Source organism: Microlunatus phosphovorus NM-1 (genome assembly GCF_000270245.1).
Lineage (GTDB): Bacteria > Actinomycetota > Actinomycetes > Propionibacteriales > Propionibacteriaceae > Microlunatus > Microlunatus phosphovorus.
This window is the reverse complement of the sequence record NC_015635.1, coordinates 1,094,565-1,555,937: the sequence shown is the minus strand read 5'-3', so window position 1 is coordinate 1,555,937 and position 461,373 is coordinate 1,094,565. Positions and strand designations below refer to the sequence as shown.

At 67.3% G+C, this 461,373-nt stretch carries 417 protein-coding genes, 3 tRNA genes, 4 pseudogenes and 1 CRISPR repeat array (2 of these 425 running past the window's edge); of the genes and pseudogenes, 166 read left to right on the top strand and 258 right to left on the bottom strand.

Annotated elements, in window-relative coordinates; translation table 11 throughout:
• The 5 genes from tkt to pgl all read left to right on the top strand — a co-directional run.
• Positions 1-1,883, top strand: partial view of a transketolase gene (gene tkt / locus MLP_RS06945; RefSeq protein ID WP_013862324.1) — the 3' portion only. 301 nt of this gene lie to the left of the window's left edge; only the last 1,883 of its 2,184 coding nucleotides appear in the window; its start codon lies off the left edge, out of view; it ends in the stop codon at positions 1,881-1,883.
• A 79-nt stretch (positions 1,884-1,962) separates the two neighbouring features.
• Positions 1,963-3,087: a transaldolase gene (tal, locus tag MLP_RS06940; RefSeq protein ID WP_013862323.1), complete on the top strand. Its 1,125-nt coding sequence runs from the start codon at positions 1,963-1,965 to the stop codon at positions 3,085-3,087.
• Entirely contained in the window at positions 3,088-4,629 is a 1,542-nt protein-coding gene (gene zwf, locus MLP_RS06935; protein WP_013862322.1) for a glucose-6-phosphate dehydrogenase, read from the top strand.
• Entirely contained in the window at positions 4,626-5,864 is a 1,239-nt protein-coding gene (locus tag MLP_RS06930) for a glucose-6-phosphate dehydrogenase assembly protein OpcA (protein ID WP_013862321.1), read from the top strand. Before zwf ends, MLP_RS06930 begins: the two co-directional genes overlap by 4 nt.
• Entirely contained in the window at positions 5,864-6,592 is a 729-nt protein-coding gene (pgl, locus tag MLP_RS06925) for a 6-phosphogluconolactonase (RefSeq protein ID WP_013862320.1), read from the top strand. Before MLP_RS06930 ends, pgl begins: the two co-directional genes overlap by 1 nt.
• Before the next feature lie 430 nt (positions 6,593-7,022).
• On the opposite strand, the gene MLP_RS06915 is transcribed toward pgl, so the two are convergent.
• The 10 genes from MLP_RS06915 to MLP_RS06870 all read right to left on the bottom strand — a co-directional run bounded on the left by MLP_RS06915 (position 7,023) and on the right by MLP_RS06870 (position 17,185).
• Positions 7,023-7,379 carry an RNA polymerase-binding protein RbpA gene (locus MLP_RS06915; protein ID WP_013862318.1) on the bottom strand — a complete coding sequence of 119 codons (357 nt, stop codon included), beginning with the start codon at positions 7,377-7,379 and terminating at the stop codon, positions 7,023-7,025.
• Between the two features lie 67 nt (positions 7,380-7,446).
• Positions 7,447-7,692 carry a preprotein translocase subunit SecG gene (gene secG, locus MLP_RS06910; RefSeq protein WP_083843995.1) on the bottom strand — a complete coding sequence of 82 codons (246 nt, stop codon included), beginning with the start codon at positions 7,690-7,692 and terminating at the stop codon, positions 7,447-7,449.
• 100 nt (positions 7,693-7,792) lie between these two features.
• Complete coding sequence (gene tpiA, locus MLP_RS06905) at positions 7,793-8,587, bottom strand: triose-phosphate isomerase (protein ID WP_013862316.1); 795 nt, start codon at positions 8,585-8,587, stop codon at positions 7,793-7,795.
• A gap of 64 nt (positions 8,588-8,651) precedes the next feature.
• A complete protein-coding gene (locus tag MLP_RS06900) occupies positions 8,652-9,863 on the bottom strand; it encodes a phosphoglycerate kinase (RefSeq protein ID WP_013862315.1) in 1,212 nt (403 codons plus the stop codon).
• A 105-nt stretch (positions 9,864-9,968) separates the two neighbouring features.
• Positions 9,969-10,964 (bottom strand): type I glyceraldehyde-3-phosphate dehydrogenase, encoded by a 996-nt coding sequence (gene gap / locus MLP_RS06895; protein WP_013862314.1) that lies wholly within the window; start codon positions 10,962-10,964, stop codon positions 9,969-9,971.
• A 163-nt stretch (positions 10,965-11,127) separates the two neighbouring features.
• Positions 11,128-12,114 carry a DNA-binding protein WhiA gene (whiA, locus tag MLP_RS06890; protein WP_013862313.1) on the bottom strand — a complete coding sequence of 329 codons (987 nt, stop codon included), beginning with the start codon at positions 12,112-12,114 and terminating at the stop codon, positions 11,128-11,130.
• Positions 12,115-12,194: 80 nt separating this feature from the next.
• Positions 12,195-13,127, bottom strand: a complete 933-nt coding sequence (locus MLP_RS06885) for a gluconeogenesis factor YvcK family protein (protein WP_041789809.1) — start codon at positions 13,125-13,127, stop codon at positions 12,195-12,197.
• A 75-nt stretch (positions 13,128-13,202) separates the two neighbouring features.
• Positions 13,203-14,117, bottom strand: coding sequence for an RNase adapter RapZ (rapZ, locus tag MLP_RS06880; protein ID WP_013862311.1), 915 nt, complete (start codon positions 14,115-14,117; stop codon positions 13,203-13,205).
• A gap of 34 nt (positions 14,118-14,151) precedes the next feature.
• Complete coding sequence (gene uvrC, locus MLP_RS06875) at positions 14,152-16,137, bottom strand: excinuclease ABC subunit UvrC (protein WP_041789807.1); 1,986 nt, start codon at positions 16,135-16,137, stop codon at positions 14,152-14,154.
• Positions 16,138-16,624: 487 nt separating this feature from the next.
• The gene (locus tag MLP_RS06870; RefSeq protein WP_197536515.1) at positions 16,625-17,185 is read right to left on the bottom strand and encodes a Uma2 family endonuclease; all 561 of its coding nucleotides are present in this window, start codon (positions 17,183-17,185) and stop codon (positions 16,625-16,627) included.
• 186 nt (positions 17,186-17,371) lie between these two features.
• Between MLP_RS06870 and MLP_RS06865 the strand changes: the two genes are divergently transcribed.
• Positions 17,372-17,686, top strand: a complete 315-nt coding sequence (locus MLP_RS06865; protein ID WP_013862308.1) for a class I SAM-dependent methyltransferase — start codon at positions 17,372-17,374, stop codon at positions 17,684-17,686.
• Positions 17,687-17,938: 252 nt separating this feature from the next.
• Here the strand turns inward: MLP_RS06865 and MLP_RS06860 are convergent, their stop codons facing one another.
• A complete protein-coding gene (locus tag MLP_RS06860) occupies positions 17,939-18,397 on the bottom strand; it encodes a Rieske (2Fe-2S) protein (protein WP_231851430.1) in 459 nt (152 codons plus the stop codon).
• 65 nt (positions 18,398-18,462) lie between these two features.
• Between MLP_RS06860 and MLP_RS06855 the strand changes: the two genes are divergently transcribed.
• The 4 genes from MLP_RS06855 (at position 18,463) to MLP_RS06840 (ending at position 26,963) form a co-directional block, all read left to right on the top strand.
• On the top strand, positions 18,463-20,442 hold the full coding sequence (locus tag MLP_RS06855) for a serine/threonine-protein kinase (RefSeq protein ID WP_013862305.1): 1,980 nt from the start codon (positions 18,463-18,465) through the stop codon (positions 20,440-20,442).
• A 174-nt stretch (positions 20,443-20,616) separates the two neighbouring features.
• Positions 20,617-20,901, top strand: a complete 285-nt coding sequence (locus MLP_RS06850; RefSeq protein ID WP_041789805.1) for a hypothetical protein — start codon at positions 20,617-20,619, stop codon at positions 20,899-20,901.
• 42 nt (positions 20,902-20,943) lie between these two features.
• Positions 20,944-26,457, top strand: a complete 5,514-nt coding sequence (locus tag MLP_RS06845; RefSeq protein ID WP_013862303.1) for a DUF6531 domain-containing protein — start codon at positions 20,944-20,946, stop codon at positions 26,455-26,457.
• A 53-nt stretch (positions 26,458-26,510) separates the two neighbouring features.
• Positions 26,511-26,963 carry a hypothetical protein gene (locus tag MLP_RS06840; RefSeq protein ID WP_156821066.1) on the top strand — a complete coding sequence of 151 codons (453 nt, stop codon included), beginning with the start codon at positions 26,511-26,513 and terminating at the stop codon, positions 26,961-26,963.
• 240 nt (positions 26,964-27,203) lie between these two features.
• Here MLP_RS06840 and MLP_RS06835 read toward each other — a convergent pair whose 3' ends face one another.
• Entirely contained in the window at positions 27,204-28,406 is a 1,203-nt protein-coding gene (locus MLP_RS06835; protein WP_013862301.1) for an ISAs1 family transposase, read from the bottom strand.
• Positions 28,407-28,612: 206 nt separating this feature from the next.
• Between MLP_RS06835 and MLP_RS06830 the strand changes: the two genes are divergently transcribed.
• The 4 genes from MLP_RS06830 (at position 28,613) to MLP_RS27900 (ending at position 31,124) form a co-directional block, all read left to right on the top strand.
• Positions 28,613-29,026, top strand: coding sequence for a DUF7919 family protein (locus MLP_RS06830; protein ID WP_049804481.1), 414 nt, complete (start codon positions 28,613-28,615; stop codon positions 29,024-29,026).
• A gap of 254 nt (positions 29,027-29,280) precedes the next feature.
• A complete protein-coding gene (locus MLP_RS28285; RefSeq protein ID WP_013862299.1) occupies positions 29,281-30,012 on the top strand; it encodes a pentapeptide repeat-containing protein in 732 nt (243 codons plus the stop codon).
• 153 nt (positions 30,013-30,165) lie between these two features.
• On the top strand, positions 30,166-30,537 hold the full coding sequence (locus MLP_RS27015) for a PadR family transcriptional regulator (RefSeq protein ID WP_013862298.1): 372 nt from the start codon (positions 30,166-30,168) through the stop codon (positions 30,535-30,537).
• Entirely contained in the window at positions 30,534-31,124 is a 591-nt protein-coding gene (locus MLP_RS27900; protein WP_013862297.1) for a hypothetical protein, read from the top strand. Before MLP_RS27015 ends, MLP_RS27900 begins: the two co-directional genes overlap by 4 nt.
• Before the next feature lie 88 nt (positions 31,125-31,212).
• Here the strand turns inward: MLP_RS27900 and MLP_RS06810 are convergent, their stop codons facing one another.
• A complete protein-coding gene (locus MLP_RS06810; protein WP_013862296.1) occupies positions 31,213-31,536 on the bottom strand; it encodes a DUF6572 domain-containing protein in 324 nt (107 codons plus the stop codon).
• Between the two features lie 593 nt (positions 31,537-32,129).
• Here MLP_RS06810 and MLP_RS06800 point away from each other — a divergent pair.
• The 3 genes from MLP_RS06800 to MLP_RS06785 all read left to right on the top strand — a co-directional run bounded on the left by MLP_RS06800 (position 32,130) and on the right by MLP_RS06785 (position 33,669).
• Complete coding sequence (locus MLP_RS06800; RefSeq protein ID WP_013862294.1) at positions 32,130-32,534, top strand: DUF7919 family protein; 405 nt, start codon at positions 32,130-32,132, stop codon at positions 32,532-32,534.
• A 660-nt stretch (positions 32,535-33,194) separates the two neighbouring features.
• Positions 33,195-33,407, top strand: a complete 213-nt coding sequence (locus MLP_RS28510) for a hypothetical protein (protein WP_013862293.1) — start codon at positions 33,195-33,197, stop codon at positions 33,405-33,407.
• A complete protein-coding gene (locus MLP_RS06785) occupies positions 33,400-33,669 on the top strand; it encodes a MafI family immunity protein (RefSeq protein ID WP_013862292.1) in 270 nt (89 codons plus the stop codon). The genes MLP_RS28510 and MLP_RS06785 overlap by 8 nt, the downstream gene beginning before the upstream one ends.
• 18 nt (positions 33,670-33,687) lie before the next feature.
• Here MLP_RS06785 and MLP_RS06780 read toward each other — a convergent pair whose 3' ends face one another.
• Positions 33,688-34,275 carry a DUF4291 domain-containing protein gene (locus MLP_RS06780; protein ID WP_013862291.1) on the bottom strand — a complete coding sequence of 196 codons (588 nt, stop codon included), beginning with the start codon at positions 34,273-34,275 and terminating at the stop codon, positions 33,688-33,690.
• A 248-nt stretch (positions 34,276-34,523) separates the two neighbouring features.
• Here MLP_RS06780 and MLP_RS06775 point away from each other — a divergent pair, with 248 nt between their 5' ends.
• Positions 34,524-34,742, top strand: a complete 219-nt coding sequence (locus tag MLP_RS06775) for a hypothetical protein (protein WP_156821065.1) — start codon at positions 34,524-34,526, stop codon at positions 34,740-34,742.
• 51 nt (positions 34,743-34,793) lie between these two features.
• Entirely contained in the window at positions 34,794-35,294 is a 501-nt protein-coding gene (locus MLP_RS06770) for an SUKH-4 family immunity protein (RefSeq protein ID WP_013862289.1), read from the top strand.
• Between the two features lie 64 nt (positions 35,295-35,358).
• Here the strand turns inward: MLP_RS06770 and MLP_RS06765 are convergent, their stop codons facing one another.
• Positions 35,359-35,835, bottom strand: a complete 477-nt coding sequence (locus MLP_RS06765; protein ID WP_013862288.1) for a MarR family winged helix-turn-helix transcriptional regulator — start codon at positions 35,833-35,835, stop codon at positions 35,359-35,361.
• A 57-nt stretch (positions 35,836-35,892) separates the two neighbouring features.
• On the opposite strand from MLP_RS06765, the gene MLP_RS06760 reads away from it, so the two are divergent.
• Together MLP_RS06760 and MLP_RS06755 are read left to right on the top strand one after the other, a co-directional pair.
• Positions 35,893-37,371: an MFS transporter gene (locus tag MLP_RS06760; protein WP_013862287.1), complete on the top strand. Its 1,479-nt coding sequence runs from the start codon at positions 35,893-35,895 to the stop codon at positions 37,369-37,371.
• Positions 37,368-38,555, top strand: coding sequence for an FAD-dependent monooxygenase (locus tag MLP_RS06755; protein WP_013862286.1), 1,188 nt, complete (start codon positions 37,368-37,370; stop codon positions 38,553-38,555). The genes MLP_RS06760 and MLP_RS06755 overlap by 4 nt, the downstream gene beginning before the upstream one ends.
• Positions 38,556-38,572: 17 nt before the next feature.
• Here the strand turns inward: MLP_RS06755 and MLP_RS06750 are convergent, their stop codons facing one another.
• From MLP_RS06750 to MLP_RS06740, 3 genes are read right to left on the bottom strand one after another with little or no spacing between them, the layout of a single operon-like run.
• A complete protein-coding gene (locus tag MLP_RS06750) occupies positions 38,573-42,868 on the bottom strand; it encodes an FtsK/SpoIIIE domain-containing protein (RefSeq protein ID WP_013862285.1) in 4,296 nt (1,431 codons plus the stop codon).
• Between the two features lie 18 nt (positions 42,869-42,886).
• Positions 42,887-44,164, bottom strand: coding sequence for a type 1 periplasmic-binding domain-containing protein (locus MLP_RS06745; RefSeq protein ID WP_013862284.1), 1,278 nt, complete (start codon positions 44,162-44,164; stop codon positions 42,887-42,889).
• Complete coding sequence (locus tag MLP_RS06740; RefSeq protein WP_156821064.1) at positions 44,161-46,806, bottom strand: hypothetical protein; 2,646 nt, start codon at positions 46,804-46,806, stop codon at positions 44,161-44,163. Before MLP_RS06740 ends, MLP_RS06745 begins: the two co-directional genes overlap by 4 nt.
• A 488-nt stretch (positions 46,807-47,294) precedes the next feature.
• On the opposite strand from MLP_RS06740, the gene MLP_RS06735 reads away from it, so the two are divergent.
• Positions 47,295-48,491 (top strand): pyridoxal phosphate-dependent aminotransferase, encoded by a 1,197-nt coding sequence (locus MLP_RS06735; protein ID WP_013862282.1) that lies wholly within the window; start codon positions 47,295-47,297, stop codon positions 48,489-48,491.
• Positions 48,488-49,450, top strand: a complete 963-nt coding sequence (locus MLP_RS06730; RefSeq protein ID WP_013862281.1) for a 2-hydroxyacid dehydrogenase — start codon at positions 48,488-48,490, stop codon at positions 49,448-49,450. Before MLP_RS06735 ends, MLP_RS06730 begins: the two co-directional genes overlap by 4 nt.
• 37 nt (positions 49,451-49,487) lie before the next feature.
• Here MLP_RS06730 and MLP_RS06725 read toward each other — a convergent pair whose 3' ends face one another.
• Genes MLP_RS06725 through MLP_RS06705 form a run of 5 tightly spaced genes read right to left on the bottom strand, consistent with a single transcriptional unit; the run spans position 49,488 to position 55,156 of the window.
• Positions 49,488-51,341, bottom strand: a complete 1,854-nt coding sequence (locus tag MLP_RS06725) for an acetyl/propionyl/methylcrotonyl-CoA carboxylase subunit alpha (RefSeq protein WP_013862280.1) — start codon at positions 51,339-51,341, stop codon at positions 49,488-49,490.
• A 10-nt stretch (positions 51,342-51,351) separates the two neighbouring features.
• Positions 51,352-52,359: a 5-oxoprolinase subunit C family protein gene (locus MLP_RS06720; RefSeq protein ID WP_013862279.1), complete on the bottom strand. Its 1,008-nt coding sequence runs from the start codon at positions 52,357-52,359 to the stop codon at positions 51,352-51,354.
• Entirely contained in the window at positions 52,356-52,988 is a 633-nt protein-coding gene (locus tag MLP_RS06715) for a 5-oxoprolinase subunit B family protein (RefSeq protein WP_156821063.1), read from the bottom strand. The genes MLP_RS06720 and MLP_RS06715 overlap by 4 nt, the downstream gene beginning before the upstream one ends.
• Before the next feature lie 17 nt (positions 52,989-53,005).
• Positions 53,006-53,773: a LamB/YcsF family protein gene (locus tag MLP_RS06710; RefSeq protein WP_013862277.1), complete on the bottom strand. Its 768-nt coding sequence runs from the start codon at positions 53,771-53,773 to the stop codon at positions 53,006-53,008.
• Between the two features lie 54 nt (positions 53,774-53,827).
• Positions 53,828-55,156 carry an MFS transporter gene (locus MLP_RS06705; RefSeq protein ID WP_013862276.1) on the bottom strand — a complete coding sequence of 443 codons (1,329 nt, stop codon included), beginning with the start codon at positions 55,154-55,156 and terminating at the stop codon, positions 53,828-53,830.
• Positions 55,157-55,325: 169 nt separating this feature from the next.
• On the opposite strand from MLP_RS06705, the gene MLP_RS06700 reads away from it, so the two are divergent.
• Together MLP_RS06700 and MLP_RS06695 are read left to right on the top strand one after the other, a co-directional pair.
• Positions 55,326-56,018, top strand: a complete 693-nt coding sequence (locus MLP_RS06700) for a GntR family transcriptional regulator (protein WP_041791496.1) — start codon at positions 55,326-55,328, stop codon at positions 56,016-56,018.
• Positions 56,019-56,119: 101 nt separating this feature from the next.
• Positions 56,120-57,595 carry a phosphatase PAP2 family protein gene (locus MLP_RS06695; protein WP_231851427.1) on the top strand — a complete coding sequence of 492 codons (1,476 nt, stop codon included), beginning with the start codon at positions 56,120-56,122 and terminating at the stop codon, positions 57,593-57,595.
• Positions 57,596-57,626: 31 nt separating this feature from the next.
• On the opposite strand, the gene MLP_RS06690 is transcribed toward MLP_RS06695, so the two are convergent.
• The 7 genes and pseudogenes from MLP_RS06690 to MLP_RS06660 form a co-directional block, all read right to left on the bottom strand.
• Positions 57,627-59,300: an ABC transporter ATP-binding protein gene (locus tag MLP_RS06690; protein WP_013862272.1), complete on the bottom strand. Its 1,674-nt coding sequence runs from the start codon at positions 59,298-59,300 to the stop codon at positions 57,627-57,629.
• A gap of 2 nt (positions 59,301-59,302) precedes the next feature.
• A complete protein-coding gene (locus MLP_RS06685; RefSeq protein WP_013862271.1) occupies positions 59,303-60,247 on the bottom strand; it encodes an ABC transporter permease in 945 nt (314 codons plus the stop codon).
• A complete protein-coding gene (locus MLP_RS06680) occupies positions 60,240-61,163 on the bottom strand; it encodes an ABC transporter permease (RefSeq protein WP_013862270.1) in 924 nt (307 codons plus the stop codon). Before MLP_RS06680 ends, MLP_RS06685 begins: the two co-directional genes overlap by 8 nt.
• Complete coding sequence (locus MLP_RS06675) at positions 61,160-62,779, bottom strand: peptide ABC transporter substrate-binding protein (protein ID WP_013862269.1); 1,620 nt, start codon at positions 62,777-62,779, stop codon at positions 61,160-61,162. The genes MLP_RS06680 and MLP_RS06675 overlap by 4 nt, the downstream gene beginning before the upstream one ends.
• 133 nt (positions 62,780-62,912) lie before the next feature.
• A complete protein-coding gene (uvrA, locus tag MLP_RS06670; RefSeq protein WP_041789796.1) occupies positions 62,913-65,978 on the bottom strand; it encodes an excinuclease ABC subunit UvrA in 3,066 nt (1,021 codons plus the stop codon).
• 201 nt (positions 65,979-66,179) lie between these two features.
• Positions 66,180-67,159, bottom strand: a pseudogene (locus tag MLP_RS28905) (Rpn family recombination-promoting nuclease/putative transposase).
• Complete coding sequence (locus MLP_RS06660) at positions 67,156-67,650, bottom strand: hypothetical protein (RefSeq protein ID WP_013862265.1); 495 nt, start codon at positions 67,648-67,650, stop codon at positions 67,156-67,158. Before MLP_RS06660 ends, MLP_RS28905 begins: the two are co-directional and overlap by 4 nt.
• Positions 67,651-67,766: 116 nt before the next feature.
• Here MLP_RS06660 and MLP_RS06655 point away from each other — a divergent pair, with 116 nt between their 5' ends.
• Both MLP_RS06655 and MLP_RS06650 read left to right on the top strand, forming a co-directional pair.
• Positions 67,767-68,873 carry a DUF4037 domain-containing protein gene (locus tag MLP_RS06655; protein ID WP_013862264.1) on the top strand — a complete coding sequence of 369 codons (1,107 nt, stop codon included), beginning with the start codon at positions 67,767-67,769 and terminating at the stop codon, positions 68,871-68,873.
• Positions 68,874-69,133: 260 nt separating this feature from the next.
• Positions 69,134-69,850, top strand: coding sequence for a maleylpyruvate isomerase family mycothiol-dependent enzyme (locus MLP_RS06650; RefSeq protein WP_013862262.1), 717 nt, complete (start codon positions 69,134-69,136; stop codon positions 69,848-69,850).
• Positions 69,851-69,877: 27 nt separating this feature from the next.
• Here MLP_RS06650 and MLP_RS06645 read toward each other — a convergent pair whose 3' ends face one another.
• Positions 69,878-70,828 (bottom strand): phosphotransferase, encoded by a 951-nt coding sequence (locus tag MLP_RS06645; RefSeq protein WP_013862261.1) that lies wholly within the window; start codon positions 70,826-70,828, stop codon positions 69,878-69,880.
• Between the two features lie 119 nt (positions 70,829-70,947).
• On the opposite strand from MLP_RS06645, the gene MLP_RS06640 reads away from it, so the two are divergent.
• The gene (locus MLP_RS06640; protein WP_156821369.1) at positions 70,948-72,258 is read left to right on the top strand and encodes an alpha/beta hydrolase; all 1,311 of its coding nucleotides are present in this window, start codon (positions 70,948-70,950) and stop codon (positions 72,256-72,258) included.
• A gap of 43 nt (positions 72,259-72,301) precedes the next feature.
• Here the strand turns inward: MLP_RS06640 and MLP_RS06635 are convergent, their stop codons facing one another.
• The 5 genes and pseudogenes from MLP_RS06635 to MLP_RS28900 form a co-directional block, all read right to left on the bottom strand.
• Entirely contained in the window at positions 72,302-73,054 is a 753-nt protein-coding gene (locus tag MLP_RS06635) for an EI24 domain-containing protein (protein ID WP_041791490.1), read from the bottom strand.
• 15 nt (positions 73,055-73,069) lie between these two features.
• Complete coding sequence (gene purE / locus MLP_RS06630; protein ID WP_013862258.1) at positions 73,070-73,579, bottom strand: 5-(carboxyamino)imidazole ribonucleotide mutase; 510 nt, start codon at positions 73,577-73,579, stop codon at positions 73,070-73,072.
• Complete coding sequence (locus tag MLP_RS06625) at positions 73,576-74,769, bottom strand: 5-(carboxyamino)imidazole ribonucleotide synthase (RefSeq protein ID WP_013862257.1); 1,194 nt, start codon at positions 74,767-74,769, stop codon at positions 73,576-73,578. Before MLP_RS06625 ends, purE begins: the two co-directional genes overlap by 4 nt.
• A gap of 122 nt (positions 74,770-74,891) precedes the next feature.
• Positions 74,892-75,242, bottom strand: a complete 351-nt coding sequence (locus tag MLP_RS28505) for a hypothetical protein (protein ID WP_013862256.1) — start codon at positions 75,240-75,242, stop codon at positions 74,892-74,894.
• Positions 75,239-75,550: pseudogene (locus MLP_RS28900) on the bottom strand (transketolase C-terminal domain-containing protein); the annotation flags it as partial. The gene MLP_RS28505 and the pseudogene MLP_RS28900, both read right to left, overlap by 4 nt.
• On the opposite strand from MLP_RS28900, the gene MLP_RS27295 reads away from it, so the two are divergent.
• Complete coding sequence (locus MLP_RS27295) at positions 75,499-76,029, top strand: sugar-binding domain-containing protein (RefSeq protein ID WP_013862254.1); 531 nt, start codon at positions 75,499-75,501, stop codon at positions 76,027-76,029. The pseudogene MLP_RS28900 and the gene MLP_RS27295 overlap by 52 nt on opposite strands.
• A 353-nt stretch (positions 76,030-76,382) precedes the next feature.
• Positions 76,383-76,913, top strand: coding sequence for a GtrA family protein (locus tag MLP_RS06605; protein ID WP_013862253.1), 531 nt, complete (start codon positions 76,383-76,385; stop codon positions 76,911-76,913).
• A 12-nt stretch (positions 76,914-76,925) separates the two neighbouring features.
• On the opposite strand, the gene MLP_RS06600 is transcribed toward MLP_RS06605, so the two are convergent.
• The 3 genes from MLP_RS06600 to MLP_RS06590 all read right to left on the bottom strand — a co-directional run bounded on the left by MLP_RS06600 (position 76,926) and on the right by MLP_RS06590 (position 79,577).
• Entirely contained in the window at positions 76,926-77,363 is a 438-nt protein-coding gene (locus MLP_RS06600) for a PH domain-containing protein (RefSeq protein WP_083843723.1), read from the bottom strand.
• Between the two features lie 130 nt (positions 77,364-77,493).
• Positions 77,494-78,291, bottom strand: coding sequence for a biotin--[acetyl-CoA-carboxylase] ligase (locus tag MLP_RS06595; RefSeq protein WP_197536512.1), 798 nt, complete (start codon positions 78,289-78,291; stop codon positions 77,494-77,496).
• Between the two features lie 38 nt (positions 78,292-78,329).
• Complete coding sequence (locus tag MLP_RS06590; RefSeq protein ID WP_156821061.1) at positions 78,330-79,577, bottom strand: ROK family protein; 1,248 nt, start codon at positions 79,575-79,577, stop codon at positions 78,330-78,332.
• 183 nt (positions 79,578-79,760) lie between these two features.
• Between MLP_RS06590 and MLP_RS06585 the strand changes: the two genes are divergently transcribed.
• Positions 79,761-81,368 (top strand): glycoside hydrolase family 13 protein, encoded by a 1,608-nt coding sequence (locus MLP_RS06585; protein ID WP_197536511.1) that lies wholly within the window; start codon positions 79,761-79,763, stop codon positions 81,366-81,368.
• The gene (locus MLP_RS27890; protein ID WP_156821059.1) at positions 81,335-81,769 is read left to right on the top strand and encodes a hypothetical protein; all 435 of its coding nucleotides are present in this window, start codon (positions 81,335-81,337) and stop codon (positions 81,767-81,769) included. The genes MLP_RS06585 and MLP_RS27890 overlap by 34 nt, the downstream gene beginning before the upstream one ends.
• Here the strand turns inward: MLP_RS27890 and MLP_RS06580 are convergent.
• Complete coding sequence (locus MLP_RS06580) at positions 81,673-83,379, bottom strand: glycoside hydrolase family 13 protein (RefSeq protein ID WP_013862247.1); 1,707 nt, start codon at positions 83,377-83,379, stop codon at positions 81,673-81,675. The two genes, MLP_RS27890 and MLP_RS06580, sit on opposite strands and share 97 nt — an antisense overlap.
• An 11-nt stretch (positions 83,380-83,390) precedes the next feature.
• Here MLP_RS06580 and MLP_RS06575 point away from each other — a divergent pair, with 11 nt between their 5' ends.
• Entirely contained in the window at positions 83,391-84,011 is a 621-nt protein-coding gene (locus MLP_RS06575) for a Maf family protein (RefSeq protein ID WP_013862246.1), read from the top strand.
• Positions 84,012-84,069: 58 nt separating this feature from the next.
• Here the strand turns inward: MLP_RS06575 and MLP_RS06570 are convergent, their stop codons facing one another.
• The gene (locus MLP_RS06570; RefSeq protein ID WP_156821058.1) at positions 84,070-84,537 is read right to left on the bottom strand and encodes a hypothetical protein; all 468 of its coding nucleotides are present in this window, start codon (positions 84,535-84,537) and stop codon (positions 84,070-84,072) included.
• A 58-nt stretch (positions 84,538-84,595) separates the two neighbouring features.
• Here MLP_RS06570 and MLP_RS26145 point away from each other — a divergent pair, with 58 nt between their 5' ends.
• Positions 84,596-85,393 carry a hypothetical protein gene (locus MLP_RS26145; RefSeq protein ID WP_013862244.1) on the top strand — a complete coding sequence of 266 codons (798 nt, stop codon included), beginning with the start codon at positions 84,596-84,598 and terminating at the stop codon, positions 85,391-85,393.
• 87 nt (positions 85,394-85,480) lie between these two features.
• On the opposite strand, the gene MLP_RS06560 is transcribed toward MLP_RS26145, so the two are convergent.
• Positions 85,481-86,377 carry an NAD(P)-dependent oxidoreductase gene (locus MLP_RS06560; RefSeq protein WP_156821057.1) on the bottom strand — a complete coding sequence of 299 codons (897 nt, stop codon included), beginning with the start codon at positions 86,375-86,377 and terminating at the stop codon, positions 85,481-85,483.
• Positions 86,378-86,426: 49 nt separating this feature from the next.
• On the opposite strand from MLP_RS06560, the gene MLP_RS06555 reads away from it, so the two are divergent.
• Positions 86,427-87,212 carry an IclR family transcriptional regulator gene (locus MLP_RS06555; RefSeq protein WP_013862242.1) on the top strand — a complete coding sequence of 262 codons (786 nt, stop codon included), beginning with the start codon at positions 86,427-86,429 and terminating at the stop codon, positions 87,210-87,212.
• Between the two features lie 62 nt (positions 87,213-87,274).
• Here the strand turns inward: MLP_RS06555 and MLP_RS06550 are convergent, their stop codons facing one another.
• On the bottom strand, positions 87,275-88,318 hold the full coding sequence (locus tag MLP_RS06550; RefSeq protein ID WP_013862241.1) for a LacI family DNA-binding transcriptional regulator: 1,044 nt from the start codon (positions 88,316-88,318) through the stop codon (positions 87,275-87,277).
• A 163-nt stretch (positions 88,319-88,481) separates the two neighbouring features.
• On the opposite strand from MLP_RS06550, the gene MLP_RS28895 reads away from it, so the two are divergent.
• The 8 genes and pseudogenes from MLP_RS28895 (at position 88,482) to MLP_RS06515 (ending at position 95,274) form a co-directional block, all read left to right on the top strand.
• Positions 88,482-88,973 (top strand): Gfo/Idh/MocA family protein, encoded by a 492-nt coding sequence (locus MLP_RS28895; protein ID WP_013862240.1) that lies wholly within the window; start codon positions 88,482-88,484, stop codon positions 88,971-88,973.
• Between the two features lie 12 nt (positions 88,974-88,985).
• Positions 88,986-89,624: pseudogene (locus tag MLP_RS28890) on the top strand (Gfo/Idh/MocA family protein); the annotation flags it as partial.
• Positions 89,621-90,796, top strand: coding sequence for a dihydrodipicolinate synthase family protein (locus MLP_RS06540; RefSeq protein ID WP_013862238.1), 1,176 nt, complete (start codon positions 89,621-89,623; stop codon positions 90,794-90,796). The pseudogene MLP_RS28890 and the gene MLP_RS06540, both read left to right, overlap by 4 nt.
• Positions 90,793-91,617: a sugar phosphate isomerase/epimerase family protein gene (locus tag MLP_RS06535; protein WP_013862237.1), complete on the top strand. Its 825-nt coding sequence runs from the start codon at positions 90,793-90,795 to the stop codon at positions 91,615-91,617. The genes MLP_RS06540 and MLP_RS06535 overlap by 4 nt, the downstream gene beginning before the upstream one ends.
• Before the next feature lie 83 nt (positions 91,618-91,700).
• The gene (locus MLP_RS06530; RefSeq protein WP_013862236.1) at positions 91,701-92,594 is read left to right on the top strand and encodes a decaprenyl-phosphate phosphoribosyltransferase; all 894 of its coding nucleotides are present in this window, start codon (positions 91,701-91,703) and stop codon (positions 92,592-92,594) included.
• A complete protein-coding gene (locus MLP_RS06525; RefSeq protein WP_231851425.1) occupies positions 92,591-94,030 on the top strand; it encodes an FAD-binding oxidoreductase in 1,440 nt (479 codons plus the stop codon). Before MLP_RS06530 ends, MLP_RS06525 begins: the two co-directional genes overlap by 4 nt.
• Before the next feature lie 82 nt (positions 94,031-94,112).
• The gene (locus MLP_RS06520; RefSeq protein ID WP_013862234.1) at positions 94,113-94,868 is read left to right on the top strand and encodes a decaprenylphospho-beta-D-erythro-pentofuranosid-2-ulose 2-reductase; all 756 of its coding nucleotides are present in this window, start codon (positions 94,113-94,115) and stop codon (positions 94,866-94,868) included.
• A 121-nt stretch (positions 94,869-94,989) separates the two neighbouring features.
• Positions 94,990-95,274, top strand: coding sequence for an antibiotic biosynthesis monooxygenase family protein (locus tag MLP_RS06515; RefSeq protein ID WP_013862233.1), 285 nt, complete (start codon positions 94,990-94,992; stop codon positions 95,272-95,274).
• Positions 95,275-95,352: 78 nt separating this feature from the next.
• Here MLP_RS06515 and MLP_RS06510 read toward each other — a convergent pair whose 3' ends face one another.
• Both MLP_RS06510 and MLP_RS06505 read right to left on the bottom strand, forming a co-directional pair.
• Entirely contained in the window at positions 95,353-95,919 is a 567-nt protein-coding gene (locus MLP_RS06510) for a gluconokinase (RefSeq protein ID WP_049804722.1), read from the bottom strand.
• 51 nt (positions 95,920-95,970) lie between these two features.
• On the bottom strand, positions 95,971-97,344 hold the full coding sequence (locus MLP_RS06505; protein WP_197536582.1) for a GntP family permease: 1,374 nt from the start codon (positions 97,342-97,344) through the stop codon (positions 95,971-95,973).
• Positions 97,345-97,543: 199 nt separating this feature from the next.
• On the opposite strand from MLP_RS06505, the gene MLP_RS06500 reads away from it, so the two are divergent.
• On the top strand, positions 97,544-98,257 hold the full coding sequence (locus tag MLP_RS06500) for a FadR/GntR family transcriptional regulator (protein WP_041791474.1): 714 nt from the start codon (positions 97,544-97,546) through the stop codon (positions 98,255-98,257).
• On the opposite strand, the gene MLP_RS06495 is transcribed toward MLP_RS06500, so the two are convergent.
• Entirely contained in the window at positions 98,254-98,811 is a 558-nt protein-coding gene (locus MLP_RS06495) for a DinB family protein (protein ID WP_013862229.1), read from the bottom strand. The genes MLP_RS06500 and MLP_RS06495 overlap by 4 nt on opposite strands.
• A gap of 191 nt (positions 98,812-99,002) precedes the next feature.
• On the opposite strand from MLP_RS06495, the gene MLP_RS06490 reads away from it, so the two are divergent.
• On the top strand, positions 99,003-99,797 hold the full coding sequence (locus MLP_RS06490; RefSeq protein WP_013862228.1) for a hypothetical protein: 795 nt from the start codon (positions 99,003-99,005) through the stop codon (positions 99,795-99,797).
• Here MLP_RS06490 and MLP_RS06485 read toward each other — a convergent pair.
• From MLP_RS06485 to MLP_RS06475, 3 genes are all read right to left on the bottom strand, one after another.
• The gene (locus MLP_RS06485; RefSeq protein ID WP_013862227.1) at positions 99,794-100,633 is read right to left on the bottom strand and encodes a Sir2 family NAD-dependent protein deacetylase; all 840 of its coding nucleotides are present in this window, start codon (positions 100,631-100,633) and stop codon (positions 99,794-99,796) included. The genes MLP_RS06490 and MLP_RS06485 overlap by 4 nt on opposite strands.
• A gap of 86 nt (positions 100,634-100,719) precedes the next feature.
• A complete protein-coding gene (locus MLP_RS06480; RefSeq protein ID WP_013862226.1) occupies positions 100,720-101,556 on the bottom strand; it encodes an alpha/beta fold hydrolase in 837 nt (278 codons plus the stop codon).
• 1 nt (position 101,557) lies between these two features.
• Complete coding sequence (locus MLP_RS06475) at positions 101,558-102,973, bottom strand: NAD(P)H-quinone dehydrogenase (protein ID WP_197536510.1); 1,416 nt, start codon at positions 102,971-102,973, stop codon at positions 101,558-101,560.
• Positions 102,974-103,061: 88 nt separating this feature from the next.
• Here MLP_RS06475 and MLP_RS06470 point away from each other — a divergent pair, with 88 nt between their 5' ends.
• The 5 genes from MLP_RS06470 (at position 103,062) to MLP_RS06450 (ending at position 109,193) form a co-directional block, all read left to right on the top strand.
• Positions 103,062-103,502, top strand: coding sequence for a gamma-glutamylcyclotransferase family protein (locus MLP_RS06470; protein WP_013862224.1), 441 nt, complete (start codon positions 103,062-103,064; stop codon positions 103,500-103,502).
• A gap of 5 nt (positions 103,503-103,507) precedes the next feature.
• A complete protein-coding gene (locus MLP_RS06465; RefSeq protein ID WP_013862223.1) occupies positions 103,508-104,101 on the top strand; it encodes a YdeI/OmpD-associated family protein in 594 nt (197 codons plus the stop codon).
• 123 nt (positions 104,102-104,224) lie between these two features.
• Positions 104,225-105,565 carry an L-lysine 6-transaminase gene (gene lat, locus MLP_RS06460; RefSeq protein ID WP_013862222.1) on the top strand — a complete coding sequence of 447 codons (1,341 nt, stop codon included), beginning with the start codon at positions 104,225-104,227 and terminating at the stop codon, positions 105,563-105,565.
• A 194-nt stretch (positions 105,566-105,759) separates the two neighbouring features.
• The gene (locus tag MLP_RS06455; protein WP_013862221.1) at positions 105,760-108,006 is read left to right on the top strand and encodes a thiamine pyrophosphate-dependent enzyme; all 2,247 of its coding nucleotides are present in this window, start codon (positions 105,760-105,762) and stop codon (positions 108,004-108,006) included.
• Positions 108,006-109,193, top strand: a complete 1,188-nt coding sequence (locus MLP_RS06450) for an acyl-CoA dehydrogenase family protein (RefSeq protein WP_013862220.1) — start codon at positions 108,006-108,008, stop codon at positions 109,191-109,193. The genes MLP_RS06455 and MLP_RS06450 overlap by 1 nt, the downstream gene beginning before the upstream one ends.
• Here MLP_RS06450 and MLP_RS06445 read toward each other — a convergent pair.
• On the bottom strand, positions 109,160-110,539 hold the full coding sequence (locus tag MLP_RS06445) for an FAD-dependent oxidoreductase (RefSeq protein ID WP_013862219.1): 1,380 nt from the start codon (positions 110,537-110,539) through the stop codon (positions 109,160-109,162). The genes MLP_RS06450 and MLP_RS06445 overlap by 34 nt on opposite strands.
• A 65-nt stretch (positions 110,540-110,604) precedes the next feature.
• Between MLP_RS06445 and MLP_RS06440 the strand changes: the two genes are divergently transcribed.
• The 4 genes from MLP_RS06440 (at position 110,605) to MLP_RS06425 (ending at position 115,515) form a co-directional block, all read left to right on the top strand.
• Positions 110,605-111,264 (top strand): TetR/AcrR family transcriptional regulator, encoded by a 660-nt coding sequence (locus MLP_RS06440; protein WP_013862218.1) that lies wholly within the window; start codon positions 110,605-110,607, stop codon positions 111,262-111,264.
• A gap of 186 nt (positions 111,265-111,450) precedes the next feature.
• Positions 111,451-111,900 carry a DUF3349 domain-containing protein gene (locus MLP_RS06435; protein WP_013862217.1) on the top strand — a complete coding sequence of 150 codons (450 nt, stop codon included), beginning with the start codon at positions 111,451-111,453 and terminating at the stop codon, positions 111,898-111,900.
• A gap of 188 nt (positions 111,901-112,088) precedes the next feature.
• Positions 112,089-113,858 carry a DUF222 domain-containing protein gene (locus tag MLP_RS06430; protein WP_083843722.1) on the top strand — a complete coding sequence of 590 codons (1,770 nt, stop codon included), beginning with the start codon at positions 112,089-112,091 and terminating at the stop codon, positions 113,856-113,858.
• A gap of 55 nt (positions 113,859-113,913) precedes the next feature.
• Positions 113,914-115,515 carry an amidohydrolase gene (locus MLP_RS06425; protein WP_013862215.1) on the top strand — a complete coding sequence of 534 codons (1,602 nt, stop codon included), beginning with the start codon at positions 113,914-113,916 and terminating at the stop codon, positions 115,513-115,515.
• A 31-nt stretch (positions 115,516-115,546) separates the two neighbouring features.
• Here the strand turns inward: MLP_RS06425 and metX are convergent, their stop codons facing one another.
• Positions 115,547-116,653 (bottom strand): homoserine O-acetyltransferase MetX, encoded by a 1,107-nt coding sequence (gene metX, locus MLP_RS06420; RefSeq protein WP_269453388.1) that lies wholly within the window; start codon positions 116,651-116,653, stop codon positions 115,547-115,549.
• Positions 116,653-117,969: a bifunctional o-acetylhomoserine/o-acetylserine sulfhydrylase gene (locus tag MLP_RS06415; RefSeq protein WP_041789782.1), complete on the bottom strand. Its 1,317-nt coding sequence runs from the start codon at positions 117,967-117,969 to the stop codon at positions 116,653-116,655. The genes metX and MLP_RS06415 overlap by 1 nt, the downstream gene beginning before the upstream one ends.
• 103 nt (positions 117,970-118,072) lie before the next feature.
• Between MLP_RS06415 and MLP_RS06410 the strand changes: the two genes are divergently transcribed.
• From MLP_RS06410 to MLP_RS06400, 3 genes are all read left to right on the top strand, one after another.
• Entirely contained in the window at positions 118,073-118,930 is an 858-nt protein-coding gene (locus MLP_RS06410) for a prephenate dehydratase (protein ID WP_013862212.1), read from the top strand.
• 116 nt (positions 118,931-119,046) lie between these two features.
• A complete protein-coding gene (locus MLP_RS06405; RefSeq protein WP_041791469.1) occupies positions 119,047-119,841 on the top strand; it encodes a class I SAM-dependent methyltransferase in 795 nt (264 codons plus the stop codon).
• Positions 119,842-119,927: 86 nt separating this feature from the next.
• Positions 119,928-121,088 carry a PQQ-dependent sugar dehydrogenase gene (locus MLP_RS06400; protein WP_013862210.1) on the top strand — a complete coding sequence of 387 codons (1,161 nt, stop codon included), beginning with the start codon at positions 119,928-119,930 and terminating at the stop codon, positions 121,086-121,088.
• Positions 121,089-121,091: 3 nt separating this feature from the next.
• On the opposite strand, the gene MLP_RS06395 is transcribed toward MLP_RS06400, so the two are convergent.
• Both MLP_RS06395 and MLP_RS06390 read right to left on the bottom strand, forming a co-directional pair.
• Positions 121,092-122,324 carry an MFS transporter gene (locus MLP_RS06395; RefSeq protein ID WP_197536580.1) on the bottom strand — a complete coding sequence of 411 codons (1,233 nt, stop codon included), beginning with the start codon at positions 122,322-122,324 and terminating at the stop codon, positions 121,092-121,094.
• Between the two features lie 120 nt (positions 122,325-122,444).
• Positions 122,445-122,819: an MmcQ/YjbR family DNA-binding protein gene (locus MLP_RS06390; protein WP_013862208.1), complete on the bottom strand. Its 375-nt coding sequence runs from the start codon at positions 122,817-122,819 to the stop codon at positions 122,445-122,447.
• Positions 122,820-122,940: 121 nt separating this feature from the next.
• Here MLP_RS06390 and MLP_RS28280 point away from each other — a divergent pair, with 121 nt between their 5' ends.
• The gene (locus MLP_RS28280; protein ID WP_013862207.1) at positions 122,941-123,192 is read left to right on the top strand and encodes a hypothetical protein; all 252 of its coding nucleotides are present in this window, start codon (positions 122,941-122,943) and stop codon (positions 123,190-123,192) included.
• Positions 123,096-123,386, top strand: coding sequence for a 2-oxo acid dehydrogenase subunit E2 (locus MLP_RS06385; RefSeq protein WP_013862206.1), 291 nt, complete (start codon positions 123,096-123,098; stop codon positions 123,384-123,386). The genes MLP_RS28280 and MLP_RS06385 overlap by 97 nt, the downstream gene beginning before the upstream one ends.
• Here the strand turns inward: MLP_RS06385 and metG are convergent.
• Positions 123,383-125,167: a methionine--tRNA ligase gene (gene metG, locus MLP_RS06380; RefSeq protein WP_013862205.1), complete on the bottom strand. Its 1,785-nt coding sequence runs from the start codon at positions 125,165-125,167 to the stop codon at positions 123,383-123,385. The genes MLP_RS06385 and metG overlap by 4 nt on opposite strands.
• A gap of 203 nt (positions 125,168-125,370) precedes the next feature.
• Between metG and MLP_RS26135 the strand changes: the two genes are divergently transcribed.
• The gene (locus MLP_RS26135; protein WP_013862204.1) at positions 125,371-127,659 is read left to right on the top strand and encodes a peptidoglycan DD-metalloendopeptidase family protein; all 2,289 of its coding nucleotides are present in this window, start codon (positions 125,371-125,373) and stop codon (positions 127,657-127,659) included.
• An 11-nt stretch (positions 127,660-127,670) separates the two neighbouring features.
• On the opposite strand, the gene MLP_RS06370 is transcribed toward MLP_RS26135, so the two are convergent.
• Genes MLP_RS06370 through MLP_RS06360 form a run of 3 tightly spaced genes read right to left on the bottom strand, consistent with a single transcriptional unit; the run spans position 127,671 to position 131,279 of the window.
• Positions 127,671-128,495, bottom strand: coding sequence for a class I SAM-dependent methyltransferase (locus MLP_RS06370; RefSeq protein WP_013862203.1), 825 nt, complete (start codon positions 128,493-128,495; stop codon positions 127,671-127,673).
• 28 nt (positions 128,496-128,523) lie between these two features.
• Positions 128,524-130,005: a cardiolipin synthase gene (gene cls, locus MLP_RS06365; protein WP_013862202.1), complete on the bottom strand. Its 1,482-nt coding sequence runs from the start codon at positions 130,003-130,005 to the stop codon at positions 128,524-128,526.
• A complete protein-coding gene (locus tag MLP_RS06360; RefSeq protein ID WP_013862201.1) occupies positions 130,005-131,279 on the bottom strand; it encodes an amidohydrolase in 1,275 nt (424 codons plus the stop codon). The genes cls and MLP_RS06360 overlap by 1 nt, the downstream gene beginning before the upstream one ends.
• A 97-nt stretch (positions 131,280-131,376) precedes the next feature.
• Here MLP_RS06360 and MLP_RS06355 point away from each other — a divergent pair, with 97 nt between their 5' ends.
• From MLP_RS06355 to MLP_RS06335, 5 genes are all read left to right on the top strand, one after another.
• A complete protein-coding gene (locus MLP_RS06355; RefSeq protein WP_013862200.1) occupies positions 131,377-132,264 on the top strand; it encodes a siderophore-interacting protein in 888 nt (295 codons plus the stop codon).
• 143 nt (positions 132,265-132,407) lie between these two features.
• Entirely contained in the window at positions 132,408-132,929 is a 522-nt protein-coding gene (locus tag MLP_RS06350) for a PadR family transcriptional regulator (protein WP_013862199.1), read from the top strand.
• Complete coding sequence (locus MLP_RS06345; protein ID WP_013862198.1) at positions 132,926-133,606, top strand: ABC transporter ATP-binding protein; 681 nt, start codon at positions 132,926-132,928, stop codon at positions 133,604-133,606. The genes MLP_RS06350 and MLP_RS06345 overlap by 4 nt, the downstream gene beginning before the upstream one ends.
• Positions 133,606-134,994 (top strand): FtsX-like permease family protein, encoded by a 1,389-nt coding sequence (locus MLP_RS06340; protein WP_041789781.1) that lies wholly within the window; start codon positions 133,606-133,608, stop codon positions 134,992-134,994. The genes MLP_RS06345 and MLP_RS06340 overlap by 1 nt, the downstream gene beginning before the upstream one ends.
• Positions 134,995-135,158: 164 nt before the next feature.
• Positions 135,159-135,917, top strand: coding sequence for an SDR family oxidoreductase (locus MLP_RS06335; protein WP_013862196.1), 759 nt, complete (start codon positions 135,159-135,161; stop codon positions 135,915-135,917).
• Between the two features lie 77 nt (positions 135,918-135,994).
• On the opposite strand, the gene MLP_RS06330 is transcribed toward MLP_RS06335, so the two are convergent.
• Together MLP_RS06330 and MLP_RS06325 are read right to left on the bottom strand one after the other, a co-directional pair.
• Entirely contained in the window at positions 135,995-136,438 is a 444-nt protein-coding gene (locus MLP_RS06330) for a protein-tyrosine phosphatase family protein (RefSeq protein ID WP_013862195.1), read from the bottom strand.
• Between the two features lie 3 nt (positions 136,439-136,441).
• Positions 136,442-137,008: a GNAT family N-acetyltransferase gene (locus MLP_RS06325; protein ID WP_013862194.1), complete on the bottom strand. Its 567-nt coding sequence runs from the start codon at positions 137,006-137,008 to the stop codon at positions 136,442-136,444.
• 393 nt (positions 137,009-137,401) lie between these two features.
• Between MLP_RS06325 and MLP_RS06320 the strand changes: the two genes are divergently transcribed.
• Positions 137,402-138,955 (top strand): sensor histidine kinase, encoded by a 1,554-nt coding sequence (locus tag MLP_RS06320; protein ID WP_013862193.1) that lies wholly within the window; start codon positions 137,402-137,404, stop codon positions 138,953-138,955.
• Positions 138,955-139,614, top strand: coding sequence for a response regulator transcription factor (locus MLP_RS06315; RefSeq protein ID WP_013862192.1), 660 nt, complete (start codon positions 138,955-138,957; stop codon positions 139,612-139,614). The genes MLP_RS06320 and MLP_RS06315 overlap by 1 nt, the downstream gene beginning before the upstream one ends.
• Positions 139,615-139,674: 60 nt before the next feature.
• On the opposite strand, the gene MLP_RS06310 is transcribed toward MLP_RS06315, so the two are convergent.
• Positions 139,675-139,986: a hypothetical protein gene (locus MLP_RS06310; protein ID WP_013862191.1), complete on the bottom strand. Its 312-nt coding sequence runs from the start codon at positions 139,984-139,986 to the stop codon at positions 139,675-139,677.
• Between the two features lie 81 nt (positions 139,987-140,067).
• Entirely contained in the window at positions 140,068-141,291 is a 1,224-nt protein-coding gene (locus MLP_RS06305) for a phosphotransferase (RefSeq protein ID WP_013862190.1), read from the bottom strand.
• 168 nt (positions 141,292-141,459) lie between these two features.
• Here MLP_RS06305 and MLP_RS06300 point away from each other — a divergent pair, with 168 nt between their 5' ends.
• Together MLP_RS06300 and MLP_RS06295 are read left to right on the top strand one after the other, a co-directional pair.
• Entirely contained in the window at positions 141,460-142,050 is a 591-nt protein-coding gene (locus tag MLP_RS06300) for an RNA polymerase sigma factor (protein WP_013862189.1), read from the top strand.
• A complete protein-coding gene (locus MLP_RS06295) occupies positions 142,047-142,559 on the top strand; it encodes a hypothetical protein (RefSeq protein WP_013862188.1) in 513 nt (170 codons plus the stop codon). Before MLP_RS06300 ends, MLP_RS06295 begins: the two co-directional genes overlap by 4 nt.
• 7 nt (positions 142,560-142,566) lie before the next feature.
• Here MLP_RS06295 and MLP_RS06290 read toward each other — a convergent pair whose 3' ends face one another.
• Positions 142,567-145,893 carry a DEAD/DEAH box helicase gene (locus MLP_RS06290; RefSeq protein ID WP_013862187.1) on the bottom strand — a complete coding sequence of 1,109 codons (3,327 nt, stop codon included), beginning with the start codon at positions 145,891-145,893 and terminating at the stop codon, positions 142,567-142,569.
• 219 nt (positions 145,894-146,112) lie between these two features.
• On the opposite strand from MLP_RS06290, the gene MLP_RS06285 reads away from it, so the two are divergent.
• A complete protein-coding gene (locus tag MLP_RS06285) occupies positions 146,113-146,508 on the top strand; it encodes a VOC family protein (protein ID WP_013862186.1) in 396 nt (131 codons plus the stop codon).
• Positions 146,509-146,540: 32 nt separating this feature from the next.
• Here MLP_RS06285 and MLP_RS06280 read toward each other — a convergent pair whose 3' ends face one another.
• The 4 genes from MLP_RS06280 to MLP_RS06265 all read right to left on the bottom strand — a co-directional run bounded on the left by MLP_RS06280 (position 146,541) and on the right by MLP_RS06265 (position 150,611).
• Positions 146,541-147,122 (bottom strand): cysteine hydrolase family protein, encoded by a 582-nt coding sequence (locus MLP_RS06280; protein ID WP_013862185.1) that lies wholly within the window; start codon positions 147,120-147,122, stop codon positions 146,541-146,543.
• 125 nt (positions 147,123-147,247) lie between these two features.
• Positions 147,248-148,264 carry a tryptophan--tRNA ligase gene (trpS, locus tag MLP_RS06275; protein WP_156821055.1) on the bottom strand — a complete coding sequence of 339 codons (1,017 nt, stop codon included), beginning with the start codon at positions 148,262-148,264 and terminating at the stop codon, positions 147,248-147,250.
• A 32-nt stretch (positions 148,265-148,296) separates the two neighbouring features.
• Positions 148,297-149,241: a DMT family transporter gene (locus MLP_RS06270; protein WP_013862183.1), complete on the bottom strand. Its 945-nt coding sequence runs from the start codon at positions 149,239-149,241 to the stop codon at positions 148,297-148,299.
• Positions 149,238-150,611 carry a hemolysin family protein gene (locus MLP_RS06265; RefSeq protein ID WP_013862182.1) on the bottom strand — a complete coding sequence of 458 codons (1,374 nt, stop codon included), beginning with the start codon at positions 150,609-150,611 and terminating at the stop codon, positions 149,238-149,240. The genes MLP_RS06270 and MLP_RS06265 overlap by 4 nt, the downstream gene beginning before the upstream one ends.
• A 73-nt stretch (positions 150,612-150,684) precedes the next feature.
• Between MLP_RS06265 and MLP_RS06260 the strand changes: the two genes are divergently transcribed.
• Genes MLP_RS06260 through MLP_RS06250 form a run of 3 tightly spaced genes read left to right on the top strand, consistent with a single transcriptional unit; the run spans position 150,685 to position 153,938 of the window.
• On the top strand, positions 150,685-151,818 hold the full coding sequence (locus MLP_RS06260) for a GNAT family N-acetyltransferase (RefSeq protein ID WP_049804474.1): 1,134 nt from the start codon (positions 150,685-150,687) through the stop codon (positions 151,816-151,818).
• A complete protein-coding gene (locus tag MLP_RS06255; RefSeq protein WP_013862180.1) occupies positions 151,815-152,591 on the top strand; it encodes an inositol monophosphatase family protein in 777 nt (258 codons plus the stop codon). Before MLP_RS06260 ends, MLP_RS06255 begins: the two co-directional genes overlap by 4 nt.
• Positions 152,592-152,621: 30 nt before the next feature.
• Positions 152,622-153,938 carry a UDP-glucose dehydrogenase family protein gene (locus MLP_RS06250; RefSeq protein ID WP_013862179.1) on the top strand — a complete coding sequence of 439 codons (1,317 nt, stop codon included), beginning with the start codon at positions 152,622-152,624 and terminating at the stop codon, positions 153,936-153,938.
• Between the two features lie 127 nt (positions 153,939-154,065).
• Here MLP_RS06250 and aroQ read toward each other — a convergent pair whose 3' ends face one another.
• The 5 genes from aroQ to MLP_RS06225 all read right to left on the bottom strand — a co-directional run bounded on the left by aroQ (position 154,066) and on the right by MLP_RS06225 (position 158,065).
• The gene (gene aroQ / locus MLP_RS06245; protein WP_013862178.1) at positions 154,066-154,506 is read right to left on the bottom strand and encodes a type II 3-dehydroquinate dehydratase; all 441 of its coding nucleotides are present in this window, start codon (positions 154,504-154,506) and stop codon (positions 154,066-154,068) included.
• A 65-nt stretch (positions 154,507-154,571) separates the two neighbouring features.
• The gene (gene aroE, locus MLP_RS06240; RefSeq protein ID WP_013862177.1) at positions 154,572-155,417 is read right to left on the bottom strand and encodes a shikimate dehydrogenase; all 846 of its coding nucleotides are present in this window, start codon (positions 155,415-155,417) and stop codon (positions 154,572-154,574) included.
• Positions 155,410-156,660 carry a CaiB/BaiF CoA transferase family protein gene (locus MLP_RS06235; protein ID WP_013862176.1) on the bottom strand — a complete coding sequence of 417 codons (1,251 nt, stop codon included), beginning with the start codon at positions 156,658-156,660 and terminating at the stop codon, positions 155,410-155,412. Before MLP_RS06235 ends, aroE begins: the two co-directional genes overlap by 8 nt.
• The gene (locus MLP_RS06230) at positions 156,660-157,118 is read right to left on the bottom strand and encodes a MaoC family dehydratase (protein ID WP_013862175.1); all 459 of its coding nucleotides are present in this window, start codon (positions 157,116-157,118) and stop codon (positions 156,660-156,662) included. The genes MLP_RS06235 and MLP_RS06230 overlap by 1 nt, the downstream gene beginning before the upstream one ends.
• Positions 157,115-158,065: a ketopantoate reductase family protein gene (locus MLP_RS06225; RefSeq protein ID WP_013862174.1), complete on the bottom strand. Its 951-nt coding sequence runs from the start codon at positions 158,063-158,065 to the stop codon at positions 157,115-157,117. The genes MLP_RS06230 and MLP_RS06225 overlap by 4 nt, the downstream gene beginning before the upstream one ends.
• Before the next feature lie 88 nt (positions 158,066-158,153).
• On the opposite strand from MLP_RS06225, the gene MLP_RS06220 reads away from it, so the two are divergent.
• From MLP_RS06220 to MLP_RS06210, 3 genes are all read left to right on the top strand, one after another.
• Entirely contained in the window at positions 158,154-159,053 is a 900-nt protein-coding gene (locus MLP_RS06220; RefSeq protein WP_197536508.1) for a LysR family transcriptional regulator, read from the top strand.
• 176 nt (positions 159,054-159,229) lie between these two features.
• A complete protein-coding gene (locus MLP_RS06215) occupies positions 159,230-159,463 on the top strand; it encodes a ribbon-helix-helix domain-containing protein (protein ID WP_013862172.1) in 234 nt (77 codons plus the stop codon).
• Positions 159,460-159,882, top strand: coding sequence for a type II toxin-antitoxin system VapC family toxin (locus MLP_RS06210; protein ID WP_013862171.1), 423 nt, complete (start codon positions 159,460-159,462; stop codon positions 159,880-159,882). Before MLP_RS06215 ends, MLP_RS06210 begins: the two co-directional genes overlap by 4 nt.
• A gap of 373 nt (positions 159,883-160,255) precedes the next feature.
• Here the strand turns inward: MLP_RS06210 and MLP_RS06205 are convergent, their stop codons facing one another.
• The gene (locus MLP_RS06205; RefSeq protein WP_013862169.1) at positions 160,256-162,478 is read right to left on the bottom strand and encodes an NADP-dependent isocitrate dehydrogenase; all 2,223 of its coding nucleotides are present in this window, start codon (positions 162,476-162,478) and stop codon (positions 160,256-160,258) included.
• A 290-nt stretch (positions 162,479-162,768) separates the two neighbouring features.
• Positions 162,769-163,329 carry a uridine kinase family protein gene (locus MLP_RS06200; protein ID WP_013862168.1) on the bottom strand — a complete coding sequence of 187 codons (561 nt, stop codon included), beginning with the start codon at positions 163,327-163,329 and terminating at the stop codon, positions 162,769-162,771.
• A 154-nt stretch (positions 163,330-163,483) separates the two neighbouring features.
• Between MLP_RS06200 and MLP_RS06195 the strand changes: the two genes are divergently transcribed.
• From MLP_RS06195 to MLP_RS06180, 4 genes are all read left to right on the top strand, one after another.
• Positions 163,484-164,473: a malate dehydrogenase gene (locus MLP_RS06195; protein WP_013862167.1), complete on the top strand. Its 990-nt coding sequence runs from the start codon at positions 163,484-163,486 to the stop codon at positions 164,471-164,473.
• 88 nt (positions 164,474-164,561) lie between these two features.
• Entirely contained in the window at positions 164,562-165,377 is an 816-nt protein-coding gene (locus tag MLP_RS26130; RefSeq protein WP_013862166.1) for a DUF4190 domain-containing protein, read from the top strand.
• Positions 165,378-165,399: 22 nt separating this feature from the next.
• A complete protein-coding gene (locus tag MLP_RS06185; RefSeq protein WP_013862165.1) occupies positions 165,400-165,795 on the top strand; it encodes a hypothetical protein in 396 nt (131 codons plus the stop codon).
• Positions 165,796-165,863: 68 nt separating this feature from the next.
• Positions 165,864-167,042: a M20 metallopeptidase family protein gene (locus MLP_RS06180; protein WP_013862164.1), complete on the top strand. Its 1,179-nt coding sequence runs from the start codon at positions 165,864-165,866 to the stop codon at positions 167,040-167,042.
• 17 nt (positions 167,043-167,059) lie between these two features.
• On the opposite strand, the gene MLP_RS06175 is transcribed toward MLP_RS06180, so the two are convergent.
• The 11 genes from MLP_RS06175 to MLP_RS06125 all read right to left on the bottom strand — a co-directional run bounded on the left by MLP_RS06175 (position 167,060) and on the right by MLP_RS06125 (position 176,362).
• The gene (locus tag MLP_RS06175; protein WP_013862163.1) at positions 167,060-167,431 is read right to left on the bottom strand and encodes a VOC family protein; all 372 of its coding nucleotides are present in this window, start codon (positions 167,429-167,431) and stop codon (positions 167,060-167,062) included.
• Between the two features lie 228 nt (positions 167,432-167,659).
• Positions 167,660-168,121 (bottom strand): hypothetical protein, encoded by a 462-nt coding sequence (locus MLP_RS06170; protein ID WP_156821051.1) that lies wholly within the window; start codon positions 168,119-168,121, stop codon positions 167,660-167,662.
• Positions 168,122-168,146: 25 nt separating this feature from the next.
• On the bottom strand, positions 168,147-169,886 hold the full coding sequence (locus MLP_RS26125; protein WP_013862161.1) for a sensor histidine kinase: 1,740 nt from the start codon (positions 169,884-169,886) through the stop codon (positions 168,147-168,149).
• Positions 169,883-170,518, bottom strand: coding sequence for a response regulator (locus tag MLP_RS06160; protein ID WP_013862160.1), 636 nt, complete (start codon positions 170,516-170,518; stop codon positions 169,883-169,885). The genes MLP_RS26125 and MLP_RS06160 overlap by 4 nt, the downstream gene beginning before the upstream one ends.
• 22 nt (positions 170,519-170,540) lie before the next feature.
• A complete protein-coding gene (locus MLP_RS06155) occupies positions 170,541-170,843 on the bottom strand; it encodes a hypothetical protein (RefSeq protein ID WP_013862159.1) in 303 nt (100 codons plus the stop codon).
• Positions 170,844-170,855: 12 nt separating this feature from the next.
• Entirely contained in the window at positions 170,856-171,236 is a 381-nt protein-coding gene (locus tag MLP_RS06150; RefSeq protein ID WP_013862158.1) for a hypothetical protein, read from the bottom strand.
• 101 nt (positions 171,237-171,337) lie between these two features.
• Positions 171,338-171,637: a DUF3017 domain-containing protein gene (locus MLP_RS06145; protein ID WP_013862157.1), complete on the bottom strand. Its 300-nt coding sequence runs from the start codon at positions 171,635-171,637 to the stop codon at positions 171,338-171,340.
• Between the two features lie 12 nt (positions 171,638-171,649).
• Positions 171,650-172,537 carry a bifunctional methylenetetrahydrofolate dehydrogenase/methenyltetrahydrofolate cyclohydrolase gene (locus tag MLP_RS06140; protein ID WP_013862156.1) on the bottom strand — a complete coding sequence of 296 codons (888 nt, stop codon included), beginning with the start codon at positions 172,535-172,537 and terminating at the stop codon, positions 171,650-171,652.
• 33 nt (positions 172,538-172,570) lie between these two features.
• Complete coding sequence (gene purH / locus MLP_RS06135) at positions 172,571-174,169, bottom strand: bifunctional phosphoribosylaminoimidazolecarboxamide formyltransferase/IMP cyclohydrolase (RefSeq protein ID WP_013862155.1); 1,599 nt, start codon at positions 174,167-174,169, stop codon at positions 172,571-172,573.
• Between the two features lie 40 nt (positions 174,170-174,209).
• Positions 174,210-174,863 carry a phosphoribosylglycinamide formyltransferase gene (gene purN / locus MLP_RS06130; RefSeq protein WP_013862154.1) on the bottom strand — a complete coding sequence of 218 codons (654 nt, stop codon included), beginning with the start codon at positions 174,861-174,863 and terminating at the stop codon, positions 174,210-174,212.
• A gap of 29 nt (positions 174,864-174,892) precedes the next feature.
• Positions 174,893-176,362, bottom strand: a complete 1,470-nt coding sequence (locus MLP_RS06125; protein ID WP_013862153.1) for a cell division protein PerM — start codon at positions 176,360-176,362, stop codon at positions 174,893-174,895.
• Positions 176,363-176,516: 154 nt separating this feature from the next.
• On the opposite strand from MLP_RS06125, the gene MLP_RS06120 reads away from it, so the two are divergent.
• Both MLP_RS06120 and MLP_RS06115 read left to right on the top strand, forming a co-directional pair.
• Entirely contained in the window at positions 176,517-178,370 is a 1,854-nt protein-coding gene (locus MLP_RS06120; RefSeq protein WP_013862152.1) for a hypothetical protein, read from the top strand.
• Between the two features lie 733 nt (positions 178,371-179,103).
• On the top strand, positions 179,104-181,071 hold the full coding sequence (locus tag MLP_RS06115) for an elongation factor G (RefSeq protein ID WP_013862151.1): 1,968 nt from the start codon (positions 179,104-179,106) through the stop codon (positions 181,069-181,071).
• Between the two features lie 23 nt (positions 181,072-181,094).
• Here the strand turns inward: MLP_RS06115 and MLP_RS06110 are convergent, their stop codons facing one another.
• From MLP_RS06110 to MLP_RS06095, 4 genes are all read right to left on the bottom strand, one after another.
• A complete protein-coding gene (locus MLP_RS06110; protein ID WP_013862150.1) occupies positions 181,095-181,634 on the bottom strand; it encodes an NUDIX domain-containing protein in 540 nt (179 codons plus the stop codon).
• Positions 181,635-181,640: 6 nt separating this feature from the next.
• Entirely contained in the window at positions 181,641-182,522 is an 882-nt protein-coding gene (gene sucD / locus MLP_RS06105; protein WP_013862149.1) for a succinate--CoA ligase subunit alpha, read from the bottom strand.
• 14 nt (positions 182,523-182,536) lie between these two features.
• The gene (gene sucC / locus MLP_RS06100; RefSeq protein WP_041791434.1) at positions 182,537-183,715 is read right to left on the bottom strand and encodes an ADP-forming succinate--CoA ligase subunit beta; all 1,179 of its coding nucleotides are present in this window, start codon (positions 183,713-183,715) and stop codon (positions 182,537-182,539) included.
• Positions 183,716-183,840: 125 nt separating this feature from the next.
• Positions 183,841-184,302 (bottom strand): cobalamin B12-binding domain-containing protein, encoded by a 462-nt coding sequence (locus tag MLP_RS06095; RefSeq protein WP_231851423.1) that lies wholly within the window; start codon positions 184,300-184,302, stop codon positions 183,841-183,843.
• Positions 184,303-184,391: 89 nt separating this feature from the next.
• Between MLP_RS06095 and MLP_RS06090 the strand changes: the two genes are divergently transcribed.
• The 3 genes from MLP_RS06090 to MLP_RS26115 all read left to right on the top strand — a co-directional run bounded on the left by MLP_RS06090 (position 184,392) and on the right by MLP_RS26115 (position 187,873).
• Complete coding sequence (locus tag MLP_RS06090) at positions 184,392-185,228, top strand: esterase/lipase family protein (protein ID WP_231851422.1); 837 nt, start codon at positions 184,392-184,394, stop codon at positions 185,226-185,228.
• 268 nt (positions 185,229-185,496) lie between these two features.
• Complete coding sequence (locus tag MLP_RS26120; protein WP_013862145.1) at positions 185,497-186,531, top strand: M23 family metallopeptidase; 1,035 nt, start codon at positions 185,497-185,499, stop codon at positions 186,529-186,531.
• A gap of 436 nt (positions 186,532-186,967) precedes the next feature.
• Positions 186,968-187,873 (top strand): M23 family metallopeptidase, encoded by a 906-nt coding sequence (locus MLP_RS26115; protein ID WP_083843716.1) that lies wholly within the window; start codon positions 186,968-186,970, stop codon positions 187,871-187,873.
• 166 nt (positions 187,874-188,039) lie between these two features.
• On the opposite strand, the gene MLP_RS06075 is transcribed toward MLP_RS26115, so the two are convergent.
• On the bottom strand, positions 188,040-190,868 hold the full coding sequence (locus tag MLP_RS06075) for a UvrD-helicase domain-containing protein (protein WP_013862143.1): 2,829 nt from the start codon (positions 190,866-190,868) through the stop codon (positions 188,040-188,042).
• Between the two features lie 46 nt (positions 190,869-190,914).
• Between MLP_RS06075 and MLP_RS06070 the strand changes: the two genes are divergently transcribed.
• Both MLP_RS06070 and MLP_RS06065 read left to right on the top strand, forming a co-directional pair.
• Positions 190,915-192,147 carry a phospholipase D-like domain-containing protein gene (locus tag MLP_RS06070; protein ID WP_013862142.1) on the top strand — a complete coding sequence of 411 codons (1,233 nt, stop codon included), beginning with the start codon at positions 190,915-190,917 and terminating at the stop codon, positions 192,145-192,147.
• Between the two features lie 74 nt (positions 192,148-192,221).
• On the top strand, positions 192,222-193,457 hold the full coding sequence (locus tag MLP_RS06065) for an alpha-hydroxy acid oxidase (protein ID WP_013862141.1): 1,236 nt from the start codon (positions 192,222-192,224) through the stop codon (positions 193,455-193,457).
• A gap of 120 nt (positions 193,458-193,577) precedes the next feature.
• Here the strand turns inward: MLP_RS06065 and MLP_RS06060 are convergent, their stop codons facing one another.
• Positions 193,578-194,483: a sulfite exporter TauE/SafE family protein gene (locus MLP_RS06060; RefSeq protein ID WP_013862140.1), complete on the bottom strand. Its 906-nt coding sequence runs from the start codon at positions 194,481-194,483 to the stop codon at positions 193,578-193,580.
• A gap of 226 nt (positions 194,484-194,709) precedes the next feature.
• Here MLP_RS06060 and MLP_RS06055 point away from each other — a divergent pair, with 226 nt between their 5' ends.
• A complete protein-coding gene (locus MLP_RS06055) occupies positions 194,710-196,179 on the top strand; it encodes an RCC1 domain-containing protein (RefSeq protein ID WP_172641545.1) in 1,470 nt (489 codons plus the stop codon).
• Between the two features lie 85 nt (positions 196,180-196,264).
• Here the strand turns inward: MLP_RS06055 and MLP_RS26110 are convergent, their stop codons facing one another.
• From MLP_RS26110 to MLP_RS06040, 3 genes are all read right to left on the bottom strand, one after another.
• Positions 196,265-196,786 carry a VOC family protein gene (locus tag MLP_RS26110; RefSeq protein ID WP_013862138.1) on the bottom strand — a complete coding sequence of 174 codons (522 nt, stop codon included), beginning with the start codon at positions 196,784-196,786 and terminating at the stop codon, positions 196,265-196,267.
• A gap of 65 nt (positions 196,787-196,851) precedes the next feature.
• Positions 196,852-197,298 carry an RrF2 family transcriptional regulator gene (locus tag MLP_RS06045; RefSeq protein WP_013862137.1) on the bottom strand — a complete coding sequence of 149 codons (447 nt, stop codon included), beginning with the start codon at positions 197,296-197,298 and terminating at the stop codon, positions 196,852-196,854.
• A 52-nt stretch (positions 197,299-197,350) separates the two neighbouring features.
• Positions 197,351-197,704, bottom strand: a complete 354-nt coding sequence (locus MLP_RS06040) for a hypothetical protein (protein ID WP_013862136.1) — start codon at positions 197,702-197,704, stop codon at positions 197,351-197,353.
• A 102-nt stretch (positions 197,705-197,806) separates the two neighbouring features.
• Between MLP_RS06040 and MLP_RS06035 the strand changes: the two genes are divergently transcribed.
• On the top strand, positions 197,807-198,067 hold the full coding sequence (locus MLP_RS06035; RefSeq protein WP_013862135.1) for a GlsB/YeaQ/YmgE family stress response membrane protein: 261 nt from the start codon (positions 197,807-197,809) through the stop codon (positions 198,065-198,067).
• 120 nt (positions 198,068-198,187) lie between these two features.
• Here the strand turns inward: MLP_RS06035 and MLP_RS06030 are convergent, their stop codons facing one another.
• Together MLP_RS06030 and MLP_RS06025 are read right to left on the bottom strand one after the other, a co-directional pair.
• Positions 198,188-198,979, bottom strand: coding sequence for a response regulator (locus MLP_RS06030; RefSeq protein WP_013862134.1), 792 nt, complete (start codon positions 198,977-198,979; stop codon positions 198,188-198,190).
• On the bottom strand, positions 198,976-200,352 hold the full coding sequence (locus MLP_RS06025; RefSeq protein ID WP_013862133.1) for an ATP-binding protein: 1,377 nt from the start codon (positions 200,350-200,352) through the stop codon (positions 198,976-198,978). Before MLP_RS06025 ends, MLP_RS06030 begins: the two co-directional genes overlap by 4 nt.
• 327 nt (positions 200,353-200,679) lie before the next feature.
• Here MLP_RS06025 and MLP_RS06020 point away from each other — a divergent pair, with 327 nt between their 5' ends.
• The 3 genes from MLP_RS06020 (at position 200,680) to MLP_RS29200 (ending at position 203,100) form a co-directional block, all read left to right on the top strand.
• A complete protein-coding gene (locus tag MLP_RS06020) occupies positions 200,680-202,089 on the top strand; it encodes a PspC domain-containing protein (RefSeq protein WP_041789775.1) in 1,410 nt (469 codons plus the stop codon).
• Positions 202,086-202,265 (top strand): hypothetical protein, encoded by a 180-nt coding sequence (locus MLP_RS27885; RefSeq protein ID WP_013862130.1) that lies wholly within the window; start codon positions 202,086-202,088, stop codon positions 202,263-202,265. Before MLP_RS06020 ends, MLP_RS27885 begins: the two co-directional genes overlap by 4 nt.
• 112 nt (positions 202,266-202,377) lie before the next feature.
• The gene (locus tag MLP_RS29200) at positions 202,378-203,100 is read left to right on the top strand and encodes a PspC domain-containing protein (protein WP_013862129.1); all 723 of its coding nucleotides are present in this window, start codon (positions 202,378-202,380) and stop codon (positions 203,098-203,100) included.
• 109 nt (positions 203,101-203,209) lie between these two features.
• Here the strand turns inward: MLP_RS29200 and MLP_RS06010 are convergent, their stop codons facing one another.
• On the bottom strand, positions 203,210-203,989 hold the full coding sequence (locus MLP_RS06010) for a sugar phosphate isomerase/epimerase family protein (RefSeq protein ID WP_013862128.1): 780 nt from the start codon (positions 203,987-203,989) through the stop codon (positions 203,210-203,212).
• Between the two features lie 9 nt (positions 203,990-203,998).
• Complete coding sequence (gene guaA / locus MLP_RS06005; protein WP_041791420.1) at positions 203,999-205,555, bottom strand: glutamine-hydrolyzing GMP synthase; 1,557 nt, start codon at positions 205,553-205,555, stop codon at positions 203,999-204,001.
• A gap of 149 nt (positions 205,556-205,704) precedes the next feature.
• Between guaA and MLP_RS06000 the strand changes: the two genes are divergently transcribed.
• Positions 205,705-205,977, top strand: coding sequence for a DUF4235 domain-containing protein (locus tag MLP_RS06000; protein ID WP_013862126.1), 273 nt, complete (start codon positions 205,705-205,707; stop codon positions 205,975-205,977).
• Here the strand turns inward: MLP_RS06000 and ilvD are convergent.
• On the bottom strand, positions 205,974-207,863 hold the full coding sequence (gene ilvD / locus MLP_RS05995; protein ID WP_013862125.1) for a dihydroxy-acid dehydratase: 1,890 nt from the start codon (positions 207,861-207,863) through the stop codon (positions 205,974-205,976). The genes MLP_RS06000 and ilvD overlap by 4 nt on opposite strands.
• 90 nt (positions 207,864-207,953) lie before the next feature.
• Between ilvD and MLP_RS05990 the strand changes: the two genes are divergently transcribed.
• A complete protein-coding gene (locus MLP_RS05990; RefSeq protein ID WP_013862124.1) occupies positions 207,954-208,757 on the top strand; it encodes a helix-turn-helix transcriptional regulator in 804 nt (267 codons plus the stop codon).
• Between the two features lie 70 nt (positions 208,758-208,827).
• On the opposite strand, the gene MLP_RS05985 is transcribed toward MLP_RS05990, so the two are convergent.
• The 5 genes from MLP_RS05985 to MLP_RS29195 all read right to left on the bottom strand — a co-directional run bounded on the left by MLP_RS05985 (position 208,828) and on the right by MLP_RS29195 (position 216,300).
• Entirely contained in the window at positions 208,828-209,337 is a 510-nt protein-coding gene (locus MLP_RS05985; protein ID WP_013862123.1) for a GNAT family N-acetyltransferase, read from the bottom strand.
• A 35-nt stretch (positions 209,338-209,372) separates the two neighbouring features.
• Positions 209,373-211,106: an alpha/beta hydrolase gene (locus tag MLP_RS05980; protein WP_049804469.1), complete on the bottom strand. Its 1,734-nt coding sequence runs from the start codon at positions 211,104-211,106 to the stop codon at positions 209,373-209,375.
• 170 nt (positions 211,107-211,276) lie between these two features.
• Positions 211,277-212,860 carry a succinic semialdehyde dehydrogenase gene (locus MLP_RS05975; RefSeq protein WP_013862121.1) on the bottom strand — a complete coding sequence of 528 codons (1,584 nt, stop codon included), beginning with the start codon at positions 212,858-212,860 and terminating at the stop codon, positions 211,277-211,279.
• Positions 212,861-212,879: 19 nt separating this feature from the next.
• Positions 212,880-213,206, bottom strand: coding sequence for a chorismate mutase (locus MLP_RS05970; protein WP_013862120.1), 327 nt, complete (start codon positions 213,204-213,206; stop codon positions 212,880-212,882).
• A gap of 25 nt (positions 213,207-213,231) precedes the next feature.
• Positions 213,232-216,300 carry a S8 family serine peptidase gene (locus MLP_RS29195; RefSeq protein WP_013862119.1) on the bottom strand — a complete coding sequence of 1,023 codons (3,069 nt, stop codon included), beginning with the start codon at positions 216,298-216,300 and terminating at the stop codon, positions 213,232-213,234.
• A 238-nt stretch (positions 216,301-216,538) separates the two neighbouring features.
• On the opposite strand from MLP_RS29195, the gene MLP_RS05960 reads away from it, so the two are divergent.
• Entirely contained in the window at positions 216,539-217,003 is a 465-nt protein-coding gene (locus MLP_RS05960) for an SSI family serine proteinase inhibitor (protein WP_013862118.1), read from the top strand.
• Positions 217,004-217,095: 92 nt separating this feature from the next.
• Here the strand turns inward: MLP_RS05960 and MLP_RS05955 are convergent, their stop codons facing one another.
• The 21 genes from MLP_RS05955 to glmS all read right to left on the bottom strand — a co-directional run bounded on the left by MLP_RS05955 (position 217,096) and on the right by glmS (position 241,671).
• Positions 217,096-218,760, bottom strand: a complete 1,665-nt coding sequence (locus MLP_RS05955; protein ID WP_013862117.1) for a glycerol-3-phosphate dehydrogenase/oxidase — start codon at positions 218,758-218,760, stop codon at positions 217,096-217,098.
• Positions 218,757-219,860, bottom strand: a complete 1,104-nt coding sequence (locus MLP_RS05950) for a GuaB3 family IMP dehydrogenase-related protein (RefSeq protein WP_013862116.1) — start codon at positions 219,858-219,860, stop codon at positions 218,757-218,759. The genes MLP_RS05955 and MLP_RS05950 overlap by 4 nt, the downstream gene beginning before the upstream one ends.
• Before the next feature lie 27 nt (positions 219,861-219,887).
• Positions 219,888-221,411, bottom strand: coding sequence for an IMP dehydrogenase (guaB, locus tag MLP_RS05945; protein WP_049804467.1), 1,524 nt, complete (start codon positions 221,409-221,411; stop codon positions 219,888-219,890).
• Between the two features lie 179 nt (positions 221,412-221,590).
• A complete protein-coding gene (locus MLP_RS05940; protein WP_041791410.1) occupies positions 221,591-223,651 on the bottom strand; it encodes a M3 family metallopeptidase in 2,061 nt (686 codons plus the stop codon).
• Positions 223,652-223,786: 135 nt separating this feature from the next.
• Positions 223,787-224,362, bottom strand: a complete 576-nt coding sequence (locus MLP_RS05935; protein ID WP_049804466.1) for a calcium-binding protein — start codon at positions 224,360-224,362, stop codon at positions 223,787-223,789.
• 246 nt (positions 224,363-224,608) lie between these two features.
• Complete coding sequence (locus tag MLP_RS05930; protein ID WP_013862112.1) at positions 224,609-225,661, bottom strand: IS3 family transposase; 1,053 nt, start codon at positions 225,659-225,661, stop codon at positions 224,609-224,611.
• A complete protein-coding gene (locus tag MLP_RS05925) occupies positions 225,658-226,113 on the bottom strand; it encodes a hypothetical protein (protein ID WP_041789769.1) in 456 nt (151 codons plus the stop codon). The genes MLP_RS05930 and MLP_RS05925 overlap by 4 nt, the downstream gene beginning before the upstream one ends.
• Before the next feature lie 217 nt (positions 226,114-226,330).
• The gene (gene groL, locus MLP_RS05920; RefSeq protein ID WP_013862110.1) at positions 226,331-227,944 is read right to left on the bottom strand and encodes a chaperonin GroEL; all 1,614 of its coding nucleotides are present in this window, start codon (positions 227,942-227,944) and stop codon (positions 226,331-226,333) included.
• Between the two features lie 18 nt (positions 227,945-227,962).
• On the bottom strand, positions 227,963-228,259 hold the full coding sequence (gene groES, locus MLP_RS05915) for a co-chaperone GroES (protein WP_013862109.1): 297 nt from the start codon (positions 228,257-228,259) through the stop codon (positions 227,963-227,965).
• Between the two features lie 239 nt (positions 228,260-228,498).
• Positions 228,499-228,855 carry a hypothetical protein gene (locus MLP_RS05910; RefSeq protein WP_013862108.1) on the bottom strand — a complete coding sequence of 119 codons (357 nt, stop codon included), beginning with the start codon at positions 228,853-228,855 and terminating at the stop codon, positions 228,499-228,501.
• A complete protein-coding gene (locus tag MLP_RS05905) occupies positions 228,852-229,373 on the bottom strand; it encodes a PaaI family thioesterase (protein ID WP_013862107.1) in 522 nt (173 codons plus the stop codon). The genes MLP_RS05910 and MLP_RS05905 overlap by 4 nt, the downstream gene beginning before the upstream one ends.
• A 108-nt stretch (positions 229,374-229,481) precedes the next feature.
• Positions 229,482-230,753: a class I SAM-dependent methyltransferase gene (locus MLP_RS05900; RefSeq protein WP_013862106.1), complete on the bottom strand. Its 1,272-nt coding sequence runs from the start codon at positions 230,751-230,753 to the stop codon at positions 229,482-229,484.
• A complete protein-coding gene (locus tag MLP_RS05895) occupies positions 230,704-231,201 on the bottom strand; it encodes a GNAT family N-acetyltransferase (RefSeq protein WP_013862105.1) in 498 nt (165 codons plus the stop codon). Before MLP_RS05895 ends, MLP_RS05900 begins: the two co-directional genes overlap by 50 nt.
• Before the next feature lie 48 nt (positions 231,202-231,249).
• Entirely contained in the window at positions 231,250-232,218 is a 969-nt protein-coding gene (tsaE, locus tag MLP_RS27010; protein ID WP_013862104.1) for a tRNA (adenosine(37)-N6)-threonylcarbamoyltransferase complex ATPase subunit type 1 TsaE, read from the bottom strand.
• A gap of 185 nt (positions 232,219-232,403) precedes the next feature.
• Positions 232,404-234,617 carry a DEAD/DEAH box helicase gene (locus MLP_RS27290; protein WP_013862103.1) on the bottom strand — a complete coding sequence of 738 codons (2,214 nt, stop codon included), beginning with the start codon at positions 234,615-234,617 and terminating at the stop codon, positions 232,404-232,406.
• Between the two features lie 328 nt (positions 234,618-234,945).
• The gene (locus tag MLP_RS05880) at positions 234,946-235,614 is read right to left on the bottom strand and encodes an HAD family hydrolase (RefSeq protein WP_041789766.1); all 669 of its coding nucleotides are present in this window, start codon (positions 235,612-235,614) and stop codon (positions 234,946-234,948) included.
• Between the two features lie 40 nt (positions 235,615-235,654).
• Complete coding sequence (locus MLP_RS05875; protein ID WP_013862101.1) at positions 235,655-236,737, bottom strand: alpha/beta fold hydrolase; 1,083 nt, start codon at positions 236,735-236,737, stop codon at positions 235,655-235,657.
• Positions 236,730-237,935: an alanine racemase gene (alr, locus tag MLP_RS05870; protein ID WP_013862100.1), complete on the bottom strand. Its 1,206-nt coding sequence runs from the start codon at positions 237,933-237,935 to the stop codon at positions 236,730-236,732. The genes MLP_RS05875 and alr overlap by 8 nt, the downstream gene beginning before the upstream one ends.
• Positions 237,932-239,464: an NAD(P)H-hydrate epimerase gene (locus tag MLP_RS05865; protein ID WP_013862099.1), complete on the bottom strand. Its 1,533-nt coding sequence runs from the start codon at positions 239,462-239,464 to the stop codon at positions 237,932-237,934. The genes alr and MLP_RS05865 overlap by 4 nt, the downstream gene beginning before the upstream one ends.
• Positions 239,465-239,479: 15 nt before the next feature.
• A complete protein-coding gene (locus MLP_RS05860) occupies positions 239,480-239,830 on the bottom strand; it encodes a holo-ACP synthase (protein ID WP_013862098.1) in 351 nt (116 codons plus the stop codon).
• Positions 239,827-241,671, bottom strand: coding sequence for a glutamine--fructose-6-phosphate transaminase (isomerizing) (gene glmS / locus MLP_RS05855; RefSeq protein ID WP_041791392.1), 1,845 nt, complete (start codon positions 241,669-241,671; stop codon positions 239,827-239,829). Before glmS ends, MLP_RS05860 begins: the two co-directional genes overlap by 4 nt.
• Before the next feature lie 165 nt (positions 241,672-241,836).
• On the opposite strand from glmS, the gene coaA reads away from it, so the two are divergent.
• Positions 241,837-242,817 carry a type I pantothenate kinase gene (coaA, locus tag MLP_RS05850; RefSeq protein ID WP_013862096.1) on the top strand — a complete coding sequence of 327 codons (981 nt, stop codon included), beginning with the start codon at positions 241,837-241,839 and terminating at the stop codon, positions 242,815-242,817.
• A gap of 350 nt (positions 242,818-243,167) precedes the next feature.
• Here coaA and glmM read toward each other — a convergent pair whose 3' ends face one another.
• The 3 genes from glmM to rplM form a co-directional block, all read right to left on the bottom strand.
• Entirely contained in the window at positions 243,168-244,520 is a 1,353-nt protein-coding gene (glmM, locus tag MLP_RS05845) for a phosphoglucosamine mutase (RefSeq protein ID WP_013862095.1), read from the bottom strand.
• A gap of 16 nt (positions 244,521-244,536) precedes the next feature.
• Complete coding sequence (rpsI, locus tag MLP_RS05840) at positions 244,537-245,052, bottom strand: 30S ribosomal protein S9 (RefSeq protein ID WP_013862094.1); 516 nt, start codon at positions 245,050-245,052, stop codon at positions 244,537-244,539.
• Positions 245,053-245,116: 64 nt separating this feature from the next.
• Positions 245,117-245,560, bottom strand: a complete 444-nt coding sequence (gene rplM, locus MLP_RS05835; RefSeq protein ID WP_013862093.1) for a 50S ribosomal protein L13 — start codon at positions 245,558-245,560, stop codon at positions 245,117-245,119.
• A gap of 190 nt (positions 245,561-245,750) precedes the next feature.
• Here rplM and MLP_RS05830 point away from each other — a divergent pair, with 190 nt between their 5' ends.
• The gene (locus tag MLP_RS05830) at positions 245,751-247,037 is read left to right on the top strand and encodes a citrate synthase (protein WP_013862092.1); all 1,287 of its coding nucleotides are present in this window, start codon (positions 245,751-245,753) and stop codon (positions 247,035-247,037) included.
• Positions 247,038-247,049: 12 nt separating this feature from the next.
• Here MLP_RS05830 and MLP_RS05825 read toward each other — a convergent pair whose 3' ends face one another.
• From MLP_RS05825 to MLP_RS05815, 3 genes are all read right to left on the bottom strand, one after another.
• The gene (locus MLP_RS05825; RefSeq protein WP_013862091.1) at positions 247,050-248,732 is read right to left on the bottom strand and encodes an ABC-F family ATP-binding cassette domain-containing protein; all 1,683 of its coding nucleotides are present in this window, start codon (positions 248,730-248,732) and stop codon (positions 247,050-247,052) included.
• Between the two features lie 249 nt (positions 248,733-248,981).
• Positions 248,982-249,512, bottom strand: coding sequence for a hypothetical protein (locus MLP_RS05820; protein ID WP_013862090.1), 531 nt, complete (start codon positions 249,510-249,512; stop codon positions 248,982-248,984).
• 315 nt (positions 249,513-249,827) lie between these two features.
• Entirely contained in the window at positions 249,828-250,439 is a 612-nt protein-coding gene (locus MLP_RS05815) for a DNA-3-methyladenine glycosylase I (protein WP_013862089.1), read from the bottom strand.
• A 378-nt stretch (positions 250,440-250,817) separates the two neighbouring features.
• Here MLP_RS05815 and MLP_RS05810 point away from each other — a divergent pair, with 378 nt between their 5' ends.
• The 7 genes from MLP_RS05810 (at position 250,818) to MLP_RS05780 (ending at position 257,633) form a co-directional block, all read left to right on the top strand.
• Positions 250,818-252,167, top strand: a complete 1,350-nt coding sequence (locus MLP_RS05810; RefSeq protein WP_013862088.1) for a hypothetical protein — start codon at positions 250,818-250,820, stop codon at positions 252,165-252,167.
• Between the two features lie 57 nt (positions 252,168-252,224).
• The gene (locus MLP_RS05805; protein ID WP_013862087.1) at positions 252,225-253,352 is read left to right on the top strand and encodes a LolA family protein; all 1,128 of its coding nucleotides are present in this window, start codon (positions 252,225-252,227) and stop codon (positions 253,350-253,352) included.
• Complete coding sequence (locus tag MLP_RS05800) at positions 253,349-254,392, top strand: ABC transporter ATP-binding protein (RefSeq protein ID WP_013862086.1); 1,044 nt, start codon at positions 253,349-253,351, stop codon at positions 254,390-254,392. Before MLP_RS05805 ends, MLP_RS05800 begins: the two co-directional genes overlap by 4 nt.
• Entirely contained in the window at positions 254,385-255,266 is an 882-nt protein-coding gene (locus tag MLP_RS05795) for an ABC transporter permease (protein ID WP_013862085.1), read from the top strand. Before MLP_RS05800 ends, MLP_RS05795 begins: the two co-directional genes overlap by 8 nt.
• Before the next feature lie 100 nt (positions 255,267-255,366).
• A complete protein-coding gene (gene trmB, locus MLP_RS05790) occupies positions 255,367-256,110 on the top strand; it encodes a tRNA (guanosine(46)-N7)-methyltransferase TrmB (RefSeq protein ID WP_013862084.1) in 744 nt (247 codons plus the stop codon).
• Between the two features lie 63 nt (positions 256,111-256,173).
• A complete protein-coding gene (gene truA, locus MLP_RS05785) occupies positions 256,174-257,034 on the top strand; it encodes a tRNA pseudouridine(38-40) synthase TruA (protein WP_013862083.1) in 861 nt (286 codons plus the stop codon).
• Positions 257,031-257,633 carry a class I SAM-dependent methyltransferase gene (locus MLP_RS05780; protein WP_013862082.1) on the top strand — a complete coding sequence of 201 codons (603 nt, stop codon included), beginning with the start codon at positions 257,031-257,033 and terminating at the stop codon, positions 257,631-257,633. The genes truA and MLP_RS05780 overlap by 4 nt, the downstream gene beginning before the upstream one ends.
• Positions 257,634-257,646: 13 nt before the next feature.
• Here the strand turns inward: MLP_RS05780 and MLP_RS05775 are convergent, their stop codons facing one another.
• Positions 257,647-259,230 (bottom strand): hypothetical protein, encoded by a 1,584-nt coding sequence (locus tag MLP_RS05775; protein WP_013862081.1) that lies wholly within the window; start codon positions 259,228-259,230, stop codon positions 257,647-257,649.
• Complete coding sequence (locus MLP_RS05770; protein ID WP_041791385.1) at positions 259,200-260,003, bottom strand: ABC transporter ATP-binding protein; 804 nt, start codon at positions 260,001-260,003, stop codon at positions 259,200-259,202. The genes MLP_RS05775 and MLP_RS05770 overlap by 31 nt, the downstream gene beginning before the upstream one ends.
• A 233-nt stretch (positions 260,004-260,236) precedes the next feature.
• Between MLP_RS05770 and MLP_RS05765 the strand changes: the two genes are divergently transcribed.
• From MLP_RS05765 to MLP_RS05755, 3 genes are all read left to right on the top strand, one after another.
• Positions 260,237-260,860, top strand: a complete 624-nt coding sequence (locus MLP_RS05765; RefSeq protein WP_013862079.1) for a superoxide dismutase — start codon at positions 260,237-260,239, stop codon at positions 260,858-260,860.
• Positions 260,861-261,390: 530 nt separating this feature from the next.
• Positions 261,391-262,383 carry a magnesium transporter CorA family protein gene (locus MLP_RS05760; protein ID WP_013862078.1) on the top strand — a complete coding sequence of 331 codons (993 nt, stop codon included), beginning with the start codon at positions 261,391-261,393 and terminating at the stop codon, positions 262,381-262,383.
• On the top strand, positions 262,338-263,771 hold the full coding sequence (locus MLP_RS05755; protein ID WP_013862077.1) for an NAD(P)/FAD-dependent oxidoreductase: 1,434 nt from the start codon (positions 262,338-262,340) through the stop codon (positions 263,769-263,771). The genes MLP_RS05760 and MLP_RS05755 overlap by 46 nt, the downstream gene beginning before the upstream one ends.
• Here the strand turns inward: MLP_RS05755 and MLP_RS05750 are convergent.
• The gene (locus MLP_RS05750; protein ID WP_013862076.1) at positions 263,722-265,314 is read right to left on the bottom strand and encodes an ATP-dependent DNA ligase; all 1,593 of its coding nucleotides are present in this window, start codon (positions 265,312-265,314) and stop codon (positions 263,722-263,724) included. The two genes, MLP_RS05755 and MLP_RS05750, sit on opposite strands and share 50 nt — an antisense overlap.
• Positions 265,315-265,654: 340 nt before the next feature.
• Here MLP_RS05750 and MLP_RS05745 point away from each other — a divergent pair, with 340 nt between their 5' ends.
• The 8 genes from MLP_RS05745 (at position 265,655) to MLP_RS05710 (ending at position 273,545) form a co-directional block, all read left to right on the top strand.
• The gene (locus MLP_RS05745; protein ID WP_013862075.1) at positions 265,655-267,490 is read left to right on the top strand and encodes an ABC transporter substrate-binding protein; all 1,836 of its coding nucleotides are present in this window, start codon (positions 265,655-265,657) and stop codon (positions 267,488-267,490) included.
• Positions 267,491-267,526: 36 nt separating this feature from the next.
• Complete coding sequence (locus tag MLP_RS05740; protein ID WP_013862074.1) at positions 267,527-268,537, top strand: ABC transporter permease; 1,011 nt, start codon at positions 267,527-267,529, stop codon at positions 268,535-268,537.
• Positions 268,537-269,496: an ABC transporter permease gene (locus MLP_RS05735; protein ID WP_013862073.1), complete on the top strand. Its 960-nt coding sequence runs from the start codon at positions 268,537-268,539 to the stop codon at positions 269,494-269,496. The genes MLP_RS05740 and MLP_RS05735 overlap by 1 nt, the downstream gene beginning before the upstream one ends.
• Positions 269,496-270,368 (top strand): ABC transporter ATP-binding protein, encoded by an 873-nt coding sequence (locus MLP_RS05730; RefSeq protein WP_013862072.1) that lies wholly within the window; start codon positions 269,496-269,498, stop codon positions 270,366-270,368. The genes MLP_RS05735 and MLP_RS05730 overlap by 1 nt, the downstream gene beginning before the upstream one ends.
• Positions 270,368-271,174 carry an ABC transporter ATP-binding protein gene (locus MLP_RS05725; RefSeq protein ID WP_013862071.1) on the top strand — a complete coding sequence of 269 codons (807 nt, stop codon included), beginning with the start codon at positions 270,368-270,370 and terminating at the stop codon, positions 271,172-271,174. The genes MLP_RS05730 and MLP_RS05725 overlap by 1 nt, the downstream gene beginning before the upstream one ends.
• 222 nt (positions 271,175-271,396) lie before the next feature.
• Entirely contained in the window at positions 271,397-271,729 is a 333-nt protein-coding gene (locus tag MLP_RS05720; protein WP_231851421.1) for an ArsR/SmtB family transcription factor, read from the top strand.
• A gap of 55 nt (positions 271,730-271,784) precedes the next feature.
• Positions 271,785-272,756, top strand: coding sequence for an SRPBCC family protein (locus MLP_RS05715; protein WP_013862069.1), 972 nt, complete (start codon positions 271,785-271,787; stop codon positions 272,754-272,756).
• A 126-nt stretch (positions 272,757-272,882) separates the two neighbouring features.
• Positions 272,883-273,545: an HAD-IA family hydrolase gene (locus tag MLP_RS05710; protein WP_013862068.1), complete on the top strand. Its 663-nt coding sequence runs from the start codon at positions 272,883-272,885 to the stop codon at positions 273,543-273,545.
• Between the two features lie 209 nt (positions 273,546-273,754).
• Here the strand turns inward: MLP_RS05710 and rplQ are convergent, their stop codons facing one another.
• The 8 genes from rplQ to MLP_RS05670 form a co-directional block, all read right to left on the bottom strand.
• On the bottom strand, positions 273,755-274,315 hold the full coding sequence (rplQ, locus tag MLP_RS05705) for a 50S ribosomal protein L17 (protein ID WP_013862067.1): 561 nt from the start codon (positions 274,313-274,315) through the stop codon (positions 273,755-273,757).
• Between the two features lie 65 nt (positions 274,316-274,380).
• Positions 274,381-275,406: a DNA-directed RNA polymerase subunit alpha gene (locus MLP_RS05700; protein ID WP_013862066.1), complete on the bottom strand. Its 1,026-nt coding sequence runs from the start codon at positions 275,404-275,406 to the stop codon at positions 274,381-274,383.
• Positions 275,407-275,547: 141 nt separating this feature from the next.
• A complete protein-coding gene (gene rpsD, locus MLP_RS05695; RefSeq protein WP_013862064.1) occupies positions 275,548-276,153 on the bottom strand; it encodes a 30S ribosomal protein S4 in 606 nt (201 codons plus the stop codon).
• Positions 276,154-276,194: 41 nt separating this feature from the next.
• Positions 276,195-276,599, bottom strand: a complete 405-nt coding sequence (gene rpsK, locus MLP_RS05690; RefSeq protein ID WP_013862063.1) for a 30S ribosomal protein S11 — start codon at positions 276,597-276,599, stop codon at positions 276,195-276,197.
• A gap of 51 nt (positions 276,600-276,650) precedes the next feature.
• Positions 276,651-277,025, bottom strand: coding sequence for a 30S ribosomal protein S13 (rpsM, locus tag MLP_RS05685; protein ID WP_013862062.1), 375 nt, complete (start codon positions 277,023-277,025; stop codon positions 276,651-276,653).
• A gap of 312 nt (positions 277,026-277,337) precedes the next feature.
• A complete protein-coding gene (gene rpmJ, locus MLP_RS05680; protein ID WP_013862061.1) occupies positions 277,338-277,451 on the bottom strand; it encodes a 50S ribosomal protein L36 in 114 nt (37 codons plus the stop codon).
• 95 nt (positions 277,452-277,546) lie between these two features.
• The gene (gene infA / locus MLP_RS05675; RefSeq protein ID WP_013862060.1) at positions 277,547-277,768 is read right to left on the bottom strand and encodes a translation initiation factor IF-1; all 222 of its coding nucleotides are present in this window, start codon (positions 277,766-277,768) and stop codon (positions 277,547-277,549) included.
• A gap of 262 nt (positions 277,769-278,030) precedes the next feature.
• Positions 278,031-278,906: a hypothetical protein gene (locus MLP_RS05670; protein ID WP_013862059.1), complete on the bottom strand. Its 876-nt coding sequence runs from the start codon at positions 278,904-278,906 to the stop codon at positions 278,031-278,033.
• Positions 278,907-279,046: 140 nt separating this feature from the next.
• Here MLP_RS05670 and MLP_RS05665 point away from each other — a divergent pair, with 140 nt between their 5' ends.
• Positions 279,047-279,919, top strand: a complete 873-nt coding sequence (locus MLP_RS05665) for an AlbA family DNA-binding domain-containing protein (protein WP_013862058.1) — start codon at positions 279,047-279,049, stop codon at positions 279,917-279,919.
• A 7-nt stretch (positions 279,920-279,926) separates the two neighbouring features.
• On the opposite strand, the gene MLP_RS26100 is transcribed toward MLP_RS05665, so the two are convergent.
• Positions 279,927-280,292, bottom strand: a complete 366-nt coding sequence (locus MLP_RS26100) for a DUF1707 SHOCT-like domain-containing protein (protein WP_013862057.1) — start codon at positions 280,290-280,292, stop codon at positions 279,927-279,929.
• Positions 280,293-280,446: 154 nt separating this feature from the next.
• Here MLP_RS26100 and arfA point away from each other — a divergent pair, with 154 nt between their 5' ends.
• Positions 280,447-281,973 (top strand): arabinosylfuranosidase ArfA, encoded by a 1,527-nt coding sequence (arfA, locus tag MLP_RS05655; RefSeq protein ID WP_013862056.1) that lies wholly within the window; start codon positions 280,447-280,449, stop codon positions 281,971-281,973.
• 9 nt (positions 281,974-281,982) lie between these two features.
• Positions 281,983-285,048, top strand: coding sequence for an alpha-mannosidase (locus MLP_RS05650; RefSeq protein WP_013862055.1), 3,066 nt, complete (start codon positions 281,983-281,985; stop codon positions 285,046-285,048).
• Positions 285,049-285,171: 123 nt separating this feature from the next.
• On the opposite strand, the gene MLP_RS05645 is transcribed toward MLP_RS05650, so the two are convergent.
• Positions 285,172-287,151, bottom strand: coding sequence for a SpoIVB peptidase S55 domain-containing protein (locus MLP_RS05645; protein WP_172641543.1), 1,980 nt, complete (start codon positions 287,149-287,151; stop codon positions 285,172-285,174).
• A gap of 174 nt (positions 287,152-287,325) precedes the next feature.
• Between MLP_RS05645 and MLP_RS26095 the strand changes: the two genes are divergently transcribed.
• Positions 287,326-287,997 carry a GAP family protein gene (locus tag MLP_RS26095; RefSeq protein ID WP_013862053.1) on the top strand — a complete coding sequence of 224 codons (672 nt, stop codon included), beginning with the start codon at positions 287,326-287,328 and terminating at the stop codon, positions 287,995-287,997.
• A 333-nt stretch (positions 287,998-288,330) separates the two neighbouring features.
• On the opposite strand, the gene MLP_RS28865 is transcribed toward MLP_RS26095, so the two are convergent.
• Positions 288,331-288,639 carry a DUF2249 domain-containing protein gene (locus MLP_RS28865; RefSeq protein ID WP_231851462.1) on the bottom strand — a complete coding sequence of 103 codons (309 nt, stop codon included), beginning with the start codon at positions 288,637-288,639 and terminating at the stop codon, positions 288,331-288,333.
• 99 nt (positions 288,640-288,738) lie between these two features.
• Positions 288,739-289,149: pseudogene (locus MLP_RS28860) on the bottom strand (hemerythrin domain-containing protein); the annotation flags it as partial.
• 109 nt (positions 289,150-289,258) lie between these two features.
• Between MLP_RS28860 and MLP_RS05630 the strand changes: the two are divergent.
• From MLP_RS05630 to MLP_RS05615, 4 genes are all read left to right on the top strand, one after another.
• Positions 289,259-289,966, top strand: a complete 708-nt coding sequence (locus MLP_RS05630; RefSeq protein WP_231851420.1) for a helix-turn-helix transcriptional regulator — start codon at positions 289,259-289,261, stop codon at positions 289,964-289,966.
• Complete coding sequence (locus tag MLP_RS05625; RefSeq protein ID WP_013862050.1) at positions 289,966-291,141, top strand: hypothetical protein; 1,176 nt, start codon at positions 289,966-289,968, stop codon at positions 291,139-291,141. Before MLP_RS05630 ends, MLP_RS05625 begins: the two co-directional genes overlap by 1 nt.
• On the top strand, positions 291,138-293,879 hold the full coding sequence (locus MLP_RS05620; protein WP_013862049.1) for a multicopper oxidase domain-containing protein: 2,742 nt from the start codon (positions 291,138-291,140) through the stop codon (positions 293,877-293,879). The genes MLP_RS05625 and MLP_RS05620 overlap by 4 nt, the downstream gene beginning before the upstream one ends.
• A 194-nt stretch (positions 293,880-294,073) precedes the next feature.
• Positions 294,074-294,505, top strand: a complete 432-nt coding sequence (locus MLP_RS05615) for a very short patch repair endonuclease (RefSeq protein ID WP_013862048.1) — start codon at positions 294,074-294,076, stop codon at positions 294,503-294,505.
• On the opposite strand, the gene MLP_RS05610 is transcribed toward MLP_RS05615, so the two are convergent.
• Entirely contained in the window at positions 294,495-295,667 is a 1,173-nt protein-coding gene (locus MLP_RS05610) for a hypothetical protein (protein ID WP_013862047.1), read from the bottom strand. The two genes, MLP_RS05615 and MLP_RS05610, sit on opposite strands and share 11 nt — an antisense overlap.
• 146 nt (positions 295,668-295,813) lie before the next feature.
• Here MLP_RS05610 and MLP_RS05605 point away from each other — a divergent pair, with 146 nt between their 5' ends.
• Positions 295,814-296,974, top strand: a complete 1,161-nt coding sequence (locus MLP_RS05605; RefSeq protein WP_013862046.1) for a DNA cytosine methyltransferase — start codon at positions 295,814-295,816, stop codon at positions 296,972-296,974.
• Positions 296,975-297,096: 122 nt separating this feature from the next.
• Here MLP_RS05605 and MLP_RS05600 read toward each other — a convergent pair whose 3' ends face one another.
• The 20 genes from MLP_RS05600 to MLP_RS26080 form a co-directional block, all read right to left on the bottom strand.
• Positions 297,097-297,645, bottom strand: coding sequence for a hypothetical protein (locus tag MLP_RS05600; protein ID WP_041789759.1), 549 nt, complete (start codon positions 297,643-297,645; stop codon positions 297,097-297,099).
• Positions 297,646-297,901: 256 nt separating this feature from the next.
• On the bottom strand, positions 297,902-298,330 hold the full coding sequence (locus tag MLP_RS05595; protein ID WP_041789758.1) for a hypothetical protein: 429 nt from the start codon (positions 298,328-298,330) through the stop codon (positions 297,902-297,904).
• Complete coding sequence (locus MLP_RS05590) at positions 298,324-298,767, bottom strand: hypothetical protein (RefSeq protein WP_013862043.1); 444 nt, start codon at positions 298,765-298,767, stop codon at positions 298,324-298,326. The genes MLP_RS05595 and MLP_RS05590 overlap by 7 nt, the downstream gene beginning before the upstream one ends.
• Positions 298,764-300,227 (bottom strand): RAMP superfamily CRISPR-associated protein, encoded by a 1,464-nt coding sequence (locus MLP_RS05585; RefSeq protein ID WP_041789757.1) that lies wholly within the window; start codon positions 300,225-300,227, stop codon positions 298,764-298,766. Before MLP_RS05585 ends, MLP_RS05590 begins: the two co-directional genes overlap by 4 nt.
• A gap of 31 nt (positions 300,228-300,258) precedes the next feature.
• Positions 300,259-301,254 carry a type III-B CRISPR module-associated Cmr3 family protein gene (locus MLP_RS05580; RefSeq protein ID WP_172641542.1) on the bottom strand — a complete coding sequence of 332 codons (996 nt, stop codon included), beginning with the start codon at positions 301,252-301,254 and terminating at the stop codon, positions 300,259-300,261.
• Positions 301,255-301,277: 23 nt separating this feature from the next.
• Positions 301,278-301,841 (bottom strand): hypothetical protein, encoded by a 564-nt coding sequence (locus MLP_RS05575; RefSeq protein ID WP_013862040.1) that lies wholly within the window; start codon positions 301,839-301,841, stop codon positions 301,278-301,280.
• Positions 301,838-303,226 (bottom strand): Cas10/Cmr2 second palm domain-containing protein, encoded by a 1,389-nt coding sequence (locus MLP_RS05570; RefSeq protein ID WP_013862039.1) that lies wholly within the window; start codon positions 303,224-303,226, stop codon positions 301,838-301,840. The genes MLP_RS05575 and MLP_RS05570 overlap by 4 nt, the downstream gene beginning before the upstream one ends.
• Positions 303,226-305,016: a hypothetical protein gene (locus MLP_RS05560; RefSeq protein ID WP_156821048.1), complete on the bottom strand. Its 1,791-nt coding sequence runs from the start codon at positions 305,014-305,016 to the stop codon at positions 303,226-303,228. The genes MLP_RS05570 and MLP_RS05560 overlap by 1 nt, the downstream gene beginning before the upstream one ends.
• Positions 305,017-306,111: 1,095 nt before the next feature.
• A CRISPR array of direct repeats spans positions 306,112-310,702; the repeat unit is 37 nt; unit sequence GTTTCTATTCGCTCATTCGCGAGATGCGGTCGCTGAC.
• A 208-nt stretch (positions 310,703-310,910) separates the two neighbouring features.
• The gene (gene cas2 / locus MLP_RS05555; protein ID WP_197536507.1) at positions 310,911-311,210 is read right to left on the bottom strand and encodes a CRISPR-associated endonuclease Cas2; all 300 of its coding nucleotides are present in this window, start codon (positions 311,208-311,210) and stop codon (positions 310,911-310,913) included.
• The gene (gene cas1 / locus MLP_RS26090; protein WP_013862036.1) at positions 311,186-313,063 is read right to left on the bottom strand and encodes a CRISPR-associated endonuclease Cas1; all 1,878 of its coding nucleotides are present in this window, start codon (positions 313,061-313,063) and stop codon (positions 311,186-311,188) included. The genes cas2 and cas1 overlap by 25 nt, the downstream gene beginning before the upstream one ends.
• A gap of 10 nt (positions 313,064-313,073) precedes the next feature.
• The gene (cas6, locus tag MLP_RS05545) at positions 313,074-313,811 is read right to left on the bottom strand and encodes a CRISPR system precrRNA processing endoribonuclease RAMP protein Cas6 (protein ID WP_013862035.1); all 738 of its coding nucleotides are present in this window, start codon (positions 313,809-313,811) and stop codon (positions 313,074-313,076) included.
• Positions 313,811-314,176 (bottom strand): hypothetical protein, encoded by a 366-nt coding sequence (locus MLP_RS05540; protein WP_013862034.1) that lies wholly within the window; start codon positions 314,174-314,176, stop codon positions 313,811-313,813. Before MLP_RS05540 ends, cas6 begins: the two co-directional genes overlap by 1 nt.
• Entirely contained in the window at positions 314,173-315,414 is a 1,242-nt protein-coding gene (locus MLP_RS05535) for a hypothetical protein (protein WP_013862033.1), read from the bottom strand. The genes MLP_RS05540 and MLP_RS05535 overlap by 4 nt, the downstream gene beginning before the upstream one ends.
• Positions 315,411-315,848, bottom strand: a complete 438-nt coding sequence (locus tag MLP_RS26085; protein ID WP_013862032.1) for a hypothetical protein — start codon at positions 315,846-315,848, stop codon at positions 315,411-315,413. The genes MLP_RS05535 and MLP_RS26085 overlap by 4 nt, the downstream gene beginning before the upstream one ends.
• Positions 315,845-317,116, bottom strand: a complete 1,272-nt coding sequence (locus tag MLP_RS05525; protein WP_013862031.1) for an RAMP superfamily CRISPR-associated protein — start codon at positions 317,114-317,116, stop codon at positions 315,845-315,847. Before MLP_RS05525 ends, MLP_RS26085 begins: the two co-directional genes overlap by 4 nt.
• Positions 317,113-318,381, bottom strand: a complete 1,269-nt coding sequence (locus MLP_RS05520) for a hypothetical protein (RefSeq protein WP_013862030.1) — start codon at positions 318,379-318,381, stop codon at positions 317,113-317,115. The genes MLP_RS05525 and MLP_RS05520 overlap by 4 nt, the downstream gene beginning before the upstream one ends.
• Positions 318,378-318,929 (bottom strand): RAMP superfamily CRISPR-associated protein, encoded by a 552-nt coding sequence (locus MLP_RS05515; RefSeq protein ID WP_013862029.1) that lies wholly within the window; start codon positions 318,927-318,929, stop codon positions 318,378-318,380. Before MLP_RS05515 ends, MLP_RS05520 begins: the two co-directional genes overlap by 4 nt.
• Positions 318,926-320,389: a Cas10/Cmr2 second palm domain-containing protein gene (locus MLP_RS05510; RefSeq protein WP_013862028.1), complete on the bottom strand. Its 1,464-nt coding sequence runs from the start codon at positions 320,387-320,389 to the stop codon at positions 318,926-318,928. Before MLP_RS05510 ends, MLP_RS05515 begins: the two co-directional genes overlap by 4 nt.
• Entirely contained in the window at positions 320,386-322,446 is a 2,061-nt protein-coding gene (locus MLP_RS05505) for an RAMP superfamily CRISPR-associated protein (RefSeq protein WP_013862027.1), read from the bottom strand. Before MLP_RS05505 ends, MLP_RS05510 begins: the two co-directional genes overlap by 4 nt.
• Positions 322,447-322,595: 149 nt before the next feature.
• Positions 322,596-324,410, bottom strand: a complete 1,815-nt coding sequence (locus tag MLP_RS26080; RefSeq protein WP_013862026.1) for a serine/threonine-protein kinase — start codon at positions 324,408-324,410, stop codon at positions 322,596-322,598.
• Between the two features lie 204 nt (positions 324,411-324,614).
• Between MLP_RS26080 and MLP_RS05495 the strand changes: the two genes are divergently transcribed.
• The 8 genes from MLP_RS05495 (at position 324,615) to MLP_RS05460 (ending at position 331,549) form a co-directional block, all read left to right on the top strand.
• On the top strand, positions 324,615-325,232 hold the full coding sequence (locus MLP_RS05495; RefSeq protein WP_013862025.1) for a TetR/AcrR family transcriptional regulator: 618 nt from the start codon (positions 324,615-324,617) through the stop codon (positions 325,230-325,232).
• 109 nt (positions 325,233-325,341) lie between these two features.
• Positions 325,342-328,011, top strand: a complete 2,670-nt coding sequence (locus tag MLP_RS05490) for a PEP/pyruvate-binding domain-containing protein (RefSeq protein WP_013862024.1) — start codon at positions 325,342-325,344, stop codon at positions 328,009-328,011.
• 331 nt (positions 328,012-328,342) lie between these two features.
• Entirely contained in the window at positions 328,343-328,981 is a 639-nt protein-coding gene (locus MLP_RS05485) for a DUF2975 domain-containing protein (protein WP_013862023.1), read from the top strand.
• A 1-nt stretch (position 328,982) separates the two neighbouring features.
• On the top strand, positions 328,983-329,228 hold the full coding sequence (locus tag MLP_RS05480) for a helix-turn-helix domain-containing protein (protein ID WP_013862022.1): 246 nt from the start codon (positions 328,983-328,985) through the stop codon (positions 329,226-329,228).
• A gap of 7 nt (positions 329,229-329,235) precedes the next feature.
• Positions 329,236-329,823, top strand: coding sequence for a LysR substrate-binding domain-containing protein (locus tag MLP_RS05475; protein ID WP_013862021.1), 588 nt, complete (start codon positions 329,236-329,238; stop codon positions 329,821-329,823).
• A gap of 258 nt (positions 329,824-330,081) precedes the next feature.
• Positions 330,082-330,480, top strand: coding sequence for an ArsR/SmtB family transcription factor (locus tag MLP_RS05470; protein ID WP_013862020.1), 399 nt, complete (start codon positions 330,082-330,084; stop codon positions 330,478-330,480).
• Entirely contained in the window at positions 330,477-330,971 is a 495-nt protein-coding gene (locus MLP_RS05465; protein WP_013862019.1) for an SRPBCC domain-containing protein, read from the top strand. Before MLP_RS05470 ends, MLP_RS05465 begins: the two co-directional genes overlap by 4 nt.
• Positions 330,968-331,549 carry a DinB family protein gene (locus MLP_RS05460; RefSeq protein ID WP_041789751.1) on the top strand — a complete coding sequence of 194 codons (582 nt, stop codon included), beginning with the start codon at positions 330,968-330,970 and terminating at the stop codon, positions 331,547-331,549. Before MLP_RS05465 ends, MLP_RS05460 begins: the two co-directional genes overlap by 4 nt.
• 293 nt (positions 331,550-331,842) lie before the next feature.
• On the opposite strand, the gene map is transcribed toward MLP_RS05460, so the two are convergent.
• From map to MLP_RS05315, 29 genes are all read right to left on the bottom strand, one after another.
• Positions 331,843-332,676 (bottom strand): type I methionyl aminopeptidase, encoded by an 834-nt coding sequence (gene map, locus MLP_RS05455; protein WP_041789749.1) that lies wholly within the window; start codon positions 332,674-332,676, stop codon positions 331,843-331,845.
• Positions 332,673-333,287: an adenylate kinase gene (locus tag MLP_RS05450; RefSeq protein ID WP_013862016.1), complete on the bottom strand. Its 615-nt coding sequence runs from the start codon at positions 333,285-333,287 to the stop codon at positions 332,673-332,675. The genes map and MLP_RS05450 overlap by 4 nt, the downstream gene beginning before the upstream one ends.
• Positions 333,287-334,594, bottom strand: a complete 1,308-nt coding sequence (gene secY, locus MLP_RS05445; RefSeq protein WP_013862015.1) for a preprotein translocase subunit SecY — start codon at positions 334,592-334,594, stop codon at positions 333,287-333,289. The genes MLP_RS05450 and secY overlap by 1 nt, the downstream gene beginning before the upstream one ends.
• A gap of 377 nt (positions 334,595-334,971) precedes the next feature.
• Positions 334,972-335,412, bottom strand: a complete 441-nt coding sequence (gene rplO / locus MLP_RS05440) for a 50S ribosomal protein L15 (protein WP_013862014.1) — start codon at positions 335,410-335,412, stop codon at positions 334,972-334,974.
• A gap of 1 nt (position 335,413) precedes the next feature.
• Entirely contained in the window at positions 335,414-335,596 is a 183-nt protein-coding gene (rpmD, locus tag MLP_RS05435) for a 50S ribosomal protein L30 (RefSeq protein WP_013862013.1), read from the bottom strand.
• A complete protein-coding gene (gene rpsE, locus MLP_RS05430; protein ID WP_013862012.1) occupies positions 335,596-336,189 on the bottom strand; it encodes a 30S ribosomal protein S5 in 594 nt (197 codons plus the stop codon). The genes rpmD and rpsE overlap by 1 nt, the downstream gene beginning before the upstream one ends.
• 20 nt (positions 336,190-336,209) lie before the next feature.
• Complete coding sequence (rplR, locus tag MLP_RS05425) at positions 336,210-336,593, bottom strand: 50S ribosomal protein L18 (RefSeq protein ID WP_041791347.1); 384 nt, start codon at positions 336,591-336,593, stop codon at positions 336,210-336,212.
• A gap of 2 nt (positions 336,594-336,595) precedes the next feature.
• Entirely contained in the window at positions 336,596-337,138 is a 543-nt protein-coding gene (rplF, locus tag MLP_RS05420; RefSeq protein ID WP_013862010.1) for a 50S ribosomal protein L6, read from the bottom strand.
• Between the two features lie 26 nt (positions 337,139-337,164).
• Entirely contained in the window at positions 337,165-337,572 is a 408-nt protein-coding gene (gene rpsH, locus MLP_RS05415; RefSeq protein WP_013862009.1) for a 30S ribosomal protein S8, read from the bottom strand.
• Between the two features lie 277 nt (positions 337,573-337,849).
• Positions 337,850-338,035 (bottom strand): type Z 30S ribosomal protein S14, encoded by a 186-nt coding sequence (locus tag MLP_RS05410; RefSeq protein ID WP_013862008.1) that lies wholly within the window; start codon positions 338,033-338,035, stop codon positions 337,850-337,852.
• Between the two features lie 17 nt (positions 338,036-338,052).
• The gene (gene rplE / locus MLP_RS05405; RefSeq protein WP_013862007.1) at positions 338,053-338,679 is read right to left on the bottom strand and encodes a 50S ribosomal protein L5; all 627 of its coding nucleotides are present in this window, start codon (positions 338,677-338,679) and stop codon (positions 338,053-338,055) included.
• Positions 338,679-339,062 (bottom strand): 50S ribosomal protein L24, encoded by a 384-nt coding sequence (gene rplX, locus MLP_RS05400; protein ID WP_013862006.1) that lies wholly within the window; start codon positions 339,060-339,062, stop codon positions 338,679-338,681. Before rplX ends, rplE begins: the two co-directional genes overlap by 1 nt.
• A gap of 1 nt (position 339,063) precedes the next feature.
• Positions 339,064-339,432 carry a 50S ribosomal protein L14 gene (rplN, locus tag MLP_RS05395; RefSeq protein ID WP_013862005.1) on the bottom strand — a complete coding sequence of 123 codons (369 nt, stop codon included), beginning with the start codon at positions 339,430-339,432 and terminating at the stop codon, positions 339,064-339,066.
• A gap of 56 nt (positions 339,433-339,488) precedes the next feature.
• Positions 339,489-339,824 carry a 30S ribosomal protein S17 gene (gene rpsQ, locus MLP_RS28855; protein ID WP_013862004.1) on the bottom strand — a complete coding sequence of 112 codons (336 nt, stop codon included), beginning with the start codon at positions 339,822-339,824 and terminating at the stop codon, positions 339,489-339,491.
• A gap of 1 nt (position 339,825) precedes the next feature.
• Positions 339,826-340,083, bottom strand: a complete 258-nt coding sequence (rpmC, locus tag MLP_RS05385; protein WP_013862003.1) for a 50S ribosomal protein L29 — start codon at positions 340,081-340,083, stop codon at positions 339,826-339,828.
• Entirely contained in the window at positions 340,083-340,502 is a 420-nt protein-coding gene (gene rplP / locus MLP_RS05380) for a 50S ribosomal protein L16 (protein ID WP_013862002.1), read from the bottom strand. The genes rpmC and rplP overlap by 1 nt, the downstream gene beginning before the upstream one ends.
• A 3-nt stretch (positions 340,503-340,505) precedes the next feature.
• Positions 340,506-341,333, bottom strand: coding sequence for a 30S ribosomal protein S3 (rpsC, locus tag MLP_RS05375; RefSeq protein ID WP_013862001.1), 828 nt, complete (start codon positions 341,331-341,333; stop codon positions 340,506-340,508).
• A gap of 1 nt (position 341,334) precedes the next feature.
• A complete protein-coding gene (gene rplV / locus MLP_RS05370; RefSeq protein WP_013862000.1) occupies positions 341,335-341,724 on the bottom strand; it encodes a 50S ribosomal protein L22 in 390 nt (129 codons plus the stop codon).
• Positions 341,725-341,760: 36 nt separating this feature from the next.
• Complete coding sequence (gene rpsS / locus MLP_RS05365) at positions 341,761-342,042, bottom strand: 30S ribosomal protein S19 (protein WP_013861999.1); 282 nt, start codon at positions 342,040-342,042, stop codon at positions 341,761-341,763.
• A 17-nt stretch (positions 342,043-342,059) separates the two neighbouring features.
• Positions 342,060-342,896, bottom strand: a complete 837-nt coding sequence (rplB, locus tag MLP_RS05360; protein WP_013861998.1) for a 50S ribosomal protein L2 — start codon at positions 342,894-342,896, stop codon at positions 342,060-342,062.
• A 35-nt stretch (positions 342,897-342,931) separates the two neighbouring features.
• Entirely contained in the window at positions 342,932-343,243 is a 312-nt protein-coding gene (gene rplW / locus MLP_RS05355) for a 50S ribosomal protein L23 (protein ID WP_013861997.1), read from the bottom strand.
• Entirely contained in the window at positions 343,240-343,947 is a 708-nt protein-coding gene (rplD, locus tag MLP_RS05350) for a 50S ribosomal protein L4 (protein WP_013861996.1), read from the bottom strand. Before rplD ends, rplW begins: the two co-directional genes overlap by 4 nt.
• Positions 343,944-344,603, bottom strand: coding sequence for a 50S ribosomal protein L3 (rplC, locus tag MLP_RS05345; RefSeq protein WP_013861995.1), 660 nt, complete (start codon positions 344,601-344,603; stop codon positions 343,944-343,946). Before rplC ends, rplD begins: the two co-directional genes overlap by 4 nt.
• A gap of 14 nt (positions 344,604-344,617) precedes the next feature.
• Positions 344,618-344,926, bottom strand: a complete 309-nt coding sequence (gene rpsJ, locus MLP_RS05340) for a 30S ribosomal protein S10 (protein WP_013861994.1) — start codon at positions 344,924-344,926, stop codon at positions 344,618-344,620.
• 689 nt (positions 344,927-345,615) lie between these two features.
• Positions 345,616-346,350, bottom strand: coding sequence for a CDP-alcohol phosphatidyltransferase family protein (locus MLP_RS05335; protein WP_156821047.1), 735 nt, complete (start codon positions 346,348-346,350; stop codon positions 345,616-345,618).
• Between the two features lie 132 nt (positions 346,351-346,482).
• Positions 346,483-347,106, bottom strand: coding sequence for a response regulator transcription factor (locus tag MLP_RS05330; RefSeq protein ID WP_013861992.1), 624 nt, complete (start codon positions 347,104-347,106; stop codon positions 346,483-346,485).
• A 25-nt stretch (positions 347,107-347,131) separates the two neighbouring features.
• A complete protein-coding gene (locus tag MLP_RS05325; protein WP_156821046.1) occupies positions 347,132-348,409 on the bottom strand; it encodes a sensor histidine kinase in 1,278 nt (425 codons plus the stop codon).
• Positions 348,410-348,427: 18 nt separating this feature from the next.
• Positions 348,428-349,234 carry an ABC transporter permease gene (locus MLP_RS05320; RefSeq protein WP_013861990.1) on the bottom strand — a complete coding sequence of 269 codons (807 nt, stop codon included), beginning with the start codon at positions 349,232-349,234 and terminating at the stop codon, positions 348,428-348,430.
• Positions 349,231-350,178 (bottom strand): ABC transporter ATP-binding protein, encoded by a 948-nt coding sequence (locus MLP_RS05315; protein WP_197536506.1) that lies wholly within the window; start codon positions 350,176-350,178, stop codon positions 349,231-349,233. The genes MLP_RS05320 and MLP_RS05315 overlap by 4 nt, the downstream gene beginning before the upstream one ends.
• A 163-nt stretch (positions 350,179-350,341) precedes the next feature.
• Here MLP_RS05315 and MLP_RS05310 point away from each other — a divergent pair, with 163 nt between their 5' ends.
• Positions 350,342-351,784, top strand: a complete 1,443-nt coding sequence (locus MLP_RS05310; RefSeq protein WP_013861988.1) for a gamma-glutamyltransferase — start codon at positions 350,342-350,344, stop codon at positions 351,782-351,784.
• 417 nt (positions 351,785-352,201) lie between these two features.
• On the opposite strand, the gene tuf is transcribed toward MLP_RS05310, so the two are convergent.
• The 6 genes from tuf to MLP_RS05280 form a co-directional block, all read right to left on the bottom strand.
• Positions 352,202-353,395: an elongation factor Tu gene (tuf, locus tag MLP_RS05305; RefSeq protein ID WP_013861987.1), complete on the bottom strand. Its 1,194-nt coding sequence runs from the start codon at positions 353,393-353,395 to the stop codon at positions 352,202-352,204.
• Between the two features lie 148 nt (positions 353,396-353,543).
• Positions 353,544-355,643 carry an elongation factor G gene (gene fusA, locus MLP_RS05300; RefSeq protein ID WP_013861986.1) on the bottom strand — a complete coding sequence of 700 codons (2,100 nt, stop codon included), beginning with the start codon at positions 355,641-355,643 and terminating at the stop codon, positions 353,544-353,546.
• Positions 355,644-355,759: 116 nt separating this feature from the next.
• Complete coding sequence (gene rpsG / locus MLP_RS05295) at positions 355,760-356,230, bottom strand: 30S ribosomal protein S7 (RefSeq protein WP_013861985.1); 471 nt, start codon at positions 356,228-356,230, stop codon at positions 355,760-355,762.
• Entirely contained in the window at positions 356,230-356,601 is a 372-nt protein-coding gene (gene rpsL / locus MLP_RS05290) for a 30S ribosomal protein S12 (protein ID WP_013861984.1), read from the bottom strand. Before rpsL ends, rpsG begins: the two co-directional genes overlap by 1 nt.
• 305 nt (positions 356,602-356,906) lie before the next feature.
• Positions 356,907-357,770: an aldo/keto reductase gene (locus MLP_RS05285; RefSeq protein WP_013861983.1), complete on the bottom strand. Its 864-nt coding sequence runs from the start codon at positions 357,768-357,770 to the stop codon at positions 356,907-356,909.
• Positions 357,771-357,838: 68 nt separating this feature from the next.
• A complete protein-coding gene (locus MLP_RS05280; protein WP_013861982.1) occupies positions 357,839-358,498 on the bottom strand; it encodes a GntR family transcriptional regulator in 660 nt (219 codons plus the stop codon).
• Positions 358,499-358,772: 274 nt separating this feature from the next.
• On the opposite strand from MLP_RS05280, the gene MLP_RS26075 reads away from it, so the two are divergent.
• Positions 358,773-359,963, top strand: coding sequence for an ankyrin repeat domain-containing protein (locus MLP_RS26075; protein WP_013861981.1), 1,191 nt, complete (start codon positions 358,773-358,775; stop codon positions 359,961-359,963).
• On the opposite strand, the gene MLP_RS05270 is transcribed toward MLP_RS26075, so the two are convergent.
• The 3 genes from MLP_RS05270 to MLP_RS05260 all read right to left on the bottom strand — a co-directional run bounded on the left by MLP_RS05270 (position 359,964) and on the right by MLP_RS05260 (position 363,518).
• Positions 359,964-361,022 (bottom strand): zinc-dependent alcohol dehydrogenase family protein, encoded by a 1,059-nt coding sequence (locus tag MLP_RS05270; protein WP_013861980.1) that lies wholly within the window; start codon positions 361,020-361,022, stop codon positions 359,964-359,966.
• Positions 361,023-361,176: 154 nt separating this feature from the next.
• Entirely contained in the window at positions 361,177-362,661 is a 1,485-nt protein-coding gene (locus MLP_RS05265) for an FGGY-family carbohydrate kinase (protein WP_013861979.1), read from the bottom strand.
• Positions 362,661-363,518, bottom strand: a complete 858-nt coding sequence (locus tag MLP_RS05260) for a DeoR/GlpR family DNA-binding transcription regulator (protein ID WP_013861978.1) — start codon at positions 363,516-363,518, stop codon at positions 362,661-362,663. The genes MLP_RS05265 and MLP_RS05260 overlap by 1 nt, the downstream gene beginning before the upstream one ends.
• 276 nt (positions 363,519-363,794) lie before the next feature.
• Between MLP_RS05260 and MLP_RS05255 the strand changes: the two genes are divergently transcribed.
• From MLP_RS05255 to MLP_RS05245, 3 genes are all read left to right on the top strand, one after another.
• Entirely contained in the window at positions 363,795-365,291 is a 1,497-nt protein-coding gene (locus tag MLP_RS05255; RefSeq protein ID WP_156821045.1) for a sugar ABC transporter ATP-binding protein, read from the top strand.
• A gap of 98 nt (positions 365,292-365,389) precedes the next feature.
• Positions 365,390-366,415, top strand: coding sequence for an ABC transporter permease (locus tag MLP_RS05250; protein WP_013861976.1), 1,026 nt, complete (start codon positions 365,390-365,392; stop codon positions 366,413-366,415).
• A 71-nt stretch (positions 366,416-366,486) separates the two neighbouring features.
• Positions 366,487-367,527: a substrate-binding domain-containing protein gene (locus MLP_RS05245; RefSeq protein WP_013861975.1), complete on the top strand. Its 1,041-nt coding sequence runs from the start codon at positions 366,487-366,489 to the stop codon at positions 367,525-367,527.
• A 264-nt stretch (positions 367,528-367,791) separates the two neighbouring features.
• Here the strand turns inward: MLP_RS05245 and MLP_RS05240 are convergent, their stop codons facing one another.
• The 3 genes from MLP_RS05240 to rpoB all read right to left on the bottom strand — a co-directional run bounded on the left by MLP_RS05240 (position 367,792) and on the right by rpoB (position 375,933).
• Complete coding sequence (locus MLP_RS05240; RefSeq protein WP_041789747.1) at positions 367,792-368,238, bottom strand: hypothetical protein; 447 nt, start codon at positions 368,236-368,238, stop codon at positions 367,792-367,794.
• Positions 368,239-368,496: 258 nt separating this feature from the next.
• Positions 368,497-372,351, bottom strand: coding sequence for a DNA-directed RNA polymerase subunit beta' (locus tag MLP_RS05235; RefSeq protein WP_013861973.1), 3,855 nt, complete (start codon positions 372,349-372,351; stop codon positions 368,497-368,499).
• Between the two features lie 102 nt (positions 372,352-372,453).
• A complete protein-coding gene (rpoB, locus tag MLP_RS05230) occupies positions 372,454-375,933 on the bottom strand; it encodes a DNA-directed RNA polymerase subunit beta (protein WP_013861972.1) in 3,480 nt (1,159 codons plus the stop codon).
• A gap of 380 nt (positions 375,934-376,313) precedes the next feature.
• On the opposite strand from rpoB, the gene MLP_RS05225 reads away from it, so the two are divergent.
• Positions 376,314-376,661, top strand: a complete 348-nt coding sequence (locus MLP_RS05225; RefSeq protein WP_013861971.1) for an L-rhamnose mutarotase — start codon at positions 376,314-376,316, stop codon at positions 376,659-376,661.
• Positions 376,662-376,764: 103 nt separating this feature from the next.
• Here MLP_RS05225 and MLP_RS05220 read toward each other — a convergent pair whose 3' ends face one another.
• Both MLP_RS05220 and MLP_RS05215 read right to left on the bottom strand, forming a co-directional pair.
• Positions 376,765-378,123 (bottom strand): sensor histidine kinase, encoded by a 1,359-nt coding sequence (locus MLP_RS05220; RefSeq protein WP_156821044.1) that lies wholly within the window; start codon positions 378,121-378,123, stop codon positions 376,765-376,767.
• Between the two features lie 5 nt (positions 378,124-378,128).
• Complete coding sequence (locus MLP_RS05215; protein WP_013861969.1) at positions 378,129-378,773, bottom strand: response regulator transcription factor; 645 nt, start codon at positions 378,771-378,773, stop codon at positions 378,129-378,131.
• 110 nt (positions 378,774-378,883) lie between these two features.
• Here MLP_RS05215 and MLP_RS05210 point away from each other — a divergent pair, with 110 nt between their 5' ends.
• From MLP_RS05210 to MLP_RS05200, 3 genes are all read left to right on the top strand, one after another.
• Positions 378,884-379,954 (top strand): iron ABC transporter substrate-binding protein, encoded by a 1,071-nt coding sequence (locus MLP_RS05210; RefSeq protein WP_013861968.1) that lies wholly within the window; start codon positions 378,884-378,886, stop codon positions 379,952-379,954.
• Positions 379,955-380,023: 69 nt separating this feature from the next.
• Entirely contained in the window at positions 380,024-381,526 is a 1,503-nt protein-coding gene (locus MLP_RS05205) for an ABC transporter permease (RefSeq protein WP_013861967.1), read from the top strand.
• A complete protein-coding gene (locus MLP_RS05200; RefSeq protein WP_013861966.1) occupies positions 381,523-382,617 on the top strand; it encodes an ABC transporter ATP-binding protein in 1,095 nt (364 codons plus the stop codon). Before MLP_RS05205 ends, MLP_RS05200 begins: the two co-directional genes overlap by 4 nt.
• Before the next feature lie 157 nt (positions 382,618-382,774).
• Here MLP_RS05200 and rplL read toward each other — a convergent pair whose 3' ends face one another.
• Positions 382,775-383,167: a 50S ribosomal protein L7/L12 gene (gene rplL / locus MLP_RS05195; protein WP_013861965.1), complete on the bottom strand. Its 393-nt coding sequence runs from the start codon at positions 383,165-383,167 to the stop codon at positions 382,775-382,777.
• Between the two features lie 42 nt (positions 383,168-383,209).
• Entirely contained in the window at positions 383,210-383,869 is a 660-nt protein-coding gene (rplJ, locus tag MLP_RS05190) for a 50S ribosomal protein L10 (protein WP_013861964.1), read from the bottom strand.
• Positions 383,870-384,326: 457 nt separating this feature from the next.
• Here rplJ and MLP_RS05185 point away from each other — a divergent pair, with 457 nt between their 5' ends.
• Positions 384,327-384,884 (top strand): C40 family peptidase, encoded by a 558-nt coding sequence (locus MLP_RS05185; protein ID WP_013861963.1) that lies wholly within the window; start codon positions 384,327-384,329, stop codon positions 384,882-384,884.
• Positions 384,885-385,039: 155 nt separating this feature from the next.
• Positions 385,040-385,534, top strand: a complete 495-nt coding sequence (locus MLP_RS05180; RefSeq protein WP_013861962.1) for a GNAT family N-acetyltransferase — start codon at positions 385,040-385,042, stop codon at positions 385,532-385,534.
• Between the two features lie 9 nt (positions 385,535-385,543).
• On the opposite strand, the gene MLP_RS05175 is transcribed toward MLP_RS05180, so the two are convergent.
• The 7 genes from MLP_RS05175 to MLP_RS05145 form a co-directional block, all read right to left on the bottom strand.
• Positions 385,544-386,356: a hypothetical protein gene (locus MLP_RS05175; RefSeq protein WP_013861961.1), complete on the bottom strand. Its 813-nt coding sequence runs from the start codon at positions 386,354-386,356 to the stop codon at positions 385,544-385,546.
• A gap of 56 nt (positions 386,357-386,412) precedes the next feature.
• The gene (gene rplA, locus MLP_RS05170) at positions 386,413-387,114 is read right to left on the bottom strand and encodes a 50S ribosomal protein L1 (RefSeq protein WP_013861960.1); all 702 of its coding nucleotides are present in this window, start codon (positions 387,112-387,114) and stop codon (positions 386,413-386,415) included.
• A gap of 303 nt (positions 387,115-387,417) precedes the next feature.
• Entirely contained in the window at positions 387,418-387,849 is a 432-nt protein-coding gene (gene rplK, locus MLP_RS05165; protein WP_013861959.1) for a 50S ribosomal protein L11, read from the bottom strand.
• A 133-nt stretch (positions 387,850-387,982) separates the two neighbouring features.
• Entirely contained in the window at positions 387,983-388,885 is a 903-nt protein-coding gene (nusG, locus tag MLP_RS05160) for a transcription termination/antitermination protein NusG (RefSeq protein ID WP_013861958.1), read from the bottom strand.
• Between the two features lie 37 nt (positions 388,886-388,922).
• Positions 388,923-389,387 carry a preprotein translocase subunit SecE gene (secE, locus tag MLP_RS27005; RefSeq protein ID WP_013861957.1) on the bottom strand — a complete coding sequence of 155 codons (465 nt, stop codon included), beginning with the start codon at positions 389,385-389,387 and terminating at the stop codon, positions 388,923-388,925.
• Positions 389,388-389,461: 74 nt separating this feature from the next.
• Positions 389,462-389,534 (bottom strand) — tRNA-Trp (locus MLP_RS05150).
• Positions 389,535-389,853: 319 nt separating this feature from the next.
• Positions 389,854-391,128, bottom strand: coding sequence for an aminotransferase class I/II-fold pyridoxal phosphate-dependent enzyme (locus MLP_RS05145; RefSeq protein WP_013861956.1), 1,275 nt, complete (start codon positions 391,126-391,128; stop codon positions 389,854-389,856).
• Positions 391,129-391,834: 706 nt separating this feature from the next.
• On the opposite strand from MLP_RS05145, the gene MLP_RS05140 reads away from it, so the two are divergent.
• Positions 391,835-393,325 (top strand): long-chain-fatty-acid--CoA ligase, encoded by a 1,491-nt coding sequence (locus tag MLP_RS05140; RefSeq protein WP_013861954.1) that lies wholly within the window; start codon positions 391,835-391,837, stop codon positions 393,323-393,325.
• A gap of 323 nt (positions 393,326-393,648) precedes the next feature.
• Here MLP_RS05140 and MLP_RS05135 read toward each other — a convergent pair whose 3' ends face one another.
• The 7 genes from MLP_RS05135 to MLP_RS05105 form a co-directional block, all read right to left on the bottom strand.
• Positions 393,649-394,692 (bottom strand): UDP-N-acetylmuramate dehydrogenase, encoded by a 1,044-nt coding sequence (locus MLP_RS05135; protein ID WP_013861953.1) that lies wholly within the window; start codon positions 394,690-394,692, stop codon positions 393,649-393,651.
• Positions 394,693-395,136, bottom strand: coding sequence for a MaoC/PaaZ C-terminal domain-containing protein (locus MLP_RS05130; protein ID WP_013861952.1), 444 nt, complete (start codon positions 395,134-395,136; stop codon positions 394,693-394,695).
• On the bottom strand, positions 395,133-395,558 hold the full coding sequence (locus MLP_RS05125) for an FAS1-like dehydratase domain-containing protein (RefSeq protein ID WP_013861951.1): 426 nt from the start codon (positions 395,556-395,558) through the stop codon (positions 395,133-395,135). Before MLP_RS05125 ends, MLP_RS05130 begins: the two co-directional genes overlap by 4 nt.
• Before the next feature lie 64 nt (positions 395,559-395,622).
• Positions 395,623-396,390, bottom strand: coding sequence for a sirohydrochlorin chelatase (locus tag MLP_RS05120; protein WP_083843708.1), 768 nt, complete (start codon positions 396,388-396,390; stop codon positions 395,623-395,625).
• A gap of 39 nt (positions 396,391-396,429) precedes the next feature.
• On the bottom strand, positions 396,430-396,597 hold the full coding sequence (gene rpmG / locus MLP_RS05115; RefSeq protein ID WP_013861948.1) for a 50S ribosomal protein L33: 168 nt from the start codon (positions 396,595-396,597) through the stop codon (positions 396,430-396,432).
• 34 nt (positions 396,598-396,631) lie between these two features.
• Positions 396,632-396,707: transfer RNA gene (locus MLP_RS05110), tRNA-Met, on the bottom strand.
• A 120-nt stretch (positions 396,708-396,827) separates the two neighbouring features.
• Positions 396,828-396,900, bottom strand: a tRNA-Thr gene (locus MLP_RS05105).
• Positions 396,901-397,022: 122 nt separating this feature from the next.
• On the opposite strand from MLP_RS05105, the gene MLP_RS05100 reads away from it, so the two are divergent.
• Positions 397,023-398,381 carry a hypothetical protein gene (locus MLP_RS05100; protein ID WP_013861947.1) on the top strand — a complete coding sequence of 453 codons (1,359 nt, stop codon included), beginning with the start codon at positions 397,023-397,025 and terminating at the stop codon, positions 398,379-398,381.
• Positions 398,382-398,499: 118 nt separating this feature from the next.
• Here MLP_RS05100 and MLP_RS05095 read toward each other — a convergent pair whose 3' ends face one another.
• The 4 genes from MLP_RS05095 to MLP_RS05080 form a co-directional block, all read right to left on the bottom strand.
• Positions 398,500-399,561 (bottom strand): FUSC family protein, encoded by a 1,062-nt coding sequence (locus tag MLP_RS05095; RefSeq protein WP_013861946.1) that lies wholly within the window; start codon positions 399,559-399,561, stop codon positions 398,500-398,502.
• A complete protein-coding gene (locus tag MLP_RS05090) occupies positions 399,558-400,400 on the bottom strand; it encodes a PrsW family intramembrane metalloprotease (RefSeq protein ID WP_041789744.1) in 843 nt (280 codons plus the stop codon). The genes MLP_RS05095 and MLP_RS05090 overlap by 4 nt, the downstream gene beginning before the upstream one ends.
• 161 nt (positions 400,401-400,561) lie before the next feature.
• Entirely contained in the window at positions 400,562-402,802 is a 2,241-nt protein-coding gene (locus tag MLP_RS05085) for a YhgE/Pip domain-containing protein (protein WP_013861944.1), read from the bottom strand.
• Positions 402,789-405,917, bottom strand: a complete 3,129-nt coding sequence (locus MLP_RS05080) for an MMPL family transporter (protein WP_013861943.1) — start codon at positions 405,915-405,917, stop codon at positions 402,789-402,791. Before MLP_RS05080 ends, MLP_RS05085 begins: the two co-directional genes overlap by 14 nt.
• 178 nt (positions 405,918-406,095) lie before the next feature.
• Here MLP_RS05080 and MLP_RS05075 point away from each other — a divergent pair, with 178 nt between their 5' ends.
• Positions 406,096-406,845: a response regulator transcription factor gene (locus tag MLP_RS05075; RefSeq protein WP_013861942.1), complete on the top strand. Its 750-nt coding sequence runs from the start codon at positions 406,096-406,098 to the stop codon at positions 406,843-406,845.
• Positions 406,842-408,260, top strand: a complete 1,419-nt coding sequence (locus tag MLP_RS05070; RefSeq protein ID WP_013861941.1) for a sensor histidine kinase — start codon at positions 406,842-406,844, stop codon at positions 408,258-408,260. The genes MLP_RS05075 and MLP_RS05070 overlap by 4 nt, the downstream gene beginning before the upstream one ends.
• A gap of 56 nt (positions 408,261-408,316) precedes the next feature.
• Here the strand turns inward: MLP_RS05070 and MLP_RS05065 are convergent, their stop codons facing one another.
• The 3 genes from MLP_RS05065 to MLP_RS05055 form a co-directional block, all read right to left on the bottom strand.
• Positions 408,317-409,027 (bottom strand): Fic family protein, encoded by a 711-nt coding sequence (locus tag MLP_RS05065; protein ID WP_407938990.1) that lies wholly within the window; start codon positions 409,025-409,027, stop codon positions 408,317-408,319.
• Between the two features lie 91 nt (positions 409,028-409,118).
• Positions 409,119-410,000 carry a TolB family protein gene (locus tag MLP_RS05060; RefSeq protein WP_013861939.1) on the bottom strand — a complete coding sequence of 294 codons (882 nt, stop codon included), beginning with the start codon at positions 409,998-410,000 and terminating at the stop codon, positions 409,119-409,121.
• Between the two features lie 144 nt (positions 410,001-410,144).
• On the bottom strand, positions 410,145-410,747 hold the full coding sequence (locus MLP_RS05055; protein ID WP_049804458.1) for a hypothetical protein: 603 nt from the start codon (positions 410,745-410,747) through the stop codon (positions 410,145-410,147).
• 313 nt (positions 410,748-411,060) lie between these two features.
• On the opposite strand from MLP_RS05055, the gene MLP_RS05050 reads away from it, so the two are divergent.
• The 3 genes from MLP_RS05050 (at position 411,061) to MLP_RS05040 (ending at position 415,472) form a co-directional block, all read left to right on the top strand.
• Positions 411,061-412,050: an Acg family FMN-binding oxidoreductase gene (locus tag MLP_RS05050; protein ID WP_013861937.1), complete on the top strand. Its 990-nt coding sequence runs from the start codon at positions 411,061-411,063 to the stop codon at positions 412,048-412,050.
• A gap of 56 nt (positions 412,051-412,106) precedes the next feature.
• Positions 412,107-414,842: a pyruvate, phosphate dikinase gene (gene ppdK, locus MLP_RS05045; RefSeq protein ID WP_013861936.1), complete on the top strand. Its 2,736-nt coding sequence runs from the start codon at positions 412,107-412,109 to the stop codon at positions 414,840-414,842.
• Between the two features lie 126 nt (positions 414,843-414,968).
• The gene (locus MLP_RS05040; RefSeq protein WP_013861935.1) at positions 414,969-415,472 is read left to right on the top strand and encodes a hypothetical protein; all 504 of its coding nucleotides are present in this window, start codon (positions 414,969-414,971) and stop codon (positions 415,470-415,472) included.
• A 16-nt stretch (positions 415,473-415,488) separates the two neighbouring features.
• Here the strand turns inward: MLP_RS05040 and MLP_RS05035 are convergent, their stop codons facing one another.
• From MLP_RS05035 to MLP_RS05020, 4 genes are all read right to left on the bottom strand, one after another.
• Positions 415,489-416,463 (bottom strand): NAD-dependent epimerase/dehydratase family protein, encoded by a 975-nt coding sequence (locus MLP_RS05035; RefSeq protein WP_013861934.1) that lies wholly within the window; start codon positions 416,461-416,463, stop codon positions 415,489-415,491.
• Positions 416,464-416,496: 33 nt separating this feature from the next.
• A complete protein-coding gene (locus tag MLP_RS05030; RefSeq protein WP_041789741.1) occupies positions 416,497-418,575 on the bottom strand; it encodes an NAD(+) synthase in 2,079 nt (692 codons plus the stop codon).
• Positions 418,576-418,773: 198 nt separating this feature from the next.
• Positions 418,774-419,205, bottom strand: a complete 432-nt coding sequence (locus tag MLP_RS05025; RefSeq protein ID WP_013861932.1) for a VOC family protein — start codon at positions 419,203-419,205, stop codon at positions 418,774-418,776.
• Positions 419,206-419,362: 157 nt separating this feature from the next.
• Positions 419,363-420,064 (bottom strand): histidine phosphatase family protein, encoded by a 702-nt coding sequence (locus tag MLP_RS05020; RefSeq protein ID WP_013861931.1) that lies wholly within the window; start codon positions 420,062-420,064, stop codon positions 419,363-419,365.
• A gap of 192 nt (positions 420,065-420,256) precedes the next feature.
• Between MLP_RS05020 and MLP_RS05015 the strand changes: the two genes are divergently transcribed.
• Positions 420,257-421,120 carry a hypothetical protein gene (locus tag MLP_RS05015; RefSeq protein WP_013861930.1) on the top strand — a complete coding sequence of 288 codons (864 nt, stop codon included), beginning with the start codon at positions 420,257-420,259 and terminating at the stop codon, positions 421,118-421,120.
• A gap of 62 nt (positions 421,121-421,182) precedes the next feature.
• Positions 421,183-422,406 carry a nucleotide disphospho-sugar-binding domain-containing protein gene (locus MLP_RS05010; protein ID WP_013861929.1) on the top strand — a complete coding sequence of 408 codons (1,224 nt, stop codon included), beginning with the start codon at positions 421,183-421,185 and terminating at the stop codon, positions 422,404-422,406.
• 9 nt (positions 422,407-422,415) lie between these two features.
• On the opposite strand, the gene MLP_RS05005 is transcribed toward MLP_RS05010, so the two are convergent.
• Both MLP_RS05005 and MLP_RS05000 read right to left on the bottom strand, forming a co-directional pair.
• The gene (locus tag MLP_RS05005) at positions 422,416-423,894 is read right to left on the bottom strand and encodes a DUF2252 domain-containing protein (RefSeq protein ID WP_013861928.1); all 1,479 of its coding nucleotides are present in this window, start codon (positions 423,892-423,894) and stop codon (positions 422,416-422,418) included.
• Positions 423,895-423,994: 100 nt separating this feature from the next.
• Entirely contained in the window at positions 423,995-425,395 is a 1,401-nt protein-coding gene (locus tag MLP_RS05000) for an aspartate aminotransferase family protein (protein ID WP_013861927.1), read from the bottom strand.
• Between the two features lie 340 nt (positions 425,396-425,735).
• Between MLP_RS05000 and MLP_RS04995 the strand changes: the two genes are divergently transcribed.
• On the top strand, positions 425,736-426,227 hold the full coding sequence (locus MLP_RS04995) for a metallophosphoesterase family protein (RefSeq protein ID WP_013861926.1): 492 nt from the start codon (positions 425,736-425,738) through the stop codon (positions 426,225-426,227).
• Positions 426,228-426,413: 186 nt separating this feature from the next.
• On the opposite strand, the gene MLP_RS04990 is transcribed toward MLP_RS04995, so the two are convergent.
• Complete coding sequence (locus MLP_RS04990; protein WP_013861925.1) at positions 426,414-427,061, bottom strand: TetR/AcrR family transcriptional regulator; 648 nt, start codon at positions 427,059-427,061, stop codon at positions 426,414-426,416.
• 75 nt (positions 427,062-427,136) lie between these two features.
• On the opposite strand from MLP_RS04990, the gene MLP_RS04985 reads away from it, so the two are divergent.
• Complete coding sequence (locus tag MLP_RS04985; protein WP_013861924.1) at positions 427,137-427,625, top strand: ester cyclase; 489 nt, start codon at positions 427,137-427,139, stop codon at positions 427,623-427,625.
• 47 nt (positions 427,626-427,672) lie between these two features.
• Positions 427,673-427,891, top strand: a complete 219-nt coding sequence (locus MLP_RS27880; protein ID WP_156821039.1) for a hypothetical protein — start codon at positions 427,673-427,675, stop codon at positions 427,889-427,891.
• On the opposite strand, the gene MLP_RS04975 is transcribed toward MLP_RS27880, so the two are convergent.
• Entirely contained in the window at positions 427,872-428,681 is an 810-nt protein-coding gene (locus tag MLP_RS04975; RefSeq protein WP_156821038.1) for a hypothetical protein, read from the bottom strand. The two genes, MLP_RS27880 and MLP_RS04975, sit on opposite strands and share 20 nt — an antisense overlap.
• 208 nt (positions 428,682-428,889) lie before the next feature.
• Positions 428,890-430,053 carry a multidrug effflux MFS transporter gene (locus MLP_RS04970; RefSeq protein WP_231851419.1) on the bottom strand — a complete coding sequence of 388 codons (1,164 nt, stop codon included), beginning with the start codon at positions 430,051-430,053 and terminating at the stop codon, positions 428,890-428,892.
• A gap of 130 nt (positions 430,054-430,183) precedes the next feature.
• Here MLP_RS04970 and MLP_RS04965 point away from each other — a divergent pair, with 130 nt between their 5' ends.
• Positions 430,184-430,831, top strand: coding sequence for a TetR/AcrR family transcriptional regulator (locus MLP_RS04965; RefSeq protein ID WP_172641520.1), 648 nt, complete (start codon positions 430,184-430,186; stop codon positions 430,829-430,831).
• Between the two features lie 13 nt (positions 430,832-430,844).
• On the opposite strand, the gene MLP_RS04960 is transcribed toward MLP_RS04965, so the two are convergent.
• Together MLP_RS04960 and MLP_RS04955 are read right to left on the bottom strand one after the other, a co-directional pair.
• Complete coding sequence (locus tag MLP_RS04960) at positions 430,845-431,819, bottom strand: WYL domain-containing protein (RefSeq protein ID WP_013861919.1); 975 nt, start codon at positions 431,817-431,819, stop codon at positions 430,845-430,847.
• Positions 431,819-432,715: a WYL domain-containing protein gene (locus MLP_RS04955; protein ID WP_156821036.1), complete on the bottom strand. Its 897-nt coding sequence runs from the start codon at positions 432,713-432,715 to the stop codon at positions 431,819-431,821. Before MLP_RS04955 ends, MLP_RS04960 begins: the two co-directional genes overlap by 1 nt.
• Positions 432,716-432,904: 189 nt before the next feature.
• On the opposite strand from MLP_RS04955, the gene MLP_RS04950 reads away from it, so the two are divergent.
• The 3 genes from MLP_RS04950 (at position 432,905) to MLP_RS04940 (ending at position 434,512) form a co-directional block, all read left to right on the top strand.
• Positions 432,905-433,282: a cupin domain-containing protein gene (locus MLP_RS04950; protein ID WP_013861917.1), complete on the top strand. Its 378-nt coding sequence runs from the start codon at positions 432,905-432,907 to the stop codon at positions 433,280-433,282.
• Positions 433,279-433,770 carry a MarR family winged helix-turn-helix transcriptional regulator gene (locus MLP_RS04945; RefSeq protein WP_013861916.1) on the top strand — a complete coding sequence of 164 codons (492 nt, stop codon included), beginning with the start codon at positions 433,279-433,281 and terminating at the stop codon, positions 433,768-433,770. The genes MLP_RS04950 and MLP_RS04945 overlap by 4 nt, the downstream gene beginning before the upstream one ends.
• A 190-nt stretch (positions 433,771-433,960) precedes the next feature.
• Positions 433,961-434,512 (top strand): hypothetical protein, encoded by a 552-nt coding sequence (locus MLP_RS04940; RefSeq protein WP_156821035.1) that lies wholly within the window; start codon positions 433,961-433,963, stop codon positions 434,510-434,512.
• Here the strand turns inward: MLP_RS04940 and MLP_RS04935 are convergent.
• Complete coding sequence (locus MLP_RS04935) at positions 434,509-435,000, bottom strand: DUF309 domain-containing protein (RefSeq protein WP_013861914.1); 492 nt, start codon at positions 434,998-435,000, stop codon at positions 434,509-434,511. The genes MLP_RS04940 and MLP_RS04935 overlap by 4 nt on opposite strands.
• 150 nt (positions 435,001-435,150) lie before the next feature.
• Between MLP_RS04935 and MLP_RS04930 the strand changes: the two genes are divergently transcribed.
• Positions 435,151-440,709, top strand: coding sequence for an ATP-binding protein (locus MLP_RS04930; protein ID WP_013861913.1), 5,559 nt, complete (start codon positions 435,151-435,153; stop codon positions 440,707-440,709).
• Positions 440,710-441,045: 336 nt separating this feature from the next.
• The gene (locus MLP_RS04925) at positions 441,046-441,417 is read left to right on the top strand and encodes a hypothetical protein (protein ID WP_013861912.1); all 372 of its coding nucleotides are present in this window, start codon (positions 441,046-441,048) and stop codon (positions 441,415-441,417) included.
• A gap of 10 nt (positions 441,418-441,427) precedes the next feature.
• Here the strand turns inward: MLP_RS04925 and MLP_RS04920 are convergent, their stop codons facing one another.
• Genes MLP_RS04920 through MLP_RS04895 form a run of 6 tightly spaced genes read right to left on the bottom strand, consistent with a single transcriptional unit; the run spans position 441,428 to position 448,284 of the window.
• Complete coding sequence (locus MLP_RS04920; RefSeq protein ID WP_013861911.1) at positions 441,428-442,144, bottom strand: GAP family protein; 717 nt, start codon at positions 442,142-442,144, stop codon at positions 441,428-441,430.
• Positions 442,145-442,171: 27 nt separating this feature from the next.
• A complete protein-coding gene (locus MLP_RS04915; protein WP_041791293.1) occupies positions 442,172-444,118 on the bottom strand; it encodes an acetyl/propionyl/methylcrotonyl-CoA carboxylase subunit alpha in 1,947 nt (648 codons plus the stop codon).
• Positions 444,119-444,123: 5 nt separating this feature from the next.
• Positions 444,124-445,656, bottom strand: coding sequence for a carboxyl transferase domain-containing protein (locus tag MLP_RS04910; RefSeq protein ID WP_013861909.1), 1,533 nt, complete (start codon positions 445,654-445,656; stop codon positions 444,124-444,126).
• Entirely contained in the window at positions 445,656-446,495 is an 840-nt protein-coding gene (locus MLP_RS04905; RefSeq protein WP_013861908.1) for an HpcH/HpaI aldolase/citrate lyase family protein, read from the bottom strand. The genes MLP_RS04910 and MLP_RS04905 overlap by 1 nt, the downstream gene beginning before the upstream one ends.
• Positions 446,488-447,066: a MaoC family dehydratase gene (locus MLP_RS04900; protein ID WP_013861907.1), complete on the bottom strand. Its 579-nt coding sequence runs from the start codon at positions 447,064-447,066 to the stop codon at positions 446,488-446,490. Before MLP_RS04900 ends, MLP_RS04905 begins: the two co-directional genes overlap by 8 nt.
• Positions 447,067-447,093: 27 nt before the next feature.
• A complete protein-coding gene (locus MLP_RS04895) occupies positions 447,094-448,284 on the bottom strand; it encodes an acyl-CoA dehydrogenase family protein (protein WP_041789738.1) in 1,191 nt (396 codons plus the stop codon).
• 85 nt (positions 448,285-448,369) lie between these two features.
• Between MLP_RS04895 and MLP_RS04890 the strand changes: the two genes are divergently transcribed.
• The 5 genes from MLP_RS04890 to MLP_RS04870 all read left to right on the top strand — a co-directional run bounded on the left by MLP_RS04890 (position 448,370) and on the right by MLP_RS04870 (position 453,376).
• Entirely contained in the window at positions 448,370-448,996 is a 627-nt protein-coding gene (locus tag MLP_RS04890; protein ID WP_013861905.1) for a TetR/AcrR family transcriptional regulator, read from the top strand.
• A 90-nt stretch (positions 448,997-449,086) separates the two neighbouring features.
• The gene (locus MLP_RS04885; RefSeq protein WP_013861904.1) at positions 449,087-450,922 is read left to right on the top strand and encodes a hypothetical protein; all 1,836 of its coding nucleotides are present in this window, start codon (positions 449,087-449,089) and stop codon (positions 450,920-450,922) included.
• Positions 450,919-451,440 carry a hypothetical protein gene (locus MLP_RS04880; protein WP_013861903.1) on the top strand — a complete coding sequence of 174 codons (522 nt, stop codon included), beginning with the start codon at positions 450,919-450,921 and terminating at the stop codon, positions 451,438-451,440. The genes MLP_RS04885 and MLP_RS04880 overlap by 4 nt, the downstream gene beginning before the upstream one ends.
• Positions 451,441-451,445: 5 nt before the next feature.
• On the top strand, positions 451,446-451,652 hold the full coding sequence (locus MLP_RS04875; protein WP_156821034.1) for a hypothetical protein: 207 nt from the start codon (positions 451,446-451,448) through the stop codon (positions 451,650-451,652).
• A gap of 176 nt (positions 451,653-451,828) precedes the next feature.
• Positions 451,829-453,376: a GntR family transcriptional regulator gene (locus MLP_RS04870; protein ID WP_013861901.1), complete on the top strand. Its 1,548-nt coding sequence runs from the start codon at positions 451,829-451,831 to the stop codon at positions 453,374-453,376.
• Between the two features lie 75 nt (positions 453,377-453,451).
• On the opposite strand, the gene MLP_RS04865 is transcribed toward MLP_RS04870, so the two are convergent.
• The 7 genes from MLP_RS04865 to MLP_RS04835 all read right to left on the bottom strand — a co-directional run.
• A complete protein-coding gene (locus MLP_RS04865) occupies positions 453,452-453,841 on the bottom strand; it encodes a universal stress protein (protein WP_013861900.1) in 390 nt (129 codons plus the stop codon).
• A gap of 148 nt (positions 453,842-453,989) precedes the next feature.
• Complete coding sequence (locus MLP_RS04860; RefSeq protein WP_013861899.1) at positions 453,990-455,327, bottom strand: MFS transporter; 1,338 nt, start codon at positions 455,325-455,327, stop codon at positions 453,990-453,992.
• A gap of 329 nt (positions 455,328-455,656) precedes the next feature.
• Positions 455,657-457,216 (bottom strand): GntR family transcriptional regulator, encoded by a 1,560-nt coding sequence (locus tag MLP_RS04855; protein ID WP_156821033.1) that lies wholly within the window; start codon positions 457,214-457,216, stop codon positions 455,657-455,659.
• A 132-nt stretch (positions 457,217-457,348) separates the two neighbouring features.
• A complete protein-coding gene (fdhA, locus tag MLP_RS04850) occupies positions 457,349-458,563 on the bottom strand; it encodes a formaldehyde dehydrogenase, glutathione-independent (protein ID WP_013861897.1) in 1,215 nt (404 codons plus the stop codon).
• A 193-nt stretch (positions 458,564-458,756) separates the two neighbouring features.
• Positions 458,757-459,665: a glycine betaine ABC transporter substrate-binding protein gene (locus tag MLP_RS04845; protein WP_013861896.1), complete on the bottom strand. Its 909-nt coding sequence runs from the start codon at positions 459,663-459,665 to the stop codon at positions 458,757-458,759.
• Positions 459,662-460,702: an ABC transporter permease gene (locus MLP_RS04840; protein WP_013861895.1), complete on the bottom strand. Its 1,041-nt coding sequence runs from the start codon at positions 460,700-460,702 to the stop codon at positions 459,662-459,664. The genes MLP_RS04845 and MLP_RS04840 overlap by 4 nt, the downstream gene beginning before the upstream one ends.
• A protein-coding gene (locus MLP_RS04835) for a quaternary amine ABC transporter ATP-binding protein (RefSeq protein ID WP_013861894.1) crosses the window boundary here: on the bottom strand, positions 460,699-461,373 show its 3' portion. Its footprint extends 333 nt past the window's final position; the window shows 675 of its 1,008 coding nt (coding positions 334-1,008); its start codon lies off the right edge, out of view — the gene reads right to left on this strand; it ends in the stop codon at positions 460,699-460,701. Before MLP_RS04835 ends, MLP_RS04840 begins: the two co-directional genes overlap by 4 nt.

The following is a 461,373-nucleotide window of genomic DNA, read 5'->3' as shown; positions in this document are numbered from 1 at the left end:
ACCTCAAATCGCTGCGTACGTGGGGATCCAAGACTCCGGGCCATCCCGAGTACGGGCACACCGCCGCCGTCGAGATCACCACCGGACCGCTGGGTCAGGGCGTCGCCAACGCCGTCGGCATGGCCATGGCCTCCCGTCGCGAGCGCGGTCTGCTCGATCCCGATGCGGCGCCGGGCGAGTCCCCGTTCGATCATCATGTCTATGCGCTGTGCTCGGACGGCGACTTGGAGGAAGGTGTCTCCGGCGAGGCCTCTTCGCTGGCGGGCACGCAGCGACTGGGCAACCTGACCGTCATCTACGACAGCAACCAGATCTCCATCGAGGACGACACCAACATCGCCTTCACCGAGGATGTCGGCGCGCGTTATGCGGCGTACGGCTGGCATGTCCAGACCGTCGACTGGACCAGCGACGACACCAGCTATGTGGAGGACATCGCAGCCCTCGACGCGGCCGTCGCGGCGGCCGGCGCGGTCACCGATCAGCCGAGCTTCATCGTGTTGAAGACCGTGATCGCCTGGCCGGCACCGACCAAGCAGGGCACCGGCGGCTCGCACGGCTCGGCTCTGGGCAACGACGAGATCGCGGCCACCAAGGAACTGCTGGGCTTCGATCCCGAGCAGGTCTTCGAGGTGCCCGACGAGGTCCTCGCCCACACCCGTGGACTGATCGACCGAGGTCAGGCAGCTCACGCGGAGTGGCAGAAGTCGTACGACGCCTGGGCTGCGGCGAATCCGGCCGGCAAGGCGCTGCATGATCGGCTCGTCGCCCGTGCGCTGCCGGAGGGCTGGCGGGACGCGCTGCCGACCTTCCCGGCGGACGCCAAGGGGGTCGCCACTCGGGCCGCCTCCGGCAAGGTGCTCAGCGCCCTGGCCGACACGCTTCCCGAGCTGTGGGGTGGCTCCGCCGACCTGGCGGGCTCGAACAACACGACCATGGACGGTGAGCCGAGCTTCCTGCCGCTGGACCGGCAGTCGAAGAAGTTCCCCGGCAACCCGTACGGCCGGACTCTGCACTTCGGCATTCGCGAGCATGCGATGGGCTCGATCATGAACGGCATCGCGGTGCACGGGGGAACCCGCCCGTACGGCGGCACCTTCCTCGTGTTCAGTGACTACATGCGCGGCGCGGTGCGCCTGTCCGCCCTGATGAAGCTCCCCGTCACCTACGTCTGGACCCACGACTCCATCGGCGTCGGCGAGGACGGCCCGACCCACCAGCCGATCGAGCATGTGGCAGCGCTGCGGGCGATCCCCGGTTTGGACGTGGTCAGGCCGGGCGACGGCAACGAGACCGCCGCCGCTTGGGCCGCGATCCTGGAGCACAACGACCGGCCCGCCGGCCTGATCCTCACCCGGCAGAACCTGCCGACCTTCCCGCGGGGCACCGACGGCTTCGCCGACACCTCGGGAGTGGCCAAGGGCGCCTACGTCCTCAAGGACAGCGAAGGCACCCCGGACGTCATCCTGATCGGCACCGGCTCTGAGGTCCAGCTGGCCGTGGCGGCCGCGGAGCAACTCGCGGAGCAGGGCATCGCGGCGCGCGTAGTGTCGATGCCGTGTCGGGAATGGTTCGACGAGCAGGATCAGGAGTACAAGGACTCCGTGATCCCGCCCGAGGTGACCGCCCGAGTCAGCGTCGAGGCCGGTATCAGCCAGGGCTGGCGCGACGTCGTCGGCGACGCGGGGCGGATCGTATCCATCAACCATTACGGCGCGAGTGCCGCTGGTGGCCTGCTGTTCACCGAGTTCGGCTTTACTCCAGAAGCCGTGGTCACGGCAGCCCAGGAGAGCCTGGCCGCCGCCACCGAGACCACAGCCGCCACTGCCGCAGCGGTCAACGAGGCCGCCAGTGGACCGGTCGGCACTGCCGACACCGAATAGGCTCCCGGGCCCCCATCACCAGCTGACCTCCCCACCGGATCCCCGGACTCGGCCAGCAGAACAGGAATCGAGGAAAGACATGAGCGAACGACTGAAGGCCCTCGCCGATGCGGGTGTCTCCATCTGGCTGGACGACCTGTCACGAGACCGGCTGACCAGCAACAACCTGGCTGACCTGGTCGCCAACTCGTCGGTCACCGGCGTCACCACCAACCCGACGATCTTCGCGGGCGCGCTGTCCAAGGGCGATGCCTACAACGCCCAGACCGCGGAGCTGGCCGCCCGGGACAGCACCGTTGAGGACACCATCAAGGCCCTCACCACCGACGATGTCCGCAATGCCTGCGACGTTCTGGCGGCCACCTCGGCTGCGACCAACGGCGTCGACGGGCGGGTGTCGATCGAGGTCGAGCCCGGTCTGGCCCGCAACACCGAGGCGACCATCGCCCAGGCACAGGATCTGTGGAAGATCGTCGACCGGCCCAACGCGCTGATCAAGATCCCGGCGACCCTCGAGGGTCTGCCGGCGATCGCAGCGGTCACCGGTGAGGGCATCAGCGTCAACGTCACGCTGATCTTCTCTCTGGAGCGCTACGCCGGCGTCATCGACGCGTACCTCACCGGGCTGGAACAGGCCGCAGCCAATGGCCACGACCTGTCCAAGATCCACTCGGTCGCCTCGTTCTTCGTGTCCCGGGTGGACACGGAGGTGGACAAGCGGCTCGCGGCCATCGGCACCGACGAGGCTCTGGCGCTCAAGAGCAAGGCAGCCATCGCCAACGCACGGCTGGCGTACGAGCTCTTCGAGCAGACCTTCGCCGGTGAGCGCTGGGCAGCACTCGAGGCCCAGGGCGCGAACAAGCAGCGGCCACTGTGGGCCTCGACCGGGGTCAAGGATCCGGCACTGCCCGACACCCTTTATGTCAGCGAGCTGGTCGTCGCCGACACCGTGAACACCATGCCGGAGAAGACCATGCAGGCCTTCGCCGACCACGGCGAGGTGACCGGCGACGAGGTGAGCGGCAAAGGTGACGAGGCACGTGCCGTGCTGGCCGCGATCGAGGCGCTCGGCATCTCCTTCGACGACGTCGTCCAGGTCCTGGAGGACGAGGGCGTCGACAAGTTCGACAAGTCGTGGGCCGAACTGGTCGCCACCGTGGAGGGTGCCCTGGACGAGGCCAAGGCGAAGCTCGCGGGGAACTGAGTGACGCCACCGCTGACCGAGCGGGTCAACCCACTGCGCGACCCGCGCGACCGGCGGCTGCCGAGGATCGCCGGACCCTGTGTCCTGGTGATCTTCGGCGTCACCGGCGACCTCTCCACCAAGAAGCTGATGCCGGCGGTCTATGACCTGGCCAACCGCGGTCTGCTGCCGCCCGGCTTCGCCTTGGTCGGGTTCGCCCGCCGGGACTGGGAGCACGAGGACTTCGCCAAGATCGTGCACGACGCGGTGAAGCAGCACGCTCGGACCCCGTTCCGTGAAGAGGTCTGGCGTCAGCTCAGCGAGGGCATCCGCTTCGTCTCGGGCCAGATCGGCGACGGAGACTCGATCCGGCGGCTGCGGGACACCATCGCCGAGCTCGACGAGGCCCGCGGCACCGGCGGGAACCACGCGTTCTATCTGTCGATTCCCCCTGGCCTGTTCCAGACCGTGGTCGATCAGCTGCGCGAATACGGTCTCGCCGAGCAGCGCTACGGCCAGTGGAGCCGGGTCGTCATCGAGAAGCCGTTCGGGCACGACCTGACCAGTGCCCGGGAGCTGAACCGGGTCGTCTCCAGTGTGTTCCCGTCGTCCTCGGTGTTCCGGATCGACCACTACCTGGGCAAGGAGACCGTCCAGAACATGATGGCGCTCCGGTTCGCGAACCAGCTGTTCGAGCCGGTGTGGAACAACAACTACGTCGACCACGTCCAGATCACCATGGCCGAGGACATCGGCATCGGTGGCCGGGCCGGCTACTTCGACGGCATCGGCATCGCCCGGGACGTGATCCAGAACCACCTGCTGCAACTGTTGGCGCTGACCGCCATGGAAGAGCCCACCTCCTTCGAGGCCGCCCAACTGCGTGCCGAGAAGCAGAAGGTACTGGCCGCTGCTCGACCGGCCGAACGGATGGACCTGCACACGGCTCGTGGCCGCTATGCCGGCGGCTGGCAGGGCGGGGTGAAAGTGGCCAGCTATCTGGAGGAGAAGGGCATCCCCCGGACCAGCACCACCGAGACCTTCGCCGCTATCCGGGTCGATATCGACAACCGCCGTTGGGCGGGAGTGCCGTTCTATCTGCGGACCGGCAAGCGCCTGGCACGCCGCGTCACCGAGATCGCCCTGGGCTTCAAACGGGCCCCACACCTGCCGTTCTCCTCCACTGACACCGCCGAGCTGGGCTACAACGCGTTGGTGCTGCGGATTCAGCCGGACGAGGGCGTCACCCTGCGGTTCGGGGCCAAGGTGCCCGGGACTCAGATGGAGATCCGCGAGGTGAACATGGACTTCGCCTACGGCGGGTCCTTCACCGAGTCCTCCCCGGAGGCCTACGAGCGGCTGATCCTGGATGTGCTGCTCGGCGACCCGCCGCTGTTTCCGCAGCACGAGGAGGTCGAACTGTCCTGGCAGATCCTGGATCCGGTCCTGGACTACTGGGCCAGTCTGGACGAGGCACCCGAGAGCTATGAGCCGGGCGGCTGGGGACCGGCTTGCGCCAACGAGATGCTCGCCCGAGACGGCCACGTCTGGAGGCGGCCATGATCATCCAGCTGACTCGCACCACCACCGGCGAGATCTCCACCGCGCTGCTGCGGGCCCGCCGCAGCGCCGGCAGCCCGGCCATGGGCATGGTGCTCACCCTGCTGGTGGTGTGCGACGAGAAGGAGTACGAGTCGGCACTGCAGGCCGCCATGGAGGCCGGCCGGGAGCATCCGGCCCGGATCCTGCTGGTGGTCCGCGCCGCCGGCCGGGTGGCCGCGCTGGACGCCGAGGTGCGGATCGGCGAGGGAACGCCAGGAGAGGTCGTCGTGATTCGGATGCGTGGCCCGCTGGCTGCACATCCCGCGTCGGTGGTCCGGCCGCTGCTGCTGCCGGACTCTCCGGTGGTGATCTGGTGGCCGGGCAAGACCCCCGCCAACCTCGCCGAGGATGAGCTGGCCGGTCTGGCCCAACGCCGAGTGACCGACGCAGCCGCCGTGAAGCGGCCGATCGTGGAGTTGAAGCTGCGCGCCGAGACCTATCATCCGGGAGACACGGATCTGTCCTGGACCCGGCTGACCCGCTGGCGGGCACTGTTGGCGGCGGCTCTCGATCAATATCCGGCCCGGATCCAGGCGGCGGCGGTCGAGGCCGAGCGGGGCAGCCCATCGGCCGACCTGCTGGCTGCCTGGCTGCAGTCCTGCCTCAAGGTGAAGGTGACTCACAAGACGACCGCCGGCCCGGGTCTGACCGCGGTACGGATGACGACGGCCGCCGGCGATATCGCCATCACTCGCCCGGACGGCCTGCTGGCCTCCTACGCGGTGCCGGGCCAGCCGGAGCGACTGGTGGCGCTGAAGCGTCGAGAGACCACTGACCTGATCACCGAGGAACTGCGTCGGATGGATGCCGACGAGGTGTATGCGCACGCGCTGCTGGCTCTGCAGGATTACACCAAGACCGCTCCTGCGCCCCAGACGGCAGCCGCGAAGCGGGCGACCGCGAAGACGGCGTCCGCGCGGAAGTCCACAGCCAAGAGAACGACGGCGGCCAAAAAGGCCGCACCTGCTCGGAGAACGACGAAGACTGCCTCGAAGCGGCCCACCACACGACGGTCCGCCGCGAAGAAGGCAGCGAGCGCGGCCGAGGCAGCCACCCAGCCAACTGCCGAACAAGCGGCTGCCGACCAGGCGGTCGACCAGGTCGATCAGGTCGTCGAGCAGCCCACCAGCCACGTGGCGGAACAACCCGCCGAGCAGACCGCGGAGCAGGCACCGGCGAACGAGGGGACGAACTGATGTCAGCTGGACCGGAGATTCTGCTGCATGGCAGCGCCGACGACGTGGCCGAGGCGCTGGCCGCCCGACTGGCGTCGCGACTGGCCGAACTGCAACGGGACACCCCGACGCCCCAGGTGGCCCTGACCGGCGGCCGGATCGCGACCAAGGCCTATCAGCGGCTCGGGCTGGATGGCCGCAGCTCGGCAGTGGACTGGAGTCGGGTCGCCCTGTGGTGGGGGGACGAGCGGTTCGTCGCAGCCGACGACGGCGATCGCAACGCCCGGCAGGCGCTGACCGCGCTGTCGCCGTTGCCGCTGAATCTGGAGCAGGTGCATCCGATGCCCGCAGCCGGTGACGGACTCGAGCTGGACGAGGCGGCGGAAGCCTACGATGCCGAGCTCGGCGACGTCCGGTTCGACATCTGCCTGCTCGGCATGGGGCCGGACGGACACGTGGCCTCGCTGTTCCCCGAGCACCCGTCCTCGCACGCCGAGGGCCGGGTGATTCCGGTCCGTTCCTCCCCCAAGCCGCCGCCGGAACGGATCTCGCTCACCCTCGAAGTGATCAACCAGTCGGCCGAGGTGTGGTTCTGCGTGACCGGCGCCGACAAGGCGGCCGCCGCCCGGCTGGCGCTGTCGGGCGCTGGGCCGATCCAGGTCCCGGCAGCCGGCGTCCAGGGCCGAGATCGCACCCTGTGGCTGATCGACCGCGCCGCCGCCGCCGAATTGCCGCCGAACCTGATCTAGCTTCGAGACTTAGCTGCGTGATTATCTCCGAACTCAGAGATCATCCCGCAGCTTGGTGATGAGCACGGCAGAGCGGGCAAGCGTGTGGCAGATCTGACCAACCCCGCGCTGCGAGAATCGTTGCCACCTCAACGGCAACCAGGCAAGCCCGCTGTGTGACGTCATCCCATCCGTAGCGCAACGTGACATCTCCGTCGAGCAGGGCGAGAAGACGAGCAGCAGTGGTGCGTCTGGTCTGCACCGCCTTGGTCACCAACTCGAGCACCCCACGTTGGCCGACCTCGCTGCACAGATCGATCACGGTGTCTTCGATCGTCGTGCGCGACGGGTTACCAGGGCTTCGCTGATCGCAGGTGCTCGCTGCGTGGTTATCTCTGATGTCGGAGATCATCACGCAGCTAACGTGCCGGCGCCGGCGCCGGAAAGGGGGTCAGTAGATGACTTCGCCGGAGGCGCGGCGGTCACGCAGCGACTGCAGGGCTTCCTTGAGGATGTCGGCCGCCTCGGCGTCGGAGCGGCGCTCCTTCACGTAGGCGAGATGAGTCTTGTACGGCTCGATCTTCGGTGGCGGCGGCGGATTGGTGGAGTCCAGGTTGGAGGGCAGACCACAGCGTGGACAGTCCCAGGTGTCCGGGATCTGCGCGTCCGCGGCGAAGGCAGGCCTGGTCTCGTGCCGGTTGGCACAGTAGTAGGAGACATACAGCCGAGGAGCAGCGTCGCCCCGTTCGGCCTCCCCCATCGGGCCCGCACCTACCCGGCTGCCCCGGATGGCACTTCCACCAGTCACCCTGCATCCTCTCTTTTCTCGGAACCCACTGTGTTGAATCCCAATGGCTTGGATCCCATTGGCACCGTCAGGCGCTGAACTTGTAGAGCAGACCCAGCGCCACGATGCAGGCCAACCAGATCACCGAGACGATGATGGTCAGCCGGTCCAGGTTCTTCTCGGCCATCGACACACCGCCCATCGACGTCGACATGCCGCCGCCGAACAGATCGGACAAGCCGCCGCCCCGACCCTTGTGCATCAGCACGAACAGCGCCAAGATGACACTGGTGATAGACAGCACGATCGAGAAGATCAGGATCGGTGTGGTCATCATCACGACAGGGGCCGAAATCACGCGCGTAGCCTAACCCACCAAGATGCCGAGCACAGAACGCGCGAGGTTCCGCCGTCTGCGCCGCACTCGACCGGCGTCACAGCGACGGCAGATCATAGAAGCGCGCGATCGCGGCGAATTCCTCCGGATTGAGGCTGGCACCGCCGACCAAGGCACCATCCACATCGGGCTGGGCCATGATCGAGGCGACATTGCTCGCCTTCACCGAACCCCCGTACAGGATCCGCACCTGATCGGCGGTCGCATCGCCGTAGCGCTCGGCCAGCCAGCGACGGATCGCGCCACACACCTCCTGGGCGTCCTGCGGAGTGGCGACCTCGCCGGTGCCGATCGCCCACACCGGCTCGTACGCGATGACCAGCGAAGAGATCTGCTCCGGTGTCAGCCGGGCCAGCGCACCCTCGACATGGCTGATGGTGAAATCGACATGCTGATCGGCCCGACGAACCTCCAGGCCCTCCCCGACACAGACGATCGGGGTCAGCCCCTTCTTGATCGCCTGGATCGTCTTGGCGTTGACGGTGTTGTCATCCTCACCGTGATACTGGCGCCGCTCCGAGTGACCCACCACGACATAGCTGCAGCCGAGCTTCACCAGCATGTCCGCCGAGATGTCACCGGTGTAGGCGCCACCGTCGAACGGTGACAGGTCCTGCGCACCGTAGCCCAACTCCAGCCGATCGCCGTCGACCAGGGTCTGCACGGTGCGCAGATCGGTGAACGGCGGGAGGACCACGACCTCACTCTTCTTGGGGTCGTGGCGCTTGTCCTCCAAAGTCCAGACCAGCTTCTGAACCAGGCCGACGGCGTCGACATGATTCAGATTCATCTTCCAGTTGCCAGCCATCAAGGGCTTGCGGGCCAAAGTCATGCTCCGATTTCTACGTTTCGTCTTCTTGCGCTCTTGTTCGTGCGCTGTTGTCTCGAACTCTTGCTCAGCTCAGCACTGCCACACCGGGCAGTGTCTTGCCTTCCAGGTATTCCAGGCTCGCGCCGCCGCCGGTCGAGATATGACCGAAAGCATCGTCGGCGAACCCGAGGTGCCGCACCGCTGCGGCCGAGTCGCCACCACCGACCACCGACAGCCCGTCGACCTCGGTGAGGGCCTGCGCGACGGCCTTGGTGCCTCCGGCGAACGCCTCCCACTCGGCCACACCCATCGGGCCGTTCCAGAACACCGTCTTCGCCCCGGCAACCACCGACGCGAACACCTTGGCCGACTCGGGACCGATGTCGAGACCCAACTGGTCCTCCGGAATGGCGTTGGCCGACACCACGGTCGCCGGCGAGTCTGCGGCGAACTCGGGCGCGACGATGATGTCGGAGGGCAGCACGATCTGCTTGCCGCCGGAGGCCGCCTGGTTCAGATAGCCCTGCACGGCCTCGATCTGGTCGGCCTCGAGCAGGCTCTTGCCGACCGGATAGCCCTGCGCCGCCAGGAAGGTGAACACCATCCCGCCACCGATCACCAAGGTGTCGGCAGTCTTGATCAGGTTCGCGATCACGGCGAGCTTGTCGGACACCTTGGCGCCGCCCAGCACCACCACGTACGGCCGGGCCGGGTCCTCGGTGAGCTGCTTCAGCACCTCGACCTCGTTCTTGACCAGCGAACCGGCCGCATTGGGCAGCTTCTGCGCCAGCTCGTACACCGAGGCCTGCTTGCGGTGCACCACACCAAAACCGTCGGAGACGAAGTAGTCGCCGAACGCGGCGTACTTCTCCGCCAGCGCGTCGCGCTCTGCGGGATCCTTGGAGGTCTCCCCCGGTTCGAACCGGACGTTCTCCAGCATCGCGACCTCACCGTCGGCGAGCGAGGCGACGGTCTGCAGCGCGGACGGGCCGACGGTGTCGGTGGCCAGCTTCACCTCGGCGCCGAGCAGCTCACCGAGCCGCCTGGCGGCGGGTGCCAGCGAATACTTGGGATCCGGCGCGCCCTTGGGACGTCCCAGGTGAGCGAGGATGACGACCTTCGCGCCCGCGTCCCGGAGCTGGTTCAGGGTGGGCAGCGAAGCCCGGATCCGGCCGTCGTCGGTGATTGTTCTGCCGGAGGCAGACGATGTTTCAGTACCGCTCAGCGGAACGTTCATGTCACAGCGGATCACGACCCGCTTGCCCTGCAGGTCACCAAGATCAGCAACCGACTTCACGATGCCTCCGAATTGTCCTAAGAGCGCCAGATATTGCCGAGAGCACAAGAGCCGGGCCGTCCTGACCGATGCCGATCAGGACCGCACCCGGCCCGTGCGCTGTGGTCAGAGAGACTTGCCGACCAAGCCGATCAGGTCGACCAGCCGGTTGGAGTAGCCCCACTCGTTGTCGTACCAGCCGATGACCTTGACCAGGTCGCCGTTCACCTTGGTCAGCGGCGCATCGAAGATGCAGGACGCCGGATCGGTGACGATGTCGCTGGACACCAGCGGTGCCTCGCTGTACTTCAGGAAACGGCCGTCGGCCGCCGCCTTCACGGCGGCGTTGACCTCCTCGACCGAGGTCTCCCTGGAAGCCTGGAAGGTCAGGTCGGTCGCCGAGCCGGTCGGGGTGGGTACGCGGACCGCGAAGCCGTCCAGCTTGCCCTTCAACTCCGGCAGCACCAGGCCGATCGCCTTGGCCGCACCGGTCGAGGTCGGCACCATGTTCAGGGCTGCGGCGCGGGCGCGACGCGGGTCCTTGTGCGGGCCGTCCTGCAGGTTCTGGTCCTGGGTGTAGGCGTGGATCGTGGTCATCAGACCCTTGACGATGCCCACCGACTCGTAGAGCGCCTTGGCCATCGGGCCGAGGCAGTTGGTGGTGCAGGACGCGTTGGAGATGATGTTGTGCACGGCCGGGTCGTACAGACCGTCGTTCACACCCATCACGATGGTGATGTCCTCATTCTTCGCCGGAGCGGAGATGACGACCTTCTTGGCGCCGCCGTCCAGGTGGGCCTTGGCCTTGGTCGCGTCGGTGAAGATGCCGGTGGACTCGATGACGACGTCCACCCCGAGGTCACCCCACGGCAGGGCGGCGGGATCGCGCTCCTCGAAGACGCGGACAGACTTGCCGTCGACATTGATGTCGGATTCCGAAGCGACCACCTCACCGGGCAGCCGGCCCAGGATCGAGTCGTACTTCAGCAGGTTCGCCAGGCTGGCGTTGTCGGTGAGGTCGTTGACGGCGACCACCTCGATGTCTGCGCCAGCGGCAAGAGCGGCTCGGTAGAAGTTCCGGCCGATGCGGCCGAATCCGTTGATGCCCACTCGTACGGTCATACGTGCCTTCTCCTCAGATCGGAACGGCTCGTCGTTCACCGAGCCACAAGACACCTTAGCCAACCGGCCATGCACAATCTGGAGCCTGTCACCCCACTGGTATCAACCGGTGCCTTACTGGTATCAGACCACTGGATCAAGCGGCTGAATCGACCCGCCGGCGTCAGTCCGCGTCATCCAGCAACTCGGCGACCAGACCTGCCTCGGTGTTCGGGATGCCGAGCTCGGCAGCCCGCTTGTCGGCGGTGGCCAGCAACCGGCGGATCCGGCCGGCCACGGCGTCCTTGGTGAGCTGCGGATCATGCAGCTGACCGAGCTCTTCCAGGCTGGCCTGCTTGTTCTCGATCCGCAGCAACCCGGCCGCCTTCAGGTGCTCAGGCACATCGTCGCCGAGGATCTCCAGGGCACGCTCCACCCGCGCCCCTGCCGCGACCGCAGCCCGGGCCGACCGTCGCAGGTTGGCGTCGTCGAAGTTGGCCAGCCGATTCGCCGAGGCACGCACCTCACGGCGCATCCTGCGGTCCTCCCAGATCAGCACGGAGTCGTGCGCGCCCATCCGGGTGAGGAGGGCCGCGATGGCATCACCGTCGCGAATCACGACCCGGTCGATGTTGCGCACATCACGAGCCTTGGCGGAGATGCCCAGTCGCCGACCGGCCCCGACGAGCGCCAGCGCGGCTTCGGGACCGGGGCAGGTGACCTCCAACGACATCGAGCGGCCGGGCTCGGTCAAGGAACCGTGCGCCAGGAAGGCACCGCGCCAGGCAGCCTCGCAGTCGCCCAGGCTGCCACTGACGATCTGGGCCGGGAGTCCACGGGCCGGGCGGCCACGTCCGTCGACCAGTCCGGTCTGACGCGCCAGCGCCGACCCGTCCTTGATCACCCGGACGACATAGCGCGTGCCGCGCCGCAGCCCTGAGCCGTTGACGATCACCAGCTCGGAGTCGTGGCCGAAGACGTCGGCGATGTCGGTGCGCAGCCGTCGGGCCGCAGCACCGGTGTCCAGCTCCGCCTCGATCACGATCCGACCGCTCACGATGTGCAGCCCACCGGCAAACCGCAGAGTGGAGGCGATCTCGGCCTTGCGGTTGCTCGGTCGGGTCACCTTGACCGTCGCCAGCTCCGCCTTCACCTGCGCCGTCATCGCCATTCGAGCATGATGCCACGGTCGCGGTCCTTCCGCGCCCCGGTGGGCAGCGAGTGAGGGAGGAACCCGAATCCGCTACGGCCTCAGATGTCCATGATCTCCGCGTACGCCGAGGCGAGCCGGAGCTGGTCGTGCCGGGCCGAACCGTCGCGCACGGCCAGGTCTGCGACCACCAGCTCGGCGCCGAGCGAACGTACCCAGGCAGCCAGATGTGGATCGTCGGCCGCAAACCGCTGATCGGCGAGCACCGCGTCCAGCCGCAGATGTGGCGCGTGTTCCGCCAGCAGTTCGACGTGCCGGGCGGCGCTGAATCCGGCGGTCTCCCCGGCCGGCTCCAGGTTGAGACTCAGCAGCCGACGAGCCGAGGTCCCGTGGATCGCTTCGGCCAGCTCAGGAACCAGCAGGTGCGGGATGACCGAGGTGAACCACGATCCGGGTCCGAGCACGATCCAGTCCGCCTCGTGCACGGCTTGCAGCGACTCCGGGCAGGCCGGCGGGTCGCCCGGCACCAGGTTCACGGCCCGCACCTCGGCGGTCGTCTTCGCCACCTGCGCCTGCCCGCGGATATGGGAGATCTCGTCCGGGGACAGCGGGTCCAGCCCGATCACCTCCGCCTCGATCTCCAGCGGCACGGCGGCCATCGGCAGCACCCGGCCCTCGGCGCCGAGCAGCCGGGCGACCATGTCCAGTCCGGCCACCGGATCGCCGAGCCGTTCCCACAATCCCGCAATCAGCAGGTTTCCGATGGCGTGCCCGGCCAGGTCACCGTTGCCCGGGAAGCGGTACTGCAGGACATCCGCCCAGGTGCGGCCAGACTCGTCGTCGCCGCACAGCGCGGCCAGCGCCATCCGCAGATCGCCTGGTGGCAGGCAGTGCAACTCACGTCGCAAGCGGCCGGAGGAGCCGCCGTCGTCAGCGACCGTGACGATCGCGGTCAGCCGGTCGGTGATCCGGCGCAGCGCGCTCAGCGAGGCCGACAGTCCGTGGCCGCCACCGAACGCGACGACGGCCGGCAACGTGGGACGTCCCCAGCTTGCCGCCGACCGCGAGGTACGGCGTCCTGGCCAACCCTGCCCGGTCGCGTTCACCGTTCACTCCCGGCCCACGTCACGGTGCAGCACCTTGGTCGGCATTCCTGACTCGCGCAACCGGCGACCGAACTCCTCGGCCATCGCGGTGCTGCGGTGCTTGCCTCCGGTGCAGCCGATGGCGACGGTGGCGAACCGCTTGCCCTCGTTGATGTAGCCCTTGGCGGTGACCTCGAGCAGCTCCTGCAGTCGCTGCAAGAACTCCTCGGCACCGGGTTGACCGAGGACGTACTCCCGGACCGGCGCACTCAGCCCGGTCTGCGGTCGCAGCTCCGGCACCCAGTGCGGGTTGGGCAGGAAGCGCACATCCACCACCAGGTCGGCGTCGACCGGGATGCCGTTCTTGAAGCCGAACGAGACCACGGTCACCCGCAGCTGGTCGTCGGAGGCGTCGCCGTACGCATGGGCGACCCGGGAGGCGAGCTGATGAATATTGAGCGACGACGTGTCGATCACCAGATCGGCGGCCGCACGCAGGGTGGCCAGCGAGAGTCGCTCCCGGGTGATGCCGTCCAGCAGCCGGCCGTCCCCCTGCAGTGGATGCGGCCGGCGGACCGACTCCTGACGCCGGACGATCACGTCGTCGCTGGCCTCCAGGAACAAGATCTCCGGCATGGTCCCGGCCGCGGTCAGGTCGGTGAACATCGTCGGCAGCTGCTCGAAGAACGATCGGGTTCGCACATCCAGCACCACGGCGAGCCGGCTGATGCCGTTCTCCCGAGCCTGCGTGCACACCTCCGGCAACACGGTCGGCGGGAGATTGTCGACCACATACCAGCCCAGATCCTCCAAGGCGTTGGCCGCCGTCGACCGGCCGGCCCCGGACATCCCGGTCACCACCACCAGACGCAGGGTCTGCTCGTCCTGCTCAGGAGGTCCGCTGTCGGAGGTGGTCACGGTGACTGACTCGCTGCTCACCCGGCCATTATCGCGTCAGGGGACCAATACTGCGTCAGGAGGTGAGGATCTCGCCGGTGGCCGTGTTGACCGCCTCGCGCGTCGGGGCCTGCTCCAGCCGAGCCTTGATGGCGGCGGCGAGCACCGGGCCGAATCCGGGCACGGCGGCGATCTCCTCAACGGTGGCCGCGCGCAGCTTCTTCAACGACCCGAAATGGGTGATCAAGGTCTTGCGGCGGACCTCGCCCAGCCCTGGCACGTCGTCCAACACCGACTCGACCATCGACTTGCTGCGCCGCGATCGGTGGTGGGTGATCGCGAATCGGTGGGCCTCGTCGCGTACCCGCTGGAGCAGATAGAGCCCCTCACTGGTGCGCGGCAGGATCACCGGGATGTCGCTGTCCGGCAGCCACACCTCCTCCAGTCGCTTGGCCAGCCCACACAGCGCGATGTCATGGATTGCCAGCTCATCCAGCGCAGCTGCGGCAGCGGCGACCTGCGGCGGTCCGCCGTCGACGACCACCAGCGATGGCGCGTACGCAAATCGCCTGGGCGCGCCGGTGGTCGGGTCGATCAGCAGTGGGCCCTCGTCGCCGCCGTCGTGAGCAGCCGGGGACGCGCTCGCCCGCTGATCGTCGAGCAACCGCTTGAACCGCCGGGTGATCACCTCGTGCATGGCGGCGACGTCGTTCTGGCCGTCGATCGAGCGGATGATGAAGCGCCGGTATTCGCTCTTGCGGGGCAGCCCGTCCTCGAACACCACCATCGAGGCGACCACCTCGGTGCCCTGCAGGTTGGAGATGTCGTAACACTCGATCCGCAGCGGCGCGCTCGGCAGTTCCAGCGCCTCCTGGATCTCCTCCAGCGCCCGGTTCCGGGTGGACAGGTCACCGGCCCGACTCGTCTTGTGCCGGACGAGGGCCTCGCCGGCATTGCGGGCGACCGTCTCCATCAAGACCCGCTTGTCGCCACGTTGCGGGACGCGGATATGCACTCGCGAGCCGCGTTTGGCAGTCAGCACCGCGGTGATGGAGTCCAGTGAAGTCGGCAGCTCCGGCACCAGGATCTCCCGTGGCACGGCCACCGGATCCGGGTCCGCCGGGTCGACCTCGTCGTAGAGCTGGACCAAGAAGGACTCGATCAACGCATCGGTGCCACCGTCGTCCATCCGGTCGGCGACCCAGCCCCGCTCGCCGCGTACCCGACCGCCGCGTACGTGAAAGATCTGCACCGCGACCTCGAGCGGATCCTCCGCGAGGGCGATCACATCGGCATCGGTGCGGTCCTGGAAGACGATCGCATTGCGATCCATAGCCTTCTGCAGGGCGCCGATGTCATCCCGGAGCCTGGCGGCCTTCTCGAACTCGAGCTCGTCGCTGGCCTGTCGCATCTGGGCTTCCAGACGCTTCACGTACGCCGTGCCGTCGCTGGCCATGAACGAGCAGAAGTCCTCCACGATCTCCCGGTGCTCGTCGGCGTCGACCCGGCCGACGCAGGGCGCCGAGCATTTGCCGATGTAGCCGAGCAGGCACGGGCGACCGATCTGCTTGTGGTTCTTGAACACCCCCGGCCGGCAGGACCGCATGGGGAACACGCGCAGCAGCAGATCGACCGTCTCGCGGATGGCCCAGGCATGCGAATAGGGACCGAAGTAGCGGTTGCCCTTCCGCTTCGCCCCGCGGCCGACCATCACCCGGGGGAACTCCTCGGCCAGGGTCACGCAGAGCCAGGGGTAGGACTTGTCGTCGCGGTATTTGACGTTGAAGCGGGGGTCGAACTCCTTGATCCAGGAATACTCCAGTTGCAGCGCCTCGGTCTCGGTCTGGACCACCGTCCACTCGACCTTGGCCGCACTCTGCACCATCGTCCGGGTGCGGTGATGCAGCCCCATCGGGTCGCCGAAGTAGGAGTTGAGCCGCGACCGCAGACTCTTGGCCTTGCCGACATAGATGACTCGCCCGTTCTCGTCGGAGAACCGGTAGACCCCCGGCTGGTCCGGGATCGACCCCGGAGCCGGGCGATAGGAGACACGGGCTGGCACAACTGCCAGCCTAGGCGCGACCACCGACAGTGTCGGCGGGGTTAGGCGAGGGGGGTGCGTCAGGAATGTGGCGGGTTCGCATGAAGACGTCCGACACTCTTCCGTCCCAGGTGACCGGCCGATTCACTCTGATCCGCGATCATGTGTGGCCCGTGGGCGCAAGACGTACAGCCGGGGCGCTTGATCCGCGATCATGTGTGGCCCGTGGGTGCAAGAGGTACGGCCACTCCGCTCGCCCTGCGGTCATGTGTGGCCCCCGGGCGCGAAACGTACGCCGCGAGGCCTCGCCGCCGATCACCGTGGGCCCGCGGGCGCACATGTGCCGCCCCTCCGCTCAGCCGTGGTCGTCTCTGGTCCGGCGGGCGCCAATCGCCCCACAATTCCAGCCGCCGCGGTGACACCCCGCTTGAGGCTTGGGGAAGGCTTGCTCGTCGGTGTGATCGCAGTTTCGCTGGGTGCCACGCTCGCTCCGGTGCGGGGGTCTGGTTCAGACGAGCGATCCGGGGACGATGGTGACCGGAAACGGCCGGTCCAGGGTGAGCGCGGTGTCGCCGGTCGCCCGACCGACTTCCACGTACGCGCCGTCTATGAACTCCCAGGCGATGATCGACGGACCTTCGGGGTCGACCACCCAGTAGGACGGGACTCCGGCAGCCTCGTATCGGGCGCGCTTATAGGCCAGGTCAAGGTGCTTGGTGCTCGGGCTGAGGATCTCGACTGTCAGCACCGGAGTGCCGACCACATGAGTTTCGGTGAGCTCTTCGGATCGGGCAATCAGGAGATCGGGCTCGACGATGGTGTCCTCGGCCAACTGGACATCCAGCGGCGCCGCGAAGACTTCTAGACCGGTGGGGCACAACCCGAAGAGTGCATTCGACAGCCGCATGGACACCCGCTGGTGAACCGGCCTGGGCGCGGCGCTCACGAGCAGGACCCCGTCGATGATCTCGTAGCGATTGCCGTCATCGGGCATGGCTTCGAGATCGGCCCGGGTGAACGGTCGGCCGTGCGGCAGGAACGACTCCCGCTCCACCGCTTCTGTTGCCATGGCCCCCATAGTAGGCAGCTCCCTTCATCATGACCGCGACGGTAGCGGGCGGCACTGACAGTATTTGCCCGGCTGGAGCGGGTCCATGTGACGGCGGCAGCCGAGTGGACATGACTCCATTCAGGTGGCCGTGATCAGCAGCCACGATATGACCCGGCAAGTCACGGGAGCGGCAGACTGGGTCCCGTGACTGACGTGTTCAGCGAGAAGTTGGCAACCTGGCGTGAATACACGGACACGCCGTGGGCACGGATTCGGTACGGCGTAGTCGGCGAAGTCCTACGGCGTCACGCTGAACACCTCGGTGAGCACATCCGTGTCCTGGACGTCGGTGGCGGCGACGGCGTGGACGCACTCCCACTCGCCTTGGCGGGGCACGACGTGACCATCATCGATCCCTCACGAGAGTGGCTCGATGAGGCTACGCGGCGCGCGGTCGCTGCAGACACCAGCATCACCACTATCCATGGTGGGCTCGACGACCTGCCCGCAGGCGAATAGGACCTCGTGATGTGTCGAACTCTGCGACCGAGAACCGTTCAACCGCATCGGGTTCGCCTGGCAACTAATCGCTCAGCGCCGAGTCCTGAGTCGGGAAACGCCGAACCAGGCCCACCGGGCTGTTGACAGAAACGCGCCCCGACCAGCCCGCTGACACCCGCCTCACACCAGTCAGGCCCCAGGTCGGGGCTGATACATCACTTCCCCGAGATCTGGGGTATAGAACCCGCGACGATCCCTTAGTAGGCCCCGCTAGCCGCCGATCACGATGTCGGTGCCGGACGTGGTGAACGTGACGGCGGGCAGCGGTTGGGTGGCGGGTCCGGCCACCGGGTCGCCGCTGGCCAGGTCGAAATGGCTGTTGTGGCAGGGGCAGATGATCACGCCATCGGAGACCGCGCCCACGACACAGCCCTGGTGGGTGCAGATCGCGCTGAATGCCTTGAACTCACCACTTGCCGGCTGGGTCACGACATACTGCTGATTGACGATCACGCCCCCGCCGACGGACACCTCCGAGGTCGCCACCGTCGCCGTGCCACCGGTCGTGGTGCTGCCACCACCTGTGCCCTGGCCAGCCGTGCCGCTCGAGGTCCCGGCGCTGCATCCGGCCAGCAAGGCACTGCCGGAGAGGGCCACCAGGCCGGCTGCCCGCAATGCGGTCCGGCGGTCACAACTGACGCAGTCGGTCGTGGAAGTCATGGGGGTCATGGCGGTCATCCTGCCAACTGTCGCTGTGAGTGGCCTGTGACCCTCCTCCCAGTACGGTAGACGGCGTGCCAGCCGAGGGTCCCGACCGTGCCCTTGGTGCGTCGTACCGGTTGACGGAGCTGATCGGACGCGGGGCGGCGGGCGAGGTCTGGCGCGGCATCGACCGGCGAACCCGGCAGTCGGTCGCAGCGAAGCTGCTGCGACCGGAGTTCGTGGCAGACCACGAGTTGGTCGGCCGATTCTTGCGCGAACGCTCGATCCTGGTCGGTCTGAGACATCCCAATATCGTCGCCGTACGCGACCTGGTCGCCGAGGGTGAGCAGCTGGCGATCGTGATGGAGCACGTCGATGGCGGCTCTTTGCGCACTGCGCTCGCCGATGGGCCACTGAGCCCCCGGCGTGCCGTCCAGGTCACCGCGGCGGTGCTGGACGGACTCGCGTACGCGCACGAGCGGCAGGTCTTGCACCGCGACGTGAAACCGGACAACGTGCTGCTCACCACGGACTGGCAGGTGAAGCTGTCGGACTTCGGAATCGCCAGCCTGCTGGAGGATCGCCGGTCCTCGACGACCGGACTGGTCGGCACCCCGGAGTATCTGGCGCCGGAGCTGCTGCTCACCGGTAAGGCAAGTCTGCCCGCCGACCTCTACGGCACCGGCGTGCTGCTCTATGAACTGCTCGCCGGTCGCACGCCGTTCGCCGGCCCGGGGACCGGCTACGCGATCGCGCACCGGCACGTCACCAACCTGGCGCCGCGGCTGCCGATCCCCGACCAACTCTGGCGCGTGCTCGGGCAACTGTTGGCCAAGGACCCGGCCGTACGACCGACCGCAGCCGAGGCCGCGGAGCTGCTGCGGGCGCTACCCGCCGCCGTGCTCGACGTCCCGGCACTGGAAAGCCAGGACGACCCGGCGGAGTTCGCCCGGGCGGCCGGTCCACTGACCGAGGTACGCGGGCTGGCTCCCGAAACCACCCGATCCACCTCCGAGCAGACCGACACACCGGCCGAGCAGGCGCCCACCTCAGCCGAGCAGGCGATGGTGCCGGACCTGGGCGAGGGGTCGGGCGGCACCGTGCTGCGAGCCATGCCGGCCGTCCCAACCCCCCGCCCTGTCGAACCGGCCGACGAGTCCTCCAGTGATCAGCCCAAGCGCCGTCGTCGCCGGATGATCATCATCGGCGCGGCGAGCGTGCTGGTGGTCGCCCTGGGCATCGTCTGGTTCGTCCTGCACCCCCGGCAGCAGGCCGCAGCACCGCCGGTGTCGCCGACCGCGGCTCCGGTGCAGCAGCAGAGTCCGACCCGCCCGACCGGCCTCGGGATCTCGAGGACCGCGACCTGGGACCCGCAGCAGCAGACGGTCCAGCTGACCATCACCTACTCGGCCGAGCGGGCGCCACTGAGAGGCCCGTATCTAGAGGTGCTCCCCAATGCCGGTGGCACCGGTCCCTGCCCGGAGGTGGTCTGGGATGGTGCCGCGGCGCGCCGGAACCTGAGTTCGGTGACGGGGATCGATGCCGCCTGCGCCTGGTCCGTCGAACCCGCCCCGGTCTCGGCGCGCGGGACGGCGACCGCGACCGCGGAGATCGCGCTACCGGGACTCGGCAGCGACTCGGCGGCCCTGTCGGAGTGGCTCCGGCTGGCCAGTGATGCCACCGAGGCGGCCGTCAGCGACAGCCAGACGACCAGCGCTGCGTACCCGGCGCAGCGGCTGACCGGGATCGAGGTCGTGGCACCCAGCCGCACCGTCAGCGGCAAGACACTGCGACTCGCATTGCTGCCTATCTGGCCGAACGGGACCGACCAGCTCGATCCGCTCCTCGTCAGCCCGCCGTCCGGCGCACCGTCCACGCCTCTGACCGCGATCGCAGGTGGCACCAGTGGGGTTCGATTCGCGGATGGCTGCTCGGGTGCTCTCACCGTCTCCGACGACGGTCTGGTGGTCGTAGCCCAGTCTGTGGCCGAGGACTGCCGGGTCAATGCCACGGTCGGCAACTTCACAGACCTCGCCAGCAACGCGTTTGCGATCACCACCCGCGGTAGCTGATCTCCTCCGTCGAGGATCTCAACATTCGTGCGGACGGCAGCGCCAGGATTCGGAGTGAACCCCTGACCGTGTGAGGATGCATGCGGTCGCTATGCGACCACGATCGTTCATCAGAACATCGTTTCCTTCATACGTCAGGCGACCGACCGCGAGTCGGTCGAGAGGAGTTGAGTGATGGCAGACCGGGTGCTTTCCACCGAAGAGGCCAAGGGCGCGATCCGTGATATCCAGCGGATCATCAACGGTGGTCTGACCGAACAGTTGCAGGCCCTCGACGTGAACGGCAAGACGCTGTCGGACCCCAACAAGTGGGACGGACCGCTGGCGCACCAGTTCCGCAGCGACACCTGGCCGCAGACCAAGGCTGCGCTGGAGAAGGCCAAGACCGAACTCGAGGAGTTGCAGCAGCAGCTCACCAAGATCGCCACGAACATCTTCACCGCAGGCGGTGGCAGCTAGGGCTCCTCGAGCACGGAACAGAACGACCAGCGAGGAGATCTCGTGGCTGACCTGGGCGCCATAGCCGAGGACGTCCCGTTCGACTTCGGCACCGCCAGCACCCTGGCCACCGCCTTCGACAATGCGGCGACCGCCGTCGACGGTCAAGCCGGATCGCGATCATCCTGGGTGACCACTGGGCTGACCGACTTCAAGGGTCGTTTCTCCGAGATCTTCCGCACCAACGCCGCGGTGGCCGCCAGCGATGCCACCGAGTTGTCCAGTCGGCTGCGACAGGTGGCGACCCAGGCGCGCTACCTAGCCGAGGAGGCACGCAAGGAGCAGGAGCGCCGCGAGATCGCGCGCGCCTGGAAAGAGCGGCACGACAACCGCAACTGGTTCGAGCAGGGCGTGGACTGGCTGAAGGGCGGCGACGACCCGCCGGTCGGCCCGCCGGCAGCCGAGCCACAGGTCGAGGTGGACTCCCCCACCAGCGGCCACCGAGACACCCCGGCACCAGGGTCGGGCGGCGGTGGCGGCGGAGGTACATCGTCGGCACGGCCATCCAAGCTGCGTACGTTCGCGACGTCCTCCAAGGGCGCGAACGACCAGTTGCGCTCAAAGCCCAGCAGCCTGTCATCGAAGCTCGCCGATTTCGCGCGCTTGTGCCGCTGGGGTCGGTTGGAGGCCTCCGGTGTCGTCGCCGGGTTCTCCAAGTGGTTGACCGCCAACGATGCGGATGTGCAGTGGGCCAAGACGGTGGCCGACGCCTTCGCGGCCGCGGGTGGCGAGGGCAACGTCTCGACGCTGTCGAACAGTGCGATCAACGCCGCACTGCATGCGGCCGGGATCGACGTCAACCGCAAAGATCTGACGATCGACCCGCCGCAGACGTACGGCAACCCGCCGACCACCGGATATGCGAACGATCCGGTGAACACCTCGACCGGCAACTTCCTGGAGAACGAGAGCGATCTCGGTTTCCCGGGCGCGGCCGGGCTGCTCGGCCTCGGGCGTTGCTACAACTCCTTCGACTCGAGTGCCGGCGCGTTCGGCATCGGTTGGTCGTCGGTCGCCGAGGCGGGCTTGAGCTTCGACAGCGACGAAGGCCAGGCGCACCTCCGGCTGCCCGATGGGCGCCAGCTGGTGTTCCCCCGGCTGGGCGACGGCTGGGACCGAGCTGTCGGCGAGAGCGCCTGGCTGACCAGCTCGGACGTCGACGGGCAGCAGCGACTGCGGATCAGCGGCACCGACGGCTCCTGGTGGTCCTGCGCTGCCGACGGGACGCTGCTGGCGTACGGGATCGGTCCCGAGTCCGGCAGCAACCTGGTCCGGCTCGAGCGCGACAGGGCCGGCCGGCTGATCCGATTGACTCATGGCCGTGGTCAGGCGATCGAGCTCAGCTGGGACGAGGTCGGCGGCGCCGACCGGATCGTGCGGGTCGCCAGCTCCGACGGCCGGGTGGTCGACTACGCGTACGACGCCGACGCACGACTGACCGGCGCCAACGGACCGCTGGGCACCCGGACCTACCGCTGGGCGGACTCCGGGCAACAGAGCCTGATCGCCGCGGTGATCGATGCCGACGGCGTGGTTGAAGCCGAGAACGTCTACGACGAGCAGCGGCGGGTGATCAAGCAGCGCTCGCCGTTCGGGAGGACGACCCGGTTCGTCTATCTGCCCGGCCGAGTCACCGTGGTCTCCGACGAGGACGGCAGCCGGTCGAACACCTGGATCGCCGACGATCGCGGCCGGCTGATCGGCGTCGTCGATGCCGACGAGCGGCGCCAGTCGACCAGCTACGACCGGTACGGCAACCCGGTGCTGCTGACCGAGCGGGACGGTTCGACGACGGTCCATGAGTACGACGCCAGGGGCCGACGGATCCGCACCGTCACGCCGTCCGGCGCGGACCTGACCTGGGGTTATGACGACCTGGATCGGGTCATCACCGTGGTCACCGAGTCCGGCGCGGTCACCGAGTTCGGCTACCAGGGCGAACAGCGCAATCCGTCGACCGTCATCGACCCGGAGGGCGGGATCACCCGGCTGCGCTGGGAGTCCGGCCTGCTGCGCGAGGTGATCGATCCGACCGAGGTCGTGCTGCGCTACGACTACGACGAGCGCGGTGACCTGGTCGCCACCACGGATGCCGACGGCAACTGCGCCCGCTTGGAGCGGGACGCCGTCGGACGCGTGACGGCCGCGATCACGCCGTCGGGCCGGCGCACCACCTACGCCTACGACCCGGATTCGGGCCTGCTGGCCATCCGGGTGAATCCCGACGGCGGCACCTGGCGCTACGAGTACACGACCGGTGGCCGGCTGACCGCTACCGTCGACCCGATGGGCGCTCGCACCAGCGTCGAGCACGGCACGCATGGCGAGGAGACGCGCACCATCGACCCGCTCGGCCGCGCGGTCACTCGCCGGCTGGACGATCTGGGCAACCTGGCCGCAGTCGAGCTGCCGGACGGCTCGACCTGGCGATTCACTCACGATGCCCTCTCTCGCCTCACCACGACCACCGACCCGACCGGTGCGGTCTGGCGCCGCGAGTACGACGCGACGGGCAGTCTGGTCGCCACCCTGGACCCGACCGGCGGACGCCGCGGGGTCGCGTTGGACACCGGCAGTGGGCAGGTCGCCGTCGACGATGGGGATGTGTCCGTGGTGGCCGGCTTCGATCCGTTGGGGCGGGCGACGTCGCTGGGCCAGCCCGACGGCTCGGCCGCGTTGCTGACCTACGACCGCTGTGGTCGCCCGGCCGAATCCCTCGACGCCGAAGGCGCGCTGACCACCTACCGCCGCGATGCCGGCGGCCGGGTCGTGGCGACGACCGGACCGACCGGGGCTGTCACCCGCTACGAGTACGACCGGTGCGGGCGGCTCAGTGCGGGGATCGATCCCCTGGGCGGGCGGACGACGATCGCGTACGACGCCGATGGGCAGGCGGTCCGCCAGACCTTGCCGACCGGCGAGGTCGCCACCAGCGAGTTCGACCTCTGCGGGCGGGTGGTCAGCCACCATCGGCCCGGTGTGGGGACGCTGCGCTACGTCTACGACCTGTGCGGTCGGGTGATCGAGACCCGCGATCCGCGTACCGGCCGGCGGGTGTTCTCCTACGACGCCGCCGGGCAACTGATCGCCGTCACCGACAGCAACGGCGGGATCACTCGCTACGGCTACGACGCGGTTGGCCGCGCGGTGGAGATCACCAACCCGCTGGGTGGCGTGACCCGGCGCGAGTTCGACGCGATGAATCGCTGCGTCGCCGAGACCGACCCCTTGGGCCGCACCACGCAGGCGGGTTACGACCCGGCCGGGCGGCTGGTCTGGCAACAGAACCCGGATGGTCGCCGGCTCAGTTGGACCTATGACGCCGCCGGTCGGCCGGCGTCGATGGCGGTCGACGGGCGTACCGTCACCGCCCTCACCCGAGACCTGCGTCGCCGTACCGTACGGATCGAGGATCGGACCGGCGACCGGCCGACCGAGCATGAGCTGGAGTGGAACGGTCGCGGCCAGCTGCTGCGGCGAACCCGCGACGGCCGGTCGGTGACGTGGAGCTACGACACCGCCGGGCGGCGGACGTCGATGACCACCCCCGATGGGCAGACCACCCGTTACGGCTGGGATGCGGCCGACCGGCTGGCCTGGGTCGAGCATCCGCTGCTGGGTCGGGCGGCATTCGACCGGGATGCCAGCGGGCGGTTGATCTCCGCTGTCGCCGGTGGCCTGATCCAGTCCTGGGAGCATCGCGACGGATTCGTGGTCGCGCACACCCTGACCGACAGCGACGGCGCGAGCCGGACCGCGATCGAGCGCGACACCGACGGCCGGGTGGTGCGGATCCGGCGCGATGACAACGGCTCTTCGGTAGTCACCGACTACGGCTACGACGGCGCCTGCCAGCTGGTCGAGGCCCGGACCCGCCGCGAAGCCGGCACTGACACATTGGCTCGGTGGCGCTACGACGCCGGCGGCCGGCTGGTCACCGAGGCGGTCGACGAGGCGACCATCAATCACGTCTACGACCTGGCCGGTCAACTGCTGACCACCGTCGGGGCCGATGGCCGCCGGCTGTCGTACGACTACGACGGCAACGGCCGACGCACCCGCGTATCCAACGAGCGCGGGGTGATCCGGGAATACACCTGGAACCCCACCGGCTATCTCACCGGCGTCACCGAGCACGACAACGACCGCGTCCGCCGCACCCGCGTACACGCCGATGCCCTCGGCGAACTGGCCGAGGTCGACGGCACCCCCATCTTCTGGGACACCGCCGCGTACGCCGGCGCCCCGGTGCTGGTCGGCGACACCCCCGTCCTGGCCGCCGGCCCGGTCACCGGTGTCGACACCGGCTGGACCGCCCCCGGCTGGCGTACCAGCCGCGGCACCGACGCCGACCCCTGGGCTACACCGACCACCGACACCCGTCGGGTCGGCGATGGCGCCCTCGGCATCGGCGCGGCCGGCGAGCTCTCCGTCGGCGGACTGGAATGGCTCGGCGCCCGGGTCTACGACCCCGCCAGCCGCGGCTTCCTCTCCACCGACCCGCTGGACCCGATCACCGGCGCCGGCTGGGCCGCCAACCCGTACGCCTACGCCGGCAACGACCCGCTGCACGCCCTCGACCCGACGGGGCTCCGCCCGGTCACCGACGCCGAACTCCAGGGCTACCGCGACAGCAGCGGTCTCGGCGGCGCGCTCAACAGCGCCTGGAACGCCACCACGGACTGGATGAGCAAGAACTGGGAGTACGTCGTCGGCGGTGCCGCGATCATCGCCGGCGGCGTGCTGATGGCCACCGGCGTCGGCGGCCCTGTGGGGATGATGCTCATCTCCGCAGGCGCAGACACCATCATCCAGAAAGCCACCACCGGCAGCGTCAACTGGGGCGAAGTCGGAGTCAGCTTCGTCGCCGGCGGCATTGGCGGCGGCTTCGCCGCCGCCAAGCTCGGCGTCACCGGTTTGAAGGGCGCCATGGTCGCGGGCGCCGTCTCCGGCGCCGCCGGCGGCGCCGGAATGGGCGCCTACCAGTACGGCACCGGACCCGGGCCCCACACCATCGGCGGCTATCTCGGCGCCACAGCCAGCGGCGGCACCACCGGCGCCATCTTCGGCAGCCTCGGCGGCGCTGCTGGACACGGGATCGTCACCGGCGGCACCAAACTTCTGGATTCCGTGCACCCTGCCCCGCTCCCCCAGCAAGTAATCGTTGATACGAATGCAGTTTTTAATAGACCTGGGGTTATCAATGCGCTGAACGATGGTGAGGTCCCAGTCGTCACTCAAACGACTAGAGCAGAAATCAACAATCTTGTAGCAGGCGGGCGTATGAAGCAGCCGCGATTCGCGACAGAGTTGGATACGATTCCGGACGTCATGGATATCCACACGCGAATCAATATTCGGGGCGAGATGGCTGCCGCAAAGCCCAACCAACGTGGCCTGTTCGGCGACGGCTCTATTGCCGCAACCGCCATAAATACGGGAAATCCGGTCATCACGTCCGATAAAGGACTTACTGATGTTCTCACAAATCACGGGATCGAGGTCCGAAAACCGTGACGAACTGTGTAGGATTGTCTCTGTCAGCGACCGTATCGGCAGGTGGGGCGACCTTGAGTCGGTCTCGGGGTGGAACCGTCGAGGCGGCCCACGGCGGAATCAGCACCTCGTTCGTCGACCACGAGTTGGACGATATGGACGAACTGTTCGTCAGATGTCACCCGTCCTGGCTGCTCGCCATCGGCGAGCACAGCCACACCTTGTTGTCATGGACACCCGATGATCCCGAGATCCGCGACCTACCACCGATCGCACGGCTCGACCTGCCGGGTTACGACCCTGGAGGGCTCCACCGGATAGGCTTCTTCGACGTCGACGAGGCATCGTGCCTCGTCGAGTCCGAGGTGGGATTCTGCCTCGTGCACCGGAAGAAGGGCCTGTTATGGGAAGACGTCCACGACGACCAGACCCGCAGAGTCACCAGCGTCTCCAATGGCGTCATCCGCACCGATTCCGAGAACGGCTCCGATATCTATTCGTTGACGGACGGCTCCTACGTGCGATGAACGCAGTGGTCGGCCGTGCGTGCAGGGCACGTGCAATGACACCTGAGCAGCAGGAACTCGCGCTTGCTCTGGTCGTGATCCCAGGCCCGAGGACGCGCACTCAACCCGGACGGATTTCGGGCCCGGACCGGAATCGCCCAGCCGAGCGAGTGTGCCCTACACAAGCTCCAAGACGCCATCCTCCGACACGAAGACCATGCCCTGCGAGCCACCGCACAACGCGTCCTGAACCGACCAGGGTCAATTCAAAGTTGATTCTGTTGTGACTGGTGTGACCTGGGCGTGATCGATCAGGTCGAGCAGTTGGCCGGTTTGGCGACCGAGGCTGCGGGTCGCGGCGGCGATGTTGGTGTGTTTCCCGCGGAGTCGGAGGAGTCCGATCGCAGTGTTGCGCAGGGTTGCCATCAGCTGGGGCAGGGTGCCGGTGCGCACGGTGGAGTGGTCCTCGTCGAAGGTGAGATCACGCACCCAATGCACCTTGTTCTCGATGCTCCAATGACCACGGACCAAGGTCGCGAGGTCGGCCGGGGCGATGTCTGACCAGCCGAGACTGGTGACCACATAGACGATCTCCTGCGTGGTCTCGCCGGTGGCGGTCTCGGTCCGGTTCCGCACGATCCGGCCGGCGAGCCGGGCGTGCGGGAACCCGATCCCGGCCCGGACACCGGTCAGCTGCAGGGTACGGGACTCCCGTCGCCCATGCCCTTTCTCCACCACACGATGAGCGACCGGCACCTTGCTCCACGGGAGCCCGGCGAGCTGGTCGTACAAGGTGGGCTGGTTCCGTTTCACCACGAAGACGTACCGGCCGCCGTGCCGGTGCAGATAGTGGGCATGGCCACGTTGCGTGTGGAGAGCATCGGCGGTGACGATGACGCCGTTGAGGTTGATCCGGTCCAACACCGCCGCGAACGCGGCGATCTCATGATCTTTCCCGCCGGCGTTGACCTGCCCCAACGGCATCCCGGTGGCATGGTCGACGATCGAGAACAGATGCACCCTCGACCCATCCACACCGCGGGCGCCGCGGCAGGTCTTGCCATCCACCGCGACCGCCCGCCACCGCGACGAGACCGGTGTCAGCGTGGCCAGCCAGGCGTGCAGGACCGCGTCCACCACCTCCGGGTCGACCCGCAACAGCACCCGGCGGATCGTCGACAGGCTCGGCGGCCGCCGGGTGATCCCCAACCGTGGCCAATGCCAGGTGGGCAGATCCGCTGCCCATCCGGCGATCGAAGCCAGACTCCGTGATCCGCCGACCACCGCGGCCAACGCGACCACCAGCACGGTGGCCAGCTCATACCGGCGGCCCCGCCGGCCCCGCGGATCGGTGATGATCGACAACACCTCCCACACCTCGACCGGAACACCGTGACCGGGTTCGACCTGATGGGCGCGCAGCGCATCAGCGGCCGGGATGAGAGAAGATACGGGTGCGGGCACGGCAGGACTCCGATCGATCGGCAGTGGACGTCAAGCACCCACCACGATCCCGGTATCCACCGTGCCCGCCCGGCTTATACCTCACCCATGGCGTGTCAACCCGACACCACGCCGCAACCACGACTTTGAACAAGCCCTGCTGAACCGACGGCTCGCCAACCCACCAGACCCCGGTCGGCCGCGGATCATCGAGCCACTTGGGTGACATGACGTTTTTTTCGGACTTCTCGAATTATCGCTATCGGGCCACTCTGGTCCCGATGGTGAACATTGGCTGGCTTGGCGCCGGCCGCTCTTTCCCGACAGGACCGGTGCCCACCGACGTCATCGAGAAGCTCATGCTGCTCACGGAAGACCTACACAACATCATGCGAGGAGTGCACGACTGCGAATTCTGCCAAGAAGAGTCTCCGATTCGCCTAGCCGCGAAGGTGCCACGTGGGTATGTCTCACTGGGCATGGGAGAACTACATAGGATAGACGTCGATGAAACGATTTTCACCGCACCATCTTTAGTGATTCACTACATCATTCAGCACAATTACCAACCACCTGAGAACTTCATCCGGGCAGTTCGCGAGGGCCGTCCATGCGATGGCAGGTGCGGAAACGAAGAGTGAGCCGAGAGAAATTCAACAACGCGCACCTATTGTGCGGATCGGGCGTGGTCGCTCTCATACCGGCCCGAGCCAACGACCGACCGCAGATCCACCCGTGATGGTGGTTTGCGGTGTTGGCGTCCTCCGGGAGCATGGGTGAGTTCCATGTTCTGGCACCCAACGAGGATCGACCAGGGGCACGGCCAGAAGATGAGCCGCGCCATCCCGCGCCATGCCGGCTGGAAGCTGAAAAGACGACCAGCGATACTGCACCCGTGGTGACGGCTGTTGATCTAAAGCATCGTTGGTCAGAGCCCGACCGGCTCCGTCTGGTTCGCGAAGTCCGGACCTGGCTCACCGGACACGGCCCCCAGCCCGCCGGTTTGGAAGAACACAACGGACGGACCGACCTACGTGGAATCCCACTCTTCGCCACCCCGGTCAGCGTCGGCGACAAGGACGACCCAACAGCCGGGGCTACTTGGAACTCCCTCGACCTGTCAGGCGCACAGCTCGAACACCTCCGCTTCTTCGCCGGACGCATCTCCAACTGTGTCTTCGACGACGCGAGCCTGTTCGGTATGCGCCTGTGGGGCACCGAGATCACCGACAACAGCTTCCGTCGTGCCGATCTGCGCAGCAGCGCCTTGGGCACCGGCGAATGGCAGGAGCTCAGAAACACCTGGCGGCGAGTCGACTTCAGTCGCGCAAACCTCGGCGACTTCTCGATCACTGGCTACCACGTCGACAACGTCGTGCTCCCACCACAGGACGATCTCGTCGTCCTGCACAACTACCCCAGCGTCCTCCGCGCCGCCGCTGCCTGGCTCCGCCGCCCCGACACATCGGACGAAGAGACCCGCACCGCCGGAATCTTCGACTATGAGCTGAAGGCACCGGGGGCAGAGGACACCGACCAGGTGTCCGCGCTCAACGGGTACGGCGACCCCATCACCGCAGCCGTCGCCGGCCGAGCCCTCGCCACAGCGCAGGCCATCGTCGGCTGAGGTTCGCGGGACGTGGTTTTCGCCGGCGAACAGCTGCTCGATCCGCTGGCGCTGTCTCTCGGTCAGCAGGTCGACACCGGTGTGCAGGGTGCGGCGAACTCGGTAGAGCGGAGCCACCTTGCGATTCTCGTATTTGTTCGACATAGTATGACTATGACCAGGCAGCGCCGAACGGCCGGCGGACTCGAACTGATGTCGTTGTTGGCTGTTGCCGATCTCGGCGCGGAGGCCTACGGGTTGAGCGTGCGCCGCGACGTAAGCAGGCGGTGTGGTCACGAGTATTCCGTCGGCGCGATCTACACGACCTTGTCCCGGCTGGAGAAGAAGGGTTGGATCACGTCCAGCCTGACCAGCCCGCAACCCGTCCGGGGCGGGAGGGCACGTCGACATTTTCAGATTGCCGCGCCGGGCGTTCGAGCCCTGGCCGAAGCCCGTCGGCAATCCGACCTGCTGTGGCAGTCGGGTCAGTCAGCGAATGGGTGGGGCCGCGGCGGCGTCTCCTCGGCCGGGGAGCAGCCCGCATGAAGCGGTCGAATCTGGTTCCGGTGGTGACCGGCCTGGTCTCAGATCCCGATCTCGCCGAGGTGATCCTCGGCGATCTCGAGGAACTTCACGCAGAACGGGCACGGCAAGGTCACCCCGCTGCGCACTGGTGGCTTTGGTATGAATTCAGCCGCTCGGTCCCTGCGCTACTTCTCCGTCGTCTCCGCGAGGCACCGGTCAGGATCTTGCTATCAGCACTACTTGGGGTGCTGATCATGTGGACGGTAGGGGTCCTGTTCGCCCTCGCGTCACCCCAGACGGCTGGCTATTCGACCGTCTTCTACCTCGCTGGACACCTGGTGGGCGGTCTCGCGACTGGGGCCGCGATCGCAACGGTCAACCGAGTCGCGCCCCTTGCCGCCGCGTTGTGGGTGATCCCCTGCTGGATCCTCGGCGCCTTCCTCGCCGTAGCCCTCACCGCGGTGACAGCTTCACTCGACCCAGCATCGGCACCTGCGTCAGCTCAGATCAGCCTCGCTGCAGCGGTACCTGACCTGTTGGCCATCACGGGGGTCGTCGTCGGCGCGGTGTCGATCGTGGTGCGGCCGCGACCGCGGACCGCGTACTGAAGCAGGTCGTTGTCCTACCTCGTGCACCCCGGCGGAGCGCAACTCGCAAACCGACCTCGTGCCACGGTAAGCGCCGCGTGAGGGATCGTCAGGACAGCTGGTTCACCGTCAGGCTGATCGAGTACGGGCTCAATGCAGCGTCGGTCTTCGCCAACACGTCAGCGATCTTCGGGGTCGGTTCGTTCACGCAGTCCACCTGTATGCGCTTGGGGTGATCGGCCGACTCCGGATAAGTGCTGACGAGGCCTTCGTCGAGCATGAACGCTGCGTAGTTGTTGATCTTCTCGATGAGGCGGTCGACCTCCTCGCCGGAGTCGGTCCAAGGCCGATCGTGACTGATGATCATGGCAAAGGCACCGTCCGGCGCCCGCGTGATCAGGTCGATCACACCCGGATCGTCGATGCCAGCCACCCGATGAGGCTAGCGCTCCGCCACATCCGTCGAACCGTAGGTTCAAGGGCCGGATCATCTTGGGACTACAGCGATCGCCACTCTCGACCAATGCACCATCGAGAAGACCTCCAGACTTCTTCAACTCGTGGACTGCGAGATCTACGCATGCGTCTTCAGAGGTGACCTCAGCACCCTCCTCATCGACGGACGCGGCCACCGACGATTGCTACGACCTCGGCGGCTACGGCGATTCCTCACTTGCCGAGACCGCAGCTCGTGCGCTGACACAGGTGCAAGGATCGATCCGGGCATGAAACGCTGCCGATGCTCGTTGTTGTCGGCCGTCATGCACCATGAGTTCATGATCCAGTGGTCGGCGATGAGTGCTGGGCGCGTGCGGAGCCCTCGCCAGCAAGGCCATCCACTCCCTGGGCAAGATCCCTGGACCCGAAGCCGAAACAGCACTCCGCGACCTCCTCCGACACCACGACCCGTCGCTGAGCGCCACCGCGCAACGCGTCCTGAATCGGCGGCTTACCAACCCGCCAGAATCAGATCGGATGCGGATCATCAAGCCGCTTGACGACTGATCGAATGCACGGAGTTGAGAGATGACCTACTTTCCTGACTTGTCGGACTACACCTATCTCCCGCTACGGAACCCGATGCTCACCATCGGCTGGCTCGACCGCGACCACGCCTTCACGACCGGGCCGGTGCCACCCCAAGTCATCGCCGCGCTGACAACCCTGGCGGCCCATCAGCACAACATCACGCGCGGCGTCCACAACTGTCACTTCTGTGACGAAGAATCGCCACTCAAGCTACCCGCCGACGCACGACGAGGCTACGTATTCCTCGGCATGGGCGAACTCCATGTTCTGGCACCCGACGGAACCACCTACAGCGCGCCCTCGCTGATCATCCACTACATCCTCCAGCACAACTACCAGCCACCCACCGAGTTCATCGACGCCGTGCTCGATGGCCAGCCCTGCCCGCTGAATTTTTGCTGAGCCAGCTACCCAGATCGCCTTGTAAGATCTATTTCCCACTTCGCTAGTGTTGTTCGGCTGCCTGTACTTCAGCAATCCTTCTCGATCTCAGGCAAGCAGTTGATACAAATCTACGAATGGGAGTGATGGAGATGATCGATCACTCGCTCCACGACGAGTCCTCCGTGTGTCGCAACGCAGATGTCGCGCTCCGACCTTTAGTCAATACGGCGGATGGACAGCCGCCCGCCGTGCACTCCTCATCGACGTCGTACTCCCCGTGCTCGAACTCGTAGTGAAAGCACACATAGTGCATTTGCTCAAAAACATCGAACTGCGAGGCGCTCACCCGTACAGGACGACCGCACCGGCGACACTCCATACTCATACGCCGAGCATGCCACCTACGGCGCATCCTACGCCTGCCCGCCGTACGCCAAGCATTGCCGACCCCGACGATGACGAGCCTCGAGAGAGTTCGAGATCGATCTGCTCACGGGCACCGCAACTCCCCCGTTAGCGGCCGGGTAGCTTGCACTAGCGTGGTCCAACTCCTTGCCCTGGCCGACCTGCCCACCGGCTTCACCTACCCACCCTCGTTCATCAGAGTCGTTCATCTCGGTCTGATCGATCTCGAGCCGTGGGCGATCTTGAGCGGCGACCCGCTCCAGCGACGGTTCCGTGGTTTGGCAGGCAGATTCCCGAACCGACGGCTGGTGCCTTTTTGCCAACCGGCAGGACACCGACGATGTTGCCTGTTGGGATCTGCGTCGAGACCCTCAGCAGGTTGTCGTCATTCACGACTTCGCAGACCCTGGCTGGGAGCATCGCGCCGAATATCCCACCTTCTACGCATGGCGCCAAGCGATCGAGGATCTGATCGAATTTGACTGAGGATGCCTGTTACGAGTGGGACGACCTTCTCGGGTCGTTGCGGGCGGTGATCATCGGAGTCAGCGACGCGTTGCCCGAGCAAGACCTGACGAATGCGTGGGAGCTTCTCGAAGCCGGCGAGCCTGGGATCGCGCTGCAGAACCTGTGCACGCGACTCTACGAATACGACGCGACCCTCGACCCCGAGGTCGTCGAGCAGATCCGTCGGCTGGCTATCGCGATGAGCCTGGACCCTGAACGTGTCCTGCGGGGACTGCAATGACAAGAAGCCGTCGCACGATCAGGTCGCGCCGACCACCGCCGCCACTTCTGGTGGCAGCGGGTAAGGGAGCTCGATCGGTAACGAGGAACGGCGATCGTCCGGAGCACGTTCGCGGAGTTCCTCCACCATCGCGGTGATGTCCTCGATCCCGACGACCCAGTCGTCGACGTACCGTTCGACTGCCACGCCGCCTAGTCCGACCTGGAGGGATCGCCAGGCCAAGGGTTCCAGCCGTACGTCGCGCTCGGGGTCCCACTGCACGCGTACCGGACTGGCCGCCTTGCGCTGCTGCCAGACCTCCTGGTCGGCGTACACCGCCGGATCGAAATGGCTGAGTGAGGCCATCGAGAGGGCCTCCTCGAACCCGCTGCGCAGCATCCGAATGGCCAGCACCCGTTCCTGACCGGGCTTGGTCGCCCAGCCGCAGCGATACATCATCCAGAGGAAGGACGGTTTGATCCAGGTCATCCGCTCCCGCCGGAACGGGGGCACGAATCCACCCGCCGCAACCGCGGCACTGGCGATCGCCGGCGAGTACGCCTGATAGACGGTGATCGTGTCCTCGTCATGGACGGCGCGGACCTGGCGAAACGGCGGTTTACTCATCGGCCATCATTATGGCCATGGCCATCCGGCATCTGCACGCCGATTTCCCCGGCCGACCCTGTACGGCACCACCAAGTTCGCGGACGGCGACCTCAGCCGGCGCGACGGAGCGTCCCGGTGAGTCGCGCCTACCCCGATATCGCCGAACATCTGCCGGTTGAGATCACCGGGGCCGATGTCGAGGGCGCGGTCCTGACGATCTGGGGCTCGACTGGACCTTGACCATCCTCGCGCCGTGGGAGGGAACCTTGGAGGGACGCGCAATCTATTCCGACGATGACGACCTCGCCGTCCAGGTCCGCTCGGTGGTCGGCGAAGCACTGCTCGGGGTAGGCCCCGTCGACCTCGACGACACGGGATTCCAGTTCAGCAACGGTGCCTTGTTCGTGCCACCGCACCCCACCGAGTCCGCCTGGCGTCTCCGGCTGCCTCACGACGAGTTCTACGGTCGTCCGGGGGCGCCGTGATGAGGTCCGCGACGACCTCATGCCCTGGAGATGCGGAAGTAGAGTACGCGAATGATCGACGCTGCGACGGCCGCCGATGTGTGGGGGTCGCTGGCACGGGTGTCACCGGAGGCGCTCAGCCAGCTTGGGATCGGTCCTCGGGCGGCGTACGTGCTCGGGGAGGTCGGGCTCCCGGTTGCGGTGGATCCGCTGTTCGTCTTCACGCCCGTGGAGTCGATGCCGTCCGATCGACGACCCGGCCCCCCTATCCGCTTCGGCACCGACGGCGGCAGTTCGCTGTGCCTGGTGCCACCAGACGGTGCCGTCATCTCTGTCACCGCGACGTCGGACCTGCGACAGCGGTATGTCAATGCCGACCTCGGGTCGTTCGCCAGCTTCCTCCTCGAGGTCTGCCGGATCCGACGTCAGTTCGCGGAGTTGGACGACACACAGCTCGATACCGCGCTCGATGATCTTCAGAAGCGGCTGCGAAGTATGGACGAGACAGCCCTGGCAGATCCGGAACACTGGTGGTCGGTGATCTTCGAGCAGCTTCGCGACGGACTGCTGTGAGCCGGGACGCCTACGATCAGCTGACCGAGATCCTTCATCCGATCCGGCCCGACTGAGTCGGCACCTAGTGTCGAACCGGGTCATCACCATGCGGAGCGTCGGCTTGGGAGAGAACTTCGTCGTACACGCTGAGCAACTGAGACAAGAAGGTCGAGACGACCTGCTGCTCCTGCGGATTCAGCGCCCCTACGACCCTCTCGACCCCAACGATCAGAGGCGTCACCAAACCTTCGGCTGAGGTCACCGAATCAGCCGCCGGAATGATCACGACCTTGCGACGGTCTGTGGGATGCGGATGACGACTCACGTGGCCCGCAGCTTGGAGCCGGTCGAGCACCAGCGTCATCGCTGCTGTGGAGATCGTCAGCTGACGAGCGAGTTCGGTCGGCGTGGCCTGCCCTTCGCGCATCAGATGCTCCATTGCCGCAAGGCCGGCCGGATCGACGCTCAGACTGTCCGCGAGATGTCGTTCGAACTGCTGCTGCCGGCGGGTCATCAACTCGAGCTGGTCAGCTATGCCGTCGGCCGGATTGACATCCATGGAGCCATGGTAAACAATCAAGATTGTCAATGTTTTTGATAATCAAGGACTTTTCTAATGTCTCTCGACCAGCCCGTCCGCTACCGATGGCTCATCCTCGCCGTGATGCTGACGGCTGAGGTGATGGACTTGCTCGACGCCACCATCGTCAACGTCGCGGGTCCCTCACTCGAGCAGTCCTTGGGCACCAGCTCCGTCGGCCTGCAATGGGTGATCGGCGGCTACGCCCTCGCTCTTGGCGCCGGACTGGTCCTCGGCGGTCGGCTCGGTGACCGATTCGGACGGCGGCGGATGTTCCTCGGCGGCCTCCTTGCCTTCACCATCGCCTCCCTGCTCTGCGCTTTGGCCCCCACGGTCAGTGCTTTGATCGTGGTGCGGCTGATCCAGGGCGCAGCAGGCGCCATGCTGCTGCCACAGGGACTTGGTCTGTTGCGGGAGAACTTCTCCGGTCCGGAGCTCGTCACGGTGTTCGGCATCTTCGGCCCCGTCCTCGGACTCGGCGGAATCATCGGCCCGGTGCTCGGCGGCGCACTGATCGAGGCCGACCTGTTCGGAATCGGCTGGCGCCTGGTGTTCCTGGTCAATGTCCCGATCGGACTGATTGCGGTCGCGGTGGCGTGGCGCATCCTTCCTCGCCGCCCCGGTGACCGTGCGGCGAGCGTCGACGTGCCGGGGGCCGCACTGGTCGCCGCGGCTTCGGGACTCCTGGTGCTGCCACTCAACTTCGGCCCTGAGAATGACTGGCCCTGGTGGACCTGGGCGAGCCTGGCTGCCTCCGTCGTCGGCTTCGGCCTGTTCGTCCTCCAGCAGCGCCGCCTGGCCAGGATCGGCGGGGTGCCGTTGGTCACGCCGACGATCTTCACTCGCCGGGCATACACGGTCGGACTCGGTGGGATCGCCTTGTTCTTCGCCGGGCTGATCGGCACTCAGCTCGTCCTCACCCTGTTTCTGCAGATCGGTCAGGATTTCACCGCCGGCGAAGCCGGACTCGGCAACCTCCCGTTGGCGGTGGGCACGGCGATTGGCGGCGCGCTCAGTGGTGCCGTGCTCGCGGCAAAGCTCGGTCGGGCGGTGTTGCAGCTCGGTCCCGTCATTCAACTCCTCGGCGCCTTGGTGTTGTGGTTCCAGCTCGGCTCGCTCGCGGTTCCGTTCTCGATCTGGCCGTTGGTTCCCGCCATCGTGGTCGCCGGCGTCGGCTCAGGGATGGTCATCGCCGCTCTGTTCAGCGTCATCCTCGCCGCCGTCGATGATCATGAGATCGGATCCGCGTCCGGCGTACTGTCCGCCGTGCAATCGATCGCAGGCTCGGTCGGGGTCGCCGTCTTCGGCTCCGTGTTTTTCGACGCGGTCAAGACGAGCACTCCTGCCACGGGGTTCCGGGACGCCCTCGTCGTCCAGGGTGGTCTCCTGCTGGTCTTCTTGGCCCTGACCTTCGCCTTCCCTCAGCACCCGCGGCCCGACGATCACGCCGTACCCGAAGCGACACCCGAGTCCGATCACGGGCCGGTCGCTGTCTCCACCGAGGAAAGCCGATGAGTACCACCGTTTTGATCTCCGGCGCCAGTGTGGCCGGCCCTGCCCTGGCCTACTGGCTCAACCACTATGGCTTCGACGTCACCGTGGTCGAACGGGCCCCCGGGCCCCGCGAAACCGGACAGAACATCGACCTTCGCGGTGCTGGGCGCGAGGTGGCTCGCCGGATGGGGATCGAGGAGGCGATTCGCAGCGCCTCGACCGGCGAGATCGGCGTCCGCTTCGTCGATGCCGACGACAAGACCGTCGGAGCATTCCCCCGCGGGAAGGGCGATTCAGACGGTGCGACCGCAGGACTCGAGATCCTTCGCGGCGACCTCGCCCGACTGCTGATAGAGCGGAGCCAAGACCGCGTCAGCTACGTCTACGGCGACCACATCGCCACACTCAACGACACCGGAGACGAGGTCGAGGTCACGTTCGCCCATGGACCGGAACGCGCCTTTGACCTGGTCGTGGCGGCCGACGGGGTCGGGTCGAGCACCCGCCGCCTCATCGTGGGCAACGAGGCTCAGATCAAGCCGCTCAACATGTACACGGCGTGGATGACCATCCCGAAAGCCGACACGGATACTGCGTGGGCCAGATGGTTCAACGCCCCGGGGAGCAGGACCTCCACCATCCGCCCGGACAACGTCGGCACCGCCCGCGCCACCCTGTCGTTCATGACCGAGCGCCGAGGCTACGAAGACCTCGATATCGAGGGTGTGAAAGCGGTGTTGCGGCAACGGTTCGCCGGCGTCGGATGGGAGGTTCCGCGGATCCTCGATGCCCTCGACGACACCGACGTCTACTTCGAGTCCATGGGCCAGGTCCGCGCCACGCACTGGTCTCGCGGTCGCAGCGCGCTTCTCGGCGATGCCGGCTACTGCGCAACGCCGGTCAGCGGCATGGGTACCAGCCTCGCCATCACCGGCGCCTACGTCCTCGCCGGCGAGCTGTCCAGGAGCAGAGACCACCGTCAGGCCTTCGCGGCCTACGAAGCTCTCATGCGCCCGTACGTCGACCAGGCGCAGAAGCTCTCGCCTGGCGCACCCCGGCTGGCCAATCCAAAGACGATGGTCGGCATCGCGGCGTTCAACACCGGCATCCGGATCGCCGCCACGCCAGTGATCAGCAGACTGGCCCGGAAGATCTTCACCCCGCCCGCCGACCACATCGACCTTCCCGACTATTCGCCCAGCTGAAGCAGCCAGGCGCCGATTCAGCGGACCGCACTCCCGCCCGGGGCCGCATCGACCGACGGGCTCATGGCTTGCAGGAAGTCGAGCAGGCCGCCGGAGACCACATAGCCCCGGCCGGGAGTGACGGCGACCGGGGCCCGCCGCGGCAGATTGACGCCCAGCAGTTCGCCGTCATAGTCCACATTCGGCTGCAGCAGCACCCCGCAGCGGGCCTTGCGGATCGTCTTGGTCCAGTGCGAATACATGCTGCGCAGGTCGTCGGAGCGGCCGGCTGCGATCACCAGCAAGTCCGCGGGCCGGGCCGAGACGAGCCCGGCAATGGCCTGGTCGCTGTCGGCGAACTGCTCGGCATCGTCGACCAGCAGCACCAACATGCCCTTGTGCACCCGGGCAGCGGCCAACACCGCGACCGCGTCCTCCTCCCCCACCGCGCACCGGTCGAGCCCGGCCTGCGGCAACGGTGAACGACGACCGCACACGCCCCAGACCGCGAGCCCGGCATCCCGGAGAGTCTCGGCGAGCGCGAGCAGCAGCGTCGACTTCCCGGAGCGAGCCGGCCCGGCGATCAGCACATGCTCGCCCTCGTACGCCTCGATCGTCGCGACGCCCAGATCCGACTCACGGACACCCACCGGCAGCCGGCGAGGCTCGGTGTCAAAGCTCGCGGCCGCGCCGAGCTGGGTCACGGTGACCGACGTCGGCAACTGGCCCACCACCGGCGCCTTGGCCGGCGGGTTCCCCCAGCGCCGAGCGATCGCGGCCACGGTCTCTGCCAGCGGAAGCTCCGAGGTGGCCACATGGGCGTGCAGCTTGGACTCTGCCAGCACGCACCGGCCCGGCACGGCCGGCGGAGCGAGTTTCGCCGGCACACCGGAGGAGCTGTAGTCGTACGGGTCGGCCAGCCGGAACAGCCAGCGCTGAGTGGTCACCTCTTCGATGGCACTCGGCACACCCTTGGCGCGGGCGGTCGCGATCGCGGTCCAGATGCCGACCTCGGGACCGTCGGCGTACACGCGATAGAAGCCGTCGAGCAGCTTCAGGCCCTCGAAGTCGTCGTACTCGTCACGCAGCACGCCCAGTCCGTCGACCAGGATCACCATCCGCCGATGCTGCCCGCCGACCGCCCGGCGGCGGTCCAGCTCGGCCCGGATGTACTTGAGGAACCGCACCTGCTGCTCCCGCGCACCCGACCCCGAACCGACGTACGCCACGGTGTGCGGCAGGTCGGCCAACGGTGCCAGATCCCGCGCTCCCAGATCGAGCACCAACAGGTCGAGATCGTCGGGGCTGGACGAGTCGGCCAGCGCCAGGGCAGCCGAGGCGAGCGTCGTCGACGTACCGCTGCCGGGAATGCCGAGCACCAGCAGATTGCCCCGGTCGAGGTCCCAGCCGGCCGGCAGTTGACGCTGATTGCGTGGATCGTCGGCGACCGCCATCCTCACCATCGACCCCTGGACGCCACCCACGACTGGAAGGGGCGTTTCGTTCTCCCGGGCTTCGAGAGCTGTCAATCCCAGTCTCACCCGTTCGCCGAGCGGCTCGGGCCACACCGGTCGAGGCGCGGCATAGCCGAGCTCGTCGTTCGCCGCCACCACGGCGTCGATCAGCAGGTCTAGGTCGGTCGGCGAGTCATCATCGGCAGCGCCGCTCTCCGCAGCCGGCTGGTCTCGATCGAAATGGACCGGATGGACGTCGACGAGCTTCGAGCTCTGCGCCTCCACCCGTCCCGTCACCAGCGCGGTCTGCACCGGACTGATGTCGTCCTGACCGAGCTTCACGTATGCCCTGCCCCATTGGGTCCGGCCGATCGCCGAGGCGTCCGGCACCCCGATGACGTTGGAGGAGTCCTCCTTGCTCTGCACCCGCAAAGCCACCCGGAGGTTGGTGTTGGCCAGGATGTCCTCGTTCACCACACCGGCCGGCCGCTGGGTCGCGAGGATCATGTGCACACCGAGGGTGCGGCCGACGGCGGCGACACTGACCAGCGACTTCAACACATCGGGATAGTCCTTTGCCAGCATGGCGAACTCGTCGATGACCAGCAGCAGCCGCGGCATCGGGACGTCGGGGTTGGTGGCCAGGTACGCATCCAGGTTGTCGATCCCCTCGCCGGCGCGAGCGAAGACCTGCTGCCGATAGCGCAGCTCGGCCTCCAGCGCCGTCAGGGCACGGTCGGCCAACTGCTCGTCGAGGTTGCTGACCGTGCCGATGGTGTGCGGCAGCCGCTCGCAGGTCTTGAACGCGGCCCCGCCCTTGAAGTCGATCAGGATGAAGGTCAGCCGGGTCGGATCGTTCCGGGCGGCGAGTCCGGCGACCATGGACCGGAGGAACTCGCTCTTGCCTGACCCGGTGGTGCCACCGACCAGCCCGTGCGGTCCGTCACGGACCAGGTCGATACCGAAGATCCCATTCTCGCCAATGCCCAGCGGAGTGGAGATCCGCGAAGAGCCCGCCCAGCTCTGCCGAATGGCGGCCGAGGTCAGCTCGTCGATCCCGAGCAGCGGCGGCAGCCGGACCAGGCCGGGCAGCACTCCGCCGGGCACGGACAGCTCCGGGTCGTCGAACCGCGCCAGATCGGCCGCACACGCCTGCGCCGTGTCGACGCTGATGCCCGCGAGCACCACCTCGTCCACGCTGGTGCGCGCCTCCGGATGAACCACCCGTCCTGCCGCGTCGCGCTGCACCTCGATGACCGTCGTGCAGGACGCCGGAAGCTGCTTCTCGGTCGCCGCGATCACGATCCCGGACACCTGGACGGTCGGACGATCGGGCCGGCCCAAGACCATTCCCCCGACCGGGCGGCCGTGGCCCAGCAGCTGACGCGCCGGGGCGTCGCGGCCCTCGGTGAGCACATCGGAGTCCAGTACGAGCAGCAGCGCGCGCGTGGGATGCCCGTCGATCCCGTCCCGGAGGGCGCGGAGCAGCGACTCACTCCGCCCTCGCTCGGTGGAGAGCCAGCGACCGCCGGAGCCGTCGCCCATCCGCCGTACGTGCGGCAGCCAGCCGGCCCAGCTCCACTCCGTGCTCCGGCCGGGATCACAGAAGACACCGATGGTCAGATCGGCAGGTCCGCAATGCGTGGCGGCCTGGCAGAGCAGGCTGCGAGCCACCGCCAGACAGCCGTCCCGGTCGCCCACGATGCCCACCACGCCGGCGGCAGTCAGGTCGACCTCCACCGGCGCACCGGGAACCACGGCTCCGTCGACGAGCTGCTGGACCTCCTCCTCCAACTTCCGGCTGGCGCTGCTGGCCAGCGGAGGCGCCCAGCCTGGATTGCCGACACCGGCGTTGAGGATGAGGAAGTCCGGCGACCCCGGGCGTCGCTGCCACAGCCGCGTAGTCGGCAGGTCGGCTCGTCGCAAGGTAACCGCCGGGTCCGGCGCGAGCTCGCGGCGCCGTTCGCGCTCCCGGACGGTGGTCGTCTCGAGATCGGTGCCGAACCTGGTCAGCGCCTTGTCGAACTCCTCGTCGCCCTCCTTGATGTCCTTCTTACGGCGCCGCTTCTGCTCCCAGGTGGTGCCCAGCACCATCACGGGACTGAGCGCGGCGAACAACGCGAACCGCACATCCCGCATCACTGCGACCATCACGACCGCCATCAGCAGCGGCGCGATGATCGCCGCGATCCCGAATCGGGCCGGCGGTGGTGGTGGCTTCCGGGCCGGCGGTTCGATCTGTTCCGGTGCCGGGAGCAGACCGGTGCGCGGCGGGCGGTTGTAAGGCACCGTGGCGGAGTGGGTGAGGTTGTGCAGAGTGCCTGGCGCCGGAGCCAGGGCTTCGGTCGCGCCGCGCCACAGGGTGATGGCCGCACCGCCGACCACGATCACGGCCTGATCGGTCACCTCGGTGCCGTCCTCGCCGACTTCGGTGCCGTCGACCAGGGTCCCGTTGGTCGAGCCGCTGTCTCGGACCAGCAGCCCGTCATCGGTGTGCTCGACACTCGCGTGGCTCCAGGACGCGCTGGGCGAATCGATCGTCAGATCGGCCTGCGGAGAGCGGCCGATGAGCAGCGGACGTGTCGTCGGCACCTCGACCGTCCGTCCGGCATCAAGCCCTGCCGACAGTGAGGCGGCCCAGCCGCTGATCGGCTTCGCGTGCTCGACCGGTTCCCGGCCGATTCGGCTGCCCTCCAGCAGGCTCGCGGAGCGGACCAGATCACCGGCGTCATGCTTGGCATCGTCGACCCAGAGGACCTCGTCGGCTGCCAGCGCATGGTCGCAGGCGTGCTGGACGAGATCGGCCAAGGTAGCGGTCTCGGCCGCCTGAGCCAGCTCGATCTCGCGGCTGGTCCCGTCGACGTCGATCAGCAGATGCACCCTGGTCTCCTCCCTCCGCTAGGTCGTCGGATACCAGTACAGCGAAGGCACCTTGGGCGAGACCGGACGTACAGCCGGCGAGTCCGGGGTGGCCGAGAGCACACGTACGGCTTCGGGTGCAACAGTGACCGGTCCGGAGAAGTCGAGCGCCGGTCCGGCAAGCCCCTCGGGTGCCCCGACCTTGACCTCCGCCAGCGCGGCTGCCACCGCCGCCGGCTCGGTGCTCTTGGCCGCCGCGGCAGCCCGGACCAAGGCGACGACTGCGTCATGGCTGCGTGAGTCGGCCGCCCCGGCGACCGAGCTGAACGGCACCTGGCCCAACAGATCGGTGGCTTTCGGGTCGGCTGCCAGCAGGCTGACCGCGGAGAAGTACGCCGTCGCGGCCCGGCCCGCCTCGCCCGATTGCAGCGCTGCGGCGTCCCCCACATCGAGGCCGGCCGTCACGAACACCCCGGAGAGCGAGCCGCCGGCCTTGGCGACCGCTGCCGGGAACGCCGGACTGAGCGCGTCCGACGTGAGCAGCATCGGGGTCTCGATCCCGGCACCCTGCAACGCCGCCACGAGGCGGCCCTGCAGCTCTGCGGGTCCTGAGATGACGACCGCGTCAAAGCTGCTCTGGCCCGTGCGCTGGACCTTGGCGAGCCTCCGGGCCAGCCTGTCCGGGTCGTCGCCGGCTGCGAAGGTCCTGGAGTCGACCGGTGCCAGACCCTCGATGTCACCTCCCCCGGCATCGATCAGGTACGGCCGGTGGAGGTTCTGTTGCTGGAGCGCTTCGACCAATCTCTGGTCGCCGATCTGCGCGTCCGGACCGGTCAGCCAGCTGTGCTCCGGCAAACCCTCGGCGGAGGTCTCGTACGGCAGCAGCGTCGCGAGGTTGAGCGAGGCGGCGTGCTGCAGCGCGTCCCGCAAGTGGCTGCCCGAGGTCGCGACGACGATCCCGGCGACGCCTTGCTCCGCCAGCGTGTCGATCGCCGCCTTCGCTCCGTCGGCCGTGCCCTTGTCGTTCACCGGGACCAGAGTGATCGTGGTACCGCCCGCCGCGTACCGACTCGCCGCCACCTGCGCACCCTGAGCGGCCTCTCGCCATTGCGCACCCTGGGACGGCGTGGAGGCCACACTCACCACGACGCCGATGGTCAGCCCGTCCGGTCCGTCGGCGGTGAGCTTGACACTGGTGGCCGGCGCGGGTGCCGGGTCGGTCGCCGGCGCAGGACTGCTGCACGCCGCCAGCACGACGAGCAGGAGCGCCAGTCCCGCGATCCAGAGTGATCGCGGCGATGTCCGTCGGTAGCTCATGAGCCGCCGGCAAGGTGGAACGTGTAGACGGTCCGGTGCTGCACGCTGTCAGGCAGGTCCAGCGCAAAGGCCGGCAGCTCGGCCTGCCGCTGCAATGCAGCCTCGGCCTGCGCCTGGCGCAGCATGATGCCCGACACGTCACGCTCCCGCACGGAGCCGTACGAGGTGGTCCGGTCCGCGGCCAGAGCCAGTTGATAGTCCGCCGATCGGGCTGTGTCCGCGCTCTTCGCCAAGGTGCCGACCACGCCGGAGCCCTTGACCCGCGGGTTGCCGAGGTCGAGCAGGATGTTGGCGAGATCGCGGGTCAGCTGGGTTCGGGTGCTCCCCAGATCCCGGGTCGCCGAGGAGATGTCGCCGGAGATCTGGTCGAGTGAACCGGTCATCACCGCTGACAGCGAGGTCGTCGCCTGCTTCTCGGTCTTGGCCAGTTGGCTGCGCTGCCGGTCCACGGCCTTCTTGCCCGAGCTCTCCAGCGCCTCCGCCGCCGAGCTCAGACCCTTGGCGGAGTTCTCGAACGCCTTGCCGAGCTGGGCACTGTTCTCCGCGCCCTGCTTGGAGACCTGCTCGATCGCCGAGTCGAGCTTGGTGTCGGAGGCCTGTTTCGCGGCCTCGGCCAAAGCCGTGTCGAGTTGCGTCTTGGTCGTCGTATAGGACGTCTGGACGCCGGTGAGGCCGGTACCCAGCAACTCGAGGTTCTCCACCGCCTTCTCGGCAATGGCGTGCACGTCTCCGACGCTGCTCTGGCCGGTCGACAGTCCGGCGGCGGCCGCCGTCAGGGCGGCGGACGCCTCATCGAGACTGTTCTCGACATCGACGAGCAGTTTGCCCAAACCGTCATCCTTGCTCGAGGTGTCGGTGTCCGAGATGACCTTGTCCCAGGCTTTGGCCTGGCTGTCGAGCCGAGTCTCCATCGGATCGGGGTCGGGCGAATCGAACTTCGAGCCATCGCACCGCGTCGTGACCAGGTATGCGCGAATCGCGTTGATCTGGTCGGAGGTCGGCGCACCCGGCTGGGTGCCGTCACCGACCAGTGCACAAAGCTTTTCGGCCACGTCCTTGTTCTGCCCCAGCATGGTGTCGACCCCGGACCTGCCCGAGACGGCGTCCTGGTGGATCTGATCGACCTGCTCGGTGATCTTGGGCAGCGCGGCCTGTGTGTCCGCGACGGACGTGCTGGCCTTCTCCAGCTGTGCGGCGATCTTGCTCAGGGTCCGGCTGTCCGGATCGGGACCATCGGCGTTGTCCCCCAGCTTCTCGGTCAGATCGCGGATCTCGGTGAGCTGCTTGGTCAGCGTGGCGACGGTGTCCTGGCTGTCCTTGAAGTCCTCCTCGGGATTCAGCCCCAGCGACGCACTCTGGCCCTGCTCGATGGCGTCGGTCACCTTGGCGAAGGTCTGCCGGGCGTTGTCCAGTGTGCAGGTGACCGCCGGATCATCGACGCCGCACGCATCCGGGGCGGCAGGGTCCGCCGGCCCGATCGTCTTGTTGATGGTCTGCTGGAGCTCTTCCTTGCAGTCGCCGGTCGCGGACGCGTACGCAGTCAGCAGGGCGGTGACCTGCTGCAGGCTCCCGTACACCGTTCCCCCCGCCTTCGGCGTCGTCACCTGGAAGGCACAACCGGTCCCCTTGACGCTCATCGCCGGGGCCTTGGCGGAGGTGTCGCCGAGCAGCGCATCGATCTCGCTCACCGTGCTGGACAGCTGCTGCAGGGTGCTGGAGCTGGTGGACTTCAGCGACGACTGGAGCGCCTTGTCGAGCGCGGTCAGATTCGTGTCCGACTGCTTCAGCGAGGCGTCGAGCTGCTTGGTGTCGGCCTGGAGCGCGGCGACCGTCTTGGCGCCCAGAGTCTGAGAGGTCGAGTCGAGCGTCTTGCGTACCTTCGAGACCTGAGAGCTGGCCCTGGCCAGGACCGTGTTGACGTCGCCGATCACCTCGATGGTGCGCGAGACGAGGGCCAGTTCGGAGGAGTTCTTGGGGTTGAACGCCGAGTCGACCAGAGCGCCCATCGACGGATCGGTGACCAGGCCAGGCTGTACGCCGACGTCGATGGTCGGCACCGCGAAGTTCTTCGCATCGAGCACGAGCCGCAAAGTGGCGGTCGCCGACAACTGGGGCGGTGCAAGGATCGTGGCCCACTGAACCTGGGTCGTCTGGTCGCTCCCCTGGCCGAGCACGCCGTTGGTGACGTCCTTCGCATTGGCGGGTTCGCCATCGTCCCCAGGCTCGGTGACCACGGTCGCGGGATCGACGCCCGGCAGCGAGGCGGACGCGACCACGGTCAGCGGCGCGCCGACCATCGCGGTCTCGGTGCGGGACCGACCACCCGCGTCATAGTTCACCTGCTGCGGCTCCACCGTCAGGTTCTGCACAGTCAGGTCGATGATCACCCGGCCCGAATAGCCCTTCAGGTCGGCAAGATCGGTGCCCGAGGACTGCTCGGTCCGATACGAGGTCTGGACTCGTACCGGCAGTTGGTCGACGGCCTGGCTCGGATCGTAGGAGGACGACGTGGTGTCGAACTCGCCGGTGGCCGCCCGGGTGATGACCACACTGTCGCCCAGCTGGTCGATGGAGCCGTCATTGCCCAGCGACGCGGTGACCGACTGCAGCAGACGGTCACCCGCGGCGGGTGGCGCCACCACGGTTTCGGGCTTCTCCGGTGGCCGCGACCGTATCAGGACGAGCGTCGTGACGAGGGCACCAAGGATCAGCGCCACCCCTCCGGCCAAGAGAACTTTGCCTTTCGGGGTGAACTGCGACAAACCGGCTAACAAGAACTGACCTTCCACACTCGACCACGGAGTCGCCTCCACGGGGGGCGACTCTGACGGGCGGCTCTGACACCCATGCCGAGCCGAAGTCCCGGGACATGCTAAGTCGATCAAGGGGTCAGGCCGAATTATGTCGAGGCGCGCACCTCGTGCTCTCTCGGTCCGCGAGGGAGCAAGGACGCCCGCGGCGCGTCGACGACTCAGCGTGTGAGGATGCTGCGGTGGGCCTCGACGACCGCTTCCCACTGCTCCATGAACCCGATCGCAAGACTGCTGAAATACTAGAGATGGACATCTGATATATCTCACCGCTACAGTACGTGCACCGCCGGCTGAGATCGGCCGCAGAAGGAGAGACTATGGACCTGGCACATCGGCTGGAGCGTCTCGGCACCGAGACGGCCTTCGCGGTCGCGCAAGCAGCGGCCGCCTGGACCGCCAAGGGGAATCGGGTCTACCCGTTCCACCTCGGTGACATCAACATCCCGACCGCCCCGCACATCATCGAGGCGATGAATGCGGCGATTGCCGATGGCAAGACGGGCTACTGCCCCGGCGCCGGCATCCCCCCACTGCGCGAGGCGCTCGCCGAGGACATCGGCTCCCGACGCGGCACCAGCGTCGATCCCGGCAGCATCGTGGTGATGACCGGTGGCAAGCCGGTGATCACGAAGTTCCTGCAGACCGTGATGAACCCTGGCCAGGAAGTCCTCTACCCGAACCCCGGCTTCCCGATCTACGAGTCACAGATCGAGTACCTGGGTGGCACCGGGCTGCCGTACCGGTATGTGCCGACCGAGGACGGATTCGCGATCGACCTGGATCAGGTCCGCTCGCTGATCACCCCCAATACGGTCGCGATCATCTACAACGACCTGCAGAACCCGATCTCGGCCGAGTCGACCGCCGCCGAGCGCGAGGCGATCGCCGCCCTGGCGCAGGAGCACGACCTGTGGGTGCTCTCCGACGAGGCGTACTTCGAGATGCGCTACGAGGGCGAGTCCACCTCGATCACGACCATTCCCGGGATGGCGGAGCGCACGGTCATCCTCTACACCTTCAGCAAGAAGTTCGCGATGACCGGCTCCCGGCTCGGCTGCGCGGTGGCTCCGCCGGAGGTCGCGTCGATCTTCGCCACGCTCAACACCAACGACGAGTCGTGCACCACCCACTATGTGCAGTGGGCCGGCATCGAGGCACTCCGCGGCACCCAGCAGCCCGTGTTCGACATGCTCGACATCCTGCGCGAGCGCCGCGACGAGACCTGCCGGCTGGTCAACGAGATTCCCGGGATGCAGGTCGCGGTGCCGAAGTCCACCTTCTATGTGTTCCCCGATGTCACCGGTGCGATGCAGCGCATGGGGTTCGCCACGGTCGGCGAGTTCGCCGAGCAGGCGCTCTACAACACCGGCATGTCGTTCTGCACCCGGCAGCACTTCGGGCGCCGTCAGCCGGGCGAGGAGCGGGACTACATCCGGCTCGCGTACTCAGGAATCGACCTTGCTGACATCCAGGAGGGCCTCGGCCGGCTGAAGGACTGGGTGGCGTCGGCATGAGCAAGATCGTCGTCACCGGCCGGATCCCGGAGGTCGCCGTCGAACGGCTGCGCGCCGAGCATGAGGTCGACGCGTGGTCGGCGGCCGAGGCAATCAGCCGCGAGGAGCTGCTGGCCCGCGTGGCCGGTGCCGACGCGTTGCTGACCTTGCTCACCGAGCGGGTCGATGCGGAGCTGTTGAACGCGGCCGGACCGCAGCTGAAGGTGGTCGCCAACGTCGCGGTCGGGTACGACAACGTCGATGTGCCGGCGTGCACCGCACGGGGCATCATCGCCACTAACACGCCGGGCGTCTTGACCGAGGCAACCGCCGATGTCGCCTTCGCGTTGATTCTGATGGCGACCCGGCGGACCGGTGAGGGCGAGCGGGTCATCCGCTCCGGCCAGCCGTGGAAGTGGGGCATGTTCTATCTGCTCGGCAGCGGCCTGCAGGGCAAGACTCTCGGCGTCGTCGGCATGGGCGGGATCGGGCAGGCAACCGCTCGCCGGGCCCGGGCCTTCGGCATGGACGTGATCTATCAGTCACGCAGTGAGCTGGCGCCGGAAGTGGCCGCCGAGCTCGGTGCCCGCCGGGTCGAGTTGGACGAGCTGCTGGCCACCGCCGACGTGGTCTCGTTGCACTGCCCGTACAGTCCGGCCACCCACCACCTGATCGGTGCGGAACAGTTTGCCGCGATGCGCGATTCGGCGTACCTGGTGAACACCGCACGCGGTCCGATCGTGGATGAAGCAGCGTTGGCGGACGCCCTCCGGGACGGTCAGATCGCCGGCGCCGGACTGGATGTCTACGAGCACGAGCCTCAGGTGCACCCCGGGCTGCTGGAGCTGGACAACGTTGCGTTGCTGCCGCACCTCGGCTCGGCGACCGTTGAGACCCGCACGGCGATGGCCAACCTGGCGGCCGACAACGCGCTCGCGGTTCTCGCCGGTACGCAGCCGCCGACACCCATCGAGAAGTAGTTTCTGGGGCCAAAATCGGCCTGACTAGGCCCGTTGGCTACTTCTCGTGAGGGCTGATGTGCAGCAGGGGTGCGCCCTGACTCACCGCGTCGCCGACGGCCACGGCGATGTCGCGGACCGTGCCGGGTCGCGGGGCGGTGATCGGGTTCTCCATCTTCATCGCCTCCAGCACGGCGACCAGGTCTCCGGCGACGACCTGCTGGCCTTCCTGCACCGCGACTGTGACCACGGTGCCCTGCATCGGAGCCACCACCGCGTCGTCGCGCACCACGGGAGTCGGCGCGCCCGCGGGACCTGGCGCCGGCTGGCGTAGTCGATCCGTCGGCACCGCTGCCGGCCCGGTCAGGGCCCCGCGGACAGATACTTCGACGCGCCGGCCGTCCACCTCGATGGTGAGGTTCTGTACCGGAGTGTCCCCACCCTGGGCGACCGGGCCGGAGTTCGCGTACGGCGGGATGGGGTTGTCCCACTCGGTTTCGATCCACCGGGTGTGGACGCCGAACGACTCCACCCCGGCGTCATCGGCGCCGCCTCCGTCGACGCAGCCTTCACCGACGCCGCCTTCACCGACGCCGCCTTCACCGACGCCGCCGAGGAAGGCTGGGTGCTCGACGATGTGCCGGTGGAACGGCAGCACGGTCGCCAGGCCGTCGATGGTGAACTCCGCCAAGGCGCGGCGTGATCGCTCCAATGCCTGCGTACGGTCCTCGCCGGTGACGATCAGCTTGGCGATCAGGGAGTCGAACTGGCCGCCGATGACGCTGCCGGGCACGACTCCCGAGTCGACCCGGACACCAGGTCCGCCGGGCTCCCGGTAGGTCTCGATCCGGCCCGGTCCGGGGAGGAAGTTGCGGCCCGGATCCTCGCCGTTGATCCGGAACTCGAAAGCGTGACCGCGCGGGATGGGGTCCTCGGTGATCGACAGTCGCTCACTGTTCGCGATGGCGAACTGCTGGCGCACCAGATCGATACCGGCGGTCTCCTCGCTCACCGGATGCTCGACCTGCAGCCGGGTGTTCACCTCCAGGAAGGACACGGTGTCGCGCTGCACCAGGTACTCCACCGTGCCGGCGCCGTGATAGCCGGCCTCCCGGCAGATCGCCTTGGCCGACTCGTGGATCTGGCTCCGCTGCGCCTCGCTGAGGAAGGGGGCGGGCGCTTCCTCGACCAGCTTCTGGAACCGTCGTTGCAACGAGCAGTCGCGGGTGCCGACGACGATCACCGTGCCGTGCTGGTCGGCGAGCACCTGGGCCTCGACGTGCCGAGCCCGATCCAGATACTGCTCGACAAAACACTCACCGCGGCCGAACGCGGCGACCGCCTCCCGGGTGGCGGAGGCGAAGAGGTCGGGGATCTCCTCCAGCGTGTGTGCGACCTTCATGCCGCGACCACCACCGCCGTACGCGGCCTTGATCGCCACCGGCAGCCCGTACGTCCGAGCGAACGCGAGCACCTCGTCGGCGTCGGCGACCGGATCCTTGGTGCCGGCCGCCATCGGGGCGTTCGCACGCTGGGCGATATGCCGGGCGGTGACCTTGTCGCCGAGGTCGCGAATCGCCTGTGGGGACGGGCCGATCCAGATCAGCCCCGCGTCGATCACCGCTTGGGCGAAGTCCGCGTTCTCGGACAGGAAGCCGTAGCCGGGATGTACCGCGTCGGCTCCGGATCGGGCGGCGGCGGCAAGCAGCTTGTCGATGTCGAGATAGGATTCGGCAGCCGTCTGCCCGCCGAGCGCGAACGCCTCGTCGGCCAGTTGGACGAACAGGGCGTCGACATCAGGCTCCGCGTACACGGCCACGCTGCCGAGGCCCGCGTCCCGGGCCGCGCGAACGACCCGGACGGCGATCTCGCCGCGGTTGGCGATCAAGACCTTCGAGATCCTGCGTTCCATGGTTTGCCTTTCAGGGATGGGTCAGCATCGTCAGAGCAGCGATGACTGCGGCTGTCTCGGTGGCGCTGGGTCGCCCGCGCAACGTGATCTGCAGGTCTGCCAGCCGTACGGCACTCGCTCGTGGTTGTTCGGGGACGAAGATCAACTGCTGGCCGGGCCGGGCCTGAGCCACCAAGGGAATATCGGCACCAAGGACCACGCCGATCACCGGATAGCCGCCGGTGATCGGGTGGTCAGCGAGGAAGACCACCGGTTCACCGCTGGGCGGCACCTGAATGGCGCCGAGCGGCATTCCCTCGGTCGGCAGCTCACGGCTGTCCCGACGGGTGAGCGCTGGACAGCCCTGCTGTCCATCCTTCCCGCCATCCCACCCCGGGCGGGCCAGCCTGGCCCCAATCCGATCAAGCCGATCGGTGAGCGACCAGCCCCCGACGAAGAGATCCTCGGGCTGGGCGAACCAGTCGGCTCGGGGACCGAGCTGGACCCGGACGACGACGGGGTCATTGGTCATCGGCGTCAGTGGTGCGATCCCGGTGAGTGGCGAGCCGATCGGCTCCGGTCCGACCGGCAGTTCGTCACCCGCCGTCAGCGGCTCAGGTCCCAAGCCTGCCAAGGTGTCCCGGCTTCGAGAGCCGAGCACCGGCTCGACCGCCAGCCCGCCACGAACGGCCAGGTATACCCGGAGTCCTGTCGCCGCGAGGCCCAACGCAAGACGTTGACCCGACTCCAGCCGGACGACCGAAGCATGATCAACCGGGATTCCGTCGACGGTGATCGGCGCCGGTGCGCCGGTGACGGCGAGCGTGACCACCTCGATTGCCTCGACCTGCAGTCCGCCGAGTACGCATTCGATGCCGGCTGCCCCTTCGTCGTTCCCGACCAACCGATTGGCCAGCCGCAGCGAGTCGGTGTCAGCAGCACCGGACACTCCGACCCCGGCCGAGAACCAGCCCGGCCGTCCTAGATCTTGGATCGTCGCGCTCGGCCCTGGCGCCAAGATCCGCAAGGCGCCGCTCATGAGCGGACGAAACGGACTCGGGTGCCTGCGGTCAGCAACGCAGGTCGTGGTCGGCTCAGGTCGAACATGGTCAACTCGGTGGTGCCGATCAGCTGCCAGCCGCCCGGAGCCCGCCGCGGATAGACCGCACTGAAGCCGTCGGCGAGTGCCACGGCGCCGGCCGGCACGGCCGTCCTCGACTGGCGACGACGCGGCACCACCAGACCGCCGCGGTCTGACTCCAGGTAGCCGAAACCAGCGGTGAACCCGATGAACCGGCAGCGCCAGGTCCGGCTGGTGTGCTCGGCGATCACGTCCTCGACGGTGGTGCCGAGGATCGCCGCCACGTCGGCGAGGTCCTCGCCGTCATACCGCACCGGAATGACCACTTCCTCGGCCCTCTCAGCCGTGATGGCCCGCTCGGACGCCGTTCCTGACAGGGCCTTGCGCACCTCGGACTCGACCACGCCCTGCTCACTGCCGTCTCGCAGCGTCAGCAGTACGGTCTCGGCGGCCGGCAGAATGTCCTCGACCCCTGGCAGGGCGGCGTCCCGGAGTCGTTCCACGACGTCGAGCAGGCCGTCGTGACCGGTCGGGCAGATCAACAGTGCACGGTCCCCCGCCCAACGGACCTCCGCTACATCGCTCATGCTCACAACGGGAGTGCTCATGCCACGAAAGGCGCGATGGTGACGCCGGCATCGTGCAGCGCCAAGCGGACCGCCGTGGCCATCGCGACCGCGCCCGGAGAGTCGCCATGGACGCAGATCGACTGCGCCGCGACAGACACCTCGGTGCCGGCCACCGAATGGATCGTGCCCTTGGTCGCCAGCTGCACCACCCTGCGGGCCACCTCATCGATGTCGGTGACCAAGGCGCCCGGCTCCGACCGCGGCACCAGCGTCCCCTCCGAGGTGTAGCCGCGGTCGGCGAACGCCTCGCGAACCGTCCCGAGCCCCGCCTCCGCTGCCAGGCGCAACCAGGCCGAACCCGGTAGCCCGAGCACCGGCAGTGAGGCGTCGTACGTGGTCACCGCAGCTACCACGGCCGCGGCCTGGACCTCGTCGCGGACAATCCGGTTGTACAAGGCACCGTGCGGTTTGACGTAGCCGACCCGAGTGCCCGCGATCCGGGCGAAGCCATCCAAGGCCGCGATCTGATAGATCACATCGTTGGTCAACGTGTCGGCCGGCACGTCCATCGGCCGCCGGCCGAAGCCGGCCAGATCGTGGTAGCTCACTTGGGCGCCGACCACCACCCCGCGCTCGGCGGCCCGATCACAGACCCGCCGGAGGATGTCCGGGTCGCCGGCATGAAACCCGCAGGCGACATTGGCGCTGGTGACCAGCTCGAGGAGCGCATCGTCGTCACCGAGGCGCCAGGTCCCGAACCCCTCGCCGAGGTCGCTGTTCAGGTCGATGCGCCCTGCGCCCATCGGTTCAGCTGTGCTCATTGGCCTACCTTTCCGGTCGCTGACTACGTGCCCAGGTCACTTCTCTGCGCCGTGCAGATCGAGCTTGGACGTCTCCGGCGCGACAAACACACAGATGATCGTGACGGCAAGCATCGCAACCGCGTACACCGACACGAAGATCGAGGTGTCGAAACGGTCCAGCAGAGCGACCGAGATGATCGGCGCCACGGCACCGCCCAGGATGCCCGCCAGCTGATAGCCCATGGAAGCGCCGGTGTAGCGCACCTTGGTCGGGAACATCTCGGTGATGAACGCGGCCTGGGGACCATACATCGCGGCATGGAAGATCAGCGCGATGACCGCGGCCAGCAGGATCAGCCCGAACTGACCACTGTCGAGCAGGGTGAAGAAGACGAAGACCCAGACCGCCGCTCCGATGGCGCCGGCCAGATAGACCGGGCGACGGGCGATCTTGTCCGACAGATGGCCGAAGAACGGAATGGCCGCCACCTGGACGGCGGCTGCGATCAGCACCGCGTTGAGGGCGTACTGCCGCGGCAGGCCGAGATAGGTCGCCACGTACGTGGTGATGAACAGCACGAACGTGTAGAACGCGACATCGACACCGATCCGGGCGCCGATCGCGAGCAGCACCTGCTTGGGATAGCTCCTCAGCACCTCCAGAATCGGTGCCTCGGCCTTGCTGTCGGTTTGTTCCACCTCGGCGAACAACGGGCTCTCGGCGATGGTCATCCGGATCCACATGCCCACCGCGACCAGCACCCCACTGAGCAGGAACGGCACCCGCCAGCCCCAGGACAGGAAGGCCTCGTTCGACGTGACCGTGCCCATCAGCGACAGCACGCCGTTGGCCAGCAGCAGACCGATCGGTACGCCGACCTGTGGCCAGCTGGCGTTCAGGCCACGTCGGTTCGGGTCTCCCGACTCCATGGTCATCAACACCGCGCCGCCCCATTCTCCGCCGAGGCCCAGTCCCTGGAGGAAGCGCAGCAGGACGAGCAGGATCGGTGCCCAGACGCCGATCGTGGCGTACGTCGGCAGCACCCCGATCAGAAACGTCGAGATCCCCATCAGCAGCAGGGTCGCGACGAGCACGTTCTTGCGGCCGATCTTGTCACCGTAGTGACCGAACACGATCCCGCCGAGGGGTCGGGCCACGAATCCCACCGCGAAGGTGGTGAAGGCGAGCAGGGTGCCGATCAGCGGATCGAACTCGGGGAAGAACAGCTGGTTGAACACCAGGGCAGCCGCGGTGCCGTAGATGAAGAAGTCGTACCACTCGAGGGAGGTCCCGATGAGGCTGGCGACGATGACCTTGCGGGTGGACGAGGGGGTGACGGGCGGAGTGACGTCGTCCGAGGAACGAGGACTTGGTTCTGGCATGTCAGCAACCTTCCTGTGAGGACGTCGGGTGCGTCCGTTGGAAGAACGATAGCGGATTGTTCAACACTTGAGCAAGAGATCAATTCAAGAAACTTCTTGGTGAGGTGTAGGTTTGAGGCACGCATTGACGCGCATCATGAGATGCCTGGATCGCACGATGGGGAACGGCATGACGACGAGATCTGTGGTCGATGGAGGGATCAGCCCAGGGGTGCTGCCGGCACTCCCCCCGCGGCTGAGCACCGCCGAGCACGCGGCCTCGGTCGTTCGCGCGCAGATTGCGAGTGGTGCACTGCTCCCTGGGACACGGCTGCGTGAGGAGGAGGTGGCAGAGTCCTTCTCCATCTCCCGGAACACCGTGCGCGAGGTCTTCAGGCTCCTTGCGCACGAGCGGCTGGTCGAACATGTCGCCTATCGCGGCGTACACATCCGCAGACTCGGACCCACGGACATCTCGGCCATGTATCTGACCCGACGCTTGGTCGAGCCACTGGGCGTTCGCGCGGTCCTTGCCGACCAAGGGTCGCAGCGGCTGCTCCGCGAGAACGTCGACACCGCGATGGCCGCCATCGAGTCCGCGGACTGGCAGCAGGTGGGGACCTGCGACATCGCTTTCCACCGCGCCCTGATGGACGCCTGCGGCAGCGTCCATTTGTCGGAGATGTTCGAGAAGCTGCTTGCCGAGCTGCGGCTGGCATTCCTTCAGCTGCCCGACGTGCAGCAGTTGCACCAGCCGTACGTGGCCCGCAACCGCACGCTGCTGGAGCTGATCGAGGCCGGTGACGAGGACGGGGCCATCCGTGAGCTGGAGGACTATCTGGTCACGGCCGAGCGGGCCGTGCTCTCGAAGCTGACCGGCTGACAACCTCGTCGCTCGGAGCACTGGGAGGCTACGGCTACCGTCCGATCGACAGTCGCCCAAAGTTCGCTCGCCGGCAACCCGGCAAAGCCAGCATGCCGAACATGCCTCATACGACTACCCGTCGCCGTCGAGCTGGGCTGCTGGTTGGTGCCAGCCTGCTCAGCATCACCGGGCTCATCGCCCCGATAGCCACCGCGTCAGCATCCACCTTTCCGAGCGACACGACCAAGCCGGATCTCGTGCCCGCCCTCAGCGGCTACAACGCCCTGTGGCGTCCGTCCGGCAACGACGATCTGCACGGCACTGTGCTCAATGCCAAAGCACTCCAGCGCAACGACCAGCTGGTCAGCTGGATCAACCAGCATGCGACTCGTCCGCAGCAGTTCCGGGCGCTGCAGAACTCCGCCTACCTCGCCAGCGACGGCGGCGGCTACGACCAGTCGATCTCGATCGCCGACGGACTCGGCAAGAACCTCGGCATCTTCTACGCCAAGGGCCGGATCGACGGTTCCCTGCCGCTCACCAGTGCGTTGATCAACAGCTCCAAGGGCAGCACCGGCGCCTATGTCGGCACGTCCGCTGCGAAGTCCGCGTACAGCCATCCCCGGCCCTTCCTGCCTGCCGATCCGAAGGCCGCCCCCGTACCGGGCGACGACGGGGGCTGCGCGCCCAGCGCGGTGAACAGCTCCTCCGCTGCGAGCAACCGCAAGGGCAGGCCCTGGGCCGATGCCGCCGGCAACCTCAAGGTCACCCGGGTGCCGGCAGCCGTCGACACGACTCACGAGTTCGCGACGACCGACGTCACGCTCGACCCGCTGTACGGACTGCCCGCGCTCTGCGCCGGCGGGTCGTATCCGAGCGGCCACACGGCGACCGCGTACCAGGCCGGGATCACCCTGGCCACGCTGCTGCCGGAACTGGCCCCACAGATCCTGGCTCGCTCCTCGGAAGCGGCCAACAACCGCATCGTGCTGGGTGTCCACTATCCACTGGACATCGTGAGTGGCCGGATGAGCGGCGAGATCGCCCTCTCTGCCCGCTGGTCTGACGCCAAATTCCGCAAGGCGGTGCTCACGCCGGCCCGCAAGGAACTCGTCTCGTATCTGACCAAGCAGTGCAAGTCCGTGCTGCACATCTCGACGCTGTCGAAGTGCATCGCGGCCGATACCTCGTACGCCAACAACCCGTACGGCGGTGCGAAGATCCCCGGCGGCACCGCGCAGATCGTCACCAACCGCCAGTCCGCGCTGCGGGTCTACACCGAGCGGCTCGGCTACGGTTTCCAGCCCACTGCATCGACCAAACGTGCCGCATCCGTACCGGCCGGTGCGGACAACTTGCTGCGCACCACCTATCCCTCCTTGACGGCGTCCCAGCGCCGACAGATCCTGGCTCAGACGCAAATCGCCTCCGGCCATCCGCTGGACACGACGGCTGCCCACGCGGCCTATCCGCTGGTGCCCGGTTCCTGGCAGCGCCTCAATCTTGCGGCGGCGTTGTCGGCCAAGGTCAAGATCACCAAGAGCGGCAAGGTCAAGGTCGTCTCGACCGGTGGCAAGGCAACCGTCGTCCGCTGACCGTCCTCCTGAGACCGCGTACTAACTGGTACTAACTGGCTTCGCCGAGCAGGGCACGCCGCTGCTGGCGGCGTGCCGCCTGCTGCTTCGGGTCCGGGACCGGCACGGCGGCGATGAGCCGTCGGGTGTACGCATCCTGTGGCGACAGCAGCACCCGGCTGGAGGTGTCGGCCTCGACCAGCTTGCCGTGCCGCAGCACCGCGATCCGGTCGGCGACATGCTCGACCACCGCGAGGTCGTGGGTGATGAACAGGCAGGCGAAGCCGAACTCCTCCTGGAGCTCGGCGAACAGCTCCAACACCTTCTCCTGGACCGAGACGTCCAGCGCCGAGGTGGGCTCGTCGACGATCAGCAGACTCGGCTGGAGGGCGAGCGCGCGAGCGATCCCGACCCGCTGGCGCTGACCGCCGGAGAGCTGGTGCGGGAACCGGTTCCGCATGGCACGGGAGAGATGCACGCGATCCAGCAGCTCGGCGACCCGGGCATCGCGAGCCGCCTGATCGAGGTCGGTGTGCAGCTGCAGCGGCTCGGCGATCGCCTGACCGATCGGCCAGCGCGGATTCACCGAGGCGCCCGCATCCTGGAAGACCATGGCGACCCGCTTTCGGGCATCCCGCAGCTCGGCGCGGCTGGCCGTGGTGAGATCGAGGCCCTCGATCCGCAACGAGCCCGACGCGAGCGGCAGCAGACCGACCGCCGCCCGGCCGATCGTCGACTTACCCGAACCGGACTCGCCGACCAGGCCCATCACCTGACCGGCCCCGAGGCTGAGCGTCACGTCGTCGATGGCCCGGAACGGCTTCTTCCCACGCCCACCCGGATACTCGATCACGCCGTGTTCCAGCTCGAACACCACTGCCGGTTCCGGCTCGCCGGCCGATTCAGGTTCGGGCGGCGGCTCTTCCAGGCTCAGCGACAGCACCGCCTTCAGCAGCTGCTGGGTGTACGGCTGCTGCGGATCGTAGAAGATGTCGTGCGAGGAACCCTGCTCGACGATGGCGCCGTCCTTGAGCACCACGACCCGATCCGCCAGGTCGGCGACCACGCCCATGTCGTGGGTGATCAGCAGGATCGAGGCGTCGATCCGACCCTTCAGGTCGTGCATCAGCTCGAGGATCTCGCCTTGCACGGTGACGTCGAGCGCGGTGGTGGGCTCGTCGGCGATCAGCACCTTCGGGTCCAGCGCCAGCGCCTGGGCGATCATCGCGCGCTGCCGCTGGCCGCCGGAGAGCTGGTGCGGATAGGAGTCGACCCGACGCTCCGGCTCAGGGATGTCGACCAGGCGCAGCAGTTCGATGGCGCGCTCCCGGGCTTGCTCCTTGGTGAGGTCGCGGTGTGCCTGCAGCATCTCGCGGATCTGCCAGCCGATCGTGTAGACGGGGTTCATCGCCCGCATCGGCTCCTGGAAGATCACCGCCACCTGCTGGCCGCGGATCTTGCGCAGCTGCGACGAGGATGCCCCGATCAGCTCCTGCCCATCGAGCAGGATGCTGCCCGAATTGCGCCCGTTGCTCGGCAGCAGCCCGGGCACCGACATCGCGACCGTGGACTTGCCCGAACCGGACTCACCGACCAGCGCGACCACCTCACCGCGTGCCACATCCAACGACACCCCGTGGACGACCTCCCGCCAGTCCTTCTTCTGCCGGAACTCCACCCGCAGCTCGCGAATCTGCAGAACCGGCGGGTTCTCTCCACCACTCATACTCAGCTCCGGTCCGGGTCGAGGGCATCCCGCAGCGCGTCGCCCATCAGCATGAACGACATCACCGTGAAGGACAGGAACAGGGCGGGGAAGAACACCAGGTACGGCGCCGAGGAGAAGCGCGACTGCCCCACGTTGATCTGCAGACCCCAGGAGATCTCCGGCGCTTGCAACCCGATGCCGAGGAAGGTCAGGGTCGCCTCGGAGGCGATGAAGCCGCCCATCGCAATGGTCATGAACGAGACCACCGGCGAGATGGCGTTAGGCATGATGTGCCGTACCAGGATCTGCGAGGTGCTGGCCGCGGACGCCTGCGCCGCGGCCACGAAATCGGCGTTGCCGACGGTGATCACACTGGACCGCACCAGCCGCATCGCGGTCATCCAGCCGAAGATCGACAGCGCCAACGCGACGGTGAACACCGAGCGCTGCTCGGTCACAGTCAGCAGGATCATCGCGCCCAGCAGCAGCGGCACCCCGTAGAAGATGTCGGTGAACCTGGACAGCAGCGAGTCGGTGAGCCCGCCGAAATAGCCGGCCGTGGTGCCCAGGAAGGTGGCCAGCACCATCGTGCCGGTGACCGACAGCAAGCCGATGGCGAGCGAGATGCGGGCGCCATAGATCACGTTGGCGTAGTAGTCACAGCCCTGCAGATCGGTGCCGAACCAGTGCGCGGCGCTGGGCCACTGACGAGCCACGGTCAGGTCGCAGTCACGAGGATCGACGCCGCCGGCGAACAGGCCGGGGAAGATCGCGATCAGCGTCATCAAGATCGCGACCGCACCGCCGATGATGAACATCGGGTTGTGTCGCAGCGTCTTCCACGCCTCACCCCACAGGGTGGACTGCTCGACGGTCTCCTCCACGATTTCCAGCAGTTCGTGCTCGGCACCGGAATCTGGCCCGCCCGGACGCACACCGGTGGCGGTGGGCAGCTCGTCACTCATAGCGAATCCTCGGATCCAGGACGCCGTAGAGCACATCGACGACGAGATTGAAGAAGATGAAGAAGAAGACCATCATCGTGACGATTCCGACGACCACCGGACCCTCCTGGTTGCGGACCGCGTCGAACACCGCCCGGCCGATTCCGGGGATGTTGAAGACGCTCTCGGTAACGATCGCGCCGCCCATCATGGCGCCGAGGTCGGCACCGATGAAGGTGACCACCGGGATCAGCGCGTTGCGCAGGCCGTGCCGAGTGACGACCCGGAGCTCGCTGATGCCCTTGGACCGCGCAGTGCGTACGTGGTCGGCACCAAGTGTCTCGACCATCGATGTCCGGGTGAGTCGGGCGACGTACGCCATCGACAGGGACGCGAGCACCAGGCCCGGGAGGATCAGCGAATACCAGCCATTCGCGATGCCGGCCACCGGGAACCAGCCAAGCTTGAACCCGAACACGTACTGGGCGAGGAAGGCCAGCACGAAGACCGGCACCGAGACCAGGACCGTGGTGCTGACCAGCACCAGGTTGTCGAACCAGGATCCCTTGTGGAGGGCGCACAGCACGCCGGCAGTGATGCCGAAGACGATCTCGAAGATGATCGCCACGATGGCCAGCCGGGCGGTGATCGGCAGTCGCTGCGCGATGGTTTCGGCGACGCTGTTGCCTGCGAAGTCGGTGCCCAGGTTGCCCTGCAGCAACTGCCCCAGGTACGCCAGATACTGCATCAGCAGCGGCTCGTCCAGATTGTGCTCGGCCCGCAGCTGCGCGACGACCTCGGGCGGCAGCGGCTGGTCACCGGCGAGAGCGCGGATCGGGTCGCCGGGCAGTGCGTACACCATCGCGAAGATCAGGAACGAGGTGCCGAGGAGCACCGGGATCGCCATCACCAGGCGGCGGCCGATATAGCGGATCATCGGTCCTCCAACAGTTCGACGCCGGCATAGTCGATACCGCCGAACGGCGTGATCTTCACGTTCGTCACCCGGGTGGTGTGGACGGCCTGCACCACGCCGATGAAGATCGGCGCCTGCGGGAGGTCGGTGACCAGGACGTCTTCGGCTGCCTGGTAGCCGGTGTTCGCAGCGGGGATCGACTCGGCACCGTCGGCCTTGACGATGGCGGCGTCGAAGTCGGCGCTCGAATAGAACGACGTGTTGGAGCCGTTGGGCGGCTGGGCCGCGGAGCCGAAGCGTGGATTGAGGTAGTACTGGATCGACGGATACACCATCGACCAGGCGGCGCGGAACGGGCCGGTCATGCCCTTCTCATCCTGCAATGGCAGGAGCTGGGCGAACTGAAGGTGACCGCGCAACTGGAAGTCCACGCCGAGGTTGCGGCGCAGCATGTTGCCGACCGCGAGCATCCACTGGTCGTGACCGCTGCCGGCGTTGAACCACAGGTCGATCGGCTTCGACCGGTCGAAGCCGGCCTCGTCGAGCAGCTTGTTCGCGGTCTCCGGATCGAACGAGCACCATTGCCCGCACGGATCCGGCCGGAAGCCGTCCACCACCGGGGTGGCGAAGCCGTGGGCCGGCGTGACCGAGCCGTCGAAGATGATGTCGGCCAGCAGTTCCCGGTTGATCGCCATCGAGATCGCACGCCGCACCCGGACATCGGCGTACCGGGGATCGTAGAGCGGGAAACCCAACGAGGTGATCGAGGAGGACGCCCGGGTCAGGTAGCGATCCTCAAAGGTAGCCGGCGCACTGCCCCGGGCGTCTTCGGGGAGACCGACCATGATGTCGAGCGAGCCGGCCAGCACGTCGGTGTAGCCGGTGCTCTGCTCGGTGTAGACCCGGAAGCCCATCCCCGGGGCTTTCGCCACTCCGCCCTGGTAGTCATCGAACCGAGCCAGGGTCATGCCTCGGCCACGGGTCCACTCGGTCTCCGCTGTGAACGGGCCGTTTCCGATCGGCTTCCGGCCGAACGCCGCCGGGTCGTCGTAGAACACCTCGGGCAGCGGACTGAACGCCCGAGCGCCCAAGGTGATCGGGAAGACCGCGAACGGCGCCTTCAACGTGACCGTGAACGTCTGCTCGTCGACGACCTGGAGGCCGCTCATCTCGGTGGCGCGCGGCTTGCCGTCCACCATGGACTGCAGATCGGTGTAGCCGACGATATTGGCGAAGAAGAACGCGTTCACATAGCTGTTGCTGGCCAGCGCATTCCAGTTCCACGCCTTCACGTACGACTCCGCAGTGACCGGACTGCCGTCGTGGAAGGTCCAACCCGGCTTGAGCTTGACCGTCCAGGTGATCCGGTCATCGGAGGTGACGGACTCAGCCACTCCGTCGTACGTCGGATCGAGCGTCTCGTCGTCGAAGGTCACCAGCGGCGCGAACAGAGCGTCGATGACATTGCCACCGTTGGTCTCGTTGGTGTTGCCAGGGATCAGCGCGTTCTGTGGCTCGCCGACGTAGACCGTGTAGACGCCCGGGGTCGTGTGTGCCCAGGAACCCGAGCAGCCGGCGACCAGGGCCAGGGCGAACGTGAGCACCAGGGCCGTCACCCATCGCCGCCGCTGTCGCACGCTGACTCCTGACCTGAACCCGTGATCGTGGTGTCAGGAGGCTAAGAGTCAGTACGGGCGTTGCACCATCACCCGAACTGGGGGATATCAACCGCTCCTGTGAGGCTGCGACCGAGCGATCGAGCGGATAGCGTCAGCCTGCCAGTCGTGCGGGCGCGGTCTTCTTCGCCGGGGCCTTCGTCGTCGCGGCCCGCTTGACCGGGACCTTCTTGGCCGTCGTGGTTGTCTTGGCCGTAGCGGTCTTCTTGGTGCCCGCTGCGGTGGACTTCTTGGCTGCGGCCTTCTTCGCGGCGGGCCGGCTGCCGTTGGTCGGCGCCTCCATCAGGCTCGGCTGCGCCTCCCCGACCGGCACCTCGCGACCCATCAGGATCGGGCGCAGGAACTCCCCGGTGTACGACCGCGGGTTGGCCGCGATCTGCTCCGGTGTGCCTTCGGCGATCACCGTGCCGCCGCGGGAGCCGCCCTCCGGACCCATGTCGATCAGCCAGTCGGCGGTCTTGATCACGTCGAGGTTGTGCTCGATCACCACCACCGTGTTGCCGTTGTCGACCAGCCGGCCGAGCACCCCGAGCAGCTTGCGGATGTCCTCGAAATGCAGCCCGGTGGTCGGCTCGTCCAGCACATAGAGAGTGCGCCCGGTCGACCGCTTCTGCAGCTCACTGGCCAGCTTGACCCGCTGGGCCTCACCGCCGGACAGGGTCGGAGCCGACTGGCCGAGCCGGACATAGCCCAGGCCGACCTCGTTCAGCGTCTTCAGGTGCCGTGCGATCGACGGCAGGGCGGCGAAGAACTCCACTCCCTCCTCGATCGACATGTCGAGCACCTCGGCGATGGTCTTGCCCTTGTAGTGGACCTCCAGCGTCTCCCGGTTGTAGCGGGCGCCATGGCACACCTCGCACGGCACGTACACATCCGGCAGGAAGTTCATCTCGATCTTGATGGTGCCGTCGCCGGTGCAGTTCTCGCAGCGGCCGCCCTTGACGTTGAAGGAGAACCGGCCTTGCTGATAGCCGCGGACCTTCGCCTCCGGTGTCTCGGCGAACAGCTTGCGGATGTGGTCGAACACCCCGGTGTACGTCGCCGGGTTGGAGCGCGGCGTGCGCCCGATCGGCGACTGGTCGACATGGATGATCTTGTCGATCTGGTCTGCTCCGGTAATGGCGCGATGCCGGCCGGGCACCTCGCGGGCGTTGTAGATCCGCTTCGCCAGCGCGGTGTAGAGGATCGAGTTGACCAGCGTCGATTTGCCCGAGCCGGAGACGCCGGTGACCGCGATCAGCTCGCCGAGCGGGAAGCTCACGGTCACGTTCTTCAGATTGTGCTCGGTCGCCTGTTGGACGGTGATCTCGCGGCCCTTCTGTCGCGGGCGGCGCTGACTCGGCAGCGCGATCTGTCGACGACCGGACAGGTACGCCCCGGTGATCGAGTCCTCGCTGGTCAGCAGGTCCTCGACCGGACCCGAGACCACCACCTTGCCGCCGTGCTCGCCCGCCCCAGGACCGATGTCGACCGCCCAGTCCGCGACCCTGATGGTGTCCTCGTCGTGCTCGACCACGATCAAGGTGTTGCCCAGGTTCCGGAGTCTGATCAAGGTCTCGATCAACCGCCGGTTGTCCCGCTGATGCAGCCCGATGCTCGGCTCATCCAGCACATACAGCACGCCGACCAGCCCGGAGCCGATCTGGGTCGCCAGCCGGATCCGCTGCGCCTCGCCCCCGGAGAGGCTGGCCGTCGGCCGGCTCAGCGACAGATAGTCCAGGCCGACGTCGAGCAGGAACTTCAGTCGCTCGTTGATCTCCTTGAGCACCCGCTCCGCGATCTGCTTCTCCCGATCGGTCAACTCCAGACCGGCCAGGAAGGTGGCCGCCTCGTCGATGGAGAGACTTGCCACCTCGGCGATGTTCTTGTCGCCGACGGTCACCGCCAGCGAGGTCGGCTTCAGCCGGGCGCCCCGGCAGGCGGTGCAGGGCACCTCGCGCATATAGCCGGCGAATCGCTCCCTGGAGGTGTCGGTCTCCGCCTCGGCATGCCGCCGCTCGATATAGGGGACGATGCCCTCGTACTTGGCGTTGTAACTGCGCTCCCGCCCGTACCGGTTGCGATAGCGGACATGCACCTGACCGGGCACCCCGAAGAGCAGGATCTTCTTGGCCGCCGAGGGCAGCGAGTGCCAGGGCACCGTGGTGCTGAAGCCGGTCTCCTCCGCGAGCGAGGCGATCAATCGCTGGAAGTAGTCGGCGACATGCGCCGACGACCAGGGTGCGATCGCACCCTCGTCCAGGCTCTTCTCGTCGTCCGGCACCACCAGCTCGGGATCGACCTCCATCCGGGTGCCGAGACCCGAGCACTCCGGACAGGCGCCCCAAGGACCGTTGAAGGAGAACTGCCGCGGCTCGAGCTCGTCGATCGCGATGTCGTGATCGTTGGGGCAGGCGAGCTTCTCCGAATAGCGCCGCTCCCGCAGCGGATCCTTGGCATCCAGATCGACGAAATCAATGGTGACGATGCCCTGGGTGAGCCCGAGCGCGGTCTCCACCGAGTCGGTCAGCCGCTGCTTGACCGTCGGCTTCACCGCCAGCCGGTCGACCACCACATCGATGTCGTGCTTGTACTTCTTGTCCAGGATCGGTGGATCGGTCAGCATCACGGTCTCGCCGTCGACCCTGGCCCGGGCGAAACCTTGCGAGGCGAGCTGGCGGAACAGCTCCGCGTACTCCCCCTTGCGGCCCCGGATGACCGGCGCCAGCACCTGGAACCTGGTGCCTTCGGACAGCGCCATCAACCGGTCGACGATCTGCTGCGGCGACTGCCGGCTGATCGGCTCGCCACAGATCGGGCAGTGCGGGCGGCCGGCACGCGCATAGAGCAGCCGGAGATAGTCGTACACCTCGGTGATGGTGCCCACCGTCGAGCGGGGGTTGCGGCTGGTCGACTTCTGGTCGATCGAGACCGCCGGTGACAGCCCTTCGATGAAGTCGACGTCGGGCTTGTCCATCTGACCCAGGAACTGCCGCGCGTACGCCGACAGCGACTCGACATAGCGCCGCTGCCCCTCAGCGAAGATGGTGTCGAACGCCAAACTGGACTTCCCCGAGCCCGACAGCCCGGTGAAGACGATGAGCGCATCTCGCGGCAGCTCCAGCGAGATGTTGCGCAGGTTATGCTCGCGCGCACCGCGTACGACGATCTGATCACTCACGGGCACGATCGTATGCGGGCCCACTGACAGCGTGATTCATCACTCGCTATTCGCTGCGCTCCACAGACTCCGTCTTCCTCCCTCCCTCGCAAGACGAAAGGCATGTCTTGCTCGCTCGGTCGTCCAGACGGAGCCGTCGCTCCGCTCATGGTCGCTCGCGACGGGGTCGGCGCTCGCGGCCGCTCGCACAGGAATTGCGGGTCAGGTGAAGATGGCGTCGATGGTGTTAGCAGTCAGGATGCGGCGGGTCCAGATCTCCAACTGGCTCGTCGGGGCGGTGCGGACCTTCTGCTCGATGTCAGCGGGCACATCGCTGAATTTGATGTCGAGTTGCTCCAACAGCGTGTCGGCGCGTCCTGCGGCGCGGCCTCGTGCTTCGCCTTCGGCGCGGAGTACGTCGGCAGTGGTCATGGCGACCTCCTTGGCTTCAGGCCCAAGCTGGGCAAGGAATTCAGTGAGCTCTGGTTCTGGGGTGTTGCTGACAATCAAAGCGTACGTCCACAAGACAGCCAGGTCAGACTTCCGCACGGCCTGCAGGTCGGTCCGCCAGTCCTCCAGCATCTGGGCGAGCTGCTCGCTGCCGGGCGCTTCGCGCATCAGCACGTAACTGAGCCGCACCGCGTGCGTCAGGGGTCGCGACCGTAGCTCCTCGACATCAAGTCGATGGAGATCGTCCAACAGATAGCTGAACCTGGGCGCGAAAGCGACGGCGTCTTCGTCAGTGTCGATCAGATCGATCAGGTCGGTGGGTGGGGTCCAGGGAGTGCGGCGCTGGTAGACGACAATTGGGATGATCGGCGGCAGCCGCCGCGCAGCGGGGTGCAGCTCCAAGTGCCGGGTCCAGATCCGGGTGAGATAGCCACACATCCGCAACGCCATCCACCGGTCAGGCGTGGACTGGTGTTCCAACACACATAGATCAAGGCATCACCCTGGTCGAGGCGGGCACGGAACAGCACATCGGTGTGCTGCTGACGCAGAGCCCGGTCGACGAAGCTGCCATCGACCTGTTCGAGCTGGTCGAGATCCAGCCGACTCGCCAGCCCGGCGGGCAGGATCGAGCGAAGCTCCGAAGCAGCATGCTCAGGCCGACCGAGAATGCCCTTGAACAAGCCATCGTGAGGCTGACCGGCGACCGGCGTGCCGGTAGGCGACGAGTCCGGCGGATCAGAGCCAGTCATGTGCGGATCCCCTCAGGCGCAGTATCGACCTGGGTCCTGGTCCCGGGATCCGGGTGGGAGGTCTGCCCGGTGATCAGCCGAGCCGTCCAGCCGCTGATCTCACGTCGGGTGAGCAGCCCGGGAGTGTGCTGCATGGTCACCACCGAGTCCCGTGCGGTGTGCGGCAGGTGCGAGCCCTCCGCCGAACTGGCCTTGGCCGCCAGCTCGACCTGTTCGGCGATGCCGCAACCGATCTCGGACGGGTGAACTTCTTGAGCGAGCTGTTGCTCGACCTGCGACTGCGCGAACGCCACGGTCTCGGTCGCCTTCACCGCCTCCAGGCCGGCCTGGAGCTTCTCGATCAGCGCGATCCGGTCGATCCGGGCGGCGTCACCCGCGCCGACCCTGTGAGCAACGAGTGATCCGAGCCAGCCCAGCATCTCCCAGAACCGGACCGCCACAGCATACGGCGCCGTCTGCTCGGCTGCCTCGATGACGGTTGCTGCACTCATACTGGGACCGTAGAGGAAGGCACTGACACTTTTCGCTCAGAGATTCGACCTGTTCAGTGAGTTCTGCTCGGCTTGTGTCAACTCAGTCTGTCCCACTTTGACTACGGTTGCTGCACGTGAGCCAACCCATCGGACCGCCGTTCGTTCCAGGCCATCAGCTGAGCCGCGCTGTATACGAGGACCATGTCGCACCGGCCTTGGCGAGGCGACTCCCTCGGCTGCAGTACGCAGCGGCAGTGATCGGGCACGGCTCCGACGTGCTGGGCTACGACACCGCCCGGTCCACCGACCATGATTGGGGTCCTCGCCTGCAGATCATCGTCGGCGAACAAGACGGCCTGGCTCTCACAACTGAGATCTTGGCCGCTGTGGATGAGGCGCTGCCTGAGACCGTGTGCGGCGTACCGGTCGAGCTTCCCGGCGCCCAGCAGCTCCCGGACGATACCGTCACCCATCACAACAGCCAGGTCGGCAGGCGCCACCATGGCGTAACCGTGACCTCGGTGCGGCGCCTGCTCGACGAGTTGCTGCGTACGACCGACGATCCCCGGCGCTGGCGCGCTACTCAGTGGCTGTCCACCCCGAGGCAGAGTCTGCTGGAGTTCACCGCCGGGCCGATGTACCGCGACGACACTGGCGAGCTGACCGCAGCGCGATCGGCGCTCGCCTGGTATCCGCACGACCTCTGGCTCTACGTCATGTCCGCGCGCTGGCAGCGCATCGCTCAGATCGAGGCGTTCGTCGGCCGCGCGGCCGAGGTTGGAGACGACCTCGGATCACGTGTGCTTGCCGGGCAGATCGCCTGCGATGTCATGCACCTCGCGCTCCTCCATCGACGCGCCTACGCACCGTACGCAAAGTGGCTCGGCACCGCCTTCCAGCGTCACGACGACGGCCACAAACTCGGCGATCACCTCACGGAGGCTCTCTCGGCGGGAACGGCGTCGGATCGGCAGCAGGCTCTCGTACGCGCATTGCTGGAGCTCAGCCGCCGGCATGACGATCTTGCTGTGACCGCGCCGATGCACAGCCAGGCAGAGATGTTCTTCGGGCGGCCCTACCCGGTGATCTGGTCCGAACGAATCGCCCGGGGATTGCACGAGTCGATCAACGATCCGGGGGTCGCCTCGCTGCCCTTCGGCCTCGGCGGCATTGACGAGATCACCAACTCGACCGACGCACTCAAGAGCAACGGTCTGCGGCAGGCCATCGCGACTGTGTAGGGGCGATACGATCCGCCGATGCGAGTCGTCCTGCTCCATGCGCCGACTTCGTCTCGACCTGGACTCGGCGCCTGGTCGTGGTCACTGGCGCCCACGACCGAACTCCGACACCAGCCGCCGCTGCGGCCAGTCTGGCCGGGGCTGCGCACCAGTCAGTGATCGTCCAGAACTGCGGTCACTACGTGCCTCTCGAACAGCCCGGCGCCTTCGAAGCGTTCCTACGTCGAGAGATCATGGCTACCCGGCGCTAGGTTGAGGGCATGACCGATGCGTCCGACAAGCTGGCCGCGACCCGAGCACTGGTGACGGTCGCGACCCAACGGCTGGTCGGCGACACCATCGGGGTCAACGACCCGTCCTGGTGCGAGCCGAGTCGGTTGCCTCATTGGTCCCGCGGCCACGTCGCCACTCACCTCGCCCGGAATGCGGACGGAATGCGGCGACTCACCGAGTGGGCCCGAACGGGCGAACGGCACGAGATGTATGCCTCGGCGCAGGTCCGTGAGGAGGAGATCGAAGCAGGGGCCGGGCGGTCCGGCCTGGAGCTCCAGATCGACCTGGACACCAGCGCGGAGCGACTCACCGAGGGATTCTCCGCCCTGGACGAGGCCGATGCCTGGGAGCGTGAGGTCGAGCTTCGCGGGGGTCAGCGGTTGGCTGCGCGGCTGCTGCCAGTGGCCAGGCTGACCGAGGTCGTGTTGCACCATGTGGACCTGGATATCGGCTATGAAGTGTCCGACATTGACAACGAGACCGCCGATTTCGTCCTGGAGTGGTCGGCGCACCGACTCGGCGTCAGGGACGAGTTCCCTCGCCTCCAGCTGCGGAGCGACACCGGTTTGCACACTGATCTCGGCGGCGGCGGGTCGCCGCGCACGGTCACTGGATCGTCCTCCGCGCTCCTCGGTTGGCTGACCGGTCGCGCAACGCCGGACACCGTGCGCGGTGCCGGCGACCTGGTGCTGCCAGGACTGTGACCAACCGCGGCACGAGCGGCCCGAGCCTCAGACCCCGCGGTCGCCGGTGAGCCGGCGGCGCAGCCAGGCCAGAGTCGAGTCACCTTGGGCACGTTGGAACTCACGCAGGGTCGGCAAGCCAGGTGCCGGTGGTTGCCGGGCCGAGTCGACGAAGAAGGCGCACAGCCCGGCCAGAGTGCCGGTGATCAGGTCGGGGTCCACGTGGGTCAGATGGCGGGCGACCAGATCTTCGACGTCATGACCGCCGTACAGGTCGATGTTGATCAGCAGCATGAAACGGTCCAGCCAGTCCGCACCAGACAGGGCCCAGGGCCAGTCGACGACCACCATCGACCCATCGGCCCGCACCAGCAGGTTGTCCGCCCGAACATCGCAGTGGACGACGGTGTCGCCGTCGATCCGCGGCAGCGTCGACTCCGACAGTTCGATCAGATCGTCGAGACGGGCCGCGATCCACGGATCGAGGTCCGTCGGCGGATCATCTTTGAGCCGCCGCCAGCCGGCGAAGAGCGGGCTGAAACCCTCCGAGATCGGTTCCAGCCCAGGAAGCGGGTTCGGAGTGAGATCAGCGGCCAGGGCAGCCAGCGTCTCCATCGCAGTCTCGACCTGTGCACCACTCCACGGGACTGGCGGGCATTCGCCGTCGATCTCCTCCATCACCATCGCGATCCAGTAGCCGTCGTCGTAGCGACCGATCAGCTTCGGCAATCGTGAGCTGGCCGGCAGCACGGCGAGATAGTCAGCCTCACGTCGATGGATCTCGGGCGAGTCCGGGTTCTGGTCCGGGCTGACCGCTTTCACGAAGGCACGCCGACCGGTGCTGGTCCGGACCCGATCCGCCGTGCCCGGCGAGAACCCACCGGACTGACTCTCGGCATGGATCACCGGCGCGCCGAGGACGTCCTCGATCCCTCGGCGAACGTCGCCTGGGACATCTACCCAGGCAGTTCTCTGACCGACGGCGGGCGGAGCAGGCATGCCTCATCGTGGCACGGTCGCCGAGTTGCCCTCCACGAGATTTCTCAGACCACGGGCCCACCCGGTCAAGACCACAAGTGGATGGCTGGCCTACGGCGTCCAACGATGCTATCGACGTGATGTCGACCGCTGGCCTGCTGATGATCGCTCCTCGTTGGCAGGTCGTCGCTGTGCTGACCGGGGTCGCGATCTTGCTGCCTCTCCTCATCCGGGCGATCCCGCGTCGATCCAAACCACGGGGGGCACGGCCTCGATGGCGCGTGGTTCTCCCGACGAGCGCGGCCCTGGTCGCGATCGGGGTCGGCATCACCGGGCTCTGGGCGCTCCCAGTCCCCGAGCTGCCGCGCCCGACCGGACCGTACGACGTCGGCACGACCGTACGGGAGTGGACCGACCCGGCCCGACCGGAGGTGGCCACGCCGGATCCCGATGACTGGCGCACGGTTGTCGTGCAGCTCTGGTATCCCGCACAACCGGTCCTGCCAGGCGTCGAACGAGCTCGCTACCTCGGCGGCACCGATCAGGAGGCAAACACGATCAGCCGTGGGTTGGCGGACTATCTCGGGGTGCCCGCCGTACTGCTCGACGGACTGCCCCGGGCCCACGGTCACGCTGTGCCGGACAGCCCGGTCGCGTCGAGCGGTGGACCATTTCCCGTCGTGCTCTTCTCGCCTGGCCTGGGCGGGATCCGTACCCAGAACACTGCCTGGGCGGAGGATCTCGCGAGCCGCGGCTACGTCGTCGCGGCCCTCGACCACCCGTACGACTCGGCGGTGGTCGTCCTCCGGGACGATCGCACGATCACGACCACCGTCGCCGCTACTGGCGACGACGCCGAAGACGAGCGACGTGCCAACGGATGGACGGACATCCGTGCCGCTGATCTCCGTTTTGTCCTCGACCAGCTCGAGCTGTTGAATCGCAATCCCGACGGCTTCCCGCCGGCAGGGCAGCTGAACACCAGACTGGCTGCGGCTACAGGCCACTCGCTCGGCGGTGCCGCGGCGCTGCAGGCCGCCAGGCAGGATCATCGCTTCGCCGCGATCATCGATCTCGACGGGTTCCCGCGCGACCCGGTCTCCGCACCTCTCCCCCAGCCGATTCTCGCGGTAGCTCATCCCCTGGACTCCGGTGAGAGCCCGGCCTACCTGCCTCGTCTCACCCAGGTCCTGAAACTGAGCAGCAAGAAGAGCTGCCTCCTGACAGTGCCTGGTACAGAGCACCTGACCTTCACCGACGCGCCGCTGTTCCTGCCGCCACTACCCTCGTTGGTCGGCGCGCTGGGGCGCAGCGAAGGACCGCAGCTCACCAGCAACATCAGCGCAGTCTTTCTGGACGCCACCCTCAAGAATGAGGGCGGCCCTGGTGCTCACCTGTCCATGTACGGCGACCTCAGCTGCTATCGCTCAGGTCGTCCGTTGCCACCCTGACTAGGGCCGACATAGTGATCATCCTGAACCAGCCCGGCAGCGATCACGTGTCGAGCAGTTCCCGGGTCAGGAGCACGCCGCCAGCGGTTGCCACCGGGAAGACCACCACGGCCAGGAACGGGATCGCCAGCAGCAGGAAGCATGGCACGGCGAATCCCAGGGCCAGCCAGCGACGCCGCTGCATCGCGGCTCGTCGCTGCGCCAGTCTGGGCTGGCCGCGACGCTCGAAGCTGGGCCCGATCAGTTCGAAGCACAGCATCCAGCCACCGAAGCAAGCCGAGATCACCGGGACCGCGGTCTGACCGACGATCGGAATGAACTGGGCCAGGAACAGCGGCAGCGCCGCCGCCAGCGAGATGCTGATCAAGATCACCGACTGCTTCAGCGCCCGCGGCACCGAACTCGCCCAGGACTCCCCCGTCTCAGGCAGACCACCGGGCAGGTCGGCGTCGACCGCTTCACTGATCTTGTCGTAGATCGGCGCTCCCAACGCCATGGTCAGCGTGCTGAACGAGATGATCATCACCAGCAAGGTGACGCCGAGGACTCCGGCTCCGGCAAGAACCCGGAAGGTCGTTCGCACCGCCTCGGCCCATCCGGCGGCGAACCCCGTGATCGCGGTGATGATGGTCCCGAGCTGGGTGATCAGCACCACCAAGAGCGCGGCGAAGACTACCGACATGATCAGCGGCGGCACCGCGCCCAGCAGGAACAGCCGGGGCCGCTGGGTGAGCATGCGTGCCCCGCGGATCAGCAGCGTCGCCCCGCTGACAGCCTCAGTGATCACGTTCGCCATCGGCATCAGCCTCCGTCAGCCCTGGAGCCGGGCCTCGCGGACCTTAGCTCCCTTGGCTTCGGCCGTCGCCCGCAAGGCGTCGGCGAACTCCACCAGCTTCTGCGTGAGCTCTGGATCGCCGGTGCCGAGGATGCGCGCCGCCAGCAGCCCCGCGTTGCGCGCATTGCCGATCGCGACGGTGGCCACAGGTACGCCGCTGGGCATCTGGACGATCGAGAGCAACGAGTCCATCCCGTCCAGGTATTTCAGCGGCACCGGGACACCGATGACCGGCAGCGGCGTGAGTGAGGCCAGCATGCCGGGCAGATGCGCTGCCCCACCGGCCCCGGCGATGATCACCTCCAGGCCGCGACCATGCGCCTCGCGTCCGTACGCGACCATCGCGTCGGCCATCCGGTGAGCGGAAACGACATCGGCCTCGTACGCGATCCCGAACTCGGCCAGGGCTTCCGCGGCGGCGCTCATCACCGGCCAGTCGGAGTCCGACCCCATCACGATGCCTACCCGGGCTCCGGTCCCGCTCATATGTCTTCTCCCATCAGATAGCCGGCGGCATGCCGGGCCCGTTTGCGGACCTCGTCGACATCACTCCCGTACGTGGTCACGTGACCGACTTTGCGGCCCGGCCGGACGTCCTTGCCGTACAGCTGGACCCGCAGCCGGCGATCGCGGGCGAAGCAGTGCAGCAGCGCCGAGGGCAGATCTGTCACGGTGCCACCGAGCACGTTGGCCATCACGGTGACCGGTTCACGGGCACCAGGATCGCCGAGCGGCAGATCGACGACGGCCCGCAGGTGGTTCTCGAACTGCGACGTATGCGCCCCGTCGATGCTCCAGTGTCCGGTGTTGTGCGGCCGCATTGCCAATTCGTTGACGGCGACGCTGCCGTCGGCGCGCTCCATCAGCTCGACGGCCAGGATGCCGACCGTGCCGAGCTCGTGGGCGATGTTCAATGCCAGCTGCTGGATCTCGACCGCCCGGTCATCGTCGAGATCGGGCGCCGGCGTCGTCGTCTCGACACAGACCCCATTGCGCTGGATGGACTCCGAAACCGGATATGCGACCGCCTGGCCCGATGGGGAGCGGACCACGAGGGCACTCAGCTCACGACGGAAGTCGATGAACTCCTCGGCAACCACCTGCACATCCGGTTTGAGGTTCTCGAACGGCTGGCCGGCCTCAGCAGCCGAATCTAGCTTCCAGACGCCCTTGCCGTCATAGCCACCGCGCGAGGTCTTGGCGATCACCGGCCAGCCGATCTCGTCGCCGAACGCAATCAGCGCGGCCGGGTCGGCAACGACCCGATAGGTCGGGCAGGGTGCGCCGAAACCGCTCAACCGATCCCGCATCACGGCCTTGTCCTGGGCATGCACGAGCGCCTCTGGCCCAGGTCGGACGGCGATCCCGGCCTCCTCCAGCTCGTGCAGCAGATCGGTGGGTACGTGCTCGTGGTCAAAGGTGATCACGTCGCAGCCGGCGGCGAAGGCCCTGACGGTGTCCGGGTCGGTGTAGTCGCCGACCGTCACGTCGTGCACGACCTGAGCGGCGGAGACCGTCGGACCCTCGGCCAGCAGCTTGAGGTGCAGACCGAGCCCGGTCGCCGCCTCGTCCATCATTCTGGCCAACTGTCCGCCGCCGATCACGCCGACGACAAAGGGACGTGAGGCCGACGAACGAGCTGGGGCCACAGAAGGAGATGGGGATTGCACTGTCACCAGCGAAGCCTATTAGGCACACCGAATCCTGGTCGAACCGGCGCCCATCACTGTTGACCAGAACAAGCTGCAGGATTATCCCCGATGTCGGTGATAATTCTTCAGCTAACTTGGGCCTTCAGCTAACTCGGGCCGCCAGCTCCAGCTTCGCGTACAGATCCTCGAACATCAGCCGGACGTCCAGGCGGGAGAAGACCCGAACCGCGACGCACCGGGACGGCACTGGCGAGCCCGACCAGCTCGAGCACGACCGAGGCCGCCTCGACCGCCCGGGCGGCACTGTCTCCGCTGGGTACGAACGGGTCGCCCAGGGCGAGGTGCGAGCCGATCACGGCACGCATCTCCACCGACGGCGACAGCAGGTGGTGCGCCAGCTGGAAGAGGCCGTCAGGGTCGCCGGCATAGTCGTTGTCGCTGATCACCTGATACGGCGGGCCGCCCGCCGGCCGGAACGCCGGGAACGTTTCCCTCACCTCGAAACCAGGATCCGCGCCGCGTCGGCGATGCCGTTCGGCGACATGCCGTAGCGATCCAGCAGATAGCCGGCCGACCCGGTCGGCGCGAACTCCGGCACGCCGAGAATCGTCATCCTGGTCGGATGGTGCTGCACGATCACCTCGGCGACTGCGCTGCCGAGCCCGCCAGCCACCGTGGCCTCTTCAGCAGTGACGATGCCCTTCGTCTCCCGAGCAGCGGCCAGGACGGCCCCGAGGTCGAGCGGCTTGACGGTTGGCATCGAGATCACCCGCGCCGAGATCCCCTCGGCGGCGAGCTTCTCAGCTGCTCTCCGAGCTCGCCACCTTGATCGGGGCGAGCCCCACCTTCGTGCCTGCTCCGGGCCTGGTCGGTGGTGCCGCCATGCGGCAAAGCCTGTTGGCCGATCCGGCAATGGAGACGGTGGCGACCCGTTGGCAGGACCTGACCATGGCCCTGGTAGGGATTGGCAGTCTCCAACCATCCGCCCTGCTGCAGCAGAGCGGCAACGCGATCGCCCCTGATGATCAGGCGACCTTGCTGTCCCTTGGTGCGGTCGGTGATGTCTGCACCCGCTTCTTCGACACCGAAGGGCAGCTGGTGCACAGCGATCTCGACTCGCGCATCGTCGGTATCGACCCTGAGACCTTCCGCGCCATCCCACGCCGGATCGGTTTCGCCGGCGGTGCCCGCAAGCACGAGGCGGTCCGCGCCGCCATCGCCGGGAACTGGGTCAATGTCGTGGTCACCGATCTCGCCACCGCCCGCGCTCTCCTCGCGGCCTGATCCGCTCAATACCCCGGAATGAAGTGGCTGACGTGACCAACACCTACGAGATCACGTCTTCATCGAGAAGGAGCAATTGCAGGTCAAACCGGTCGTTTGGCCTGTAGTTGCTCCTTCTCGAGGGTGGCTTCTCCTTCTCGGCGAACCAGGAGGACCCAGGAGGGCGCGGGCAGCGAACTGCCGGATCCTCTACCTGGTAAGGAAGATTCGGATGTGACGAATGAGGTGCTTGGGTCTCGCAAGTCGCAGCAGCCGCTATTGCGGACGCCGTAGAGGCCCGGAGATCGGCCAATCTCGCGGTTGGCTAGCAAACCAACTCGGGCTGACGAGATCGTCGGTACGCTAGAGCAGTCATGCCGAGTTCCCACCAGCCACCTGCCGCCCCTGTGACCAGCAGTCCTAGCCAGCCACCGTCCCCAGGCGCCGGCTCAGGTCTGCTTCGGCGACTGTGGGACAAGGCGATGCATCTCGGCCCGGAGGCGATCAAGTTCGGGATCGTCGGGCTGACCGGGGTCGCGTTGCAGTTCGTCGTGTTCAACGTGCTGCGGTACGCCGGCGCGGGCGGCGAAGGCGTCCTGGCCGCCAAGCCGATCACCGCGCAGGTGATCGCGATCGGCGCGGCCACCGTGATCACCTATCTCGGCAATCGCTATTGGACCTATCACCATCGGGAGCGCGGCAATCCGCTCCGTGAACTGCCGATCTTCATCCTGCTGAACGGGATCGCGATCGCCATCGGTGCCGCCTGCCTGGCGTTCTCGCACTATGTCCTGGGACTCACCTCACCGCTGGCCGACAACCTCTCCGGCAATGTCATCGGGCTGGGTCTCGGCACCCTGTTCCGGTTCTGGTCCTATCGCAAGTTCGTCTTCACCGGGAGTTGAGGAACGCCGCGATCAGGTCCCGTGGATGAGCTCACTGATGGTGAGGTGCACATCCTCGACATCGGGCACATCGTTGAGCACGACGGGCCGCACATCAGCGGCCGACTGCACCCGCAGTGTGCCGCAGCCGAGCATCCGATCGGACAAACTGCGCTCGAATCGGACGTCATTGACCCTGGCCAGCGGCACGTTCGCACCGGTCTTGTTGAGGATCCCGGTGCGGGTGATCAGCCGGAAGTTGGTGAGCGTGATCGTGGTGGTCCGCCAGCGCAGGTACGGGATGATCGACCACCAGGTGGCCAGCACACCGACCACGATCGCCACCGCGAACTGACCCACCGGCCGATAATCATGCGGGATCAGCGCCGCTCCGGCCCCCAGCAGCGCGCCGCAGAAGATCAGCCCGATCGCCGGCCAGAACAATGCCTTGCCGTGGGTACGCATGTGCATGAGCACGTGCTCCTGTGTACCCAATAGCTTGGCCGACAAACCCACCCCTCCATGCTGACACAGCAGCGCAATCGGACCATCGGCCTGCGGTCTGACCCCGCAGTCTGACAGTAGGAGCGCTGACGGCAGCTCAGCGCAGGTGGGTCACATCACCCGCAGCAAAGACCACGACCTGACCAGCCGTACGCACGCGCAACCGACCTTGGGCATCGACGCCTACAGCTTTGCCCTCCACAGTGCTGCCATCCGGCCGGTGCACCCGGACCTGTCGACCCAAGGTCGCGCAGCGTCGCTCGTACTCCCCGATCAGCTGCTTGTCCCGGCCGTCTTCCCAACGGTGATAGAGCAGCGCCAACGCCGCCAGCACAGTGGACACGATCTCGGCTCGGACGAAGCTCTCCCCCGGGCGCAGAACCGCCAGCGAGGTTGCGGTCGGCACCGGCAGTTGCTCCGCGGTCAGGTGGACGTTGATTCCCATCCCCAGCACGCAGGTGGCGCCGGACGGCGAATCCACCCGCTCGGCCAGGATGCCGCTGATCTTCGCACCCTCGACCAACACGTCGTTGGGCCATTTCAAGGCTGCCGGCACACCGCCCACGGCTCGCAGACTGTCTGCGACCGCCAACCCGGCCAGCAGCGGCAGCCAGGTCCAGTCGGCGGGCTCCCGCTCAGGTCGCAGCAGCACCGACATGGCGATCGAACTGCCGGCCGGCGCGGTCCAGGTCCGGCCCAACCGGCCACGTCCGGCGAGTTGGTGATCGGCGACCAGCACCACTCCCCCAGGCGCGCCGGCTCGGGCTGCCTCAGCCAGGTCGGCGTTCGTCGAATCCGTCTCCGGCACCACGATCAGCTCGTGCCACAGGCTGTCGGCGTCGGCCAGTTCGGTGCGCAGCCGATCAGTGTCCAGCGGATCTCCGTACGTTGCCACGCGGCCACCGTAGTCCGCCGTCAGCAACACGTGGCTACTCAGCCGGCCAGCGCCTTGGCCGGCCGGTCCAGAGCGCCCTCGGCCAACTGCTTGATGCCTGCCTGGATCGCACCGAGCAACACGATGTCGCCGCCGAGGGCAGACGCCGTGACCTCAGGCGGCAACTGTGCGTAGTCCGGCAGCCGCTGGCGACACAAGTCGATCAGCTGGCTCAGCGAGGCGGCCACCGCACCCGCGACGATCACTCGCTCGGGGTTCAGCAGGCTGGCCAGCGCAGCCACGACCCGCGCGAGGCGATCGGCCAGCGCGCGTACGGCCGCGGTCGCCGCCAAGTCCCCTGCGCGCGCCGCCTCGAACACGGCCAGCGACGAGGCAGCGCCGGGGGTCGCGGTCCACAGTCGGCGGGCGGTGGCCGCCAGGCCCTTCTGATCCCCCACTCCACTGATCAGTTCGAGGAAGTGCAGATCACCCGCGCCACCGTCGCGGCCCAGCAACAGCCGCCCGCCGGCGACGATGCCGGCGCCGAACCGCTCTCCGGACAGCAGCACCACGTAATCGCCGTGCGGATCGGCCTCACCGTGCGCCCCTGCCGCCAGCGCCGCCAGGTTGGCGTCGTTGTTGACCAGCACCAACCAGTGCTGCCAATCCGGCCGACCCGCCAGGACCGCGCTGGGGTCGAGTTGCATCCGCGACCAGTAGGTCCCGTGAGCCGCGGCTGGTGTTCCTCCCGACGGCCTGACGGGCGCGGCCAGTCCGAACGAGATCACCCGAACACTGGATGCCGGGATCTCCGCGTCAGCCAGCGCTGCTGCGATCACCTGCCGGATCGCGACCTCACGCTCAGCGCCCTGATCCGCGGCGAACCCGGCCTGACGACGGGCGCGACCGATGATGCCGCCCCGCAGATCAGCCACCGCGACCCTGATCGAGGCATCACCGACATCCACGCCGACCACATAGCCGGCCCCGGCGCAGAAGCTGAACCGGCGCGGTGGTCGGCCCGCGGTCGCGCCAGTCGTCACCGCAGCGACCCCGGACGATTCCTGCAGCCAGCCGAGCCGCACCAGGTCGTCGCAGACGGCGAGCACGGTGGCCCGAGTCAGCCCGGTCAACTCCATCAGTTCGTTGGCGGTCACCGTGTCACCGGCCTCGCTGGCCCATAGCTCGGTCAGCACCAGTCGAGCGTTGGTACGCCGTACGGTCGTCGACGAAGCCGGTGCGATCGACTGAGTCGATGCCAGCGCGATCGATTGAGTCGAGGCAGGCGCGATGGACTGATCAGCCACGTTGACCACGCCCCTTCCGACGGGTAGATTCAGCCATTATATATAGGTCCTGTCGAAAGGTCGTTGGTGTCCACCGAAGCCACCGTGTCAACAGCCCCTGAAGCAGCGTCGAACGCAGAATCAGCGTCGTACGCAGAGTCAACGTCATACGCGCCCGCAGCCGCGGACTGGTGGCGTCAGGCGGTGGTCTACCAGGTCTATCCGCGCAGCTTCGCCGACTCCGACGGCAATGGCATCGGCGATCTGAACGGCATTCGGAGCCGGGTGGACTACCTGGCCGGACTCGGCGTCGACGCGGTCTGGCTCAGCCCGTTCTACCCCTCCGCGCTCGCCGACGGCGGTTATGACGTCGACGACTACCGCGACGTGGCCCCTGAGCTCGGCACCCTGGCCGACTTCGACGCGCTCACTGCCGACCTGCACGCCCGCGGTCTGCGGATGATCGTCGACATCGTCCCCAACCACACCTCGAATCGGCACGCGTGGTTCGTCGAAGCGCTGGCTTCACCGCCCGGCTCGCCGGCCCGCGACCGCTACATCTTCCGCGACGGCCTCGGCGAGGACGGCTCCGTGCCGCCCAGCGACTGGCAGTCGTTCTTCGGTGGCCCGGCCTGGACCCGGCTCCCCGACGGCCAGTGGTATCTGCATCTGTTCGCGCCCGAGCAGCCGGATCTCAACTGGGACAACGCGGAGGTTCGCGCCGACTTCCTGACCACGCTGCGCTTCTGGTCCGACCGTGGTGTCGACGGCTTCCGGGTCGATGTCGCCTCCATGCTGGTCAAGGATCTGAGCGAGCCGTTGCCCACCCAGGCCGAGTTGCCGAACTTCGGCGACGGCCTGCACCCGCTGCGGGATCGGGACGAGGTGCACGAGGTGTACGCCGGCTGGCGGGAGGTCTTCAACTCCTACGACCCACCGCGGATGGCGGTCGCCGAGGCCTGGGTGCCGACCCACCGGCGTCCTCGCTACGCGAGCCCCGACGGCCTGGGACAGGCCTTCAACTTCGATCTGCTGACCGCACCGTGGAGTGCCGATCAGTTCCGCAACGTCATCACCGAGAATCTCGCCCTGGCCACGGCCAGCGGGTCCTCGACCACCTGGGTGCTGTCCAACCACGACGTGGTCCGGCACGCCACCCGCTACGGCAACCAGGGCCACGGCCTCGCCCCGACTGACGACCCGGTCGAACTGCTCGCCCGCGCCAATCCCGAGACGCAGGACCGCGCTCTCGGCGCCCGCCGGGCCAGGGCGGCGACGCTGCTGCTGCTCGCGCTGCCGGGCTCGACCTACCTCTACCAGGGCGAAGAGCTCGGCTTGTTCGAGGTGCCGGAGATCGCCCCCGACCAGCGACAGGATCCGCAGTTCTTCCGTACCGGCGGCACGGCGATCGGCCGCGACGGCTGCCGGGTGCCACTCCCCTGGACCGACGAGGACCCCTCCTACGGTTTCGGCGACGCAGCGCCTCATCTGCCCCAGCCGGACTGGTTCGCCGACTACACCGTCGCCGCCGAGAGCACTGACCCCGATTCCTCGCTCAGCCTCTATCGGACAGCGCTGCGGCTGCGTCGCGAACTGCAGGACATCGAGGCGTTGACGTGGTGCGAGAGCGGTCCGGGAGTGGTGCACTTCCGCCGCCCGAACGGCTGGCACAGCTTGACCAACTTCGGCCCGGCCAGCGTCTCGCTGCCGGACGGCGAGATCCTGCTGACCAGCGCTCCGCTCACCGACGACAAGATCCCGGCGAACACGACTGTCTGGTGGCGGCCGGCCGGGCCGAGCCAGCAGCACTGACCGGCGTGACCGAGTTGGCTGGCGGGCCCGCCAACGAGCCCGCCGTCCGCCTGGCCCAACTGTGGGTCGGCGCGCTCGATGCGCTGGACCCACGCCGGGACGACCCGGCATGGTATCCGGACGTGCTGCAGCTGGCCAAGGAACTGCGCGACGAGGTCAATGACGACGAGTCACTGTTCGACGCGCTGGTCACCAATGCCGTCGTCCTCCAGCAGTTCCTGCTGGAGGTAGCCAGCCGGCCTGGCGGCCGCTACGAGCGAGCGGCCATCGTGTCCCAAGCCGGCCGGCTATTGGTGCCGGACGATCAGCGTCGCAGCCAGACTGCCTCGTCCGCGCCAAGGACCCCGGCGGAGACATCGCCCGATGCCACCAGGGCCTCGGCGTCCTCCGGCAGGGAATAAGGCTCCGGCCCGAAGTTCACCACGCAACGGAAGCCGGGCTCGCGGTCGAAGGCCAGCACCCCCTCGGGCAGGCCCTCGACCCAGCTGAGCCCACCGTCGCCGAGCGCCGGGTTGGCTCGCCGTTCGGCGAGCGCTGTCCGATACAGCGCCAGGTGGCTGTTCGGGTCGCGGTTCTGCGCCTCGACGGTCAAGCCGGACCAGTCGGTCGGCTGGGGCAGCCACGGCGGTGTTTCGGCCGTGCCGAAGCCGTACGGCGGCTGCGTACCGGACCAGGGCATCGGGACCCGGCATCCGTCCCGGCCGCGAATGGTGTGGCCGGAGCGCTCCCAGGTCGGGTCCTGCAGCAGTTCCTCGGGAATGTCCTCGACCTCCTCCAGACCGAGCTCATCACCCTGGTAGACGTACGCTCCGCCGGGCAACGCCAGCTCCAGCAGAACCGCCGCACGGGCCCGCTTGCGACCGAGCGCCACGTCGGTGGCCCCCGCAGGCACCGCGCCGATCCCGGCGAAGGCCTCGTGGTCGATCCCGGTCGGGGTGAAGCGGGCTCCGGTGATCGAACGGCCATAGCGGGTGACCACCCGGGTGGTGTCGTGGTTGGCCAGCACCCAGGTGGGCGGCGCCCCAACCGCGGCGGTGGAGGCCAGCGTCAGATCGATCACGTTCCGCTGTGAGGCCGCCGTCCACTCGCACATCAGCGCGTCGAAGTTGAACGTCGTGTGCAGTTCGTCCGGCCGGATGTATTTGGCCAGTTCCTCGGCGGGGGTCACCCACGCCTCGGAGACATAGACCCGCGGGCCGAGGCCGGAGTCGGCATAGCTGTCGGCGACCGTACGCCAGCGCCGCAGGATGTCGTGCACGTGCGGCTGATTCATGTACGGAGTGCCGGTGAGCACCATCGCGACTGGCTCGCCGGTCTCGGGGTCGACCGCACAGTCCGGCAGACCGGGCGCCTTGGCCATCGAGTTGGCCACGTCGATCCGGAAGCCGTCGATCCCCCGGTCGAACCAGAACCGCAGGATGTCGTCGAACTCGTCGGCGACCGCCGGATTCTCCCAGTTCCAGTCGGGCTGCTTGATGTCGAACAGGTGCAGATACCACTGCCCGGGTGTCCCGTCGGGATTCGTGGTCCGCTCCCAGGCGCCGCCGCCGAACATGGCCGGCCAGTTGTTGGGCGGCTCGTCGCCGTCGGGACCCTGTCCGTCGCGGAAGAGATAGAGCTCTCGCTCCGCCGAGCCCGGTGCGGCAGCCAAGGCCTGCTGGAACCAGGGATGCTCGTCGCTGCTGTGGTTGGGCACCAGGTCGATCAGCACCCGAAGCCCTCGCGCATGTGCCTGCTCGACGAAGGCGTCCGCTTCGGCCAGGGTGCCGAACTCCGGCAGGATGTCGCGATAGTCGCTGACGTCGTAGCCGCCGTCGGCCAGTGGAGACGCGTACCACGGGCTCACCCAGATGGCGTCGACACCGAGTTCGGCGAGGTAGTCGAGCTTGTCGATCATGCCGCGGACATCACCGGTGCCGTCTCCGTCGGCGTCGGCAAACGAGCGTGGATATACCTGGTAGACGACGGCGCTGCGCCACCACTGAGGATCATCGTTGAAGGACATCCCCATAACCTAATGAGGTGACCACCCCACGCGTCGTTCTGGCCTCCGCGTCGCCCGCCCGATATGGCACTCTGCGACGGGCCGGGATTGTTCCCGAGGTCGAAGTCTCCGGCATTGACGAGGACTCGATCCGAGCCCCCTCAGTTCAAGAGTTGGCGTCGGCGCTGGCCCGGGCCAAGGCCGAGGCCGTGGCAGCTCGCCGACTGAGTAGCCACGCTGGTAGTGGCGGCGATGACGAGGTGGTCATCGGCTGCGACTCACTGCTCGAGTTGGACGGTCTTGCGCTTGGCAAGCCGAGAGATGCCGCCGACGCGGTCCGCCGATGGCGGCTGATGCGCGGCCGCAGTGGTGTGCTGCACACCGGACACCACGTGATTCGACTGCCGGGCGGCGCCTCGCGTACCGCGACTGCCTCGACCACCGTCTACTTCGCCGATCTCGACAATGCCGAGATCGACGCGTACGTGGCCACCGGCGAGCCGTTGCAGGTAGCCGGTGCGTTCACCATCGACGGTCTCGGCGGACCGTACGTGACCCGAATCGAGGGTGATCCGCACAACGTGGTCGGCATCAGCCTGCCGTTGCTGCGGTTGCTGCTGGCCGATCTCGGGGTGAGCTGGGCTTCGCTGCGCCAGTGAGCCTTCCCGTACGGGAGATCAGCGCGTACGTACGGGCAGATCAGCGCGTACGGGCAGATCAGCGCGGTCGGAGCACGACGGCCGAGTTGGCGCCCGTACCGGTGAAGCCGCCGGTCCAGCCGTGGCCGGCAAACGTCATCGCCTGGCCGGCAGCCGCCCTCGCATCGATGGTGAATCCCTCCTGAGGAAGAGTGGCTCGCAGATAGTCCTCGATCAGCTCCGGGCTCGGACTGGCCAAGACGATGGTGACCACATTGGGCTGATCGACCCGGGTCGAGATCTGCAGATTGCTCGGCAGGGAGAACTCATCCAGCGGTCCGTTGTTGAAGCCCAGCTGGCGAAGGGTCAAACCGGCCAGCGCCCGGGTCGGCGTGGGCGTTGGCGTCGGCGACTCGGTGGGTGAGGCGCTGACCGAGGGAATCGGTGAGCTCGATGGCGGCTGCGGTGGTTCTTCGGGTGCTGCACCGCATCCCGCCAGCGCCACCGCGGCGATGACCGCGCCCAGCGCCATCCGACCTCTAACCACCCACGAAGGGTAGTCGTTACGGAGTCGCGGTGAGCCTGTCCCCGGCTACCGTCGTCAGGTGGATGCGCAGCTCACCCGCCGCTCGATGCTCAGGTTGTTGGCGGGCCTCTCGGCCACCGGCATCGGGCTCGCCGGCTGCGGCGTCGGTGCGGATCCGGTCAACCCGCTGCCCGCCGAGCAGCTCGTCTTCGGAGTCTCCTCGGTCTCGCCGTGGTCGTCCTCACTGGGCTGGGCGCTGCAGACACCGTCGTTGCTGCTCTACGGCAGTGGTCGCATCATCAGCCAGGATCCAGGCGATCCTGCCGGACCAGGCACGTACACCACCGCCCAGGTTGATCCTCTGGCAGTCGCCCGCCTGGTCGCCCAGTGCGAGCGATCCGGTCTGCTCACCGCCGACTACGACGTCCTTCCGGTGACCGACCTGCCCTCGACCCGGGTCTGGTCGCATGGTGCCACGGGCTCGCAGGAAGTCTCGGTCTACGGCCTGTCGGAGTCCTTCGACGAGTACGCCTCGATCCTGAATCGGCGCCGACGCAAGCAGCTCCGTACCCTGATCTTCGATGCAGAGGCACTGATCGGCGACGGCGGCAGCACGTACGTCCCAGATCGAGTGGTCGTGCTCGAACAGCGCACTCAGGGAACGGCCACCATCCGCTGGCCGGGCCCCAATCCCGACAGCTTCCTGCACCAGCCATCGAATGTGCGCCGGAATTCCATCGCCTGCGGCACCCTCACCGGTTCGACCGCGGCGGCCGTCTATGCCGCCGCCCGCGCCAATCCCGACCAGCTCTGGCTCGTTGGCAACCGGTCGAGGGTGCTGGCAGTGAATCCGCTCCCGGTCGAGATTGACTGCTGATCTTCGAGAATCTGCCAGACACCTGGCCCGGCTGAGCGCGATCTGAGCGTAGATATCCGCACCGTACACAAAGGACTGGCGCGGAGCTCAGCGCTCGGCGACGAACCGCCGAGCCACTGAAATGTCGTAGTCGCCGAGTCCCCGCTCGACCAGCTCGTCGAAGGCTGCGCTCAGCGCAGGCAGCAAGATCGGGTGGGTGTCGGTGGCCTCGGCGACGGCAGTGGCGAACGACAGGTCTTTCACCATGTACTTGGCGACACCCGACGGGCTGTAGTCCGCAGTGACGATCCGATCACCGCGTGTGGTGAGGAGGCGGCTGCCGGCATAGCCGCCCGCCAACAGGTCGAACAGCTTCGCCAGGTCCAGTCCGCTGCGGTCCGCGAGCACGGCCGCCTCGCCCAGGGCCAGGATCGTCGCGGACACGATCATCTGGTTGCAGGCCTTGGCCACCTCGCCGGCACCGAGCGGTCCCAGGTGGACCGGGGTGCCACAGGCGGCCAGCACCGGCAAGGCCCTGGCCACGTCGGCGTCCGCACCGCCGACCATGATCGACAACGTGCCGGCAACAGCGCCGTCCACTCCGCCAGACACCGGGGCATCGACGACCTTGACGGCACCGTCTGTCTGCTCGAGCAGCCGTTCGGCCAGCTCCCGCACACCCGTCGGTGAGGACGTCGAGGAGATGATCAACAGCAGGTCGTCCGGAACCGCAGCCAGCAGACCGTCCGGCCCGGCCAGCACCTGCTCCACCTCCGGCAGGTCCGGCAGCATCAACAGCACCACGTCGCAGCCGGTGGCCAACGACCGCGCAGTGTCATGCCAGTGCGCGCCGGACTCGATCAAGGCCTGGTGCTTGTCCTTGACCCGACCGGTAATCCGGACGGGCCCACCTGAGCGTCGGAGCAGGTTGGCCGTCATCGGCGCACCCATGGCGCCGAGCCCGATCACACCGACCGTCGTCACATCTCCATCGACCATTGCCATAGGATCCAGCATAACGAACGCTATTCAGCATTGTGAATGGATGAGCCCGATGAAGACCGAGACAGACCGCTCCCCGGCCCCAGCAGTCACCCGAGCCCTAGCGATCCTCCGCCTGCTCGCCGACTCCCGGGGAGAGCCGATCAGCCTGGCTGATCTCGCCCGCGGGATCGGAGCGGCGAAGTCATCGACCTCCAACCTGTGCCAGGCCCTGGAGGACGAGGAGATGATCGCCCGGAAGCCCAGCGGCTACGTCCTCGGACGACGCAATGTCGAGCTCGGCGGCGCATACGTCGCCCAGTTCAATCAGCTGCGCGAGTTCTACTCGTTCTGCGAATCCGCTCCCCTGCTGTCCCAAGAGATCGTGCAGATCGCGATGCTGCACGACACCGAGGCGGTCTATCTGGCTCGCCACGAAGGCCGCGCCACCATGCAACTGACCGCCAGCATCGGGAGCCGATTCCCCGCCGCACCGACCGCGATCGGCAATGCCCTGCTGACCACGCTCACCGACGCCGAGATCATCGAGCGGTTTCGCGGGCAACAGCACTTCCCGCAGCTGACCACGAACAGCGTCCGCACCGTGCCCGCCCTGCTGACCAAGGTCAGGGCCGCACGAGAGCGCGGACACGCGATCGACGACAACGAGGTACATCCAGGCATCTTCGGGGTAGCGGTCGTGCTGCCCCCATGGACCAGCGGCGACCAGCCACTGGCGATGGGAACCTCGCTGATGGCGAGCATGGCCACGCCCGACTTCGTCGCCCGGATCGTCGCCGAGCTGCACGAAGGGGTGTATCGACTGAGCAACCCGCTCTACCGCGCCACGCTCAACTGAACTCCCACCGTTCAGCCTATTGAACTGCGTTCAGTGGGCTGATGCCGGCCCTGTCGCAGGTGTCACGAGAGGCCGAGACTGCGGATCGGCAGCACGCGCGGAGTTGCGGTCGACTCCCGGACAACCAGTTCGGCCGACACGGCCTTCCGCCGCGGCCGAGCGGCGGCAGGTCGGGTCGCCAGCTCCAGCGCGTCCCGGCCCATCCGCTCCAGCGGAAACCGTGCGGTGGTCAGACTCGGATAGAGCAGCTCAGCCACCGACACGTCGTCGATTCCCGCGACCGAGATCTCCCCGGGCACCGAGACCCCCAGCCGACGCAGGGCGACGAGGATCGCGATGGCCATCGAATCGTTGAGCGCGAGAATGGCAGTGACATCGGGCCAGTCGCGAAGCGCCTGGATCGCCGCCGGTCCAGCGCCCTCCGCGGTGAAGTCCGTCGGCACCACGTGCCAGCGCGCCCCGGCGCGCGAGAGCACCTCCTGCGCCCCGGCCAGCCGGTCCTGCACCGTGGTCAGTGCAGCGGGCCCGGATACGATCGCGATCTCCTGGTGACCGAGCTCGACGAGATGCTCGGCCACGGCACGCGCCGCGCCGCGGTTGTCCGGCAGCAGCGCATCGACACCCAGCTGGTGCCGCCCGACAACGGCCACCCGCCCGCCGTTGCGCTGATAGGTCGACAGCAGCCGCCGAGCCTCGGCCTCCTGCTCGCCGTCGACGTAGCCCGAGCCTGCGATCACGATCACTCTCGCCCGTTGCGCCACGAGTGAGTGGAGCTGCTTGACCTCACGCTGCGGATCACGACCGGAGTGGGCGACCTGCACGATGAGGCCTCGCTCCTCCGCGGCGTGCACGACACCGGCGGCAATCTCGGTGAAATAGGGATCGTCGATCTGGTGCACGATCAGGCCGGCGATCGACGTCGTACCGCCGGCCAAGGTCTGGGCGTGGGTGTTGACCACATAGCCCAGGTCCTCGGCTGTCTTGCGGACCCGGGCCGCCACCTCGTCGCTCACCCCGGTCAGCCCGCGCAACGAGCGTGAGGCCGTGGCCAGCGAGACACCGGCGGCGTCGGCCACGTCGGCCAGCCGCATGGGGCCGTTACTCATCCGTCTCCCCTCTCAGGAGTTCGCGGCCAGCAGTTCATCGCCGACAAACAGTTGCGCCGCCGACAAGCCGCAGCGTACGCTTACGTAAGCGCTTTCGTTAAACGCTTACGCGCACGATCTCGACAACGGGATCTCGATTCGGCCATCAACCAAAGGAGCGACTGTGGCAGAGCGGACCATCAAGGTGATCATGAACGGAGTCACCGGGCGGATGGGCTATCGGCAGCACCTCCTGCGGTCGATCCTGGCGATCCGCGATGCCGGCGGCGTCGTTGTCGGTGGCGATCGGCTTCAGGTCGAGCCAGTGCTCGTCGGCCGCAGCGCCGACAAGCTGTCGGCGCTGGCCAAGCAGCACGACATCGCACACTGGACCACCGATCTCGACGCCGCGCTCGCCGATCCTCAGGCTCGGATCTACTTCGATGCGCAGGTCACCTCGGCCCGCAAGGAGGCCATCCTCAAGGGGCTGGCGGCCGGCAAACACATCTTCACCGAGAAGCCGATCGCCGAGTCCGTCGCCGATGGTCTCGAGCTCGTCTCCGCCGCGGAGCAGGCCGGGGCAATCACCGGTGTCGTGCATGACAAGCTCTATCTGCCGGCTCTGGTCAAGCTGAAGCGGCTGATCGATCTCGGCTTCTTCGGTCGCATCCTCTAGGTCCGTTGCGAGTTCGGCTATTGGGTGTTCGAGGGCGACATCATTCCCGCCCAACGGCCGAGTTGGAACTATCGCGCCGAGGACGGCGGCGGCATGGTGCTCGACATGTTCTGCCACTGGAACTACGTCCTGGAGAACCTGTTCGGCCGTGTCGAGGCCGTCACGGCCAAGGCCGTCACCCACATCCCGGAACGCTGGGACGAGAACGGCAACGTCTACACCGCCACGGCCGACGACGCCGCGTACGGCATCTTCGAGCTCTCCGGCGGCATCATCGCCCAGATCAACTCGTCCTGGGCGGTTCGGGTCGATCGCGGGGAACTCGTCGAGTTCCAGGTCGACGGCACCCATGGCTCCGCGGTCGCCGGCCTGTTCGGCTGCCGGATCCAGCCGCGCGCCCAGACCCCGAAACCGGTCTGGAACCCCGACATTCCCACCGATCAGGACTTCCGCGGCCAGTGGGAGCAGATTCCCGACCTCGAGGAGTATCCCAACGGCTTCCGCGCCCAGTGGGAGCAGTTCCTCCGTGATGTCCATGCCGGCCGGCCGCACGGCTACGACCTCGCGGCCGGTGTCCGTGGTCTACGGCTGGTCGAGGCCGGTCTGCAGTCCTCGGCCGAGGGCCGCCGGGTCGAGATCGGACAGCTGTGAGTTCCGTCCGTCTTCCCCAGACCGACGGCTCGTTGCGGACCGTCGCGCTGGCCGAGCCACGGTCCTGGGCCGAGCATCCACAGCCCTACACCAGCCGCGTCGCCTTCGCCGCCGCGCACGTCGTCGCCGACCCGTACGGGGAGAACGTCCCCGGCGCACCGGCTGTCGTGGACTGGGACGCCACCTTGGCGTTTCGTCGCCATCTGTTCCGCTATGGACTCGGTGTCGCGGAGGCCATGGACACAGCCCAGCGCAACATGGGTCTCGACTGGGCGGCCACCCAGGAGCTGATCTCGCGGAGCGCAGCGCAGGCGCTCGAGCTCGGCGCCCGGATCGCGTCCGGCGTCGGCACAGATCACCTGCCGGCCGGGCCGGTCAGTCTCGACCAGGTGATCGCCGGCTACGGCGAACAGTTGGAGTTCGTCGAGGGCACCGGCTCGCAGGTGATCTTGATGGCCTCGCGCCAGTTGGCGGCAAGCGCGCGACACGCCGACGACTACCTGCGGGTCTATGACACGCTGCTGTCGCAGGTGAGCCGGCCGGTGATCCTGCACTGGCTGGGTGAGGCGTTCGACCCGAGCCTGGCCGGCTATTGGGGCAGCTCCGATGTCGAGGTCGCGACCGATACCTTCGTCGGTCTGCTGACGTCGCACGCAGACAGGATCGACGGCGTGAAGGTCTCCCTGTTGTCGGCCGAGCACGAGATCGGCCTACGGGCCCGGCTGCCCCAGGGCGTCCGCCTCTACACCGGTGACGACTTCAACTACCCGGAGCTGATCGAGGGCGACGGCACTCATCACTCCGACGCGCTGCTCGGCGCGTTCGCGGCGATCGCCCCGGCTGCTTCCGCCGCGTTGGCTGCGCTGGACATGGGCGACGTGGCGACGTACCGCGCCGAAATGGAGCCCACGCTGGAACTGTCCCGGCACGTGTTCGCGGCGCCGACCTTCTACTACAAGACCGGGATCGCCTTCCTGGCTTGGCTCTCGGGCCATCAGGACGGCTTCACCATGGTCGGCGGACTGCAGTCAGCCCGCTCGCCCGTCCACCTCGCCCGGGTGTTCGAGCTGGCCAACGCCGTACGGCTGCTGCCCGATCCCGAGCTCGCGGCCCATCGCCTCGGGCTCGTCCTCGACGCGGCAGGCTTCGATGCGGCGGGCTTCGACCGATGAGCCGACTCTCGCTCAATCAGAAGACCACCAACTCCTGGTCACTGCGCGAGGCCATCGACGGCACGGTCGCGGCGGGTCTGTCCAGCATCGGCATCTGGCGCGAGCCGCTCGCCGAGGCCGGCCTGGAGAACGCCCGGAACTGGCTGGCCGACACCGGGCTGCGGGTTTCGTCGTTGTGCCGCGGCGGCTTCTTCACCGCCGCCGATCCGGCGCAGATCGAGGCCGCACACGCCGACAACCTGCGGGCCATCGACGAGGCGGCCGCGATCGGCACCGACACGCTGTGCCTGGTTCCCGGCGGCCTCCCGGACGGTGACCGAGACCTGATCGGTGCTCGGTCACGCGCGGCCGAGGCGATCGGCCGCCTGGTCCCGTACGCCAGGGAACGCGGCATCCGGCTCGGCATCGAGCCGATGAACCCGATCTACGCCGCCGACCGAGGGGTGGTCTCCACCCTCGGGCAGGCGCTCGACATCGCCGAACAGTTCGGCGCGGACGAGGTCGGAGTCGTGTTCGACACCTTCCACGTCTGGTGGGATCCGGCCTTGCGTGAGCAGATCCTCCGGGCCGGGGAGCGGATCTACAGCTATCAGATCTGCGACTGGATCACCCCGCTGCCGGCCGACACGCTGCTGGCCCGCGGCATGATGGGTGACGGCCACATCGACTTCGGCGTCATCACCGGGTGGGTGACCGAGACCGGATACTCCGGCGACGTCGAGGTGGAGATCTTCAACGCCGACATCTGGGCCACCCCGGGCGAGCAGGTCCTGGCCACGATGACGGAGCGCTACACCGAACTCGTGGAGCCTTATCTGTGACAGCCTGCTCAGATCTGTGATGGCCTGCCCAGCCGGTGGCGCTGGGCGCCCGCCCGGGCTCACGGCAACTACGCTCTGGGGCGATGTCTGAGTCCCTCGAGCGTCCGGCGAGCCGGCTGCCTGCCCCGATCCGAGCGCTCCGGCCGCGGCAGTGGGTCAAGAACTTCCTGGTGGTACTCGCGCCACTGGCGGCCGGCCGGCTGTTCGAGCCCGCGGTGCTGCGCGGGGTGGCGCTGGCGTTCGTCGCGTTCTGCCTGGTCAGCTCGGCGGTCTATCTGCTGAACGACATCCGCGACGTCGAAGAGGACCGACTCCACCCGCGGAAGCGGTTCCGGCCGATCGCTGCCGGGGAGCTGAGTGTCCCGGTCGCCGCGGTCCTGGGTTTGATCCTCGGCATCGGTGGCCTCGCTCTGGGCTATCTGATCGATCCGGCACTGGGCATCACCCTGGTCGTGTACGTCGGCATCCAGATCCTCTACTCCGCGGTGCTCAAGCACCTGCCGGTGATCGACCTGGCGGTGGTGTCGAGCGGCTTCCTGTTGCGGGCCATCGCCGGTGGTGTCGCGGTCGGGGTCGCGCTGAGCCAGTGGTTCCTGCTGGTCGCCTCGTTCGGCTCGCTGTTCATGGTGGCCGGCAAGCGCTACTCTGAGCTGGTCTCGGTCGGCGCTGGGGCCGGCACCCGCAAGTCGCTGGACCGCTATACGCCGTCGTACCTGCGATTCGTCTGGATCCTGGCCGCGGTGCTGGTGGTCACCGCCTACAGCCTGTGGGCCTTCGAGAATCGTAGCGATCCGCTGCTCGGCGTACCGTGGACTGCGATCTCGATCGCCCCGTTCACCCTCGGCATGCTGCAGTACGCCTTGGAGGTGGACGCCGGCAAGGCGGGCGAGCCGGAAGATGTCGTGCTGCACGACCACGTGCTGCAAGCGCTAGGAGTGATCTGGTTGGCCACCATCTCCATCGCAGTGTTCGGATGAGTTGGGTCCGGATGAGCGATTTCCCCGATACCGATCTGATGCGTCCCTCGCCCCTGGTGGAGACTCCGGCGGCGATCCCACCTGAGCTGGTGGAACTGCACGGCTTCGGCCGGACCGCCACCACGCGCTCGCATCTGGCCCAGATCGACAGCGTCGCGGGTGCGATCTCCGCACTACGCAAGGCCGGCGATCGTGGCGTGGTCCCCCGCGGGCTGGGCAGTTCCTACGGCGATGCTGCCCAGAACGCCGGCGGCACCACACTCGATCTGACCAACCTCAACCAGATCCTGCAGGTCGAGGCCGATGGTGAGAGCCCGACCGTCACCGCGCAGGCCGGGGTCAGCCTGGACGCTTTGATGAAGGCGCTGCTGCCGTTCGGGTTGTGGATCCCGGTGCTGCCCGGCACCCGCCAGGTCACCATCGGCGGCGCGATCGGTGCCGATGTGCACGGCAAGAACCACCACACCCAGGGCAGCTTCGGCACCCACGTACGGTCGCTGGATCTGCTCACCGCCGATGGTGACGTCCGCACTCTCACGCCGGCCGGCGACGATCCGGACCTGTTCTGGGCCACCGTCGGAGGGATGGGGCTGACCGGGGTGATCCTGCAGGCGACCATCGCCGTGCAGCGCACCGAGAGCGCGTACTTCGTGGTCGACACCCAACGGTGTGGCGATCTCGACGAGCTGATGGCCACCATGTCGCAGGGCGATGAGGACTACACCTACTCAGTGGCCTGGTTCGACGCGGTCACCCGCGGCAAGCACCTGGGCCGGGCGGTGCTCACCCGCGGCAACAAGGCCAAGGTCGCCGACCTGCCGGTCAAACTGCGCACCGAGCCGCTGAAGTTCGTCGCGCCCTCGTACGGCACCGTGCCCGAGGTGTTCCCCAACCGGATGATCAACCGGGCCACCGTGAAGGCGTTCAGCGAGCTGTGGTTCCGCAAGGCACCCAAGCACAAGGTCGGCGAGATCCAGAACATCACCTCGTTCTTCCATCCGCTCGACAGCGTGACCGACTGGAACAACGTGTACGGATCGAACGGGTTCCTGCAATACCAGTTCGTGGTGCCCTTCAGCGAGCACGAGGCCTTCCGGCGCTGCGTGCACCTGATCGTGGGGTCCGGTCACCCGTCCTTCCTCAACGTCCTCAAACGGTTCGGCCCAGGCGACCCTGCCCCGCTGTCCTTCCCGATGCCGGGCTGGACGTTGACCGTGGACCTGCCGATCAGCGAAGGATTGGACCGGCTGTGCACCAGTCTGGACGAACTGGTGGTGGGTGCCGGTGGCGGGTGCTACCTCGCCAAGGACTCCCGGCTGGGCCCGGAGACGCTGCGGCAGATGTATCCACGGCTGGACGACTTCCTGGCCGTGCGCCATCGGGTCGACCCCGACTCGATGTTCACCTCCGACCTGGCTCGTCGCCTCCGCCTTTGATCCCGCCCGCCGCTGACAGACCGCCCACCCCACCCCAGAACTTGATCCCACCGCTGTGATCCCACTCAGGAGCAACACCCGCATGATTGATGCCGTTGGCAATCCCCAGTCCCTGCTGCTGCTCGGTGGAACCTCCGACATCGCGTTGGCGATCGCGCGGCGCTATGCCATCGGCCGGCGGCTGCGGGTGGTGCTCGCTGCGCGCCCCACCCAGCGGCGTGGCGAGGCAGCCGCCGAGCTGACAGAGCTGGGCTGCGAGGTGACCGAGGTCGATCTGGAGGCACGTTCTCCCGAGACGCACGCGGCCACCATCGACGCGGCCTTCGCCGGTGGTGACATCGACATCGCGGTCGTCGCCTTCGGTCTGCTCGGCGATGCCGAGCGCAGTTGGACCGACCCCGCGGCCGCGCTGGAACTGGTCGAGGTCAACTACACCGCTCCGGTCCACCTCGGAGTGTTGCTGGCCAACCGGATGCGGGCCCAGGGCCACGGCCGGATCGTTGCCCTGTCCAGCGTGGCGGGTGAGCGGGTCCGTCGCTCCAACTTCGCGTACGGATCGACCAAAGCCGGGTTCGACGGCTTCTATCTGGGGTTGGGTGAGGCGCTGCGCAACTCGGGCGTCGGCGTGTTGGTGGTCCGTCCCGGCTTCGTCCGCTCCAAGATGACCGAGGGTCTGGACGAGGCTCCGTTGGCGGTGACGCCCGAGGATGTCGCCGATGCCGTGGTGACCGCGGTCAAGGGCCGCAAGGAGTTGATCTGGGTGCCGGCCCCGATGCGGGTCGTGATGTCGGGCCTGCGGCACGTCCCGCGCCCGATCTTCCGCAAGCTGCCGATCTGATCCAGGTCACCCAGGATCGCGCCCGCGTCGGACTGCTGGCGAGAAAACCTTCCCTGGTGACGATCATGAACCAAACTCCGGTTCGGAGATCCGCTCCGGGCGGCCCGATAGGCTCCGGCGCATGGTTCTCGAGGTAGCGATCTTCGATGTGACGGATGCCGATGGGTTCGAGGCGGCTTACCTGGGCGCTCGCGAGCTGTTGCTCGCCAGCGACGGTTGCCGGTCGGCCCGGATGACCCGCGGGATCGAGTCACCGACACGGTTCGTGTTGCTGGTGGAGTGGGACTCGGTGGCGGCGCATGAGGAGAATTTCCGCGCCAGCGACCGCTTCCCGGCATGGCGCGCGGCGATCGGCCCGTTCTTCGCCGAGCCGCCCCGGGTGGAGCACTTCACCGACGTCGGCTGATGTCACGGTCCGGAAACACCGGCTGGTGACTCGTGACTGTTTCCGGCTCGCAGAACCAGCCACGAGTCACCGATGGACTCACTCGGCGATCAGACCCTGCTCGTTGAGCACGGGCGGCGGCAGCTGGCTCAGGTGCAGCCGACGCATGATCTCCTTCACCTCGTCCTTGGGCTTTTGGCCCAGCGGCACGACAATGCCGACCTCATCGGGATCCAACGGCTCCAAGGTGGCCAGCTGAGAGTCCAGCAGGGTGCTGGGCATGAAGTGGTCCAGCCTGGCATTGAGCCGCTCGGCGATCATCTCCTTGCTCCCGTGCAGATGGACGAAGGCGACTCCGGGACCCCGGAGCTTGTCCCGGTAGGCCTTGCGCAGTGAGGAACAGGTGACGATGCCCGGTGTGCCGGAACCGACGTGCACCTGGATCCAGGCGGAGATCTTGTCCAGCCAGGGCCAGCGATCTTCGTCGGTCAACGGCTGACCTGACGCCATCTTGGCCACGTTGGCGGCCGGGTGAAGGTCGTCGCCTTCTTCCAGGTCCCAGCCGAGCCGGCCGGCGAGCATCCCGGCCACCGTCGACTTCCCGGTGCCCGAGACGCCCATCACCACCAACACGATCGGCGGTGTCGCCTCGTCCGACTCGGTCATCTCCACATCCTCCTGACTCGTGTGCTCGTCGTGAGTCTGCTCCACCATCGCTCACACCACCAGGTTCAGCAGCAAGACGCCCACCAGACCGCACACCGAGATCAGGCATTCAAGCATGGTCCAGGTCTTGAAGGTCTGCGGGATGTCCGTGCCCAGATACTGCTTGACCAGCCAGAAGCCGGCATCGTTGACGTGGGAGAGGAACACCGAACCGGAGCCGATGGCCAGCACCAGCAAGGCCACCTCCGGCGCCGGCAAGGTCGCCGCGACCGGGGTCATGATCCCGGCTGCGGTCACCGTGGCCACGGTGGCAGAACCGGTGGCGACCCGGACGAGCACGGCCACAACCCAGCCGAGCAGCAGCACCGAGATGCCCGACCCGGTGACGAACCGGCTGATCACGTCACCGATGCCGGTGTCGATCAGCACCTGCTTGAACGCGCCGCCGGCACCGACGATGAGCAGGATGCCTGCGATCGGCGGCAGACTGCTCTCCAACGATTCGGCGATGGCCTTGCGATTCATCTTTCCGCCCGCACCGAGGACCAGGATGCCGACGACGACAGCCAGCAGCAGTGCGATCGTCGGGGTGCCGACGAAGTCGAGCAGCCCCTTGATCCCTCCCTCGGCATCGGGGGCGATCACGTCGGTCAGCGCCTTGGCCATCATCAAGATCACCGGCAGCAGCACGCAGAGCAGGGCGGCCGGGAAACTGGGCCGCGGTCCGGCGGCCGGATCCTCGCCCTCGTCCTCGCGGGTCACGAACATGTCGGGGACGGGCACGGGTGCCCACTTGGCGGCCAAGCCGCTGAACAGCGGGCCGGCAACGATCACGGTCGGGATGGCGACGATCACACCGAAGGCGAGCGTGAGCCCGAGGTTGGCACCCAGGGTGGAGATCGCGACCAGCGGTCCTGGGTGCGGCGGCACCAGACCGTGCATGGCCGACAGACCGGCCAGGGTCGGGATGGCGATCTTCATCAGTGGCAGGCCGGAACGACGGGCCACCAAGATGATGACCGGCATCAGCAGCACCAGACCGATCTCGAAGAACATCGGCAGCCCGATCACGGCGCCGACCAGAGCCATGGTCCAGGGCAACATCCGCGGACTTGCGCGGTCGACCAGCGTGTCGACGATCTGATCGGCGCCACCGGAGTCGGCCAGCAGCTTTCCGAACATGGCACCGAGTCCGATCAGCACGCCGACGCTGCCCATGGTGGAGCCGAAGCCCTTGGCGAAGCTGTCGACCGCGTCGGTGGGCGCCAGACCTGCTGCCAGGCCGACTCCCAGGGCGCCGATGGTGAGGGCAAGAAAGGGGTTCAGCTTCAGCCAGGTGATCAAGATGATGATGACCGCGAAGCCGGCCAGCGCTGACGTGATCAGCCTGGCGTCTGAGACCGCGAGCGGGAGCATCTGCGGCAGAGCCCCCACCAGCAAGGGAACGCTCATTGTTCCTCCAGAGGTCGCGAAGCGGATGTCCAGAAGGACTTCAACGCTTCTGTGTGATATTTTACCAGACTCTAGCTGAATCGTATGATTATTACAAGACTTGAGTCCCAAATATCTGTCGTTATGTTGCACCGATGAGGAAAAGTCAGGTGATCTGTCGTACGCTATGACCATGGTCACGCTGCACGAGACGCCCGGTTCCCTGCACGACGCCCTCGTCGAGCAGTGGGGCTCCGACATCGCCTCCGGCCGACGGGCACCGGGCAGCAAGATCGCCAGTGACCAGGCAGCAGCCGAGCTCGGCGTCTCCCGGACCGTCGTCCGCGAGGCCGTCCGCGTGCTCGAGTCACTCGGGCTGGTCGAGGTGCGACAGCGGGTCGGCATCACGGTCCGCCGCCCTGAGCACTGGATTCCCTACGACCCGCGGGTGCTGCGTTGGCGGCTCGCAGGGCCGGACCGGATGGCAGCCCTGCGCAGCCTCAGCGAGCTGCGCTCCGCGGTGGAACCCCTCGCGGCCCGGTTGGCTGCCGAACGGGCTACGCCCAAGCAGTGTGGCGAACTCGCCGCCGCGGTGATCGGCATGGCCGCCACCTCCCGGGCTGCGAACATGCCCGCCTACTTGGAGCACGACAAGGACTTCCACCTCACCTTGCTGCAGGCCTCGGGCAATCCGATGCTTGCCGGCCTGAGCACCGTGGTGACCTCCGTACTCGAAGGACGCACAGAGCATGCATTGATGCCGGCCGTCGCCGATGCCGAGGCACTCCGCCTGCACGGGGAGGTCGCGGCTGCGGTCCAGGCGGGCGCTGGAGCGGCCGCGGAGGCGTCGATGCGCGCCATCGTGGCCGAATCTGCCGACGCGATCGAGCAGGCTGTCAGCAGCTAGCCGGAGAGTTCCAGGGACGCAGTGGCATCCTGCTGGCCGGTGACGTCCCAGAGATGGTGGATCACGTCGTGCAGCAGATACTGCGACAGCGTCGCCACCGTGAACTCCGAACCGTCGGAACGCAGCCCACGACGCTCCAACTGCTCCGGCTCCAGCGACCGGAGGCGCGCGACAAGAGCCAGCGCCGCCGCTTCTACCTCGTCGGCCACCACCTCGGGATCCTGCTCGGCGTAGCTGTCCTCGATCGCGGTCTCGTCTTGATCCCAGTTGGCGAAGGTCGGCACGTCCTCCACCAGCATCAAGGCGATCCGCGCATCGAAGAGCAACAACACATCGCGGACATGGGCGCCGTACTCCAACGGCGACCACACTTTGGGCTCGGGGCGGGCCGTGACCGCCGGACTAGAGCGCAGGATGACGACCCACTCCTCGGCAGCCACGAAGACGCGCTCGGGCACATCGGCGACCGCGACCTCCCCTGCCGCCAGCCCGCACTGCTCACACCGCCGGGTCAGAGTCCAGGTCCAGTCCTTGGTGTCCGGCTCCGGTTCCACAAGGTCAGCGTACTCAGCGCGCTCGTCGCTGCAGATGTCCGACCCAGGGCGGGTCGGCGGCGCCGTGCCGAGGGCGCAGAGTAACGTCAGAGGGGGTCACCGGAACCGCAGCAGGGCCGGGGCCCCAAAAACTGCGTAAGAAAGGCCGCAGCACCCTCATCGTCCAGATCTGTCGGGAGAGACTGGAGCCCATGGCTGAAGTGCTTGTCATCCTCATCGTGGTCGCCGTTGTCGGCGGCTCACTGCTGTATCGGCGCAAGGCCGTGCAGCAGCGGGAGGCTGATCAGCACGCCGAGTTGGAGAACCAGCTGTCGACCTCCAAACGGGCCGCGGATGAGGACGTGACGAAGTTCGGCGAGGAGCTCCAGCGGCTCGACACCGACGTGTCCGGGCATCCACTGGACGAGGGGATGCAGCAGGACTATCAGCGCGCCCTGGACGCCTACGACAACGCGAAGTACTCCCTCGACCAGGTGCGTCGACCCGAGGAGATCAAGCACGTCACCGAGATCCTCGAGGACGGCCGCTATGCGATCGCCTGCGTGAAGGCCCGCGTCGCCAACAAGCCGTTGCCGGCCAAGCGTCCGCCGTGCTTCTTCAATCCCGCTCATGGTCCCTCCTCACAGGACGTCGAATGGGCACCGCCCGGGGGCGTGGCGCGCGCGGTGCCCGCCTGCCCCGCCGACGCCGAACGCGTGTTGGCCGGGGCGGACCCCTACATCCGCACCGTCCAGATGGGTGCCCAGCGGGTGCCCTACTGGCAGGGTGGCCAGGCGTACGCGCCGTGGGCCCAGGGCTACTACAGCCGGTGGCGCGGTAGCGACCTGCTCACCGGGGCGCTGATCGGCAGCTTCCTGTTCGGCGGTGGCGCCGGCCTGTTCACCGGCATCGGTGAAGGCATCGGCGAGATCGGTGAAGGGATCGGCGAGGGCATCGGTAGCGTGGGAGAAGGCCTGGGCGACATGTTCGGCGACTTCTTCGATTAACGGAGCGCACCCACCAGGGGTGCCAGGGTCTCGGCACAGCCGCCGTCGATCTTGAGCGTGGCCAGCGGGTCGCCGCGCGTGACACCGCGGTTGACGATCACCACGTCCTTGCCCTGCTTGGCCAGGTGCCGGACGAAGCGCAGGCCGGACATCACCGTCAACGACGAGCCGAGGACCACCAGCACCTCACCGGCGTCCACCAGGTCGTGGGCGAACTGCACCCGGTCCTTGGGCACCGACTCACCGAAGAAGACCACGTCGGGCTTGAGCCGGCCACCGCATGCCGCGCAGCAGGCGAGCACGAAATGCCGCCACTCCTCCACCACCGCGTCGCCGTCGGGGCGTAGCTCGGCATGCTCGGCGGGCGGCTGCCCGATCAGCCCGGGATTCAGGTCGCGCAGCCAGCGTTGCACCTCGCCCCGATGGACCCGAGTGCCACAGTCCAGGCAGACCACCCAGGCGATCTCGCCGTGCAGGTTGACCACGAGCCGGCTCCCCGCCCGGGCATGCAACCCGTCGACATTCTGGGTGACGACGCCGACCAGGCCTGCTGACTCCAGTTCGACCAATGCCTGATGCGCGGGGTTGGGGCGCGCCGTGCCCATCCGCTCCCAGCCCAGGTAGGACCGGGCCCAATAGCGCTGCTGGGCCGACGTCGCACCAATGAACTCCGAGAACTGCATGGGCGTCGCGCGCACCGAGGTCGGACCGCGATAGTCCGGGATGCCGCTGTCGGTCGACGCCCCGGCGCCGGTCAGCGCAGTCCAGGTGCGGTCCCGAAGCACCTCGGCCAGCTGCTCGACCGCCTCTGGCCCCTCAGTCAGTTCGACGCTCATCCGCTCAGCGAGCTTCCTGGGTGAGTTTTGGTGCGACCTCGCACCAAGATCCACCCACTGGTCGCCCGTGGTCGTCCCGACGGAACTCAACTCGCCAAGAAGCCGAGCAGGTGTTCGTTCACCTCGGCGCCATGCGTCCACAGCAACCCATGTGGAGCGCCCTCGACCTCGGCGTAGGTGGCGTCGGGCAGCAGAGCGGCGAACTTCCGTCCGGTTTTGTCGATCGGCAGGATGTTGTCGGCCGTGCCGTGCACGATCAGAGTCGGCACGGTGATCGCCGGAATGTCGGCGCGGAAGTCGGTCGGCCAGGTCAGTGGTGCGGCGGCCGCGGCGACCGCCCCACTGGTGGCGGCGACGTTCCAGTGGGCACGGAGGGCCTCCTCGCTGATCCGGCTGCCGAGATTCTCGTCGAGGTTGTAGAAGTTGGCGAAGAACCCGGTGAAGAACGCGTACCGGTCGGCGGTCACGGCATCGACGATGCCGTTGAAGAACTCCTGCGGCCCGGCGCCGTCGGGATTGTCCTCGGTGATCAGCAGATAAGGCTCCAGCGAGCCGAAGAAGGCGGCCTTCGCGACCCGGTCGCTGCCGTAGCGGGAGAGGTAGCGCGCAATCTCCCCGGTGCCCATCGAGAAGCCGACCAGCACCGCGTCGACCAGGTCGAGGGTCTCCAGGATGGCGGCCAGATCGGCGGCGAAGGTGTCGTAGTCGTAGCCGACCGACGGCTTGCTCGATGCGCCGAAACCCCGTCGGTCATAGGCGATCACCCGATAGCCAGCCTGCAGCAGCGCGACGGTTTGCTTCTCCCAGGACGCACCGTTGAGCGGGTAGCCGTGGATCAGCACGACCGGCTGGCCGCTGCCCTGATCTTCGTAGTAGAGGTCGATATCGGCGCTGTTCTCCTGGCCGACGGTGATGAAGGGCATGTCACTCCTTGGGTACGAGGTCTGCGCCGTGCAGGTGGAGCTGGCGCGCCGCCTCCGCCAGCGAGCCGGAGACAGACGGATAGATGGTGAACGAGTGGGCGACCTGATCCACCGTAAGCCGCTCCGACACCGCGATGGTCAGTGGGTAGATCAACTCGCTAGCCCGCGGCGCCACCACCACCCCGCCGACGACGATGCCGGTCACCGGCAGGCAGAAGACCTTGACGAAGCCGTCGCGCAGACCCTGCATCTTGGCCCGGGGATTGCCTTGCAAGGGCAGTTGCACGGTCGCCACTTTGGGCATCGCAACGTCGGCCTGTGCCTGGCTCATCCCGACGGTGGCGATCTCCGGGGCGGTGAACACATTGCCGGAGACGACCTTGAGATCCAACGGCGAGACCGCGTCACCGAGCGCGTGCCACATCGCGATCCGGCCCTGCATCGCCGCAACCGAGGCCAGCATCATCACCCCGGTGCAGTCACCGGCCGCATAGATTCCCCGGGCCGAGGTGCGGGACACCTTGTCGACGGTGATGAAGCCGCCACGATCGAGGGTGACGCCGGCACCGGCCAGCCCGATGTCGGAGGTATTCGGGATGGAGCCGACCGCCAGCAGGCAGTGCGAACCGGTGATCTCCCGGCCGTCGGTCAGCCGGACCACCACCCCGTCGCCGTCCCTCACCACCGACTCCGCCCGTGACTTGCCGAGCACGGTCAACCCACGCCGGGCGAACACGTCCTCCAGCACCTGGGCCGCATCGGCGTCCTCACCCGGCAGCACCCGATCCCGCGAGGACACCAGCACCACTTCGGCGCCGAGTGCGTCGTATGCGCTGGCAAACTCTGCTCCGGTGACACCGGAGCCGACCACGATCAGCTTCTCGGGCAGCTCCTGCAACGCGTACACCTGGGTCCAGGTGAGGATCCGCTCGCCATCGGGCACCGCGTCCGGCAGCACCCGGGGATGCGCGCCGGTGGCGACCAGGACGACGTCCGGCTCGAAGACCTGCACGTCGTCCTCGGTCTTGGCGACCACCCGTTCCGGTCCGGCCAGCCGCCCTCGACCGCGGACGATGGTGACGCCCTTGTCGATCAGGCGGTCGGTGATGTCGGCGGACTGGCGGGCTGCCAGATCCAGCACCCGCGCATTCACCGCCGCCAGATCGACGTGCACCGCGGTCTCCGCGTCGGTGTTGTTGCGACTGCCGAAGCGGATGCCGAGTTCACCCGATTCGGCCACGCTGGTCATCACCTCAGCGGTCGCGATCAAGGTCTTGGACGGTACGCAGTCGGTGAGCACGGCCGAGCCGCCGAGCCCGTCGGTGTCGATCAGCGTCACCTCACCGCCGAGCTGGCGGGCGACGAGCGCCGCCTCATAGCCGCCGGGACCACCACCGATGATGACTACACGGGTCACGCTGGGCATTCTTCCACGCTGCTCTTCCTCGGCAGTTCAGCCGCCCGGCACACTCTCGCTGGCACTCCGGCGCGATAGCCTCACTCGCGTGCTTTACGCGGCGTACGGAAGCAACCTCGACCCAGACCAGATGCTGACGCGCTGTCCGCACTCGCCGCTGCGCGGCACCGGCTGGCTGACCGGCTGGCGGCTGACCTTCGGCGGCGACGGTTGGGACGGCGCGCTGCCGACCCTGGTCGAGGATCCCGAGGCACATGTCTACGTCGGGCTCTATGACGTGACCGAGAGCGACGAGGCCGTCCTGGACGGCTGGGAGTGCGCCGACTCCGGCCTCTATCGCAAGGTCCGCGTGCGAGTCGCCACGCTGGACGGGGAGGTGACCGCCTGGGTGTATGTCCTCAATGACTTCGAGGGCGGTCTGCCCAGCGCTCGCACTCTCGGCATCCTCACCGATGCTGCCGAAGTGGCCGGCGCACCCGCGGACTACTTGTCCGAACTGCGCGCCCGGCCCTGCTCGAGCGGCTGGTAACGACTGTGTTCGATGGTCGCGCTCCGCGCTCCACCTCCCCCGAGTCCGATCGATTCGAACCGTCCGACCTCGCCGACTGGCACGACTGGCTCGCCGCTCATCATGTCTCGACAGCCGGCATCTGGCTGGTGATGCCGCGCAAGCTGCCCGTCGGCAGCGACCTGACCTACGAGAACGTGGTCCGCGAGGCCCTGTGCTGGGGCTGGATCGACGGCCAGGTCAAGACCCTCGACGAGACCCGCGCCCTGCAGCGCTGGGCTCGGCGCAGTCCGCGGAGCGGGTGGTCGCGCACCAACAAGGTGCGGATCGCCGAGCTCGAGCAGACGGGCCGGATCCAGCCGGCGGGCTGGGCGGTGATCGAGGCGGCCAAGGCGTCCGGGACGTGGACCGTGCTCGACAGTGTGGAAGACCTGATCGAGCCACCCGAGCTGACGGCAGCCCTCGACGCCTCACCCGTGGCCCGCAAGAACTGGGACGCCTTTCCACCGAGTGCGCGCAAGCAGGGGCTGACCCAGATCGCGCTGGCCAAGCAGCAGAGCACCAAGTCGCGACGGGTGGAGATTCTCGTCGAGAAGGCGGCCAGAGGCGAGAGACCCTGAGCGCCACGCGTGCCTGAACTATGAATATTGGCGTCATATGGCAATCAGGCGCTACGATCTCCCGTATCGCAAGACGATGTGACGAGATCATCCTTCTCGTCCGATGACGAGGAGGTGCCCCCCATGGCCGAACACATTCAGATCAGCCCGGACCAGGTTCACGCCAGTCTGGCCGCACACGTGCTGGCCGACGGCATGCCGCTCGTGCTCGATCTGGAACGCAGCCGCGGCTCGCGGATCGTCGACGCTCGCACGGGTCGGCGCTATCTGGACCTGTACACCTTCTTCGCCTCGGCACCACTCGGCGTGAACCCGCCCGGTATCGTCGACGATCCCGCGTTCATGACCGAGCTCGCCCAGGCCGCCGCCAACAAGCCGGCCAACCCGGACGTCTACACCAGCGAGTACGCGGAGTTCGTCGAGACCTTCGCCCGCGTCGTCGGTGATCCGGCGTTGCCACACCTGTTCTTCGTCGAGGGTGGTGCCCTGGCCGTGGAGAACGCGCTCAAGATCGCGTTCGACTGGAAGAGCCGGCAGAACGAAGCCGCCGGCCGGAGCCCTGAGCTGGGCACCAAGATCATGCACCTGACCCGCGCCTTCCATGGGCGCAGCGGCTACACCATGTCGCTGACCAACACCGAGCCGGTCAAGACCGCCCGGTTCCCGAAGTTCGACTGGCCGCGGATCGACGTACCGGCGATCACCTTCCCGATCGAGGAGCACCTCGCCGACATCGAGGCGGCCGAGGACCGTGCCTACGCCCAGGCGAAGGCCGCCTTCGAGGCCCATCCGCACGACATCGCCGCGTTCATCGCCGAGCCGATCCAGGGCGAGGGCGGCGACAACCACATCCGGCCGGAGTTCTTCCAGCGGATGGTCGAGCTGGTCCACCGACACGACGCGCTGATGATCTTCGACGAGGTGCAGACCGGGATGGGCACCACCGGCACCGCCTGGGCCTACCAACAGCTCGGTGTGCAGCCCGACATCGTGGCGTTCTCCAAGAAGGCCCAGCTCGGCGGCGTGATGGCCGGTGGCCGGGTCGATGAGGTCGCCGACAACGTGTTCGCCGTGTCCAGTCGGATCAACTCCACCTGGGGTGGTGGGCTGGCCGACATGGTCCGGGCGCGCCGGATCCTGGAGATCGTCGAGACCGAGGGCCTGATCGACGCCGCGGCCGGCAAGGGCGAGCGCTTCCTGGCCGGTCTGCGGTCCATCGCCGCCGCACATCCGGACCGGGTGAGCAATCCGCGCGGCCGAGGCCTGTTCCTGGCCGTCGACCTGCCGGACCGCGCGACCCGGGAGCAGGTGATCAGCGAGCTGTTCGAGCGGGAGCAGGTCATCGTGCTGCCGTGCGGCGAGCGTTCCGTACGCTTCCGTCCGGCGCTGTCGGTGAGCCAGGATGAGATCGATGAAGCCATCGCGGCCCTGGCTCGGACCGTGAGCGGCGTGCTGGGAGGGTGATGTTGAACGGCGGCCGTAGCGAGCAGGTGCCCGAGTGCGTGCCGGGCAAGGCGGAGGAGGAGTCGGATAGCGGGGTTCTATCCGCGACGACGACAACGCAGACCGGTGGGTGCTCGGGTGCCGCGCAGTAGGTCGTCGTTCGACATCGCCCTCCCAAGTAGCCGAATCGACGGCTGAGGCGGCAGACTCCATCCGTGGCCGCGACCCAGAAGCCCGATGAGGCCCTCGACGCGCAGCTGCGCGTCGCTCTCGCCACGTTGTCGGACCCGGCGTTGTCGGACGCGGCGTTGTCAGATTCCACCGTCGCCTCGGCGACTGTGGGGGCTGACGACTCGGAGGTCTCGTGGTGGTGGGAGCTGTTCGCAGCGCAGCTGCGCAGTCGCGAGCTCGACCTGGCGGCTCGTCGGCTGCAACGCCAAGGACGCGGCTTCTACACCATCTCCTCCGCCGGTCACGAGGCGAATGCCCTGGTCGCGTTGGCATTGCGGCCGACCGACCCGGCCCTGCTGCACTATCGCTCGGGTGGGTTCTACTGCGCACGGGCGACGCAGGTGCCAGGGGCGACCCCGATCCGGGATGTCTTGCAGGGACTGCTCGGGGCGGCTGGTGAGCCCATCGCCGGCGGCCGGCACAAGGTGTTCGGCCACGGCGACCTGAGCGTCATCCCGCAGACCTCGACCATCGCCTCCCATCTGCCGCGGGCCGTCGGGCTGGCCATGTCACTGCCCCGGGCCCAGCGGCTCGGGGTCGCCTCCGAGTGGCCGGCCGACAGCGTCGTCGTCTGCTCCTTCGGCGATGCCTCGGCCAACCACTCCACCGCGACCGGAGCGATCAACTCCGCCTTGAACGCGGCCTATCGCGGACTTCCCGTACCGCTGCTGTTTCTCTGTGAGGACAACGGTCTGGGGATCTCGGTGCCAACGCCGCACGGTTGGGTCGAGACAGCGTACGGGCACCGCCCGGGACTGGCCTACGTTGCGGCCGACGGCGCCGACCCTGTGACCGCTCAGCCGGAGATCGAGCGCGCGGTGGCGATCGCCCGGGAGCAGCGCCGACCGGTGTTCCTGCACCTGCGGACGGTGCGCTATCTCGGTCACGCGGGCAGCGATGCCGAGGTCTCCTATCGCACGCCGTCCGCCATCCAGGCCGAACTGGCCGCCGACCCGATCCTCGGCACCGCTGCTGCCCTGGTAGCTCGGGGCGTCACGACGCCGGAGTTGCTCGCCGGCGTCGACAACGTACGCGACGAGGTGGAGACGGTCCTTGCAGAGCTGGCAGCCGCGCCGTTGTTGCGCTCGGCTGCGGAGGTGATGGCGCCGCTGTCTCCACGCCATCCGGATGCCGTAGCCGGAGAAGCCGCCCGGCTGGCTGGTGATCGCGACGGCGGCACTCCTGCTCGCGAGGCTGCGCCGCGCACGCTGGCCGAGTCGATCAATGCCACTCTCGGCCAACTGCTGGAGACCGATCCCCGGGTGCTGGTCTTCGGCGAGGACGTCGGCACGAAAGGCGGCGTGTATGGGGTGACGCGTGGTCTCGCCCGCCGGTTCGGCCGGGGGCGGGTGTTCGATTCGATCCTCGACGAGCAGTCGATCCTCGGACTCGGCCTGGGTGCCGGGTTGGCCGGACTGCTGCCGATCCCGGAGATCCAGTACCTCGCCTATCTGCACAACGCCGAGGACCAGCTACGCGGCGAGGCGGCCTCGCTGTCGTTCTTCTCCCAGGGCCGCTATCGCAACCCGTTGGTGGTGCGGATCGCAGGGCTGGCGTACCAGAAGGGATTCGGCGGCCACTTCCACAACGACAATGCCGTCGGTGTGCTGCGCGATATCCCGGGTCTGGTGATCGCCTGCCCGTCCCGCGGCGACGATGCCGCGGCACTGCTGCGGACCTGCGTGGCCGCCGCGTCGGTCGACGGCACGGTGTCGGTGTTCCTGGAGCCGATCGCGCTCTATCACAGACGGGATCTGCACGAGCCTGGCGACAACGGGTGGCTGTCGGTCGACCATGGCCAGTCCGTGCCGATCGGCCGCGCCCGTGCGTACGGTCCGAGCAGTGTCGACGGTCCGGATGGGGCCGCGCTGAGCCTGATCACCTTCGGCAACGGGGTGCCGATGAGCCTGCGGGTCGCCAAGCGGTTGGCAGCCCAGGGCATCACCGCGCGGGTCTACGATCTGCGCTGGCTTGCTCCGCTGCCCGCCGACGACATCCTCGCCGAGGCCGAGCGGACCGGTCGGGTTCTCGTGGTCGACGAGACTCGGCATGACGGCGGGGTCGGTGAGGGGGTCATCAGCTGCCTGGTGGAGGCTGGCTTCAGGGGGCCGCTGCGCCGGGTCTCCAGCCTGAATTCCTTTGTACCGTTGGGAACTGCTGCGCAGCAGGTGCTGCTGAGCGAGGACGAGATCGAGCAGGCCGCCGTGGCGGTGGCCGGAATGGACCGCTGATGAAGGGCCGTACTGCCCCGCTGGACCTGCTGAAGGTCGACCATCTGCTGAGCGAGGAGGAACGCGACATCCAGGCCGCTGTACGCGACTTCGTGGCGCAGCGGGTCAAGCCGTTCGTGGCCGACTGGTACGAACGCGGCGATCTCGACCTCGGCATCGTCAAGGAGGCCGGCTCGCTCGGACTGCTGGGCATGCATCTGGAGGGCTATGGCTGCGCAGGCACCAACGCGGTGTCGTACGGGTTGGCCTGCCTCGAGTTGGAGGCCGGCGACTCGGGCATCCGCAGCCTGGTGTCGGTACAGGGTTCGCTGGCCATGTTCGCGATCTGGCGCTGGGGCAGCGAGGAGCAGAAGCAGACCTGGCTGCCTGCGATGGCGGCGGGCGAGAAGCTCGGCTGCTTCGGACTCACCGAGCCCGACTTCGGCTCCAACCCGGCCGGGATGCGTACCGTCGCCCGCCGCGACGGGGACGACTGGGTGCTGAACGGTACGAAGATGTGGATCACCAACGGTTCGGTCGCCGACGTCGCCGTGGTGTGGGCCAAGGCCGAGGCCGACGGCGATCACCCGGCCGGGATCCGCGGTTTCGTGGTGCCAACCGACACCCCGGGCTTCTCGGCGCCCAAGATCGGCAAGAAGCTGTCGCTGCGCGCCTCGATCACCTCCGAATTGGTGCTGGAGGGCGTCCGACTGCCCGATGATGCGGTGTTTCCCGAGGTCGTGGGTCTGAAGGGTCCCCTGTCCTGTCTGAACGAGGCTCGGTTCGGCATCGTGTTCGGCGCCCTGGGTGCGGCGCGCGACTGTCTTGAGACGGCGATCGACTATGCAGCGACCCGCGAGGTGTTCGACCGCCCGCTGTCGTCGTTCCAGCTCACCCAGGCCAAGCTCGCCGACATGGCTCTGGAGCTGCAGAAGGGATTCCTGCTGGCGCTCCACCTCGGTCGGCTGAAGGACGACCACCGGCTGGATCCGCGCCAGGTCAGTCTCGGCAAGCTCAACAACGTACGCGAGTCGCTGGCCATCGCTCGGGAGTGCCGCACGATTCTGGGCGCCAGCGGGGTGACCCTGGAATATCCGGTGCTCCGGCACGCCAACAACCTCGAGTCAGTGCTGACCTACGAGGGCACCTCGGAGGTGCATCAGCTGGTGATCGGTCAGGCGCTGACCGGGGTCTCAGCGTTCAGCTGAGTCCGGGTGAGCAGCTGAGTCCGGGTGATCGTTGCGACGAGCTCGTCGCGGGTCAGGCACTCGTTGCTCGGCCCGGTGAGGGCTGGCGGCTGCCAGCCGGATCGCACCATGGCACGAACCTCGGCCCGGAACGGGTCGAGCACGTCCGGGGTGACGGTCATCCCGAAGTATCTCTGCAACGTCGGCAACCACTCGGGATGCTGCTGCTGAGCCGCGGCCACCAGGGCCTCCGGCCCGATCGGCCCATCGGCGACGACCCGCTGGCCCGACCACAGTTGGAGGGTCGCGGCGTCCCACTCGACGTGGTCGCGAAACCACGGCAGCAGCTGAGCGTCTGCCCAGGCATCCAGCCGTTCGGCGAGATCCATTGGCCCGGCACCATCGCCGTCGTCGACCAGATCGGCGAGCGCCGCGGCCGCCCGCAGGCCCAGCGGGATTCCCCGGGCACCCTGCGGATTCGTCACGCAGAGGGCGTCGCCGATGGCAACCAGGCCCGTCACACCGATCGGTTGTCCTCCGTACTCGTTCGTCAGCCCGGCGCCGGCGCGTACGACGTCGATGGGCTCGCTTCGCCTCGGATCGGTCCAGTCCGCCACACCTGCCACACTGCGGCAGGCTGCCTCGAAGACCTCGGCGTGTCGGAGCAGTGCCAAGGTCTTGTCCGTGCTGGGGCGGATGAACAGCACCGTGAACGTGCCGGCATCGTGCTCGAACACCAGGGTCGCGAATCCTCGGTGCTGGGTGATGAATGCCGGGCCACCGTTTCGTGGACCTGGCTCGGCCCCTGGCAGGAGCCGGTATTGCCGAGCGGCGTACGCCATCCCGCAGTCCACCCGGCGAACCGGTGGCCGGTATTCCCGGCTGAGGTGCGCCTTGCGGCCTGCGGCATCGATCACCAGCTCCGCCGGGATCAGCGTCGAGTCGACGACGACGCCGACGGTGCGTCCGCCGCGCACCTCGACGGCGTCGGCATGGCCGGTCACTCTCGTGACCGCGGGCTCGGTGGAAGCGGCCTCCCACAGCGCCCGCTCGAAGACCGACCGGCGGACGAGCAGCGGAGCATCCAGCGATCCCCCAGGTGATCTGTCGGCTGATCCGTCGGGTGCGGTCGCGCCGGCCGCAATGACCGCATCGAGCACATCGGGCAGTCGCTCACCCAACAGACTCCGGCACTGGGGACGGAAGCCGTGCGGCAACTGGAACTGCATCACTCCCACGCGTTCCCACCCACCGGAGTCAGTCGGCCCAGGATCGCGGTCGATGAGGACGGTCGAATGACCCTGTCGACCAAGCAGCATTGCTGCTGTCATGCCCACCGGGCCCGAACCGATGATGGCGACTCTCATGACGCCCCCTGCTAGGGTAGTTTCAGAACACTTAGAACGTATTCATCACACTGAGAGTAACTCTAATGTCGGAATCCGGCAAGCGCTCGTACGTCAGCACGTTGCGCGATGCCCAGGCACGGCAGACACGCCGTCAGGTCGTCGCTGCCGCTGGTCGCCTGTTCGCCGGCCAAGGCTTCGCCGCGACCACGATCGAGGCGATCGCCGCCGAGGCGGGAGTGAGCCGCAAGACTGTGTTCACCTCGGTCGGCAACAAGGTCGCTCTGCTGAAGCTGGCCTATGACTATGCAATGGCCGAGGACGACGAGCCGGTTCCCATGGTCGAGCGATCAGGTCTCCAGGTGGTGATCGCAGAGCCGGATCCGTATCAGCAGATGAAGCTGTATGCCGCATTCGTCACTGAGACCGGTGCCCGCACCAGTGCCTTGTGGCTGGCACTGCGCGGTGCGGCCGAGGTCGACCCTGAGGCGCGGGAGCTCTACACCCGCTGGGAGCAGGAGCGTCTGGACAGCATGCGGTCCGGCCCGGTGCCCGTCTTCGTCGAGCGCGGCGTTCTGCGCCCGGATGTCACCCCGGACGAGGCGGCAGTGATCTTCTGGATGCTGATCGACCCGGCGCTCTATCACCGACTGGTCCTCCAGGCCGGCTGGTCGGCCGAGCGATTCCAGAGCTGGCTGTACGAACAGTTCGTGAACCAGGTACTGATACCGCGCCCGGCTGCTTGACCCCCTCGGATTCCCGGTCGCAAGGGATTCCTGGTGACAAGGGATTCCTGGTGACAAGGGATTCCTGGTGGCGGGGCTCTTCTGTGCCCCAGATTCATCAAGAGTTCATGACTGATGGATGTTGCCCGCCCAGCCCTGCTGCTTCGCTGGAGGCGACAACGTACGCAGTGATCCCAGGAGAGAGTCGTGACAGACCTACGCAGTCGCGAGACTTCAACGACCAATTCGACCCATACGACAGATCCCTCGACCGAGCCCGCAGCGCATGCGACCGGCGGGCCGGCCGACTCAGCCGAGACGGCACCACACAAGTCGCTGATCCGCCGGATCCTCGACTGGCTCACAGCCGGGTACCCGTCCGGCGTGCCGCCGACCGAGCGCTATGCGCTCATCGCTCTGCTGAAGCGCACGCTGAGCGACGACGACATCCGACAGATCATCGCCAGACTCACCGCCGAGAACTCCACAGCCTTGGCCGACGGTGTGATCACCGATGAGGAGATTCGCGAGATGACCGCCCGGGTGCTGGAGCAGCCGCCCTCCGACGAGGACATCAACAAGGTCTCGGCGCGACTCGCGGCGGCGGGTTGGCCCCTTCAGGGCCACTTCACCACCGGCTCCGATTCGGAGCAGTAGTTCGCTGCGTCTTTCCCGGCTCACTGCTGGCCGACGGCGACCAGGGCAGTCAGTCGCCATACGTCGCCGGGCGGGAGCGCCGGCTGACCCGGACGGTGCTGCCGCCCAAGTCGCCCGCCTTCTGGTGTCAGTCCTCACCTCTAGCATTCGCATATAGCAGCGATTCAAGGGTAGGGGCGGTGACGAGCATGGTTGTGGGAAGCAGCTCAGGCGAGGCGTCGATCGATGGAAAGCAGCAGTTGGACTGCGCGGCCGCAGAGGTGCTGGGCGGCAAGATCTGCGCCGCCGCATCACTGTCGGCGCAGTCGGAATGTCAGTTGCTGGAGCTCATCGGCGAGTTCGACGCCGGCGACGCGGTCCGCTGGTGGGACGGGGTGAAGTCCCTGGCGCACTGGCTGTCGTGGGCGTGTTCGATGTCGCCCGGGACAGCCCGGGAGCATGTCCGGGTCGCTCGCGCCCTGCGGCAGATGCCGACCGTGCTCGAGGCCTTTCGGGAGGGCAGACTCTCCTATTCCAAGGTTCGCGAGGTCACTCGGGTCGTCGATCTGGTCGACGAGTCAGAGCTGTGTGAGCTTGCACTGACCGCGACCGCCGCCCAGCTGGCCAAGATGATCTCCAGCTATCGCACCGCGGCCGGAACACGCATCAAGCAGGAGCAACTGCGCGGGCTGACCTGGACCGAACGCGAGTCGGGGATCGTCGATGTCCGAGTACGCCTGCCGAAGGAGGAGGCGGCTGTATTGCTGGCGGCACTCAACGCCGCCAAGGATCAGCATGGTGCATCACCGGCTGCAGCCTCATCCGAGGACGGGGATGAGGATGAGGATGCACCCCCAGAAGGTGAGACCTTGCCGGCCGACGAGAATCAGGTGGACACGACTCCGGCTTACGGTCTGATCGACGCCATGGTGGATGTTGCTCGGGTCTACCTGTCAACGGCCCTGGAGGACCGCTCGGGAGAGGACCGGAGCTTGGTGGTCGTGCACGTCAGCGCAGAACTGTTGGCGGATTCGGCTCCGCACGAGGACAACGAAAACGTTCCCGCGGGAACGTCCAGTGGCCACTCCCCCGACGACAGATCGCCCGACACGGAACCTCCTGAACCATCCCGCGAATGCGATGAAGCTGCTCCTGCGGGAACACCTGGGGGCCATTCCTCTCGCACCCCCGAAGACTCCGCGCCGGCGCAGGATACAGAGCTGGGACCTGTGCCGGGCCAAGACGTTCCCGCGGGAACGTCCTCGCCACCGCGTCAGCAGGAGCCGACCTGTCATCTGGAGCCGACCTGCCATATCGACGGAGTGGGTGGCATCGAACCCGAGACGGCACGGAAGCTGAGCTGCGATGCCGACCTGCTGGGGGCAATCATCGACGATTCCGGCGATGTGCTTGCGCTCGGCCGAACCCGACGGCTGGTCTCCCGCTCGCAACGCCGGGCATTGATGATCCGTGACCACGGAATCTGCCAGTTCGCCGGCTGCCACCAGACTCACCATCTGCAAGCACACCATCTGATCCACTGGGTCGACGGCGGCCGGACCGACCTGGACAATTTGGTCCTCCTCTGCCAACGCCACCACACCGTGGTTCACGAAGGCGGCATGATCATCCGTCGAGTGAGCAGCGCGGAGGCCGGACCGGCTTCGCGAGCGCGAAGGTGGGAGTTCTTGATGCCTGATGGCAAGCCGCATCGGGAGTGGTACACCGCGGAGGGTCTGCTCAACTTCCTTGCCCAACACGCCGACAAGGCTCAGGCTGAGCAGCAGCGCCTCCGGCGCACTTCGATGATCGACAACGTGGTCAGCTTCCATGATCCCTACGCCCGGCGCATCCAGCCCGGCTGGCGCGGCGAGCGCTTCGACCTGCACGAATGCGTCCAGACCCTCTTCCGCATGCAGCCCACGTGGCGACCCGAGCCGCCGACAGAGGACGACCTGATTGAAGAGCAAGCTGCGTAACGTCGGTCAAGCAATCCCGGATGCACGTGCGCTCGACGTAGGAGAGGATTCCGTCGTGAACGCGTCCACTCTTCACGCAACGGTCATTCGCGATGTGCGCCTCGTCGGAGTGGGTGCGGGGGATACAGCAGACGCTTCCCGGGCCGGACTCGTCGATCTGAGAATCACCAATGGCCGGATCGAGCAGATCGGCCAGTCGAACGCGAGGCGACCGGCGAAGACCGGGCAGCGAACTCGCCGACTGACCGCCCAGGACGCGGATCTGGTCCTCGAGGCCGAGGGTCGCTGGGCGATCCCCGGGCTGTGGGACGCGCACGTTCACTTGCGGCAGTGGGCGCAGACCAAGACCAGGCTCGATGTCGGAACGGCCGATTCGGCGCATGCGGTCACCCAGCTGGTCGACGCCCACGTACGAGCGCTCGATGGTCGGCGGTCACCAATCGATGCTCGTTCGGTGGTGTTCGGGTACGGCTTCCGATCGGCCATCTGGCCCAGTCAGCCGACCGTGGCTGAACTCGATGCAGTCAGCGGCGACCATCCGGTGATCTTGACCAGCGGCGACGCCCACAACGGCTGGCTCAACAGCGCTGCCCTGCGGCTGCTCGGCATCGCAGATCGCCCCGGACCACTCGCCGAGAACGAGTGGTTCGCCCTTGCGCCCGCCGTCACCGCCTTGGCCGGCGACGTCGCGGACGATTCGGCGGCGATCCGAGCCGTCGTGCGTGATGCCGCGGCCCGAGGCATCGTCGGGATCACCGACTTCGAGTTCGCAGGCAGCCTTCGGGACTGGCCGGAGCGCTACGCTGCCGGGATCAATCAGCTCCGGGTGCGGGCTGCGGTCTATCCCGGCGGCCTGCCCGCGGTGATCGAGGCGGGCCTGCATACCGGGGACCCACTCCCCGGCACCAGCGGGCTCGCCACGATGGGACCGCTCAAGATCATCTCGGACGGCTCGCTGAACACCCGGACCGCGTACTGCTGCGAGCCGTACGTCGACGCCGGCAAGCACACCGCCGATCCGCGCGGCGTGCAGAACTACGACCTGGCCGAGCTGATCGAGTTGCTTCGGCGGGCCACCTCCAACCGGTTGCAGGTTGCGCTGCACGCCATCGGCGACGCCGCAGTCGGCATCGCCCTCGACGCGTTTGCTGCCACCGGCGCCCAGGGCAGCATCGAGCACGCTCAGCTCGTGCGCCACGAGGACCTCGTCCGGATGGCAGCTCTCGGCCTGCGCGCCAGCGTGCAGCCGGCTCATCTGCTCGACGATCGTGACGTCACCTACCGCTGCTGGCCGGACCGGGCCGACCGTTGCTTCGCGTTCCGCTCGATGCTCGCCGCCGGGGTCGAGCTCGCCCTCGGCTCCGACGCACCGGTCTCGCCGCTGGATCCATGGCTGGCGATGGCCGCGGCCGTACACCGCAGCAACGACGAACGGGAGCCGTGGAATCCCGCCGAGGCGCTGAGCCCCGCCGAGTCGTTGGCCGCGAGCACCGACGGTCAAGGCACGCTCCAGGTCGGCAGTCGGGGCGACCTGGTGCTGCTCGACCATGACCCGCTCGCTCCGGCTCACGACACCAAACAGGCGGCCCAGCACCTGCGAGACATCGGGGTCGCCGCGACATTGGTAGCCGGTCGGCCAACCCACCTCACGTTCTAGCCGAGACCAGACACACCCAAGACCAGACGCGCTACGAGCTCAGCAGCTCCGCGACAATCCGGCCGACCGCGTCGACCTCGATCAGGAAGCCGTCATGACCGTGAGCGGAGCTGATCACCCGCAGCGGCCCGCAGGTCGGGATGCCCGCGGCCAGTTGCACGCTCTGCTCCAACGGGTACAGCCGGTCGGAGTCGATGCCGGCGACGATGGTTCGCGCCGTCACCCGACCCAACGCCGCCTCGACGCCTCCGCGATCCCGGCCGACGTCGTGACTGTTCATGGCCTGGGTCAAGGTCACGTACGAGCCGGCGTCGAAGCGTCGGGCCAGCTTGCGCCCATGGTGATCGAGATAGCTCTGCACTGCATATCGCCCGCCGTCCGCGACCGACTCACCCACCTGATCGCCACGACCGAAGCGGACCGCGAGCTCATCGGCTGATCGGTAGGTGATGTGGGCGATCTGCCGCGCGACTTCCAGCCCAGCGACCGGGTCGGGCTCGCGGGAACGCTCGTAGTCCCCGCCGACCCAGCCCGGGTCGGAGGTGATCGCCCGGATCTGAGCATGACACCAGGCGATCTGGTCGGCGGACGCCGCGGCGGTGGTGGCGAGCAGCATCAGCCGCGACACGCGATCCGGCACCGTGGCGGCCCACTCGACCGCCCGCATGCCACCCGCCGAGCCGCCCACGATCAAGGCCCACTGGTCGATCCCAAGCCGGTCTGCCAGGGCGATCTCGGCGGCCACCTGGTCGCGGGTTGTCAGTTGGGGAAACCGTGATCCCCACGGCCGCCCATCCGGTGCCGCCGCACCCGGGCCGGTGGTGCCCTGGCAGCCACCGAGGATGTTGGGAGCGACCACGAACCACCGGTTGGTGTCGATCCAACCGCCCGGACCCACCAGAGTCCCCCACCAACCCGGAGAGGGGTGCCCCGGGCCGGTCTCGCCGACGACATGGCTGTCACCGGTGAGGGCATGCAGGATCAGCACCGCATTGTCTCGGGCAGGCGACAACTCACCCCAGGTCTCATACGCGATTCGGACCTCGGGCAGCGGCTCGGCAGACCACTCCAAAGGCAGCGCCCCGAGTTCGGCGAATCGCCGGTGACCGACCGGGTCGCCCGGCTGCCAGCCGGGGATCAGACCTCCTTGGCGGCGCGGAAGCCGGTTTCCAGATCGGCCAGGATGTCGTCGATGTTCTCCAGTCCGACGGCGAGCCGGACCAGCCCCGGGGTCACGCCCGCGCCGGCCTGTTCCGCCGGGCTCAGCTGGCTGTGGGTGGTGGACGCGGGGTGGATCACCAGCGACCGCACGTCACCGATGTTGGCGACGTGGCTGTGCAGTTCGAGGGCGTTGACGAACGCCTTGCCGGCCTCCAGGCCACCCTTGATCTCGAACGCGAGCACCGCCCCCGAGCCGCGCGGCGCGTACTTCTTCGATCGCTCGTGCCACGGGCTGCTGGGCAACCCCGCGTACGCGACACTCTCCACCTCGTCCCGAGTGGTCAGCCACTCCGCGACTCGCTGGGCGTTGGCCACATGGCGCTCGACCCGCAGGCTCAAGGTCTCCAGTCCCTGCGCGATGAGGAAAGCGTTGAACGGCGAGGCAGCCGGGCCCAGGTCACGCAACAGCTGGACGCGGGCCTTGAGGATGAACGCCAGGTTGGCGCCGAGCGCGCCGCCGACGCCGAGATCGGGGGCATAGCGCAGCCCGTTGTAGCTGGGATCGGGCTGGTTGAACTGCGGGAAGCGCTCCGGGTCCGCGGCGAAGTCGAAGCTGCCGCCGTCGACGATCACGCCGCCGATCGCGGTGCCGTGCCCACCGAGATACTTGGTCGCCGAGTGCACGACCACGTCGGCACCCCACTCCAAGGGCCGGATCAGGTACGGGGTGGCGATCGTGTTGTCGACGATCAACGGCACCCCGGCTTCGTGCGCGACGGCCGCGACGCTCTCGATGTCGAGGATGTCCTGCTTGGGGTTCGAGATCGTCTCGGCGAAGAACACCTTGGTGTTCGGCTGGACGGCGGACCGCCACGACTCGAGATCGTCGGGATCGTCGATGAAGGTCACCTCGACGCCCAGCTTGGCGAAGGTGTGGTGCAGCAGATTGTGCGTGCCGCCGTACAGCCGCGGGCTGGCCACGATGTGCGAGCCCGACTCGGCCACGTTCAGCAGCGCCAGCGTCGCCGCCGACTGCCCGGACGCGACCAGCAGCGCACCGACGCCACCCTCGAGCGAGGCGAGCCGCTTCTCCACCACGTCGGTGGTCGGGTTCATGATCCGGGTGTAGATGTTGCCGAACTCTTTCAGGGCGAAGAGGTCGGCAGCGTGATCGGTGCTGTTGAACACGTAGGACGTGGTCTGATAGATCGGCAGCGCCCGGGCCCCGGTGGCCGGATCGGCCTCTTGGCCGGCGTGGATCTGACGGGTCTCGAAGGACCAACTCTCACTCATGCTCGGCAACGGTAGCCCCACCCTCGGGCGGAGTTTCCCAGTGTCTCACTAGGCAATCTGCTCGTCTCGCGTAGCAATCGCCGACCGTGCACACTAGGACCTCGTGAGCAGTACGCAGCGGCGACGGATCGCCTACCAAGGCGAACCGGGCGCCAACTCCCACATCGTCTGCGCCGAGCAGTATCCCGACGCTGAGGCGCTCCCCTGCGCCTCGTTCGAGGATGTCTTCGCCGCCGTGAACAGCGGCGACGCCGATCTCGCCCTGATCCCGATCGACAACTCGATCGCCGGCCGGGTCTCCGACATCCACCACTTCCTCCCCGGCTCCGGGCTGCACATCATTGCCGAGCACTTCCTGCCGATCCGGTTCTGCCTGATGGGCGTGCCTGGCACCACGCTCGACTCGATCAAGACGGTGCACAGCCACGTCCACGCCCTCGGCCAGTGCCGCAAGATCATCCGCCGGCACGGCTGGATCCCGTTGATCTCCGGTGACACCGCCGGCGCGGCACGCGAGATCGCCGAAGCCAACCAGACCACCCAAGCTGCCATCTCCCCGCCGCTGGCCGCGGAGATCTACGGTCTGGAGATCCTGGCCCGCGACATCGAGGACGAGGACCACAACACCACCCGCTTCGTGTTGCTGTCCCCGAAACTCATCCAGGCGCCTGCCGGCAACGGTCCGGTGGTGACCAGTTTCATCTTCAATGTGAAGAACCTGCCGGCGGCCCTCTACAAGGCGTTGGGCGGCTTCGCCACCAACGGGGTCAACATGACCAAGCTGGAGTCCTACATGGTGAACGGTGAGTTCACCGCGACCCAGTTCCTGGCCGAGGTCGACGGACATCCCGACGAGATCGGGCTGCACCGCGCCCTCGAGGAGCTGCAGTTCTTCACCACCGACGTGCACATCCTGGGCGTCTATCCGGCCGATCCCTTCCGGGCCACCGTCGGCGCCTGAAACTACCCGTCTCGGCACGCCTCGGTCGGCGCATTGCTCCAGCGCATTGTTCCGGCGCTGTTCCTGCCCTGTTCCGACGACCGAGGTCTATCGTGCGCCTCGGGGAGATGATCACCATGGCAGCTCAGGACCCGGCTCGGCTGTTCGCTGTGGCGGCCGACGCGTACGACCGCTTGATGGGGCGCTATCTGCCGACACTGGGTGTGGCGTTCGGCGACGCCGCGGAGGTCGGGAGCGTCTCCGGTCAGCGGGCCCTGGACGTCGGCTGCGGCCCCGGCGGACTGACCACCGAACTCGTACGTCGTCTCGGCGCCGAGCAGGTGGCGGCGATCGATCCGTCGTCCTCTTTCGTCGAGGCCTGTCGCGAGCGCCATCCGGGCGTTGACGTACGCCAGGGCGTGGCCGAGGAACTGCCCTGGGCAGCGGATTCCTTCGACGTCACCCTCGGCTCGCTGATCGCCGGCTTCCTACGCGACCCCGCCCGGGCTGCCGCAGAGATGTGTCGCGTGACCAGGCCAGGAGGTCGAGTCGGCCTGTGCTTCTGGGAGATCGAGCGGATGCCGCTCATCACGACCTACTGGCAGGCCGTGTCCGGTGTCGATCCCGCCGCCCGCGGCGAGGCCGAGCTGTTCGGCCGGCGGGCTGGGCAATTGTCCGGACTGCTCACCGACGCCGGACTCGAGACGGTCCGCGAGAGCTCACTGCTCGCCACCGCCCGGTACGCCGACATCGACGACTGGTGGTCATCCTTCACCGGCGGGGCGGGTCCGGTCGGCGCCCAGTACACCCGGATGGACGACGATCAGCGAGCCCGGGTCCGCGCCCACGGCTATCAGCTGCTGGGCAGCCCGACGGGGCCCTTCGAGCTGGATGCGTACGCCTGGTGCGCAGTTGGACGCGTTCCGATCTGAGAGCCGGACTGACAGGTGCTCAGAGCTGGATTCGGGGGCTACGATACGTCCGGCTCGGGGGCCACACGATCACCTGGAGCCCCACCATGCCCTCCCGCCTTTTCCGTTCCCGGACCACCCGTCCGCTTCTCGTCGGCTTCGTCGCCGCGGTCACCGCCCTTGTCACCACTGCTGGTCCGATCGCCCCGACACCCCCGGCGTCCGCCGAAGCTCCGAGCGTCAGTGTCACCCCGGTCGTCGAAGACCTCACCATTCCCTGGGATGTCACCTGGGTCGGTCCGGTGATGCTCTTCAACCAGCGTGGCGGCGGGATCTGGTCCAAGCGAGGCGCTGCCGCGCCGAAGAAGGTGTCGATGCCGCTGCCCAAGGTCTACGCCAAGGGAGAGTCCGGCATGCTCGGCCTGGTCGCCGATCCCAAGGCCGCCTCCAACGGGTACTTCTACAGCTGCATGGCGGTAGCCACCGCCAAGGGAAAGGCCAAGGACATCGAGGTCTGGAAATGGCGTCTCGTCTCCGACACTTCTGCCACGAAGGTGAAGAAGCTGGTCACCGGTATCCCGTTGGCGAGCTCGGGTCGCCACTCCGGCTGCCGGCTGCGCTTCCGATCGGCCGAGATGCTCTACATCGGCACCGGGGACGCCGCTCAGGGCAAAGTCCCGCAGAACCTGAAGTCCCTCGGCGGCAAGGTGCTCCGGGTCCGCAGCAGCGGTTCGATCCCGAAGTCCAACCCGTTCTACGCCAAGGGTGGCAAGGCCCGCTATGTGTGGACGTACGGACACCGCAACGTCCAGGGCATCGCCTTCCGATCAAGCGCCGGCCAGATCTGGAGCGTCGAACATGGGACGGATCGCGACGACGAGGTGAACCTGATCGCCAAGGGCGGCAACTACGGCTGGTCGCCGACGCCCGGCTACAACGAGAAGCGCTCGATGACGGACAAGAAGCGCTTCCCCAAGGCCCGCAGCGCCAAGTGGCGATCGGGTCGTCCCACGGTGGCGACCAGCGGGGCGGCGTTCCTGACCGGCAGCCAGTGGGGCGACTGGGATGGTCGCCTGGCGGTGGCGATGCTGAAGGGCGAGGGCGTCAAGGTGTTCACCCTCAGCGGCGACTCGATTGTCGAGCAGCAGACGATCCTCACCGCGTACGGCCGGATCCGCACCGTGCAACAGGGTCCGGACGCGGCGCTCTACTTCACCACCTCCAACGGGTCCGGGACTGACGGGATCTATCGGGTGACCCGCCGCTGAGGCTCAGGCGTCCGCAGCGGTGAGAGCCAACGCCTCGTCGGAGGGCTCTTCGGTGAGGTGAGTGTCGATCCTGGCCAGCTGACCGCGCCCGATCCAGAGGATGGCCACAGCGATCAGCAGACCCGCACAGCCAACCCAGTAGGGAGCCCCGGAGCCGAGCGCGGCGGCGATCACACCGGCCAGTGCCGGAGCCACCGCACCGCCGACGAAGCGGACCCCGGAATAGGTGGAGGAGGCGACCGCGCGAGGAAGCTCGGTCGCTTCCATCACCGACTCGGTCAGCACGGTGTTCATCACACCGAGAAACAGACCGCCGACCACGATCCCGACGATCAGCACGGTCAAGCTGTCGACGTTCAAGGCCAGGACGGCCATCAGGACGGCCAGTGCGCCGAGCATGACGTACAGCGTGCGGCGGCGGCCGAATCGGCGGGTCAGGACCGGCGCCACGAACACCGAGGTGACGGCCAAAGCGATCCCCCAGCCGCAGAAGATCAGACCGAGCTGGTGCGCGCCGAAGCCGTTGAGTCCGGCAGTCTTCGCGGCCTCCGCGAGCGGGAACGGGCTCCAGGCAAGCAGGCTGAAGAAGCCGAAGTTGTAGAACAGCGCGGCCAGGCCGAGCGTCAACAGCGCGGGATGGCGCAACGCCTTGAACGTGGCAGAGAGCTGGACCGGCGCCGGCTTCTCGGCCGGTTTGCCGAGCAGGATCAGCAACGCGACGAGCGCGATCGCCATCAGCACCGCGGTGCCGAAGAACGGGCCGCGCCACGAGATGCTGCCGAGCGCGCCGCCGAGCAACGGGCCGATCGCGATGCCCAGGCCGAGCGCAGCCTCGTACAGAATGATGGCGCTGTCCGCGCCGCCGCTGGCGGCACCGACGATGGTCGCCAGTGCGGTGGAGATGAAGAGTGCATTGCCCAGTCCCCAGCCGGCGCGGAAGCCGATGATCATGCCCACACTGTCGGACGCTCCGGCGAGCGCGGCGAAGATGACGATCAGCGCCAGCCCGATCAGCAGGGTCCGTTTGGCGCCGATCCGGCTGGAGACGAAGCTGGTGAAGAACATCGCGAAACCGGTGACCAACAGATAGCTGGTGAACAGCATCATCGTCTGCGCGGCCGTCGCCCCGAGATCGGCGCTGATGGCAGGCAGGATCGGGTCCACCAAGCCGATGCCCATGAACGCGATGACGCAGGCGAAGGCCACCGCCCAGACTGCCTTGGGCTGCTTCAGCAGCTTCACCGATGACGAGTTGTGCGACGACAAGAGAGCGAAGACCTTCCGGCGAGATATTACTTAGTTCGGCTATGTAAATAGTAGCACGGCAGGCCGGCATCGACCGAGTGAACTAGGGTGCTATCCGGACGAGCCAGGCCCGCGACTCGATCCTGGCGGACCGAGCACCTCCCGCGCGACTCGCTGCGGCACGACCATCCGCCACGCGTCGAGCAGCAACTCCCGCAGCTCCTCCGCGTCCAGCGCGTCAAGCCAGGCTTCGACCCAGTTGAAACGCAGTTCCGATTCGCGCGGGAGGAAGAACACCTCGGGCCGCGCCGCCACCAGGGCGGCGCGTTCCTCCTTCGGGAAGGCGAACCCGATCTCGGTCTCGTCCTGGCTGAACGCGACATACACGATCTGACCGACACGGAACTTCACCCGATCGCGCACCAGCACCTCACTGCTGCGCGGCAACCCCACCAGCACCGCTCGGACCTCATCGACCGTCGCCACGCATCCATCCTGACCCCGGGTCCACAACATCGGAAGGCCTCCGGGACCGACGGCTGGCTTCGGGGTCTACCCGGGACCTTCTGCCCTGATCCCGGTGCCGGTGTCCGGTTAGCGTGAAGACGTGGGCGCACCATCGGCGACCTTCGAGACGCGGCCGTTCCTCAGGATCCGGCACGCCTACGGTGATCTGCTCGCGGCCGCCCGGACCAAGGACATCATCCACGGACTGGTCGAGATCGACGTGACCGACGTCCGGCACGAGATCGACGGCCCGACGTGTTCAAGCTTCTCGGCGGGACCGTCGCCGTCAGCTCTGTCGGCATGTTCGGACCTGCGGGTGGCTGGGGAGTCCCCGTGTCTCCGGCCACCTTGAGCATCACCGTTGGCGGGCTCGCCACCAAGCCCTGCTATGTCGACGGACGCCTGCAGGCTCGCGAACTGCTCGACCTCACCATCTCGGTCGACCACGCCGTCATCGACGGTGCACCGGCGGCCCGATTCGCACGCCGCCTGTCCGAGCTGATAGGTGACTGCGCCGGCCTCGAGGAGGGCGAGCGGACCCGCTAGTCGAGCCGGGCGAAGTCCGGGCCGGTCTCCCCGAGCTTCTCGTCCAGCTTGGCGAACAGCGGGGTCGGCTTGGCGAGCGGCGTACCTGGCTGGATCGGGCGCGATTCCCAGACCGCCTGCTCGGCGGCATAGTCGCCCATCAAGACCGGATAGTCCGGCCCGCCCTCCTCCGAGACCGTCCGGATCTCCGGCTGCGCGGCCCAGACCCCGGAACCACCGAGCGCCTCATGCACCTTTTGCGCGGCGTGCGGCAGGAACGGCGTGAGCATCGTGTTGGCATCCGAGACCACTTGGAGGGCGGTGTGCAGCACCGCGTCCCGGCGGGCCGGGTCGGCCTTCAGCTTCCACGGCTCGGTGTCGGAGAGGTACTTGTTGGCCGCACCCACGACCCGCATCGCCTCGCCGATGGCCTGCTTGAACCGGCTACGGCGCAGCAGCGCGCCGACGGTGTCGAAGCCCTGTTTCGACACCCCGAGCAGCGCGTGGTCGACGTCGCGCAGATCCAGCGCCTCCGGAATGGCGCCGACATTCTTGTGGGCCATCGAGACCGACCGGTTGACCAGGTTGCCCCACTCGTTGGCCAGCTCGAAGTTGTTGCGTCGCACGAACTCGTCCCAGGTGAAGTCGGTGTCCTGGTTCTCCGGACCCGCCACCGCAATGAAATAGCGCAGTGCGTCCGGGCCGAACTCCTTCAAGAAGTCCCCGACATAGATCACCTGACCACGCGAGGTGGAGAACTTCGAGCCGCTCATGGTGAGGAACTCACTGGAGACGATCTCGTCGGGCAGCCGGAGCTCTCCCATCGGGCCCAGGTGCCCACCATGATCGCCCTGCCCGTTGTGCCCCAGCAGGATGCCGGGCCAGATGACGGAGTGGAAGACGATGTTGTCCTTGCCCATGAAGTAGTAGCCGAGGGCGTCGGGGTTCTCCCACCACTGCCGCCAGGCCTCCGGGTCACCGGTGCGATGCGCCCATTCCACCGAGGCCGACAGATAGCCGATCACGGCGTCGAACCAGACATACAGCCGCTTCATCGCCTGGTCTTCCCAACCCGGCAGCGGCACCGGCACACCCCAGTCGAGGTCCCGGGTGATCGCCCGCGGCTTCAGGTCCTCCAGCAGGTTCTGACTGAACTTGAGCACGTTGGGCCGCCAGTCGGTCCGCGACGAGAGCCACTTGCCCAGGGAACCGGACAGGGCCGGCAGGTCGAGGAAGAAGTGCTCGGTCTCGACGAACTTCGGCGTCTCGCCGTTGATCCGGGAGTGCGGATTGATCAGGTCGGTCGGGTCGAGCTGGTTGCCACAGTTGTCGCACTGGTCGCCGCGCGCGCCGTCGTACCCGCAGATCGGGCAGGTGCCTTCGATATAGCGGTCCGGCAACGTACGTCCGGTCGAGGGCGAGACCGCGCCATGGGTCTGCTTCGCGACCACGTACCCGTTGTCGTACAGACCCTTGAACATCTGTTGGACCACTCGATAGTGGTTGCGCGTCGTGGTGCGGGTGAACAGATCGTAGGAGAGCCCGAGCCCCTGCAGGTCCTCGGCGATCACCCGGTTGTACTTGTCCGCAGTCTCCCTGGTCGACCGCCCCTCACGCTCGGCCTGCACCAGGATCGGCGTGCCGTGCTCGTCGGTGCCGGACACCATCAGCACGTCGTGACCGGTCATCCGCATGTACCGAGAGAAGACGTCGGAGGGCACACCGAAACCGGAGACGTGACCGATGTGACGCGGGCCGTTGGCATACGGCCACGCGACAGCGGTCAACACGCGTGAGCTCATGGCCGCCAGCCTAGTGGGGCCCTGCTGGACCGCCTGCCGGATTTCAGCCAGCTCGCTCCGCGACCAGGCGCGCCAGGATCCCGTCGTGCCCAGCCCGCGACTCGTACCACTTTCGTATCAAGCCCCCTCGTCACGGGTCCGCTGTGTGACAACACACCCGCATCGGGCCAGATCCGCCACGGCGAGCGGAGGAGGACATAGGAATGACACGCGCGACGACCTACCCAGGCGCCGATCTGTCCCACGATCGGTCGAGTCTGTCCGGCATCACCATGCCGAAGATCGACAAGGTGCTTCTGCACACGACCGAGACTTCGGTCTGGCCCGGCTATGCCGACTTCGCGCCCCAGCTCACGGTGAACCCGGTGACCAGCGAGATCAGGCAGCACATGCCATTGAATCGATCGGCGAGCACACTGCGCGATCCGAGTGACACCGCGGTGCGGGAGAACCGCGACGACGTGGTCCAGATCGAGATCGTCGGGTTCTCCGATCCCAAGGAAGAAGGCAGTCCCTACCACGTCTCCGCGTGGGGAGATCAGGAGTACGCGTTCCTCGGCTCGATCTTGAAGTGGTTCACCCTGGAGTGGGGTGTGCCTTTGCCCTCCACCGTCGGCTGGGTCGCCTGTCCCGCGTCTTATGGCAGCAAGGCCAAGCAACGTCTGACGAGTTCCCAGTACGACGCCTACTCCGGGATCCTGAGCCACCAACACGCTCCTGGCAACGATCACGGCGATCCGGGCAACATCGACATCGCCCGGCTGCTCACCGCCGCAGGTGCCACTCCGACCGTGACCCTGCCGCCGGCTCGTTCCTATCCGAGGTCGGCAGCACCGTACGTGATCTCCTTGCCTGTCGCCGACGGTGAGATCGGCTATGCCTACGGCGTCAAGGACAGCCAGTACCGGGCCGGGTACCACACCGGTCAGGACTATCGAGCCAAGCAGGGAGCAGCATGGCTGGCCGTCGCGCCGGGTGTCATCAAGCGGATGACCAACGATCCGAAGGGCTACGGGAACTGGCTCGTGCTCCAGGCGGACAACGGCCGGGACTACGTCTACTGCCACGGTTCCAAGATCATCGTCTCAGGCGGACAGCGCGTCGTTCCCGGTCAGAAGATCGGCGAGGTCGGAGCGACCGGCAACGCCACGGGACCTCACCTGCACCTCGAGGATCGCCCTCGTGGTGGTGGCTACGGCGAAGTACGTAAACCGTCCTGGCCATCGTGGGACGGGAGGTCGTACCCGGGTCGAGTGTTCGTCGTCGGACAGTCGCATCCAGCGACGATCCTGTTGGGACAGCGGCTGCAGGCATGGCTGGGCGATGACGTGTACGAGGTCGGGCCCAGTGCCGGTTTCACCGAGACCGACGAGGCTCTGATGAAGAGGTTCCAGCAGAAGATCGGGCGCTCGCAGGATGGCTGGCCTGGGCCACAGGAGTGGGCCATCCTGCTGACTGAGCCCGGGACGACCGTGGCGGTTCCTTCGATGGCCGAACCCAAGCCGGAGAAGCCCGCAGCGACCGCGTACTACGTCGATCCGAAGAAGGTCTCGACCAAGCTCATCGGTCGCACCTGGACCGGCGAGGCGGTCAAGCTACGGGATCCTGGCTTCGCCATCACGACCGGTGTGGAGATAGTGCTCGGCAGCGAGTCGAACCCCAGCCTGCCCGGTGCCAGGAAGTGGCTCAAGACCGCGGCCGGATACTTCTATGCGCTGGACTATCTGACCACGGAGATGCCGGGAAACGTAGAGAACCAGCGCAAGATCAAGATCGCGACCTGGAACCCGTACAAGCTGAACTCACTCACGAACATGAAGAGAGGGCTCAAGGCGATCATCGACGCCGGCGCCTCAGTGATCGGCGTGCAGGAGCTGTCCGTCGACTCAAAACAGGACGGCTTGACACGCTATGCCGAATCGTTGGGCTGGAGAGCTTCGAAGAAGAACTCGGCCGTGACGGTCTTCTACGACCCCAGCGTGATCGTCGACAGCAAAGAATCCCATGTCGTCGTCGAGCAGGGCGGTGACTATTGGCAGTCCGGCGCGGGTGGCCACGACACCATCCACAAGATCCTCATGATGATCGACGGCACGCACAAGTCCGGCAAGAAGGTAGCCCTGCTCAATCACCACTTGGTGCCGACGGTGGAGTCGGGTGGCAAGTTCCGCGCCGACAAGCCGATCCGAGTGTCGGTCTACAAAAGGCAGATCGCCGAGTTCTGCGACCAGGTGAGTAGACGGAACGGCCTAGTCTTCGGCACCTCCGACTGGAACGTAGCCTGGGGAACCAGTGCCGGCAATTGGGTCGAGCAGCAACTCGACAAGGTGGGCGTGACGGTCTGCTGGGACGACGCACCCGACCGGACGACGCACAAGAGCAATCGCACCATCGACTGGACGACCGCCAAGGGAGCGACGACCAAGGAGGTCGAGGTGCTCGACTACTACGGATCCGATCACAGACCTGTGGTCACGACGTACGTCTTCTGACAACTCGTGCGTCAGGCCGGTTTGACGGCCTGCAAGGTGTACGTCAACGGCATCCGGTCCGGGCGATCCGGCAGCCGGAACTCCCCGTCCTCGCCGGCCACCATGTCCGGCATCGCCTGCCACGGGACGCTGCGGTGTTCCTCGAAACCGGTGATGGTCAGCCCGGCATCCAGCACCGCGGTGAGGATCTCACCGATGCCGTGGTTCCACTCCGCCGACCGGGTGTTGGCGAACTCGGTGTCGGTCGCGACATAGGTGCCCGGCTCGTCCCAGATGGTCGGCTCGGAACGCTCGAAGTAGGGAAAGTCGATCACCAGGGAGCCGTCCAGCCGGTCCTGGTCGGCCGCCCAGAGGATCGGATGGCCCTCGCGGATGAACAGCCTGCCGCCGGGTCGCAGCAGCCCGGCGACGACCCGTGCCCAACGATTGACATCGGGCAGCCAGCCCAGCGCGCCGATACCGGTGAAGACCAGGTCGTACGCCTCCGCGCCCAGCACCTCCACGGCCGCGTAGACATCGCTGACATGGAAGTCGATCGACGTGCTGGTCCGCTCGGCGAGGGCCCGCGCCTGGGTGATCGAGGCCTCCGAGAAGTCGAGGCCGGTCATGGTGGCACCAAGCCGGGCGAGCGACAGAGTGTCGGTGCCGATGTGGCACTGCAGATGCACCCCGCGGAGCCCGCGGACATCGCCCAGCCGCGGCAGGTCGAACGCCACCACCTGGGAGATGTGCTCCCGATCAGTGAGGAACCGTTCGACCTGATAGTCCGGCGACGCCGCATGCGCCGGCGCCCGCTCGTCCCACATGGCCCGGTTCAACTCGAGGTACTCGTCCACGCCTCGACTCTAGAACCACCGAGCCGACTCAGAGCAACGGTGAGACAAGCCGGGAGATGCCTTCCTTGACCGCCCACACGCGCCGGTTGCCGAAGGCGGCGTCCCGATCGAACGGCGTGCACAACGTCAGATCGTCGAGATAGATGTCGCGCAGGCGGGCACCCAGCTCGGCGTCGTAGAAGAAGGCGCAGACCTCGAAGTTGAGCCGAAAGCTGCGGTAGTCCATGTTCGCGGTGCCGACCGAGCCCATCTCGTGGTCGATCAGCACCGTCTTGGCGTGCACGAACCCGTTGCGATAGATGAACACTCGCGCGCCCGCCTGGGCCAGCTCGTCGGCATAGCTCAGCGTCGCCGGATAGACCAGCAGATGATCAGGCTTGTCGGGGATCATCAGCCGGACGTCCAACCCCGACCGGGCGGCCATCTTGAGCGCGTCGAGCACCGTGAAGTCGGGCATGAAATAGGGCGTCTGGATCCATACCGAGCGACGGGCCGTATCGATCATCTTGAGATAGCCGAATTTGATCCGTTCCCACTCCGAGTCCGGCCCGCTGGAGGCGATCTGCAACGCGATCCGGCCTGGCGGCTCCGCGGGCAACACGAAATAGTCGTCCCGCCAGGTCACCCGATCCTCCGGGGCCGCAGCCGCGTTCCAGTCCATCAACAACCGGCGCTGAATGGCGCCGACCGCGCTGCCGCGTACCCGGAAGTGGGTGTCGCGCCAATAGCCGAACTTCGGATTCTTCCCCAGATACTCATCGCCGACGTTGAAGCCGCCGATGTAGCCGATCGTCCCGTCGATCACCACCAGCTTGCGGTGAGTGCGGTTGTTGACCCGGAAGTTGACCAGCGGAACCTTGTTCTTGAAGAAGACGGCGACCTTGCCACCGGCGGCCAGCAGCGGGGCGATGTCCTGCTTGTGCACGTCGCGACCACCGAGGTCGTCCCAGAAGATCAGCACCTCGACGCCGGCCTTGGCGCGATCGGTGAGCGCTGCCAGGATCCTGCTGCCCAGCCGGTCGGCGCGGAAGATGTAGTAGTAGATGTGTACGTGCTTCGTGGCGGCGAAGATGTCGGCGATCAGCCGCTCGAACTTCGCGTCGCCGTCATGGAACACCTCGACGGCGTTGTCCTCGGTGATCGCGGCCCCATCGTCGGTGAGCAGCAGCTCGACCACGTGGGCGTTGCGGCGGGCGACCTCATTGCTCAAGACCAGCGTGCCGGTGGCGAGAGCCTGGTTCTGCTCACTGACCAGCCCCTCGTAGTCGATCCCCGCTCCCTCCAGCTTGGCGAAGATCTTGGCCTTGGTGAGCCGGCGGCCGACGAACACCCAAAGCAGGAAGCCCAGCACGGGGACGAAGAACATCACCAGGATCCACGCCCACAGCGAGTTGGGCTCACGCCGCTCGCGGAACATGGGGATGATGCCCAGCGACACGTTGAGCACCAGCGCGATGGTGAGCAACGTGGTGATCAGCGACGCCGTGTCACCGGTGAGGCTGTCCCACATCAGCCACGCACTCCGGAGTCCCGATCGTCCGCCGGCCGACTGGCCACGGCCGCGAGGGTCGCCACCCCGACCCGGATGCAGCGCTCGTCGACGTCGAAGGCCGGTTGGTGGATGTCGGGGATCAAGTCCTGATCCTGCGGCCGGACGCCCAGGCGAGCCATCGCTCCCGGTACCTGCTGCAGCATCCAGGCGAAGTCCTCCCCGCCCAGCGACTGATCGGTCACCGCCACGCCCTCCGGTCCCAGCACGGACCGGGCGGCCTCGCTGAGCCGCTCGACACCCAGCTGATGGTTCACCGCCGGCGGGACTCCAGCGGTCAACGAGACCTCGACGCCGGCGCCGAAAGGGGCGACGATCTGGCTCACCAGCTCACCCAGCAGCGCCTGCGCCTTGCGCCAGCCGTCCTCGTCGAGCGCCCGGAGCGTGCCTTCGATCACGCCGACCTGCGGAATGGCGTTGGGCGCGGAGCCGGCATGGATCCGGCCCCACATGAGCGACAGTCCGCTGCGCGGGTCGACCCGGCGCGACAGCAGCAGTTGCGTCTCGGTCGCCACGGCGCCGAGGGCACCGATCACGTCGGCGGTCAGGTGCGGACGAGACGTATGCCCGCCGCTCCCGGTCACGGTGACGACGACCTGATCGACCGCTGAGGTGATCGGACCCACGCGGTGCGCGATCTTGCCCACCTCGGTGCGCGGATCGCAGTGCAGCGCGTACACCTCGCTCACCCCCTCCAGGGCGCCCGACGCGATGGCATCGAGGGCGCCGCCGGGGCTGGTCTCCTCCGCCGGCTGGAAGATCAGCCGGACGCCACGGTGCAGCAGGCCCTGATCCCGCAGCCGAGCCAACACGAGGCCGGTGCCGAGCACGATCGTGGTGTGGACGTCGTGGCCGCAGGCGTGACAGATCCCGTCGGTACGCGAGCGGTAGGGAACGTTCTTGCCGTCGGTGATCGGCAGTGCGTCCAGGTCGGCCCGGAGCCCGACAAGGTCCTGGCGCGGGCCGCCGGCGGAGTCCGCGTCGGCGTCAGAGCCAGAGCCTGAGCCGGAGGGCAGGATGTCGCAGATCGCACCGGTGCCGACACTGAGCACCTCGGCGTGCAAACCGGCTCTGGCCAGGGTGTCGACCACGAGCTGGGTGGTGCGGTACTCCTCGTGACCCACCTCCGGATGCGCATGGATGTCTCGTCGGAGCGCGACGAGATCCTCGTACAGACGGTTGGTTTCCTCGGTGATCAGCTGGAGCCGTGAGCTCGTGGACGTCTGGACCTGCACCGCGCCAGTTTCTCATCTGCCATCGCCGAGTGCGTAAATGTGTCAGCGTTCATCGTCGGGTCAGCTCGCGAGCTAGCGATAAGGCTAGGCTCTCCTTATGGGGTACTACGACGACTACTACCGGGCAGAGGTACGCGCGGTGGAGGCGCTGACGCCGACGATGATCCGGATCGTCTTCGGCGGCGAGGATCTGCGACGGTTCGTCAGCAGCGGTGATCCCGACGAGCGACTGGTGGTGGTGCTGCCCCGGCCGGGTGAGCGCCACACTCCCGATCCGGTACGCCAAGCCGATGGAACGCTGGACTATCCGGCCGACGACGAGCCCGAAATCCGCAGCTACACGGTACGCAGGTTCGATCCCGAGGCGCCCGAGATGGTGATCGACTTCGTCCGCCACGTCGGAGGCGCGGCCGCCGCCTGGGCGATCCAGGCACGGGTTGGCGATGTGGTCTATCTGAGCCCGGCCAAGGGCTGGTATTCCCCACCTGCCGACGCCACTTGGCAACTGCTGCTCGCAGATCTGACCGGCCTGCCCGCGCTGGGCCGCATTCTCGATGAGTTGCCCGCCGACATGCGCGCGATCACCGTGGCCGAGGTGGCGACCGACGCGGATCGACAGAGGTTCACCAGTGCTGCCGAGGTCTCGTCGCAGTGGCTGGTCGCCGGGAACGGCCATGGGCCGAGTCGGCTGCTGGAGGTGCTGAAACGGTTCGAGTTTCCTGCCGGGCCGGGCTATATCTGGTTCGCCGGCGAGGCGTCGGAGTCGCGCGCAGTCCGCAAATACGTACGTCGCGAACTCGGCTGGACCACCGATCGGTTCACGATCATCGGCTACTGGAGGATGGACCAGGAGCGCTGGATGGCGCGCTACGAGTCGATCGGCGAGACCCTCGAGAAGGTCTATACCGACGCCGTGGCCAGTGGCCTCTCCGAAGGCGACGCCCTGGACGTCTACGAGGACGCGCTGGAGAAGGCCGGCCTCTGAGAATTTCGATAATCTGCCACACAGTGGCGCGATGCGCGCGTGGCTGAGGCGGGGAGGGCTCTCAGTGAGGCACGATTCTCGAAAAATGGCTGGTCATGGCCATCTACTCACTCCATGTATACATCTGATGTAGAGTCGCTCGCATGTCCTTCTCGGACGCCCTACTGGCGATCATGGCGTCCGAGCCTCGCCATGGCTACGACCTGAAGCGTCTCTATGACGAGCGGTTCGCCGGCTCGCGACCGTTGGCGTACGGCCAGGTCTATGCGGCACTGGCCCGGCTCCAACGCGATGGCATGGTCCAGATCGTCAAGGTCGCCCAGGAAGCGGGCCCTGAACGAACCGTGTACGCGATCACCGGTGCGGGCCGGACGGCTCTGCAGGACTGGCTGGGCAAGACCGAGTCCCCGGGTCCCTACCCCGCCGATGAGCTGGTCCGCAAGACACTGTCGGCGCTGTATCTGGGAGCCGACGCCGCAGGCTTCCTGGATCGGCAACGGACCGCCCACCTGACGCTGATGCACGACCTGCTTCAACTCCAGGCCGAGACGGCCGAGACCGGTGCCCGGATCGCGCTCGATCACGTCATCTATCACCTTGACGCCGACCTGCGCTGGCTGGAGACAGCCAGCCAGCGGTTGACCGAATCCGGGAGCACACCATGACCGTGCCCTTGCTCACGGCCGATGCCGTCACCAAGACGTTCGCGCGTACGGTTGCCCTCCAAGGCGCCACCATGTCGATCGATCCGGGCGAGATCGTCGCCGTGACCGGCCCGTCCGGCAGCGGGAAATCGACACTAATGCTCTGCCTCGCCGGGGTTCTGGTGCCCGAGTCCGGCACGATCGGCTACGCCGGCCGCGTCCTCAACAACCTCACGGCGACCGACCGAGCAACGCTACGACGGCGTGAGTTCGGGCTCGTGCTGCAGTTCGGCCAACTGCTGCCCGAGCTCACGGCCATCGACAACGTGACCGTGCCGCTGCTGTTGGACGGCCGCGGCCGACCTGAGGCTCGGCGGCTGGCTGAGGAGTGGTTGGCGCGGCTCGGTGCTGCCGATTTCGCCCACGCGCTGCCCGGCGAGCTCTCCGCCGGCCAGGCACAGCGCGTCGCGATCGCCCGCGCCCTGGTCGCCGGACCACGGGTGATCCTCGCCGATGAGCCGACCGGCGCACTCGACAGCGTGAGTGCCGCGGAGGTGATGTCGGGCCTGGTCGCGGTGGCTCGGGACACCAAGGCGACGATGGTGGTGATCACCCACGACAACATCGTCGCCGCCCACGCCGATCGGGAGATCGTGATCCGCGACGGCCGTGCCGTGACGCAGGGGCGGCAGCGGTGATGGCCCTCACCTGGCAGCTGATCCGGGCCCAGTCCTGGCGACGGCTGCTGTTGATCGCCGCCAGCAGCTCCGCGGCCACCATCGCGCTGCTGATCATGGTCTCGCTGCTGATGCTGCCCGAGCAGCCGGCTGAGTTCCTGTTCGCGATCGTCTATGACCCCAGCACCCGGGGCGGCGCGGTCCTGGCCTTGGTGCTGCTGCTCGTCCCAGTCCTGGGGCTGGCCTACCAGGTCGCGCTGCTCGGCTCGTCCACCCGCGCCCGTCGGCTCGCCGTGCTCCAGATCGCCGGCGCCACGCCCCGGCAACTGCGATCTGTGGGCGCCGCCCTGACCGCCGTTCCGGCCGCCGCCGGGGCCGTTGTCGGCGTACTCGGCTTCTTCGTCCTCCGGGCCGTGATCGGCGGCCTCCGGCTGGATAGCACGACCTTTGCCGACGAGACAGTGTTTCCCTCGCTCCATCTGATCCCCACCAGCGTTACTCCCGCGCCGTGGCTGATCGCGGCGGTCGTCCTGGTGGTCACTGGGACGATCGGGCTGATGGGCTGGGCGGTGTCTCGGTCCGCCGACCCGGCCGTGGCCTACTCGCGCGTACGCAGGACTCCCCGGCGACCGCCCCGACCGTGGGGCTGGGTGCCTATCACGGTCGGACTCGGCGGGCTGTGGCTGGCGGTTGCCGTTGGCACCGACAGCACGGCCACCATGCTCGTGCTGGTCGGTATCGGCGCGATCGGCCTGCTGATGCTGGCACCGTGGATCGCCTACCGAGTCGGCACTGCCGTTGCTCGCCGAGCCACCACGACCAGCACGCTGCTCGGCAGCAGCCGAGTCGTCGCCGACCCTCGGACCGCGGGCCGCGCCGCAGCTCCGATCGCGCTGGTCGGACTCGTGGTCGGCGGCACCTCGTTGATCATCGCGCAGCTCGTGGTCTATCGATACTTCGAGGCGTTCTATGTCGTGTCGATCCTGCTCGTCGCCGTGTTGCTTCTCACAGCTTTGATCTTCACCGCCTTCGCTATCGCCGTGCGCAGCGTCGAGACCCTCACCGAGCACCGACGGCCGATCGCCGCGCTCGCGGCCGCCGGAACGCCCGAAGCCGAAATCGAGCGGTCGTTGATCACCGAGGCATCGATCGTCGCCCTGCCGAGTGTCCTCGTCGGTGTCCTGCTCGGTTGTCTCCCGCTTCTCGCCATGACCCTGCTCCCGGATTTCAGCGAGGCTGAATGGGAGTACGGAGAGGGCCGGAGCCTGCTGGCGGCCGGCTTGCTCTCCATGCCCGTCGCCGTCATCGCCGGCCTTGCCCTCACCCGGCTCGCTGTCACCATCGCGACCAAGCTCGTCCGCCCCTGGCTCCGAACGGCCACCGCCGCGGGCAACCTACGTACGGAGTAGCAGTGGCGTGAAGTCAGCCAATCCAGCATCACCCGATTCCGACGGAGCGGGCCGCGGACACGAGGCCGATCCACTAAACCGGTGGTAGTTCCCTCACCCGACCAGCTACGGTCCGTGGTTCCTCGGTAGGTCGCAACCTGCCGGCCAAGCCCAGGAGGTCTTTGATGCCCAATGCTCTACTCACCGGTGTCGGTCGCCGGCGCGGGATCGCGGCCGGAATCGCCGCCGGCCTGGCCAGGGATGGGTGGGATCTGGCGCTGTCCTACTGGCAGCCGTACGACGAGCGGCTGGGTCTGGATGGTGACGCCGACGATCCGAAGCGGCTGGCCGACGAGCTTGGGCGTGCGGGCGTACGGGTGGTTTTGGCGCCCGGTGATCTCGAGGATCCGGAGGTGCCCGCCCAGGTGGTTGCTCGAGCCGTCGAAGCACTCGGTCCGCTGGACGCGTTGGTGATGTCGCACACCGAGTCTGTCGATTCCGGCGTCCTCGACACCACGGTGGAGAGCTTCGATCGACACTACGCGGTCAACATCAGGGCCACCTGGCTGCTGATCGCCGCGTTTGCCCGGCAACTGCCGGCCAGTGGCGGATCGATGATCGCGCTGACCAGCGACCACACTGTCGGAAACCTGCCGTACGGCGTGACCAAGGGCGGGCTGGATCGACTGGTCCTCGCGTCCGCTCACGAGTTGGCCGGTCGAGGCCTGCGCGCCAATGTCATCAATCCGGGGCCGATCGACACGGGCTGGATGACGGACGAGATCCGCGCCGCATGCCTTGCCCAGCAACCGACCGGGCGGATCGGCACACCCGAGGACATCGCTAACCTGGTCCGATTCCTCCTCTCCGACGAGGGTGCTTGGACCAACGGGCAGCTGCTCTATTGCAACGGTGGATTCCCCGCCGGCCGGATCCCGGTATAACGCTCGGCCGGCCGCGAGAAGGATGTTTGGCACCCGATCCCCGCCAGATCAGGTGTCGAAACTCCTTTTCGATGCAGTCAAGCTCCCCGAGGGAGTTGCACGGTGGCCACGAATCTTCGCTGCCAGGGGGTCTCGACGGCACCGGCGCGATAGTGGCTCCGAGTCCAGGCCACGGCGTCGACGGCGGGGACTCCGGACAGGCGAGCCAACAGGGCGATCGCCGTTCCGGTGCGCCCGATGCCACCATCGCAGGCGAGCTCGACTCGGTGGGTAGCGGCTCGATCGTGCGCTTCGAGGATTGCGTCTATCGCGTCCGATCTGTCATGCGGGAGCCGGAAGTCGGGCCAACGAACCCAGCGACTGATCCACCTGGCGTCCGCGTACGGTTTCCCGATCAGATAGAGACCGAAATCAGGTAGCTCGTCGGTTGCCGGCGGCCCGTTCCGCAACCCGCGACCACGTACCCGACGGCCATCGGGCAAGATCACCAGGCCTTCGGTCTCGTCGTGCCAGAGACCCATGCGTCAACGACCCCCGGCGATTCGCGCGTGGACGTGCATGTCGTGCCAGCCGTCGGCGTGCAACATGGCGCTGCGCCTCGTGCCCTCTGCCTCGAATCCGGCCTTGGCGGCGACTCGGCACGATGCCGGGTTCGCGGTCGAATGCTCCAACTCGATCCGATGAAACCCTGCCTCGAAGGCCCAGCTCGTCGCGGCGATCAACCCCCGCGGAGCAATCCCCCGTCCACTAGCCCAGCGACAGGTCCAGTACGACGCGACTGCGCCGCCGAAGGCGGGTTGGAGCTTGAGCGTCATCCGGCCGGCCATCGCTCCGTCGACCTCGACCGCCCAGCTCGCAGCCGTACCTTCCGACCACGACGTGTGTGCGTCGAGGATCCAGTGCAAAGCCTCGGCGGACGTCATCGCGCGCACATGCCAGCGCTGGATCGCCGGCTCCTGGTAGGCGGCGACAATCGCAGCGGCATCGCGCTCGGTCCATGGTCGCAACACGATCACGTCGGTACGCAACGTCGGCTGCGTGGTGTTGGAGAACTGTTCCGGTGCGATGACTGGGTCGACCAGCAAGGGCATGACCCGATCCTCCCAACAAGCTCTCGTCAGCAATCGCCACGGTCGACCGTAGACCCGCAAGCGGCCGCGAGAAGTAGCACGTGGTTTCATCGCCGTTTTCAGAACCACAAGCTACTTCTCGATGGGCGATCCGCCAGCCGGGCACGTGGCCCAGCCAAGGACCCCGCGGATGTGGCGACGATCCTGCTGCTGATGACTCGGAAGCGGTTGCTCCTCGACGAGAATCGGTGACGGGACAAAACCGCGGCTCAACTGGTCAGCCGCGGCGTGTCGCGGGCTATCGAGCAGTTGAGACCCGCGTTTGTCCCGCGATCACGCAGGAGACGAGGTGGATGAGAGCATTCTCACCGGCGATTCATCGCGACCCACAGCCGACTTTGGCAGGATTGCTGGGTGCCCGCCGACCGCAAGCCCCGGCGACGCGTGCCCTGGCGGCGCAGGTCTCGGCGACCGCTGTCGGTACGCGCCCGGATCCTCACCGCAGTCCTGGTGACCACGGCGCTGGGCATGATCGGGGCCGGCGGCGCTTCCTACCTGATCGCCCGCGATCAGACGCTCGACAGCATCCGCAGTTCGCTGTTGCAGGAGAACGAAGAGATCAATACCGTCGCCGTACTGGCCGGACGCGGTGAGACCGGCCGGACGATCAAAGGCCCTGGCGACCTGCTCTGGGCCGCCATCAAGAGCTCGGTGCCCGATCCCAATGAGGCGATCTTCGGCTTGGTCAATGGTCAGATCGAGTGGGTTCCGAGTTCGGACGAGCCGAGCCAGAAGTCGCTGGAGGACGATCTCGAGCTGGTCGCCGCCGCGGCCGCCGTCAAGCCCGATGAGCCAATCCGGCTGCAACGCATCTCGACCGCCGGCCACCCGGACATCGCCTTCATCTCGGTTCCCGTCCAGGTCAAAGGCTCCCCCGACCTCGGGCACTATGTTGCTGCCGTCGATGTCCGGCTCGCCTTCGAACCCGTCGTCCGGACCCACCTGACGTACGCCGCCGTCTGCCTCGTGGCGTTGCTCGCGATCGGCATCGTCGGTCACCAGGTCGCCGGACGTCTGTTGTCGCCACTGCGTTCCCTGCGCCAGACCGCGCAGCGCATCACCGAGACCGATCTCTCCGATCGCATCCCCGAGGACCAGCTGGCCAGTCGGGACGAGGTCGCCGATCTCGGCCGCACGATGAACGCGATGCTCGACCGGCTGTCGGCCTCCTTCGACAACCAGCGTCAGATGCTCGATGACGCCGGCCACGAGCTCAAGACCCCGATCACCATCGTGCGCGGACATCTCGAACTGGTCGACCCGACCGACCCGAGCGACGTGGTCGAGACACGTGATCTGGCCATCGAGGAACTCGACCGGATGCAGCGGCTGGTCGACGAGATCTTGATGCTGGCCAAGGCCCGACGGCCGGATTTCGTCCGGCCCGAGCCCGTCGTGGTCGCCGACCTGCTGGCTGGGGTCGTGGACAAGGTGGCCACCCTGGGCGACCGGCACTGGCTGGTCGAGGCCAGCGCCGACGAGGTCGTCCATCTCGATCCGCAACGGATCACTCAGGCGCTGATCCAATTGGTGGCCAACGCCCTGCGGTTCACCGATACTGGCGCGGTGATCGCCGTCGGCGGTCGGGTGTACGGGCCCGAAGTACGGCTGTGGGTGCGCGATGAAGGCGTCGGCATCGCACCGGAGGATCAGCGGCGGATCTTCGAGCGGTTCGGACGTGGCCCCAATCCATCCGGCACCGAGCCGAACCGCTCCGACGACGGCGCAGGTCTCGGACTGGCCATCGTCGAGGCGATCGCGGTCGCCCATCACGGTCGGGTGACCCTGGCCTCTCAGGTCGGGGCGGGCTCGACGTTCACCCTGTGCCTACCGACTCTGGGCTCAGCAACCCTGGGCTCACCCACACCGGGCTCGCCGACCTTGGGCCTACCGAAGGAGACCGCCTGATGGCTGCCATCTTGATCGCCGAGGACGAACCGCGGATCGCCGCCTTCGTCCAGAAAGGGCTCCGGGCGGCCGGTCTGTCCACCACCATTGCGCGAACCGGACCGGAGGCTCTGGACTATGCCTGCAGCGGCGAGTTCGATCTGATGGTGCTGGACATCGGTCTCCCCCAGCTGGACGGCTTCGCGGTGCTGGAGGCGTTGCGCGGACAGGGATCGACCCTGCCGGTCATCATCTTGACCGCACGAGACTCCGTCACCGATACCGTCGCTGGGCTGGAGGGCGGCGCGGACGACTACATGGCCAAGCCGTTCCGTTTCGAAGAGCTGCTGGCGAGGGTACGGATCCGGCTGCGGGACCAGCCGCAGGCGCAGGCGGTGGTCGTCACGCAGGGCGATCTCAGCTTGGACCTGCGTACCCGAATCGTCTCGGTCAGCGGCAAGCCGGTCGAGCTCTCCGCCCGGGAGTTCACGCTGCTGGAGACCTTCCTGCGCCATCCCAACCAAGTGCTCAGCCGCGAACAGCTGCTGTCCCGGGTCTGGGGCTACGACTTCGACCCCGGCTCGAACGTGGTCGACGTCTACGTGCGCTATCTGCGCAACAAGATCGGCAGCGACCGGATCGTCACGGTCCGCGGCGCCGGCTACCGGCTGTCGGTCTGAGCGGGATCAGCCCAGTCCATCCGATCAGCCCAGTCCATCCGATCAGCCCAGTCCACCGGATCAGTCCGGGGAATTGGGCGAGGCCGGCGTCTTCGGCGAGGGGGAGGTGTGCGGGCTGACCGGGCTGGCGGCTGACACCGTCTTCTTGCCCGTCGGCTCCTTCTTCGCCTTCTTGGATTCGTCCTTCTTGGCGTTCTTCTCAGCGGCAGGCTGCGCGCTGGGCTGGGCAGTGCTCGCGGCCCGAGCTTCGACCACCAGCCCACGCTGTGGCAGGTCGTCGTCCAAGGTGGTCGACCCGGACACCGCCGCCACCGGGGTGAGCACGAACGCCGCCGCTCCCCCGGCGATGAACCACTTGGTACGCGTCCGCATGCGACTCAGCCAACCTCCGCTCGATGAGACCGACGAGAGATCAAGATGAGAAGTCTCTCATCTTGCCTCGGCGCGGACGGATCAGCCGGCGCTGCGCACCAGCCGCTCGGCCGCGGAGACGATCTGGTCGGTCTCGGCCTCCCAATGCGGCTCCTGACCCCGGTACGGACCAGTCGCCAGCGACACCACGACACCGGCCGCCCGCAGCCTCAACTCGACCGGGTCGACCCGGGCGTCGAACACCGGGATCCAGGTACGCAGCAGCTGGCTCACCCGTGCCGCCTGCACACTGCTCATCCGCTGCACGGTCGAGAGATGCGCGACCAGGCAGGCCAAGTCGTCGGCACGCCGGCCGGGCCCGACGGTGTCGATGTCGAGCAGACCGGTCACCCGTCCGTCGGCGACGAACAGCTGACCCTCGTGGAAGTCGCCATGGGTGGCCTCGTTCCCGGGCTCGATGCCAGCCAACCCGCCACGGACCTGATCGACCAGCCACCGGAGCCGCGGCTCCATCGGGGGCAGCGCCGCCGCCACCATGGCGGCGTACTGGTCGATCGCGTCGGTCCACGGACTGCGCCGAGACAGCGTGGCGACCTCGCGGGGCATGGCATCCAGCAGCCCTACCAGCTGCTCGGCCGAGCACGGGGCCACCGGGTCGAAGATGGCATGGGCGAGCGGCCGGCCCGGCAGTTCGGGCAGCACCAGCAGAAAGTCCTCGGTCGCCGCCGCAACCTGGGGAGCGGGCAGCCCGGCACCCAGCAGCAGCTGATGGCGGCGCAGCGTCGGCTCGAACAGCTTCTGCCGCAAGACCTTGAGGTAGAACACCGTGCGCACCCCGGCGATCGGGACCGTCGCGCGCAGCACGGCACGTCGGCGCGGGCGGTAGCCGACCATCTCCAGCTCGATCTGGCTGCCGTCCAGCAGCTCGGGCGTGATCTCGTACGCATGCAGCAGGGCCGCCACCTGCTCGGGATAGGCCGCGCGGATCAGGCCGGGCAGATCCGGGTCGCGCGGATAGAGCCAGACCGCGACCTCGCGTACCCCGTTGGCGAAGATCACCGCACGCTCGTCGGTCTCGGTCCGGCCGCCGACTCGCACGCTGGCGCCCAGCAGCTCGCTGCGCCGGCCGAACGGCCAGTTGACGACGGCCGTGTAGGTCGCCGTCGTCGATCGCTGCGGGTGCGCGTCGACATGGTCGAGCTGCCACGACACCAGGCTGCCGCCACCGTGGTCGACGGCAGCGCGCAGCAGATCCTCGACCTCGGGTGAGGTCAGCAGCTGGGATCCGTCCGGATCGGCGTTCACAGGCTGGCTCCTCTGGATCCAGGTTCGGGTGACATTCGGGTGGGCGCACCTGCCAGGGCAAGTGGCCGCGGACGACGATCCTCGCATGCCGCGGGTGTATCAGCAGCGTGACCCGTTCCTCAATGAGGAGCATAGAAACGATCGGCAAGCCCGAGGAACGGAGCTCCCGTGCGCGAGAAGACCGAGGATGGCCTGGCCAGCCGGGCCGGCCGGCTCTTCAGTGCCTACCGCGATGGCGATGAGGCGAAGATGGCCGACCTGGTCGCGATCTTGACTCCGATCCTGTGGCACACCGTGCGCAGCGTGCGGCTCGACGTCGCCACCGCCGAGGACGTGCTCCAGACCGTCTGGCTGACCCTGGTTCGCAAGGCCGACACCATCACGGAGCCGCAGGCAGTCCTGCAATGGATGGTCGTCACGACCCGGCGCGAGGCCTGGCGCGCGGCCAAGGTCGCCAGACGGGTCAAGGTGGAGGACTTCGACAGCGCCGTCGGACAGGACCAGCAGGCGAGCCCGGACTCGGTCGAGGACGACATCATCGCCGGGGACACCCGGGCGCGGTTGTGGGCCCAGGTCCAGAAGCTGCCGCAGCGCTGCCAGGCACTGCTCCGGGTGATCGCCTTCGCGGATCGCCCGGACTATGCCGAGATCGCCCGGACACTGGGGATGCCGCAAGGCAGCATCGGGCCGACCCGCGGCCGCTGTCTGGCCAAGCTCCGGCTTGCCCTGGCCGCCGATCCTGCCTGGGAGGGCCGATGAACACCAATGACGACGCCGTCGAGCTCCGCCTGGCGGCAGAACCGCTCGATGACCACGACATCGCCCTGCTCGAGGACTTGGCTGCCCTGTGGGCGGCCGCCGACCCGGTCCCCGGGGGCTTGATCGAGCGGATCCAGTTCGAACTCACCTTGGATGCCCTGCACGCCGAGGTCGCTACCTTGACTCAGCTGGACCTGGCGGCCAGTGGCGCTCGATCGGCATCCACCGAGGCGGTCCGGACCGTCACGTTCAGCGCCGAGTCGCTGACCGCGATGGTCACGATCACCCAGGAGCCGGACGGCACTGTACGGGTGGACGGCTGGATCGCGCCAGGAGACGGGCTGTTGGTGGAAGTGCTGCTGAGCGGCGCGACGCGCAGCACCCACACCGACGCCGACGGCCGCTTCGTGCTGGACGGCCTGCCCGCCGAGCTGGCGAAGTTCGCCATCCACGCACAGGATGATGCCGGCGACCCGCACATCGTCATCAGTCCCACTATCGAGCTGTGACCCCCACTCATCCCCTCAACAATTCACGGATGTCGTCGGCGGTGAGCGGCGCCGAACCGCCGCCTTCTCCTTCGATGACGTCGCCGAACAGCCGACGCTTCCGCTCCTGGAGGGCCACGACCTTCTCCTCGATGGTGTCGGTGGCCACCAGCCGATAGACCATCACGGTCTGCTGCTGACCGATCCGATGCGTCCGGTCGATCGCCTGCTCCTCCGCGGCAGGGTTCCACCAGGGGTCGAGGACGAAGACGTAGTCGGCCTCGGTCAGGGTCAGCCCGAATCCGCCGGCCTTCAGACTGATCAAGAACAGCGGAGCGTCCCCGGTCCGGAAGGCGGCGATCCGCTCGGCCCGCTTGCGCGTCCGGCCGTCGAGATATTCGTACGCGATGCCGGCCGCGTCGAGTCGGCGCCGGAGCAGGCTCAAGAACCCGGTGAACTGGCTGAAGACCAGCGCCCGGTGGCCCTCGGCCACCACTTCACCGATGTGCTCCATCACCGCATCGAGCTTCGACGAGCCGACCGAGGCATGCTCGGCATCGACCAGCTCCGGCGCGAGGGCGAGCTGGCGCAGCTTGGTCAGTGCGCGGAAGATCGCGATCCGGTTGCGCTGCACATCGTCCAACATCCCGAGCACCCGCTGCCGCTCGCGCTGCAGCTGCCGGCCGTAGACCCGTCGGTGCGCCGCGGACAGCTCCACCGCCAGCACCTGCTCGACTTTGGGCGGCAGCTCGGGTGCCACCTCCTCCTTGCGGCGGCGCAGCATCAGCGGCCGGATCCGGCGCCGCAGTCGGGCCAGCCGCTCGGCGTCGCCGCCCTGCTCGATCGGCCGTCGGTAGTCGTCGGCGAAGGTGTCCGGATTCGGGTAGAGACCGGGCGCGGTCAGTGACAGCAACGCCCACAGATCCATCAACGAGTTCTCCAGCGGGGTGCCGGTGATGGCCAGCCGGAATGATGCGGGCACCCGGCGTACGGCCTGGTAGGTCTTGCCGCGGTAGTTCTTCACCGCCTGGGCCTCGTCCAGGATCATCCCGGCCCAGCTGAGCTGGTGATAGTCCTCGGCCTCCAGCCGGAGCAGGGTGTAGGAGGTGACGAGGATGTCGCAGTCCTTGGCCAGCTCGGCGATCTCGGTCTCGCGCCGCCGCGCGGTGGTGGTGACCGTCGCGACCCGAAGATCCGGGCAGAACGTCTCCGCCTGCTCCGCCCAGGTGCCGATCACCGAGGTCGGGCAGACCACCAGCAGCGGCTGCTGCAGCTGTCCGCTCTCCTTGGCCCGCTGCGCGAGCGCCAGCGTCTGGACCGTCTTGCCGAGTCCCATGTCATCGGCCAGGATGCCGCCGAGGTCGTGATCCCACAGCAGACTGAGCCAGGCGTAGCCGCGCTGCTGGTAGGGCCGCAGCTCCGCCTTCAACCGGTCCGGCGGGGCCGGCTCGGGGATCTCGGTCAGCCCGATCAGCGATCCCACACTGCGCTGCCAACGCGCAGACTGCTCCCCGACGACACCGAGCTGGACGAGTTCCTCCCAGAGACCGGCATGCAGCCGGTTGAGTCGCAGTCCGGGACTGTCGGGATCGCTGAGCTCGCGCGCCTCCTCGATCAGGGCCCGCAGCTGGGCCAGCTCCGGTCGGTCCAGGCTGAACCAGGTCCCGGAGTCGAGGAACAGGTGATCGTCCCCTGCCGCCAGCGCGGTGAACAGTGGCTGGAACGGCACGTCCTCTCCGGCCACCGTGACCGTCACCCCGAGGTCGAACCAGTCGGTGCCGCTGCCCTCCTCCTCCGGATCGGTCGCCGACACCGTGATCAGCGGCGCCTCGGTGACGTGGGTGTACGTCGGCAGATCGACGGGCAGCGTGAGGAGGACCCGATCGTCCTCGAGCAGTCGAGGAAGCACCAGTTCGACATACCGGGCGGTGTCCGCGCCGGCGAGCAGCGCACTGGTCGCCAGTCTGAGACTGCGATCAGCCCCGGAGGAGATCAGACCGGGCACGGTGGCGAGGTAGTCCAAATCGCGCAGCAGTTCCTGTTCCTCGGCGACCGCGCGCCGAGGCAGGCCAGGGTAGGTCGGCGTCACCGTGTCACTGCGCACGTCCAGCGGGCGGTCGTTGACTTGGTAGCGGAAGCTGTGGGTGAGCGCCAGACGGTGCCCGGGCCCGGTGCCGACGGTGATCGCGAGCTGCGGACCGGTCACTGTCGGCTCCCGGAGCGCGTCCAGGTCACCGCTGATCGACAGCCGCTGCCGCACGCCGGGCAGGAAGTCCGTCGTCAACCGCGGCACCTGATCGAGGGGCACCTCGATCCCGCCGGCGCGGAACAGATTCGCGACCGCCGAGTCCAGCACCTCCTCGAAGCGAGCCAGCCGCACGTCCCAGCCGAGGGCCGACCGGTCGAGCACGAGGCAGCCGAAAGCCGGCAAGCCGAGCAGCTGCACCCGCGCCGGGTCCTGCACCTCGCCGTCGAGGCGCAGTTCGGGCACCAGTCGAACTCCTGTCGCGGTGTCGATGGCGCGGAGTTCGAGCTCTGCCGGCTTGGTGCGTACATCCACCGAGGCCAATCCTGGTCCGAGCAGGAACTCCACCCCGACCTGATGAGCCTCGATCAGCAACGCCCAGAGTTCTGGTCCGACCTCGGCGATGTCCAACTCGCCCGCCGCGCCATAGCGGTAGCCCGGGCCGTTGGCGTCGGCGATCACCCGGATCCGGCGCAGCAGCCGACGCTGTTCCTCCACCACGGGCACCGTCTGCCGATTGCCCAGCAACTGCTCCCAGGAGACCCCGGTCTTGATCCAGTTGTTCCGCTTGCCATGAGTCATCGGCCGCAGCAGCACCCTGGTCGTCGGAGCCGACCAGCGGGTCTCCCGGTGGTCGAGCTCCAGCTGCAGGGCGAGCGGTCGCGGCTCGGCCGCGGGCAACACGGTGGCCAACGGCTGCAGCAGTCGCTCCCACTCGGTGTCTCCGGATCGCCGGCCGGCAGTCGGCGACAGAGCAGGCACCGCCCCGCCATCCAGCTGACGGCGGGCGACCATGATCAGGGCCACCACGTGCTTGCAGTCGCCGCCCATCGGGCAGCTGCACTCGGTGGACCAGTAGTCCAGGAAGCCTGAGCTGCGGTCGAAGTGCGGCTCGACGGTCGAGGTGTAGAGCCGAGACCGGCTGCCGATCACCCGGGCCTCCAGGACCGAGGGATTGCCGGCTGTCCCGGTGAGCACCACGCGGTTGCCCTGCGCGTACCCCACGGCGCGCTGAAACGTCCCCGGGTCGAACTCGTCGCGCAGCACACCGTCGTCCAGGCTGCGAAGCCAGGCCTGCACCGGCGGGCTGAGAGTGGTCACGGCGCTCATGGGACAACACGGTAGGCGCCGCCACTGACACTCTCGCGGCCATCGACAGCGTGGCGTCCGCCTTCTCGGTCGAGAAGTTGCGCGTGTGGTCAGTGTGCAATTTGAGGTGCATGAGGCGGCAGCGACGCGACGTCCGACTCGCTCACTGAACGTACGGTGGTGACGAGGAAATGGCGTGGATTGGCCGGGCCGCAGCCGGCCCAGGATCGGAGGATCAACATGGACCGACCACGACTCCAGGTGACCTCCGTCACCATCGGCGCCGACGATCCGCACAGCTTGGCGAGCTTCTATCGCGAACTGCTGGGCTACCGGATGACCGCCGACGATCCGGCGACCGGCGATGACCCGGGCTGGGCGCAGCTCAGACCACCCGACGGAGTGGGATTCCCCACTCTCAATTTCGAGGGCGAACGCCAGTTCCGGCGACCGGTCTGGCCGGCTGTCTCAGGCGAGCAGAACGCAACTCAGCACCTGGACATCTGGGTCGACGACCTCGCCGAGGCGACCGACTGGGCCATCGCCTGCGGCGCAGTGCTCGCGGAGTCACAGCCGCAAGACGACGTACGGGTGCTGTTCGACCCGAGCGGGCACCCATTCTGCCTGTTCCTCTGAGTCGAGCCCGCGGATCCGAGGCGACGCCTGCGTCAGCCGCCGTGCGCGGCCAGGATGGATGCGGTGTCGGAGACCGTCAGTTGCGGCGGGTAGAGACCCATCACCTGCAGCGCCGCGGCATGGTTCTCCGCCGTCGAGCCGGCGCAGGCATCTGCTGCGATGATCGCGTACGCCCCGGCGTCCGCAGCGGCCAATGCCGTGGAGATCACGCAGCAGTCCGTCGACACTCCGGTCAGCACGACGCGCGGAGCGTGGCCGACGACCGCTTCCATCTCCGGACCCCATTTCCCGAACGTCGGCCGGTCGAGCGTCGGATGCGGGGAGAGGTCACAGGCCTCCGGCACCAGATCGAACAGCGGATCGGTGGGCGGCTCGTCGGCAAACGGCCAGGCGAGGAAGTAGTCGCCCCACGAGGTGTCACGATCGGCGGTCGGCAGCCAGCGGGTGACCAGCACCCGGTCGCCGAAGTCGGCGGCGAGGCGCCGGATGTTGACGATCGCGTCGGCGAAGAACGGTGACGCCCAGTCCGAGTCAGGCGCGGCGAAGATGTTCTGCGGGTCGATCACGACCAGCCAGGGCTCGAGCTTCCGAAACCTCGTCGAGGCGTCGCTCATACGTTCTCCTGCCGTCGAATCGGCCCGATGTGGGCGCATCATGCAATGGCGAGGAATATTATCAACACAGAGAAAAAGTCCGTCGCCGGGGTCTGGGAACTCGAGCGCTCGGCGACGGGGCGTGATCAGCGCGCCGGCAACAACCCGACCTTGGCATAGACGTCTGCAACGGTCTTCGAGGCGACATCCCGGGCCCGCTCGGCACCATCGGCCAGGATCCCCATCAGCTCGCTGCGCTCCCCCATCAACTGCAGGGTGCGCTCCCGGAACGGCGCAGCGAACGCGGTCACGGCGTCAGCCACCGCACCCTTCAAATCGCCATATCCCTTGCCCTCGAAGTCGGCGACCACGTCGTCCACCGAACTGTCCGACAGTGCGCTGAGGATGGTCAACAAGTTGCTCACCCCCGGCTTGTTGACCTCGTCGAAGACGATCGTGCGCTCCGAGTCGGTGACCGCGGACTTGATCTTCTTGATGTTGGCCTTCGGCTCGTCCAGCAGGTTGATCAGCCCGGCCGGCGACACGCTCGACTTGCTCATCTTCGCGGTCGGGTCGGCGAGGTCCTGGATCTTGCCGACCGCGCGAATGATGTACGGCTCCGGGACGACGAAGGTCTCGCCGTAGCGCGCGTTGAACCGGACCGCCAGGTCCCGGGTCAGCTCCAAGTGCTGCCGCTGGTCCTCACCCACCGGCACCTTGTCGGCCTGATAGAGCAGGATGTCGGCGGCCATCAGGATCGGGTACGTGAACAGCCCGACGTTGGCAGCATCGGCGCCTGCCTTGGCCGCCTTGTCCTTGAACTGGGTCATCCGGCTGGCCTGACCGAACCCGGTCAAGCAGGTCAACACCCAGGCCAGCTGGGTGTGCTCGGGCACCTGCGACTGGAGGAACACCACCGACCGCTGCGGGTCGATGCCGGCCGCCAGCATCTGAGCGGCGACCAGCAGCGCCTGCTCCCGCCGCTGCGCCGGATCCTGGTCCACGGTCAAGGCATGCAGGTCGGCGACGCCGTAGAACGCCTCGAAGTCGTCCTGCATCGGCACCCACTGCCGCAGCGCCCCCAGATAGTTGCCCAGATGCAGCGAGTCGGAGGTCGACTGGGCGAGGGAGAGCGCGCGAGGTCGATGGGTATCGGAGGACATGGCGGTCATTCTTCCACGCAGCGGCAGACCGCTCAGCCGGATTTCTCGCCCGCGGTCGGTGCCGCTGTCTTGCGTACCGGTTGGATCTTGCGGACAGGTCGGACGAGTACGACCGCGAGCATCAGCAGCACGATCCCGAGCAACACCGGCAGGGTGAGCTGCTCGTCCAGGACCAGCACGGCGAGCACCGTTGCGGTCAATGGCTCGATCAGCAAGACGATCACCGCCGTGGTCGCGGGCAGACCGGCCTGCAAGCCACCGTAGTAGGCGAGGTAGGCAATGACGGTCTGGAAGATCACCAGGAACGCGATCGCCGCCCAGGCCGGCGCGGTCAGCGTGGCGAAGTCGGCTCCGCCCAGCAGGCCCAGCGGCGCCGACAGCAGACCGGCCAGGGTGAGGGAGGTGGCGATCAATGTGCGCGGGCTCAGACCCGGGACGGTGCGCTGGTTGACGACGGTGGTGGCCGCGAACGCCAGGCCGGAGAGCAGCGCCAACGCCAGTCCGACGGCGAACCATCGACCGTCACCGACCGGCGTGCTCGGGTTGCTCACCAGCACCAGTCCGGCGAGCGCCGCCAGCAACGCGAACACTGTCGATCGGCCCGGCAGTCGGCGCCCCCGAATGGCCGTGTAGACCGCCACCGCGACCGGTGCCGAACCGAGACAGACCACGGTCGCGACCGCGACGCCGACCAGCGGCACCGCCTGGAAGTAGGCCGTGCCATAGATCGCCGTCGTCACCCCCGTCGCGAGGATGCGGCGCGCCGATTCAGGCGTGCGCCCCACCCGACGGAGCTCGCCGGTGACCGCCGTCAAGACCAGCATCAGCAGCCCACCGAGCAGCAGCCGCACCGACGAGATGGCCGGCCAGGACAGAGAGCTGTACCTGGCCGCGAAGGCACCCGCGATACCGCTCGTCCCCCACAAGGCTGCACCCATCGCCACCAGCAGGAAACCTCGCGAACCTCCCGAGGTCACGAATCACCCCGCGACGATGCCGATTCGGCGTGCGGCTCTGCGACCGGCTCGTTCGGCAGCTGCTTGACTTCCAGCCGCGATGCTCGACGACCGTCCAGCTCGATCACCTTGAGCTCCAGCCGGACGATCTCGTCGCCGTCCTCACCCGGGCGGACTGCCTCGACCTCGACCGTTGCGTTGAGCGTGGGAAGCTGGCCGCGAGCGGCCATGAAGAAGCCGGCCACGGTGTCGTACGGGCCCTCGGCCAGGGTGAAACCGGTCTCGTCGGCGAAGTCGTCCAACGTGCTGAGACCGTCGACCTCGGTCGACCCGAGATGCCGCGGCCGCGGCTCGACCACCACGTCGTACTCGTCGGTGATGTCGCCGACCAGTTCCTCGACCAGGTCCTCCATGGTGACGATGCCGGCCGTGCCGCCGTACTCGTCGAGCACGATCGCCAGGTGCGCGGATGCCCGTCGCATCTCCGAGAGCGCGTACAGCACCCGGACCGTGTCGGGCAGACTGATCACGGGCCGGACCAGCTCGGATACCGGTGTCGAGCGGTCGCTGACCTCGGGATCCAGCAGGTCGCGGACGTGCACGAAGCCGATGATGTCGTCGGCGGAGTCGCCCATCACCGGATAGCGGGAGTGCGGCGCCTGCAGCACCTCGCGAACGGCCTTGTATGCCGGCAGATCGCCGGGCAAGAAGTCCACCTCGGTCCGCGGCAGCATCACCTCGCGCAAACCGCGGGCGCCGGCATCGAACACGTCGTCGACGATCCGCCGCTCCTCGTCGCCGAGGGTGGAGGAGCCGCTGACCATGGCCCGGATCTCCTCGTCTGTGACCTCTTCGCGGCCGGCCTTCGGATCGCCGCCCAGCACCCGGACGACGGCATCGGTGGAGACACCGAGGAGCCAGATCACCGGCCGGGCCAGCTTGGCGATGAAATCGACCAACGGCGCAAGCGCGAGCGCGAACGCCTCCGAGCGCTGCAGTGCCAGCCGCTTGGCCGTGAGCTCGCCGAGCACGATGGAGACATAGGAGATGAGCGCGGTCACCACGACCAGCGCGATGTTGTCGGCCACCGATTCCGGCAGGCTCGGCGCCAGCGCTCGCAGACCCTCGCTGAGCGGATCGCTCAGGGTGCGACCACCGACCGCGGCGGACAGGAACCCGGCCAGGGTGACGCCGATCTGCACCGCCGACAGGAAGCGGTTGGGGTTCTCGTTCAGCCGGGCGACGGTCCGGCCCCGCGGGCTGGTGTGGGCGAGCTGTCTGACCTGGCTGTCACGCAACGACACCAGCGCCATCTCGGCGGCGGCGAACACACCACCCAGGCAGATCAGCACGAAGACGACGACAATGCTGATGACGACTTCGGAGGTCATCGGCAAGTCCATCGGGTGGCGGTCACCACGTAATCCTAGTGAACTCTCCGCCCCGGTCCGGTTGGATGGACTCGTGCCGGAACCCACCGTGACAGCAGCCCGCATGTTCCCCGACTGCGTACCGACGCTGATCGACCCGGCAGCCGGCGTCACGCTGCGTGCCCCTGCCGAGACCGACATCGACGCCATCGTCGAACAGTGCCGTGACCCGGAGATGATTCGGTGGACGACGGTTCCCACGCCGGAGGGTGGCTACAGCGACGCTGACGCTCGCGCCTTTCTGGCCTTGGTCCGGCAGGGCTGGGAAGAGTCCGGCGGGTATGGCTGGGCGATCGAGCTGGCCGGTGTGCCCTTTGCCGGCAGCATCGACCTGCGACCCGAGGAGGCTGGGGTCGCCGAGGTTGGCTTCGGGTTGCATCCCGCCGCTCGGGGACGCCGGGCGATGACGGCTGCGCTGCGACTGGTTCGTGACTACGGGTTCGACGTGCTGGGTCTGCGCGTCATCCGCTGGCGGGCGGCGGTCGGGAACTGGGCCTCGCGCCGCACTGCGACCGCGGCCGGGTTCAGGTTCGACGGCACTGTCCGGCTGTTGCTCAACCATCGTGGCGAACTGCTGGACGGCTGGCTGGCGACCATCACCGCCGATGACTCTCGAGAGGATCTGAGCTGGCCGCATTCGCCGGAGTTGGTCGGCACCCGCGTACGGCTGCGGCCGTTCGGTGATCGTGACCTGGACCGGATCGTCGAAGCCTGCTCGGACGCGACCACCTGCCGCTGGCTCGTTGCGCTGTCAACCTCATACAGTTCGGCGGACGCCGCCGCCTATGTCGAGTCCACGCGCGAGCAGGCGGCCACGCGCTCGGGCTGGACCTGGTGCATCGCCGACGACACCGATCGGTGCCTCGGATCGCTCGGTTTGGAAGGGTTCGGCGGCTATGCCCGCCGGCTGGAGATCGGCTATTGGGCGCATCCTGACGCTCGTGGCCACGGTTTCGTCGCCGAAGCGGTCCGGCTGGTGACCGAGCACGTCGAGCAGCAGCGACTGGCCGACTCGGTGATCATCCGCTGCGCGGCGGAGAACACCGCGTCGCGCAGGGTGGCCGAAGCCGCCGGTTATCTGCAGTGCGGAGTCCAGGAGGCCTGTGAACCACTCGGGGACGGCACGCTGGACGATCTGGTCAGCTACTCCCATACGATGCAGCGGTGACCGATGACCTAGCCGTTGAGCTGGCGGCAGCGCATGCCGCGGTGGATGAAGCCGTCGCCATCCTGAGAGCCAACCGTTCGCGGCCCCATCAGCGGATCGACAAGGCGACGAAGGACTATCTCACCGAGGTCGATATCGCCAGCGAGACCGCCATTCGCGAGGCGCTGGCCGTCTCCACCCCGGACATCGGCTTCTACGGCGAGGAGAGCGGCGGCGCCGACCTGCACACCGGGCGGGTCTGGGTGGCTGATCCGCTGGACGGCACCATCAACTACGCCACTGGCTCTCCGTTGTGCGGGGTGATGCTCGGTCTGCTGGAGGACGGCGTACCCACGCTGGGCGTGATCGACCTGCCCTTCCTCGGCGTGCGGGTCGACTCCGGCTCGGTGGCCGACGTCGGGTCCCTCGCCGAGGGAATCGTCGGGATGGGTGACGCCTTCCACCGCGGCGGCCCGCGGCTGGACGCCTACGTCAACCTGACCGCGACCGTCCACAAGCAGGCCTTCCGTTTCCGCTGCGTCGGGGCGGCCTCGGTGCTGTGGACCTGGCTCGTCTCCGGACAGCTCCAGGGCATGTTCTTGGCCCACAACAACCCGTACGACGTCGTCGCCGGTCACGCCATCGCACGGGCAGCCGGTGCGATCTGCACCGACTACGACGGCAGCCCGCTCACCCTCGCCTCCGCCGGGACCCTCGCCGCGGCGCCCGGCGTTCACCCCGAACTCGTCGAGCTAGCGAGCGATCTGGCCGCCGCAGCCGCCGAAGAAAGCTGACCTGGCGGCGACCGTGACACACTCGTCCGCGTGACTTTGCGGATCAGTGTCATCGGCACCAACTATCTGGGTGCCACTCACGCAGCCGGGATGGCCGAGTTCGGGCACCAAGTGGTCGGCGTTGACATCGATCCGGCCCGAGTGGCCACCTTGGCCGCCGGCCGGTCCCACATCTATGAGGTCGGACTGGAGCCGCTGCTGGCTCGGCACACTCGATCCGGCCGACTCCGGTTCACCACCGACTATGCCGAGATCGCCGATTGGGCCGATGTGCATTTCCTCGGCCTCGGCACGCCGTCAGCTCCGGACGGTTCCGCGGATCTGAGTCAGCTGCACTCGGCGGTCGACGCGCTGGCGCCGCTGCTGACCCGGCCGACCCTGGTGGTCGGGAAGTCGACCGTGCCAGTCGGCACCGCCCTGGCATTGCAGGAGCGGCTGCGAGTCCAGGCCCCCATCGGTGACGGCGTCGAGGTGGCGTGGAACCCGGAGTTCCTGCGCGAGGGCTTTGCGGTGGAGGACACGCTGCGCCCCGACCGGCTGGTGTTCGGCACCCAGAGTGCGCGGGCGCTGGAGATCTTGGAGCAGGTGTACGCCATCCCGCTCACTGAGGCGACTCCGGTGGTCCGCTGTGACCTGGCGACCGCCGAGCTGATCAAGACCGCGGCCAACGCCTTCCTGGCGACCAAGATCAGCTTCATCAACGCGATGGCGCAGATGTGCCAGGCCGCCGGTGGCGACGTCGTGCTGCTGGCTGATGCATTGGGCTATGACAAGCGGATCGGGCGGGACTTCCTCAACGCCGGCCTGGGTTTCGGCGGCGGCTGCCTGCCCAAGGACATCCGAGCCCTGGCCGTCCGCGCCGACGAGTTGGAGGTCGGCGTACTCAGCCAGCTGGTCGAGGCGGTGGAGGCGATCAACGACGGCCAGCGCAATGAGCTCGCCGAACTCGCCATCGAGCAGCTCGGCGGCGAGGTCACCGGCGTACGGATCGCCGTGCTCGGTGCCGCGTTCAAGCCAGGCACCGACGACACCCGCAACTCCCCGGCACTGACCGTGGCCGAACGGTTGCACGCCGCCGGTGCCGAGGTGCTGATCTATGATCCACAGGCCAAGCTGCCGCCGCGGGACAACTTCGTCCAGGTCGGCAGCGTCGAGGAGGCCGTCGCCGGCGCCGAGATCGTCCTGCACCTGACCGAATGGCCCGAGTTCCGCTACCTCGATCCGCACGCCCTCGGCGAGCTGGCCAAGAACAAGATCATCATCGACGGCCGGCTGAAGCTGCATGCCCCGTCCTGGCGTGACGCCGGCTGGAAGGTCGTCCAGATCGGCCGTGCCTCGACCTTGTGAGCCAGCGCTCGACCGGCGCCACGTACGTCTTGCGTCGCCGGGCCACAGACGACCGAGAACCGAGCGCGACCCGTGTACGTCTTGTGCCCAGGGGCCACATACGGTCGGGACCCGCGACCGGAACAGGCTAACCGGCGAGCTGGGAGACAGCGGCGCGGAGGCCCAGCAGGTAGCTGTCGACCCCGAAGCCGCAGATCTGACCGGTCACGATCTCGGCGAAGACCGAGTGATGCCGGAAGGTCTCACGGGCATGGATGTTCGACATGTGGAGTTCGACGACCGGGCAGCTGAGGATGGCGAGCGCATCCCGGATGCCATAGCTGTAGTGCGTCCAGGCGCCGGCGTTGATGAGCACCGCGTCGGTGTTGTCGAGGACGGCCTGGTGGATGCGCTCGCACATCTCCCGTTCGCTGTTGGTCTGGAACGCCTCGACGGTGACGTCCAGCTCGGCTGCCAGATTCTGGAGCCGAGCGTCGATGTCGGCCAGTGTGAGGGTGCCGTACTGCGCGGGATCGCGCTTGCCGAACATGTTGTGGTTGATGCCATGCAGCATCAGGATCTGCGTCATGGTTCTCCGATCGGTTTAATAGGGTTTGATGGCGGCGACGCACGGGCGCGCTTCCCGGCGGGACTTCAGTTGCTGTGGGCGGCCAGCTCCGCGATGACGGTCTCGGTACGCGGTCGCAACCCGCGCCAGCGTGCGAAGGCATCGGCAGCTTGTTCGACCAGCATTCCCGCGCCATCCGCGAGGTGCGCGACACCGGCGGCCTGGGCGTGGTGCAAGAAGGGCGTCAGCCCCCGCCCGTACGCCAGGTCGTAGGCCAGCCCAGCGGGATCAAAGCTCCTCATCGGGACCGGCGGCAGCTCACCGGTGAGACTGGCGGAGGTGGCATTCACCACCACATCGAACGATCCAAGCCCATCGAATGAGTCGTAGCCACAAGCTCGCACGGTCCCGCCGAGCCGACCACCCAGTTCGGCGAGCTCGGCTGCCTTCGACAGCGTACGGTTCGCGACCACGAACTCCGCGGGTCCGGCGGCGACGAACGGGGCGATGGCAGCCCGTGCAGCACCACCCGCCCCGAGGAGAAGCAGTCGTCGACCGGCCAGAGACTGCCCCAGGTTGACCTCGATATCGCGGCACAGCGCGAGGCCGTCATAGGTGTCCGCGTGGATACGACCGTCAGCGGTGAAGGTCAGCGTGTTCGCGGCCCCGGACAGCCACGCGCGCTCGCTGACCTCGTCGGCCAGGGAGAAGGCGTCGGCCTTGAACGGCGCGGTGACGTTCATGCCTTTGCCACCGTCGACGATGAACGCGCGGACGACGGCGGCGAACTCACTCGACGAGCTCGGCCCCTCGATGACCTCATACGTCATCGCCTGTCCGGTCTGCTCGGCGAACAGGCCGTGGACGAGCGGTGACACCGTGTGCCGGATCGGACGCCCGATCACGGCGTAGCGATCGATCCCGTCAGTCATGGCCACCGCCGACAACACTTTCTGCCTCCTCGGGTACGGCATAGAGCACCCCATCGGCCTGCATGGCCGCGATCTCGTCCGCGCCGAATCCCAGTTCGCGAGCGACCTCCACGTTGTGCTGGCCCAGGCCGGGCGCCGCCAGGTCGATGTCCGTCTCACAGTCGGAGAATCGGAACGGCAGATTCGGCAGCCGCAGCGTGCCGTACCGGGGATGTTTCTGCTCCACGAACATGCCGCGGGCTTGGAGTTGCGGATCCGCGAGCACGTCGTCGATCCGCTGCACCTTCGCGCTGGGAATGTTGATGGCATCCAACTGAGCCAGGATGTCGGCGACCGGCCGGGCCGCTACCCACGGACGGACAACGGCGAGGATCTCGCCGCGATGCCGGTTCCGGCCGTCGGTGTTGTGGAAGCGCTCGTCCTCGGCGAAGCCGGCCGGCCCACCGGTCTGCTCGATCAAGGTCGCGAACCGCCGCCAGGCCGGATCGATCTGGGCGGCGATCACCACGTCAGCATCGGCGGCGCGGAAGACGCCGTAGAGGGTCGAGGTGGGTACATCGTGGCCGGTCTGCGCGGGCAGCTCGCCGGCGAGCGTGTAGCACTGCACCGCATACTCGTGCATGGAGACCAGCGTGTCGTAGAGGGCCAGGTCGAGGTGCTGGCCCCGGCCGCTGGTCACCCGGCCGAGGAGGGCGGCGAGGATGCCCGAGACGGCATGCGAGGCGGTGTACATGTCGCCCAGCGCGATCCGAAGCAGCGGCGGCGGCTCGCCCGGCGTGCCGACCATCGCCATGATGCCGCTCTTCGCCTCGGCGATCAGCCCGAACCCGGCCCGGTGGGCGTCGGGACCGGTGTGCCCGTACGCGGAGATCGAGCAGTAGACCAAGCCCGGATTGCGAGCCGACAGGTCGGCATAGCCCAGGCCGAGCCGGTCCAGCACGCCGGGTCGATAGTTCTCGACGAAGACATCGGCCGAGTCGCACAGCCGCTCCATGAACGCCCGTCCGCGCGGGTCTTTCAGGTTCACGCTGACGCCGCGCTTGCCCATGTTGAGCTGCAGGAAATAGCCGCTCGACTGGTCGTCGAGCACGGTCGCGTGCTGGCGGCCGGGATCGCCGGTGCCGGGCCGCTCGACCTTGATCACCTCGGCGCCGAGGGCGGCGAGGCAACGGCCGACATACGGCCCGGCGAGGAAATGGCTGTAGTCGACGACTCGCAGGCCGGTCAGCGGACGGTCCTGCATCAGCGCTCCCCCGGTCGCCGCGGCACCATCAGCCGGTGCTCGCCTCGCTGCACCACGGTCCCGTCGGTCTTGATCAGCTCCGTGGCGAGCACCACGATGCCCCAGTCCGGGCGGCTGTTGCTCGCCCGCATGCTCGCGACCCGGAACCGGACCCGCAACTCGTCGCCGACCAGGATCGGCGCGACGAAGTCCCACGTCCAGCCCAGTGACATGCCGGGCAGGAAGCGATAGTCGCTCTGCGTCTTGAGTCCGTCGGCGATCGCCAGCCCGAACAGACCGTGCGCGACGAGACCGCCGAAGTGACTGGCAGTCGCGTACTCCTCGTCGACGTGCACCGGCGTGTGATCACCGCTGAGATCGGCGAAGGCGAGGATGGCTTCCTTGGTGACCGTGTATGTCGGCCCGGTCCCCTCATCGCCGACGCACGCGTCGTCCCAGTAGCGTTCGATCACGGTCATGGTGTGCCCTCCCTATCCAGTCGATCCGCCATGGCGCGTTCGATGCCGGTGACACAAGCCACCAGCGTGTCGTTGACCGGCGTCGGGATGTTCGCCGCTCTGCCCGCCCTGACGACCGCGTCGTTGACCGCATCGATCTCGGTCTTCGTGCCGCGTTCCAGGCTCTGCAGCATCGAGGTCTTGAAGTCCGGGCCCAATCCTTCGGCGGCCAGTCGCAGCACGGCGGCCGGGTCGGTCATCGACAGCCGTACGCCCGTCGCCTGCGCCACCGCGATCGCCTCGGCCACCGCGGCCGACGCCGTGGCGACCATTCGCGGCTCGTCGTAGAACTGGCCGTAGGTGAGTCCGGTGATGCCGGCGAGCGCGCCGGTGGCCACGTTCACCAAGAGCTTGTCCCAGCAGGTGGCGATCATGTCGTCGCAGGCGATCGTGGTGAGTCCCGCTGCGGTCAAGGTCTCCGCGAGGGCGCGTACGCGCGGGGTCACTGGCTCGGCGAGTTCGCCGAGGTGGCTGAGCCGACCAGCCACTCCGGACCGGATGTGGCCTGGGCCGACCAGGACACCGCCGACGTACGTCCGCCCGGCGAGCACCCGCTCCCGGCCGACGATGCCGGCGATCACGTCCTCTTGACCGAGCCCGTTCTGCATCGAGACGACGACTGTCTCCGGACCGATCAGTGGCTCGCTGCTGCGGACGGCCGCCTCAGTATGGAAGGACTTCACCACGACGATGACCAGATCGACGGGGCCCACGTCGGCCGGTTGAGTGGTGGCATGGACGTCGACGATCCGCGAGCCCGCCGCGTCATCGACCCGCAAACCGTGCTGCTGCAGCTGCGCCACCTGCTCGGTCGACCGGCGTACCAGCCACGTCTCCAGACCGCCCTCGGTCAAGGTCGCGCCGATCGCGCAACCCAGCGCACCCGCTCCCACGATCGCGACCCTCATCCGTGCAGCTCCATCTGCCGGACGATAGCGGTCTATCTTCGCTAGAGGCAATGTCAGCAATGTCTTCATTGTGCTTCACAATGATCGAGTGACCGAGCTAGTGGACTTCAAGCTGCTGCAGCTCTTCGACGTGCTGTACGACACCCGGAGTGTGACCAAGGCGGCCGACCAGCTCCGCCTGAGCCAGCCGACGGCGAGCATCTGGTTGGGGCAACTGCGTCGGGAACTCCGCGATCCGCTGTTCGTGCGCACTCCCGGCGGCATGGTGCCGACCCCACGGGCCACGACACTGATCGGGCCCTGTCGCGAGGTGCTGGAATCACTCCGTCGGCTCACCGCTTGGGAAGCGACCTTCGACCCTGCGACCGCGCAGCGACGGTTCCGGATCTCCATGACCGACGCAAGTCACGTCACCCTGCTCCCACGGCTTCTGGCGGAGCTTCGAGCCAAGGCGCCGCGGGCCCGGCTGGACGCGGTCGGCATCGACGGCAACACCGAACGAGCACTGGAATCGGGCGAGTCCGATCTGGCGATCGGCTATCTGCCCGGGCTCGCGGGCGGGATCCGGCAAGAGAAGCTATATGACCAGGACTGGGTGTGTCTGGCCAATCCCCAACACCCACGGGTACGCGACAGGCTGGACGCGCACCGATATCGGGCTGAAGACCATGTGATCATCACCGCCGGAACCGGCACCCAGCTGCTCGATCGCGGCCTCGCTCAGCACCGAGTGGAGCGCCGCGTGGTGCTCGAGCTACCCGGGATTCTCGGGCTCGGCGCCATCATTCAGAGCACTGACCTACTGGCCACTCTCCCCCGCCACATCGGCACAACTTTGGCCCGCACGAACGGACTGGGTCTGTTTCCCTGCCCGATCCCGATCGAAGGCTTCGTCGTCGCCCAACACTGGCATGCCCGCTTCCACGACGAACCCGGCAACCGCTGGCTGAGAGCCCTCGTCACCAGACTCTTCGCCCGCCGCGATTAGGCCTCAAGCATGTAGCCGGTCTCGAGCCACACCCACCGACACCGGCCGCCGCCCCAGCGGTCCACCAGGGACGAAGTTCCGCGGTGGCGCCATACGCGATCTTTCCCCGCATGGACGAAGCCTCCTCAAGACCGCCGCCCACCCAACGCCATACGTGTATGTCGTACCATGGACACATGGTACGAACAACGATCTACCTCCCCGATGACCTGAAGGCCGCGCTCGAAGCGCGGGCCCAGGCCGACGGTCGCACCGAGTCCGACATCATTCGCGAAGCCTTGGCCGAGAAGCTGCGCGGCTCCGGCAAGACGGCCAGCCAAATGCGATTCGGGCTTTACGACAGCGGAACCGCTACCACATCGACCGACGTCGACGACATCCTTACTGCAACCGGGTTCGGAGACGCGTGACCATCATCGCCGACACGGGCGCGATCTACGCCTGCTACGACCGCGCCGACCAACACCACACGGCCACAACTGCGTTCCTCAGCAAACTCGATGAGAAACTGTGGGTGCCTGCTCTAGTGCTGGCCGAGTTGGATCATCTGGTCGACGCACGCCTTGGCGAGCAGGCGCGCGCCACGGTGGTCGCCGACGTCTTGGACACCACGGCCGTCATCCCCTTCGACCACAGCGCCGCCGTCCGTGCGGCGAGCGTGGCTGGGATCTACACGGGCTTCCCACTCGGCTTGACCGACGCGACTCTCGTCATACACGCGCAGGATTACCGAACGCTGGAACTGTTCACCGTGGACCAGCGTCATTTCCGAGCCATCCAACCACTTTGGGGCGGAGACAGCTTCCGCCTGCTTCCCTTCGACGCATAGCGCGACCGGCCTGACCATCGCCAAGCCAGGGATAGGTCGGATCCAGATTGATCGAGCCAGGCACGAACGCTCCGCGCGTAGTCGGATCAGTTGAACTCGCCTACGCAGGCAAACACAGGCGCGGTTCGAAGGAGAACCCGAGGGTGTAGGTTTCTTCTCCCTCTGACTGGATCAGGTAGCTCTCGATCTTGAACCCGCGCCACCGTCCAAAACCATAGAGTCCGCCTTCATCGGCCGGATCCTCTGACTGCTTCAAATCGAACTCGTCCGTGGCGTCGGCGAAGACCTGGCGAGCGCGTTCCTCGCCGATGTCTCCAACACGAGCCCGACCACCAACATCGGGAGCAGCCGGTTCGGCTGCGCTCTCACCAACTCACAGCGCGGCGATCGCCGCGTTGAAGGTTGCGGACGGACGCATCACGGCGCTGGTCAGGTCATCGTCGGGGCGGTAGTAGCCACCGATGTCGACCGGGGCGCCCTGCACCGCGATCAACTCGTCGGAGATGGTCTGCTCCTGCTCCCGCAGCGCTGCCGCCAGCGTGGCGAACTCGGCGGCCAGTTCGGCATCGTCGGTCTGTGCGGCCAACTCCTCGGCCCAGTAGAGCGCGAGGTAGAAGTGTGAGCCACGGTTGTCGATCGAGCCGACGCGGCGGGCCGGCGACTTGTTCTCATCCAGGAAGGTCCCGGTGGCGCGATCCAGGGTGTCGGCCAGCACCTGCGCGCGCTTGTTGCCGGTGCTCTGGGCCAGGTGTTCCAAGGACACCGCCAGCGCCAGGAACTCACCGAGGCTGTCCCAGCGCAGGTAGTCCTCCTTGAGCAGCTGCTGCACGTGCTTGGGCGCCGAACCGCCGGCACCGGTCTCGAACAGCCCACCGCCGTTGATCAGCGGCACGACCGACAGCATCTTGGCCGAGGTCCCCAGCTCCATGATCGGGAACAGGTCGGTGAGGTAGTCGCGCAGCACATTGCCGGTCACTGAGATGGTGTCCTCGCCCCGCCGGATCCGCTCCAGCGAGTACGCCATCGCGTCGGCCGGGGACAAGATCTTGATCTCCAGCCCGTCGGTGTCATATTCCGGCAGCGTCTCGTTGATCTTGGCAATCAGGTTGGCATCGTGCGCCCGCGTCTCGTCCAGCCAGAAGACGGCCGGCGAGCCGGTGGCGCGGGCGCGGCTGACAGCGAGCTTGATCCAATCCCGGATCGGCACGTCCTTGGCCTGGCACATCCGCCAGATGTCGCCCTGCGACACCCGATGCTCGAGCACCACGTTGCCCTCGGAATCGGTGACCTTCACCACGCCCTCGGCCGGGATCTCGAAGGTCTTGTCGTGCGAGCCGTACTCCTCCGCCGCCTGGGCCATCAGCCCGACGTTCGGCACCGAGCCCATGGTGGCCGGATCGAAGGCACCATTCGCCCGGCAGTCGTCGATCACGACCTGATAGATCGGCGCGTACGACGAATCGGGCAGCACCGCCAGGGTGTCGGCCTCCGCACCGTCCGGACCCCACATGTGACCGGAGGTCCGGATCATGGCCGGCATCGACGCGTCCACGATCACATCGGACGGCACGTGCAGGTTGCTGATGCCGCGGTCGGAGTCGACCATCGCCAGCGCCGGGCCCTCCGCGAACCCCCGATCGATGGCGGCCTTGATCTCCGGCCCTTCCGGCAGCGCGTCCAGGCCGGCCAGGATGGCACCGAGCCCGTCGTTGGGCGACAAGCCGGCAGTGGCCAAGGCGTCTCCGTAGGTCTCGAAGACCTCCGGGAAGAACGCGCGAACGGCGTGCCCGAAGATGATCGGGTCCGACACCTTCATCATGGTCGCCTTGAGGTGGACCGACAGCAACACGTTCTCGGCCTTGGCCCGAGCGATCTGCTCGGTCAGGAACGCGCGCAGCGCCGCGACCCGCAGCACGGTGGCGTCCACGACCTCGCCAGCGAGCACGGGCACGGACTCGCGCAGCACCGTCTCGGCGCCGGCCTCCTCGACCAGGGCGATCCGCAGGCTGGTGTCGGCCGGAATCACGACCGACTTCTCGTTCGAGCGGAAGTCGTCGGCAGTCATATGCGCGACATTGGTCTTGGAGTCGCCGCTCCAGGCGCCCATCCGGTGCGGGTGCTTGCGCGCGTAGTTCTTCACCGACAGCGGCGCCCGGCGATCGGAGTTGCCCTCGCGCAGCACCGGGTTGACCGCGGAGCCCTTGACCTTGTCATACCGCGCACGGATCGAGCGGTCCTCGTCGCTCTTGGGGTCGTCGGGGTAGTCCGGCAGGTCGAAGCCCTTCTCCTGCAACTCACGGATCGCGGCCTTCAACTGCGGGATCGAGGCCGAGATGTTCGGTAGCTTGATGATGTTCGCCTCGGGCGTCTTCGCCAGTGCGCCGAGCTCGGCGAGGGCGTCGGGGACCTGCTGGTCCGCGCCGAGCCGCTCCGGGAACTGAGCGAGGATCCGCGCGGCCAGAGAGATGTCGCGGCTCTCGATGTCCACGCCCGCCTTCGCTGCGTACGCGGCGATGATCGGCAGCAGGGAGTACGTCGCCAGCAGCGGCGCCTCGTCGGTTCGGGTGTAGACGATCCGGGCGGACGACTGGACCATGCGGCAACTCCTTGGCCTAAATGTGGACTCGGTACGAACCAGGCCTGTGGGCCGGAGCGACCAACTTCTCTTGATGTCAAGATATCAAAGCCAAGCCTGGCTTGGCCACCCACCCTGACCTCGCCTCAGTCTGCCCTGCGTTCTCGAAGCGGTCCATCCCGGATCCCCAGTCGCCATGGACTCGACTCACACCGGTCAACTCGCCCAGAATCCCCAACCAGCAGACAAGGTGTGCGATCTTGCCGGGTGTTCCCGGCAAGATCGCACTGCTTATCGACGGATCGGGCCAGTCAGCCGGGAGACCAGACCAGATCGGCTCGGTCCCGAGGCCGCTGATCGGCGACGTAGGCGTTCTCGCTGGGAATCCAGTCGGTCAGCCAGCGTTCCTGGCGGGCAGGCCCGTCGCGTCCGATGATGCGCGCTCGGCGGACTTCGGTGGGCACCTCGATCCAGATGGTGAAGTCCCAGGGCACCGGCAGGCGGACATCGGTCGCTGACACTCCCTCGACGATCACTGGCACGCCCACCGGGACCGAGTGCCATTCAGCACCGGCATCGGCATCGAAGTCCCAGCGTTGATAGCGACCCGGCCGGCCGGCCAGCAGTGGTTCGACGACCTGGCGTACGAAACGGTCCCGATCCCAGCCCGACAGACCGGGCCGAGCGAAGTCGTCGTTGTGGATGACCACCGCACCCGGCAAGGCGGCAGCGATCCGGGCCGCCAGCGTCGACTTGCCGGAACCGCCCAGTCCGTCGACCCCTACCCAACGGGTGCCGGACCCTGTCGCCGGGGTCGGTGCCGCAGCCAAGGCGGCGACGACCGCCGCTACCGGATCGTGCTGCTCAGGCATTGACTGACCTCACCTGCCGACCTCACCGTGCCGAACGGTTGTCGGCCTTGCTAGCGTCAGACTACGAGAGCCGATCATCGGCGAAACAGTCACTGGGCGGATCCGTCAGCGGATCCGGCCACAGGGCGAATCCGTACATCATTGAGGGAGAGTCGTGAGCACACCCGTCAAGGTCGCCGTCACCGGAGCAGCCGGTCAGATCGGCTACAGCCTGCTGTTCCGCATCGCCAGCGGATCGCTGCTGGGTCCTGACACCCCGGTGCAGCTGCGGCTGCTGGAGATCACCCCGGCCCTGAAGGCACTCGAAGGTGTCGTAATGGAGCTCGACGACTGTGCCTTCCCATTGCTCGCAGGGGTGGAGACCGGCGACGATCCCAATGTGGTCTTCGACGGCGCCAACATCGCGCTGCTGGTCGGCGCCCGACCACGGACCAAGGGCATGGAGCGGGGCGATCTGCTGGAGGCCAACGGCGCGATCTTCAAGCCGCAGGGCGCCGCGCTGAACGCGCATGCCGCCGACGACATCAAGGTGCTGGTCACCGGCAATCCGGCCAACACCAACGCCCTGATCGCCAAGAGCAATGCACCCGACATCCCCGCGGAACGGTTCAACGCGCTCACCCGATTGGACCACAACCGGGCCCTTGCCCAACTGGCTGCCAAGACCGGCAGCACCGTCAACGACATCACCAAGATGACGATCTGGGGCAACCATTCGGCCACGCAGTACCCGGACGTCTTCCACTCCGAGGTGAACGGCCGGAACGCCGCGGAACTGATCGACGATCAGGACTGGCTGGAGTCGACCTTCATCCCGACCGTGCAGCAGCGTGGCGCCGCAATCATCGCGGCTCGCGGCGCCAGCTCTGCGGCCAGCGCGGCGAACGCCACCGTCGACCACATGCGTGACTGGGTGCTGGGCACCCCCGAGGGCGACTGGGTGTCGATGGCGGTGCCGTCCGACGGCTCGTACGGGATCGCGGAAGGGATCATCACCAGCTTCCCCTGCACCACGGCCGGCGGCGCCTACAACATCGTTCAGGGGTTGGAGCTCAACGAGTTCTCTCGCGCCAAGATCGACGCCAGTGTCGCCGAGCTGCAAGGCGAGCGGGAGGCCGTGCAGGCCCTCGGCCTGGTCGAGTGACCTTCGGCCGAGCCGTCCCGATCCCACCGCTCGGACAAGCGGACACGACCAGCAGGATCGCCCCCACCGGTCCGGGAGACTAGGAGTCATGACCGAGAGCGGATCAGGACAGCGCGACGACCAGGGCCAAGTACCGGACCAACCTGGTCAAGCACCAGATGGCGACGACTACCGTCCCTCTGCCTCCTGGGAGACCAGCCGCGGCAACACCTGGGACAACACCAAACCGTACGAGAGCGGTCCGGCCGAGGGATCGTGGCCGACATATCCCAGCCAGGATCAACCACAGGGATACGGCTCCGCTGGCAGCTACGGTTCGGCTGGTGGCTACGGCTCGCCGACCGGCCAAGGCTCAGCGGGCAGCTACGGGTCTGCGAGCGGCTATGGATCTGCGGGAAGTTACGGCTCGGCAGGCAGCTACGGCTCAGCGAGTGATCCCTACGGTCAACCAACGGCCCCGTCTCAGCCGCCGTACGGTCAGCCTGGCTATGGCCAGCAACCGCCCCCGGGCTACGAGCAGCAACCGGGGTATGGGCAGCAATCGGCATACGGGCAGCAACCCTATGGGCAGCCGCCGGCGTACGGGGTCAACCCCTACCAACAGCCGGCCTACGGTCCATCGGGAGCCGTGCCGCCCAGCCACCCGCAGGCTAACACCGCGATGATCTTCGGGATCGTCGGTCTGGTCGCCCTGCCGACCACCTGCATAGGTTCGCTGTTGGGCATCGTCGCCATCGTGCTCGGCGGAAAGGCCCGTCGGGAGATCGACGCCTCGCCCGGCTATTGGAGCGGTCGCTCCCAGGCCACAGCCGGCTGGGTGATGGGCATCATCGCCGTCGTCGCCTTCGTACTGTTCGTCGTGCTCCTGATCGTGCTCGCCGCCGGCGGCTATCTAGACTCCTGACACTCTCTTAGGAAGACCCGCCATGACCGAGCCCAACCAGCCGCACTCCTACGACTCCGCACCCGGGCCTCAGCCTGGCTACCAGCAGCAGCCCTACCCTCCCGTGCCCCAGGGCGGCGGCTACGTCCAACCGTACGCTTACCTGCCCGAGCACCCACAGGGCAACGTGATCCTGGTACTCGGCATCGCCGGGTTCCTCGCCCCGATCTGTGCGCCGATCGCGTGGTATCTGGGCAGCAAGGTCCAGAAGGAGATCGCGACCAGCGGTCAGCACTACTCCAACGAGCAGAGCATCAGCATCGGCAAGATCATGGGGATGGTCTTGAGCATCCTGACGCTCGTCGGCATCGCGCTGACGATCATCTTCATGATCATCATGGTGGCGGGCTTCGGCATCTTCGACCTGGCCAACAACTGATTCGACAGAGCCGGGACAAGCAGTCACCGCAGCAGGCAAGCGCCTTGAGAAAGGACCACGCGCCCACCATGACGACTACCTTCGACGATGACCTGATCTCGCTGCGACGGCGCCTCCACCAGATCCCGGAGGTGGGTCTCCTCCTGCCCGAGACTCAGGCGACGGTGCTGGAGGCGCTCGCCGGACTGGACCTGGAGATCTCCACCGGAATAGCGCTCTCGTCGGTCGTGGCGGTGTTGCGCGGCACCGCCACCGACCGTACCGATCGCGTTGTCCTCCTCCGCGGCGACATGGATGGCCTCCCGGTGGTGGAGAACTCCGGCGAGCCGTTCGCCGCGCTCGGCGAGACCATGCACGCCTGTGGCCACGACCTGCACACTGCCGGTCTGGTCGGCGTGGCCCGGCTGCTGGTCGAACGGCGCGCAGAGCTACGCGGCGATGTGGTCTTCATGTTCCAGCCGGGCGAGGAGGGCTGGGACGGAGCCGGCGCAATGATCGCCGAGGGCGTGCTGACCGCGGCCGGACGGCGGGCCGACGCGGCGTACGGGCTGCACGTCATCGCCAACGCCATTCCGCACGGCGTCGTCACCACCCGGCCCGGAACATTGATGGCGGCCTCGTCGGGACTCTATGTCACCGTGCACGGTGCCGGCGGTCACGGCTCGCGACCGCACGCGGCAGCCGACCCGATCGTCGTGGCGGCCGAGATGGTCACCGCACTGCAGACGATGGCGACCCGGCAGTTCGATCTGTTCGACCCAGTGGTGGTCACGGTCGGCACCTTCCACGCCGGCACTCGACGCAACATCATCCCCGAGACGGCCACCTTCGAAGCGACGATCCGGACGCTGTCGGAGTCTCATGTCGCCACCATGGAGAAGGCGACCGTGCGACTCTGCGAGCAGATCGCCGCTGCCCACGGCTGCCGTGCCGAGGTCAGGTTCGAGCCGGAGTATCCGCTGACCGTGAACGACGCCGCCAAGACTGCTTTCGCACTGGAGGTCGCCGCCGACCTGGTCGGCGCAGACCGGGTCGAGCTACTCGAGTTCCCAGAGCTGGGGTCGGAGGACTTCAGCCGGGTGCTGGCCGAGGTGCCCGGCTGCTACCTGTTCGTCGGCGCTTGCCCCACCGATCCGATGACTGCGCCGGGGAACCACGCACCCGGCGCTCGGTTCGACGATGCTGTGCTCGGCGACTGTGCACGGCTGCTCGCGGAGCTGGCGGTCCGCGAGCTGGCGGCCGGCTGACCTGCTGCCCGCCCACCTCACTCGGGCAGGTGACAGACCGCTTCGACGTTGTTGCCGTCCGGGTCGCGGACGAACGCGCCGTAGTAGGTGTCGTGGTATTCCGGCCACAGCCGCGGCTCGTGCAGCACCTCCGCGCCGAGCGCGGTGGCGGCCTCGAAGAACGCCCGCACGCTGGCCCGATCGGGTGCGCTGAAGGCGAGGTGAGACTCCCGGAACCCCTCACCGGAGTCGAACTCCCCGATCCAGAAGTCCGGGTGACCAGGCTTTCCGTAGCCGATCGCCACCCCGAAGTCCATCTGCCGGGAGGCGCCGAGCGTGCCGAGCACGCTGTCGTAGAAGCTGGCGCTGGCCGCGAGGTCGGCGCACTGAATACCGAAGTGATCGATCATACGAGGATCCTGACACCCGCCACTGACAGTGTCTTCGTCACTCGCTGTGAGGCTGCGCTCCCTAGGACTCCGTCTTCCCTCCTCGCTCGCAAGACGAAGAACGTGTCTTGCTCCCTCGTCAGTCCAGACGGAGCCCTCGCTCCGCCTCACGGTCGCTCGCGACGGGTCATCACTCGCTGTGACAGGTCATCACCCGGGACGGGGCTATTGGCCCCGGCTCCACTCGTCCTAGGAGCCGTACACCTGTTCCCAGGTCGCAGCGGGCACCAGGGCTCGCAGTGCGCCGTACACGTCACCGTTCGTGACCACCGTGGTACGCCGCCGCAGGGTGTGGCCGTCGCTGCCGGCGAGCTCGGCGGTGACCACGGCTGAGCCAGGCGGCGGCTCGTCCACCTGATCCGCCGCCGCCAACGAGGTGCAGGCCGCCGTCGCCAGTGCCGGATCGGCGACGAAGTCCGCTGACCACCGCTGCGACGCCCCATAGCCGGGGGTGACCTCGAAGCGCCCACGGTCACCGTCGAGCGTGATCGTCCACTCGACGTGATAGGGCGGCGGCACCGAACTGCCGTAATAGCTGACTGAACCGACCACAGGTCCATGGCAAGCTCGATCGGCCTCCGCACAGGCGCCCGCCAAGAGCGGCACCAACAGCACAGCGAGAACTACGAACCGAAGCGGTCGAATGCTCACCTGCGGACGATATGGCCCGATGGGGTCAACGGCCCCAGGGTAGGACAGCACGGACCCGGCCACCGCCGGCCGTTGGTCGGGCGACCAGTGAACCGCCGAGCTCCTCTGCCCGGGTCCGCATCGACTCCAGCCCGACGCCGGGCTGCCACACCCCCGCGAACGCCGCCCCATCCCCGTCATCGATCACCTCGACCACCAAACCATCGGCCTCGGCGTCCAGCAGCACGGTCGCGCGGTTGGCAAGGCTGTGCCGTACCACGTTGGCGATGGCCTCGACCCCGATCCGGTAGGCCGCGATCTCGACAGCTGCCGGGATCTCAGCCGGCAGCTCTCGGACGACGAACTCCACCACGAGCGGGCGGTCCGCCGCACCGATCAGTGTGTCGGCTTGCCGCCGCAGCGCCTCGGCCAGGCCGAGGTCGTCGAGTGCAGCAGGGCGCATCCCGTACGAGAGCCGACGTACCTCCTCGACGGCACGCACGATGTCAGTGCGGAGTGCCAGCAAGACCTGATCCGCCTCGGTGGGGTTGTCCCGCACCAGATTGCGGCTGGCATCAACGGCATACACCAGACTCGACAACCGCGGTCCGAGCCCGTCATGCAGGTCACGCCGCAACTGCCGACGCTCCTCCGCCCGGGCCGTCGCGCTCTGCTCCCGCGCGGCCTGCAGGTCAACGGCCAACAGCTCGGATCGGATCATCTCCGACAGCAGCGGCGCGATCGCCTGCAGCAGGCGGCCATCATCGGGACTCAACGCGTCATCCCCGTCTCGAAGCCCGACCACCAACCGCGCCCGGTGCCCGTCCACTCCGAGATCGATGGCCACCGCCGGCTCGGCCGGAACGCCTACGACGGCGGTGGGCTGCCCGTCGACCTCGAGTCGTAGGTACGGCAGGTTCGCGGTCGTGGCGACCACCGCCAGGCCAGCCTGGGTCCCGCGATCGATGCGGTCGAGGATGCCGGATGCCATGGCCCACGGGTTGGCGCGATGTCCCAGCACCAGCACGGTCAGCCCGGCACGGAGCCGTCGGACCAGCAAGGGCATGGTAAGAGCCAGCGCCATGGCGGTCACGGTCGTGTACGTGACCGAAGGCGGACCAGAGGTCAGCTCGGCCAGTGCGCCGAGACCGGCAAAGGCCGCCAGGTACGCGATCGCTGCCACTACCAGAACCACGACGTGCACCAACACCCGCCGAGGGTCGGCACCCAGCCGCGACCGGGCGATGATCATGCTGGCCGGCACCGCAAGCACACTGAGCATCGCCGCTGCCCTTGCCATCGGGCCGAGCACGATCATCTCGGCCACAGCCCAGCCGAGCGCCAGGATGCCCAGGCCGACCGCCACCCAGATCATTGTGCGTCGGTCGGCCCCCGGGCGACGGTCGATCACCCACCAGACCCACACCACCACCGCACCCGGGATGATCCAGCCGGCGGCAACGACGGCCGAGGGCCCCTTCACCCAGGCGAGCACCCCGCTCGTCGCGATCACCGCAAGCAGCGCCACCTGGACCCACCGCGACCGGTACGTCGCTGTGTGCCGGGTCGACTCGCACCGTGGGAACAGGACGACCGAGCCCGCCAGCAGCGCGGCCGCGAGGATCAGCATGGTCTGCCGACCGGCTGAGAATGCGGCGGCGATCATGGCTGCACCGGCGAGGAACTGGCCGACGCCGGCCCAGCGGGAACCACGCGCCAGCCAGCCACCGAGACCGAGCAGACCCAGCCCAGCCAGCAGCATTGACAGCGTGATCGCGCCGATCACGACCGACCGAGTCCGTGTTGCCGGGCCATGATCATCGCTTGGGCCCGATCAGCCACACCCAGCTTGGCGAAGATCGCCGTGAGGTTGTTGCTGACCGTCTTCGGGCTCAGATAGAGGCGCTCGGCGATGGTGGCCGTGCGCAAGCCATCCGCCACCAGAGCGAGGATCTCCCGTTCCCTTGTCGTGAGAGCGGGAAACGACGCACTGTCCGCGATCGGCTCCAACATTCGCTCGGCCATGCCCGGACTCAGCACCGTCTGGCCGTTCGACACCGAGGCGATGGCAGCAACGATGTCCTCCTGGCCCGCCTCCTTGAGCAAGTAGCCCCGAGCTCCCGCCCGCAACGCGCGGCGGAGCGCGTCATCGTCGTCCGACATGGTCAAGACCAGCACCGCGACCTCGGGCTGGGCCGCCCGGATCCGACGGGTGGCCTCCACCCCGCCGGTCCCGGGCATCGCCAGATCCATCAGCACGACGTCCGGTCCGAGCAACCGACACTCCCGTACGGCAGTCTCCCCGTCGGCAGCCTCACCGACCACCTCCAGCCCGTCGATCGTCCCGAGCAACAGTCGCAGGCCACTGCGAACCACCGGGTGGTCGTCGACTACGAGGACGCGGGTAGGCGGGCGCATGGTGCAAGCCTCTCGCGAGCCGTCATGTGACTTCGGTGAGGATCGTGTTGCGCACTGCCCGACGCGATCGCAGCCAGTGTCCCAAGCAGACCAGAGCAGAGCCCATGAGCAATATCGACACCGTGACCAGGCCGTACGAGAGTGGGAACTCGCCTGGACGGAACGCGGCGAACTCACCCGGCCCGAGCGAGGCCAGCAGCAGATAGAGGGTCTGGAAGGTGAACGCCCATAGATAGCCGACGGCATAGATCACGAATGCCGCGGTCCTCGACCGGACGACATAGCCGAGCGGCAACGCGAGGAGCAGCGTGACGATGGCGATCATCCGAAGCTCGCCTCATTCTGCGCTATCACTCTGCAGCGCCCTGTTGGTCGGCGTCAGCATCAGCCCGATCGCCAGCAGTGACACCAAGATGCCCGCCGCGACCAGGAGCCGAACCGCAGCCGGCACCGGAGCGAAGAACGCCGGCAATGCCGTCAGCAGGATCAAGATCAGGGCACCCGCGGCGACACGGAGCGCGGCTCGCGAGCGTCGTACCAGCCCTAGGATCAACGCCGCCGACCCGATCACGCCGAGCACGAAGTCGGCGATCAGTACCGCGTACGGGGCACCAATCTCATCGGGCGATGGTGGTGTGGGGATGTCGATCACCTGTAGCAACAGCATCAGCCCGCACAGGCCGGCGCCGATCTTCTGACGTAGTGTGAGGTGAGTCATCGGTCCTCCTTCGATCACTGTGGAGCACCAGAGTCCCGCTGACGACATCCCGGGCACCAGGGAAGAGCTTCCCGACAACCCTCCTCGCACTACCCGAGCGGTCAGCCGAGCCGTCCCGGAGGAACCACGATCGACAAGGCGATGATGGCGGCCCCGCCCAGACCGAGCAACGCCACGTCGAACAGCTTGCTGCGCACGTGCAGCAGGCCAGCATCCCGGCTGGGCAGTGCACCGCGTACGACGCCTCCGACCAGCAACGAGACGCCGATGATGAGGCAACCGAGACGCCAGGTCTGCTCGCCGATCACCGCGACCACCAGACCCGCCGCGACACCGAGCAGCACCCCCAGCAGCGGCCACAGACGCAGACTGCGGCTCACCGGGTGTCGAACGCGGGCCATGTCGGTAGTCCTTCAGCCCTGCAGGAGGGCCTCGGCCCGCTCGACCACGTTGGTCAGCAGCATGGCCCGGGTCATCGGCCCGACCCCGCCCGGCATCGGCGCGATCCAGGAAGCCACCTCGCGTACCGAGGGATCAAGGTCACCGACCAGCCCGGAATCGGTACGCGTGATCGCGACATCGACACACACCGCACCAGGCTTGACCATCTCGCCGGTGACCAGACCGGGCCGCCCGGCCGCAGCCACGACGATGTCCGCGATCCGAGTGTGCGCGTCCAGATCGACCGTTCCCGTGTGGCACAAGGTCACCGTGGCGTTCTCGCTCTTGCGGGACAGCAACAAGCCGAGCGGCCGGCCGACCGTGGTGCCCCGACCGATGATGCAGACGTCGGCACCCGCCAGCGGGATGCCGTAGTGCCGCAGCAACTCGACGATGCCCCGCGGCGTACACGGCAGCGGCGCCGACTCCCCCAGCACCAGCTTGCCGAGGTTGACCGGGTGCAATCCGTCGGCGTCCTTGTCCGGGTCGATCAGGCCCAGCGCCCGGTTCTCGTCCAGCCCACCGGGCAGCGGCAGCTGCACGATGTAGCCGGTGCAGGCCGGATCGGCGTTCAGCTGCTCGATCTCGGCATCGAGTTCTGCCTGGCTCACCGAGGCCGGCAGGTCTACCCGGATCGAGGCGATCCCGACCTGCGCGCAGTCACGGTGTTTGCCGGCCACGTACGCCTTGCTGCCGGGGTCATCGCCGACCAGCACCGTACCCAGTCCAGGGGTGATGCCTCGCGCGGCCAGGGCCGCCACCCGCTTCGTCAGATCAGCTTTGATGGTGGCAGCAAGTGCCTTGCCGTCCAGGACCTGCGCAGTGGCGTGTGTTGTCTGAGCAGTGGCCTGAGTCGTCATGGTGCTGCTTCCTTCGGGGTCAGTCGTCGAGATTCAGTGAAAGAAGTGCCGGGCACCGGTGAGGTACATGGTCACCCCGGCCGCCTTGGCTGCCTCGACCACTTCGGCGTCGCGCACCGAGCCGCCCGGCTGGACGATGGCGCTGATCCCGGCATCGATCAGGATCTGGGGCCCGTCGGCAAACGGGAAGAACGCGTCCGAAGCAGCCACCGAGCCGGCCGCCCGATCACCGGCCCGCTCGACCGCGAGCCGACACGAGTCGACCCGGTTGACCTGGCCCATGCCGACGCCCACCGACGCCCCGTCCTTGGCGAGCAGGATGGCGTTGGACTTGACCGACCGGCAGGCCCGCCAGGCGAACTCCAGGTCGGCGAGCACCGCCTCGGAGACGGGCTCGCCGGACACCAACTCCCAATTGACGCTCGCGTCATGGTCGTCGTGGACCGCGTCGACGGTCTGCATCAACAGCCCGCCCGAGATCCGACGGGTCTCGACGCCGCCGCGGCGCAGCGGCTCGACCACCAGGATTCGGATGTTCTTCTTGGCCTGCAGCACTTCCGCCGCACCGTCGTCGTACGCCGGCGCCGCGATCACCTCGGTGAACACCTCGGCGACCTGCCGCGCCATGGCCACGCTGACCGGCCGGTTGGTCGCGATCACCCCGCCGAACGCCGAGACCGGATCGCAGGCGTGTGCCCGGGCATGTGCCTCGGCGATGTCGTTCCCGATCGCGATGCCGCACGGATTGGCGTGTTTGATGATCGCGACCGCGGGCGCGTCGAAGTCGTACGCGGCTCGTCTGGCGGCGTCGGTGTCGACGTAATTGTTGTACGACATCTCCTTGCCATGCAGCTGCTTCGCCGTGGCCAGTCCGCCGGGGAAGGCCCCGTCGACGTAGAGGGCCGCCCGCTGGTGAGGGTTCTCCCCGTACCGCAGCACCGCGGACTTGTTCCAGGTCGCGCCGACCCAGGCGGGGAAACCCGTCCCGCCGCTGGTGTCGGTGACCACATTGCCCATCCAGGAGGCGACGGCGACGTCATAGCTGGCGGTGTGCACGAAGGCGGCGGCGGCCAGCGCCTGTCGCTCGGCCAGGGTGAAGCCACCGTGCGCGAGGGCGGCCTGCAGCTGCCCGTACTGCTCGGGCGAGGTGATCACGGCCACCGAGGCATGGTTCTTGGCTGCACCGCGCACCATCGACGGCCCGCCGATGTCGATCTGCTCGATCGTCTCCTCCTGGCTCGCCCCGGCGGCGACGGTGTCGACGAACGGATAGAGATTGGAGACCAGCAGGTCGAACGGCGCGACACCGAGCTCGGCGAGCTGGGCATTGTGCGACTCGAGCCGGGTGTCCGCCAGCAGACCCGCGTGCACCTTCGGGTGCAGGGTCTTCACCCGGCCGTCCAGGCACTCCGGGAACCCGGTCAGCTGTTCCACCTGCGTGACCGGGATGCCCGCCTCGGCCAGCGTCCGCGCGGTCGTCCCGGTGGACACGATCTCTACCCCGGTCCCAGCCAGGGCCAAGCCCACCTCGACCAGCCCGGTCTTGTCGTAGACCGAGACCAAGGCGCGCTTGATCGGCCTCCGATCAGCTGCTGCCTGCTCCGCATGACGGTCGTGCTCGGTCGTGCTCATGAGGTCCTGTCTGTCGCTCTTGGGTTGATCGCTTTGAGGTTCATCGCGTGGTGACTGTCGGTGCCCGGGAATCGCTCCACTGCACCCGTCGACCCTCCAGCCGCCACTCGCCGGTAGCCAGTCGACGGGTGGTCTCCACGAGCAGTCGGCGCTCGGCGACCTTGATCCGCTCGTGCAGCGTCTCGACGGTGTCATCGTCGACCACCTCGACAGCGGCCTGATCCAAGATCACGCCGGTGTCCACCCCGGAGTCTATGAGGAACACCGTCGCGCCGCTGACCTTCACCCCGTACGCCAGCGCATCCCGCGGCCCGTGCATGCCGGGGAAGGACGGCAGCAGCGCCGGATGGGTGTTGATGATGCGGCCGTCGAAACGCTCCAGGAACGCTTCCCCGACCAGCTTCATGAAACCGGCGCTGATCACCAGGTCCGGTTGGTAGGCCGCCACCAGTTCGGTCAACTCGGCGTCCCAGGCGACCCGGTCGCTGCCCTTCCGATAGGGGTGGACAAAGCTCGGCACGTCGTACGCGGCAGCCCGCTCCAGACCCGCGATCCCCACGCGGTCGGAACCCACCGCGACGACCTGCGCCCCGTACGCCGGATCGGCGCAGGCCTCCAGCAGTGCCTGCAGCAAGGTGCCGGAGCCGGAGATCAGGACGACCAGCCGAGCGGGCGAAGAAGGCACGCCGAACACCCTACCGATCCGGAGCGAGTTCGACCCAGTCAGCCGATCTGCTGGGTCGGTTCGTCGGCGCCTTCGTCATCATCGTCGGCCGAATCCGCGGTGGCAGCGTTGATCGGGGGTCGACTCCGATGGGTTAGTGCCACCGTCTCCTCGTCGGTGTGCTCCGGCTCGTTCTCGGAGCGCTTCGGCCTCTCGACACCTGACGGGTCAGCGACCTTCTTCGATTCGCCCGATCCCTTGGCGGCGACAGGGGCAGCCGTGACCCGGGCGGTCCGGCGGCGCCACAGACCGAGCACCAGGCCACACAGTGCCCCGGACAGACCCATGGTCGAGGTCGCCATCACCAGCACCGGCACCAGCTCGGGGCCCACCCCGCTCAGCAGATCGGAGCCCAGATCGCCGCTGGTCGCCCAGGCGACCACGCTGAAGGCGCCACCGGCGAGCACGCCGGACAGTCCACCGACCAGGGCTGTCTCGTCATAGCGCGCCGACGGCCGGGCCAGCACCACCAGCGTCGCCGCGACCGCTCCGGCCGCCACGCCGAGAGCGAGCCACCACAGATGCGAGACGCTGCCCGGTCCGACGTCTGGCACCGCCGCCAGCATCGGGATGGACGGCAGGGCGCCCAGCTCGGTAGCAGCCGGCGAGACGATGGAGCCATTGCCCAGGGTGAACCCCGGACCGAGCGCATAGCAGGCGGCCCAGACGACCGCGTTGGGTGCGTACGCGAGTTGGCCGACCAGCAACGCCACATTGCCGACGATCCCCGCATCGAGCGCGGTCAACAGCGCCGTCACCCGATCGAGGTTGACCACCAGGCCGATGGCCAGCACCGCCGCACCACCCGCGAACATCACCAGCAAGGCCGCGATCACCGCCCGCGGCACGGCTCGGGACCAAGCCGGCCAGGCACCGGTCGGCCAAGTCTGCCGGGCGTGACAGCAGCCCCAGGCTGCGGCCACCGGAACGACGACGAGCATCACCATGCCGGACCGCAGCGCCGGCCAGGGGCCACCGGCAAGCAGTGCCACCCCGAGCAGGGGCACCAGATAACTGAGAGTCGCGATGATGCAGACCATCGGCGTCACCGTCGGAGAGCCAGCCGGCCCTTGTCTGGCCGCATAGCCGGCGGTCCGAGCCACCAACCACGCCACCAAACCGGTGATACCCCAGGGGATCAGCGTCACCGACGCGGAACCGAGAGTCGCGCCACCGCCATTGGCCAACAGCCAAAGCTGGGTGCCGGCGCTCAGCGCCTGCCCGAGTGTCCCGGGCTCGGCAGCCAGCCAGCCGACCACCACCAGGCCGGTCACCAGGACCCACCCCGAGAGCACACTGATCAGACCGGCACCGGCGGCCAGGGTCATCCAGGCCAGGGTGGGCAACTCGGTCGGGCCGGCGGACCCGATCACGACGGTCGGCTCGGTCGCGGCGAGATCGATGTCACCGCGGAGCCGGTGCGTCGCGGACTCGCCGCGGTTCCGACGCGGAGACAGCAAGGAAGCCATAGCGCCTCCCATGCTCGCCCAGGCCTGTGCTTCGGCCCCTCCGGACACGCCCACGGCAGGTAAAGTCATCGTGTTTGTGCCGTCGCGTACGGCGTGTCGGGCTCAGTCGGCACCCAAGGCGATCGGCGACCACCGAGCAGGAGACAACCTCAGCATGTCCGCAGACGATCCCGAGACGCCCCGGCCAGAAGACGCCCGGGGTGAGGAGCCGGAGACGGCCACGGACTCGTCGACGGCTGATCAGCAACCCGCGACGTCGGCCACCGACCCAGCTGTCGACGCAGTTGCCGACACCGGCGACACCGGCGACACTGCCGACACCGGCGACGACAACGATCAGGAGCTCACCCGGCCGCTCTATCGGGACGAGGCCACACCGGCCGGCGCTGCGCCCTCCTCGGATTCAGCTTCCTCCGACGATGACGAGGACGGACCGGGAGATGAGAGTTCCGAGCTGATCGAGACGACCGCGGAGTCGACCCCGTCCGATTCGCGGCCGCGTTCCGAGCTCTCCGACGAGACCACGATCTTGAGCCGCGCCCGAGCGCACAAGCGCAGCCAGATCGAACGCGACCCCGACGAGACCACCTTGCTCCCCCGCACCGCGGGCGGAAGCAGGGTCCGCCGACGAGACGACAGCGATAACGACTACGACGATGACATCGAGGCCGACCCGAAGGCGGACCGTCGCCGGTTGCTGCTGATGATCGGCGCCGTGGCGGTAGTGGCGATCCTCGGCCTACTGGCCGGGTACGCCATCATCAAGACCACGTCTCAGCCCGTCGCGGCTCCCGGTTCAGCCACCAGCGCACCGCCGGACCCCGATGCGCCGCCGACCGGGGACACCACGAGTTCGGCCAACACGGCTCTGATCACCGACCAGATGCTGCTCACCGACACCGATGCCGCGACGCTGGACAGCAAACGCACCTGGAAGGTCGCGCTCACCCAGCGTGGCAGCTCACCGGACTCGCCGCACCATCCCGCCTGCCTGTCCGTCGATGTCACCAAGGGGGCGCCGACCCCGCAGCAATCCGTGCTCCGACTGCTCAGCAGCAACGGCTCGAACTCACCGGCAGTTCTGCACCAGGCAACCGCGTACGGCACACCTGAGGAAGCCGCCCAGGCGTACGCGTACGCCTCCCGCGCTCTCGGCGACTGCGCGATGACCGGAGCCTGGGTGACCGCCGGGCATTTGATCGGCGGAGTGGGCGATCAGGCCACCGCGGTCACGATCCAGGTGCTGGGCGGCGACGCCCCCGAGTACCGCACCGTGGTGCTGACCCGCACCGGTCTCGTCGTGGACGTGGTCGACGTCGCCAAGCCCGACGAGGCAGTCTCCGCCACGCGGGTGGCCAAGGTGGCCGGCGCCATCGTCGACACCCAGTGCCAAGCCGCTGGCGGCGCCTGCTCCGATGAACCAGAGGCCCAGGACGGACCGCCCCCGTTGGGTGGAGACAAACCGGGCTTTCTGGCTTCGGGAGATCTGCCGCCGATGGGCGCGGACCTGACCCGCTGGGCCGGCACGACGCCCGGCGAGCCCGACAGCAACGTGCTGCTCGGCAGCGGCTGCGAGATCGTCAACTGGACGAAGGTGCCGGCCGAGGACCGCAGCCACCGGACGTACCTGTTGGCCGATAGCGCCAGCCGATTCGGACTCGACCAGGTGATCATCACCAACAAGGACGAGCAGACCGCCACCGCACTGGCGACCAAGGTCAAGGACGGCTGGACAAGCTGCCACGATCGCAAGCTGACGGCCACCATCACGCCGATCCGAGAAGTCTCCGGCCCCGGCGCCAAGAGCATGGACGTCAAGGGTTGGACGACCGAGGTCACCCAGAAGAGCAGCGACGACGCCACCACGAAGTACCGCGTCGGCATCGTCACCGCCGGCACCAAGGTGGTCTTCTTGTTCCTCAACCCGCAGGACACCCTCGACCTCACCAGCGATCAGTTCGACACCGTCGCCGTACGCGCCGGCCAGCGAACCACTCAGGTCAACTGAGCCGACTCGGCGACTCGCACCATATGCGCGGCCCCTGACGCGCGTCCCCTAGTGGCGCATCCCCTGATCGAGCGCCCCTGATCGACTTCGCACCATTTCCGGCTACTCCGCACCAAGCACGCGGGGTGCGAAGTTGCATCAGTTGGTGCTAAGTGGGGATTGGGGTGGTGTGACCTGCGGTCGCCGGTCCGGCTGGCGCCGCCGGGCCACCGACGACCACCAGTTGCGGGTGCACGGGGTACGTCTTGCGCCGCGGGGCCACGAACGATCGTCAACCGGGCGTACACGGCGTACACCTCGCGCCACCGGGCCACGAACGACCGCCGACCGGGCGCACACGGGGTACACCTCGCTCCGCCACAGATGAGCGCAGGAGCGGCGACTCCTGGCTCTGTCAGGTGGAATCGCTGATCGAGAAGGAGGCAAGGCACCTTTTCACGGCCGAAAGGGTCGGGTGGCCCGGAGGGATTGCACCTCCGGGCTCCTACCGATCCGTACGTGACAGTCTCCCGCCGTACGGCTCTTGTTGCTCTGGTCATCGGGTAGCCGGGATACCCGGGCCCGGCACCGGATCACCGAGTCGAAATTGGAGGTGCAACCGGACAGAGTCCGTCGTAGGGTGGAGCGAACGAGCCGACCGGAGTGACCGGTCGTGGAGCCCTGGAAGGAGGCCAGCAGATGCGAGGAACACGTGTGTCCCTGTCCTGCTGCCCACTTCTGAAGGGATCCACCTTTGCTCGCGCGTACGCTCAACCTCGGCATTCTCGCCCACGTCGACGCCGGTAAGACCACACTCACCGAACGACTGCTGCACCATTCCGGAGTCATCGACCAGCCCGGATCGGTCGATGCCGGCACCACCGCGACCGACACGCTCGCCCTCGAACGCCGCCGCGGCATCACCATCAAGGCGGCGGTCGTCTCGTTCCCGCTCGACGGGATGCGCGTCAATGTCCTCGACACCCCGGGTCACCCGGACTTCATCGCCGAGGTCGAGCGGGTCCTCGGCGTGCTGGACGGCGCGGTGCTCGTGCTGTCGGCCGTCGAGGGCGTGCAGCCGCAGACCAGGATCTTGATGCGTGCGCTCCAGCGGCTCCGGGTGCCGACGCTGGTGTTCATCAACAAGATCGACCGGCGTGGGGCTGACGTCGACGCCACCGTGGCTGCGATCAGGCGTCGGCTGGTCCGCAATGTGCTGCCGATGGGTCACCTCGAGCGGGTGGGCAGCAAGGCGGCGACCTTCAGCGCCTACCGCAGCGACGACCGAGCCTTCCGGGACCGAGAGACCGCGGCGCTCGCCGAACACGATGATGCGCTGCTGGCGGGCTTCGTCGAGGGCCGGCTCGGATCCGGCGAACAACTGCGCTCGGAGCTCGCGGCGCAGACCAGGGCCTGCATGCTGTATCCCACCTATGCGGGATCGGCGGTGACCGGATCCGGTGTTTCGGAGCTGATGGACGGGATCGCCACCCTGCTGCCGCCCGTCCTGCCAACGGCCACCCCGGACTCCGTCGATGGTCCGCCGTGCTCCGACCAGCCGTCAGGCCGAGTGTTCAAGATCGAACGCGGCGGGGCGGGCGAGAAGGTCGCCTACGTACGGCTGTTCTCCGGATCTCTACGCCCCCGCAGCCGGCTCGACCTGCCAGATGGTCGCGTCGGCAAAGTGACGAGTCTGCAGCTGTTCGACCAAGGACGCTGGCTGCGCACCAGCAGCATCGGACCCGGGCAGATCGGGCGCGTGACCGGCCTGTCGACCGGACGAGTCGGGGACGGCTTCGGCGGTGCCAAGACCGACGAGCACCACTTTGCGCCGCCGACGCTGGAGGCGTCGGTCGTGGCGATCGACGAAAGCCAAGGTCCGGCACTCCGGGCCGCCTTGGCCGAGCTGTCCGACTCCGATCCGCTGATCGCGGCCCGTGCCGACGACGACGGCCAGGCGACCGTGTCCCTGTATGGGAGGGTCCAGCAGGAGGTGATCGCCAGCACGCTTGCCGAGGAGTACGGGATCGCGGTGCGGTTCACCGATGCCAGCGTGCTGCACGTCGAACGCCCGCGGGCCGCCGGCGCGGCTGTCGAGCGGCTGAACACGGACTCGAATCCCTACCATGCGACGATCGGGCTGACCATCGCGCCAGGTTCGCCTGGGTCCGGTCTGACCTTCCGGTCCACCGTCTCGGCCCGCGACATGCCGCTGTACCTGTTCAAGAATGCGACAGCCTTCCAGGCAGCGATCGAGCGGCATGTCAGCGATGCACTGGCGGCGGGTCTGTACGGTTGGCGCGTCACCGATTGCGTGGTCACCCTGGATCACTGCGGCTACAGCGTCGCCGACGGCCCGCCGTCACGGCGAGGGCCGACCAGCACGGCGTACGACTATCGCCAGCTGACCCCGATCGTGGTCCGTCAGGCCCTGGAGCGGGCCGGCACCATCGTCTGCGAGCCGGTGCTGCGGGTCTCGCTCGAGATTCCCCGGGACGCCATCACCGCGGTCCAGCGGCTGGTCACCCGCTGGGGTGCGGAGGTGACGGCGCAGACCACGGGCTCCGACCTCAGCCAGCTCGAGGTACGCCTGGTGTCCACCCGGCTGCACGAGCTCCAGCTGCAACTGCCCGACCTCACCGGAGGCGAAGGGGTGCTGGAGTCACGTTTTGACTCCTTCGAGTCCGTGCACGGCGCTCCACCGGTTCGCCGCCGTGGGTAGGACACCTCGGAATCTCCGACAGGTCAGTGCACGCGATCCAGGTGCACCAGTGCCACCAGCAGGGCGCCGAGGGACTCGTTGTCGGTGATCTCGCCGGCCTTGATCATGGCCAGCAGGTCGGGCACCGCCACCAAACGGACGCCAGAGATCCCCTCCGCCTCCTGATCCGCGCCACCGACCGGTCGGAGCCCACGGGCCACGACCACCCGACCAGGCGCATCGGACACCCCGTTCAATGAGTAGACCGGCCCGAGATCGACCAGCGACTCGGCGGCCAGGCCGGTCTCCTCACGCAACTCGCGTCCGGCCGCCACCAACGGGTCCTCGCCGTCCGTACCGCCGGCCGGCACCTCCAGCGACAGCCCACCGATGGTGTAGCGGTCAACCTCGACCAGCACGATCTCGCCCGCCTCGGTCACCGGCACCACAAACACCGCCGGCGAGCGGACCTCGACCACGCCGTACACCCCGGGCGATCCATCCGGTCTCAGGACGGCGTCCTCGCGGACCCGGATCCAGGCGTTCTCGTACGCCACCCGTGACCGGAGTCTCTGCCAACCCATGGCCGCTCAGCCTTGGGTCATGATCTCCCGCATCAGCTCGGCGGTCTCGCTCGGCGTCTTGCCCACCTTCACTCCGGCCGCCTCGAGGGCTTCCTTCTTGGCCGCCGCGGTGCCGGAGGAGCCGGACACAATGGCGCCCGCGTGGCCCATCGTCTTGCCCTCGGGGGCGGTGAAGCCGGCCACATAGCCGACCACCGGCTTGGTCACGTTGGCCTTGATGAACTCGGCCGCCCGCTCCTCCGCGTCGCCGCCGATCTCACCGATCATCACGATCGCGTCGGTGTCCGGGTCGTCCTGGAACGCCTGCAGGCAGTCGATGTGGGTGGTGCCGATCACCGGGTCACCGCCGATGCCGACCGCGGACGAGAAGCCGATGTCACGCAGCTCGTACATCATCTGGTACGTCAGCGTGCCCGACTTGCTCACCAGCCCGATCCGACCGGCCTTGGTGATGTCGGCCGGAATGATGCCGGCGTTGGACTGCCCGGGCGAGATCAGCCCTGGGCAGTTCGGCCCGATCAGCCGGGTCTTCGACCCCGCCGCCAGCGTGTAGAACTCGGCCGAGTCCTTGACCGGCACGCCCTCGGTGATCACCACCGCGAGCGGGATCCCTGCCTCGATGGCCTCGACCACCGCACCCTTGGTGAACTTGGCCGGGACGAAGATGACCGTCACGTTCGCGCCGGTGGCCTCGACGGCCTCCGCCACGGAGTTGAACACCGGAACGGACTTCTGCTCGAACTCGACCTGCTGGCCACCCTTGCGGGGCGTCACGCCGCCGACGATGTTGGTGCCGGAGGTGAGCATCCGCTGGGTGTGCTTGCGGCCCTCGGAGCCGGTCATGCCCTGGACGATGACGCGGGAGTCGGAATTGAGGAAGATCGACATGTCAGTTCGTCCCTTCAGCCTGCAGCCAGCTCGGCAGCCCGGCGGGCCGCACCGTCCATCGTGTCCACCTGCTCCAGACCCGGCAGCTTCGCCTCGGTCAGGATCTGCCGGCCCAGATCGGCGTTGTTGCCGTCCAGCCGGACCACCAGCGGCACGTCGACGTGCTCGTCCTTGGCGGCCAGCAGCTCGAAGGCCTGGACGATCCCGTTGGCGACCGCATCGCAGGCAGTGATGCCGCCGAACACGTTGACGAAGACGCTCTTCACCTGCTCGTCGCCGATGATGATCTCCAGCCCGTTGGCCATCACCTCCGCGCTGGCGCCGCCGCCGATGTCGAGGAAGTTGGCCGGTTTCGGCGAGCCCTCGAACTCCTCACCGGCGTACGCGACCACGTCCAAGGTGCTCATCACCAGGCCCGCGCCGTTGCCGATGATGCCGACGCTGCCGTCCAGCTTGACGTAGTTGAGGCCCTTCGCCTTGGCCGCCGCCTCCAGTGGATCCTCCGCGGACTTGTCCGCCAGATCGGCGTGATCGGGGTGCCGGAAGTCGGCGTTGGCATCGAGAGAGACCTTGCCGTCCAGCGCGACGATCTTCCCGTCCCCGGTCTTGACCAGCGGGTTGACCTCGACCAGAGTCGCATCCTCGGACTCGTAGACGTTGCCGAGCAGCTGCAGCACCCGAGCGATCTCGACGGCATCATCTCCTTCGAAACCGGCCGCGGCGACGATCTCGTCAGCCTTGGCCTGATCGATGCCGACCGTGGGGTCGACCGGGATCCGGGCCAGCGCCTCCGGCCGCTCGACGGCGAGCTGCTCGATCTCCATGCCGCCCTCTTTGGAGCACATCGCGAGATAGCTGCGGTTGGCCCGGTCGAGCAGCAGCGAGAAGTAGTACTCCTCGGCGATGTCGGCACCCTCGGCGACCATCACCGTCTTGACGATGTGTCCCTTGATATCCAGCCCGAGGATCTCGGCCGCCTTCTGCTGCGCTTCGGCGGGGCTCTTGGCGATCTTCACCCCACCAGCCTTGCCTCGACCACCGGTCTTGACCTGCGCCTTCACCACCACGACGGGCGTGCCGAGCTCAGCGGCAGCTGCACCGGCCTCCTCCGGCGTCACCGCGGTGATGCCTCGCAAGACTGGGACGCCATGCTTCTCGAAGACGTCCCTCGCCTGGTACTCGTACAGATCCACACCGGCCTCCATGTCCAACTTGTGAAGTCCCTCGACGGCCGAATCGGCTCGTTTCCTCAGACCTCACCTCGCATCGTGCGTACCTCGGAGCCTATCGGTGCGCACCGACAAGGTGGTGGGCGGTGTCAGCCGGCAGGCCGGACGTTCTCACGTACCCAGGAGACGATGTCGGCCATCGTGGCGCCCGGAGTGAATACCTGCGCGACACCCAGCCGTGCCAGGGGTTCGCGATCGGCCTCCGGGATGATCCCCCCGCCGAACACCACGATGTCTCTTGCGTCGTTCTCGGCCAGCAACTCGACCACTCGGCGGAAGAGCGTCAGGTGGGCACCGGAGAGCACCGACAGCCCGACCGCGTCGGCGTCCTCGGCCAGAGCGGTCTGCACGATCTGCTCGGGAGTCTGGTGGAGTCCGGTGTAGATGACCTCCATGCCGGCGTCGCGCAGCGCCCGCGCGACGATCTTGACCCCGCGATCGTGCCCATCCAAACCGGGTTTGGCCACCACGATGCGGAGCGGCCGCTGCGGACCGCCCGAGGCAGAGCCGGACTCGAACTCGGGTGGGGTCACGTCGGCATCGATACCCACTCGGCGAGCATATCGAGTTCCCTCACGCCGAGCCCCGTGGGAGGTAATCTTCTTACGTGGGTCAGTCCGCCATCGAAGGCATTTCACGCGTGACGCGTCGTGCGCCACGGGTGGCGGCTGGACTGGCTCGGGAGGCCGGCTGGGTGACTGCCCATCTGATTGCGTACCCGTTCGGATTGATCGGCGATTCCAACGCCAAGCCCGATCAGCGCCACAGTCTGGGCGGTCTCAATCTTCACCAGCGCAGCCTGGTCCATTACGCGGTCGATGCGGCAGCGACACCGATCCTGCTGGTGCACGGCATCGTCGACAACCACACGATCTTCGATCCGCTGGAGCGAGCGCTGCGCCGCCGCGGATTCACCGATCTGTCCTCCTTCGACTACGGGTTGCTGACCACCGACGTGCGGGCCACCGCACTCGATCTGGCGACCGCTGTCGAGCGCCTGGTGGCCGAATCCGGCTACGAGAAGATCCATGTCATCGGGCACAGTCTCGGTGGGCTGATCAGTCGCTACTACGTGCAACGGATGGGCGGCCACGAGCGGGTGCACACGCTGGTCACCCTTGGGACGCCGCATCAAGGCTCCGCGCTGGCACGGGTCGGCTCGATGCTGCCGCTGGTACGCCAACTGCGTCCGGACTCCGACTTGATCGCGGAACTCAACGAACCCGCACCGTCGTGCGACACCCGCTTCCTCGCCTTCCACTCCGACCTGGACCAGCTGATCGTCCCCAGTCGCAATGCCCGGATCGAGCACCCCGACCTGCGAGTGCGCAATGTGCCGGTGCACGGCATCGGACACATGTCGCTGACCAATGACCGGGGCATCGCGTTCCAGATCGCCGCTGCGCTGGCCCAGTTGGACGACCAGGTGGAGTTCGACCCGCACGAAGCCACCGTGGCCGGCTCTCTGGTCGACTGAGTCGCCGATCGAATCTGGCTCCGACCCCTGCGCGGGGCCGCCGCGGCGGCTATCGTGGGGACTGCGTGACGTCGCGGTTGTGGGGCGGAAGCGACGACGGGTTTGAGGTTTGGTTATCAGTCCGTTATCTTCTTCTGTGCCCCCGCTTCGAGTCAGGCGTATCAAAGACAATCGCGACGACTCGACCCTGGTGATTCACCATCAAGGTGGGCGGCGCCGAGCAAGGACAGCCACCCTCGCGGTGGTACGTGACGATGGGAGCAGCCAGGTGGCATCGCAGTCGGCCGAGTGCCGTGAGCGGCGTACGCCGACGCGGAAGGTCTCGGTCGAGGGACGCCGTGGTTGGCTGTCCCATGGTCTCGCAGCTCTCGCCATCTCTGCCCTCGGCCTGGGGGTCGCCGCTTCGGTGTCATTGACCACCAGCGCCCAGCCTGTGTCAGCACCTGCTCCGGTCGCCATTGCGCAGACCGACCAGGTGGCCGGCACCGTCACGGCTGCGGTTGCCCCGGGCAACCAGTCCGCCGACAATGCGGCCGCCGACCAGAGCCTGGCCGCATTCACGCGCCCACAAGCGGTGGAGAACACGTCTCGAAGCGCGAACCTCCAGGCCGCCGTGGTCAAGGAGCGGGCCGCGCAGCGCGCCGAGGATCTGGCGAAGTCAGCCGAAGAACTCAGCCAGGCCGCCCGCGATGCCGGCGGCGCGGCACGCAGCCAGGAACTCGCCTCCACCGAGCAGGCCACGCGGCAGACCGCAGTCAAGATCGCCCAGCAACGGCTCGCCGAGGCTGTGCGCAAGCGGGTCGCCGCCGAAGCCGATCAGCAGGGCGCCAGCACCGACACCTCCCTGCTCGCCGGGAACTCCGATCCCACGGTCTCGGCCGGAGGCGGCAGCGCTTCGCCGGTGCCCGGCGCCGTGGTCGGCGCACACTTCGGCCAGTATGGACTGTGGTCGCGCTATCACACCGGACTCGACTTCCGGGCGGGTTTCGGCACCCCGATCAAGGCGGTCGCCGACGGCGTGGTTCTCTACGTCGGCAATAGCGGCGACTGGTCCGGAAACCACGTCGCCATCCGGCATGCCGGCGGTCTGACCACCATGTCCTCGCACATGTCGTCGATGGCGGTGCAGGCCGGGCAGTCCGTCAAGGCCGGTCAGGTCATCGGTTACGTCGGCAGCACCGGCCGTGCCTTCGGGCCACACCTGCACTTCGAGCTCTATCCGGCCGGCGTGAAATACGGTGACGTCTATCGCGCCGTCAATCCCTCTCCCTGGCTGCGCAGCATCGGCGTCAACGTCAACTGAGCCTGCCCGCTCCGCCCACACCGGCGTACGCACGCGTTCCAACCGCGACGCTTCCGTCATTCGACGGCATTCGCAGCCACCCAGCCAACGCTTGGCATCAATCGACGACATTCGCCGTCGCAGCCCGCCATCCTGACCCGGATCACGTCCTGACCAGGAGACTTTGCTCACAAAACCCCTCGCAGACCCGCGACCACCCGACCGACTGGTCTGTTTGAGGTTTAAACCGTGTTACCAATCCGTTATCGTCAGAGGCAGCAACCGTCCGGTGGCCTCCACCGGATACCCCACTGGCTGCATCCGAGGTCGCGCTGACGCGACGTCCGCCTCAGGGAACTCCCGACGTGAATGTTTCCCTGAATCGGGCACTCCCTGACGTGGAGCTCACGAGTAACGCAGCCCCTGTTGTCCGACCCAGGAGTTCTGCGTGCCCAGAATGCAGTCCCAGCGCGCCGTTGCGCGACGAGCCGCGCCGCCAGAGCGGCGATGGCCCGAGTACGTACGCCTCGTGCCAGGCGCCCTCAACGCCGGCCTGGCCGCTCTCGCGGTCTCGGTGCTGGGTCTCGGTGTCACTGCCGGACTCTCTTCCACCAGCTCGGCCCAGACGACCGACAACATCAGCCAGTCAGCGATCGTCACCACCGTCGTACCGGGCGTCGATCAGCCGTCGGAGTTCGAGCGGGACAGCAGCACCATCAGCCGTTCCAACTTCCGCGCCGCGTTGACCGACACCGGCAAGGCCGTCGATCTCGATGTCACCGCACTGTCCGAGCCGGCCGACTCAGCACAGGTCGACCTGCACGCGTACGACGCACGCACCGCGCTGCTCGCCCGGGAGTCGAAGGCCACCACGAAGCTGCAACAGAAGCTGGTGAAGGCGAAGAAGAAGGCCGATGCAGTCAAGAAGGCGTTGGGCACTCCCACGCTGCCCGTGAAGTCCTACACACTCGTCGCACGGTTCGGCGATGTGGGAGCCTGGGCGCGCTATCACACCGGGCTCGACTTCTCCGCGCCGATCGGCACCGCCATCCACGCCCCGACCGCAGGCGTGGTCGAGCATGCCGGCTCCGGTGGCGAAGCAGGCGGCTGGGCCGGCAGCTACGTGGTGCTCAAGCACGCCGACGGCACGCAGACCCTGTACGCGCACATGTCCTCGATCTCGGTCCAGGATGGCCAGAAGGTCACCGGCGGCAAGCTCCTCGGCCACGTCGGCCAGAGTGGTCGCGCCTTTGGCCCGCACCTGCACTTCGAGGTCTATCCACGCGGCGCCGAGCCGGGCGACGTCTACACCGCCGTCGACCCCGAGCCGTGGCTGCACAAGCTCGGCCTCAAGCTGCGTTAGTCGTCACTCGCTGTTCGCTCCGCGCTCCAGACTCTGCCTTCCCTCGTCGCTCGCAGACGGAAGAACATGTCTGCTCGACTCCTCAGTCCAGGCAGAGCCGCGCTACGCTCACGGCCGCTCGCGACGGGAGTCGTCACTCGCTACTCCGCTGCGCGCCGATTGCTCCCTACAACTTCTCGATCGGGGCGTGGCGGACGGCGAGGCGTTTGATGCCGTGCGAGCCGAAGTCGACGTCGGCGCGAGGGTCCTCGACCGAGCCGGAGGTGGCGATCACCTTCCCCAGCCCGAAGCGGGTGTGCAACACCTTGTCTCCAGCTGCGAGGACGGGCACCTCCTTGGCGGTCCGCCGCCCGGAGCCGAAGGCCGGCGAGCCACCGTCCGCGCCGCCCGACCCGCCGTACGAACCCGCGCCCGGCCTGGCCCGCCACGTCGTCTGACTACGGCTGGTGGCCGACGTGTTCCGCCAGCTCGTGGTCGCCGACTGCAGCCGGCGCCAGTCGATCAGCCGCTCCGGGATCTCGTTCAGGAATCGACTCGGTGGGTTGTGCTGCGGCGTACCCCACACGGTCCGGACGACCGCCCGGGTCAGATAGAGCCGCTGTTGGGCCCGGGTGATCCCCACGTACGCCAACCGCCGTTCCTCCTCCAGCTCCTTGGAGTCCCGGCGCTTCGAGCCCGCTCCCCCGGCCCGTCCGTACGCGGCCACCCGGCTGGACGACTCAGCCCGGTCTTCGTCGCCGACGGCCTGCAATGACCGCTGGTGGGGGAATACCGCATCCTCCAGTCCGGTCAGGAAGACGGTGTCGAACTCCAGGCCCTTGGCGGTGTGCAAGGTCATCAGGGTCACCACGCCGGCCGACTCATTGGTGTCCGGGATCTGATCGGAATCGGCCACCAGCGCCACTCGTTCGAGGAAAGCGCCCAGTGAGGGATCCGGCTCGGGCGCCCCGGCGGCCAGACTGAGCGAGCCGTCCTCCGGCTCGCCATCCGGATCCGATCCTTCCGAAGCGGACTCGCCCGGATCCGACGCAGCCGGCATGGTCGCGGCAGTTGCCAGCTCACCGGTCTGCGGATCCACTCCGGTCAGCAGCGCGAGCTCGGCCAGTTCCTCGGCGGTCAGTCCAGCGAGGTCCTCGGCGGTCAACTCGAAGTCACCCGGGGCGACCGGCGTCGCCTCGGCGACGAACTCGCGAGCCACCCCGATCAGCTCCTGCAGGTTCTCCAGCCGAGTCTCGTCCTGCGGATCCTCCGAACCCGACAGCTCAGCCAAGTAGCCGGACTTCTCCAGCACACTGAGCAGGATCTGGTCGGCCGGCACACCGTTCGTCACCATCGCCTCATGAGCGTCCATGAAGGCGGCGAAATCGGTGAGCAGCCGAGCCGAGCGAGTGGCCAGCCCGTCGATCTCGTCGACTCTGCGCAGCGCATCGCCGAAGCTGATCCGTTCGCGCGCGGCCAGGTCGGCGACCGCCCCCTCGGCCTTGTCGCCGATCCCCCGCTTGGGCACGTTGAGGATCCGGCGCAGCGACACGTCATCGGCTCGGTTGGCGATCGCCCGCAGATAGGCGATAGCGTCGCGGATCTCGCGCCGCTCGTAGAAGCGCACCCCGCCGACCACCTTGTAGGGCATGCCGACCCGGATGAACACCTCCTCGAAGGCACGTGACTGCGCGTTGGTGCGATAGAAGACGGCCACGTCACCGTAGGTGAGCTGCTTCTCGTCACGAAGCTTGTCGATCTCGCGGGCCACGAACTGCGCCTCGTCGTGCTCACTGTCGGCCACATATCCGGTGATCAGCGGGCCGTCGCCGGCCTCGGACCACAACCGTTTGGGCTTGCGGTTCTCGTTCTGCACGATCACCGCGTTGGCCGCGTTCAGGATGGTCTGGGTGGAGCGGTAGTTCTGCTCCAGCAGGATGGTCCGGGCGCCGGGGAAGTCGGACTCGAAGTCGAGGATGTTGCGGATGGTGGCGCCGCGGAAGGCATAGATCGACTGGTCGGAGTCGCCGACCACCATCAGCTCCGGCGGCTCGACGTCATGCTCGCTGTCGCGCCCCAGCTCCCCGTCGCGTTCTGTCTCCCCCGCGTGTCCTGCGGCGTCGGAGAGCTCGGTGGAGCACAGCTCGCGGATCAGCACATACTGCGCATGGTTGGTGTCTTGATACTCGTCGACCAGCACATGCCGGAACCGGCGGCGATACTGCTCGCGCAGCTCCGGGAAGGCTTGCAGCAGGTGCACGGTGGTCATGATGATGTCGTCGAAGTCGAGGGCGTTGGCCGCCGCCAGCCGCCGCTGATACTCCGCGTACGCCGCGGCGTTGTTGCGATCCTGCTCCGAGGTCGCCAGTGAGGCCGCCGTCTCGTGGTCGATCAGCTCGTTCTTCTGATTCGACACCCAGCTGAGCAGGGCACGGGTCGGATACTTCTTCGGGTCCAGCCCCAGATCGTTCAGCACCAACTGCATCAGCCGCTTGGAATCCGCGTCGTCGTAGATGGAAAAGGTGCGGGACAGCCCGAACCGGTTGATGTCGCTGCGCAGGATGCGGACGCAGGCAGAGTGGAAGGTCGAGATCCACATCAGCTTCGCGCGCCCGCCGATCAGGTCGGCCACCCGGTGCCGCATCTCCGCGGCTGCCTTGTTGGTGAAGGTGATCGCCAGGATCGAGCCGGGATGCACCTTGCGCTCGCCCACCAGGTACGCGATCCGTCGGGTCAGCACCCTGGTCTTGCCCGAGCCGGCGCCGGCCACCACGAGCACCGGCGAGCCTGCATGCAGCACGGCCTCCCGTTGGGCTGGATTGAGCCCCGCGAGCAGATCGACCTTGGGCCGGCCTCTGCGACGCGGCTGCTCGGCCGACTCACCGACCTTCGGGTCGGCAGCCCCGAGCAGCGACTCGGCGGTGCTGCCGGTGTCGGGACTCAACAGGGCCTCCCAGGCCAACTCGTCGGCAGAGCGGACCGGCGTACGGGCTGATTCATGTGGTGCGGCTGACATCTCGGCTCCACCCTAGTATTGAGAACCGACACCTAAGATCGATCGCATGCAGTGGCGTCGGATGAAAGTCGGGAGCGTCCTCAAGCGGGTCGCTCTCGCTGTGGCTGCTGTGCAGGGAGTGACGCTGCTGACGCTTGTGGCGATCGACCAACACCGCAAGCGACACCGCGCCCCGGCGAGGTTCCCTCGAGTGCCGGCCCGCTCGGTGACCGCCGGCGGCTCGGAGGTGACGCTCTACACCTATGGCGAGGACCTCTACTACGACATGCTCGGCGCCATCCGGCAGGCCAAGTCCGAGATCTTCTTCGAGACCTTCATCTGGAAGAACGATCGGATCGGCCAGTCGTTCAAGCGGGCTTTGATCGAGGCGGCCGACCGCGGAGTGTCGGTCTATGTGGTCTACGACGTGTTCGCCAACCTGGTGGTGCCGCGATCCTTCTTCGACCTGCCGCCGACCATCAACGTACGCCGTCATCCGCTGATCGCCAGTCCGTTCCGGATGATCCGCAACTCCGGCCGCGATCACCGCAAGCTGCTGGTCGTCGACCACGACGCGGCGTTCGTCGGCGGCTACAACATCGGGTCGCTGTATGCGACCGACTGGCGCGACACGCATGCCCGGCTGACCGGCGACATCGTCTGGGACATGCGGAACGCCTTCATCGACTACTGGAACCTGTTCGCCGGTCGGCATCAGCCGGCGCTGCCGGACTATGGAAGCGAGCACTGGCAGCCCGACATCCGGGTGCACCGGAATCTGCCCCGACTGCTGGTCTATCCGATCCGCAACATGTATCTCGACGCGATCGATCGCGCCTCGCATCGCATCTACCTGACGCACGCGTACCTGATTCCCGACACCAACATGCTCGCCGCGTTGATGCGCGCCGCCGAGCGCGGCGTCGACGTGCAGATCATCGTGCCGCAGGAGTCGAACCACATCGTCGCCGACTGGCTGTCGCGGGGCTTCTACGGTCAACTGCTGGCCAGTGGGGTGAAGCTCTTCCTCTACCAAGGTGCGATGGTGCACGCCAAGACCGCGACCATCGACGGTCAGTGGTCGACGATCGGCACCGCCAACATCGATCGGATCAGCCTGCTGGGCAACTACGAGATCAATATCGAGGTCTTCAGCGCGGAGGTGGCCCGTCAACTGGAGGCGATCTTCGAGGTCGACCGCAGCAACTCGCGCCAGCTCTCGGCCACCGAGTGGGGCGGCCGGCATGCCATGGTGAAGTTCTCCGAGACGGTGCTGGCACCGCTGCGTCCGCTGCTGTGAGGCGGACTGCAGCGCGCGGGGCGTGGTGAGTAGGGTTTGATCCGCCCGTCGGCTATCGAAGGAGACTGACGCCCATGGTCGAGCGCCACTTGCCCAAGCCTCGCGAGCTGGCTCCGCTGCTGCAGTTCAAGAAGCCCGAGCTGAGCGCAAAGCGACGCCGGCTGGAGGGTGCGCTGACGATTGCAGACTTACGAGCGATCGCCAAGCGGCGTACGCCGAAGGCCGCCTTCGACTACACCGATGGCGCGGCCGAGGGCGAGGTCTCGCTGGCCCGGGCCCGGCAGGCGTTCCAGGACATCGAGTTCCACCCCTCGATCCTGCGCGACGTGTCCCAGGTCGATACCTCCCGCGAGGTGCTGGGCGGTCGGGTGGCGCTGCCGTTCGGCATCGCTCCGACCGGTTTCGCCCGGATGATGCAGACCGAGGGCGAGCGCGCCGGCGCAGCAGCCGCAGGTGCGGCCGGTATCCCGTTCTGCCTGTCCACCATGGGCACCACCTCGATCGAGGACGTGCAGGCCGCCAATCCGGGTGGCCGCAACTGGTTCCAGCTCTACATGTGGAAGGACCGGGACCGTTCGATGGCCCTGGTCGAGCGGGCCGTCAAGTCCGGCTTCGACACCCTCCTGGTCACCGTCGATGTGCCGGTGGCCGGCGCTCGGTTGCGAGACAAGCGCAACGGGATGTCCATCCCACCGGCATTGACCCCTGGCACGGTGGTCAATGCCATCCCCCGACCGGCCTGGTGGGTCAACTTCTTGACCACCGAGCCGTTGGCGTTCGCCAGTCTGGATCGCTGGAGCGGGACCGTGGGCGAGTTGATCGACACGATGTTCGACCCGACTGTCGACTTCGAGGACCTGAGCTGGATCAAAGCCCAGTGGCCGGGCAAGCTCGTCGTCAAGGGAGTGCAGAACGTCGCCGATGCCAAACGGCTGGCCGACCTCGGCGTCGATGGCATCGTGTTGTCCAACCACGGCGGCCGGCAGTTGGACCGGGCACCGATTCCGTTCCACCTGCTACCCGATGTGGTCCGCGAAGTCGGCAACGATCTGGAGGTGCATCTCGACACCGGCATCATGTCCGGCGCCGACATCGTCGCCGCGGTCGCATTGGGAGCGCACTTCACGCTGATCGGTCGGGCCTACCTGTATGGGTTGATGGCCGGTGGGCGGGAAGGCGTGGATCGGACGATCGAGATCCTGAGCGCCGAGATCATCCGGACCATGCAGTTGCTCGGCGTGTCGACGCTCGACGAACTGGAACCCGCCCACGTCACCCAGCTCGTCCGCCTGGAGCCCCGCCCCCGCTAGGGCCGGCAATCGTCACTCGCTGTTCGCTCCGCGCCGGGCCCGAGACCTCGATCTGCTCGATCTTGTCGGTCTTGCTCGATCTGTAGCCGGTGCAGATCCGACAATCCCGAGCAGATCCGCTCAGGAGGCGACGGAGGCGGGCACTTCGGCACCTTCGGCAGCGGCGGCTGCCGCGAGTCGCTTGGCACGGGCAGCGGCGACGTACAGGCCGGCGAGGGTGACGATCAGGATCGCACCGTAGACCCACCAGCGCACGTCCACCGGCACCTCGAAGCTCTTCAGCAGCGTACGCGAGTTGGTCAGCAGGATCAGACCGCCGACCGCGACCCCCAACAGGTGGGTGGGTGCATAGCGCACCAGCACCGCTGCCAGCGGAGCCGCCACCAACCCACCAGCCAGCAGGGCCAATGCGAAGCCCCAGTTGATCCCGGCCGCGCCGAGGCCGAACAGGAATCCCAGGCTGGCCGCCGCCGACACCGCGAACTCGCTGGTATCGACCGAGCCGATCACCTTGCGCGGCTCCAGCCGCCCGTCGGCCAACAGCGCCGGGGTGGCGACCGGGCCCCAGCCTCCGCCGCCAGTGGCGTCGACGAAGCCGGCGAACAGCCCGAGCGGCGCCAGGAACTTCAGCGAGAGCTGCTTCTTCAGCTTCGGCGGCACGAACCCGATCACGAACCGCGCCAACACATAGCTGCCGAGCAACGCCAGGATCGCGGCCATCACCGGGGCCGCGGCCTCAGTCGACAGATTGGACAGCACGGTCGCACCCAGGAAGGCGCCGATCGCGCCCGGGCCGGCCACCCTGGCCACCACCCGCCAGTCCACGTTCTTCAGCTTCCAGTGGGCCACGCCGGAGGCGATATTGGTGCCGAGCTCGGAGAAGTGCACCGATGCCGAAGCGGCGGCCGGGGTCAGTCCGGCGAGAATCAGCAGCGAGCTGGACGTGACGCCGTATCCCATCCCGAGGCTGCCGTCGATGAGCTGGGCAGCAAAGCCCACCAGGGCCAAGATGATCAACTTGCGCATGTCGAGCCTTCTCTGAGCGGGGTCTCCGGGGCATGAAACCCTAGTAGTTCTCTAGGAATTACTCAGAACATAGCACTGGAGGGGCGGGAACACCCACCAGACATCTCGCATCTCGGACGCAGCAGGACAGTCCAACGCGGGCCGGGTCGCCCCCGACGCCAGCAAACTGATGGCTATGCCATTATGTTCGTCCGAGCGCCGATATAGAAGCCAGGACGGAGACTCCATGACAGCGAAGAGCTACCTCGTAACAGTGATCACCGGGACCAAGAGGTTCGCCGACACACGAGCCGAGGTGAACATCACGATCCAGGGCACACTCGGGAGCAGCCCTGAGACCCAGCTCTCAGGCGAGTTCGAGACCGGCAGCAACCGAGAGTTCACCTTCGAGCTCGCCGACCTCGGGAGCTTGACGAGCATCGACCTGCGGCACGACAACGCCGGGACCGCCCCGGCCTGGTTCGTGGACAAGGTCGTCGTCCAAGACACCAGCACCGGGAGCACCTGGGTCTTTCCGGCGGGACAGTGGCTCAGCGACACAGCGACTCATACCTTCGCCGGTGAGTTGCTCGGCTCCGGCGAGGTCGTGGCACCCACGTTGTGGCAAGGCTGGGTCTGGGGCCAGAACGACCACGGTGAGCTCGGCGACGGGACCAACAAGCGACGGTTCGCCCCCAGCCCTATGCCGTACCTGGACCAGGTCGGCGTCAGCGCCATCGACGGCGGCGGCTGGTTCAGTCTGGCTTTGCTGAATGACGGCAGTGTGTGGAGCTGGGGGAGGAATGACTGGGCCCAGCTCGGCGACGGGACCAAGGAGACCCGCCACGCGCCGGTGGATGTCATGCACCTGGCGCGGTTCGGCGTCAAGGCGATTGCCGCTGGCGGCTGGACCAGCCTTGCCCTGCTCAAGGACGGAACCGTGTGGAGTTGGGGTGCCAACGACTGGCGCCAGCTCGGCGCGGGCGACACCGGCTTCAACGCCCACACCATCCCGGTCAAGGTCGAGGGCCTCAGCGGCGTAACGGCCGTGGACATCGGCGGCTGGCATTCACTGGCACTGCGCGAAGACGGCACCGTCTGGTCCTGGGGGCACGGCCATCAAGGTCAGCTCGGCGACGGCACCAACAGCGACCACAATGCAGCCGCCGTCGTGCCGGGGCTCAGCGGCGTCAAGGCGGTCAGCGCGGGCTATCGGCACAGCCTGGCCTTGCTGAGGGACGGCACAGTGTGGAGCTGGGGCTACAACGCTCAAGGCCAGCTCGGCGATGGCACCAACACCAACCGCAACACGCCGGTGAAGGTGGCCTCGCTCGGCGGTCGGGTGAAGGCGATCGCCGCCAGCTCCAGCAACGTCTTCCACGACCCGAGCTTCTCGCTGGCCCTGCTGGAGGACGGCACGGTGTGGAGCTGGGGCACCAACGACTGGCACCAGCTCGGCGACGGCACCAACACCAGCCGCAACACGCCGGTGAAGGTGTCGGACCTCAGCGGGGTGAAGGCCATCGCTCCTGGTGGACGGCACAGCCTGGCTCTGCTGAAGGACGGGACAGTCTGGGGCTGGGGTGCCAACGACCACGGTCAGGTCGGCACAGGTGATGGCACGCCCGATCGCTATGCCGCACCGGTCAAGATCGAAGGCATCTCGCATGTCAAGGCCATCGCTGCCGGCGGGTGGCACTCGATCGCTGCTCTGTAGGAAACCTCGGCGTCGCCAGTCCTTGGTCGCAGGGAGCCGTGGGCCAGCATCATCGGCTCCGCGGCTCCCTGCGACGAGACTCCCGTCAGGGCTCGCCGTACTGCTCCCGCGGATCGATCAACGGATAGCCTGGCGCTACCGGTACGGCGATGCCCTCGTCATAGATCTGCTGCCGGCGCCGACGCCCGGTCGGCTCGTCCAACTGCTGCAGGAGCTCGATCACGTTCCCGTCCGGGTCGGCGATGTAGACCTGCTCGATGAAGTCGTCGCGCACCCGGAAACCGCCGACCCGCTCCAGCCCACGGGCCCGCAGCGCCGCCAGGTAGGGCTCGAACGAACCGACCATGATCGCGACATGATGCACCAGTCCGGTCTGCAGCTCATCGGGCTCCCAGTGGGGTGCGTTGTCGCGCAGCCGTCCAGGTGTCTTCTCCTCGACCACGTGGATCTCCGCCTCTCCCAGCCGGAAGTAGGCGCCACGGAAGACGAAGTTCGTCGGTCGGTGGATCTCCTCGAATCCCAGCACGGCCAGGTAGAAATCGCGGGTCCGGTCCAGATCGGACACGACGAAGGCCGCGTGGTGCAGCCACGCTCGAGGTTCACTCACCGCACCGCTCTCCTTTGCTTCTCCCTTACTGCCAACAACCCGGCCGCTGAGCACGCAGAGGTCTGCTAGACCCAGGCATTGGGGTTGGCGACCAGGGCCGCCACCGACTCCGGCAGCTTGCCGGACGCCACATGAGCCAGGGTCACGCCCTCCAGAATCGCGCGCTCCGAGGCGCGCAACGCGATCCACACCTCCTGCAGCGAGGCTGCGGCGCCTTCGTACTCCAACTGCTCCGGCCGACTGCCCCGTACGTTGGCGAGTTCTCCATCCAGAGCACGGATCACGTCGGCGATGCTGATCTTGTCCGCCGGACGGGCCAGCCGATAGCCGCCGTCCGGCCCTCGCTGGCTGCGCAGCAGTCCTCCCCGGCGGAGCTCGCCAAGGATGCTCTCCAGATATTTGTTCGGGATCTTCTGCGCTCCCGACAGTTGCTCGACCGTACGGGGAGCGTCGGCGGCAGCGAGTTCGGCGACCGCGCGCAGCGCATAGTCGACTCTGGCGGAGAGTCTCATATGTCGACTCTAGTGGCTCGGCCGACGACACGGGGCGGCGGCGTCACGGCAGTCAGCCCCACAGGACCGCCACCCCGGCGTTGAGCAGGACCAATCCGGTGATCAGGGTCCACAGTCCCCGCGGGATCGACTGGAACTTCCGGTTCTTGGCCACCAGCAGCACGACGATCAAGGCGATGCCGAGCTTGACACCCAGTTTGGCGTGATTGACCGGATGGGCGGGATCGCTGGACAGCTCCAGCAATCCGGCGAGCACCAGGCCGCTGGCCACCTGCGTCCAGGCCCCGACCAGCATCGGCAGGTTCACCTCGGGATCGAGGACCCGCAACTGGATCACGCAACCGCCCAGCAAGGTCGCGAAACCGACCAGGTGCACCAACGTCAGGAGCTGATAGACGAGGTGCATGCTGTGAGGATAGTGACTCGGGCGAGCATCGAGCTGGACCTGAGTCGGCTTGTCGGAGGCTGGATCCTGGGTTCCGGCGGCTCAGCACCGTACGTTTGAGGTATGGGCATCATCGGCTGGATCCTGATCGGACTCATCATGGGCGCACTGGCGAAGTCCGCGCTCAACCGGAAGGGCGGCACCTGGTTGGGATCGCTGCTGCTCGGCGTCGTGGGAGCACTGGTCGGCGGCTTCCTGGGCAGCGTCGCCTTCAATCGTGGCATCGACGGCTTCTGGTCTCCCTGGACCTGGTTGCTCGCCTTCGTCGGCAGCGTCATCGTGCTCGCCGTCTGGAGCGCCATCTCCGGCCGATCCAAGGCCTGACCGACCTCTTCTTGTCCGCCAGCTGGCCAGGGCACACACGAGAAGTAGCTTCTGGTGCCAAATCCTGGCCGGATCGGAACCACACGCTACTTCTCGGGCGCAGTTGTCGGTGTCCGAGCGCTACACCAGGCGGCGGTCGGTGGCCCAGCGGGTGAGCTGGTGCCGGTTGGAGAGCTGGAGCTTGCGCAGCACGCTGCTGACGTGGGTCTCGACGGTCTTGATCGAGATGAACAGCTCCTTGGCGACTTCCTTGTACGCATAGCCGCGGGCGATCAGGCGGAGCACCTCGCGCTCGCGCTGGGAGAGCCGGTCCAGGTCCTCGTCCACCGTCGACAGGTCGATCGAGCCGGAGAAGGCGTCCAGCACGAAGCCGGCCAGCCGCGGCGAGAACACCGCATCGCCCTCCGACACCCGGCGGATGGCATCGACGAGCTCATCGCCGTTGATGGACTTGGTCACATAGCCCCGGGCCCCGGCCCGGATCACGCCGATCACGTCCTCGGCGGCGTCGGAGACCGACAGTGCGAGGAACTTCTGGTCGGCATCCTTGGCATGCACCCGGCGGAGCACCTCGATGCCGCCACCGCCGGGCAGGTGGACGTCCAGCAGCACCACGTCGGGATGGCTCTGGCCGATCACGGCGACCGCGCTGTCCACATCGGCGGCCTCCCCCACCACGATGACCCGCTGACCGATCTCGGCCTTCACCCCGCTGCGGAACATCGCGTGATCATCGACGACCACGACCTTGATCAGTGCTGCCGTCGACCCGGCACCGGCCAACCCCGGCGTCACTCCCGGTCGGCCGGGTACGTTGCCGGTCGCCCGGCCAGGCACGGCTGGTGGTGGGGGCGGCATCGCGCCCGGCGTGCCCGCGTTGCGCTGCGCCTGTGGGCCACGTTGGTCAGTCATCGGTTGATCTCCAGTCTCACTTCGGTGCCCTCCCCCGGCGCAGTACGGATCCTCGCTGATCCGCCGTGCCGGGACATTCTGTCGATGATGCTGTGCTTCACGCCGAGGCGGTCATCGTCCACCCCGTCGAGATCGAACCCGGCGCCGCGATCCCGCACGAAGACCTCGACAGTGTTCTCGTCGACCTCGGCGTAGACATCGATCTTGCCGGCCCCGGAATGTTTGGCCGCATTAACCAGCGCCTCGCGGGCGGCCCGGACCAGGGCGACCAGTGACTCCGTCACCTCACAGTCGCCGACCACGACGACCTCGATCGGCACCCCGCGTTCGTCCTCGACCTCGGCTGCTGCGGTCGTCAGGGCCGCCTTGAGCGTCTTATCGGCATGCTGCTCGCCGTACAGCCAGCCGCGCAGCTCCCGCTCCTGGCGCCTGGCCAGCTGTTGCACCGCCTTCGGGTCGTCGGCCTGCCGTTGGATGAGCGCCAGCGTCTGCAGCACCGAGTCGTGCAGGTGCGCAGCCATGTCGGCTCGAGCATCGGCAACCACCTTCTCCGCACGCGCCTCACTGAGCGCCGTCCTCGACCGATAGAGCCAGGGCGCCAGCACCACGGCGAGGCCGGCGAGGACCAGGACGGTCATGGCCGTTACCTCCGGCAGTTGCTTGATCAGGTTCTGCTGCGCGATCACCATGCCGAACGCGACAGCCACCAAGCCGAGGCCCACCACCACGCGGAGCACCGCCGGCAATCCACCGCGACCGGCGAGTGGAGCCAGCCGGGAGCGCCTGCCACCGGCGGACGACTGCTGTTGGCTCAGATCAGCCTGCCGCCACACCAGCGCCGCACCAGCACACGCGAAGGCGACCGGAAAGAACAGCCAGCCACTGATCCCCCAGCCGGTGAACTGCACCAGCCACAGCAGCCCGATCGCGAGCGCGCCCAAGGCAAGCAGCGGCCCCCAGTCGACGCGCCGCGGCGGGCGGACAGCCGTCCGCAGCCCCGTCCGGCTGGCGGCCGCCAACCCCGGCGCACTCTCCTCCTGCTCCGGCGGCAACAGCAGCCACAGGGCTCCGTACGCGATCACACCCAGGAACTGGACTGCCAGCAGGCCGACGAAGCCGATCCGGATCACCAGCACGGGCCAGCCGAGATGGCGCGCCAGGCCGGTGCAGACCCCACCCAAGATCGCGCCATCCACGATCCTGGTAGCTCGTCGTCGGATCGGCTTCTGCTCGGACTCGCCGGCCGAGGGCCGGCTGATCTCAGGTCGATCCGCCTCCGGTCGATCAGCTTCCGACTGCGCCGCTTCATCGGGCACGGCCTCGGAGTGGGCAGGGTCAAGCGAACGCTGCGCTCCGAAGCCAGTGGTCGACATGATTCCTCTACCTTCACACTACGCGGGGACACACGTCAGCAGGGGTTCCCCCCACCGGACCCCCGGGTCCCAGGAGGGTGGTGTCGAACGGCGGCCGTAGCGAGCAGGTGCCCGGGTGCGTGCCGGACGTCGGTGCGAAGCGCCGCCTCCGGCGGCAGGCCTCGGAGGAGTCGGATAGCGGGGTTCTATCCGCGACGACGGCAACGCAGTCCGGTGGAGCTCGGGTGCCGCGCAGTAGGTCGTCGTTCGACACCGCCCTCCTAGGATCAGGACAACTGGGGGTGGTCCCTGATGGGCTGAGTGGCCGTGGGCGGCAAAGATGGGCGCATGAGTTCGGTGTGGTCGATCCGGCGCAGCACCTCCGACAAGAAGCTCGCCGGGGTCTGCAGTGGCGTCGCCCGTCATTGGAACGTGGATCCTCTCCTGGTGCGCGTCGGCTGGGTGCTGCTCGCCTTCAGCGGTGGTGTCGGCGTCGTGCTGTACATCGCAGCCTGGCTGCTGGTCCCAGCGGATGGCGCGACCTCCTCGTTGATGGACGAGTGGACCAAGGGCCAGACTCGCGACTGGCCCCGGGAGGCGTGGGTGATCATCGTCGTGGTCGCCAGTCTGGTTACTTTCGCGATCTTCAGTTCGACCACCTCGATCGGTTTCGGACCGGCGGTCGTGCTCGCTTTGATCTGGTACTTCGGCTACTACAAGACGCGGGCCAAGCGGTCGGCTCCCCCGCCCCCGCCGTACGGAGTGCCGCCCGGCTACGGACAGCCGACCAAGCCTGACGCATTGGGCACCCCGCCGCCTCAGGAGCCCTTCCGCTATCCAGGGCCGGCGACGCCGTTCACACAAGCCGCCGAAGCGTGGCAGCAGCGGGTCGAGGATATGCGGCGCAGCTCCGCTGGCCAGCCCCCGCGCCAGCCACCGACGACAGCGGTTCCACCGACCGCGCCGGCCGGTGCCGGCGGATCCACCTGGCAGACCTATCCGTACCATTCCGGCCCGTCCCCGGTTCAGGATCCGACCAGTCCGGAGGTCCTCGAGGCTGCGGCTCGCGCCAACTTCCTCGCCACCCCCGATCCGGTCGGGCTCTATACGCCGGCCGCACCGGTCAAGGCCGCCTCGGCACCGAGTCGGCGTACGGCAGCGCGCTCGTTGTCGGCTCGACGGCTGCGGCTGGTGGGACTGATCGTGCTCGGGCTGACCCTGCTGGGACTGGCGATCGCTGATGCGCTCGGCGTGCCGGTCACGCCGGTGATCCATCTGTCCGCGGCACTGCTGGTCGTCGGGCTCACCCTGATCGCAGCAACCTGGTTCGGCCGGGCTCGCGGGATCCTGCCGGTGGGCCTGCTGTTGCTCATCGCGGTGCTCGGCACGTCTGTCGGTCAGCCGGCAGGTCCGTTCCTGCACGATTTCAGCTACACCAGCCTCAGCCAGCTTGCCGCCGAACCGGTGGCGGTCCAGCACGGACTGGTCAACGTGGATTTGACGCGAGTCGACGTGACGAGCGACGCCACGTTCCATGCCGAGCTGGGTCGCGGTGCCATGGAGATCAAGGTGCCCGCCAACACGAATCTCGTGTTGGACTATCGGATCGGCAACGGGGTCGTGATGGACAACGACGACACCGTGGTGACCGGCAGCAACAAGAGTGGAGTGGCGACGTTGCGTCAGGTCTCCGACAGCGCGCCGACCCTCACCCTCGACGTCGACGTCGACGCTGGCATCGTGTCGGTGAAGCGATGAAACGTCGAGACAGCGTGGCCCTGATCTTCGGCTTGCTGCTGAGCGCCGTCGCGGTGGGATCCCTGTGGTTCTCCGTCACCGGGGTGCTGGACTGGGACGTGCTCAAGCTCGCCATCCCCATCGGTCTGGTCGTGATCGGTATCGCCGGTCTGCTCGTGTCCCGGGCCGGCGAGTGAGCTGCCACATGATCCAGCTCAGCCGCCTCCGGCCACCGCAACGCCATCCACACCCGGCTCATCACCAACAGCTCATCACCAACAGGCTCATCATCAACCAGAGAGGCATCTCATGAGCAGCCCCTATCCGCCCCAGCCGCGTCGCTTGATGCGTGACCCGAGCAACAAGGTCATCGGCGGCGTCTGCTCCGGGGTAGCGAAATACCTGAACATGGACGTCAACCTGGTCCGCGTTCTGACCGTCATCATCTCGCTGTTCACCGGAGTGCCGATCGTGCTCTATCTGATCGCACTGTTCGTGCTGCCGGAGGAGGGGGCACAGCCGCCGCAACCACCGCACGTGAACGGCCCGCAGGCCGGCAACTACGGCACACAGGCCGGCTACGGGCAGCCCTGGCAGCAGCAGACCTACGGCCAGCCGGCCCCCGCACCAGCTCCGGCGCCGGGCCCGACCCCGACGCCGGCACCAGGCCCCGATCCGGTCTGGGGCGCCGGCGGAGCCCCCTGGGAACAGCCGCAGGCGCCAGCCCCAGCTCCGGCCGCACAGCCGCCGGCCTGGCCCGAGCCGGCCACCGCCATGCCCGAGCAGCCGCCGGCCGAGGCCCCGAGCCCCGAGCCGCTGCCGGAGACCGAGGTCGTCAGGGCAGCCGCCGAGGAGACCTCGACCTGGGAGTCCGCGCCCGCCGAGCCCGTGACTGCCGAGTCCGTGAACGCCGAGCCTGTGACCGCCGAGCCTATGACCGCCGAGGCTGAGACGGCCGAGGCTGAGACCGAGGTGCCCGGAGCCGACGTACCCAAGGAGGGCGCTGCCGAAGAGGACAAGCCACAGGCCTGATCCCAAACTCGCCACCCACCGGCGCACCATCAACGAAGTCGCCCGGGTTTCGGGTTGTCGCTCTACCTGCAGGTAGAGCGACAACACCGAACCCGAGCGACTTCTGGGTTCAGGCCCAGATGCTACGGAGGAAGTCGGCGCTGGCGGCGATATCACTGTCGCTGAGTTGATGCATGACCTCGACCGAGAGCGTCTCGTCGTAGTCGATGGAGGCCAACTGCCGGGCCAACTCAGCGAAGTCGTACGACCCAGCGCCAGGCCGCTGCCGGCCTGAATCGGCGACCTGCACATGGAGGATCCAGTCCCCGTAGCTGCCGATCTCGGCCAGCGGCGTCCCCTCCTCCTCGAGATGGTAGGAGTCGATGGCGACCCGGACGGCATCGTGGTTCACCGCAGCCGCATACCCGACCGCCTCCGACAGGGTGCGGACGATGTTGGCTTCCTTGATGTTCTGCGGCTCGATGCCGACGACGCAGCCTGATCCGTCGAAGGCCTCGGCCGTCCAGCTGAACGCTTGGAGCAACTGGTGCCGGGCGCGATCCCGGTCCCAACCGTCGGGGACGTTCCGGGCCCACGCGGCACCGAAGACGGCTTTGCGCGCACCCACTGCGTGGCAGAGCTCCGCGGCAAGCGACAGGTACGTCCGAACGCTGGCCCGGTCCACGTCCGGTCCGGTCAGCGGGAGCCCTCGTGGCAGGAACGACTGGGCCACCAGGCAGGGCAGCGGCAACGATCGGAGAACCGACACCGCCGCCTCGTGGCCGCCCTCCAACAGACCAAGTGGAGCCAACGGGAACTCGAGGAAGTCGAATCCCGCGCGTGCCGCGACCTCACAGCTGCGTGGCAGCGTGACCAGAGTGTCCAGCGGCACGGCGTAGCCCAATCTCATGGCCGTGCGTCACTCCCATTCGATGGTGCCCGGTGGCTTGCTGGTGATGTCGACCACGACACGGTTCACCTCGCGGACCTCGTTGGTGATCCGGGTGCTGATGCGCTCCAACAGGTCGTACGGCAGCCGGCCCCAGTCGGCGGTCATCGCATCCTCGCTGGTCACCGGACGAAGCACGATCGGGTGCCCGTACGTCCGGCCGTCACCCTGCACGCCGACCGAGCGGACATCGGCCAGCAGCACCACCGGGAACTGCCAGATGTCGCGGTCCAGACCGGCGGCGGTCAGCTCGGCCCGGGCGATGGCGTCGGCCTCTCGGAGGATGGCCAGCCGGTCCGCGGTGACCTCGCCGATGATTCGGATCGCCAGGCCGGGGCCGGGGAACGGCTGCCGCCAGACCATCTCCGCAGGCAGGCCCAGCTGCTCGCCGACCGCGCGGACCTCGTCCTTGAACAAGGTACGCAGCGGCTCGACCAGGGCGAACTGCAGATCGTCCGGCAGTCCGCCGACATTGTGGTGGCTCTTGATATTGGCTGCGCCCTCGCCGCCGCCGGACTCGACGACGTCGGGATAGAGGGTGCCCTGGACCAGGAAGTCGACCTGACCGGACTCGCCCACTATCTCGCGCGCCGCTCGTTCGAAGCAGCGGATGAACTCCCGGCCGATGATCTTTCGCTTGCTCTCCGGGTCGCTCACCCCGGCCAGCTCGCCGAGGAACTCCGCGGCGGCGTCGACCACCTTGAGCGAGACCCCGGTCGCCGCGACGAAGTCGGTCTCGACCTGTTCGGCCTCACCCTTGCGCAGCAATCCGTGGTCGACGAACACGCAGGTCAGCTGATCGCCGACCGCACGCTGCACCAGAGCAGCGGCGACGGCAGAGTCCACCCCACCCGAGAGCCCGCAGATCACCTGGCCGTCGCCGACCTGCTGCCGGATCGCGGCAATCGAGTCGTCGACGATGTTGGCCGGCGTCCAGTCGGGCCGGCAGCCGGCGATGTCATACAGGAACCGCTCCAGCACCTGCTGACCGGCCTGGGAGTGCAGCACCTCCGGATGCCATTGCACGCCGGCGAGCCCTCCCGCTACGTTCTCGAAGGCGGCGATCGGTGCCCCGGCGGTGCTGGCCAGCGCGGTGAAGCCGACCGGCGAGGCAGCCACCGAGTCGCCGTGACTCATCCACACATTGAGCGTCTCCGGCAGACCAGCCAGCAGCGTGCCTTGGGTAGCGATCGTGGTCTCGGTCCGGCCGAACTCGCTGAGTCCGGTCTGGGCGACCTCGCCGCCCAAGGCCCGGGCCATGGCCTGGAACCCGTAGCAGATGCCGAAGGCGGGCAGCCCCGTCGAGAACAGCGCCGGGTCGACCTGAGGCGCCTCCGGTGCGTAGACCGACTGCGGGCCACCGGAGAGGATGATCGCCGTCGGCCGCTTGGCGAGGATGTCGGCCACACTCGCCGTGTGCGGCATGATCTCGGAGAAGACCCGTGCCTCACGTACGCGGCGCGCGATCAGCTGGGCGTACTGAGCGCCGAAGTCGATCACCACCACCAGGTTGTGTCGACGCTCCATCTCCGCCTCGGTCACGTTGAGTTGTCCTTCCGCCATCCTGGTGAGGGCCCGAGTCTAGTGGTTGCCACCGGCGACGTTGCCCGCCTGCACTGCGCCGGTTGGCCGACCTGGTTGGATGGGGTGCACCGACCCGAGAGAGGTGAACGTCCATGGCGGACATGGCGAAAATGGCGTACCGGCCGATCGGTCTCGCGGCCAGCCTGGGCTCTGCGGCGCTCGCCGGCAAGCTGGTGGCGGCGATCTGGAAGAAGGTCGCCCACGAGGACGACACCCCCGGCGCCCTGGACCCGCAGTACTCCATGGGCAAGGTGCTCGCCTTCGCACTCTTCCAGGCCGGGGTGTTCGCGATCGTCCAGGTCCTGATCGATCGCGGTGGCGCCAGGCTGTTCGAGAAGGTCACCGGCGCCTGGCCGGGCGACTAATTGCGTACGCCCTGCGTCCGCAGCGCTCGTTCCACGGTCTCCAGATCGCGGACGGCACCGCGATCGGCCGAGGTCGCCATCGCCGCGTAGACGCGCAGCGCCGGTGACACGGTCCGCCGGCGGTCTCGCGGCCGGCAGCCGCCGGAGTCCATCAGGCGGGCGCGACGCTTCTCCAGCTCGGTTGCATCCACCTGCAGCACGAGCGACCGGGCAGGGATGTCGATCTCCACGACGTCGCCATCCTCGACGAGGGCGATCGTGCCGCCGGCTGCCGCCTCGGGCGAGACATGACCGATGGACAGGCCGGAGGTGCCTCCCGAGAAACGCCCGTCGGTGATGAGCGCGCACTGCTTGCCAAGGCCACGCCCCTTGAGGAACGAGGTCGGGTGGAGCATCTCCTGCATACCCGGCCCACCCTTCGGACCCTCATAGCGGATGACGACCACGTCGCCCGGCTGCACCTGTTTCCCGAGGATCTTGGCGACCGCTTCCTCCTGCGACTCACACACGACTGCCGGACCGGAGAAGGTCCAGATCGAGGGGTCCACGCCGGCGGTCTTCACCACCGCGCCGTCGAGGGCGAGGTTGCCACGCAGCACTGCCAGGCCGCCGTCGACGGAGTAGGCATGTGCGGCGTCGCGGATGCAGCCGTGCGCAGCATCCTCGTCCAACGTAGCCCAGCGCTCGGACTGGGAGAACGCGGTCGAGGAGCGCACCCCACCGGGCGCGGCATGCCAGAGCTCTCTGGCCGTGTCCGAGGCCCGGCCACCACGGACATCCCACTCATCGAGCCAGCGGGTAAGAGAATCGGCGTGGATCGCGTGCACGCCCTCGTCGAGCAGGTCGGCGCGGTGCAGCTCGCCCAGGATCGCCGGAATGCCGCCCGCGCGGTGGACGTCCTCCAGGTAGTACATCCGCCCATGAGCCGCGTTGGGAGCGACCTTGGCGAGGCAGGGCACTCGCCGGGAGATGGCGTCGATCTCGTCCAGACCGAAGCCGATCTCGGCCTCGTGTGCTGCGGCGAGCAGATGCAGGATCGTGTTGGTCGAACCGCCCATGGCGATGTCGAGTGCCATGGCGTTGCCGAACGCGGCCGGCGTGGCAATGCTGCGCGGCAGCACCGAGGCGTCGTCCTCGTCGTAGTAGCGATCGGCGAGCCGGACCACCGTCTCACCAGCCTGCTCATAGAGGGCCCGGCGCGCTGTGTGCGTCGCCAACACCGAACCGTTCCCGGGCAGGGCCAGACCGATGGCCTCGGTGAGGCAGTTCATCGAGTTCGCGGTGAACATGCCGGAGCAGGAGCCACAGGTCGGACAGGCGGCCTCCTCGATGAGGGCGATGTCGGCGTCGGAAATCGTGTCGTTGGCGGCTTCGGAGATTGCGTCGATGAGATCGAGAGTGCGTACAGTGCCGCCCACGAGCGTCGTGCGCCCGGACTCCATGGGGCCGCCGGAGACGAAGACCGTCGGGATGTTCAGCCGCAGGGCAGCCATCAGCATGCCAGGCGTGATCTTGTCGCAGTTGGAGATACAGACGAGCGCGTCGGCCCGATGGGCGTTCACCATGTACTCGACCGAGTCCGCGATGAGGTCTCGCGAAGGCAGCGAGTAGAGCATGCCCTCGTGCCCCATCGCGATGCCGTCGTCGACGGCGATCGTGTTGAACTCACGGGGGATGCCGCCCGCCGCCGTGATCGCCGCAGAGACGATCCTGCCCACCGGCTGCAGATGGGTGTGACCGGGGACGAACTCGGTGAAGCTGTTCGCGACGGCGATGATCGGCTTCCCGAAGTCGGCCGCGTCGACACCGGCCGCCCGCAGCAACGCGCGGGCTCCGGCCATGTTGCGGCCATGTGTGACGGTGCGGGAACGCAGCGGCGTGGACATGCATCCACCGTGCCCGTCCGCTCCCGGATCCGGAAGACGGCCTCAGTACTAGTAGTCAGAGCACTAGTGTCGAGGCGCTACGGTCACTGCGTGACCAGCGACCAGGAGAGACGCAAAGAGCTCGGGGCGCTGCTGCGTGCGCGCCGGGAACAGGTCGACCGGGCCGACTACGGACTCCCGCCCGGCACCCGTGGACGTAGGAAAGGGCTGCGTCGCGAAGAGGTCTCCTACCTCTCCGGGGTGAGCGTGACCTGGTACACCTGGCTCGAGCAGGGACGCGACATCAACCCGTCACGTCAGGTGCTGGACGCGATCGCGCGCTGCTTGCGGCTGACGGTTCCCGAGCACAACTACCTGCTTGGCCTCGCCGGCCTTGTCCCGGCCCCTCCCGGAGCGGAATCAGCGGTCCAAACGGCGCCCGCGCACGTCCAGCGGTTTCTCGATGCCTTGGCGGGGCATCCCGCCTATGCGCTCGCGCCGGACTGGGGAATCACCGGCTGGAACCGAGCCTACGAGGCGCTCTATCCCAACGTCGCGAGTGCCTCGCCCGAGCAACGCAATCTGCTCTGGCTCGTCTTCACCGACCCCGGCGTACGCGACCTGCTGGACGACTGGGAGGTCACCAGCCGCCGTTTCCTCGCCGAGTTCCGAGCCGAGGCTGGTCCGCGTCTTGGCGATCCCCGTTACCTCGACCTGATCGCCCGACTCATCGAGACCAGTCCCGAGTTCCGCGCCGGCTGGCAGGACCACGACATCCGCGGCTTCCAGTCCCGGGAGCGGATCTTCCATCATCCCCGGGCCGGTCGGCTGGTCTTCGAACAGCACCAGCTGCGGCCCTCCGACCGGCCGGACATTCAACTGGTCGTCTACACGCCGATCGAGAGCCCGTCGTGAGCAACCGTGAGCGATGCGCGGCTGGTGCCCTAGCTCAGGCACGTTTGGAACTGGGCCGGGACGCGCGCGGTCACAGCCTGCGCCGCATGCCGATCTCGTCGAGTTCTACATCAGGCACCGAGTGATCCAGCTGCTCGCGGCCGTCACGCGACCAGCCGTGTCGTTCATAGAACGCGATCGCCCGTTGGTTCGTGCGCAGCACCCAGAGGATGACGTCGGCATATCCCTGCTCCCGCAGCACCTCCAGGCCAGCCTCATGCAGCAGATGGCCTACTCCCGCGCCGGTGTGGCGAGGATGCAGATAGATCGCGTACAGCGTCGCCGTCCCCGGCTCGGTGGGCATACCCGGCCCGACGGTGACGAACCCGATGATCTCCTCGGCCAGCTCGGCGACCAGCACCGAACCCGGCCACGGCTCGCTGAGCGCCTGCCGCCACCACGCACTGCGTGCAGCGGCACTCAGACCAGCCAGGTAGCCAGCCGGGAGCAGCCCCTCGTACGCCCAGCGCCAGGACGCGACGTGCAACGCACCGAGGGCCTCGGCGTCGTCACGCGTCGCCGGACGCAGGGTCACGCTCACCCGACCCAGGCTAAGGCCGCCCAGCTCCCAACTGGTCAGCTCAACGCGCGTTTGGCGACCTCGGCTCGCACAGCCTTGACCGCGGAGTTCTTGGCCTTGACCGCTGTCTTGACCGTGGAGCTGGCACCGGAGACCGGACCCGCCAGCGGGTAGACCTTCTTCTCGAACGGCAACGGGCCGGTGGTGCAGGTCGAGTCGGTCGTCGGCTTCCAGGCGGTGAACAAGAACTTGTCACCGAGCGAATCGACGCACTTCGACGGACCGTCGATGTAGAGGCCGTGCTGCCCCTCGTTGTCCACGCTCACCAGCACGGTTGTGCCGGCTGTCCGGCGATGTGCGGTCCGGGCACCCTCGTACGCTGTCGCCGGGTCGCCCTCGCCCTGGAACATCAAGATCTTGTTCGAGACTCCGGCAAGGTCGATGGTGCGGGTCTGCGGCTTGTACTTCCAGTAGGCGCACTGCGGAATGGTGTTGAGGTAGCCGAGGAACGGGTACTTCTTGGCATCCGCGTCGGCTCGCTTCAGCAGGGCGGTGAGGTTGCTGGAGTTGACGTTGTCGTTGCAGCGCACGATCGCCCCGGCCAGACCGACGGAGATGTCCTTCTGAGCCGATCCGGACACGGCCTTGGCGGAGCGCTGGACGGAGAACGGCGCCCCTGTCATCGGTCCCTTGACCCGCTTGGCGACGGTCTTGCGCGCCTTCGAGGACGACGGATGCTTCGCCAGATAGACGGCAGCCTCGATCACCGCGCCGGCCGGCTCGAATCCGGAGTCCAGCTCGATGTAGGCCGACACGGTGTAGTCCAGGTCCTCCGGACCGATGGCCGGTGTCTTGCCCTTCTTCAGGTCCTTCTTCGCCTGCGCAGCGAGCTTCTTGCGCGTCGCCTCGTACTTCTTCTTCACCGCACTGGCGCTCTTGCCCAGCCCGAACTCCGAGTGGTGCCGCGCCAGGTAGGGGAACAGCATCTTGTCCCGGCGCCGCTGGAAAGCCTTGGGGTCGAGGGTCTGGTTGGCATACATCGACGACGTCCAGTCCATGTTGGAGTCGAGGATGAACTTCCCGACGCGACTCGGGAAGGTGTCGGCATACCAGGCGCCCAGCCAGGTGCCGTAGGAGTAGCCGACGTAGTTCAGCTGATCGTAGGTCTTGCCGGCGTACTGGGCCATCAGCTGGCGGAGGAAGTCGAGGTCCCAGACGGTCTGCTGGGTGTTGATGTAGCGCGCATTCGGATCACCGCCGCAGGCCTCGCCGAACAGCTTGGCCTCGGCCACCTCCACCTTGTGGGTCGCCTTGTTGCGGACCCGACGGTCGGCGACCTTCGGCAGCTTGTTGTACTTCGCCGTGGTCGTCAGACACCGCACCCGGGTGCTGGCACCATAGCCGCGGGGATCGAAGCCGAGCAGGTCGTACTGCTGCGCCACCTGGGGCTTGGTCCAGCTCAGCTGCTCGGTCAGATAGCGGCCGGCCACTCCGGGGCCACCTGGGTTGGTGGTCAGCAGCTGCGCGTTCGGGTCATCGGACCTCAGATAGGCGATCGCGACTTGCAGATCGCCCTTGCCTGGGTTCTGCCAGTCCTTCGGGACTGCGATCGTTGCGCACCGAGAACCGACATCCCCGACGGTCGGACAGTCGCCCAACGTCACACCGCTGTTCTTGGCCAGGTAGGTCTCGACCGCGGCTTGCAGCGGGTCGGTGGCCTCGGCTGCGGCGACGTCGGAGGTCAGGATCGGCAGGGGTGCTGCCAGCGAAATGGCCACCGCGGCCAACACGGCCAACCAGCGACTCGATCGACGATGTGGCCGTGATCGATGATGTGGCATTGCGCTGTGAACCCTCCCGGTGGTGACCGCGCCCGAACATAGAACGCCTAAGCAGTGTTACTGCCGATCCCCATTTGACCAAACTCTCGGCGGGAATGCTGCCCAAGGCGAGAGCTCCGTCAGGCTCGGCCAAGCGACTTCAGGACTCGGAGCGCGACCGTCAGACCGGAGGCGAACGTCTGCGGAGACAGTCCATGGCTGGGGGCGATCGGGAGCAGCGACTGGGTGCCGACCACCTGTGGCTGGACGAACCGCAGCAGCCCTTCCGGCCCCTGCCGACGGCCCAACCCTGAGTTCTTCATGCCACCCATGGGCGCGTCGATGCTGCCGAAGGTGGCCGCGTATGCTTCGTTGACGTTCACCGTCCCGCATCGCAGCTGCGCCGCGACCCGACGGCCACGGACCGGGTCGCCGGTCCACACGCTGGCGTTCAGTCCGTACGCCGAGTCGTTGGCGCGCCGGACTGCCTCCGTCTCGTCGCGGACCGGATAGATGCTGACCACCGGTCCGAACGTCTCCTCGGCATAGCAGGCCATCTCTGCGGTGACTCCGGCCAGCACCGTCGGCTCATAGAACAGCGGGCCGAGATCGGGGCGCCGCCGTCCCCCGGTGAGCACCCGAGCGCCCTTGGCCCGCGCGTCGGCGACGTGGGACTCCACCCGCGCCAGCTGGTCGGCACTGATCAGGCTGCCCATCTCGTACTCGAAGTCCAGCGACCGGCCCAGCCGGACGGCGCGGGTCTTGGCGAGGAACGCGTCGGTGAACTCGCGCTGCAGCCGGTCGGCCACGAAGATCCGTTCGGCAGAGACGCACAGCTGTCCGGCGTTGCTGAAGCTGGCCCGCACCGCACCCGCAGCGGTCTGCTCGATGTCGGCATCGTCGAGGACCAGCAGCGGGTTCTTGCCGCCCAGTTCGAGTGAGCAGCCGATCAGCCGATCAGCGCACTGTCTGGCGACGATCCGGCCGGTCGCGGTCGACCCGGTGAAGCAGAGGTAGTCGACCTGGCCGATCAGCTCGGCCCCCACCCGCTCGCCCGCACCGTGGACCACCTGCCACAGCTCGGCCGGCATCCCCGCCTGCCGGAGCAGGTCGACGGCAGCGAGAGCCACGTACGGGGTCTGCAGGTCGGGCTTGAGCAGCAGCGCATTGCCCGCCACCAGGGCTGCCAGCCCGTCGGAGATGGTGGGGCTGAGCGGATAATTCCAGGGAGCGATGATGCCGACCAGTCCGCGGGGCAGATAGTGCTGATCGATCCGGGTGAGCAGCGGGAAGATGCCGCTGCGGCGTTGGTGGTGCAGCACCTCCCGCGCCGTCCGCGCGTAATAGCGGGCGGTCAGCGCGAGATGCAGGACTTCCTCGATCGCGACCAGCCGGGCCTTGCCACCTTCGTACTGCAGCAGGTCGGCCAATCGGTCCCGTTGATCGAGCACCGCGTCATGGAAGTCGAGCAAGACCCGTCTGCGCTCGTCGAGTGGGCGGGCTGCCCACTCCTGCTGAGCAGTTCGAGCGCGGTCCGCCGCCGCGGCGACATCACTGGGGGTGGAAGTGGGCAGTTCGGTGGCCAGGTCCTCGTCGTACGCCGAGCGCCACTGTCTGCTCGGACCGGTCGCCGCGAGCTGCGCGGCCAGCCGTGGACCGTCCCACGGCACCGCGTCCGGCGTTTCCACGGTTGCCAACCGGGTCCGGCCATCGAGCGTCGTCATATCCCCAGGGTAGGAGCAGTCAGGCAAGAGAGGAGCGCTGCAGGGTCTGGTGGTGGCGAACCACCTCGGCGACGACGAAGTTGAGGAACTTCTCGGCGAATTCGGGGTCCAGCTTCGCCTCCCCGGCCAGGGTGCGCAGCCGAGCGATCTGCCGGGCCTCTCGGGCCGGGTCCGCGGGCGCGAGACCGTGCCTCGCCTTGAGCTCTCCCACCTGCTGGGTGACCTTGAACCGCTCCGCCAGCAGGTGGATCAACGCCGCATCCATGTTGTCGATGCTGTCCCGCAGACGCAGCAGTTCGGTCTGCACCTGCGGATCCAGTGGCTGGTCAGCTGCCCGGTCGTCCATGTCGGTGCAGCCTAGTGCCAGCTCCTCAGTTGAGGGTGATCACCGTGCCGGTGCCGTTGGGGTACTCGACCCAGCCGACGTACGGCACCTCGGCGCTGAGCCCCGACCAACGAGCAGTCAGCCGGTGTGGCTGCCCGGCGACGACGGTCCTGCTCGCCGGCGAGACGGTGAAATCACCGAGTCCGCTGCCCGGCACGGCCAGTCCGGTGCGGTACTCGAACATGGTTGACGGCGTGCCCGGCGCATTGCCGGCGTTCTCCACCGCGGCCACATAGATGCCGGCGGCCGGCTTGACCAAGACCAGCGATTGATTCGCCGCAGGCGCCGACGACCGAGCCACCAGAGTGTAGGAGTCGTCGGGCAGGATCTGGAAGACATAGAGATTGAGCTTGGCCTGGGCGCTCGCAGCCCGCGCGGTGAAACGTGCCACCTTCGTGTCGGCCGGCACCTCGACCGGGTATTGCTCGTTCGCGCCCTCCGGTATCGGCTGCATCGGAGTGATCGGGTCTCCGGCAGACAGTCCGGTGCCGGTCGCGGTGAACCGGCCCGACAGGCCCGGCCGCACGGAATAGCGGAGCTTGTTCGCGGCGCTGGAGCCAGTGAGCTGAGCGGGCGCGTCCAGGTCCCGTGGGGTCACGACCAACGGGATCCGAACCCGGGCATGCTCTCCCTTCCAGGTCACGAATCCACTGCTGGCCTCGTCCAGTTTGGCCTTCGTTCGGGTGATGGTGATCGTGACCTTCTTGGTCTCGCCCTTCCGCAGCTTGAGCACCGTGGGGCTGACACGTACGCGCAGCCCTGACGCGCTGACCGAGGCTCGATAGCGACCAGCCTGCACGGCGGTCACCTTTCGGGTCACGGTCTGGCTGCCGGCCAGTCGCCCGATCGCGATCGACGGTGCGTTGTAGTCGCTCGGGTCGATGGCTGTCAGCCCCGAGTCGGTGTTCACGCCGAGTCCCTCGAGATAGCCGAACCAGTCGACGAGGCCGGCCGGAAACACCAGGCCGGGCTTCAGCATCGCCGTCGGATCGACCCGGCCCGCACCTTGGGCGAATGGGTCGGTGACACGTCGGCCCTTGGCATCCTGCAGGTCCTTGGCGGTGGTCATCAGCGCTGATTTGACCTGCATCGGCGACCAGTCCGGGTGCACGCCGGCGCCGTACATCAAGGCCGCCAGCCCGGCGACCTGCGGGGCGGCCTGCGACGTGCCGGACCTGAACGCGAAGCTCTGCCCGCCGTTGCTGCTCGGCGCGACCGCACCAAGGATGGACACTCCAGGGGCGACCAGGTCAGGTTTGAGGGTGTCGCCACCGGTCAGCAGCGCCGGCCCGCGGCCGGAGAAGGTGGCGATCTGGGGGTACGCGATGGTGTCGGAGGTCTGGTTCCCCTGCGTGAGGGTCACCGTCGCGTCGCCCTTGGCCGCGTACTCCTTGATGGCTGCCGAGGCGGGCGGGTTCACGTGCACGGTCGGCACCGAGTGCAGATCCGCGTCGAGGGTGTTGGTCGTGGGATTGGTCAGCACCATGCCGATGCCGCCGGCCCGCTTCACCTCGGCGGACTTGACCGGCCGCCCGGGTCCGCCTCGATCACAGATGACGACCTTCCCGGCCACCCGGTAGGGGTCGAGGCTGTCGGGGGTGCAGACCCCGGCCTCGTCAGCGGTCTTGCCGTTGGCCGCCGCCGCCGATCCGTTGATCAGCGGGGCCGGGCCGACCGGCTGATCGACGGTGGAGGAGACGCCCAGGTACGCGTTCTCGTTGCCCAAGGTGACGGTGCCGTAGTAGGGCGCGATCGTGTGGGCGCCCACCGTGGTCACCCACGGTGCGACGCTTTGCACTGTCGAGGCATCCGGACCGGAGTTGCCCGCGGCGGCCGCCACGAAGATGCCGGCTGAGGCAGCCGCGAGGAAAGCCACCTGGACCGGGGACACCGGATTGTCGTTGGTCGAGATCGAGTAGTTGATCACGTCGACACCGTCGGTGATGGCGGCATCGACCGCATCCAGCACATCGGTGTCGTACGCGCCGGTCCGGGTGGCGTCCTTCGCCTGCCACAGCACCTTGTAGACGGCGATCTTGGCAGCGGGCGCCACGCCCGAGATGGCGCCGTAGTCATGGCCGTCGGCCGAGGCCTCCACGTTGTGGTTGCCGGCGGCGATCGAAGCCGTATGACTGCCGTGCCCTTCCCCATCACGCGGAGAGACGTAGTCGGCGCGCTGATCGGCCGGTACCGCGTTCAGCCAGGTCTCGCCGAAAGACCGGGCGCCGATCAGTTTGGTGTTGCAGTTGGCCGGGGAGAACTCCTCGCCGGACTCGCAGGTGCCGGTGAAGGTACCGCCATCGGACTTGACCATGGTGATGACGTCGCCGGAGAGCTTCGGCACGAACTGCTGGTCGGTCTTCTTGACCTGTTTCGCATGCTGTGCGGAGAGCTGCTTGCGCTGTCCGGCAGCCTGCTGCAGCGGTGCGCCGGCGAACGACGCGCTCTCCGGCCAGACGCCGGAGTCGAGGACGCCGACGACCACCCCGCGCCCGGACTTCTGCGGACCGCCCAGCTTGGACCACACGCCCCGGCTCCCTGACAGGCCCAGGAAATCGGTCGACTTGCGAGCGTCGGGAACGTGCCGCAGGGTGTCCTTGGTGACAGACAGGACGCCCTCGGTACGCGCCAGCCGCGCGGCTTGCTGGCCGGTCATCGTCGAGGTGAAGCCGGCGAGCCCGACCTCATGCCGTTCCCGGGGCTTCGCGCCGACGCGGGCTGCAACGGTGTCCTGTCGCTTCCGCAGGTAGGAGCGGTAGCGCTTGGCGTCGCTGCTGGCCACGTCGACCCGGTCCCCCTTGTCCGGCTTGGTGGCCCGATAGCCGGGGACCTCACCGGCATACGCGGCGATCGGCGCATCCACCAGGGTGACGATGTAGGTTCCCTTGGCGCTGAGCTCGCCCGGCAGGGTCACCGATGGCACGGCCGGCGGCTTGGCCGCTGCTGTCGGACTCGGTCCGAGGAGCAGCAGGCATGACAACAGCACGCACGACAAGGAGAACGCCGCGGCAAGGGTGCCTCGGCGTACGCGGACAGGGGTCGCTGACGACGACATGTGTTCAGTTCCTTCGACGAGACGCTGTGACTCTGTTTCCCCCCGAGTCCCGGCGGCGTCCAATGGCCACCGACAGTAACACCGCAGCCGGGTCCCCGTCAGCCAATGGACCAAGATCGTCCAATGGATCAAATCGACGACGTGGACGTTCGCCGAACGAAGTGCAACCGATGGCGCGGGAACGTACGCTGGACCGCGACACGGCGTCGGCCACGTCGTCGGGAGAGGGATCTTGGCCATGCGACTTCGCCTCGGCACGCTCCTCACCATCAGCCTGGTGCTCGTCACCGCGGCCTGTGGCGGCGGCAGCGGCGGCGGTCCGTCCGACGGGCCGACAACCGGCGGTCCGACCTCCAGCGGTCCAACGAGTGCCGCGGCCACCCCGACAAGCGCCTCCCAGCTGACCATCACCGTCGATGACGGCACAGGCAAGACCACCCGCTGGACGCTCACCTGTGACCCGGTCGGCGGCACCCACCCCGATCCCGAGGGAGCCTGCGCAGCCGTCGATGGCCACCGCTCCGCCCTGGACCCGGTGCCTGACGGTCGTGCCTGCGCCCAGGTCTACAGCGGGCCTGAGCGAGCCGAGATCACCGGCACCTGGCGCGGCAAGAAGATCTCGACCACGCTGTCCCGCAACGACGCGTGTCAGACCGCGCGCTGGAACGCCCTGGTGCCGCTGGTCCCGCCCGGCGACAGCTGACCCGTCCTCCCCCTTGCCCGCCGGCAGCGGTCTTGTTCCACTGTGCACGCTGGAGGGGGACGGTGGAACAAAACTCCGGTGACGGCCAGGGTTCAGGGTTGCCAGCGACCGGCAATGGCCCGCTCGACGAAGCCGTCGATCTCCGCAGTACGCCGGGCCGGGTCCCAGCCCAGCTCGGCGGCCATCAACCTGGCCACCTCAGGGGCCGCCTTGACGCCGCCATCCCAGGTCTCGCGGGTGATGCGGGTACGACGCGCCAGCAGATCACTCAACCGGGTGGCGTCCTCGTACGCCACTGCATACCAGACCTCGGCCACCAGATAGTCCTCCGCGCCGGACAACGGTTCCCGCAGCTCGGGCCGCTCCTCGATGGCGGCCACCAGCACCGCGGTCTCGGTGCCGTAGCGCTGCAGCAGGTGCTCCATCCGCAGCACCGGAATGCCGGCCTGTCGGGCCAGCAGGTGCCGCTGGTTCCAGCGAGCATTGAACCCGTCGGCACCGAGCAGCGGCACCCGGTGGGTCACCGACCGTGGATGCAGGCCGCCCAACTGCAGGACCGCGGCGTCGACGGCGCGCTCGGCATCGGCTCGATAGCCGGCCAGGCTGCTCCCCCGAACCAGGACCAGTCCTGGCATGGGCTGATGAATGGAGGGCGCCCGGCCCATGTCGGGACCCATCGGCGCTGGACTCGCGTAGGCGCTCTCCACCGATTCCGATCCGATCGGTCGTTCCAGGTGTCGGCTGAGCTCGGCCAGCAGTTGCTCCGGATCGACCCAGGCGGCGGTGCTGCCGACGATCCAATGCCGGCCCCACGGGACGACATAGAGTGCGCGCGCCTCGCCCCGTCCGTCGGAGCGGAGCACGAGTCCGGTCGATGACCGCAGCCTGCCGCGCGGCAGCACCAGGTGCACGGTCTCGGCGATCGGGGCGGCCAGCCGCCCATCGGGGGTCGGTCCAGCTCCGGAGGCCGACTCGGCGCCGGGCTCGGCCGGAGCACCGGGCCCTGCTGGGGCGTCGGGTCCTGCTGGGGCGTCGGGTCCCAGCTGGGCTCCGGGCAGCAGCCGACTCAGCTCAGTGCCGGTCGCGAGAACCACGGCACGGGCTCCTACGGTGGCTGAGGCACCCGCGGCGTCGGTGAGCTCGGCACCGACGACCCGGCCGTCGACCGTCAGCAGGCGCCGTACGGCGGTTCGAGCCAGCGCGAGCGTCCCGTACGAAGCGGCGGTGCGGACCACGGTGATGGTGAGCCGGGCGTCGTCGACCTGCCCTTCGTAGAACTGCGCGGCACCGGTGATGTCGGTCATCGCCAGCGACGGGGCGAGTCGACGGACCGCGCGGCGAGTGAGCTGGCGGTGCCCGGGCAGCACACCGGGCTGGCGGAACGAGAAGGCCGCGGCGTCATACACACTCAATCCGGCGCCGACCGCGAGCCGTTCCGGCAGACCACGGTGGAACGGCAGCAGCATCGGGACTCGGCGCACCAGATGCGGCGCCGTCCGATCCAGCAGCAGATCCCGTTCCCGGCGTAGCGCCGCGACCGCGCCCACCCCGATCCGGGGAAGGTCGACCAATCCCCCGTGTACCAGCGTGCCGGTGTGTCCGGAGCGTCCGCCGCCCCAGTCGTCCGCCTCCACCAGACCGACCCGCAGCCCACGAGTCACCGCGTCCAGCGCCACCCCGGCACCGACGATCCCGCCGCCGATGACCAGCAGGTCCAGATCAGCTGCTTCTAGATCGGCGACGGTGCAGGGAATCAACCGACGATGACCTCGACCCGCTGAAACTCCTTGACCTCGGTGTAGCCGGTGGTCGCCATCGCCTTCCGCAGCGCACCGACCAGGTTCATGGTGCCGTCAGGCACCGCGGAGGGGCCACGCAGGATCTGCTCGAGTGTGCCTACCACGTCGAAGGCGACCCGCTCACCACGCGGCAGCCTCGCGTGCCATGCCTCCGGACCCCAGTGATAGCCGCGCCCGGGCGCTTCGGATGCCTTGGCCAGCGGCGAGCCCACCATGACGGCGTCGGCGCCGCAGGCGATCGCCTTGGCGATGTCGCCCGACCGGCCGACCGAGCCATCGGCGATCACATGCACGTAGCGGCCGCCGGACTCGTCCAGATAATCGCGCCGTGCCGCTGCCACGTCGGAAACCGCGGAGGCCATCGGCACCGCGACCCCGAGCACATCGCGGGTGGTGTGCGCCGCGCCGCCGCCGAAACCGACCAGGACGCCGGCGGCGCCGGTCCGCATCAGATGCAGGGCCGCCTGGTAGGTGGCACAGCCACCCACGATCACCGGCACGTCGAGGGCGTAGATGAACTGCTTCAGGTTGAGTGGCTCGGCCTTGCCGGCCACGTGCTCGGCCGAGACTGTCGTACCTCGGATGACGAAGAAGTCGACTCCGGAGGCGACCACCGCACCCGCGTACGCCTGGGTGTTCTGCGGGGACAGGGCACCGGCCGCGGGAACGCCGGCGCTGCGCACCTCGGCAACGCGCTGACCGATCAACTCCTCCTTGATCGGCTCGGCGTAGATCTCCTGCATCCGCCGGGTAGCCGCGCCCGGATCCTCGATCGCGGCGATCTCCTCCAGCAGCGGCTCGGGATTCTCGTACCGGGTCCACAGCCCCTCGAGATTGAGCACGCCGAGACCGCCCAGCCGACCCATCTCGATCGCGGTGGCCGGCGACATCACCGAGTCCATCGGCGCCGCGATGAGCGGAAAGTCGAAGGTGAAGGCGTCTATCCGCCAGGTCAGATTGACCTGTTCCTCACCCCGCGTCCGGCGGGAGGGGACGATGGCGATGTCGTCGAAGGCGAAGGCTTGCTGGGCACGCTTGCTGCGGCCGATCTCGAACATGGGGGCAATCTTCCTTGATGCGCCGGGTCAGCCGGCGTAGTTGGGTGCTTCGACGGTCATCTGGATGTCGTGCGGGTGGGACTCCCGCAGACCCGCAGAGGTGATCCGGACGAAGCTGCCCCGTTCGTGCAACTCACGAATGGTCGAGGCGCCGGTGTAGAACATCGACTGCCGCAGGCCGCCGATCAGCTGGTATGCCACCGCAGCCAGCGGTCCGCGGAACGGCACCTGACCCTCGATGCCCTCGGCGATCAGGTTGGAGTCGTTGGTGACGTCGCCTTGGAAGTAGCGGTCCTTGGAGAAGGAGGCATTGCGCCCCCGGGAAGCCATGGCCCCGAGTGAGCCCATCCCTCGGTAGGCCTTGAACTGCTTGCCGTTCAGGAAGATGAGCTCCCCCGGGCTCTCCTCACAACCGGCCAGCAGAGAGCCGAGCATCACGGTGTCGGCACCGGCCACGATGGCCTTGGCGATGTCGCCGGAATATTGCAGACCGCCGTCACCGATCAGCGGGACACCGGCGGGTTTGCAGGCCCGGGAAGCGTTGTGGATGGCGGTCACCTGCGGCACGCCCACCCCGGCGACGACCCGGGTGGTGCAGATGGACCCCGGCCCGACCCCGACCTTGACACCGTCGACACCGGCATCGACGAGCGCCTTCGCACCCGCGTACGTGGCGACGTTCCCGCCCACGATGTCGACGTCCCGGCAGGCCGACTCGGCCTTCAGCCGCTTGACCATGTCCACCACGCCGTGCGAGTGGCCATGCGCGGTGTCGACGACCAGCAGGTCGACACCCTCCTCGACCAACGCCATCGCGCGCTTCCATGAGTCGCCGAAGAAGCCGACTGCCGCACCGACGCGCAGGCGACCGTGCGGGTCCTTGGTCGCGTTCGGATACTGATCGGACTTGACGAAGTCCTTGAGCGTGATCAGGCCCTTCAGCCGACCCTGCTCATCGACCAGCGGCAGCTTCTCGATCTTGTTGTGGGCCAGCAGCCGCATCGCGTCCTCGGGCGCAATGCCGACCGGACCCGTGACCAGCGGCATCTTGGTCATCACGTCGCCGACCAGCCGGTGCGGATCGTTCTCGAACCGCATGTCACGGTTGGTGACGATGCCGAGCAGGGTCTGGTCGCGGTCGACGACCGGTACGCCGGAGATCCGGTAACGGCCGCACATCGCGTCCGCCTCGCCGATGGTGGCGTCCGGGGAGATGGTGATCGGCTCGTCGACCATGCCGGCCTCGGAGCGCTTGACGATGTCGACCTGGTGCGCCTGGTCCTCGATGGACAGGTTCCGGTGGATGACGCCGAGCCCACCCTGCCGCGCGATGGCGACCGCCATCCGAGCCTCGGTGACGGTGTCCATCGGAGAAGAGACCAGGGGGACCTTCACCGCGATCCGCTTGGACACCAGCGTCGCAGTGTCCACCTCGGAGGGGATGATGTCGCTCTGGTTGGGCTGCAGCAGGACGTCGTCGAAGGTGAGCCCCAACGTAGCGAACGGCTGCGGCACACCGGCGGGAGTGAGATCGCCTAGGGAGTGCGACACGTGTTCCTCTCTTGCCGTACGGATCGCCAGGTCCACGTGCCGGACCGGCTACCGGTCCAAGACTATCCGGCGAGGAGGGTGGTGCGGAACGGCGGCCGTAGCGAGCAGTTGCCCGGGTGCGTGGCAGGCGTGTCGATGCGACGCTGACCGGACTGACGCCCGGGCCTCGTCCGCCGCGGTCACAAGTTCAGCAGTCCCCGTCGGCGCAGCAACGGCTCGATCCGCGGTGGGCGGCCGCGGAAGGACTCGAAATAGCCCATCTCCGATCCGCTGCCACCGCGGCAGAGCAACGCCTCACGGAATTCGTCCCCCGCTTCTCGCAGCCGGGCTCGATGCTCGCCGAACCACTCGACGGTATCGGCGTCGAGGATCTCGCTCCACAGGTAGGAGTAGTACCCGGCCGCATAGCCCGAGGCGAAGATGTGGTTGAAGTACCGGCTGCGATAGCGCGGTGGGACAGTTGCCAGGTCCAGGCCCACCGCACCGAGGGCTCGGGCTTCGAAGGCGTCGATGTCGCGGACCGCATCGTCGACCTCGTCCGGGGTCAACCGGTGCCAGGCCAGGTCCAGCCAGGTGGCGGCGAGGAAGCTGACCGTCTCCCGCGCCTGATCAGCGCCCGGGCCGGCTTGCAGGGCGGCGGTCAGCTCCGCGGGCAACGGCTCGTCGGTCTCGACGTGTCGGGCATAGCGGGTCAGGATCTCCGGGTCTGTGCCCCACATCTCGTTGACCTGCGAGGGATATTCCACGAAGTCCTTCGACACCGCCGTGCCGGCGAACCTCGGGTAGGTCACCGACGAGAGCAGACCGTGCAGCGCGTGCCCGAACTCGTGGAACAGCGTCCGTACCTCGTCCATGCTCAACAGCGTCGGCTGTCCGGCCGGCGGCTTGGCCAGATTGAGATTGTTCACCACCACCGGCCGCTGACCGAGCAGCCGGTTCTGAACGACCAGGGACTCCATCCACGCGCCGCCCTGCTTCCCGGCCCGGGTGTAGTAGTCGCCAAGGAAGAGTCCGATCGGCTCGCCGTCCGAGTCGAACACCTCGTACGCCACGACATCGCGGTGATAGCCGGCCAAGTCGTCGCGACGGCGGAAGGTGAGTCCATAGACCTGACCCGCCGCGCCGAAGACGCCGTCCTCAACAGTCCGGGTGAGTTCGACGTAGGGGCGGATCGCGCTGAGATCCGGGCCAGTTGCTGCTGCATCGAGCCGGCCGGCGTAATAGGCCCAGTCATGGGCGCCGAAATCGCTCTCACCCGTGTCGGCGCACAATGCCTCGGCGAGCCGATCCTGGTCGCGATGTGCGTTGGCCACCGCAGACGGGATCAGCTGCTGCAGGGTCTCGTCGAGCCGGGCGTTGGAGCCGACGGTACGGTCCGCGAGGACGTAGTCGCTGTGCGTCGGGTAGCCGAGCAGCACCGCCCGCCGGGCACGAGCGATGACGATCCGCCGCACCAGATCGCTGGTGTCTGTGTCGGTGTCGGCACCACGGCCGAGCGAGGCAGCAAGCACCCGCCGGCGCAGGTCACGATTCCGGAGCGACTCGAGCACCGGCTGGTGGGTCGGCAGGATGAGCTCGATCAGGTAGCCGTCCAGGTCACGGCGCCGCGCTGCCTCGGCCGCAGCGGCGACGGCGTCCTCGCTCAGACCGTCGAGCTCGGCGACATCGCTGACCTGCACCGCCGCTCCCTTGGCGGCTGCCAGCAGTCGTACGCCGAACTCGGCCGCCAGCGTCGCGAGTTCGGCGTTCAACTCCCGAAGTTCCGCCTGTTCGGTGGGGGCCAGCGCGGCGCCGGCCCGAACGAAGTCGAGGTGGTAACGATCGAGCAGCCGGCGCGACTCGTCGTCCAGGCCGAGATCATCGGCCCGGCCATGCAGCTCGTCGATCCTGGCGAAGAGCGCACGATTCTGGGTGATCGCATCAGCGTGCGCGGCCAGCCTGGGTGCGTATTCGGCTTCGAGTCGCTGCAGCTCGGGGGTGGTGTCGGCCGAGGTCAGGCACCAGAAGACCCGGCGCACGCGGTCGAGCATGCGGCCGGAACGCTCCAGGGCGACGATCGTGTTCTCGAAGCTGGGCGCCACGCCCGGGTGAGCAATCGCCTCCACCTCGGTCAGTTGCTCGGCCATGCCGAGATCGAGGGCTGGCCCGAAGTGCTCGATTCGGACGTCGGCGAACGGCGGCAGCTCGTACGGCAGCGTGCTGGCGACCAGAAACGGATTGACGGTCGGGTCTGAGGTCACCTGGGCGAGGGTAACGAGCGAGACCTCCAGAACGTCGCGAGGGTCCACACCCGATGGTGGATGTGGACCCTCGTGATCTGCTCATCGTGCCACGCGAGCATCCTCAGGCCGTCTCGTCAGGCCTACGCTCGGAGGTCAGTCGTCCCAGCGGTACGTGTCCTCCCAGCGATCCTCCTGCCGGTCGCTGGCCTTGCCCTGCTTGACGACGTCCTTGCCCTTGCCGCCGCTGACCTTGTCCTTGGCGCGGCCACCCTCGACCAGGTCATGGCCGGAGTTCCCATAGAGCTTGTCGCGACCACGCTCACCCTCGATGTGGTCGTTGCCGGACCCGCCCTTGATGTAGTCCTTGCCCGAGCCACCTTCCAGGTCGTCGTGGCCCGAGCCGCCGCTGATCCAGTCGTTTCCGGACCCGCCGTCGACCTCGTCGTTGCCGGCGCCGGCGCAGATCACATCATTGCCGCCGTTGCCGTCGATCTCGTCGTGGCCGCCCAGCGCGACGATCACGTCACGACCGCTGGTGCCCTCGATGTCGTTGTTGCCATTGGTACCGACGATGGTGGCGCGGTGGCCATTGCAGTAGTGGGCAGCCGCCTCCGCGGTCGGGGCGCTGACCGCGAACAGGCCCAGGCTGAGTGCAGCCGCAGCCGGCAGCACGGCCCAGCGCGCGAGGCGGCGAGCGGTGACAGACCGGGCGGTGACAGACATGGTCATGGGGGAACTCCTCGGTACGGGAACGGGCCGGGTGCCCGTCGTGATCCCCATTCGATCGGTTGCCGATGAGATGCCTGTGATGCGCAGATGAGGGAGGCCTCATCTTCACGCCGGGGTCGGACTTCACCACCCAGGCGTCCGTCAGAACCGCGTACGCCAGGTGCCGCCGGGCCATGGCGGATGCCCGCCGTCCCAAATCCACTTCGCACCATTTCCTGTCACTACGCACCCGGTACGCGGAAATTGTCAACCTTCCTGAGACAGAAGGTGTGCGTTGATTCCTGTGGTGGTGATGGCTGGTGCACGGGGTGGCCGCCGGAACCGTTCGGGATGGGACTGCCAGGAGCGGTCCAGGTGGGCTTGGCGGCGGGCACGGTCGGTGTCGACGGTGCCGTGGTAGACCGCGGCCGGGGTGTAGTGCCCGATGCCGCTGTGGCGGTGCTCGGTGGCGTAACGGGTCAAGAACGTCTCGGTCCAGGCCCGGGCGTGTTCGATGGTGTCGAACCGGTCCGGGCAGGACAGGTCGTACTTGATGGTCTTGAACATCGATTCGGAGAACGGGTTGTCGTCGCTGACCCGGGGCCGGGAGTAGGAGGTCACGATGCCCTGGTCGTGGAGCTGGTCGACCAGGTCGTGGCTACGCATCACCGACCCGTTGTCGGCATGCACGGTGGACGGCACCCCGTACTGGGCGATCGCGGTGGTGAACAGCTCGACCGCGTCCGGGGTTGTTTCGCTGTACTCGATCCGCCACCGGACCGGGTAGCGGGAGTACACGTCCAAGACCAGCATCAGCTTGTAGCGTTCCTGGCCGGGTCCGGCCAGCTCGGTGGCATCCCACGACCACAGCTGGTTCGGCCGGGTCGCGGCCACCGCCGGGGGTTTGCGGCCGTGGCTGCCGTGCCGGCCATGCCCGCCGCGGCGGCGGTCACCGACCAGCTGCTGACCGGCGGCGACCCGGTAGAACGTGCGCTGCGAGCAGCCGACCAGGCCGGCGTCGAAGGCACGCCAGTAGACCTGCTGCACCGACAGATCCGCTGCCCATGCCTGCTGATCGGCATCAGGCTCGCCGGTGTCGTCGATCTCGGTCAAGACCGCGATGATCTGGTCCCGTTCGGCCGGGGTCAACGCCGCCGGCTGGACCCGGGCCGTATGCGGCACCGGTGCTGCGACCGGCCGATAGTGCCGATAACCGCGGGCCACCCGGTAGTAGGACGATCGGGCCAATCCGACCAGCTGACACCCCCGACCAACCGTCACACCAGCACGTTCGACCAGCCCGGTCACGGTGTCGGTCACGACAACCTGTGTCGCTTCAGCCAGGCGGCGTACTCGGTGGCGCTCATCAACGCCGGCGGGATCTGCGGGTCCTCCTCGTTCTGCGAGCTCTCGTTGATCCCCTGCAAGAGCTCGAATGCTTTTCCCAGAATGTCTTGCGCCGCTTCGGCCTGCGCGACCTGCCGGCGGAGCCGCTCGTTCTCCACCCGCAACCGGGCCAGCTCGGCCCGCTCGACACTGGCCGAGGCACGACCCGGCTTCGACGCCTTGCTCATCGACTCCTCCAGCTCACCTGAATCCCGCGCCCGGATCCACCGCCGCACCGTCGCATGGGCCAGATCGTTCTCCCGCAACAGCCGCGCTTTCGCGCCCCGCTCACGGCAAGCATCCCACTCCCGTAAGAACTCCAACCGATACGCGATCGAGAACGACCGCTGCCCCGCCAAGGTCAATCCCGGCTCGACACTGATCATCAGATACTCCGTTTCCCCCGCCCCAACCACTGCACACCATCTGTCTCATGACCAGGTTGGCAGGGAGGGTACGCGGGGTGCGCAGTAGCAGCAAATGGTGCGCAGTCGAGATCAGGCCACAGGAACGCGAACAGGGCCCCTCCCCGAAGGGAGGGGCCCTGTCCGTAGCCAACCTTGGTGATCAACTCACCTTGGCCGGTTCAGATCGCGAGGCAGGTCAGTGCGCGTGACCGTGACCGGCGGCAGCCGGCTCCTCTTCCTCGGGCTTCTCCACCACCAGGGTCTCGGTGGTGAGCAGCAGCGAGGCGATCGAGGCGGCGTTGGCCAGCGCGGACCGGGTCACCTTGACCGGGTCGATGACGCCGGCCGCGATCAGGTCACCGTACTCACCGGTTGCCGCGTTGAAGCCATTGCCCGGCTCCAGCTCGGCCACCTTGGTGGTGACGACGTAACCCTGGTAGCCACCGTTCTCGGCGATCCAGCGCAGCGGCTCGACGACCGAACGACGGACGATGCCGACGCCGACCTTCTCGTCGCCGGACAGGCCCAGGTCACCATCGAGAGCAGCGGCCGCGTGGATGATGGCCGAGCCGCCACCGGCGACGATGCCCTCCTCGATCGCGGCCCGGGTCGCGGACACGGCGTCCTCGATCCGGTGCTTCTTCTCCTTGAGCTCGACCTCGGTGGCCGCGCCGACCTTGATCACGCAGACGCCACCGGCGAGCTTGGCGACCCGCTCCTGCAACTTCTCGCGATCCCAGTCGGAGTCGGTCCGGTCGATCTCGGCGGCCAGCTGGGCAACACGCCCCTTGACCTCGTCGGCATCACCCGCACCGTCGACGATGGTGGTGTTGTCCTTGGTCACCACGACGCGATGGGCGCGGCCCAGCACGTCCAGGCCGACCTGGTCGAGCTTCAGCCCGACCTCAGGAGACACGACCTTGCCACCGGTCAGGATGGCGATGTCCTCGAGCATGGCCTTGCGACGGTCACCGAAAGCCGGGGCCTTGACGGCAACGGACGTGAAGGTGCCGCGGATCTTGTTCACCACGAGGGTGGACAGAGCCTCGCCGTCGACGTCCTCGGCCACCACGAACAGGGTGCCCGACGCGCCGATGACCTTCTCCAGCAGCGGCAGGAGCTCGGTCATCGAGCTGATCTTGCCGGAGTTGATCAGGATGTACGGGTTCTCCAGAACCGCTTCCATCCGCTCCGGATCGGTCACGAAGTACGGCGACAGGTAGCCCTTGTCGAACTGCATGCCCTCGGTGAACTCGAGCTCGGTGCCGAAGGTCTGCGACTCGTCGACGGTGATGACACCGTCCTTGCCGACCTTGTCGAACGCGTCCGCGATCAGGGCGCCGATCTCGGCGTCCCGGGCGGAGATGGTGGCCACGTGGGCCATGTCCTCGGTGGTCTCGACCTCACGGGCGTTCTCCCGCAGGCGCTCCTCCACCGCGGCGACCGCGGCGTCGATGCCCCGCTTGAGGCCGATCGGGTTGGCACCGGACGCGACGGCCTTGAGGCCCTCGTGCACCAGGGCCTGGGCCAGCACGGTCGCGGTGGTGGTGCCGTCACCGGCGACGTCGTTCGTCTTGGTGGCGACCTCCTTGGCGAGTTGCGCGCCGAGGTTCTCGTAGGGATCGTCGAGCTCGACGTCACGCGCGACGGTCACGCCGTCGTTGGTGATGGTGGGGGCACCCCACTTCTTGTCGAGGACGACGTAACGGCCCTTCGGGCCGAGGGTGACCTTCACGGTGTTGGCGAGGGTGTCGACGCCACGCTCGAGCGAGCGGCGCGCCTCCTCGTCGAACTGAAGGATCTTTGCCATGAGTGGAATCCTCCGCGATTACTTGGTGACGACCGCGAGGATGTCGCGGGCGTTCAGCAGCAGCAGGTCCTGGCCGTCGTACTTGACCTCGGTGCCGCCGTACTTGCTGAAGATCACGACGTCGTCAACGGCGACATCGAGCGGGACACGGTTGCCGTTGTCGTCGATGCGGCCGGGACCGGTGGCCAGCACCTTGCCCTCCTGCGGCTTCTCCTTGGCGGTATCGGGGATGACCAGGCCAGACTTGGTGGTCTGCTCGGCCTCGAGCGGCTTGACGAGGATGCGATCCTCGAGCGGCTTGATCGTGACGGACACGTTCAAACCCCTTTCAGTTCAGAGACGTATGTGCGGGTACGGTGGTCGACGCGTCGTCGCGGTGCCGCTTCGACCGTTGGCACTCTCCTGGGGAAAGTGCCAGAACCGAGGTTAGCACTCACCTCTAGAGAGTGCCAGCAGCCACCACCCGTGAGCTTTCGGAAACAAGCTGAAGACCGATCCCAGACAACCGGGGATCAGGCTTCACCCGAACGGAGGTCTCTGCGCCGGGGTCCGGATCAGCCGCCGTGGCGGACCCGGGTCAGGGCCTCCTGCGCCACCCAGTGCCGGGTCTGGTCGGGTGCGGTGATCTCACAGACCAGCGTGTTGTCGATGATCGAGGTACCCCTGACCACCGAGACATGGGACGGCGGGATCCGTCGGCCGTCGTCGAGGGTGATGGGGGCAGCCGGCCGGACGACGGTGCCGATGGCCAGCGGCTTCGGCTTCAGGAACCACATGATGATCAGCAGGATCGGCCCCAGGATGATCCCCAGCACCAGGAACAGCCGGTCGTCATAACCCTTGCGCCGTGCGTCCCAGGCTGCCGCAATGCCGGCGGCCACGTAGAGGATGACAAGCAGGACGTCGATCATGTGCTGCCGACCACCAGGCACGTGCCACTGGCGGTGGCGACCACTCTCCCTGCCGCATCTCGAGCGTCGCCTTCGACGAAGATCACCCGGCGGCCCGGCTTGGTCACCCAGCCGTGCGCGGTCAGCATGCCGCTGGCCGAGGTGACCGCGCGCAGATAGTTGACCTTGATCTCGATTGACGTGTAGCCCGCCCCAGCCGAGAGCAGCGTGTGACTGGCGCAGCCCAAGGCCGAGTCCAACAACGTGCACACCAGGCCACCATGCACCATCCCGATCGGGTTGTAGTGCGACTCGTCTGGTTCACAGGAGAACCAGGCCTCGCCCTCGGCAACCGAAGTGAGTGTGAAGCCGAGCGTCTGGGCGATCGGTGGCGCCGGCAGCCGACCTTCCACCATGGCAGTCAGGTATTCCATGCCGGACATGCTCCGGCCGGCGGTGGCTCCAAGGCTCGGATCGTGCCAAGAGATCTCCCGGCTGCGCGGCTCTCCCCAGGATGCTGCAGGCAGCTCGCTGTTCACGGGCGCGAGCCTAGTAGCGCGATCTCACGCCAGCCAGCCTCAAAGATCGTGTGAGCCCGGACGGCGTGGTCGACGCCGAACTCACACGATGTCCTCCCGCACCTGGATTCAACGGGAGCCAACACGTCTCACTACCACTGAGACCGCTCCCCCAGGAGTCCTGGTCAGGATCACGGTCGCTGACCTGGAACCGCGCAGCTTCAGTCGCTTGCGCAACACGGCCGGATCGAGGTCCAGCCCACGCTTCTTGATCTCCAGCGTGCCGATTCCCTGGTCACGAGCCCATTTCCGGAGGTCTTGCTCGGAATAGGGCCGCACGTCCAACACCTCGAAGGAGGTGGCGTACGGAGTCGGCCGGAGCTCGTCGGCACTCAGATAGGCAATGTCTGGATCCAACAGGCGCGCGCCCAGGTCCACTCCGACTTGCGAGATGCCGCCGGCCCGGATGACCGCGCCATGCGGTTCGTAGATCACCGATCCCACCGCTCCGACCGGCAACTGTGGCATAGTGCGATCGACGACGAGCCGATGATCCGGCAAGAGTGTTGCGACTCGCCCATCGGCCAGTGCTCCGGTGCCCGACCACAGTCCCACTTCGACCGTGTCGCCGTGGTCACCGATCCATTCCGCCTCCACGCCGGGCGGGATCATCCGATGCGGCAGCCCGGGGCCGAGCTTCACTCCGCTCACCCGATCGGCGGTCAGCAGCGACTCGACGAACGACCAGGGCGGACTCAGATCCTCGGTTCGCCAGGTACGGCCTCGGCCAGTCCGCCGAGCGGGATCGGCGAAGGCGCCCGCTGCGACATCGAGCAACTCGGGTGCCAGCTCGACGGCGTCCCCGAGCAGCACCTCGGCGCGCTCCCCCAGATTGGCCTGGGCGACCGCCGCCGTCTCCGGGTCGGACTCGACAGCGATGACCTCCAGCCCGGCGTCGACCAGGGCCAGGGCATCGGTGCCGACGCCGCAGCCGAAGTCGATCACCCGCCGGACACCGCTGGCGACGAACCGCGTCGCGTGATGGGAGGCCACCGCTGCCCGGCTGGCCTGCTCCAACCCGGTTCGGGTGAACAGCAGCTGATCAGCCCGGTCCCCCAGCTTCCGCCGGGCTGCCCTCCGCAGCCCGATCTGTGTGAGCGCGGCAGCGGCCAAGTCTGGTGCGACCTGAGACCGCATCGCCGTCGCCGCGGCCAACGAATCCGGATCAGGCTGCGTTGCGGCCAGTGCCAACGCCTCCCGACCAGCGGGCGTCGCCAGCGGATGGATCCCGGGCCGGATCACCGGCGAACCCGTCTCGCGAGCACGGCCCAGCTCATATCGGCAACCCGGCTCACCCAGCTCCTCCAGGCATGGCGAGATCAGGAGGTGTCCAGAAGGCAAGGTCGTACAGCTTCAAGATCAGCGCATGTCGTCCGGGACCGTAGTAGTCGTCGCGCGCTGCCAACTGCTCGAAACCGAGCCGTTGATAGAGAGCGATCGCAGGGTCGTTGTCGAAGGCGACCTCCAGCAGCACCGACCGAGCGCCGGCGTATCGGACCGCTTCCAGCCCGGCGACCACCAGAGCGGCTCCGATCCCCTGGCGACGCTGCTTGGGGGCGACGACCAGCCGGTGCAGATCGGCCACGTCACCCACGGTCTGCAGGGCGATGACCCCCACCGGTATATGCGTGCGAGCGAGCAAGGTGGTGCGACCCTCGCCAAGCAGCTCGCCCAGCCAGCTCCGCTCGCTCCACTGTTCCTTCGATGCGAAGCCGGCTTGCTCCAGGCCCATCACGGCGGCCAGGTCGTCGCGGCGGGCGGGCAGCACACTCATGATCTGCTCGGCCACGATCAGCGCCTGACTCCTCGGGCCGGCGTCGACACCGTCCCACTCGACTCAGCCACGACCGGTCCCGTTGCCGAGCGAGGCCAGATCCACGCCTGACCATCGGTCCCCCACCGGTCGGATCAGCACGAGCCGGCCCTCCGCATGCTCGGCGTCACCCGACAGGTGCACAGAACGGCGGATGTCGATCTCGAGCCGATGCTCGGCGAGTTCCTCGGCCAGCCCGGCGCCCCACTCCACCACGGTGACGGCATCGGCCGCAGTCGCGTCGAGCTCGAGATCGTCAAACTCGTCTGCCGAGGACAGCCGGTACGCATCCACGTGCACCAAGGTCGGTTTCCCCGACCGTGAGCTGTGGATCCGCGAAAGCACGAAGGTCGGCGAGGTCACCGCACCCTCGCTGTCCAGCCCACGACCGATGCCTTGGGTCAGCGTCGTCTTCCCGGCTCCGAGGTCACCGCCGGCGATCACCAGGTCGCCGTGGCGGAGCAGACCAGCCAGTCGCACACCCAGCGCCTGCATCTGCTCGGCGGTCGGCACGTCGAGCACCAGCGGCAACGATCGGACGAGGACCACCCCATGAGGTGCGACCCGGTTGACGGCGAAGCCCCGGTGTTGCCAGAACGAGACCAGCTCGGTGATCTCCTCGCGCGCGAACAACTCGACCGCGGCATAGCCGAGCTCGGCGGCATAGTCCAGCGCGGCGTCGACCATGGCGGTCGCGATGCCGTGCCGCTGGAAGCTCGGATGGACCGAGACCCGGTGCCAGCTGACCAGTCCAGGCTTGTCCGCCATCGGGTGGAACAGGATCGAGCCCGCGGGCTCCCCGTCGACTGTCGCGTACACGCCCCCACCGGCAAGGATCTGCGACTCGATGCTGTGGACGGTCTCCTCGCTCGCCGTCGACGGCGGATCCAAGGGCGGCCGGGCACCAAAGGCGGCGTGGATGACCTCCACCATGCCCGGGGCGTCCGCTGACGTCGCCACCGACACCGCCAGATCGGCCACCGAGATGTTCACTGACGAAAGGCTAGTCGCCTGATCCAGTGCCCAGCGTCACTATCTCTCCGGCCGGGCTCCCTGCCGGAGAGAAGTGCGGGTCGACCGCCGTCCTCGCTCAGCACCTCGTCAACCTCAGCCGGAGAACGCCCCAAGACAAAGTCGAGTCGGGGTCAGGTCACCGAGTCAGGTCAGCCGTGGCTGGGTCAGTTGCGGGGACGCCGACCGGCGGAGCCCCCGCGGTAGCCGCCGCGGCTCGCCCGATGGCCTTGACCAGGGCGACGCTTGGCCTGACGCGCGGGCGGCGCGACGAGCTTGTCGAACTCCTGCTGCGACACGGCGATGCCGTTCGGTGCCTGCGCACCGGTCGCCTCGCCGACGTACGCGTCGCCGGGCTCGGCGGAGAACGGGGCCGTCTGAACACCGGCCTGCCGGATCAGCCGCTCGATGTCGCGCCGCTGGTGCGGCAGCGCCAGGGTGACCACGACCCCGGTCTCGCCGGCCCGCGCCGTCCGACCGGCGCGGTGCAGGTAGTCCTTCGGGCCGGCCGGCGGATCCACCTGGAGAACCAGCCCAACCTCGTCGACATGGATGCCGCGGGCTGCGACGTCGGTGGCGACCAGGACCGGCAGCCGCCCGTCCTTGAACGCCGCCAGCATCCTGGCCCGGGCGCCCTGAGTCAGACCACCGTGCAGCGCACCGGCCAGTACGCCGGCCTCGCGCAATTGCTCGGCCACCCGGTTGGCACCGAGCTGGGTACGGACGAAGATCACCGTACGACCATCGCGGCCAGCGATCTCCGCAGTCATCCTGGCCTTGTCGGCCGGCCGGACCAGCAGCACGTGGTGCTCCATGGCGGCGTTGCTGGCCTGGCCCGGATCGACCTCGTGGGTGACCGGTTCGACCAGGTAGCGCTTGACCAGCCGGTTCACCGCGCCGTCGAGCGTGGCCGAGAACAGCAGCCGCTGCCCGCCCGCGGGGACGGTGTCGAGGATCTGAGTGACCGCCGGCATGAACCCGAGGTCGGCCATGTGGTCGGCCTCGTCGAGGACGACGACCTCGACGCGGGTCAGGTCGGCGGCGCCCTGATCCATCAGGTCGATCAGTCGGCCCGGGGTCGCCACCACGATGTCGACGCCACGCTCGAAGGCCTTCAGCTGCGGCCCGTACGCCATCCCGCCGGCGACCAGAGTCAGATTGAGACCTTCGATGCGAGCAAGTGGGGCCAGCACGTCGGCCACCTGGAGCGCGAGCTCCCGGGTGGGCACGAGGACCAGCGCCCGGGCGCAGCCCGACGGAGCGTTGGAGCCGGACAGGTTGGTGATCATCGGCAACCCGAAGCCGAGAGTCTTGCCAGAGCCGGTCTTGCCGCGGCCCAGGACGTCACGACCCGCCAGGGCGTCGGGGATCGTCGCAGCCTGGATCGGGAACGGCTCGGTGATGCCACCGGCCTGCAGGGCGGCAACCAGGGCCTTGGGCAGCCCGAGATCGGCGAACCCGCCGGAGGACGGAACCGGGGCGGTCACAGTGGTCGCGATCGCCAGGTCCTCGCTGGGTGCCTCCCAGCTCATCTGATCGGACTCGGGCGCGGAGACCGTCGGACGGTCGTCACGCCGCTGGGCATTGCGGTCGAAGCGGGGACGATCGTCGGACCGGCGACGATCCTCAAAGCGGGGACGATCGTCGGAGCGCCGATCCCGCGGGTAGGACCGATCACCGGAGGAGCGGTCGTGGTACGAGCGGTCGTCGCGACGGGGACGATCGGAACCCGACCGGTCGGAGCGGCCGCGGTCGTCACGCCGAGGACGATCGTCGGAATAGCGATCACGAGGACGCTCAGCGGCGAACCGATCATTCGCCGGGCGGTCACCCCGATCATTCGCCGGCCGGCCGGCCCGACCGTAGGACGGCCGGTCGCTGCGCTCGTAGCGGTCGGTCCGCTCGTAGCGGTCGCTGCGCGCATACCGATCATTGCGGTCGCCGCGGTCGTACCGCTCCTTGGGCTCGTACCGGTCCTTGGGCTCGTACCGGTCCTTGCGCTCGGGGCGATCCGAGCGCTCGGGGCGATCGTTGCGGTCGTATCGATCACTGCGCTGGTACGCGGGACGATCCGTCCGCTCGTACCGCTCGGTCCGAGGACGATCGTTCCGCTCGTAGCTGCGGCCGCCGGTGCTCCTCTGGTCAGAGCCTCGGGAATCAGCGCCACGCGATTCGTAGCGTCCTTCGGATCGCGAGTCCGCGAACTGACGCCCCGCGCTGCGGCGCGGCGGCCGACCGCTCTCCCGCCGCTCGGCGGCAGTCCAGCGCTGCTTGGGGGTGCCGTCGGCCTTCACGCTCTTGGCCTTCTTCGTTCCCTTGGTGTTCTTGTTGGTGGTCTTGCCGTGGGCGCGCGCAGACGCACCCGAGGTCTTGCCAGACATTCTCGGTCTCACTTCTGGCCCATAGGTAGGGCTGGTTGTAGGCACGTCAACGGCCATGAACTTCACAACCAGCTTGGGCGGGAGACGAACCTCGGTGCCTTCGTCGGCACACAGTTGGCCCGAACAGGTAGATCACCGATCCGGGAACTGCAATTGTATCAGTTTCGGAACCCCGTCAGACCACGCGGAGCCGAGTGGTATACGTCACCCGTCGCTCGCCGCTGGCACCTGCCCGCCGCGTACGGCCTGCGCCCACGGGCTACAAACCACCACCGGCCACGCGCAGACCGCGTACGGCCTGCGCCCACGGGCCACAAACGATCGTCAGCTACGCTCGGGCACCCACCAATGCGCGCTCGAGCGAGACCTCAGCCGCGGACGGCAGGACCAGCTCCGCGTGCTCAACCGCCTCCGGACGTACGAACGGATTCGGTATCGCGATGCAGGCGAGACCCGCTGCATGCGCCGCATCGACCCCGTGCGCAGTGTCCTCCACGGCGACGGCACTGGTCGGTGGCAGCCCAAGCCGCCGCAGCGCCAACTCGTAGACATCCGGCGCCGGCTTGTGACCGCCGACCTCGTCGCCGCCGGCAAGCACCTCGAACTGGTCGAGCACCTCAGCGCGCCCCAAATGCCGGATCAGCCAGTCGCGAGGCGAGGACGACGCCACGGCCAGCCGCCTGCCGGATTCCGCCGCCTGCTCGAGCCAAGCCCGGATTCCCTCGGCCAGGTCGAGTGATTCGTGCAGATTGTCTCGGTAACAGACCCGGCGGTCATGACTCAGCGAACGGTCGAATCGATCGCCGACGGCGGTCGCGAGCTGCGCGTATCTGTCCTCGGTGATGTCGCCACCGTGATTGACGAAGAAGGCGGTCGCATCGAGCTCCAAATCCCACTGCCGCCATTCGAACTGCCAGCTCCGCAGCGAGGTCGACTCCGTGTCCATCAACAGTCCGTCGAAGTCGAAGATCACCGCCTCCGGACCTGATCCATCCACCCGACTGACCGAAGGAGACACGGGCACGTGAGGTCTCGACTCAGGAGAGATTGCGGCGGACGCGGGCGATCAGGTCAGCCAGCACGCCGTTGAAGATCTCGTGGTGCTCGATCATCCCCATGTGCCCGCAGTCGGGCAGCCGTCGGACGTCGGCGCCGGGGAGCAACTCGATGATCTTGTCGGTGTGCCTGACCGGGGTGATCGCATCGTCCTCACCGCCGATCACGGCGGTCTCCACCTGGGACAGCACCTGGAAGGCCTCGTACTCGTCCAGCTCGGCAAATGCCGGATAGAAGTCGCTGATCACCGACATGGGCGTCTGCCCGAGCATCTGGTTCATGAACTCGACATAGCTGGGCGGCACGTCCGAGCCGTACGAGCCACGCTTGGTGAAGACGAAGGAGAGGTCCGAGCCGGCGGTCCGACTCTTTTCCACGACTTCGGGGATCCGGTTCAGCACCGCCATCGTCGGCTGCGCGATCTTGCCGAACGCCCGCCCAGGCAGCCCCCGGATCGGCGAGTAGTCGGCCATCTCCCCGGCCGCGGTCGAGAACAACGCGACCCCGTGGATCCGGGTGCCGAACAGCTCCGGGTGATCCTTGGCCAGGTGCATGATCGTCATGCCGCCCATCGAGTGCCCGGCCAGCACCACCGGCCCATCGCCCGCCACCTCGTCCAGCACCTGCAGCAGGTCCTTGGCCAGCTGCGGCACGCGGCAGAGTTCCCCGGCCGACCGGCCCGAGCGCCCGTGGCTGCGCTGGTCGTACAGCACGATCCGGATCTTGTTCCGGAAATACTTCCGCTGGAAGTGCCAGCAGTCCAGGCTCAGCACGTAGCCGTGCACCAGCACCAGGGTCAGCTCGTCGTCCGGCCCGGCCGGCGAGTCGCCGCCATCGGCAGGCAGCTCGTCGACCTCGGTATGCAACTGCACCCCGTCGGGGGTGGTGACCACCGGTCCCGGCGACCGGAGGGAAAAGAACGGTTCCTCATCGACCTCACCGCGCTCGGCGTGCAGGCGCTTCGACACCAACCGACGCTCGAGTTCGAGACCGAGGGCGATCCCGCCGCCGGCCAGGGCCAGCACACTCGCCGCCAGGCCGACCGCTCCGTACGGTTTAGCCACCCTCACCCTCCGCTGCTGCCGAGTCGCCCGATGCTGACCGGCGAAGATAGACCCGAGGCACCCGGGAACCGATCCGGGTGACGATCTCATAGCCGATCGTGTCGCACCAACCGGCCCACTCGGCGGCGGTCGGCTCACCGTGATCGCCAGGGCCGAACAGGGTGACTTCTTCCCCGACCTCCACGACCGGGCTTGCTGCGGACAACTGCCGATCAACGAGCTCGACCACGAACTGGTCCATGCAGACCCGGCCACGGATGGGTGCCCGGCGACCGCGCCAGCCGACCTCGGCACGGTTGCCGGCCCGCCGCGGGATCCCGTCGCCGTAGCCCAAGGGCACCAGTCCCAGCGTGGCCGGAGCCGGCGCGTGCCAGGTGTGCCCGTACGACACCCCCGCGCCCGTCGCGACCGCCTTGACGTTCACCAGCTGAGCTCGCAGCCGCATCACCGGCCGCAGCGATATTCCTGCCAGGTCGGCGATCCCGGCGTCCGGCTCGATCCCGTACGTGGCGATCCCGAGCCGCACCAGGTCATAGCGTGTCTCGGGCCAGATCATCGCGCCGGCCGAGTTTGCCAGGTGCCTGATCGCCGGCTGCAGCCCCGCCTGGAGCGCCACACGGTACGCGTTCTCGAACGCCTCCTGCTGCGCACCAACTGACACCGCACCGGGCTCATCGGCGCTGGCCAGATGTGACCAGACCCCGACGACCTCGACGACGCCGGCCTGCTCCGCGCATCGGGCCCCGGCACAGATCGCCGGCCACTCCGCGGCGGTGGCACCGTTGCGGGACAGCCCGGTGTCGATCTTGAGATGCACCCTGGCCCGCCGCCCCACCGCCCGCGCCCCAGCCGCGATCCGGTCGAGTTGATCGACCGATTGCGCCGAGACATCCACCTCGGCGGCGAGCAACGGAGTCAGATCCTCCTGCGGTCCGTACAGCCAGGCCAACAGGAGGCCCCGGTCACCGGCCGCGCGCAGCGCCAGCGCCTCACCCGGGGTCGCCACGCCGAGCCAGTCCGCGCCGGCGTCCCGGGCCGCCCGCGCACACTCCAGGAGGCCATGGCCGTACGCGTCTGCTTTCACGACCACCATCACCGCAGCCGGGGCCACGTGGGCTCGCAGGGTCTCGATGTTGGCGGCGAAGGCGTCCAGGTCGATCACTGCCGACGCGGTCGACGGATCGATGTACGGACTCATCGGCGACCGTCCCGACCGTGCGGACCAGATCTGCTCGATCTTGTCGGCTTCGCTCGATCTACAGATCGAGCAGAGCCGACAAACCCGAGCAGATCGTGCAGCAGGGCCGCGCTGAACTCACCGATCACCGACGCGCAATGCCGAGCCAGCTGCTGCGGCGGAATCGGCCCGGGGAAGCGAGCGGCCGCCATCGCCTGCACCGACGCAGCCAGCACGGCTGCGGTCCGGGTCCCGACCCCGGCCGCCAGCACCGCCGCGCACAGCCCGCCGAGTACGTCACCGGAGCCGGCCTGACCGGTCCAGGCGGGCCCCGGCACCGCGACTTCGACAGTCTCCACGCCTGCCGCGGCCACCAGCTGAGTGGCACCCTTGAGCAGCACCGTGGCGCCGGTGTCGTCGGCGGCCCGGCGTACGGCGGTCGCTGGATCCGCGCTCACCTCGGCCCGCTCGATACCCAGCAGCCGGGCCAGTTCGCCGGCATGCGGGGTCAGCAGCACATTCCCGGGCAGCGCCGCCGGCAGATAGCGCAACCCGTCGGCATCGATGACCAGCGGTAGCCCTTCGGCTACCAGACCGGCGATCACATCATCGCCGTCGGCCCGATCACCCCAGCCGGAGCCCACCAGCCAGGACTGCACCCGGCCCTCGCCGAAGACGACATTCGGCAGATCACGGACGATGATCTCCGCGGAGCGGGGCGCGCCCAGGAAACGGACCATGCCCGCGCCGCCGTGCACCGCCCCGCACGTGGACAGCACACCCGCCCCGGGATAGACCTGTGAGCCAGTGTCGACGCCGACCACCCCGCGCGCGTACTTGTCGCTGGTCGGCCCTGGCACCGGCCAGTGGGCCGCTACATCTTCGGGCTCCCAGGCCGCCAGCGCCGGCACCGTCCGACTCTCGTCCAGGCCGATGTCGACCAAGTCGAGCTGCCCGCAGCGGCTGGCGGCCGGTTCGATCAGGTGACACGGCTTGAAGGTGCCGAAAGTGACCGTCCGAGTGGCCCGCACCGACCCTTCCGGCGCTTGTCCGGTGTCGGTGTCCACACCCGATGGCAGGTCCACGGCGACGATCGGGATCCGCCGAGCCTCGGCCCCAGCGATCAACGCTGCCAGATCATCAGGCAGGCCGGGCCGCCCACCGATCCCGAGCACTCCGTCGATGACCAGGTCAGCAGCGGCCAGATCCTGATCATGGAACCGATCGCCGCCGATCAGCCGTCCGCCGGCGGCCAGCAGCGCCGCCAGACCCGCAGCATGGGGACGTCCCAACGCCTGCACCGCCGTCACCGCACAGCCCCGCCGAGCCAGCCGCTGCCCCGCGTAGAGCGCGTCACCACCGTTGTTGCCCGGTCCGACCAGGACCACTACGCGCGCCCCGTACACCGCTCCGCGGTCCGCGGCCAGCAGATCAGCAGCACGGACCGACAGCCCGTGCGCAGCCCGCTGCATCAGGGCCGCACCACCGACCACGGCGAACGCCGCTTCCTCCAGGGCCCGGGTCTGGGCGACCGTGAACGCGTACCTCATCGCTGTCCGACCCTCTCAGCCCTCGCAGACGACCATGGCCGAGGCGATGCCGGCATCATGCGACAACGACAGGTGGACTGTGCTGACCCCGAGCTCCCGCGCTCGCGACTCGACGGTGCCGGTGATCACGAAGAACGGTCGACCGCCGTCGTCGGTCTGCACCTCGGCATCGTGCCACGACATCCCGGCGGGCGCGCCGAGCGCCTTGGCCAGCGCCTCCTTGGCCGCGAACCGGGCGGCGAGCGAGGCCATCGACCGCTCTGCTTCCAGCGGGGTGAACAGTCGCTGCACCATCCTGGGCTGCCGTTCGATCGCCTCGGCGAAGCGGCGTACGTCGCAGACGTCGATGCCGATCCCGATGATCATTCGACGGTGACGGACTTGGCCAGGTTGCGCGGCTGGTCGACGTCGTGTCCCTTCCGAGTGGCCAACTCACAGGCGAAGATCTGCAGCGGCACGATCGCCACCAATGGCTGCAGCAGCGTCGGCACCTTGGGCAGCGTGATCATCACATCCGCGTACGGCCCGGCATCCGCATCGCCCTCCTCAGCCAGCACGATCGTGCGAGCGCCGCGGGCCCGGATCTCCTGGATGTTGGAGATCACCTTGTCGTGCAGCATGTCCCGACCCTGCGGCGGCATCACCACGAAGACCGGCAACTCGTTCTCGATCAAGGCGATCGGACCGTGCTTCAGTTCTCCGGCGGCGAACCCCTCGGCGTGGATGTAGGCCAGCTCCTTGAGCTTCAGTGCCCCCTCCAGCGCGACCGGATAGCCGACGTGCCGACCCAGGAACAGCACCGACGGCGCCTCGGCGAAATCGGCCGCCAACTGCAACACGCCCGCCATGTCCCCCAGCTGGCCCTCGATCGCAGCCGGGATCTTGTCCAGCTCCTCGATCAGGACAGCGATCTCGTCGCCGAACTTGGTCCCGCGCACCTGCGCCAGATAGAGCCCCAGCAGATAGCAAGCCACCAGCTGGGTCAAGAAGCCCTTGGTCGAGGCGACACCGATCTCGGGCCCGGCGTGGGTGTAGATCACCGCATCGGATTCCCTCGGGATGGTGGAGCCGTTGGTGTTGCAGATGGCCAGCACCTTGGCCTTCTGCTCCCGGGCATGCCGGATCGCCATCAGCGTGTCGGCGGTCTCACCGGACTGCGAGATGGTCACCACCAGCGTGGTGGGTCCGACGATCGGGTCGCGGTAGCGGAACTCGCTGGCCAACTCGACCTCACACGGCACCCTGGTCCAGTGCTCGATCGCGTACTTGGCGACCAGGCCCGCATAGAACGAGGTGCCGCAAGCGATCACGATGATCTTGTCGACCGCACGCAGCTCGGCCTGGCTGATCCGGATCTCGTCCAACCGGAGCGCCCCGGACGCATCGTGCCGGCCGAGCAGCGTGTCGGCGACCGCCTTCGGCTGCTCGTAGATCTCCTTGCGCATGAACCAGTCGAACCCGCCCTTCTCGGCGGCCGACAGATCCCAGTCGACGTGGTACGGACGCACCGTCGCGGGCTCCCCCGCGAAGGTCTGCACCGTGACTGTGGAAGGAGTGATCGTGACGACCTGGTCCTGGCCCAGCTCGATCGCCTCCCGTGTGTGCTCGATGAAGGCGGCGACATCGGAGGCGACGAAGTTCTCCCCGTCACCGACGCCGACCACCAGCGGTGAGTTGCGACGGGCGGCGGCCACGGTGTCGGGCTGCTCCGCATCGACCGCGACCAGGGTGAACGCACCTTCCAGCCGGTTGCAGACCGCCCGCAGCGCCTCGCTCAGCCCGGCGCCCTTCTCGACCTCCAGACCCAGCAGCTGGGCCGCGATCTCGGTGTCGGTCTGTGAGACCGGAGTGATGCCGACCTCCGCCAGCTCGGACCGCAGCTGGGCGAAGTTCTCGATGATGCCGTTGTGAACCACGGCAACCCTGCCGTTGGCCGACAGGTGCGGATGTGCGTTGGTGTCGGTGGGCCCACCGTGGGTGGCCCAGCGGGTGTGGCCGATGGCCAGACCGCTGACCGGGAGCGGATGCTCGGCGAGCTCCTTCTCCAGGTTCGCCAGCTTGCCGGCTCGCTTGGCCACCGACAGATGCCCGTCGGCCACCACGCACACCCCGGCCGAGTCATAGCCCCGGTATTCGAGTCGGCGCAACCCGTCGACCACCACATCCACCGCCGACTTCGGGCCTGCGTACCCGACGATTCCACACATGGCGGACACTGTAGTTGTTGCGGCGCCGCCTAGCCTGGTTCGTACGCATCCTGATTGATCTCAACCCTCGACCGGATGCCGGTCCGACACCCCCGACGCGACATGCCCGGCCCCGACGATTGGTCGTTGCAGGGGGTCGGGGGAAGCAGCCGCTACCCTGACGCGGTGGCAAATGGCCAGGTCGGCGGACCGTACATCGAGCGGCGTCGGGCCGATTGGGCCGAGCTTGCCGCGACCGCCCCGATGACCCTGGACGGCGCGACCCTGGAGCGACTGCGCGGCCTCAGCGACCCGACCAGCCTGACCGATGTACGCGAGGTGTACCTGCCGCTGACCGGGCTGCTCCATCGCTACGTCCGGCACACCGGTGAGCTGCACGCGGCCACCGACGCCTTCCTCCAGCTGTCCTCGACCCGTACCCCATTCGTGATCGGCGTGGCCGGCTCCGTCGCGGTCGGCAAGTCCACCACTGCCCGACTGCTGCGTGAGCTGCTCGCCGCGTCGCCGGATGTCGGGTGGCACTCGGGCACTGGCCGGCCGGGTCATCCGAAGGTCGAGCTGGTGACCACCGACGGCTTCCTGTATCCCAACGCCGAGCTCGAACGGCGGGGCCTGATGCACCGCAAGGGCTTCCCCGAGTCCTACGACCGGCGTGCGCTGCTGCGCTTCGTGATGGACATCAAGTCCGGGGCCGAGGAGGTGTCGGCACCGGTCTACAGCCATCTCGTATACGACATTGTCCCTGGTGAGCGGGTCATCGTCCGTCGGCCGGACATCCTCATCGTCGAAGGGCTGAATGTGTTGCAGCCGGCCCGGGTGCGCGCCGACGGGACCACCGGGCTGGCGGTCAGCGACTTCTTCGACTTCTCGGTCTACGTCGACGCCGACCCGGTGGACATTCGCAGCTGGTACGTGACCCGCTTCCTGTCACTGCGGGAGACGGCCTTCCGCGACCCACGCTCCTATTTCGCCCGGTTCGCCGATCTCACCATCGACCAGGCGGTGGCCCGCGCCGAGTCGCTGTGGGACACCATCAACGGACCCAACCTGGCGGCCAACATCCTGCCCACCCGCGGGCGGGCCACCACGATCCTGCGCAAGGGGTCGGATCACCGCGTCGAATGGGTCCGGATCCGCAAGGTCTAGAAAAACTTTCGATCAGCTGTATCAGGACATCGGACCTGTCCTCTAGTCCATCGAGATCGTTCACCCGAGGCCGGCCAGAGGTTGCGCAGCCGACCGATTCGATGCGGGACGAGACTCGCGCAACGTGAGGATTCACAACGTCCGGATGCGACTCAGCGATGGGGGCAGGGTCGCATCCGGTCGGCAACCGGGGTTGCGTGGATTCTCCTGGGGGTGCGGCTGCCGAGCGTTCGGGGGACTCGCCATCGCAGCACGTGTCACGGGGCCGGTCGCTTTCCCGAGCGACTGGCCCCGACGCATTTGTCAGCTCCAACGCAACCCGAAGCACCGCTCGGCCCCGAACGTGCCGCTCAGAGAGCTAAACGCTCCCGTACGACCGCAGCCAGCCGCTGTGCCACACCCTCTGCGTGATCCAGGGTCTCGGCCTCCACCATGACTCTGACCAGAGGTTCGGTGCCGGACGAGCGCAACAACACCCGCCCCGAGCGGCCGAGTTCCTCCTCAGCCGAGCGAACCGCAGCAGCCAGTTCCGGATCGGTGTCAGCACGAGCCTTGTCCACACCAGGGACGTTGACCAGCACCTGTGGCAACCGCACCATGACCGAGGCCAGCTCGGCCAGCGACTTGCCGGTCTCGGCCATCCGGCTCATCAGGTGCAGCGCCGTCAGCACGCCGTCGCCGGTCGTGGCGTAGTCCAGCAGCACCACATGCCCGGACTGCTCGCCACCGAGGGTGAACCCATTGGCGCGCATCGACTCCAAGACGTAGCGGTCGCCGACCTTGGTCTGCTCGACGCCGATCCCGGCTGCCTCCATCGCCCGAACGAAGCCGAGATTGCTCATCACGGTCGCAACCACGGTGTCGCCCGGCAGCCGACCCGACTCCTTCAAGCCCTGCGCCAGGATGGAGAGCACCTGATCGCCGTCGACCGTCCGCCCGGACGCATCCACGGCCAGGCAGCGGTCGGCGTCCCCGTCCAGGGCGATGCCCAGGTCGGCGCCGTGCTTGATCACGGCCGAGCGCAGTCCATCCATGTGGGTGGAGCCGGAGTTGAGGTTGATGTTGGTGCCATCCGGCTCGGCATGGATCCGGATGACCGTGGCACCCTGGGACTCGAAGGCTGCCGGCGCGGTCTGGTAGGCGGCGCCGTTGGCGCAGTCGACCACGACGGTGATGCCTTCCAGGCTGACCGGATGGTCAAGGCTGCCGACCAGGTGCGCAATGTACGCCTCGGCGAGGGAGAGATCCTCACTGACCCGGCCGACATCCGCGCCCAGCGGTCGGGCCCAACGCTCGCCCAGTCGCGCCTCGATCGCATCCTCGAGGGCGTCATCCAGCTTGGTGCCGCCCCGGGCGAAGAACTTGATCCCGTTGTCCGGCATCGGGTTGTGGCTCGCCGACAGCATCACGCCGAAGTCTGCGCCGGTCGAGCCGGTCAGATAGGCAACACCCGGCGTCGGCACCACGCCGAGCCGGATCACATCGACGCCCGCGCTGGCCAGGCCGGCCACCACCGCAGCCTCGAGGAACTCCCCCGAGGCACGGGGATCCCGGCCCACCACCGCGAACGGCTTATGACCGGCGAATTCACCGGTCTCGGACAGCACCCGAGCCGCCGCCAGCGCCAAGTCCAGCGTCAGTTCAGGAGTAAGAGCTTCGTTGGCGACCCCCCGGACGCCGTCAGTGCCGAACAATCGACCCATCGGGGTGCCGCGCCGGTCAGCGCTTGCTGTACTGCGGAGCCTTGCGGGCCTTCTTCAGGCCTGCCTTCTTCCGCTCCTTGATCCGAGCGTCGCGAGTCAGCATGCCGGCCTTCTTGAGCGCCGGGCGGCTGGCCTCGGCATCGACCGCGTTCAGTGCCCGAGCGACCCCGAGCCGGAGCGCACCTGCCTGGCCGGTGACACCGCCGCCGTGGATGCGGGCGATCACGTCGTACGAGCCGGGCACGGCAGCCGTGGTGAACGGCTCGGAGACGATCTGCTGGTGCACCTTGTTCGGGAAGTAGTCGTCGAGGGTGCGCCCGTTGATGCTCCACTGGCCGCTGCCAGGGACGATCCGAACGCGGGCGACGGCCTCCTTGCGGCGGCCGGTGGCGCCTGCTGGGGCAACGACGGCCGGGCGGCCGGTCGCGCCGGGGCCGACCTGAGCGACGGCCTCGGAGCGGTAGGCGATCTCGCGGTCGCCCTCGGTGAACGGGGCGATCTCGTCCTCGATCTCGGTCACGGTGTCAGACACTGATGCGATTCCTTGCTGGTTCAACGGGTCACTGAGCTAAACGGCTTGTCGGGGCTCGAACAGCTCACTGAGCGATCTGGGTGATCGCGTACGGCTTGGGCTGCTGGGCAGTATGCGGGTGCTCCGGGCCGGAGTACACCTTCAGCTTCTTGATGAGCTTGCGGCTCAACTTGTTCTTCGGCAACATCCCCCACACCGCAAGCTCAACGGCCTTGCGCGGGTCGGAGTCGAGCAGTTCGCCGTAGCTGACCGACTTCAGACCGCCCGGACGCCCGGAGTGCCGGTAGGCCTGCTTGGTGCTCCGCTTGTTGCCCGAGAGGGCGATCTTGGAGGCGTTCACGATCACGACGAAATCTCCGCCGTCCACGTGCGGCGCGAAGGTCGGCTTGTGCTTGCCCCGCAGCAGGGTCGCCGCGGTGGTCGCCAGACGACCGAGAACGACGTCGTCGGCGTCGATGACGATCCAGTCACGGGTGATGTCACCCGGCTTCGGGCTGTACGTAGACACGGTCGTTGACCAGCTTCCATTGAGTGTGCGAAACCTTGATGCGTACCCGAATCCCGCCGCAGCTTCGACCGCGGGCATGCGTAGGCACAACAGCGATCAAGATTACTCGCCCGGATCAGCTGGGTCAAAATCGTCCCCAGCACGTCAGCCCGACTGGCAGCACGAGTCTACGGCCGCGTAGGTTACGCACATGACGGAGACGCTCAGCATCCGCGATAACCGGACCGGCCGCGACTACGAGCTCGCGATCACGGACGGGACCATTCGCGCGGCCGATCTGAAGCAGATCAAGACCGGCGACGAGGACGACCCCGGTATCGCGACCTACGACCCGGGCTTCGTGAACACCTCATCCTGCCGCAGTTCCATCACCTACATCGACGGCGACAAGGGGATCTTGGAGTATCGCGGCTATCCCATCGAGCAGTTGGCCGAGCACTCCACCTTCCTCGAGGTCGCGTACCTGCTGCTGCACGGCGAACTGCCCACCCAGACCCAGCTGGATGAATGGGTCCACGACGTGACGTACCACACCTTCCTGCACGAGAACTGCAAGCAGTTCATCGAGGGATTCCGCTACGACGCACATCCGATGGTCATGCTGATGGCCTCGGTCAGCGCGCTGTCGACCTTCTATCCCGAGGCCGGCGACATCTCCGACCCGGAGGTCCGGCAGGCCCAGATCACCCGGCTGATCGCGAAGATCCCGACGCTCGGCGCCTTCGTCTTCCGGCACCAGCAGGGCAAGCCGTACGTCTACCCCGACAACCGGCTGTCCTACACCGAGAACTTCTTGGCGATGCTGTTCCGGATGAGCGAGCCGACCTACCAGGCCGACCCACGGCTGGTGCAGGCGCTGGAGGTGCTGTTCATCCTGCATGCCGACCATGAGCAGAACTGCTCGACCAATGCGGTCCGCTCGGTCGGCTCCTCCCAGGTCGATCCGTATTCGGCGGTCGCCGCCGGCGTGGGCGCCTTGTACGGACCGCTGCACGGTGGCGCCAACGAGGCGGTGCTCCGGATGCTCAACCGGATCAAGACCACCGACAATATCCCGGACTTCATCGACGGTGTGAAGGCAGGCAAAGAGAAGCTGATGGGCTTCGGGCATCGGGTCTACAAGAACTACGACCCGCGCGCGAAGATCATCAAGAAGGCCTGCGACGACGTCTTCGAGGTCACCGGGGTCAATCCGCTGCTGAAGATCGCCCAGGAGCTGGAGAAGATCGCGCTGGAGGACGAGTACTTCGTCAAGCGCAAGCTCTATCCCAACGTCGACTTCTACTCCGGCCTGATCTACGAGGCGCTGGAGTTCCCGCCGGAGATGTTCACCGTGCTGTTCGCCATCGGCCGCACTCCTGGCTGGCTGGCCCAGTGGTCGGAGCTGGTGCAGGACAAGGAGCAGAAGATCGCCCGGCCGAAGCAGATCTACACCGGCGAGCGCACCCGCGACTTCATCCCCATGTCGGAGCGCTGAGCCGAACCTGGCTCAGCGGACGCGCTGTACCCGGCCTTCGTCCCAGACCGGCTCGTCGGCCTCGTACACACTGCCGTCGGCACCGAAGACCAGGAACCGGTCGAAGGAGCGGGCGAACCAGCGGTCGTGGGTGACCGCCACCACGGTGCCCTCGAATCTCGACAATCCATGCTCCAACGCCTCGGCCGAGGAGATGTCGAGGTTGTCGGTCGGCTCGTCGAGCAGCAGCAGTGTCGCCCCCGACAGCTCCAGGAGCAGGATCTGCATCCGCGCCTGCTGACCGCCGGACAGCTGGTCGAATCGCTGCTCGGCGGCCTGAGCCAGCTCGTAGCGATCCAACTTGCGAGCGGCCTCCTCACGGCCCATGCCGGCGCGGTGCTCGTCACCGCGGTGCAGGATCTCCAGCAGGGTCCGGCCCATCAGCTCGGGATGGTGATGGGTCTGCGCGAACCACCCAGGCCGTACGCGAGCGCCGAGCTTGGCCGACCCGGTGTGAGCCACCTCGGCGATGTCGAGGGATTCAACCGGCCGATGCTCGATGTCGGGGTCCGAACCACCGCGGGCCAGCAGTCGGAGGAAGTGCGACTTGCCCGAGCCGTTGGAGCCCAGCACCGCGACCCGGTCCCCGAACCAGATCTCGGCGTCGAACGGCCGCATCAGCCCGGTCAACTCGAGCCGATCGACCACGATGGCCCGCTTGCCGGTGCGGCCACCACGCAGTCGCATCGACACCTGCTGTTCGCGTGGCACCTCCTGCGGCGGCCCAGCCTCCTCGAACTTCGCCAGCCGGGTGCAAGCCGCCTGATAGCGACCGGCCATCCCGTCGTTGTAGGCGGCTTTGATCTTCAGGGTTTGGACCAGCGTCTTCAGCTTCTCGTGCTGCTCGTCCCAGCGGCGCCGCAGCTCGGCGAAGCGCGCGAACCGTTCCTCACGGGCTGCCCCGAAGGTGGCGAAACCACCACCGTGCACCCACAAGGTGTTGCCGGCCGCGCCCAGTTCCAGCGAAGCGATGGCGGTCGCGGCCTCGGCGAGCAGTTCGCGGTCGTGGCTGACCAGCAGCACGGTCTTGGGCGTGGCCCGCAGCTGCTCCTCCAGCCAGCGCTTGCCGGGGACGTCGAGGTAGTTGTCCGGCTCATCGAGCAGCAGCACCTCGTCCGGTCCCCGCAGCAGCGCCTCCAGCGCGAGGCGCTTCTGTTCCCCGCCCGACAGCGTCGACAGCTCACGCCACTTGCAGCGTTCGTACGAGATGCCCAGTGCTGCGACGCAGCAGGCGTCGAAGGTGACCTCGGCCACGTATCCACCGGCGTCGGCGTAGTCGGCCAGTGCTTGCGCGTACGCCAACTGCACCGGTTCGGTGTCGTCGGTCATCAGTTCCAGCTCGAGCCGGTCGACGGTCGCCACCGCATCGCGCAGCCGTGGCGGACTCAGCGCGAAGAGCAGGTCGCGTACCGAGGTCGTGTCGCGGATGCTGCCGATGAACTGCCGCATCACCCCGAGTCCGCCGCTGCGTGAGATGGTCCCTTCGGATGGGCTCAGATCCCCGGCAATGATCTTCAGCAGGGTGGTCTTGCCGGCGCCGTTCGGTCCGACCAGCGCCACCACCGCGCCGTCGCCGACCCGGAAAGAGATCTCATCCAGCAGCACCCGGCCATCGGGAAGCGAATAGGACACCCCACTCAGATCCACGTGCCCCATGTGGAGGAACTGTAGACGGGCAGACCGCCTCAGTTCATCCCGTTTTCACGGTTGGCGAGCGGATCCAGCCCAATCCCGACTTCACTCGGGGCCCAATCCCACTTCACTCGGGGCCCAATCCCACTTCGCACCATTTGATGCGACTGCGCACCAGGTAGACGTGGTGCGCAGTCGCACTAAATGGTGCGAAGTCGAAGAGGGAGAGAGGGACAGCGGAGCAGCGGGTGAGGGCCCAACAGGGCGCACGAATCACGCAGCGGCGAGCAGCATCGCAAGGGCGGCGGTGTCGGCGTTGACCTGCGGGTCCACGCCCACCTTGTTGACCAACTGGGTGACGTTGCCCTCCACATCCGCCTCCACCCAGGCCGCCCGATGCTCCAGGCCCAGATGCGGCAACCCGGGCAGGAAGAGGCAGCCGGACGCCACCTCGTACTCCGGTACCGAGGAAAAGGTGCTCGACGGCGGGTGCAACACCACCAGGCCGGGTGGCTGCGGATCGGCGAACTGGCCGGGAGTGAGCGGGTGGTCGCCCAGCAAGGAGCCCTCGGCCACGACCAGGCCGACCGCACCGGGCTGCGGCCGTTCGGGCACCTCTTCACGGACACGGAAGACCGTGCTCATCGGCAGTAGACCTGGCACTGCCGCCATCCGTACCGCGAGCACCAGGAATTTGGCCCACTCCACCGTGTCCTGGGGCCAGCGTCCCAACAGCAGGAACCCGTAGAGGGCGCCCTTCGACTGTAACGGCGCCACCTCGATCGAGGACCGGAAACCATCCATGATGACCTCCTCATGCACACCCAGCTGACGAGGACCTGCGTGCTCGGGGGAACCCGAGTACCTCCATCGTCCTCATCATCATGCTTGGCAGACAAGAGGGTGGGAGTGCCAGACTGGATACCGTCACAAGACCGATACGTGCTAGTCCTCCCTCGCTGCTCCGCTGCGCGCCGATTGGATCTGTCTTCCCTCCTCGATCGCAAACGGAAAAGCGTCGTTTGCTCCTCGTCAGTCCAGACAGATCCGGGCGCTCCGCTGCGCGGCCGCTCGCGAGGGAGCTCGCTCGCTAACGCTCGCTCGGCGCACCTACCGCAGTCAAGGGCCGAGGACGGAGGCGGCGGCAGCGACGCGGGAGGTTTGGGCTGGGTCCCGGGCATCACAACCCACGAAGTGATCGTTGACCAGCCCCATCGCCTGCATGAACGCATAGATGGTCGTCGGCCCGACGAATGACCAGCCGGCCTTCTTGAGCAGCTTGGAGAGCTGCCGGGAGGTCTTGGTGTGCGCCTCGACCGAGTCGGGTGGCGTGTCGGCCAAGTCCGCGTACGTCCAGAGGTAGCGCGCCAGTGAGCCGTGCTCGGCGATCAGGTCGAGGGCTCGCTGAGCGTTGTTGATCGTCGAGCGGATCTTGCCGCCGTGGCGAACAATGCCTGCGTCGCCCAGCAGCCGCTCGACATCAGATTCGTCGAACGCGGCCACCGCGACCGGGTCGAACCCGGCGAAGGCCGCCCGGAAGTTGTCCCGTTTGCGCAGGATCGTCAACCAGGACAGACCTGACTGGAATCCCTCCAGGCACACCTTCTCGAACAGCCGATGGTCATCGGTCACCCCGAATCCCCACTCGGTGTCGTGGTACGCCACATAATCCGGTGCCGACGCGCCCCACGAGCAGCGCGCAACCCCGTCCTCACCCACCAGGATCTGCATAGCGCGCATCCTGGCAGCACTCACTGACAGTGCGGCCAGCCGGCTGGGGCCGCCACTCCGTTCGAGCCGCGGTCGGAGAACGACGCTCGCCGCCGCGGCCCAAGTCACCGAGCCAGGCCCAGGTCGCAATACGTGTGATCCGCTGCCCTCCGAACAACAGAGCCCGACCCGGGTCGGTGACGACGCAAGACGCTTGCATAGTTCGATCAACTTTCCACTGACAGACCCCCAGACGCTCTCTTTGCGGAGTACTTTCCATAGGGAGGGCATCCTTTTACCCGCCTGCCGGCGACGGCGGCGGGACTACCCGCGTAGCTGAGAAAGGCGCGGGACAGGTCGTCACGATGGCGCAGGGCCGGCACGAAGGCGGAGGCGGCGATGGCAGCGACCCACAAGACGGCCGACGGATCCACTCCCCATCGGCGTGCGGAGAGACCGCCGATCCCTTCGGCCCCTGCGGACAGTCGGGCCCGGGCGAACGATGACCGCACCCGCCGCGACCTGCTCCTGGGTCTGCAACGAAGCGCCGGCAATCGAGCGGTCACTCAGTTGGTCGAAGCCGGCCGACGTACGACCGTCCAACGCAAGTCACCCAAGGACCAACCGACGGATCAGCCCAAACTCGACGCGAATGACCCGACGGACCGCAAGGGCATGGAGGACCAGATCCTGGTCTTCCTCGACGGGATCAAGGACGTGAAACTCGTCCGGCTCGGCGCCTGGCAAGCCAACGCCGAAGCCGATACCCCGCACATCGACGCAGGCATCCTGGAGACGGCGATCGCCATGGTCGCGCTCGGCTTCGGCGGAGTCGTGGATCACGCCATTGCGGAGGTCTTCTTCCTACACGACAGCTACCTGAAGGCGTTCGTCACCCTTGCTGGGCTGGAGGGCGGCGACATCCTCGCCGAGGCTGCGCTCAAATCGAGCGTCAGCAAGCTGACGGCCTTCCTGGACGAGGGAACCGCCGCCGTCCGGGACAACTACTCCGCAAGCCACGCGCAGACGGCGTTCAAGACCTTGGCGAACAAGCCGATGGATGCCTTCGTCGAAGGTGTGAGACTTCAGGTCGGATCGGAGCGGGTCGAGGACTCGGGCGCCTTCAACAAGAACAAGTCCCACTTCAGCGATGCCGACATCGCGGGTCAGTACCTCACGCTGAAGCGCGCCTGGCTGAAGCTGCAGGCCGACCCGGCACCGTTCGCAGCCGAGCTGACCAGCAAGTACCTCAGTCTGCTCGGCCTGGCCGACAAGCGCGGCAGCACGGGAGCGGTCAATCCGCTGGGTCCAGGTGGGCTCCGGCTCGGTCGAACCGGTGGAACCTACACCAGCATCGGCCGTTGGTCAGCTCCCGATCTGAACGCCGTGCAGTTCTGGGCGCGTACCGACAGCATCAACACCTGGGCGGGCTCGACGCTGCTCACGACGCCCTTGGAGAAGCTCCCCGGCAGTCTGTCGATCGAGTTGTGGGGCACCAACCCCTACACCGGATGGACCACCAGCGAAGTGGTCAATCTGGGCTTCGATCACCTGTCCGATGGCGGCCTGAGGATCCATGACACCCGAGAGGACTCCACGGAGTGGTACGCCTCCTACCTCGACCACCAAAGTGCCGAGCACACCGATGCCCAGCGCGACGTGCTGGCACCCAAGGGTGTGGCGAAACTGTGGGACGCGATCAAGGACAAGACCCTCACCGACGTACGGGGGCGAGACAGCTATTGGTGAACCATCGTAGGACCACGGTCTGATGCGCCGGTTGGATCGGCGAGCAACAATGACCCCATGCCCACTCGTCCGTGGCTGCGCTGGCTCGTACCGCTGGCTGCCCTCTTCACCGTCATCGCGACCGTCCTGGTCGCTGGAAACGCATCGGCCGACGAAAAGCTGCCGCCGCGTAGCGCCGAGCAACTGCTGGTCGATCTCCAACAGGCACAGGTCGACGGTTTCTCCGGCACGGTCGAGCAGTCCGCCGACCTCGGTATCCCGGCGCTACCCGGGGTGAGCGAGCACGGATCGGACTTCTCCTCTCTCATCTCGGGCAGCCATACGTTGCGTGTCGCGTACGCGGCGCCGGACTCGGCGAAGGTGTCGTTGCTCGGCGAACTCTCCGAGTCCTCGGTGATCCGGCACGGTACCGACGTCTGGACCTGGTCCAGCAAGGAGAACGCAGCCACCCACACCACGGTCGACAAGCACGACGAATCATCGGATCCGGAAGACCTCCCGACCGATGCCCCGAAGACTCCGCAGGAAGCCGCCCAGCGCATCCTGACGGCGGTCGGCAGCAGCACCGACGTGAGCGTCGCGACCGACACGAAGGTCGCGGGCCGGGCGGCCTACGAGCTGGTGCTCAAGCCCAAGGACTCGCGTTCCCTGATCAGCAGCGTCCGGATTGCCGTGGATGGTGCTGAGCACGTCGCCACCCGAGTGCAGGTGTACGCCGGTGCCGCCACTGCCCCGGTGGCCGAGATCGGCTTCAGCGAGGTCGACTTCAGCACGCCACCTGTTTCGACCTTCGAGTTCTCCCCGCCGAAGGGCGCCAAGGTCACCGAGCTCACCCCGCAGAGCCAGAAGAAGGACGGGACTCACAAGTTGGGCACCGGCAAGGACGGAGAGTCCTCCGACGAGACGAGGCCCGCCGTGGTCGGCGAAGGCTGGACCAGTGTCGTGGTGGCGAAGCTGCCCGACGAGCGGCAGTCCGCGGACAGCGCTCCGAGCGATCGAACCCGCGGCCGCGACCAGGGTCAAGCCGAACTGCAGGCCTATCTCAACCAGCTACCGAAGGTCTCCGGCTCGTGGGGCTCGGGGCGTCTGCTGGCCGGGAAGGCATTCTCCTTGGTGATCACCGACGACGGCAGGGTCGCGGTCGGCGCAGTGGCTCCTGAGTTGCTCTACGCCGCCCTCGGATGACACTCGAGTTGTCAGACGCGGTGGTCGGCGGAGCAACCACCGACCCTGACAACTCGGCGCCAGTGGTGACGCGGAGGCTGACCAAGCGATTCGGCCACCAAGTTGCCGTGAACGAGGTCGACTTGGTGGTGCCCGCCGGATCGGTGTACGGGTTCCTCGGTCCCAACGGCTCTGGGAAGACCACCACGATCCGGATGCTGCTCGGCCTCATCGGTCCGTCGGCGGGTGAGGTCGATCTGCTCGGCGCGCCGATGGCCGGAGCCGGAAGGCGCCTCGACGTATCGGTTCTCCGCCGGGTCGGCGCCCTGGTCGAGGGCCCGGCGTTCCACCCCTATCTGTCCGGCCGAGCGAATCTGAACCGCCTCGAAGCGGCCGACCCGTACGCCGACCCTCACACCAGCGCCCGCCGGGTCGACACTGCCCTCGATCGAGTCGGATTGCTGAACGCCGCCCGCAAGCGCTACCGCGCGTACTCGCTCGGCATGCGACAGCGGCTCGCTATCGCCAGTGCGCTGCTGGTACCGCGCGACCTGCTGGTGCTCGATGAGCCGACCAACGGCCTCGACCCGCAGGGCACCCGAGAGGTTCGGCATCTGGTCACCGACCTCGCCGCCGATGGCACCACTGTGCTGGTGTCCAGCCACCTGCTCAGTGAGGTCGAGCAGATGTGCAGCCACGTGGGAGTCATGTACGAGGGTCGGCTGGTCACCCAGCAGCCACTGACCGAGCTGCGCGCCGGCACGGAGCCCGCGGTGCGTCTGCGGACCACAAGCGGTGCCGCACCGGACGCGGCCGCGGTGCTGAGCTGCCTCGGCACCGGTGAACCGGCCATCGCCAGCGGCGTCGGTCCCGCCGTCGATGCGAGCACCGACACCGAGGTCGCGACGGTGACTGCCAGTCTCCGCGAGGTAGCGCTGGCCGCCGTGGTCCCGGCCCTGGTCGCCGCCGACGTACCGGTCCTCGGGTTCGAGATCGTCGAGCCGAGCCTGGAGGACGTCTTCGTCGGACTCACCGGTGAGGGGTTCGAGATCAGTGGTTGAGCTTCGAGACTCCCTCGACCATCCCGACACCGAGGAACCCGTCCGCGACTCCGGCACCGCACGCTGGCTGCCGCTCCGATTCTTGACCTCCGAACTCGGGCTGATCTTCCACCGCCGGCGCAACATCGCCGGCCTGGGGGTGCTGGCCGCCGTGCCCGTGATCCTGGCCATCGCGGTGAAGACCTCGGGTGGCGGAGGCGGCGGACCCGACTTCGTGTCCTCGATCGTCGGGAACGGGCTGTTCGTCGCCTTCGCCGCGCTCACTGTCCAGCTGCCGCTGTTCCTGCCGCTTGCGGTGGCGACCATCGCCGGCGATGCGGTGGCCGGCGAAGCGAACATCGGCACGCTGCGCTATCTGCTCACGGTGCCGGCGGGGCGGACCCGGCTGCTGGCCGTCAAGTACGCGGCGATTGTGATCTTCGGCTTCGCGGCGATTGCGCTGATCGCCTTGGTGGGCAGCGTGCTGGGGCTGGCCCTGTTCGGCGGTGGCGACATGATCTTGTTCTCCGGCACCACCGTCGGCTTCGCCGAGGCCCTGGGAAGACTGCTGCTGACCTGTGGCTACCTCGGCTGCGGCCTGGCTGCCCTGGGCGCCCTTGGCCTGTTCGTCTCGACCCTCACCGAGCAGCCGATCGGCGCCACCGTCGCGGTCGTCCTGGTGAACCTGATGATGCTCATCTGCGGGTCGGTCGATCAGCTGTCCTGGTTGCATCCCTGGCTGCTGACCACGTGGTGGACCGCCTTCGGCGGTCTGCTGCGCGACCCGATCGCCACCGCCGATCTCCAGCGTGGTCTGCTGACCTTCGGTGCCTACGCGCTCGTGTTCTGGCTGCTGGCCTGGGCCCGCTTCACCACCAAGGACATCACCAGCTGATCCAGGCCCGGCGAGTGGGCATCTGACACGTCATGGAGGACAAGATCCCCGATGTTGGGGATTTCATCATCCATAAGTCACCGCAAGTAGGGTTACCGCCGTGCCCGAGTCGACCCACCCCGCCACCGAGCCGCGGGTCCGGCGCGAGGTCGTCTCCTTCGTCCGGCGCAGCACCCGAATGCGACCCCAACAGTTGCGGGCCTGGGAACGGTTGCGACACGCGTACGTGATCGAGGTGCCGCGTCGCGCCAGCAGCACGTCGGTTGCCACCGGCCATCGGCTCGACCTCGCCGGAGCCTTCGGCCGTACGGCCCCGCTGATCGTCGAGATCGGTTCCGGAACCGGCGAATCCCTGGTCGCGATGGCGGCCGCGCGTGCCGACGCAAATGTGTTGGCCTTCGAGGTCTACCTGCCCGGGATCGCTCGGACGGTGAGCCGGCTGCACGAGGAGCAGATCGGCAACGTACGGCTGGTGCAGGCCGATGCCGTCGCCGGACTCACCCAGCTCCTCGGTCCGAGCAGCATCACCGAGCTCTGGACCTTCTTCCCCGATCCGTGGCCGAAGGCCCGGCACCACAAGCGGCGCCTGGTTGACACCGCCTTCGCCGATCTCGTCGCCACCGGCCTGAAATCCGGGGGCAGCTGGCGGTTGGCCACCGACTGGGCCGACTATGCCGATCAGATCCGCGCAGTGCTCGATCCACACCCTGCCTTCGAGAGCGCCGCCGGCGCCCCGGACGGTTGGGCGGAGCGGCTCGCGGACCGGCCGCTGACCAGGTTCGAGCAGCGTGGCCTCGATGCCGGCCGGACAGTGCGCGACCTGCACTATCGGCGGGCGTGCTAGATGGTCGAGTCCGATGGTCGCGCTCCGCGCTCCGCGGTCGTGAGTTCGGCGGCGCCCCGGACAATGCGATGGCGGCTGGATGTCCGCTATGACGGTACGGCGTTCTCCGGCTGGGCCGAGCAGCGGGGCCGCCGGACCGTACAAGGCGAGCTCGAGCTCTGGCTGGGGCGGGTCCTGTCCCTGCCGGAGCCGCCGAAGGTGGTGTGCGCCGGCCGCACCGACGCAGGCGTCCATGCTCGCGGCCAGGTCGTCCATCTCGATCTGCCTGCCGCGTTGGTCCCAGATCCCGAGCGGTTGCTCGGCCGACTCCGACGGGCGCTGCCCGAAGACCTGGCGGTGACCGGTCTGCGGGTTGCGCCGGAGGGGTTCGACGCACGGTTCGCGGCGATCTGGCGACGCTACTGCTATCGGATCGCGGACGCCGCGACAGTGCCCGATCCGCTGTCGCGCACCATGGTCACTCCCCTACGCGGTCAGCTGGACCTGCCCCGGCTCAACGCCGTGGCCCCAGCCTTGCTCGGCCTGCGAGACTTCGGCGCCTTCTGCAAGCGACGAGAGGGGGCGACCACCGTCCGCACCCTGCTCGAGCTCGGCGCGGTCCGCACCACTGAGGCCGGTGGGCTGGTCGAGGTGACGGTCCGCGCCGACGCCTTCTGCCACTCGATGGTGCGTTGCCTGGTCGGCGGGCTGGTCGAGGTCGGCTCCGGCCGGCGCACCGCCGACTGGCTACTCACCCGGATGGCCGCCGCCACCCGGAGCAGCGTGGTCCCGGTGCTGCCCGCCCGGGGACTCACCTTGGAGGAAGTCGGCTATCCACCGGACGACCAGCTGGCCGCCCGGGTCAGCGAGGCGCGTACCCTCCGCACGCTGCCCGATCCGAGCCAGGCGACCGCGTCCGCGAGACTGGAGACACCGCACCCGTGAATGAGCACTACTTCAGCGGCGCCCCGACCGGCCCGGAGCGCCGGCGTACGGTGAGTGTCGAGTTGTTCGGGCGCACGGTGACGGTCGAGACGGCCAGTGGCGTGTTCGCCGGCGACGGACTGGACAAGGGCACCGCGGTGCTGTTGCGCGAGGTGCCGCCGCCGCTCGGCAGTCCACGCGTCCTGGATCTCGGCTGCGGTTGGGGATCGATCGCGCTCGGCCTCGCGCTGGCGACCCCGGGTGCACGGATCGACGCTGTCGACGTCAACGAACGGGCGCTGGCTCTGTGCCGCGACAACGCGGACCGGCTCGGCGCCGGCGGGCGCATCCGGGCCCTGCGCCCCGACCAGATCGCCGAGGACGCGACCTACGACCAGATCTGGTCCAACCCGCCGATCCGGATCGGCAAGCAGGCCCTGCACGAACTGCTCCAGACCTGGCTGGCGCGGCTCACGCCGGAGGGTGTCGCCTACCTGGTCGTCGGCAAGAACCTGGGTGCCGACACCCTGGCCGGCTGGCTGATCAGTGCGGGCTATGACTGCGCCCGGCTGGCCAGCGCCAAGGGGTTCCGGGTGCTCGATGTACGTCCCCGCGACTGAGCCCGGCGGCGACTCAGCGCTCCGAGATCGCCGCCAGCACCTCCGGCCATCGCCGGTCCAGCCGGGCACCACCTCGCACCACGCCCTGCCACACGGTGATCGCTCCGATCGCCAGCCCGATCACCAGACCGAGCCAGGCCAGCCAGCCGGTCCAGAAGGATGCGATCACCAAACCGATGGTTGGCGTCGACAAGATCAAGCTGACCAGGCCGGTCACGCTGAAGGAGGCCAATGCCGGAAAGCCACCGCTGCTGCCCTTCTGGAACGGATTCGCTCCCGGCGGTGGTGCCGGCCACTGCCACAACGTCCCGACGAAGGTACCGACTCCGAGGCTCACCAGGATCAGCGGAATGCTGACGGCGACGACCGGCAGCCAGAGCTGCCAGGCACCGGAGAGCCCCAACCCCAACACCGTGAGCACGACCAGGATCGGCAGGAACACCGTGCAGGTCGACCACAGCCGGCCAATTCGGTCCTCGGCCCCGCGCAGCCCACTGGAAGCGTGCAGCCAGAGTGCGGTGCCGTCGTAGCTGAGGTCCTGGGCGACGCTGGCCCCGATCAGCCAGCACAACAGAGCCGGCGCGAAGGCGATCAGCAGTGGCAACCCCTCCGGGTTCACCACCTGGGTCACCATCAAGATCACCGGACCGATCAGAAAGCCCGCGATCCCAGCCACATAGCGCGGATCGCGCCGCCAGTAGTGCAGCGTCCGGGCAGCCACACCACCTGCCGGCGAGGCTGGATAGAGCCGGTCGACCAGCCCTCCGGCGCGGACCCGGCCACCACCTCGCGCCGACTCCAGCGGCTCGGTCAGCCGTCGATCCAGATAATGACCCCAGGCCAGCCATAACCCGACGACCAAGAGACAGGCCAGCAGCAACCGTACGCCGGCAAGCAGCCACTGACCGCGAGCCGCATCGGCCGGCACCGCCCAGATCCAGCCGAACGGTGTCCAGCCGGCCACGCCAGCCGTCTGCGCCAAGATCGCGCGCGCATTACCCAACTGGCCTCCGGCGAGATTGCCGGCCAGGTTCGCGACGATGCCGATGCTCATCCCGATCAGCGCGATGCCGACGAAGGCGAAGTCACGGAAGCGACGCGAGTTGAGCGCGGAGGCGAAGGCGGCGGTCCCGGCGCGGGAAAGCAGGAAGCAGGTCGCGACCCCGATGGGGATCGCAGCCACCGTGGCGAGCACCGGTCCGAGGCCACGCGACCAGCTGGCGAGCAGACCTAGTGAGACCAGCACGGTGGCGATACCTGTGCTGCCGACCAGCCCGGACACCAAGAGCCCTGGCATGATCTCGCGCGCTCGGACCGGCAGCAACGCGAATCGGGACGGATCGAGCGTCTCGTCGATGCCGAAGACCAGCAGCGACAAGGCCAGCCAGCCGGCGGTCAGGGCCGTGAACGCGAGCACCGTGACATCGGCGGTCAGCTCGACCGAGGTCCAGCGCAGCGCCACCAGACCGGCGACCACGAACACCACGATGGCGAGCGCATAGAGCAGCCCGAGGATCAGGCCGATGATCCGCCAGACGCTGCGACGCAGGGCGTTGCGCAGCAGGGTCAGCTTGAGCTTGACGAGGATCGCAACCATGCCAGCGCCCCCTCCCCTGCTGCGGTGTAGCCGACCAGATCCAGGAAGCGCTGCTGCAGACTGCTGCCGGCGCGGACCTGATCCAGGGTCCCGGCGGCCAGCACTCTGCCCTGTGCCACCACGGCGAGCTCGTCGCACAGACTCTCGACCAGTTCCATCACGTGACTGGACAACACCACGGTGCCGCCCGATGCCACGTATCCGCGCAGGATTGTCCGGATGTGCTCGCCGGACACCGGGTCGACCGCCTCGAACGGCTCGTCCAAGATCACCAGCCGAGGCGCGTGGATCAGCGCACAGGCCAAACCGATCTTCTTGGTCATGCCCGCTGAATACTCCACCACCAGGGTATTCGCATCATCGCTCAGCCCGAGGGCGGCCAGCAGCTCGGTCGATCTGGTCGCGATGTCCCGCTCCGGCACCCTCCGCAACAGGCCCACATAGCGGAGCAGCTCGGCACCGCTCAGCCGATCGAAGAGTCGCATCCCGTCGGGCAGCACCCCGATCAGTGCCTTGGCCCTGGCCGGGTCCTGCCACACGTCATGACCGAGGATCGCGGCTCGACCGGCATCGGGTCGCAGCAGGCCGGTGGCCATCGACAAGGTGGTGGTCTTGCCGGCGCCGTTGGGCCCGACCAACCCGAACAGGCAGCCGGGGCGCACCCTCAGCTGCAGATTGTCGACCGCGACCTTGGTTCCGAACCGTTTCACCAGCCCGGTCAGCTCCAAGGCTGCTGGGCTGTCGCCTGGACCGTTGACGGGGAACTCGCTCATGGTCCCAGTGAACACGGTCGCTCGGCCCATCCCTCACTTCGCACCGGCTGCTGTCGCTGCGCATCAAGCACGCCTGGTGCGAAGTCGCAGCAGTTGGTGCGAAGTCGGGATTGGGCCACACGAAATGGTGCGAAGTGGAGATCTGAGATTGACCGCCGACGCCACCAGCTGAGGCCCGGACTAGGATGGAGACCGATTCGACATCCACCACAAGGTCCACAACGAGGAGTGTTATGGCTGACTACGTCCTTCCCGATCTGCCCTACGACTACAGCGCACTGGCGCCGCACATCTCCGGCGAGATCATGGAGCTGCACCACGACAAGCACCACGCGACGTACGTCAAGGGTCTGAACACCGCGCTCGAGCAGCTCGCGGAGGCCCGGGAGAACAACGCGTACGGCAGCGTCGGTGGCTTGGAGAAGACGCTCGCCTTCAACCTGGGTGGTCACATCAACCACTCCGTGTTCTGGCCCAACATGTCCCCGGATGGCGGCGACAAGCCGACTGGTGACCTGGCGGCCGCGCTCGACGAGTACTTCGGCAGCTTCGACAAGTTCCGGGCACACTTCGAGAACGTCGCGAACACCATCCAGGGCTCCGGCTGGTCCATGCTGGTCTGGGACTCACTGGGTCAGCGGCTGAACATCGTGCAGCTCTACGATCAGCAGGCCAACCTGCCGTTGGGCCAGATCCCGATCGTGCTGCTCGACATGTGGGAGCACGCGTTCTACCTGCAGTACAAGAACGTCAAGGCCGACTATGTGAAGGCCTGGTGGAACGTGGTCAACTGGGCCGATGCCCAGCAGCGGTTCGCCACCGCGGTCGCCCAGTCCCCTGGTCTGATCAAGCCCTGATCGTCTCGACCTAGCAATCCGTACGGCGCCTGCCCCCATCCGGGCAGGCGCCGTCCGTGTCTTCTTGCGCTCCAAGGCCTTTCCCTGAACCCCAAGAGGGTGATATATCAACCACGACCCGGGCCCTGAATCGTGTCAGGTGAGTATCGACGGGCTGGTCGGGGCGCGTTCTGTCAGTGACGCGGGAAGACGGAGTCCTAGGGAGCGCAGCCGAACAGCGAGCGACGACCCCCGTCGCGAGCGGCCGTGAGGCGGAGCGAGGGCTCCCTCTGGACCAAGGAGCGACCAAACAACGCCTTTTCGTTTGTGAGCGACGCGGGAAGACGGAGTCCTAGGGAGCGCAGCCGAACAGCGAGTGGCGACCCCCGTCGCGAGCGGCCGTGAGGCGCAGCGAGGGCTCCGTCTGGACCAAGGAGCGAGCAAACAACGCCTTTTCGTTTGCGAGCGACGCGGGAAGACGGAGTCCTAGGGAGCGCAGCCGAACAGCGAGCGACGACAACGCTGTCGGAGGCGTGCGGCACACTTGCCTCGTGAGCGAGATCGAGCTCTGGTGGTTCGACAGCGAGGGCGTCAACAGGTGCACGGTGGCGGAGCTTCCTGCATTGCACCGGCGGGCAGATGGCTTCTGCTGGGTCGACATCCCCAGCTGGTCGGACGCGGCCGAGCAACTGCTGAGCGAGGAGTTCGGGTTCCACCCGATGGCGGTGCGCGCCTGCCGGGAGCGCAATCACGTGCCCCGGATCCATGTCTACAGTGATCACCTCTTCGTGGTCGTGCATGCGCCCGAGATCGGCGAGCGGGGCCACGTCCACTACCTGGAGTTGGACCAGTTCATCGGACAGCGTTTCCTGGTGAGCGTGCACGGTCCGCTCAACCCGGCGGTGGATCCGGCTGCCGCTCGGCGCGAGGTGGACTCCGTCATCGAACGAGTGGAGAGCGGCAGGCTCCGGCCGGCTTCGCCGTTCGCACTCGCGTACGCCATCGTGTCGACGATGGTGCGCAACGAGGCAGCCCAGATCGCCGAGCTCGCCGAGCAGGTGGGGCGTCTCGAGCAGCGGGTGATGGCGGCGGTGAACACCGCACCCGAGGACTTCCTGAACGAGCTGTTCACGGCTCGGCACGAACTGCTGACGATCCGCACCATGGCGTCTCAGGGCGGGGAGATCTTCCAACGGGCCGTCGAGCTCGTCGAGTTCGCACCGCCGGAGGAGTTGCGCTTCCTGCATGACTTGCGAAGTCAATACGAACGCGTCGAACGTATCAGCCACAGCCAGCTCGAATTCTTGATGGGTGTGACCGAGTTCTACCGGGCGCGGACCGATACGAAGATGACGATCGCCGCTGAGCGGCTGGCCGTGATCGCCGCCGTGACGCTGCCGGTGACCGCCATCTCATCGGTGATGGGCATGAACGTCATCGTCAACGACTCGACACACTGGACCTGGCTGATCCTGCTGCTGGCAGTGATGGGCACCATGTGCGGGATCTTGCTGCACTGGACGAAGCGGCTCGGCTGGTGGTGACCGGCAGAGCTGGCGCCACCGATCAGCAGGCGATCGTGATCGGTGCAGGGCTCGGCGGGATCCTCACCGCAGCCGCCTTCGCCAGAACCGGCTGGAGCGTCACGGTGCTGGAACGCGACGTGTTGCCGACCAGCGCCCAGTATCGACGCGGAGTGCCCCAGGATCGTCAGGCGCACATCCTCTTGCATCGGGGCCTGCAAGCCATCGACGGGCTGCTGCCCGGGTTCCGGGCCGAACTGCTCGCGCGCGACGCGGTGCCGTTCGACTCCGGCCGGATGCCTTGGCTGAGTGAGCACGGCTGGCTCTCCAACGACCAGCCCAGCTGGGAAGTGGTGTCAGCGACCCGACCGCTGATGGACGCGGTGGCCCGCGATCTCCTCCGCCGGCTGCCCGGGATCACGATCCGCGACGGCCTCCGGGTGCACGGCCTCGAGTCGGTGCCAGGCGCCTGGCGGGTGCTGGCCGACTCCGCGGACGGGCCCGAGGTGAGTGTCAGCGCACCCGTGGTGGTCGACGCGTCGGGACGCAGCTCGCGGCTGAGCCACTGGCTGCCCCAGTTGCGTCAACCAGAAGCCCAGCTGGTCGACGCTCGCGTCGGCTATGCGGGCCAGCTCCACGTCGCTCGCGGCGAACCACCGTTGCAGACCGGACTGGCGATCATCGGCCGACTGCCCGACGGAGCCTCCGGGCTGGCGCTCCCGGTGGAGCAGGGTCGCTGGATGATCTCCGCGGCCGGCATGGGCGACTTCCGGCCACCACGAGATCTCGCGGGCTACCGGGGCTTCTTCGCGGGACTCCGCGATCCCGCGATCGTTGATCTGTTGCACGTGCTCGAGCCCGCCGGTGAGATCACCGTGCATCGCCAGACCAGCAACCGTCGTTTTGCTTGGGGGCGCCACGCCGACTGGCCGGCCGGGCTGCTGGTGCTCGGCGACGCGCTCTGTTCGCTGGATCCGATCTACGGGCAAGGGATCACTGTGGCCGCGATGCAGGCCGAGCGGCTCCATGACGCCCTGTCTGCCGGACGACCGGTCGACCGCCGGCTGCAACGCCAGCTGCTGGCCGTGACCGAACTCCCGTGGTCGATCGCCACCGGCAACGATCTGCGCTATCCGAGCTGCCCCGCCACGCCGTCGGCCAGCCAACAGCTGAGCGCCGCGTTCACCAGCCGGCTGGGACAGCTGGCCGCGACCGGAGACCTGCGGGCCACCAAGGCGTTCAGCGACGTCTACCACCTGATGGCGCCGCCGACCGCGTTCCTCCGGCCGAGCCTGTTGGCTGCTGCCGCGCGACCGCTGCCCACCCGGAGACTGCCTCGGCCAACGGTGCTGGACCAGCTCAGCTCGTCTCGTCCGGAGCCTCCACCGGAGGCCCCAGCAGGCGCTTGACATCGGCCAGCGTGTCCGCCTCGGCGGCGGTCTTGTCCGGCCGGTAGCGCAGCACTCGGGCGAACCGCAGCGCCACCCCACCCGGATAGCGGGTGGAGACCTGCAAACCGTCGCAGGCGATCTCGACCACCGTGGTCGGCTCCACCGTGACCACATGGTCCGTACGCTCGGTGGCGATCGAGGAGAAGTGCTCGGTCTGCCAGCGCAGCAGTTCGTCGGTCATCCCCTTGAAGGTCTTACCGAGCATCACCGGTTCCCCGGTTCGCTCATCGCGGGCTGCCAGGTGGATGTTCGACAGCCAGCCCTGGCGGCGGCCATACCCCCACTCGACACCGGTCACCAGCAGATCGAAGGTGTGCCGCGGCTTGACCTTGACCCACGATGCCTGACGGCGCCCGGCCGCGTACCCGGCGTCGGGTGCTTTCACCACCACCCCTTCGAACCCTCGGGCCACGGCAGCGTCGAAGAACGCGGCCAGCTCGTCGGCGGTATCGACCAGGGCCCGCTCCACCCGCAGCTCGGCCGGCAGTTGGCGTTCGAGCTCGGCGATCCGGTCACGGAGCGGGGCCTCCAGCAGACTCCGCCCGTCGAGATAGAGCAGGTCGAAGAAGAAGGCCCGCAAGGCCAGGCTTTCCGGCACCTGGGTGCCGAGCTGGGCACTCTGGTCGGCCGCTGCAACCTGAGTCACCGCTGCCTGGGTCGCTGCTTGGGCGGCGATCAGCTGGAACGCCTCCGGCCTGCCGTCCTGTCGCAACGCGAGCACCTCACCATCGAGCACCAGCTCCCGGGCCGGCAACTCCCGTACCGCTTCGACCACCTCGGGCAGCCGCTCGGTGATGTCGTCCAGCGAACGACTGAAGATCCGTACCTCGTCGCCGAGCCGGTGCACCTGGACGCGGATGCCGTCGAGCTTGACGTCCGCGTACGCCGGGCTGCCCACTTTCGCCAGCGCCGACGACGGGTCGGGAGCGCTGGCCGCAAGCATCGGCTGGACACCCGTGCCGACCGTCGGTCCGACCGCAGCCAACGCGTCCCTGCCCTCCCGGACCAGCAGCCGGGCGGCCTCGGTGGTCGAGGACAGCAGCATCGCCGCCCGACGCAGCACCGCCGGATCGACCGCGTACGCCTTCGCCAGGCCTTCCTGAACCAGCGCGTCCATCGCCCCTTGGCGCAGATCACCGAGCACCAGGCCACGCAGGAAAGCCTGCTCCCGTGCCGTGGCCTGCCCGAACAGCTCGGCCGCCACCGCGGTGCGCCGAGTCGACGAACCGGGGCCGGACAGCCCGGCCATCAGCTCGAACGCCGCATCGACCTCGAGCAACGTCAAGATCGGTGTCGCCGCTGGCTCCGGGAGCTCGGCCAGCCCACGCCAGCCCAGCCCCGTACGACGTTGCCGCAGCGCTCCACCGAGGTAGCTGACGGCGATCTCCAGGTCATCGGGACCGGCATCGGCGAGCGTTGCAGCCAGCAGATCTCGTTTGGCGTTTCGTGATCTGGTGGCGGCCACCGCGGTCCAGGTCTCGGCGAGGCGATCGAGCAGCATTCACCCATCTTCTCCCGTGCTTCTGACACCCCCTCCGGCAGCACTTCTCTCGCTCGGCTCGCAACGATGTGGTCACTAAGTGGGCGTTAGGCATTGACACCGAACCGGTTAAGTGGTGTCTTGTCGGCTGAACGATGATTGGCCGCTAGCACGATCATTGACCCCAGGGGACGCGATGACGCAGACCACGGACCTGCTCCGACGTGTCTGCTGTGCGGTGCCCCGACGCGACGTCACCACTGCTGTGACTCCCTCCTCACTCGGCCTCCGGCCGACCCAGTCTCGGATCGGCCGCCGGCCGCGCCGATAGTTTCATCACGCATTCCAAAGGAAGGAAGCAATGAACGATCAGCAAGATCACGAGAGCCTCACGGCGGAGATCCGCTCCGCGGTGACCGGCTGGTCCCCGAACCGTCGTCGGTTCCTCTCCGTCGCCGGCCTCGCCGTCGGCGGCGCGGTCATCGGCACGACGGCCGCCGGCTGCGGCACGGCGCAGACCGGCAACAGTGGTGGAGGTGGCGGTGGCGGCGGTGGTGGTCGCGCCGGCGCCGCCGGCGAGACGCTGTTCGTCGCGGGCTTCCAGTGGGGCGCGCCGACCAGCTTCAACCCGTACGGCGCCACACCGGCCTTCCCGTCCAACCCGGCCGGCAACCAGCCGGAGCTGATCTATGAGTGCCTGGTCCGGTTCAACATGCTGGATGGCACGCTCGCGCCGGGCCTGGCCAAGGAACTGCAGCAGCCCGACGACGACACGTTCGTGCTGCCGTTGCAGGACGGCACCAAGTGGTCCGACGGCAGCGAGCTGACGGCGGAGGACGTGGCCTTCACCTTCGACCTCGGCAAGCAGACGGCGCTGACCTTCAGCACGGTGTGGGACTACGTCGACAGCATCGAGGCGACCGATCCCCGGACGGTGACCGTCAAGCTCAAGGCGAAGCCGTACAACCCGCTCTTCGTCAAGGGCATTCTGTCCAGCACCTCGATCCTGCCGAAGGCGATCTGGAGCAAGATCTCCCCGGACAAGATCGTCTCCGAGCCCAACATGGAGCCGGTCGGCTCCGGCCCGTTCAAGCTGGACAAGGCCGACCAGACGCAGGTCAACCTCACCCGGGACGACAACTACTGGGGCAACGCCGTGTTCGGCACGCCGCCGATGGCCACCGTCAACCACCCGATCTTCAAGAGCAACAACGACGGCGACCTCAAGCTGGAGAGCGGTGAGATCGACGCCTCGCAGCAGTTCACCGCTCAGATCTGGAAGATGTGGGAGGACAAGAAGAAGCCGGTCGGCACCTGGCTGAAGGAGAAGCCGTACTACCTGCCCGGCAATATTCCGCTGTTGATCTTCAACACCACCAAGAAGGGCCTGGACAACCCGAAGGTGCGGTTGGCGATCGCGTACGCGATCAACACCCCGAACATCGCCTCTACCGCCATGTCGGACTACTCCGCCGCGGTCCAGCCGTCCCTGATGATCCCGGAGGGCTACGAGTCCAAGTTCTTCGATCAGGCGGCCGCTGAGGCGGAGGGTTGGAAGTACAACAAGGAGAAGGCCGTCGAGATCCTCGAGGGCGACCTGAAGGCCAAGAAGGGCTCCGACGGCATCTATGTGCTGCCCGACGGCACCAAGCTGGGCGGCTGGAAGGCGTCCTGTCCGACCGGCTGGACCGACTGGAACACCTCGCTGGAGATCGTGTCGAAGTCCTGCGCGGAGATCGGCATCGGCATCTCCACCGAGTTCCCGCAGGCACCGACCTGGACCCAGCGGATCCAGAGCGGCGACTTCGATCTGATCATGAACACCTACGCCGGCGTCAGCCCGGCCAGCCCGTGGCGTCGGTTCCGCGATGCCATGGACAAGCGCGGGGTGCCGGACATCGGCAAGCGGGCCGACTGGAACTTCGGTCGCTACGAGAACTCCAGCGTGGCTGCTCTGCTGGACACCGCGGCCGGCGCCAAGACCGACGACGAGGCCAAGGCGGCGTACGCCGAGCTGGACAAGATCTTCCGCCAGGAGATCCCCTGCGTCCCGCTGATGTATCGCCCGCTCAGCTTCTATCAGTTCAACCAGTCCAACTGGGAGAACTTCCCGACCGAGGAGAACCCGTACGCCCCGCCGATGTGGTCCGGTGCCGGCATGACCTGGTTCTTCAAGATCAAGAAGGTCGGCAGCTGACGGACTGATCGACAACGAGGAGGCGGTGGCACCCAGATGAACATGGTGCGCTATTTCATGCGCAAGATCGGCTGGTACCTGCTGGTACTTTTTGTCGCGCTGATCCTGAACTTCATTCTCCCCCGGCTGATCCCGGGCAACCCGGTTGACGCACTTGTCGCCAACATGACCCGGGGCGGGGGAGCCAGTGGAGACGCGGTCAAGGCAATCTACGAGAACTACATGCGGGAGTTCGGTCTCGATCAGCCGATGTGGCGGCAGTTCTTGACCTACGTGGGCAACGTGTTACAGGGCAACCTGGGCACCTCGTTCGCGCAGTACCCCGCATCGGTGAACTCACTGATCGGCCAAGCGCTGCCCTGGAGCATCGCGCTCCAGTTGCCGGCGATCATCGTCGGCTGGGTCGTCGGCAACATCGTGGGTGCCATCGCCGCCTTCAAGGGCGGTTGGTTCGACCGGGGAATCTTCCTCGGCGCCCTCTTCCTCTCCTCCATCCCGCCCTACTGCCTGGCGATCATCCTGCTGTTCCTCGCTGCGGTGAAGGGCGGTTTCTTCCCCGTGGGCGGCGCGTACTCGTTCGGCATGTCGCCGGAGTTCTCGCTGACCTTCTTCGGTGACGCGATCACCTACTTCTGGCTGCCGTTCTGGTCGATCGTGCTGGTGTTCATCGGCGGTCAGGCAGTCGGCATGCGATCGATGGCCATCTACGAGTTGGGCGCGGACTACGTCAACTACGGGCGCGGTCTCGGTCTGCGGGACCGGACCACCGTCCGTTACATCTTCCGGAACGCGATGCTGCCGCAGATCACCGGTCTGGCCCTGGCCATCGCCGGCATGATCACCGGCGCTCTGGTGATCGAGCTGGTGTTCTCCTATCCCGGGTTGGGCACCTTGTTGTTCAACGCCATCGGGCAGAACGACTATCCGGTGATCCAGGCGATCATGCTGATCCTGACGCTGGCGATGCTGGTCGCGAACTTCGCCGTTGATCTGCTGTACGGCATCATCGACCCCCGCATCCGAGCCGCCCAGAGTGGAGACCGCTGATGAAACTCTCGAACTTCGGCCCTCGCTTCTATGTTGCCGCAGTCCTGATCATCGCCGTCCTGTTGGTCGGCCTGGTCGGCCCGCTGGTCGTGCAAACCGACCCGAACGCCACGGTCGGTGGGCTCTATGACCGGCCCGCCGGCTGGGGACCACTCCTGCTGGGCACCGACAACGAGGGCCAGAGCGTGATCGCCAACCTGGTCTATGGCACCCGGACCTCACTGATCGTCGGGCTGCTGGCCGGCACGCTCGCGACCATCATCGGCCTCATCATCGGCATCGTGGCCGGTTTCCGGGGTGGTCTGGTCGACAACCTGCTGTCAGCCCTCACGAACATCTTCCTGGTCATCCCGGTGATCATCGTGGTGGTGCTGCTCAGCGTCGCGCTGGACAACCGCAGCATCTTCACGCTGGCCTTCGTCATGGGCATCACGTCGTGGCCATGGCTCGCTCGAGCTGTCCGGGCCCAGACGACCAGTGTCCGGACCCGTGAGCACATCGATGTCGCGTTGCTCTCGGGGGCGGGATTCTGGTCGATCCTGCTGCGGGACGTGCTGCCGTACCTGCTGTCGTACGTGGTGATGGCCTTCGTGCTGCAAGTGTCCGGGGCAATTCTGCTGGAGTCGACGCTCAGCATGCTGGGCCTCGGCCCGTCGAACGCGGTCAGCCTGGGCATCATGCTCTATTGGGCGATCGCCTGGGGCTCGGTCCGCACCGGCGCCTGGTGGGCTTTCGTGCCGCCGACCCTGATGCTGACCACGATCTCGTTCTCGCTGTTGCTGCTGCAGTCCAGCCTCGACGAGATCTTCAACCCGCGGCTGCGGCGCGGCAAGATCAAGAAGAAGCCGCTCGATCCCAAGTATCTGGTCCCGGCCGCTGAAGGGCCCGCGCCCTCCCTCACCGCCGCCGGCGTGGTGGAGGGGCCGGCACCCGTCGAGAACCAGGAGGACAAGGCCTGATGGGGACTCTGCTCGACGCCCAGGACATTCTCGGCGTCTACTACACACCCAATGGCAAGCCTGTCGTCGGCGTCAACCACGTCTCGGTCACGATCCAGGAAGGCGAGGTGCTCGGGCTGGCCGGCGAATCCGGCAGCGGCAAGTCCACGCTCGGCTCGATCATCTCGCTGACCGCGCGCTCGCCGCTGGTCGTGGAGAGCGGCACGGTCGAGATCGATGGCGAACGACAGAACCTGGCCCGGATGGATCGGATCCCCCGGACCTGGCGAGGCGCCGTCGTCTCGATGCTGCCGCAGGGCGCGATGAACTCGGTGAGCGCCACGATGCGGATCCGCGATCTCGTCTTCGACGTGATGCGGGCCCATGACGGCAAGGTCAGCAAGGACGAGGCGCTGGACCGGGCCCGGGACCGGCTGGTCAGCCTGGGGCTACCGCCTCGTGCGCTGGACGCGTACCCGCACCAGCTGTCCGGCGGCATGAAGCAGCGGGTGGTGACGATCATCAGCACCCTGCTCAACCCTCGGCTGCTGATCGCCGACGAGCCGACGTCCGCGCTGGACGTCTCGTCGCAGAAGGCACTGATCGAGATGCTGCTGGAGATGCTGGACAAGCGGATCATGTCCGGCGTCATCTTCATCACCCACGATCTGCCGGCGCTTCGTACGGTTGCCACCCACATCGGGGTCATGTATCAGGGCCGGATGGTGGAGACCGGACCGACCGACGTGATCGTGGACAACCCGGAACACCCGTACACCCAGGCGCTGCTGAGCTCGGTGCTCACGCCCGAACCCAAATACGCCAAGATCAGGATCGAAGGCATGAGCTCGTACGACCGCTCGCTGTTCGACGCCCCGGAGGTGAAGCACTGATGGCCGAGCTCTTCAAAGCCGAGAAGCTGACCAAGACCTTCGGGTCGGGCAAGACGGCGGTCACGGCGGTCAAGGAGGCCACCTTCGCCCTGCAGCCGGGAACGATCACCACGATCGTGGGTGAGAGCGGTTCTGGGAAGTCGACCATCGCCCGGATGGTGCTCGGTCTGCTGCCGATCACCTCCGGCAAGGTCACCTTCGACGGGAAGGACTTCACCAACCCGACCGGCCGCGATCGCAACGCCTACTGGCGCAACGTGCAGGCGGTGTTCCAGGACCCGTTCTCCTCGTTCAACCAGTTCTTCACCGTGAAGACCCTGCTCTACCGGTCCTTGCGGCTGCTGGACGAGAACATCGGGCAGGACCGACTGGTGGAGGCGCTCGGCCACGTGGGGATGGACACCTCGGTGCTCGATCGCTATCCGCACCAGATGTCCGGCGGTCAGCGGCAGCGGGTGATGATCGCCCGTGCGCTGATGTTGCGGCCTCGACTGCTGATCGCCGACGAAGCGACCTCGATGCTGGACGCCTCGTTGCGGGTGAACATCCTCAATGTGCTCACCGATCTCCGCGACGAGCTCGGGATGACCGTGCTGTTCATCACCCACGACATCGGCCAGGCCTGTTATCTGGCCGACCAGGTCCTGGTGATGGAGCACGGCGTCATGGTCGAGCAGGGCACCGTCGACGAGGTGATCTTCAACCCGCAGCACGAGTACACCAAGAAGCTGGTGGCCGATGTGCCCAAGCTGCACTCCAAGATCGACCTCAACGTGGGCGAGCACGAAGAGGTCGAATCGCTCTAGCCTTGGCCTGGTCCATCCCAAGGCCCCGTCCACTTCGGTGGACGGGGCCTTGTGCTGTCCGCTCGCCCGTTGTCGGGTGTGCGTGCGGGGTGCGGGTTGGGTGCGTTCTTGGCCCCCGGGCCACACACGGACACTGAGGTCCATGGCTCCCGGCAGAAGATCCCGCTCGATGGTTGACGGACCGCGAACGCCGGGCTAACCTACAACCAAATGGTTGTAGATATGCAGAAGCTCAGTGACGCGGAGGTCGACCGGATCTTCCACGCGCTCGCGGATGCCACCCGCCGAGACATCGTGCGACGGACCCTCGTCGGCGAAGCATCGGTGTCGCGGCTGGCCGAGGCCTATGCGATGTCGTTCGCCGCGGTGCAGAAGCACGTGGCCGTTCTGGAAGGGGCCGGGCTGGTGACGAAGCATCGCAGTGGCCGCGAACGACTCGTCCGCGGCAACCCGGAGGCCATCGGGCGTGCGCAACGGCTGCTTGACGAGTTCGAGCAACTGTGGCGCTCGCGCATTGATCGGCTCGACGCCCTCCTCGCCGAGGACCGAACCTGAGCCCACTTCCGACGAGTCCACTTTCCAACGGACCCCACTCCAGAAAGGCAGCATCATGCCCATCACCTCCATCACCAAAGACACCGAGGCACTGACGATGACCGTCGTCGCCGACTTCGGAGTCCCGGTCCGCCGGCTCTGGGATGCGTACGCCGATCCACGCCAGCTCGAGCGGTTCTGGGGCCCGCCGACCTGGCCGGCCACGTTCAGCCGGCACGACATGGCTGTCGGCGGCCGATCCCACTACTTGATGACCGGGCCCGATGGTGACCAGAGCCACGGTTACTGGGAGTTCCTCGCCGTCGACGAGGAGAAGTCGTTCGAGGTCGAGGACGGCTTCGCGATCGCACCCGGGGTGCCGAACCCCGACATGCCGTCGATGCAGATGCGTTTCGCGTTCGAACCGACCGAGTCGGGCTCGCGGGTCACCACCGTGACGACCTTCGGCTCGCTCGAGCAACTAGCGCAACTGGTCGAGATGGGCATGGAGGAGGGGATGCGCGCGGCGATGGGCCAGATGGACACGGTGCTGGCCGATCTCGCCGCGTTCGCCGCCGACTCCGGTACGCACGCGCAGCTCCTGGACGACACCCATGTCCGGGTCAGCCGGGTGATCCGCGGCACCGTCGAGCAGGTGTGGCACGCCCACCACGAGCCGGAGTTGCTGCAGCGCTGGCTGCTCGGCCCAGACGGCTGGACCATGCCGGTGTGCGAGGTCGCGACCGAGGTCGGCGGGACGTACACGTACGAATGGCAGCAGGCGGACGGCACCGGACGGTTCGGATTCACCGGCGAACTGATCGAGCACGATCCGCCGACGCGCGAGGTCACCACCGAACGGATGATCGGCATGGACGGGCCCGGCACCACGAATGAGCTGACTCTCACCTCCGTCGAGGGTGGGACCCTGCTGTCCTTGCTCATCACCTACCCGAGCCGGGAACTGCGCGACACGATCCTGGCCACCGGCATGACCGACGGCATGGAGACCAGCTACGCCCGGCTTGAGAGCGAGGTCCTGGTCTAGGCTGCGTTCTCCCAGCGGCATCTGGCCCCGTCCGCCGGGCTCCTGATCAGGTATCCGTTCGCCATGGGGTTCTGACCAGAAGTCCTCGAGTGGACGCGGCCCGGTGCTGTCCGGTGGAATGACGGCGTGACTGAGCTGACCGCTGCTGCCCTGCTGCTGGACCTCGACGGGACACTGCTCGACAGCACTGCTGCCGTGGAATCCGCCTGGCTACGCTTCGCAGACCGCGTCGGCGTGCCGGCAGATCGCGTCCGCCCGTTGATGCACGGCATCCCGGCCTGGCAGGTGATCGAGGAACTCATTCCGGGGCTGCCCGTTGCCAAACGCTCCCAGCTGGCCGAGGAGGCACTCGCGGACATGGCTCGAGCGGATGCGCCGGTGGTGTGGCTGCCGGGAGCACGGCAGCTGGTCGAGACGCTGAGCGCCGGTGGCGCTCGGTGGGCCGTGGCGACGAGCGGCAACACCCTGCTGGCGACCTCCAGCATGCGCAAGGCCGGCATGGCGCCCCCGCCGGTCTTTCTCACCAGTGACGATGTGTCGGTGGGCAAGCCGGATCCCGAGCCCTACCTGCGTGCGGCCGAGTTGCTCGAGGTCGCCCCCACCGACTGCGTGGTGATCGAAGACGCCCCAGCGGGTGTCGCTTCTGGTTTGGCCGCGGGTGCCACCGTGATCGGCGTGACCCACACCTATGATGCGAGCATCCTCGCTGGCGCAAACCCGCTGGTCGACGCCCTCCCCCAGGTCTCCGTGGACCCGGACACTCGGCAGATCACCCTCTATCTCGCCTGAGCAGGTCCGTTGAGAGTGATCCGAGAACGTCTTGCGCCCTCGGGCCAAGGACGACCGCGAGCCAGGCAGCAGGCGCGTACGCCTTCCGCCCCCGGGCCAACAACGACCGAGAACCCCGGCACAGCCGAAACGGCGCCCACCCCCGAAGGAATGGACGCCGTCCGTTCGTACAAGCCGGCTAGGCCGACCGGGAGAACCGGAGCCGAGACTCAGGCCTGCTTGTTCTCCTCGGCGGGCGACTCGTCGGCGCTGGCCGGCGACTCCGGGCTGTCCGCGGAATCAGCGCTGTCCGCGCTGGCCGCGGAATCGGCGCTCTCCGGGCTGGCGGGAGAAGCCGGGCTGGCCTCGGACACCGGGGCGGTGGCCGCAGCCGAACCGCCGACCGGAGACGGCGTCGCCTTCTTGGCGGCGACCGGCTCGGTGACGAGCTCGATCACTGCCATCGGGGCATTGTCGCCCTTGCGAGGGCCGACCTTGGTGATCCGGGTGTAGCCACCCTCACGGTTCTCGAAGGTCGGGGCGATCTCGGTGAACAGGACATGCACCACACCCTTGTCACGGACGGTCTTCAGCACCTCGCGCCGGGCGTGGATGTCACCCCGCTTCGCCTTGGTGATCAGCTTCTCCGCGACGGGGCGCAGGCGCTTGGCCTTGGCCTCGGTGGTGACGATCTTGCCGTGCTCGAACAGCTGGCTGGCCAGATTCGCCAGGATGATCCGCTCGTGAGCGGGGCTGCCGCCCAGGCGTGCGCCCTTGGCAGGTGTAGGCATCTCAGTTCTCCAGGTTTCTCAGGTGGGTCGATCCGAACTCGGTACTGCGCGGCCCGAGGGCGCGATCAGTACTGCTCCGTCTCGCTGTAGTCGGCGTCATCGTCCTCGTCGAGGTCGTCGTAACGACCGATGGCGCTCAGCGGATCGAAGCCGGGCGCGCTGTCCTTCAACGACAGGCCCATCTCGTGCAGCTTCAGCTTGACCTCGTCGATCGACTTGGAGCCGAAGTTGCGGATGTCGAGCAGGTCCTGCTCGCTGCGGGAGACGAGCTCGGACACCGTGTGGATGCCCTCCCGCTTCAGGCAGTTGTACGACCGCACGGTCAGGTTGAGGTCCTCCACGGGCAGGGCCAGGTCGGCGGCGAGCTGCTCGTCGATCGGCGACGGGCCGATCTCGATGCCCTCGGCCTCGACGTTCAGCTCACGGGCCAGACCGAACAGCTCGACCAGGGTCCGGCCGGCCGAGGCGACGGCGTCCCGCGGCTGGAGTGCCGGCTTGGTCTCGACGTCGAGGATCAGCCGATCGAAGTCGGTCCGCTGCTCGACACGGGTGGCCTCCACCTTGTAGGTGACCTTGAGCACCGGCGAATAGATCGAGTCGACCGGGATCCGGCCGATCTCGGCGTCGATGGCCTTGTTCTGGACCGCGGAGACGTAGCCACGGCCACGCTCGACGACCAGCTCCATCTCAAGCCGACCGTTCTCGTTCAAGGTGGCGATGTGCAGCTCGGGATTGTGCACCTCAACCCCGGCGGGCGGGGCGATATCGGCTGCGGTCACCGCACCGGCACCGGCCTTGCGCAGGTACATGGTGACGGGCTCGTCCTCCTCGGAGGAGACGACCAGGCCCTTGAGGTTCAAGATGATCTCGGTGACGTCCTCGACGACGCCCTCGATGGTCGAGAACTCGTGCAGGTTGCCGTCGATCTTGATGCTGGTCACCGCCGCGCCCGGGATGGACGACAGCAGCGTACGACGCAGCGAGTTGCCGAGGGTGTAGCCGAAGCCCGGCTCCAGCGGCTCGATGACGAACTTGGAGCGGTAGTCGGAGAGCACATCCTCCGACAGGGTGGGGCGCTGAGCGATCAGCATGGTGTTCTTCCTTCCCTGCGAGAACCGCTATTTGATCTCGCAGCACCGCACGCGTATCCGACGCGTACGGGTCTTGCTTGCCTCGCACACCGTCGGATGGGCACCGAACGAACCGGTGCCCATCGACCGGCGTACGAGGTCTTACTTCGAGTAGAGCTCGACGATCAGCTGCTCCTGGACGTCGATCACGATCTGCTCCCGAGTGGGCAGCTGGTGGATCAGGATCCGCATCTTGTTCGGCAGCGCGTCCATCCAACCCGGCACCGAGCGGTCGCCGTGGGTCTCCCGGGCGACGACGAGCGGGGTCACGTTGTGGGACTTCTCCTTGAGGTCGATCACGTCGTGCGGGCTGACCCGGTACGACGGGATGTTCACCTTCTGGCCGTTGACCAGGAAGTGGCCGTGCGAGACCAGCTGACGGGCCTGCCGACGGGTCCGGGCGAAGCCGGCGCGGTAGACCACGTTGTCCAGCCGGGACTCCAGGATCTGCAACAGGTTGTCACCCGTCTTGCCCTGCATCCGGTTGGCCTCTTCGTAGTAGCGGCGGAACTGCTTCTCCAGCACGCCGTAGGAGAAACGGGCCTTCTGCTTCTCGCGGAGCTGGAGCGAGTACTCCGACTCCTTGGTGCGGCCACGGCCGTGCACGCCGGGCGGGTAGGGGCGGCGCTCGAACGCCGTATCGCCACCGACCAGGTCAACACCCAGCCGACGCGACTTCTTGGTCATGGGACCGGTATAGCGAGCCATCTGTTTCTTGTGTCCTTACGTGTTTCTCTGGGCCGGGGTGACTAGACGCGACGCCGCTTGGGCGGGCGGCACCCGTTGTGTGGGACGGGGGTCACGTCGGAGATCGCGCCGACCTCGAGACCGACCGCACCGAGGGACCGGATGGCGGTCTCGCGGCCCGAACCCGGACCCTTCACGAACACGTCGACCCGCTTCATGCCGTGCTCCATGGCCCGACGGCCCGCGGCCTCGGCGGCCATCTGGGCGGCGAACGGGGTGGACTTGCGGGAGCCCTTGAAGCCGACGGTGCCGGCGGACGCCCACGCGATCACCGCACCGGTGGGATCGGTGATCGAGATGACGGTGTTGTTGAACGTGCTCTTGATGTGCGCCTGACCGGCGACGACGTTCTTCTTCTCCTTGCGGCGCACCTTCTTGGCGCCGGTATTGCGGCCTGCTGTAGCCATGCGTGCTCTATCTCTCCTGGTCTCTACTCGCGCTGATCAGCCGAGGCCGGTTCAGCGGGCCTTCTTCTTGCCGGCGACGGGCTTGCGCGCACCCTTGCGAGAGCGAGCGTTGGTCCGCGTACGCTGCCCGCGGACGGGCAGACCGCTGCGGTGACGACGGCCCTGGTAGGAGCCGATCTCGACCTTGCGGCGGATGTCGGCGGCGACCTCGCGGCGCAGATCACCTTCGGTCTGGTAGTTGGCCTCGATCCAGTCGCGGAGCACGACGAGCTGGTCCTCGGTCAGCTGGTGAACGCGAGTGTCGCCACTGATCTCGGTGGCGGCGAGAGTCTCCAGGGCACGGGTGTGGCCGATGCCGTAGATGTAGGTGAGTGCGACCTCGAGGCGCTTGTCGCGCGGGAGGTCGACCCCGATGAGACGTGCCATCAGGCGGTACTGCCTTTCGTAGCTGTCGGTCGGGCCCGGGACTGCCGGGGAGCCGCCGCGGAGGTGTCTGCGTGATGCGTCCCCGACCGTGGCTTCCCGGATCTGGTCCGGGCGGTAGGGCCCCGGCCTCCGACCGGGGGTGGACCCAAGCTGTTACGCCTGGGGTGCCATCACGTTGGTTGTCTATTCAGTTGTCTGTCGTCGTGACCGCAGTCAGGACGTACGTCGGACGACGCGCTTGCCGGTGACCTGTCGCGCAGGCGCCTCTTGCGAGGGCGACCTGAGCGGAACCCCGGCGGGCCTGGCCGGGGACTAGCCCTGGCGCTGCTTGTGCCGCGGGTTCTCGCAGATCACCATCACGCGACCGTGCCGGCGAATGACCTTGCACTTGTCGCAGATCCTCTTGACGCTCGGCTGGACCTTCATCGAGCTACTTTCTGACTCGGCCTCAAGCCCGCCCCAGCCTGCATGCAGGCTTCAGCGGAACTCGATGCGATGGTGGACATACGGGAAGGGCCGGCTCACTTGTGCCGGTAGACGATCCGTCCGCGAGTGAGATCGTAGGCGGAGAGTTCGACGACCACGCGGTCCGACGGAAGGATGCGGATGTAGTGCTGCCGCATCTTGCCGCTGATGGTGGCAAGCACCTTGTGACCGTTGGCCAACTCGACCCGGAACATCGCGTTCGGCAATGCCTCGACGACGGTCCCCTCGAGCTCGAGTGCTCCCTCTTTCTTCGCCATGAACTCACTTACTATCGACTACATACGGAAACGGACCACCGACGAAGTGGCCGACGGGCAATGCTAGTCCAAATGCTGAGCAGACCCAAATTGGCTGTGCTGGTCGTCACTCGCTGCTCCGCTGCGCGCCGATTGAATCCGTCTTCCCTCGTCGATCGCAGACAAAAAAGCGCGTCTGCTCTCTCCTCAGTCCAGACGGATCCGGGCGCTCCGCTGCGCGGTCGCTCGCGACGGGCTCGCTCGGCTGGCGCCTCGCTCGAAACTACGCGCCCTCGCGCTTCAACCTCTCTTCGTAGAGGTCGACGCTCTCGCGGAGGGCTTTGAGGATGTAGGGCGGGAACTCCATGCCGTTGCGGTTGGCCCACAGCAGTCGGGCTTCGAGTCGGCCGACCTCGCGGGCATACCCCTCCAGGTCCGCGTTCAGCCCCAGATCGACGATCACGCCGCCCATGTCCGCCTTGTAGCGGTCCATCGCATTGGTGCCGACCAGGTTGTACGACTTCTCCCGCATCAATCGCGCCACATAGAGCTGCCAGGGCTGGAGCACGTTGTCCTGGATCATCGCCGTCGCCGACATCTGGTAGAAGGCGAAGTGCCCCGGCTCCTGCTGCTTGATCGGGGTGATGATCGTCTCGGTGATGGCAGTCTCACCGAGCTCCTGCAGACCGGTGTTGATCTGGTTGTACGCCAGCACGGCCTGCCGCTCGGTGCTGGCCCCGGTCAAGAAGTAGAGCAGCTTGGCGACATCCTGGATGGCCGGCAAGTTGGCCAGCGCGCCCAAGATCTTGATCTTGAACGAGACCTCCAGGTGCGGCTCCGCGGCGGTCCGTCCGAGGTCTTGCTGGAGTCGGTCGAGGATCAGCCCATGCTGGATCTCCTGGGGCTGCCACACATCGGCGTAGAACGTCTTGTTGGTGTCGTCGACATCGGGGAGCAGACAGAGCAACTCCAACACATTGCGGTCGACCTCCAGTTCGACCCGCGCCAGATAGTCGATGACGTGCCCGAACTTCGCGGCGACCGCGCGCGGATCCTTGATCGTGCGGTCGACCGAGCCCAGCGGGATCGGCGGGTAGAGGTCGCCCAGCCGCTGGACGTGTTCGGCGATCTTTTGCTGCGTAATGGGTTGCCGCGGCATCAGCCCACTCTAGCCAAGGCAACCCGATCTCGGCTTCACAGCCTGTGTGGTTCCCACCACAGAATTTAGGTTGCCCTAACACAAGAACGGCCCGATGGGTAGGGGCAACCGGGACCGCAGGACAGGCTAGGGTCCGGCACGTGATCCAAGGACAACAGTCGGTCATCCTGGTGTCGCTCGCGCTGCCGGTTGTCTTGCTGACCGCGTACATTCTCGGCCGGTTGGCGCGCTGGCTGCTACGCGGTCGGGTCCGGCTGAGCACCAGCACGACGACCGTGCTGGCCGTCCTCGGCCTGTCCGGCGGACTGCTCGTCGCCGCGTTGCTCTTCGACAGCCCGCGGCTGTGGAGCCCCGGCGTGGTGCTGCTCGCCCTCGGCCTGACAGTCGTTCTGCTGGCCGGATTCGCCGCGCTGGCGAGCCGGTTGCAGCCTCCGGCGCCGAGCGCGGATCTCGCCGAGCTGATCCGGCGCGGCGAGTCCGATCGGCTGGAGTTCAAGTCCAGCGCGCGCTGGAATCTGCACACCCAAGCTCGCGATGACCGAATCGAACAGGTCATTGCCAAGACCGTGGCGGGTTTCCTCAACGCCGATGGCGGGACCCTGCTGATCGGTGTCAACGACAACGGCGAGGCTGTCGGCCTGGCAGCCGACTTCGCTGTGGTCAAGTCGCCGGATCCCGACCGGTTCGAGCTGTGGCTGCGCGACTTCCTCACCCAGGCCCTGGGCCAGAACGCCGCCGCACTGCCGGCCATCGGCTTCAGCGCCGTGGACGTGGCGGGCGCGAGCACCCACATCTGTCGGGTGACCTGTCCGTCCTCGCCACGACCGGTGTACGTCCGCGCGTCCAAGGGCCCGGCCAGCACGGAGCTCTGGGTAAGGACCGGCAACTCGACCCGGCAGCTGAAGGTGGACGAGGCGGTCGACTATGTGATGCATCGCTGGCCGCTCGGAGCCGGTGCCAACCTGGCGGCCCAGCTGCGAGCCGCCGCACGAGGCGCCGGCACCGCCGACTGAGGCGGATCTACAGCAGGATCACCAGCAGGATCACGATCAGGATCACAGCACCGATCAGCGCTCCCCCAGTGACCAGTGTCAGCTTGCTGCCGTCCCGCGCCGTCGTGAGTTCGCCAGGCTGACCGCCATTGCTGACCACGATCTCCGGCGCTGCGTACGTCTGGAGCGGGGGCAGGCCCTGCACGACCGGGATCAGCTCGCCCAGCCGATGGGCTCCGAACAGCGTGTCGAGTCGCGCGCGGAAGTCGTCCTCCCCGATCTTCCCAGCCGAATAGGCGTCATTCAGCTGCCTGCTCAGTTGATCACGCACCTCGTTGGTGACCGGCGCGTCGGGAGTGCTCCGGTAGGGCGACGAGATCGGCAACTCACTCACCTCGCCCAGCGTAGTGCCTGCAAGATAGGGATCTGATTGCAGAGACGTCCCCAGATCTGCTCGATCTTGTCGGATCTGCACTACCTACAGATAGAGCGAGACCGACAAGCTCGAGCAGATCGCCAGACCCAGGATCACACCCAGGAGAGCGCCCGTGCCCGCCGCCCGTCTCGTCCTCGATGCCGCGTACGCCGTGGCGCCGGTCCCCCGTCGACTGTTCGGCTCCTTCGTCGAGCACCTGGGTCGCTGCGTCTACACCGGTATCTACGAGCCCGACCACCCCAGTGCTGATACCGACGGACTGCGGACCGACGTGCTCGAGCTGACTCGTGAGCTCGGGCCGACCGTCGTCCGCTACCCCGGCGGCAACTTCGTCTCCAACTACCGCTGGGAGGACGGCATCGGTCCCCGCGACCAGCGACCGACTCGGCTGGACCTGGCCTGGCACTCGATCGAGACCAACCAGTTCGGGTTGCACGACTTCCTCAGCTGGACCAAGAAGATCGGCACTGAGCCGATGATGGCGGTCAACCTCGGCACCCGCGGGCTGCAGGAGGCCTGCGATCTGATCGAGTACGCCAACCACCCCGGTGGCACCGCGTGGTCCGATCGGCGAATTGCCAACGGCGCGGCTGATCCGTTCGGCGTCAAGCTGTGGTGTCTGGGCAACGAGATGGACGGACCGTGGCAGGTCGGTCACAAGACCGCAACCGAGTACGGCCGGCTGGCCAACGAGACCGGCAAGGCGATGCGGCTGGTCGACGGCGACATCGAATTGGTGGCGTGCGGTTCGTCGAACTCCTCGATGCCGACCTTCGGCGCCTGGGAGTCGGAGGTGCTGGAGCACTGCTACGACACCGTCGACTACATCTCGCTGCACGCCTACTACGAGGAGCAGGGCGACGACGCCCTGTCCTTCCTGGCCAGCGCGGTCAACATGGACCGCTTCATCGAGTCGGTGGTCGCGACCGCGGATGCCGTGCGGGCACGGCTGGGCCGGAAGAAGCGGATCAACCTGAGCTTCGACGAGTGGAACGTCTGGTACCAGCAGCGGTTCAGCGGCGATGGTCCCCAGCCCGCCGGCATTCCCTGGGAGAAACATCCACGGCTGATCGAAGATGACTACACGGTCACCGATGCGGTGGTCGTCGGGACGCTGCTCAACTCGCTGCTGCGGCACGGCGACCGGGTCACGGTTGCCTGTCAGGCTCAACTGGTCAACGTCATCGGACTGCTGCGCTCCGAGCCCGGTGGCGAAGCGTGGAAGCAGACCATCGCGTACCCGTTCGAGCAGGTGCGCCGGCTGGCGCGGGGGCAGATCCTTCAGGTGGTGGGCGCCTCGGACCTGTTCGACTCCGCGGCCTACACCGACGTACCGCTGGTCGATGCGACCGCGACCTATGACACCGAGTCCGGTCGAGCAGCGCTCTTCGTGGCCAACCGAAGTCTTACCGAGACCGCCCGGCTCGAGGTGGACCTGCGCGGGATCGGCGGCACCTCAGTACTGGCCGCAACCACCCTGCATGCCGGCGCGGGACAGGACCGGCATGCCACCAACGCGGTCCAGCACGATGCGGTCGTGCCCGTGCGGTTCGATGATCACACGGTACGAGACGGCCGCCTCACCGCCAGATTGCCGGCCCTCTCCTGGACCGTCCTCGAACTCCATACCTCCCGATAGGCTCCTCAAGTGCATGATCATGGCGATCTTCTGACCCAGCGGCTCGACCGTTTCGTACGCGATCACCTCACACCGGCCCTCTATCGCGAGCGCCGTCCGCTGACCCTGCTGGGCTGGTCGGTCCCCGACGAACCGGTGCCGTTCGAGGAGGCTGCGGCGGCGACCTACCAGCCGGTCGAGATCGGATCCCGGTGGGGACGGCCGTGGTCGACACTGTGGCTCCGCGCCCAGGGCACGGTGCCCGCGGAGTGGCGGGACGTCCCCGGCACTCGGATCGAGATCGATATCGATCTCGGGTTCACCGGCGGACCGGGCTTCAACGCCGAAGGGCTGGCCTGGCGTACCGACGGCACGATCATCAAGGCGATCTCGCCGGACAACCGCTGGCTGCCGGTCGACCTATCGGCCTCACCGGCAGATGGGGACAAGATCGACTTCTATCTGGAGGCGGCCGCCAACCCCGACGTCGGCGCGACGATGTCCCGCGGCGCCTTCCAGCCCACCCTGCTGGGCGACAAGGCGACCGCCGGCGACGACCCGCAGTATGAGCTGCGCGCTGTCGACGTCACCCTGCTGGACGTCGGGGTCTACGAACTGCTGCGCGACATCTGGTCCCTGCGCGGCCTGATGGGGCAGCTGAGTGCGACAGATGCCCGCCGGTACGAGATCCTGCACGCTCTCAGCCGGATGGTGGATGTGGTCGACCCGACCGATGTCGCCGGCACCACTGACGCCGGCAGGGAGCAGCTGGCCGAGGTCCTCGCAGCCCCAGCTGCCGCCTCGGCTCATCGGATGGTCGCGGTCGGCCACGCGCACATCGACTCGGCGTGGCTGTGGCCGCTCCGCGAGACGGTACGCAAGGTGGCCCGGACCTGGAGCAACGTCGCCGACCTGGCCGACCGGCACTCTGACTTCGTGTTCGCCTGCTCCTCGGCGCAGCAGTACCAGTGGATGAAGCAGCACTACCCCGCTCTGTTCGAGCGGATCAAGGGACTGGTCGCTCGCGGCCAGTTCGCGCCGGTCGGCGGCATGTGGGTCGAGTCGGACACCAACATGCCCGGCGGCGAGGCCATGGCCCGCCAGTTCGTGGCCGGCAAGCAGTTCTTCCTCGACGAGTTCGGGGTGGAGACCGAGGAGGTCTGGCTGCCGGACTCCTTCGGCTACTCCGCGGCGCTGCCGCAGATCGTCGCCGCCTCCGCATCGCGCTGGTTTCTCACCCAGAAGATCTCCTGGAACCAGGTCAACCGGATGCCGCATCACACGTTCTGGTGGGAGGGCATCGACGGCACCCGGGTCTTCACCCACTTCCCGCCGGCGGACACCTACAACTCGATCGTCTCCGGGGAGGAACTCGCCCGCGCCTCCCGGCAGTACGCCGAGAAGGGCGCGGCCAACCTGTCGCTGCTGCCGTACGGACACGGCGACGGCGGCGGCGGCCCCACCCGCGAGATGATCGCCGCCGCCCATCGCACGGCGGACCTGGACGGCTCACCTCGAGTTGAGCTGTCGACTCCGCGCGACTTCTTCTCCCGCGCTGAAGCGGAGTACGGCAACGCACCCGTCTGGCGGGGCGAGATGTATCTGGAGCTGCACCGCGGCACCCTGACCAGTCAGCTCAAGACCAAGCAGGGCAACCGGCGCAACGAGCACCTGCTCCGCGAGGCCGAGCTGTACGCGGCCACGGCCGCGGTCCGAACCGGCTACGACTACCCCTACCAGCGGCTCGCCGAACTGTGGGAGTTGTTGCTGCTGCACCAGTTCCACGACATCCTGCCCGGGTCGTCGATCGCCTGGGTGCATCACGATGCCGAGCGCAATCATGCGGCCATCACCGCCGGGGCAACCGCAATCATCGAGGAGGCGTTGGCGGCGCTGGTCGGCCCCGGGGAGGGGCAGATCCTGGTGAACGCTGCCCCGCACGGTCGCGACGGCGTACCGGCTCTGGGGGCGGTCGCCCGCACCGACCTGCCGACCGTCGCACCGGCCACGGTGTCCACGATCGATGGCGACACCGGCAGCCGGATCGTGCTCGACAACTCGATCGTGCGTGCCGTCATCGACGCTCACGGTCAACTGGTCTCGCTGGTCGAGCACGCCACCGGACGAGAGGCGCTGGGTCCCGAGCAGCCGTCGAACGTACTGCGACTGCATCGCGATGAGCCGGCCAACTGGGACGCCTGGGACATCGACGAGTACTACCGACGTACCGTGCTCGAACTCGACGAGGTCGACTCCCTGACGGTCTCCGAGACCGACGGCGCCGCAACGGTGACCACCGTCCGGCGTACCCCTGCCGGGTCGGTGATCGAACAACGGATCGTGCTTGCCCCGGGCGCGGAGGCCGTCCGCATCGAGCACGACATCGACTGGCACGAGCAGCAGAAGCTGCTCAAGCTGGTTTTCGGCTTCGATGTGCATGCGAATGAGGTGGCCGCCGAAACACAGTTCGGCCACCTGTTCCGGCCGACGCACACCAACACGTCCTGGGAAGAGGCGAAGTTCGAGACGTGCGCGCACCGATTCGTCTGGGTGGGCGAGCCAGGCTTCGGAGTGGCGGTGACCAACGACTCCACGTACGGGTTCGGCGCCCATCGGCACACTCGCGCCGATCGCGGTACGACCACGACGGTGAGCCTGTCGCTGATCCGGGCGCCGCTCTATCCCGACCCCGACGCAGACCAGGGCGAGCACACGTTGACGGTGTCTGTCAGGCCCGGGGCCGCGATCGGCGATGGCGTCGAGGAGGGCTATCGGACCAATCTGCCGCTCCGGTCAGTTCAGGGCGGACAGGGCTTCACGCCGCTGGTCACCGTGGACAACCCGGCCGTCGTGGTCGAGTCGGTCAAGCTCGCCAACGACCGCTCGGGTGATGTCGTGGTTCGGCTGTACGAGTCTCTTGGTGCGCGCGCCTCCGCCCGGGTGCAACTCGGCGACGGCGCCTCCGCGGTCGTCGCGACCGATCTGTTGGAGCGCACCGGCACGTACGGGGTTCGCGATTGCGGCACCCTCGTCGACGGCGTGGCTGACTTGCGGTTGCGTCCCTTCCAGTTGGTCACCCTGCGCTTCACCCGCTGACCGGCCACCGCGCTCCCCGCCCCCAACGCAGATCTGCTCGGGTTCGTCGGACTTGCTCCATCTGTAGATAGAGCGAAGCCGACGAACCCGAGCAGATCGTGGGTTGAGGTAGCGGTGACCCGGCTACTTCTTCTTGACCTTGATCACGATGACCTTCTCGCCGGTCACCGGCGCAGCCGCGAAGGTCCTCGCATCACCGCTGAACTCACCCTCGTCGTTCTCGCCGAAGTCCAGGTCGGCACGCACCACGTTGTTCTTCGGCGGTGACGTGATGTCGGAGATGATCGAGTTCAGACTGCCCTCGGACTCATCGCAGTCCATCAGCAGACAGCTGAGGTCCTCATCGTCCAAGAAGCTCGATGATCCCGCGGAAAGACCGCCCTGAACCGTGATGGTTCCGATCTGCTTCGCATACCGCTTCGCCACCTTCAGATTCAGCACGACATTCCTGTCGACGGTGCTCTGGTAGCCACGCATCGTGACCCGCACCTTCAGCTTCGCCTTCGGCTTCACCGTGATGGAGGAGACATTCTTGTACTTGCCACCATTCACCGAGACGGCGAGCTTGGTGATCCGATACCGCTCGTACGCCGACTTCACCGAAGAATTGAAATCAACACTGGTGATCTTGACCGGCTCGTACTCGTTCGAGAGCAGTGCGTCGACCGCATCGGCAGCCTCGATCGCAGGATCGATGGTCGGATCACCGAGATCGGACCACATGTCGCTGCGGGACACCGAGAACGCTTTGCCACCGGCCCGAGTGCCCTTGATCGTCCAGGAGGAGGTGGCGAGCCCCTTGCCCCACTTGTCGAACGTCGAGTCGTAGTTGGCCCACAACCCGTACACGGTCGCCGCGGCCGTGTATTCCGGCACCGCGGACTCCGTGGTGCCGGTCCGCGACTTCCCGTTGTCGAGGTTGGTGATCTTCGACTTGATCGGGGTCGTCACCGGGCCGCTGCCGATCGTGGCTCGGATGGCGGCCAACCGGTCCTGGTCGACGATGCCGAAGTTCTCGCCGAGATTGGCCATCTTGAAGGAACCATCGGCTCCGTCATTCATGATCCGCAACGCGCTCGCGTGGTTCGCGCCGTAGCTCACCTTGCCAGCGAAGTCCATCGGATGACCAAAGGCCAGCACCTTGTCGCCACAGACAGCTGTGGTCGTGCCAATGCCCGCAACCGTGAGGTCGCCGTAGATCTGCACCGCGGCGAAGTTTCCTCCGGGCACGGGGGCAGTCGGCACCGCCGACGAACTGACCGGCTTCCCGCCGCTGGCGCCCCGGTAGGCGATGAAGGAGCGGCCCGATTTGTCGAAGGTCTTCTGCAGGCTCGCCAGGCGCTTGTCGCTCAGCCCGCTCACCGACACCGGAGTCGGCAGCTTCTCCAGCGAACGAGGAATCGCCGCCGTAGCGCGAGCCTCCGCGGCCTGACGCTGCCCAGCGCTCAGCGTCACCTTGTTCTTGGCGGCACCCTTGGTCTTCGCCTGGCCGGCTGTCGGCGCGTTGAGCAACTCCATCATGTCCGTCGCGGGGGTGAGTCCACCGATCGGCGACGCCGACCAGGTGAATCCGTACGAGATCGCACCCAAGAGCTTGCCGTCGACATACACCGGCGATCCGGACATACCGGCCCAGATGCCATTGGAACCGATCACATTCTGGCTCGGGAGATCGGAGACCTCGATCATCACCAGGTCACGTCCGGCACCGATCCCATCTGGGATGACCGCAAGCACTTCCACCTTGAACGACTCGGGCGTAGTGCCCTTGACCACCGTCCAGCCCGTGCCGACAACCGGCTTTCCATCGGCCAGATCCTGCTTGACGTCGGCGATCGAGACCGGTGTCGGGCAGGGATCTTCAGCCTGGGCCGTGACCCGCTTTGTGGTGTCCGGCTGAGCGTAGGCGGGCGTCGCCAATGCACCTGCCCCTACGACGAACGCTGCTGACAAGGCGACGGCTGCACGTCGTCGCCGCGAGGCCGATCGGTCTCCCAGTTTCACGCTTCCAGTCCTCTCTGACTTGATAAATCCGAATCGACAGCGCCGCCGGTCGGCACTCGATTGCCGGACACTAGCCTGTAGGAGGGTCCTGCGCGACAAGAAATACGACGATCGGAGATAACAATCCTCTCGGAGGCAATCTGAAGGGTGAAATTCCATCGACAACACCCACGACGGGCAGGAGCCAACTATCTGCATTAGTCACCTGCTCGCTGGTCAGTCACCATAGCCAGTTGGCCGCTGCAGCAGGCGCAAGGTCTCTAGGATCATCCGATGACTCTGTCGGCCTTCGTGGCGCACAGCCTTCCGCTCGTCCTGCTCGCCGCCGTCAGCCCAGTGCTCTTCCTGAACGCCTCGCGCGTCGTCGAGTCGGCAGGAGCCAAAGCAGGCGCCTTCTTTGCGGCCGGCGCAGCCTGTTGCCTGCTGGCTCTCGGCGTCCCCGCGATGGGGCTGATGGGCGCGGCCACGTCGCAGAAGATCACCGCTGAGCTCACCTCTCGCGGTGTTGACCTGGTGCTTGCCGCAGTGCTGATCGGGTACGGCGTACAGCAGCTCGTCAAGAGCCGTCGACCGCATTCCCCGTCGAAGACGTCGGGTGCCAGCCAGGACGCTGCGCTGCCCAAAGACGGCCGCGGACTGTTCGCAGCCGGACTGCTCGGCATGATCACCAACTTCACCACCCTGCCGCTGTTCCTCAGCGTTGCCCAGCGACTCGGTGCCGTGTCGATCGACTGGGCACTCCGGAGTCTGTTGCTGATCGTGGTGATCGCGATCGTGGTGACCCCGACCTGGCTCCCGATGCTGTTGCACGCGATCGCGCCAGCCAAGTCCGGACTGAGCCCACAGCTGCGGGCCCGGATTCAGCGGGCCACCCAGCAGATCTCCATCGGCGCCTGCTTCCTCGGCGGCGCAGTGATCATCTGGCATGTGTTCACGGCGCGCTGATCGCCCGACCTCGCGGATCTTTAGGCGCAAGACCCACGGCAGGTGTGGATAGCGGTGCAGAAGTTCGGGCGCCGGAGTGCGAGCGGCTGGGATCGCCCGCCGGCGTGCTGAGGAGGAGAGGAGAGGCGTCTTTTTCCTCTCCGAACGACGACGAAGTAGCCGGGCTCGAAGGGCGATCCCAGCGAGCACGACCATTCAGCCGGAGTGCGAGCGGCTGGGATCGCCCGCCGGCGTGCTGAGGAGGAGAGAGGAGAGGCGTCTTTTTCCTCTCCGAACGACGACGAAGTAGCCGGGCTCGAAGGGCGATCCCAGCGAGCACGACCATTCAACCCGTCAAGCGGCGCGGGTCAGGGAGAGCCGCCAGGCGTCCGGGCCCTGCTGCAAATAGGCGACGTCGAAGACTCCGGGCCAGCGCTGGCCGATCTGGTTCAGCAGCGGCAGCGGATCATGCGGCGCGACCAGCACGACGCCACCACCGGGTGACACCGACTCGAGGGCACCGAACACGGTCGCATGCCGGATGACATGCGGGACACTCCGGACGTCCAGTTCCGGCAGACCCGAATCATCGGTCTCCCCGCACGCGCAGGTGTGTCCACCGCAGCCGCCCGCCTGGCTCTGCTCTTGATCATGGTCGCCCACGGCGTCGGCTGCTGAGGCATCTGCCGCACCGAGCAACTCGTGCATCCCGCCCAGCAGTTCGGCCACCGAGACCGAGGGATCGCCGGCCAACAGCGGCAGCAGGAGCGAATTCTCCTTGTCCAGATGGGATTCGAACACCGTCCGCAGCGCGACGGCCGTGGCCGCCGCAGTGACCGGGTCGGCCGCCGTTCGCAGGTCCTGGACCAGCTGAAGGATCAACCCGTGCTCGGCCAGCATGCCCTCCACGAGCAGCCGGCCAGTGAGGTTCGCCAGGCCCGAGGGATAGAGCGCCCCCTCTTCGGCGAGCGCGTGCGGCAGCAACTCGCGATCGCACCAGGCCACCAGATCCCGGCGGGCTGCCTCTGCGGCGGCGGCATCGGAGCGCACGGCTTCGGCGAGCACGGTGTCGACCGCGAGGCGGAGCGCACCAGCCATGGCTGCATGGTGCTGTTCGACCGCTTCGGCCGCGCGCGCATCGGCCTCGGTCGAGGCAAGGAGAAGCTCGGACATTGTGGTCCCTTCTGAGGTCATCACTCTGTGTTGATCAATCTGGGGTCGTCTGGCACTGCGGTCACCCGCCGTGTGGATTCTTGATCAGGATTTTACTACAGTAAATTCCGTGAAAAATAGCGGCGACGTCGGTGCTCGGTCACGACGTCCCGGCTACGGTCCCGTCGCCGGCTCGGGCCTGTCTGCAGCACGATTGTCGGCCTCCCGCTCCGCGCTGCTGGCCACGCTCCGCGACCAGACCGAACCGGTCACCATGGCTGCTCTCGCCGCCTTGTCGGGGCTCCACGTCAACACGGTGCGCGAGCACCTCGAGGCGCTGACTCGGTTGGGGCTCGTTCATCGGCACGCTTCCGCCCCGAACGGACGCGGTCGGCCGGCGTGGCTGTATCTCGCTACCGGCGCGGAGGGGGCGCCCTCGGAGTACGCCGGACTGGCCGCCGCGCTGGCAGCCACGATCCACCGCACGAGTGACACCCCCACCGAGGACGCAGCCGAGGCCGGCGAAGACTGGGGCCGCCGGCTGGCGGACGAGCGCGGGGCGCGGCCCGTTGCGGACGCCACGACGGCTCGCGGAGAGGTGGTGGACCTGCTCGACGAGCTGGGTTTCGGCGCGGACTCCGACCCCAGCAACACCGTCGTGCGACTCACTCGCTGCCCGCTGCTGGCAGCCGCTCACCAATTCCCCGACGTCGTCTGCGGCGTCCACCTCGGCCTGGTTCGCGGCGCATTGACCGCGTACGGGGCCGATACTCAGGGCACCGACCTAGTGCCGTTCGCCGAACCAGGCGCCTGCCTGCTGCGGCTGGGGTCTGCCTGATGGATCGCGAGGCCTCGCTGGCCCGGGTCGTCCCCGGCACCCGCTCCAGCGCCACCACGCTACGCCGGCTGGTCTTCCTGCTCCCGGCCGGAATCGCCATGCTGGCTGGTCTCGACGCCGCCCTCCTGCTGCTCGGCCTCCCCGCTCCGGTCACGACCGATCGGCTGCCCGACATCCATGGTGTGCTGCTGGTGCTCGGTTTTGTCGGCACCCTGATCGCTCTCGAGCGAGCGGTCGCCGCCCGACGCCGGGCCGGGTTCGCCGCGCCGGCCTTGCTCGGTCTGGGAGCGCTGACGTTGATCTCCCCCGCTCCGCTGCTGGTCGGGAAGATCTTGCTGGTGGCCGGTACGGCTGCCCTGACGTTGCTCTATCTGCCGCTCTGGCGGCGACAACGCGATCCCGCCGTCCTGGTCCAGTCGCTCGGCGCAGTCGCGGCAACCGGCGCGGCCGTGCTGTGGCTGGGTGGCGTACCCGCTCCGCTACTGCTCCCCTGGCTGGCGGCCTTCGTGATCTTGACCATCAGCGGCGAGCGACTCGAGCTGGCCCGGCTGGCGATGGGACCACGGGCCGGCACGGTGCTGGTGTTGCTGGCCGCCGGCATCCTGGTCGCCATCGTCGCCGCCCTGCTCTGGCCCCGAGTTGGGACGCCGCTGCTGGGTTTGGTGCTGACCGTACTGACCGGATGGCTGGCTTGGCACGACGTCGCCCGCGCCACGGTGCGCAGTGTCGGTCTACCGCGACTGGCGGCGGTCTGCATGCTCGCCGGCTATGCCTGGCTCGGCATCGCGGCAGGCATTTGGCTGATCGGCGGGCCGGCGGTCGACGGCTATCGCTACGACGCGGTCGTGCACGCCATCTTCCTCGGCTTCACCATCTCGATGATCATGGCTCATGCGCCGGTGATCCTGCCTGCCGTGCTGCGCCGTCCCTTCCCCTATCACGCTGTGCTGTATGTCCCGGTAGTAGCGTTGCAGGTCTCGCTGATCGCTCGAGTGTGGATCGGCGACGCGCTCGGTCAGCAGCAGGCCTGGCTGATCAGCGGCGTGCTCAATGTCCTTGCCCTGTTGAGCTTCCTGGTGATCGCCGTGTTCCTGGTCGGGCGTGGGAAGCAGGTCCCGACGAGTTCCCCGGGTGCCAGGTCCTCGAGCGGCAAGGTCTCGGGTGGCAGCCGATGAGCACCCTGCTCCCGCCGAGTCCCAAGCCGCCGACGACCTCGAGACGCAAACGCGGTTTCCGACCGCTGGTCGACCTTCCGGTGCTGACCTGGCTGGCCGCCGCCGTCATGGTGGCGCTGATCCACCCGCTGGTCCCCGCACCAAGATGGCTGATGCTGCATCTGGTGCTGCTGGGAGCGATCAGCAACGCCATCGTCGTGTGGAGCAACCACTTCACTCATACCCTGCTGCATGTAGCCGACGAGGATCGCCGCGGCGAACAGGTGCGCTTGAGCTTGCTCAACGCCGGGGTGGTCGCCGTCGTCGGCGGGGTCCTCTCGGAGATCTGGTTGATCACCTTGCTCGGCGCCACCGCCGTCGCGGTCGCGGTCGGCTGGCATGGCTGGACCCTGGCACGCCTGCTCCGCACGACATTGCCGGCCCGGTTCGGGCGGAGCGTGCGCTACTACATTGCGGCGGCCTGCTTCCTGCCTGTCGGGGCAGTCTTCGGGGTGCTGCTGGCCCGCTCGCCGGAAGAGCCCTGGCATGCCCGGCTGGAGCTCGCGCATGCCGCGGTCAACCTGCTGGGCTGGATCGGTCTGACCGTCATCGGCACCCTGATCACCCTGTGGCCGACCATCCTGCGGACCAGGATCAGCGACCGAGCCGAGCGAGACGCCGCCCGTGCGCTGCCGGTGCTGGTGGTGGCGATCGGTGCTGTGGTCGCCGGGGCGCTGGCCGACCAGTCGATGGTGGCCGCTGCCGGACTCGCGATCTATCTGTTGGGGGTCGGACTGATCGGGCCGTCGTTCGTCGACACACTGCGGCGCCGTCCGCCGACGACGTTCCCCGGCTGGTCCGTGCTGGTCGGTGTGATCTGGCTGGTCGGCTGCCTGATCGCGCTGACGGTGGGAATCGGCACTGCCTCGTCGTGGACGGCGGCCGGATCGGCGCTGACCTGGTTGACGCCCTATCTCGCCGTCGGCTTCGGGCTCCAGGTGCTGTTCGGCGCCTTGGCCTATCTGGTGCCCGTCAAGCTGAGCCGCGGACCGAGTCGCGTACGCGCCCTCAATGCGGTGATGGATCGTGGCGGGCCGTTGCGGATTACCGTGACCAACGCCGGGCTGCTCGTCTGTGTGTTGCCGGTGCCGAGCGTGGTCCGTGTACTCGCCTCGATGATGGTCATGGTCGCCCTGGTGTCCTGGCTGGTCCTGTTCGTGATCACCGTCAAGACCGCCCGACGGCTGATGCGAGCTGAGCCGGGTGCACCGAGTGTGGCAGCTGCGCCCGGTGTGGCGGGTACGCACGCGGGGGCACACACCGGCCGGCCGGCCGGGCAGACCGCTGGCTTCGCCGCGTTGGGCCTGGCCCTGATCGTGCTGGCGGTGGCGACCGGCGTCGCCGTGGACCCGGCCGCCGCCGGTGCGGGGTCAGGCGCGACCACCGCTGCTGACGTGCAGCCCACCGGCCAGGTGACCACAGTGGACGTCACGGCCCAAGGCATGCGGTTCGAGCCCTCGACCATCACCGTGCCCGCCGGGAACCGGCTCATCATCCGGCTGACCAACACCGACACCGACGTACACGATCTCGTCCTGGACACCGGCCAGCAGAGCGGCCGACTGGCGCGTGACGGCACCGCGACCATCGACGTCGGGGTGGTCGGGCGGCCGATCGAGGGCTGGTGCTCAATGCTCGGTCATCGCCAGATGGGCATGGTGCTGCACATTCAGGTGACGGGTCTGCCTGCCTCCGGTGGATCGGAGTCAGACCGCATGGAGTCAGGTGCGCCGCGTGCGGACGACCATGAACACGCGACCAACCATGGAGGCTCCACCCATCCGGAGGACTCGACGGGGGACGACTCACCCAGCGCAGCCGACGACCTCGACTTCATGGCCAAACCGCCGGCCGATTTCACGGCTCATGACGCCGTGCTGCCGCCACTCGGCAAGGCCAAGGTGCACCGGCGTACGTTCACCGTCCGCGATGTCGTCAGCGAGGTGGCGCCAGGCGTCAAGCAGGCGCAGTGGACCTACGACGGGCAGGCGCCCGGACCAGTGCTGCACGGCCGAGTCGGCGACGAATTCGTGATCACCCTGGTGAACCGCGGCACGGTCGGGCACTCGATCGACTTCCACGCCAGCGCGCTGTCGCCGCAGAAGCCGATGCGCACCATCGCGCCCGGGGAGTCGTTGGTGTATCGATTCCGGGCCAAGCGGGCCGGGATCTGGATGTATCACTGCTCCACGATGCCGATGTCGGCGCACATCGCCAGCGGGCTGTTCGGCGCCGTGGTGATCGAGCCGCCGGACCTGCCGAAGGTCGACCGCAGCTATGTGCTGGTCCAGTCCGAGCTCTATCTCGGTCCCCAGGGCGGCTCCGCCGATGCCGCCAAGCTCCAGGCCGAGCGACCTGATGCGGTGGTGTTCAACGGGTACGTCAACCAGTACGATCACCGCCCGCTGACCGCCAAGGTTGGTGAACGAGTCCGGATCTGGCTGCTCGACGCCGGGCCGAACCGGCCCAGCTCTTTCCACATCGTCGGTGCTCAATTCGACACCACGTACGCCGAAGGCACTTACCTGCTTCGTGGTGGACCCGGCGGTTCTGGTGGCGCCCAGAGTCTGGGCCTGCAGGCAGCGCAAGGTGGCTTCGTCGAACTCAGCTTCCCGGAAGCCGGCGACTACCCCGTGGTCTCACACCTGATGATCGACGCCGAGCGGGGTGCGCACGGGCTCGTCCACGTCACCCGATAATCGGTGTCACTCGATCGCTCATCGAGAAGTAGGTTCTGGGGCAAAATCGGGGTTGGCACCGCTAGCTACTTCTCGCGAGCTGCGCGGCTGCCTGGTGATGAGTGACGTGGCGCCAAAGCCACTTCAGTCGTCTACAGCCCAGGGGCGGTGGCCGCCGACTGCGTGGTGGTCGCTCTGAGGCGTAGCCTCAGGATGTGTACCAGTCCTGGGCATCCAGCTCGGCGGCGCGCAAGACGATGCAGGGCAACCACGGCCGCGACACCAAGGCGGAGATCGCGGTACGCCAGCTGGTTCACGCCCAAGGTCTCCGATATCGAGTCAACGCCCAGCCGGAGGCAGATCTGCGTCGCACCGCCGACCTGCTGTTCACTCGAGTGCGGGTCGCCGTGTTCATCGACGGCTGCTACTGGCACGGCTGTCCGGAGCACTTCACCATGCCGACGACGAACTCCGACTACTGGAGCACCAAGATCGGACGCAATCAGGCGCGCGATCGGGAGACGACCTCCCGGCTCGAGGATCGCGGCTGGCTCGTGTTGCGATTCTGGGAGCACGAGACACCCGCAGCCGTCGCAGAGGAGATCGGCCGGCTGGTCCGGGCGAGGCGTGCGGCGGTCAGCGGCTGAGCGCAGGCAGGGTGTCTGTCCAGTCGTCAGTGATGGTCTGGATCGGGGCGAGCCGGTCAGGGAAGTCTTTGTGCCGGGCCATGTCCGCAGTACGTCCGAAGCGGAACTTCCAGCGCCCCGTGGGCGAGAACAGACAGGCGGCGACAACGTCGAATCCGTCGGCCGGATAGAAGCGGGACGCCGGGTCGCCCTTGGAGGCACGGGTCTTCTGCACCTCGACCTTGAACGCGCCACTGGCGGATGTCTTGGGACTGGCGTTCTTGCATTCGACCCGCAACACCGTGCCGTCGTCGAGGGTGACATCGAAGTCGTGCATGGCGTCGACGTCGAGCCGCTCTACGGAGGCGATACCGGGCGCGCCGGTCAGCTGCTGCTCCAGGTGGTATTCAGCCACCCCACCGCGTACGGCGACAGAGAGCCGGTTGCGACCGCTGATGATGTCGAGGATCTGCTCGCTGGTCAGCGCGAACTGGTCCTCAAGCGTATGCCGCCTTGACAGCTCAGCCGGCTTCATGGCACCGATGCTGGCCGCGGTGACGTATCGCAGTGCCGGGTCCAGCCGCAATGAGGAGGCGCGACGCTCCAACCTGGCGTAGTCGAGGAGCCGGTCGGGCGTGAACGCCACGACGGTCTCCAGATTCGTAGGCGAGCGCGCCTCGGCTCGCTTGGTGCCGCCACGGTTGACTTTCTCCCAGACATGCCAGCCGACGCTCTTCGCCCGCTCGATCTCGGCGCTCTTGGCGTAGAAGGAGATGCCCATCGGCAGCGGGTCCCACAAATTGGCGTCAAGCCCGAGGATCACGCCGTCGGCGAGGTCGATGCCGAGGATCATGGTGACGTCGACGCCGGCGATGTCACGGCCGACAGGATGCTCCCGTTCCCAGCTCTCCTCAGAGCCATAGCGGAGCTGCCCGCGGACCTCATCCGCCGGCCTGCCTCTGGTCTTCACGCTCGTTACTCGAAAGGGGTAGACCAGCATCCCGATCCGCTCGTCGGAGTCCAGCTGCACGCCGAGATAGACCGGCGCCCGGCCGGGATCGCTGGCATAAAGGACACGGCCACCGGAGGCTTCGACGGCACGTACGAGGAAGGCGTGCAGATCTCGGCCCCGCACTCGATAGACCTCGCCGAAGGCGCGTCCGGCGAGCAACCGTTCCTCCACGAGCCTCCCATCGGTGCTGAACGCGCTGACTGCTCGCTCACCACTGGGGTGTCAGTGGCCTGCGTCAGACTCGTCCCGACGATACTGGTCGAGCACGCGCAGCCCGCAGGATGGGTGATGTGCGTCCAAAGGAATTGAGGTGACAGATGGGTGAGCGGCTTCCGGTGGTGAGCCTGTTCTCCGGGGCAGGCGGGCTCGACCTCGCCGTCGAGCGGGCCGATGCCGAACCCTTGGCACCCGGCGATCCTGGCAGCGGCCTGCTGCGGGTGTCCGTCGCGACCGACTACAACGACCCTGCTCTGAAGACTCTCAAGGCCAACTTCGGTGACACCAGGACGCTCACCGGCGACATCCGAGCGGTCTCAACCGAGGAGATCCTGGCCGCCGCCGGGCTGCGGTCCGCGGAACCGGTGCTCGTCGTCGGCGGCCCGCCGTGCACCCCATTCAGCAAGTCGGGCTTCTGGCTGGAGCAGAAGCGCGAGAGCCGCGACCCCAACGCCTCCCTGCTGGACGAGTACGTGCGCGTGGTCCGTGAGTCTCAGCCGGAGGCGTTCATCCTGGAGAACGTGCAGGGTCTGACCTACAAGACCCACACCGCGCAGTTCGAGCGCCTCCTCAAAGGCCTCGGCGAGTTGGGCTATAACCCGCAATGGAAGGTGCTGCTCGCCGCCGACTATGGCGTCCCCCAACTGCGCCGTCGCGTGTTCGTCGTCGGCCGGCGCGACGGGGAGCGGTTCGAGTTCCCCGAACCCACCCACTCCGGCTGGAGCGAGCACACCCGCACCTTCGACACGAGCAAGATCCCACATGTCACTGCGGCGCAGGCGTTCGAGGGACTGCCCCGACTTGTCCGAGCGTCCGAGGACGAGATCGTCGACGGCAACTACGGCGAGCTTGCGGCCGAGGTCCCGCCCGGCCAGAACTACCTCTGGCACACCGAGCGCTACGACGGCCGCAACCACTTCGAGTGGCGCAGCCGCTATTGGACCTTTCTGCTCCGCCTCGATCCCGATCGACCCTCCACCACGCTCCAGGCCCAGCCTGGCCCGTGGGTCGGTCCGTTCCACTGGGAGAACGTCCGCACGGCCTCCGGTCGGGAGCGTGCTCGGCGACTCCGCGTCAACGAGATGCTGCGGCTGATGTCCTTCCCCGACGACTTCACCATCGACGGCACCCGCGCCGACGTGCAGCGGCAACTCGGCAACGCCGTCCCGCTGGAACTCGGTAAAGCGGTGGTTTGCGCGCTGATGAGTCAGCTCGGGTATCTCGACCGCGCAGGCGCAGGTCGCGCCGTCGTGTACGCCTGATTGACCGGTTAGTTGCAGCACCGAGGTCCGTTGGCAGGCCGCTTTCGCCACCAGCAACTGTGGGGACTTTGCCAGCCTGCCGGTCAGAGGGACCGCAGGCCCAACTCCGATCTTCTGCTCCCTTATCGAGATCCGACGCGATATCCGCGGTGAAGCGAATCCCAGCCGAGGTCGAGTCCGGGAATAGTCAGATGCTCTGCTCTAGCTGACGGCTGGATCAAGGGCCAGAGGTGGGCTGGCCACTGGGACTTGGTCAGATCTGCGACCTGAATCCCGATACCGAGCCCGACCTCCTGCGGCACGAGCATGCCAATCAGGTTGACACCATCCGGGTCGGCCGTGCGGGCTATCCATCTGACTATTTCGGAAGTAAGACTCGGGTAGTCGGTCCAGGGATGGATCGCCGACTTGGGAAGGCAGCGCCATTCGTGCAGGACTGCGCTGCCGGGGAGGCCAAGTGGCTGGCCCGACCAGTTAGCGACATTCAGAGTGACCGGCTCTCCGTCTTTGTCTGGGCTCAACCCTGCCCACTCTTTGTCATGCAATCGGACCAACAGAATGTTGATCGGAGCCGCATCAGTCACATTGGTTCCGTCGAAGCTCACCTCCGCGTCGATCGGGTTGGCTGGGTCAGCGCCCGCGAGCCGCAATCCTGTGGCACGATCACGCATCACCGTTCTACGGGGCCTTTCAGGGGCAGGAGTCGGAGCGAATGAGTAGACAGGCTGACTCCAGTCAGGCATGTCGATGCTCTTGGTTCTGCCTGTGCTCGGCCGCTGACGGATGGCGATCGGCAGATTGCGCTGCTGCGCACGTGTGCGGGCAGTCCACGCGATTGCCACCGGATACCAGGCCCAGCAGACGATGGAGTTCGGCGTACGCGGGTCATCGTTCGCCATAACACTGCGAAAGGAGATGACCAAATCGTCAACTGCATTGCTCCAGCGGTCGGCGCCGTCGGTGAGTGGCCACCGCCACGACGAGAGTCCAGTCGGACCCGCAACCTCGAGGACATCCGCGAACTGCGTTCGCCCCCTCGATCATGTAGGCGTTCTTGTCGTCAGGCGTCCACGTCTCCGCAGGCGAGTCGACGACGTACGACGTTCCTCGTTGCGACAGAAGAAAGCTGCGTCGCTTGCTGAGCCATCCGTATCCCACCAAAGCCACCCCGGCGATGACGGCTAGGCCGACCGTCACCCACAGGCGGATGGTGAAGTCCAACGTCCCGCGGACGCCTGCGAACAGGTTCTCCACGACACCCAGAGCGGCACCGGTGAAGGCCGTGAAGACCGCCAGACAGATGTTGGCATACCGTCCCAACTGCCGGAGATGCTCACCTCCACCGGTTCTCACCACGGGTCCGCTGTATCGAGCGGCATCCGCCGCAGAAACGTCAGCGTCGATGGCCCGCCGACCCGGTAGCGTAACCAACCCAGACTGTGTTCGGTCGAGACAACGGCGGCCCGTTTCGCACCAGGAGTTGCCGGCTGGGGCGTCGTCGGCGAAAGGATCAACCCTGTGACCAGCACTGTCTGCGCTGTCGGCCGCGGAATGAGTCTCCAAAGGACAGGTGCGGGCCCAGTTCCCCAGGCATGAATCCGGGTGGTGACGGGCATGTCGGCCGGCCAGGCCGAGGCGGCGCACTCGACGATGCCGGCCGTTCCTAGCCACACGCCCTCACTGTCCGTGAGCAACTCCACCGCCTTTGGCCAGGTGCACCAGCCGTAGGTCGCCAACTCCACGCCGCACTCCGATGGTCTGACGCTGACCGCGGCGTCCTGCTCGGTCGTCATCGCTGCCCTACCTCCGCTCCCTCGACTCGGGGGACGCCGCCCAACCAACCGGCCGGGATGGCGGGAAGCACACCGTGATCGGCGACCTTCAGCGTTCCGTACCCCCTGGTGGTGGAGTTTCCGAGACCAATCAGCCCAGCATCAATATCACGCAGAACCAGGCTCAGCAGCGCGCGGGCCCAAGCCGGAACCGGCGGGCGACCAGGTGTCTGTTCGACCACCATCGTGAGTTGGGCGCCTGGCGCCCACGCCTTACGCTTGAAGAACTTCGCATCGGCCGCGCCGCCGGTGAAACGGTCGATTGGCGCATGGCTCAACGTGATTGGACTACCCTCGACAACGGAGTCCGAGAATCGGATCAGTCCTTGAGCGCCAGCCCGACCAGCCGGATCAGTCGGTCTGGGCACCCAGCCGAACAGTTCGCAGGTGGCACACCGGCCACACGTCCCTACCGATGACTCGCACACCTCGGCGACACCGCACGAGCGCAGGATGTACTCGGCTCGGGCGCGGAACAGGCCCCGCCAGGAAGAGCCGGGCACGATGTCCAGCGTCGTGGCGAGATTATCGTGCGTTCCATCGGACGATGCGACGGGCGAAACAAGCAGCGGATCCACGCACTTCAGGGGCACGTCGATGCTCCAGCGCTCACCCTGAGACCTGGTGCTCAGCTGCAGTTCCCCAACGGGTACCGGCTGACGTGTCGCCGACCTCAGCAGTCCGAGCGTGTCCGAGCTGCTAAGCAGCTGTTGAATCGGCAACGGATCGGCCCATCGGAGGGTGATGCCCGCGATCTGGCAGCGACCTGACCCGACACAGGTCTGGCCACCGATGAAGGGCTTCCACGCTCCCAGCGCACGTGAGAGATCATCGATAACCTGCCGAGCCGCGGTCGGACCTGTGGTGACTGCGGCGGTCCCCCATTCGCTCAGCACAGCGTCCAGAATCGCCAGATCGATCTGCAGCAGCACCTCAATGGTCGCGCCCAAGAGTTGGCCGCGACGGAACAGCTTGTTCGGCTCTGCCGCCCCACGCTCACGACTGATCGCGGTCCGGGCCATACCGTCGCTCACCTCGCCGGCGGTCAACTGCGAACTCACCAACCGGAGCGCACTCGGACGAAGCATCCGTGCCCCGGTTCCATCGATCTCCTCCGGGTCGGAGCCACAAAGTAGATCGGCCAGAGTCGCCTGACGTTTGGTTGTCCGAGCAACAGGCTCGGTCGAGCTGATCGAGCGGAACCGCAGTTCCCGCGCCGCCAACAGGCGATAGTCAGCCAGATGCGCTCGCAGAGCTCCGAAGATCGAGGTGCCCCGCACGATCGGCTGATCAAAGGGATCCTGAGCGACCGGGATATCGACCGCAACCTCGTCTGGGTGCTTTTCCGACAAGACGCGACTGATCCGATCGAGAATGTCGGCTCCCACCGGATCGCCCACCGTCAAAGGCTCGACTGCCATCAGTCGAAAGCTGATGGCGGCAAACCTCGGGCTACGCATCGGCGCTCTCCAAAAGGGTTGACAGGCTGGCCCAACCACAGCCTTCGCCAGTTCGGATACCGAGATCGTGGACGATCGTTGGCACGGTGATCGGCTCATCGACCTCAACGCGGACGTAGAAGCAGCTATGTGCGACGACGGCGATGTCCTCCGGCTTAGGCCGATTCGCCATGGTGTGCCATCCGGAAGAGGTCGTCCAGCGAGTGAAAGCGCGCTCGACAGTGATCCCCGCCGTCTCTGGTAGCTGAAACGACCACCGAAGATCATGCGTCGTCGGCCGATTCACGGCGCAACCGAACTCGTCCACGAACACGCCAGGTGTCAACATCTCGACCCGCAGCCGGCTCTTCCCTGGCGAGATAGCGAGGGAGGGCGGGGCGTACGGCACAACATCAGCGATCGCGAGCCGTCCCGCCACGCTGGTGGCCGCACCGATCCGCAACACCTGTCCCGTCTTCGCCAACTCCTTGACGCGACCAGCGGCGAGAGCGACGAGTGCCCGACTGCCCGTGTTCAGCCCTTCGCGCTCGTACAGGTGGTCATCCTTCGCCTGCTCGCGCTCGTTGAGTTCGACCCGGGTAGCGGACAGCACCTCCGCACCGCGTGGAAGGACTCGATTTCCCTTGGACGGCTCCAGCGGCCCGCGGCAGACGCGGCATTCGGTGGCGTCCCAGGGGAGTCCTTCTATCGGAACGCCTGGGTCGTTCGGTTTGCAGAGCTTGCAGATCTTGCGGTCGAGTGCCGCCGCACCCGCAGTCCACTGTAAGGACGGTCCGCTCACCCCGGCATCCCAGCTCACCACCGCGTCGCTGCACGAGATCGTGGCGATCAGACTGTCGAAGTCCGCTTGGCTGGCGCTCGGATGCGCGCGCCACCAGGCTGCGCTCAAGGCTCCGCGGACGGCCGAGCCTGGCACGTACTTTCGCGTTTCCGCACTGAATCCCGAGCCTCGACCGACACCCAGATGCATCGTTTGCTTAGGATCCATGACGATCATGTGCAATCCGTTGGTCACCGCAGTTCCTCCCCTCGTTCCGCGAGCCGGTCGAGCGGCTCAATGGGGCGGATGGTGACCGCACCCATGCCGCGGTTTCGCCAGGAGCCGAGGGCGGTCACTGCGTAGCTGGCCGCCTGGATCGCGAGCACATGCTGATCGAGCGTCGATGCGTCCAGCACACGAATCTGCTCAACACAGAAGGTCACGGTCTGCTCGGTGCGGTGCCAGTATTCCTCGCTGAAGGTGAGCGCCTCCGCCAACGCGACGCCAGATGTCGGATCGACACGATTGCGCACGCGGACCTGCCGTACGAAGGCATCACTTGGTCCCGCGTCTGTCCATGCCCAGGCACCTTGCTTCGAGGCTTCACCGTCCTCACCCGATCGGCCGTAGATTGCGTTCACCAGGGCGTCGGGGATCTCGAGCACCTGAACGCTTGCGGCCCGCATGGCTCCCTTCAGCGACGAAGCCGGCAATGGCGCGTCGATCCGCGCGACGGAGTCGACTCCACCACGCGCCAGCCCGCTGCGCACCAGAAACGGCTGATGGAACCGCACCGAGAACGTGATCGTCTTCATTGGTCACCATCCACAGCAAGCTGGTCACGACGACGCGGCGGGGCCCACCAACGGGCCAGGTCCAACATGTCTTGGAACTCGTCCAACGTCAGGTCCAGGTCGGCGAGCACAGAGCCGAGCCGGTTGAACTCACGCCGGAAGAACACCATCAGGTCCGCAGCGTCGACCTCGGCTGCCGCGGCCTCGGCAATGATCCGCTCCCAGCCCGAGCGCTGGCTCGCCGGCAATCCGGACACCAAATCCAGCACCTGCCGTCGATCGCGCAACCATGCCAAGTCACAGATCTTGGCGTCCTCCCCACCCGGGTGAGTCAGGTCAGCCCACCCGATGGCAGCTTGTCCATGTCGGGCCCGCTTGGCGTCACGCATCGCTTCGTCGGCTGCTGAAATGGCTGCCTCAATCGGCGATTTCACATGGCTGAAGACGATCCCGGCTGTCAGCGAGAGGCTCTCGTATCCGCTGACCTGCTGCGCGAACCCGGTCAGGAGCGTCTCGGTGAAGGTCCAGCCCAGTTGCGCTGGCACAGTGATGAGTGCGTCGTCCGCGGCGAGCACGGTGACGACTGCGGGCAGGGACTTATCTCGGCAATAGGGCAGCAGAGACACCAGCGCGTCTCGTCCAGCACCGCGGATGGCCGAGTCCAGATCCTTGCTTGTGGTCTGTGCCGCCGTCCGGTCGCCGATGGACTCGAAGAGCTTCCCGACGCCGTTGCCGTCCGCATAGATCGTGGCGAGGTGGTTGCGCTTCGCGTGCGGATCGACCGGAAGCCGCGCCAGCCCGGTCAGATCAGTTACCGCTGTCAGACTGAGATGCGCCCGGTGATTGACCTCCGCGAGGACCCGTTCCTCAGGCGTGGGCGCGTCGCTCGTCGTCTGAGCCTTGCCCGCCTGATCGCGACGCCGACAGTCCCCGCAGGTATCGCCGGTGATCACCTCACCGAGCCCACACGACTTGCATCGCTTGGAGAACGGCGTGTCCCTTGGGGGAGGCAGATAGTCGAGTACACCCGAGACGCCCTCGGCTGTTTCGCCACGTCGGGCGGCGTCGAGCAAGGTGAAGGCGGTCGAGTAGGTGTCGGCCAACGCCCATGATGCGCGCAGATACGCGTACGGCAGCTGTGCTCGCATCCGCTCGATGGCTGCTCCGGCACGATCGGCGGCTTCAGCGCCGGAGAGGGTCCCGATGCTCCTCAAGTGAGCCACTCCCTCGACGTGATACGACTCGGGATTCGGCTCCAGCCCGAGGTCGAGATAGGAGGCTGCGGCCGCGTTCGCGACCATGCGAGATGCCCCGCGACGCTTCCGGAGTTGACCTTCCGCGGCACCGCTGGTTCGGGTGATGTACTCCTGGATCCGAACGACACCGACATCGATGTACGCGGGCATCAGCGTCCGTCCTCCAGCCAGGGGCGTTTCACCGTGACATCGACTGCGTCAGGAGCCGGCAAGCTAACCAGGAGTGGAGGCTTCTGGACGGATTTCTGGCCGTTGCCCAGCGCGACCTTCTTCGTTCCGGGGGCCCCAGACGAGAGCTGCCAGAAGTTGAACTGGAACTTCGCACCAGGGACGTCGTCGGGAGGGTAGTCGACAAGGTTCGGTGGCACCCAGTCCACCGCTGTCAGAGCGAGCAGCGCGCTCCATCGGGCGCGCGTCGCCGAATCGAGAATCTCGTTGACGAACTGCTCGACATACGGCGCGACGGATGAAGCTCGAACAGGCTCGTCAGTGGTCGTGTAGCGCTCCTCCCCGGATGCCATGACCATTGCCTCGTGGTGATCGTCCGAAGTGGGCCAGACCGGCTGGTCGTCCTCGTCATAGAGGGAGAGATGAGGCATCACCGCACCGAGTCCAACACCCTTGCCCTTACCGAGGTGAAGTCCGAGTGTCGACTCCAGCACGGCGCCGAGGGCGGACTCACCCTGGCCATCGATCAGCCGCGCCCGCAGGTCGGGTGCGCGCAACAGATTGGGGTCGAGGCTCACCAGCAAAGATCCCAACTGAACCGGAGTCAGATTGTCGAACCATACCGGGAAGGTGACGGTTGCTCCTGGCGGAGTCAACTTGTGGTAGCTCGTCATGTGCGGATTCGAATTGTCACCCGTGAGATGACGCTCGCCGGGACTCGTAGTCCAGTAGAACTTGCGGCCGGCGATCTGCCGAGGTGTGGGCTGGTCCGCAGCAGATCCCCACTCACGTAGTGGACGCTGCTTCTCAGCCGCCTGCTTCCCCGTCCACTTTCCGTTTCGCAGGTAGAACTGGCCTGCACTGGGTCGGGGCGCACCTAACTCACGCATGTGCACTGGAATCGGGTCGACCTCGCTCACGATCGCAAGCCCAAATCGCACATGTCCTCGGTAGGCGGCGACGCGCGCCTTGTCGTTCGACCTGTCCATGCGCTCCTCGACCATGCCGAAGAGCCGGCAGCTCGGGCAGAGATCGCCCGGATCCGAGCAGGGCTCGTATCCGGCGCTTACGCCAGGTGAGTTGCTGGAAACCCCGATCCTGTCCTTGACCCTTCCAGTGCCCGGTGAACGCCAGAGCACCGAGCGGGATATCTTCGCGACTTCATCGTGGTCGAGCTCCACCCAAACCACTTGCCCTTGAGTGATCTCCTCGGTTGTCTCCTGACGTGTCCCGATGCCCGGGACTGCGAGCCGCAGCTCCTCGCCCCGACGATGCTTGACCACGTCGCCGGCGTCGTGCGCGGACTGGCGATAGCCTTTGCGGGCCGCCTCGCTCAGCGAGCGCCGATCGGTCGAGACACGGGCAAACGGCAAATGGTATGGATGCTGGTTGGGCCCAGGGTTCCGTCGGCGTAAACCCACCGCCTCGGTCACGATGGTTCGCCAATGGTCCTGATTGCAGGTGCCCGGCTGCGCCACACACCGCACTGGCACGCTTCCGCTCACCCATTCCATACGCGACCGAGGCCCCAGATACTGGAGCGTCGTCGTGGCTAGATCGAAGTGGAAGAGCTGTCCGGAGTCGATTGCACCCGCGGCCAACTTCCGGGCCTCGATCCAAACGGCGGCGTGCTCCTCGCCACCGTTGTGGATCGGATGGCAGAGGAGCACCTCGTCAGCCGCAGGCCCGTCAACGACTGCCATCCGCCATCGGCCGGGCTCCTGCGCTTGAGCCAGGTCCCGGTGGACAGGCGCATAGTTGAGATCCACCACGCGTAGACAGCTGTCGGTCAGTGCCTCGTGGAAAGCCCGGACCGCACCCGCCAGCTGACTACCCGCCAGCGTGTGCTCGCCGTCTATGACCATCGGGGCAAATGCGTTGTCAGGATCTCGGCCAGTCCCGGAGCCCGACAGCGCCAACGACGTGTGGGCGGTCCACCGAACATAGACCTGGCCACTCAATCTGCCGTCCGCCAGTCCGAGATGACCGGTTGGCTCTCGCCGCTTCGGGCCAGATCCAAGCGGAACGAAGTTGTACGGATTCACGAAGGCGTCACGCCCCGCGAAGTGACTGTGATGCTGCTTTCGCCAGCGTCGTGGAGCGCGTGCGGTGATCCTCGGGGCAAGGAAGCCCAATGCGTCCTCGAACTGCCACGACGGGTCATCGGCGCTGGCCGCTTCCCACACCCATACTGGTGCCGATGCCAGGGTTTGCGACTCAAGCGCGACCCCCTCAGGGACCGCAAGGCGACGAACTCCGGCGATCGCCGCGCTCGCCCGCCACTCGTCACCTTTGCTCTCCAGCCTCGAGACTCGCTCCGCAGGCACAAAGGCGGCCGAATCTATGATCAGGCCCTCCATCGGCGACTTGACGGCGTGCCCGTCCGCAATCATCTCCACGTTCGCCGCCACGCAGCCATGACTCAGCCATTCCTCCGGCACATCGCCATCAAGAACCTGAATCGACGCTCCGCCAAGTCCACCGCGCCATGGAAACACGAGCCATGATGCGCCCTCTGGACGGGCAAGGACCCAACCCTCGTAGGAGAACTCACCCTCGCCATCACAAGCTGAACACCAATCACACCGCAAACCGCACCTCCGGGCAGGAATCCAAGAAGAGGCTACACCTTCCCTATGTGAGCATCGTGATCGCATAGCTGGCATGTCGTTGAGACCACCGGTGGGAACGATCCTTGCCCCGGCCGACAACAACAGAATGTCAGCCTCTAACCCTCACACGATCCAATCCCAGGTTCACTAGCTATTTACGACCCCCTCTTACCCTGGACACCTTCCCATTCTCTTAATCGCATGATGCATCCACGACGCAAGCCAGCAGTAGGCCGGCACGAGCCCCCGCGAAGAGCTTCTATTCGCTCATTCGCGAGATGCGGTCACTGACTGCCCGCTGATGTGGGCCCCGCCTGCCAAGCGGCTGTTTCTATTCGCTCATTCGCGAGATCCGGTCACTGACCTGACTTGCCACGCCCGACGTCCCGCGGACAAGGCGTCATGTTTCTATTCGCTCATTCGCGAAATGCGATCACTGGAACCGTCGCCGCGGCAGCCCTAATCTCCGTGACTCTCGTGGCGTCTCTATTCACTCATTCGCGAGATGCGGTCACTGACCGGCAAGTTGGCGGTGGTGGCGCGGCTCAGGCTACTCCGGCGGCCCAGACCGCTCCAGTTTCTATTCGCTCATTCGCGAGATGCGGTCGGTGACAGAAGGACCCGGAGGTCCGGCACGCTCGTGCGGTACGGCAGCTGTTTCTATTCGCTCATTCGCGAGATGCGGTCGGTGACCCCCGATGCCCAAGAAGCCCTATGTGTGGGGTTTCTGGTTTCTATTCGCTCATTCGCGAGATGCGGTCGGTGACGCACCCGTACCACGCAGGACTCCTCCGGAGTCCAGTTTCTATTCGCTCATTCGCGAGATGCGGTCGCTGACACTGGCGAGCCTTCAATGCAGTCGGCGTCGTAGAGAGCCGGTTTCTATTCGCTCATTCGCGAGATGCGGTCGCTGACCTGATCCGCCTGCAGAACGGCACCAGCCTGCCGTACATCGTTTCTATTCGCTCATTCGCGAGATGCGGTCGCTGACAACGCCGCTCTAGCCCTACCGTCCAGGCCGGGGGTCTCGTTTCTATTCGCTCATTCGCGAGATGCGGTCGCTGACGAACTCCTCCAGCCGTACGCTGATCCAGCGGTACGGGGTTTCTATTCGCTCATTCGCGAGATGCGGTCGCTGACATGTTGCTTCTGGACGCGATCATTCTGCTGTGTTTCTATTCGCTCATTCGCGCGATGCGGTCGCTGACCAGGAGTTGGAGACGGCCCACCGCGAGCGTCGCGTTTCTATTCGCTCATTCGCGAGATGCGGTCGCTGACGGCTCAGCCTGGGCTGGACACCGGTCGGCGACGTCGTGTTTCTATTCGCTCATTCGCGAGATGCGGTCGCTGACACCACCAGAACCTCTGGAAAGGTCGCGCGAAGACGATCGTTTCTATTCGCTCATTCGCGAGATGCGGTCGCTGACGCAACTGCGGCACGAAAAGGACGAGTTCAACCAACGCGTCACGTTTCTATTCGCTCATTCGCGAGATGCGGTCGCTGACAGCACCTGAAGGACCCCACCCCTGGCTGGGGGCGTTTCTATTCGCTCATTCGCGAGATGCGGTCGCTGACCACATGTTTGGCTGGCCCCTGGTGTGACCGTTTGCCGTTTCTATTCGCTCATTCGCGAGATGCGGTCGCTGACCCCAAAGGTTGGGGAGGCTATAAGTATCCCGCAACGTTTCTATTCGCTCATTCGCGAGATGCGGTCGCTGACAGCTCAGGACGGGAATCGGCAACGGCACTCTGACCTACGTTTCTATTCGCTCATTCGCGAGATGCGGTCGCTGACCAGAACTTGTCGACTGCGGCCGACAACTTCGAGAGTTTCTATTCGCTCATTCGCGAGATGCGGTCGCTGACGGCAGGCCATCGCCAAGGCGGCTCGGTCCTCGTGTTTCTATTCGCTCATTCGCGAGATGCGGTCGCTGACCCAACCTGTCACTGTGTGGGCGATCCAGAATCGTTTCTATTCGCTCATTCGCGAGATGCGGTCGCTGACTTGAGAGACCATATCGCCCAACAAGCGGTATGGTCTGTTTCTATTCGCTCATTCGCGAGATGCGGTCGCTGACATGCAACGCCCTGAAGATCGCCGAAGCGGCAGGCATCGTTTCTATTCGCTCATTCGCGAGATGCGGTCGCTGACTGATCAAGCACAGTCTCGTTCCTCAGCGCATGAATGGTTTCTATTCGCTCATTCGCGAGATGCGGTCGCTGACTACAGGGACATCGATGGAGGGATGGCCGTCTGCGAGGCAAGCTGTTTCTATTCGCTCATTCGCGAGATGCGGTCGCTGACCACATGAAAAACCAACTCATTTGACAACAAAGTTTCTATTCGCTCATTCGCGAGATGCGGTCGCTGACATCTCAAGCTGGTCTGGTGTCATCTCACCGGATCGTTTCTATTCGCTCATTCGCGAGATGCGGTCGCTGACTGTCCAGCATTGCCTGATGGCGTCTTGAACAGTTTCTATTCGCTCATTCGCGAGATGCGGTCGCTGACCACAACATCGACATCATCCACGCCGACCCAATACTCGGACGTTTCTATTCGCTCATTCGCGAGATGCGGTCGCTGACGAGACCGCCCCAGTGGTCGAGGGAACAGTCGTCGACTGAGTTTCTATTCGCTCATTCGCGAGATGCGGTCGCTGACCGGTACCGAACTGGTCAGGTCAAACGACTGAGTTTCTATTCGCTCATTCGCGAGATGCGGTCGCTGACCACCTCAAAAGATCAAGCCCCATAATAGACCAGGTTTCTATTCGCTCATTCGCGAGATGCGGTCGCTGACGCGCCACTGACGGCGAGCGCCGCTGTCAGCTGCCGTTTCTATTCGCTCATTCGCGAGATGCGGTCGCTGACCGTACTCGTGAGATCGACGGTGTGGTGGTTTCCGGTTTCTATTCGCTCATTCGCGAGATGCGGTCGCTGACGGATCGACGTCACCGTGTACGGAGGCTGGTAGATTGTTTCTATTCGCTCATTCGCGAGATGCGGTCGCTGACTATTTATCGATTGGTAGGCACGGCTTTGCTTGAGTTTCTATTCGCTCATTCGCGAGATGCGGTCGCTGACACTGTACAGCGCTTACGCTGTTGCATGCGTTGACGACCCGTTTCTATTCGCTCATTCGCGAGATGCGGTCGCTGACATGCGACATATACAGCAACCCAACCAGCACGTTTCTATTCGCTCATTCGCGAGATGCGGTCGCTGACCGGTACACGCCGGATGGCCGGGCCAGGCTGGCCCAGCGGGTTTCTATTCGCTCATTCGCGAGATGCGGTCGCTGACCATAAGGCCACAAGAGTAGCCATTCTTGGCGACGGTTTCTATTCGCTCATTCGCGAGATGCGGTCGCTGACGCGCAGAGGACCACTCAGGTACGCCAATGGGGTTTCTATTCGCTCATTCGCGAGATGCGGTCGCTGACAGAGGCTGAGACCTCCTCGGCCCCTAAGGCTGATCCGACCACGTTTCTATTCGCTCATTCGCGAGATGCGGTCGCTGACGAGCATCCTTTCTACAGAAGGAGCTCTGCGTTGCTTCGTTTCTATTCGCTCATTCGCGAGATGCGGTCGCTGACCTTTCGGGCGCGATCGGCTCTACCGACCTGGTTTCTATTCGCTCATTCGCGAGATGCGGTCGCTGACTCGGCTACGGCATCCGCCAAGGCCAACGCGTCGAGCGTTTCTATTCGCTCATTCGCGAGATGCGGTCGCTGACGTGCACGCCACATACTGGGGCAACCCCGTCAAGGTTTCTATTCGCTCATTCGCGAGATGCGGTCGCTGACCCAACCCCATCTGAAGGGTTGCTGCCGCCGCCGCAAACGTTTCTATTCGCTCATTCGCGAGATGCGGTCGCTGACCAAGCCTGAGGGCACAGTGACCGTCGCGGTCGATGGCTGCAGTTTCTATTCGCTCATTCGCGAGATGCGGTCGCTGACGTCCAGCTCGACGAGCCCCAGCCAGGAGCCGTCGAGTTTCTATTCGCTCATTCGCGAGATGCGGTCGCTGACGCCTCTGATGGCTGTGTTACCGGCATGTTCGTCAGGTTTCTATTCGCTCATTCGCGAGATGCGGTCGCTGACTCTCGCGCAACACGTGCAAGAAGGTGGCGGACTCAGCAAGTTTCTATTCGCTCATTCGCGAGATGCGGTCGCTGACGACTTCATCATGATGGCCATCGCCGTTACGGTCATGTTTCTATTCGCTCATTCGCGAGATGCGGTCGCTGACTTTCGTCTCCTTGGAGGCAACTGCGCGACGCGAGTTTCTATTCGCTCATTCGCGAGATGCGGTCGCTGACGGATCGTACACTCTCGGACGCGTCGAAGACTCGGAAGTTTCTATTCGCTCATTCGCGAGATGCGGTCGCTGACGTTCCTCCCTATCACGGAGGGCTACAAAGACGTAGTCCTTGTGTTTCTATTCGCTCATTCGCGAGATGCGGTCGCTGACGGTCACCGTCAAGGAGCCGGTAACGCCGGCACGTCGTTTCTATTCGCTCATTCGCGAGATGCGGTCGCTGACGTTCGGAAAAGACGGAAAGGCCAACAAGGTGACCTTTTTGTTTCTATTCGCTCATTCGCGAGATGCGGTCGCTGACAGTTCGTCGCAGAGCAGGCGAAGCGTGACCCGCTCACGTTTCTATTCGCTCATTCGCGAGATGCGGTCGCTGACCCCGCTCGCAGAAGCGGTTCGCCAATGTGCAGACCGTGTTTCTATTCGCTCATTCGCGAGATGCGGTCGCTGACTGGGAGGAACGGCAGTAGGGGCAGACCAAACCCTAAGGTTTCTATTCGCTCATTCGCGAGATGCGGTCGCTGACCCCAGCGGTAGAAACAGGCCGCTGACTAGGAGCGTTGCGCGCCCTTCGCACACCCCCTTTCCGCTGACTTGCCAAACAATGTCACTCACGCCGTTCTACCCTGTATCGCACCTAGTCAGGTGCCATACACACGGATAGGCCGCCGTGTCCTTCCGCCAACCACCCGAAGCCGACCACAACTGCTGGCAACGGCTGATCTTCGGTCAGCCTATAGCACTGCCCAGAAGTACTCCTGCGTCGGTGGATAGGCCTGGCCGATGCAGCGCGCTGCTTCCCAACAGCCACCACACTGCCGGAACAGGTACAGGGAGTCCTCCTCCGGGTCGATGATCGACAGGGCCCGTGCCTGAAGCTCATCAAGCTCATCGTCACCGAGGGTCAACACGAAGACGGACAGTTGGATCCGGTCTCCGCAGGTCTGCAGCAGCGCTGCGAGCCGAGCGCGTCGACTGTCATCGGAAACGTCATAGGCAGCAACGATCGTCAGCGCCACGAGAGACCAGTCCATGGTTCGCCACGAGTGACTGTCGCCAAGAGCCGCTGTGCCTGCCGATACAGATGTCTCCGCAAGGTCCCGGAGAAGTCCGGCAACGCGCCCTTGGTGGTGCGCAGCATCCGCAACTCATACCCGGCGAGCAGCGATGTCCTCGCGGCCTTGGTGAGCAGCACTCCAGACTTGCCCGGCTCGGTGTGGCCGCTGGCAGCGGTCAGCTCCCCATTGCGGGCCGCAGTGATCACTACCTGATCGGCCACGTGCGGCCGAAACTCCTCCACCAGGTCAAGAGCGAGACTCGGCCTGCCCTTGTCGTCAGCGTGGAGGAACCCGATCGCCGGATCCAAACCGGCGGCGACGAGGGCCGTCACACACTCGGCGGTCAGCAGCGTGTACAGATAGGAGAGCGCGGAGTTGGCGATGTCCATCGGAGGCTGCCGCGATCGCAGGGTGAACTGGAGCTCAGCGGGAAAGAGTTGGCCTAAACACGGGAAGTAGACCCTCGCAGCCGCGCCCTCAACGCCCATGGCTTCTTCGGTCGACGTGCAGTCCGGCAGCAGGCGCAGCACGTTCCGCATCTCTGCCACTGCCTCCTGGACAAGTTCGGCATGCGCCCGACGGCCGAACCGCTGCAGCAGAACGATCTGCTTGCGGATCTTGGCTTCCACGATCGCCAGTGCCAGCGGCACGGTACGGGTCGGATCATCACTGAACGCCAGTTGCCCACGCAAACGCTCGGCTCGCGTCGGCGACGACGCCGGCAGCAGCTGTCCTTGGTAGGTTCCCCGACGCGACACGAAGACGACGTCCACGTCTTTACTCATGGCCCAGGACCGGGCACCGGCGGAGAAGCCGACGGAGCCGAAGCAGACCACTCGGCTGACGTGATCGGTGGGCACGTCCAAGGCGACGACGTCGTCCGCGGTCTCGACAATGACACGGCCCTGCTTGACGCGAACCCGCCCGCCCTGAAGTCCGGCATAGAGGACGCGACGGTCCGGCACCGCGACTCGGTGATCATCCAAGGCCGGCGGATAGCGGGGCCCGAAGTCCTCGCCGAGGAAGCTGAAACCCTCGTCGAAGGACATCACTTCCGTCTTGTCTGCTCCCAGTTCCATTCCCAGCACCTCCAGCGCCGCGGTGGCGATCCGAGCGGCCTCCCACGCGTCATCCCGTGTCTCCGTGGCGACGCAAATATCATCCGCGTACCTCAACACGGCGAACCCCTCGTCCAGCAGCGCATCATCAAGAGCGGTCAGCACCAGGTTCGTGAGCAGCGGGGAGAGAGCGCAGCCTTGGGCAAGTCCACGCATCACACCTCGACCGCGGCCCGGGCGGACGGCTGCGCGGGCCAGCAGCAGATCCACGATCGCCAGCAAGTCCGCATCCGGGACCAGGGCGCCGAGCAGCCGCCGCGCGTGATCCACGGGCACCGAGGGAAAGCAGTCGTCCACGTCGGTCCGCAGCACCCAGCCGAGGCCCTCCGAACGCAGTGTCACCAGGGCTTGCACTGCGTCGGCGACCCCGAGACCGGGACGATAGGCGTAGGAGGTGAAACCCAGCACCGGATCGACCCAGGGGGTGACGACATTGAGCAGGCTCCGCTCAACCACGCGGTCGCGTACGGCAGGGATGTGCAGCGTCCGCGAGCCTCCGCCGTCGTCGATGACCACCTCGGTCAAGTCCCGCGGCCGATAGGTGCCCGTCCGGAGCTGCTCGCCGAGCTCGTCCAGCTCGGCTTTCGGATCCTCGGCGAAGCGCTCCACGCCTGGCGACAATGCGCCATCCTCACGATCGTTTGCGAGCACGTCCTCCCAGGCGCGCCGGAGCGCGCGATCACTCGTCGCACGCTCCAGCAGCTGGCCCATGTGAGAGTCCTCAGCCTGCCGCAGTGGCTCGAGACCGTCGTGCGGGCGCCTGATGAAGTCGGGTGACGCCCAGCCCCTTGGCCTTGGCCGACCCGACGCCCGCATACGGGGCCAGTCTGAACAGCGGATCGACCAGATCAGCGATGGCCTGGTTGTCGCACCGGAAACAGACCCTCCCGACGAAGGCTGACAGCCGGACACCCGAGACTGTCATCGGCTCGCTGCGACCGTCAATGTCGCTGACCCAGATCTCATCGCTGTCCTGGCGGGTCAGATTCCGGATCGGCATGCCTGACCAGGCGTTCCAGCTGTCCAGCAGCCCGCGGAGCACCGAGCCCGCCATCGGCAGCGGCGACGACCTATTGCCACGGCGAAACGTCACCGGTGTGACGAACTCCAGATCCCAGGAGCCCGCGCTGCTCGGGTTGGCGAGCGATGACCATTGCTCTGTGTCTGTCTTGCGTGGCTCCCCAAGAAGCACCTGGTCCGGTCCCAGCCGGATGGTGGCCGGCGGTGCCACCCGCTCGAGAAGGCACTCCTCGGCGGCTGCGGTGAGAGTGGCCAGTTCGAATCCGACGCCGGGAGAATCTGCGTCGCGTGCCAGCGGTGAGATCGCGTATGGCTTGGTGCCGGCGGCATGTTGCTCGGGCGACCTGTCGAACCAGCGGGAGACCGCGGCATGCAGATGCTCCAGCCGAACCCGATCCGGCCGGGCGCCCTGAAGCGGAATCCACCAACGGCTGGGCATTATTCGCCTCCCGCGATCGAGGCCGGATCAGCGAAGGTGCCCAGACCACGACAGCCGATGATCTGGCCGTTGTCATCGCGCAGCTCGCCCTGGGGAAAGATCAGATCGTCACGTCGCACCGATAGTGCCGTCAGGCGGGAGACAAGATAGAGCACCCCTGGGCTCGGATCGGGAAGGTCATCGACCTGTTCGTCATAAGTGAGCTGTCGAACCGGGACCCGTCCACCTTCGGTGGCCACCCACACCTCGTCACCAAGATGCTCACGTACCCGCGCGAACTCTCCTGATGCTGGAAAGGTGACTGCCTCGGCATCGCCTGGCATGACAGTCACTTCGTGCGGCGTGAGGTTGACGATCTCGATCATGGCTGATCCTGGCAGGAATACTTCTGTGCCAGTATCTCCGCGGGAGGCTGAGCCGGGTGCACGCGGGCGATGCCATACTCACCACACCTAGTCTGCGTATCCGGTATCAGCGGTAGAAGCCTCCGCCACGGGTCGTAGCAGTCCGCGTTCTGACAGTCACGAGTCCCGCATCCTGGATCCTTATGCTTCTTGTCGCGAGTGAGACAGGCTCCAATTCCCCAGGAGATCGTCTTCGTCACACGAGCGCACAGCAGAACGTCGCGGCCGGGGTTCTCGTGGATCGCCCGGCGAATGGCGGCGGCACCTGCTTGTGCTGCAATCATAGGATGCACGACCGTCGGCAGGAACCGTCGTGGGGGTTCGCCAGGGGTGCGGTGCGGGGATGGATTCAGTTGCGCCGTATCCACATCGACATCGACCGTCACACGACGAGGCGTCGAGTCGTCCTCCAAAACGCCGACCAAGTATGTCTTGCACACCTGCCACTCAGGCATGGTTGACGGTCCGGTCAGATCAATCCGCACCAGAACCGGGCCGGACTCGCTCGTGCCAGCAATCACTCTCGTGTCTAGAGGGGTGAATCGCGTTCCACCCGCATGCGAGCCTAGGCTCCATTCGACGCTACGGGTTGATGCAGGTCCGCTGGTAAGGTCGACAAAGACTGTGTCTGTCTCCCATAGGAGCATGTAACCCGCTGCCAGACCGGCAGACCACGCGGTGTTGGGCACGAGTTGGAAACCAGTCTCCTGAGTGTCACCGTTCATGCAGCGTTCTAGTTCGGCAGCAATATCCGACACCTCAGCCGCCATGTCCGTGACGACGGTTTCAGCTTTCCGCGGATTGATCGCCCGCACTATCCGCTTCGTCTCGATGTAGTCCTTCCGCCCCTGCTCGACAGCCTCCTCGAACAGATCCGGCATGGAAGGCTGCAGCAACCGGACGTAGTAGCGAGTGCCGCGCCTTCGCCCGAGCTCGGCCCTGGCCAGCATGAGAATCCAGGCCAGCGCAGCCAGCACCAGGATGAGAGTTGACTGCACGATGACGCTGGCCGTGTCAGCGTCACTGCCGACAAGTACCTTCTCGAGAAGTAGGGACAGGACTGCGACCAGCCCGACGCCCGCCGAGTTGATCGAGAACGAGAGCAGCGGCCGACTGAACTCCCCGAAGGTGAGTGCCCACTGCGGCGGCCGCTCCCACCACCGCGGTTGCTGGAATCGCTCCACCGACTTTGTGGTCATGTGACGGCCAGTCCATCCAACGCGTAGAACGTGAGTTGCGCCGGGCTGTAGACGCGTACGAGCGTGAGCGGCTGCTCCCTGACGAGGGCAGCATCCAACTCCCCAGGCACCATTTTGAGGAATCGCCGCTCAGTGACCGCCGAGGGGAGCCCGTCGGCCGGTTGCGCGACCTCCACGGTGGCCCTTTCGTAGGGAGGTTGCATGCGCTCCAGCCGCCGGAGCTCGGCGCCAATAGCCGGCGCGTACGCATCCGTACGCCAGCGAACCCAGACGCCGTCGCCCCAGCCCCAGACCCAACCGGTCGGCACATGACCGGTCGGGAAGTTCTGATTGATGTGGAAGCCGTGATGATCTGCCCATGCCCAAGCCGTGACGCCCGCCACTGCCTGTGCCGATGCCTTGTCGCTCAATGCCCGTAGGCCGTAGCTGCTCACGGCTGCTCCCCAGCCAATTCGAGGGTCCCGTAACCACGGGTTGTCATCGCCCCTACCCCGATCAGTCGATCGTCGATGTCCGCGACGACGGCATCGAGCAACTCGGCGTCAGCGGGACTCAATTCGGTCTCAGATTCCACATCGAGCCTCAGCCTGGCCCCCGGCGGGATCGCCGACACCGTGAACAGGGCGCCCTTGCCGCGGTCATCAAGCCTCTCTGAGAACTGGCGAGCACCACCGGTTACCCGGTCGATCGCGACATGGGTGAAGGTGAGCAATGGCCGTCCCCCGCGATCGATCGGCGAATCGAAGAAGCTGAGCAGGCCTCGGTGCCCACCGTGAGCCGAAGCCCCCTTCTTCCGGCCGCTTCCGAAGAGCCGATCCAGGGTTGCCTCAACGTCGCTCTCGGTCGCACTTCGCATCCGCTGAATATGAGCGATCCGATGCCGGAAGATCCCGCGCCAGGAACTGCCAGGCATGAACGCCCCAGTCGGATGGTGATTTGGCTTGTCGCCAGGAGCCCTGTCCGCACCAATGTGCAAGGGGTCGACGACCTCGAAGAGCCAGCTACGTTCCCAGGCTGCACCACCAGATGACGTCTTCGAACTCGGCTTCACCCGACCCCAGTCCTTCGGCTTCGGCGCATGAGCGCTGCCCGTCAGAAAGCCGTGACGATGCTGGAGCCACCAGGTGAGGCCGACCGGATCGCGCAGATCAACTGTCCCGCGTTCAACGCCGGTCACCTCAGCCCGCCCGCGGCCAACACTTCGGCGACGACCGATCACGGGTCGCCAAGACGACAACTCGCCGGCCAGGACATCAATCTCGTCAACATCGAGGTCGCGTTCGAGCTGCAGCCACCAATAGACCGTCGTCGAGGCCTCGACGAGTTCCTCGGTCCGCAGTTCCTTGGCCTTGGCGGCTCTGCGCGCTCCATCAATGGTGGTAGCGGTCCGGGTCACGACTGGTGCCCCTCCGGTCTGCGTCCCGAGGGCGCGAACAGCCGAGGGTTCCTTGTCCGAGCCAAGCCATCTCCCCGGATCGCTCAGGTGGCGGTAGAGCGAACCGACCAGTGACGCGGCCGGGATGTGAGCGGACCCGTCACGGGGGTCCTTGAGGATAGGAAGGTAGATCGTCGGTTCGCCCTCGCGCTTCGCAGCCTTGCTGAAGTCGTAACTGCTGACTCCGCCGACTGCCCATGGCTCGGTGATCTGCAGAGTGAGCTTGATCAGGCCCCGGCGATGTCGCCCGCTCCCAACACCGGTCACTTCAAAGCTCCGATCGCATCGTCAATGGCAGCAGGATCAATCCCGAGCAAAGTCTCGAAAACGGCTCGCTCGGCAGGCGGTAGGAAACCCACTGACCTCATGGCTGAGGCGATCACCCCTGACGGGTCACCACCACTCGCGTGTATTGCTTTCACGGCTGCCAGCCCTTTGCGCGCTGCAGCGAGGGCCTGGCCACGGTGCCGCTGAGCGACAGCCCGCTTGAACCTGCTTGCCTCGACGACTCCCAGCGGCTCCGGTGGGTTGGGAAAGTCGCGCGGATCAAGGACTTGGATGTCACCAAACCCCTCTGCGGTGCGATAACCGATTCCGGTCGACAGCCGGCGTCGGCCCGACTCACTCAGTCCACTGACGACGACGCAGGATCCCGCGGTCATGGCCCAGTCAGCGGGTTTCGGCAACGCGCTCTGCATGTGCCAGCCTGCGATGAGCTCGGTTCGGATCCAAGAAGCAGTCGGAGCCACGGCTGCAAGTCGATCACCGCTGACACGGCTCAGTTCGGCGACCAGCGCGCCTTGGGACAAGGCGGCTGCGCCAAACCGATCAACGATGATCGCGGGGCTGACCAACTGGACGATCGACCGCGCTGCCGGCGGGGGCAACGTCGGCTCATCAATGGCCGAGATCTCGACGCGTACGAGGCCGAGACTCAGGGAACGCTTGCCGCCGACTTGGATGACTGCGCCGTCCAGCCAGTCGAGCGCCCCATCCGAGGTGGCTGAAATCGACCCTTCGAAGGTCAGCGGCTGCCCCTGAGCACCGGCCCCCAGCGCGTCACGCGAGTACAGATTCCCGGTCGCTGCCGTTTCGTTGCTATCGAGTTCGGTCGCGGTAACCCTGACGACCGGCATGTCATTCGTGTGCCAGCCGGCGTCGGTGGTCAAGACACCTCCGCACGTCGGGCAGTGCTCGATCTTTCGATCAATTGCTTTGGCCAGCAGAATGGCTCTGTCGACCACAGCTTCGCAGCCCTTCGGGCGGTACTTGCAGACCTGTGTCGACGCCGACGTCAGCGTCGCACCGGCGGGCGCGGCTTGCCCGACCCGCAGGCCGTGGTCGAACAACGCCGCGAACTCCTGTGCAGCGGTTGTCTTCTTACCGAACTGTCGCCACCACTCGGTGGCCATCGCGCCGCGGACCACTGCGCCGGGAATCACTCGGTGGACCGCCGTGTGGTTGCCCTTCTCTGGGCCGAGAGCAGCTGAGATGCGTGACTGAGCTGTCAGGGTGTATTGATGCTTGGTCACTGGGGTCCTCCCTTGGCCATCTCTTCGAGCAGGGTGTGGGAGTCCTGGTCGGTCCATGGCAATCCATCGGTGACCGATACCCAGCCGAATCCCCGGCGTCGCTGGTGGCCCAGCGAGCTGATGTGTCTGGCTGCAGCTCGCAGCAAGACCTGGTCGGCAAACTTGGTCTCGCCCGCGGGCACCACAGAGAAGATGGCGGAGTCAGCCCAGATCTGCTCGCCGACAGTCAGCAGCCGCTCCTCAGATCTGCCTCCCTCATCCAGCTTCACCCTCGACCACAAGCTGGTCTTTGCCGTATCGACAAGCTTCGCGTCCGTCCAACGCCAAGCTGCAGGATTCCCGTGACCGTCGCCGAAAATGCGGTCCACCCATCGCGCCGGCGCGCCCAGAGCCACCCCGGCCTCGTGGCGCATCAGGCCCTTCAAGCTCGAAGACGGCAACGGCGTGGCGAGATCGACCCTGTGGTCAAGCCCACCAGACGCCGTACCCGTCGCGACCGCGAATGGACCCAAGAAGGTGACCGTGAACTCGACTGCCTCGCTTCTCATGCGATCACCTCAGCCGGGGCCGCCTGCTGGACCGGCCACCACCGAGCTCGATCCAGGAGCGCGTCGAACTCGTCGAGGTGATCGCCCGTCCAACTCTTCGCCTCGTCCATGCCTGGCAGTTCGTTGCCGGTGCGTCTGGCCCAGCTCTCGAGATGCCCGGCGATCACGGCCGGCGGATACTGACCTCGCCTGCCTTCGAGCAAGATGCCTTGTACGGCGTCACGTGCGGAGCTGTTCAGGGTCAACACCTCCAGTCTGCTGGTCGCTTCCGCGCTCGGAGTGGGCGAGATGTCGTCCTGCAACTCGGATAGCGCGACCGAACGCTCACGCACCGCACGATCCTCGACCGTGAGATCTGCCCACGAGACGGCCGACCGCTCGCCTCTGGTTGCGCGCTTGGCGTACGACATAGCGGTGTGCGCGACCCGCGCACAGTGCGCGAATGGATGTTTTCGGTTCGCGAAGACCACACCGATGCCCAGGGAGACCTGAGCACACTTGGCTTGCAGCAGCCGCCGCTGTGGCTCGGACAGGTCGATTCCCGTGAGGTTCGCCTTCAGCTTCTCCTGAAATGCACGCTCGAACTCCGCGCTCAGTTGCGCGATGAGCGGCCATGCAGCGGGTGCCGCCACGGAGAGCAACAGGTCATCGCCTCCGGCATAGTGCTTGATCAGCACCGCGACCTTGGCCCCGTTCCAGGGCCCACGCGCGCAGGCGATCGCCTGCGCGTTGGCCTCGTCCAGAGCTTTGGATGCGGCGTGCTGAACCTCGCCGGGCAGACTTGCCAAGGTCTTGAAGAGTTCTCCAACTCGGTTGCCGTCGGCGGCGATCGTTGCCAGGTGATTGCGAGCACCCCGCCGACCGACCACCCACTCACGTTGGCCCGGTCGCAGACCTCCGAACCTCGCCAGTGCATCAAAGTCCTCGGGCCGATCCTTCTCCTTCTTCCAGTCGTTGGCGTCGAACCTCGCGATGCAGTCCGGCCCCAAGCGGACGGAGTCGTTGTGTGTGATCGATGCTGTCGCCGTCTCTTGGGCGCACCCGTCACATCCGAGTCCGATCGGGATGTCGACAGTCAACGGAGGTCGGTGCCAACGACCAACGCTCGGCGACTGGTTCAACACGTTCACATGGTCATAGGCCGTGACATAGTCCGCCGCCTCGTGCGCCCAGCCGGTCCACTCCACGCCCGGGAGTCTCTGCGCCAAATCGACCAGGAGCCACTCGATCGCAGCCTCTGCGTCGGCTGCAGTAGCTGCGGCCATCACGACCACGCCGTCGATGTCCGGGGCGTTTGGGTCCGTTCTGGCAGTGAGAGAAGCAGACTTGAGCTTCCCGTCGATCAAGGCGTGCTTGGTCTGCTTGCTCAAGGCTTCCGAAGCGCCGCGGACGAGATAAAGATCAGTCGTCCGACTGATCCATTGCTGAATGCGCACAGCAGCGACGACGGCGCTGATCACGGCCGGCTCCCGATCTGCTGCTCGCCCTCGACGTCGGGAAGTGGCCGCCACTGCTCGCGTTCATAGATGATGTCGCCATCGGGATCCCTGAGGGTCCGTCCCTGCCCATCCTTCTTCGGCTTGGCTTGGCCGCCGTAGTCTGTGAAGAACTCGTACGACTTGTCGAACGACTCTGTCCTGAACGCGGTCCATGATTGCGTCGTCGGGTAGCTGACTCGGGTCGCCCACGCGCCAAGCGCATCAAGAGCGAGGACTCGCGTGGCGGCCTTCTTCATGGACTGGACCGGTCCGACTCGTGCAGTCAACGCTGCATCGTCGATCGTGGCTTCCACCTCGCCGCTGCGGTCGGCGGGGTCTTTGTCGTAGCGCTCCGCGGTGAGAGTCACATCAAGGTTGCCGATCGAACCGCGCACGCTGCCAAGACCGAGTGGTTTGCCCCCACCGAGATGCAAACCGAAATCTCCTCGGCCGAGATACCGACCTGGGTCGAACGCGGCAAGCAGAGTCTGCGCCGCCAGAAGGTTCAGCCCATCGAAGGTCACTCGTTGAGTGAGCGAGAGTGGGTCAGTGGCGTTAGGGCCCGGGCTTACCAGCAACACCGTCTTCGTCGCCTCGGCCGTGTGATGCCGACGCTTGAGGTGCCGGTCCTTGTTCGCTCCTTGCTTCGTCGGGTCAGCATGCCAATAGAACTTTCGACCGCGTAGCCTGCGACTGCCGGTTCCACCCCTGTCCGGGCCGTGTCCCCAGCGACTGGGCTGATCGAGCTCAGTCGGCGTCGGGAGTGCCGCGTTCTCCAGGTAGAAGATTCCGGCCCCTGGGTGTGGCACGCCAAGCGGCGCCAGCGTCTTCTCGGGTGCGGCAACCGAATCTGCTGATGTCGCCGTCCCGAATCGGACGTGCCCGGCGTACGCATCCTGCTGGCCCTCACCAGCCCGCTGCCCAGTCTCGTCGATCGATCCGAAGATCGCGCAGGAGAGGCACAACTCGGCCGCACGACGACACGGCACCACGCCAGCCCGCTTACCGAGCGTGTCATCGGGGTTCCCGATATCTCGCCACGCCTGCGCCATCTTGATCTTGATCACATTGCGTCGATCCTCGTCGACCTTGACCCAGATGACATCTCCGACTCGCAGTTCGCCATTCGCCCGGCGCCGCCGAGCCACTGCCTGCGGAACGGTGTGCACGGCTGCGGGCGAATCCGGCGGTGGCCACTTCGCATCGATCCAGTCAGGAGTCCCGGCGTGGCCATCCCGGGCTTCCTTGACATTGCGGGAGAAGTCCTCCCAGGCAGGATCGCTCACCAGGGCCGTCTGGGTGGTGATGGGTGAAGCTGTCCAGTAGTAGGGGTGCTTCGGATTCCGCGCCGCCGTGTCGGTCACGAGGATCACGAAATAGCCACGCTTGGCCAACAGCTCGACTGCTCGTGGAGTCAGATTGTGAAGCCGTTGCACGTCGGTCGGATTCTTCGCCACCTCGCGAGGCACCTTCGGGTTTGGGTCAGGTGTGCGGACCCCAGGTGCCACGAAGTCGCCGGTCTGCGGCAGTCCTAGCGACGGGTTCTTGCGTCCGCAGAGGCCTCGAAGGCTGCGCCCGTCGATGGGCACGGGATCCGCCTCAGTGAGATAGACCTGCTCCGCTCGCCCCTTGTTATCCACCTTTGAGACGACGGCCATTCTCCAGTTGCGCACCAGATGAGGCGTTACCGGGTCTCGATATACCGGCACGAACGCACTGTCGAGCACACGCGGACAGCCGGCAAACAACGCCTCGTGGACACTGCGCACGGCACCCTTGATCGACGAGCCAGGAATCTGGAGCCGTCCGTCATCGGTGAGCCACTCACTGGTCATCTGCCCAGCTGATCCCGAAGCCGGTAGCGCCATGGGACTGCGGAGTTTCCACGTGACGGTGAACGAACCCGAGTACAGCTCGGCAGCCTCATCCCGAGAGGGTGCATGGCTGGGAATGGGGATCGTCGAACCGTTCGTACGTTTGATCTGCTCCGGCAGCGGGATGAATGTGTACGGGTTGACAAAATGCGTGTCGTCAGGCATGTGTCCCCTTGGACGTGGCGGCACCCGGATGGTGGTGACCGGACCCTACTGAACGGCAGGGTCTCTTTGTTGGGATTCCGCAGAATCTTCGTTGATCCTGTCTGACTCGCGGACAGGACTGGACAGGTCGTGGGGCTGCGGTCGACCGGCTACCTGCCTAGCTTCCGCCCGAGAGGATCACACTCACCCAGGAGTTCCTGACCATCCGCAGGCCGCCGGCCGGGGTCGAGTGAGGTGCTCCGCCGAATCAGCTCATACACGGTCCGATCCCGGCGTTTGAGATCATGCGCTACGCCGTCATCCCATCGGCCCTCGATGATGCGGCCCGCCAGTGATCCAAACTGACCGGAATACAGTGTCCTGCCGATGGCGGCATAGGCGGCGACGCAGCCCCAGGCATACACGTCACCAGCAGGGCTGAAGGACCTGCCGAGAAGCACCTCCGGTGGCAGATATGGCTCGGTGCCGATCAGCTTTCCAGTCCCCGTCAGTTGGGACTCCTCGTCCCGCAGGATGCTGATGCCGAGGTCGATCAGGAATGGACCACGCTCGTTGAGGATGATGTTCGACGGCTTGATATCGCGATGCATGATGCCGTTACGGTGCAGATCCCCGATGATCTCGGCCAGCCGGACACTCAAATAGCGAAGATGTCCAGTGGTACACGGCCCGTACGCAGTGATCGCCTGGGTGAGTGTCGGGCCCGGGATATACCGCATCGCCACCCAGAGGGCACCGTCGCTGACTCCATCCCCGAGGAAATCGGCGACGCCGAACACGTTGATACTCCGCAAGACCCGGATCTCGCGCATCAGCCGCTGCTGAGAGTTCTCGTCCACCGCCTGACTGATCCGGTGAGCGACCTTCACGGCAGCCCGGATGCCTTTGGCGTCGATGCCGAGGTAGACAATCCCCATGCCGCCGACCGCGATCCGGCCCTTTACCCGATAGGGACCCAACGATTTCGGATCGTCCCTCTGCAGCGGCTGCAGGTCAGGAGCAACCGCGTGCCACCCGCAGCCTGGCCCGCTGGCGGGCCCTTGGCCGAACGCGTCGTACACGCTGCGCGGATCGACATCGAGCTTGACGGTGGTCTCGACCCGCGTGGGCACGCCGAGGGGACGGTTGGGGATCTGCAGCCGGCTGAGCTGCTCCGGCAGCCGTCGCGTAGGCAAAGGGGGAGGTGCCGGGGCCGGCTTGACCGGCCGAGGTCGCGGCTTGGCCGGTCGAGGTGGCGGTTGAGGAGCGCCGGCCGCCTGCGGGTTCCTCACCCAGGCAGGCATCTCGGGCAATCCACCACCGAGCTTCCGACGGCGTTGCCAGTAGGCCAAGGCCGGCAGCAAGAGACAGACGTACGTCAGCAGCGGCCCCAGGAACGTACCGCCGGGCACTACCCGATCAGCCCACACCGCCACGGCCATCAACGTCGCCGCGCACAAGACGATGACCGGCAGCCGTCGCGTCGGTCCGCCGATCGCGGGTGTCCGGCCCCGGGTACTGAGCAGTGCCAGCAGCAGAACCCCCAGGGCCAGCACGAGCCAGTGGACGATCGGCGCGATGAAATCCAGTTCGCGAGCGCTCCTCCGCAGCTCCACCCCGACATCGGACTCGAGGAAGTGCCAGACCTGGCCGAGCCAGACGAGGCCGACGCCGATCAGGGCAAATCCGGCGAGCCCCCAGCGCCACGGCTGGATCCCGGTCACCCGCTCCAGCGGCACGAGCCCGGCCACCCAGAGCCGCGGCTTGCCGGGGCGGGCTCTGATGTAGGCACCCAGGCTGATCAGATACGTGATCGTTCGCGCCTGTCGCGGCAGCCAGCTGTTGAGCAGCACGACGACGAGAGTCGCCGGCACCAGGGAGAGGAGCAGCAACTCGAGCGTCAGCGGGATGCGCGACCAGGTCGGCGAATGCGAGATCCGGTACGTCTCCAGCAGCGCCACTGCCGTCGCCAGCCAGTCCAGCAACGTCCCTCCCGCCTCTCGCCCGCCATGGTAGGGCGATGGCCAAGTTGGCTCGCCGGTTTTCGATAATCTGCCGCACTTCAAATCCTCACACGCGTCAGGTACGGGGTCGGCGCGCGTTGTGGGGCCGATTCTCGAAATCGCAAGTGGTAACTCCACCCAGGGCGTCCACTCCAGTGCTCCAGCGCCACCTCATACTCTGGTCCCGTGGCCGAGCAAGCAGCTGACTCCCCCGTACGCCGGCGCCGGGGCCGACCGCGCAAGGGTGAGTCCGATGCCCGGGAGCGCATCCTGGCGGCGGCGACCGAGGAGTTCGGCGAGAACGGGTATGACGGCACCACCACGCGAAGCATCGCCGCCCGGGCCGGCGTCGATCCGGCGTCGCTGCACCATCATTTCGGCACCAAAGCCGATCTGTTCGCCGCCTCGATCGACGCTCCGCTGCGCCCCGATATCGCGGTGCCGGAGATCTTGGCCGGTCCTCGGGAGCACACCGGGGAGCGGATCATCGCCTACATCCTGGGTGTCTGGGAGTCTCCTACCGTACGACCAAAGGCGCTGGTGATCCTGCGTACCGGACTGGGCAACAAGCACGCCGCTCCCCTGATGGCCACCTTCCTGCGACGAGAGTTGCTGGAAAGGGTCGCCGCGAGCCTGAATCTCCCCGATGCCGGCCTGCGGGCCGATCTGGTCGCCTCCCAGGTGGCGGGCATGATCATCGCCCGCTATGTGCTGCAGTTGCCCGAGATCGCCGCTGCACCCGTCGACGAGCTCGTCACTCGCGTCGGCGCGACCGTTCAGCGCTACCTCTTCGATCCCGCCTGACCGGGCACTCTGATTCCGACTGAGCCAGCCTGCACCGGGCCAGCTGTGACCCTCGCACAGTCCACGAAAGCCCCTTGACCCCAGCCGAGATCGGCGCATAATTCATCGTATGGTGAATAACTCGGTCGTGGCCGACCTCCACGACATCGGCCCGGACGAACTGGCCACCGTCGGCGGCAAGGCTCTGAATCTCGGCCGGATGCTCGCCGCCGGGCTCCCGGTGCCAACCGGCTTCTGCGTCACCACGGCGGCCTACCGCCGCGTCGCCGGCGACCTCCTCGACGGCGTGATCGCCAAGCTCGGCGGCGATGATCGGGGCGCAGCCGACGAACGCTCCGAGCTCGCCGAGCGCGCCCGGCAACTGATCCTCGAGGCCCCGGTGCCTGAAGATCTCGCGGCGGCGATCACGGCGCACTACGCGAGCCTGGGCGCCGACGTACCGGTCGCAGTCCGCTCGTCGGCCACCGCCGAGGACCTACCCGGCGCCAGCTTCGCGGGCCAACAGGACACCTACCTGAATGTGATCGGTGCCGACGCCGTCCTCGACGCCACCCGACGCTGCTGGGCATCGCTGTGGACCGAGCGCGCGATCAGCTACCGGGCGACACAGGGCATCGACCATGCCGAGGTCACCTTGGCCGTGGTGATCCAGCGACTCGTCGACGCGGACGTTGCCGGGGTCATGTTCACCGCCAACCCGGTCACCGGCAACCGGCACCAGCTGGTCGTCGATGCAAGCCCCGGACTCGGCGAGTCGGTGGTGTCCGGTGCGGTCAACCCTGATCGATTCGTCCTCGATGCGGCTACCGGCGCGGTCGTCGAGCGGCGGCTCGGCGACAAACGCACGGCCGTCCGCGCGACCACCGGCGGCGGCACCCGGACCGAGGACCTGGGATCGAGCGACGCACCCTGCCTCGACCGCGCCCAATTGGACGCCCTGACCGACCTCGCCCGCCAGGTCGCGGGAGTCTATGCCGAACCGCAGGACACCGAATGGGTGATCGACTCCGACGGCACCGCCTGGCTCACCCAGGCGCGGGCGATCACCACCCTCTATCCGCTGGCGCCACCCCACGGCGACGGAGCCCGCGCCTATCTGTGCGGCAGTCTCGCCCAGGGGCTCACCCGGCCGATTACGCCGATGGGGCAGGCCACCTTCCGACTGCTGGGCTCCTCGATCTCGGCCGTGGCCGGCTTTCCTCAGCCGGATCCGCTGGCCGGCCCCAGCGGACTGCTGACGTTGGGCGATCGCCTGTTCGCCGACATCACTCCCCTGCTGCGGCATCGCCACGCTCGCCGGGTCACGCTCAAGGTCCTCGGGGTGATGGAGGCACGGACCAAAGCGGTCGTCGAGTTGCTGGAGGACGATCCCCGATTCGCCCCGCTGCCTGAGGGCAAGGGTGGGCGCGCCCTGCCGGTCGTCGCTCGGCTGATGGTCAAGACTCGGTTGCCGCTCCGCCTGCTCACCGCGCTGGTCAGCCCCAGGGCGGCCCATCGCGCCGCCGATCGAATCGACGCCTCCGTCCGCAAGCAATGGCGCACCCCCGACGATCTCGACCCGGTGGCGCGGTTGGATGCGGTCGAGGCGCGACTCGGCACCGACACCTTCGTGATCATGCCCACGGTCTTCCCGTATGCCGCCGCCGGCCTGCTCTCGATGGCCATCGCGCGGCGGATCGCTCCCACCGATCTCGATCCGACCTTGTTCGCCGACGTCCGACGCGGGCTGCCGCACAACGTCACCACCGAGATGGACCTGGAACTGTGGCAGCTGGCCATGACCATCGGCCGGGATGCCGAGGCTCGGGCGGTCGTGGTCGGCACGGAGCCGGATGGGCTGGCTGCGGCGTACGCGCGCGGCGAACTACCTCCGGTGGTGCAGACCGGACTCGCCGCGTTTCTCGATCGGTACGGTCATCGCGCAGTCGCCGAGATCGACCTCGGCATGCCACGCTGGTCCGACGAGCCCGAGCACCTGCTGGGTGTGCTGGCGAACTATCTGCGACTCGACGACCCCGAGTTGGCACCCGACCGACAGTTCGCCCACGGCGCGGAGGTTGCTGCGGATGCCATCGCCGAGATCATCGCAGCGACACATCGGGATGGTCGGCTCGGACCGGTTCGGGCTCGGTTGATGGCCGTTGCCCTCGATCGGTGCCGGGCGCTCATCGGGCTGCGCGAACGGCCGAAGTCGATCATGGTCTACGCGCTGGCGTCGGCTCGGCGCGAGCTGATGCTCGTCGGCCGGGCGGCGGTCGCGGCCGGCACGATCGATGCCGTCGAGGACACCTTCTTCCTCGACTTTCGGCAGTTGCGTTCGGCCATCGAGGGTGCCGACCAACGTGCGGCGGTTCGGGAGCGGCGGGCGGCGTACGGGTTCGAGCTGCGTCGCCGGCACATCCCGCGCGTACTGCTCTCCGACGGCACCGAGCCGGAGACCCTGATCAGCATCGAAGCACCCGAGGGAGCATTGGTCGGCAGCGCCGCCTCGGTCGGCACCGTCACCGGTCCGGCCCGGGTGATCCTGGATCCGGCCGGCGCACACCTGGAGCCCGGCGAGATCCTCGTCGCGCCGTCCACCGATCCTGGCTGGACGCCCCTCTTCCTGACCGCCGGCGGACTGGTGATGGAGATGGGTGGCTCGATGTCCCACGGCGCGGTGGTCGCCCGCGAGTACGGGATCCCAGCCGTCGTCGGCGTACCCGACGCCACCACCACGATCACCACCGGCCAGCTGATCACCGTCGACGGCGCCGCCGGCATCGTCACCCTCGCCTGACCGAGCCCCAAGCCCGCAAACCAGGCCTCGCCTCTGCGGCCCAGCCTCAAGGCCCACTTCGCACCAGCTGATGCAACCGCGCACCAGGCCCGCGTGGTGCGCGGTAACAGCAAACAGTGCGAAGTCGGAGTGAGGCCACACGAACTGGTGCGGAGTGACAGCGGGGAAATGGTGCGAAGCGGAGGGGGCGGGGACGTGCCACCAGGACCGGGCCAAACCACGCGAGGGCGCACGGAGCTCGTCCGACCCCAAACCCCCTTGGCATTATCGTTTTTCGATGTTATCGTTCTTCAGCAACATCGTTTTTCGATAAGAGAGAAGGTCAATCGACATGGGCAGCCAAAGTCAAAGCCACCAGCCAGGCCGGATCCTCACGTTCGATCGGTGGGACTTCATCGCCACCAGGGTGCTGATCGCCGCGATCACCCTCGGCAGTCTCGCGATCACGGTGATCTGGCCAATGACCTCCTGGCTGCGAGGCGAGCCGCTCCGGTGGGTCGTCGCGGTCGACGCTGCGGTCAGCTTGCCCGCCGAGCTGACTACGAACCCGGATGCGGCTGCCCAGTGGAACGGCGAAGCGCTGGTGACACTCACCGAGGCGCCGGCCAGCACCTGGCTTGCGACACTGCTGCCAGGCGTGATCACCACCATCACAGTGGCGCTAGTGGCGGTCCAGCTGCTCGGACTGCTCCACGACATCCAGTCTCGCGAGCCGTTCGCAGCCGCTTCGGTACGCCGACTGCGCGTCATCGCGCTCATCCTGCTCATCGCACCGATGGTGACCGTGACCGCCGATGCACTGGCCGGCGCCGCGGTGCGCAGCGCAGCCTTTGTCGATGCCCCTTTCGCCTTCTTCATCTCCGCCAACGGGATCTTGGTGGCGGTCGGCGCCGGGCTGATGGTCGCAGCGGTCGCCGAGGCATTCGCCCGCGGCGCCGAGCTGCGCGCCGACGTCGACGGGCTGGTCTGAGATGCCGGTCGAGGATCCGCACCGGGTCGCCTGCCATCTCGACGACCTGCTGGCCCGGCGCGGCATGACCGTGACCGCCCTGGCCGAGGCGATCGGGGTGACCAATGTCAATCTCAGCGTCCTCAAGAACAACCGAGCGAAGGCGATTCGGTTCTCCACCTTGACCGCCATCTGCGAGGTGCTGCAGTGCCAACCGGGGGATCTGCTCAGCGTGGAGTCCTCCGTCGAGGCCCAGCGCACACCATGATGGGCTAGTGAGCGAGCGAGTGCTGCGAGTTGGGTACGTGCCGGGCGTGACGCCGGACAAGTGGGCCCGCGCCTGGCGGGAACGCCGCGATGGCGTACTGCTGGAGTTGGTGCTGGTCGAGGAAGCCGACGCCGAGCAGGCCGTACGCGACAAGCGCATCGACATGGCGTTGGCCCGACTGCCGGTCGACCGGACAGGCCTGCACCTGGTGCGGCTCTATGACGAGCTGCCCGTGGTCGTGGTCAACCGCGAACACCCGGCGGCCGCCTACGACGAGATCGAGCTGGCAGACCTGGCAGATGAGCAGTTCATCACCGGCATCCCGGAGGGCCTCATTCCGCGCGCCAATCAGCTCACCTTCCCGCCAATGTCGGCCAAGGAGGCGGTCGAAGTGGCAGCCGCCGGCACCGGGATCGCAGTGCTGCCGATGTCGGTTGCCCGGCTGCATCACCGCAAGGACGTGACACACCGCCCCGTACGCGGGCCGGCGCCGACCACCATCGCACTGATCTGGCTGACCGACCGGGACGATGCGACCACCCAAGCCTTCGTCGGCGTCACCCGCGGACGCACTCCTCGGAGCTCCCGCGGCTGAGCCCTGCCCGCGTACCCGAACGACCACTTCGCACCCGCGGGCCAGAGACGTCCATCCGCGCCACGTGAGCTCGGTCCATCTCGCACCCCCGGGCCAATGACGCCCGCCAGTTGCGCCTGAGCTCGATCCGCCCCGCACCCGCGGGCCAACCACGACCGCCCAGCCACCACCAGACCCGCGCATTTCTCAACCAAATGGTTGACAACACCTCATCCAACCCCTAGGCTCTTAATCAACCCAATAGTTGAGGAAGGGTCCATGGCCGATCAGCTCTCCAGGGTGTTCGCCGCCCTGGCCGACCCGACCAGACGTGATCTCGTGGCGCGACTGACCGTCGCCGATGCCACGGTGAACGAACTGGCGGAGCCGTACGAGGTCAGCCTGCAGGCGATCTCCAAGCACGTGAAGGTGTTGGAGGACGCCGGCCTGGTGACCAAGAGTCGACGGGCCCAGACCCGACCCGTGCATCTGGAAGCGGAGGTGTTCGACTTGATGACCGCCTGGATCGAGCGATACCGCCGCCAAGCAGAACAGCGCTACCGGCGTCTCGACGCGGTGCTGGCAGAGCTGCAGGCAACCGAGGCAACACCGCCCGGAACCACCACCAACGAAGCCACCGGCTTCGCCGAAACCACACTGGAAGGACAAGCGTCATGAACACCACAACCACCAGCCCCGAGGCAACCATCGTTGCCGACGAAAAGCTGCCGATCATCCGGGTCACCCGGGACTTTGCCGCCACCCCGGCGCAACTGATGAGGGCCCACCTGGACCCGGAGCTGTACGTCCGCTGGGTCGGACCAAACGGGACGGAGGCCACCATCGACGTCTGGGACGTCCGCGATGGCGGCAGCTGGCGCTTCGTCGGGTCCGGACAAGACGGTCAGGAGTACGCGTTCCGCGGCTGCTTCCACCGAATCGGCGAGGACACCATTGTGCAGACCTTCACCTGGGAGGGCATGCCGGAAGAGGTCTCGCTGGAGACCGTCCGGTTCGAGGACCTGGGCGATGGGCGGACTCGACTGCACGGTCAGTCACTGGTCGACTCCTTCGAGAGCCGGGACGCCTGGTTGCGCAGTGGTATGGAGGTCGGCGTCAACGACGGTTACGCCAAGATCGACCAGCTACTGACCGAAGGCGCGCTGTGAGCTCCCCCGCTTCCCCGAGTTCACCTAGTGCCCCGGCCGAGCGGCATGCGGCGGTGGCCGCCGGCTTCTCGGCCCGGGTCGACGGGGTCCGTGACTGGGAGGCGCCAGCTCCGGTCGACGGCTGGGTGGCCCGGGACGTGGTCGCGCATCTGGTCGAATGGATGCCGGCCTTCCTCGCCGCGGGCGGAATCGACCTGCCAACGGACGGACCAGCCGTCGCCGACCCGGCGGGAGCCTGGCACGCGCACACCGCCGCCATGCAAGCGCTCCTCGACGGACCGGACGCCGATCAGGAATTCACCCATCCACGCGCAGGAACCCACCAACTCGGCGCCGCGATCGACCAGTTCTACACGACCGACGTCTTCCTGCACACCTGGGACCTGGCCCGAGCGTCCGGCCAGGACGACACGTTGGATGAGGAGACCTGCGCCGTGCTGTTGGCCGGAATGGAGCCATGGGACGAGATCCTGCGTGCCTCCGGTCAATACGGTCCACGGGTGCCCGTACCCGACGACGCCTCGACCCAGGACCGGCTGATCGCCTTCATCGGCCGCGATCCCGCGTGGGAACCGTGACAAATCCTCCGCTCAACCGCGCAGAATGCGGCAACACGCCGGGTCGAGAGGGTTGAGCCGCAAGTCTGTCACCGTTCTGTCAGCCGATGCGCATCGCCAACCTCGCCGCGGCATGTTTCGGTCCCTGTCTGGATGCTCAATTTCCATCCATGGGCGGAAGATCAGACCTCCGAGACCTCCTCGTACCAGGAAACGCGCCCACGGGTGGAAATTGCCGGCCAGACGGAACGCCGAGACGCCCAGTTTCCGACCATGGATGGAAATTGCCGAGTAGGGGGTGGCGACTTCGTCAGTCAGTCGGCCAGCGGACCGAAGGGCACGCCCAACCTGGCCAGCATCGCCTCACCGCCATCGGGTGAGGTGAGCACCCAGATCCCCTGCTCGGTGACTGTCATGGTGTGCTCCCAGTGGCAGGCGATGGAGCCGTCATCGGTGACCACGGTCCAGTCGTCGCCGAGCACCGAGTTGTCCGGCTCACCGGCCGTCAGCATCGGCTCGATCGCCAGGGCCATCCCGAGCACGATCTTGGGACCCTTGCCGGCCCGCCCCACGTTGGGCACATCGGGCGGCTGATGCATGGCCGAGCCGATCCCGTGGCCGGTGTAGTCGGCGACGATCCCGTACGCCGTCGCCAACGAGTCCACATAGTCCTCGATCGCCGAGGAGATGTCACCGATCCGGCCGCCCAGCCGGGCCGCGCCGATGCCGTGCCACATGGCCAGCCTGGTGGCCTCGCTCAGCGCCGTCGCCTCAGCCGATCCCGTGCCGACCTGCACTGTCACCGCGGAGTCTCCGTGCCACCCTTCGACGATCGCACCGCAGTCGATCGAGATCGTGTCGCCGTCGGCCAGCACTCGCGGTCCCGGGATGCCGTGCACGATCTCGTTGTTGACCGAGATGCAGGTCGTCGCCGGGTAGCCCAGGTAGCCGAGGAAGGACGGCGTCGCTCCCGAGCTACAGATCACCTGGGCCGCGACCGCATCCAGTTCGGCCGTGGTGATGCCGGCCTTGACCGCGGTCGCCGTCGTCGCCAGGGCATCGGCCACCACCAGACCGGCTCGGCGCATGCCGACCAGTTCCTCCGGCGTCTTGATCTCGATGCCGGAGCGTCGCTTGAACCGACTCAGGACGGATCCTCGACCAGTTCGGCAGTGGCGACCAGGCCTTCGGCGAGCTTGCCGTCGAGCGCAGCGAACACCCGCTCGGAGACCTCCTCGATCCCGCCCAGCCCGTCGACCTCGACCAGCAGGCCGTGGTTGCCGTAGACCTCCAGCAACGGGGCCGTCTGGTCGGCGTACGTCTGGAGCCGGACCCGAATGGTGTCCTCGTTGTCATCGGAGCGGCCCTCGATCTCGGCCCGCTTCAGCAGCCGCGCGACCACCTCGTCGGTGTCGGCGGTCAGCGCCAGCACCGCGTCCAGGGGCGTGCCAGATCCGACCAGAGCCGCATCCAGCGTCTCCACCTGGGCGAGCGTGCGCGGATAGCCGTCCAGCAGGAAGCCACCTTCGCAGTCCGGCTCGGCCAACCGCTCGGCGACGATCTGATTGGTGATGTCGTCGCTGACATACCCGCCGGAGTTCATGATGTCGCGCACCTGGCGCGCCAGCGGGGTGTCGGCGGTCTTCATCGACCGGAAGATGTCGCCGGTGGAGATGGCCGGGATGCCGTAGTGCTCGGCGATCAGCTTGGCCTGGGTGCCCTTGCCGGCACCGGGAGGACCCATGATGAGGAGTCGCATCAGCGGAGAAACCCTTCGTAGTTGCGTTGTTGCAGCTGGCTCTCGATCTGCTTGACCGTGTCCAGGCCTACACCGACGATGATGAGGATAGAGGTTCCGCCGAAGGGGAAGTTCTGGTTGGCGTCCAAAAAGATGAATGCCACCGACGGGAGCAGGGCCAAAATGCCCAGATACATGGATCCGGGGAACGTCAGCCGGGACAGCACGTAGGCCAGATATTGCTCGGTCGGCTTGCCCGCCCGGATCCCCGGGATGAAGCCGCCGTACTTCTTCATGTTGTCCGCGACTTCCTCGGGATTGAACGTGATCGCCACGTAGAAGTAGCAGAAGAACACGTTCAGCAGGAAGTAGGTGATCATGTAGATCGGGTGGTCGCCACGGACGAAGTGCGCCTGGATCCAGGCCGAGGCCGGCGCATCCGGCCGGAACTGGGCGTACAGGGCCGGGATATAGAGCAGCGAGCTGGCGAAGATGACCGGGATGACGCCGGCCTGGTTGATCTTGATCGGGATGTACGTCGTCGTCCCACCGAACACGCGGCGGCCGACCATTCGCTTGGCGTACTGCACGGGGATCCGGCGTTGCGCCAGTTCGATGTAGATCACGGCCAGCATCACCGCCAGGCCGAGAGCCAGCACCAGCAGGAAGACGACCCAGCCGTTGGCGCCCGGACGAGCCACCCGCAACGCCCACAAGGCGCTGGGGAAGGTGGCGGCGATCTGGGTGAAGATCAGCACCGACATGCCGTTGCCGACACCGCGCTCGGTGATCAGCTCGCCCAGCCACATGATGATGCTGGTGCCGGCGGTCATGGTCAGGATCATCACGATGACCGGGAAGATGCTGGTGTCGTGCACCAGTCCGGGGCAGCCGACGAACAGCTGATCGTTGACGGCGAGCGTCACGAATGCCGTCGAGTTCAGCAGTGCCAGCACCAGCGTCAGATAACGCGTGTACTGAGTGATCTTCGTCTGACCGGACTGACCCTCTTTCTTCAAGGCCTCAAGCCGCGGAATGACCACGGTCAGCAACTGCAAGATGATGCTCGCAGTGATGTACGGCATGATGCCGAGCGCGAAGATCGCCAGTTGGAGCAGCGCTCCACCGGAGAAGAGGTTGATCAACGAATAGAGCCCCTGCTGGTCACCGGTGGTGGCCTGGCGGAGGCAGAAATTGACTTGCTGGACATTCACGTTCGGGGTCGGGATGATCGACCCCAGCCGGAAGACGGCCAAGATGCCCAGCGTGAAAAAGATCTTCTTGCGTAGGTCCGGAGTCCGGAATGCGTTGGCGAACGCGGCGAGCACTCCTGCCCTCCCCTTCTGCTTGCTGCTGACCTGAGTCTGAGCCGCTGGATCTGCGACTGCCGCCCCGTGCGGCTCACGCACAGGACCGCCCGACTCTACCAAGAGATCGCGCCGAACCGAGCATCGTACGCCCGTCGACTGGGATCCAGCGACGCGAGCGCCCCTCCTGGGGCGGGCGTACCGGCGTTGCCCTCGGCCAACCGGGCGCTCCCAGACCCCGATTCTGTTCCGCTGTCCACCTCTGACGTGGACAGTGAGACAAAACCGCGGGAGGGCCGGAGAGGATTCGGGCCCGAAGACGGAGCAAGGGCCGCCCGGGAATCCCGGGCGGCCCTTGTCGTACGTACGCGCCGACTCACGTGGAGCCGGTCAGGCGATCACAGCTCGGTGGTGGACCCACCGGCAGCGGCGATCTTGGCCTTGGCGCTGCCGGAGAACGCGTGCGCGCTCACCTGCACGGCCACGGCGAGGTCGCCGTTGCCGAGCACCTTGACGGGCTGGCCCGCACGGACCGCACCCTTGTCGACGAGCTCATCGACACCGACAACGCCACCCTCGGGGAACAGCTCCCCGATCCGGGCCACGTTGACGATCTGATACTCGACCCGGAACGGGTTCTTGAAGCCGCGCAGCTTCGGGACGCGCATGTGCAGCGGCATCTGCCCACCCTCGAACGCCTCGGGGATGTTGTTACGGGCCTTGGAGCCCTTGGTGCCGCGACCGGCGGTCTTGCCCTTGGAGCCCTCACCGCGACCCACGCGGGTCTTGGCGGTCTTGGCGCCCGGAGCCGGACGAAGGTGATGGACCTTCAGTGCCATGTCACTCCACCTCCTCGACGGTGACCAGGTGGGACACCGTGTTGATCATGCCCCGGATCTCGGGACGGTCCTCGTGCGCCGCCACGTCCCCGATCCGCTTGAGACCGAGGGAACGCAGCGTGTCGCGCTGATTCTGCTTGCCACCGATGCTGGACTTGACCTGGCTGACCTTGAGACGAGTCATCAGTGCGCAGCCTCCTTCTGAGCCTTCAGCAGAGCGGCCGGGGCGACGTCCTCGACAGCCTTGCCGCGCCGCTTGGCAACAGCCTCTGGCCGCTCCAGACCCTGCAACGCCTCGACCGTGGCGTGCACCACGTTGATGGCGTTGGCCGAGCCCAGCGACTTGGCGAGCACGTCGTGCACGCCGGCGCACTCGAGCACCGCACGAGCCGAACCACCGGCGATGACACCGGTACCGGGCGACGCCGGACGCAGCAGCACCACACCAGCGGCCTTCTCACCCTGCACCGGATGCGGGATGGTCCCCTGGATCCGCGGCACGGTGAAGAAGTGCTTCTTGGCCTCCTCGACACCCTTGGCGATCGCCGCGGGCACCTCCTTGGCCTTCCCATAGCCGACACCCACGGTGCCGTCTCCGTCGCCCACCACGACCAGCGCGGTGAAGCTGAACCGACGACCACCCTTCACGACCTTGGCCACCCGGTTGATGGCCACGACGCGCTCGATGTACTGGCTCTTCTCGCCTTGGCCACGACGATCGTCACGGCCGCGACGGTCGCCACCTGCACCGCCACCGCGGCGCTGGCTTCCACTCATATCGCTCTACCTATCTCTCGTCAGAATCCGAGGCCACCCTCGCGCGCGCCGTCAGCCAGCGCGGCGATCCGACCGTGGTACTTGTGCCCGGCGCGGTCGAAGACGACCTGCTCGACCCCGGCCGCCTTGGCCCGGGTCGCCAGCTCGAGACCGACCTGCTTGGCCTTGGCGCTCTTGTCGCCCTCGGCACCGCGCACGTCGGCCTCCATGGTCGAGGCCGACGCGAGCGTACGGCCCGCGACGTCGTCGATCACCTGGGCGTAGATGTGCTTGGCGGACTTGGAGACCACCAGGCGGGGACGCTCCGGCGAACCGGAGATCTTCTTGCGTACGCGGACCTGCCGCCGCAGCCGCGAGGCCTTCTTGGCAGCCGTGTGCTTGTTGTGTGACAGCGAGACGGCCATGATCACTTACCAGCCTTTCCGACCTTGCGGCGGACGTGCTCGCCCGCGTACCTCACGCCCTTGCCCTTGTACGGCTCGGGCTTGCGCAGCTTGCGGATGTTGGCCGCGACCTCACCGACCTGCTGCTTGTCGATCCCCTGGACCGAGAACTTGGTGTTCGACTCCACGGCGAAGGTGATGCCCTCCGGCGCGGTCACCTTGACCGGGTGCGAGAAGCCGAGTGCGAACTCCAGCTCCTTCGGACCCTTGGAGATCACGCGATAGCCGACGCCGACGATCTCGAGCTTCTTCTCGTAGCCGGCGGTGACGCCGACCACCATGTTGGAGACCAGGGTCCGGGTCAGCCCGTGCAGCGACTTGCTCAGTCGCTCGTCGTCGGGCCGCTTGACCTCGATCTCACCGTTCTCGGCGCGACCGATGGTGATCGGCTCGGCGACGACGTGCTCGAGAGTGCCCTTCGGGCCCTTGACCTGGACCTTCTGACCGTCAAGGGCCACTTCGACACCGGACGGAACGGCGATCGGCAGCTTGCCAATGCGAGACATGTTCTTCCTCTCTGGTGTCTAGTACGTCACCAGACGTAGGCGAGGACTTCCCCGCCCACCTTCTGGCCGTGTGCCTGCTTGTCGGTCATCAGCCCGTGCGAGGTGGAGATGATCGCGATGCCGAGCCCGCCCAGAACCTTGGGCAGGTTGGACGACTTCGCGTACACCCGCAGACCGGGCTTGGAGATCCGGCGGACGCCCGCGATCGAGCGCTCCCGGTTCTGGCCGTACTTCAGCGTGATCGACAAGGTCTTGCCGACCTCGCCCTCCGCCGGCTCACTCACGGTCCATCCCGCGATGTAGCCCTCGTTGGCCAAGATCTCGGCGATCCCCACCTTGATCTTGCTGTGCGGCATCACCGCGGTGTCGTGGTACGCCTGCGAAGCGTTCCGCACCCGCGTCAACATGTCCGCAATCGGATCGGTCATGGTCATTGCTAGTTACTTCCTTCTCGGAGCGGTTTCCGCCGAATCATTCGAACGGACCTGCACCGGTTTGAGTCTTTGTTGGGTCTCGAGCAGAGGACTGCACCTAGTCGTCAGGTGAGTGCCGCGTGACTGTCGTCGGAGTGCGGAGCTCCGGTCCTCGATGGTTGGTCGAAGGACGTGGATGGGCCTGGCCGTCAGCCGGAGCTTGCGGAGGCTGACCGGTTGTCCGAGACCATCCATCGAGGACCGGAGCGGAGCACTGCGACGACACCACACACCTAGCTCACCAGGACGACTTGGTGATGCCCGGAAGCTCGCCCTTGTGTGCCATGGAGCGGAGGCAGATCCGGCAGAGACCGAACTTGCGGTACACCGCCTTCGGCCGCCCGCACTTCTGGCAGCGCGTGTAGGCACGCACGTTGAACTTCGGCTTGCGGGCCTGCTTGACCTTGAGGCCTGTCTTTGCCATCTAGATTCTCTCCCGGATCACTTCTTGCGTACGGCGTAGCGAGGGCCCTTGGCCTTCGACTTCGCCGGCTTCGGGTTGTCGTTGAACGGGAAGCCCAGGTGCCGAAGCAGCGCGCGACCCTCGTCGTCGTTCGTCGCCGTGGTGACGAACGTGATGTCCATGCCCCGGCTGCGATCGATCTTGTCCTGGTCGATCTCGTGGAACATGACCTGCTCGTTGAGACCGAAGGTGTAGTTGCCCAGACCGTCGAACTGGTGGCTGTTCAGCCCCCGGAAGTCACGGATCCGCGGCAACGCCAGGGTCAGCAGCCGGTCGGCGAACTCCCACATCCGGTCGCCGCGCAGCGTGACGTGCGCACCGATCGGCATCCCCTCACGCAGCTTGAACTGCGCGATGGACTTGCGGGAGCGAGTCACCTGCGGCTTCTGGCCGGTGATGGTGGTCAGGTCACGGACGGCACCGTCGATCAGCTTGGAGTCACGGGCGGCGTCGCCGACACCCATGTTCACCACGATCTTGGTCAGACCGGGGATCTGCATCACGTTGGGGTAGTTGAACTCCTTGTGCAGCGCCGGCGCGATCTCTTCGCGATAGCGCTGCTTGAGCCGCGGCACCGTACGAGTCTCGGTGGTCGTGGCGGTCATCAGATCTCCTCTCCGGTCGCACGGGCGATCCGGATGCTGCGGGTACCGGTGTACTCCGAGCCGTCGGGACGACGCTTGGTCACCTCGACCCGGTTGTAACCGACCCGGGTCACGACCTCGTCGCCGTCGCTGTTCTTGACCAGCAGCTGGACGTTGGACACGTGGATCGGCGCCTCGGAGGAGACGATCCCGCCCTTGGTCTGGCGTCCCTGCGGCTGCGCCGAGGTGTCGCGCAGGTGCCGCTTGACGATGTTCACGCCGGACACCGTGACGCGCGAGGACTCCGGATGCACGGCGATGATCTCGCCGACCGCGCCCTTGTCCTTGCCTGCGATGACCTTCACCCGGTCACCCTTGATCACGTGCAATTTGTTCTTCGTCATGTCAGATCACCTCCGGGGCGAGCGAGATGATGCGCATGAAGCGCTTCTCGCGCAGCTCGCGGCCGACCGGACCGAAGATGCGGGTGCCGCGCGGCTCGCCGTCGTTCTTCAAGATCACGGCGGCGTTCTCGTCGAACTTGATGTAGGAACCGTCGGCACGCCGACGCTCCTTCACCGTACGGACGACGACGGCCTTGACCACGTCGCCCTTCTTCACGTTCCCGCCGGGGATCGCGTCCTTGACGGTGGCGACGATCACGTCGCCGATGCCGGCGTAGCGGCGACCGGAGCCGCCGAGCACCCGGATGCAAAGGATCTCCTTCGCACCGGTGTTGTCGGCGACCTTGAGCCGCGACTCCTGCTGGATCATCTGTTATCTCCTGGTTGTCTCACCGGTTCCCGGTCTCCCGGGCCTTGCGGAACTTGTTACTTGGCCTTCTCGAGGATCTTGACGAGACGCCAGCGCTTCGTGGCCGACAGCGGCCGGGTCTCCATGATCCGAACCCGGTCACCGACACCGGCGCTGTTGGTCTCGTCGTGCGCCTTCAGCCGGTTCGTCTGCCGCAGCACCTTGCCGTACAGCCGGTGCTTCACCCGGTCCTCCACGGCGACCACGACGGTCTTATCCATCTTGTCGCTGACCACGTAGCCCTCGCGGACCTTGCGGGTGCCGCGCTCCTCGCCGGCCTCCTCGGTCACGACCTCGACGACCTCGTCCGGGGTCTCGACGACCTCGACGGTCTCGTTCACGCTCTCACTCATCTCAGGCCTCTACCTTCTCCGCCTCGACGACCTCGGCGGCGTCCGGGTCGTCCACGATGCCCAGGGTGCGTTCCTGGATGACCGTGTAGATCCGGGCGATGTCCTTGCGTACGGCGCGGAGTCGACCGTGCGACTCCAGCTGCCCGGTGGCGGCCTGGAAGCGGAGCGAGAACAGCTCCTCCTTCAGCTCGCGCACCTTGGTGTTGAGCTCGTCCCGGCTCAGTCCGCGCAGCTCAGCTGCGGTGGCGGTCTTCGCCATCAGTACTCACCTGCTTCACGCTTGATGAACCGTGCCTTCATCGGCAGCTTGTGGATCGCCAGCCGCATGGCCTCGCGAGCCACTTCCTCGCTCACGCCGGACAGCTCGAAGAGCACCCGGCCCGGCTTGATGTTCGCGATCCACCACTCCGGCGAGCCCTTGCCGGAACCCATCCGGGTCTCGGCCGGCTTCTTGGTCAGCGGGCGGTCGGGATAGACGTTGATCCACACCTTGCCGCCACGCTTGATGTGCCGGGTCATGGCGATACGCGCGGACTCGATCTGCCGGTTGGTCAGGTACGAGGCCTCGATCGCCTGGATGCCGAACTCACCGAAGGCCAGCTTGGTGCCGCCCTTGGCTGCGCCGGTCCGCTTGGGGTGGTGCTGCTTGCGGAACTTCACCCTGCGGGGAACCAACATGACTCAGGCCTCCTGTCCTGCGGTCTCGGACGCCACCGACTCGGTCAGCGGCGCCGCGCTCTCGGCGGCGGCCTCCTGGCGACGACGACCGCCGCGCTCGGGACGATCGCCCCGACCCGGACGGTCACCGCGGGCCGGACGACCCGGACGGTTGCGACCGCCGGCCGCGCTGCGGGCCGCCTTCTGGGCCGCGCGCTCGGCGCGGGTCCCGGAGACGTCGCCCTTGTAGATCCAGACCTTCACGCCGATCCGGCCGAAGGTGGTACGCGCCTCGAAGAAGCCGTAGTCGATGTCCGCGCGCAGCGTGTGCAGCGGCACCCGGCCTTCGCGGTAGAACTCCGACCGGCTCATCTCGGCGCCGCCCAGACGACCGGAGCACTGGATCCGGATGCCCTGGGCACCGGCGCGCATGGCGCTCTGCTGCGCCTTGCGCATGGCCCGACGGAACTGCACCCGGGAGGCCAGCTGCTCGGCAACGCCCTGGGCGACCAGTTGCGCGTCGATCTCGGGGTTCTTCACCTCGAGGATGTTCAACTGCACCTGCTTGCCGGTGAGCTTCTCCAGCTCGCCACGGACGCGCTCCGCCTCGGCGCCGTTGCGGCCGATGACGATGCCCGGACGGGCGGTGTAGATGTCCACCCGCACCCGGTCCCGGGTCCGCTCGATCTCCACGCTGGAGATGCCGGCCCGCTCGAGGTTCTTGGTCAACATCTTGCGGATCTTGACGTCCTCGCCGACGTACGCGCTGTAGAGCTTGTCGGCATACCAACGGCTGCGATGGTCGGTGGTGATGCCGAGCCGGAAGCCGTTCGGGTTGATCTTCTGACCCATCTCAGGCCTCCTTGGGCTCGACGACGACGGTGATGTGGGAGGACCGCTTGAGGATCCGGCTGGCCGAGCCCTTGGCCCGAGCCCGGATCCGGCGCATGGTCATGCCCTCATCGACGAACGCCTGCGACACGTACAGATCCGCACGCTTCAGGTTGTCGGTGTTCTCCGCGTTGGCGACGGCGCTGGCCAGCACCTTGTAGACCGGCTCGCTGGCCGCCTGCGGCGCGAACTGCAGCGTGGACAGCGCATCGTCCACGGGCAGCCCACGGACCAGGTCGACCACGCGGCGGGCCTTGGTCGGGCTGACCCGGACCTGACGCGCGATGGCGTACGAACCGGGACGGTCGCCGAGCAGCGCCTGGCGGCGGCTGGGACGTGAGTCCTTGCTCATCTGTTCTCTGATTCCTTCTCTGCGGCTGCCCCCGCGTCAGCGGCGGCGGGACTTCCGGTCGTCCTTCTCGTGACCCCGGAAGGTCCGAGTCGGGGCGAACTCCCCCAGCTTGTGACCGACCATGGAGTCGGTGATGAACACCGGGACGTGCTTGCGACCGTCGTGCACCGCGATGGTGTGGCCGATCATGTCCGGCACGATCATCGAGCGGCGTGACCAGGTCTTGATCACGTTCTTGGTGCCCTTGGCGTTCTGCGCGTCCACCTTCTTGGTGAGGTGGTCGTCGACGAACGGGCCCTTCTTCAGGCTGCGTGGCATCTCTTCTGTGCTCCTGCTCAGCGCTTCTTGCCGGACTTGCGGCGACGGACGATCAGACGACTGCTCGCCTTGTTCTTGTCACGGGTCCGGCCCTCAGGCTGGCCCCACGGCGACACCGGATGGCGACCACCGGAGGTCTTGCCCTCACCACCACCGTGCGGGTGGTCGATCGGGTTCATGGCCACACCCCGGACGGTCGGGCGCTTGCCCTTCCAACGGTTGCGGCCGGCCTTGCCCCAGTTGATGTTGGACTGCTCGGCATTGCCCACCTCACCGACGGTCGCGCGGCAGCGCACATCGACCATCCGCATCTCGCCCGACGGCATCCGCAGCGTGGCGTGGCTGCCCTCGCGGGCGACCAGCTGGATCGACGCACCGGCCGAGCGGGCCAGCTTGGCACCGCCGCCGGGACGCAGCTCCACGGCGTGCACCGTGGTGCCGACCGGGATGTTGCGCAGCGGCAGGTTGTTGCCGGACTTGATGTCGGCGGCCTCGCCGGCCTCGACGGTGGCACCCTGGCGCAGGCCCTGCGGCGCCAGGATGTAGCGCTTCTCGCCGTCCGCGTAGTGCAGCAGCGCGATCCGGGCGGTGCGATTCGGGTCGTACTCGATGTGCGCGACCTTGGCCGGCACCCCGTCTTTGTCGTACCGCTTGAAGTCGACCAGCCGGTAGGCCTGCTTGTGGCCGCCGCCCACGTGCCGGTTGGTGATCTTGCCGGAGTTGTTCCGGCCACCGGTCTTCGGGCTGGGGGCCAGCAGCGACTTCTCCGGAGTGGACCGGGTCAGTTCGACGAAGTCGGCAACGCTGCTGCCACGACGGCCCGGCGATGTCGGCTTGTACTTACGGATACCCATGAGGTCTTGTTTCCTTTACTGCGTATCGATCGCGGTCAGCCGACCGGGCCGGAGAAGATGTCGATGTGCTCACCGTCAGCCACGGTCACGATGGCCCGCTTGGTGTCGGGACGCTTGCCCATGCCCGACCGGGTCCGCCGCTTCTTGCCCTGGCGGTTGATGGTGTTCACTCCGGTGACCTTGACCTTGAAGATCGTCTCGACGGCGATCTTGATCTCGGTCTTGTTGGCGCCGGGTGCGACGAGGAAGGTGTACTTGTTCTCGTCGAGCAGGCCGTAGCTCTTCTCGCTCACCACCGGTGCCAGCAGCACGTCACGATGGTCATGAACCTTGAGTGCGTTGCTCATCGCAGTTCCTCCTCAGCAACCTCGGACTCGGTGGCCACGGCCTTGCTCGCCTTGCCCTTGGCCGGACCGGCGACGTACGCGTTCAGCGCGGCCGAGGTGAAGACCACGTCATCGTTGACCAGCACGTCGTAGGCGTTCAGCTGGTCGGCGGTGATCACGTGCAGGGCGGCCACGTTGCGCAGGCTGATCCAGGCCAGATCCTCGTCGCGGTGCAGCACGACCAGCACCTTGCCGGCGACCTTGTCGGTGCCCAGCGCCTTGGCCACGACCGACAGCGCGGTCTTGGTGGAGGGCGCATCGCCGATGGTCAGGTCGGCGACCACGTGCACCCGGCCGTCACGGGCCCGGTCCGAGAGCGCCCCGCGCAGGGCGGCAGCGATCATCTTCTTCGGGGTCCGCTGGGCGTAGTCGCGCGGCTGCGGGCCGTGCACGATGCCGCCACCGGTGTACTGCGGAGCGCGGATCGAGCCCTGGCGGGCGCGGCCGGTGCCCTTCTGCCGGTACGGCTTGGCGCCGCCGCCGGCCACCTCGGAGCGGGTCTTGACCGCGTGCGTGCCCTGCCGGGCCGCGGCCAGCTGGGCCACCACGACCTGGTGGATCAGCGGAATGTTCGCGTTGACGTCGAACAGGTCGGCCGGCAGCTCGACCGAGCCGCTGGTGCCGCCGTCGGCGTCGATGACATCAATGGAACGGGTCTCGCTCATGCCACCTCTCCCTTCTTGGCAGCGCTGCGCAGGACCACGAGGCCACCCTTGTTGCCGGGCACGGCGCCCTTGACCAGGATCAGACCGCGGTCGGCGTCCACGCTGTGCACGGTCAGGTTCTGCACCGTGACGCGCTCATTGCCCATCCGGCCGGCCATCCGCAGGCCCTTGAACACCCGGCCCGGGGTGGCGCAGCCACCGATGGAGCCCGGCGAGCGGTGCTTGCGGTGCACACCGTGGGTGGCCCGCAGACCGCCGAAGCCGTGCCGCTTCATGACACCCGCGGTGCCCTTGCCCTTGCTCACACCGGTGACGTCGACGACCTCGGCGGCCTCGAACACCTCGGCGGTGAGCTCCTGGCCCAGGGCGTACTCACTGGCGTCGCTGGTGCGCAGCTCCACCAGGTGCTTGCGCGGGGTCACATCGGCCTTGGCGAAGTGCCCGGCGGTCGGCTTGGTCACCTGCTTGGCCTTGATCGCACCGAAGCCGAGCTGGACGGCGGAGTAGCCGTCGGACTCGGGAGTGCGGACCTGGGTGACGACGCACGGACCGGCCTGGATCACCGTGACCGGGATGACGCGGTTGTTCTCGTCCCAGAGCTGGGTCATGCCGAGCTTGGTGCCCAGCAGACCCTTCACCTTCTTCTCAGCGCTCATTGTCTCTTCAAACCTCAGAGCTTGATCTCGATGTCGACGCCGGCAGGCAGATCCAGCCGCATCAGCGAGTCGACGGTCTTGGGGGTCGGGTCGATGATGTCGATCAGACGCTTGTGCGTCCGCATCTCGAAGTGCTCCCGGCTGTCCTTGTACTTATGCGGAGAACGAATCACGCAGTACACGTTCTTCTCCGTCGGCAGCGGCACCGGACCGGCCACCCGCGCCCCGGTGCGCGTGACCGTATCGACGATCTTGCGCGCAGAGGAGTCGATGACCTCGTGGTCATAGGCCTTGAGCCTGATGCGGATCTTTTGTCCCGCCACAGTTCGTCCTTCTCTCGTAACTACCGGTCTGTCCGACCCCCGAGGTCGGGCGTGTCGCGCCGACCGGACGCAGTCAGGCCCGTGTCCTGCTTGCTAGGGGCTGTCGCCTTCGGCTCACCGACCGGGTGGTCGCAGAGCCAGACGATGGAAGTCTCGCGGTTCGGTGTCCACTGTGCTTTCGAGTTGATCGCCTCTGCGATGCAGCCGTCCGGCCCAGGGCACACCCCGGCGACCTCCGTCGGAGCAACCTGACGATTCTTTCACCAGTTGCGCAGGAGATCAAATCGGCGACCTGGGCTGGCTCCATGGCGGAGCGAACTGAGTCACCAACGCCGACATCGAGCGCGGTTGTCCGGCTGCCCACCATAGCCGGGCGTTCAAGGGCGGCCCGACGCCCGACCCCAAGCCCGCCCCTAGCCGCCGACCCCCAGCCCTCGGGCCTAGTCCTCGACCCCCAGTCCCCGGGCCCAGTCCTCGACCCCCGGGCCCCAGCCGGGCCGGGGCCTGTCCCAGTCGGCCCAGCCTCGACCCCAATCCCCACTTCGCACCATTTGCTGTTACTGCGCACCACGTGTACCGGATGCGCAGTGGCAGGAAATGGTGCGAAGTCGGAGTTGGGGACACGAAATGGTGCGGAGTTGGGGACACACGAAATGGCGCGCGATGATAGGAATGGTGCGGAGTGGGAGTCAGATGGTGCGAAGCCGCGTCAGTTGCCAGATGACGTCGCGGCCGAAGGACCAGGTGAGCAGGGCCAGAGCGGGAGCGAGCAGCAGAGTCGGCAGCATCGGCACCCGTGTGTTGAGCCCGGCCGCCTCGACCGCGAGTGCGGCCAACAGCGCGACGCCCTGGACGACAGCGATCACCTTCCGTGAATAGCGGTACGGCAGCCGCAGCCGCAGCGCCGACCGGAGTCGGGCGGGGCCGATCCAGGCGGCGGCCACGTACGCGTACCGCATCAGGCCGATCGCCAGCACCCACCAACCCGCGATGCCGAGGGTCGACACCGCCAGGCTCAGACTCATCAGGAGCGCGGCGTCGGTCTCCATGTCGAACCGCGCGCCGAACGCGGACGCCTCACCGCGATGGCGAGCAATGGCACCGTCCAGACCGTCCAAGATCAGACAGCAGACACCGATGACGATCATCACGAGCAATCCAGCCGAACCGAGATGGCCGAACCATGCCTCCAGGGTCAGCCCGATCACCCAGCAGGTGCCGATGACCCGGGCCAGGGTGACCAGGTTGGCCGCGCCCAGTCGCCGCTTTCCCCAGTAAGTGAGGATGGCGGCCGCGCCCCCGACGTAACCCAGCGCCGCGACCAGGGCCGGTGCCGGCATCACCAGCCCCGCTCCCCCAGCCACGACCAGCCCAGCACCCTCCACCAGAGCTCCGGCGGCCACTGGCTGCCACGGGCGGGTCACCTCTCCATCGTAAGAGTGCGTGCTGAGTGATATCCGAGCCCCGACCGGGTAGATCACGGCGTGTCGTCGGTGTGTCGACGTGAGCCGAAGCAGAAATCAGTCGCGCCCCACCGCAAGCCTGGTAGCCGTGACTCAGGTCAGCCATCCGTTCTCGGTGGCGATCCGGACCGCCTCCGCCCGCGTACCCGCGCCCAGCTTGCCCATGGCCGAGGAGAGATGGTTGCGCACCGTCCCCTCGGACAAGAACACCTCACGAGCGATTACGGCCGTCGAGGCGCCGGACGCGGCAGCAGTCAGCACCTCGGTCTCCCGGCCGGTCAGGGGTGAGGGACCGATCGACAGGCTGGCCGCGGCCAGCACCGGATCGACCACCCGCAGGCCGGCATGGACGCGCCGGATGCCCTCGGTCAGCCGCTCCGCCGGAGCATCCTTGACCATGTAGCCGACCGCCCCGGCCTCCATCGCCCGGCGCAGATAGCCGGGCCGACCGAACGTGGTCAAGATGATCACCTTCGTCGTCGGCTGCGCCTTCATGATCGTCGCGCAAGCGTCGATCCCGTCCGCATGCGGATCCGTCGGCGACGGCATCTGGACATCGAGCAGCACCACCTCGGGCCGGAGTTCGGCGACCTTCCTGACGGTCTCGGCGACGTCACCCGCCTGCCCCACGACCTCGAAGTCGGGCTCGAGCTGGAGCAACGCGCTGAACGCCTGCCGGATCATGGCCTGGTCGTCGGCCAACAGCACGGTGATCATGAGGTGACGACCTCCGGTCGTACGATCATGAGGCAGTCACCGTTCGCTCATCAGCCTCGCTCCGCGCCGACAGCCGGCCGAGCTCGACACGCACGATGCATCCGCCGGACTCCCCCGCGGTCACCAGCAGCAAACCGCCCAACGCCTCCGCCCGAGTCCGCAAACCCGCGATCCCGGAACCGTTGCCCGCGGTCGCCGACAGCCCCCGACCATCGTCGCGCACCTCGACCGCGTCGGGGCTCACCATCACGGTGCATACCCCTGCGTCGCTGTGCCGCACCACGTTGGTGACCGCCTCACGGACGACATAGCCGAACAGTTCGCTGACCTCGTCGCTCAGCGGTGGCAGCGCCGAGGGCATCCGGGCCTCGATCCCTGCCGCCAGCAGCACGGAGCGCGCACTGGCGATCTCGGTCGCCAGCCGTACCTCCTGCATGCCGGAGGCAGTGGTCCGGACATCCGCCAGCGCCTGCCGAGCCACCTGCTCGATCTCGGCGATCTGGGCCTTGGCTGCATCCGGATCCACGTCCACCAGTCGCGCCGCCAGCCCGGCTTTGATCGAGATCGCGGTGAGTGAGTGGCCGAGAATGTCGTGCAGATCGCGGCCGATCCGTTCCCGCTCGGCGGCCACGCTGAGGGTCGCCACCCGCTGCTCGGCTCGGTGCAGGCGACCTTGGACCGCGCCCGCCTCCATCCCGGCCGCGGTGGCCAGTCCCATGCCGAGGGAGATCAAGGCGATGTATGCCCCGGTGGACCCAGCCCCGAGCAGACCTACGGCTGCCAGCACGCCGGCCCACACCACCACCGCGATCCGCGACTGCCGCCAGGGCAGCAACGTGGCCAGCATGACCGCGACATAAGCCCCGTAGCCCACCAGATCCCAACTCCACACGACGGCACTCAGCCCCAGCAGCGCCACGTAGCCGCCGAGATAGAGCCAGCGTGTCCGGAGCGAGCAGTCCGCCACCCAGGCGGTGCCGAGATAACCGAGCACCATCAGCACGATCACCACGAGCCTGATCGCGACCACCACTGGGGACGGCTCGCCGTCGAGCAACGCCGTGAAGGCAAAGACCATGAAGATCAGCCCGAAGGCATAGACCCAGACCATGTTCTGCACCGCGCGCCGCCAGGTGAACGGCGGTGCCGGGTCCGGCCCACGATGCCGCGCCGGAGCCGCCGACGGGTCGTCACAGTCGATGCCGTAGCTCCGCCGGAAGAGGGCCCGGATCAGCGAGCCCTGCGCGGGTCGTGCCTCGGTGCCCACGAGCAGTCCTCCCTCGAGGTTCGACCCTACGCTCACGGCCAGACCCACCGAGGTTCAGCGCTTGCTGCTGGCGGCAGCTCGCCGGAACCCGAGCGCTCCCAGCACGGTCAGCCCGATGCTCCAGGCGAGCAGGACAAGCACCCCAAACCAGGGGAACGCCTCGTCCGGGAGCATCGGCCAGCGGCCCAGCTCGGCGAGCCAGTACGAGGGCATGGCCTGCGCCAGCAGCTGCGCGAACCGCGGCATCAGATCGACCGGCAGCCACAGACCACCCAGCATGGCCAGCAGCAGCATCACCAGCGTGGTCACCCCGCCCACCGCCTCGGCCTTGACCCACAGGCCGATCACGATCCCGAAGATGGCCAGCGGTATCAGTCCCAGCCACATCAGCCCGAGCGAGGCGAGCCAGCCGCCGAGCGACAGCCGTACGCCGCCAACCACAAAACCCGCTACGAAGACCAACAGCAACGACGGCAGCACCAGCGCCATGATCGCCGCCGCCTTGGCGAGCAGGAACGACCGCGGGGCCAGACCGGTGACGCTCAGCTGCCGGAACCAGCCCGACCGACGCTCCAGGGCCAGCTGCGAGCCACCGCTCATCGCGGCACCGAGCGCCCCGTACGCGGCCATCGACACCATGATCACCGCGGAGGCGAGCCGCGACTCCTGGTCGGATCCGGACGCGAAGGTCGAGCTGAACACGAGATAGAGCACCAGCGGCATGCCGACCGCGAAGATCACGAAGGCGAAGTTCTTGCAGGTCAGCCAGGTCGACCAAACGGCATAGTGCACCAGCGGCGGGAGTCGTCGGCCTCGTCCGGCCTCGGCATCAGCCAGCGAATGGGAAGTGATGGCAGTCATCGCTGCTCCTTCGAGTTCTGCAGGATCGGATGGTTGGTCTGATCGGTCAGGGCCAGGAAGGCATCCTCCAGACTGGCGGAGGTGACCTCGATCTCGGCCGCGCCGGGTTGGGTCGCGATCAGGGCACGCAATGTCGCGTCGGAGTCGCTGGTGTGCAGTTGGATCCGACCATTGCTGCGCTCGCCGGTGAGCACCGCGGGCAACATCGTCAGTTCGGCGAGCTCCACATCACGATCAGCCAATGTGATCAGCTTGGTCGCGACCTGGTTCTTGATCATGGTCGGGGTGCCGTCGCCGATCACCCGTCCATGGGCGAGGACGACGATCCGATCAGCCTCGCTGTCGGCCTCCTCCAAGTAGTGGGTGGCGAAGAGCACCGTCCGGCCCCCGGCGACAAAGGTGCGCATGGAGGCCCAGAAGGCGCGGCGGATCTCGACATCCATGCCGACCGTCGGCTCGTCCAGGATCAGCAGCTGCGGATCGGCCATGATCGCCAGGGCATAGCGCAATCGCTGCGCCTGACCGCCGGAGAGCTTCTCCGTCCGCATCTTCAGGAACCCGCCGAGGTCCGCCCGCTGGATGACCTCCGCCATGGGCAGCGGATGCGCATGCAGTCCGTACATCAGTCTCAGCACATCGCGTACGGTCGCGTCGTGCAGCAGCGCACCGGCCTGCAGCATCACGCCGACCAGACCGTGCTGGACCGCATCCCGGGGCGGCCGACCGAAGACCTGCACCTGACCCGAGTCCGGAACCGTGATTCCGGTGATCATCTCGGTGGTGGTGGACTTGCCGGCACCGTTCGGTCCGAGAACCGCGACGATCTCGCCGGGCGCGATCGTCAGGTCGATACCGTCGACGGCCTGCACGGCGCCGTACGACTTGTGCAGTCCCTCGAGTCGGACGGCGAGCGCTGCCGCTGGGTCCATGGATCGCTCGGTCATGGACCGGTCTGTGACGGATGGCGAAGCGAGAATCGGCGACGGGTGAACAGTCATGACTGAAGTCTGGATCGGGTACGCGGTCCGCACCTCAGCTGAGAGTCATCGCTTGACCATGACACGTGTCATCTCGTGGGCCCGATTGCGACGGGCCTAGGCTGCTGCCGTGACGATCACCCCCGGTGTGGCCGCCGGCCATCCCGCCACCGCACAAGCCGGCGCCGACATCCTGGCCGCGGGCGGCACCGCCGCCGACGCCGCCGCCGCGATGGTGCTCACCAGTTGCGCGGCGGAGACACTGTTCACCGGACTGGGCGGAGGCGGATTCGCCACGCACTATGAGGCGGCGACCGGCGAGACCCGCTGCGTGGACTTCTTCGTCGGCATCCCTGGCCTGAGCGGACGCACCGCCGGCCCCGGCAAGCCGATCGAGGTCGTGTTCGTCGGCCAGGCGATCCCGTACGAGATCGGGCCGCCCACGGTGGCCGTGCCGGGGACACCCGCCGGTGCCCTGCATCTGTGGCGCCGCTGGGGGCGGCTGCCCTGGCCCGAGGTCGTGGCACCGGGACGCGCGGCGTCTCTCGGCTCGGTCTTTCCCGATGCGCACGCCGACCTGCTGCCCAAGGTCTCCCCCGCCTTCCATGTCTCCGAGGGACTGGAGGTGTACAGCCGGGCGGACGGGTCACCCCTGCAGGGTGGTGACCTGCTGGCGCATCCGGCCCACTCGGCGGCGTACGACCTGCTGGCCGAGGAGCCGGACGCCTTCTATCGCGGGGTGTATGCCCGGGCGATGGTCGAGGTGCTGGGTGAGACGTCCGCACTGGATGCCGTCGACCTAGAGGCCTATCGCGTGATCGAGACGCGCCCGCGGCGGGTCGACGTCCATGGTTTCGGTGTGCTGGCCAGGGGAAACGATCTCGACGACGTGCTCGGCACCATGCAGGCGGCGGCTGCGACGATGCCTGGCGACCCTCTCACCTCGCCTGCGTCGGCACGGGCTCTCGCGGCTGCGCTGCGCGCGCCGGATCGCCGGGCCGAGACCACCAACCTGGTTGCTGCCGATGCCGAGGGCAACGTCTGCGCGGTGACCACAAGCCTCGGGCTGGGGTCTGGAGTCTGGGTGCCTGGCTTCGGCGTACACCTGAACTCGATGCTCGGCGAAGGTGAGTTGGTTCGCGAGGGAGTCGGACCGGGCATGCGGATGGGCTCGATGATGTCGCCGATGATTGCGGTCGATCCGAGCGGCCGACCAGTCGTCGCTGCTGGTGCCGCCGGCGGCAGCCGAATCCGGCCGGCTCTGGTGCAGACCATGCTGCGGATGCTGGACCACACGCCGCCGCAAGCCGCCATCGACGCTCCCCGGCTGAATGCGACCCCGGGCGCTGTCCGGCTCGAGCCCGGCTTCTCCGCCGAGGTGCTCCACTCGCTAGCAGAGGACGGCGACGAGGTGACCGTCGCTGACATGCGTGACCCCTACTTCGGCGGGGTGTCGGCACTCAGCTGGCTAGGCGCCGGTGCGGACCCACGACGCGACGGCCATGCCGAGATCTATCTGGCCTCCGACCTGCCCGGCACTCCCCCACCCCACGGCTCCCACCCTGTCGACTGACAGCCGGCCCGACCCGACCGCGTACACGTTTCGGACCGGTAGGCACTGCGCACCAGCTAATGCGGCTGCGCACCGTTTTGGGGATCCCGTCCAGCCCCATAGTCGACTCCGCGCCATTTCCGGCTGGCCGGTCCGACTTCGCACCATTTCCTGCGGCTGCGCACCATTTCCGTTTCGACTCCGCACCAGCTAATGCGACTGCGCACTGGGGGGTACACCCCATGCGAAGAAGACCGAAATGGTGCGAAGTCGGAATCGGGCCACCGGAAATGGTGCGAAGTGGGAATCGGGGCGGACGACGAGGGAGGGAGCCGCCCACAATGAGCAGACGCACGAGGGCCCCGCACCCAAGGTGGTGCGGGGCCCTCGCGTACGAAGCTCAGTGCTGAGCTACCAGGTCAGACCAGGATCACAAGGTCACTTGATGATCTTGGTGACGCGGCCGGCGCCGACGGTCCGGCCACCCTCACGGATGGCGAACTTCAGCTCCTCCTCCATGGCGATCGGCTGGATGAGCTGCACGGACATGTCCGTGTTGTCACCCGGCATCACCATGTCGGTGCCCTCCGGCAGGTTCACCACACCGGTCACGTCGGTGGTGCGGAAGTAGAACTGCGGACGGTAGTTGTTGAAGAACGGGGTGTGACGGCCACCCTCCTCCTTGGAGAGGATGTAGACGCGTGCCTCGAACTCGGTGTGCGGGGTGGTGGTGCCCGGCTTGATCACGACCATGCCGCGCTCGACGTCCTCGCGCTTGGTGCCACGGAGCAGCAGGCCCACGTTCTCGCCCGCCTGGCCCTCGTCGAGGAGCTTGCGGAACATCTCCACACCGGTGACGGTGGTGGTCTGCTTCTTGTCCCGGATGCCGATGATGTCGACGGTCTCGTTGACCTTGACGATGCCCCGCTCGATCCGGCCGGTGATGACGGTGCCACGACCGGTGATGGTGAAGACGTCCTCCACCGGCATCAGGAACGGCTTGTCGATCTCACGCACCGGCTGCGGGATGTAGGAGTCCACGGCGTCCATCAGCTCGATGATCGCCTCGCCCCACTTGGCGTCCCCGTTCAGAGCCGGGAAGGCAGCAACCTGCACGACCGGGACGTCGTCGCCCGGGAACTCGTACTCGGACAGCAGCTCACGGACCTCGAGCTCGACGAGCTCCAGGATCTCCTCGTCGTCGACCATGTCGCACTTGTTCAGCGCGACCACGATCGCCGGCACACCGACCTGACGGGCCAGCAGCACGTGCTCGCGGGTCTGCGGCATCGGGCCGTCGGTGGCGGCGACCACGAGGATCGCGCCGTCCATCTGGGCCGCACCGGTGATCATGTTCTTGATGTAGTCGGCGTGACCCGGGCAGTCGACGTGCGCGTAGTGCCGCGCCTCGGTCTGGTACTCGACGTGCGCGATGGAGATGGTGATACCGCGCTGGCGCTCTTCGGGCGCCTTGTCGATCTGATCGAAGGCCGAAGCCTGGTTCAGATCCGGGTACTTGTCGTGCAGCACCTTGGTGATCGCCGCGGTCAGCGTGGTCTTGCCGTGGTCGATGTGCCCGATGGTGCCGATGTTGACGTGCGGCTTAGTCCGCTCGAACTTGGCCTTGGCCACTGAGGCTCCTTCTAGCTTGGTCGCCACGCTGTCTGCGGGGCGCTTCTTAGTGATTGTTCTGTCTTCGGCCGGTTTTGGTCCGGCCTAAGTGTTGTGGACGATCCGTCCTAGGTCAAACGGATAGCCCACAGGTCTTGGGGACCCGCGATCACTCGCCGCGGGCCTTCTGGATGATCTCGTCGGAGACCGACTTCGGCGTCTCGGCGTAGGAGTGGAACTCCATCGAGTACGACGCCTGGCCGGAGGTCTTCGACCGCAGGTCACCCACGTAGCCGAACATCTCCGACAGCGGCACCAGGGCCTCGATGACCTTATTGCCATGCGCGTCGTTCATCGCCTGCACCTGACCACGACGAGCGTTCAAGTCGCCGATGACGGTGCCCAGGTAATCCTCCGGGGTGGTCACCTCGACCGCCATCACCGGCTCCAGCAGAGCCGGGTCGGCGCGCCGGGCGGCCTCCTTGAAGACCATCGAGCCGGCGATCTTGAAGGCGAGCTCGGAGGAGTCGACATCGTGGTACGCGCCGTCGAGCAGCGTGATCTTGATGTCCTCGACCGGGTAGCCCGCCAGCACACCGAACTGCATCGCGTCCTGGATGCCCTCGTCGACCGCCGGGATGTACTCCTTCGGGATCCGGCCACCGGTGACCGCATTCACGAACTCGTAGCCCGAACCCGCCTCCTGCGGTTCCAGCTTGATGATCACGCGGCCGTACTGACCGGAGCCACCGGACTGCTTCTTGTGGGTGTACTCGACCTTCTCCACCGTGCGGCGGAGGGTCTCGCGGTACGCCACCTGCGGCTTGCCGATGTTGGCCTCGACCCGGAACTCGCGCTTCATCCGGTCGATCAGCACCTCCAGGTGCAGCTCGCCCATGCCGGCGATGATCGTCTGACCGGTCTCCTCGTCGGTGTGCACGCGGAAGGTCGGATCCTCCTCGGCGAGCCGCTGGATGGCGGTGCCGAGCTTCTCCTGGTCGGACTTCGTCTTCGGCTCGATGGCCTGCTCGATGACCGGGGCCGGGAAGTCCATCGACTCCAGCACGACGGGATTGGCCTGGTCGGACAGCGTCTCGCCGGTGGTGGTGTCCTTCAGACCCATCACGGCGACGATCTGACCGGCACCGACGCTGGCGATCTCCTCACGCTTGTTGGCGTGCATCTGATAGATCTTGCCGATCCGCTCCTTGCGGCCCTTGGTGCTGTTCAGCACCGTGGAGCCGGCCTCGAGCTTGCCCGAGTAGAGACGGATGTAGGTCAGTCGGCCCAGGTGCGGGTCGGCGGCGATCTTGAAGGCCAGCGCCGCGAACGGGTCGCTCGCATCCGGGTGCCGCTCGATCTTGATCGACTCGTCGCCCGGCTTGAAGCCGTCGATGGCGGGCACGTCGACCGGCGACGGCAGGTACGCGATGACGGCGTCCAGCAGCGGCTGCACACCCTTGTTCTTGAAGGCGCTGCCACACAGCACGGCGGTGATCTGCGAGGAGAGCACGGCGTGCCGGATCGCCCGACGAAGCAGGTCGGGATCGATCGAATCCTCGTCGGTGAGGTACGCCTCCATCAGCTCGTCGTCGAAGTCGGCGACCAGCTCGATCAGCGCATGGTGCGCCTCATGTGCCTGCTCGGCCATGTCGGCCGGGATCTCCTCGACCGTGTAGTCCTCACCGATCGTGGTCTCGCCACGCCAGGTCAGGGCCCGCATCTCGACCAGGTCGACGACGCCGATGAAGCCGCCTTCGGCACCGATCGGCAGCTGCAGCACCGCAGGCACCGCGTTCAGCCGGTTCTTGATCGTCGAGACGCAGAAGTCGAAGCTCGCACCGGTCCGGTCCAGCTTGTTGACGAAGCAGATCCGCGGCACCTTGTAGCGGTCGGCCTGCCGCCACACCGTCTGCGACTGCGGCTCCACGCCGGCTACCCCGTCGAACACGGCGACGGCGCCGTCGAGCACGCGCAGCGAACGCTCCACCTCGACGGTGAAGTCCACGTGACCGGGGGTGTCGATGATGTTGATCTGGTGGTCGTGCCAGTGGCAGGTCGTCGCGGCGGACGTGATGGTGATGCCGCGCTCCTGCTCCTGCTCCATCCAGTCCATCGTGGCCGCGCCCTCGTGAACCTCACCGATCTTGTAGTTGATACCGGTGTAGAACAGGATGCGCTCGGTGGTGGTGGTCTTGCCCGCGTCGATGTGCGCCATGATCCCGATGTTGCGGACGTGGGTCAGGTCGGTCTTGATGTCGACAGCCATGGTGTGGCTTCAACCTCTCCTTGAAAATCTGAGCGATGCTCGATGGTGAAATCGATGCGGGCCGAGAATCGATCCGAGCCGGGCGGCACGATCGGCCACCCGGCGTACGGAGACTCTTACCAGCGGTAATGGGCGAAGGCCTTGTTGGCCTCGGCCATCTTGTGCGTGTCCTCACGGCGCTTCACCGCGGCACCCAGGCCGTTCGAGGCGTCCAGGATCTCGTTCATCAGGCGCTCGGACATGGTCTTCTCACGCCGCAGCCGCGCGAAGTGGACCAACCAGCGCAGGGCCAAGGTGGTGGCGCGAGCCGGCTTCACCTCGACCGGAACCTGATAGGTCGCACCGCCCACGCGACGGCTCTTGACCTCCAGCGACGGCTTGACGTTGTCCAGCGCCCGCTTCAGGGTCTGCACCGGGTCGATCCCGGTCTTGGTCCGGGTGCCCTCCAGCGCGGAGTAGACGATGTTCTGCGCGACGGTCTTCTTGCCGTCCAGCAGGATCTTGCTGACCAGCTGGCTCACCAGCGGCGACCCGTAGACCGGGTCGACCATCACCGGGCGCTTCGGGGCGGGGCCCTTGCGTGGCATTACTTCTCCTTCTTGGCGCCGTAGCGGCTACGGGCCTGCTTGCGGTTCTTGACACCCTGGGTGTCCAGCGAACCGCGGATGATCTTGTAGCGAACACCCGGCAGGTCCTTCACGCGGCCTCCGCGGACGAGCACCATCGAGTGCTCCTGCAGGTTGTGACCGACGCCGGGGATGTAGGCGGTGACCTCGGTGCCAGACGACAGGCGAACACGGGCGACCTTGCGCAGCGCCGAGTTGGGCTTCTTCGGCGTGGTCGTGTACACCCGCGTGCACACGCCGCGACGCTGGGGCGAACCCTTCAGCGCGGGGGTCTTGTTCTTGCTCACCTTGTCGGTGCGGCCCTTGCGGACCAGCTGCTGGATCGTGGGCACCGCTTACTGTCTCTTTCTGCTGCGTGGATGTTGGTGTGGATCCTTCGATCCACGAGTGCGACACCACCGCAAGAGCCCGAGCATCTCGGCCCGAGATCGGGGCACGCACCAGAGCCGGGCAAGCCCGGACACAAGCGCCTAGGTTATCTCGTCGGACGCGGAGGGTCAAAGCGGCGGGACAGTGTTCACCACAAGCACTGGCACACCGATGATCGAGGCTACCCGACGAAGACAAGGCGAGCCTGCCATCAAGGTGTGAGCTGATCCCCGACATCGGGGATGAACTCACACCTAACTCGGCACGGCTATCGGGCCGCGGTGATCTCGGCGTACGTGTCGTCGTCCAGGCGAACAGCCGCTGCGCCGAGGTTCTCCTCCAGGTGCGCGATCGACCCCGTGCCGGGGATCGGCAGCATCGCCGGGGAGCGACGAAGCAGCCAGGCCAGTGCTATCTGCCCCGGCGTCGCGCCCAGCCGCTCGGCGGCGGCAGCGACCGTGCCACCCTGCGCAGCAAGCGCGCCCGCCGAGATCGGCGCCCACGGGATGAACCCGATGCCGTGCGCCGTGCAGTGGTCGAGGACATCCTCCGAGGACCCGTCGGTCAAGTTGTAGCGGTTCTGCACCGTCGCCACACTGAAGTAGCGACCTGCCTCCTCGATCTGCGCCACCGTGACGTTGGACAGACCGAGCGCGGCGACCTTGCCCTCCGACTGCAGCTCGGCCAGCGCCCCGAACTGCTCGGCCAAAGGAACCTGCGGATCGGGTCGGTGCAACTGCAACAGGTCGAGGCGCTCGGTCCGCAGCTTGCGCAGCGACAGTTCCGCCTGCTGGCGCAGATATTCCGGCCGGCCGACGGGCCGCCAGATCCCGGGACCCGGCCGAACCAGCCCGACCTTGGTCGCAATCCGCACACCGGCCGGATAGGGGTAGAGGGCCTCGGCGAGGATCTCCTCACTGACATTGGGCCCGTAGGAGTCCGCAGTGTCGATGAAATCCACCCCCAGCTCGACTGCACGCCGGGCAACGCTGCGGGCGACCTCCCGGTCGGCGGGCTCACCCCAGATGCCTGGGCCGGTGAGCCGCATCGCACCGAAGCCGAGTCTGCGGACCGGGCCGAGATCGACGATGTCGAAGGTGCCGCTCTGCGCGGCCAATGTGGTCGGGGTCATGGTTGGGTCAAACTCTGCTGGTGCCCGACTATTCCCGGCCGCCGATCCCGGTCCGCGACGTCCGACTGTCAAGACTCGATCCCGGGTCCATACGTCCGCAGGGCGGCCCGGCGGCTGGTGGTCAGGTGCTGCTCGGCCAGCCTGCCGGCTCGATCCCGGTCCCGGTCGACCAGTGCACGGTAGAGGCCCGCGTGCTCGTCGGCCATGAGTGTCAGCTCGGTGTGCTGTCCCAACAGCCAGCGCATCCGACTGCGGGTCGAGGTGAAGAGCTCGGTCAGCAAGGTGTTGTGAGCCATCGCGACGACCGTCTCGTGGAAGTCGGCGCCCGCCCGTCGGGCGACCCTGGCGTTTCCCGTCGCGGCAGCCAACTGCTCGCCGGCCAACTGCTCCCCGAGCAGGGCGAGTTGGTCCGCAGTCCCCCGCTCGGCAGCGAGCCGGAACGCCAACGTCTCCAACGCCGACCGCACCTCGATCAGATCCTCGATGTCGTCAGCGGTGAAGGTCCGCACCACCGCCCAGGTACGCGGCCGCGGGGTGACCAGCCCTTCGGCCACCAGGGTCTTGAGCGCATCCCGGATCGGGATCCGACTGACCGCGAGCTCCGCGGCGAGGTCTCGCTCCACCAGCCGGTCGCCGGGAGCGCGGGTGCCGTCGATGATCTGGTCGCGCAGCGTCTGGGCGACCCGCTCCGCCTCGCTCTCGAACGGCCGCCCGAGCGGTTCCCTCACTGGTTCAGCTTGGCTCACTCCAAAAATGGTATACCATTTCGCCGTGCCCACTCGACCTGCCCTGGCCTCGGCTGCTGCGTCCGCGCTGCTGCTCGCCACCCTGACGAGTGCGTGCGCCCCGACGGCGGCCCCGCCAGCCGGAGCGGACGGCTCACCCCACACGAGCCCACCGTCGCGCATGTCCGCAAGCTCGACCCCAACCGCGTCCGGCGGCTCCGGACAACCCACGACTGCACAGACCAAGGAATCCGCACAGACCAAGGAGAAGCCCCGCATGTCCCGCCAGGAAGCGACCCGAGCCCTGCTCCGCGCCGCGGCGACCGGTGACCTCGGCGCGGCGCGCACCGCGATCGCCGCGAAGGCCGATCTCGAGGCGCGCGACGACCGCCGGCGTACGCCGCTGGTGGTAGCCACCAAGGCAAGGCAGACCAAGGTCGCGGTGCTGCTGCTGGAAGCCGGCGCCGATCCGGACGCCAAGGACGACCTACAGGACTCCGCCTTCCTGTATGCGGGCGCCGAGGGCTACAACGAGATCCTGCGCGCGACGCTGCGGCACGGGGCGAATGTGAAGAGCACCAACCGATTCGGCGGCACGGCGCTGATCCCGGCCAGCGAGCACGGGCACACCGAGACCGTCCGGATCCTGATCAACGCCGGGGTGCCGGTGGACCACGTCAACGACCTGAACTGGACCGCGATGCTGGAGGCCATCGTGCTGGGCAATGGCTCGGCCGATCACGTCGACGTCGTCCGTCAGCTGATCGGCGCGGGGGCCGACACCTCGATCCGCGACGGTGACGGCAGGACACCGCGCGCCCTCGCCGCCGCCCGCGGCTACGACCAGATCGTCGCGCTCATCGACGATCGGGACGAGATCCGGGAGCGTGGTCAGCGGCTGATCAAGGCTGCCCGGACCGGCGATCTCGCCCGGGTCGAGCGGTTGCTCGATCAGCACGCCTCGATCGCCGCCCGCGACTCCTCCGGTGCGACAGCGCTGGTCGCGGCGGCGTACGGGAACCATCTCGACATCGCCGAGCGACTCCTCACCGCGGGTGCCGATCCCAACGCCAAGGACGAGACGGTCCAGAGCGCGTACCTGATCGCCACCAGCGAGGTCGGCGACGACCCGCGGCTGCTCCGGCTGACGCTGAAACACGGGGCCGACGTCCGCAGCCTGGACAGCTGGAAGGGCACCGGCCTGATCCGGGCGGCCGACCGCGGCTTCCACCGGGTGATCAAGGTCCTGCTGGACACCGACATCGACATCGACCACGTCAATCGGATCGGCTACACCGCGCTGCACGAGGCGGTGATCCTGGGTGACGGCGGACCGTCGCACCAGCGGACCGTGGCCGCCCTGGTGGCCGCCGGCGTCGACCAGTCCGTCAAAGACCCCAAAGGCGACACTGCTCTGGACGTGGCGCGAGCCCGCGGCTACACCGAGATCATCGACCTGCTGAGCTGATCAGCTCGGGACCAGCGCCGCCTTGCCGGATTTGCCGGCGTCGACCAACTCGTACGCGGTGGCGGCCTGGTCCAGATCGAACCGATCGCTGACGATCACCTCGGGATGCAGCTGCCACACGACCAGCCGGTCCAGCAACTCACGCATCCGGCCGACGCTGGTCACCCAGGAGCCGATCAGGGTGAGCTGGCGATGGATCACCTCGTGGCTGACGTCGAAGCTCATCTCCCCGCCCTCACCGACGAACGCCATCCGGCCCCAACGCCGCAGTCCGGCGAGCGCGGTCCGCCGACCGGCCGCCGAACCAGAACAGTCGACCGCCGCGGTGAAGGTCCCAGCCCCGGCACCGGTCAGGTCGTCGGGCGACAACACGTCGTCGACCGCCCCCAGCTCGAGGGCCAGGGCCGCCCGTTCCCCGGCCGGGTCGGTGCCGTAGACCGGGGCCGCGCCCAGCTTCTTGGCCAGCAGCCCGGCGGCCAGCCCGACCGGGCCGAGACCGGTGATCAGCAGACTGTCCTGACCGGAGATCTGCAGCCGGACCAGCGCCTCGTAGGCGGTGCTGAAACCGCACGCCACGCAGGCACCGTCGACGTAGGTCAGGTAGTCCGGCAGCGGAATGCAGGTGTTCTCCTCCGCCAGCAGATAGTCGCCGTGACCGCCGTCCCGCTGCCAGCCGTACGCCGCGCGCAACGCGCTGGTACAGCTGATGAAGTAGCCCTTGACGCATTCGGAGCACTGGCCGCAGCCGGAGATGTGGTAAACCGCGACCCGCGCGCCCACCCCCAGTCGTTTCACACCCGGACCGATGGCCACCACCTGACCGGCCGGTTCGTGCCCGGCGATCACGTCGTTGTAGCCCTCCGGCCCCGAACCCAGGTGCTCTCGGTAGATGGCCCGCACGTCGCTGCCGCAGATGGTGGAGGCGCCCACCCGCAGCAGCACCTGCCCGTAGCCCGGCGTCGGCACCGGTATGTCATCGGCGACCACGGTGCGCCGTCCGCCCGGCAGATACACCCCCCGCATCCGATCCGGCACGGTCGGGGCCTGGATTGCCGTCATGAACTCTCCTACTCAACGGTTACTCACTGAGACAACACCATCCTGCTCCGCCCGGCCATGCCGGGACAGGGCCGGATGATGCCGAGTTGCTGCCCGTTTCGTGCCCGATTCCTCAGCACCCGATCCTCTGGGACCATTCCTCAGGGCCCTTTCCTCAGGGCCGATTCGGCACACCGTTCTGCAGCGCCGCGATGGCTGCGCACCAGCGACCGAAACGGTCGTCGTGCAGACCGGCCCGCGCCGCCCGCGGGCGGTGCACTCGGATCACCTGGACCCAGCGTCGAGCGGCATCGAGCGGATCGTCGAGCAACCCGACGCCGATGCCGGCCAGCATCGCCGCACCGCGAGCGCCTGCCTCGTGCGTATCGGTGACCTCGACCCGCAACCCGGTGACGTCGGCGAGCAACTGGCTCCACTCGGTGCTGCGCGAGCCACCGCCGGTCAGCCGCACACTGCCCGCGCGGACCCGATCCAGCGGGACCAGCGCGGTCAGCTGCATCCGGTGTTCGTACGCGACCCCTTCCAGGGCGGCACGGACGAGATCATCGGGACCGTGCCAGCCGCCCAGCTCCGCGAAGGCGCCGCCGACGGCGGGATCCAGCCGACTGCCGTGCACGAAGGGCAGGAACAGCGGATCGTCGGCGCCGATCGGCGTGCCGAGCGCCCGACCGACGACCGTGCTGACCGGCTCCTGGGTCAAGCCGGTGATGCTCCGGACCCAATCCACCGCCGCCGCCCCGCCGGGTGAGGTGGCCATCGACAGATAGAGATCATCGACGACCGAACAGCGGGTCTGCCAGGAACGCGAGGCCCGCGGCACGGTGGTCGCGATCTGGTTGATGTTGAAGGTGCCCAACACGCTGCTCAGCGCCCCGTCGGTGAGCGCACCGATGCCCAGCGCCGCCGAGTGCACGTCGTGGCAGCCGGTGATGACCGGCGTGCCGGCGGCCAGCCCGGTCTGCTCCGCAGCCTCGGCAGTCACCACACCGATCACGCCCGCCGAAGCTCGGATGGGCGGCAGCAACCGACCGAGCTCGGCCAGTCCATAGCTCTCCAGCGCGCCGGTCGACCATTGCCGGGTCGAGACATCGCACAGGCCGGCCGCTGCATCGGTGGGATCGGTCGCCACCACCCCGGTCAGCCGCAGCCGAATCCAGTCCTTGCAGAACAGCAGGTGCGCCGCCCGCCGGAGGGAGTCGGGCTCATGGTCACGCAGCCAGGACAGCAGGCAGGCCGGCGCGTAGGGCTCGGGAACCTGGCCGGTCAGTGCCAGCAGTCGCGCCGCGGCCTGCGGAGTCCTCCACTCAGCGCAATAGCCGACGGCGCGGCCGTCGGTGGCCAGGATCCCCGGCCGGACCGGACGCAGCTGAGCATCGACCAGATACACGCCGTCGCCATGCCCCGCCAGACCGACGGCCTGCACCGCGGTCGCCGGTAGGCCCGCATCCGCCAGCGCGTCGGAGATCGCGGCAGCGACCGCCCGCCAGGTCGCCGCCAGATCCCGCTCCTGCCAATGCGGGTGGGGCCGGGACACCTCGACCGGCCGGACCCCCGCGCCGAAGGATCGACCTCGGACATCGAAGACCGCCGCCTTGATCAAGGTGTGTCCGACATCGAGCCCGATGAGGTATCCACTCATCAGACCAGCACGACCTGCACTCGCTGGTTGCGGATCAGCTCCACGGTCCGGCGCGGCGCCGCCGAACCGGTGACGATGCTGTCCAGATCTTTGATCGTCCCGAACGAGGCGAAGGAGTTCAGACCGAACTTGGTCGAATCGGTCACCAGCACCACCCGGCGCGCCGCTGCGATCGCCGCCCGTTTGACGGCCGCCACGCTCAGATCCGGGCAGGTGAGCCCGTGCTTGAGGCTGATGCCGTTGGTGCCGAGGAAGGCGACATCGATTACCAGGTCACCGAGGATCCGACTGGTCAGCTCACCGGAGGCCGCGATCGACCGAGAGCGCACTGTGCCACCGAGCAGCACGACCGTGATCAACGGGTGCGCATGGGTGCTCAAGACGACCGGCACGGACGCGGTCACCACCGTCAGATGATGGGACGGGTTCAATGCCTTGGCCACATAGCCCGCCGTCGAGCCCTCGTCGAGGAAGACCGTCTCGGCGTCGTGGATCTCCTCGACGGCTCGACGCGCGATCCGCGCCTTCTCCTCGGGATTGCGGGCGCGACGGCTGCCCACGTCGCCCTCGAACTCGATCCGGTCGGCCGGCAACGCACCGCCGTGCACCCTGGTGATCAGGCCCTGGACCTCCAATTCGGCGAGATCGCGCCGTACGGTCTCCTGGGCGACCTGCAACTGCGCGGCCAGGTCGAGAACGCTGACCCGCCCGGACTCTCGGGTGAGCTCGACAATCCGTTGGCGCCGCTCCAGTGCGTGAATGAGAACCTCCAGCCTTTCGTGCCCGCCGACAATTTCACCGCATCTGGCGGATCGGCGACCTGGAACGGAACCATATTCGGGCAGTGACTTGGGCATTCCGGGGGCGGGATCGGGCAGGTATCACGCCTCTCCGGCGGTGAGGTCCGCGTACGGGTGCCCGAACGGGCCGACGACTCGGGCTCGAATCGGGCAGCAACCGGAACCACCGAACCCTCGACGCCACCGGGTGCGGATGGCAATGTCCAAGATCGTTCGACCCACGACACTCGACCCAAAGAGGGGACTCATTCGGTGGTCACTCACTCCAATCCTGCCCAAGCTGGGCCGACACCAGAAGACTCTGCTCGAGCGACTGCGGCGGAACCGCGGCAGGTGGCGTTCAAGGCGGTCGGGGTGAAGAAGCACTATCCGGGTGTGAAGGCGTTGGACGGCGTCGAGCTGGAGGGCTACGCCGGCAGCGTGTTGGGGATCTGCGGTGCCAACGGCGCCGGCAAGTCCACTTTCGCGAAGCTACTGGCCGGGGTTCAGACGCCCACCGACGGGGTGATCAACGTGACGGGGTATCCGCATCCGGTGCGCAACGCCGCCGAGGCCGAGCAGGCCGGGGTGCTGATGATGCACCAGGAGCCGTTGATCATCGACGACTTCACCGTTGGGGAGAACGTCTGGCTCTACAAGCTCCGGGCCGGCAAGGACATCCGGCCGTGGGCGGTCAAGCAGGAGACCAACGACAAGCGCACCCGTGAGGTACTGCGCGGTGTCGGTCTGGGGCATCTGAGCACTCGGGATCTGGCCAAGGATCTCGGTCCGGGTCAGCGTCAGATGCTCTCGCTCAGCCGGGCCGCGGTCACCACGCACAAGATCATGATCTTGGACGAGACCACCGCCTCGACCAGCGAGGAGCATTTCAACGACATCCTCGAACTGGTGGCGCGGGAGAAGGCGGCCGGCACCTCGATCATCTTCGTGTCGCACCGGTTGAACGAGGTGTTCGCGATGTGTGACCGGATCGCGGTGCTCCGCAACGGGAAACTGGTCAAGGTGCTGGAGGCGGCGGACACCGACGCCGACGAGATCACCACATTGATGATCGGGCAGGCGTTGAAAGCGCTCGACCGGCCCGCTGCCGTCCAGACCTCCGGCGCCGCACCGGTGCTGGAAGTCCGCGACCTGCACGGCGGCACGGCGCGGGGCGTCTCGTTCGATGTCAATCCGGGCGAGATCCTCGGCTTGTACGGGTTGGTCGGCAGCGGCCGCTCCTCGGTGGCAAGAACGATCACCGGGCAGCGCAAGGCGGCCGGCGGCACCATCAAGCTGCACGGGACCGACGTCAACCTGCCGACGCCGACCGCTGCCGTCGCCAAGCGGATCGCTTATCTGACCGAGGACCGGCGCCTCGAAGGCTTCGTCAAGGACTTCGACAACGGCCAGAACATGAGCCTGGTCGCGCTGCCGAAGATGTCGACCGCCGGCGTCGTCCGGTCGGCCGAGGAGAAGAAGCGGGTCCGCGAGCTGATCGGGGAATACCAGGTCAAGGGCGGCACCACCACCTACACGAGCACGCTCAGCGGCGGCAACCAGCAGAAGGTCGTGGTCGCCAAATGGCTGGAGACCGACCCGGACTTCGTGGTGCTGGACGAGCCGACCAAGGGCATCGACGTCGGCGCCCGCGCCAACATCTACGAGATCATCCACGGCGTGGCCGCCCGTGGGAAGGGCGTGCTGGTGGTGTCCAGCGAAGCCGAGGAACTGCTGTCCCTGTGCCACCGGATCCTGGTGATGCGCAACGGGCAGGTCGTCGGCGAGTTCGACCCGGAGCAGGCCGACACCGACGACCTCATTCGCACCGCTCTCACCCACGTCGACTGACCCCGTCGGCTGGACCTCAGGTCAGCTGAGCCCGTGTCGGTTCATCCCGAACACCCGCTGACCTCACTCTTCCAACGAAGCAAGGAGCCATGTCTCAGATGAGCACGACAACCACCACCCCACCGCCGGTTCACCACTACGAGGAGAACTTCTCCCGCAGTCACGCGCTGGTCAGCTGGCTCAAGGGCCAGTACGCGCTCGGCATCCTCGCCGCCCTGCTGGTGATCGCGACCATCACCCGCGGCAGCATCTTCTGGGGCGCGACCAACATGACCAACCTGCTGCTGCAGATGTCGATCATCGGCGTCGTGGTGCTGGCCCAGCTGATCGTGGTGCTGACCGGCGGTATCGACATCAGCGTCGGCTCGGCCCTGGGACTGGCCGCGGTGGTCGCCGCCGGACTGTTCGGCGGACCCTCGGTGCTGCTCGGCCTGCTGGTCGCGCTCGTCATCGGCGGCATCATCGGCGCCACCAATGGCTGGCTGGTCGCCTTCCGCGGCCTGGAGCCGTTCATCGTCACGCTGGGCATGCTGGCCCTCGCCCGCGGTTTGGTCTACGCGTATGGCAGTGGCATCCCGATCACTCCCGGCGCCGCAGCGACGTACGCGAATCTCGGCCAGACCACCATCGTGGGCATCCCGCTGCTGGCCCTGGTCTGGCTGGCCGCGGTCGCGCTGATCGCGTTCCTGCTCTACCGCACCGTCTGGGGGCGCCGGGTCTATGCGATCGGCTCGAACAAGGAGGCCGCTCGCAGCTCGGGCATTCCGGTCACCGCGACCCTGTGGTCGGTCTACATCCTGGCCGGGCTCCTGGTCGGTCTCGGCGGCTGGATGTTCCTCTGCCGGTTCGCCAGCGGCACGCCGAGCGCGGGCAACCTGATGGAGCTCGAGGCCATCGCGGCGGTCGTCATCGGCGGCGCGCGCCTGTCAGGTGGTCACGGCAAGGTCTTCGGCGCGGTCGTCGGCACGGTCATCTTCGCCGTGATCGCGAACCTGCTGTCTTTGCTGAACATCTCCACCTTCCTGCAGGACGCCTTCCGCGGCGCCCTCATCCTCGTCGCGGTGACCTTGGCCACCGTGCAGTTCGTGCGGCGCAAGGCCGACGCGTCCGGCTCGGCCAAGTAGGCCCAGATCAGGACCTCGGATCAGGACCCCCGATCAGGACCCCCCTGGCTCAGGACATTTGAGGAGACAAGATGAGGTCGACCACCAAGGGCCGCCGTGCGCTCGTCGTCGCAGCGGCCGCGGTGATCTTGACCACCGTGAGCGCGTGCGGGCAGATCTACCCGTCCAGCGAGCCCGCCCAGGGTCCCGCCGGCGGCGTCCAGACCGACCGCAGCAACGTGGTCATCGGGTTCGCCCAGCAACAGCTGCAGGCGCCGTACTTCTCGGCCATGCAGGTGCAGGCGGAGAACATCGCCGGGGAGGAGGGCGTCAAGCTGCTCTTCCAGGCCGCCAACAAGGATCCGGTGATCCAGTCGAACCAGATGCAGGCGATGATGGCCCAGGGCGCCAACGTCTTGATCATGAACGCCACCAGCCCCAAGGGGCAGGTGGAGACGATGACCCAGATCTCGTCCAAGATCCCGGTGATCTACATCGACACCAGCGTCCCGGGCACCGGCACCACCAGCGTCCAGTCCGACAACCTGGCCATCGGTCGGGAGTCGGGCAAGCTCACCGCCAAGCGCTTCAAGGAGCTGGGCAAGGACAGCATCAAGCTGGTGATCATCACCGGTCCCGCGACCGACGAGGTCGTCGGCCCGAACCGTCGTCAGGGATTCCTCGACGGCTTGACCGAAGGCGGCGTGAAGTACGAGATCGGCAGCGAGCAGAACGGGGAGTACCAGCAGGACAAGGGCCAGGTGGCGGCGGAGAACATGCTCGCGGCCAACCCGGACACCGACCTCGTGCTCGGGCTCAACGACGCGATGGCGTTGGGCGCCTACAACGTGATCCGCGGCAAGGCGCAGTACGACGACGTCTACATCGCCGCCTCGGCCGACGGACAGCGGGAGGCGCTGGAGCTGATCAAGCGGGACGGCTGCAAGGGGCGCTACATCTCCACCGGTCTGAACTCCCCCGATCTGGCGACCAAGGATGCGATGCGGATCGCCATCGACATCGCGACCGGGGTCAAGAAGCCGACCGATTTCCCGCCGGAGTCATTCACCCTCGCCGTCGGCATCGGCTGCGAGAACGTCGATGAGTTCTACGACCCGAACAGCATCTTCTGATCACTCGTCGACGCTGTTCGGCCAGCAAGGGGTCCCGTCACCGACGGGGCCCTTTGTGCCGTTTGCGGCCCTTGTGCCGTTTGTGGCCCGCGGGCGCCATCCCACGTGGCCTTCGCACGCCCCGCGATCGTCTGTGGCCCCTGGGCGCCATCCGTACGCGATCCCCGCACGCCCCGCGATCGTCTGTGGCCCCTGGGCGCGAAACGAACCTGGCCCGCGCCCAATCCGCGATCGTTTGTGGCCCTGGGGCGCCAGCCGTACGGATCAGTGGGTGCTGATCGCCCGATAGCGGCCACGGAGGAAGGGCGTCAGGTCAGAGTCGTCCGGCACGGCGATGTCGATCGCGTACGTGAGCTCCTCGCCGTCGATCCCGAACCGGTGCACCGCCCTCCCCTGTTCGCTGGCCTTGCTCAAGACCAGCTCGCCGTCCCGCCAGCCACCGGTGGCGACCGCGGGCGGTTCGGCGTACGAGTCGAACAGCCACCAGGACACCTCGAGGGCTGGATCGACCAGGAACACCCCGTGCGCGTAGAACTCCGACCCATCCGCGCGCACCTGGCGATAGTCGGACACCATCGCTGACCCACCGACCTCGGCCCGGAAGCTCAGGATGGCCCGAGCCGTTGTCGCCGGGCCCCAAGGTGACGCGGACTGCTCCTCCACGCCCTGCCAATGGCCGAACAACGGTGCGAACACCTCGATGACCCTCACCCGCCCCACGCTATCGGGACACCTCCCCGCCACCCCGATCCCCCACTTCGCACCGTTTCCTGCGACTTCGCACCACGCGTGCTTGGTGCGGAGTAGCAGGAAATGGTGCGAAGTCGGAAATGGGATGGTGGGGCAACGCGGGGAGAGCGGCAGCGGGCGGGAGAGCGGGAGAGAGTGGCAGGGCCCCGAGAGCACGGAACTCGCGGGGCCCTGTCAGCGCCTAGCCTCCGGAGGTAAACCCGGAGGCGTCGATCGAACTCAGCGGTAGTCGCCGAGGTCGAACTCCTCCAGCGGCACGGCCGCACCGGAGCCGGAGCCGAAGTCGTAGTCGAACTGGTCGTAGCCGACCATCGAGTACGCCTGTGCCCGCGCCTCCGCGGTCGGCTCGACCCGGATGTTGCGGTACCGCTCCAGGCCGGTGCCGGCCGGGATCAGCTTGCCGAGGATGACGTTCTCCTTCAGACCCAGCAGGCTGTCGGACTTGCCGTGGATGGCCGCGTCCGTCAACACCTTGGTGGTCTCCTGGAACGACGCCGCCGACAGCCACGACTCGGTGGCCAGCGATGCCTTGGTGATGCCCATCAGCACCGGACGACCCGAGGCGGGGGTGCCGCCCTCGGCGACGACCTGGCGGTTGGCGGCCTCGTACGAGAGCCGATCGACCAGGTCGCCAGCGAGCAGGTTGGAGTCGCCGGACTCGATCACGGTCACCCGGCGCAACATCTGCCGGATGATGATCTCGATGTGCTTGTCGTGGATCGGCGCACCCTGGGTCCGGTAGACCGACTGCACCTCGTCGACCAAGTGCTCCTGCACCCGCCGCACACCCAGCACCCGCAGGACGTCCTGCGGATCCGGCGTACCCGCCGTGAGCTGCTGACCAGCCGTCACCCGGTCGCCGTCCTCGACCAGCAGTCGAGCCCGGCGGCTGACGGTGAACTCGGCCGGCTCCGAACCGTCGTCGGGGGTGACGATGATCTTCTTCAGTCGGTCGGAGTCCTCGATCACCACGCGCCCGGCAGCCTCCGAGATCGGCGCCTTGCCCTTGGGCTGACGGGCCTCGAACAACTCCTGGACACGCGGCAGACCCTGGGTGATGTCGTCACCGGCCACACCACCGGTGTGGAAGGTACGCATCGTCAGCTGGGTGCCGGGCTCGCCGATCGACTGCGCGGCGACGATACCCACGGCCTCGCCCACGTCGACGATCTTGCCGGTGGCCAGTGAGCGCCCGTAGCACATGGCACAGGTGCCGCTGGTCGACTCGCAGGTCAACACGCTGCGCACCTTGACCTGACGCACCCCGGCCTCGACCAGCAGACCGATGTTCACGTCGCCCAGATCCACCCCGGCAGCAAGGAGCACCTCACCGTCGGGACCGATCACGTCGGTGGCCAGCGTCCGGGCGTACACGGCGGTCTCGACGTGCTCCTCCAGCACGAGGTGACCGTCCTCACCGGAGGCGATGGTCTTGGTCAGACCCCGCTCGGTGCCGCAGTCCTCCTCGCGGATGATCACGTCCTGCGCCACGTCGACCAGACGACGGGTCAGATAGCCGGAGTCCGCCGTCCGCAGCGCGGTGTCGGCCTGGCCCTTACGACCACCGTGAGTGGAGATGAAGTACTCCAGCACCGACAGACCCTCGCGGAAGTTCGACTTGATCGGCCGCGCGATGATCTCGCCCTTCGGGTTCACCACCAGTCCACGCATGGCGGCGATCTGGCGCATCTGCACCATGTTCCCGCGGGCACCGGAGTGAACCATCATGTAGATCGGGTTGGTCTTGGAGAAGTTGGCCTCCATCGCCGTCCCGAGCCGGCTGGTCGCGTCGGTCCAGATCTCGATCAGTTCCTGGCGCCGCTCGTCCTCGGTGATCAGACCGCGCTCGTACTGCCGGTCGATCTTGCTCGCCCGGTCCTCGTAGCCCGACAGGATCTCGGCCTTGTTGGCCGGGGTGCTGACGTCGCCGATGGACACGGTGACACCGGAGCGGGTGGCCCAGTGGAAGCCCAGGTCCTTCAGGGCGTCCAGGGTGTGCGCCACGTCTACCTTGGGGTAGCGCTCGGCGAGGTCGTTGACGATCTGACCCAGCTGCTTCTTGCCCACCTCGTAGTCGACGTACGGATAGTCCGCCGGCAACGCCTCGTTGAACAGGGCCCGGCCGAGCGTGGTCTCCAGCAGGATCGTCCCGTTCGGGTTCAGCTCCCGATCGGCCGGCGGCACGATGTCGTGCAGCCGCAGCTTGATCTTGGACTGGACGCTCAACTCATGGCGGTCGAAGGCCATCAGGGCCTCCGCCACCGAGCCGAACACCCGGCCCTCGCCCTCGGCGCCGTCGCGCTGCATGGTGAGGAAGTACATCCCGATGATCATGTCCTGGGTGGGCATGGTTACCGGCCGGCCGTCGGCAGGCTTGAGGATGTTGTTGGTCGACAGCATCAAGATCCGAGCCTCGGCCTGTGCCTCCGCGGACAGCGGCAGGTGGACCGCCATCTGGTCGCCGTCGAAGTCGGCGTTGAAGGCGGTGCAGACCAGCGGGTGGATCTGGATGGCCTTGCCCTCGATCAGCTGGGGCTCGAACGCCTGGATGCCCAGCCGGTGCAGCGTCGGTGCGCGGTTCAGCAGCACGGGATGCTCGGCGATGACCTCTTCGAGCACGTCCCAGACGACCGGCCGCTGCCGCTCCACCATCCGCTTGGCGGACTTGATGTTCTGGGCGTGGTTGAGGTCGTCCAGCCGCTTCATCACGAACGGCTTGAACAGCTCCAGCGCCATCGCCTTGGGCAGACCGCACTGGTGCAGCTTGAGCTGCGGGCCGACCACGATGACCGAACGGCCGGAGTAGTCGACGCGCTTGCCGAGCAGGTTCTGCCGGAACCGGCCCTGCTTGCCCTTGAGCATGTCGGAGATCGACTTGAGCGGACGGTTGCCCGGACCGGTGACCGGCCGGCCACGGCGGCCGTTGTCGAACAGCGAGTCGACGGCCTCCTGCAGCATCCGCTTCTCGTTGTTCACGATGATCTCGGGCGCACCGAGGTCGAGCAGCCGCTTCAGCCGGTTGTTCCGGTTGATCACCCGGCGATACAGGTCGTTCAGGTCGGAGGTGGCGAACCGGCCGCCGTCCAACTGCACCATCGGACGCAGGTCCGGCGGGATGACCGGGACGCAGTCGAGCACCATCCCGACGGGCGAGTTCTTGGTGGTCAGGAACGCCGAGACGACCTTGAGCCGCTTCAGGGCGCGGGTCTTGCGCTGGCCCTTGCCGGTGAGGATGGTCTCCTTCAGCGACGCGGCCTCGGCCTCGAGATCGAAGGTCTCCAGGCGACGCTTGATCGCAGCCGCGCCCATCGAGCCCTCGAAGTACTTGCCGAACCGGTTCTTCATCTCCCGGTAGAGCACCTCGTCGCCCTCGAGGTCTTGCACCTTGAGGTTCTTGAAGCGGTTCCAGACCGCGTCGAGCCGGTCCAGCTCACGCTGGGCGCGGTCGCGCAGCTGCTTGACTTCACGCTCGGCACCTTCGCGGACCTTGCGCTTGGCGTCGGCCTTCGCGCCCTCGGCCTCGAGGGTGGCGGTGTCCTCCTCCAGCTTCTTCATCCGGGTCTCGATGTCGGAGTCCCGACGACCCTCGAGCTGCTTGCGCTCGACGTCGATCTTGGCCTCCAGCGAGGACAGGTCGCGGTGCCGAGCCTCGTCGTCGACGCCGGTGATCATGTACGCCGCGAAGTAGATGACCTTCTCCAGGTCCTTCGGGGCGATGTCGAGCAGGTAGCCCAGCCGGCTGGGCACACCCTTGAAGTACCAGATGTGGGTCACCGGGGCGGCGAGCTCGATGTGACCCATCCGCTCGCGCCGAACCTTCGAGCGGGTGACCTCGACGCCACACCGCTCGCAGATGATGCCCTTGAAGCGCACCCGCTTGTACTTGCCGCAGTAGCACTCCCAGTCCCGGGTGGGACCGAAGATCTTCTCGCAGAACAGACCGTCACGCTCCGGCTTGAGCGTGCGGTAGTTGATCGTCTCCGGCTTCTTGACCTCACCGTGCGACCACTGACGGATCTCATCTGCCGTCGCCAGGCCGATGCGGATCTCGTCGAAGAAGTTCACGTCGAGCACTTGGTTATCTCTTCTCTTTAGTCACTCGTTGTTGCTTGTGATGCTCAGGACCGACCGCGGTCGGAGCCAGGAGTACGCGTACGGCCCCTGGCCCCGGCACGATCAGACTTCTTCGACGCCCAACGACTCGCCCGGCCGACGGGAGAGGTCGATGCCGAACTCCTCGCTGGCGCGGTAGTTGTCGTCGTCGGAGTCGCGCAGCTCGACCTCGGTGCCGTCGGAGGACAGCACCTCCACGTTCAGGCAGAGCGACTTCATCTCCTTGACCAGCACCTTGAAGGACTCAGGGATGCCGGGCTCGGGGATGTTCTCGCCCTTGACGATGGCCTCGTACACCTTCACGCGGCCGTGGATGTCGTCGGACTTGATGGTGAGCAGTTCCTGCAGGGCCCAGGCGGCGCCGTACGCCTCCAGTGCCCACACCTCCATCTCGCCGAACCGCTGGCCACCGAACTGTGCCTTACCGCCCAACGGCTGCTGGGTGATCATCGAGTACGGACCGGTGGAACGAGCGTGGATCTTGTCGTCGACCAGGTGGTGCAGCTTCAGCATGTAGATGTAGCCGACGCCGACCGGGGACGGGAACGGCTCACCGGAGCGGCCGTCGAACAGCCGGGCCTTGCCGTCGCCGTCGACCAGCTGGATGCCGTCGCGGTTGGGCAGCGAGTTGGTCAACAGACCGGTGATCTCCTCCTCGGTGGCACCGTCGAAGACGGGGGTCGCCAGCCGCTTGTCACCGTCGACATGGCCGAGGCCGATGCCGCGGAGCCGCTCGGCCCACTCACCCTCGACACCCTCGAGATCCCAGCCGGACTTGGCCACCCAGCCGAGGTGGGTCTCCAACACCTGGCCGACGTTCATCCGGCTCGGCACACCGAGCGGGTTGAGCACGATGTCGACCGGAGTGCCGTCCTCCAGGAACGGCATGTCCTCGATCGGCAGGATCTTGGAGATGACGCCCTTGTTGCCATGCCGGCCGGCCAGCTTGTCGCCGTTGGAGATCTTCCGCTTCTGGGCCACGTAGACCCGAACCAGCTGGTTGACCCCCGGCGCGAGCTCGTCGTCGGAGTCGCGGTCGAAGACGCGGACACCGATCACGGTGCCGGACTCGCCGTGCGGCACCTTCAGCGAGGTGTCGCGCACCTCGCGGGCCTTCTCACCGAAGATCGCGCGCAGCAGGCGCTCCTCCGGGGTCAGCTCGGTCTCGCCCTTCGGGGTGACCTTGCCGACCAGGATGTCGCCGGTGCTGACCTCCGCGCCGATCCGGATGATGCCGCGCTCGTCGAGATCGGCCAGCATCTCCTCGGAGACGTTCGGGATGTCCCGGGTGATCTCCTCGGCACCGAGCTTGGTGTCGCGGGCGTCGACCTCGTGCTCCTCGATGTGGATCGAGGTGAGCACGTCGTCCTGCACGAGGCGCTGCGACAGGATGATCGCGTCCTCGTAGTTGTGACCCTCCCACGGCATGAAAGCGACCAGCAGGTTGCGGCCGAGCGCCATCTCCGCGTCGTCGGTGCAGGGACCGTCGGCAAGCGGGCTGCCCTTCTCCACCCGCTGCCCGACCTCGACCAGCGGCCGCTGGTTGATGCAGGTGCCCTGGTTGGAGCGGCGGAACTTCGCCAGTCGGTACGTCTTGTAGGTGCCGTCGTCGTGCGCCACGTCGATCAGGTCGGCGGAGACCGAGGTCACCACGCCCGGATCGGTGGCGGTGGTCACGTCACCGGCATCGACCGCACCCCGGTACTCCATCCCGGTACCCACGAACGGGGCATCGGAACGGATCAGCGGCACGGCCTGTCGCTGCATGTTCGAGCCCATCAGCGCGCGGGAGGCGTCGTCGTGCTCGAGGAACGGGATCATCGCGGTGGCGACCGACACCATCTGACGCGGCGACACGTCCATGTAACCGACCTCGGACGAGGGAACCTCGTCGGTCTCGCCGTGCCGCTTGCGGACCAGCACGCGGTCGGTGGCGAAGGAGCCGTCGGCATTCAGCTTGGCGTTGGCCTGCGCGATGACGTATCGGTCCTCCTCGTCGGCGGTCAGGTAGTCCACCTGATCGGTGACCAGGCCGTCGACGACCCGGCGGTACGGCGTCTCGACGAAACCGAACGCGTTCACCCGGGCGAAGCTGGCCAACGAGCCGATCAGACCGATGTTCGGGCCTTCCGGCGTCTCGATCGGGCACATCCGGCCGTAGTGGCTGGTGTGCACGTCGCGCACCTCCATGCCCGCGCGGTCACGGGAGAGACCGCCCGGGCCCAGCGCCGAGAGGCGACGCTTGTGCGTCAGGCCGGCGACCGGGTTGGTCTGGTCCATGAACTGCGACAGCTGCGAGGTGCCGAAGAACTCCTTCAGCGCCGCGACCACCGGGCGGATGTTGATCAGGGTCTGCGGCGTGATCGCCTCGACGTCCTGAGTCGTCATCCGGTCGCGCACCACGCGCTCCATCCGGCCCAGGCCGGTGCGCAGCTGATTCTGGATCAGCTCGCCCACGGTCCGCAGCCGGCGGTTGCCGAAGTGGTCGATGTCGTCCTCTTCGACGATCAGCTCACCGCGCGGCGCCTCGAGGGTCTCCCGGCCCTCGTGCAGCGCGACCACGAAGCGGATCGCGGCGACGATGTCGTCGATGGTCAAGACCTGCTTGTCGAACGGTTCGTCCAGACCCAGCTTCTTGTTGATCTTGTAGCGACCGACCTTGGCCAGGTCGTACCGCTTCGGGTTGAAGAAGTAGTTCTCCAACAGCGCCTGCGCGGCCTCACGGGTCGGCGGCTCGCCTGGGCGGAGCTTGCGGTAGATGTCGAGCAGCGCCTCGTCCTGGGTGGAGGTGTGGTCCTTCTCCAGGGTGAGCCGCATCGACTCGTACTCCCCGAATTCCTCCAGGATCTGCGCGTCGGTCCAGCCGAGCGCCTTGAGCAGCACGGTGACGTTCTGCTTGCGCTTGCGGTCGAGTCGGACGCCGACCATGTCGCGCTTGTCGATCTCGAACTCCAGCCACGCACCGCGCGACGGGATCACCTTGCAGGTGAAGATGTCCTTGTCGGAGGTCTTGTCGGTGGTCTGCTCGAAGTAGACGCCGGGCGAACGAACGAGCTGGGAGACGACCACGCGCTCGGTGCCGTTGATGACGAAGGTGCCCTTGTCGGTCATCAGCGGGAAGTCGCCCATGAAGACCGTCTGGGACTTGATCTCGCCGGTCTCGTTGTTCATGAACTCGGCGGTGACGAACAGCGGCGCCGCGTACGTCACGTCGCGGTCCTTGCACTCGTCGACGGTGTTCTTCGGCGGCTCGAAGCGGTGGTCCCGGAAGGACAGCGACATGGTGCCGGAGAAGTCCTCGATCGGGGAGATCTCCTCGAAGATCTCCTCCAGACCGGACTTCGTGTTCACATCCGTACGGCCCTCCTCCAAGGCCAGCTCGACCCGGTCACGCCAGGCGGCGTTCCCGACGAGCCAATCGAAGGAATCGATCTGCAGATCCAGCAGGTCCGGGACCTCCATGGGCTCTGCGATCTTGGCGAAGGAGATACGACCGGTGGGAGAGACAGCGGGGCTATCAAGGGCGGTGCGCGAGGCGGCCAACAGTGGGTCCTTCCGAGACTCGCAGTGTGTCATGTTGTGGCTCTGCGCATGACAAACAGCCCGTGTCAAATGAAACGGGTCGTTGAAATGGCTAGGGCAAACCCCAACAGTACACAGAAGAGGGCGCGAAGTCAAGACTCAAAGCGCACGGCGGAGCAGAACAGGCAAATCACTTGCTGCTCGGGTGGAAGCATACTCATGATCTGGTCTTTGACAAGGAGGGATGAAGGTGTCGCGGCATTGTCGCGTTGCAGCGACCCCCAAGACCTGATCTGCTCGATCTTGTCGGCTTCGCTCGATCTACAGATAGAGCAAGACCGACAAGATCGAGCAGATCGTGGGTCGATAGCGTGGAGCGCCGGTCACAGAGAGAGGTCACCATGCAGCGCATCTGCGAGCTCATCCACGTACGGCCTGAGGCCATCGCCGAGTACAAGCGGATCCACGCCGAGGTCTGGCCGACCGTGCTGGCCCGACTGCGGGCCTCCAACATCACCAACTACTCCATCTATCTACGCGAGCCGGAGAACCTGCTGATCGCCTACTACGAGTACGTCGGCGACGACCTCGCCGCCGATCGGGCGGCGATCGCGGCCGACCCGGAGACGCAGCGCTGGTGGGTGATCGCCGATCCGATGCAGCAACCGCTGAGCTCGCTGCCGCCGGCCGAGGGATCCCAGGGCGGCGGCTGGTGGGCCTCGACCGAGGAGGTCTTCCACCTCAACTGACCCCACTCGCCTCCCAGGATCTGCTCGATCTTGTCGGCTTCGCACCATCTATAGATCGAGCGAGACCGACAAGATCGAGCGACACCGGGGTATGGGCAAGGGCTCAGGGGCGGGGCAGGGTGATCAGGGCGGTGGCGCCGGTGCCATCGGCGGCGGCACCCGGCAGCAGCCGCAACCGGCCGCCGGCTGCCTCAACCGCGGCAGTGGCCAGCCGCAGCCCGGCGTGCCCGGGTTCCTCGGTCAACTCCACGGGCCAGCCCTGGCCGTCGTCACTGACCAAGATGGTCACGATGCCCGGCCCTTGGTCCACCCGGACGGTCACGGTCTCCGCAGCGGCGTGCCGGACGGCATTGCGGAGCAGTTCCGCGACCACCGAGAGCAACAGCGCCCTGGTGCCCGGCGCCAGCTCCGGGTCGTCAGGTACCTGTACCGTCACCGCCGGCACTCCCTCACTCGTCCGAGTCAGCTCCGCCGCCAGGGCCTCCACCACCCCGGCAAGGTCGGTCGCCGCGACCACCGGACCGGCCAGCTCACCGAGTTTGCCGCGCAGCGCGGTGAGGTCCTCATCGGCCAAGGCGTGAGCCTGCTCCAGCAGCCGTCGATCGGCCGACTCCAACTGGTCGGCCCGGCCCAGCACCAGGTCGATGATCACGCCGGTGGTGGCCAGATGCTGCACCAGGCCGTCGTGCAGCCACCGCGCCAGACTCGTTCGCTCCGCCTCGGAGGCCTCCAGCGCCGCCCGCACCAGTTCGCTGCGATCCGCCTCGATCCGCGACACCCGCCGGGCGAGCCGGACGGCCAGCGGCAGGGTCGCGGCACTCAGCACCAGGAGTCCGGCCAGCGACACCGGAAGTGCATGGGCGAGCACCACCCGGGTGGTCGCGGCCACGCTGGCCGGCACATAGACCTCGAGTCGCAACTGCGTACCGGCCCGATCGGTGAACGCACGATAGACCTCGAGCAGCCGGTCAGCCTGGTCGTTCTCGTACCGGTGCTCGGGCGTCTGCGGCACCATGGCCACGACCGTCGGCTGTGCCGCCATCCGCGCCGCGAGCTCGGGATCGTACGGCCGGCGGTCTCCTTCCACTGCCGGCACGTCGGAGTAGATGACGACCGCCTCGTCGCCCTCGACCCGCCACACCTTGACCCGGTAGAGCACCCCACTGGACAGGAACGGGTGGAACAACTCGGTCAACGCAGCACGGTCGACCGTCGCCTCGGGCCCCAGGTCAGCCTCGGACAGCGGCCCGAGGACGACATCGGTCACCGCCAGCCCGGTCTGCCCGGCCATCCGGAACGCCTCACCGCGCGCGAACACCCAACTCGCGCCCGCGACCAGCACCGTGACCAAGATCAGCGCGCCCGTCACCGTGAGCAGATGGACGGTGACCGCGCGGCGCACGGTTCCCGGGGCCCCCGAACTGCCTGGCACCGGCGTCGAGCCGGAACGGGCGGCTCTCACCGAGCTCACCGGCCGTCGAGACGGACGAGCCCCAACTGGGCCGCGTTGACGATCGCCTCCAGCTGACTGTGCGCGCCCAGCTTGGCCAGCAGGGCGCGTACGTGGTCGCGCACCGTGTAGACCGACAATCCCATCTGGCGCGCGATCCCCCGCACGTCCAGCCCGACGGCAAGCAGACCCAGCACCTCGTGCTCGCGGGCCGTCAGCCCGGGTCGGCCCGCCGCCTGCGCTTCCCAGCGTTGCGCCGGCACCTCCCCGCCTCTCAGGGCAGCCACCACCGCGGTCAGACTGACCTCCTTGGCCAACAAGGCGACCGCTCCCAGGGCCAGTGCCTCGCGCTTCAGGTCCGGCCGGGGATGGGCACTGATCATCACCACCCGACACGTCGGATCTGCGGCGAGCAGCGGCGCGATCAGCTCCAGTCCCGAGCCATCGGGCAGGCAGACATCGACCAAAGCCCCATTCACCGGAGTGCTCATCAGCCGGGTCCGGGCCTCGGTGAGGGTGTGGGCAACCTCGGCGCAGGCAACTCCGTGCCGTCCATCCAATCCGTACGCGAGCGCGTCGCACCAGACCCGATGGTCGTCCACGACCAGCACCTGCCGTATCCGCGCGGCGGTGCTGCCGACCGCTCCTCCGACTGGCGTCACCCCCCGAATTCTAGGGAGAAGGAGGCGAGCGAGCCAAGGCTAGCCTAATTTCGCCCCGCTGCCCGGGGCCCATCGTCACTCGACTCATCACTCGATCGTCAGGAACCACCATGCCCATCACTCATCGGCTCATCAGTCGCCGCCGCCTGGCCGCACTCGGCCTGGCCACCGTCCTCAGCGCGACCTTGGTCGGCTGCTCAGACGCCAGCGAGTCCGCCGGGGAAGGCGCCTCGCCCTCGGCGTCGGCACCGCAGACCGTGGTGCTCTATTCCGGCCGCTCCGAGGAGCTCGTCGGACCGCTGATCGAGAAGTTCGAGGCGGCCACCGGTATCACCGTCGAGACCCGGTACGGCAGCACCACCGAGATGGCGGCCCAGCTGCTGGAGGAGGGCGACAAGTCACCGGCGCAGGTGTTCCTCTCCCAGGACGCGGGCGCGCTCGGGGCGGTCGCCGACGCCGGTCTGTTCACCACCCTGCCGACCGAGGTGTCCGGCGCGGTCGATCCCAAGTACACCTCTCGGGACGGATCCTGGGTCGGGCTGACCGGCCGCGCACGGGTGATCGTCTACGACGGCCAGAAGCTGAAGGCCGACGAGGTGCCCGACGAGGTCACCGCCTTGACCGCCCCGGAATGGAAGGGCCGGGTCGGCATCGCGCCGACCAATGCCTCCTTCCAGGCGTTCGTCACCGCGCTGCGCGTCAGTGAGGGTGAGGCGGCCGCCGAGAAGTGGCTGACCGATCTGAAGGCCAACGACGTCAAGATCTTCGAGGGCAACGGCCAGATCCTGGAGGCCGTCAACACCGGCACCCTCGACACCGGCCTGATCAACCACTACTACTGGTTCGAGACCGCCTCCGAGGTCGGCGCGGACAAGATGCGCGCTCAGCTCAAGTACGGCAAGCCGGGCTCCACCAGCGCGCTGGTCAATGTGACCGGAGCCGGCGTGATGAAGGGCAACGAGGAGAACGCGGCCGCCAACGAGCTGGTCGCCTGGCTGGTCGGCAAGGATGCTCAGGCCTACTTCGTCGAGCAGACCTACGAGTATTCGCTGGTCCCGGGTGCGGCAGGACCGCAGGGTGCACCGGCCTTCGCCGACCTGCAGGGTCCGGATCTGGATCTGGCCGACCTGGCATCGCTGGAGGAGACCGTCGCCCTGCTGCAAAAGGTGCAGCTCGTCTAGGCGCGTCGGACCATCACCAGCCACCGACGCCAGCAGACCCGGGCCCGGCAACGCCCGGGTCTGCTGGCGTTGCTTGCCGTCTCAGCGACGGCACTCTGCTCGGTCCCGCTGGTCTACCTGGTGGTCCGGGTGGCCGCCGGCGGAACGGCCGCGATCGACCGCTGGCTGCTGCGCGAGCGCACCCTCGACCTGGCCCTCACCACGATCGGCCTGACGATGGCCGTGATCGCCGGCTCGGTCGCACTCGGCACCGCCACCGCGTGGGCCACGACCCGGGTCCGGCTCCCGTTGCCGGGTCTGTGGCTGGTGCTGGCGGCCTTGCCGCTCGCGGTGCCGTCGTACGTCTCCGCTTTTGCCTGGATCGCCACCATTCCCGGCCTGAACGGATTCTGGCCGCTCGTCGCCATCATGGTCCTGGCCTGTACGCCATACGTCACACTGCCGGTCAGCGCCGCCTTGCGGATGGCCGACACCCGCCAGCTGGATGCCGCCCGAACGCTGGGCTCGGGACCCGGCCGGACGTTCTGGACCGTCACGGTCCCGCAGATCGCCCCGGCGGCCGCGGCCGGTGCGCTGCTGGCCGGCCTGTACACGATCGCCGACTTCGGCGCCCCGGCCATGCTGCGCGTCCAGGTGCTCACCTGGGCGGTCCGCGCGACCTATCTGGTCTCCTTCGATCGCAATGCCGCCGCGGCACTGGCACTGGTGCTGGTCGCGCTGGCGCTGCTGCTCACCGTGGCTGAGCTGACCGCCCGCCGGGGCGCCGGACGCCGCCGGCCGTCGAGCAATGCGCCGCGGCCCAGTCCTCGCCCGGTCCCGCGCGGCACGGCGATCCTGATCATGATCGGGCTCGCCGCGGTGGCCGCCGGCGCGGTCGGGGTTCCGCTGGCCGCGCTGCTCCGCCGGCTGCTGCTCGCCGGCGGCACTGTCGGGGCCCTCGACTGGGACCGGCTGACCAACAGCGCCGTGACGACCCTCGGACTCGGGATCGCCGGGGCCGTCGCCGCCACGGCGTTCGCACTGCCGCTGGCCGCCCTGGCTGCGCGCTATCCGGGACGACTGGCCGAGACCCTGCAGGTGCTGGCCTTTCTCGGACACGGGCTGCCGGCGATCGTCGTCGGTCTCGCCCTGGTCTTCACCACCTTGGCGCTGGCGCCGTTTGCCTACCAGTCGTACGCCGCGCTGGTGTTCGCGTACGTCGTGCTGTTCGTGCCGAAGTCGCTGGCCGCCTCTCGGAGCGCGTTGGAGAACGTGTCCCCCACCTTGGATCTGGTGGCGCAGACGCTCGGCCGGTCCCGCCGGCGGGCCTTCTGGGAGGTCACCGTGCGGCTGGCCTGGCCCGGCGTCGCAGCCGGTGCCCTGCTGGTGATGCTGACCGTGATGAAGGAGCTGCCGGCCACCCTGATGCTGCGTCCGACCGGCAGCGCCACGCTGGCCACTGATCTGTGGGATCGGACGGCCATCGCCCGCTATGGGGCCGCGACCCCGTACGCAATCGCACTGGTCGTCTTGGCCGCGCTGCCTGCGTGGCTGCTCTCGGATCGGCCGCGGCGCGAGCGAGTCGGCTCATGAGCGCGCTGCTGGTACGCGGGTTGTCCGCCGGCTACGGCGGACCGCCGGTGCTGCGGTCGATCGATCTGACGGTCGCCGACGGTGCCCTGGCCTGCCTGCTCGGTCCGAGTGGGAGCGGAAAGTCGACGCTGCTCCGCTGTCTGGCCGGACTGCTGCCGACCGAGTCCGGCACGGTGATGGCCGGAGGCCGCCGGCTGGACGACCTCCCACCGGAGCGGCGCAGGGTCGGACTGGTGCCGCAGGACGCCGCGCTGTTCACCCATCTCGACGTGGAGCGCAACGTCGGATACGGGCTGAACCGCCTCTCTCGACCAGAGCGCCGCGACCGGGTGGCCGAGCTGCTCGAGCTGACCGGTCTGACCGGCCTGCAGCGGCGGATGCCGTACGAGCTGTCCGGTGGCCAGCAGCAGCGAGTAGCGCTGGCTCGTGCCCTGGCGCCCCGACCGGAGCTGCTGCTGCTCGACGAGCCGTTCAGCGGTCTCGACCCGCAGTTGCGGGTCGAGCTGCGCGATCAGGTACGCGCGGTGTTGACCGAGCTGCGGACCACAGCGCTGCTGGTCAGTCACGATCGCGACGAAGCGCTGTCCACCGCCGACCAGGTGGTGGTGATGCGCGAGGGAGAGATCCGGCAGGCCGGCACTCCGGTGGAGATCTACCGGTATCCGGCCGACCCCTGGACCGGCCGGTTCGTCGGCGACGCGATCATCCTGTCCGGCGTGGCTGACGATGCCCACGTACGGTGTGCCCTCGGACGGCTTCCGGCCGTGGGGGATCACGGCGGCCCACCGTCCGGCCCGGTCACCGTCCTGCTGCGGCCCGAGCAGCTGCGACTTCGGCCGGCGACATCGGCGCCCGTTTCGACTCGTGGGCCGGTCGAGGTGACCGTCACCGCGGTCGCGTACCGGGGTCGCGACTGGCGGATCGACGCCCTCACCGACAGCGGTGAGTCCGTGCTCGCCTGGTGGCTGGACGACCCGGACGCCGCTGACGACCCCGGCGGAACCAGCACCCCAACCCCCGTCCCGGGCACGCGGCTCGCCGTCGACGTGTCCGGCCCGGCCCTGATCTTCGCCCCCAGGTCTTCCTCCTGATGTTGCTCGATCTTGTCGGCTTCGCTCGGGCTACAGATAGAGCAAGACCGACAAGATCGAGCAGATCCGGGGACGCGAGCCGAGGACGACGAAGGGCGCGGGACCCGTGCGGATCCCGCGCCCTTCGCGCGTCTGCTGGGCGTACGCCCGGCGTGACTTACTTGACGGCCACCGTGGCGCCGGCGCCCTCGAGGGCCTCCTTGGCCTTGGCAGCGGCCTCCTTGGTGACCTTCTCCAGGACGGCCTTGGGGGCGGCCTCCACCAGCTCCTTGGCCTCCTTCAGGCCCAGGCTGGTGAGCGAGCGCACCTCCTTGATGACCTGGATCTTCTTGTCACCGATGGACTCGAGGATGACGTCGACCTCGTCGCTCTCCTCCTCGGCCGGGGCGTCATCGCCACCGCCGGCGGCGGGGGCAGCGGCGGCCACGGCCACCGGAGCGGCGGCGGTGACGCCGAAGGTCTCCTCGAACTGCTTCACGAACTCGCTGAGCTCGATCAGCGTCAGCTCCTTGAAGGCGTCCAGGAGCTCGTCAGTGCTGAGCTTCGCCATGATTGGCGTTCCTTTCGTTCTGTTCTGCAGCGGTGCTGCGGATCACTGGTCCGCGGCGGCGTCGGCCGCCTCGGTGGTGGGTTCTGCAGCGGGTGCTGCTGATTCGCTCGCCTGGGCGGCGAGTTCCTCGTTGGTCGGCTCCTGGGTCTGCTCGGCAGGTGCACCTGCACCGGCGATGAGCGACGGGTTCTCCCCGGCTGCCTTCTCCAGTGCCGCGATGAGACGCGCGGCCTGGGACAGCGGGGCGGAGACGAGCGAGATGGCCTGCTGCAGGACACCCTGCATGCCGCCAGCGACCTTGGCCAGGAGCACCTCGCGGGACTCCAGATCGGCCAGCTTCTTCACCTCGTCGGCGCTGAGGGCCTTGCCCTCGAGTACGCCACCCTTGATCACCAGAAGCGGATTGGCCTTGGCGAAGTCACGCAGTCCCTTCGCGACGACGACCGGGTCGCCGTCGATGAAGGCGATCGCCGTCGGGCCGACGAGGAGATCCTCGACGCCCTCGACACCGGCCTGCTGGGCCGCGATCGTGGTCAGCGTGTTCTTCGACACGGCGTAGGTGGCATCGTCTCCGAGATTGCGCCGAAGCTCCTTCAGCGCCTTCACGGAGAGTCCGCGGTACTCGGTCAGCACAGCGCCCTGCGAGCTGGTGAACTTCTCCGCCAGCTCGGCGACCGCGGCTGCCTTGTCCGGCCTCGCCATACGTGTCCTCCACAACGTTCCGACTTCTGACGCACTACGGGCGTAGCGCTTCCGCGTCCCACCGGTCGAAAGTGAAGGGCCCAGAGAACAGAACGGCCCCGGTGCGCAGGCACACGGGGCGACATCGACGGGTACGGCTTCGGCCCCTGTCGGGAGCGTCGCACATCGTCGAGGACGATCATGTTCACCTGCGCGGGCCACCCCGATATTCGGGAGTCTTCGGATCGAGCCAGGCTCGAGTCAACCAGCGGTCTTCGGCGTCCAACATCGTACGCGACCAGACGCTGCGAGCCCAAATCGCCAACCCACAGGCCAAGGTCACGTACAGATCTCGAAGAAACGGAGGGAAATCTGACGGTTGGCACAGAATATCTCGGTTTGGTAACGTGCGAGCGCCGACGGGGTGGTGATGACGCCTTCCCTCAGCCTGTCACCGATACCAAGGGGAGATGCGTTCATGACCATCGTCAAGCGGGTCGCCGCTGGCACTGCCGTGTTCGCGCTGGCGTTCTCGGCTTTCGCCGGCACCGAGCTGCCTGCCCGGGCCGATGTCACGAAGCCCGCCGCACCGATCTCCGCTCTGCCTCAGAGCGGCGCCAGCCCGCAGCTGGTCGGCTCGGTCACCGCCGCCCAGGTCAGCCTTGTCAAGAAGAAAAAGAAGAAGAAGTCGAAGGGCGCCAAGGCGTTGGCCTTCGCCAAGAAGCAGCTGGGTGATCGCTACCGTTACGGCGGCACCGGCCCGGATGCCTGGGACTGTTCGGGTCTGACCCGCGGCGCCTGGAAGTCCGCAGGCAAGAAGATCCCTCGGACCTCCCAGGCTCAGTCGCGCTTCGGCAAGAAGGTGAAGAAGTCCAAGCTCAAGAAGGGCGACCTCGTCTTCTTCTACTCCGGCAAATCCCACGTCGGCATCTACGCCGGCAAGGGCAAGGTCATCCACGCCTCACGGCCCGGCAAGCCCGTGGCCTACATCAAGATGAAGTACATGCCGTACGCGGGAGCCCGCCGCCCGGGCTGACCGAAAGACCGGGTCTGCGGCATGCCCCCCATCAGCCGTACACCCGAGTGTGAGCGTCGCTCCGGCCGTCCCCCTTCTTGTGAGCCGGAGCGACGCTCACACGCTCACGAGAAGGTGAACCAGCGCTTCCGCCGGTGAGCACTAGGCTCCAGCCCGTGATCGAGTCCGAGCTGCCCCCTGGAATCCGGCCCGCCGAGGTCGACGATGTCGCCACCATTCATGACCTGATCTGCGACCTGGCCACGTACGAGCGGGCCCGCGATGAGGTCAAGGCGACCCCAGACCAGCTCCGGGCCGCGCTCTTCGGCCCGACCCCCGCCGCGTACGCCCTGGTCGCCGAGGTCGACGGACAGGTCGTCGGGTTCGCCCTCTACTTTCTCAGCTACTCCACCTGGGATGGCGTCCACGGGATCTATCTGGAGGACCTGTACGTCCGACCCGAGCAGCGTGGCAGCGGGCTGGGCACCGCGCTGCTGTCGTCCCTGGCCACGATCGCGGTGAACCGCGGCCATACCCGGGTGGAGTGGTCGGTGCTGAACTGGAACACTCCGTCGATCGAGTTCTATCGCAGTCTCGGGGCCGTCGCCATGGACGAGTGGACGAGGTACCGGCTCACCGACGAGGCCCTGGCCCAGCTGGCTGCTCGCTGACCGAAGTGGCTACTCGGCGAATCGGCTGAGCGCGATCGTGCCGCCGATGGCGCAGAGGAAGCCGGCCGCGGCGACCAGCGTACGGCCCTGCGCGATACCGTCACCGAACAACAGCAGACCGATGGTCGACGGAACGACCACTTGGATGACGAACGTGGTCGCCGCCACCACCGTGGCCTTGCCACGCTGTAGGGCGACCGCGAACAAGGCGATGCCGAGCGGTCCGTACGCGAGGATCGCCCACAGCAGCGGGTTGGTCAGCAGCTCGAGGCTGATCGGATCCGAGCTCATCGCGCGGGCGGATGTCGCCACCCCGCTGAACCCCAGTCCGGCGGCGATGGACAGCAACGCCACCGAGGCGCGTCCAGTCAGCTTGAATCCCAGCAGCCCGATCGTCAGGGGCACCAGGACCAGGCCGAGGATCAGCCAGTCCTGAGAGCGCGAGGTGGCGGCGGCCGCCGCCGGGCTCGCGCTGAGACTGAGCAACACCAGGCCGGTGACGAGGACGCCGAGCGCGCCCCAGTCCCGCCGGGCCAGATGCTCCCCGCGCAGCGCCGCGCCCACTGCAGTGACGCCCACGCTGGCGGCGATGATCGCCTCGACCAGGAACAGCGGCAGCTGTCGCAGGGCAACCACGCTGCCGACGAATCCGAGGGTGTCGAGGACCAGACCGGCCAGGTACGGCAGCTGCGCGAAGATCCCGAGCACCCCGCTGACCCCAGCAGCACTGGCAGCCCGTCGGGCGCCGACGGACTGCAGAACCGTCGCCACCCCGTAGGAGAGGCACGCCACGAAGGCGGCGACCCAGCTCACGACGAGCATGGACGAATCCGGAGTCTACGGGGTGGGGTCAGATCACAGGAGCCGGCCGACCGCGATCACTCGGCGTCAGGCTTGGTCTTGTTGGTGTCGACGGGGATGCCCGGCCCCATCGTGGTGGAGATGGTGGCCTTCTTCAGATAGCGACCCTTCGAGGCACTCGGCTTGAGCCGCAGCACCTCGTCCAGCGCGGCGAAGTAGTTCTGTGCGAGCTGCTCGGTCGAGAAGGACGCCTTGCCCACGATGAAATGCAGGTTGGCGTGCCGGTCGACCCGGAACTCGATCTTGCCGCCCTTGATGTCGGACACGGCCTTGGCCACGTCGACGGTCACGGTGCCGGTCTTCGGGTTCGGCATCAGGCCACGCGGACCGAGCACCCGGCCAAGCCGACCGACCTTGCCCATCAGGTCGGGGGTGGCGACGACCGCGTCGAAATCGAGGTAGCCGCCGAGCACCTTGGTGATCAGCTCGTCCGAGCCGACCTCGTCGGCGCCGGCTGCCTTGGCGGCCTCCGCGCGGTCACCGGTGGCGAAGACGAGGACCCGTGCCGTCTTGCCGGTGCCGTTGGGGAGGTTGACCGTGCCGCGGACCATCTGGTCCGCCTTGCGCGGGTCGACGCCCAGGCGGAAGGACACGTCGACGGTCTCGTCGAACTTGGCCTTCGTGTTGCTCTTGGCCAGCGTCAGTGCCTCGACCGGCGAGTAGAGCAATGTCCCGTCGATGGTCGCCTCTGCGGCCCGGTAGTTCTTGCTGCGCTTCATGTCTGGTTCCTTTCACCAGTTCTGGTTCAACGGGCAACGCATGCCCTCCCAGGTGAGTTGAGATGACTATTCAGTTGTAGTGGGTGCGAGTCTCTCTAGACTCCACCACCGCTTCTTGGACCCGGCCACCGCCGATTTTCGCGCCGCCGAGTTGAGGAGCGGCTTGGTGAAACACGCTTTTCGTTTCACCAAACGCGACGAAATCGGCGGGTAGAAGCGAAAATCGCAGCGAGCGGTAGCGAGCAATCAAACACAGGGGTCACGTTACGAATCCACGGTCACCACCATGTCTGACCAAGCCAACTACTCCGCGACCGTGACTCCCATGGAGCGGGCGGTGCCCTCGACGATCTTCATGGCGGCGTCGACGTCGTTGGCGTTCAGGTCGGGCAGCTTGGTGGTGGCGATGTCGCGGACCTGGTCGCGGCTGATCTTGCCGACCTTGTCACGATGCGGGACGCCGGAGCCCTTCTGGATCCCGGCGGCCTTCTTGATCAGCTCGGCGGCCGGCGGGGTCTTGGTGATGAAGGTGAACGAGCGGTCTTCGTAGATGGTGATCTCGACCGGGATCACGTTGCCACGCATGGGTTCGGTGGCCGCGTTGTAGGCCTTGCAGAACTCCATGATGTTGACGCCGTGCGGGCCGAGCGCCGTGCCGACCGGCGGCGCCGGGGTGGCAGCGCCGGCGTTCAGCGCCACCTTGACGAGGGCGGCGACCTTCTTCTTGGGAGGCATTGCTGTCTGGGTCCTTCTGTTGGGTTTGCGCCGGGCTTCCGGCGGGTGTGCGATGGTCAGGCTGGGCTGCCCAACCGGTCAATGGTACGTGAAACGGGCCGGTGCCTGCTCCGTACCGCCAGCGACCAGTCGCTCAGACCTTCTGGATCTGGGCGAACGTGAGGTCGACCGGGGTCTCGCGACCGAGGATCTCGACCAGCGCCTTGAGCCGCTGGGCATTGGCATTGATCTCGGTGATGGTGGCGTGCACGCCGGCGAACGGCCCGTCCACGACCATCACGGAGTCGCCGGCGGCGAAGTCTGCGACCTCGACCTTCTTCTTACGCCGGGTCGGACCCTCGGAGGTGGCGGTAGCCGCCGCGATGACCGCCGGGGCGAGCATCTTCTCGACCTCGTCCAGGCTCAGCGGCACCGGCTGGTTGGAGTGGCCTACGAAGCCGGTCACCGACGGCGTGTGCCGCACGGTCGACCAGGACTCGTCGGTCAGCTCCATCCGTACCAGCACGTAGCCCGGCAGCACCGTCCGGCGGATCTGCTTACGCTGTCCGTTGCGGATCTCGGTGACCTCTTCGGTCGGGACCACGATCTCGAAGATGTAGTCCTCCATGTTCAGCGAACTGACCCGGTTCTCCAGATTCTGCAGCACCCGGTTCTCCATGCCGGAGTAGGTGTGCACCACGTACCAGTCGCCGAGCTTGCTCCGCAGCTCGCTGCGGAAGGCCTCCAGCGCCACCTCGGCGGGGTCGGGCCCGTCCTCGGCGTCCTCGTCCTCGGGCTCCTCCTCGGCCTCGGCGGCACCGAGATCGATGTCGAAGTCGTCGTCGGACTCCTCCACGACGGACTCGCCGCCGAAGTCGAGGTTGATGTCGAGGTCGTCCTCGTCGCTGCGGGAGCTGAAGCCGCCGCCGAGATCGATGTCGAAGTCGTCGTCGCCACCGCTCACCTCGGCCGAGCCGAGATCGACCTCGGGCGTCGCGGAGCCTTCCGACTCATCAGCCGCAGGGCGCGGCGGTTCGGCCGAAAAGGTCTCAGACACGTGTATCTCTCCAGTTGCTAGGGGTGTGAGGAGGTGGTTAGGCGAAGATCCGGAAGATCCCGGCGCCGATGCCCAGGTCGAGCAGGCTGACGTACGCGATGATGAACAGGACGAAGATCAGCACCACCACGAAGTAGTTGCCCAACTGCGAGCCGGTGGGATAGACCACCTTGCGCAATTCGTCGATCGACTGCCGGATGAAGGTGATCGGCCCGGTCCGTTTCTGCGCCGGCGCGTCGTGCCGCTGCTTCGGCGTGGCCTTGCCCTTCTTGGCCTGCCCCGCAGACGATCCGGACTCCGACGCCTCCCTGGCAGACCGTGCGGCGCTTCCGGCGGTGACCAGCTCGCGTTCCGTCGAACTGTCCTCCGACTCGTCGTCCTCGGCCTCACCGATCTGATCGGCCAGCTCGGCGTTGGTCGGCTCGACCCCGCCTTCGGCGTCAGCCGGGGTGGCTTCGGCGTCCGGCTCGTCGGCCGGGTCCACCTTGTCGCCATCTGCCACGTCGTCGCCCTTCTCCTGCGGTCGTTCTGCACCCGCCCCGCCGGGCGTCGACGACGCCGCGACGGGCGGATCTGCAGGGCAAGAGGGACTTGAACCCCCAACCTTCGGTTTTGGAGACCGATGCTCTGCCAGTTGAGCTATTGCCCTTCGGCGCCGGATCCCTAGACCGTGCGTCCACCCTCCAATCTAGCCAATCCCGCGGCTGATCAAGGGCGCGCACCATCCTAGGTGTCCAGCACCAAGACCGAGAGTGTAGTCGGCCAGGAGGGTGGTGTCGAACGGCGGCCGTAGCGAGCAGGTGCCCGGGTGCGTGCCGCGCAAGGCGGAGGAGGAGTCGGATAGCGGGGTTCTATCCGCGACGACGACAACGCAGCGCGGTGCGTGCTCGGGTGCCGCGCAGTAGGTCGGCGCTCGACACCACCCTCCTAACGCGACGCGTCGAACCGGCTAACTCCACGACCCTTCGTCACGCGCTGGTCCGCTGCTCCACGGCGGCCAGTAGCACGCAGGTGCACAGACCCTCGATGGCGGCGGCGACATCGTCCGGGGAGGGGAAGGTCGGCGCGATCCGGATGTTGCGGTCGCGGGGGTCCCTGCCGTACGGGAAGGCGGCCCCGGCGCCGGTCATGGCGATGCCGGCCTGCTTGGCCAGCGCGACCACCCGAGTGGCGCAGCCGTCGGGCACATCCAGGCTGATGAAGTAGCCGCCTTCCGGCCGGGTCCACGTCGCCACCTGATAGCTGCCGAGCCGTTCCTCGAGAATGGTCTCCACCTGCTCGAACTTCGGCTCGATGATCGCCCGGTGCTTGCGCATCAGGGCGCGTACGCCATCGGCGCTGCCCAGATAACGGGCGTGCCGCAGATGGTTCAGCTTGTCCGGGCCGATGGTCCGCTTGCCGAGGTGCTTGAGATACCAGGTGACATTGGCCGGCGAGCTGGCGAAGAACGAGACCCCAGCTCCGGCGAAGGTGATCTTCGAGGTGGAGGCGAACACGAACACCCGGTTCGGGTTGCCGGCCTCGGTGGCCAGGCCCAGCACGTCGACGGCCGGGTTCTCATGGTCGGTGAGGTGGTGGACCGCGTACGCGTTGTCCCAGAAGATCCGGAAGTCGGGCGCCGCCGCGGGCATCGAGACCAGCTCGCGGGTGACCTCTTCGGTGTAGACGGCACCGTTCGGGTTGGCGTACGTCGGCACGATCCAGATGCCGCGGACGCTCGGGTCCTCGGCGACCCGCCGCTTGACCGTCTCCAGATCGGGGCCGTCGGATCCGAGCTCGACGGTCTCCATCGCGATGCCGTACTGCTCGCACAAGGCGAAATGCCGGTCATAGCCGGGCACTGGACAGAGGAAGGTGATCTCGTCCTGCACCCAGGGCCGCTCGGAGTCGACGGTGCCCTTGAGCAGGGAATAGACCAAGGTGTCGTGCATGATCGAGAGGCTGGCGTTGTCGCCGGCCACCAGCTGTGCCACCGGCACATTGAGCAGCTCGGCGAAGATCTCGCGGATCTCCGGCAGCCCCTGACCGCCACCGTAGTTGCGGACATCGGTGCCGTCGGCGGCCTTGAACTCCCCCTCACCCGGCAGGCTCAGCAGCTCATTGGACAGATCCAGCTGGGCCGGAGCCGGCTTCCCGCGGGTCAGATCGAGCTTCAGCCCCTTGCCCACCAGCGTGTCGTACGCAGTGGTCAGCTCGCCGTGCAACGCGGCGAGATCGGCGGAACTGAGATCGGACAGGCTCATTCAGGGCTTCCTTAGTCGATGGTCGATGAGCGCGCAGCGGCGTTCCGCTTGCGGTGGATCGGCGGCGCCTCGTTGTCGCCGGGTGCGATTCTACGGCCCAACTCGAACTGAAGTGCGGGTCCAGAATCCGAGATCACCCGGCCCGCAGATCCCACTTCGCACCAGCTGATGCGACCGCGCACCACGTACACGGGGTGCGCAGATGACCCGGTTGGTGCGGAGTGGGAATCGGGCCACACGACGTGGTGCGCAGATGACCCGGCTGGTGCGAAGTCGGAATGGGCAACCCGGCAAACAGGTCCGTGAGCGGGAAGAGGACGTGCCCGGCGCGCGGAGGAGCGATGAGCGAAGCCACGCCCGCGAGTGAAGCGAGCCGATTCAACAGAGTTCGTCGTCGCCAAGAGTGACGACGTAGCCGGTGAACGCTCGTCATCGTCGCGAACAGGCCCACCACATGGGCGCAGCGATGGCGCGGTCGTGCGCGACCCCCCGCACTCCGACCGCGCCCCACTCGCTGACGCGACACCTCCCCAGACCCGGGAGGCTCTAGTCACCGTGTCCGACACGGGCTTCAGCCAGTGGCAGCTCGATGAACGAGTAAGGCGAGCCTAACCTATGTTTCGAGGAGAGTCAACACCCATCGTCAGAAATTCTTCTGAGTCGCGAAGCTGGTGCAAAGTGTGGCGTACGCCACTAGGTTCGAGTCATGAGTGCGAACATCGCCCGCTGGCTCACCGACCGCGCCAGCTCCGAACCCGGACTGCCCGCCATCAAGCAGGGCGAGCACGTCCTCAACTATGCCGCGCTCGACGCGGCCGCGGCCCGGTGCGCCACTTTGCTCGCCGACCGCGGAGTGACCGCGGGGGACCGGGTCGCGCTGATCATGCCGAATGTCGCGTACTTCCCCATCGCCTACTACGCGATCCTGCGACTCGGCGCCATCGTGGTGCCGATGAACCCGCTGCTCAAGGCGGGTGAGATCGCCTACACCTGGCAGGACGCCGGAGTGAAGGTGGCGGTGGTGTTCGCGGTGTTCGCCGAGGAGGCCGGCAAGGCGGCCGAGGTGACCGGGACCGACCTGCTCGTCGTGGTGCCCGGCGAGTTCGAGCAAGCGCTGGCCGGTGCGGCCCCGACCGAGGCCGTGGCCGAGCGGACCGGCGAGGACACCGCGGTCATCCTCTACACCTCCGGCACGACCGGAAAGCCCAAGGGCGCCGAGTTGAGCCACGACAACCTCGGCAGCAACGTGCGCACCGATCTGGCTACCTTGATGCCGCTCGAGCCCGGCGACGTGGTGTTCGGCGGACTGCCCTTGTTCCACTCCTTCGGCCAGACCTGCGGCCTCAACGCCGCGATCGCCGCTGGCGCCTGCCTCACGCTGCTGCCGAAGTTCGACCCCGAGGAGGCGCTGCGGATCGTGGCCGCCGACGGCGTGACGGTGTTCCTCGGCGTGCCGACCATGTATGTCGGACTGCTTTCCGTGTCGGACCCCGGCAGATTCGACACCAGCAAGCTGCGACTGGCGGCGTCCGGTGGCGCCTCGCTGCCGGTGGAGGTGCTGTACGAGGCGCAGCGTCGATTCGGGTTCCAGCTACTGGAGGGGTATGGGCTGTCGGAGACCTCCCCGATCGCGTCCTTCAATCATCCGGATCGGCCGGCCAAGCCTGGCTCGGTGGGGACGCCGATCGCCGGTGTGGAGTTCCAGCTCTGGGATGCCGACGACACCGAGGTGGCCGACGGTGAGGTCGGCGAGATCGTGATCCGCGGCGAGAACGTGATGAAGGGCTACTGGAACAACCCGGACGCCACGACCGAGGCGATGCGCGGCGGTTGGTTCCACAGCGGCGACCTCGCGACCCGGGACGCGGACGGGTACTACTTCATCGTCGACCGCAAGAAGGACATGATCATCCGCAACGGGCTGAACGTGTATCCGCGAGAGATCGAGGAGGTCCTCTACACCCATCCGGCGGTCGCGGAGGCGGCAGTCTTCGGCGTGCCGGACGCCCTGCACGGCGAGGAGATCGCTGCGCTGGTGACCCTCAAGGAGGGCGCGGAGGCGACCGAGGAGGAGATCCGCGACCACGTGAAGGACCGGCTCGCGATCTACAAGTATCCGCGAATCGTCCGGTTCGGCACCCTGCCGAAGGGCCCCACCGGGAAGATCCTCAAGCGGGAGATCAAGCTCGACGCCTGAGCGTATGGGCGGATCGTGACATTCGTGCGGCTCAACGAGCTCCAGCGGCGCGACATGCCGCGTTGGCGGGGTTGAGCCGCGGAGTTGTCACACTTCCCGACTCTGACCCAGCTCCGCGATTGCGGTGGGCGGAGCTTCTGACTCTCCGGGTCTATCGGGGTGGGTGCGGGGGTTTGGTCGGTGGTTCTCGAGTGAGTGCGCACTCACTGGTGCGCCGTGGTTGCTTCGCGTGAAATGAAGCAACCACAGGGCACCAGTCGATGACCTCGCCGGGTGGGCTGAGGTCGTCAGAACGCTTCCCGGACGTGTCCGGTCGGGTGTGCTCACAAGAAGCAGCCCACTAGCACGGGCTCCGGCACCAAGGTGATGCCGAACTGTTGCACGACGCCGGAGCGGACCTCGCGGGCCAGCTCCAGCACATCGGAAGCGCTCGCGCCGCCCCGGTTGGTCACGGCCAGCGTGTGTTTCGTCGACAATGTGGCTCGGCCCGTGCCGATCTCGGTGCCGAACCCCTTGCCGAAGCCGGCGTGCTCGATCAGCCAGGCGGCACTGGTCTTGACCCGCCCGTCCGGCTGGTCATAACGCGGCGCCTCCATTGGCAGCTGGGCCGCCTCGGCGGACGTCAGGATCGGGTTGGTGAAGAAGGAGCCGGCACTCCAGGTGTCATGGTCGCCGGCATCCAGCACCATGCCTTTGCCGGCCCGCAGCCGGAGCACCGAGGCACGGACCTCGCTCGCCGGCACCCGGGTGCCTACGGCCACGCCCAGCGTCCGGGCCAGTTCGGCATAGCGGACCGGCGCCGACAGCGCGCCCAGGGAGAACTGGAAGGTCACTTCCAGCACCAGATAGCGATCCGGCTCGGCCTTGAACCGTGACCAGCGGTAGCCGAAGCCGCAGTCAGCAACCGAGAAGGTGGTCTGGCGCCGGGCGACCCGATCCCAGGTCCGGACGCTGGCGATGGTCTGGGAGACCTCGGCGCCGTAGGCCCCGACGTTCTGGATCGGGGTGGCGCCGACCAAGCCGGGGATGCCGGACAAGGCCTCGACGCCGCTCCATTCCTGTTCGACCGCGCGCGCGACGAACCCGTCCCAGTCCTCCCCTGCGGCAACCCGGACCGTTGCCCCGCTGCAGGTGGAGACGTCCGCATCGATCCCGCGCGTGGCAATCCGGACCACCGTGCCGTCGAATCCCTCGTCGCCGATCAGCACATTGGATCCGCCACCGAGCACCAGCACCGGTTCCCCGGTCTCGTCGGCGGCCCGAACGGCATCGATCAGGTCGGCCTCGCTGCCGGCGGTGATCATGGTCCGGGCCGGTCCCCCGACCCGCAGCGTGGTGACCTCGGCGAGGGTGCCCGCGAGACTCACCTATGCCCCGAGATCCACGACAGCCCCGAGGTCCACGACGGCCCGAGCTGCGCCGAGGACCTTGACCTCATCGGCGACCGCCTCGATGGCGATAGTGACCTCCGACCCGTCGATCGACTGAACGACCCCGTTGAAGACGACCTCGGCACCTTCGGCGTCGTCCGGCACCACGACCGGCTTGGTGAACCGGACGAAGTAGGAGCGCACCCGCGCCGGATCGCCGACCCAGTCGGTCACCAGCCGTAGCGCGCTGCCCATCGTCAGCATGCCGTGCGCGATCACACCGGGCAGGCCGACCTGGGCGGCGTAGAAGTTCGAATAGTGGATCGGGTTGAAGTCGGTGGACGCACCGGCATAGCGGACCAGCGTCTCCCGGGTGAAGTGGACGCTCAGACTCGGCAACCGGTCCCCGACGCTGACCTGGGCAATGTCCAGCTCACTCATGAGTCCCCCTCGTGGGCGTGGAAGAAGGTCGCCGCAGCAGTGCAGATCAGCTCGCCGTCCAGGGTCTCCACTTCGACGGAGGAGGAGATGATGTCGGAGGCACCACGGTTGCGTACCCGGTCGATGGTCAAGGTGGCCTGCACCGTGTCACCGGGGCGCAGCGGGCGCTGGTAGGTGAACCGCTGATCGCCGTGCACGATCCGGCGCAGCGCCAGCCCGAGCTCAGGGTCGTCGAACATCGACTCCCACGCCGCCGACGAGATCACCGCGACGAAGGTCGGCGGCGCGATCGGGTCAGCACCGAAGTAGGCGGGATTGTCGTCGCCGAGAGCACGAGCGAACTCGGCGATCTTGGCTGCCGAGACCTCGTACGGTGCGGTCGGCGGGTAGCGACGACCGGCATGGTCGGCGGTGATGGGCATGAGGCAACGTTAGTCCAGATCGAACCGGCGCTCCGTTCACGGCCGCTCACGACGGGCTCGCTCGCTAACGCTCGCTCGATCCGGCTCGGGCTCGATTCAGGGACGCCCGATGGCGCTCGGCCACCAGGGGGGCGAGGAGGGTGCCGAGGGGGTCGGCCAGTCGCCAGCCGGCGGCGGTCACTGCGGTGGCGATGGCGTCGAGCAGCAGTCCGGGAGCGACGAACAACGGCACCACGGTGCCGGCCGGGACGGCCCATTCGGCGAGCACGTCCGTGGCCTGGGGGTCGGTGGTCCCGAAACCGGCCCGTACCGGCGCGCCACGGCGGGCGGACAATCGGTCGGCAAGGTCGGCGACCGCAGCATTGGCGGCAGCCCGCGAGGAGCCCACGGCATAGAGCAGCACCGGCTCGTCGTCTCCGGTGCCTGCGGCGGCCAGCCGCTGAGCCACCACCTCGAGGACGTCGTCAGCCGTGCCGAGCACCGGAGCGATGGTGAACCGAACTCCCGAAACCTCAGTAGCGCGAGCGACCGCGGCCGGCACGTCGATCCGGGCATGGAACGCCTCGGTGAACAGCAAGGGGACCACCACCGCCGTACGCTCCCCCGCCGCTGCCAGCATCACTGCGACGGCATCCAGATCCGGTGAGGTGAGGTCCAGGTACGCCGGGTAGGTCGCCACACCGGTCTGGACGGCGACCTCCGCCAGCAGGGCCTCGATCCCCTGTGTGACACCGGCGTGCCGACTGCCATGGGCCAAGCCGATCAGTGGCGGTGAGTCGATCCGGGGTGACCTGGAACGCGACAAAGCCGCCGAGGATTCTCGGCGGCTCATCGGTGTGTCCGGTATGGGACGCGCTGACGTACGAGCAGGTCAGCGGGTCTCGCGGTGAGCGGTGTGGCTGTGGCAACGCGGGCAGAACTTCTTCAGCTCGAGCCGGTCGGGGTCATTCCGCCGGTTCTTCTTGGTGATGTAGTTCCGCTCCTTGCACACGGTGCAGGCCATGGTGATCTTGGGGCGCACATCCGTGGACTTGGCCATGGTCGTTTCCTTCGGTTCTTGGTTGGTGACTGCGTGGTAGCGGGAGCGGGACTCGAACCCGCGACACAGCGATTATGAGCCGCTTGCTCTACCGCCTGAGCTATCCCGCCGCAGAACCCTGCTGTCGCGACGCACCCGCCACGACCAGTGTGCTCGGTCGGTCAAGGTCACCAGGGCCTGACCGGACTAAGCACTCCGCCGACGCGCGGTGGCGCCGGAACCGGACTCCGAGCCCCCATGCGGAATCGAACCGCAGACCTTCTCCTTACCATGGAGACGCTCTGCCTACTGAGCTATAGGGGCACAACTCGCGCGCCGGTTCCCCGACGCGCCGACGCAGAAGACTACAGGCCCGAGCGGCCGGACGCGAATCGTCACCATCTGCGGGTGAGGCGCAGCCGGGCAGGCAGTGAGATCGTGAACATATGAGTGAGTCGACCGACGACCTGCGCGCCCGAGTCGCCGCCCTGGAAGCGGAGAACGCCACCCTGCGAGCCGGCGAAGGAGGGAGCGACCTCGCTGACCGGACCGGCCACCGGCCGCCTCGCCGGTCTCGTGCGGTGCTCGCGGTGGTGATGATCCTGCTCGGGGTGTTGCTGTCTCCGGTCGCCGTGGTCACCGGCTGGGCCAAGTGGACCCTGACCGACACCGAGCGCTTCGTGGCCACGTACGCGCCACTGTCCCAAGACCCCGCGGTCAAGGCCTACGTGGTGGACCAGGCCATGAACGCCATCGAGGCCCAGGTCGACTTCGATCAGGTCGCCCAGGACCTGACCGATGGCCTGATCTCCCTGGGTACCCGGCCACGGGCGACCGCCGCGCTGCGGACCCTGCAGGGTTCGATTGCCGAAGGGCTGCGCTCCCAGGTCCGCGATGGCGTGATCCGGCTCGTCGACTCCGACCAGTTCAACGTCCTGTGGCGCGAGGCGCTGCGCGTTGCTCACACACAGCTGATCGCGACGTTGCGCAATGACCCCGCCGCGATCGCGAGGATCAACGCCGACGGCTCACTCGGCATCCCACTCGACCCGATCATCACCCAGGTGAAGGCCCAGCTGGTCCAGCGCGGTGTCGGTGTCGCCCAGCGGATCCCGACGATCGACCGCACCATCGTGCTGCTCCAGTCCGACGACCTGCCGCGGGCACAGTTGGCGTACGGAGCCACCCTTGCCGTCGGCGCCTGGCTGCCTTGGCTGGCTCTCGCTCTGCTGGTCGGTGGTGTGCTGGTGGCGAACCGCCGGCATCGCGCGCTGGTCTGGACCGGCATCGGCTTCGCACTGGCGATGGCCCTCTTGGCGATCGCCTTCGCGGCTGGGCGGATCGCACTCGTCACCGTCGTTCCGGCCAGTGTGCTTCCCGGGCCGGTGGCCACCCTGTTCTATGACGCCGTGACCTCCTCGATGCAGTCGACGGCCGTCGCGGCCACGGTGCTGGGGGTCGCGGTCGCGATCGTCGGTTGGCTCGCCGGCCCGTTCCGTACGCCGACGCGGTTGCGCGGGCTCTATGGCGATGGTGTCGCCGCACTGCGCGGGGCCGCCGAGCAGCGTGGGGTGACCACCGGCCGAACCGGCATCTGGGTCCACCGGCGCCGATCGCTGCTGCTCGCTCTGATCGCCGTCGTCGCAGGCATCGTCCTCGCCGCCAATCTGCCGGTGAGCGTGTCGTTGGTGGGCTGGACCGCCTTCTGGTCCGTGCTGGCGGTCGTCATCGTCACCCTGATCGAGCGCCCCGTGCCCGAGCAGCCCGAGACCGAACTGCCGGAGGGCGAGCTGCCGGCGAGCTGAACGATCGAGTCAAGGAGTCAGGTGCGTGCGTCTATGGCCCGCGGGCGCGAGACGTAGGGACCTCCCGCCGAACCTGCGATCATCTAGGGCCCGCGGGTGCAAGACGTACGTGGGACACCTACCGCGGCGCGTATCCGTCGACGAAGGGCACCGTACGGTCGCGAGTGACGATCGCGACCACCAGTCCGACGGCAACCCCGATCAGGGTCTCGACCAGCCGGTCGACGAGCAGGGCCGGCACCGGCTGCGGGTTGGCCAGCTGCATCGAGAGCAGTGAGAGCGGTGTGATCGCGACCAGCGCCAAGCCGTAGTTGCGGATCACCAGCAGCTCAGCAGTCCCCTGCAGCACAGCGATCAGAGCGATCGTCACCGCCACCGGCAGCGGCGCGACCAGCAGCGCTGCGGCGACCGCCAGGCCCACCAGGGTCCCCAGCGTGCGGTGGACGCCGCGCACCAACTGCGCCCGCAACGGCCGGGCGGCGAGCGGCACCACCGCGGCGATCATCGCCCAATAGGGGTGGGGGATCCCGGCGGTCGTCGAGATCAGCCCGGCAATCGCGACGGCGACCGCACACCGGATCGCCTGGATCCGTTGCCGATGCGCCGGTGGCGGCGGCAGGCCCGGTGGCGGTGGTCTCCAGGATCGACCGGGCAGCCAGCGCGCCTCCAGCACTCCGAGCAGGACCGCGAAGGCGGCGGTCAGCGCGGCAAGGCCAAGGGCGATCAACACCACCGGCGGTGTGGTCGGGATGGCACTGCAGGTGGCGACGGCGAACACCACGAAGAGCGGGCCCGGCGGTCGCCAGGAGTAGCGATCGGAGAGCACCGCGCCCGCCGTGGCCCACAGCGCGACCACCGGGATGGCCAGCCAGCGGCGCTGATCGCTGAGGCCGACCAGGGCACCGGAGGCGACGGCGGCGGTCAGCAGCAGGCCGAGGAAGGCCTGGGTACGCCAGCGCTCCGGCCGGGGACGGCTGCCGCCGTAGACACAGGTGAAGGCTCCGAAGGTCGCATAGATCGACCAGTCGAGTCGGCCTGCGACGGCCAACCCGGTGAGCATCGTCGTCATCGTGACGGCCGCGCGGATGGCACCCCGACGAGTGCCCTGCGCGGGACGGAGGGCGACCAGGTCCGCCAGCACCACCCGCCGAGTTCTGTCGAGCTTGCCGGAGATGTTCATGCTCGCTCGACGGAAGTCCCCATGGAGTCGGGCGGAATAGGGCCGGGCGGGATCGGGTTGGCCGAGCCGAGTCGGCGGGAACGACGGACGACGATCAACAGGGCACCAAAGCTGACCAGGCCGACGATGGCCCGGACGAGCACACTGTTCGTACCGTCCCAGAGCGCATGCAATGCGACGCTGCCGGCAAACGCGCCAAGGAACAGCAGGACCGCGCGGCCTTTGCGCGGGGCAGACGCAACATGCCACAGCGCCGCCGTGGTGATCCCGGTCCAGGCCACGTGGCCGGCCGGAGACAGCAGCCCCCGTAACAGCAGGGTCTGGTCCAGCTCGGCGATCGAGCGGGTCTGCAGCAGCGCGGAGAAGCCGTACCCCATCGTCTCGAGGGTGGCGAAACCCATGCCCGACGCGACCCCGATCACCACCCCGGCAGCAGGCACGCGAAGGCGTCGTACGAAGATCAAGATCACGATCGGGACGACCAGCTTGGCCGACTCCTCGATCAGCCCGACCATGATCATCGGGACCGCACCGAGGCGTTGCAGCGTGTCGTACTCCAAGGTGCCGGCCGCGACGGTGCCGAACACCCCGCCGATCCCGGCCACCGCGGCAATCACCCCGGCACCGACCGGCGAGCCTTGTCGGCCGGATGCCGCATAGACGAGCACCGCCGCCGGCACCACGGCCGAGCCGAGCAACAGCAGCGACGGCACATACAGCGGGTTCTGGGTGGCGACCAGCGTACGCAGCACGATCAGGTAAGCGGCCACGCCGCCCACCAGGACCAGCAGCCAGGCGAACCGGTGCCGCCTCGGAACTCGTGCAGATAGCTCGCTCATCACCCTCCTACGAACTTCTCACCGGTCGGCAATTCCGTCCATGGACGGCTTTCGGACCGAACTTCCCAGATCCCGCGTTGGAATTCTCACCCATGGATGGAGATTGCGAGCCAGCACCCGGCCCAGGACGGTGAACCCACCCATGGACCGAAATTGTGGTCCTATGCCGGCGCCGCCTCGGGTCGCGGGTGTGGTTCTGGGATCCCTGTGCTGGAGTCGCCGGCTCCGATCCGGCTGCTGCGGCGGGCGGCGGCGAGCACCGAGACACCCAACGCGAGCACCGTCCAGAGCGACAGCACCAGGCAGGCGGTCGCCAGGCCACCGTGACCGCCGAGCAGCTGCTGCCCGGCGCCGTTGACGAACTGGGGCAGCGGCAGCATTCCGTTCAGCAGCTGGATCCCGGCGGGCGCCGTCTCGATCGGCATCAGCCCGCCCAGAGCCGCCGCCTCCACCAGGGCGAAGGCGAGGCTGACCAGCCGGCCGATACCGCCGAACAGGCTGACCAGCGCTTGGTTGGTGGCGGCAAACGCGAACACCCCGAGGACCGTGAACAGCGTCAGCCCGAGCGGGGACGAAATCGGCATCCCGACGATCGCCACCAGACCGATCAGCAGACCCGCCTGCACCAGGCCGACTAGAACCACCGGGGCAAGACCGAACGCCACCCGGCGGATCGGGGACGCCTGGGCCCACGACAGCCCGACCGGAACCGGCGGCCTGGTGAGCAGCATCATCAAGGTGCCGAGCCAGAGCGCCAGACCGAGAACGACAGGAACCAGACCGGCGGCCACGGTGCTCGGGTTGTCGGCACTGGTCTTGACCGTCACCGGAGTGGTGACCACCTCATCGAGTGCCTTGCGCTCATCATCGCTGTAACTGGGCACCTGCTTGGCGCCGCTCGCCAGCCCGGAGGCCAGCTGGTCGTTGCCGTCGGCGAGCTGGTCGGCACCATCGGCGAGCTGGTGTGCCCCCGAGGCCAGCTTGTCGGTGCCGGTGGACAGCTCGTCGGCGGCAACGGCCATGTCCTGGACGCCCGACGCAGTCTTGGCCGCACCGTCGGCCACGCTGCGGGTCCCGTCGGCCACCTCGGCGGCACCGGAGGCGAGCGAGGTCGCCGCCCGCTCCAGTTCGGTCGCACCGTCGCCGATGTCGTCGACCGCGTTCCCGACCTTCTTCGCTGCAGGCCCGAGCTTGCCGAGCCCGGTGTCGAGTCGGCCGGCGGCAGTGTCGATCCGGCCGGCCGCCTTGTCGATCGCCTTACCGCGGTCGACCTGGACCCCGACCAGCTTGTCCAGCGCGGTGGCAGCACGCGACTCGACGCCGATCCGGCGGGCAAGATCGGCGACCCGTTGGCAGTACCCGGCGTCCAGCGCGGCCGGACAGTCGTCGGCGATCCGAGCTGCTCGATCCGCGACGTCGGCGGCTCCGGTCGCATGGGCACCGGCCGCTCGGTCCGTCCGCCCCAGCCCGGTGTTCTGGCGATCGGTCAACGTCGCCAGTGTCCCGGTGCCCTTGTGCAGGCCATCGGCGAGGTCGGCCAGATCCGAGGCGCCCTTGGCGACATCGTCGGCGCCCTTGGCCGCGGCTGACGCCCCGGAGGCGAGCCGACCCGCGGCGGAGGCCAGCTCACGGGCGCCGGAGGCGACCTGGTCGGCCCCGCGGGCCGCGCTGCTGGCCCCGGCGGCCAGCGACTCCGTACCCGATTCCAGGCTCTTGGTGCCGCTGTCGAGGCTGCCCGCGCCGTCGGCGACCTGGTCGGCAGACCCGGCGAGCTGCTCGGCGGAGTCAGCGAGCTCATGACTGGAGCTGGCCAGGGAGTCTGCGCTCTTGGCCGAGCTGGTCAGATTCTTGTTGATCTTGGTCAGGTTCTGCAGCATCGCGTCGACGTAGTTGCTGGTCACCTGGTCGCCAAGACCTCGGGCAGCCTCGTTGACCGACAGTTGGGCCAAGGCGGCGACCGCAGCGCTGGCCGCATCGTTGTTCACCAGTTTGAGCTGCGCCTGCTCCGGCTTCGTCGACGAGGTCGAGGTGACCTGCGCCGAGAAGCTCTTCGGGATGGTGAGCACGCCGTAGTAGGTGCCGTCCCGCAGACCGGTTGCCGCGTCGTCGGAATCGACCAGCTGCCAGGACAGCGGGGTCTGGTTGTCCGGATCGGGTGAGCTGAGGCTGGCCGCGAGCTGGCGGCCCGCGGCGATCGTCTTCGCGTCGCTGCCCGAGCCCTGGGTGACCGGCTGATCGAGATTGACGATGGCGAGCGGCACCGCCGGCCCGCTGTTTTGATGACCGTGGACGGCCCACAGCACGATGCCGCCGGCGAGTGCCGTGAGCAGGATCGCCACCACCGGCACCAGCCAGCGCGACATCGGTGCCGGCGCCGTGCGCTTGCGTTCAGGCGAGCTCATGGGCCCGCTCCTCTCTGGCTTCCGGTCCGTCCTCGTTGGGCGGTGGAGACTCGCCGGGTCGGTCCACCGACTCGACATCCGTCTCGACCTCGGAGACGACTGGGATCTCCGGGACCGACTCCGCATCGAGAACAGCCGCGCCATCGCGGACGAGCGTCATCTCGGCGGCCGATTCGACGTCAACCCGCTCGACCGAACCGCCCTCCGATGGCGTCACCTGCTCGGCCGGCTCGACGGCGTCCACCGCCACTCCCGCACCTCCCCCAGCTTCCGCACCGGCCAGCGCGGTGACTTTCGCCCCGACCAGCAGCACCGTCAGCCCGGCGTCGTGGACCAGTTCGGCGCAGACACCGGCGAACCAGGACAGCTCGGCGGTCGCGAGGTCGCGGTCCGGTTCCTCCACCACGATCAGCTTCGGACTCTGGACGGCGGCCGCAGCCAGCGTGACCAGTCGGCGTTCCAGGGCGGTCAGCTGACCCAGCCGGCGCTCCCCCAGCGGCGGGGCATCGCCAACCGGTCCGCGCAATGGTGACAGCCAGCCCGTCGCGTACTGGACTGCCCGCGAGGTGGTCTTCGGCGACGGCCAGGGTTTCCCGGACTGCGCGATCAGCAACGTGGACACATATCGGCGGACCGAGACCGCGTCGTCGTCGCTGCTGGGCAGCGGTATCACCCGCACCAGCTTGCGTACGTAGCCGGCCTCTTCCGGCAGCACCTGACCCAGCACCGACAACACCCCACCGGCCGGTTTGCGCCAACCGGCCAACGTCCACACCAGTGCCGTACGGACTCCGGGGTCCGGATGGTCGTAGCTGACGGTGGCCTGCGTCGGCACCGAGAGCTCGACCGGCGCGGGACCGCTGCCGGCGGCGATCAGCGCTCCCTCGCCGCGGATCGCGATCGCCGGGTGCGCCTCGTCCCAGTCGACCTGCTCGACATGCCGGACCAGAGCCGAGCCCTCGACGTCGATATGCGGCAGCGCCGCATCGAGCCGCTTCGGCATCCACCACGCCTTGTCGCCGAGCAGTGCCAGCACGGCGGGCACCAACGTCATCCGAACCAGGAAGGCATCCACGAACACCCCGACCGCCAAGCCGACGGCGATCGGCTTGATCGTCGAGCTGCCTTCGGGGATGAATGCGGCGAAGACCGAGATCATGATGACCGCTGCCGCCGTGACCACTCGCGCGCTGGAGATGAACCCGGTCCGGATCGCATGACCCGCCCGGTTCTGCAGACCTGGATGTGCGGCACTGTGGACGTAGTCCTCCCGGATCGCCGAGACCAGGAACACCTCGTAGTCCATGGCCAGGCCGAACAGCACCCCCATCAAGATGATCGGCAGGAAGCTGACGATCGGGCCGATCGCGCTGATCCCGAGCGGGCCGGCACCCCAGCCCCAGATGAAGCAGGCCGTCACGGTGCCCAGCGCCGCCCCGATCGACAGCAGATATCCCAGGGCGGCCTTGATCGGCACCGCGACGGAGCGGAAGACGATCATCAACAACAACAGCGCCAAGCCGACCACCACCAGCCCGAACGGCACCAGCGCGCCGCTCAGCCGGCTGTTGACGTCGATCGCCACCGCGGTGGTGCCGGTGACGGTGATGTCGGAGATCTTGAGCTTGTCCTCCCAGCCTGGCGCCTGGGCGCGGATCTTGCCGACCAGCTCGGTGGTCCGCGGATCGCTCTGCGCCCATTCCGGCACGGCCCGGACCAGCCCGAGATCGGCGGTCTGGTTCGGCGTCTGCTTGGTGATCGCCTTGACCCCGGGGATCTTGGCGATGTCGTCGGCGAGGGACTGCACCGTGCCCTTCGGGTCGGTGCTGGTGATGATGTCCGAGGTCACCAGCAGCGGGGCGTTGAAGCCGGGTCCGAACTCCTTGGCGATCAGGTCGAAGGTGGTACGCGGCGGCGTACCGGGCTCGGCGCTGCCGTTGTCCGGCAAGGCCAGCGCCAGGTCCTTGACCGGGAAGGCGGCCACGCCGATCACCAGCAGCACCACCGCTACGGTGAGCGCCGGGATCTTGGTGACGATCGCCACCCAGTGCGCGCCCATCGTGCGCCCGGCGGCCGCCTTGGCAGCGAGCTTGACCGCATGCGACTTCTCCTTGGGCCGGAGCCGATTGCCACAGATGGCCAGGAAGGCCGGCAGCAGGGTCAGCGCCGCACAGACCGCGACCGCGACACCGCAGGCGGCAGCGACACCCATCACGGTGAGGAAGGGGATGTTGGCCACCGCCAGGCCGCACAGCGCGATGATCACGGTCGTACCGGCGAACACCACCGCCGACCCGGCGGTGGCCGAGGCCTGCGCGATCGACTCCTCGACGGTGAGGCCCTGAGCGAGCTGTCGTCGGTGCCGGGTGACGATGAACAGGCCGTAGTCGATGCCGACGGCCAGGCCGATCATCAAGGCCAAGGTCGGGGTGGTGGTGGAGATGGTCGCCACCGAGGCGATGGTCAGGATCGTCGACATGGTGATCCCAACGCCAAGCCCGGCCGTGATCAGCGGCAGCCCGGCGGCGACGAGCGAGCCGAATGTGATCGACAGCACCACGAACGCGACGAAGACACCGATCAGGTCGGTCAATCCGACGCCGGCCCCGGTCGGGGTGTACATGTCGCCGCCGAGCGTGGTGATGTAGTTCTGCCCGGCCGGTGTGACGGCGGCCTTCTCCACCTCGTGGATCGTGGTCTCGTTCAGATCGGTGACCGAGACGTCGAACTGGATCTGGGACTGGGCGAACTCCTTGTTGTCGGAGATGGTCCCGACCGCACCCGAGGCGAACGGGTCGTCGACGCTGCTGACGTGCTTGACCTTCTCGATCGCCTTGATCTGGCTCTCGATGGCCGACTTGTGGTCGCTGATCGGCCCGGACTTGGACTGGAACACCAGCTGCCCGGTGGTGCCCGAGGCCTGGGGAAAGCGCTGATCGAGGGTGTCGATGCCGGCCTGCGACTCCGTACCTGGAATCGAGTAGTCGTTGACCAGTGCGCCCTTGGCCACGCTGCTCACGCCGAAGCAGAGCACGGTGAGCAGCACCCAGACCAGCAGTGCTCGCCAGCGGTGACGCGCGACGGCATGCCCTAGGGCATACAGGAAAGTCGACATGGCTGATCCCTCTCGCGGCACGCCCAACGGGCCCCTGACGACGCGCGCGACCCCGAAGCCACGCGTCGGATCCACCCAATCGAGACAGGCTGACGGAATCGGGGCCCGGAACCTGACGATTGGCTGACGACGGCGTACCAGGCTTGCGACCAGCAGGGACAGTGAAAAACTAAAGCCCGTGACGCGGTCGACGCAGGCCCACGTGCTGGTGGTGGATGACGACGACGGCATCCGGGAGATGCTGCAGTCGTCGTTGAGCTTCGCCGGTTTCCGGGTGAGCACCGCAGCGGACGCCCAGGCGGCGCTCGCATTGTTCGGCTCCGACGATCCGGACGCGATCGTGCTGGACGTGATGATGCCCGGCATCGACGGCTTCGACTTCGTCCAGTTGCTGCGCCATCGGGGCGAGACCATGCCGGTGCTGTTCTTGTCGGCGCGGGACACGGTGGAGGACCGGGTCAAAGGGCTGCGGCTCGGTGCCGACGACTACCTGATCAAACCGTTCAGCGTGGTCGAGGTGACCGTACGGCTGGAGGGTCTGCTGCGCCGGGCCGGCGGGTACGGCCAGGCGGGGCAGCCCGGTCTGGATCGGCTGGCATCGACCGGGGTGTCGCCCAGGGGTGTGCTGCGTTGCGGTGATCTGGAGGTCGACGAGGACCGCCATCTGACCCGGCGAGCGGGCCGCAGCATCGACTTGTCCCCCACCGAGTTCCGGCTGCTGGTCTATCTGCTGCTCCACCAGGGCCGGGTCCTGTCGAAAGCCCAGATCCTCGATCAGCTCTGGCAGTACGACTTCGGTGGCGACAGCAACGTGGTCGAACGGTTCGTCTCCAATCTGCGGCGCAAGATCGATGCCGACCTCCCGCCGCTGATCCACACCGTTCGAGGCTTCGGCTACACGATCCGGGCCGACGAAGGAATGACGTGACGCGCTGGACGCTTCGCTCCCGACTGATCGTCCTGCTGGTGACGAGCAGCGTGATCGTCATCGTCGTGACGACGACGCTTTCGGTGCTCTTCGTCGGCTCCTATATGCGTGACCAGATCGACAATCGGCTGGTGACGACTGCGGGTCGGATCGAGGCCGGTCTGATCGGGCTGCACGGACTCCAGATCGATGCGGCGACCACCGAGAGCATGGCCAAGCCGGAGAACGCCGCCGTCGTGATCGAGAACGATGGACGGGTCGCCATGGCGGTGAACACCGACCGGGAGACTGCCGTCGCGCTCCAGGGCGCCGCCCTGAACGATGGTCGGCCGCATGAGGTCCCCGACCGGCCGGGGATGCTGGCGATCCGGTTGGACATCGGCCCTGCCCAGGCCAGCTTCGTCGATACCGACGGCACGATCGTCCAGGCCGACGCGATGATCATCGGGTTCGATACCAGGGTCGCCGCCGCCGCCCAACGGCGACTGGTGCTGATCGCCGTGGCCGGCGTGGCCGGCGCACTGGCCGCGATCACCGCGGCGACCGTGCTCATCGTGCGCCGCAGCTTGCGGCCACTGAACGGGATGACGGAGCAGGCGCACGCCTTCGCGGCGGGCGATCGAACCGTACGACTGCCGGTGCCGACCGACGATCCGGACATGCAACGGTTGGCGCTCACCGTGAACGAGGCGTTCGACGTCCAGCAGCAGGCAGAGGCTCGATTGCGCGCGTTCGTCGCCGACGCCTCCCACGAACTGCGGACCCCGCTGACCACCGCGACCGGCTGGATCGAGCTCTATCTGCAGGGCGGCCTGACCGACGAGGACCGCCGCGACCAGGCCATGCAGCGCGCGATGACCCAGCTGGGACGGATGCGAGTGCTGATCGACGAACTCGCGCTGCTCGCCCGACTCGACCGGGCGCGACCGCTGGATCTCGATCCGGTCGATCTCGCCGTGCTGGCGACCGAGGTGGTGGAGGACGCCCGCGTGATCAACCCCGACCGTACGTTCTCGCTACACGCGGCCGGGCCGGCGACGCTGTTGGGCGACGCACCGAAGCTGCAGCAGGTGCTGCAGAACCTGGTCGGCAATGCGGTCCAGCACACGCCCCCCGGCAGCCCGGTCGAGGTGACGGTCCGACCGGCGCCGACCGATGCTGGCGAAGCCGGCAGCCGCGTACACACTCTGCTGGTCACCGATCACGGCCCTGGCATCCCGGTCGAGGACCGCGCCCACGTGTTCACCCGGTTCTGGCGCGGCGACGCCAGCCGTACCCGCCACACCGGCGGCGCCGGTCTGGGGCTGGCCATCGTGTCCTCGATCGTCGCTGCCCACGGTGGCACATCCGAGGTGATCAGCCAGGTCGGCTACGGCACCACCATCCGAGTCCGGCTGCCGGCCAAGGTGCCGTAGCTAGGAGGGGTCAGCACAAGGCTCCTCCAACGTGACGACCCGCTGCCACTAGCCGACTACGTGTACTTCCCAGAGGCGGGCAGCACCTCGACGAACGGGGCAAACCGGTCGTAGTAGGCGTCCTGGAAAGAGCGGAACGTGTCGCGTAAGAAGCCGGGCTCGTCGTCATATTCACTGAGGCCCCGGTAGTAGAACTGCTTCTGCGCGTCAAGCACGACGAAGGGCATGATGCCGTTCCGCAGGCATTGCTGGAACATGAGCAGCCGGCCCACCCGGCCGTTGCCGTCCTGGAAAGGGTGAATGCGCTCGAAGCGGTGGTGGAAGTCGACGATGTCCTCGAAAGACATCGTCTCCGGGACTGATCTCAGCAGCTGCGTTATCTTGAGTTCGACCTTCGCGGGCGCGGTGGTCTGGACGTCTCCGATCGCATTGGCCAGGCGCTTCCAGTCGCCGATGGCGAACCAGTCCTGACGGGCGTCCGCCGTGCCGTGCTTGAGGGTGCGATGGCAACTCTTCATCGTCTGCGCCGTGATCGGCTCGTCCACCTGATCGAGCATCTCGTCGAACGCCTGGAAATGATTGACGGTCTCGATGATGTCGTCGACATTGACATCGTCCCCCGCGATGGTGCGCGTCTCGTAGATGTACCGGGTCTGCTCCGAGCTCAGCTGGCTGCCCTCGATCTTGTTCGAGTTGTAGGCCATCACTATCTGGGTCAGGTGATAGATGCCGCCCTTCATCCTGCTCGAGTGCTGCTCGCGCAACACCTTGGCGTACCGACGGGGATCGATGGCGTACTCGTCTGCGATCACAGGTCTGTCCCCTCCTCCGGCCGTCGCTGCTTGGTCGGTGATGACGCTATTGAATCGGGTAGGCCACAAAGGCGAACCTCCGGCCGGTCGGGGCCCAGCTGTTGACGTTGAGCGTGCCCTGACCGCCGAACAGCGGATAGCGCCGCAGCGGCACGGTCCAGTCGGCTGTCGACACGACTCGGACCTCGACGTCCAAGTCCGGCGGATGTCCCAACGTGCCCGGTGGGAACACGATGTAGCTGGCGAAGTGCCCGTCGCGTGACAGGTGCGGGAACCAGTCGACCGTGTCGCTGACCACCAGCCGTTCGATCTCCGTTCCTTCGCCGAGACTGGCATCGCGTACGCGGGCGAGCTGGGCGTGACCGGGTCGATCGGTAAAGGCCTCGGTGTTGACATAGATCCACCGCCCGTCCGGTGACCACTCCGGGCCGTCGAGATGGCCGGGCCCGGTGTCGACGACCGTTGTCGGTCCATGCGGCGCCATGATCGCCAGCCGCCCGGGTTCGGCGAAGTCCTTGAGGCGAACGTACGCCAGCCGGCCGCCGTCCGGCGAGACACCGTGGAGGAAGTGCCATACGCCCTCGTCCACCGTGACCCGCTCAACCGGTCCTCCAGTCAGCGCGGCGCGGTAGATGTGGCCGTCCTCGGCGGATAGATAGACCTGCTCGCCGTCCGGGTCGAGGACGTGATCGTTGTTGATGCTCGGCAGGCCCTGGTGCGGGATCTCTTCCAGTCCCGCGGAACCGTCCACGGGCAGCCGCCACAGCCGCCCGTTCCCGTTGACGTACAGCACGTCGCCGGCCAACGACCAGTTCGGCGCCTCGATCAGCAACTCGTCGGTCTCGAAGATCAACTCCGGCTCCACCAGGTCCGGCCCCCCGACCCACACCTGACAACGCTGACCGGATCCCAACGTGCGGTACGCCACTCGCACAACCCTACGTTCGGCTTTGTGGCGATTGGGTGCCCTGACCGGATCTGCTCGGGATTGTTGGATCTGCACTGGCTACAGATAGAGCGAGACCGACAAGATCGAGCAGATCGGCTGGGGCGACCAGCACGGCCGCTGCTCCTAGCAGCCGCAGTCCTTCTCGCAGCCGCAGGTGCGAATCAGCAAGCCCTCGATGGTTCCTGCCACGCCACCGACTCCGCCACCTTCCGACGAGTCGTACCGAATCCGGTACGCAGCCGTGACCTGGATACCCGCGAGCTTCTCATCGGTCGGCCGGACCAGGCGACCACACAAGCGGCCCTCCATCACGTTGTCATCACCGCACTTCTGACAGCCGTCGAACGCGGGCTTGCGGTGCGTACCTTCGTTCGTCATCCCCCGCAGGTGGCCCTGGACGATGCCGGCGGAGGTCCGCCAGCGAAACGTCCCGGAGTGGAACCCTCGGCGCTTTCCGGAGCCATGAGCGAAGACGGTGGTCAGCTCGCGGACGAGGAGTTCGCCGTCGAAGAGCTTGCCCAGCTCGGAGTCACAGTCATGGCTCCACACTTTGGCTCGGAGCTGTTGTTCGACCACCAAGGTCGCACAGTCGAGCTGCTTGCAGATCACCCGCTCGGACTCCGGGTCCGACAGGCTCCCTTCGAAGTCCTTCGACAACTCATCGAGACACAACTCGGCCGCCACCAGGTCAGCTGGCCCGGCCTCACATACATGGAAGTTCGTCATGGGTGGATGAGACCCAGGCCGCCCCGACTGATACCCGTCGCGAGCGGCCGTGAGCGGAGCGACGGCTCCGTCTGGACAGACGAGGGAGCAAACACGCTTTTCGTTTGCGAGCGAGGAAGGAAGACGGAGTCTGTGGAGCGCAGCGAACAGCGAGTGACGACCAACACAGACCACTGGCGCCTCCCGGTGGGACTTCCGACTCTGCTGACCGCAGCCGGCCCGGCAGACACTGGCGATGTGGGCCTCTCGGGCCGCTGGGGTAGGAGTCGGCAGCTCGTTGAGGCGAACGTCGATCCGAACGAGGAGTCCCATCATGACCACGACCGCCGCCAGAGAGCAGACCGCACTGCTGCATCGCGTTGCGGCGCAGGCGAGTCTCGCACCGTCGGTGCACAACACCCAGCCTTGGCGATTCCGGATCACTCCCACCACCTTCGAGCTCCGGGCCAACCGGGAGCGACGGCTGCACGTCTTGGACCCGACCTCCCGCCAGCTGCTGATCAGCTGCGGCTGCGCACTGTTCAACGCCAGGGTGGCTCTCGCCGCCGAGCGCAAGAGCTTCGTGGTGGAACGGTTCCCCGACCCGAACGATCCCGACCTGCTGGCTCGGCTGACGGTCGCCGATCATCGGGCCCCGTGGACACCCCTGGTCCGGCTGGAGCCGGCGATCGCACGGCGCCACACCAACCGGCGTGAGTTCTTCGAGCGCGAGGTGCCCGAGGAGATCCAGTGGGAGCTGTCCAATGCCGCCGCCCAGGAGAATGCGACCCTGGTCGCGCTGGAGACCAGGGAAGCCCGGAACACCGCTGCCCGGCTCTTGCAGGAGGCCGATGCGGCAGAGAACGACAACCCGGCCTACCTCGCCGAGTTGCGCGAGTGGACCACCAGCATCGCCACCCGTCGCGACGGCGTGACCTCCCGCTCCTTCCCGATGGAGTCGCGGGAACCCAATGACGTGCCGATCCGGGACTTCGGTGTCAAGGTGTCCGGCCAGATGTCTCCGGTACGCGATTCCGACGCCGAGCAGTGCCTGATGATCCTGGGCACCGTCGAGGACGGCCCGTACGCCTGGCTGCGCGCCGGGGAGGCCTTGCAGCGGCTCTGGCTGGAGGCGACCCGGCTCGACTACGTGGCCGGCCTGATCACCCAGGTGATCGAGGTGAAGCGCACCCGCAAGCAGCTCCGCGCCGAACTCGGTCTGCCGTTCTATCCGCACTTGCTGCTCCGGATCGGCCAGGCCGCCCCGAACGTCCCGACCAACCGGCGTCCGATCGAGGATCTGGTCGAGGTCGTCGACAGCTGATCGTCAACAGCTGAGCGAACCAAGGAACCGCAGACCAAGGAACGAGGAGAGACCGCATGTCCGCCCCCACTCGCTGGGTATATCGCTTCGATGAGCTCGACACCGTCGAGCAGACGCTGGGAGGTACGTGGGACGACGTCCGCGGACTGCTCGGCGGCAAGGGTGCGAACCTGGCCGAGATGACCAGGCTGGACATCCCCGTACCGCCCGGTTTCACCGTCACCACGCAGGCCTGCCTGCGTTATCTCGACGGCGACAACACGGTCGATCAGGCGCCGGCCCCGGGGTCGATGCCAGCCGAGATCTGGGACCAGGTGCTGGAGGCCCTGCGCGCCACCGAGCACAAGCTGGGCAAGGTGTTCGGCGACCCGACAACACCACTGCTGGTGTCGTGCCGCTCCGGGGCGAAGTTCTCCATGCCCGGGATGATGGACACGGTGCTCAACATCGGGCTGAACGACGACACGGCCAAGGGCCTGATCGATCGCAGCGGTGACGAGCACTTCGTCTACGACTCCTATCGCCGGCTGATCCAGATGTTCGGCACGGTGGTGCTCGGCTTGCGCGACGAGCTGTTCGAGAACGTGCTCTCCGCGGCGCGGACCACCCGGGGCGTGGCCAGCGATGCCGAGCTGACCGCAGCGGACCTGCGCGGTGTGGTCGCCCGCTTCCGTGAGATCGCGCCGCAGTTCCCGACCGATCCGTACGAGCAGTTGCGGATGGCGATCGAGGCGGTCTTTCGGTCCTGGAACGGTCGTCGCGCCATCGACTACCGGACCGCGGCCGGGATCGCCCACGACCTCGGCACCGCGGTCAACGTGCAGGCGATGGTCTTCGGCAACCTCGGCGAGCAATCAGCCACCGGTGTCGCGATGACCCGGTCCGGGGCTACCGGCGCGCCTGGTCTGGAGGGCGACTTCCTGCTCAATGCCCAGGGAGAGGACGTCGTCTCCGGCACCCGCGCGACACTGCCGATCCAGTCGCTGGGGAAGGTGATGCCGCGGCTGTACGCCGAGCTGCAGGAGATGGCCGGTCGGCTCGAGGCCCGTTACCACGACATGCAGGACATCGAGTTCACCATCGAGGACGGCACCTTGTGGATGCTGCAGACCCGCGATGGCAAGCGGACCGCCACGGCGGCGGTCCGGATCGCGGTGGATCTGGCCAACGAGGGCCTGATCACCCGGGCTACCGCGGTACGCCGGGTCAGCCCGGCCCAGATCGACTTCTTTCTGCACCCACAGCTCTCCGCTGTGGCACGGGCCACCGCGATCGAGGAGGGCCGGCTGGTCGCCACCGGGCTGAACGTGTCACCTGGGGCCGCGGTCGGCGCGGTGGTCTTCGACCCCGACACCGCTCAACGGCTGGCCGCCGACGGCCGCAAGATCATCCTGGTCCGGCCGGAGACCAAGCCCGACGACGTGCACGGCATGCTCGCTGCCCAAGGCATCTTGACCACCCGCGGCGGCCGGACCAGTCACGCCGCGCTGGTCGCCCGGCAGTTCGGCAAGCCCGCCGTGGTCGGGGTCAGCGCGCTGGAGGTCGACCTGGTGGGCCACCGGGCGCTGGTCGGTGACCTGGAAATCGCCGAGGGCGACTGGGTCTCGCTCGATGGCGGCACCGGTCAGGTGTTCCTCGGCCAGCTCGACACCTTCGTACCCGACATCAGCGACAGCTGGCTGAGCACGCTGCTGTCCTGGGCCGACGACTATCGCCGACTCGGGGTACGCGCCAACGCCGACTACCCGGTAGACGCGCAGCGGGCCCGCGCCAACGGCGCCGAGGGCATCGGCCTGTGCCGGACCGAGCACATGTTCTTCGCCACCGACCGGCTGCCGCTGATGCAGAAGATGATCATGAGCGGCTCGACGACCGAGCGCCGGGAGGCGCTGGACGAACTGCAGCCGCTGCAGCGCTCGGACTTCCTCGGTCTCTTCCGGGCGATGGACGGTCTGCCGGTGATCATCCGGCTGGTGGACCCTCCACTGCACGAGTTCCTACCCACCTTCGAAGAGTTGTCACATCGGATCACCGACGCCAAGATCCGCCTGTCGGCGGCGGCGTCGTTGGACGAGATCGACGGTCTGTTGACCCGGCTGCGGCACGACGAGGATCTGTTAGGCCGGGTGGAGGCGCTGCGGGAGTCCAACCCGATGCTGGGGTTACGCGGCGTCCGGCTCGCACTCCGCTATCCGGAGATCCTGCAGATGCAGGTCCGAGCGATCTTCGAGGCCGCCTGCGACGCGTTGGAGGCCGGCGGCGACCCACACCCGGAGGTGATGGTGCCGCTCACCACCGACGCGGGCGAACTGGCCGCGGCCCGCACAGTGATCGACGCCGAGGCGGCCGCCGTGTTCGCCGAGCGCGGCGTCAGCATGCCGTACCAGGTCGGTACCATGGTCGAGACACCGCGAGCCGCCTTGACCGCGCCGAAGCTCGCGGCCCATGCCGACTTCTTCTCGGTCGGCTCCAACGACCTCACCCAGACGACGTACGGGCTGAGTCGTGACGACGCCGAGACCAGCTTCCTGGTCGACTACCTCCGCACCGGGGTGTACGACCATGACCCGTTCACCTCGATCGACCCCGAGGGCGTGGGCGCGCTGATAGATCTGGCCATCGACGCGGCCGATCTGCACGAGGGGTTCGAGGTCGGAGTCTGCGGGGAGCACGGCGGCGATCCGACCTCGATCGGTTGGTGCCACGAGCACGGCCTGACCTACGTCAGTTGCTCGCCGCTCCGTGTTCCGGTCGCCCGGCTGGCGGCCGCGCAGGCGGCGCTGTCGGATTGAAGGATCTACAAGACTGGTTGAGAGATCTACCAAATTGAGGGGTCTTCGGCCCTTCGCGGACCGGGTGATTGGTGGAAGACTGAGGGGGATCCTGCAACCGACTCCTCGACGGGCAGATGATCTGCGATGACAGCGCATCAGATCCCCCTCTCCACCCATCTTGCTCCCCTGCACCGGCCTGCCCACCAGCGGCATCGTCAGGTCCCCGCCGGCCCGACACCGTGGAGCGTGGTGAGCCGGCGACACGTCGGGTTGCTCCGCTACGCCCGCGCCCGGGGTGTGGTCGCCTTGGCCGTCCGGTACGCGATCTGGGGGCATCGAATCCTGATCCGACTGCCGGCGTACAGCGACGCCAGCCAGTTCCTCGACGGTGCTGACGTCGCCTTGGATGTCGACGCCAGCACAGCCGACTGGGGACGCGTGGTCCGGGTCGCCGGCGTCGCCATCGTGGTCTCCGACCCGTCGGGTGAACTGGCCGATCCGGCGGTGGACTCCGACCCGGCAGAGGCCCCGACCACGACCGTGGTCATCGTCCCGGAATCGGTCAACTGGCTACCTCAGGTGGACGACATCCGGTACCCACCGCTGCCCAGCGATGCCGCCCGGATGCCGGCCACCTTCGCCAGCTGACAATCCAGTCGTCCTGTCAGCAGTAGCGGGCGCGGTACGCCGCCAAAGTGGTCGCGAGATCGTCGGTCGGTCGGAGCCCGAACCCGACTCCGCGGGTGCCCTCGACGTGGGTCGGCCAGCTCGAAACGATCGCCTGCACCGCCGGATCCGGCTGAACCGTCACTGCGCCGAGTTGGTCGGCCGGCACCGCCTGCTGCAAGGTCTCCACCATCTCGGCGAAGGTGACCGAAATGCTGGGCAGGGTCACTGTGCGGCGTCCCTCGAGCACCTCGGCGGGTGCCTCGTGCAGCAGGATCAGGTTGTCGATGATCGACTCCACACTGGCCACCGCCATCACGGTCTCGAGCGGGAAGGGCAGTTGGCAGTCCACGCCCTTCAACGGTTCGCGGAAGACTCCGCTGGCGGCCGACGAGGCCGCTGCGTTCGGGACGCCAGGTCGGATGATCACCGTAGGTAGCCGGGCGGCGCGGCCGTCGACGAAGCCCTTGCGGCCGTAGTCGTTGATCAGCAGTTCGAGCACCGCCTTCGTCATCCCGTACGTGGTGGCCGGCTGGACGAGCGAGTCGTCGTCGACGGTGTCCCCGCTGGCCGGACCGAAGACCGCGAGTGAACTCGTGGTGGTGAGCCGCACCGGGTGCGGGTGAGCGCGGCAGGCCTCGAGCAACTGCCGTGCGCCGTCCAGGTTGACGCGCATCGCGAGGTCGAAGTCGCGCTCGCCCTCGCCACTGACGATCGAGGCGAGATGGAAGACACCGACTGGTCCGTCACCCAGCAGCGCGCCGAAGTCCGCGCCGGCGACGTCTCCGCCGACCGCACGCCAGGTAGCCGGGAGATCGGTCAGCCGTGCCACCCCACCGGGCTGATCGAACAGCACGATCTCCTCGATCGGCTCCGACTCCCCGTCGGCGACAACCAAGCTGCCCTTCTGCTGCAGGGCCTCGGCCAGTCGATAACCCAGGAATCCCGCTCCACCGGTGATCACAACTCTCATGCGCTCAGCGACCTGCCTTTCAGATGGGTGATGTCATGTCGACGACCTCTGTGCTGCCGCTACCGTATCGACCCCGGTCGGCACGTTGCGCTCGATGTCGGCCAGCCAGACCGCCGCGTTCCCGTCCGATGGTGCCCGCCAGTCGCCACGCGGGCTGAGCGAACCGCCATGCGACACCTTGGGGCCGTTCGGCATCGCGGACCGCTTGAACTGGGCGAAGCCGAAGAAGCGTTTGACGAACACGATCAGCCACTCCCGGATCACCGGCAGGTCGTACGCTCGCCGGCGTTCCCGCGGGAACGCCGGTGGCCAGCTGCCGGCGTCGACGTCCCGCCAGGCGTGCTGGGCCAGGAAGGCGATCTTGGAGGGAGCGAAGCCGAACCGCAGCGTGTAGAAGAGGTTGAAGTCCTGCAACTCGTACGGTCCGATCGACTTCTCCGTGCTCTGCGGCACCTCGCCGGGCTTGACCGGAATCAGCTCCGGGGAGATCTCGGTGTCCAGGATCGCCAGCAGCACGTCAGCGGTCTCGCCGGCGAACGGCACCAGCCCGCTGACCCACCGGATCAGGTGCTGGATCAGCGTCTTGGGCACGCCTCCGTTGACGTTGTAGTGCGACATCTGGTCGCCAACCCCGTACGTGCACCAGCCCAGCGCCAGCTCGGAGAGGTCACCGGTGCCGAGCACTATCCCGCCGTGGTGGTTGGCCAGCCGGAACAGGTAGTCGGTCCGCAACCCCGCCTGGACATTCTCGAAGGTGATGTCGTAGACCTCCTCCCCGCGACCGAACGGATGGTCGAGATCGGCCAGCATCTGCGTCGCGGTCGGTCGGATGTCGAGCTCGTGCACGGTGATGCCGAGCGAGGTCATCAGCCGCCAGGCATTGGACTTGGTCACATCGCCGGTGGCGAACCCAGGCATGGTGTAGCCGAGGATGTTGGTACGCGGCAGCCCGAGCAGGTCCATCGCCCGGGCGGCCACGATCAGCGCGTGGGTCGAGTCCAGGCCGCCCGAGACGCCGATCACCACCTTCTCGGTGTGGATCGCCCGAAGCCGCTGGGCCAGGCCGTCGACCTGGATGTTGTACGCCTCGTAGCAGTCCTGGGCGAGCCGCTCCGGATCGGCCGGCACGAACGGGAACCGCTCGACCCGGCGGCGCAGCCCGAGGTCACTCATCGGCGGCGCCAAGGTGAACTCCACCGTCCGGAACGACGCGCCACCGAGCGCCCCACGGCGATTGTCCTCGAAGGTTCCCTGCCGGGCGCGCTCCTGGCGCAACAGATCGAGGTCGATGTCGGCGGTGGTGAGCTGCGGATCCTCCTCGAACCTGGCGCCCTGGGCGAGCTCAGCCCCGTTCTCGAAGATGCTGGTCTGCCCGTCCCAGGACAGATCGGTGGTCGACTCACCCTGGCCGGCTGCCGCGTACAGGTAGGCGGCCAGACAGCGCAGCGACTGTGCCCGACAGAGCAGGCTGCGGGTGTTGGACCGGCCGATCGTGATCGGACTGCCCGACAGGTTCGCGATCACCGTGGCGCCGGCCAGAGCCAGCCGGCTCGACGGCGGCACCGGCACGAACATGTCCTCGCAGATCTCCACTCCGATCCGCAGCCCCCGGACATCACTCGCCTCGAACAGCAGGTCGGTGCCGAACGGGGCACGTTGGCCGGCGATGGTGATCTCCAGCCCGACGATCCCGTCCCCGGAGGCGAACTGCCGACGCTCGTAGAACTCACGGTAGGTCGGCAGATGGATCTTCGGCACGACGCCGAGGACGCGTCCGCGATGAATCACCACCGCTGTGTTGAACAGCCGGGCGTTGTGTCGCAGGGGCGCGCCGACGATGATCACCGGCAGCAGGTCGGCGGAAGCCGTCACGATGTCGGCGAGCCCGACGAGCACCGCATCCAGCAGGGCATCCTGACCGAGCAGATCCTCCACCGCGTAGCCGGTCAGGGTGAGCTCGGGCATCACCGCGACCGCCACCCCTTCGCCCGACGCTCGACGGGCGACCTCGATCACGCTCGCGGCGTTGCGGGCCGGATCGGCAACATAGACATCGGTGGTGCAGGCCGCCACCCGGGCGAACCCATGCGCATACAAGGAGGCAAAGTTCATCGGGCTCACGGGGCTCATGGAGTCATCCTGCCTGACCGCAGATCCGCCGCTTCGACGGCGTGACAGGCTGACCTGCGTGCGCGTACTCATGCTGGATGAGTCGTCGGCGTCTGCTCCGGTACGCGCTGTCCTTGGCAACAGCGACAGTCCCGACTGCGACGCCGCCTTCCGACGGCCGAGCTGACTCAACGCAGGTGATCAACGCAGGTGATAGGCCACCGCGTGCCGCGGCTCATACAGCAGCATGTCATCGGCTCCGGGCACCTGAACCAGCACGCCCCGTCCAAAACCCATGTTCTGCGGCTCTCCGGCAAACTGCGCGCCCCGCCCGGCGAGCTCGGCCATGGTGGCATCGAGATCGTCACACATGAGCGCGACGGAGTGATGCTTGGGTGAGCGCCAAGGTCTCCCCTCGTGCTCGCCGGCGGTGGGATGGACACCCAGCTCGCTGGGTCCGGTGCCGAAGATCAGCCACTCGGCCGGGTCAGCGCCGCCGGTGCCGGTGCCGCCGACTCCGGCATCACCACGCTCTCCCTCCGAGATGTAGGGCCAGCGCAGCACATCTTTGAAGAATGCCCGGGTCGCGGCCGCATCGTCGGAATACACCAAGGTATGGATTGCGGTGAGCATGATCGAACAGTACGACGGCAGCGAACCCACTGGACGAGAGGCATTGTCCGCCGAGCCACTCGTGCCTGTTCGGTCAGACATGCTGCAGGCATCAGTCATTCCTTCGTGATGGGAATTTGACTCTCGCTGCTGCGCATGCGGCGTGTCGCGGCCAACCTCAGGGCGCGAGAGGCGGTTCTCCGTCAGCAGCCGAGGTCTCCTCGACGCTCTCGCCGGTGACATCGTGCGCACGATGATCCAGGAGGTCGACACCGCCGAGCGGTGTGCTGCTCCACCGTGCCAAACGCCAGCCGATGTCCGGATCACCCTCCAGCACGGCCATACCGGTGTTGGCGATCGAGAGATCAGCGACCGCCTCCGGTCGGAGCCCAGTGGCGAGCGCGGTGTAGACGCGGATGGCCGCACCGTGGCTGAAGACCGCCACGGTCGACTCCGGGTCGTGGGCTGCCGCGACGGTCCGGATCGCCCCGTCGTAGCACTCCCAGAACTCGTGACCCGACATACCGCCCGGCACCGAATGACTGAGGTCGCCGTGTACCCAGCTGACCAGGCAGTCGACATACCCGCGCAGCGCCTCGGGATCGGCACGCATCTCCAACGTGCCGGCCGAGATCTCCTCCAGACCGGCGGTGACCGTCACATCCAGTCGCCGTACGCGGGCCAGGGGCGCCGCGGTCAGCTGGGTTCGAGTCAATCGGGAGGCGTAGATGGCAGCGATCCGCTCGTCGCCCAGCGCCGGCGGCACCGCGATCGCCTGGGTGTGCCCGAGCCGTGTCAGACCCGCACCGGGAATCGCGGTGTCCAAGGCACCGCTGACGTTGTTCGGTGTCTGGCCATGGCGAATCAGCAGCAACCGCAACAGACCGCCTCCTGACGACGACCGAGCCCCGCGAGGCGCACACCTCGCCCGATCCGGACCCTACCTGCTCCTGATTGCACGTCTCCACCGAACATCGCTGCTGGGCAGCTGCCGGATATCGGCTCGATCTCGTATCTGGAGGGTGCTCTCACAGACCTCTTGTGAGAACGCAACCCAAGGAGGCATACCCACATGGCCGCACGACCCCTCATCATCTGGCGCGGACACGGAACCGACCAGGCGATCTATTCCTCGGAGCACTCCGACGGCGGATTCCTTCGCGCATTCCAAATGCCCGCCTCGGGCAGCAGCCTCGGCATCGCAGCGGCCCGGCTGCCGGGCGGCGGATTCACCGCGGCCTGGCGCGGCGCCGACAACGACAACCGGATCTGGACTGCCGTCGCACCCATCACGACCAACTGGTCGCGGCAGTCGCTCCCGGCCGGCGCTCCGCGTACCGAGGACCGCCCTGCCCTCGCCACGTACGGCAGCTCGGTGGCGATGGCCTGGCGGGGCGCCAACACCGACGAGCACATCTGGTACACAGCTCAGGTCAATGCCGCCCAGCAACCTGCCTGCGACGGCAAGGCCAGTTCCACCCACGGCCCCGCGTTGGCCGATCTGGGTGACGGCCGGCTGCTGTTGGCATGGAAGAGCTCAGGCGGAAATCAGCGCTTGTACTCGGCGACGTTCGACGGCCACACCTGGTCCGAGCCGCTGCCAGGCCCCGGCGGTTCCACTCATGGGCCCGCATTGGCGACCACCCAGCAGGGCACCGCACTGATGGTGTGGAAGGGATCCGGTGGCGATGACCGGCTGTGGAAATCTTCGTATGTGAACGGCAGATGGTCCGCCCAGGCGCTGGCCGTGGGCCGATCCAGCCACGGCCCCGCGATTGCGAAAGTGGGTCTCGGCGTGGTCATGGTCTGGAAAGGAGTGCTCGGTGACGAACGTCTGTTCTGGTCTCGCGACCTCAGAAGCCAGCACGAGGTGGCGCCGGGCTACACCAGCGCCAACACGCCGGCGATCACCTATGTGGACTTCATGCGCCTGTAGTCGACCGTCAACACAGAGCTACGTGATCTGACTGGCTGAGCAGCAGGAGCAGACTCGACTCCATGAGGATCCTCTTCGCTGCCGCACCCGCGTACGGACTGCTGCTACCGATCGTGCCGCTGGTCTGGGCAGCACGCGCGGCCGGCCACGAGGTCGCCCTGGCGACCACCGGCGAGCTGACCGAGGTCGCCGCCCGAGCTGGACTGCCTGTGCTGGATGTCTTCCCCGACCGAGAACGATGGGCAGCGCTGACGGGGTGGGGCAAGCGGCCCGACGAGCTACCTGCCGACGCGCCGGTCGAGGTGAAGAACGCAGCCAGGGTGCATGCACCCTTCGCCGCCTTCACCGCCACGATGACCGAAGGCACCATTGCGGCGGCCCGCTCGTTCCGGCCCGACGTCATCGCCACCACGAGTGACCACCCAGCGGGGCTGCTCGCCGCGAGCGCGCTCGGCGTCCCAGCGCTGGAAGTCGGCAACCGAATCTCCTGGTCCACCCGGGACGCGAGTTGGCGCAACCGATCGCAGCCGATGGTTCCCGAAGACGTCCTGGTGCCATTGCGCCAGCGTCTCGATCTCTCGGCGAACCCGCCAGAACTGATCGCCCGGATCGATCCGCGAGCACCGAGTATGGGCGGAATCCCAGCCGACCGAACCGAGGTTGCCGATGCGGTCGACGGCCGTCCGTGGTGGGGCATGCAGTACGTCCCGTACAACGGGGGTGCCGTGCTTCCGGACTGGGTGCTCGGGCCGATCGAGCGACCAAGGGTCGGCGTCACCCTCGGCACCGTCGTGCCCCTGATCAGCGGCACCAGCAGCCTCACCGTCGTCATCGAAGCCTTGGCGAGTCTCGATGTGGACGTCATCCTCGCGGCGGGCACCGCCGATCTCACGTCGTTGGGCGAGCTGCCGGGCAACGTGCGCTCTGTTGGGTATCTGCCACTCTCGGCCTTCCTACCCAGCTGCAGCCTGTTGATCCACCACGGCGGCTCCGGCACCACGGCCGCTCCTCTGTTCTACGGCGTGCCGCAGCTCGTCCTGCCCAGCTTCGCCGACAATCCGATGTCGGCGCAGCGGGTGGTCGATCGTGGTGTCGGTCTTGCCCACGATCCCGGCACGATCAACGTCGGCATCGCCCGTGAGCTGGTCGACCGACTGCTGATCGAACCCCACTTCCTCGACCAGGCCCGGCAGGTCAGCGCCGAGATTGCCAGCCAACCGACACCGAGTGACATCGTCGCCCGGCTGGCCGACGTCGTGTCTCTGCAACCGACCCCAGCTGGGTAACGAACGGCGTCAAGCCACCTTGCGAGAAGCGGTGTCGTCCGAGCTGATCCGGCCGTGCTTGATGCCCTTGACCCAAGCCTTGTGGTCACGTTCGGCCTGGTCCGCGTAGCGCACCGCGAATTTGCTGATCGCCTTCTCGAAGTCGGTGCTCTTGCCCAGATAGCCGGCGATCGAGATCGAATCGCCGCTGCGAGCGTGGGAATGGGCCAGCGCCCAACCGCACAACGTCGCATAGGCCTCGGCCTCACTGGGATCGAGATCCTCGATCTCCACCGAACCCTTCTCATCCGCGAGCTGGCGCCAGTAGTAGAACTGCTCGTTGGACGAGGATGAATAGCCGAGGAAGATATCGCTGGCCGACTGGATCAGCCGTTGCCCGTCGACCACCCGATGCCCTTGGTCGGTGTATTCGCACGGCAGGCCAGCCAGGGCAAGGACCGGCTCCATCGCCTGCTTGACCTGCAGCATCAACGGCTCGCCGTGATCGGCTCCCTCACACAGCACCGCAAAGCAACGGGTGCCGACGCTACCGACACCGACCACCTTCAAGGCGATGTCTTTGATCTCGAAGTGGCTGAGCAGATGTCTCCGGTCCGCCGAGGTCGAGTCCTGGAAGCCTTGCAGGTTCTCCTTGATCTGCTTGTGGATCCCGTCCGGATCCACGAACCCGCGCAGATCCTGACCGGCGTGCGCACTGAACGCCTTCGAGTCCAAGAACTCATCGAGATCTCTCAGTGGCACCACGAACTTGCCGTTGTCCCAGTCAACGACGCGCCTGAACTGGCGCTGGCCGTCGACCACCTCGGTGAGTTTCTTCACCGCCGCTGCGCTGGTCTCCTTCTTCGCGTCCGCAACCACCCGGTCCCATGCCTCGACGTCCTTGTCCGGTGCCTTTGCTTGGATCTGATCGGCCGTCGCGCTGGCGTACCAGACGTCGAGGACGCTCTTCTTCGCGAAGCCGCGCAGCTGGGTCCGGTATGCCTTCGCTGCCGTCTCGGCCAGCCGCTTGCCGTCAGCGTCCCGCCACGTGGAGCCCATGAGTCGGCAGTTGTCGCGGGCGGCCAGCACGAAGCTCGTCGCGAGCCGCTTCAGGTCCCACTCCCAGGGTCCGGGGAGGGTCTCATCGAAGTCATTCAGGTCGAAGACCTGCCGGCGCTCGGGCGACGCAAACAATCCGAAGTTGGACAGATGTGCATCGCCGTTTGCCTGCACCATGATCCCCGTGCGCGGCACCGTCGCCAGATCGTAGGCCATCACAGCGGCAGAGCCGCGGTAGAAGGCGAACGCGGAAGTCGCCATCCGCCGATGCCGCTCCGGGACCAGGACTTGCAGCCGTGGCTCGTCCTGATCGAGCAGCACTTGGATGGGATCGATCGTCCGCTTGGCGGGATCCCAGACCCCCTGCGCCTCCAGTGGCACAGTCTTGCGTAGGCGTTTGCCAGCAGCCTTCCGCTTGGCGGCATCTGGGGTCAGGGTGGAAGCAGACATGGGGACTCCATCGTCGGAAGGTGTCCCTGGGTTTTTTCGGACACCGGCTGTACATACCCTGCTCGCGCCGGGCGCCGGGCGTCAAGGGGTCGTTAGGCCCCTACAACAGCGACCAGGCCTCGGTGAGCACGGAGCGGAGGATCTGCTCGATCTCGTCGAACTGCTGCTGATCGCAGATCAGCGGCGGAGACAGCTGAATCACCGGGTCGCCCCGATCGTCGGCGCGGCAATAGAGGCCCGCGTCGAAGAGGGCTTTGGACAAGAAGCCGCGCAGCAGCCGCTCCGACTCGTCGGCGTTGAAGGTGAGCTTGGTGGCCTTGTCCTTCACCAGCTCGATGCCGTAGAAGTAGCCGGCACCGCGGACGTCGCCGACGATCGGCAGCTCCCGCAGCCGGTCCAAGGTCGCCCGGAAGGCACCCTCGTTGCTCCGGACGTGGTCGAGCAGCCCGTCCCGCTCGAACAGATCGAGATTGGCCAACGCCACCGCGGCCGAGACCGGGTGCCCGCCGAAGGTATAGCCGTGCATGAAGGTCGTCGCACCCGAGGCGAACGGCTCGTAGACCCGATCCGAGACCAGCATCGCGCCCAGCGGGGCGTACCCGGAAGTGATCCCCTTGGCACAGGTGATGATGTCGGGCTGGTAGCCAAAGCGCTCCGCGCCGAACATGTGACCCAGTCGGCCGAACGCGCAGATCACCTCGTCGCTGACCAGCAGGACGTCATACCGGTCGCAGATCTCCCGCACCCGCTCGAAATAGCCCGGCGGTGGCGGGAAGCAGCCGCCGGAGTTCTGCACCGGCTCCAAGAACACCGCCGCGACCGTGTCCGGGCCCTCCATCTCGATCGCCTGGGCGATCTGATCGGCAGCCCAGCGCCCGAACGCGACCTCGTCGTCGCCGTGCTCCGGAGCGCGGTAGAAATTGGTGTTCGGCACCTTGTGCGCGCCGGGCACGAGCGGCTCGAACTGCTGCTTCGCCGCGGGGATCCCGGTCAGCGACAGCGCGCCTTGCGGGGTCCCGTGGTAAGCCACCGCACGCGAGATCACCTTGTGCTTCAGCGGCTTGCCGATCTCCTTGAAGTACTGCTTCGCCAGCTTCCAGGCGCTCTCCACCGCTTCCCCGCCGCCGGTGGTGAAGAAGACCCGGTTGATCTCCCCCGGAGCCAGATCGGCGATCCGCTCGGCCAGCTCGACAGCGGCTGGGTGGGCGTAGGACCAGATCGGGAAGTAGGCCAGCTGGGCGGCCTGCTTGGCAGCCGCCTCGGCCAGCTCCCGGCGGCCATGACCGACCTGCACGGTGAAGAGTCCAGCAAGTCCATCGAGATAGCGCTTGCCCCGCTCATCCCAGATATACGCCCCGTCGCCCCGCACGATGGTCGGCACCGGCGCCTGGTCGTAGCTCGACATCCGGGTGAAATGCATCCACAGGTGCTCGGACGCACGACTCGCTGAGGCACTGGCGACGGCTTGAGCCGGCTGATTCTCGGTGGACAACACTGTCATGAACGGAGCGTACGCCCCCGCAAGGATGCGTCAGGTTTGTGGTCGGGGCCACCGGATCTGGTCTTGGCCAACGCGGCTCGTCGTTGTGCTGATCGGTCGTCGTGCTGATCGTCTGTGCCCCGCGGGCGTGACACGTACGGGCGCTCTGGGTCGGGGTCGGTCGTCTGCGGCCCGCGGGCGCAAGACGTGCGGCCGGCACGCTCCACCGCCGATCGTCTGCGGCCCATGAGCGCAAGACGCACCATCGGGTCCGCCCGATCCGTGGTTGGTCTTGCGCCGATATCGGCGCCCGCCAGTGAGCTGCTCGCTGGTTGTGTGGCGGCATGGCAGGCTGAGTCGGGTGCGAGTCCTGGCCCTGTCCGACACCCATGCGCCCCGATTCTGGAAGCGCTGTCCCCGTGCGGTCGCCGTGCATGCGGAGCAGGCCGACCTGATCCTGCACGCGGGCGATGTCTGCATCCCCGAGGTGCTGGACGAGTTGTCCGCGTTTGCGCCCGTACGCGTGGTGCTGGGCAACAACGACGGTCCCGAGGTCGCGGCTTGGGGCGCACCCGAGAGCCTCGAGCTCGACCTGGAAGGACTGCGGGTGGCGATGATCCACGATGCCGGTTCAAAGGACGGTCGGCTGGCGCGCATGAAGCGCCGCTTTCCCGCCGCCGACCTGGTGATCTTCGGACACTCCCATATCCCGATGGACGTGGCCGATGATCGGCTACGCATGGTCAACCCCGGCTCGCCGACCGACAAGCGGCGGCAGCCGTTCCGCACACTGGCGGAACTGATCATCACCGACGGTCGACTGGCATCCGCGGTGATCCATGACCTTCCCTGATCGAAGATCGACCTGATCGAAGATCGAAAGGTGCCTGGATGTCGTTTCGCCCGAGGTGAAACAGCATCTGCGCACCTTTCGATCCGCAGAAGGTCGGATAGCGCGATTCTCGCCCCGGCGCCCGGACCCCGAACCCCGAACCCCGAACCCGCCCCAGCACAGCACCCAGCACCCAGCACCAACAACTCAGCCGCCCAGCGTCCCGAGTCCGGCGATCAGTCCCTCCGCGAGCCAGTGCTCGTACGCATCGAGCGACCAACCGCAGCGACGGACCAGCCGATCTCCGTTGTCCGGGGCCGTCAACGTCCACACGTGATCGACCAACTGCTCGACCGTGAGCCCCTCGGCGAGACCGAACCTCTCAGCCAGGTGCTTGACGACACCGGCGTTGCCGATCCGCCGTTCCCGGTCGATCGTGGCCAAGAAGTCGGCCAGCTCCGTGTCGGACCCCGCTCCCTCGGCGAGCACCACCCCGAGGAGCGGACCCACCCGGCCGAAGAGCAGCCGGGCGACGGACGCGTACGCCCGCAGTGTCTCCGGTGCGCTGCTTTGGCTGCGGACCCTGGCGATCTCGGGCCGGTCGTTCAGGGCAATCGGCTCGTCGTCTCCGGCCAGCAGGACGTCGTAGACCGCCTTCAGCACCTCCGCCTTCCCCCCGAAAGTGTTGTAGATCGTCTGCGGACTGACCCGCGCGGCCCGTGCGAGAGCCGAGATCGTCGTGCCGTGATAGCCGGTCTCGAGGAACTGCGAGCGTGCGACATCCAGGATCCGCCGACGGGTGAGTCGGGCAGCCTCGGCGCGTTTCGCACTGTCGTACGCACGGGTGGTTGACATCTCGCTCCATTCGCTGGAACATAATTCCACTGGAATCTGATTCCAACTACACTCTAGCCAGATGAGGAGCCCCGTATGTTCACCGACACGACGCCGATGACGACGACCAACCCGGCACTGCCCGCCGCCCAGGCGGTCTTCGACGCGATCAACTCCCATGACCTGAGCTGCTTGGACAGCGCCGTGACCAGCGACTTCGTCGACCACGGCTCGCCGTTCCCGCTGCCGCCAGGCCCGGACGGCTACCGCCAGATCCTCACCTATGTCACCCAGGTGCTGGCGATCCGCTACGAGAAGCTCGACGAGTTCGTCACCGAGGACCGGATCGTCATCCGGGCGGTTGCCCACGGCGTGGCGGTCGCGCCGATCCACGGCGAGCAGTTCGCCGGCCGTCCGTACACGATGCCGACGATCCATATCTATCGGACCGAGGGCGACCGACTGGCCGAGCACTGGGGTGTCCGCGACGAACTCGGCGTCCTGCAGCAGATCGGCGCCCTACCAACACCATCCATGCCGTCAGCACCGACCCCCGGGCACGACGCGCCTGACAGTCAGCGATAGGTGCGCAGATACGGCCGAACCTACCGCTGGTTCCAGAATCCGCACTGGTGCTGATCGGCGATCTCCCGAAGGGATCGGGCGGGAATCAGCGCCTGCACGCGGCCGTCTTCGACGAACAAACCTGGCCCCAGCCGCAGCCGGGCCCCGGTGGCTCCATCCACGGTGCAGCGCTGGCAAGCACGCAGCACGGTGGTCGCAGTGATGGCGTGCAAGGGACACACCAGCGCCACCCGGCGATCACCTATGTCAGCTTCGCGAATCTGTGATCGGCCGGCCAGAGGCACTGGTGACCGAGTCGAGGTAGTCGGCGGCGGTCAAGCCGGACCGGTCGTGGTCGATCGCGCCGACAATGAGCGTCACGACCGCGGTGGCGAAGACGCTGCTCGACTCCCAGCGAGCCGTCTCGATGAGGTACGGGTCGATCCGAGTGCGCAGCAGATGCCCGTCGAGCAGCAGTTGGACAGCAAGGGCGAGGCGCTCCATCGTCCACTCGGGTCGCAGCACGATTCCGTACGCCATCATCAATTGCTGATAGCCCTGCGACCACTCGCGCTGGATCCGGAGTCCGTCCTCAGCGATCTGTCGCTGGATCTCGGGATGCCGCGGCAGCATCGGAGCGAGATGCATCAGCAGGAAGCTGCGCGGCGAGGACACTAGGTTGCCCATGATGGTGTCGGCGGTGACGGTGATAGCTCGCGCCAAGCCGGCCGACGTGGCCACCGCCACCAAGAACTCGGGCGTTGCGTCCGGGGTGCCCCCGGCGGGCTGGTCTCGATAAAGGATGCAGTGCAAGGCGGCGTCGTGGACGAGCTCTTCCTTGCTCCCCCACCGGTTGACGATCGCCTTCTTGCTGATCGCCGGCTGATATCCGGACAACACCCGAGTGATGTCCTCGATCCGGATCCAGTCCAGTGCGGCCGGGAAATGGATCGATCTCAACCGCGCGGGCAGGTCGCCAGAGGCCTCGGAGAGACTCGCATCGATCAACTCGGCAGCGGCATCCAGGATCCGCATGGCGGTCGGGTCATACCTGGTGGGAGCCGGACGGGGGGACATGAGGGCTAGCGAAGCACAGACCGGGCCCGTCTGGGTCCGGGGTCAGAACTTGGCCATGGACAACACCACGATGCCGGTAACAGTCGAGCCGGCGGACACGAGAGACCTCTTTCATTCCTGCTGGCATGGCCCTTCCGCTCGGCCACGAAGGAAGTGAACCACGACAGCGGTCGCAAGAGGAGCCCGGTAGAGGGACAGCCGGAGCACCTTATCGGTGGCGAGTGAGAAGATGGGACGCCGCGGCGAGGACCGAGCAGGCGAGGGCGACCACTCCCAAGGGGACCGCGGTGTGCTCACCGGCGAGTCCGACGAGCGGGGCGGCGATCGCACCGAACGCATAGCGACCCAGCCCGAGCAGCGAGGCCGCAGTGCCGGCGACGCGGGCATAGTCGGCCAGCGCCAGCGCCGTGGCCGGCGGCGTGCTGGTCGCCACACCGCTGGTCAGCAGCACGATCGAGGCCAGGATCACCCACAGCGGCAGGCCGGCGGTGCCGGCGGCGAGAATGCCCGCCGCTCCGGTCACCGCGATTCCGAGACCGAGGGCCAAGGTGCCGGTGGACGACCAGCGCTCGCTCAATCGACCGGAGACGAAGCCACTGAGCACGTACGCGAGCGAGCCCAGCCCGAAGGCGTAGGAGTACTGCTGCGGCGTCAGACCGTAGATGCCCTGCAGGACGAAGGTGGCGCCGCTGAGATAGGCGAACACCGCCCCGTTGAGGAAGCTGATGGTCAGTGCGGTGCCCAGGAAGCGTCGGTCGGCCAACAGCACGCGCACGTTGGCTCGGAAGTGGGACAGGCCACCTGCCGTACGGGACTCGATCGGCAACGACTCACGGAAGATCAGCAGCACGGCGAGCAGGATCGCCGCACCCACGGCGGCGAGGAACACGAAGATGCCGCGCCAGTCGGTGAGCCTGGCCAACTGACCACCGACCAGCGGGCCGACGATCGCGGCACAGCCGGCCAGCACGGTGAGCCGACCGTAGTAGCGGACCAGCGCAGCGCCCGAGTACAGATCCCGACCTGCCGCTTGAGCGATCACCACCCCCGTGGCGCCGGCCAGACCCTGTAGCAGCCGGGCGGCGATCAAGATCTCGATGCTGGGGCTCAACGCACACGCGACCGAGGCGACCACGTAGCTGCTCACCCCGATGATCAGCGGGCGCCGACGACCGAACCGATCCGACAGCGGACCGGCGATGATCTGCCCCGCCGCCAGTCCGACCAGACATGCGGTGATGGTCAGCTGCGCGGCCGAGGTGCCTGCGTCCAGATCGGCGGCCAGCCGCGGCAGCACCGGCAGGTACAGATCCATCGAGATAGGACCGAACACCGTCAGCAGCGCCAACACGAGCGTCAGCGATCGGCTCACCGGACGTACGGTCACAGGCCCAGTCACCGTTTGCCCACTCGGTCGACTAAGTGGATATCTCTCATCCGCATACTGCGACCCTAGCAAGTTATCCGGATACTGTCTATCCGGATGAGCTAGGGTGGACACCGTGACCGCGACCAAGCCAAGGGAGCTGCGCCGAGACGCGGCCGAGAACAGGACCAGACTGCTGGCCGCCGCCCGGGAGCTGTTCGCCGAGCGCGGTCTCGACGTCACCCTCAACGACATCGCGCACCACGCCGGGGTCGGGGTGGGCACCGCCTACCGCCGGTTCGCGAACAAGGAGGAGGTGCTGGAGTCGCTCTTCGCCGAACAGACCGCCGAGTTCGGCGCGCTCGCCGACGCGGCGTTGGCCGACGCCGACCCCTGGCGCGGTCTGGTCGATTTCCTGGAACACGCCCTCGCCCTGCAGTTGCGGGACAAGGGGCTCGCGCAGATCCTGAACGGGGACCGACTCAGCGTTGAGCAGCATGCCTGGAACCGGACGGTGATGGCTCCGAAATACCGTGCGCTGATCGAGCGGGCCCGCGAGGCAGGCAAGCTCCGAGACGACGTCACCGGCACCGACCTGACCTTCATCCAGGTGGGACTCAACGCGATCATGATGCGCTCGCGCGACGCCCATCCCGACCTGTACCGGCGCTATCTGCACCTGATGATCGACGCTCTCCGCGCCGAGCCCGGCGCTCCCTCACCCCTCCCGGTGCCGGCACTCACCAGCGACCAGACGCATGCGGTGATGGGCCCCACCCGCTGATCTGCCGCCTTCGTCAAGACCGATAGCGCTCCAGCATCTCCCTCGCGACCTCCGCGCCGGCCCCGCGCAGGTCGACCGGCTCGAGCACCCGCGCCCGCGGACCGCCGGCGACCAGCATCAGCCCGATCCGGCGTCGATAGGGCTGCAGCACGAAGACCCGCAGCCGGGCCACATCCGGCAGATCCTCGATCAGCTCCACCCGCTCGGCGTAGGAGTCGACCGCCCAGGCGGCGAAGTGCGGCACTTCCAGAACCACGGCGAGTTCGGTGCGATGTTCGATGATCATCACGTTCCGATCCGCCGGCAGCTCGAAGGTGTCCGGCAGGACGGTCACCGAGCGCAGATTTCTGAGCAGGTACGTTCGCAAGGCGCTGCGCTCGTCGCCGGGCGCGGCGTCGATCTCCCAGCCCCGCAGCGTACGGAGCAAGCCGTACGGCTCGATCACACCGTCCTCGATCGTCGGCTCCCAGGCCCGCGCATAGCGCACCGCGACCCGACGACGCTCACGCACTGCCAGTCGCAGATCGTCGAGCCACCGCCAGGGATCGTTCTGGATGATCCGCAATCCGGGCAGCACGCCGTCGCCCAGCTTCCGTACGGCCGAGGCCAGCACCCGGTCGTCGGGGTGCAACGCGACGGCATCCGTGGCCAGCCGATAGAGCCGGGCCAGGTCGGGCAGGCTGAGGTAGGACACGCCGAGCTCGTGCCCCGGGGACATCGTCGCCAGCCGCACCGCGGTCGCCGTGGACGCATCTCCGATCTCCTCGCCATCGTCGTTCAAGAATTCCAGGACATCGGGACGGGCCACCAGATCGGGCAGGTAGTCCGCCAGGTCCGTCAGGTAGTACGTCTTGAGCGTCTCGCGCACGTCGTCCTCAGCACGGCCGACCTCGGCAGCCAGCTCGGAGAACCGCATCCCGTCGGGGTGGTAGAAGAGGATGTCGAGCAGTCGCGGCAAGAGCGCGACCCGATCGCCGTAGATCGCCATCAGCCACCGCTCTCCACGACGGCCTGCAGGTTCATCGCGATCTCGGTGACCAGAGTTGCCGGCTCCAGCACCCGCACTCTCAAGCCGAGCGCATACAGCCGGGACCGGAAGGTGGCCTGATTGGTGACCACCAACTCGACAACGGTCTCCGGCGGTTCGTCGTCGGCAGTCGATTCAGGGGCGGTATCGGCGGAAGGGGGCACGACGGTGGCAGCCGGGAACTGCACCAAGACGTCGGCCACGAAGGGGGTCACCACGGCCAGCCGCACGGTCATCGGCGGGTCCAGCTGCCAGTGCATCGGATCGAGGCGCTCGGTCGGCCGCATGATCGCCGCTGCCGCCGTACCCGGTCGGTCGATCCGCAGACCGTCCATCCAGGCGATCACGTACTCCTTGGCCGGCTCGTCCACCGCCATCCGCGCGGCCAGCACCCAGCCCGAGGTGGTCACGTAGAGCTGGTCGGGGTGCAGGACCCGCCGACGCCCCGCATAGCTGCACCGCACCAGACTCCGGTCTTGGACCGCGTGCACCAAGCGCCCCAAGGACGGCGGTGGGATGACCCGGTCGATGTCGTTCAGATAGAGCAGCGACCCGAGGGCGGCCCGCTCGCCGGGGGTGAGCAGCAGCGCCAGCCGGTTGTCTCGAGCACGCAACAGATAGCGGCCATCCTCGCCTTCGCCGGCCACGTTCTCGATGTCCCAGCCGCCCCGGCGCAGGATCGTCAGGTCCCGGCGCAGCTGTACCCGCGCCGCTTCGGTGTCCTCGTCGAGATCGGCCATCCTCAGCAAGGTGACGATCGGCACCCCACGACCGCGGTCGTCGTCGGCGAGGCAGATCAAGATCCGGATCAGCCGCTCCATGGGCTTGAGCTGGTCGCGCCCCGACGCTCGCGTCACTCGACCGACCTCCCCACGTCTTCCCCGTCGTGCGATTGCTGCGCAGAGTGTGCCAGGTGTCGATTGGCACGGGTGGAAACCGAGCCACCTGCCCACCTGCTGGTTGCCAATTCAGTCAATTCAGTTGACTATATCCGGACCATAAGGGACGATGGTCAAATCAGTTGACCACTTGCGAAGGAGATCGGCATGTCTGTTGTCCAAGCCCCGAGCGCCCCGACGCACACCCTCGGCGGGACGACCTTCACCTCGCTGGCCACCCCCAGCCGAGGCAGCACCACCGACAACTCACTGTGGCGGGTTCAGCTCGCTCCCGGCACCACGCCGACCCCGCACTCATTGACGCGGGAGGAGATCTTCCTGGTCCTCCGCGGCACCGCTGACGTGACGATCGACGGGGTCCAGGAGACCGCCCTGACCGGCAGCGCCATCGTGGTGCCGAGCGGTGTCCCCTTCGGCCTCGGCAACGATGGCGACGAACCCGTCGAGCTGCTCTGCTGCCTGCCGGTCGGCGGCCAGGCACAACTGGGCGACGGCACGCTGCTGACTCCACCGTGGGCTCAGTGAGCACCGGGAAATCAGTTAACCAAGCGGCCGCAGCGGACGGGTCGCTGCCGCTCGCCCGGCTCCTCGCCATCGCCTACCGGCAGCTGATCACCGACCTGCACGCCGAACTCGCCGAGCAAGGCTGGGGGGAGCTCCGACCGGCGTACGGCTTCGCACTGCTCACGCTGCGCCCCGGACCGCTGCCGGGTAGTGAGCTCGGCGCAGCACTGGGGATGACCAAGCAGGCCAGTAGCAAGCTGGTCGACGCGCTGGTCGCGGCAGGCTACGTCCGGCGACTGACATCGCGGGGCGACGCGCGGGTCCGGCCGGTGGAGCTGACCGAACGCGGGCAAGCACTGCTGGTGGCATCGGAGGACATCTATCACTCGCTGGAGGGCCAATGGGCCGCGATCATCGGGCCCGACCGGCTGGCAGCCCTGCGCGAGGACCTCGTTGCGGTCGTGAGTCAGGCCGACGGGGAACTGCCGCCCGTCCGGCCCCTGTGGTGAGGCAGTAGATCAAGGTCAGTCGGGATTTGTGTTCGGCCCTCCTGTCACGCTTGGTATATCAGCCCAGGCGCGATCTCGAGAGGAAAACTTCATGTCGGTAGCAGCGATGACGCACCCGTACGGTTCGTGGTCGGGCTCTGCCCGTCACCTCCGACGACCCGTCTCCTGCCCACCCGTCTCCTGGCAAGACGTGACTCGCGTCGCGCGCCGCCGCGCCATGGCGATCGACACCGAGATTCCCACCACCGTGCTGGTCAGCAAGGTGCTGGACCGCTTCGGCGAGGCGTTCGGCCAGGGCGCACGGCCGGTCGACCTGGACGGCTGGGTGCGGCGGACCCTACGTGAGGTCGTGGCGCTGTGTGAGAGCGAGAATGTCGGCCCAGGGCTGACCGGCGACAACGGCGCCCTCGCCGCGCTGCTGAATCAGCTGTCCCTCCCGGTCCGTTCCCCGGCGCTGGCCAAGCGTCGCAAGACCCTGCTGCGCAGGGTTGCCGAGGTGATCGGCGGACGGGAAGGCCGAGTCGTCTTGGCGTTGGCCGGCACGGAATCGGCTGATCAGCTCGCCGCCCAATTGCATCGGGCCGGGGTCGACGTCGTCTGCCTGCAGGACACGGGACTGAGCCGGCTCCGGGAACACCTCGACCGCCATCCCGAGTTCCGCCGGCAGCTCACCGCCGCCGGCCGGCAGCCGAACCAGGCCCGTACCGCACCCCTCACCGACGCCGACACCCCGATCAGCTAGATCGGCGGTAGGCCGGGATCACTCCCCTCCGCGACATCATTGGCCGAGAGCTCGGCGAGCCGCGCGGTGAGCCAGCCGATCAGCGCGGCGAGATCGAGGTCGTACGTCGGCTGGTCGGCGGCGCGATAGGCGGTCAGTCGTCCCAAGGCCCGACCCCACAGCCGACGAGCCCCGACCGCGTTGCCGCGTTCCCGATGGGTGTTGCCGACGCACAGCTGCGCCAGCCCCTGCCACAGATCCCGCTCCGCAGCCGGCGCGTCCTTCCAACGAGCCTCGAACACCTCGTGCGCGGAGAACGGTCGGCCCTCGGCCAGCAAGGCGCGAGCGGACTCGATGGTCGGTCCCGGCGGCAGCGGCTCCTCCGAGACCGGCTCGACCCCGACACTCCCGTACGGCAGCGGTCTGCCGAGCCGATCCCTCGGCCGCGCCTGCCGGGCCCGGCCCGCGGCATCACGATCCCGGTCGCCCGTCTGGTCAAAGGCAGCCATGCTGCGATGATGCCAGGAACCGCCGCAATCGCGACACCAGGCGTCAGAGCGCGCCAGGTTGGTACCAACGACACGATTGATGGCAGGCTGACCTGGTGAGACGCCCACCCCCGGGTCTCACCGTCGAAGCCTTGCGGAGGTAAACCCCCGATGTTCTCGCGCATTGCCATCGTCAACCGTGGCGAGGCCGCGATGCGGCTCATCCACGCGGTCCGGGACCTGAACGCCCAGGCGGGCCCCGACGGTGGCCGGATCGCCACGGTGGCATTGCACACCGAGGGTGAGCGGCGAGCGATGTTCGTGCGGGAGGCCGACATGGCCTACGACCTGGGGCCGGCCGCCAATCGTCCGTACCTGGACTACGCCGTGCTGGAGAGGGCGCTGGTCGAGACCGGCGCCGACGCGGCATGGGTCGGGTGGGGATTCGTCGCCGAGGACCCCGGCTTCGCCGAGCTGTGCGAACGGATCGGGGTCACCTTCATCGGGCCGAGCCCCGAGGCGATGCGCAAGCTCGGCGACAAGATCGGCTCCAAGCTGATCGCCGAAGAGGTCGGCGTGCCGGTCGCGCCCTGGAGTCGCGGTGGTGTCGACACCCTTGAGGATGCCACGAAGGCGGCAGCCGAGATCGGCTATCCGCTGATGCTCAAGGCCACTGCCGGCGGCGGCGGCCGCGGCATCCGCATGGTCGCCTCCGACGAAGAGCTCGCCGAGGCGTACGAGCGGACCCGGGACGAGGCGCAGCGGGCCTTCGGCTCCGGCGTGGTCTTCCTGGAGAAGCTGGTCACCGGGGCCCGGCACGTCGAGGTCCAGGTGATCGCCGACGGCCACGGCACCGCCTGGGCCATCGGGGTCCGCGACTGCTCGGTGCAGCGCCGCAATCAGAAGGTGATCGAGGAGTCGGCCTCCCCGGTGCTCAGCCAGGGGCAGGCCGACGAGCTGAAGGCGGCGGCGGAGCGGCTGGCTCTCGCCGTCGGGTACGCCGGTGCCGGCACCGTCGAGTTCCTCTACCACCCGGCCGACAAGCTCTTCGCCTTCCTGGAGGTCAACACCCGGCTGCAGGTGGAGCACCCGATCACCGAGGTGACCACCGACACCGACCTGGTCAAGCTGCAGATCCACATCGCCGACGGCGGCCGGCTGGAGGGCGAGAAGCCTCGGGAGGTCGGGCATGCCGTGGAGGCCCGGCTCAACGCCGAGGACCCCGACCGCGACTTCGCACCCGCGCCGGGCAAGATCACCCTGCTGGAGCTGCCCGCCGGGCCCGGCATCCGGGTCGACACCGGGGTCGGCGAGGGCGATCGGATCCCCGCCGACTTCGACTCCATGATCGCCAAGATCATCGCGTACGGTCGCGACCGCGACGAGGCGCTGGCCCGACTGCGACGGGCGATGCGCGAGACCACCGTGGTGATCGACGGCGGAGCGACCAACAAGAGCTTCGTGATCGATCTGCTGGACGCCCCCGAGGTCATCGACGGCTGGGGTGTTGGTGATTGGGCCGACACCGGATGGATCGACCGGACCCGTGCCGAGGGTGGCCTGGTCGCCCACCGGCACTCCGGGATCGCGCTGGTAGCCGCCGGGATCGAGGCCTACGAGAGCGAAGAGGCCCTGGAGCGCACCCGGCTGATCGAGACCGCACGCGGCGGCCGCCCGCAGGTGCAGCACCGCACCGGCCGGGCCATCGAGGTGAAGCTGCGCGGTGTCGCCTATCAGGTCACCGTCTTCCGGGCCGGTACGCAGCGGTTCCGGGTGGTCATCTCCAACGGCCACGAGGAGTACGCGGTCGAAGCTGAGATCGACCGGCTGGACGAGTACAAGAGCCGGCTCACCGTGGGCGGCCGGACCCACCGGCTGGTCACCGCCACCCACGGGCCGGTGCAGCTCGTCGAGGTCGACGGTGTCACCCACCGGGTCAGCCTGGACGAGGGCGGTGTGCTTCGCTCTCCCGCCCCGGCGCTGGTCGTCGCCACCCCGGTCGCGGTCGGTGACGAGGTAGCGCCCGGCGCCCCCGTCCTGGTGCTGGAGTCGATGAAGATGGAGACGGTGCTCAGCGCACCGTTCGGCGCAAAGGTGAAGGAGCTGCTGGTCTCGGCCGGCAGTCAGGTCGAGACGGGTGCTCCGCTGGTTCGGCTGGAGCCGGTCGGCGACGCGGAGGAAGAGACGGTCAGCGACGAGGCCGAGGCCGTCGAGCTCGACCTGCCCGGCGACGGCGCTCCGTCCTCCGACCCGGCGGAACGGGCCTTGACCCGGCGCCGCGACCTGTACGCGATGCTGCGCGGCTACGACCTCGACCCGCGGGACAACGGCAGCACCCTGAGCGCGTACCTCGCCGATCGGGATGCCATGGTCGCGGCCGGCGACTCACCGCTGGACGGTGAGCTGGAACTGCTGCAAGCGTTCGCCGACTTCGCCGAGCTGTCCCGCAACCGCCCGGCCGGCGAGGACCGGCACATCGAGAACCGGGTGCACAGTCCCCGCGAGCACTTCCACACCTACCTACGCAGCCTCGATCCCGAACGCGGCGCGCTGCCCGCCGACTTCCGCGACAAGCTGACCCGGGCACTGCGGCACTACGGGATCACCGACCTGGACCACACTCCCGAGCTCGAACGGGCCGTCTTCCGGATGTTCTTGGCCCAGCAGCGCTGGACTCCCGACGTGCAGCTGGTCACCTCGATCCTGCAACGGTGGATCGGCGAGCCACCGCCGCCGGCATCGGCCGAGCATCAGTATCACGACCTGCTCGACCGGCTGGTCACCGCTACCCAGCTCCGCTTCCCGATCGTGGGCGAGCTGGCCCGCAGCGTACGGTTCCGCTGGTATGACCAGCCGCTGGTCGATGCGGAGCGGCAGAGCGTGCTGGACAGTGTGTCGGCCGAGCTGGAGGCTTTGACGGATCTCCCGGCCGGACCGGAACGGGACGCCCGGATCGACAAGCTGGTCGACATCCCGGAGCCGATCGCCCGGTTCCTGGCTGCCCGGATCGAGGACGAGGTGATGCCGTCCGACGAGCCGATGCTGGCCGTGCTGATCAAACGTCACTACCGCGGCTATGCCCTGCACGACCTGCGTGAGCTGAGCGTCGGTGGCCGGCCGTTCGCGGTGGCCGACTACGTCACCGACCGGCGGCCCACCCATGTGGTCAGCACGATCGGCCGGTTCGACGAGCTGGCGCCGGGCACTGGTCTGGTCACTGCCCTCGCCGACCAGATCGCCCAGGCGCCCGCCGGGCATCGCAGCGTGATCGATCTCTATCTGTCCTGGCCGACGGCGCCGACCGACGACGAGGACGCCTCGGCTCAGATCGCGCATCGGCTCGCCGGCCTGGGCTTGATGCGGGAGGGCACCCGGTTCACGGTCGCGACCTGCCCCGGCGACGGCCGGGTCGGCTATTTCATCTTCCGGCCCGAGCCCGGAGCACCCGACCCGGACGCGATCCTGGTGGAGGACACACTGATCCGCGGCGTGCACCCGATGATCGGCCGTCGGCTGACGCTGGGCCGGCTCCGGGAGTTCGACGTGACCCGGCTGGAGGCACCCGAGGACGTGCTGCTCTATCGCTGCGTCGCGCCGGGCAACGAGGCCGATGTCCGCCTGGTCGCCCTGGCCCAAGTCCGCCAGTTGGCGGTGAGTCGCGACGACCAGGGCCGGGTGATCGGCCTGCCGCATGCGGAGCGGGCGATCTCCAACTGCCGTGAGGCGATCCGCCGGGTGCGGGCCGCCGCCGGGGTGGCCGGCAAGCGACTGGACATGAACTACGTCTGGATCTACATCTGGCCGACGATCGCGGCCGATCCGGAGCAGTTGACCGCGCTGCAGAGCCAGCTCGCGCCGATGACCACCGGTGCCGGCATCGAGGAATTGCTGGTCGGCGGCACCGTACGGCTGCCCAAGGGCGACGAGCACCTGCTGGTGGCGGGCTTCCACTATCAGCCGGGCTCGGGCGTGGTGACGACGCTCGGCGAGCCGCCGCTCTATCGGCTGAAGCCGCTCGACGACTACGACCAGAAGGTCGTCCGGGCCAAGCGGCGCGGGGTGGTCTACCCGTACGAGTTGCAGGCCATGATCGCCGGCCCGGAGGGGACCTCGATCGAGTACGACCTGGACGACACCGGGCAGCAGCTGGTGCCGGTCGATCGTCCGTACGGGCAGAACAAGGCCGGCATCATCGCCGGGCTCATCTCCACCCCGACCGAGCGCTATCCCGACGGCATCGAACGAGTCGTGCTGTGCGGCGATCCGCTGCGGTCGCTGGGCGCGGTGGCCGAAGCCGAGTGCACCCGGATCATCGCCGCCCTGGACCTCGCCGAGGAGCGCGGGATCCCGGTCGAATGGTTCGCCTTGTCCGCCGGTGCGCGGATCTCGATGGAGTCCGGCACCGAGAACATGGACTGGGTCGCCAGGGCATTGAAGCGGATCGTCGAGTTCACCCAGAACGGCGGCGAGATCAATGTCGTGGTGGCCGGCATCAACGTCGGCGCGCAGCCGTACTGGAACGCCGAGGCGACCATGCTGATGCACACCAAGGGTGTGTTGATCATGACCCCGGACTCGGCGATGGTGCTGACCGGCAAGCAGACCCTGGACTTCTCCGGCAGCGTGTCCGCCGAGGACAACTTCGGCATCGGCGGCTATGACCGGGTCATGGGCCCGAACGGCCAGGCGCAGTATTGGGCGCCCGATCTCACCAGTGCCCGGGAGATCTTGATGGCGCACTACGAGCACAGCTATGTGGCGCCGGGCGAGACCGGGCCGCGCCGGGCACCGACCTCCGATCCCTACGACCGCGACGTGACGGGCTTCCCGCACGATCCGGCCGACTCGGGCTTCGCCTGCGTCGGTGACATCTTCTCCAGCGTGACGAACCCGGATCGCAAGAAGGCGTTCGACATCCGCACGGTGATGGCAGCCGTGTCCGACCAGGACCATCCGACGCAGGAGCGCTGGGCCCAGATGGCCAACGCCGAGACCTCGGTGGTGTGGGACGCGCATCTCGGCGGCCTGCCCGTCTGCCTGATCGGGATCGAATCGAAGTCCGTTCCCCGACAGGGGTTCCCGCCCGCCGACGGACCGGACGTCTACACCGCGGGCACCCTGTTCCCCCGGTCGTCGAAGAAGACCGCCCGGGCCATCAATGCCGCCAGCGGCAACCGACCCGTCGTGGTGCTGGCCAACCTGTCCGGCTTCGACGGGTCGCCGGAGTCGCTGCGCAAGCTCCAACTGGAGTACGGCGCCGAGATCGGCCGGGCGATCGTCAACTTCCGGGGCCCGATCGTGTTCTGTGTGATCTCCCGCTATCACGGCGGCGCGTTCGTGGTGTTCTCCAAGGCCCTGAACCCTTCGATGACCGTGCTCGGCATCGAGGGCTCGTTCGCCTCGGTGATCGGTGGCGCCCCCGCTGCGGCCGTGGTCTTCTCCCGCGACGTCGACGCTCGGACGGCCAAGGACCCGCGAGTTCTTGCCTTGGAGGGGCAGCTGGCCGCCGCCTCCGATGCTGAGCGAGCCACGCTGGCGACCGAACTGGCCGAACTGCGCCGTGACGTACGCAGCGAGAAGCTCGGCGACGTGGCCACCGAATTCGACCGGGTGCACAACATCCACCGCGCCGTCGACGTCGGCTCGGTGGATGAGGTGATCGCCGCCACCGACCTCCGGCCGAAGATCATCGCCTCGCTGGAGAAGGGCCTCGGACTGGCCTCGAGCTGAGATCGGCTAGGACTGAGATCGGGTCCGGGTCCCGTTCTGCGCACCATCTCCGTTTCGACTCCGCACCATTTGATGCGACTGCGCATGGGGTCTACCTGGTGCGCAGTAGACGCAGTTGGTGCGAAGTGGGAAAGGGGCCAGCGCCGCCGATTCACCTGCACGGGGATGCCCGATCCGCCGATCCGCGGGTCTCCCGACGGGCGGGTACGTTTGGAGCAAGAGGTATTCGCCCGTGCCCCAGCGCGACCGCCGAGCCAGCAGGCTTTGACGGGCACGTCGAGCGACCAGACGAACACCGCACCGAAGAGCGTTACCACGCAACCGGGAGGGTGCGACATGAGGCGTCATCACGTCAAGGACCGAGCAGTCGAGGAGCAGCCGCTCGCGGATCCCCAGCGCGCGCAGGATCTCGAGCGAGCCGAGCAAGAGAAGGATGAACAGAGTCTGGATCTGGTCCAACGGATCGTGGCGTCGGTCCTGGCTCTGGTCGTAGGCGGCGGCATCGCTGTCCTGCTGTCCACCCTGACGGCGTTGAACGCCCTCGACTTCGATGCTGGCAGCCGGATCGGGCTGTGGGTGATGGGTGGCGTCGCCGGCATCCTGACGGCAGCGGCGGTGCTGGTGATCAACCGGCGCCATCCGTATTCACCGTTGCTCGTGCTGGGGCTGATCCCGATGGCCGTGGCGGCGTACTGGGTCTGGACCTGAGCAGTCCACCTCAGTTGGACACCCCGGCGCCGACGACACCGAGCCCGACCAGACCCAATCCGAGCAGACCCAGCCCCAGCAGACACAGAGCAGCCGCGCTGATCACCGGTCCGGCGGTGGCCAGGCGGGCGGTCGCGGCGGTCAGCCAGGGCTCGGTACGTTGCGGCGCCATCAGCATCGCCAGCGCCGGGATCGTGATCGTCACGGTAGAGATGACGACGTAGATCACGATCACCAAGATGGCCAAGGTGCGGTTGGCGGTCGCGTGCACCTGCAGGCTGACGACCAACGCGAGCACGATGCTCTTGGCCCGGAACTCCAGGATCACTCCGATGACGAAGGCTCGAAACGGGCCCATCCCCTCGAGCGCCGTCGCGGCCCAGTTCGGCAGCTTCCGGGTGTGGCGAGGCCGCCGGCGGCGTACCCAGGCGCGAATTCCCAGCCCGATCAGCGCCGCACCCAGCACGAACTCGACGATCGCGATGGTGACGCTCGGTTGCCGGGGGCGTGGCTCCGGCATCAGTTGAGCCGCGGCTACCGCAGCCAGCACCACGCCCAGCGTGCCGGCCACACAACCCATGGCGTAGGGGAACGCAGAAACCGAGCGGCGCGGCGAGACCAGGATCACCAGCAGGACCGTGATCGGCACCGAGCTGAACGCCGCAGCCAAGCCCACGGTCAGCAGCTGACTCAGTGAGCCGAGCATCCCGCCCTCCTCCTCAATCACCAGCGCGTGGCTACAGTCTCGCCTGCCTCACCCGGCCTGGGGTTCATCAGCGCCCTGAATGTCATCGAGCGGCTGGATGTCACACAGCACGGCTCCGAGCGCGACCGGCATCCCGGTGGCCGCGCTCAGGTTAGTCACTGTGCCTGCGAACGGCGCTCGGAGCGGCATCTCCATCTTCATCGCCTCGAGCACGACCAACACCTGGTCGACCGCCACCAGCTCGCCCTCGGCCACCCGGACAGCCACGATGGTGCCGGGCATCGGCGCGCGGATCGCCCCACTGTCCGCAGCTCCCGCATGATCGGAGAAGACATCGGGCCGCTCGAACACCCACCGCTGTCCGCGGTAGACCACCTCGGCGCCATGCCTGGTCAACTCGACCAAACCAACCTGCCGTACGCCATCGATCTCCAGACTGAGCCAGCCGTCCCCGGTTCCGTCCGGGACAGCGAGCGCATGGACCTCCAGACCATCCACCCGGCCAGCCTCTCGATCGACCACCACCGGCCGGTCCAGGTCCACGATCATCGGGGCCGGTGGTCCCCCGCACCGCCATCCATCAGCCTGGAACGGGTCCGGACTTTTGGCGCAAGAGCCCCCTCCCATGGGGTTTTCTGACCAAGACTCCCCACTGACGGACGCCGCCACGGCCCAGGCGGCGAGAACCCGCGGGACGGTGTCGTCGGGCAGCGCCAGCTGATGCCGATCCAGCCAGGTGGTGTCGATCTCCGCCGCAGCGAAGGCGTCACCGGCCACCAGTTCGCGGAGAAAGCCGGTGTTGGTGGTCAGCCCCAGGATCGCCGTCCGGTCCAGGGCCGCGATCAGCCGTTGCCGAGCGGAGTCACGATCCGGACCGTACGCGATGATCTTGCCCAGCATCGGGTCGTACGCGGTACTGACCACCTGTCCCGAGACGAGCGCGTGATCGACCCGGACACCGGTCGGCCACCGCACCGTCGACGCCGTACCAGCCTGCGGCAGGAAGCCGTGAAAGGAGTCCTCGGCATACACCCGGGCCTCGATCGCGTGACCGGTGACCGTGACCTCGGACTGACTGATCGGCAGCGGCTCCCCAGCCGCGATGCGCAGTTGGAGCTCGACCAGGTCGAGCCCGGTGATCGCCTCGGTGACCGGATGTTCGACCTGGAGCCGGGTGTTCATCTCCAGGAAGTACGCCCGACCGGTCTCCTCGTCCACCAGGAACTCGACCGTGCCTGCGTTCCGATAACCGACCTGTTTGGCCAGCGCCACGGCGCTCGAAGTGACCAGCTCGCGTGTCTCGGGACCGATCGTTGGAGCCGGTGCCTCCTCGACGACTTTCTGATAGCGCCGCTGGCTGGAGCAGTCCCGCTCGAACAGGTGCAGCACCTCGTCGTGGGCGTCGGCCAGGATCTGGACCTCGATGTGCCGGCCCCGTTCGATGTAGGCCTCCACCAGGATCGTGTCGTCGCCGAACGCCGCCTTCGCCTCCCGGCGGGCCGCGGTCGCTGCCTCGTCGTGGTCGGCCGGCGAACGGACGATCCGCATGCCTTTGCCGCCGCCACCGGCCGCGGCCTTGATCAGCATCGGATAGCCGACGTCCTCGCCGCGGGGCACGACGGGCACGCCCGCGACCGCCGCGATCTCTCGGGCAGCGTCCTTGCGACCCATCACCTCCATCACTGCGGCCGGCGGCCCGACCAGGGTGAGGCCGGCGGTCTCGACGGCCTGAGCGAAGGAGGCCCGCTCGGACAAGAACCCGTACCCGGGATGGATGGCATCCGCCTTCGTCGTCCGGGCAGCCGCGATGACGGCCTCGTTGTCGAGATAGCTCGGCACCCAACAGGCCTCGTCGGCGGCCGCGACGTGTGGAGCCGCTCGGTCGAGATCGGTGTAGATGGCGGCCGTCCGGATGCCCATCCGGCGGGCGGTGCGCATCACCCGGATCGCGATCTCGCCGCGGTTGGCGATCAGCAGTGTTCCGATGGCAGGCATCACGCTCACATCCGGAAGACGCCGTAGGACGGCGCCGGGGTCGGGGCGTTGGCGGCGATGGCCAGGCCCAGCCCGAGCACCCGGCGGGTGTCGGCCGGGTCGATGATGCCGTCATCCCAGAGCCGCGCGGTCGAATAATAGGGTGAGCCTTGCTGCTCGTACTGGGCTCGGATCGGCTCCTTGAACGCCTCTTCCTCGTCCCGGTCGGTGAAGCCTCGCACGGTAGCCAGCACCGAGGCTGCCTGCTCGCCACCCATCACCGAGATCCGCGCGTTCGGCCACATCCACAGGAAGCGAGGATCGAAGGCACGGCCGCACATGCCGTAGTTGCCGGCCCCGAACGAGCCGCCGATGACGACGGTGAACTTGGGCACCACCGAGCAGGCGACCGCCGTGACCAGCTTGGCACCGTCCTTGGCGATACCGCCGTTCTCGTACTCGCGGCCGACCATGAAGCCGCTGATGTTCTGCAGGAAGACCAGCGGGATCCCACGGGAATTGCACAGCTCGATGAAGTGCGTACCCTTCAGCGCTGACGAGCTGAACAGGATGCCATTGTTGGCGATGATGCCGACCGGGTGCCCCCAGATGTGGGCGAAACCGCAGACCAGCGTCTCGCCATACAGCCGTTTGAACTCGTGCAGCCGGCTGCCGTCGACAATCCGCCGGATCACCCCGCGAACGTCGTACGGCGTACGGGTGTCGGTCGGCACCACATCGTCGAGGGTCTCCGGATCCTCGTGTGGCTCCTCGACCTGGGCCAGTTCGTAGGGCGGCCCAGTGGGACGGCGCTCGATGGTGCCGACGATGCTACGGACGATTGCCAGCGCATGCGCGTCGTCGTCGGCGAGATGGTCGACCACGCCGGACAACCGGGCGTGGACGTCGCCGCCGCCGAGTTCTTCGGCGGTGACGATCTCACCGGTCGCCGCTTTCACCAACGGCGGGCCACCGAGGAAGATGGTGCCCTGATTACGCACGATCACCGTCTCGTCGCTCATCGCAGGAACGTAGGCGCCGCCGGCCGTGCACGAGCCCATCACACTGGCGATCTGCGGGATCCCCCGAGCGGAAAGCGTGGCCTGGTTGAAGAAGATCCGACCGAAGTGCTCCCGGTCGGGAAACACCTCATCCTGCAACGGCAGGAAGGCGCCGCCGGAGTCGACCAGATAGATGCACGGCAGCTGATTGTCGGCCGCGATCGCCTGGGCACGCAGGTGCTTCTTGACCGTCATCGGATAGTAGGTGCCACCCTTGACCGTCGCGTCGTTGGCGACCACCATCACCTCGCGCCCGCTCAGCCGGCCAACGCCAGTGACGAGGCCGGCGCTGGGCACCGCGCCGCCATACATCTCGTACGCGGCCAGTGGGCTGAGTTCGAGAAAAGGGCTGCCCGGATCCAGCAGCCGATCGACCCGGTCCCGGACCAGCAGCTTGCCGCGCTCAGTGTGCCGGGTCCGGGCTGCCTCGCTGCCGCCTTGTCGCACGACGGCGAGTCGGTCCCGCAGCTCGTCGGCGAGGTCGCGCAGGCTCACCATCAGCTGTCCCCAGCTGGAATGGCGGTAGCGGCGAGCCGGAGTACCCGCTCGGCCTGGGTGTAGACCGGTCCGTCGACCATCCGCCCCTCGAAGGTGGTCACCCCCCGGTCCTCGCCCACGTGAGCCAGCAGCCGCGTGGCCCAGTCGACCTGGCCGGGAGATGGCGCGTATGCCGTCCGGATGATCGGCACCTGAGAAGGATGGATCGCTGCCGTCGCATCGAATCCGCTGGCCACGGCGTCCTCACATTCCGCGGCGAGCCCGGCGGTGTCGGCGATGTCCATGTGCACGGCATCGACGGCGAGGCGGCCGGCGGCCTTTGCGGCAATCAGCGCTCTGGATCGGGCAAAGCGCGCCACATCGCGATAGCGGCCGTCGGGGTGTCGACTGGTCGTGCCACCCAACCCGGCGACCAGGTCATCGGCACCCCACATGGCGCCGATGACGTTGTCTTGGGCGGCCAGCTCGGCAATGCGCTCGATGCCTCGGGGGGTCTCGACCAGCAGCACCACCTCGTGCTCGATGGCGGCCAGCTGGACCGGATCCTCACTCTTGGCCAACATCGCCCGCGGCAAGCCGACTTCAGCCAGCACGGCCAGATCGAGCGGATGATCGCCGCTCTGGGTGCCATTGATCCGGACGAGTGTCCGGTCGGGGTCGAGCACCCCGTCGTGCGCCAGCCGACGGAGTGCGTCACGGGCAGCAGGTCGATTCGCCGGGGCCACGGCGTCTTCGAGGTCGACGATCACCAGGTCAGCTCGGCTGAGGGCCTTGGCATAGCGATCGGGCCGGTCAGCCGGGCAGAACAGCCAGGCCGGGCCCGGAAACCAGTCACTCATCGCGTGCCGCCTGATCGCCCGGCGCTCTATGGATAGGATTTTCTCCGACATCGGGGATGAAGCTATCCATAGTGGAAGCTGCGGCCGGTTGCAGCCGGACCAACGTGGTCCGAGTCGCCTTTGCGACCACCACCCCGTTCTGGTTGCGGGCGCTGTGCTCCAGAGTCACGACCCCCTCCCCCGGCCGACTCGCCGAAACACGCTTGTCGAGCACGAGTGTCTCGGCATAGATGGTGTCGCCGATCCTGACCGGCGCCGGGAAAGAGATGTCGGTGAAACCGAGGTTGGCGACGATGGTGCCCTGAGTCAGCTGCGCCACCGAGAGTCCGACCAGCGTGGACAAGGTGAGCATCGAGTTGACCAGCCGCTCGTGAAACGGCGGCTGCTGTCCGCTTGCGTACGCGTCCAGATGCAGCGGCTGGGTGTTCATGGTCAAGGTGGTGAACAAGACGTTGTCGGCCTCGGTCAGCGTCCGGCCCGGCCGATGTTCGTAGACGACGCCGATCTCGAACTCCTCGAACCACAGACCACGCTGCACGACCCTCTTCTGCTGGCGCTGTTGTCCGGTCATGAGTGGAGCCTCTCAGGTGTCATCGGCTCACTCCACCGGGAGGCCGAGTCCGCGGGCGATGACCAGGCGTTGCACCTCGGAGGTCCCCTCGCCGATCTCGAGGATCTTGGCGTCGCGATAGAAGCGAGCGACCGGATACTCCTCCATGAAGCCGTAGCCACCGAACACCTGGGTCGCGATCCGGGTCGCGGCGACGGCCGACTCCGAGCTGTAGAGCTTGGCGACGGCCGCGGCCCGCTTGAACTGTGCTGCTGACGGCGCCCCAGATCCACCGGCAAGCATGGCGTCCTTCATCGCCGCCGCCCGATAGGTCAGGCCACGCGCAGCCTGGAGCATCACCTCCAGATCCGCGATCTGAAAGGCAACGCCTTGCTTGCGACCGATCGGGCCACCGCCGGTGTGCCGCTGGTTCGCATACGGCAGGCAGGCATCCAGGCATGCCTGGATCAGCCCGACGGCCAGGGCCGAGATCGCCACCCTGCCGTCATCGAGGGTGGACAGGAACTGCGCGTAGCCGCGTCCACGAGCGCCGAGCAGGTTCGACTCCGGGACCCGACAATCGATGAAGGTCAGGGGGTGAGTGTCGGAGCTGTGCCAGCCGAGCTTTCGATAGGTCGGTTCCACCACCAATCCCGGGGTGTCTGCCGGCACGACGATGGCGCTGATCTCCGGTCGTCCGTCGGCGAGCGTGCCGGTCCTGGCGGTGACCGTGATCAGACTCGTGATCGCCGTCCCGGAGTTGGTGATGAACTGCTTGGCTCCGTTGACCACCCAGCGCCCTTCGACGAGGTCGGCCCTGGTCCGCGTCGCCCCGGCATCCGAGCCGGCGTCCGGCTCGGTCAACCCAAAGGCAGCCAACGCCCTTCCGGCCACCAGGTCAGGCAGCCAGCGGTCCTGCTGCTCCGAGGAGCCGAACGCCAGGATCGGGTTGATGCCCAAGCTGACCGCCGCCTCCAGCGTGATGCCCATGGACTGGTCGACCCGGCCCAGTTCTTCGATCGCCACACAGAGTGCGGTGAAGTCTCCGCTGTCTCCGATGCCGCCCAGCCGTTCCGGAGCGGTCAGCCCGAAGAGGCCCAACCGGCCCATCTTGATGACCACGTCCACCGGGAAGTGGTGATCTCGATCCCACTGCTCGACATAGGGCGCGATCTCCTGCTCGGCGAAGTCGCGCACCGAGGCACGAAACGCCTCATGCTCGGGCGACAGGTCGAACATCGGAGTCTCCTCACTGAGCCAGTTAACGATCATTAACCCGACTTCGAGGTTAACACTCGATAACCTGCTCGTCTAGGCTGACGCCATGCCCAACCCAGGCCGCACCGCCAACTCAGGCCGCAGCAGCGGCGAGACCCGCCCGAGCACATCGCGCCGGGAACAGATCCTGGCGGTGGCCGCGACCCAGTTCGCCGAGCGCGGCTTTCACGGCGTCTCGGTCTATGACCTCGGCGCTGCCCTGGGTATCTCGGGCGCCGCCCTCTACAAGCACTTCGCCAGCAAGGAGGCGCTGCTCGGCGAGATGCTGGTCGGCATCAGCGAACGGCTGCTGTCGGAGGGTCAGCGCCGAGCTGACGAGGCGGCGGCAGCAGGTCCGGACGCGGTGCTGCAGGCACTCATCGGCTGGCACGTGGAGTTCGCGCTGGCGCACCCGGCCCTCATCACCGTGCAGCTTCGCGACGTCGCCAGCCTGGCCGAACCCGACCGCCACTCCGTGCGGGACCTGCAGCGACGCTATGTCGAGCTCTGGGTACGCGCCATCCGCGCAGCCGTGGGAGGAGACGAGACCCGCGCCCGTTCGGCCGCGCACGCCACCTTCGGGTTGATCAACTCCACTCCCCACAGCGCACGGCTGCGCCGGGCCGAAATGGCCGATCTTCTCCAGCAGATGGCCCTGGGCGCCCTGCGGACCACGAACAGCCGAAGCTTGTGAAAGATTTGGTGCGACGTCGCACCAAATCTTTCACTGAGATGTTGCCGCCCACCTCTTGACCATGTCTTCACTTGGCGAACTAATAACGGTGTGGCCGGCCCCAAGCAAGACACCCCACCTGATAGGTCGAGGCCGACATCGCGGCAGGCGATCCCCGGTGGGCACGATCAGCTGGATGGCATCACACCGGCTGCGACCGCCGTCACCCAACAGAGCTGGCTGGCCTCACTGCAACGCACGGCGGGCAACGGCGCCGTGGCCTCACTCCTGGCAGGGCAGGCGCGAACCGGAGCAATCGGACCCAGTCCCCACCTGCAACGCAGCCCCGCGATCTGGTCCGCAAGTCCGGCCGTCGGGCTGGTCGCCGGATATGCCGGGTCGGCCACCTACTGGCAGCCGATCCAGACGCTTGTCGCCGCATACAGCGCCCTCCGCGCGGACGACATGGCGGGACGAAGCCGTACGCTGCGCGATCTGGAAACGGCTATCGCGAGGTGGCGGGCGCACCAGGCAGGAGGTTGGTGGACGAGCGCCTTGGACGCGCAGAAGGAAGCCGCGCTGGTCACCATCGAAGGCCTGTTCGCGACGGAGGAGTCCGAGGTTGCCGGGACCCGGACCACCGCCGACCTCGGCAACCGGCTCGCGACGCTGTTCTCGAGCTCGACTCGACCCCAGCACGGCCTGGTCGTCGCCTCCCGGGTGTCCGAGGACCGGCTGCGAGCCGCACTTCAAAGTCCGACCAAGCTGGCCGCGATCAATGCCGTGCTGACCCGGAACCCGAGCGCCGGACTGCCCGCCGGTCTGACACCGGTCCGCGCTTTCCTGGCACGCCTCGCCCAGGAGATCGCCGCCCCGACGACCGCCGGCGTGACCGCCTCGGACGCTGCGCGCGAACTGGGAGTCGAGCAGATCCTCACGCCACCGACGACGCGGGCCGCCCGGGCTGCCGCTGCCGCCTCAGGCGGTCCGGCCCCGACATTCCAGCCGGCGCAGTACTACGAGGACCTCACCACAGCGCTGCACGCGCAGATGATGAGCAACTGGGCGTGGGCCGGACCGATGGACGCCCGAGCAGGTCTCGACACGGCGGCGGGAGGCCATGTCGAAGGCATCGCGGCCGAAGCGAAGCGCCGGGTGGATGCGCTCTACGGGATGTTCGGGTCAGCCGCCGCACCGAGCATGACGTTCTCCGCGGGCACTCTGGAGGACCGTGGCACGATCGTCGGCGACCCCTACGACATGGCCCGATGGATGGTCCGGGAAGGTGGTGGCGGCGATGCGGTCGGCGCGGTGCAGGACGCGCATCATTCCTTCGAGGACGCCACGGCAGCTCGCGCGATCGAGGATCGGGTCATCGACCACTACTCGAACCGGTCCGCGCCGGCGGCACCCAACGAGATCGCAGCGATGACGGGCACCGGGGTCGCCGGAGCGGAGCGAGCCCGTCGGCTGGGCGTGATCGATCGGATGTGGCCCGGCGTGCAGACGATGGGCCGAGTCTCGGTGGCCGCCCGGCAAGGAGCCACTCCAGCGGCGACCCGGGGCATCTACTGGGGCCTGTTCAAGACGATGATCCACGAGTATCTGCACACCACTGCACACCCCACCTACAACGCCTGGTACGGCGCGCTGCGCGACTCGCACCACGTGACGACGTACCAAGAGGGTTTCACGGATCTCTTCACGCTTCGAACCTGGCAGAGCGTCTACCCGCAGGAGATCAGAGCCAACCAGGCACTCCGCACCACTGTGCAGGGGCCGGCCGACACCGCGGTGGACATGGCCGCGGTCGGCGGAGCCCCTTCGCACTACCCTGAGCTGACGGAGGCGATCGCGCTCGAGAACTACTTCGGTGCCGCCAACATGAAGGCCGCCTACTTCCGCGGCGATACCGCCGTGCTCGGCGGAGGGAGGTTGCCACGATGACGCCAACCACCGGCACAGAACCGCCACCTACAGCGCAGCCGGACGGTGTGCCACTGCTCCTCGCAGCCCTCGCCGGACAGTACGACCGCTGGCGGTGGTCGCCGGGGCTGAGCCCTGACGTCGTGGGCGAAGCGCTCGGCGTTGCGCTCACCCCGGGCCCCGCACGGCTCATGGGCCGCGACCTGCTTGGCGCCGTCACGTCCATCCCAACCCAGCCGTACCCGGTCCGCTGGCATTGGCAACTCGACGGTCGGCTCGAGCTCGTACAGCTCTCCCAACCACCGGCGGTGCCGTCGTGGCCCGAGGTGATCGACAAGCTCGGCGACCCCACCGTCGTCCATCCGCATGGCAGCGGCGTGTTCCCAGGCAGCGAGCAGCGTTGCTACCTCAGCCGCGGCCTCACCGTCTTCGACGGCGCCGGTCTCGGATATCAGGCTGTTTGGCTGTATCCGCCAATGACGCAGGAGGCGTACGCGGAGCGGACCGGAGCGTTCACCACCCCCACTCGATCGAGGTGAAACCTATGGAAAGCATGGAATCCGAGCACCAGCGGCGGCCCGCGAGGGCTGAGCGTCGAGACACCGAGTCAGACCAGCCGTCCAAAGCAGGCAGCGAGATCCTCGCCAACCCTCTCCTGCAGCTACAACGCGACGCCGGCAACGCTGCCGTGGCCAACCTGCTCGCCGTTCAACGTCACACTCTGGATCCGGAGGAGGAGGCGGGCAGCTGAGCAACCCACCAGGAATGGAGGTTGCTCAGGCCCAGATGTCTCCGACCTTGAATCCATTCGTGAACGGATCGGCTGTAGCCGGAAGGACTCGAGACGAAGGGCTCGGCGGGCATTCGCCCGCCGAGCCCTTCGTTCGTCGTGGGCAAACCGAGCGAGCCCAACGGCTATGATCCGGGATGCGAGTCTCGGCAGTCGGGATATCCCCCTGCCGCATCGAGCAGGGGGTGATCCAGCTGCCAAGGAGTAGCCCGCAGTCCGGCAGCGCGACCACGAAGCGTGTGCTGTTCGGCCACCTGCAGACCGAGGACGTGGCGTCAGCGGTCGCCCGACGGTTGCGTACGGCCATCGGGATCGGGGTGCTGAGTGACGGCGAGAAGCTGCCGAGGGAGGTCGACCTGGCCAAGCAGCTGGGTGTCACGGCCTTCTCCCTGCGAGAGGGATTGGGCATCCTGCGCAGCGAGGGCCTGATCGTGACTCGGGTGGGCAAGAACGGCGGTAGCTACGTCGAGCGCCCGCCCAGTAGTGAGTCGATGGCCGGCGAGGAACTGGTGCGGTTGTCGGCAACGGAGCTGCGTGATCTCGGTGACTGGCGCTCTGCGTTGACCACCTACGCTGCGCGGCTCGCTGCCAGGCGAGCGCCCAAGACCACCGGTGACCTCCTCACCACCTATGTCGAGGAGATGGTCGCCACCGACAGCTCGGCAGGGGCACGCCGCGCGCTGGGGCGGTTCCAGGTCGAGGTGTCTGCGGGCGCGCAATCCATGCGGCTCACTCGCGCCGAGCTGGCCGCCCACGAAGAGTTCGACTGGCTGGTCCAAGTGCTGTTGCACGACGAGGCTCACCGTCAGGCTGTGGCAACCCGGATGCAGGCCATCGCCACGTCGGTCGGGGCCGGCAATGAGTCCGCGGCGTGGCAGGCGGGTGAGCAGCTGGTGTCCTACCAAGTCACCGAATTGATGCGGACTCGTCTGCAGATGATCGCCACCCGCACCAGGTCCGGGGGCACCGAGCACGACCGTGTCGGTGACCTGGCCGCAGAGCTCCGGTCCATCCTCGACCGGACCGTCCATACACTGCAGGCGATAGCCGCGGAGCTGGGCGCCTTCTTCGAGCGTCAGCCCACCGCCCAGGCGCTCAACGCCGAGGTTGCGCGCCGCGTGCTGCCCCAGCTCGCCGATCTGCCGGAGGTCGTGTACGGGCTCGGCTTCATGGCCGAGGTCGGCATGCTGCCGGAGGCTCCGTATTGGCTGGAATGGTGGCAGCGGGCAGCTGATGGCGCCTTCGATCGCGACTACACCCATCAGCTGGACTCGTCCCGCGATGACTTCTACGACTACGGCATCAAGGACTACCTGACGCAACCCCGGCTGATGGGCAAGCCCAGCGTTGTGGGTCCTTACGTCGACCACGGCGGCGTCGGAGAGACGATCATCACGGTGTCGGTGCCGGTCACGCGGGTCGGTGAAGGAGGCGAGGGCAACTTCGTCGGCATCATGGCCGCGGATCTGCGCATCGCCACCCTGGAACGGTCGTTGTCTCCTTGGCTGGCCCAGGCCGAGCGCGACTCGGTCGTGCTGAACGCCGACTCACGAGTCCTGTTGTCGAACTCGGCTCAGTTCAACGTCGGGGACCTCATCCCGCCGGATGCCGGCCTGGTCTTCACCGATCTCGGTTGCTTCGGCTGGCGGCTCGGACGAGCAGCCGGCGATATGCCCCACAACTGAAACACCTGCCCACGATCTCCGTGGGCAGGTGTCCTTGTCGTACGCCGGCTGAACCGGCACGCCAAGCTGGATCGGTCAGCTGGCCTTCACCACGAGGATCGGGATGTGCGACTCGAGGAGGACACGCTGCACGACGGAGCCGAGAATCAGCTTGCCGACCGGGCGACGCTTGCGCGAACCGATCACCAGCAGTTCGGCACCGGCGTCCTCGGCCAGTTCGAGAATGGCCTCTGCGGTGTCGAAGCCCTCGGGCGCGTTCAACACCTCCCACTGCAGGTCGGGAAAGTCGGTGAGCTGGGCCGCGACCTCGGCCTTCAGCTTCTCGTCCACCTTGGTCGGTTCATCGACACCGGGAACGATCTGGAGCACGGCAAGTGATTGGTTGCGGCGCAGAGCTTCCTCCGCACCGGCGCGCAGCGCGGCCTTGCCGCGGGCGGAGTCGCTGTGTGCGACGGCGATCGTCATGGATAGAGCCTTTCGAATGTGTTGACGGAATGCAGATCGAGGCTAGCCAGCGGTCCGAGCAGAACCTGGGGCGGCGTGCCCCAGGTTCTGCTCGAGCTTCGCGAGCCGAGGACGAACTTGCACTTCGGGCTTTGGGAATCTGGCTGAATCAGTGCGAGAAGTTCTTCGCCGCCTCGGCCAGGCTCATGCCCTTGGTCTCCGGTGCCAGGAGCTGGGTGATCACGGCACCGGCGAGAGCGACGCCGGCCGCGATCAGCATCGTGACGCCAGCACCGAGACCCACCATCGAGATCGGCAGCAGGAAGGTGCCCAGTGCAGCACCAACCCGGGAGATCGCCGCCGCGAAGCCCGTACCAACGCCGCGGATCGAGGTCGGGAACACCTCGCCGGGGAAGATGCCGGACAAGGCGCCGCCCAAGCCGTTCATGAAGGAGTAGATGTAGAGCAGGATCACCACGATGATGCCCGGTGCGCCGGTCCAGAAGCCGAGGATGGCGAGCATCACGAAGACCGCCCAAGACGACGGGATGGCCAGGGTGCGGCGACCGAGCCTGTCCACCAGAACGGTGCAGACGATGACGCCGAGCAAGGAGAAGACCGACACCAGGGTGCTCCAGATGCCGCCGTCCATGCCGTACTGCTTCATCACCGTGACGGCGAAGGTTGCGATCGCGAAGTACGGGGCCACGTTGGCGAACCAGAAGCCGCAGACGAACAAGGTCGCCTTGCGGGCCGCCGGGGTCGCAAACAACTGGGAGAACTTGCCCTTGACGGCCTCGGTGTGCTCCATGTCGGCGAACTCGGTCGGGTCCATGTACTTGTCCACGATCGCCCGGGCCTCCTCCTTGCGGCCCTGGTTCCACAGCCAGCGTGGTGATTCCGGCATGCCGAGTCGGCCGATGAGCAGCGCTATCGCGATGAAGGTGCTGGTGAACAGAATGAAGTTCCAGCTCAGGTGCGTGCTGCTGATCAGGAGGGTGCCGACCATGAAGGCGAGCATGAAGCCGCCGTACCAGGCGATGTTGGTCGCGCCCAGCAACAAGCCACGGATGTTGGCCGGGGCGAACTCGGACAGCATCGGCCAGCCGACCGAATACTCCATCCCGATGGCGATGCCCATCAGCAGTCGGACGATGATCAGCATCTCGGGCGAATGGACGACAAGCTGCAAGGCCGACGCGACGACGAACAGCGAGATGTCGATCATGAACAATGGTTTGCGACCGAATTTGTCACCGGCCCAGCCACCGATCGGGGAGCCGACACCGATACCGATCAGGGCCGCTGCGGCGATCAAACCCTCGACCGCCGGGGTGATCGCCAGATCCGCGGACATCGTCTCGTTGACCGGGCCGACGATACCGAGGATGTAGCCGTCCAGGAGCATGCCGCCGATCAGGACGATGATCAGGCGGGTCATGAACCGCTTCTTGAACTGCGGCGAGGAAACCTCCCGCGGCGCGGCCGCGCTTTCGGTCACAGTCATCAGTCACACCTCCGGGAAACAGTCCTGGGCAGCGGTCTCCCCCGGCCAACGGCGCGGGGGGATTGGCGGGTGAGCATCTAGTGACCTCCAGGTCTGGGGCACGAGCGTGCCGAGCGGTTGGACGGTGTTCTGGCGTAGCTGACGACGCGGTGTCGACAGACTCCGCAAGCGCGCAAGCGATGTCGGGTCGGTCGACTCCCCGTCGTGGGTAGGGCCTTACAGGTCTCTTGCTGGTCGGGATGACTGTAGGAGGATCGCTGTGCGGTCGTCAAGAGTTGTGAACACTAAGATTTAGTTACAGACCTTTTGAGCGTTGCACCGCCGGTAGCTCAGGGGGCGTCTGCCGTCCGCCCGATCAACCAGCCGAAGCAACCCACCTCGGTCAGCCCCGGGTCGGCCTCGGGCGGAACGACGTCGCCCACCTCGAAGCGCACGGAGTTCGAGACCAGAACCCTCCGCTCGGCATTCAACACGACACCGATGCCGTTCGCCCGCGCCAGCCAAGGCGAGAGCACTCGCTCCAGGTCGGCCACCCGAATATCGGCGGCCATGATGCCGACGAAGGAGCCGTCGTGCTGCACCGGCATCGAGACCGTGACCAGATAGTCGTCGACACCACCGTGATCGATGTAGGGACCCATGGCGGTCGGCTCCCCGGTCTCGCGTGGCCGGGCCATGTAACCCTTGGATCCATACTCGTAGAAGTCGTCGCGGCTGGGGTCCAGCTCATGACGGAAGTCGCGATCGAAGGTGCCATCCGCGGCACGCTGCCACCACTCCAGCCAATACTGTGCGTCGGGCACCACACCGACCTCAGCCATGAACCCGAGTCCGTACACGAGGTCGTCCAGCTGGCTCATCCGTGGCAGGACGCTGCGAGCCACCTCGGCGCCGAGCAACTGAGCACTCAACGGCTGCCTGCCCAGGGGCTGATCGAAGGCAGCAGCGACATCGCGACCCATCTCGTCCAGCTGGCCGACCACTCGTTCGAAGACCGTCCGGATCTCGGCGGCCGGATCGCCGTCCCCCAACAGGTCGTCGTCGCGCGTCTTGGCGTACTGCAGCGCGATCAGCTGCAGTCGGGTACGCAGCAGCTCGGTCACGACGCAGGACACCATCATCTGCCCAGCCGCCCATGACTGGGCGGGATCGCCGGAGCGCACCGCGTCAGCGACCATCCGCATCTTGCCCGCGATGACCCGGCGGTGCACCGGCCCACGCAGCAGCACCTGAACCAGCCAGTCGAACTCCTCGTGGGCAACCAGCTCGGCACGGGTAAGTCGCATGGACTGGGCACCAGCGGAGAGCTCGACATGGAATCGACCCATCGCCCGTCGTCCTTCGGCCGCGCCGGTGGCCGCCGCCAACTCCGCTGCGCAGGCCAGCAGCCGGTCCGCAGTCACCACCGGATCTCGCCGTGCCGCCAGCCAGGCGGCGTACGTGGTCAGTGCTGCCCGCCAGTCGCCGAGATCGCGCAGCTCGGTCGCCGACCAACGCAGCAGCTCCTCGCCGACCACCGCATCGCCGACCGGCGTGTGGGCGACATAGCTGCCGCCGTTCTTGCCCACCCGGGTGACGATCAGCCCCTCGGCCCGCAGGGTGCCCAACGCTTCGCGCAGCGAGAACGCCGTGACTCCCAGCTGCCTGGCGAGATCGATCTCGCGCGGCAGTTTCTCCCCGTTCGCCAAGACCCCCAGACCGATCGCTGTCCGCAGCCGCCGGGCGACCGCGGAGGCGGCATCCTCGGTGTGCAGACGTCCCAGCAGCACACGCTTCGTCGCCGCGGCCGCCGCAGTGGCGCGACCGTCGAACGGCCGCAGCGCGTCGATGCCGGCTGCTGCCGAGCGAGGCCGATCATCGGAGCCAGTGCTAGTGGCAGCCAAGGACATCTCGTGACCCTTCGACCAGTGAGCCAGCTCCAGATCCCACGATCTGGAGTTGGCACCAGGTTGTACGTGTGCACAAAAAATCGCCACTGAAGTTTCGTAAAGCGATTGTAACGTGCCCGCGTACGGAGCGTGTCAGCTCTTTACCATTCCATGAGGGTCGATCACATACTTCTTGGCAGCGCCGGCATCGAACTCCCGGTAGCCCTGTGGGGCATCATCGAGGCCGATGGTGACCGCGTTCACAGCCTTGGCGATGTGCGCCCGATCAGCCAGGATCATGTTCATCAGCTGCCGGTTGTATTGCTTGACCGGACACTGACCGGTGGCCAGCACGTGCGACTTCGCCCAACCCAGGCCGAGACGGACCCCGATCTGGCCTACCTTGGCGTTGTCGTCGACCGCACCCGGATCACCGGTCACGTACAGGCCTGGGATGCCGATCCCCGCCCCCGCCCGCGCGACGGTCATCGCGTCGTTCAGCACGGTCGCCGGCGCCTCAGCAGCGCCGGCCCCGTGACCACGGGCCTCGAAGCCGACCGCGTCCACCGCGGCATCGACCTCGGGCTCGCCCACCAGCTCGGCGATCATGTCGGCCAACCCGGCACCGGTGGACAGGTCGACGGTCTCGCAACCGAAGCTGCGCGCCTGGGCCAGTCGGTCGGCATTCATGTCACCGACGATCACTACCGAAGCACCCAACAGCTGCGCGGAGTACGCAGCCGCGAGGCCGACCGGCCCGGCACCGGCGACATACACCGTGGAGCCGGTGGTCACGCCGGCGGTGTAGGCACCGTGGTAGCCGGTCGGGAAGATGTCCGACAGCATGGTCAGATCGAGGATCTTCTCCAGTGCCGCATCCCGATCGGGGAACTTCAGCAGGTTGAAGTCGGCGAAGGGCACCATCACGTACTCCGCCTGACCGCCCAGCCAGCCGCCCATGTCGACGTAGCCGTACGCCGCACCGGCGCGGGCCGGGTTGACGTTGAGGCAGATGCCGGTCTTGCCCTCATTGCACATCCGACAACGGCCACAGGCGATGTTGAACGGCACCGAGCAGATGTCGCCCTCTTTGACGAACAGCACGTCGTCGCCGACCTCGACCACCTCGCCGGTGATCTCGTGGCCCAGGGTCTGGCCGATCGGCGCCGTCGTACGGCCGCGGACCATGTGCTGATCGCTGCCGCAGATGTTGGTCGTCACCAGCTTCAGCACCACCGCATGCGGCGCCGCCTTCTTGATGCCGAGACCGTTGACCACGTCATCGGGTAGCTCGAGCTTCGGGTAGTCGATGCTCTCGACCGCGACCTCGCCGGGACCCTTGTAGACGACGACTCTGTTGCCTGCCATGGCTGTTCTCCTCCTGCTCCGCTCTTCGGAGCCACGTGACCGCTGGCCGCTGATGTGGCCACCGCTGACTTGATGGAAAACCCGACATGCCGGCGCAGCTGGTCATGCTGCACCGGCACGTCGGGTGACTTGCCTGGGTAATACCGCTAGCTGCCTGTGCTGTGAATCCGTTCGGACCCCGGGCAGCGACGAACTAGCCCGTCAGGGCCTTCGTGAGCGTGTCCTTGACGTCCGGGTTCTTCTCCAGCCATGCCTTCGCGGCCTCGTCCTCCTTGTCCTGACCGAACTCATTGACGACGGAGTCCTCCAGGGCGGCGAACTGCTCGTCGGTCAGCTTGAAGGCAGCCAGCATCTCGACGACCTTCGGATTCGCGGCGGCAAACTCCTTGTTCGCCACGGTGTGCAGGTTCTCCGGCTTGTAGACGTTCTTCGGGTCCTCCAGCGCACGAACCGGGAAGGTCTGGTTGGCCCAGAACGGCTTCCACAAGGTCACCACGATCGGCTCCTTGGCATCGATCTTGGTCTTCAACTCGGTCAGCATGGCCGCGGTGGACGAGGTCACCAGCTTGAAGTCCTGCAGGTCGTAGGCCGGGATGGTGGCCTTCTGCGTCGTCTGGGTCAGACCCGCACCGGGCTCGATGCCGGTGATCGTGTTGTTGAACTCGCCTGCCTTGCTGGCCAGCTCGGGGATGGACTTGACGTCGACATAGTCCGGCACCGCGAGGAAGTTCTGGGCACCCTGATACCAGACCCCGACATCCTCGATCTTGTTGCCGTAGCGGATCCAGTAGTCCTTGTGGGTGCGCTCCATCCAGGACGAGGACAGCACATTGATGTCGTTGCTCTCCAGCCCGGCGTACAGCGGGGTGTTGTCGGACAGCTTGGTCACCTTGACGGTGTACCCGTTCTGCTCCAAGACCGCCTTCAACACCGCAGTGGTGCTGGTCATGTCGGTCCAGCCGTCGACGGCGCCGAGCGTGACATTCTTGTCGCCACCTGCCTCCGATTCGCCGCTGCTGCCGGTGCTGCAACCGGCCAGCCCCAGCAGCAGGGCAGCCATCACGGCCACCCCACGTAGGGCAATGTGCTTTCGCTTGGTCATGATGTCCTCTCCATAGTGGATGTTGAGATCTGTGTTGGCTCTGGATGGTTCATATCGTGTGCCCGTTCGATGCCGGCAGCCGGCTCCTCCGCGCCGGCCGTGACGAGCGGTTTCGAAGGGTCCGTACGGCGGCGGAACACCAGGCTGAGCAGCCCGGGGTTCGCCCTTCCCTGACCGATGGCCATGGTGAGCCGGTCCAAGAAGATGGCCAGGATCACCACCGAGATGCCGGCCTCGAAGCCCAGTCCGAGGTTCAGGGTGGCCAGCGCCGCGGTCACCTGCCCACCGAGACCGGCCGCGCCCACCAGACCGGCGATGACCGCCATCGAGAGGGCGAGCATGATGACCTGGTTGATCCCGGCCATGATCGTCGGCAGCGCGAGCGGCAGCTGCACGCCGAACAGCGTTTGGCGGGGCTTGGCGCCGAAGGCGTTGGCGGCTTCCACTATCTCGGGATCCACGTTGCGAATCCCCAACTCGGTCAGCCGGACGCCGGGCGGCAGCGCGAAGATGATCGTCGCGACGACACCGGGAACGACACCGATGCTGAACAAGGTGACGACCGGGACCAGCCAGACGAGAGCGGGCATCGTCTGCATCAGGTCCATCAGTGGTCTGACCGCCGTGCTCGCGGCTCGCACCCGAGCCGCCCAGATCCCCACCGGGATCCCGATCACGATGGCGATCACACTTGCCACGACAACCAGGGCCAGCGTCTCCATCGCCGCCTCCCACTGGTCCATGCTCACGATCAGCAACAGGCCGAACAGGGCACCCAGAGCGAACTTCCAGCCGCGCAACAACAGTCCGATCAGCGCGAAGATCAGCACCATGACCACCGGTGGTGGCGCCTGGAGCAGCTCGATCAGGCCATCCGTCGGCACCCCGATCACTCTGGCCAGGGCGTCGAAGAACGCGTCGAAGTTGGTCTTCAGCCAGTTGAAGGCGCTCTCCACGACAGCGCCCAGCTCGATCCGGGGGATCAACTCGAGTGGCTGCAGGCCCAGGAGCTGCACGTCCAACGGTTGCGTGGTCATCGGGCCAGCGCTTCCAGCAGGGTCACCCTGTCCAGGGCACCTACCACCCGCTGGTCCTGGTCGACCACAGCGAGAGCCTCCGGATGGGCAGCGCTGATCCCCAGCAGGTCGGCGAGACGGGCGTCCTGGCCGACCCGGACGGCGTCCTCCTTGGCGAGGATCGGTGGCGCCATCACAGCCGCCGCCGTCAGCACCTTGGTCTTGTCCACATCCAGCACGAATTTGGCGACGTAGTCGTTGGCCGGATCGTTGAGGATCTGCTCCGGTGTGCCGATCTGCACGATCCGCCCGTCCCGCATCATCGCGATCCGGTCGCCGAGTCGCATCGCCTCGTTCAGATCGTGGGTGATGAACAGGATCGTCTTGCCGAGCTTGTGCTGCAGTCCGGCCAGCTGGTCTTGCATCTCGCGCTTGATCAGCGGGTCCAAGGCACTGAACGCCTCATCCATCAACAAGATGTCGGTACCGGTCGCGAGCGCGCGGGCCAAGCCGACCCGCTGCCGCATGCCACCGGACAGCTGGTTGGGAATGGAGTCCTCCCAACCCTGCAGACCGACCATGCGCAGGGCTGCCAGGGCCCGCCGCCACTGCTCGTCCTTGGGCAGGCCCTGGATCTGCAGTCCGTACGCGGCGTTCTCCCCCACCGTCCGGTGTGGGAACAGTGCGAAGTG

Excerpts from the sequence above, each read along its gene's own strand:
- tal (WP_013862323.1), top strand. The coding sequence starts at position 1,963 with ATGAGCGAACGACTGAAGGCCCTCGCCGATGCGGGTGTCTCCATCTGG.
- MLP_RS06930 (WP_013862321.1), top strand. The coding sequence starts at position 4,626 with ATGATCATCCAGCTGACTCGCACCACCACCGGCGAGATCTCCACCGCG.
- pgl (WP_013862320.1), top strand. The coding sequence starts at position 5,864 with ATGTCAGCTGGACCGGAGATTCTGCTGCATGGCAGCGCCGACGACGTG.
- secG (WP_083843995.1), bottom strand. The coding sequence starts at position 7,692 with ATGACCACACCGATCCTGATCTTCTCGATCGTGCTGTCTATCACCAGT.
- tpiA (WP_013862316.1), bottom strand. The coding sequence starts at position 8,587 with ATGACTTTGGCCCGCAAGCCCTTGATGGCTGGCAACTGGAAGATGAAT.
- gap (WP_013862314.1), bottom strand. The coding sequence starts at position 10,964 with ATGACCGTACGAGTGGGCATCAACGGATTCGGCCGCATCGGCCGGAAC.
- whiA (WP_013862313.1), bottom strand. The coding sequence starts at position 12,114 with ATGGCGATGACGGCGCAGGTGAAGGCGGAGCTGGCGACGGTCAAGGTG.
- MLP_RS06870 (WP_197536515.1), bottom strand. The coding sequence starts at position 17,185 with ATGGCAACAGAAGCGGTGGAGCGGGAGTCGTTCCTGCCGCACGGCCGA.
- MLP_RS06860 (WP_231851430.1), bottom strand. The coding sequence starts at position 18,397 with ATGACCCCCATGACTTCCACGACCGACTGCGTCAGTTGTGACCGCCGG.
- MLP_RS06850 (WP_041789805.1), top strand. The coding sequence starts at position 20,617 with ATGGCAGACCGGGTGCTTTCCACCGAAGAGGCCAAGGGCGCGATCCGT.
- MLP_RS06830 (WP_049804481.1), top strand. The coding sequence starts at position 28,613 with ATGACGTTTTTTTCGGACTTCTCGAATTATCGCTATCGGGCCACTCTG.
- MLP_RS27015 (WP_013862298.1), top strand. The coding sequence starts at position 30,166 with ATGACCAGGCAGCGCCGAACGGCCGGCGGACTCGAACTGATGTCGTTG.
- MLP_RS27900 (WP_013862297.1), top strand. The coding sequence starts at position 30,534 with ATGAAGCGGTCGAATCTGGTTCCGGTGGTGACCGGCCTGGTCTCAGAT.
- MLP_RS06800 (WP_013862294.1), top strand. The coding sequence starts at position 32,130 with ATGACCTACTTTCCTGACTTGTCGGACTACACCTATCTCCCGCTACGG.
- MLP_RS06780 (WP_013862291.1), bottom strand. The coding sequence starts at position 34,275 with ATGAGTAAACCGCCGTTTCGCCAGGTCCGCGCCGTCCATGACGAGGAC.
- MLP_RS06770 (WP_013862289.1), top strand. The coding sequence starts at position 34,794 with ATGATCGACGCTGCGACGGCCGCCGATGTGTGGGGGTCGCTGGCACGG.
- MLP_RS06765 (WP_013862288.1), bottom strand. The coding sequence starts at position 35,835 with ATGGATGTCAATCCGGCCGACGGCATAGCTGACCAGCTCGAGTTGATG.
- MLP_RS06760 (WP_013862287.1), top strand. The coding sequence starts at position 35,893 with ATGTCTCTCGACCAGCCCGTCCGCTACCGATGGCTCATCCTCGCCGTG.
- MLP_RS06755 (WP_013862286.1), top strand. The coding sequence starts at position 37,368 with ATGAGTACCACCGTTTTGATCTCCGGCGCCAGTGTGGCCGGCCCTGCC.
- MLP_RS06745 (WP_013862284.1), bottom strand. The coding sequence starts at position 44,164 with ATGAGCTACCGACGGACATCGCCGCGATCACTCTGGATCGCGGGACTG.
- MLP_RS06735 (WP_013862282.1), top strand. The coding sequence starts at position 47,295 with ATGGACCTGGCACATCGGCTGGAGCGTCTCGGCACCGAGACGGCCTTC.
- MLP_RS06730 (WP_013862281.1), top strand. The coding sequence starts at position 48,488 with ATGAGCAAGATCGTCGTCACCGGCCGGATCCCGGAGGTCGCCGTCGAA.
- MLP_RS06725 (WP_013862280.1), bottom strand. The coding sequence starts at position 51,341 with ATGGAACGCAGGATCTCGAAGGTCTTGATCGCCAACCGCGGCGAGATC.
- MLP_RS06720 (WP_013862279.1), bottom strand. The coding sequence starts at position 52,359 with ATGAGCGGCGCCTTGCGGATCTTGGCGCCAGGGCCGAGCGCGACGATC.
- MLP_RS06715 (WP_156821063.1), bottom strand. The coding sequence starts at position 52,988 with ATGAGCGATGTAGCGGAGGTCCGTTGGGCGGGGGACCGTGCACTGTTG.
- MLP_RS06710 (WP_013862277.1), bottom strand. The coding sequence starts at position 53,773 with ATGGGCGCAGGGCGCATCGACCTGAACAGCGACCTCGGCGAGGGGTTC.
- MLP_RS06705 (WP_013862276.1), bottom strand. The coding sequence starts at position 55,156 with ATGCCAGAACCAAGTCCTCGTTCCTCGGACGACGTCACTCCGCCCGTC.
- MLP_RS06700 (WP_041791496.1), top strand. The coding sequence starts at position 55,326 with ATGACGACGAGATCTGTGGTCGATGGAGGGATCAGCCCAGGGGTGCTG.
- MLP_RS06695 (WP_231851427.1), top strand. The coding sequence starts at position 56,120 with ATGCCTCATACGACTACCCGTCGCCGTCGAGCTGGGCTGCTGGTTGGT.
- MLP_RS06690 (WP_013862272.1), bottom strand. The coding sequence starts at position 59,300 with ATGAGTGGTGGAGAGAACCCGCCGGTTCTGCAGATTCGCGAGCTGCGG.
- MLP_RS06685 (WP_013862271.1), bottom strand. The coding sequence starts at position 60,247 with ATGAGTGACGAGCTGCCCACCGCCACCGGTGTGCGTCCGGGCGGGCCA.
- MLP_RS06680 (WP_013862270.1), bottom strand. The coding sequence starts at position 61,163 with ATGATCCGCTATATCGGCCGCCGCCTGGTGATGGCGATCCCGGTGCTC.
- MLP_RS06660 (WP_013862265.1), bottom strand. The coding sequence starts at position 67,650 with ATGAGTGCAGCAACCGTCATCGAGGCAGCCGAGCAGACGGCGCCGTAT.
- MLP_RS06650 (WP_013862262.1), top strand. The coding sequence starts at position 69,134 with ATGACCGATGCGTCCGACAAGCTGGCCGCGACCCGAGCACTGGTGACG.
- MLP_RS06645 (WP_013862261.1), bottom strand. The coding sequence starts at position 70,828 with ATGCCTGCTCCGCCCGCCGTCGGTCAGAGAACTGCCTGGGTAGATGTC.
- MLP_RS06640 (WP_156821369.1), top strand. The coding sequence starts at position 70,948 with ATGTCGACCGCTGGCCTGCTGATGATCGCTCCTCGTTGGCAGGTCGTC.
- MLP_RS06635 (WP_041791490.1), bottom strand. The coding sequence starts at position 73,054 with ATGGCGAACGTGATCACTGAGGCTGTCAGCGGGGCGACGCTGCTGATC.
- purE (WP_013862258.1), bottom strand. The coding sequence starts at position 73,579 with ATGAGCGGGACCGGAGCCCGGGTAGGCATCGTGATGGGGTCGGACTCC.
- MLP_RS06605 (WP_013862253.1), top strand. The coding sequence starts at position 76,383 with ATGCCGAGTTCCCACCAGCCACCTGCCGCCCCTGTGACCAGCAGTCCT.
- MLP_RS06600 (WP_083843723.1), bottom strand. The coding sequence starts at position 77,363 with ATGCACATGCGTACCCACGGCAAGGCATTGTTCTGGCCGGCGATCGGG.
- MLP_RS06580 (WP_013862247.1), bottom strand. The coding sequence starts at position 83,379 with ATGGGGATGTCCTTCAACGATGATCCTCAGTGGTGGCGCAGCGCCGTC.
- MLP_RS06560 (WP_156821057.1), bottom strand. The coding sequence starts at position 86,377 with ATGGCAATGGTCGATGGAGATGTGACGACGGTCGGTGTGATCGGGCTC.
- MLP_RS06555 (WP_013862242.1), top strand. The coding sequence starts at position 86,427 with ATGAAGACCGAGACAGACCGCTCCCCGGCCCCAGCAGTCACCCGAGCC.
- MLP_RS06550 (WP_013862241.1), bottom strand. The coding sequence starts at position 88,318 with ATGAGTAACGGCCCCATGCGGCTGGCCGACGTGGCCGACGCCGCCGGT.
- MLP_RS06535 (WP_013862237.1), top strand. The coding sequence starts at position 90,793 with ATGAGCCGACTCTCGCTCAATCAGAAGACCACCAACTCCTGGTCACTG.
- MLP_RS06530 (WP_013862236.1), top strand. The coding sequence starts at position 91,701 with ATGTCTGAGTCCCTCGAGCGTCCGGCGAGCCGGCTGCCTGCCCCGATC.
- MLP_RS06525 (WP_231851425.1), top strand. The coding sequence starts at position 92,591 with ATGAGTTGGGTCCGGATGAGCGATTTCCCCGATACCGATCTGATGCGT.
- MLP_RS06520 (WP_013862234.1), top strand. The coding sequence starts at position 94,113 with ATGATTGATGCCGTTGGCAATCCCCAGTCCCTGCTGCTGCTCGGTGGA.
- MLP_RS06515 (WP_013862233.1), top strand. The coding sequence starts at position 94,990 with ATGGTTCTCGAGGTAGCGATCTTCGATGTGACGGATGCCGATGGGTTC.
- MLP_RS06510 (WP_049804722.1), bottom strand. The coding sequence starts at position 95,919 with ATGACCGAGTCGGACGAGGCGACACCGCCGATCGTGTTGGTGGTGATG.
- MLP_RS06500 (WP_041791474.1), top strand. The coding sequence starts at position 97,544 with ATGGTCACGCTGCACGAGACGCCCGGTTCCCTGCACGACGCCCTCGTC.
- MLP_RS06490 (WP_013862228.1), top strand. The coding sequence starts at position 99,003 with ATGGCTGAAGTGCTTGTCATCCTCATCGTGGTCGCCGTTGTCGGCGGC.
- MLP_RS06485 (WP_013862227.1), bottom strand. The coding sequence starts at position 100,633 with ATGAGCGTCGAACTGACTGAGGGGCCAGAGGCGGTCGAGCAGCTGGCC.
- MLP_RS06480 (WP_013862226.1), bottom strand. The coding sequence starts at position 101,556 with ATGCCCTTCATCACCGTCGGCCAGGAGAACAGCGCCGATATCGACCTC.
- lat (WP_013862222.1), top strand. The coding sequence starts at position 104,225 with ATGGCCGAACACATTCAGATCAGCCCGGACCAGGTTCACGCCAGTCTG.
- MLP_RS06450 (WP_013862220.1), top strand. The coding sequence starts at position 108,006 with ATGAAGGGCCGTACTGCCCCGCTGGACCTGCTGAAGGTCGACCATCTG.
- MLP_RS06445 (WP_013862219.1), bottom strand. The coding sequence starts at position 110,539 with ATGAGAGTCGCCATCATCGGTTCGGGCCCGGTGGGCATGACAGCAGCA.
- MLP_RS06440 (WP_013862218.1), top strand. The coding sequence starts at position 110,605 with ATGTCGGAATCCGGCAAGCGCTCGTACGTCAGCACGTTGCGCGATGCC.
- MLP_RS06430 (WP_083843722.1), top strand. The coding sequence starts at position 112,089 with ATGGTTGTGGGAAGCAGCTCAGGCGAGGCGTCGATCGATGGAAAGCAG.
- MLP_RS06415 (WP_041789782.1), bottom strand. The coding sequence starts at position 117,969 with ATGAGTGAGAGTTGGTCCTTCGAGACCCGTCAGATCCACGCCGGCCAA.
- MLP_RS06405 (WP_041791469.1), top strand. The coding sequence starts at position 119,047 with ATGGCAGCTCAGGACCCGGCTCGGCTGTTCGCTGTGGCGGCCGACGCG.
- MLP_RS06400 (WP_013862210.1), top strand. The coding sequence starts at position 119,928 with ATGCCCTCCCGCCTTTTCCGTTCCCGGACCACCCGTCCGCTTCTCGTC.
- metG (WP_013862205.1), bottom strand. The coding sequence starts at position 125,167 with ATGAGCTCACGCGTGTTGACCGCTGTCGCGTGGCCGTATGCCAACGGC.
- MLP_RS26135 (WP_013862204.1), top strand. The coding sequence starts at position 125,371 with ATGACACGCGCGACGACCTACCCAGGCGCCGATCTGTCCCACGATCGG.
- cls (WP_013862202.1), bottom strand. The coding sequence starts at position 130,005 with ATGTGGGACAGCCTCACCGGTGACACGGCGTCGCTGATCACCACGTTG.
- MLP_RS06355 (WP_013862200.1), top strand. The coding sequence starts at position 131,377 with ATGGGGTACTACGACGACTACTACCGGGCAGAGGTACGCGCGGTGGAG.
- MLP_RS06350 (WP_013862199.1), top strand. The coding sequence starts at position 132,408 with ATGTCCTTCTCGGACGCCCTACTGGCGATCATGGCGTCCGAGCCTCGC.
- MLP_RS06345 (WP_013862198.1), top strand. The coding sequence starts at position 132,926 with ATGACCGTGCCCTTGCTCACGGCCGATGCCGTCACCAAGACGTTCGCG.
- MLP_RS06340 (WP_041789781.1), top strand. The coding sequence starts at position 133,606 with ATGGCCCTCACCTGGCAGCTGATCCGGGCCCAGTCCTGGCGACGGCTG.
- MLP_RS06335 (WP_013862196.1), top strand. The coding sequence starts at position 135,159 with ATGCCCAATGCTCTACTCACCGGTGTCGGTCGCCGGCGCGGGATCGCG.
- MLP_RS06330 (WP_013862195.1), bottom strand. The coding sequence starts at position 136,438 with ATGGGTCTCTGGCACGACGAGACCGAAGGCCTGGTGATCTTGCCCGAT.
- MLP_RS06325 (WP_013862194.1), bottom strand. The coding sequence starts at position 137,008 with ATGCCCTTGCTGGTCGACCCAGTCATCGCACCGGAACAGTTCTCCAAC.
- MLP_RS06315 (WP_013862192.1), top strand. The coding sequence starts at position 138,955 with ATGGCTGCCATCTTGATCGCCGAGGACGAACCGCGGATCGCCGCCTTC.
- MLP_RS06310 (WP_013862191.1), bottom strand. The coding sequence starts at position 139,986 with ATGCGGACGCGTACCAAGTGGTTCATCGCCGGGGGAGCGGCGGCGTTC.
- MLP_RS06295 (WP_013862188.1), top strand. The coding sequence starts at position 142,047 with ATGAACACCAATGACGACGCCGTCGAGCTCCGCCTGGCGGCAGAACCG.
- MLP_RS06290 (WP_013862187.1), bottom strand. The coding sequence starts at position 145,893 with ATGAGCGCCGTGACCACTCTCAGCCCGCCGGTGCAGGCCTGGCTTCGC.
- MLP_RS06285 (WP_013862186.1), top strand. The coding sequence starts at position 146,113 with ATGGACCGACCACGACTCCAGGTGACCTCCGTCACCATCGGCGCCGAC.
- MLP_RS06280 (WP_013862185.1), bottom strand. The coding sequence starts at position 147,122 with ATGAGCGACGCCTCGACGAGGTTTCGGAAGCTCGAGCCCTGGCTGGTC.
- trpS (WP_156821055.1), bottom strand. The coding sequence starts at position 148,264 with ATGTCCTCCGATACCCATCGACCTCGCGCGCTCTCCCTCGCCCAGTCG.
- MLP_RS06265 (WP_013862182.1), bottom strand. The coding sequence starts at position 150,611 with ATGACCTCCGAAGTCGTCATCAGCATTGTCGTCGTCTTCGTGCTGATC.
- aroQ (WP_013862178.1), bottom strand. The coding sequence starts at position 154,506 with ATGACGCAGATCCTGATGCTGCATGGCATCAACCACAACATGTTCGGC.
- aroE (WP_013862177.1), bottom strand. The coding sequence starts at position 155,417 with ATGACTGACGGGATCGATCGCTACGCCGTGATCGGGCGTCCGATCCGG.
- MLP_RS06235 (WP_013862176.1), bottom strand. The coding sequence starts at position 156,660 with ATGCAGGACCGTCCGCTGACCGGCCTGCGAGTCGTCGACTACAGCCAT.
- MLP_RS06230 (WP_013862175.1), bottom strand. The coding sequence starts at position 157,118 with ATGACCGTGATCGAACGCTACTGGGACGACGCGTGCGTCGGCGATGAG.
- MLP_RS06225 (WP_013862174.1), bottom strand. The coding sequence starts at position 158,065 with ATGAGGGTCGCGATCGTGGGAGCGGGTGCGCTGGGTTGCGCGATCGGC.
- MLP_RS06215 (WP_013862172.1), top strand. The coding sequence starts at position 159,230 with ATGGTACGAACAACGATCTACCTCCCCGATGACCTGAAGGCCGCGCTC.
- MLP_RS06205 (WP_013862169.1), bottom strand. The coding sequence starts at position 162,478 with ATGGTCCAGTCGTCCGCCCGGATCGTCTACACCCGAACCGACGAGGCG.
- MLP_RS06200 (WP_013862168.1), bottom strand. The coding sequence starts at position 163,329 with ATGCCTGAGCAGCACGATCCGGTAGCGGCGGTCGTCGCCGCCTTGGCT.
- MLP_RS26130 (WP_013862166.1), top strand. The coding sequence starts at position 164,562 with ATGACCGAGAGCGGATCAGGACAGCGCGACGACCAGGGCCAAGTACCG.
- MLP_RS06185 (WP_013862165.1), top strand. The coding sequence starts at position 165,400 with ATGACCGAGCCCAACCAGCCGCACTCCTACGACTCCGCACCCGGGCCT.
- MLP_RS06180 (WP_013862164.1), top strand. The coding sequence starts at position 165,864 with ATGACGACTACCTTCGACGATGACCTGATCTCGCTGCGACGGCGCCTC.
- MLP_RS06175 (WP_013862163.1), bottom strand. The coding sequence starts at position 167,431 with ATGATCGATCACTTCGGTATTCAGTGCGCCGACCTCGCGGCCAGCGCC.
- MLP_RS06160 (WP_013862160.1), bottom strand. The coding sequence starts at position 170,518 with ATGCGCCCGCCTACCCGCGTCCTCGTAGTCGACGACCACCCGGTGGTT.
- MLP_RS06155 (WP_013862159.1), bottom strand. The coding sequence starts at position 170,843 with ATGATCGCCATCGTCACGCTGCTCCTCGCGTTGCCGCTCGGCTATGTC.
- MLP_RS06150 (WP_013862158.1), bottom strand. The coding sequence starts at position 171,236 with ATGACTCACCTCACACTACGTCAGAAGATCGGCGCCGGCCTGTGCGGG.
- MLP_RS06145 (WP_013862157.1), bottom strand. The coding sequence starts at position 171,637 with ATGGCCCGCGTTCGACACCCGGTGAGCCGCAGTCTGCGTCTGTGGCCG.
- MLP_RS06140 (WP_013862156.1), bottom strand. The coding sequence starts at position 172,537 with ATGACGACTCAGGCCACTGCTCAGACAACACACGCCACTGCGCAGGTC.
- purH (WP_013862155.1), bottom strand. The coding sequence starts at position 174,169 with ATGAGCACGACCGAGCACGACCGTCATGCGGAGCAGGCAGCAGCTGAT.
- MLP_RS06125 (WP_013862153.1), bottom strand. The coding sequence starts at position 176,362 with ATGGCTTCCTTGCTGTCTCCGCGTCGGAACCGCGGCGAGTCCGCGACG.
- MLP_RS06120 (WP_013862152.1), top strand. The coding sequence starts at position 176,517 with ATGTCCGCAGACGATCCCGAGACGCCCCGGCCAGAAGACGCCCGGGGT.
- MLP_RS06110 (WP_013862150.1), bottom strand. The coding sequence starts at position 181,634 with ATGGGTTGGCAGAGACTCCGGTCACGGGTGGCGTACGAGAACGCCTGG.
- sucD (WP_013862149.1), bottom strand. The coding sequence starts at position 182,522 with ATGTCGATCTTCCTCAATTCCGACTCCCGCGTCATCGTCCAGGGCATG.
- MLP_RS26115 (WP_083843716.1), top strand. The coding sequence starts at position 186,968 with ATGCAGTCCCAGCGCGCCGTTGCGCGACGAGCCGCGCCGCCAGAGCGG.
- MLP_RS06075 (WP_013862143.1), bottom strand. The coding sequence starts at position 190,868 with ATGTCAGCCGCACCACATGAATCAGCCCGTACGCCGGTCCGCTCTGCC.
- MLP_RS06070 (WP_013862142.1), top strand. The coding sequence starts at position 190,915 with ATGCAGTGGCGTCGGATGAAAGTCGGGAGCGTCCTCAAGCGGGTCGCT.
- MLP_RS06065 (WP_013862141.1), top strand. The coding sequence starts at position 192,222 with ATGGTCGAGCGCCACTTGCCCAAGCCTCGCGAGCTGGCTCCGCTGCTG.
- MLP_RS06060 (WP_013862140.1), bottom strand. The coding sequence starts at position 194,483 with ATGCGCAAGTTGATCATCTTGGCCCTGGTGGGCTTTGCTGCCCAGCTC.
- MLP_RS06055 (WP_172641545.1), top strand. The coding sequence starts at position 194,710 with ATGACAGCGAAGAGCTACCTCGTAACAGTGATCACCGGGACCAAGAGG.
- MLP_RS06045 (WP_013862137.1), bottom strand. The coding sequence starts at position 197,298 with ATGAGACTCTCCGCCAGAGTCGACTATGCGCTGCGCGCGGTCGCCGAA.
- MLP_RS06040 (WP_013862136.1), bottom strand. The coding sequence starts at position 197,704 with ATGCACCTCGTCTATCAGCTCCTGACGTTGGTGCACCTGGTCGGTTTC.
- MLP_RS06035 (WP_013862135.1), top strand. The coding sequence starts at position 197,807 with ATGGGCATCATCGGCTGGATCCTGATCGGACTCATCATGGGCGCACTG.
- MLP_RS06030 (WP_013862134.1), bottom strand. The coding sequence starts at position 198,979 with ATGACTGACCAACGTGGCCCACAGGCGCAGCGCAACGCGGGCACGCCG.
- MLP_RS06025 (WP_013862133.1), bottom strand. The coding sequence starts at position 200,352 with ATGTCGACCACTGGCTTCGGAGCGCAGCGTTCGCTTGACCCTGCCCAC.
- MLP_RS06020 (WP_041789775.1), top strand. The coding sequence starts at position 200,680 with ATGAGTTCGGTGTGGTCGATCCGGCGCAGCACCTCCGACAAGAAGCTC.
- MLP_RS27885 (WP_013862130.1), top strand. The coding sequence starts at position 202,086 with ATGAAACGTCGAGACAGCGTGGCCCTGATCTTCGGCTTGCTGCTGAGC.
- MLP_RS29200 (WP_013862129.1), top strand. The coding sequence starts at position 202,378 with ATGAGCAGCCCCTATCCGCCCCAGCCGCGTCGCTTGATGCGTGACCCG.
- MLP_RS06010 (WP_013862128.1), bottom strand. The coding sequence starts at position 203,989 with ATGAGATTGGGCTACGCCGTGCCGCTGGACACTCTGGTCACGCTGCCA.
- guaA (WP_041791420.1), bottom strand. The coding sequence starts at position 205,555 with ATGGAGCGTCGACACAACCTGGTGGTGGTGATCGACTTCGGCGCTCAG.
- MLP_RS06000 (WP_013862126.1), top strand. The coding sequence starts at position 205,705 with ATGGCGGACATGGCGAAAATGGCGTACCGGCCGATCGGTCTCGCGGCC.
- ilvD (WP_013862125.1), bottom strand. The coding sequence starts at position 207,863 with ATGTCCACGCCGCTGCGTTCCCGCACCGTCACACATGGCCGCAACATG.
- MLP_RS05975 (WP_013862121.1), bottom strand. The coding sequence starts at position 212,860 with ATGACGACGCTCGATGGCCGGACCCGGTTGGCAACCGTGGAAACGCCG.
- MLP_RS05970 (WP_013862120.1), bottom strand. The coding sequence starts at position 213,206 with ATGGACGACCGGGCAGCTGACCAGCCACTGGATCCGCAGGTGCAGACC.
- MLP_RS29195 (WP_013862119.1), bottom strand. The coding sequence starts at position 216,300 with ATGTCGTCGTCAGCGACCCCTGTCCGCGTACGCCGAGGCACCCTTGCC.
- MLP_RS05960 (WP_013862118.1), top strand. The coding sequence starts at position 216,539 with ATGCGACTTCGCCTCGGCACGCTCCTCACCATCAGCCTGGTGCTCGTC.
- MLP_RS05950 (WP_013862116.1), bottom strand. The coding sequence starts at position 219,860 with ATGTTCGAGATCGGCCGCAGCAAGCGTGCCCAGCAAGCCTTCGCCTTC.
- MLP_RS05935 (WP_049804466.1), bottom strand. The coding sequence starts at position 224,362 with ATGACCATGTCTGTCACCGCCCGGTCTGTCACCGCTCGCCGCCTCGCG.
- MLP_RS05925 (WP_041789769.1), bottom strand. The coding sequence starts at position 226,113 with ATGATCAGTGTCGAGCCGGGATTGACCTTGGCGGGGCAGCGGTCGTTC.
- groL (WP_013862110.1), bottom strand. The coding sequence starts at position 227,944 with ATGGCAAAGATCCTTCAGTTCGACGAGGAGGCGCGCCGCTCGCTCGAG.
- MLP_RS05910 (WP_013862108.1), bottom strand. The coding sequence starts at position 228,855 with ATGATCGACGTCCTGCTTGTCATCCTCTACGTGGCCGCCGGCATTGCG.
- MLP_RS27290 (WP_013862103.1), bottom strand. The coding sequence starts at position 234,617 with ATGTCTGGCAAGACCTCGGGTGCGTCTGCGCGCGCCCACGGCAAGACC.
- alr (WP_013862100.1), bottom strand. The coding sequence starts at position 237,935 with ATGAGTCCGTACATCGATCCGTCGACCGCGTCGGCAGTGATCGACCTG.
- MLP_RS05865 (WP_013862099.1), bottom strand. The coding sequence starts at position 239,464 with ATGAGGTACGCGTTCACGGTCGCCCAGACCCGGGCCCTGGAGGAAGCG.
- MLP_RS05860 (WP_013862098.1), bottom strand. The coding sequence starts at position 239,830 with ATGATCATCGGGATCGGCATCGACGTCTGCGACGTACGCCGCTTCGCC.
- glmS (WP_041791392.1), bottom strand. The coding sequence starts at position 241,671 with ATGTGTGGAATCGTCGGGTACGCAGGCCCGAAGTCGGCGGTGGATGTG.
- glmM (WP_013862095.1), bottom strand. The coding sequence starts at position 244,520 with ATGGGTCGATTGTTCGGCACTGACGGCGTCCGGGGGGTCGCCAACGAA.
- MLP_RS05830 (WP_013862092.1), top strand. The coding sequence starts at position 245,751 with ATGACGGAGACGCTCAGCATCCGCGATAACCGGACCGGCCGCGACTAC.
- MLP_RS05825 (WP_013862091.1), bottom strand. The coding sequence starts at position 248,732 with ATGGGGCACGTGGATCTGAGTGGGGTGTCCTATTCGCTTCCCGATGGC.
- MLP_RS05820 (WP_013862090.1), bottom strand. The coding sequence starts at position 249,512 with ATGGATGGTTTCCGGTCCTCGATCGAGGTGGCGCCGTTACAGTCGAAG.
- MLP_RS05815 (WP_013862089.1), bottom strand. The coding sequence starts at position 250,439 with ATGCAGATCCTGGTGGGTGAGGACGGGGTTGCGCGCTGCTCGTGGGGC.
- MLP_RS05810 (WP_013862088.1), top strand. The coding sequence starts at position 250,818 with ATGGCAGCGACCCACAAGACGGCCGACGGATCCACTCCCCATCGGCGT.
- MLP_RS05805 (WP_013862087.1), top strand. The coding sequence starts at position 252,225 with ATGCCCACTCGTCCGTGGCTGCGCTGGCTCGTACCGCTGGCTGCCCTC.
- MLP_RS05800 (WP_013862086.1), top strand. The coding sequence starts at position 253,349 with ATGACACTCGAGTTGTCAGACGCGGTGGTCGGCGGAGCAACCACCGAC.
- truA (WP_013862083.1), top strand. The coding sequence starts at position 256,174 with ATGCGATGGCGGCTGGATGTCCGCTATGACGGTACGGCGTTCTCCGGC.
- MLP_RS05775 (WP_013862081.1), bottom strand. The coding sequence starts at position 259,230 with ATGGTTGCGATCCTCGTCAAGCTCAAGCTGACCCTGCTGCGCAACGCC.
- MLP_RS05770 (WP_041791385.1), bottom strand. The coding sequence starts at position 260,003 with ATGAGCGAGTTCCCCGTCAACGGTCCAGGCGACAGCCCAGCAGCCTTG.
- MLP_RS05765 (WP_013862079.1), top strand. The coding sequence starts at position 260,237 with ATGGCTGACTACGTCCTTCCCGATCTGCCCTACGACTACAGCGCACTG.
- MLP_RS05750 (WP_013862076.1), bottom strand. The coding sequence starts at position 265,314 with ATGCTGCTCGATCGCCTCGCCGAGACCTGGACCGCGGTGGCCGCCACC.
- MLP_RS05745 (WP_013862075.1), top strand. The coding sequence starts at position 265,655 with ATGAACGATCAGCAAGATCACGAGAGCCTCACGGCGGAGATCCGCTCC.
- MLP_RS05740 (WP_013862074.1), top strand. The coding sequence starts at position 267,527 with ATGAACATGGTGCGCTATTTCATGCGCAAGATCGGCTGGTACCTGCTG.
- MLP_RS05735 (WP_013862073.1), top strand. The coding sequence starts at position 268,537 with ATGAAACTCTCGAACTTCGGCCCTCGCTTCTATGTTGCCGCAGTCCTG.
- MLP_RS05730 (WP_013862072.1), top strand. The coding sequence starts at position 269,496 with ATGGGGACTCTGCTCGACGCCCAGGACATTCTCGGCGTCTACTACACA.
- MLP_RS05725 (WP_013862071.1), top strand. The coding sequence starts at position 270,368 with ATGGCCGAGCTCTTCAAAGCCGAGAAGCTGACCAAGACCTTCGGGTCG.
- MLP_RS05720 (WP_231851421.1), top strand. The coding sequence starts at position 271,397 with ATGCAGAAGCTCAGTGACGCGGAGGTCGACCGGATCTTCCACGCGCTC.
- MLP_RS05715 (WP_013862069.1), top strand. The coding sequence starts at position 271,785 with ATGCCCATCACCTCCATCACCAAAGACACCGAGGCACTGACGATGACC.
- rplQ (WP_013862067.1), bottom strand. The coding sequence starts at position 274,315 with ATGCCTACACCTGCCAAGGGCGCACGCCTGGGCGGCAGCCCCGCTCAC.
- MLP_RS05700 (WP_013862066.1), bottom strand. The coding sequence starts at position 275,406 with ATGCTGATCGCTCAGCGCCCCACCCTGTCGGAGGATGTGCTCTCCGAC.
- rpsD (WP_013862064.1), bottom strand. The coding sequence starts at position 276,153 with ATGGCTCGCTATACCGGTCCCATGACCAAGAAGTCGCGTCGGCTGGGT.
- rpsK (WP_013862063.1), bottom strand. The coding sequence starts at position 276,599 with ATGGCTACAGCAGGCCGCAATACCGGCGCCAAGAAGGTGCGCCGCAAG.
- rpsM (WP_013862062.1), bottom strand. The coding sequence starts at position 277,025 with ATGGCACGTCTCATCGGGGTCGACCTCCCGCGCGACAAGCGCCTCGAG.
- rpmJ (WP_013862061.1), bottom strand. The coding sequence starts at position 277,451 with ATGAAGGTCCAGCCGAGCGTCAAGAGGATCTGCGACAAGTGCAAGGTC.
- infA (WP_013862060.1), bottom strand. The coding sequence starts at position 277,768 with ATGGCGAAGAAAGAGGGAGCACTCGAGCTCGAGGGGACCGTCGTCGAG.
- MLP_RS05670 (WP_013862059.1), bottom strand. The coding sequence starts at position 278,906 with ATGCCGCGGCAACCCATTACGCAGCAAAAGATCGCCGAACACGTCCAG.
- MLP_RS26095 (WP_013862053.1), top strand. The coding sequence starts at position 287,326 with ATGACTCTGTCGGCCTTCGTGGCGCACAGCCTTCCGCTCGTCCTGCTC.
- MLP_RS05625 (WP_013862050.1), top strand. The coding sequence starts at position 289,966 with ATGGATCGCGAGGCCTCGCTGGCCCGGGTCGTCCCCGGCACCCGCTCC.
- MLP_RS05620 (WP_013862049.1), top strand. The coding sequence starts at position 291,138 with ATGAGCACCCTGCTCCCGCCGAGTCCCAAGCCGCCGACGACCTCGAGA.
- MLP_RS05605 (WP_013862046.1), top strand. The coding sequence starts at position 295,814 with ATGGGTGAGCGGCTTCCGGTGGTGAGCCTGTTCTCCGGGGCAGGCGGG.
- MLP_RS05600 (WP_041789759.1), bottom strand. The coding sequence starts at position 297,645 with ATGCGTGATCGTGCCACAGGATTGCGGCTCGCGGGCGCTGACCCAGCC.
- MLP_RS05590 (WP_013862043.1), bottom strand. The coding sequence starts at position 298,767 with ATGACGACCGAGCAGGACGCCGCGGTCAGCGTCAGACCATCGGAGTGC.
- MLP_RS05585 (WP_041789757.1), bottom strand. The coding sequence starts at position 300,227 with ATGGCAGTCGAGCCTTTGACGGTGGGCGATCCGGTGGGAGCCGACATT.
- MLP_RS05580 (WP_172641542.1), bottom strand. The coding sequence starts at position 301,254 with ATGGATCCTAAGCAAACGATGCATCTGGGTGTCGGTCGAGGCTCGGGA.
- MLP_RS05575 (WP_013862040.1), bottom strand. The coding sequence starts at position 301,841 with ATGAAGACGATCACGTTCTCGGTGCGGTTCCATCAGCCGTTTCTGGTG.
- MLP_RS05570 (WP_013862039.1), bottom strand. The coding sequence starts at position 303,226 with ATGCCCGCGTACATCGATGTCGGTGTCGTTCGGATCCAGGAGTACATC.
- cas2 (WP_197536507.1), bottom strand. The coding sequence starts at position 311,210 with ATGGACTGGTCTCTCGTGGCGCTGACGATCGTTGCTGCCTATGACGTT.
- cas1 (WP_013862036.1), bottom strand. The coding sequence starts at position 313,063 with ATGGGCCAGCTGCTGGAGCGTGCGACGAGTGATCGCGCGCTCCGGCGC.
- cas6 (WP_013862035.1), bottom strand. The coding sequence starts at position 313,811 with ATGCCCAGCCGTTGGTGGATTCCGCTTCAGGGCGCCCGGCCGGATCGG.
- MLP_RS05540 (WP_013862034.1), bottom strand. The coding sequence starts at position 314,176 with ATGATCGAGATCGTCAACCTCACGCCGCACGAAGTGACTGTCATGCCA.
- MLP_RS05535 (WP_013862033.1), bottom strand. The coding sequence starts at position 315,414 with ATGACCACAAAGTCGGTGGAGCGATTCCAGCAACCGCGGTGGTGGGAG.
- MLP_RS05515 (WP_013862029.1), bottom strand. The coding sequence starts at position 318,929 with ATGAGAAGCGAGGCAGTCGAGTTCACGGTCACCTTCTTGGGTCCATTC.
- MLP_RS05505 (WP_013862027.1), bottom strand. The coding sequence starts at position 322,446 with ATGCCTGACGACACGCATTTTGTCAACCCGTACACATTCATCCCGCTG.
- MLP_RS05490 (WP_013862024.1), top strand. The coding sequence starts at position 325,342 with ATGGTGAATAACTCGGTCGTGGCCGACCTCCACGACATCGGCCCGGAC.
- MLP_RS05485 (WP_013862023.1), top strand. The coding sequence starts at position 328,343 with ATGGGCAGCCAAAGTCAAAGCCACCAGCCAGGCCGGATCCTCACGTTC.
- MLP_RS05480 (WP_013862022.1), top strand. The coding sequence starts at position 328,983 with ATGCCGGTCGAGGATCCGCACCGGGTCGCCTGCCATCTCGACGACCTG.
- MLP_RS05470 (WP_013862020.1), top strand. The coding sequence starts at position 330,082 with ATGGCCGATCAGCTCTCCAGGGTGTTCGCCGCCCTGGCCGACCCGACC.
- MLP_RS05465 (WP_013862019.1), top strand. The coding sequence starts at position 330,477 with ATGAACACCACAACCACCAGCCCCGAGGCAACCATCGTTGCCGACGAA.
- MLP_RS05450 (WP_013862016.1), bottom strand. The coding sequence starts at position 333,287 with ATGCGACTCCTCATCATGGGTCCTCCCGGTGCCGGCAAGGGCACCCAG.
- rplO (WP_013862014.1), bottom strand. The coding sequence starts at position 335,412 with ATGGCACTGAAGGTCCATCACCTTCGTCCGGCTCCGGGCGCCAAGACC.
- rpmD (WP_013862013.1), bottom strand. The coding sequence starts at position 335,596 with ATGACTCGTCTCAAGGTCAGCCAGGTCAAGTCCAGCATCGGTGGCAAG.
- rpsE (WP_013862012.1), bottom strand. The coding sequence starts at position 336,189 with ATGAGTGGAAGCCAGCGCCGCGGTGGCGGTGCAGGTGGCGACCGTCGC.
- rplR (WP_041791347.1), bottom strand. The coding sequence starts at position 336,593 with ATGGCCGTCTCGCTGTCACACAACAAGCACACGGCTGCCAAGAAGGCC.
- rplF (WP_013862010.1), bottom strand. The coding sequence starts at position 337,138 with ATGTCTCGCATTGGCAAGCTGCCGATCGCCGTTCCGTCCGGTGTCGAA.
- rpsH (WP_013862009.1), bottom strand. The coding sequence starts at position 337,572 with ATGACCATGACCGATCCGATTGCGGACATGTTGACGCGGGTGCGGAAC.
- MLP_RS05410 (WP_013862008.1), bottom strand. The coding sequence starts at position 338,035 with ATGGCAAAGACAGGCCTCAAGGTCAAGCAGGCCCGCAAGCCGAAGTTC.
- rplE (WP_013862007.1), bottom strand. The coding sequence starts at position 338,679 with ATGACCGCCACGACCACCGAGACTCGTACGGTGCCGCGGCTCAAGCAG.
- rplX (WP_013862006.1), bottom strand. The coding sequence starts at position 339,062 with ATGACGAAGAACAAATTGCACGTGATCAAGGGTGACCGGGTGAAGGTC.
- rplN (WP_013862005.1), bottom strand. The coding sequence starts at position 339,432 with ATGATCCAGCAGGAGTCGCGGCTCAAGGTCGCCGACAACACCGGTGCG.
- rpsQ (WP_013862004.1), bottom strand. The coding sequence starts at position 339,824 with ATGAGTGAGAGCGTGAACGAGACCGTCGAGGTCGTCGAGACCCCGGAC.
- rpmC (WP_013862003.1), bottom strand. The coding sequence starts at position 340,083 with ATGGCGAAGACCGCCACCGCAGCTGAGCTGCGCGGACTGAGCCGGGAC.
- rplP (WP_013862002.1), bottom strand. The coding sequence starts at position 340,502 with ATGTTGGTTCCCCGCAGGGTGAAGTTCCGCAAGCAGCACCACCCCAAG.
- rpsC (WP_013862001.1), bottom strand. The coding sequence starts at position 341,333 with ATGGGTCAGAAGATCAACCCGAACGGCTTCCGGCTCGGCATCACCACC.
- rplV (WP_013862000.1), bottom strand. The coding sequence starts at position 341,724 with ATGAGCAAGGACTCACGTCCCAGCCGCCGCCAGGCGCTGCTCGGCGAC.
- rpsS (WP_013861999.1), bottom strand. The coding sequence starts at position 342,042 with ATGCCACGCAGCCTGAAGAAGGGCCCGTTCGTCGACGACCACCTCACC.
- rplB (WP_013861998.1), bottom strand. The coding sequence starts at position 342,896 with ATGGGTATCCGTAAGTACAAGCCGACATCGCCGGGCCGTCGTGGCAGC.
- rplW (WP_013861997.1), bottom strand. The coding sequence starts at position 343,243 with ATGAGCAACGCACTCAAGGTTCATGACCATCGTGACGTGCTGCTGGCA.
- rplD (WP_013861996.1), bottom strand. The coding sequence starts at position 343,947 with ATGAGCGAGACCCGTTCCATTGATGTCATCGACGCCGACGGCGGCACC.
- rplC (WP_013861995.1), bottom strand. The coding sequence starts at position 344,603 with ATGAGCGCTGAGAAGAAGGTGAAGGGTCTGCTGGGCACCAAGCTCGGC.
- MLP_RS05330 (WP_013861992.1), bottom strand. The coding sequence starts at position 347,106 with ATGATCACCGTGCTGTTGGCCGACGACCAGGCCATGATCCGGCAGGCG.
- MLP_RS05320 (WP_013861990.1), bottom strand. The coding sequence starts at position 349,234 with ATGACTGCCATCACTTCCCATTCGCTGGCTGATGCCGAGGCCGGACGA.
- MLP_RS05315 (WP_197536506.1), bottom strand. The coding sequence starts at position 350,178 with ATGACCGAGCGATCCATGGACCCAGCGGCAGCGCTCGCCGTCCGACTC.
- fusA (WP_013861986.1), bottom strand. The coding sequence starts at position 355,643 with ATGGCTGTCGACATCAAGACCGACCTGACCCACGTCCGCAACATCGGG.
- rpsG (WP_013861985.1), bottom strand. The coding sequence starts at position 356,230 with ATGCCACGCAAGGGCCCCGCCCCGAAGCGCCCGGTGATGGTCGACCCG.
- MLP_RS05285 (WP_013861983.1), bottom strand. The coding sequence starts at position 357,770 with ATGACCCCGACCACATTGGCCGCGCAGAGCGGCACCTTCGACATCGTC.
- MLP_RS26075 (WP_013861981.1), top strand. The coding sequence starts at position 358,773 with ATGTCCCGCCAGGAAGCGACCCGAGCCCTGCTCCGCGCCGCGGCGACC.
- MLP_RS05270 (WP_013861980.1), bottom strand. The coding sequence starts at position 361,022 with ATGACGGCAATCCAGGCCCCGACCGTGCCGGATCGGATGCGGGGGGTG.
- MLP_RS05265 (WP_013861979.1), bottom strand. The coding sequence starts at position 362,661 with ATGAGTGGATACCTCATCGGGCTCGATGTCGGACACACCTTGATCAAG.
- MLP_RS05260 (WP_013861978.1), bottom strand. The coding sequence starts at position 363,518 with ATGCCCAAGTCACTGCCCGAATATGGTTCCGTTCCAGGTCGCCGATCC.
- MLP_RS05250 (WP_013861976.1), top strand. The coding sequence starts at position 365,390 with ATGAGCACGACAACCACCACCCCACCGCCGGTTCACCACTACGAGGAG.
- MLP_RS05245 (WP_013861975.1), top strand. The coding sequence starts at position 366,487 with ATGAGGTCGACCACCAAGGGCCGCCGTGCGCTCGTCGTCGCAGCGGCC.
- MLP_RS05225 (WP_013861971.1), top strand. The coding sequence starts at position 376,314 with ATGCAGCGCATCTGCGAGCTCATCCACGTACGGCCTGAGGCCATCGCC.
- MLP_RS05210 (WP_013861968.1), top strand. The coding sequence starts at position 378,884 with ATGCCCATCACTCATCGGCTCATCAGTCGCCGCCGCCTGGCCGCACTC.
- MLP_RS05200 (WP_013861966.1), top strand. The coding sequence starts at position 381,523 with ATGAGCGCGCTGCTGGTACGCGGGTTGTCCGCCGGCTACGGCGGACCG.
- rplL (WP_013861965.1), bottom strand. The coding sequence starts at position 383,167 with ATGGCGAAGCTCAGCACTGACGAGCTCCTGGACGCCTTCAAGGAGCTG.
- rplJ (WP_013861964.1), bottom strand. The coding sequence starts at position 383,869 with ATGGCGAGGCCGGACAAGGCAGCCGCGGTCGCCGAGCTGGCGGAGAAG.
- MLP_RS05185 (WP_013861963.1), top strand. The coding sequence starts at position 384,327 with ATGACCATCGTCAAGCGGGTCGCCGCTGGCACTGCCGTGTTCGCGCTG.
- MLP_RS05175 (WP_013861961.1), bottom strand. The coding sequence starts at position 386,356 with ATGCTCGTCGTGAGCTGGGTCGCCGCCTTCGTGGCGTGCCTCTCCTAC.
- rplA (WP_013861960.1), bottom strand. The coding sequence starts at position 387,114 with ATGAAGCGCAGCAAGAACTACCGGGCCGCAGAGGCGACCATCGACGGG.
- rplK (WP_013861959.1), bottom strand. The coding sequence starts at position 387,849 with ATGCCTCCCAAGAAGAAGGTCGCCGCCCTCGTCAAGGTGGCGCTGAAC.
- MLP_RS05145 (WP_013861956.1), bottom strand. The coding sequence starts at position 391,128 with ATGAGCCTGTCCGATCTCAGTTCCGCCGATCTCGCCGCGTTGCACGGC.
- MLP_RS05140 (WP_013861954.1), top strand. The coding sequence starts at position 391,835 with ATGAGTGCGAACATCGCCCGCTGGCTCACCGACCGCGCCAGCTCCGAA.
- MLP_RS05130 (WP_013861952.1), bottom strand. The coding sequence starts at position 395,136 with ATGAGTGAGCTGGACATTGCCCAGGTCAGCGTCGGGGACCGGTTGCCG.
- MLP_RS05125 (WP_013861951.1), bottom strand. The coding sequence starts at position 395,558 with ATGCCCATCACCGCCGACCATGCCGGTCGTCGCTACCCGCCGACCGCA.
- MLP_RS05120 (WP_083843708.1), bottom strand. The coding sequence starts at position 396,390 with ATGAGCCGCCGAGAATCCTCGGCGGCTTTGTCGCGTTCCAGGTCACCC.
- rpmG (WP_013861948.1), bottom strand. The coding sequence starts at position 396,597 with ATGGCCAAGTCCACGGATGTGCGCCCCAAGATCACCATGGCCTGCACC.
- MLP_RS05100 (WP_013861947.1), top strand. The coding sequence starts at position 397,023 with ATGAGTGAGTCGACCGACGACCTGCGCGCCCGAGTCGCCGCCCTGGAA.
- MLP_RS05095 (WP_013861946.1), bottom strand. The coding sequence starts at position 399,561 with ATGAACATCTCCGGCAAGCTCGACAGAACTCGGCGGGTGGTGCTGGCG.
- MLP_RS05090 (WP_041789744.1), bottom strand. The coding sequence starts at position 400,400 with ATGAGCGAGCTATCTGCACGAGTTCCGAGGCGGCACCGGTTCGCCTGG.
- MLP_RS05085 (WP_013861944.1), bottom strand. The coding sequence starts at position 402,802 with ATGAGCTCGCCTGAACGCAAGCGCACGGCGCCGGCACCGATGTCGCGC.
- MLP_RS05080 (WP_013861943.1), bottom strand. The coding sequence starts at position 405,917 with ATGTCGACTTTCCTGTATGCCCTAGGGCATGCCGTCGCGCGTCACCGC.
- MLP_RS05055 (WP_049804458.1), bottom strand. The coding sequence starts at position 410,747 with ATGACGAACTTCCATGTATGTGAGGCCGGGCCAGCTGACCTGGTGGCG.
- MLP_RS05050 (WP_013861937.1), top strand. The coding sequence starts at position 411,061 with ATGACCACGACCGCCGCCAGAGAGCAGACCGCACTGCTGCATCGCGTT.
- ppdK (WP_013861936.1), top strand. The coding sequence starts at position 412,107 with ATGTCCGCCCCCACTCGCTGGGTATATCGCTTCGATGAGCTCGACACC.
- MLP_RS05040 (WP_013861935.1), top strand. The coding sequence starts at position 414,969 with ATGACAGCGCATCAGATCCCCCTCTCCACCCATCTTGCTCCCCTGCAC.
- MLP_RS05035 (WP_013861934.1), bottom strand. The coding sequence starts at position 416,463 with ATGAGAGTTGTGATCACCGGTGGAGCGGGATTCCTGGGTTATCGACTG.
- MLP_RS05030 (WP_041789741.1), bottom strand. The coding sequence starts at position 418,575 with ATGAACTTTGCCTCCTTGTATGCGCATGGGTTCGCCCGGGTGGCGGCC.
- MLP_RS05025 (WP_013861932.1), bottom strand. The coding sequence starts at position 419,205 with ATGCTCACCGCAATCCATACCTTGGTGTATTCCGACGATGCGGCCGCG.
- MLP_RS05015 (WP_013861930.1), top strand. The coding sequence starts at position 420,257 with ATGGCCGCACGACCCCTCATCATCTGGCGCGGACACGGAACCGACCAG.
- MLP_RS05010 (WP_013861929.1), top strand. The coding sequence starts at position 421,183 with ATGAGGATCCTCTTCGCTGCCGCACCCGCGTACGGACTGCTGCTACCG.
- MLP_RS05005 (WP_013861928.1), bottom strand. The coding sequence starts at position 423,894 with ATGTCTGCTTCCACCCTGACCCCAGATGCCGCCAAGCGGAAGGCTGCT.
- MLP_RS05000 (WP_013861927.1), bottom strand. The coding sequence starts at position 425,395 with ATGACAGTGTTGTCCACCGAGAATCAGCCGGCTCAAGCCGTCGCCAGT.
- MLP_RS04990 (WP_013861925.1), bottom strand. The coding sequence starts at position 427,061 with ATGTCAACCACCCGTGCGTACGACAGTGCGAAACGCGCCGAGGCTGCC.
- MLP_RS04985 (WP_013861924.1), top strand. The coding sequence starts at position 427,137 with ATGTTCACCGACACGACGCCGATGACGACGACCAACCCGGCACTGCCC.
- MLP_RS04975 (WP_156821038.1), bottom strand. The coding sequence starts at position 428,681 with ATGTCCCCCCGTCCGGCTCCCACCAGGTATGACCCGACCGCCATGCGG.
- MLP_RS04960 (WP_013861919.1), bottom strand. The coding sequence starts at position 431,819 with ATGGCGATCTACGGCGATCGGGTCGCGCTCTTGCCGCGACTGCTCGAC.
- MLP_RS04950 (WP_013861917.1), top strand. The coding sequence starts at position 432,905 with ATGTCTGTTGTCCAAGCCCCGAGCGCCCCGACGCACACCCTCGGCGGG.
- MLP_RS04935 (WP_013861914.1), bottom strand. The coding sequence starts at position 435,000 with ATGGCTGCCTTTGACCAGACGGGCGACCGGGATCGTGATGCCGCGGGC.
- MLP_RS04930 (WP_013861913.1), top strand. The coding sequence starts at position 435,151 with ATGTTCTCGCGCATTGCCATCGTCAACCGTGGCGAGGCCGCGATGCGG.
- MLP_RS04925 (WP_013861912.1), top strand. The coding sequence starts at position 441,046 with ATGAGGCGTCATCACGTCAAGGACCGAGCAGTCGAGGAGCAGCCGCTC.
- MLP_RS04915 (WP_041791293.1), bottom strand. The coding sequence starts at position 444,118 with ATGCCTGCCATCGGAACACTGCTGATCGCCAACCGCGGCGAGATCGCG.
- MLP_RS04910 (WP_013861909.1), bottom strand. The coding sequence starts at position 445,656 with ATGGTGAGCCTGCGCGACCTCGCCGACGAGCTGCGGGACCGACTCGCC.
- MLP_RS04905 (WP_013861908.1), bottom strand. The coding sequence starts at position 446,495 with ATGAGTGACTGGTTTCCGGGCCCGGCCTGGCTGTTCTGCCCGGCTGAC.
- MLP_RS04900 (WP_013861907.1), bottom strand. The coding sequence starts at position 447,066 with ATGACCGGACAACAGCGCCAGCAGAAGAGGGTCGTGCAGCGTGGTCTG.
- MLP_RS04895 (WP_041789738.1), bottom strand. The coding sequence starts at position 448,284 with ATGTTCGACCTGTCGCCCGAGCATGAGGCGTTTCGTGCCTCGGTGCGC.
- MLP_RS04890 (WP_013861905.1), top strand. The coding sequence starts at position 448,370 with ATGCCCAACCCAGGCCGCACCGCCAACTCAGGCCGCAGCAGCGGCGAG.
- MLP_RS04880 (WP_013861903.1), top strand. The coding sequence starts at position 450,919 with ATGACGCCAACCACCGGCACAGAACCGCCACCTACAGCGCAGCCGGAC.
- MLP_RS04875 (WP_156821034.1), top strand. The coding sequence starts at position 451,446 with ATGGAAAGCATGGAATCCGAGCACCAGCGGCGGCCCGCGAGGGCTGAG.
- MLP_RS04870 (WP_013861901.1), top strand. The coding sequence starts at position 451,829 with ATGCGAGTCTCGGCAGTCGGGATATCCCCCTGCCGCATCGAGCAGGGG.
- MLP_RS04865 (WP_013861900.1), bottom strand. The coding sequence starts at position 453,841 with ATGACGATCGCCGTCGCACACAGCGACTCCGCCCGCGGCAAGGCCGCG.
- MLP_RS04860 (WP_013861899.1), bottom strand. The coding sequence starts at position 455,327 with ATGACTGTGACCGAAAGCGCGGCCGCGCCGCGGGAGGTTTCCTCGCCG.
- MLP_RS04855 (WP_156821033.1), bottom strand. The coding sequence starts at position 457,216 with ATGTCCTTGGCTGCCACTAGCACTGGCTCCGATGATCGGCCTCGCTCG.
- fdhA (WP_013861897.1), bottom strand. The coding sequence starts at position 458,563 with ATGGCAGGCAACAGAGTCGTCGTCTACAAGGGTCCCGGCGAGGTCGCG.
- MLP_RS04845 (WP_013861896.1), bottom strand. The coding sequence starts at position 459,665 with ATGACCAAGCGAAAGCACATTGCCCTACGTGGGGTGGCCGTGATGGCT.
- MLP_RS04840 (WP_013861895.1), bottom strand. The coding sequence starts at position 460,702 with ATGACCACGCAACCGTTGGACGTGCAGCTCCTGGGCCTGCAGCCACTC.